413 protein-coding genes, 4 tRNA genes, 1 other RNA gene, 2 pseudogenes and 1 riboswitch (2 of these 421 cut by a window edge) are annotated in these 457,618 nt (G+C 69.2%); of the genes and pseudogenes, 159 read left to right on the plus strand and 261 right to left on the minus strand.

Annotated elements, in window-relative coordinates:
• From ELQ94_RS06230 to ELQ94_RS17250, 4 genes are all read right to left on the minus strand, one after another.
• A protein-coding gene (locus ELQ94_RS06230) for a DEAD/DEAH box helicase (RefSeq protein WP_127048281.1) crosses the window boundary here: on the minus strand, positions 1-603 show its beginning. It extends 1,548 nt beyond the left edge of the window; 603 of the gene's 2,151 nt are visible here — the first part of the coding sequence; the start codon lies at positions 601-603; its stop codon lies beyond the left edge, outside the window.
• Between the two features lie 190 nt (positions 604-793).
• A complete protein-coding gene (locus tag ELQ94_RS06235) occupies positions 794-1,555 on the minus strand; it encodes an SGNH/GDSL hydrolase family protein (protein ID WP_208007565.1) in 762 nt (253 codons plus the stop codon).
• Between the two features lie 163 nt (positions 1,556-1,718).
• The gene (locus ELQ94_RS06240) at positions 1,719-2,114 is read right to left on the minus strand and encodes a VOC family protein (RefSeq protein ID WP_127048283.1); all 396 of its coding nucleotides are present in this window, start codon (positions 2,112-2,114) and stop codon (positions 1,719-1,721) included.
• Complete coding sequence (locus tag ELQ94_RS17250) at positions 2,111-2,251, minus strand: hypothetical protein (protein ID WP_166404667.1); 141 nt, start codon at positions 2,249-2,251, stop codon at positions 2,111-2,113. The genes ELQ94_RS06240 and ELQ94_RS17250 overlap by 4 nt, the downstream gene beginning before the upstream one ends.
• 165 nt (positions 2,252-2,416) lie before the next feature.
• Here ELQ94_RS17250 and ELQ94_RS06245 point away from each other — a divergent pair, with 165 nt between their 5' ends.
• Both ELQ94_RS06245 and ELQ94_RS06250 read left to right on the plus strand, forming a co-directional pair.
• Positions 2,417-2,758 carry a DUF3140 domain-containing protein gene (locus ELQ94_RS06245; RefSeq protein WP_127048286.1) on the plus strand — a complete coding sequence of 114 codons (342 nt, stop codon included), beginning with the start codon at positions 2,417-2,419 and terminating at the stop codon, positions 2,756-2,758.
• Positions 2,759-2,804: 46 nt separating this feature from the next.
• The gene (locus tag ELQ94_RS06250) at positions 2,805-3,893 is read left to right on the plus strand and encodes a hypothetical protein (RefSeq protein WP_127048288.1); all 1,089 of its coding nucleotides are present in this window, start codon (positions 2,805-2,807) and stop codon (positions 3,891-3,893) included.
• A 158-nt stretch (positions 3,894-4,051) separates the two neighbouring features.
• Here ELQ94_RS06250 and ELQ94_RS06255 read toward each other — a convergent pair whose 3' ends face one another.
• The gene (locus tag ELQ94_RS06255; RefSeq protein WP_127048290.1) at positions 4,052-6,421 is read right to left on the minus strand and encodes a heavy metal translocating P-type ATPase; all 2,370 of its coding nucleotides are present in this window, start codon (positions 6,419-6,421) and stop codon (positions 4,052-4,054) included.
• Positions 6,422-6,510: 89 nt separating this feature from the next.
• Between ELQ94_RS06255 and mmuM the strand changes: the two genes are divergently transcribed.
• Positions 6,511-7,413, plus strand: a complete 903-nt coding sequence (mmuM, locus tag ELQ94_RS06260) for a homocysteine S-methyltransferase (protein WP_127048292.1) — start codon at positions 6,511-6,513, stop codon at positions 7,411-7,413.
• Positions 7,414-7,435: 22 nt separating this feature from the next.
• On the opposite strand, the gene ELQ94_RS06265 is transcribed toward mmuM, so the two are convergent.
• From ELQ94_RS06265 to ELQ94_RS06280, 4 genes are read right to left on the minus strand one after another with little or no spacing between them, the layout of a single operon-like run.
• Positions 7,436-8,296, minus strand: a complete 861-nt coding sequence (locus tag ELQ94_RS06265) for an aldehyde dehydrogenase family protein (protein ID WP_127048294.1) — start codon at positions 8,294-8,296, stop codon at positions 7,436-7,438.
• Entirely contained in the window at positions 8,293-9,792 is a 1,500-nt protein-coding gene (locus ELQ94_RS06270; protein ID WP_127048296.1) for an aldehyde dehydrogenase family protein, read from the minus strand. Before ELQ94_RS06270 ends, ELQ94_RS06265 begins: the two co-directional genes overlap by 4 nt.
• Before the next feature lie 19 nt (positions 9,793-9,811).
• Positions 9,812-10,822 (minus strand): deoxyribose-phosphate aldolase, encoded by a 1,011-nt coding sequence (deoC, locus tag ELQ94_RS06275; RefSeq protein WP_127048299.1) that lies wholly within the window; start codon positions 10,820-10,822, stop codon positions 9,812-9,814.
• On the minus strand, positions 10,819-11,835 hold the full coding sequence (locus ELQ94_RS06280) for a sugar-binding transcriptional regulator (RefSeq protein WP_243696888.1): 1,017 nt from the start codon (positions 11,833-11,835) through the stop codon (positions 10,819-10,821). The genes deoC and ELQ94_RS06280 overlap by 4 nt, the downstream gene beginning before the upstream one ends.
• A 164-nt stretch (positions 11,836-11,999) precedes the next feature.
• Here ELQ94_RS06280 and ELQ94_RS06285 point away from each other — a divergent pair, with 164 nt between their 5' ends.
• Positions 12,000-12,674 (plus strand): maleylpyruvate isomerase family mycothiol-dependent enzyme, encoded by a 675-nt coding sequence (locus ELQ94_RS06285; RefSeq protein WP_127048309.1) that lies wholly within the window; start codon positions 12,000-12,002, stop codon positions 12,672-12,674.
• Between the two features lie 19 nt (positions 12,675-12,693).
• Here the strand turns inward: ELQ94_RS06285 and ELQ94_RS06290 are convergent, their stop codons facing one another.
• Genes ELQ94_RS06290 through ELQ94_RS06310 form a run of 5 tightly spaced genes read right to left on the minus strand, consistent with a single transcriptional unit; the run spans position 12,694 to position 16,058 of the window.
• On the minus strand, positions 12,694-13,629 hold the full coding sequence (locus ELQ94_RS06290) for a bifunctional riboflavin kinase/FAD synthetase (protein WP_127048312.1): 936 nt from the start codon (positions 13,627-13,629) through the stop codon (positions 12,694-12,696).
• Positions 13,626-14,078 (minus strand): hypothetical protein, encoded by a 453-nt coding sequence (locus ELQ94_RS06295; RefSeq protein ID WP_127048314.1) that lies wholly within the window; start codon positions 14,076-14,078, stop codon positions 13,626-13,628. Before ELQ94_RS06295 ends, ELQ94_RS06290 begins: the two co-directional genes overlap by 4 nt.
• Positions 14,079-14,090: 12 nt before the next feature.
• The gene (locus tag ELQ94_RS06300) at positions 14,091-14,459 is read right to left on the minus strand and encodes a hypothetical protein (RefSeq protein ID WP_127048316.1); all 369 of its coding nucleotides are present in this window, start codon (positions 14,457-14,459) and stop codon (positions 14,091-14,093) included.
• Positions 14,456-15,379: a tRNA pseudouridine(55) synthase TruB gene (truB, locus tag ELQ94_RS06305; RefSeq protein ID WP_127048318.1), complete on the minus strand. Its 924-nt coding sequence runs from the start codon at positions 15,377-15,379 to the stop codon at positions 14,456-14,458. Before truB ends, ELQ94_RS06300 begins: the two co-directional genes overlap by 4 nt.
• Positions 15,380-15,383: 4 nt before the next feature.
• On the minus strand, positions 15,384-16,058 hold the full coding sequence (locus tag ELQ94_RS06310; protein ID WP_127048321.1) for a nucleoside/nucleotide kinase family protein: 675 nt from the start codon (positions 16,056-16,058) through the stop codon (positions 15,384-15,386).
• 106 nt (positions 16,059-16,164) lie between these two features.
• Between ELQ94_RS06310 and ELQ94_RS06315 the strand changes: the two genes are divergently transcribed.
• Together ELQ94_RS06315 and ELQ94_RS06320 are read left to right on the plus strand one after the other, a co-directional pair.
• Positions 16,165-17,085, plus strand: coding sequence for an HhH-GPD family protein (locus tag ELQ94_RS06315; protein ID WP_424976901.1), 921 nt, complete (start codon positions 16,165-16,167; stop codon positions 17,083-17,085).
• 105 nt (positions 17,086-17,190) lie between these two features.
• Positions 17,191-18,480: an Nramp family divalent metal transporter gene (locus tag ELQ94_RS06320; RefSeq protein WP_208007572.1), complete on the plus strand. Its 1,290-nt coding sequence runs from the start codon at positions 17,191-17,193 to the stop codon at positions 18,478-18,480.
• An 82-nt stretch (positions 18,481-18,562) separates the two neighbouring features.
• Here the strand turns inward: ELQ94_RS06320 and rbfA are convergent, their stop codons facing one another.
• The 13 genes from rbfA to ELQ94_RS06385 all read right to left on the minus strand — a co-directional run bounded on the left by rbfA (position 18,563) and on the right by ELQ94_RS06385 (position 33,884).
• A complete protein-coding gene (gene rbfA, locus ELQ94_RS06325) occupies positions 18,563-19,033 on the minus strand; it encodes a 30S ribosome-binding factor RbfA (RefSeq protein WP_127048323.1) in 471 nt (156 codons plus the stop codon).
• 102 nt (positions 19,034-19,135) lie between these two features.
• Positions 19,136-21,946 carry a translation initiation factor IF-2 gene (infB, locus tag ELQ94_RS06330; RefSeq protein WP_127048325.1) on the minus strand — a complete coding sequence of 937 codons (2,811 nt, stop codon included), beginning with the start codon at positions 21,944-21,946 and terminating at the stop codon, positions 19,136-19,138.
• Between the two features lie 83 nt (positions 21,947-22,029).
• Positions 22,030-22,275 (minus strand): YlxR family protein, encoded by a 246-nt coding sequence (locus tag ELQ94_RS06335; protein ID WP_127048327.1) that lies wholly within the window; start codon positions 22,273-22,275, stop codon positions 22,030-22,032.
• Between the two features lie 327 nt (positions 22,276-22,602).
• The gene (gene nusA / locus ELQ94_RS06340; RefSeq protein WP_127048330.1) at positions 22,603-23,589 is read right to left on the minus strand and encodes a transcription termination factor NusA; all 987 of its coding nucleotides are present in this window, start codon (positions 23,587-23,589) and stop codon (positions 22,603-22,605) included.
• Between the two features lie 319 nt (positions 23,590-23,908).
• Entirely contained in the window at positions 23,909-25,687 is a 1,779-nt protein-coding gene (locus ELQ94_RS06345; RefSeq protein WP_127048332.1) for a proline--tRNA ligase, read from the minus strand.
• Positions 25,688-25,736: 49 nt separating this feature from the next.
• The gene (locus ELQ94_RS06350) at positions 25,737-26,495 is read right to left on the minus strand and encodes a hypothetical protein (protein WP_127048335.1); all 759 of its coding nucleotides are present in this window, start codon (positions 26,493-26,495) and stop codon (positions 25,737-25,739) included.
• Positions 26,488-27,522 (minus strand): VWA domain-containing protein, encoded by a 1,035-nt coding sequence (locus ELQ94_RS06355; protein ID WP_127048337.1) that lies wholly within the window; start codon positions 27,520-27,522, stop codon positions 26,488-26,490. Before ELQ94_RS06355 ends, ELQ94_RS06350 begins: the two co-directional genes overlap by 8 nt.
• Positions 27,519-28,508 carry a vWA domain-containing protein gene (locus ELQ94_RS06360; RefSeq protein WP_127048339.1) on the minus strand — a complete coding sequence of 330 codons (990 nt, stop codon included), beginning with the start codon at positions 28,506-28,508 and terminating at the stop codon, positions 27,519-27,521. The genes ELQ94_RS06355 and ELQ94_RS06360 overlap by 4 nt, the downstream gene beginning before the upstream one ends.
• 7 nt (positions 28,509-28,515) lie before the next feature.
• Positions 28,516-28,995 carry a hypothetical protein gene (locus tag ELQ94_RS06365; protein WP_127048342.1) on the minus strand — a complete coding sequence of 160 codons (480 nt, stop codon included), beginning with the start codon at positions 28,993-28,995 and terminating at the stop codon, positions 28,516-28,518.
• Complete coding sequence (locus ELQ94_RS06370; RefSeq protein WP_127048344.1) at positions 28,982-29,869, minus strand: DUF58 domain-containing protein; 888 nt, start codon at positions 29,867-29,869, stop codon at positions 28,982-28,984. Before ELQ94_RS06370 ends, ELQ94_RS06365 begins: the two co-directional genes overlap by 14 nt.
• Positions 29,870-29,879: 10 nt before the next feature.
• Positions 29,880-30,884, minus strand: a complete 1,005-nt coding sequence (locus tag ELQ94_RS06375) for an AAA family ATPase (RefSeq protein WP_243696968.1) — start codon at positions 30,882-30,884, stop codon at positions 29,880-29,882.
• Between the two features lie 242 nt (positions 30,885-31,126).
• A complete protein-coding gene (gene ispG / locus ELQ94_RS06380; protein WP_127050127.1) occupies positions 31,127-32,266 on the minus strand; it encodes a flavodoxin-dependent (E)-4-hydroxy-3-methylbut-2-enyl-diphosphate synthase in 1,140 nt (379 codons plus the stop codon).
• Positions 32,267-32,507: 241 nt separating this feature from the next.
• Positions 32,508-33,884 (minus strand): M50 family metallopeptidase, encoded by a 1,377-nt coding sequence (locus ELQ94_RS06385; RefSeq protein ID WP_127048349.1) that lies wholly within the window; start codon positions 33,882-33,884, stop codon positions 32,508-32,510.
• A gap of 107 nt (positions 33,885-33,991) precedes the next feature.
• On the opposite strand from ELQ94_RS06385, the gene ELQ94_RS06390 reads away from it, so the two are divergent.
• The gene (locus ELQ94_RS06390; RefSeq protein ID WP_127048352.1) at positions 33,992-35,560 is read left to right on the plus strand and encodes a Mur ligase family protein; all 1,569 of its coding nucleotides are present in this window, start codon (positions 33,992-33,994) and stop codon (positions 35,558-35,560) included.
• A 51-nt stretch (positions 35,561-35,611) separates the two neighbouring features.
• Here the strand turns inward: ELQ94_RS06390 and dxr are convergent, their stop codons facing one another.
• Positions 35,612-36,694 (minus strand): 1-deoxy-D-xylulose-5-phosphate reductoisomerase, encoded by a 1,083-nt coding sequence (gene dxr, locus ELQ94_RS06395; protein WP_127048354.1) that lies wholly within the window; start codon positions 36,692-36,694, stop codon positions 35,612-35,614.
• A 63-nt stretch (positions 36,695-36,757) separates the two neighbouring features.
• Complete coding sequence (locus ELQ94_RS06400) at positions 36,758-37,768, minus strand: FKBP-type peptidyl-prolyl cis-trans isomerase (RefSeq protein WP_127048357.1); 1,011 nt, start codon at positions 37,766-37,768, stop codon at positions 36,758-36,760.
• A gap of 183 nt (positions 37,769-37,951) precedes the next feature.
• Here ELQ94_RS06400 and ELQ94_RS06405 point away from each other — a divergent pair, with 183 nt between their 5' ends.
• A complete protein-coding gene (locus ELQ94_RS06405; protein WP_127050128.1) occupies positions 37,952-38,707 on the plus strand; it encodes a lysophospholipid acyltransferase family protein in 756 nt (251 codons plus the stop codon).
• 51 nt (positions 38,708-38,758) lie between these two features.
• On the opposite strand, the gene ELQ94_RS06410 is transcribed toward ELQ94_RS06405, so the two are convergent.
• Positions 38,759-39,235 carry an OsmC family protein gene (locus tag ELQ94_RS06410; protein ID WP_127048359.1) on the minus strand — a complete coding sequence of 159 codons (477 nt, stop codon included), beginning with the start codon at positions 39,233-39,235 and terminating at the stop codon, positions 38,759-38,761.
• A 157-nt stretch (positions 39,236-39,392) separates the two neighbouring features.
• On the opposite strand from ELQ94_RS06410, the gene ELQ94_RS06415 reads away from it, so the two are divergent.
• A complete protein-coding gene (locus ELQ94_RS06415) occupies positions 39,393-40,394 on the plus strand; it encodes an asparaginase (RefSeq protein WP_127048361.1) in 1,002 nt (333 codons plus the stop codon).
• A 73-nt stretch (positions 40,395-40,467) separates the two neighbouring features.
• Here ELQ94_RS06415 and ELQ94_RS06420 read toward each other — a convergent pair whose 3' ends face one another.
• The 3 genes from ELQ94_RS06420 to ELQ94_RS06430 form a co-directional block, all read right to left on the minus strand.
• Complete coding sequence (locus ELQ94_RS06420) at positions 40,468-43,407, minus strand: FtsK/SpoIIIE domain-containing protein (RefSeq protein ID WP_166404668.1); 2,940 nt, start codon at positions 43,405-43,407, stop codon at positions 40,468-40,470.
• Positions 43,408-43,584: 177 nt separating this feature from the next.
• Positions 43,585-44,391 (minus strand): PP2C family protein-serine/threonine phosphatase, encoded by an 807-nt coding sequence (locus ELQ94_RS06425; protein ID WP_243696890.1) that lies wholly within the window; start codon positions 44,389-44,391, stop codon positions 43,585-43,587.
• 102 nt (positions 44,392-44,493) lie between these two features.
• The gene (locus tag ELQ94_RS06430; RefSeq protein ID WP_127048366.1) at positions 44,494-45,456 is read right to left on the minus strand and encodes an aldo/keto reductase; all 963 of its coding nucleotides are present in this window, start codon (positions 45,454-45,456) and stop codon (positions 44,494-44,496) included.
• Between the two features lie 133 nt (positions 45,457-45,589).
• On the opposite strand from ELQ94_RS06430, the gene ELQ94_RS06435 reads away from it, so the two are divergent.
• Positions 45,590-46,240, plus strand: coding sequence for a DNA-3-methyladenine glycosylase I (locus ELQ94_RS06435; protein WP_127048368.1), 651 nt, complete (start codon positions 45,590-45,592; stop codon positions 46,238-46,240).
• Between the two features lie 50 nt (positions 46,241-46,290).
• Here the strand turns inward: ELQ94_RS06435 and ELQ94_RS06440 are convergent, their stop codons facing one another.
• The 13 genes from ELQ94_RS06440 to prmC form a co-directional block, all read right to left on the minus strand.
• Positions 46,291-47,091, minus strand: coding sequence for a YaaA family protein (locus ELQ94_RS06440; RefSeq protein ID WP_127048370.1), 801 nt, complete (start codon positions 47,089-47,091; stop codon positions 46,291-46,293).
• 35 nt (positions 47,092-47,126) lie between these two features.
• Positions 47,127-47,396 carry a F0F1 ATP synthase subunit epsilon gene (locus ELQ94_RS06445; protein ID WP_127048373.1) on the minus strand — a complete coding sequence of 90 codons (270 nt, stop codon included), beginning with the start codon at positions 47,394-47,396 and terminating at the stop codon, positions 47,127-47,129.
• 2 nt (positions 47,397-47,398) lie between these two features.
• A complete protein-coding gene (gene atpD / locus ELQ94_RS06450) occupies positions 47,399-48,856 on the minus strand; it encodes a F0F1 ATP synthase subunit beta (RefSeq protein ID WP_208007621.1) in 1,458 nt (485 codons plus the stop codon).
• Positions 48,857-48,891: 35 nt separating this feature from the next.
• Positions 48,892-49,791 (minus strand): F0F1 ATP synthase subunit gamma, encoded by a 900-nt coding sequence (locus ELQ94_RS06455; RefSeq protein ID WP_127048377.1) that lies wholly within the window; start codon positions 49,789-49,791, stop codon positions 48,892-48,894.
• A gap of 3 nt (positions 49,792-49,794) precedes the next feature.
• Positions 49,795-51,432 carry a F0F1 ATP synthase subunit alpha gene (gene atpA / locus ELQ94_RS06460; protein WP_127050132.1) on the minus strand — a complete coding sequence of 546 codons (1,638 nt, stop codon included), beginning with the start codon at positions 51,430-51,432 and terminating at the stop codon, positions 49,795-49,797.
• Positions 51,433-51,481: 49 nt separating this feature from the next.
• Entirely contained in the window at positions 51,482-52,276 is a 795-nt protein-coding gene (locus ELQ94_RS06465; protein ID WP_127048379.1) for a F0F1 ATP synthase subunit delta, read from the minus strand.
• Between the two features lies 1 nt (position 52,277).
• Positions 52,278-52,832, minus strand: coding sequence for a F0F1 ATP synthase subunit B (locus ELQ94_RS06470; protein ID WP_127048381.1), 555 nt, complete (start codon positions 52,830-52,832; stop codon positions 52,278-52,280).
• Positions 52,833-52,844: 12 nt separating this feature from the next.
• The gene (atpE, locus tag ELQ94_RS06475; protein ID WP_127048383.1) at positions 52,845-53,072 is read right to left on the minus strand and encodes an ATP synthase F0 subunit C; all 228 of its coding nucleotides are present in this window, start codon (positions 53,070-53,072) and stop codon (positions 52,845-52,847) included.
• A 51-nt stretch (positions 53,073-53,123) separates the two neighbouring features.
• A complete protein-coding gene (atpB, locus tag ELQ94_RS06480; RefSeq protein WP_243696891.1) occupies positions 53,124-53,918 on the minus strand; it encodes a F0F1 ATP synthase subunit A in 795 nt (264 codons plus the stop codon).
• 199 nt (positions 53,919-54,117) lie between these two features.
• On the minus strand, positions 54,118-54,564 hold the full coding sequence (locus tag ELQ94_RS06485; protein WP_127048385.1) for a Cg1360 family ATP-synthase-associated protein: 447 nt from the start codon (positions 54,562-54,564) through the stop codon (positions 54,118-54,120).
• A complete protein-coding gene (locus ELQ94_RS06490; protein WP_127048387.1) occupies positions 54,561-55,880 on the minus strand; it encodes an MraY family glycosyltransferase in 1,320 nt (439 codons plus the stop codon). Before ELQ94_RS06490 ends, ELQ94_RS06485 begins: the two co-directional genes overlap by 4 nt.
• A complete protein-coding gene (locus tag ELQ94_RS06495) occupies positions 55,877-56,557 on the minus strand; it encodes an L-threonylcarbamoyladenylate synthase (protein ID WP_127048390.1) in 681 nt (226 codons plus the stop codon). Before ELQ94_RS06495 ends, ELQ94_RS06490 begins: the two co-directional genes overlap by 4 nt.
• A gap of 124 nt (positions 56,558-56,681) precedes the next feature.
• A complete protein-coding gene (gene prmC, locus ELQ94_RS06500) occupies positions 56,682-57,554 on the minus strand; it encodes a peptide chain release factor N(5)-glutamine methyltransferase (RefSeq protein WP_127048392.1) in 873 nt (290 codons plus the stop codon).
• A gap of 217 nt (positions 57,555-57,771) precedes the next feature.
• Here prmC and cysK point away from each other — a divergent pair, with 217 nt between their 5' ends.
• Positions 57,772-58,710: a cysteine synthase A gene (gene cysK, locus ELQ94_RS06505; protein ID WP_127048394.1), complete on the plus strand. Its 939-nt coding sequence runs from the start codon at positions 57,772-57,774 to the stop codon at positions 58,708-58,710.
• A gap of 7 nt (positions 58,711-58,717) precedes the next feature.
• Positions 58,718-59,281, plus strand: a complete 564-nt coding sequence (gene epsC / locus ELQ94_RS06510) for a serine O-acetyltransferase EpsC (RefSeq protein ID WP_127048396.1) — start codon at positions 58,718-58,720, stop codon at positions 59,279-59,281.
• A 78-nt stretch (positions 59,282-59,359) separates the two neighbouring features.
• Here the strand turns inward: epsC and prfA are convergent, their stop codons facing one another.
• The 7 genes from prfA to argS form a co-directional block, all read right to left on the minus strand.
• Positions 59,360-60,436 carry a peptide chain release factor 1 gene (prfA, locus tag ELQ94_RS06515; RefSeq protein ID WP_127048398.1) on the minus strand — a complete coding sequence of 359 codons (1,077 nt, stop codon included), beginning with the start codon at positions 60,434-60,436 and terminating at the stop codon, positions 59,360-59,362.
• Between the two features lie 106 nt (positions 60,437-60,542).
• Complete coding sequence (gene rho, locus ELQ94_RS06520) at positions 60,543-62,987, minus strand: transcription termination factor Rho (RefSeq protein ID WP_243696892.1); 2,445 nt, start codon at positions 62,985-62,987, stop codon at positions 60,543-60,545.
• Between the two features lie 204 nt (positions 62,988-63,191).
• Positions 63,192-64,145: a homoserine kinase gene (gene thrB, locus ELQ94_RS06525; protein ID WP_127048400.1), complete on the minus strand. Its 954-nt coding sequence runs from the start codon at positions 64,143-64,145 to the stop codon at positions 63,192-63,194.
• Between the two features lies 1 nt (position 64,146).
• Positions 64,147-65,484 carry a homoserine dehydrogenase gene (locus ELQ94_RS06530; protein WP_127048403.1) on the minus strand — a complete coding sequence of 446 codons (1,338 nt, stop codon included), beginning with the start codon at positions 65,482-65,484 and terminating at the stop codon, positions 64,147-64,149.
• Complete coding sequence (locus ELQ94_RS06535; RefSeq protein ID WP_127048405.1) at positions 65,481-66,971, minus strand: diaminopimelate decarboxylase family protein; 1,491 nt, start codon at positions 66,969-66,971, stop codon at positions 65,481-65,483. Before ELQ94_RS06535 ends, ELQ94_RS06530 begins: the two co-directional genes overlap by 4 nt.
• Before the next feature lie 149 nt (positions 66,972-67,120).
• The gene (locus tag ELQ94_RS06540) at positions 67,121-67,909 is read right to left on the minus strand and encodes an LmeA family phospholipid-binding protein (protein WP_127048408.1); all 789 of its coding nucleotides are present in this window, start codon (positions 67,907-67,909) and stop codon (positions 67,121-67,123) included.
• A 1-nt stretch (position 67,910) separates the two neighbouring features.
• Entirely contained in the window at positions 67,911-69,575 is a 1,665-nt protein-coding gene (argS, locus tag ELQ94_RS06545) for an arginine--tRNA ligase (protein WP_127048411.1), read from the minus strand.
• Between the two features lie 126 nt (positions 69,576-69,701).
• On the opposite strand from argS, the gene ELQ94_RS06550 reads away from it, so the two are divergent.
• Together ELQ94_RS06550 and ELQ94_RS06555 are read left to right on the plus strand one after the other, a co-directional pair.
• Positions 69,702-70,346, plus strand: a complete 645-nt coding sequence (locus ELQ94_RS06550; protein WP_127048413.1) for a hypothetical protein — start codon at positions 69,702-69,704, stop codon at positions 70,344-70,346.
• Between the two features lie 31 nt (positions 70,347-70,377).
• Positions 70,378-70,584: a hypothetical protein gene (locus ELQ94_RS06555; protein ID WP_127048415.1), complete on the plus strand. Its 207-nt coding sequence runs from the start codon at positions 70,378-70,380 to the stop codon at positions 70,582-70,584.
• A gap of 40 nt (positions 70,585-70,624) precedes the next feature.
• Here the strand turns inward: ELQ94_RS06555 and ELQ94_RS06560 are convergent, their stop codons facing one another.
• Positions 70,625-71,443, minus strand: a complete 819-nt coding sequence (locus ELQ94_RS06560; RefSeq protein WP_127048418.1) for a helix-turn-helix transcriptional regulator — start codon at positions 71,441-71,443, stop codon at positions 70,625-70,627.
• A 100-nt stretch (positions 71,444-71,543) separates the two neighbouring features.
• Between ELQ94_RS06560 and ELQ94_RS06565 the strand changes: the two genes are divergently transcribed.
• Both ELQ94_RS06565 and ELQ94_RS06570 read left to right on the plus strand, forming a co-directional pair.
• Positions 71,544-72,281 carry an SDR family oxidoreductase gene (locus tag ELQ94_RS06565; RefSeq protein ID WP_127048420.1) on the plus strand — a complete coding sequence of 246 codons (738 nt, stop codon included), beginning with the start codon at positions 71,544-71,546 and terminating at the stop codon, positions 72,279-72,281.
• Positions 72,278-72,508 (plus strand): Atu4866 domain-containing protein, encoded by a 231-nt coding sequence (locus ELQ94_RS06570; protein WP_127048422.1) that lies wholly within the window; start codon positions 72,278-72,280, stop codon positions 72,506-72,508. Before ELQ94_RS06565 ends, ELQ94_RS06570 begins: the two co-directional genes overlap by 4 nt.
• A gap of 30 nt (positions 72,509-72,538) precedes the next feature.
• Here ELQ94_RS06570 and ELQ94_RS06575 read toward each other — a convergent pair whose 3' ends face one another.
• Entirely contained in the window at positions 72,539-73,099 is a 561-nt protein-coding gene (locus tag ELQ94_RS06575) for a TetR/AcrR family transcriptional regulator (RefSeq protein WP_127048425.1), read from the minus strand.
• 84 nt (positions 73,100-73,183) lie between these two features.
• Between ELQ94_RS06575 and ELQ94_RS06580 the strand changes: the two genes are divergently transcribed.
• Positions 73,184-73,930: an SDR family NAD(P)-dependent oxidoreductase gene (locus tag ELQ94_RS06580; RefSeq protein ID WP_127048427.1), complete on the plus strand. Its 747-nt coding sequence runs from the start codon at positions 73,184-73,186 to the stop codon at positions 73,928-73,930.
• Positions 73,931-73,964: 34 nt separating this feature from the next.
• On the opposite strand, the gene ELQ94_RS06585 is transcribed toward ELQ94_RS06580, so the two are convergent.
• Positions 73,965-74,474 carry a MarR family winged helix-turn-helix transcriptional regulator gene (locus ELQ94_RS06585; protein WP_127048429.1) on the minus strand — a complete coding sequence of 170 codons (510 nt, stop codon included), beginning with the start codon at positions 74,472-74,474 and terminating at the stop codon, positions 73,965-73,967.
• Positions 74,475-74,563: 89 nt separating this feature from the next.
• Between ELQ94_RS06585 and ELQ94_RS06590 the strand changes: the two genes are divergently transcribed.
• Together ELQ94_RS06590 and ELQ94_RS06595 are read left to right on the plus strand one after the other, a co-directional pair.
• Positions 74,564-75,496: an NADP-dependent oxidoreductase gene (locus ELQ94_RS06590; RefSeq protein WP_127048431.1), complete on the plus strand. Its 933-nt coding sequence runs from the start codon at positions 74,564-74,566 to the stop codon at positions 75,494-75,496.
• Between the two features lie 132 nt (positions 75,497-75,628).
• Positions 75,629-76,519, plus strand: coding sequence for a MerR family transcriptional regulator (locus ELQ94_RS06595; RefSeq protein WP_127048433.1), 891 nt, complete (start codon positions 75,629-75,631; stop codon positions 76,517-76,519).
• Between the two features lie 49 nt (positions 76,520-76,568).
• Here the strand turns inward: ELQ94_RS06595 and ELQ94_RS06600 are convergent, their stop codons facing one another.
• Positions 76,569-77,039: an NUDIX domain-containing protein gene (locus ELQ94_RS06600; RefSeq protein WP_166404669.1), complete on the minus strand. Its 471-nt coding sequence runs from the start codon at positions 77,037-77,039 to the stop codon at positions 76,569-76,571.
• Between the two features lie 286 nt (positions 77,040-77,325).
• Positions 77,326-78,552, minus strand: a complete 1,227-nt coding sequence (locus ELQ94_RS06605) for a DUF3500 domain-containing protein (protein WP_243696893.1) — start codon at positions 78,550-78,552, stop codon at positions 77,326-77,328.
• Between the two features lie 337 nt (positions 78,553-78,889).
• Here ELQ94_RS06605 and ELQ94_RS06610 point away from each other — a divergent pair, with 337 nt between their 5' ends.
• The 3 genes from ELQ94_RS06610 to ELQ94_RS06620 all read left to right on the plus strand — a co-directional run bounded on the left by ELQ94_RS06610 (position 78,890) and on the right by ELQ94_RS06620 (position 83,615).
• On the plus strand, positions 78,890-81,088 hold the full coding sequence (locus ELQ94_RS06610) for a sensor histidine kinase (protein ID WP_166404670.1): 2,199 nt from the start codon (positions 78,890-78,892) through the stop codon (positions 81,086-81,088).
• 282 nt (positions 81,089-81,370) lie between these two features.
• A complete protein-coding gene (locus ELQ94_RS06615) occupies positions 81,371-82,834 on the plus strand; it encodes an ABC transporter permease (protein ID WP_127048439.1) in 1,464 nt (487 codons plus the stop codon).
• Positions 82,835-82,889: 55 nt separating this feature from the next.
• The gene (locus tag ELQ94_RS06620; RefSeq protein WP_243696894.1) at positions 82,890-83,615 is read left to right on the plus strand and encodes an ABC transporter ATP-binding protein; all 726 of its coding nucleotides are present in this window, start codon (positions 82,890-82,892) and stop codon (positions 83,613-83,615) included.
• A 101-nt stretch (positions 83,616-83,716) separates the two neighbouring features.
• Here ELQ94_RS06620 and ELQ94_RS06625 read toward each other — a convergent pair whose 3' ends face one another.
• The 6 genes from ELQ94_RS06625 to ELQ94_RS06650 form a co-directional block, all read right to left on the minus strand.
• The gene (locus ELQ94_RS06625; RefSeq protein WP_127048441.1) at positions 83,717-84,553 is read right to left on the minus strand and encodes an alpha/beta fold hydrolase; all 837 of its coding nucleotides are present in this window, start codon (positions 84,551-84,553) and stop codon (positions 83,717-83,719) included.
• Positions 84,554-84,596: 43 nt separating this feature from the next.
• Positions 84,597-85,313, minus strand: coding sequence for an alpha/beta fold hydrolase (locus tag ELQ94_RS06630; RefSeq protein ID WP_127048444.1), 717 nt, complete (start codon positions 85,311-85,313; stop codon positions 84,597-84,599).
• A gap of 131 nt (positions 85,314-85,444) precedes the next feature.
• Positions 85,445-88,180 (minus strand): AAA family ATPase, encoded by a 2,736-nt coding sequence (locus ELQ94_RS06635; protein WP_127048446.1) that lies wholly within the window; start codon positions 88,178-88,180, stop codon positions 85,445-85,447.
• 47 nt (positions 88,181-88,227) lie between these two features.
• A complete protein-coding gene (locus ELQ94_RS06640; protein WP_127048448.1) occupies positions 88,228-88,698 on the minus strand; it encodes a hemerythrin domain-containing protein in 471 nt (156 codons plus the stop codon).
• A gap of 169 nt (positions 88,699-88,867) precedes the next feature.
• Positions 88,868-89,050, minus strand: coding sequence for a hypothetical protein (locus tag ELQ94_RS06645; protein ID WP_127048450.1), 183 nt, complete (start codon positions 89,048-89,050; stop codon positions 88,868-88,870).
• Between the two features lie 9 nt (positions 89,051-89,059).
• Positions 89,060-90,262, minus strand: coding sequence for an epoxide hydrolase family protein (locus tag ELQ94_RS06650; protein WP_127048452.1), 1,203 nt, complete (start codon positions 90,260-90,262; stop codon positions 89,060-89,062).
• A 103-nt stretch (positions 90,263-90,365) separates the two neighbouring features.
• Here ELQ94_RS06650 and ELQ94_RS06655 point away from each other — a divergent pair, with 103 nt between their 5' ends.
• Positions 90,366-90,965, plus strand: coding sequence for a MarR family winged helix-turn-helix transcriptional regulator (locus ELQ94_RS06655; protein WP_127048455.1), 600 nt, complete (start codon positions 90,366-90,368; stop codon positions 90,963-90,965).
• On the plus strand, positions 90,962-91,921 hold the full coding sequence (locus tag ELQ94_RS06660; protein ID WP_127048457.1) for an NmrA family NAD(P)-binding protein: 960 nt from the start codon (positions 90,962-90,964) through the stop codon (positions 91,919-91,921). The genes ELQ94_RS06655 and ELQ94_RS06660 overlap by 4 nt, the downstream gene beginning before the upstream one ends.
• Positions 91,922-91,983: 62 nt before the next feature.
• Here ELQ94_RS06660 and ELQ94_RS06665 read toward each other — a convergent pair whose 3' ends face one another.
• Positions 91,984-92,397 (minus strand): hypothetical protein, encoded by a 414-nt coding sequence (locus tag ELQ94_RS06665; protein ID WP_166404671.1) that lies wholly within the window; start codon positions 92,395-92,397, stop codon positions 91,984-91,986.
• 176 nt (positions 92,398-92,573) lie between these two features.
• A complete protein-coding gene (locus ELQ94_RS06670; RefSeq protein ID WP_127048461.1) occupies positions 92,574-93,626 on the minus strand; it encodes an SDR family oxidoreductase in 1,053 nt (350 codons plus the stop codon).
• A gap of 86 nt (positions 93,627-93,712) precedes the next feature.
• Between ELQ94_RS06670 and ELQ94_RS06675 the strand changes: the two genes are divergently transcribed.
• The 3 genes from ELQ94_RS06675 to ELQ94_RS06685 all read left to right on the plus strand — a co-directional run bounded on the left by ELQ94_RS06675 (position 93,713) and on the right by ELQ94_RS06685 (position 95,252).
• Positions 93,713-94,045 carry an ArsR/SmtB family transcription factor gene (locus tag ELQ94_RS06675; RefSeq protein ID WP_243696895.1) on the plus strand — a complete coding sequence of 111 codons (333 nt, stop codon included), beginning with the start codon at positions 93,713-93,715 and terminating at the stop codon, positions 94,043-94,045.
• Between the two features lie 38 nt (positions 94,046-94,083).
• Positions 94,084-94,461: a hypothetical protein gene (locus tag ELQ94_RS06680; RefSeq protein ID WP_243696896.1), complete on the plus strand. Its 378-nt coding sequence runs from the start codon at positions 94,084-94,086 to the stop codon at positions 94,459-94,461.
• 137 nt (positions 94,462-94,598) lie between these two features.
• Positions 94,599-95,252, plus strand: coding sequence for an HAD family hydrolase (locus ELQ94_RS06685; protein WP_127048463.1), 654 nt, complete (start codon positions 94,599-94,601; stop codon positions 95,250-95,252).
• A 24-nt stretch (positions 95,253-95,276) separates the two neighbouring features.
• Here ELQ94_RS06685 and ELQ94_RS06690 read toward each other — a convergent pair whose 3' ends face one another.
• Entirely contained in the window at positions 95,277-95,711 is a 435-nt protein-coding gene (locus ELQ94_RS06690) for a protein-tyrosine phosphatase family protein (RefSeq protein WP_127048465.1), read from the minus strand.
• Between the two features lie 225 nt (positions 95,712-95,936).
• Between ELQ94_RS06690 and ELQ94_RS06695 the strand changes: the two genes are divergently transcribed.
• Positions 95,937-97,592 carry an ABC-F family ATP-binding cassette domain-containing protein gene (locus tag ELQ94_RS06695; protein ID WP_127048467.1) on the plus strand — a complete coding sequence of 552 codons (1,656 nt, stop codon included), beginning with the start codon at positions 95,937-95,939 and terminating at the stop codon, positions 97,590-97,592.
• 121 nt (positions 97,593-97,713) lie between these two features.
• Here ELQ94_RS06695 and ELQ94_RS06700 read toward each other — a convergent pair whose 3' ends face one another.
• Positions 97,714-98,697 carry an SDR family oxidoreductase gene (locus tag ELQ94_RS06700; RefSeq protein ID WP_341807724.1) on the minus strand — a complete coding sequence of 328 codons (984 nt, stop codon included), beginning with the start codon at positions 98,695-98,697 and terminating at the stop codon, positions 97,714-97,716.
• 15 nt (positions 98,698-98,712) lie between these two features.
• Here ELQ94_RS06700 and ELQ94_RS06705 point away from each other — a divergent pair, with 15 nt between their 5' ends.
• The 3 genes from ELQ94_RS06705 (at position 98,713) to ELQ94_RS06715 (ending at position 101,413) form a co-directional block, all read left to right on the plus strand.
• Positions 98,713-99,312: a TetR/AcrR family transcriptional regulator gene (locus tag ELQ94_RS06705; protein WP_127048472.1), complete on the plus strand. Its 600-nt coding sequence runs from the start codon at positions 98,713-98,715 to the stop codon at positions 99,310-99,312.
• Positions 99,313-99,423: 111 nt separating this feature from the next.
• Positions 99,424-100,671, plus strand: a complete 1,248-nt coding sequence (locus ELQ94_RS06710; protein WP_127048475.1) for an MFS transporter — start codon at positions 99,424-99,426, stop codon at positions 100,669-100,671.
• A complete protein-coding gene (locus ELQ94_RS06715) occupies positions 100,661-101,413 on the plus strand; it encodes a helix-turn-helix domain-containing protein (RefSeq protein WP_127048477.1) in 753 nt (250 codons plus the stop codon). Before ELQ94_RS06710 ends, ELQ94_RS06715 begins: the two co-directional genes overlap by 11 nt.
• A 27-nt stretch (positions 101,414-101,440) precedes the next feature.
• Here the strand turns inward: ELQ94_RS06715 and ELQ94_RS06720 are convergent, their stop codons facing one another.
• Positions 101,441-102,436 (minus strand): LacI family DNA-binding transcriptional regulator, encoded by a 996-nt coding sequence (locus ELQ94_RS06720; RefSeq protein ID WP_127048479.1) that lies wholly within the window; start codon positions 102,434-102,436, stop codon positions 101,441-101,443.
• A gap of 39 nt (positions 102,437-102,475) precedes the next feature.
• Between ELQ94_RS06720 and ELQ94_RS06725 the strand changes: the two genes are divergently transcribed.
• The 3 genes from ELQ94_RS06725 to ELQ94_RS06735 all read left to right on the plus strand — a co-directional run bounded on the left by ELQ94_RS06725 (position 102,476) and on the right by ELQ94_RS06735 (position 104,708).
• The gene (locus ELQ94_RS06725) at positions 102,476-103,630 is read left to right on the plus strand and encodes an MFS transporter (protein ID WP_166404672.1); all 1,155 of its coding nucleotides are present in this window, start codon (positions 102,476-102,478) and stop codon (positions 103,628-103,630) included.
• Between the two features lie 74 nt (positions 103,631-103,704).
• The gene (locus ELQ94_RS06730) at positions 103,705-104,049 is read left to right on the plus strand and encodes an ArsR/SmtB family transcription factor (RefSeq protein WP_127048484.1); all 345 of its coding nucleotides are present in this window, start codon (positions 103,705-103,707) and stop codon (positions 104,047-104,049) included.
• Complete coding sequence (locus ELQ94_RS06735) at positions 104,046-104,708, plus strand: cation efflux transmembrane domain-containing protein (protein WP_127048486.1); 663 nt, start codon at positions 104,046-104,048, stop codon at positions 104,706-104,708. Before ELQ94_RS06730 ends, ELQ94_RS06735 begins: the two co-directional genes overlap by 4 nt.
• Positions 104,709-104,722: 14 nt before the next feature.
• Here ELQ94_RS06735 and ELQ94_RS06740 read toward each other — a convergent pair whose 3' ends face one another.
• From ELQ94_RS06740 to ELQ94_RS06770, 7 genes are all read right to left on the minus strand, one after another.
• Positions 104,723-106,888, minus strand: coding sequence for a heavy metal translocating P-type ATPase (locus ELQ94_RS06740; protein ID WP_208007574.1), 2,166 nt, complete (start codon positions 106,886-106,888; stop codon positions 104,723-104,725).
• A gap of 91 nt (positions 106,889-106,979) precedes the next feature.
• Entirely contained in the window at positions 106,980-108,065 is a 1,086-nt protein-coding gene (locus ELQ94_RS06745; RefSeq protein ID WP_127048489.1) for an acyltransferase family protein, read from the minus strand.
• Positions 108,066-108,137: 72 nt separating this feature from the next.
• The gene (locus tag ELQ94_RS06750; protein WP_127048491.1) at positions 108,138-108,728 is read right to left on the minus strand and encodes a LysM peptidoglycan-binding domain-containing protein; all 591 of its coding nucleotides are present in this window, start codon (positions 108,726-108,728) and stop codon (positions 108,138-108,140) included.
• Positions 108,729-108,809: 81 nt separating this feature from the next.
• Positions 108,810-109,331: a GNAT family N-acetyltransferase gene (locus ELQ94_RS06755; protein WP_127048493.1), complete on the minus strand. Its 522-nt coding sequence runs from the start codon at positions 109,329-109,331 to the stop codon at positions 108,810-108,812.
• A gap of 27 nt (positions 109,332-109,358) precedes the next feature.
• Positions 109,359-110,216, minus strand: a complete 858-nt coding sequence (locus tag ELQ94_RS06760) for an RCC1 domain-containing protein (protein ID WP_127048495.1) — start codon at positions 110,214-110,216, stop codon at positions 109,359-109,361.
• 49 nt (positions 110,217-110,265) lie between these two features.
• Positions 110,266-110,679, minus strand: coding sequence for a GNAT family N-acetyltransferase (locus ELQ94_RS06765; protein ID WP_127048498.1), 414 nt, complete (start codon positions 110,677-110,679; stop codon positions 110,266-110,268).
• Between the two features lie 147 nt (positions 110,680-110,826).
• Complete coding sequence (locus tag ELQ94_RS06770; RefSeq protein ID WP_127048500.1) at positions 110,827-111,303, minus strand: adenylyltransferase/cytidyltransferase family protein; 477 nt, start codon at positions 111,301-111,303, stop codon at positions 110,827-110,829.
• A 78-nt stretch (positions 111,304-111,381) separates the two neighbouring features.
• Between ELQ94_RS06770 and ELQ94_RS06775 the strand changes: the two genes are divergently transcribed.
• On the plus strand, positions 111,382-111,927 hold the full coding sequence (locus ELQ94_RS06775) for a CPBP family intramembrane glutamic endopeptidase (RefSeq protein ID WP_127048502.1): 546 nt from the start codon (positions 111,382-111,384) through the stop codon (positions 111,925-111,927).
• A 109-nt stretch (positions 111,928-112,036) separates the two neighbouring features.
• On the opposite strand, the gene ELQ94_RS06780 is transcribed toward ELQ94_RS06775, so the two are convergent.
• Entirely contained in the window at positions 112,037-113,071 is a 1,035-nt protein-coding gene (locus ELQ94_RS06780) for an AraC family transcriptional regulator (RefSeq protein ID WP_243696898.1), read from the minus strand.
• On the opposite strand from ELQ94_RS06780, the gene ELQ94_RS06785 reads away from it, so the two are divergent.
• The 3 genes from ELQ94_RS06785 to nhaA are packed head-to-tail and all read left to right on the plus strand — an operon-like array spanning position 113,056 to position 116,491.
• The gene (locus tag ELQ94_RS06785; RefSeq protein ID WP_127048504.1) at positions 113,056-113,835 is read left to right on the plus strand and encodes an SDR family NAD(P)-dependent oxidoreductase; all 780 of its coding nucleotides are present in this window, start codon (positions 113,056-113,058) and stop codon (positions 113,833-113,835) included. The genes ELQ94_RS06780 and ELQ94_RS06785 overlap by 16 nt on opposite strands.
• A 29-nt stretch (positions 113,836-113,864) precedes the next feature.
• Positions 113,865-114,629: an SDR family oxidoreductase gene (locus ELQ94_RS06790; RefSeq protein WP_166404673.1), complete on the plus strand. Its 765-nt coding sequence runs from the start codon at positions 113,865-113,867 to the stop codon at positions 114,627-114,629.
• Positions 114,626-116,491, plus strand: coding sequence for a Na+/H+ antiporter NhaA (gene nhaA / locus ELQ94_RS06795; RefSeq protein ID WP_127048508.1), 1,866 nt, complete (start codon positions 114,626-114,628; stop codon positions 116,489-116,491). The genes ELQ94_RS06790 and nhaA overlap by 4 nt, the downstream gene beginning before the upstream one ends.
• Here the strand turns inward: nhaA and ELQ94_RS06800 are convergent.
• The 4 genes from ELQ94_RS06800 to ELQ94_RS06815 form a co-directional block, all read right to left on the minus strand.
• Positions 116,488-118,389, minus strand: coding sequence for an ABC transporter ATP-binding protein (locus ELQ94_RS06800; protein WP_127048510.1), 1,902 nt, complete (start codon positions 118,387-118,389; stop codon positions 116,488-116,490). The genes nhaA and ELQ94_RS06800 overlap by 4 nt on opposite strands.
• A gap of 112 nt (positions 118,390-118,501) precedes the next feature.
• Positions 118,502-119,296 carry a transglutaminase-like domain-containing protein gene (locus ELQ94_RS06805; protein WP_127048512.1) on the minus strand — a complete coding sequence of 265 codons (795 nt, stop codon included), beginning with the start codon at positions 119,294-119,296 and terminating at the stop codon, positions 118,502-118,504.
• Between the two features lie 24 nt (positions 119,297-119,320).
• Positions 119,321-119,986, minus strand: coding sequence for a response regulator transcription factor (locus ELQ94_RS06810; RefSeq protein ID WP_127048514.1), 666 nt, complete (start codon positions 119,984-119,986; stop codon positions 119,321-119,323).
• A complete protein-coding gene (locus ELQ94_RS06815) occupies positions 119,983-121,245 on the minus strand; it encodes a sensor histidine kinase (RefSeq protein ID WP_166404674.1) in 1,263 nt (420 codons plus the stop codon). Before ELQ94_RS06815 ends, ELQ94_RS06810 begins: the two co-directional genes overlap by 4 nt.
• Positions 121,246-121,384: 139 nt before the next feature.
• On the opposite strand from ELQ94_RS06815, the gene ELQ94_RS06820 reads away from it, so the two are divergent.
• A complete protein-coding gene (locus ELQ94_RS06820) occupies positions 121,385-122,314 on the plus strand; it encodes a CPBP family intramembrane glutamic endopeptidase (protein ID WP_127048519.1) in 930 nt (309 codons plus the stop codon).
• A gap of 30 nt (positions 122,315-122,344) precedes the next feature.
• Here the strand turns inward: ELQ94_RS06820 and ELQ94_RS06825 are convergent, their stop codons facing one another.
• Positions 122,345-123,016 (minus strand): pyridoxine/pyridoxamine 5'-phosphate oxidase, encoded by a 672-nt coding sequence (locus ELQ94_RS06825; protein ID WP_127048521.1) that lies wholly within the window; start codon positions 123,014-123,016, stop codon positions 122,345-122,347.
• A gap of 94 nt (positions 123,017-123,110) precedes the next feature.
• On the opposite strand from ELQ94_RS06825, the gene ELQ94_RS06830 reads away from it, so the two are divergent.
• The 3 genes from ELQ94_RS06830 to ELQ94_RS17770 all read left to right on the plus strand — a co-directional run bounded on the left by ELQ94_RS06830 (position 123,111) and on the right by ELQ94_RS17770 (position 124,573).
• Positions 123,111-123,183, plus strand: a tRNA-Arg gene (locus tag ELQ94_RS06830).
• A 205-nt stretch (positions 123,184-123,388) separates the two neighbouring features.
• Positions 123,389-124,387, plus strand: coding sequence for a hypothetical protein (locus ELQ94_RS06835; RefSeq protein WP_127048523.1), 999 nt, complete (start codon positions 123,389-123,391; stop codon positions 124,385-124,387).
• A gap of 66 nt (positions 124,388-124,453) precedes the next feature.
• Positions 124,454-124,573, plus strand: a complete 120-nt coding sequence (locus tag ELQ94_RS17770; RefSeq protein WP_481808297.1) for an AAA-type ATPase lid domain-containing protein — start codon at positions 124,454-124,456, stop codon at positions 124,571-124,573.
• Positions 124,574-125,167: 594 nt separating this feature from the next.
• On the opposite strand, the gene ELQ94_RS06840 is transcribed toward ELQ94_RS17770, so the two are convergent.
• From ELQ94_RS06840 to ELQ94_RS06865, 6 genes are all read right to left on the minus strand, one after another.
• A complete protein-coding gene (locus ELQ94_RS06840; protein ID WP_127048525.1) occupies positions 125,168-126,289 on the minus strand; it encodes an acyltransferase family protein in 1,122 nt (373 codons plus the stop codon).
• Positions 126,290-126,304: 15 nt separating this feature from the next.
• On the minus strand, positions 126,305-127,078 hold the full coding sequence (locus tag ELQ94_RS06845) for a glycosyltransferase (protein ID WP_166404675.1): 774 nt from the start codon (positions 127,076-127,078) through the stop codon (positions 126,305-126,307).
• A 356-nt stretch (positions 127,079-127,434) separates the two neighbouring features.
• Positions 127,435-128,871, minus strand: a complete 1,437-nt coding sequence (locus ELQ94_RS06850) for a hypothetical protein (RefSeq protein ID WP_127048530.1) — start codon at positions 128,869-128,871, stop codon at positions 127,435-127,437.
• Positions 128,872-128,909: 38 nt separating this feature from the next.
• Positions 128,910-129,884 (minus strand): GDP-L-fucose synthase family protein, encoded by a 975-nt coding sequence (locus tag ELQ94_RS06855; protein WP_243696899.1) that lies wholly within the window; start codon positions 129,882-129,884, stop codon positions 128,910-128,912.
• Entirely contained in the window at positions 129,881-130,921 is a 1,041-nt protein-coding gene (gene gmd, locus ELQ94_RS06860; RefSeq protein ID WP_127048534.1) for a GDP-mannose 4,6-dehydratase, read from the minus strand. The genes ELQ94_RS06855 and gmd overlap by 4 nt, the downstream gene beginning before the upstream one ends.
• A gap of 181 nt (positions 130,922-131,102) precedes the next feature.
• On the minus strand, positions 131,103-132,335 hold the full coding sequence (locus ELQ94_RS06865) for a glycosyltransferase (RefSeq protein ID WP_243696900.1): 1,233 nt from the start codon (positions 132,333-132,335) through the stop codon (positions 131,103-131,105).
• A 213-nt stretch (positions 132,336-132,548) separates the two neighbouring features.
• On the opposite strand from ELQ94_RS06865, the gene ELQ94_RS06870 reads away from it, so the two are divergent.
• From ELQ94_RS06870 to ELQ94_RS06880, 3 genes are all read left to right on the plus strand, one after another.
• Positions 132,549-133,118 (plus strand): LbetaH domain-containing protein, encoded by a 570-nt coding sequence (locus ELQ94_RS06870; protein ID WP_341807729.1) that lies wholly within the window; start codon positions 132,549-132,551, stop codon positions 133,116-133,118.
• Between the two features lie 88 nt (positions 133,119-133,206).
• Positions 133,207-134,313 (plus strand): glycosyltransferase, encoded by a 1,107-nt coding sequence (locus ELQ94_RS06875; protein ID WP_127048538.1) that lies wholly within the window; start codon positions 133,207-133,209, stop codon positions 134,311-134,313.
• An 89-nt stretch (positions 134,314-134,402) separates the two neighbouring features.
• Entirely contained in the window at positions 134,403-135,362 is a 960-nt protein-coding gene (locus tag ELQ94_RS06880) for a hypothetical protein (RefSeq protein WP_127048540.1), read from the plus strand.
• A 159-nt stretch (positions 135,363-135,521) separates the two neighbouring features.
• On the opposite strand, the gene ELQ94_RS06885 is transcribed toward ELQ94_RS06880, so the two are convergent.
• The 3 genes from ELQ94_RS06885 to ELQ94_RS06895 form a co-directional block, all read right to left on the minus strand.
• A complete protein-coding gene (locus tag ELQ94_RS06885) occupies positions 135,522-136,754 on the minus strand; it encodes a lipopolysaccharide biosynthesis protein (RefSeq protein WP_127048543.1) in 1,233 nt (410 codons plus the stop codon).
• Positions 136,755-136,861: 107 nt separating this feature from the next.
• On the minus strand, positions 136,862-138,391 hold the full coding sequence (locus tag ELQ94_RS06890) for a sugar transferase (RefSeq protein WP_243696901.1): 1,530 nt from the start codon (positions 138,389-138,391) through the stop codon (positions 136,862-136,864).
• Positions 138,392-138,490: 99 nt separating this feature from the next.
• Complete coding sequence (locus tag ELQ94_RS06895; protein ID WP_166404677.1) at positions 138,491-139,207, minus strand: CPBP family intramembrane glutamic endopeptidase; 717 nt, start codon at positions 139,205-139,207, stop codon at positions 138,491-138,493.
• A gap of 119 nt (positions 139,208-139,326) precedes the next feature.
• On the opposite strand from ELQ94_RS06895, the gene ELQ94_RS06900 reads away from it, so the two are divergent.
• From ELQ94_RS06900 to ELQ94_RS17735, 6 genes are all read left to right on the plus strand, one after another.
• A complete protein-coding gene (locus ELQ94_RS06900; protein ID WP_127048547.1) occupies positions 139,327-140,742 on the plus strand; it encodes a tyrosine-protein kinase domain-containing protein in 1,416 nt (471 codons plus the stop codon).
• Positions 140,743-140,796: 54 nt separating this feature from the next.
• The gene (locus ELQ94_RS06905) at positions 140,797-141,426 is read left to right on the plus strand and encodes an arsenate reductase/protein-tyrosine-phosphatase family protein (protein ID WP_127048549.1); all 630 of its coding nucleotides are present in this window, start codon (positions 140,797-140,799) and stop codon (positions 141,424-141,426) included.
• A gap of 2 nt (positions 141,427-141,428) precedes the next feature.
• A complete protein-coding gene (locus ELQ94_RS06910; RefSeq protein ID WP_127048551.1) occupies positions 141,429-142,400 on the plus strand; it encodes a hypothetical protein in 972 nt (323 codons plus the stop codon).
• Entirely contained in the window at positions 142,397-144,472 is a 2,076-nt protein-coding gene (locus tag ELQ94_RS06920) for a DUF4012 domain-containing protein (protein ID WP_166404678.1), read from the plus strand. Before ELQ94_RS06910 ends, ELQ94_RS06920 begins: the two co-directional genes overlap by 4 nt.
• A 122-nt stretch (positions 144,473-144,594) precedes the next feature.
• Positions 144,595-145,137 (plus strand): hypothetical protein, encoded by a 543-nt coding sequence (locus ELQ94_RS06925; protein ID WP_127048556.1) that lies wholly within the window; start codon positions 144,595-144,597, stop codon positions 145,135-145,137.
• 394 nt (positions 145,138-145,531) lie between these two features.
• On the plus strand, positions 145,532-145,741 hold the full coding sequence (locus ELQ94_RS17735; protein ID WP_424977190.1) for an acyltransferase: 210 nt from the start codon (positions 145,532-145,534) through the stop codon (positions 145,739-145,741).
• Positions 145,742-146,007: 266 nt separating this feature from the next.
• Here ELQ94_RS17735 and ELQ94_RS06935 read toward each other — a convergent pair whose 3' ends face one another.
• The 5 genes from ELQ94_RS06935 to ELQ94_RS06955 form a co-directional block, all read right to left on the minus strand.
• Complete coding sequence (locus tag ELQ94_RS06935; RefSeq protein WP_127048560.1) at positions 146,008-147,117, minus strand: ABC transporter ATP-binding protein; 1,110 nt, start codon at positions 147,115-147,117, stop codon at positions 146,008-146,010.
• Positions 147,114-148,082, minus strand: a complete 969-nt coding sequence (locus ELQ94_RS06940; RefSeq protein WP_243696902.1) for an ABC transporter permease — start codon at positions 148,080-148,082, stop codon at positions 147,114-147,116. The genes ELQ94_RS06935 and ELQ94_RS06940 overlap by 4 nt, the downstream gene beginning before the upstream one ends.
• A complete protein-coding gene (locus ELQ94_RS06945) occupies positions 148,070-148,975 on the minus strand; it encodes an ABC transporter permease (protein WP_208007576.1) in 906 nt (301 codons plus the stop codon). The genes ELQ94_RS06940 and ELQ94_RS06945 overlap by 13 nt, the downstream gene beginning before the upstream one ends.
• 6 nt (positions 148,976-148,981) lie before the next feature.
• On the minus strand, positions 148,982-150,112 hold the full coding sequence (locus ELQ94_RS06950; protein WP_127048562.1) for an ABC transporter substrate-binding protein: 1,131 nt from the start codon (positions 150,110-150,112) through the stop codon (positions 148,982-148,984).
• A 220-nt stretch (positions 150,113-150,332) separates the two neighbouring features.
• Positions 150,333-151,193, minus strand: coding sequence for a DUF3097 domain-containing protein (locus ELQ94_RS06955; RefSeq protein ID WP_127050156.1), 861 nt, complete (start codon positions 151,191-151,193; stop codon positions 150,333-150,335).
• A gap of 250 nt (positions 151,194-151,443) precedes the next feature.
• Here ELQ94_RS06955 and ELQ94_RS06960 point away from each other — a divergent pair, with 250 nt between their 5' ends.
• From ELQ94_RS06960 to ELQ94_RS06970, 3 genes are all read left to right on the plus strand, one after another.
• Positions 151,444-153,600: a TPM domain-containing protein gene (locus ELQ94_RS06960; RefSeq protein ID WP_166404679.1), complete on the plus strand. Its 2,157-nt coding sequence runs from the start codon at positions 151,444-151,446 to the stop codon at positions 153,598-153,600.
• A gap of 88 nt (positions 153,601-153,688) precedes the next feature.
• Entirely contained in the window at positions 153,689-154,462 is a 774-nt protein-coding gene (locus ELQ94_RS06965) for a PspA/IM30 family protein (protein WP_127048564.1), read from the plus strand.
• 75 nt (positions 154,463-154,537) lie between these two features.
• Positions 154,538-155,401, plus strand: a complete 864-nt coding sequence (locus tag ELQ94_RS06970) for an arginase family protein (protein WP_127048566.1) — start codon at positions 154,538-154,540, stop codon at positions 155,399-155,401.
• A 31-nt stretch (positions 155,402-155,432) separates the two neighbouring features.
• Here the strand turns inward: ELQ94_RS06970 and ELQ94_RS06975 are convergent, their stop codons facing one another.
• On the minus strand, positions 155,433-156,413 hold the full coding sequence (locus tag ELQ94_RS06975) for a serine hydrolase domain-containing protein (protein ID WP_127048568.1): 981 nt from the start codon (positions 156,411-156,413) through the stop codon (positions 155,433-155,435).
• Between the two features lie 64 nt (positions 156,414-156,477).
• On the opposite strand from ELQ94_RS06975, the gene ELQ94_RS06980 reads away from it, so the two are divergent.
• The 5 genes from ELQ94_RS06980 to ELQ94_RS07000 all read left to right on the plus strand — a co-directional run bounded on the left by ELQ94_RS06980 (position 156,478) and on the right by ELQ94_RS07000 (position 161,947).
• Positions 156,478-156,993 (plus strand): P-loop nucleotide/nucleoside kinase family protein, encoded by a 516-nt coding sequence (locus ELQ94_RS06980; RefSeq protein WP_127048570.1) that lies wholly within the window; start codon positions 156,478-156,480, stop codon positions 156,991-156,993.
• A 335-nt stretch (positions 156,994-157,328) separates the two neighbouring features.
• Complete coding sequence (locus ELQ94_RS06985) at positions 157,329-158,114, plus strand: crotonase/enoyl-CoA hydratase family protein (protein ID WP_127048572.1); 786 nt, start codon at positions 157,329-157,331, stop codon at positions 158,112-158,114.
• Between the two features lie 200 nt (positions 158,115-158,314).
• Entirely contained in the window at positions 158,315-159,790 is a 1,476-nt protein-coding gene (locus ELQ94_RS06990; RefSeq protein ID WP_127048574.1) for a dihydrolipoyl dehydrogenase family protein, read from the plus strand.
• On the plus strand, positions 159,791-160,189 hold the full coding sequence (locus ELQ94_RS06995; RefSeq protein WP_127048576.1) for a Fe-S oxidoreductase: 399 nt from the start codon (positions 159,791-159,793) through the stop codon (positions 160,187-160,189).
• Positions 160,190-160,372: 183 nt separating this feature from the next.
• The gene (locus tag ELQ94_RS07000) at positions 160,373-161,947 is read left to right on the plus strand and encodes a hypothetical protein (RefSeq protein WP_127048577.1); all 1,575 of its coding nucleotides are present in this window, start codon (positions 160,373-160,375) and stop codon (positions 161,945-161,947) included.
• Positions 161,948-162,036: 89 nt separating this feature from the next.
• Here the strand turns inward: ELQ94_RS07000 and ELQ94_RS07005 are convergent, their stop codons facing one another.
• Both ELQ94_RS07005 and ELQ94_RS07010 read right to left on the minus strand, forming a co-directional pair.
• A complete protein-coding gene (locus ELQ94_RS07005) occupies positions 162,037-162,522 on the minus strand; it encodes an SIP domain-containing protein (protein WP_127048579.1) in 486 nt (161 codons plus the stop codon).
• A gap of 85 nt (positions 162,523-162,607) precedes the next feature.
• Entirely contained in the window at positions 162,608-163,072 is a 465-nt protein-coding gene (locus ELQ94_RS07010; protein ID WP_166404680.1) for a carboxymuconolactone decarboxylase family protein, read from the minus strand.
• A gap of 155 nt (positions 163,073-163,227) precedes the next feature.
• Between ELQ94_RS07010 and ELQ94_RS07015 the strand changes: the two genes are divergently transcribed.
• The 7 genes from ELQ94_RS07015 (at position 163,228) to ELQ94_RS07045 (ending at position 170,015) form a co-directional block, all read left to right on the plus strand.
• Positions 163,228-164,223 (plus strand): alpha/beta fold hydrolase, encoded by a 996-nt coding sequence (locus ELQ94_RS07015; protein ID WP_127048586.1) that lies wholly within the window; start codon positions 163,228-163,230, stop codon positions 164,221-164,223.
• A gap of 96 nt (positions 164,224-164,319) precedes the next feature.
• Positions 164,320-165,816, plus strand: a complete 1,497-nt coding sequence (locus ELQ94_RS07020; protein WP_127048588.1) for an ABC transporter substrate-binding protein — start codon at positions 164,320-164,322, stop codon at positions 165,814-165,816.
• A 31-nt stretch (positions 165,817-165,847) separates the two neighbouring features.
• Complete coding sequence (locus ELQ94_RS07025; RefSeq protein WP_127048591.1) at positions 165,848-166,306, plus strand: hypothetical protein; 459 nt, start codon at positions 165,848-165,850, stop codon at positions 166,304-166,306.
• On the plus strand, positions 166,303-167,253 hold the full coding sequence (locus ELQ94_RS07030; protein ID WP_127048594.1) for an ABC transporter permease: 951 nt from the start codon (positions 166,303-166,305) through the stop codon (positions 167,251-167,253). The genes ELQ94_RS07025 and ELQ94_RS07030 overlap by 4 nt, the downstream gene beginning before the upstream one ends.
• 248 nt (positions 167,254-167,501) lie before the next feature.
• Entirely contained in the window at positions 167,502-168,290 is a 789-nt protein-coding gene (locus ELQ94_RS07035; protein WP_424976938.1) for an ABC transporter permease, read from the plus strand.
• 97 nt (positions 168,291-168,387) lie between these two features.
• Positions 168,388-169,233 (plus strand): ABC transporter ATP-binding protein, encoded by an 846-nt coding sequence (locus ELQ94_RS07040; protein WP_127048597.1) that lies wholly within the window; start codon positions 168,388-168,390, stop codon positions 169,231-169,233.
• Positions 169,230-170,015: an ABC transporter ATP-binding protein gene (locus ELQ94_RS07045; RefSeq protein ID WP_127048600.1), complete on the plus strand. Its 786-nt coding sequence runs from the start codon at positions 169,230-169,232 to the stop codon at positions 170,013-170,015. The genes ELQ94_RS07040 and ELQ94_RS07045 overlap by 4 nt, the downstream gene beginning before the upstream one ends.
• A 109-nt stretch (positions 170,016-170,124) precedes the next feature.
• Here ELQ94_RS07045 and ELQ94_RS07050 read toward each other — a convergent pair whose 3' ends face one another.
• The 15 genes from ELQ94_RS07050 to ELQ94_RS07120 all read right to left on the minus strand — a co-directional run bounded on the left by ELQ94_RS07050 (position 170,125) and on the right by ELQ94_RS07120 (position 184,194).
• Positions 170,125-171,417 carry an HNH endonuclease signature motif containing protein gene (locus tag ELQ94_RS07050; protein WP_127048602.1) on the minus strand — a complete coding sequence of 431 codons (1,293 nt, stop codon included), beginning with the start codon at positions 171,415-171,417 and terminating at the stop codon, positions 170,125-170,127.
• Positions 171,418-171,772: 355 nt separating this feature from the next.
• Positions 171,773-171,997, minus strand: coding sequence for a hypothetical protein (locus ELQ94_RS07055; RefSeq protein ID WP_127048605.1), 225 nt, complete (start codon positions 171,995-171,997; stop codon positions 171,773-171,775).
• 290 nt (positions 171,998-172,287) lie between these two features.
• Positions 172,288-172,704, minus strand: coding sequence for an HIT family protein (locus ELQ94_RS07060; protein ID WP_127048608.1), 417 nt, complete (start codon positions 172,702-172,704; stop codon positions 172,288-172,290).
• 90 nt (positions 172,705-172,794) lie between these two features.
• Positions 172,795-173,730: a hypothetical protein gene (locus ELQ94_RS07065; RefSeq protein WP_127048611.1), complete on the minus strand. Its 936-nt coding sequence runs from the start codon at positions 173,728-173,730 to the stop codon at positions 172,795-172,797.
• 211 nt (positions 173,731-173,941) lie between these two features.
• Positions 173,942-174,811: a glycoside hydrolase family 16 protein gene (locus ELQ94_RS07070; RefSeq protein WP_127048613.1), complete on the minus strand. Its 870-nt coding sequence runs from the start codon at positions 174,809-174,811 to the stop codon at positions 173,942-173,944.
• 75 nt (positions 174,812-174,886) lie between these two features.
• Positions 174,887-175,192 carry a hypothetical protein gene (locus tag ELQ94_RS07075; RefSeq protein WP_127048615.1) on the minus strand — a complete coding sequence of 102 codons (306 nt, stop codon included), beginning with the start codon at positions 175,190-175,192 and terminating at the stop codon, positions 174,887-174,889.
• A gap of 80 nt (positions 175,193-175,272) precedes the next feature.
• Positions 175,273-177,225, minus strand: coding sequence for a tetratricopeptide repeat protein (locus tag ELQ94_RS07080; protein ID WP_166404681.1), 1,953 nt, complete (start codon positions 177,223-177,225; stop codon positions 175,273-175,275).
• Entirely contained in the window at positions 177,215-178,864 is a 1,650-nt protein-coding gene (locus ELQ94_RS07085) for a tetratricopeptide repeat protein (RefSeq protein WP_127048619.1), read from the minus strand. The genes ELQ94_RS07080 and ELQ94_RS07085 overlap by 11 nt, the downstream gene beginning before the upstream one ends.
• 127 nt (positions 178,865-178,991) lie before the next feature.
• The gene (locus tag ELQ94_RS07090; RefSeq protein ID WP_243696903.1) at positions 178,992-179,360 is read right to left on the minus strand and encodes a TraR/DksA family transcriptional regulator; all 369 of its coding nucleotides are present in this window, start codon (positions 179,358-179,360) and stop codon (positions 178,992-178,994) included.
• A 25-nt stretch (positions 179,361-179,385) separates the two neighbouring features.
• Entirely contained in the window at positions 179,386-180,819 is a 1,434-nt protein-coding gene (locus tag ELQ94_RS07095) for an amidase (protein ID WP_127048623.1), read from the minus strand.
• Between the two features lie 45 nt (positions 180,820-180,864).
• Positions 180,865-181,443 (minus strand): GNAT family N-acetyltransferase, encoded by a 579-nt coding sequence (locus ELQ94_RS07100; RefSeq protein WP_127048626.1) that lies wholly within the window; start codon positions 181,441-181,443, stop codon positions 180,865-180,867.
• Positions 181,444-181,452: 9 nt separating this feature from the next.
• Positions 181,453-182,151 carry a uracil-DNA glycosylase gene (locus tag ELQ94_RS07105; RefSeq protein WP_208007578.1) on the minus strand — a complete coding sequence of 233 codons (699 nt, stop codon included), beginning with the start codon at positions 182,149-182,151 and terminating at the stop codon, positions 181,453-181,455.
• Positions 182,148-182,864 carry a Type 1 glutamine amidotransferase-like domain-containing protein gene (locus ELQ94_RS07110; RefSeq protein WP_127048628.1) on the minus strand — a complete coding sequence of 239 codons (717 nt, stop codon included), beginning with the start codon at positions 182,862-182,864 and terminating at the stop codon, positions 182,148-182,150. Before ELQ94_RS07110 ends, ELQ94_RS07105 begins: the two co-directional genes overlap by 4 nt.
• Positions 182,861-183,421, minus strand: coding sequence for a phosphoribosyltransferase (locus ELQ94_RS07115; protein WP_127048630.1), 561 nt, complete (start codon positions 183,419-183,421; stop codon positions 182,861-182,863). The genes ELQ94_RS07110 and ELQ94_RS07115 overlap by 4 nt, the downstream gene beginning before the upstream one ends.
• A complete protein-coding gene (locus tag ELQ94_RS07120) occupies positions 183,418-184,194 on the minus strand; it encodes an SDR family oxidoreductase (protein ID WP_127048632.1) in 777 nt (258 codons plus the stop codon). The genes ELQ94_RS07115 and ELQ94_RS07120 overlap by 4 nt, the downstream gene beginning before the upstream one ends.
• Positions 184,195-184,395: 201 nt before the next feature.
• On the opposite strand from ELQ94_RS07120, the gene ELQ94_RS07125 reads away from it, so the two are divergent.
• The 5 genes from ELQ94_RS07125 (at position 184,396) to ELQ94_RS07145 (ending at position 190,274) form a co-directional block, all read left to right on the plus strand.
• The gene (locus tag ELQ94_RS07125; RefSeq protein ID WP_127048635.1) at positions 184,396-185,721 is read left to right on the plus strand and encodes a bifunctional o-acetylhomoserine/o-acetylserine sulfhydrylase; all 1,326 of its coding nucleotides are present in this window, start codon (positions 184,396-184,398) and stop codon (positions 185,719-185,721) included.
• Positions 185,722-185,869: 148 nt separating this feature from the next.
• Entirely contained in the window at positions 185,870-187,075 is a 1,206-nt protein-coding gene (gene metX / locus ELQ94_RS07130; RefSeq protein WP_127048637.1) for a homoserine O-acetyltransferase MetX, read from the plus strand.
• Positions 187,076-187,144: 69 nt separating this feature from the next.
• Positions 187,145-188,371 (plus strand): sensor histidine kinase, encoded by a 1,227-nt coding sequence (locus ELQ94_RS07135; protein WP_127048640.1) that lies wholly within the window; start codon positions 187,145-187,147, stop codon positions 188,369-188,371.
• Complete coding sequence (locus ELQ94_RS07140) at positions 188,368-189,591, plus strand: hypothetical protein (RefSeq protein ID WP_127048642.1); 1,224 nt, start codon at positions 188,368-188,370, stop codon at positions 189,589-189,591. The genes ELQ94_RS07135 and ELQ94_RS07140 overlap by 4 nt, the downstream gene beginning before the upstream one ends.
• Positions 189,592-189,626: 35 nt before the next feature.
• On the plus strand, positions 189,627-190,274 hold the full coding sequence (locus ELQ94_RS07145) for a response regulator (RefSeq protein WP_243696904.1): 648 nt from the start codon (positions 189,627-189,629) through the stop codon (positions 190,272-190,274).
• Here the strand turns inward: ELQ94_RS07145 and ELQ94_RS07150 are convergent.
• The 8 genes from ELQ94_RS07150 to ELQ94_RS07185 all read right to left on the minus strand — a co-directional run bounded on the left by ELQ94_RS07150 (position 190,264) and on the right by ELQ94_RS07185 (position 197,887).
• Positions 190,264-191,499: an MFS transporter gene (locus tag ELQ94_RS07150; RefSeq protein WP_127048644.1), complete on the minus strand. Its 1,236-nt coding sequence runs from the start codon at positions 191,497-191,499 to the stop codon at positions 190,264-190,266. The two genes, ELQ94_RS07145 and ELQ94_RS07150, sit on opposite strands and share 11 nt — an antisense overlap.
• 97 nt (positions 191,500-191,596) lie before the next feature.
• On the minus strand, positions 191,597-191,887 hold the full coding sequence (locus tag ELQ94_RS07155; protein ID WP_127048646.1) for a hypothetical protein: 291 nt from the start codon (positions 191,885-191,887) through the stop codon (positions 191,597-191,599).
• Between the two features lie 8 nt (positions 191,888-191,895).
• Positions 191,896-192,201 carry a thiamine-binding protein gene (locus tag ELQ94_RS07160; RefSeq protein WP_127048648.1) on the minus strand — a complete coding sequence of 102 codons (306 nt, stop codon included), beginning with the start codon at positions 192,199-192,201 and terminating at the stop codon, positions 191,896-191,898.
• 86 nt (positions 192,202-192,287) lie between these two features.
• Positions 192,288-193,937 carry a glycosyltransferase 87 family protein gene (locus ELQ94_RS07165; RefSeq protein ID WP_127048650.1) on the minus strand — a complete coding sequence of 550 codons (1,650 nt, stop codon included), beginning with the start codon at positions 193,935-193,937 and terminating at the stop codon, positions 192,288-192,290.
• 102 nt (positions 193,938-194,039) lie between these two features.
• Positions 194,040-195,545, minus strand: coding sequence for a ferredoxin--NADP reductase (locus ELQ94_RS07170; RefSeq protein WP_127048652.1), 1,506 nt, complete (start codon positions 195,543-195,545; stop codon positions 194,040-194,042).
• The gene (locus ELQ94_RS07175) at positions 195,542-196,444 is read right to left on the minus strand and encodes an FAD:protein FMN transferase (RefSeq protein WP_243696905.1); all 903 of its coding nucleotides are present in this window, start codon (positions 196,442-196,444) and stop codon (positions 195,542-195,544) included. Before ELQ94_RS07175 ends, ELQ94_RS07170 begins: the two co-directional genes overlap by 4 nt.
• Positions 196,431-196,898 (minus strand): FMN-binding protein, encoded by a 468-nt coding sequence (locus tag ELQ94_RS07180; protein WP_127048655.1) that lies wholly within the window; start codon positions 196,896-196,898, stop codon positions 196,431-196,433. Before ELQ94_RS07180 ends, ELQ94_RS07175 begins: the two co-directional genes overlap by 14 nt.
• Positions 196,899-197,053: 155 nt before the next feature.
• The gene (locus tag ELQ94_RS07185) at positions 197,054-197,887 is read right to left on the minus strand and encodes an ADP-dependent NAD(P)H-hydrate dehydratase (protein WP_127048657.1); all 834 of its coding nucleotides are present in this window, start codon (positions 197,885-197,887) and stop codon (positions 197,054-197,056) included.
• 76 nt (positions 197,888-197,963) lie between these two features.
• On the opposite strand from ELQ94_RS07185, the gene ELQ94_RS07190 reads away from it, so the two are divergent.
• A complete protein-coding gene (locus tag ELQ94_RS07190; RefSeq protein ID WP_127048659.1) occupies positions 197,964-199,034 on the plus strand; it encodes an NADH:flavin oxidoreductase/NADH oxidase in 1,071 nt (356 codons plus the stop codon).
• Positions 199,035-199,174: 140 nt separating this feature from the next.
• On the opposite strand, the gene ELQ94_RS07195 is transcribed toward ELQ94_RS07190, so the two are convergent.
• Both ELQ94_RS07195 and ELQ94_RS07200 read right to left on the minus strand, forming a co-directional pair.
• Positions 199,175-200,224 (minus strand): hemolysin family protein, encoded by a 1,050-nt coding sequence (locus tag ELQ94_RS07195; protein ID WP_127048661.1) that lies wholly within the window; start codon positions 200,222-200,224, stop codon positions 199,175-199,177.
• On the minus strand, positions 200,217-201,530 hold the full coding sequence (locus ELQ94_RS07200) for a hemolysin family protein (RefSeq protein WP_127048663.1): 1,314 nt from the start codon (positions 201,528-201,530) through the stop codon (positions 200,217-200,219). Before ELQ94_RS07200 ends, ELQ94_RS07195 begins: the two co-directional genes overlap by 8 nt.
• Before the next feature lie 614 nt (positions 201,531-202,144).
• On the opposite strand from ELQ94_RS07200, the gene ELQ94_RS07205 reads away from it, so the two are divergent.
• Positions 202,145-202,903, plus strand: coding sequence for a hypothetical protein (locus ELQ94_RS07205; protein ID WP_127048665.1), 759 nt, complete (start codon positions 202,145-202,147; stop codon positions 202,901-202,903).
• A 126-nt stretch (positions 202,904-203,029) separates the two neighbouring features.
• Here the strand turns inward: ELQ94_RS07205 and guaB1 are convergent, their stop codons facing one another.
• A complete protein-coding gene (gene guaB1 / locus ELQ94_RS07215; RefSeq protein ID WP_127048669.1) occupies positions 203,030-204,472 on the minus strand; it encodes a GMP reductase in 1,443 nt (480 codons plus the stop codon).
• Positions 204,473-204,605: 133 nt separating this feature from the next.
• On the opposite strand from guaB1, the gene ELQ94_RS07220 reads away from it, so the two are divergent.
• Positions 204,606-208,337: a multifunctional oxoglutarate decarboxylase/oxoglutarate dehydrogenase thiamine pyrophosphate-binding subunit/dihydrolipoyllysine-residue succinyltransferase subunit gene (locus ELQ94_RS07220; RefSeq protein WP_127048671.1), complete on the plus strand. Its 3,732-nt coding sequence runs from the start codon at positions 204,606-204,608 to the stop codon at positions 208,335-208,337.
• Positions 208,338-208,464: 127 nt separating this feature from the next.
• On the opposite strand, the gene ELQ94_RS07225 is transcribed toward ELQ94_RS07220, so the two are convergent.
• Positions 208,465-208,731 carry a zf-HC2 domain-containing protein gene (locus tag ELQ94_RS07225; protein ID WP_127048673.1) on the minus strand — a complete coding sequence of 89 codons (267 nt, stop codon included), beginning with the start codon at positions 208,729-208,731 and terminating at the stop codon, positions 208,465-208,467.
• Complete coding sequence (locus ELQ94_RS07230; protein WP_424976951.1) at positions 208,728-209,564, minus strand: sigma-70 family RNA polymerase sigma factor; 837 nt, start codon at positions 209,562-209,564, stop codon at positions 208,728-208,730. Before ELQ94_RS07230 ends, ELQ94_RS07225 begins: the two co-directional genes overlap by 4 nt.
• 47 nt (positions 209,565-209,611) lie before the next feature.
• Here ELQ94_RS07230 and aroA point away from each other — a divergent pair, with 47 nt between their 5' ends.
• The 3 genes from aroA to bcp are packed head-to-tail and all read left to right on the plus strand — an operon-like array spanning position 209,612 to position 212,510.
• On the plus strand, positions 209,612-210,973 hold the full coding sequence (gene aroA, locus ELQ94_RS07235; protein WP_127048675.1) for a 3-phosphoshikimate 1-carboxyvinyltransferase: 1,362 nt from the start codon (positions 209,612-209,614) through the stop codon (positions 210,971-210,973).
• Positions 210,970-212,037: a ribosome small subunit-dependent GTPase A gene (gene rsgA / locus ELQ94_RS07240; protein ID WP_127048677.1), complete on the plus strand. Its 1,068-nt coding sequence runs from the start codon at positions 210,970-210,972 to the stop codon at positions 212,035-212,037. Before aroA ends, rsgA begins: the two co-directional genes overlap by 4 nt.
• The gene (gene bcp / locus ELQ94_RS07245) at positions 212,034-212,510 is read left to right on the plus strand and encodes a thioredoxin-dependent thiol peroxidase (RefSeq protein ID WP_127048679.1); all 477 of its coding nucleotides are present in this window, start codon (positions 212,034-212,036) and stop codon (positions 212,508-212,510) included. The genes rsgA and bcp overlap by 4 nt, the downstream gene beginning before the upstream one ends.
• A 151-nt stretch (positions 212,511-212,661) precedes the next feature.
• On the opposite strand, the gene ELQ94_RS07250 is transcribed toward bcp, so the two are convergent.
• Positions 212,662-213,111 (minus strand): hypothetical protein, encoded by a 450-nt coding sequence (locus ELQ94_RS07250; protein WP_127048681.1) that lies wholly within the window; start codon positions 213,109-213,111, stop codon positions 212,662-212,664.
• Between the two features lie 441 nt (positions 213,112-213,552).
• On the opposite strand from ELQ94_RS07250, the gene ELQ94_RS07255 reads away from it, so the two are divergent.
• The gene (locus ELQ94_RS07255; RefSeq protein ID WP_127048683.1) at positions 213,553-213,801 is read left to right on the plus strand and encodes a WhiB family transcriptional regulator; all 249 of its coding nucleotides are present in this window, start codon (positions 213,553-213,555) and stop codon (positions 213,799-213,801) included.
• 182 nt (positions 213,802-213,983) lie between these two features.
• On the opposite strand, the gene ELQ94_RS07260 is transcribed toward ELQ94_RS07255, so the two are convergent.
• From ELQ94_RS07260 to ELQ94_RS07270, 3 genes are read right to left on the minus strand one after another with little or no spacing between them, the layout of a single operon-like run.
• The gene (locus ELQ94_RS07260; protein ID WP_127048686.1) at positions 213,984-215,477 is read right to left on the minus strand and encodes a sensor histidine kinase; all 1,494 of its coding nucleotides are present in this window, start codon (positions 215,475-215,477) and stop codon (positions 213,984-213,986) included.
• A 9-nt stretch (positions 215,478-215,486) separates the two neighbouring features.
• Complete coding sequence (locus tag ELQ94_RS07265; protein ID WP_127048688.1) at positions 215,487-216,749, minus strand: CpaE/TadZ family protein; 1,263 nt, start codon at positions 216,747-216,749, stop codon at positions 215,487-215,489.
• The gene (locus ELQ94_RS07270) at positions 216,746-217,333 is read right to left on the minus strand and encodes a hypothetical protein (protein ID WP_127048690.1); all 588 of its coding nucleotides are present in this window, start codon (positions 217,331-217,333) and stop codon (positions 216,746-216,748) included. Before ELQ94_RS07270 ends, ELQ94_RS07265 begins: the two co-directional genes overlap by 4 nt.
• Before the next feature lie 167 nt (positions 217,334-217,500).
• On the opposite strand from ELQ94_RS07270, the gene ELQ94_RS07275 reads away from it, so the two are divergent.
• Positions 217,501-217,791, plus strand: a complete 291-nt coding sequence (locus tag ELQ94_RS07275) for a helix-turn-helix domain-containing protein (protein ID WP_127048692.1) — start codon at positions 217,501-217,503, stop codon at positions 217,789-217,791.
• Between the two features lie 56 nt (positions 217,792-217,847).
• On the opposite strand, the gene ELQ94_RS07280 is transcribed toward ELQ94_RS07275, so the two are convergent.
• Positions 217,848-218,444 carry a hypothetical protein gene (locus ELQ94_RS07280; protein WP_127048694.1) on the minus strand — a complete coding sequence of 199 codons (597 nt, stop codon included), beginning with the start codon at positions 218,442-218,444 and terminating at the stop codon, positions 217,848-217,850.
• A 482-nt stretch (positions 218,445-218,926) separates the two neighbouring features.
• Between ELQ94_RS07280 and ELQ94_RS07285 the strand changes: the two genes are divergently transcribed.
• A complete protein-coding gene (locus ELQ94_RS07285) occupies positions 218,927-219,409 on the plus strand; it encodes an Rv3235 family protein (protein ID WP_243696906.1) in 483 nt (160 codons plus the stop codon).
• A 186-nt stretch (positions 219,410-219,595) separates the two neighbouring features.
• Here ELQ94_RS07285 and secA read toward each other — a convergent pair whose 3' ends face one another.
• Entirely contained in the window at positions 219,596-222,463 is a 2,868-nt protein-coding gene (gene secA / locus ELQ94_RS07290) for a preprotein translocase subunit SecA (protein WP_127048696.1), read from the minus strand.
• 268 nt (positions 222,464-222,731) lie between these two features.
• Here secA and ELQ94_RS07295 point away from each other — a divergent pair, with 268 nt between their 5' ends.
• Entirely contained in the window at positions 222,732-223,361 is a 630-nt protein-coding gene (locus tag ELQ94_RS07295) for a PadR family transcriptional regulator (RefSeq protein ID WP_127048698.1), read from the plus strand.
• Between the two features lie 104 nt (positions 223,362-223,465).
• On the opposite strand, the gene hpf is transcribed toward ELQ94_RS07295, so the two are convergent.
• The 5 genes from hpf to mtrA form a co-directional block, all read right to left on the minus strand.
• Positions 223,466-224,128, minus strand: coding sequence for a ribosome hibernation-promoting factor, HPF/YfiA family (hpf, locus tag ELQ94_RS07300; RefSeq protein ID WP_127048700.1), 663 nt, complete (start codon positions 224,126-224,128; stop codon positions 223,466-223,468).
• A 93-nt stretch (positions 224,129-224,221) separates the two neighbouring features.
• Positions 224,222-224,956 carry a ComF family protein gene (locus ELQ94_RS07305; RefSeq protein WP_127048702.1) on the minus strand — a complete coding sequence of 245 codons (735 nt, stop codon included), beginning with the start codon at positions 224,954-224,956 and terminating at the stop codon, positions 224,222-224,224.
• A gap of 101 nt (positions 224,957-225,057) precedes the next feature.
• Positions 225,058-226,737, minus strand: coding sequence for an LpqB family beta-propeller domain-containing protein (locus ELQ94_RS07310; protein WP_127048704.1), 1,680 nt, complete (start codon positions 226,735-226,737; stop codon positions 225,058-225,060).
• Positions 226,734-228,386: an MtrAB system histidine kinase MtrB gene (gene mtrB / locus ELQ94_RS07315; protein WP_243696907.1), complete on the minus strand. Its 1,653-nt coding sequence runs from the start codon at positions 228,384-228,386 to the stop codon at positions 226,734-226,736. The genes ELQ94_RS07310 and mtrB overlap by 4 nt, the downstream gene beginning before the upstream one ends.
• 7 nt (positions 228,387-228,393) lie before the next feature.
• Positions 228,394-229,080 carry an MtrAB system response regulator MtrA gene (mtrA, locus tag ELQ94_RS07320; RefSeq protein WP_127048706.1) on the minus strand — a complete coding sequence of 229 codons (687 nt, stop codon included), beginning with the start codon at positions 229,078-229,080 and terminating at the stop codon, positions 228,394-228,396.
• A 178-nt stretch (positions 229,081-229,258) separates the two neighbouring features.
• On the opposite strand from mtrA, the gene ELQ94_RS07325 reads away from it, so the two are divergent.
• The 6 genes from ELQ94_RS07325 to ELQ94_RS07350 all read left to right on the plus strand — a co-directional run bounded on the left by ELQ94_RS07325 (position 229,259) and on the right by ELQ94_RS07350 (position 235,826).
• On the plus strand, positions 229,259-230,725 hold the full coding sequence (locus ELQ94_RS07325) for a DUF7847 domain-containing protein (RefSeq protein WP_166404682.1): 1,467 nt from the start codon (positions 229,259-229,261) through the stop codon (positions 230,723-230,725).
• A 4-nt stretch (positions 230,726-230,729) separates the two neighbouring features.
• Positions 230,730-231,386 carry a DUF4129 domain-containing protein gene (locus tag ELQ94_RS07330; protein ID WP_243696908.1) on the plus strand — a complete coding sequence of 219 codons (657 nt, stop codon included), beginning with the start codon at positions 230,730-230,732 and terminating at the stop codon, positions 231,384-231,386.
• Positions 231,383-232,594: a DUF4350 domain-containing protein gene (locus ELQ94_RS07335; protein ID WP_127048710.1), complete on the plus strand. Its 1,212-nt coding sequence runs from the start codon at positions 231,383-231,385 to the stop codon at positions 232,592-232,594. Before ELQ94_RS07330 ends, ELQ94_RS07335 begins: the two co-directional genes overlap by 4 nt.
• Entirely contained in the window at positions 232,591-233,601 is a 1,011-nt protein-coding gene (locus tag ELQ94_RS07340) for an AAA family ATPase (protein WP_127048712.1), read from the plus strand. Before ELQ94_RS07335 ends, ELQ94_RS07340 begins: the two co-directional genes overlap by 4 nt.
• Positions 233,602-234,909 carry a DUF58 domain-containing protein gene (locus ELQ94_RS07345; protein WP_127048714.1) on the plus strand — a complete coding sequence of 436 codons (1,308 nt, stop codon included), beginning with the start codon at positions 233,602-233,604 and terminating at the stop codon, positions 234,907-234,909.
• Between the two features lie 152 nt (positions 234,910-235,061).
• A complete protein-coding gene (locus tag ELQ94_RS07350) occupies positions 235,062-235,826 on the plus strand; it encodes an aquaporin (RefSeq protein ID WP_127048716.1) in 765 nt (254 codons plus the stop codon).
• Positions 235,827-235,980: 154 nt separating this feature from the next.
• Here ELQ94_RS07350 and ELQ94_RS07355 read toward each other — a convergent pair whose 3' ends face one another.
• Positions 235,981-236,976 (minus strand): stage II sporulation protein M, encoded by a 996-nt coding sequence (locus ELQ94_RS07355; protein ID WP_127048718.1) that lies wholly within the window; start codon positions 236,974-236,976, stop codon positions 235,981-235,983.
• An 18-nt stretch (positions 236,977-236,994) separates the two neighbouring features.
• On the opposite strand from ELQ94_RS07355, the gene ELQ94_RS07360 reads away from it, so the two are divergent.
• Positions 236,995-237,834 (plus strand): RDD family protein, encoded by an 840-nt coding sequence (locus ELQ94_RS07360; RefSeq protein WP_127048720.1) that lies wholly within the window; start codon positions 236,995-236,997, stop codon positions 237,832-237,834.
• A gap of 93 nt (positions 237,835-237,927) precedes the next feature.
• Here the strand turns inward: ELQ94_RS07360 and ahcY are convergent, their stop codons facing one another.
• The 3 genes from ahcY to ELQ94_RS07375 form a co-directional block, all read right to left on the minus strand.
• Positions 237,928-239,415: an adenosylhomocysteinase gene (gene ahcY, locus ELQ94_RS07365; protein WP_127048722.1), complete on the minus strand. Its 1,488-nt coding sequence runs from the start codon at positions 239,413-239,415 to the stop codon at positions 237,928-237,930.
• Between the two features lie 105 nt (positions 239,416-239,520).
• A complete protein-coding gene (locus ELQ94_RS07370; protein WP_127048724.1) occupies positions 239,521-240,951 on the minus strand; it encodes a phosphomannomutase/phosphoglucomutase in 1,431 nt (476 codons plus the stop codon).
• Positions 240,952-240,956: 5 nt separating this feature from the next.
• Complete coding sequence (locus ELQ94_RS07375; RefSeq protein WP_127048726.1) at positions 240,957-241,169, minus strand: DUF3499 family protein; 213 nt, start codon at positions 241,167-241,169, stop codon at positions 240,957-240,959.
• Positions 241,170-241,335: 166 nt separating this feature from the next.
• Between ELQ94_RS07375 and ELQ94_RS07380 the strand changes: the two genes are divergently transcribed.
• Entirely contained in the window at positions 241,336-241,785 is a 450-nt protein-coding gene (locus ELQ94_RS07380; RefSeq protein ID WP_127048728.1) for a metallopeptidase family protein, read from the plus strand.
• Positions 241,786-241,795: 10 nt separating this feature from the next.
• Here ELQ94_RS07380 and ELQ94_RS07385 read toward each other — a convergent pair whose 3' ends face one another.
• The 4 genes from ELQ94_RS07385 to ELQ94_RS17255 form a co-directional block, all read right to left on the minus strand.
• Positions 241,796-243,184, minus strand: a complete 1,389-nt coding sequence (locus ELQ94_RS07385) for a DUF5719 family protein (protein ID WP_166404683.1) — start codon at positions 243,182-243,184, stop codon at positions 241,796-241,798.
• Between the two features lie 17 nt (positions 243,185-243,201).
• Positions 243,202-246,369, minus strand: coding sequence for a glycosyltransferase family 2 protein (locus tag ELQ94_RS07395; RefSeq protein WP_127048734.1), 3,168 nt, complete (start codon positions 246,367-246,369; stop codon positions 243,202-243,204).
• Positions 246,370-246,478: 109 nt separating this feature from the next.
• On the minus strand, positions 246,479-246,802 hold the full coding sequence (locus ELQ94_RS07400) for a WhiB family transcriptional regulator (RefSeq protein WP_127048737.1): 324 nt from the start codon (positions 246,800-246,802) through the stop codon (positions 246,479-246,481).
• Positions 246,803-246,999: 197 nt separating this feature from the next.
• Complete coding sequence (locus tag ELQ94_RS17255) at positions 247,000-247,149, minus strand: hypothetical protein (protein ID WP_166404684.1); 150 nt, start codon at positions 247,147-247,149, stop codon at positions 247,000-247,002.
• A gap of 92 nt (positions 247,150-247,241) precedes the next feature.
• Here ELQ94_RS17255 and ELQ94_RS07405 point away from each other — a divergent pair, with 92 nt between their 5' ends.
• Positions 247,242-248,216 carry a GlxA family transcriptional regulator gene (locus ELQ94_RS07405; RefSeq protein WP_127048739.1) on the plus strand — a complete coding sequence of 325 codons (975 nt, stop codon included), beginning with the start codon at positions 247,242-247,244 and terminating at the stop codon, positions 248,214-248,216.
• Positions 248,217-248,237: 21 nt separating this feature from the next.
• Here ELQ94_RS07405 and manA read toward each other — a convergent pair whose 3' ends face one another.
• Positions 248,238-249,446, minus strand: a complete 1,209-nt coding sequence (manA, locus tag ELQ94_RS07410; RefSeq protein ID WP_127048741.1) for a mannose-6-phosphate isomerase, class I — start codon at positions 249,444-249,446, stop codon at positions 248,238-248,240.
• A 167-nt stretch (positions 249,447-249,613) separates the two neighbouring features.
• Between manA and ELQ94_RS07415 the strand changes: the two genes are divergently transcribed.
• Genes ELQ94_RS07415 through ELQ94_RS07425 form a run of 3 tightly spaced genes read left to right on the plus strand, consistent with a single transcriptional unit; the run spans position 249,614 to position 253,496 of the window.
• Positions 249,614-250,792 (plus strand): acyl-CoA dehydrogenase family protein, encoded by a 1,179-nt coding sequence (locus tag ELQ94_RS07415; protein WP_127048743.1) that lies wholly within the window; start codon positions 249,614-249,616, stop codon positions 250,790-250,792.
• A gap of 53 nt (positions 250,793-250,845) precedes the next feature.
• Positions 250,846-252,228: an O-antigen ligase family protein gene (locus ELQ94_RS07420; RefSeq protein WP_243696909.1), complete on the plus strand. Its 1,383-nt coding sequence runs from the start codon at positions 250,846-250,848 to the stop codon at positions 252,226-252,228.
• Positions 252,225-253,496 (plus strand): O-antigen ligase family protein, encoded by a 1,272-nt coding sequence (locus ELQ94_RS07425; RefSeq protein ID WP_243696910.1) that lies wholly within the window; start codon positions 252,225-252,227, stop codon positions 253,494-253,496. The genes ELQ94_RS07420 and ELQ94_RS07425 overlap by 4 nt, the downstream gene beginning before the upstream one ends.
• An 85-nt stretch (positions 253,497-253,581) precedes the next feature.
• Here the strand turns inward: ELQ94_RS07425 and ELQ94_RS07430 are convergent, their stop codons facing one another.
• From ELQ94_RS07430 to ELQ94_RS07440, 3 genes are read right to left on the minus strand one after another with little or no spacing between them, the layout of a single operon-like run.
• On the minus strand, positions 253,582-254,880 hold the full coding sequence (locus ELQ94_RS07430) for a UDP-glucose dehydrogenase family protein (RefSeq protein WP_127048747.1): 1,299 nt from the start codon (positions 254,878-254,880) through the stop codon (positions 253,582-253,584).
• A 30-nt stretch (positions 254,881-254,910) separates the two neighbouring features.
• On the minus strand, positions 254,911-256,986 hold the full coding sequence (locus tag ELQ94_RS07435) for an acyltransferase family protein (RefSeq protein ID WP_166404685.1): 2,076 nt from the start codon (positions 256,984-256,986) through the stop codon (positions 254,911-254,913).
• An 11-nt stretch (positions 256,987-256,997) separates the two neighbouring features.
• The gene (locus ELQ94_RS07440) at positions 256,998-260,141 is read right to left on the minus strand and encodes a glycosyltransferase (RefSeq protein WP_127048751.1); all 3,144 of its coding nucleotides are present in this window, start codon (positions 260,139-260,141) and stop codon (positions 256,998-257,000) included.
• A 122-nt stretch (positions 260,142-260,263) separates the two neighbouring features.
• Here ELQ94_RS07440 and ELQ94_RS07445 point away from each other — a divergent pair, with 122 nt between their 5' ends.
• Positions 260,264-261,583 carry a rhamnosyltransferase WsaF family glycosyltransferase gene (locus ELQ94_RS07445; protein ID WP_127048753.1) on the plus strand — a complete coding sequence of 440 codons (1,320 nt, stop codon included), beginning with the start codon at positions 260,264-260,266 and terminating at the stop codon, positions 261,581-261,583.
• Between the two features lie 106 nt (positions 261,584-261,689).
• On the opposite strand, the gene ELQ94_RS07450 is transcribed toward ELQ94_RS07445, so the two are convergent.
• The 3 genes from ELQ94_RS07450 to ELQ94_RS07460 form a co-directional block, all read right to left on the minus strand.
• Entirely contained in the window at positions 261,690-264,371 is a 2,682-nt protein-coding gene (locus ELQ94_RS07450) for a hypothetical protein (RefSeq protein WP_127048755.1), read from the minus strand.
• Between the two features lie 67 nt (positions 264,372-264,438).
• Positions 264,439-265,182, minus strand: a complete 744-nt coding sequence (locus ELQ94_RS07455) for an ABC transporter ATP-binding protein (RefSeq protein ID WP_127048757.1) — start codon at positions 265,180-265,182, stop codon at positions 264,439-264,441.
• Entirely contained in the window at positions 265,179-265,997 is an 819-nt protein-coding gene (locus ELQ94_RS07460; protein WP_127048759.1) for an ABC transporter permease, read from the minus strand. The genes ELQ94_RS07455 and ELQ94_RS07460 overlap by 4 nt, the downstream gene beginning before the upstream one ends.
• 117 nt (positions 265,998-266,114) lie before the next feature.
• On the opposite strand from ELQ94_RS07460, the gene ELQ94_RS07465 reads away from it, so the two are divergent.
• From ELQ94_RS07465 to ELQ94_RS07480, 4 genes are read left to right on the plus strand one after another with little or no spacing between them, the layout of a single operon-like run.
• Positions 266,115-267,245, plus strand: a complete 1,131-nt coding sequence (locus tag ELQ94_RS07465) for a glycosyltransferase family 4 protein (RefSeq protein WP_208007580.1) — start codon at positions 266,115-266,117, stop codon at positions 267,243-267,245.
• Entirely contained in the window at positions 267,242-268,102 is an 861-nt protein-coding gene (locus tag ELQ94_RS07470; protein ID WP_127048763.1) for a glycosyltransferase family 2 protein, read from the plus strand. Before ELQ94_RS07465 ends, ELQ94_RS07470 begins: the two co-directional genes overlap by 4 nt.
• Before the next feature lie 27 nt (positions 268,103-268,129).
• Positions 268,130-269,485 (plus strand): glycosyltransferase family 4 protein, encoded by a 1,356-nt coding sequence (locus ELQ94_RS07475; protein WP_127048765.1) that lies wholly within the window; start codon positions 268,130-268,132, stop codon positions 269,483-269,485.
• The gene (locus ELQ94_RS07480; protein ID WP_127048767.1) at positions 269,482-271,053 is read left to right on the plus strand and encodes a glycosyltransferase family 2 protein; all 1,572 of its coding nucleotides are present in this window, start codon (positions 269,482-269,484) and stop codon (positions 271,051-271,053) included. Before ELQ94_RS07475 ends, ELQ94_RS07480 begins: the two co-directional genes overlap by 4 nt.
• A gap of 81 nt (positions 271,054-271,134) precedes the next feature.
• Here ELQ94_RS07480 and rfbA read toward each other — a convergent pair whose 3' ends face one another.
• Both rfbA and rfbC read right to left on the minus strand, forming a co-directional pair.
• Positions 271,135-271,998, minus strand: coding sequence for a glucose-1-phosphate thymidylyltransferase RfbA (gene rfbA / locus ELQ94_RS07485; protein WP_127048769.1), 864 nt, complete (start codon positions 271,996-271,998; stop codon positions 271,135-271,137).
• A 150-nt stretch (positions 271,999-272,148) separates the two neighbouring features.
• Complete coding sequence (gene rfbC, locus ELQ94_RS07490) at positions 272,149-272,754, minus strand: dTDP-4-dehydrorhamnose 3,5-epimerase (protein WP_127048771.1); 606 nt, start codon at positions 272,752-272,754, stop codon at positions 272,149-272,151.
• A 182-nt stretch (positions 272,755-272,936) separates the two neighbouring features.
• On the opposite strand from rfbC, the gene ELQ94_RS17430 reads away from it, so the two are divergent.
• The 4 genes from ELQ94_RS17430 (at position 272,937) to rfbB (ending at position 276,973) form a co-directional block, all read left to right on the plus strand.
• Positions 272,937-273,782: a CAP domain-containing protein gene (locus ELQ94_RS17430; protein ID WP_208007582.1), complete on the plus strand. Its 846-nt coding sequence runs from the start codon at positions 272,937-272,939 to the stop codon at positions 273,780-273,782.
• A 114-nt stretch (positions 273,783-273,896) separates the two neighbouring features.
• On the plus strand, positions 273,897-274,766 hold the full coding sequence (gene rfbD, locus ELQ94_RS07500) for a dTDP-4-dehydrorhamnose reductase (RefSeq protein WP_127048775.1): 870 nt from the start codon (positions 273,897-273,899) through the stop codon (positions 274,764-274,766).
• On the plus strand, positions 274,763-275,899 hold the full coding sequence (locus ELQ94_RS07505; RefSeq protein WP_243696911.1) for a glycosyltransferase family 4 protein: 1,137 nt from the start codon (positions 274,763-274,765) through the stop codon (positions 275,897-275,899). The genes rfbD and ELQ94_RS07505 overlap by 4 nt, the downstream gene beginning before the upstream one ends.
• Before the next feature lie 75 nt (positions 275,900-275,974).
• Positions 275,975-276,973, plus strand: coding sequence for a dTDP-glucose 4,6-dehydratase (gene rfbB / locus ELQ94_RS07510; protein ID WP_127048777.1), 999 nt, complete (start codon positions 275,975-275,977; stop codon positions 276,971-276,973).
• Positions 276,974-277,079: 106 nt separating this feature from the next.
• Here rfbB and ELQ94_RS07515 read toward each other — a convergent pair whose 3' ends face one another.
• From ELQ94_RS07515 to ELQ94_RS07535, 5 genes are all read right to left on the minus strand, one after another.
• On the minus strand, positions 277,080-278,381 hold the full coding sequence (locus ELQ94_RS07515; RefSeq protein WP_127050181.1) for an LCP family protein: 1,302 nt from the start codon (positions 278,379-278,381) through the stop codon (positions 277,080-277,082).
• A gap of 53 nt (positions 278,382-278,434) precedes the next feature.
• Positions 278,435-278,953 (minus strand): 5-(carboxyamino)imidazole ribonucleotide mutase, encoded by a 519-nt coding sequence (gene purE / locus ELQ94_RS07520; protein WP_424976968.1) that lies wholly within the window; start codon positions 278,951-278,953, stop codon positions 278,435-278,437.
• A gap of 82 nt (positions 278,954-279,035) precedes the next feature.
• Positions 279,036-280,214: a 5-(carboxyamino)imidazole ribonucleotide synthase gene (locus ELQ94_RS07525; protein ID WP_279432489.1), complete on the minus strand. Its 1,179-nt coding sequence runs from the start codon at positions 280,212-280,214 to the stop codon at positions 279,036-279,038.
• A gap of 91 nt (positions 280,215-280,305) precedes the next feature.
• Complete coding sequence (locus ELQ94_RS07530; RefSeq protein WP_127048781.1) at positions 280,306-280,860, minus strand: PH domain-containing protein; 555 nt, start codon at positions 280,858-280,860, stop codon at positions 280,306-280,308.
• A gap of 94 nt (positions 280,861-280,954) precedes the next feature.
• The gene (locus ELQ94_RS07535) at positions 280,955-281,749 is read right to left on the minus strand and encodes a biotin--[acetyl-CoA-carboxylase] ligase (RefSeq protein WP_127048783.1); all 795 of its coding nucleotides are present in this window, start codon (positions 281,747-281,749) and stop codon (positions 280,955-280,957) included.
• A 178-nt stretch (positions 281,750-281,927) separates the two neighbouring features.
• Between ELQ94_RS07535 and ELQ94_RS07540 the strand changes: the two genes are divergently transcribed.
• The 3 genes from ELQ94_RS07540 to ELQ94_RS07550 all read left to right on the plus strand — a co-directional run bounded on the left by ELQ94_RS07540 (position 281,928) and on the right by ELQ94_RS07550 (position 285,148).
• Positions 281,928-283,499: an acyl-CoA carboxylase subunit beta gene (locus ELQ94_RS07540; protein WP_243696970.1), complete on the plus strand. Its 1,572-nt coding sequence runs from the start codon at positions 281,928-281,930 to the stop codon at positions 283,497-283,499.
• A gap of 11 nt (positions 283,500-283,510) precedes the next feature.
• Positions 283,511-283,762 carry an acyl-CoA carboxylase epsilon subunit gene (locus tag ELQ94_RS07545; protein ID WP_127048785.1) on the plus strand — a complete coding sequence of 84 codons (252 nt, stop codon included), beginning with the start codon at positions 283,511-283,513 and terminating at the stop codon, positions 283,760-283,762.
• Between the two features lie 591 nt (positions 283,763-284,353).
• On the plus strand, positions 284,354-285,148 hold the full coding sequence (locus ELQ94_RS07550) for an SDR family NAD(P)-dependent oxidoreductase (RefSeq protein WP_127048787.1): 795 nt from the start codon (positions 284,354-284,356) through the stop codon (positions 285,146-285,148).
• A 28-nt stretch (positions 285,149-285,176) separates the two neighbouring features.
• Here ELQ94_RS07550 and ELQ94_RS07555 read toward each other — a convergent pair whose 3' ends face one another.
• Genes ELQ94_RS07555 through ELQ94_RS07570 form a run of 4 tightly spaced genes read right to left on the minus strand, consistent with a single transcriptional unit; the run spans position 285,177 to position 289,388 of the window.
• Positions 285,177-286,220 carry a hypothetical protein gene (locus ELQ94_RS07555; protein ID WP_127048789.1) on the minus strand — a complete coding sequence of 348 codons (1,044 nt, stop codon included), beginning with the start codon at positions 286,218-286,220 and terminating at the stop codon, positions 285,177-285,179.
• Positions 286,217-287,476 carry a sensor histidine kinase gene (locus ELQ94_RS07560; RefSeq protein WP_127048791.1) on the minus strand — a complete coding sequence of 420 codons (1,260 nt, stop codon included), beginning with the start codon at positions 287,474-287,476 and terminating at the stop codon, positions 286,217-286,219. The genes ELQ94_RS07555 and ELQ94_RS07560 overlap by 4 nt, the downstream gene beginning before the upstream one ends.
• A complete protein-coding gene (locus ELQ94_RS07565; RefSeq protein ID WP_127048793.1) occupies positions 287,466-288,122 on the minus strand; it encodes a response regulator transcription factor in 657 nt (218 codons plus the stop codon). The genes ELQ94_RS07560 and ELQ94_RS07565 overlap by 11 nt, the downstream gene beginning before the upstream one ends.
• A 15-nt stretch (positions 288,123-288,137) precedes the next feature.
• Entirely contained in the window at positions 288,138-289,388 is a 1,251-nt protein-coding gene (locus ELQ94_RS07570; RefSeq protein WP_127048795.1) for a class I SAM-dependent RNA methyltransferase, read from the minus strand.
• A 42-nt stretch (positions 289,389-289,430) separates the two neighbouring features.
• On the opposite strand from ELQ94_RS07570, the gene ELQ94_RS07575 reads away from it, so the two are divergent.
• The 3 genes from ELQ94_RS07575 (at position 289,431) to ELQ94_RS07585 (ending at position 293,072) form a co-directional block, all read left to right on the plus strand.
• Complete coding sequence (locus ELQ94_RS07575; RefSeq protein ID WP_127048797.1) at positions 289,431-290,084, plus strand: Maf family protein; 654 nt, start codon at positions 289,431-289,433, stop codon at positions 290,082-290,084.
• A 104-nt stretch (positions 290,085-290,188) separates the two neighbouring features.
• Positions 290,189-291,958 (plus strand): acetyl/propionyl/methylcrotonyl-CoA carboxylase subunit alpha, encoded by a 1,770-nt coding sequence (locus ELQ94_RS07580; protein ID WP_127048799.1) that lies wholly within the window; start codon positions 290,189-290,191, stop codon positions 291,956-291,958.
• Between the two features lie 169 nt (positions 291,959-292,127).
• Complete coding sequence (locus ELQ94_RS07585; protein WP_127048801.1) at positions 292,128-293,072, plus strand: hypothetical protein; 945 nt, start codon at positions 292,128-292,130, stop codon at positions 293,070-293,072.
• A 51-nt stretch (positions 293,073-293,123) separates the two neighbouring features.
• Here ELQ94_RS07585 and ELQ94_RS07590 read toward each other — a convergent pair whose 3' ends face one another.
• On the minus strand, positions 293,124-294,560 hold the full coding sequence (locus tag ELQ94_RS07590) for an NAD(P)H-quinone dehydrogenase (RefSeq protein WP_127048803.1): 1,437 nt from the start codon (positions 294,558-294,560) through the stop codon (positions 293,124-293,126).
• Positions 294,561-294,708: 148 nt separating this feature from the next.
• Between ELQ94_RS07590 and ELQ94_RS07595 the strand changes: the two genes are divergently transcribed.
• Together ELQ94_RS07595 and ELQ94_RS07600 are read left to right on the plus strand one after the other, a co-directional pair.
• Positions 294,709-295,542 (plus strand): purine-nucleoside phosphorylase, encoded by an 834-nt coding sequence (locus tag ELQ94_RS07595; RefSeq protein ID WP_127048805.1) that lies wholly within the window; start codon positions 294,709-294,711, stop codon positions 295,540-295,542.
• Positions 295,539-297,218, plus strand: coding sequence for a phospho-sugar mutase (locus ELQ94_RS07600; protein ID WP_127048807.1), 1,680 nt, complete (start codon positions 295,539-295,541; stop codon positions 297,216-297,218). Before ELQ94_RS07595 ends, ELQ94_RS07600 begins: the two co-directional genes overlap by 4 nt.
• 142 nt (positions 297,219-297,360) lie before the next feature.
• On the opposite strand, the gene ELQ94_RS07605 is transcribed toward ELQ94_RS07600, so the two are convergent.
• The 13 genes from ELQ94_RS07605 to ELQ94_RS07665 all read right to left on the minus strand — a co-directional run bounded on the left by ELQ94_RS07605 (position 297,361) and on the right by ELQ94_RS07665 (position 313,304).
• On the minus strand, positions 297,361-297,633 hold the full coding sequence (locus ELQ94_RS07605; protein ID WP_127048809.1) for a PTS sugar transporter subunit IIB: 273 nt from the start codon (positions 297,631-297,633) through the stop codon (positions 297,361-297,363).
• Positions 297,630-298,091, minus strand: coding sequence for a PTS sugar transporter subunit IIA (locus tag ELQ94_RS07610; RefSeq protein ID WP_127048811.1), 462 nt, complete (start codon positions 298,089-298,091; stop codon positions 297,630-297,632). Before ELQ94_RS07610 ends, ELQ94_RS07605 begins: the two co-directional genes overlap by 4 nt.
• Before the next feature lie 108 nt (positions 298,092-298,199).
• Entirely contained in the window at positions 298,200-299,330 is a 1,131-nt protein-coding gene (locus tag ELQ94_RS07615; RefSeq protein WP_127048813.1) for an adenosine deaminase, read from the minus strand.
• A 50-nt stretch (positions 299,331-299,380) separates the two neighbouring features.
• On the minus strand, positions 299,381-300,694 hold the full coding sequence (locus tag ELQ94_RS07620) for a thymidine phosphorylase (RefSeq protein ID WP_127048815.1): 1,314 nt from the start codon (positions 300,692-300,694) through the stop codon (positions 299,381-299,383).
• A gap of 87 nt (positions 300,695-300,781) precedes the next feature.
• Positions 300,782-301,207 carry a cytidine deaminase gene (locus ELQ94_RS07625; RefSeq protein ID WP_127048817.1) on the minus strand — a complete coding sequence of 142 codons (426 nt, stop codon included), beginning with the start codon at positions 301,205-301,207 and terminating at the stop codon, positions 300,782-300,784.
• Positions 301,204-302,514, minus strand: a complete 1,311-nt coding sequence (locus tag ELQ94_RS17435) for an ABC transporter permease (RefSeq protein WP_127048819.1) — start codon at positions 302,512-302,514, stop codon at positions 301,204-301,206. The genes ELQ94_RS07625 and ELQ94_RS17435 overlap by 4 nt, the downstream gene beginning before the upstream one ends.
• Positions 302,511-303,776, minus strand: a complete 1,266-nt coding sequence (locus ELQ94_RS07635; protein ID WP_127048821.1) for an ABC transporter permease — start codon at positions 303,774-303,776, stop codon at positions 302,511-302,513. Before ELQ94_RS07635 ends, ELQ94_RS17435 begins: the two co-directional genes overlap by 4 nt.
• On the minus strand, positions 303,773-305,287 hold the full coding sequence (locus ELQ94_RS07640; RefSeq protein ID WP_127048823.1) for an ABC transporter ATP-binding protein: 1,515 nt from the start codon (positions 305,285-305,287) through the stop codon (positions 303,773-303,775). Before ELQ94_RS07640 ends, ELQ94_RS07635 begins: the two co-directional genes overlap by 4 nt.
• A 165-nt stretch (positions 305,288-305,452) precedes the next feature.
• A complete protein-coding gene (locus ELQ94_RS07645) occupies positions 305,453-306,541 on the minus strand; it encodes a BMP family lipoprotein (RefSeq protein WP_127048825.1) in 1,089 nt (362 codons plus the stop codon).
• 166 nt (positions 306,542-306,707) lie between these two features.
• Positions 306,708-308,429 carry an ABC-F family ATP-binding cassette domain-containing protein gene (locus tag ELQ94_RS07650; protein ID WP_243696913.1) on the minus strand — a complete coding sequence of 574 codons (1,722 nt, stop codon included), beginning with the start codon at positions 308,427-308,429 and terminating at the stop codon, positions 306,708-306,710.
• A 287-nt stretch (positions 308,430-308,716) separates the two neighbouring features.
• Positions 308,717-311,209, minus strand: a complete 2,493-nt coding sequence (locus ELQ94_RS07655) for a glycoside hydrolase family 65 protein (RefSeq protein ID WP_127050187.1) — start codon at positions 311,207-311,209, stop codon at positions 308,717-308,719.
• 52 nt (positions 311,210-311,261) lie between these two features.
• Positions 311,262-311,999, minus strand: a complete 738-nt coding sequence (locus ELQ94_RS07660; RefSeq protein WP_127050189.1) for an HAD family hydrolase — start codon at positions 311,997-311,999, stop codon at positions 311,262-311,264.
• 189 nt (positions 312,000-312,188) lie between these two features.
• On the minus strand, positions 312,189-313,304 hold the full coding sequence (locus ELQ94_RS07665) for a mannose-1-phosphate guanylyltransferase (protein ID WP_127048827.1): 1,116 nt from the start codon (positions 313,302-313,304) through the stop codon (positions 312,189-312,191).
• A gap of 95 nt (positions 313,305-313,399) precedes the next feature.
• On the opposite strand from ELQ94_RS07665, the gene ELQ94_RS07670 reads away from it, so the two are divergent.
• The 5 genes from ELQ94_RS07670 to ELQ94_RS07690 all read left to right on the plus strand — a co-directional run bounded on the left by ELQ94_RS07670 (position 313,400) and on the right by ELQ94_RS07690 (position 318,175).
• Positions 313,400-314,518, plus strand: coding sequence for a magnesium and cobalt transport protein CorA (locus tag ELQ94_RS07670; protein ID WP_127048829.1), 1,119 nt, complete (start codon positions 313,400-313,402; stop codon positions 314,516-314,518).
• Between the two features lie 157 nt (positions 314,519-314,675).
• On the plus strand, positions 314,676-315,113 hold the full coding sequence (sdhC, locus tag ELQ94_RS07675) for a succinate dehydrogenase, cytochrome b556 subunit (RefSeq protein ID WP_127048831.1): 438 nt from the start codon (positions 314,676-314,678) through the stop codon (positions 315,111-315,113).
• An 11-nt stretch (positions 315,114-315,124) separates the two neighbouring features.
• Positions 315,125-315,583 carry a succinate dehydrogenase hydrophobic membrane anchor subunit gene (locus ELQ94_RS07680; protein WP_127048833.1) on the plus strand — a complete coding sequence of 153 codons (459 nt, stop codon included), beginning with the start codon at positions 315,125-315,127 and terminating at the stop codon, positions 315,581-315,583.
• A gap of 11 nt (positions 315,584-315,594) precedes the next feature.
• Positions 315,595-317,412: a succinate dehydrogenase flavoprotein subunit gene (gene sdhA / locus ELQ94_RS07685; protein ID WP_127048835.1), complete on the plus strand. Its 1,818-nt coding sequence runs from the start codon at positions 315,595-315,597 to the stop codon at positions 317,410-317,412.
• A 1-nt stretch (position 317,413) separates the two neighbouring features.
• Positions 317,414-318,175, plus strand: a complete 762-nt coding sequence (locus tag ELQ94_RS07690) for a succinate dehydrogenase iron-sulfur subunit (RefSeq protein WP_127048837.1) — start codon at positions 317,414-317,416, stop codon at positions 318,173-318,175.
• A gap of 84 nt (positions 318,176-318,259) precedes the next feature.
• Here ELQ94_RS07690 and ELQ94_RS07695 read toward each other — a convergent pair whose 3' ends face one another.
• The gene (locus ELQ94_RS07695) at positions 318,260-319,207 is read right to left on the minus strand and encodes an FHA domain-containing protein (protein ID WP_127048839.1); all 948 of its coding nucleotides are present in this window, start codon (positions 319,205-319,207) and stop codon (positions 318,260-318,262) included.
• 188 nt (positions 319,208-319,395) lie between these two features.
• Here ELQ94_RS07695 and ELQ94_RS07700 point away from each other — a divergent pair, with 188 nt between their 5' ends.
• From ELQ94_RS07700 to ELQ94_RS07715, 4 genes are all read left to right on the plus strand, one after another.
• Positions 319,396-320,532 carry a YihY/virulence factor BrkB family protein gene (locus tag ELQ94_RS07700; RefSeq protein WP_127048841.1) on the plus strand — a complete coding sequence of 379 codons (1,137 nt, stop codon included), beginning with the start codon at positions 319,396-319,398 and terminating at the stop codon, positions 320,530-320,532.
• A gap of 43 nt (positions 320,533-320,575) precedes the next feature.
• Positions 320,576-321,424 carry an exodeoxyribonuclease III gene (locus tag ELQ94_RS07705; protein ID WP_127048843.1) on the plus strand — a complete coding sequence of 283 codons (849 nt, stop codon included), beginning with the start codon at positions 320,576-320,578 and terminating at the stop codon, positions 321,422-321,424.
• A 71-nt stretch (positions 321,425-321,495) separates the two neighbouring features.
• Positions 321,496-322,500, plus strand: coding sequence for a tryptophan--tRNA ligase (trpS, locus tag ELQ94_RS07710; protein ID WP_127048845.1), 1,005 nt, complete (start codon positions 321,496-321,498; stop codon positions 322,498-322,500).
• Positions 322,501-322,507: 7 nt separating this feature from the next.
• On the plus strand, positions 322,508-323,116 hold the full coding sequence (locus tag ELQ94_RS07715) for a GNAT family N-acetyltransferase (RefSeq protein WP_127048847.1): 609 nt from the start codon (positions 322,508-322,510) through the stop codon (positions 323,114-323,116).
• Positions 323,117-323,233: 117 nt separating this feature from the next.
• Here the strand turns inward: ELQ94_RS07715 and glpK are convergent, their stop codons facing one another.
• From glpK to ELQ94_RS07730, 3 genes are all read right to left on the minus strand, one after another.
• Positions 323,234-324,748: a glycerol kinase GlpK gene (gene glpK / locus ELQ94_RS07720; protein ID WP_127048849.1), complete on the minus strand. Its 1,515-nt coding sequence runs from the start codon at positions 324,746-324,748 to the stop codon at positions 323,234-323,236.
• A gap of 75 nt (positions 324,749-324,823) precedes the next feature.
• Positions 324,824-325,573 carry an MIP/aquaporin family protein gene (locus tag ELQ94_RS07725; RefSeq protein ID WP_279432480.1) on the minus strand — a complete coding sequence of 250 codons (750 nt, stop codon included), beginning with the start codon at positions 325,571-325,573 and terminating at the stop codon, positions 324,824-324,826.
• Between the two features lie 123 nt (positions 325,574-325,696).
• The gene (locus tag ELQ94_RS07730) at positions 325,697-327,433 is read right to left on the minus strand and encodes a glycerol-3-phosphate dehydrogenase/oxidase (RefSeq protein WP_127048851.1); all 1,737 of its coding nucleotides are present in this window, start codon (positions 327,431-327,433) and stop codon (positions 325,697-325,699) included.
• Positions 327,434-327,561: 128 nt separating this feature from the next.
• Between ELQ94_RS07730 and ELQ94_RS07735 the strand changes: the two genes are divergently transcribed.
• From ELQ94_RS07735 to ELQ94_RS07760, 6 genes are all read left to right on the plus strand, one after another.
• Positions 327,562-328,554, plus strand: a complete 993-nt coding sequence (locus ELQ94_RS07735; RefSeq protein ID WP_424976980.1) for a sugar-binding transcriptional regulator — start codon at positions 327,562-327,564, stop codon at positions 328,552-328,554.
• Positions 328,555-328,629: 75 nt separating this feature from the next.
• Positions 328,630-328,776: riboswitch (FMN riboswitch) on the plus strand.
• Between the two features lie 95 nt (positions 328,777-328,871).
• Positions 328,872-329,894, plus strand: coding sequence for a bifunctional diaminohydroxyphosphoribosylaminopyrimidine deaminase/5-amino-6-(5-phosphoribosylamino)uracil reductase RibD (gene ribD / locus ELQ94_RS07740; RefSeq protein WP_127048853.1), 1,023 nt, complete (start codon positions 328,872-328,874; stop codon positions 329,892-329,894).
• Between the two features lies 1 nt (position 329,895).
• Entirely contained in the window at positions 329,896-330,525 is a 630-nt protein-coding gene (locus ELQ94_RS07745) for a riboflavin synthase (protein ID WP_127048855.1), read from the plus strand.
• Positions 330,522-331,805, plus strand: coding sequence for a 3,4-dihydroxy-2-butanone-4-phosphate synthase (gene ribB / locus ELQ94_RS07750; RefSeq protein WP_127048857.1), 1,284 nt, complete (start codon positions 330,522-330,524; stop codon positions 331,803-331,805). Before ELQ94_RS07745 ends, ribB begins: the two co-directional genes overlap by 4 nt.
• Positions 331,806-331,848: 43 nt before the next feature.
• Complete coding sequence (gene ribH / locus ELQ94_RS07755; protein WP_127048859.1) at positions 331,849-332,319, plus strand: 6,7-dimethyl-8-ribityllumazine synthase; 471 nt, start codon at positions 331,849-331,851, stop codon at positions 332,317-332,319.
• A 231-nt stretch (positions 332,320-332,550) separates the two neighbouring features.
• On the plus strand, positions 332,551-333,981 hold the full coding sequence (locus ELQ94_RS07760; RefSeq protein ID WP_127048861.1) for an MFS transporter: 1,431 nt from the start codon (positions 332,551-332,553) through the stop codon (positions 333,979-333,981).
• Positions 333,982-334,143: 162 nt separating this feature from the next.
• Here the strand turns inward: ELQ94_RS07760 and ELQ94_RS17740 are convergent, their stop codons facing one another.
• Positions 334,144-335,130, minus strand: a complete 987-nt coding sequence (locus ELQ94_RS17740; protein ID WP_127048864.1) for an endonuclease domain-containing protein — start codon at positions 335,128-335,130, stop codon at positions 334,144-334,146.
• 236 nt (positions 335,131-335,366) lie between these two features.
• On the opposite strand from ELQ94_RS17740, the gene ELQ94_RS07770 reads away from it, so the two are divergent.
• Positions 335,367-337,406 (plus strand): ABC transporter ATP-binding protein, encoded by a 2,040-nt coding sequence (locus tag ELQ94_RS07770; protein ID WP_127048866.1) that lies wholly within the window; start codon positions 335,367-335,369, stop codon positions 337,404-337,406.
• Between the two features lie 217 nt (positions 337,407-337,623).
• Here the strand turns inward: ELQ94_RS07770 and ELQ94_RS07775 are convergent, their stop codons facing one another.
• Positions 337,624-339,501, minus strand: a complete 1,878-nt coding sequence (locus ELQ94_RS07775) for a phosphoenolpyruvate carboxykinase (GTP) (protein ID WP_127048868.1) — start codon at positions 339,499-339,501, stop codon at positions 337,624-337,626.
• 122 nt (positions 339,502-339,623) lie between these two features.
• Here ELQ94_RS07775 and ELQ94_RS07780 point away from each other — a divergent pair, with 122 nt between their 5' ends.
• On the plus strand, positions 339,624-341,063 hold the full coding sequence (locus ELQ94_RS07780) for an XRE family transcriptional regulator (RefSeq protein ID WP_127048870.1): 1,440 nt from the start codon (positions 339,624-339,626) through the stop codon (positions 341,061-341,063).
• A 48-nt stretch (positions 341,064-341,111) separates the two neighbouring features.
• Here the strand turns inward: ELQ94_RS07780 and manD are convergent, their stop codons facing one another.
• The 8 genes from manD to ELQ94_RS07820 all read right to left on the minus strand — a co-directional run bounded on the left by manD (position 341,112) and on the right by ELQ94_RS07820 (position 352,180).
• Positions 341,112-342,350: a D-mannonate dehydratase ManD gene (gene manD / locus ELQ94_RS07785; RefSeq protein WP_127048872.1), complete on the minus strand. Its 1,239-nt coding sequence runs from the start codon at positions 342,348-342,350 to the stop codon at positions 341,112-341,114.
• A complete protein-coding gene (gene uidA / locus ELQ94_RS07790) occupies positions 342,347-344,167 on the minus strand; it encodes a beta-glucuronidase (protein WP_127048874.1) in 1,821 nt (606 codons plus the stop codon). Before uidA ends, manD begins: the two co-directional genes overlap by 4 nt.
• Before the next feature lie 10 nt (positions 344,168-344,177).
• On the minus strand, positions 344,178-345,464 hold the full coding sequence (locus ELQ94_RS07795) for a mannitol dehydrogenase family protein (protein ID WP_243696914.1): 1,287 nt from the start codon (positions 345,462-345,464) through the stop codon (positions 344,178-344,180).
• Between the two features lie 32 nt (positions 345,465-345,496).
• Positions 345,497-346,924: a glucuronate isomerase gene (gene uxaC, locus ELQ94_RS07800; RefSeq protein ID WP_127048878.1), complete on the minus strand. Its 1,428-nt coding sequence runs from the start codon at positions 346,922-346,924 to the stop codon at positions 345,497-345,499.
• Positions 346,921-347,781 carry an ATP-binding cassette domain-containing protein gene (locus tag ELQ94_RS07805; RefSeq protein ID WP_127048880.1) on the minus strand — a complete coding sequence of 287 codons (861 nt, stop codon included), beginning with the start codon at positions 347,779-347,781 and terminating at the stop codon, positions 346,921-346,923. Before ELQ94_RS07805 ends, uxaC begins: the two co-directional genes overlap by 4 nt.
• Positions 347,778-349,640 carry a dipeptide/oligopeptide/nickel ABC transporter permease/ATP-binding protein gene (locus ELQ94_RS07810; RefSeq protein ID WP_127048882.1) on the minus strand — a complete coding sequence of 621 codons (1,863 nt, stop codon included), beginning with the start codon at positions 349,638-349,640 and terminating at the stop codon, positions 347,778-347,780. Before ELQ94_RS07810 ends, ELQ94_RS07805 begins: the two co-directional genes overlap by 4 nt.
• Positions 349,637-350,578 carry an ABC transporter permease gene (locus tag ELQ94_RS07815; protein WP_127048884.1) on the minus strand — a complete coding sequence of 314 codons (942 nt, stop codon included), beginning with the start codon at positions 350,576-350,578 and terminating at the stop codon, positions 349,637-349,639. Before ELQ94_RS07815 ends, ELQ94_RS07810 begins: the two co-directional genes overlap by 4 nt.
• Positions 350,579-350,641: 63 nt before the next feature.
• Positions 350,642-352,180 carry an ABC transporter substrate-binding protein gene (locus ELQ94_RS07820; RefSeq protein ID WP_127048886.1) on the minus strand — a complete coding sequence of 513 codons (1,539 nt, stop codon included), beginning with the start codon at positions 352,178-352,180 and terminating at the stop codon, positions 350,642-350,644.
• 269 nt (positions 352,181-352,449) lie between these two features.
• Between ELQ94_RS07820 and ELQ94_RS07825 the strand changes: the two genes are divergently transcribed.
• Positions 352,450-353,463, plus strand: a complete 1,014-nt coding sequence (locus ELQ94_RS07825; protein WP_166404687.1) for a LacI family DNA-binding transcriptional regulator — start codon at positions 352,450-352,452, stop codon at positions 353,461-353,463.
• Positions 353,464-353,641: 178 nt separating this feature from the next.
• Here ELQ94_RS07825 and ELQ94_RS07830 read toward each other — a convergent pair whose 3' ends face one another.
• The 4 genes from ELQ94_RS07830 to ELQ94_RS07845 all read right to left on the minus strand — a co-directional run bounded on the left by ELQ94_RS07830 (position 353,642) and on the right by ELQ94_RS07845 (position 363,088).
• Positions 353,642-361,033 carry an IPT/TIG domain-containing protein gene (locus tag ELQ94_RS07830; RefSeq protein WP_127048890.1) on the minus strand — a complete coding sequence of 2,464 codons (7,392 nt, stop codon included), beginning with the start codon at positions 361,031-361,033 and terminating at the stop codon, positions 353,642-353,644.
• 504 nt (positions 361,034-361,537) lie between these two features.
• The gene (locus ELQ94_RS07835) at positions 361,538-362,140 is read right to left on the minus strand and encodes an isochorismatase family protein (protein WP_127048892.1); all 603 of its coding nucleotides are present in this window, start codon (positions 362,138-362,140) and stop codon (positions 361,538-361,540) included.
• A 99-nt stretch (positions 362,141-362,239) separates the two neighbouring features.
• The gene (locus tag ELQ94_RS07840) at positions 362,240-362,716 is read right to left on the minus strand and encodes an NUDIX hydrolase (protein WP_127048894.1); all 477 of its coding nucleotides are present in this window, start codon (positions 362,714-362,716) and stop codon (positions 362,240-362,242) included.
• Positions 362,717-362,872: 156 nt separating this feature from the next.
• Positions 362,873-363,088 carry a three-helix bundle dimerization domain-containing protein gene (locus ELQ94_RS07845; RefSeq protein ID WP_127048896.1) on the minus strand — a complete coding sequence of 72 codons (216 nt, stop codon included), beginning with the start codon at positions 363,086-363,088 and terminating at the stop codon, positions 362,873-362,875.
• 140 nt (positions 363,089-363,228) lie between these two features.
• Here ELQ94_RS07845 and ELQ94_RS07850 point away from each other — a divergent pair, with 140 nt between their 5' ends.
• Together ELQ94_RS07850 and ELQ94_RS07855 are read left to right on the plus strand one after the other, a co-directional pair.
• A complete protein-coding gene (locus ELQ94_RS07850) occupies positions 363,229-363,756 on the plus strand; it encodes a Rho termination factor N-terminal domain-containing protein (RefSeq protein ID WP_127048898.1) in 528 nt (175 codons plus the stop codon).
• Positions 363,753-364,514, plus strand: coding sequence for a ParA family protein (locus ELQ94_RS07855; protein ID WP_127048900.1), 762 nt, complete (start codon positions 363,753-363,755; stop codon positions 364,512-364,514). The genes ELQ94_RS07850 and ELQ94_RS07855 overlap by 4 nt, the downstream gene beginning before the upstream one ends.
• Positions 364,515-364,542: 28 nt before the next feature.
• Here the strand turns inward: ELQ94_RS07855 and ELQ94_RS07860 are convergent, their stop codons facing one another.
• The 10 genes from ELQ94_RS07860 to topA form a co-directional block, all read right to left on the minus strand.
• Positions 364,543-366,027, minus strand: coding sequence for a D-alanyl-D-alanine carboxypeptidase/D-alanyl-D-alanine-endopeptidase (locus ELQ94_RS07860; RefSeq protein ID WP_243696915.1), 1,485 nt, complete (start codon positions 366,025-366,027; stop codon positions 364,543-364,545).
• 59 nt (positions 366,028-366,086) lie between these two features.
• Positions 366,087-367,127 carry a DUF4037 domain-containing protein gene (locus ELQ94_RS07865; protein WP_243696916.1) on the minus strand — a complete coding sequence of 347 codons (1,041 nt, stop codon included), beginning with the start codon at positions 367,125-367,127 and terminating at the stop codon, positions 366,087-366,089.
• A 17-nt stretch (positions 367,128-367,144) separates the two neighbouring features.
• On the minus strand, positions 367,145-367,663 hold the full coding sequence (locus ELQ94_RS07870) for a hypothetical protein (RefSeq protein ID WP_127048902.1): 519 nt from the start codon (positions 367,661-367,663) through the stop codon (positions 367,145-367,147).
• Positions 367,664-367,673: 10 nt separating this feature from the next.
• The gene (locus tag ELQ94_RS07875) at positions 367,674-368,744 is read right to left on the minus strand and encodes a Gfo/Idh/MocA family protein (protein WP_127048904.1); all 1,071 of its coding nucleotides are present in this window, start codon (positions 368,742-368,744) and stop codon (positions 367,674-367,676) included.
• Positions 368,741-369,667: an aldose 1-epimerase family protein gene (locus ELQ94_RS07880; protein WP_127048906.1), complete on the minus strand. Its 927-nt coding sequence runs from the start codon at positions 369,665-369,667 to the stop codon at positions 368,741-368,743. The genes ELQ94_RS07875 and ELQ94_RS07880 overlap by 4 nt, the downstream gene beginning before the upstream one ends.
• A 263-nt stretch (positions 369,668-369,930) precedes the next feature.
• Positions 369,931-370,003: transfer RNA gene (locus ELQ94_RS07885), tRNA-Thr, on the minus strand.
• Positions 370,004-370,113: 110 nt separating this feature from the next.
• Complete coding sequence (locus ELQ94_RS07890) at positions 370,114-371,670, minus strand: alpha/beta hydrolase (RefSeq protein WP_127048908.1); 1,557 nt, start codon at positions 371,668-371,670, stop codon at positions 370,114-370,116.
• Between the two features lie 7 nt (positions 371,671-371,677).
• Complete coding sequence (locus ELQ94_RS07895) at positions 371,678-372,877, minus strand: DNA polymerase III subunit delta' (protein WP_127048910.1); 1,200 nt, start codon at positions 372,875-372,877, stop codon at positions 371,678-371,680.
• Between the two features lie 82 nt (positions 372,878-372,959).
• Positions 372,960-373,601 carry a dTMP kinase gene (gene tmk / locus ELQ94_RS07900; protein ID WP_127048912.1) on the minus strand — a complete coding sequence of 214 codons (642 nt, stop codon included), beginning with the start codon at positions 373,599-373,601 and terminating at the stop codon, positions 372,960-372,962.
• Complete coding sequence (gene topA / locus ELQ94_RS07905; RefSeq protein WP_127048914.1) at positions 373,598-376,426, minus strand: type I DNA topoisomerase; 2,829 nt, start codon at positions 376,424-376,426, stop codon at positions 373,598-373,600. The genes tmk and topA overlap by 4 nt, the downstream gene beginning before the upstream one ends.
• A 115-nt stretch (positions 376,427-376,541) precedes the next feature.
• Between topA and ELQ94_RS07910 the strand changes: the two genes are divergently transcribed.
• A complete protein-coding gene (locus tag ELQ94_RS07910) occupies positions 376,542-376,778 on the plus strand; it encodes a hypothetical protein (protein WP_127048916.1) in 237 nt (78 codons plus the stop codon).
• A gap of 108 nt (positions 376,779-376,886) precedes the next feature.
• Here ELQ94_RS07910 and ELQ94_RS07915 read toward each other — a convergent pair.
• The 3 genes and pseudogenes from ELQ94_RS07915 to ELQ94_RS07925 form a co-directional block, all read right to left on the minus strand.
• Positions 376,887-377,207 (minus strand): annotated as a pseudogene (locus tag ELQ94_RS07915) (Rv3654c family TadE-like protein); the annotation flags it as partial.
• Positions 377,204-377,584: a TadE family type IV pilus minor pilin gene (locus tag ELQ94_RS07920; protein WP_127048918.1), complete on the minus strand. Its 381-nt coding sequence runs from the start codon at positions 377,582-377,584 to the stop codon at positions 377,204-377,206. The gene ELQ94_RS07920 and the pseudogene ELQ94_RS07915, both read right to left, overlap by 4 nt.
• Positions 377,581-377,691 (minus strand): annotated as a pseudogene (locus ELQ94_RS07925) (DUF4244 domain-containing protein); the annotation flags it as partial. The gene ELQ94_RS07920 and the pseudogene ELQ94_RS07925, both read right to left, overlap by 4 nt.
• A 101-nt stretch (positions 377,692-377,792) precedes the next feature.
• Between ELQ94_RS07925 and ELQ94_RS07930 the strand changes: the two are divergent.
• Positions 377,793-378,590, plus strand: a complete 798-nt coding sequence (locus ELQ94_RS07930) for a TIGR04255 family protein (RefSeq protein ID WP_127048920.1) — start codon at positions 377,793-377,795, stop codon at positions 378,588-378,590.
• Between the two features lie 402 nt (positions 378,591-378,992).
• Positions 378,993-379,532, plus strand: a complete 540-nt coding sequence (locus ELQ94_RS07935; protein ID WP_166404688.1) for a hypothetical protein — start codon at positions 378,993-378,995, stop codon at positions 379,530-379,532.
• 98 nt (positions 379,533-379,630) lie between these two features.
• On the opposite strand, the gene ELQ94_RS07940 is transcribed toward ELQ94_RS07935, so the two are convergent.
• From ELQ94_RS07940 to ELQ94_RS17270, 7 genes are read right to left on the minus strand one after another with little or no spacing between them, the layout of a single operon-like run.
• On the minus strand, positions 379,631-379,897 hold the full coding sequence (locus tag ELQ94_RS07940) for a hypothetical protein (protein WP_127048924.1): 267 nt from the start codon (positions 379,895-379,897) through the stop codon (positions 379,631-379,633).
• A 10-nt stretch (positions 379,898-379,907) separates the two neighbouring features.
• A complete protein-coding gene (locus ELQ94_RS07945; RefSeq protein ID WP_127048929.1) occupies positions 379,908-380,525 on the minus strand; it encodes a hypothetical protein in 618 nt (205 codons plus the stop codon).
• A complete protein-coding gene (locus ELQ94_RS07950; RefSeq protein WP_127048931.1) occupies positions 380,518-380,898 on the minus strand; it encodes a hypothetical protein in 381 nt (126 codons plus the stop codon). The genes ELQ94_RS07945 and ELQ94_RS07950 overlap by 8 nt, the downstream gene beginning before the upstream one ends.
• Entirely contained in the window at positions 380,898-381,527 is a 630-nt protein-coding gene (locus ELQ94_RS07955) for a hypothetical protein (RefSeq protein WP_127048933.1), read from the minus strand. The genes ELQ94_RS07950 and ELQ94_RS07955 overlap by 1 nt, the downstream gene beginning before the upstream one ends.
• The gene (locus ELQ94_RS07960; RefSeq protein ID WP_127048936.1) at positions 381,524-383,089 is read right to left on the minus strand and encodes an AAA family ATPase; all 1,566 of its coding nucleotides are present in this window, start codon (positions 383,087-383,089) and stop codon (positions 381,524-381,526) included. Before ELQ94_RS07960 ends, ELQ94_RS07955 begins: the two co-directional genes overlap by 4 nt.
• Positions 383,086-383,478, minus strand: coding sequence for a hypothetical protein (locus tag ELQ94_RS07965; RefSeq protein WP_127048938.1), 393 nt, complete (start codon positions 383,476-383,478; stop codon positions 383,086-383,088). The genes ELQ94_RS07960 and ELQ94_RS07965 overlap by 4 nt, the downstream gene beginning before the upstream one ends.
• The gene (locus tag ELQ94_RS17270) at positions 383,478-383,621 is read right to left on the minus strand and encodes a hypothetical protein (protein WP_166404689.1); all 144 of its coding nucleotides are present in this window, start codon (positions 383,619-383,621) and stop codon (positions 383,478-383,480) included. The genes ELQ94_RS07965 and ELQ94_RS17270 overlap by 1 nt, the downstream gene beginning before the upstream one ends.
• A 546-nt stretch (positions 383,622-384,167) precedes the next feature.
• Between ELQ94_RS17270 and ELQ94_RS07970 the strand changes: the two genes are divergently transcribed.
• Positions 384,168-384,377, plus strand: coding sequence for a hypothetical protein (locus ELQ94_RS07970; protein WP_127048940.1), 210 nt, complete (start codon positions 384,168-384,170; stop codon positions 384,375-384,377).
• A gap of 76 nt (positions 384,378-384,453) precedes the next feature.
• Here ELQ94_RS07970 and ELQ94_RS07975 read toward each other — a convergent pair whose 3' ends face one another.
• From ELQ94_RS07975 to ELQ94_RS07990, 4 genes are all read right to left on the minus strand, one after another.
• Complete coding sequence (locus ELQ94_RS07975) at positions 384,454-385,923, minus strand: recombinase family protein (protein WP_127048942.1); 1,470 nt, start codon at positions 385,921-385,923, stop codon at positions 384,454-384,456.
• A 3-nt stretch (positions 385,924-385,926) separates the two neighbouring features.
• On the minus strand, positions 385,927-386,097 hold the full coding sequence (locus ELQ94_RS07980) for a DUF4244 domain-containing protein (RefSeq protein WP_127048944.1): 171 nt from the start codon (positions 386,095-386,097) through the stop codon (positions 385,927-385,929).
• A gap of 91 nt (positions 386,098-386,188) precedes the next feature.
• Complete coding sequence (locus ELQ94_RS07985) at positions 386,189-387,154, minus strand: type II secretion system F family protein (protein WP_166404690.1); 966 nt, start codon at positions 387,152-387,154, stop codon at positions 386,189-386,191.
• A complete protein-coding gene (locus tag ELQ94_RS07990; protein WP_127048948.1) occupies positions 387,148-388,188 on the minus strand; it encodes a TadA family conjugal transfer-associated ATPase in 1,041 nt (346 codons plus the stop codon). Before ELQ94_RS07990 ends, ELQ94_RS07985 begins: the two co-directional genes overlap by 7 nt.
• Positions 388,189-388,632: 444 nt before the next feature.
• Here ELQ94_RS07990 and acs point away from each other — a divergent pair, with 444 nt between their 5' ends.
• A complete protein-coding gene (gene acs, locus ELQ94_RS07995; protein WP_127048950.1) occupies positions 388,633-390,591 on the plus strand; it encodes an acetate--CoA ligase in 1,959 nt (652 codons plus the stop codon).
• A gap of 66 nt (positions 390,592-390,657) precedes the next feature.
• On the opposite strand, the gene ELQ94_RS08000 is transcribed toward acs, so the two are convergent.
• Together ELQ94_RS08000 and sp36 are read right to left on the minus strand one after the other, a co-directional pair.
• A complete protein-coding gene (locus ELQ94_RS08000; protein WP_127048952.1) occupies positions 390,658-391,128 on the minus strand; it encodes a RidA family protein in 471 nt (156 codons plus the stop codon).
• Complete coding sequence (gene sp36, locus ELQ94_RS08005) at positions 391,128-391,286, minus strand: Sp36 family protein (protein WP_127048954.1); 159 nt, start codon at positions 391,284-391,286, stop codon at positions 391,128-391,130. The genes ELQ94_RS08000 and sp36 overlap by 1 nt, the downstream gene beginning before the upstream one ends.
• A 159-nt stretch (positions 391,287-391,445) precedes the next feature.
• On the opposite strand from sp36, the gene ELQ94_RS08010 reads away from it, so the two are divergent.
• The 3 genes from ELQ94_RS08010 to ELQ94_RS08020 all read left to right on the plus strand — a co-directional run bounded on the left by ELQ94_RS08010 (position 391,446) and on the right by ELQ94_RS08020 (position 395,513).
• Entirely contained in the window at positions 391,446-393,923 is a 2,478-nt protein-coding gene (locus ELQ94_RS08010; protein WP_243696917.1) for a transglycosylase domain-containing protein, read from the plus strand.
• Positions 393,920-394,888 (plus strand): metallophosphoesterase, encoded by a 969-nt coding sequence (locus tag ELQ94_RS08015; protein WP_424976998.1) that lies wholly within the window; start codon positions 393,920-393,922, stop codon positions 394,886-394,888. The genes ELQ94_RS08010 and ELQ94_RS08015 overlap by 4 nt, the downstream gene beginning before the upstream one ends.
• A gap of 127 nt (positions 394,889-395,015) precedes the next feature.
• On the plus strand, positions 395,016-395,513 hold the full coding sequence (locus ELQ94_RS08020; protein ID WP_166404691.1) for a hypothetical protein: 498 nt from the start codon (positions 395,016-395,018) through the stop codon (positions 395,511-395,513).
• A 130-nt stretch (positions 395,514-395,643) separates the two neighbouring features.
• On the opposite strand, the gene ELQ94_RS08025 is transcribed toward ELQ94_RS08020, so the two are convergent.
• Positions 395,644-395,720: transfer RNA gene (locus ELQ94_RS08025), tRNA-Pro, on the minus strand.
• Between the two features lie 68 nt (positions 395,721-395,788).
• Here ELQ94_RS08025 and ELQ94_RS08030 point away from each other — a divergent pair.
• Together ELQ94_RS08030 and ELQ94_RS08035 are read left to right on the plus strand one after the other, a co-directional pair.
• Entirely contained in the window at positions 395,789-396,211 is a 423-nt protein-coding gene (locus ELQ94_RS08030) for a VanZ family protein (RefSeq protein ID WP_127048960.1), read from the plus strand.
• Positions 396,208-396,735, plus strand: coding sequence for a VanZ family protein (locus ELQ94_RS08035; RefSeq protein ID WP_127048962.1), 528 nt, complete (start codon positions 396,208-396,210; stop codon positions 396,733-396,735). The genes ELQ94_RS08030 and ELQ94_RS08035 overlap by 4 nt, the downstream gene beginning before the upstream one ends.
• A 66-nt stretch (positions 396,736-396,801) precedes the next feature.
• Here the strand turns inward: ELQ94_RS08035 and ELQ94_RS08040 are convergent, their stop codons facing one another.
• Entirely contained in the window at positions 396,802-397,422 is a 621-nt protein-coding gene (locus ELQ94_RS08040; RefSeq protein ID WP_127048964.1) for a thymidine kinase, read from the minus strand.
• Positions 397,423-397,426: 4 nt separating this feature from the next.
• Entirely contained in the window at positions 397,427-398,905 is a 1,479-nt protein-coding gene (locus ELQ94_RS08045; RefSeq protein WP_127048966.1) for a malate:quinone oxidoreductase, read from the minus strand.
• A gap of 162 nt (positions 398,906-399,067) precedes the next feature.
• On the opposite strand from ELQ94_RS08045, the gene ELQ94_RS08050 reads away from it, so the two are divergent.
• Together ELQ94_RS08050 and ELQ94_RS08055 are read left to right on the plus strand one after the other, a co-directional pair.
• Entirely contained in the window at positions 399,068-400,024 is a 957-nt protein-coding gene (locus ELQ94_RS08050; protein WP_127048968.1) for a glycoside hydrolase family 6 protein, read from the plus strand.
• Positions 400,025-400,138: 114 nt separating this feature from the next.
• Positions 400,139-401,038 carry a response regulator transcription factor gene (locus ELQ94_RS08055; protein WP_127048970.1) on the plus strand — a complete coding sequence of 300 codons (900 nt, stop codon included), beginning with the start codon at positions 400,139-400,141 and terminating at the stop codon, positions 401,036-401,038.
• Between the two features lie 254 nt (positions 401,039-401,292).
• Here the strand turns inward: ELQ94_RS08055 and ELQ94_RS08060 are convergent, their stop codons facing one another.
• Positions 401,293-402,786: a glycosyltransferase family 2 protein gene (locus ELQ94_RS08060; RefSeq protein ID WP_127048972.1), complete on the minus strand. Its 1,494-nt coding sequence runs from the start codon at positions 402,784-402,786 to the stop codon at positions 401,293-401,295.
• A 262-nt stretch (positions 402,787-403,048) separates the two neighbouring features.
• Between ELQ94_RS08060 and ELQ94_RS08065 the strand changes: the two genes are divergently transcribed.
• On the plus strand, positions 403,049-403,669 hold the full coding sequence (locus ELQ94_RS08065) for a hypothetical protein (RefSeq protein ID WP_127048974.1): 621 nt from the start codon (positions 403,049-403,051) through the stop codon (positions 403,667-403,669).
• Between the two features lie 74 nt (positions 403,670-403,743).
• Here ELQ94_RS08065 and ELQ94_RS08070 read toward each other — a convergent pair whose 3' ends face one another.
• From ELQ94_RS08070 to ELQ94_RS08095, 6 genes are all read right to left on the minus strand, one after another.
• On the minus strand, positions 403,744-404,955 hold the full coding sequence (locus ELQ94_RS08070) for a GGDEF domain-containing protein (protein WP_166404692.1): 1,212 nt from the start codon (positions 404,953-404,955) through the stop codon (positions 403,744-403,746).
• Positions 404,945-406,630 carry an ATP-binding protein gene (locus tag ELQ94_RS08075; protein ID WP_127048979.1) on the minus strand — a complete coding sequence of 562 codons (1,686 nt, stop codon included), beginning with the start codon at positions 406,628-406,630 and terminating at the stop codon, positions 404,945-404,947. The genes ELQ94_RS08070 and ELQ94_RS08075 overlap by 11 nt, the downstream gene beginning before the upstream one ends.
• A 46-nt stretch (positions 406,631-406,676) precedes the next feature.
• Complete coding sequence (locus ELQ94_RS08080; protein ID WP_127048981.1) at positions 406,677-407,729, minus strand: aspartate-semialdehyde dehydrogenase; 1,053 nt, start codon at positions 407,727-407,729, stop codon at positions 406,677-406,679.
• A gap of 27 nt (positions 407,730-407,756) precedes the next feature.
• Positions 407,757-409,022 (minus strand): aspartate kinase, encoded by a 1,266-nt coding sequence (locus tag ELQ94_RS08085; protein ID WP_127048983.1) that lies wholly within the window; start codon positions 409,020-409,022, stop codon positions 407,757-407,759.
• Positions 409,023-409,168: 146 nt separating this feature from the next.
• A complete protein-coding gene (gene recR / locus ELQ94_RS08090; protein WP_127048985.1) occupies positions 409,169-409,768 on the minus strand; it encodes a recombination mediator RecR in 600 nt (199 codons plus the stop codon).
• Between the two features lie 32 nt (positions 409,769-409,800).
• Positions 409,801-412,377 (minus strand): DNA polymerase III subunit gamma and tau, encoded by a 2,577-nt coding sequence (locus ELQ94_RS08095; RefSeq protein WP_127048987.1) that lies wholly within the window; start codon positions 412,375-412,377, stop codon positions 409,801-409,803.
• Positions 412,378-412,601: 224 nt separating this feature from the next.
• Here ELQ94_RS08095 and ELQ94_RS08100 point away from each other — a divergent pair, with 224 nt between their 5' ends.
• From ELQ94_RS08100 to ELQ94_RS08115, 4 genes are read left to right on the plus strand one after another with little or no spacing between them, the layout of a single operon-like run.
• Complete coding sequence (locus tag ELQ94_RS08100; protein ID WP_127048989.1) at positions 412,602-413,297, plus strand: SipW-dependent-type signal peptide-containing protein; 696 nt, start codon at positions 412,602-412,604, stop codon at positions 413,295-413,297.
• Between the two features lie 9 nt (positions 413,298-413,306).
• The gene (locus ELQ94_RS08105; protein ID WP_127048991.1) at positions 413,307-413,954 is read left to right on the plus strand and encodes a SipW-dependent-type signal peptide-containing protein; all 648 of its coding nucleotides are present in this window, start codon (positions 413,307-413,309) and stop codon (positions 413,952-413,954) included.
• Positions 413,955-413,971: 17 nt separating this feature from the next.
• Complete coding sequence (locus ELQ94_RS08110; protein WP_127048993.1) at positions 413,972-414,571, plus strand: signal peptidase I; 600 nt, start codon at positions 413,972-413,974, stop codon at positions 414,569-414,571.
• 41 nt (positions 414,572-414,612) lie between these two features.
• The gene (locus ELQ94_RS08115) at positions 414,613-415,092 is read left to right on the plus strand and encodes a hypothetical protein (protein WP_127048995.1); all 480 of its coding nucleotides are present in this window, start codon (positions 414,613-414,615) and stop codon (positions 415,090-415,092) included.
• Between the two features lie 2 nt (positions 415,093-415,094).
• Here ELQ94_RS08115 and ELQ94_RS08120 read toward each other — a convergent pair whose 3' ends face one another.
• The 3 genes from ELQ94_RS08120 to ffs all read right to left on the minus strand — a co-directional run bounded on the left by ELQ94_RS08120 (position 415,095) and on the right by ffs (position 418,645).
• Positions 415,095-416,300, minus strand: a complete 1,206-nt coding sequence (locus ELQ94_RS08120) for an acetate/propionate family kinase (RefSeq protein WP_127048998.1) — start codon at positions 416,298-416,300, stop codon at positions 415,095-415,097.
• Entirely contained in the window at positions 416,297-418,423 is a 2,127-nt protein-coding gene (pta, locus tag ELQ94_RS08125; protein ID WP_127049000.1) for a phosphate acetyltransferase, read from the minus strand. Before pta ends, ELQ94_RS08120 begins: the two co-directional genes overlap by 4 nt.
• A 125-nt stretch (positions 418,424-418,548) precedes the next feature.
• Positions 418,549-418,645, minus strand: an RNA gene (ffs, locus tag ELQ94_RS08130) — signal recognition particle sRNA small type.
• A 219-nt stretch (positions 418,646-418,864) separates the two neighbouring features.
• Here ffs and ELQ94_RS08135 point away from each other — a divergent pair.
• Positions 418,865-418,952 (plus strand) — tRNA-Ser (locus ELQ94_RS08135).
• A gap of 132 nt (positions 418,953-419,084) precedes the next feature.
• Here the strand turns inward: ELQ94_RS08135 and ELQ94_RS08140 are convergent.
• Positions 419,085-419,576, minus strand: a complete 492-nt coding sequence (locus tag ELQ94_RS08140; protein ID WP_127049002.1) for a DUF6630 family protein — start codon at positions 419,574-419,576, stop codon at positions 419,085-419,087.
• Positions 419,577-419,813: 237 nt separating this feature from the next.
• Between ELQ94_RS08140 and ELQ94_RS08145 the strand changes: the two genes are divergently transcribed.
• The gene (locus ELQ94_RS08145; protein WP_127049004.1) at positions 419,814-420,368 is read left to right on the plus strand and encodes a hypothetical protein; all 555 of its coding nucleotides are present in this window, start codon (positions 419,814-419,816) and stop codon (positions 420,366-420,368) included.
• 19 nt (positions 420,369-420,387) lie between these two features.
• On the opposite strand, the gene ELQ94_RS08150 is transcribed toward ELQ94_RS08145, so the two are convergent.
• From ELQ94_RS08150 to ELQ94_RS08185, 8 genes are all read right to left on the minus strand, one after another.
• Entirely contained in the window at positions 420,388-421,008 is a 621-nt protein-coding gene (locus ELQ94_RS08150; RefSeq protein ID WP_127049006.1) for a GNAT family N-acetyltransferase, read from the minus strand.
• Positions 421,009-421,012: 4 nt separating this feature from the next.
• Positions 421,013-422,962: a helicase HerA-like domain-containing protein gene (locus tag ELQ94_RS08155; protein ID WP_127049008.1), complete on the minus strand. Its 1,950-nt coding sequence runs from the start codon at positions 422,960-422,962 to the stop codon at positions 421,013-421,015.
• A 10-nt stretch (positions 422,963-422,972) separates the two neighbouring features.
• Positions 422,973-424,082, minus strand: coding sequence for an o-succinylbenzoate synthase (menC, locus tag ELQ94_RS08160; protein WP_127049010.1), 1,110 nt, complete (start codon positions 424,080-424,082; stop codon positions 422,973-422,975).
• Positions 424,079-424,864, minus strand: coding sequence for a GNAT family N-acetyltransferase (locus ELQ94_RS08165; RefSeq protein WP_127049012.1), 786 nt, complete (start codon positions 424,862-424,864; stop codon positions 424,079-424,081). Before ELQ94_RS08165 ends, menC begins: the two co-directional genes overlap by 4 nt.
• On the minus strand, positions 424,857-425,501 hold the full coding sequence (locus ELQ94_RS08170; protein ID WP_127049014.1) for a phosphatase PAP2 family protein: 645 nt from the start codon (positions 425,499-425,501) through the stop codon (positions 424,857-424,859). Before ELQ94_RS08170 ends, ELQ94_RS08165 begins: the two co-directional genes overlap by 8 nt.
• A 55-nt stretch (positions 425,502-425,556) precedes the next feature.
• The gene (locus ELQ94_RS08175; protein ID WP_127049016.1) at positions 425,557-426,783 is read right to left on the minus strand and encodes a multidrug effflux MFS transporter; all 1,227 of its coding nucleotides are present in this window, start codon (positions 426,781-426,783) and stop codon (positions 425,557-425,559) included.
• Between the two features lie 160 nt (positions 426,784-426,943).
• Positions 426,944-428,128 carry a cystathionine gamma-synthase gene (locus ELQ94_RS08180; RefSeq protein ID WP_127049018.1) on the minus strand — a complete coding sequence of 395 codons (1,185 nt, stop codon included), beginning with the start codon at positions 428,126-428,128 and terminating at the stop codon, positions 426,944-426,946.
• A gap of 31 nt (positions 428,129-428,159) precedes the next feature.
• The gene (locus ELQ94_RS08185; RefSeq protein ID WP_127049020.1) at positions 428,160-429,524 is read right to left on the minus strand and encodes a cystathionine beta-synthase; all 1,365 of its coding nucleotides are present in this window, start codon (positions 429,522-429,524) and stop codon (positions 428,160-428,162) included.
• A 245-nt stretch (positions 429,525-429,769) separates the two neighbouring features.
• Between ELQ94_RS08185 and ELQ94_RS08190 the strand changes: the two genes are divergently transcribed.
• Together ELQ94_RS08190 and ELQ94_RS08195 are read left to right on the plus strand one after the other, a co-directional pair.
• Positions 429,770-430,468, plus strand: coding sequence for a DUF3105 domain-containing protein (locus ELQ94_RS08190; RefSeq protein WP_127049022.1), 699 nt, complete (start codon positions 429,770-429,772; stop codon positions 430,466-430,468).
• 5 nt (positions 430,469-430,473) lie between these two features.
• Positions 430,474-431,223, plus strand: a complete 750-nt coding sequence (locus ELQ94_RS08195) for a DUF305 domain-containing protein (RefSeq protein ID WP_127049024.1) — start codon at positions 430,474-430,476, stop codon at positions 431,221-431,223.
• A gap of 488 nt (positions 431,224-431,711) precedes the next feature.
• On the opposite strand, the gene ELQ94_RS08200 is transcribed toward ELQ94_RS08195, so the two are convergent.
• The 5 genes from ELQ94_RS08200 to ELQ94_RS08220 all read right to left on the minus strand — a co-directional run bounded on the left by ELQ94_RS08200 (position 431,712) and on the right by ELQ94_RS08220 (position 438,442).
• Positions 431,712-432,011 carry a hypothetical protein gene (locus ELQ94_RS08200; protein ID WP_127049026.1) on the minus strand — a complete coding sequence of 100 codons (300 nt, stop codon included), beginning with the start codon at positions 432,009-432,011 and terminating at the stop codon, positions 431,712-431,714.
• A gap of 833 nt (positions 432,012-432,844) precedes the next feature.
• Entirely contained in the window at positions 432,845-434,701 is a 1,857-nt protein-coding gene (locus ELQ94_RS08205) for an ABC transporter ATP-binding protein (RefSeq protein ID WP_127050201.1), read from the minus strand.
• A 184-nt stretch (positions 434,702-434,885) separates the two neighbouring features.
• Positions 434,886-435,857, minus strand: coding sequence for a carbohydrate ABC transporter permease (locus ELQ94_RS08210; RefSeq protein ID WP_127049028.1), 972 nt, complete (start codon positions 435,855-435,857; stop codon positions 434,886-434,888).
• Positions 435,857-436,990 (minus strand): carbohydrate ABC transporter permease, encoded by a 1,134-nt coding sequence (locus ELQ94_RS08215; protein WP_127049029.1) that lies wholly within the window; start codon positions 436,988-436,990, stop codon positions 435,857-435,859. The genes ELQ94_RS08210 and ELQ94_RS08215 overlap by 1 nt, the downstream gene beginning before the upstream one ends.
• A gap of 132 nt (positions 436,991-437,122) precedes the next feature.
• Positions 437,123-438,442: an ABC transporter substrate-binding protein gene (locus ELQ94_RS08220; RefSeq protein WP_127049031.1), complete on the minus strand. Its 1,320-nt coding sequence runs from the start codon at positions 438,440-438,442 to the stop codon at positions 437,123-437,125.
• A gap of 326 nt (positions 438,443-438,768) precedes the next feature.
• On the opposite strand from ELQ94_RS08220, the gene ELQ94_RS08225 reads away from it, so the two are divergent.
• Complete coding sequence (locus ELQ94_RS08225) at positions 438,769-439,794, plus strand: LacI family DNA-binding transcriptional regulator (RefSeq protein ID WP_127049033.1); 1,026 nt, start codon at positions 438,769-438,771, stop codon at positions 439,792-439,794.
• An 8-nt stretch (positions 439,795-439,802) separates the two neighbouring features.
• Here the strand turns inward: ELQ94_RS08225 and ELQ94_RS08230 are convergent, their stop codons facing one another.
• The 7 genes from ELQ94_RS08230 to ELQ94_RS08255 all read right to left on the minus strand — a co-directional run bounded on the left by ELQ94_RS08230 (position 439,803) and on the right by ELQ94_RS08255 (position 445,688).
• On the minus strand, positions 439,803-441,047 hold the full coding sequence (locus tag ELQ94_RS08230) for an MFS transporter (protein ID WP_243696918.1): 1,245 nt from the start codon (positions 441,045-441,047) through the stop codon (positions 439,803-439,805).
• Positions 441,044-441,508 carry a MarR family winged helix-turn-helix transcriptional regulator gene (locus ELQ94_RS08235; protein ID WP_243696919.1) on the minus strand — a complete coding sequence of 155 codons (465 nt, stop codon included), beginning with the start codon at positions 441,506-441,508 and terminating at the stop codon, positions 441,044-441,046. Before ELQ94_RS08235 ends, ELQ94_RS08230 begins: the two co-directional genes overlap by 4 nt.
• A 110-nt stretch (positions 441,509-441,618) precedes the next feature.
• Complete coding sequence (locus ELQ94_RS17555) at positions 441,619-441,774, minus strand: hypothetical protein (protein WP_243696920.1); 156 nt, start codon at positions 441,772-441,774, stop codon at positions 441,619-441,621.
• A gap of 283 nt (positions 441,775-442,057) precedes the next feature.
• Positions 442,058-442,444, minus strand: coding sequence for a 50S ribosomal protein L7/L12 (rplL, locus tag ELQ94_RS08240; RefSeq protein ID WP_127049037.1), 387 nt, complete (start codon positions 442,442-442,444; stop codon positions 442,058-442,060).
• A 54-nt stretch (positions 442,445-442,498) separates the two neighbouring features.
• Complete coding sequence (gene rplJ, locus ELQ94_RS08245) at positions 442,499-443,014, minus strand: 50S ribosomal protein L10 (RefSeq protein WP_127049038.1); 516 nt, start codon at positions 443,012-443,014, stop codon at positions 442,499-442,501.
• A 344-nt stretch (positions 443,015-443,358) separates the two neighbouring features.
• Entirely contained in the window at positions 443,359-444,942 is a 1,584-nt protein-coding gene (locus ELQ94_RS08250; RefSeq protein WP_243696921.1) for a sensor histidine kinase, read from the minus strand.
• Positions 444,939-445,688: a response regulator transcription factor gene (locus tag ELQ94_RS08255; RefSeq protein WP_127049040.1), complete on the minus strand. Its 750-nt coding sequence runs from the start codon at positions 445,686-445,688 to the stop codon at positions 444,939-444,941. Before ELQ94_RS08255 ends, ELQ94_RS08250 begins: the two co-directional genes overlap by 4 nt.
• A 135-nt stretch (positions 445,689-445,823) precedes the next feature.
• Between ELQ94_RS08255 and ELQ94_RS08260 the strand changes: the two genes are divergently transcribed.
• Entirely contained in the window at positions 445,824-447,314 is a 1,491-nt protein-coding gene (locus tag ELQ94_RS08260; protein ID WP_127049042.1) for an APC family permease, read from the plus strand.
• 106 nt (positions 447,315-447,420) lie between these two features.
• On the plus strand, positions 447,421-448,263 hold the full coding sequence (locus tag ELQ94_RS08265) for a hypothetical protein (protein WP_127049044.1): 843 nt from the start codon (positions 447,421-447,423) through the stop codon (positions 448,261-448,263).
• An 89-nt stretch (positions 448,264-448,352) separates the two neighbouring features.
• Here the strand turns inward: ELQ94_RS08265 and ELQ94_RS08270 are convergent, their stop codons facing one another.
• The 4 genes from ELQ94_RS08270 to ELQ94_RS08285 form a co-directional block, all read right to left on the minus strand.
• Entirely contained in the window at positions 448,353-449,366 is a 1,014-nt protein-coding gene (locus tag ELQ94_RS08270; protein WP_127049046.1) for a sugar phosphate isomerase/epimerase family protein, read from the minus strand.
• Positions 449,367-449,445: 79 nt separating this feature from the next.
• Positions 449,446-450,534, minus strand: a complete 1,089-nt coding sequence (locus ELQ94_RS08275) for a Gfo/Idh/MocA family protein (protein ID WP_127049048.1) — start codon at positions 450,532-450,534, stop codon at positions 449,446-449,448.
• A gap of 2 nt (positions 450,535-450,536) precedes the next feature.
• Positions 450,537-451,634: a Gfo/Idh/MocA family protein gene (locus ELQ94_RS08280; protein ID WP_127049050.1), complete on the minus strand. Its 1,098-nt coding sequence runs from the start codon at positions 451,632-451,634 to the stop codon at positions 450,537-450,539.
• Positions 451,631-452,398 carry a sugar phosphate isomerase/epimerase family protein gene (locus ELQ94_RS08285; RefSeq protein ID WP_127049052.1) on the minus strand — a complete coding sequence of 256 codons (768 nt, stop codon included), beginning with the start codon at positions 452,396-452,398 and terminating at the stop codon, positions 451,631-451,633. Before ELQ94_RS08285 ends, ELQ94_RS08280 begins: the two co-directional genes overlap by 4 nt.
• 137 nt (positions 452,399-452,535) lie before the next feature.
• On the opposite strand from ELQ94_RS08285, the gene ELQ94_RS08290 reads away from it, so the two are divergent.
• The 4 genes from ELQ94_RS08290 (at position 452,536) to ELQ94_RS08305 (ending at position 456,395) form a co-directional block, all read left to right on the plus strand.
• Complete coding sequence (locus ELQ94_RS08290; RefSeq protein WP_127049054.1) at positions 452,536-453,723, plus strand: ROK family transcriptional regulator; 1,188 nt, start codon at positions 452,536-452,538, stop codon at positions 453,721-453,723.
• A 50-nt stretch (positions 453,724-453,773) separates the two neighbouring features.
• Positions 453,774-454,904: a Gfo/Idh/MocA family protein gene (locus ELQ94_RS08295; protein ID WP_127049056.1), complete on the plus strand. Its 1,131-nt coding sequence runs from the start codon at positions 453,774-453,776 to the stop codon at positions 454,902-454,904.
• Positions 454,901-455,647 carry a ThuA domain-containing protein gene (locus ELQ94_RS08300; protein ID WP_127049058.1) on the plus strand — a complete coding sequence of 249 codons (747 nt, stop codon included), beginning with the start codon at positions 454,901-454,903 and terminating at the stop codon, positions 455,645-455,647. Before ELQ94_RS08295 ends, ELQ94_RS08300 begins: the two co-directional genes overlap by 4 nt.
• Positions 455,648-455,792: 145 nt before the next feature.
• Complete coding sequence (locus ELQ94_RS08305) at positions 455,793-456,395, plus strand: YqaJ viral recombinase family protein (RefSeq protein WP_127049060.1); 603 nt, start codon at positions 455,793-455,795, stop codon at positions 456,393-456,395.
• A gap of 147 nt (positions 456,396-456,542) precedes the next feature.
• Here the strand turns inward: ELQ94_RS08305 and ELQ94_RS08310 are convergent, their stop codons facing one another.
• Complete coding sequence (locus ELQ94_RS08310; RefSeq protein ID WP_208007586.1) at positions 456,543-457,082, minus strand: MarR family winged helix-turn-helix transcriptional regulator; 540 nt, start codon at positions 457,080-457,082, stop codon at positions 456,543-456,545.
• Positions 457,083-457,143: 61 nt separating this feature from the next.
• Here ELQ94_RS08310 and ELQ94_RS08315 point away from each other — a divergent pair, with 61 nt between their 5' ends.
• A protein-coding gene (locus tag ELQ94_RS08315; RefSeq protein ID WP_127049062.1) for an MMPL family transporter crosses the window boundary here: on the plus strand, positions 457,144-457,618 show its 5' end (the start). 1,643 nt of this gene lie beyond the right edge of the window; the window shows 475 of its 2,118 coding nt (coding positions 1-475); it begins with the start codon at positions 457,144-457,146; its stop codon lies beyond the right edge, outside the window.

Raw genomic sequence — 457,618 nt, forward strand, 5'->3', positions numbered from 1 at the left:
GAGCGGGCTCATGAGCTCCCAGCCGTCGAGACGGCGGCGGGGAACCGTGGTGGGCTCGGCCTTGCTGAAGTCCGGCGGGAGGAACGGGTTCGCGAGCTGGCGCGAGACCACGGACTGCGGCAGCACCTGACGCTCGGCGAGCTCCGCCGGGATCATCGACGGCACCTCGACCTTCTGCGTCGAGATGATGAGCTCGTCGGGGCTCAGCTCCGCGCCGGACTCGATGAGCCAGTCGCGGCGAAGCCGCTGGGCGACGGGGCTCGTGGTCTGGTCGACCTCGAGCAGCGCGATGAGCGACGTGTCGCGGGCGGCGGTCTTCGCGAGGATCTGGGCGACGCCGTCGAGCCGCTTGAGCAGCTCGGCACGGGCGGCGGGGTCGAGCGCGACGTCGGCCTTGACGCGCGCGCGCTCCTCGCGGACGAGGAAGGCGATGACCTGGAACTTGACCCGGTTCGTAGGGCCGACCTTGCCCTTCTGGGCTTTGGCCTCGACCTCGCGCACCTTGCGCGCGAGGATCGGGATGAGCGGCGCATCGTCGTCGTGACGCGCGACGGTGCGGCTGGACGATCGTCCCGACGAACGACGGTGACCGGTGTACGGCATGCTCCTCCTGAGCAGTCGAGGATCCGACGCGGGAGCATCGGCCTGATCGAGTCGGCTCCCGTGCTTTCGCAGATCAACGCGGATGACACTCGCGGATCGTCGAACCCCCACGGGAGGCGATGAGCCCATTCTACGGCACGGCGACCGCTCCCGCGCACGGGGTTCCGGGCGGCCGCCCGCCGGGCTCCGGTCAGGCCGGAGGCGTGATCTCGGTCCAGGCGCCGTACTTCGCGGCACGGCCGTCGCCGGAGGAACGTCCCGTGAGCCGGCGCTGGATCCACGGCACGACGTGCTCGCGGTAGTACGCGAGCTCGTCGCGGATGTTCTTCCCGGATGCGCCCCCTGGAGCGTCGATGACCCAGTGCGACGGGTGCTCGTAGCCGAGCGTCGCGAGTACGCGGGCCGCGACCCGCTGGTGTCCGATCGGACCGAGGTGCAGTCGGTCGTGCGACCAGTAGGCGGAGCGCGCGAGCTCGGAATCCGACCAGTTGTCGGCGAAGAGCACTCCCCGGTCCGCGGCGAGCGCGGCGACCCGTTCGTTGAGGGCGTCTCCCTTGGCCTCGATGCGCGCGCGCATCGGCAGCCCGCCCGTGGGGTTCGCCCCGCTCAGGAGCACGAGCTGCGCTCCCGATTCGGCCACACGGTCGAGCACGGCGCCGATGCGCGCGAGCAGGAGCGTGGGATCGGACTTCGGGCGCAGCATGTCGTTCCCGCCGCCGTTGAACGTCACGAGCGTGGGCCCGAGGGCGATCGCGGGTTCGAGCTGCTGATCGATGATGGGGCCGAGAAGTCGGCCGCGGATCGCGAGGTTCGCGTAGAGGACACGGGCACCCGAGGCGGCGAGGCCCTCCGCGACGAGGTCGGCCCAGCCGCGCACGCTCCCGTCGGGCCGATCGTCCCCCACGCCCTCCGTGAAGCTGTCCCCGAGCGCGACGTACCTGATCTCGTCCATCACCTCAGTCTCGCACCGTCAGCACGGGTCAGCGGCACGAGCATCTCAGGCTCACACCGTTGGAACGCGTCGGCGGCATCGGCACCTCAGTCTCGCACCGTCAGCACAGGTCGGCGGCACGAGCATCTCAGGCTCACACCGTCCCGTCAGCGCCACCGCGGACTCAGTCCTCGTAGCCGACGAGCCAGCGCACGCCGTAGCGGTCGCGGACCTGGCCGTCGGTCGCTCCCCACGGGCGCTTCTGCAGGGGATCGAGCACGGTGCCGCCGTCGGACAGTCGCTCGAACCAGCGGGTCAGGGTCTCCCCGTCGGCCGTGCCGAGGAGGGTCACGCTGACGCCGGTCATCGAGACCGGCTCCTCGTCGCCCGCCGTGTCGGAGGCGAACAGGCCGACCGGTCCGCTCAGGACCCCGTGGGCGATCGCGTCGGCCGGGCCGTCGGTGCGCCCGAACTCGTCGAACGTGTGCAGCTCGACCTCGGCGTCGAAGGCGCGCGCATAGAACCCCAGTGCCTCGGCGGCGGTGCCGGGGAAGGACAGGTAGAGGCCGATGCCGCTCACGAGGCGACCACCGGGGGCGTCGGCTGCGGCAGGAGGTCGACGAGCGGGTCGGCGAGGCGGTCGTCGCGCGACCCCGGCCGGGCGGACACTCGCACGTCGCGAGGCGACTCGGAGGCGGAAAAGCCGGGAATGCGCATGGCCGGTGGGTATCCCATCGTCGTCGATCGGTCGCGGTTCGCCCAGTGTACGCCGCGCTCAGTTCGATGGACGAGGGGTCTCCCGTTGGCAGGATCCCGTGGATGCATTCGGGGTGAGGGCGCAAGCCCCTCCCAGACGATTCGTTCTCTCGCCACGATCGGAGCATGAGCGATTCAGAGAAGAACGACGCAGACGACATCCGGCGCGAGTTCCACGAGGCGGTCAACATGACCGCCTCGGAGCTCTCCGACTGGCTCGAGACCGACGACTCGAAGAGCGTCGGCCAGAAGGACGACGGAGGGGAGTCGACCGGCCACAAGAGCGGCCGACGCATCGTCGACCTCCTGCACACGAAGAAGGACGACCTGAGCGACGACGATCTCTCCCACATGAGGAAGGTCGTGGGGTACGTCTCCCGGCACACCGCCCAACGGCCGTCGGGCGACGTGTCCGACACCCCGTGGCGTTACTCCCTCATGAATTGGGGCCACGACCCCGTGAAATGAGCCGGACCCGTCTCATCGCTACGCTGTCCTTCGTGGGGACAGGGACGTGAGCGCACAGCCGGATACGACGGCACTCACGGCGGCGGTCAGTCGGAGTGAGGTGAAGGACTTCCGCCGACGGGAGAAGTCGAACCGCCGCTGGTTCGACACCACGAACGTCTGGGTCATCGTGATCGTCGTGATCGCGGTCCTCGTCGGGGGCCTCCCGCTGATCCGTTTCGTCCTGGGATCGACGGACGGTGATGCCGAGACGAATGCTCCGTCCGTCCCACTCGCGGTCGCCGGCATCGCCGGCCTGCTGATCGTTTTGGTGCGCCTGCACGGACGATCGGCCTGGGCCGCACGATTGCGACGATCCAGATTCGCCGAGGCGAACGGTTTGGTCTACGACGAGCCGGCCGACGTGGCCGAGTATCCGGGGGCCGCCTTCTCCGCCGGTCACAGTCAGTCGCGCGACGTGCGGTTCCGCTCTGTCGACGGACCGTACGCCGAGTTCGGAACGTACAGCTGGTCCGTCGGCAGCGGGAAAGGCAAACGCAACTATCGGATCGGCTTCGCCGCGATGCGACTCGAGCAGCCGCTCCCCCACATGGTGCTCGACCTGCGCGACAACAACGGTTTCTTCGGAGTCGGCATCATCCCGTTCCGTTTCGATCGCGACCAGGTCCTCTCGCTCGAGGGCGACTTCGATCGGTACTTCACGCTGTACTGCCCGAGCGACTACGAGCGTGATGCGCTCTACGTCTTCACTCCGGACGTGATGGCGCTCCTCATCGACGAGTCGGACCAGTTCGATGTGGAGATCGTCGACGACTGGGTCTTCTTCTATTCCACCCGCGCGTTCGACGTGGACGAACCGGCCACCTGGCAGCGACTGTTCCGCATCCGCGACACCATCGTCGCGAAGCTGCATCGTGTGTCCGGCCGATACCGCGACGACCGCGTCCCCGGCCAGGACGCGCCCGTGCTGGCTCCGATCACGGCCTCGGCGACGACCGCTCGCCGTGGTTCAGGCCGCGTCAGGGTGGTGGCGCCGGCCGGCCGGCGCTTGCGGTCGAGCGCGCCGTGGCTGGCGGTCCTCGTCCTCGCCGGGATCGTCGCCATCGTCTGGTTCGTCCCGCAGCTCCTGATGTGACCGGCGCCGTCAGACCCGGTCTCTGTCCGTTTCGGCCCACTTCGCGCTGCAGGTCTTGGTGAACGCGGCAGAAATTGCTGCCGCGTCCACCAGATCCTGCAGCGCGTCGAGCAGGAACTGCAGCGCGTCGGGCGCGGGGTGGCGCGAGGCCTCGCGGGTCAGCGCGGGACGCGGGGTGTGAAGCCGCGCAGTCGCAGGCTGTTGAGCACCACGAAGACGCTCGAGAAGGCCATCGCGGCGCCCGCGATCATGGGGTTGAGCAGGCCGAGGGCCGCGAGCGGGATCGCCGCGACGTTGTAGGCGAAGGCCCAGAACAGGTTGCCCCGGATGATGCCGAGCGTGCGCCGCGAGAGGGCGATGGCGTCGACCGCTCCCGAGAGCCCCTCGCGTACGAGGGTGATGTCGGCCGCGTGCATCGCGGCGTCCGTCCCCCCGCCCATGGCGATGCCGAGATCGGCTGCGGCGAGCGCCGCCGCGTCGTTGACGCCGTCGCCCACCATCGCGACCGACCGTCCCTCGGACTGCAACCGGCGGATCTCGTCGACCTTGCCCTCGGGGAGCACATCCGCGACGACGCGCTCGATGCCGAGCGATCCGGCGACGCGACGCGCGACGGCTGCGGCGTCTCCCGTGAGGAGGACCGGCTCGAGTCCGAGCGCGCGGAACGCCCGGACGGCCTCGTCACTGTCCGTGCGGACGGTGTCGGACAGCTCGACGACGGCGCGCACGCGTCCGTCGATCGCGACGACGACGGCGGTGCGCCCCTCGGCGGCGGACGCGGCGAGGGCCGAATCGAGGTCCTCCCCGCGGGCGATCCCGAGCCCCGCGACGAACGAGGCGCGGCCGATCGCCACCGGCCGTGCCTCGACGGTGCCCTGGACGCCGAGTCCGTCGGTCGAGCGGAAGTCGTCGACCTCCACACGCTCGTCGACCGGAACGGCCGCCACGATGGCTCGCGCGATCGGGTGCTCGGAGGCGACCTCGAGAGAGGCCGCGATCCTGAGGACGCCGGCCTCGGTGGTGCCGTCCTCGCCGGCGTCCGAGTCGGCGGCGCCGATGAGGGTCACGCCGGAGACCGACAGCTCGCCCGTCGTGAGGGTCCCGGTCTTGTCGAGCACGACCGTGTCGACGCCCTTCGCGGCCTCGAGAGCATCGGGTCCCGTGATCAGCACGCCGAGCCGTGCGCCACGGCCGGTCCCCACGAGCAGGGCGACGGGTGTCGCGAGCCCGAGCGCACACGGGCACGCGATGATGAGCACCGCGACGGCCGCGCTGAAGGCGGCGGCGCTCGATCCCCCGAGCAGCAGCCAGGTGGCGACGGTGCCGAGCGCGAGCACGATGACGATCGGGACGAAGACGGCCGAGATGCGATCGGCGAGGCGCTGGATGCGGCCCTTCTCGGTCTGCGCGTCCTCGACGAGGCGGGCGATGTGCGACAACCGCGTGTCGGCCCCGATCGCCGAGGCGCGGACGAACAACCGCCCACCCGAGACGATCGTGCCACCCGTGACCGGGTCTCCCGCCGACACGTCGATCGGCACCGATTCGCCCGTGATCATGCTCGCGTCCACGGCGGCCCCACCCTCGACGACGAGGCCGTCGGTGGCGATCTTCTCCCCCGGGCGCACGACGAAGACGTCGCCGACCGCGAGCTCCTCGATGGGCACGAGCACCTCCTCGCGAGCGGTGGCCAGCAGTTCGCCGGTGCGAGCCGGTCGATCGCGCAGCACGGTGACCTCGCGGGCGCCGAGCTCGAGGAGTGACCGGAGGGCCTCTCCGGCTGAGCGCTTCGACCGGTTCTCGATGACCCGACCGAGCAGGAGGAGCACGGTGACCCCGGCAGCGACCTCGAGGTAGATCGCCGACGACGGGTCCTCGCCGGTCGGAAGGAGCGAGAATTCGTGGCGCATACCGGGCATGCCGGCCATGCCGAAGAACAGGGCCCACACGGACCAGAAGTACGCGGCGAAGGTACCGAGCGTGATGAGCGTATCCATCGTCACGGAGCCGTGGCGCAGGGTCACGGCGGTGGAGCGGTGGAACGGGAATCCGCCCCAGAACACCACGGGCGTCGCGAGCACGAGCGACAACCACTGCCAGTTCGTGAACTGCCAGGCGGGAACCATCGCGAGGATCACCACGGGGATCGCGAGGACGGAACTCACGACGAGCCGGCTCGTGAGCGTCGTGGCGCCGGTGGTCCCGTCACCGTGGTCCATGTGGGACATCCCGCCGTCGTGCTCGGCCGACGGGGGCGAGGACGGCGTCGAGGTCTTCGGCGGCTGCTCCACGGTCGCCGTGTAGCCGGCGGCGCCGACCGCGGCGACGAGCTCGTCGAGGGCGACACCGGTCGGGAAGGTCACGCGCGCCTTCTCCGTCGCGAGGTTGACGCGTGCGCTGACGCCGTCGATCTTCTCGAGGCGTTTCTCGACGCGCGCGACGCAACTGGCGCACGTCATCCCATCGATCAGGAGCGTCGCCGTGCCGCTCGGTGCGTTCTCGTCCGTCACTTCGTCCGTTGTCCGCATAACACGCACAACCATATACCCCAAGGGGGTATTCCGTCATGAGCGGTCACGATCCGCCGGAGCCCCGTCCACACCCGTAGGCTGCCCCCGTGAGCACCTTCACGCACCTCCTCGCCGCGGCCCCCGTGGTCCTCGACGGCGGGCTCGGCACCCTTCTCGACGCACGCGGTCACGACGTCGCCGGGCCGCTCTGGAGCGCTCGCGTGCTGCGCGAGCAGCCGGAGGCGATCGAGGCGGCCCACGACGAATTCTTCGAGGCCGGCGCGATGGTGGCCACCTCGGCCTCCTACCAGGTCTCCCGCGACGGCTTCCGCCGAGCCGGGCTCAGCGAGACCGAGGCCGACACGGCGCTCGACACGAGCGTGCGGCTCGCCCGGGCGGCGGCGGATCGCGCCGGGGACGGTCGCGTCGTGGCCGCGTCGGTCGGGCCGTTCGGGGCCACTCGGGCCGACGGCTCGGAGTACCACGGCGCCTATGGGCTCACCGTGGACGAGCTCGCCGCGTGGCACCGCCCGCGCATCGAGGCGCTCTGGGCGGCGGGGCCCGACGTGCTCGCGATCGAGACGATCCCCTCGCTCGCGGAGGCCGAAGCGATCGCCCGCGCCCTCGAGGGGACGGGCGCCGTCGCGTGGCTGAGCTACACGGTCGCGGGCGGCCAGACCCGCGCGGGCGAATCCCTCGGTGACGCCTTCGCCATCGCCGATGCGACCCCGGAGATCGTCGCGACAGGAGTCAACTGCTGCGCACCGATCGAGGTCTCGGTGGCACTGCGGGCGCTGCGGAGCCGGTCGGACAAGCCGGCGGTCGTCTACCCGAACTCGGGCGAGGAATGGGACGCGAAGAACCGCCGCTGGATGGGGAGCCCAGCCCTCCCTCCGGAGCTCGTCGACGAGTGGGTGCACGAGGGCGCCTCCGCCATCGGCGGATGCTGCCGCGTCGGCCCCGAGCACATCGCTCTCATCGGCGACGCGGTCGGCCGCTCCCGGCACTGACGGCGACGCCCCGCCGCGTGCCTCAGCGCAGGGACTGGGTGTGCCAGACCGTCTTGATCTCCGTCCACGCGATGACACGCTCGAGGCTCTGCGCCACCGCGTCCTCCGCCTGCGACGGCCGCAATACCCGCGTGAGCGTGTCCGCCGCGGCGATCTCCAGATCGACCCAGTCGAGGGACCCCGCCCCCGTGAGGTCGAGGCCGTCGACGTCCGCGTGCGAGGCAAGCCACGGCGCGATCTCCGCCGGCGAACCCGTGAGCACGTTGACGACACCCTTCGGCACGTCGCTCGTCGCGAGCACCTCGGCGAACGTCATCGCCGGGAGCGGGAAGCGTTCGCTCGCGATCACCACGACGGTGTTCCCGGCGACGAGCGCCGGCGCCACGACGTTGACCAGCCCGAGGAGGGGCGAGTCCTGCGGCGCGACGATCGCGATGACACCGGAGGGCACGGGGACGGAGAGGTTGAAGTACGGACCGGAGACGGGGTTCGCGCCGCCGACGAGCTGCGCGTACTTGTCCGCCCACCCCGCGTACCAGACCCAGCGGTCGATCGACGCGTCGACGTCCGCCACGGCGTCGCGCTCGGAGAGCCCGAGACCCGAACGCAGCTCGTCCACGAACTGGGCCCGGCGGCCCTCCATCATCTCGGCGATCCGGTAGAGCACCTGTCCGCGGTTGTAGGCGGTGGCGCCCGACCACCCGCCGACGGCGCCACGCGCCGCGACGACCGCGTTGCGCGCGTCCTTGCGCGACGCCTGGGCGGCATTGGCGAGGAAGACCCCGGCCGGATCCGCGACCGCGTAGGTGCGACCCGATTCGCTCCGGGGGAACGCTCCCCCGATGTAGAGCTTGTACGTCTTCGCCACCGCGAGCCTCGTCACTTCCTCGTCCCCTTCTTCCGCGGCGTCGCCGCTTGTTCCGTCTGCACGGTCGATGCGCCGCCGGACGCCGCGAGGTACGCCGCGAGCCCGTGGCGACCGCCCTCGCGGCCGTAGCCCGATTCCTTGAATCCGCCGAACGGGCTCGAGGGGTCGAACTTGTTGAACGTGTTCGCCCACACGACGCCGGCGCGCAGGTCGTTCGCGATCGCGAGGATCTTGCTGCCCTTGTCCGACCAGATGCCTGCGGAGAGCCCGTACGGCGTGTTGTTGGCCTTCGCGACCGCCTCGGCCGGCGTGCGGAACGTGAGCACGGAGAGCACGGGGCCGAAGATCTCGTCGCGCGCGATCCGGTGCGACGTGTCGACGCCCGTGAAGATCGTCGGGGCGAACCAGAACCCGTTCTCGGGCAGCTCGCACGCGGGGCTCCACCGTTCGGCGCCCTCCCGTTCCCCGATCTCGCTGAGGGATCGGATGCGCTCGAGCTGCGCCGCCGAGTTGATCGCACCGATGTCGGTGTTCTTGTCGAGAGGGTCACCCACCCGCAGCGTCTCCATACGGCGCTTGAGCTTCTCGATCACCTCGTCGTGCACGTTCTCCTGCACGAGGAGGCGGGACCCGGCGCAGCAGACGTGGCCCTGGTTGAAGAAGATCCCGTTGACGATGCCCTCGACCGCCTGGTCGACGGGGGCGTCGTCGAACACGATGTTCGCCGCCTTGCCTCCGAGCTCGAGCGTCAGCCGCTTCGAGGAACCCGCGACCTGCTTCGCGATCGCACGGCCGACGGCGGTCGACCCAGTGAAGGCCACCTTGTCGATCCCGGGATGGGTGACGAGCGCGCTGCCGGTGTCGCCCGCGCCGGTGACGATGTTGACGACGCCGGGAGGGAGATCCGCCTGCTGCAGGATCTCCGCGAAGAGCAGGGCCGTGAGCGGCGTGGTCTCCGCGGGCTTCAGCACAACGGTGTTGCCCGCCGCGAGGGCCGGCGCGATCTTCCACGCGAGCATGAGCAGCGGGAAGTTCCACGGGATGACCTGCCCGGCCACGCCGAGGGCGCGCGGCGCGCTGCCGAGGCCTGCGTGCTCGAGCTTGTCCGCCCATCCCGCGTAGTAGAAGAACCAGGCGGCCACGAGGGGCACGTCGACGTCCCGCGACTCCCGGATCGGCTTGCCGTTGTCGAGGCTCTCGGCCACGGCGAGCTCGCGGGCCCGCTCCTGGACGAGCCGGGCGATGCGGAAGAGGTACTTCCCGCGATCCGCCCCGGACATCCGCGACCACACGGTGTCGTAGGCCCGGCGGGCGGCGCGGACGGCTCGATCGACGTCCGCCTCCGACGCGCTCTGGACGGTCGTGATGTGCTTCTCGGTGGCCGGGGAGATGGTCGCGAAGGTACCTCCCGTGCCATCGACGAAGGCGCCGTCGATGAAGAGCCCGTATTCGGGCTTGAGGTCGAGGATGGACGCCGATTCGGGCGCCGGGGCGTAGTCGAGGAATGTCATGATCGTCCTTCTTCTCGCGTCAGACGACGGAGACGTAGTCGGGGCCCGAGTAGCGGCCGGTCGCGATCTTCTGCTTCTGCATGAGCACGTCGTCGAGCAGGCTCGATGCGCCGAAACGGAAGAGGTGCGGCGAGAGCCATTCCTCTCCGACCGTCTCGGCGACGGCGACGAGGTAGGAGATGGCGTCCTTCGACGTGCGGATGCCGCCGGCGGGCTTCACCCCGATCCGCTGACCCGTGGCGAGGTGCCAGTCGCGCACGACCTCGAGCATGAGGAGCGTCACGGGGAGGGTGGCGGCGGGGGCCACCTTGCCCGTGGAGGTCTTGATGAAGTCACCGCCCGCGAGGATCGCGAGCCAGGAGGCGCGTCGCACGTTGTCGTAGGTCGAGAGTTCGCCGGTCTCGAGGATGACCTTGAGGTGGGCGTGGCTCCCGTCCGGGCGGCGGCAGGCCTGCTCCACGGCGACGATCTCGTCGTAGACCTGGCCGAAGCGCCCGGAGAGGAACGCCCCGCGGTCGATGACCATGTCGATCTCGTCGGCCCCAGCGGCCACTGCGTCGGAGGTGTCCTGGAGCTTGACGGCAAGGGACGCGCGCCCGCTCGGGAAGGCCGTCGACACGGCGGCGACGGCGATGTCGCCCCCGGCCGCGGCGTGATGGCGTCCGAGCGCCGAGACGGCGTGGCCGACCATGTCGTTGTAGACGCACACGGCCGCGACCCGGCCGACGGAGGGGTCGCCCGGGTCCGGCGAGATCGCCTTCGACACGAGGGACCGCACCCGCCCGGGGGTGTCGGAGCCCTCGAGGGTCGTGAGGTCGATGAGTGAGACGATCGTGTCGAGCGCTGCCGCCTTCGACGCGGTCTTGATGGACCGCGTACCGAGGGTCGCGGCGCGCTGCTCGAGGCCCACGGCGTCCACTCCCGGGAGACCGTGGAGGAACCGTCGCAGCGCCGCGTCCGTCGCGGGCCCGTCGAAGGGCCGGACGAGGGCGCGGTCCGCGGGGGCCGCTGGAGTGTCGGTATCGGTCATGTCGTCGTCCTTCTAGAGGGGTGTCGAGGGGAGGAATCCTGTGAGCCGCCGGGATCGTCGGGGGGATGGACGGCCGCGAGCAGCGCGTTCGCGATGCCCTCGTCGGTCACGAGCACCGTGCAGAGGCCGCTCGCCACGATCGCTCGTGCCACCGCGACCTTCTCGGCACCGGAAACCACCGCGATCGTGCGGGCGGCCTCGCGCAAGCGCTCGAGAGGGAGGCCGACCGTGCGCTCGTCGAGCCCCGGGTCGACGATGCGGCCGTCGGCGTCGATGTAGCGGCCCACGACGTCGCCGACGGCTCCGCGGCGCACGAGCTCCTCCATGTCGTCGCGGCGCAGGTAGCCGCTCTCGATGTGGGCCGAGTCCGGAGTCGTCGCGCCCGCGCTGAAGAGGTACACGTCCGCGCTCGCGGCCAGGTCGAGGATGCCGGCGACCGTGCGGTCGCTCTCGATGCTCCGCTTCGTCTCGACCCGCTCGAGGATCGCCGGGCTCGGCAGCAGGGTCGCCCCTCCACCGGCCTTCCGAGCGATCTCGACGGCGGTCGCGGCTGCGGTTCCGGAGCGGCGGTTGACGCTCACTCCCCCGTTGATCTGCACGACGGCGACGCCTGATGCCCACCCCTCGGGCAGCGCGTTCGCGACGGATAGGAGGGTGCGACCCCAGCTGATGCCGAGGGTGCGCGGGACGGGACGGAGCGCCGTGAGGTGGTCGGCCGCCGCGGTGGCGACGCGAGCGGCGACCTCCGCCGCATCCGCCGCGTCGCCGACGGGCACGACCACGGCGTCCGCGAGGCCGAAGCGTTCGCCGAGCGCGCGCTCGAGTCCGAGCCGGCGGGCCCGGGGGTGGACGATCTCGATGCGGATGAAGCCGCGCTGCTTCGCCGTGGCGAGGAGGCGGCCGACCTTCCAGCGCGTGAGTCCGAGGATCGCGCCGATCTCGTCCTGGGTCTTGTCCTCGTCGTAGTAGAGCTCGGCGGCGCGGACGGAGAGCAGTTCGTCGTCGATCTTCACGGCGCCGCTCCCTTCGACTCTGACGGTGGCGAGTCCCACGATAGGGCGGCGATGTGCGCGAGACAACGACGGAGCGGCGTCCTGCTCACATGAGCACAGCGGCCAGCGTCGGCGCTCACTCGTTGCCCTCCCGCCGGACACCCGGCGCGGCGTAGTCTGGCCGCATGGCACGCTCAACCACCGCCGCCGACGCTCGCGGACCGCAGATCGCCAGCGCTCTCGAGACACTCGCGGACGCGCTGTCGACCCTGACCGATCCCCAATGGGAAGCGGAGAGCCTCTGCGAGGGGTGGAGCACGAAGGTCGCCGTCGCGCACCTGGCCTGGCGGGTCGGTTCCCCGACCTCGCGACTGGCCACGGACGTCGCGCGCGCCACGGTCGCGGGGCGCCACCTCAACCCCATGGCCTCCTTCGACGGGATCGCGCGGGAGCGGGCGGCGGCCGCGTCGGGCCCCGACCTCGTGGGAGAGCTGCGGCTCATCGCCGCAGACAAGCGCGCCGGACGCGGACGGACGAACCCCGGCGAGCTCTTCGAGGTGGTGGTGCACGGCTACGACGCCGCCCACCCGTCAGGACTGCGGGTGCCGTTCGCCGCGACGGCGACCCACGCGGTGGGACGGCAGGCCGCCTCCCTCGCGGCGCCCCGCGTGCGCTTCGCCCTGCGCACCCGCACGATGCTCGCGGGCGACGACGGCTGGAGCGTCGGACGCGGCCCCGTCATCGAGGGCACGGCGGAGAGCGTCATCCTCTACCTCACGGGCCGTCGCTCCCCGAAGGTCGGCCGCCGCCGCGTCCTCGCGCCGCTGCCGCCCGGCGCGCCGCACCCCGGCATCGTCTGAGCCACGCTCGCCGACGTGATCAGCCGCAGCCGAGGACCTCGCGGACGCGCTCGACGTCGTTCGTCATCTGGGCGATGAGCGGTTCGATCCCCTCGTACGCCACCATGCCGCGGATCCGCTCGACGAACCGCACGTCCACGACCTTGCCGTAGAGGTCGATGTCCTGGTCGAGCAGGTACGCCTCCACCTGGCGCTGCGGCACACCCTCGAACGTCGGGTTGTCGCCCACTGAGATCGCGGTGGGATAGACCGATCCATCCACCTCGAACCAGCCGGCGTAGATCCCGTCGGCGGGGATGAGGCCGTCCGAGTCGGGCGAGAGGTTCGCCGTCGGGAAGCCGAGTTCGCGCCCGCGCTTCGCGCCATGCACGACGACGCCGCGAACGGTGGGGACGTGGCCGAGCAGTTCACCGGCGCCCGCGACGTCGCCGTCGGCGAGGAGCGAGCGGATCCGCGTCGACGAGACCCGGCCAGCATCGCCGACCAGGACATCGCCGATGGTACGCACGGTGAAGCCGTGGACGCGTCCCAGCCGCTCGAGCTCGGCCACGTCGCCCGCGCCGCCGCGGCCGAAGCGGAAGTCTTCGCCGACGAGGACCGAGCGGGCGTGCACCCGCTCGACGAGCACGTGTGAGACGAAGTCCTCGGCGCTCAAGTGCGCGAGGGCCTCGTCGAAGGTGAGAAGCAGAGTGGCATCGACTCCGGTCTCCCCGAGCAGACGCAGCTTCTGCTCGACCCCGACGAGCGTCTCCGGGCAGAGCTCCGGCCGCAGGAGGGCGAGGGGGTGGCGGTCGAAGGTCACGACGACGCTCGCGAGGCCCGCTGAGTGAGCATCGGCGAGGAGCTCCCCGATGACGGCGCGGTGGCCGGCGTGCACGCCGTCGAACTTGCCGATCGTCACGGCAGACGGCCCGAAGTCCGCGGGGACCTCGCCGGGCCCGTCGAAGACGATCATGCGCCGGTCACGCGTTCGCTCGGCCGCTGCGCGGTGACGACCGGTCGACGACGACGAAGGTAGAGCAGTCCGAGGACCGGGAGCACGAGGGGGATGAAGAGGTAGCCGGCGCCGAACCAGCTCCACACCGAGGCGTGGGCGAAGAGCTCGGGCACGACGAGGCTCATCGTGCCGACGACGAGGACGCCGACGAGCTCGAATCCGATCGTCGCGAGGGCCACGCGGCGCCACGTCTCGCCCGGTGCGACGAGCGCGATCGTCGCGAGGATGTAGACGACGGCGGCGAGTGCCGAGAGCGAGTACGCGACGGGCGCCTCGTCGAACTCGGAGACGATCTGGTAGAAGGACCGACCGGTCGCGGCGAGGGCCAGGATCGCATACACGACGACGAGGACCCGGCCGATGCCTGCGGAGGAGCTCTGCTCGGGCGGGGAGGTGGACGCGGTCATAGAACCCCCAGTCTATCCGCCCTGGACGAACCAGATCTGGTGCATGCGGTACACCATGACGGCGATCGCGAGGTTGGCCACCCCGAGGATCACCGTCGCCCACTTCGAGCGGTCGATGAGGGCCCAGAAGCCGGCGCCGACGGGCAGGAGGATCGCCGATCCGAGGTACAGGCCGAACTCGAGGGCGTCGCCGGTGGGGTCGTTGCCGACCGCCGGGGAGACGATCGAGACGACGAGCTGCACGATGAGGAGGACCTCCACGAGGGCGGTCGCCCCGAGCGTGAGGTCGCTCGGCTTCCGTCCGGCGAGGCCCAGCACGAGGCACAGGAGCCCCGCGATGATCGCGACGGCGACCTGGACGATCGTGAGTGCGTCGATCATGGCGCCTCCTCGACGGGGAAGTTGGCGAGGACCCGGAGCGCCCCGCGTTCGACGTGGGCGATCCCGACGAGACGTCCGTCGGGAGCGACGGCTGCGAGAGGGCCGTCGGGTACGTCGTCTCCGTGCGGCACGACCTTCTTGCCGTGTCCGAGGTCGACGGCCTCGTCGCTGGTCAGATCGAGCACGGGGAGGAAGCGCCCGGCGGCGGCGGTCGGGGGCAGGAGGGCCGCCCCGACGGTCGCCTCGGTGTCGTCGGAGGCCTCCGCGAGGGCGTCGAGCGTCCGGGCGTCCGTCACGGAGAACGGCCCGATGCGGGATCGGCGGAGCGCCGTCAGGTGCCCGCCCACGCCGAGGCCTGCGCCGAGATCGCGGGCGAGGGCGCGGATGTAGGTCCCGCTCGAGCACTCGACGCGCACGTCCACGTCGATCGCGGTCTCGGATCGTCGAATGTCGAGTACCTCGAACGCGGAGATCGTGACGGTGCGCGCCGCGAGGCTCACGTCCTCCCCCGCGCGCACCTTCGCGTACGAACGGACACCGTCCACCTTGATCGCGCTCACGGCCGAGGGGACCTGTTCGATCTCCCCCGTCAACGCGGCGATTCCAGCGCGCACGGCATCGTCGGTCACGGCCGCGAGTGCCTCCGGAGACGCGGTCTCGAGCACCTCGCCCTCTCGATCGTCGGTCACCGTGGTCCCACCGAGTCGGATCGTGGCGAGGTACTCCTTGTCGGCCCCGACGATCCACGTCAGGAGACGCGTTGACGGCCCGAGCCCCAGCACGAGCAGTCCCGTGGCCATGGGGTCGAGGGTGCCGGCATGGCCGACCTTCCGCGTGCCGGCGAGGCGACGCACGCGAGAGACGACCCCGTGGCTCGTCATCCCGTCGGGCTTGTCGACGAGGAGGATTCCGTTCGGCATCGGATCAGCAGCTGTCCGCGAAGCGGCGGACGGGCACGCCCGGATCGGCGTTGTCGACGATCGCGACGGCGCGCGTACGCGGGCGGACCTCGGCGACGTAGAGGCGCTGGCCCTGCGTGTATCGCGCATTGCTCGGGGCATCCGGATCCGAGTCGGTGCCGTCGCGCTCGGCGACCCTCGCCGCGGCGACCTCGCGCGGGACCTCGAGGTTGATCGAGTAGTTCCAGAGTCCGATGAGCTCCGGGCGGTGGAGGAAGATCCCGTCCACGATGAGCACGGCGTCCGGCGGCGCGATCGAGGGTTCCCCCTCGACGGGTCGGTCCTCCTCGACGTCGAAGACGGCCGTGCGGAACGACTCGTCCCCACCGCGACGGAACGGGGTGATGAGCTCGTCCCGGAAGGCCTGGTAGTCGTACGAGTCGCGGTAGAAGCCCTCGGGCGAGTCGCGGCCGACCGCGTAGCGCTCGGCGCTCGGTCGATGGAAGTCGTCGATGCTCGCCCGCACCACAGCGTGATCGCGCTCCGCGAAGGTCGCTGCGAGTGCGTCGGCGAACACGGTCGTGCCCGCGCCGTCGAGTCCGTCGACGGCCACCACGGGGCGACCGGTGCTGTAGTGCAGGAGGATCTCGTCGCGCAGCTCGCGCAGCAGCGCGAGGCGCGCGGGGGTGTCGGCGCTCATGCTCCCAGCGTACTTCCCGTCGAGCCGCGGGCGGCTCGACGGACGGGTGGATCGACCGGGATCCGCGCCGACCGGATCCCGCCGGGCGAGCGCTTAGAGTCGAGAGGTGACGGACGAGCGACCGAAGGGCGGGGATGACGACTCCCCCGGACCGGCGATCGCGACAGCGGTCGCCGAGTGGTACCGGGAGCACCAGCGGGACCTCCCCTGGCGTCGTCCCGGCTTCAGCGCATGGGGCACCCTCGTGAGCGAGTTCATGCTGCAGCAGACCCCCGTCGTGCGCGTGATCCCGCGTCTCGAGGCCTGGCTCGAGCGCTGGCCCACTCCGGCCGACCTCGCCGCCTCCCCACCGGGGGACGCCGTGCGCGCCTGGGACAACCTCGGCTACCCGCGTCGCGCGCTCTGGCTCCACGCGGCGGCGATGCAGATCGTCGAGCGTCACGGCGGCGCGGTGCCCCGCGACGTCGACGCGCTCCTCGCCCTCACGGGCATCGGCGACTACACGGCTCGGGCCGTCGCCGTCTTCTCCTTCGGCGACCGTCACCCCGTGGTCGACACCAACACGCGCCGCGTCATCGCACGGGCTGTGCTCGGCCAGGGGCAGCCGGGACCGCCGCACGGCCGTCGCGATCTCGCCGCGATGGACGCGCTGCTGCCGGACGACGTCGCGGAGTCGACGGTCGTGAACGCCGGGATGATGGAGCTCGGCGCCGTCGTGTGCGTGGCCAGGACGCCGCTCTGCGACGCGTGTCCGCTCCGCGACGCGTGCGCGTGGCGGGCGGCCGGCTACCCCGCCTACGACGGACCGACGAAGGCGATCCAGAAGGCGTACGAGGGAAGCGATCGACACGTCCGCGGACTCATCATGCGCGAACTCCGCGCAGCGCACACCCCGGTGACGGACGCCGAGATCGCCACCCTCTGGCCGGACCAGACCCAACGGGACCGCGCCCTCGCCGGCCTCCTCGCCGACGGCCTCGCGGTCCGCTCCCCCACCCCAGACGCCCCCGGCTACCTCCTCCCCTGACCCCCGGTACCAAAAAACTTCCTTTGTGCTCGAATTTTCAAGCACTGAGGAAGTTTTTTGGTACGGGAGAGGTGGGGCGGGTGAGGGAATGGCTAGGGTCGGGAAATGGTGAACGACGACGCAGCCACTGACCTCCGCCCTCCCTCGATGGACGAGCCGCCTCCTCGATGGCGGATCATCGGCCCCGGTCTCGTGGTCGCGGCGACCGGGATCGGCGCCGGCGACCTCGTCGCCACGCTCGTGGCCGGCAGCCGATTCGGCTACACCCTGCTCTGGGCCGCGATCGTCGGCGTGCTCATCAAGATCGCTCTCGTCGAAGGCGCGGGACGCTGGTCGCTCGCGAGCGGTCGGACCATGTTCGAGGGCTGGCGGCTCGCCGGTCGCTGGACGGTCGTGTTCTTCGCGCCGTACATCGTGATCTGGGGCTTCGTCTACGGCGCCGCCGCCATGTCGAGCACGGCGCTCCCGCTCGCCGCGCTCTTCCCGTCCGTGCACCTCAACGTGTTCGCCATCGCCTCCGGGCTCGTCGGCGCCCTCATCGTGTGGTTCGGGCGCTACAAGGTCTTCGAGTACGTGATCGCGTTCTTCGTCGGACTCATGTTCGTCACGGTCGTGGGTGCCGCGGTCGTCACAGTGCCCAACCTCGGCGAGCTCGTGACCGGACTCGTCCCCCGCATCCCCGAGGGTTCCCTGATCTACACGCTGAGCCTCGCCGGCGGAGTAGGCGGCACCATCACCCTCGCGGCCTACGGATACTGGCTGCGGGAGAAGGGATGGACGACGCCGCGCTGGATGCGCGTCATGCGGATCGACAACAGCGTCGCGTACGTCGTCTCCGGCATCTTCGTGATCTCGATGCTCGTGGTGGGAGCGGAACTGCTCTATTCGTCGGGCGTGACGATCGCCGACGGTGAAGGCGGACTGCTCGATCTGGCGGACGTGCTCCGGGAACGCTACGGCGTCTTCATGAGCTACTTCTTCCTCATCGGCTTCTGGGCGTCGTCGTTCTCGTCCATCCTCGGGGTGTGGAACGGTGTCTCGCTCATGTTCGCGGACTTCCTCGGCACGGTCAGGGGTCTCGCGGAGGACGACCCGCGACGCAAGATCGGCGGTCTCTACTACCGCCTCTACATCGTGTGGCTCACGATCCCGCCGATGGCGCTGCTCTTCCTTGGCCGGCCCATCGGCCTGATCGTCGCCTACGGCGCGCTCGGCGCCCTCTTCATGCCGTTCCTCGCCGTGACACTCCTCTACCTGCTGAATTCGCGCCACATGCCGAAGCCGCACCGGAACACGTGGTGGCTCAACGGCATCCTCGGGATCATCGCCGCTCTCTTCGTCGCTCTCGGTGCCAACGAACTCGTCAAGGCCGTCGCCCCGCTCTTCTCACCCTGAACAGCTCCGCTCCCCCCACAAAAAACTTCCCCTGTGCTCGAATATTCGAGCACAGGGGAAGTTTTCAGGGGGTAGAGCGGGGCTAGCGAGAGGCGGGGGTCTCGTCCGTGTCGCTCTCGTCGTCGTCCTCGAATTCGCGGGGCTTGACGTACGGATCGGCGTCGCCGGCGTAGGCGGCGGACGCCGCCATACGCTCGGTCTCCGCGTCGCGCTCGCGCGCCTCGCGGAGCAGGTCGTCGATGGCCGCGGCGTTCTCGGGCACCGCGTCGAGCTGGAACTCGAGCGTCGGAGTGAGTCGCGCGGTGATGTTGCGTCCCACCTCCGAACGCAGGAGGCCCGTCGCGGCAGCGAGGGCCGCCGAGCTGTCCGCGCGCTCCTCGTCGGTGCCGTACACGGTGTAGAACACCGTCGCGTGCTGGAGATCGCCCGTCATCTGGACGTCCGTGATCGTGACGAAACCGAGCCGCGGGTCCCGGAGGCCCTTCTGGAGCCGCGCTGCCACGATCTCCTTGATGCGGTCGCCGAGTTTCTTCGCGCGAGCGTGATCAACCATCGATCTTCCTTCCTCAATACCGGCTGCGACACCCTGTCGCCGCCGGTGTGACGGAGATGAGAATGCCCGCCGACCCGAAGGCCGGCGGGCACACCGTGCGGACTAGCCGCGCGGCTTCTCCTTCATCTCGATCGTTTCGATCTCGTCACCGAGCTGGATGTCGTTGAACTTGCCGAGACCGATACCGGCCTCGTAGTCCGTACGCACCTCGGTGACATCGTCCTTGAAACGACGCAGCGACTCGATCGCGAGGTTGTCCCCCACGACGACACCCTCGCGGATGACGCGCGCCTTGGCGTTTCGCGTGATCGTTCCCGACCGCACGATGACACCGGCGATGTTGCCGAACTTGGAGGACCGGAAGATCTCGCGGATTTCCGCGACACCCGACTGGACCTCTTCGTACTCCGGCTTGAGCATTCCGGTGAGGCTCGACTCGACGTCGTCGAGGGCGTTGTAGATGACCGAGTAGAACCGGATGTCCACACCCTCACGAGCGGCGCGCTCGCGGGCCTTCGGATCGGGGCGCACGTTGAACCCGATGATGATCGCATTGTCGATCGTCGCGAGGTTCACGTCCGACTCCGTCACCGCACCGACACCGCGGTGGATGATGCGCAGCTGGACCGAGTCGTCGACCTCGATCTTGAGGAGCGACTCCTCGAGCGCCTCGACGGCACCCGACACGTCGCCCTTGATGATGAGGTTGAGCGACTCGACCTTGCCCTCTTCGAGAGCACGGGTGAAGTCCTCGAGGCTGATGCGCTTGCGAGCCTTGGCGAGCGACGCATTGCGCTCGGCCGCTTCGCGCTTCTCGGCGATCTGACGGGCGGTACGGTCCTCCTCGGTGACGAGGAAGGTGTCACCCGCTCGCGGAACGCTCGAGAGCCCCTGCACCTGGACGGGACGCGACGGGCCGGCCTCGAGGACCGTGTCGCCGTTCTCGTCCATCATGGCGCGGACGCGTCCGTACGCCGTTCCGGCGACGATCGCGTCGCCGACCCGGAGCGTTCCGGACTGGATGAGCACCGTGGCGACCGAACCGCGACCCTTGTCGAGCTTGGCCTCGATGGCGACACCGCGAGCGTCCTTGTCCGGGTTCGCACGCATGTCGAGTCCCGCGTCGGCCGTGAGGAGCACGGCGTCGAGCAGCTGCGGGATACCGATGTTGTTGAGCGCGGACACATCGACGAACATGACGTCTCCACCGAACTCCTCGGCGACGAGACCGTACTCGGTGAGCTGCTGGCGCACCTTGGACGGGTTCGCACCCGCCTTGTCGATCTTGTTCACCGCGACCACGATCGGGACGTTGGCGGCCTGGGCGTGGTTCAACGCCTCGACCGTCTGCGGCATGATGCCGTCGTCCGCCGCGACCACGAGGATCGCGATGTCCGTGACCTGGGCACCACGAGCACGCATGGCGGTGAACGCCTCGTGACCCGGGGTGTCGATGAAGGTGATGGCGCGGTCGATGCCCTCGTGCTCGGCGTGCACCTGGTACGCACCGATGTGCTGCGTGATGCCACCTGCCTCGCCGGCGACGACGTTGGCGTTGCGGATCGCGTCGAGGAGGCGCGTCTTACCGTGGTCGACGTGACCCATGACCGTGACCACGGGGGGCCGCGCCACGAGGTCCTCGTCGCTCTCGCCCTCGAGCTCGGCATCGATGTCGATGTCGAAGCCCTCGAGGAGCTCGCGGTCCTCGTCCTCCGGGGAGACCATCTGGATCTTGTAGCCGAGCTCGTCGCCGAGCACGCCGAACGTGGACTCGTCGAGCGACTCCGTGGCCGTCGCCATCTCACCGAGGTGGAACAGCACGGTCACGAGGTTGCCGGGGCTCGCATCGATCTTGTCGGCGAAGTCAGCGATCGAGGCGCCGCGGCGCAGACGCACGATGGTGGTGCCGTCGCCGCGCGGGACCTGCACACCGCCGATCGACGGGGCCTCCCGCATCTCGAATTCTTGCCTCTTCGTCCGCTTCGACTTGCGCGACTTGCTCTTGCCGCCACCGCGACCGAAGGCACCAGCGGTACCACCGCCGGGTCCACGGCCACGACCGCCGCCGCCACCCGGACGACCGGCGAAACCGCCGGCCGGACGCTGGGCGAAGCCACCGGCCGCACCCGGAGCGCCACCGGCACCGCCGGGACGCTGGAAACCACCGGGACCACCGGGGCGACCGCCGCCGGCACCACCGGGACGCTGGAAGCCACCGCCGCCGGGACGACCGCCGGCACCGGCGGGACGAGGCCCACCGGGACGCGGGGTACCGGGACGCGGCGCCTGCGGGCGCGGGATGTTCGAGGGATTCGGCGTCGCGGCCGGGCGCTGGCCCATGCCCTGAGCGCTCGCGAACGGGTTGTTACCCGGACGCGGGCCGGCGGGACGGGATCCCATGCCCTGCGAGCTCGAGAAGGGGTTGTTACCGGGGCGCGGGGCTCCCGGACGCGGGCCGCCGGGGCTCGCCGCGGGGGCGGAACCGTCGGTCGGCGCCGGAGCGGCGGCCTCGGCTGCGGGGGCCTCGTCGGCCTTCGCAGCGGGAGCTGCCGGGGCGGCGGGGGCCGCCGGAGCGGCGGGCGCCTTCTCCTCGGCGGCCGCGGGGGCCGGCGCGGGGGCAGGTGCCGGAGCCGGCGTGGCCTTGGGGGCCGGAGCCGGTCCCGGGCGGTTCGCCGACGGGCGGCTCGCGCCGGGGCGAGCCGCCGTCGATGCCGCGGGCTTGGATGCGTCGGCCGCAGGCGCGGCTGCGCCGGCGGCTTCGAGGGCCGCACGCAGCTTGCGTGCGACGGGGGGTTCAATGCTCGAGGACGGTCCCTTGACGAATTCGCCCAATTCCTTGAGCTTCGCGAGGGCGACCTTGCTGTCTACGCCGAGTTCGGATGCGATCTCGTGTACGCGTGGTTTGGCAGCCACTTCTCTCCTGTCTGGGTCTCCCCAGGCAGGGGGGACCGTTAGTTGTGGACGGGTCTCATTTCGAGCCGCTCATCAGTTGTCCATTAGCCGTTCAGCCTGTTCTCTAGTGAGTTCGTGTCGAGGGCGGTCCGCACACGGAAGGCCCGGGCGAATGCCCGCTTCTTCTCGGCGAGTCGGAAGCACTCGATGTCGGGATGCAGCCACGCTCCGCGTCCTGGAAGGGCCGCACGATCGTCGGGGACGACATGGGATTCTCGGACGACAAGCCGCATGAGAGCTGACCTGTTTGAGCGCGAACGGCAACCGACGCACGTTCTGACAGCTTCCATCCTACACCTCCTCCGGGGGACAGCCCGATTCGGGTCCGCGTGCTCCCGGCATGCTCACGGCGAACGCCGTCCGGTTTGTACGTTTCCTCACCGAGGAGCGAGGCCGCCTATTCGTCGAGGATCGAATCCGGCTGGATGCGGCACTCACGGACATTCGTCGAAGCGCTCGCACGCCCCCCGACGAATGCGCGAAGATCGACATCCAGCCGGACCATTCCTATTCGTCGAGGATCGAATCCGGCTGGATGCGGTACTCACGGACATTCGTCGAAGCGCTCGCACGCCCCCCGACGGATGCGCGAAGATCGACATCCAGCCGGACCATTCCTATTCGTCGAGGATCGAATCCGGCTGGATGTCGATCTTCGCGCCCGTCAGCTTCGCGGCGAGGCGGGCGTTCTGGCCCTCCTTGCCGATCGCGAGCGAGAGCTGGTAGTCGGGCACGAGCGCCCGCACGGCCTTGATGCTCTGATCGAGCACGAACGTCGACGTCACCTTGGCCGGCGACAGCGCATTCCCCACGAACGTCGCAAGGTCGGGCGAGTAGTCGACGATGTCGATCTTCTCGGTGCCGAGCTCCTCGGTGACGGCGCGAACACGACGGCCCATCTCACCGATGCAGGCGCCCTTCGCGTTGATGGCCGGGTCCGTGGCGCGCACGGCGATCTTCGTGCGGTGTCCGGCCTCGCGGGCGAGCGACACGATCTCCACGAGACCCGAGGCGATCTCGGGGACCTCGAGAGCGAAGAGCTTCCGGACGAGGGACGGGTGGGTGCGGGACACCGTGATCGACGGTCCTTTCATCCCCTTCGACACGCTCGTCACGTAGACGCGGATACGGGAGCCGTGCTTGTACTGCTCGCCCGGCACCTGCTCCTCCGGCGGCATGATGGCCTCGATCGTGCCGAGGTCGACGTGGATCATCTTCGGGTTCGGGCCCTGCTGGATGACGCCGGCGACGATGTCGCCCTCTCGCCCCTTGAACTCGCCGAGCACCGCGTCGTCCGCGATGTCGCGGAGACGCTGGTTGATGACCTGCTTCGCCGCGAAGGCGGCGATGCGTCCGAAGTCGTCCGGCAGGGTCTCCGATTCGCCGATGACGTTTCCGTCGTCGTCCTTCTCGGGGACAAGCACGGCGATGTGGCCGGTCTTGCGATCCAGGTGGACGCGAGCCTCGCTCGGGTCGCCGCCCGACTGCAGCTCGTTCTTCTGGTAGGCGGTCAGGATCGCCTGCTCGATGATGTGCACCAGTTCGTCGAACGGGATCTCCCGCTCGCGTTCCATCATCTTCAGGACAGTGAGATCGATGTCCACGACGCCTCCATATTCAGCTCTCGCCGACGCGAACCGCGCGTCGGACTACTGACCAAGGTTACCCGACCGCACAGCGCGCGGCACCCGGCCCGGGTACCGCGCCGCCGTCGTCACCGCATTCGACGTCGCCGGGTTGACGCGAATCGTCGCGTGGAAACGAACCGCGCGACCGATTGCGACCACTCTCCGAACGCGCAGTCACAGGATTGTCGCGAATCGTCGTCGGACGCCGCCGTGGACGACGTTTCGCGTCGACTCGGGGTACCTTCGGACGCCGAATCGCGGCGTCGCAGCGGCCGCCTCGTCGCGCCGCGCGCGACTAGACGGAGCGGAAGCGGGCGACCGTCTCGGCCGCGTCGGCGATCGCGACGGGCTCGCGCTCGCCCGTCCGCCGATCCCAGACCTCGACGGTCCCCTCGCCCACGCCGCGGCCTGCGATCACGATGATCGGGACCCCGATGAGCTCGGCATCGCCGAACTTCACGCCGGGAGACACCTTGGGTCGGTCGTCGTAGAGCACGTCGAGTCCCACGGACTCGAGCTCGGCCGAGATGCCCTCGGCGGTCTCGAAGACGAGCGGGTCCTTGCCGGTCGCGACGACGTGCACGTCGAAGGGCGCGACGGTGAGGGGCCAGACGAGACCGCGGTCGTCGTTGTTGAGCTCGGCGATCGTCGCGAGGACGCGTGTGATGCCGATGCCGTAGGACCCCATCGTGACGGTGACGAGCTTGCCGTTCTCGTCGAGGACTTTCAGACCGAGCGCGTGGGCGAACTTGCGGCCGAGCTGGAAGACGTGCCCGAGCTCCATTCCGCGAGCGAGTTCGACCGGTCCGGAACCGTCGGGTGCGGGATCCCCTGCGACGACGGTGGACGCCTCGACGACGCCGTCGGCCGTGAAGTCGCGGCCGGCGACGAGCCCGAAGACGTGCCGTCCCTGCTCGTTCGCACCGGTGATCCACTCCGTGCCGTCGACGACGCGGGGGTCCACGAGGTAGCGGATCCCCGTGATCGACTCCTCGCCGAGCACCGCGCCGGCGGGCGACCACGGTCCGATGTAGCCCTTCACGAGGCCGGGATTCTTTGCGAAGTCGGTCTCGGTCGCCGCTTCGACCTCGGCGGGCGCGAACGCCACCTCGATGCGCTTGAGATCGACGTCGCGGTCGCCGGGGAGGCCCACGATGACGAGTTCCCGGGTGCCGTCGAGAGCGACGAGCGCGAGCACGACGTTCTTGAGCGTGTCGGCGGCGGTCCAGGGGCGACCGTCGTCCCGCGGGTGATGGGCGTTCGCGACATCGACGAGCGTCTGGATGGTGGGGGTGTCGGGGGTGTCGTGCACGACCGCGTCGGCGAGACCCTCGATGGGACGGGCCTCGGGCACGACCGTCGTGAAGGCTTCGACGTTCGCCGCGTACCCACCGGCCGAGCGGACGAAGGTGTCCTCGCCGACGGGCGTCGGGTGCAGGAATTCCTCGCTCTGCGAACCCCCCATGGCGCCGGCATCGGCCTTGACGATGACGTACTCGAGGCCGAGGCGGGAGAAGATCCGCTCGTACGCGTCGCGCTGTCTCTGGTAGCTCGCATCGAGACCGGCGTCGGTGTAGTCGAAGGAGTACGCATCCTTCATCGTGAACTCGCGACCGCGCAGCAGGCCGGCGCGCGGACGCGCCTCGTCCCGGTACTTGTCCTGGATCTGGTAGATCGACAGGGGCAGGTCCTTGTAACTCGCGTAGAGGTCCTTCACGAGGAGGGTGAAGACCTCCTCGTGCGTCGGCGCGAGGAGGTAGTCGGCACCCTTGCGGTCCTGGAGGCGGAACAGCGCGTCTCCGTACTCCTCCCACCGTCCCGTCGCCTCGAAGGGCTCGCGCGGGAGCAGCGCAGGGAAGTGCACCTCGAAGGCGCCGGCGGCGGCCATCTCCTCGCGCACGATGGCCTCGATCTTGGCCTTCACCTTCAAGCCGATCGGGAGCCAGGCGAAGACTCCGGGTGCCTGGCGCCGGATGTAGCCGGCGCGCACGAGCAAGCGGTGACTCGTCACCTCCGCATCGGAGGGGTCGTCACGGAGCGTACGGAGGAAGTAGGTCGATAGGCGCGTTACCACTCGTCCATGCTAGTCCGCGCAGGCTGCCGAGCCCCGCCCGGGCCGGCACTCACCAGGGCTTCTCCGCGTATTCGCCGCCGCCGCGCTGATCGGCCTCCGCGTCGCGGCGGTCCTGCTCGGCCTGGTCGCCGCGATCCTCGAGGTCCTGCTCGGGCGATTGCCCGCCATCGGCGTCCTCGCCATCGCCCTGACCGCCGCCGTCCTCCGTTCCCGGAGGCGGCGTCTCGACGGCGTCCTGCTTGCCCTCGATCCGGGACTCCGCGTCCTCCAGCTGCGCTCCCGGCGGAGGCGGCTCACTCGGGTCCTCCGGGGGTTCCATCGCCTCGCCCTCGAAGCAGCCGTCGTCCTCCCCCGCCCGGATCACGGCGAGCGCCGTGTCGTAGATGAGCGACGCGCCGCGCAGGTACCCCGCGTCGGCGTAGATGTCGCCGAGCTCCTCCCACGCGAGGGCGAGATTCACTCGCACGTCGCAGGAGTGCTCCGCCGGTGCGAGTTCGAGCGCGGTGGAGAGGTCGTCGGTGGCGTCGTTGTACAGCTGCGCCCGGGCTGAGGCGGTGCCGCGGTCGTAGTACGCGATCCACGGCTCGAACCAGTTGAGGGTCATGAGTGCGTCGCTCGCGGCGATGCTCTCGTCGAAGCGGCCGGTCTCGCTCGCGTCGATCGCGTCCTGCGCGGTGAGCGAGAGCCCACCGAGCTTCACGGACGTGGCGAGCAGGAGGAGGACGACGGGGAGCGACCACCAGAGCAGCCGCCATCGACGACGCCGGACGGCCCCGGGGGTCACGCGGCGTTCGGTGCGCTCAGCCATGGGATGCCCTCCGTCCGTCGCGCCTGCCCGCGCCCGATCGGCCGACGACGCCGGAGCGCAGGACGGCCGCGAGCATCCACGCGAGCTCGACGAGGGCGAGCGCCGCGAGCGGGATCGCGGCGATCCAGTAGAGCTCCCCCTGAGCCGCCGGCACCTCGCCCGCAGACTCGACGTCCCCGACGCGGACGCCGTCGGTGGCCTCGGCCACCGACGTGTCGGCGTCGCGGTGGATGTAGGGCAGGCCGAGCTGCTCGGCGATGGTCCCGAGCGCCTGCTCGTCGATGCGCGAGATCGCATCGGTCCCCGTCGAGTAGTCCTGGATGTAGCTCTGCTCTGTCCCGTCGTCGTAGCCGGTGTACTGCTTCATGGGCCCCCCGGCCTCCGTCCCGTAACCGAGCACCGCGCCGCCGTCGACGGCGGCCGAGAGCTCCGCGAACGTCCCCGGCTCTCGACCACTCGTCTGCTCCCCGTCTCCGAGGTAGTAGAGGATGCGCGATCGTTCGGGGTTCTCAGCCGCGTCCTCCGTGAGGATGCCCGTGAGGTACTCGACCGGCTCGTCGATGCTGCTGCCCGCGGAGTACGTCGTGATCTCCTGCTCGAGCGCCCGCGTCGCCTGGGCGAGCGCCGACACGTCCGTCGTGAGGGGCACCCGGTGCACGGTGACCGCGTCGAAGGTCACGAGGGAGACCCGGGCGCCGATGAGCCGCTCGGCGATGGCGAGCACGTCCTCCCGCACCCCGTCGAGTCGCGGTTCACCGTCGCCCCAGTCCTCCGCGGCCATGCTGCTCGTCGTGTCGACGACGAAGTACACGTCGACGTCGCCGGAGGCAGCGGGGGGAAGGGTCGGCGCCGGCAGAGCGGGCCGCAGAGCGATGACGGCGAGCAGGAGCACCATCACGAGACGCGAGAGCCACATCCACCGCGATCGGCCGGAACCCGGGGAGACGAGCTGCACGATTGCGAAGACGGCGAGCGCCCCGGCGACGACGACGAGGAACCAGACGGGCAGGACGGGGTCGAGGATCATCGGCGCAACCTCCAACCCGCGAACATCACGGCGGCGAGGGCCGCGAAGCCCGCGAGCACGGGGAAGGTGGGCTCGTCCGTGACCACGAGGATCGGCTCACCCGTGAAGCGTTCCGCCTGGCGTTCCTGAACCTGCTCGACGATCGAGGGAACGGCGTTCGGGTCGTCGAGCGCCCAATAGGAGCCGCCGGTCCCCTCCACGACCTCGCGCATCTCGTCGGCGAACTCGCCGATGTAGTCGAGGCTCTCGACGTCACCGGGGTTGAGGCCGAAGACGAGGACGTCCTTCGATTGCGCGAACTCCCCGGCCTCCGGCAGGGTCATGATCTGCTCACCCGCGACGTAGTTGTCGGTGGCGAAGACGATGGAGCGGGAGCGCTCCGTATCGAGGTCGTCGAAGCGCATGACGCACGAGGCGAGCCCGTCGCCGATCATCGAGGACCCGTTGCCGAGGAGCGTTCCGTTCGCGAAGGCCCAGTCGGTGTCGGGGTCGACAAGATCCGCGTGGAGGGCGTCGAGCTGCTCACGGGCGTAGGCGTAATCGCTCGTCAGGGGGAACGACGTCACGGCGGACGCGTTGAAGAGCACGAGGCCGATGCGTTCGCCGTCGAACTCCTCGGTGAGCTGGGAGAACGTCTCGACGATCTGGGCGTCGTAGTCGATCATCGACCCGGAGACGTCGAGGCACAGGACGATGTCGCGGTTGCGCATCTCCGGCTGCACCGTCGTGAGCGACACGAGCCGGCCGGACAGGATCACGGCGGCCGCGCTGAGGAGGGTCGCCGCGACGAGCACGGTGGCGAGCAGCATGCGGTACCGGCGGAGGGCCCTGGCGTAGCCGGGCAAGGCCGTGAGGCGCTCGCCATGCGCGACGTGCACGGCGGCGTCCTCTCCGCGGTGTGCACGCCGCCGGAGCACGACGACGAGGACGACGGCCGCCGCGACGACGACCCAGCCGATGACGAGTCCGATGTTGACGAGGCTCATCGCGCGCTCACCACCAGGACACCACGGCCTGCTTGGCGACGTCGGCTGAACGGCGTACGTCCCCCGATTCGACGCTCGCGAACTCGGCCGGGTAGTACACGGCCACCGCGTGGGCGATCGACCCGAGGCGGGCCGCCGTGAGGTCGTCGAGGGTCATGACATCGGCGCGCACTCCCGACGCCTCCTGCGCGTAGAGCCGGACGAGGGAGCCGAGCTTCCGGTGGGCCGCCCGCCGCGTGAGAGCGCCGTCGTCGTACGCGGCGACGACCTCGTCGACGAGCCCCAGATACCGGGCGCGCAGCTCCTCCCGCGAGGGCGCCGGAACCGCTTCGACATCGGGCACCGTCACGCTCTCGGTCGCCCGCCGCGACCACCACCACACGAAGACGTACCAGAGCACGACGAGCACCACGATGGCGATCGCGATCGCCATCCATCCCCACCAGTACTGCGCCAGCGGGTTGTAATCGGCGTCACCTCCGAGCATGGTTGTGCGCCTCGATGAGTCGGAGGACGGCCGGCACGACCTCGGAAGACCGCGCCACCCGTACATGGGAGACGGCGAGCGCGTCGAGACGGTCGGCGCTGCGCGTCGCGCGCTCGACCTCCGCCTCGAGGAACGCGGAGCGGAGCCGTCGATCGCGGCGGAGGAAGTCGGGGATGCCGCGATCGTCCGCGACGTCCACCATGGGCCGCGTCGCCCAGTCGGCGGACATGACGTCGGCGTCGCCGACGGTCACCCAGAGAATCTCGTGCTGCACGGCGAGTCGCCGGACGAGCTGCTCCGTCTCCTCGTCGATGGCCGCGTCGTCGACCACGACGACGAGCAGCATGCGCTTCCGCACCGTGCGCACCACGCGCTCGAGCAGGGCGTGCACGTCGCTCGGCGCGCCGTCGAGGCGGGCGCGCTCGACGACCACCTGCAGGAGGCGTTCAAGGTGGGACTCCGCGCCCTTCGGCTCGAGCAGCCGCACCTCGTCCGCGTCACCAGCGATGAGGCCCACACGATCGCCGTGCCGCACGGCGATGTAGCCGAGCACGCCCGCGACGAGCACGGCCACGTCGCGCTTCGGCTCGCCCCCGGCTCCGGCGGCGGCGAGGTCACGGCCCGTGTCGACGACGAGCGTCACGGTCTGCTTCCGGTGCGCGATGAACTGCTTCACGAGCGGATAGCCGGCCCGCGCGGTCGCCTTCCAGTCGATGTCGCGGATCTCGTCCCCGGGGACGTAGGGGCGGATGTCGTCGAACTCGTGGCTCTTGCCGCGGAAGATGGACGCGTACTCGCCGTCGAGCATCCCCCGCACGCGACGATGCGCCCTGATCGACAGGGTGGTCTTCACGCGCGTGAGGAGGGCGGTCACCGCTGGTGCCTCACGGGACCTGGACGACGCCGAAGATGGCGTCGATGACCGTCTCCGGCTTCACGTCGTCCGCGATCGCCTCGAAGCCGAGGATGAGACGGTGGCGGAGCACCTGGTGGCGGTAGGCCTTTACGTCCTCGGGGATGACGTGCTCGCGACCGGCGAGCAGGGCGAGGGCGCGCGCGACCGTCGCGAACGCGATGCTCGCGCGGGGGCTCGCCCCGTACTCCACGTACGACGCGAGCTTCGGCGGTAGATAGGTCGCCACGTTCCGGGTCACGTAGACCGTCTGCACGATGTAGGCGAGGATCGCCTGGTCCAGGTAGATGCGCGGCACGAGGGACTGCAGGAACAGGACGTCCTCGACGCTCACGCGCGGCGCCCGCGACTCGTGGCGGAAGACGCCCGCGTTCACGCGCCGCACGATCTCGGCCTCCTCGGCGATCGAGGGGTAGTCGAGCACCTCCTTGATGAGGAAGCGGTCGAGCTGGGCCTCCGGCAGGTGGTAGGTGCCCTCCTGCTCGATGGGGTTCTGCGTGGCGAGCACGAGGAACGGCTCCGGGAGCGCGTAGTTCACTCCGCCCACGGAGGTCTGCTTCTCCTGCATCGCCTCGAGCATCGCGGACTGCGTCTTGGCGCTCGAGCGGTTCACCTCGTCGAGCAGGACGAAGTTGGCGTGCACGGGTCCGAGTTGCGTGGTGAACTCCGCGGTGCGCGGGTCGTAGATCTGCGTGCCCACGATGTCGGAGGGCAGGAGGTCCGGCGTGCACTGGATGCGTCGGAAGCTACCGCCCACCGCGTCCGCGATCGTCTCGGCCGCGGTGGTCTTCGCGAGTCCCGGCACGCTCTCGAGGAGCACGTGTCCGCCGGTGAGGAGCGCGACGAGCAGGCTCGTGCGGAGGCTCGACTGACCGACGACCTTCTCGTCGAAGCGCGACGCGATGGCGGAGATGATCCCGCGGGCTCGTTCGAGCTCCTCGCGCGTCACGGTGGTCGTGGTCGTGGGCTGCTCGATCACGGAAACGGTCCCCCGGAGTCTGTCGTCGCTGATCCGCATCGGGGACGGGCCCCGGCGTCCCGTCAGTCTACGTGCGTCCGGCGCGCGGCTCCTCCGGATGCGGGGATCTCACGGGCCCGTCTCCGGCGCGCCCGAGCTGAGCGCGCCGGGAACCGTCTGGTGGGCTTCAAAGGCACCACATAAGAGCCGAGGCGCCATGTAGAGGTGGCGCCCTCGAGCCGCACGAGCGCCGTGGGGGGTCAGTGGGCGCCGACGGAGACGGTGGGGGTGCCTGTCGATGCGTCGTCTGCGGGGATTTCCGCCGCGATCCGATTGGCCTCGCGGATGAGGGTCGCGACGATCTCCGACTCGGGGACGGTCGCGATGACCTCGCCCTTGACGAAGATCTGGCCCTTGCCGTTGCCCGAGGCGACACCGAGGTCGGCCTCGCGGGCCTCGCCCGGGCCGTTCACGACGCAGCCCATGACGGCGACCCGCAGCGGCACGGACATGCCCTCGAGTCCCGTCGTGACGTCCTCGGCGAGCGAGTAGACGTCCACCTGGGCGCGCCCGCAGCTCGGGCACGACACGATCTCGAGCTTGCGCTCACGGAGGTTGAGCGACTGGAGGATCTGGAGCCCCACCTTGACCTCTTCGACGGGAGGCGCGGAGAGGGAGACACGGATCGTGTCCCCGATGCCCTCCGCGAGGAGGATGCCGAAGGCCGTCGCACTCTTGATCGTGCCCTGGAAGGCCGGACCGGCCTCCGTGACACCGAGGTGCAGGGGCCAGTCGCCGCGCTCGGCGAGCAGGCGGTACGCCTTCACCATCACGATGGGGTCGTTGTGCTTCACGGAGATCTTGAAGTCGTGGAAGTCGTGCTCCTCGAAGAGGCTCGCCTCCCACTGGGCGCTCTCGGCGAGCGCCTCGGGGGTCGCCTTGCCGTACTTCTGAAGGATGCGCGGATCGAGCGACCCCGCGTTCACGCCGATGCGGATACTCACGCCCGCGTCCTTCGCCGCCTTGGCGATCTCACCCACCCGGTCGTCGAACTTGCGGATGTTGCCCGGGTTCACGCGCACGGCGGCGCACCCGGCGTCGATCGCGGCGAAGACGTAGTTCGGCTGGAAGTGGATGTCCGCGATCACGGGGATCTGGCTCTTCTTCGCGATGATCGGGAGCGTCTCGGCGTCGTCGCGGGTCGGCACGGCGACGCGCACGATGTCGCAACCGGACGCGGTGAGCTCGGCGATCTGCTGGAGGGTCGCGTTGATGTCCGTCGTCGGCGTCGTGGTCATCGACTGCACGCTCACGGGGGCGTCGCCGCCCACGAGCACGCTTCCGACCTTGATCTGGCGCGACTTCCGACGGGGGGCGAGGACTTCGGGAACGCTCGGCATTCCCAGATTCACTGCGGGCACGGTGTCATCCTACGCGCGGCCACCTGACACCGGGCCGAGTCCCGCGAGGGGGTTGCGGGGCTCCCGCACGGCCGCTCGGAGCGCCCTGCTCGGCCGAACGCTGAGCGGACGGCCACACGCCGACCGGACGGCCGAACGCTGAGCGGACGGACGCTGACCGGACGGCCGGACGCCGACCGGACGGATCTGACCGGCCGCACGCCGCTCAGCCGGACGCGGCTCAGCCGAACAGGTTGATCGGCTTGACGATGTCCGCGTAGATCAGCAGGAGGCTCATGGCGCCGAGCACGATCACGACGCCGAAGGTGAGGGGCATGAGCTTCGCCGAGTCGACCGGACCGGGGTCCGGCTTCCTGCGCAGCTTCGCGAACCAGCGGCGCACCGCCTCGAAGAGAGCCGTCAGGATGTGTCCGCCGTCGAGCGGCAGCAGGGGGACGAGGTTGAAGACGAAGAGCATGGCGTTGAGCGAGGCGAGGATCCCGAGCATGGCCGAGGCCTTGCTCGCGATCGGGACCTCGTCGAGCGCGGCGACCTCGCCGGCGATCCGGCCGACTCCCACGACGCTCATGGGACCGTTCGGGTCGCGCTCCCCCGGGCCGAAGGCCGCGACGGCCGTGTCGACGAGTCGCTGCGGCAGGTTCACGATGACGTTCACGACGCCGCCGATGGCGTCGCCCACGGCGGGCAGGACCGCGGTGGCGGGCTGCTGGACCAGCTCCGACGTGGGCGAGATGCCCGCGAATCCGACGTCCTGCACGACCTCCTCACCGTCGCGCTCGACCGGCCGACCGTTCGCGTCGTACACATAACGCTCGGTCAGGAGCGGAGTGAGGGACACCGTGACGTCCGCGCCGTCCCGGTCGACGACGACCGAGAGGGGGTCTCCGGCCGAGTCGCGGATGACAGCGGACAGCTGCTCCCACGATGACATCGTCTCGCCGTCGATGCTCATGATCCGATCGCCCGGCTGCAGCCCGGCCGCGGCTCCCGGGGCCTGCGGGTCGCCGCTCTCGCACGTCGTGCGACCGGCGGTGGACGAGAGCGCGCACTCCGAGACGGCACTGAGGGTCGTCGTCGACTGCGCCGTCCCGATACCCATGAGGAGCACCGCGAAGAGCACGACCGACAGGATGAGGTTCATGACGGGGCCGCCGAGCATCACCACGATGCGCTTCCAGACGGGCAGCCGGTAGAAGGTGCGGTCCTCGTCGCCCGCACCGATCGTGTCGGCGCTCGCCTCCCGCGCGTCCTGCACGAGCGTGTCGAAGTATCGGGCGCGTCGCGCGGGCTCCTTCGACGTGGACAGCTGTTGGATGAAACCGGTGGTCGATTCGGTCGCTCTCTCGCCCGGCGCGGTGGGCGGGAACATCCCGATCATCGAGATGTAGCCACCGAGCGGGACCATCTTCACCCCGTACTCGGTCTCACCCTTCTTCCGCGACCAGATCGTCTTGCCGAAACCGATCATGTACTGCGTGACGCGCACGCCGAAGATCTTCGCGGGAACCAGGTGCCCGACCTCGTGCAGCCCGATGGACACGACGAGGCCCACGAGGATGATGAGCACGCCGAGGATGTACAGAAGGACCGATTCCACGAGCACACGATACAGCCGCGCCCCGTGATCGGCCTCCCGCTCCCCTGTGAGACTATGGAGAACTGCGGGGGCGGTCGCCTCCGGTCGCGAGAGGCAAGTGAGGCGCAGTGGATTCGTACGGGCCCGCAGCGATGCGTCCGACGACGCTCAGCCCCGTCTCCCTCGTCGGTATCGAACACGACTTCGACCTCCGCCGCGTCCGCGGACTCGCGGGCGGCGATCCGTGGGTCTCCGGCGTCACGATCGACGGGTCCTCCGTCGTGCAGGGCGACCTCTACGTGGGCCTTCCCGGCGCTCGGCACCACGGGGCGTCCTTCGCCTCCCAGGCGGTCGACGCCGGTGCGATCGCGATCCTGACCGACGATGCCGGGATGCTCCTGCTCGACCGCGGCATCGGCGTCCCCGTGCTGGTCAGCTCGAGAGAGTTGCGGCCCCTCGTGGGATCGATCGCCGCGACCGTCTACGACACGGGCTCTCTCGATCTGCCGTTCTTCGCCATCACCGGCACCAACGGGAAGACCTCGACCACACACTTCCTCGAAGCCCTGCTCACGGGCCTCGGACTCGTACCGGGCGTGAGCTCCACGGCCGAGCGTCGCATCGGCGCCACCGTGATCCCGTCGAAGCTCACGACACCGGAGTCCGCCGAACTGCACGCGATCGTCGCACGGATGGCCGAGTCGGGCGCGCGCAGCGTCGTCATCGAGGTGAGCGCGCACGCGCTCACACGCCACCGGGTCGACGGCTTCGTCTTCGACGTCTCGGCCTTCACGAACCTCAGCCACGACCACCTCGACGACTACGTCGACATGGATGCCTACCTCGCGGCGAAGGTGGAGCTCTTCACGTCGACCCGTTCGCGGCGGGCCGTCGTGAACCTCGACACGCCGGCCGGCGCCACGGTCGTCGCGCGCTCGGAGGTCCCGGTCGTGACGATCGCGACGGTGCCGGTGGACGGCCCGGCTCCCGCGGCCGACTGGACCGTTGAGATCACCGAGGAGAGCCTCGACCACACCGCGTTCACCCTGAGCCACGACCACCACGGCGCCCTGTCCGCCCGCGTTCCCGTGGTCGGGCGCCACATGGCCGCGAACGGTGGGCTCGCCGTCGCGATGCTCGTCGAGGCCGGCCACTCGCTCGCCGAGGTCGCCGCGTCCCTCGGCGCCGACGGCCTCATCGACGCCGACCTCCCGGCCCGTGCCGTGCGCATCCCGGTGTCGACGGGACCGGCCGTCTTCATCGACTCGGGCCACAGCCCGGACGCCTTCGAGAAGACCCTGTCCTCGCTCCGCCGCCTCACCCGCGGCCGCCTCGTCGCGGTCATCGGCGCGAACGGCGACCGCGACACGACGAAGCGCGACGACATGGGGGCAGCCGCCGCGCTCGGGTCAGACCTCGTCATCGTGACCGACCACCACCCGCGGGGGGAGGACCCGGCCGTCATCCGCGCCGCCGTCGTCGCGGGCGCCCTGTTCGCACGACCGGACGTCGACGTGCGCGACATCGCCGACCCGGCCACCGCGATCCGAGCGGCCGTCTCCGACGCCGCCGAGGGCGACGTCGTGGTCTGGATGGGTCTCGCGGGCAAGGACCACCGTGAACTCGACGGCACGACCGTCCCGTTCTCCGTGCCCGACGAGACGATCGCCGCGCTGCACGACGCCGGCTGGAACTGACGCTTCCGCGTCAGCGCTTCGTCGTCCCGGCGCCTCCCGAGTCGTCGTCGGTCAGGTCGCTGCGATGAGGGTACGAGCTGCCTCCCGCGCCCAACGCTCGGCCTCGGCGAGCGCCTCCCGCGTCAGCTCCCCCTCCGAGGCGTGGCGGTCGACGACACGGCGGATCGTCTCCATGATGTCGAGGTAGCCGATGGCGCCGTCGTGGAAGGCCTCCACGGCCTCCTCGTTCGCGGCGTTGAAGACGGCGGGGAAGGTTCCTCCCGCGCGACCGACCGTCTTGGCGAGCTCGACGGCCGGGAAGGCGTCGGTGTCGAGGGGTTCGAACGTCCAGGTGCTCGCGGTCGTCCAGTCGAGCGGGCGCCCCACTCCGGCGACCCGGTGCGGCCAGTCGAGGCCGAGCGAGATGGGGAGGCGCATGTCGGGAGGGGACGCCTGAAGGATGGAGGACCCGTCGACGAACTCGACCATCGAATGCACGATCGACTGAGGGTGCACGACCACGTCGATCCGCTCGTACGGCACGTCGAAGAGGTGGTGGGCCTCGATGACCTCGAGCCCCTTGTTGACGAGCGTCGCGGAATTGGTCGTGACCACGCGACCCATGTCCCAGGTGGGGTGAGCGAGCGCCTCCGCCGGAGAGACGTCGGCGAGCGCGGCGCGCTGGCGACCGCGGAACGGACCCCCCGACGCGGTGAGGACGAGGCGTCGCACCTCCGACGGGGTGCCGGAGAGGAGGGCCTGCGCGATCGCCGAGTGCTCCGAATCGACGGGCACGATCTGCCCGGGCCGGGCGATCGCCGTCACGAGGTCGCCGCCGACGATGAGGGATTCCTTGTTCGCGAGGGCGAGCGTGCGACCCGACTCGAGCGCCGCGATGGTCGGGCCGAGGCCGACCGAACCGGTGATGCCGTTGAGCACGACGTCGGCGTCGACCGAGCGGACGAGCCGTTCGGCGTCGACCGCTCCGATGGCGGTGTCGTCGACCCCGAACAGCTCGGCCTGGGCGGCGAGGCCCTCGCGGTCGCGGCCGGCGGCGAGGCCGACGACCTCGAACCTCTCCGGATTGGCGCGGATGACCTCGAGGGCCTGGGTGCCGATGGAGCCGGTGGAACCGAGCAGGATGACGCGACGCATCCCGTCAGGCTAGCGCGCTGCGCCGTCCCGCACCGGAGGGTATCGGCGACCCGTGGGGCCGGGTCAGTCGGTGCCCTCCGCGGCCGGCACCGTGCTCGTCGCGAGGATGTCGACGACGAAGACGAGCGTGTCCGTTCCCTCGATGCCGGCCTGGCTGTTGCCCGCCTCGCCGTATCCGAGCGCCGGCGGGATGATCACGATGACCTGGCTTCCGACCTGCTGGCCGACGAGCGCCTGCTTGAAGCCGTCGACGACCTGCTCGGTGTTGAACGACGCGGGCGCCCCGTTCGCCCAGCTCTCGTCGAAGACCTCGCCTGTGCGCCAGATGACGCCCTTGTACTGGACGGTGACGTTGTCGCCTTCAGCGACGGTGTCCCCGTCGCCCTGGAGCAAGGTCGCGAGCTGTAGTTCTGTGGGCGCGTCGGCGTCCGGGATCGTGATGGTCGGCGCTCCTGTGTCGTCGAGCTCGACGCCGGGGAAGCCCTCGGTGGGGTCGACGGGGGTGCCGGTCGCACGCGTGGGGAGGATGGAGACGATGTCGGCGACGATGACGATCGAGTCACCGGGGGCGACCTCTCCGCCCTCGGAGCCCTGGTCACCGAAGGCGTCGCCTGCCGCGACGACCGAGACGATCCGCGAGCCGACGGTCGCGCACTCGATGGTGCGGACGAGCCCGGCGATGTACTGGGTGTCGTCGACGGTGATCTGCTGCGCCGTGCCCTCGCCGTACGCGGTCTGGGAGAACTGCTCCCCGGTGGCGCCGCCGTAGACGGTGAGCTCCACGCCGACGGTGTCGCCCGGCTGGGTCTCGTCGCCGTCACCCTCGACGATCGCGCGCCGCTCGGTCGTGTCGACCGACACGGGGGTGGGGATCTCGACGGTGGGTGCGGTGCCGAGGTCGTCGCTCACGACGACCGAGTCGACGGCGTCCCCCGAGGTGGTGTCGGCGCACGTGGCCGCCTCCGCGGTGGGGGCGCTCGTGGTCTCGCCGGGGGCCGGGGAACCGGCGCAGCCCGCGAGCAGGAGGGCCGTCGCCGGGATCACGGCGAGCAGGGACAGGGAGCGAGAGCGCATGGAGGAGGACCTTCGACGGGGACGATGTCACACCAGCCTGCCGCATGAAGGTGACGGAACGCTGCACGGGGCGGTCGGGACGGTGCAGGGATGGCGGCCGCACGGGCCGCCATTCCCGCCGGGGAATGCCCGGTGACGTACTCTCGACGGGTGCCAGACCCCGCCTCTTCCGAGTCCTCCGCGATGGAGACACCCGCGAGCGACCCGTCGGCCGCGTCACGGCCCGGGTTCGTGTATTGGCTCGGGCGCAGCATCCTCCGACCCGTCGTGCGGGTCATGTGGCGACCGCGCATCGAGGGCCGCCGCAACGTTCCGAAGCGCGGCCGGGTCATCCTCGCAAGCAACCACCTGTCGTTCATCGACAGCATCGCGATCCCCGTCGCCGCTCCCCGCCCCGTTCAGTTCCTCGCGAAGTCGACGTACTTCGACGGCACGGGCCCGCGCGGCTGGGTGAACCGCACGTTCTTCGGATCGATCGGGGCGGTCGGGGTGGACCGGGCGTCCGGTCAGGCCGCCCAGGCCGCTCTCGACCAGGGGCGGCGCATCCTCGAGACCGAGAGCGCCTTCGCCATCTACCCGGAGGGCACGCGCTCGATCGACGGACGCCTCTACCGCGGGCGCACCGGTGTCGCGTGGCTCGCGCTCACGACGGGGGCCCCCGTCGTGCCCGTCGGGCTCGTAGGCACCGACGAGGTGATGCCGGTGGGCAGCTCGCGACCGCGCTTCAAGCGCATCACCGTCCGATTCGGCGAGCCGATCGACGTGTCGCGGTTCGGTCCGGCGGAGTCCGGGAAGGCGCGGCGCCTCGCGACCGACGAGATCATGGCCGCCATCCACGCTCTGAGCGGGCAGGACCTGGCGGGTTCCTACAACGAGGCGCCCCCGGTCGACGCGATGGAGAAGATCAAGCGAGCGGTGCTCCGCCCCGAGCGACTCTGATCGCCCTGTGGGCGCCGGTCCCGTCGGCGGGCGGCGGCCGCGCGGGCGACGTCAGGACGACGCGACGACGATCGTCGGTTCGTGCCGCACCGGGAAGTTCACGGAGTTGGCGATGAAGCAGAGCTCGTTGGCGCGCGCGTGCGCGGCCGTCGCCGCCTCGACCATCGACGCGGACGCCACGGTGACCTCTGGCCGCAGGACGACCTCCGTGAAGGCGCCGCTCGAGCGACCGTCCTCGGTCATCGTGCCGACGGCGGAGTCGCGATAGCCGGTGACGACGACGCCCTCCGTCACGGCGACGTGGAGGTAGGACAGCAGGTGGCACTGCGCGAGGGCCCCCAGGAGGAGTTGCTCGGGGTTCCACCGGTCGGGATCGCCGCGGAAGGGCTTGTCCGCCGAGCCCGCGATCGGATCGGCGGCGATGCTCGAGAGCTCGACCCGGCGGGAGTAGTCGCGGTAGCCGCTCGTCCCCGTTCCGAGGTCTCCCTGCCATTCGACGTCGACGGAGTAGTGGTGTTCACCGAGCATGATCCCAGTGTTCCACACGGCGCCGGCGGGCGACCCGGGCAGCCCGCGATCGGGGTGGGCCACGGCGGGCGGCGATGTGCCCGCACGCCCGCGGTGAGGCTGACCCACGGTTAGGCTGGGGAGTCGTCGGCGCGAGGCCGACCAGGAGGGATGTCGCATGTCGTCGACGGGAACGTTCACCCCGGTTGAGGCCGCCGAGCTCGCGGTCGTGGAGCGCTCCGGCTTCGTCGAGTCGCGTCACATCGGTTCCGCCGTGGTCCTCTCCCCCGACGGCACGGTCCTTCGCAGCCACGGCTCTCCGAACGCCCCCGTCTTCCCGCGGTCGAGCATGAAGCCGTTCCAGGCCCTCGCCGTGCTCAACGCGGGAGTCGCGCTTCGCGACGAGCAGGCCGCTCTCGCGACGGCGAGTCACGCGGGGACGACTCGTCACGTGTCGGTGGTGCGCTCCATGCTCGCGACGGCCGCTCTCACCGAGGACGCGCTGCAGTGCCCGATGGACTGGCCGCTCGATCGCTCGACGCGGGACGAGCTGATCGGTTCGCACCACGGCCAGTCGCGTCTGTTCATGAACTGCTCGGGCAAGCACGCCGCGATGCTGCTCGCGTGCGTCACGAACGGGTGGCCCATCGACTCGTACCTCGACGTCGCCCACCCGCTTCAGGTCGCCGTGCGAGACACCGTCGAGCGACTGACGGGCGAGCGCCCCGCGGCCACCGCCGTGGACGGGTGCGGCGCCCCGGTCTTCGCCATCGGACTCACCGCGCTCGCCCGTGGCATCCAGAAGATCGCGACGGCGTCGGTCTCCTCCCCCTTCGCTCTGTATCGCAACGCGGCGATCATCGTCGACGCCGTGCGTCGTCACCCCTGGGCGATCGACGGTCCTGGACGCGACAACACCGTCGCCATCGAACGACTCGGTGTCTTCGCCAAGGGCGGGGCCGAGGGCGTCATGGTGATGACCGCCCCCGATGGCACGACCGTGACCTCGAAGACGCTCGACGGCAGCTCACGGGCCGCGACCGTGGTGGCCCTCGCGCTCCTGGTCGAGGCCGGCGCGCTCGAGAGGGCCGCCGTCGACGCGGTGCTCCCGGACCTCCACCTCGACGTGCTGGGCGGCGGAGTGCCCGTCGGGCGCATCCGTTCCGTGGTGGGCGCCTGACGCTCCCCCCAGGCGGTACGACGCCCGGGTCGGTCTGCCGCTCCGGGCCCAGACGCCGGTCCGGCACGGCTCGTCATGGCGCATCCCGACGCTCCCTGCTCCGACCCGAGCCGGGGACGTCCCGGGGCGGGCGACCGCGACGCGCCCCACCCCGGTCGTCGCGCTGAGTCGCTTCGAACCGGGCGCGCGTGACCGGCAGACCTGGACGCACGACCCAGGCACGTCCGGCACCCGCCTCGATCCACGGCGGGAGCTCGTTCCGACGCGTGAGTGATCGGAACTCGGCGGCACTCGCGTCCTCCACCACGACCGTCGCCGTCGTGCGGAGCGCCGTCAGCAGCGCCCACTGCTGTTGCCACGCGTCGAGGTCCCCTACGACCACCGTCGACCCGGACGGCGCGGTCACGTCGTCGATCCGCAGGGACCCACGTTCCGCTCCCAGGACGACGACCTCGGCGTCGTCGCGCTCGCGTGCCGAGCGCGCCCGCTCGACGGGACGGCGCGTGACGACCATGGTGAGTCCGGGCTCCACTCGGACGGCCGCCGGGCCCGCGGGTGCCCCGCGACGCTCCCGCGGCGCTCCGGCTTCGAGACACGCCACCTGCAGTTCCCGACCCAGCCACACACCGCTCCCCGGTCGGCGGTCGGGCCGGAACGACGAGCTCTCCGCCCCGGACAGCACGTGTTCGTTGCGCGAGGTGCTCCCGAGCCTCACCGTCGAGCCCACGAGATCACCGAGGACGAGGACGTCGGCCGTGGCCCGGTGCGCCGTGAGCACCACGTACACACCACCCGCCGGGCCGGAGCGGAGCACCTCGACGAGCGCGGTCCGAGCCGACCGGCCGTACTCCTCTCCCCAGCGCGCGATGAGCACATCGAGGTCGTCGAGGAGGACGAGACAGCGCTCGACCGGCGTGGAGGCCGTAGCCGACAAGGACCGGGCCGACAGTTCCTGAAGCGCGTCCCATGCACCCTCCGGATCCGTGGGGATGCGGACCACCGACCAGCCGTCGACCCGCTGCTCCTCGAGCACGTCCAGGAGGGTCGAGGAGCCCCGACCGGACGAACCGAGCACGAGCATGTGACCGTCGGACGCCGGGTCGTACACGGCGGTCGGTTGACTCTGCTCGGCGGGGAGGTCGAACCGGCCGAGCACGAAGCCGGTCTCGGGGCGGTCGAGCGTGTCGAGGCCGACCCGTGCCGGTAGGGGGTCGAGCCACGGACGGCGGGACGTCGAACCGGATGCGGCGCGCCCGACGCCCTGGACGTCGGTCGCTGTCGTGGCGGCCACCTGAGCGAGGAGCGGCGGCCGTCCGGCGAGGCTCGCGACGACCCGGCCCGGCTGGGAGGACGGGAGTGCCGCCGCGTCGGGTGTGCCCACCACGGCGATGCTGTCCCCCGCGTTGTTGACGCGCAGGCTGATCCGGATGTCGCAGTTCGCGAGGACTCCGTCGCGCACGGCCGCCGCCGGCCGCTGCGTGCACAGCACGAGGTGGACCCCGAGGGATCGTCCGCGCGCGGCGAGGTCGACGAAGACGCCGTGCAGATCCGGGAACGACTCGATCATCGCGGCGAACTCGTCCACGACGATGACGAGCCTCGCGATCGATCCGGGTCGCGCGTCCTTCAGGTCGCGGACTCCGGCTTCGTGGAGGAGCCTCTCCCGCTGACGGAGTTCGGCGCGCAGGCTCGCCAAGGCCCGATCGGCGGTCGCCTCGTCGAGGTCCGTCACGAGACCGACGACGTGCGGCAGCCCCACTACCTCGCCAAAGGTCGCGCCTCCCTTGAAGTCGAAGAGGAGCAGAGAGAGGTGCTCCGGGGTCGTGCTCGCCGCGAGCGACGTCGCCCACGTGATGAGGAGTTCGCTCTTCCCGCTGCCCGTCGTCCCGCCGATCACCGCGTGGGGTCCGTCGCCCACGAGGTCGACGACCAGGGGACCGTGTGCGGTCGCCCCGATCGGTACGGCGAGCCCGCGGCCCGGTCGGACGTCCGCGAGCGGGAGCTCGTCGAATCGCAGACTCGACGGGGGTTCGCTACTCCGCGGCGACATCCCGAGCGCGACGGCGTCGGAGGCCATGGCGGTCGAGAAGCGCGTGGCATCCGGAACGGAGACCGGCTCAGGGACCGCCTCCACCTCGTCGAGAGAGTCGGCCCTCCTCCAGACGACGCGCAGCGGCGATCGGCACTCGACGATCTCGGTGCAGGAGGAGGGGAGATCGGCGACGCTCGGCGCGATCACGATCCGGAGGTCCGCGTCGGTGCCGGTGGCCCGCGATCGGTCGGTCCGGACGACGCCGGATGGGCTGCTCGTCGAGTACTCGAGCACGCTGGCCGTCACCCGCCGGCTCATGCCGCCCGTCGACGACGGTGCGTGGGCACGTCGGAGCGCGTGCGGGAGATCGGCGAGCGCGTCCCACCCCGCGTCGGGGAGGGTGACGAGTTCGAGCGCATCGGGTCCCGCAGCGTGCGCGAGCTGGATGACGAGCCCGCGCGCGACGGCCCGCGCGAGCACCGCAGGCCCGACGACGCCGATGCCGTGACGGGCGTCGACGAGGACGGGAACGTCCTCGACGATCGACGCCGTGCGGGTCAGCTCCGCCGTCGCCGCGCCGTCGCCGTCCGCGGTCGCTCCGGGCGGGACACCCCCGTCGAGGACGAGGGTGCTCGCGCCCGCCCCTGCCCCGATGCTCACGCGACTCGCGCTCTCCGCCGGCATCCGCCACCGCGCGTCCGTCCGACCGGTCTCGACGATCTGCGATGCCGCGGGATGCTCGGCCCAGCGCCGGCGGCGTTCGATCGTGTGCGCCCGGCGCACGGCCTCCTCCGCCTGCTCCAGCTCGGCCACGAAGCGGCGGCGTGCCGCGCGGTGCCGACGACGGCCTCCGAGTCCCGCGTCGACGTAGCCGGCGATCGCCATGACCGGTCCGAACGCGGCGAACATGAGTGCGAAGGGCGACCGGGTGACCGCCCACATCGCAAGCGAGACGATCACGGGCGCGATGACCGCCACCACGGGGAAAGGATGCGGCTCGGGAGCCGCGGGCGGGGACGGGAGGGCGAGTCGGGTCGGTGCGGTGGAGCGGGGTGACGGCATGCCGCCGATCACATCACGCACACAGGTGCCGGAGGTGGTGGAGCCGACCGATCGGGGAGAACGCGTCGATCGGTTCCCTGGGGACGACGGAGCGCGTCAGGCCTCTCGGGCGGCGGTGTCGTCGCGCAGGAGTGCGTCGAGCACGATCACGGAGATGTTGTCGCGGCCCCCGTTCTCGACCGCGGCATCGACGAGAAGCCGCGCGGCCTCCGCCGGGGTGCTCCCGAGGAGGAGGTAGTGACGGATGCCGTAGTCGGTGAGCTCTTTCGTGAGCCCGTCGGAGCAGACCACCCAGCGGGTGTCCGTCTCGATGGGGGCCACGAGATAGTCCGGGACGGGGTCCTCGGAGAAGCCGACGGCGCGGGTGATCACGTTGCCGTGCGGGTGCGTCTCCGCCTCGTCAGGGGTGATGGCCCCGATCGCGATGAGTTCTTGCACGACGGAGTGGTCGGTCGTGACCTGGGAGAGCACGTCGCCGTCGAGCCGGTAGACCCGCGAATCGCCGATGTTGAAGACCGTCCATCCGGGCCGACCGTCGTGGAGCCCGAAGACGAGTCCCGTCACGGTGGTCCCGGTGCCCGGCGAGACGTCTTCGACGGATTCCGCGAGGTCGACGACCGCCAGCCGCAGGGCGTCCTCGATCGCCGTCTCCGAGACGGGACCGTCGTCCGCCGTCGCGAGTTCCTGCAGTCGCGACGTGACGGCGGCGCTCGCGACCTCGCCGGCGGTGTATCCGCCCATGCCGTCGGCGACCGCGACGATCGGGAACTCGACGATGAGGGAGTCCTGGTTGACGTCGCGTCGACGACCGGTGTCGCTGATCGCCGCCCAATCGAGTTCCACCCGCTGCCCCGCTCCCGCGTCGACGACGCGGGAGGACACGAACGCGATGGTCTCGGTCACCGATGAACCCTTCGAGGTCGACGGGCGCCTGGGTGTGGGCGCTCTCCAGGAAATCCTAGCGGCGCCACGGACGGACGCCGTCCACCGCGCCCACCGGCGCCGTCAGGAGAAGAGCGCTCCGATGAGGGCGATGTCCTCGTCGCTCGCGTCCCACGCGGTCGCCGCGAGGGCGTTCTGGGCGATCTGCTCCGGTCGAGTGGCCCCGGCGATGACGCTCGTGAGGGCCGGCTGCGCGAGCAACCAGGCGACCGTGGCCTGCAGCATCGTGATGTCGCGCTCGCTGCAGAAGGTCTCGAACTGTTCGATCGCGTCCCACGGAGCGTTCTCGAGCAGGTGCGGGCGCTGACGCATGATGCGCGAGTCGTTCGGCCCGCCGGACCGGCTGAACTTGCCGGTGAAGAGGCCGTTGTAGAGCGGGAAGTAGGGCAGGAACCCGAGGCCGTAGGCGTCGAGGGCGGGGAGCAGTTCCTTCTCCGCGTCGCGCACGATCAGGCTGTACTCGTTCTGCGCGGACACGAACGCGGCGGTGCCGGCGGACTGCGCGGCCCAATCGGCCTCGACGGCCTGCCAGCCGGAGAAGTTCGAGTGGCCGATGTAACGGACCTTCCCCTCGACGACGAGCTCGTCGAGGGCCGCGAGGGTCTCCTCGATCGGCGTGATCGGGTCGGGCGTGTGGAGCTGGTAGAGGTCGATCCAGTCCGTCTGGAGGCGGCGGAGCGAAGCCTCGACGGCGAGCCGGACATAACGGCGCGATCCCTTCGCGCCCCAGCTCGGGATGCCGACCTCGTAGTCGCTGTGCCCGAACTTCGTGGCCACGATCACCTGGTCGCGGCGGCCCCGGAGGCTGTTGCCCATGAGCGTCTCGCTGAGGCCCGGCTCCTTGCCGTAGATGTCGGCGGTGTCGAAGAGGGTCACTCCCGCGTCGATCGCCGCGCTCACGACGGCGTCCGTGCCGGCCTGGGTCTCCGTGACGGTGCCGGATCGACCGAAGTTGTTGCACCCGATCCCGACGCTCGAGACCATGAGTCCGGAGGGGCCGAGGGGGCGGTATTCCATGTCTGCCATGCCCCCAGGCTAGTCCCGGCGGAGCGGGCGACCGGGCGGTTGACTCGTCGTCCACAGATGACTCACGCCGGGCGTTCTCCCCCGGCGACACCCTCGAGGAGAGGGCGCCCATCCCCGCCCGTATTCTCGGGGCATGGACACTCCCGCTCGCCCCGACCGACCGATCCCCGACGCCACGGCCACACCCGTCACCCCTCCGCGGCCCGCGCTCGTCGTGGGAGCGGACGGCCGGTCGCGTTGCTCGTGGTGCGGCGACGACCCCGAGTACCAGCGCTATCACGACGAGGAGTGGGGGCGCCCGCTGCGCGGCGATCGGGCGGTCTTCGAGAAGATCAGCCTCGAGGCGTTCCAGTCGGGGCTGTCGTGGATCACCATCCTGCGCCGGCGCCCGGGCTTCCGCACCGCGTTCGCCGACTTCGACCTCGAGACGGTCGCCCGCATGGACGACGACGACGTCGTGCGGCTCATGGGCGACGCCGCCATCATCCGCAACCGCCGCAAGATCGAGGCGACGATCGGCAACGCCCGTGCCGCACTCGCGCTCGAGGGGTCTCTGTCCGACCTCGTGTGGAGCTTCGCTCCGAACGATGGCGACCGGCCTCGTCCGCGAACGTGGGACGACATCGACACCACGACCCCCGCGTCGCACGCGCTCAGCTCGGAGCTCCGGGCCCGCGGCTTCCGCTTCGTCGGTCCCACCACCATGCACGCCCTCATGCAATCCGGCGGGCTCGTCGACGACCATTTCGAGGGCTGCTGGCGCGCTGGCGACCCCGCCGCGTGAGATCTGTCGCCTGATCGCAGACCGACCCGCGGTGTTGCCGGCCGACGGTGCTAGGCGGGGCGTGACGCGGCGGTCGGCGACGCGGCGGCGGCGGACGCGGCGGCGGGCACGAGCAGGTCCCACTCCCCTGCTACGGCGCCAGGGGTGAGGGTGAAGCCCGCTGCATCTCCCCAGGCGGCCAGGTCCTCAACGTCGTCGAAGTCCTCGGCGTTCTCCAGGATCGCGCGCGCGAAGAGGCCTTTGGTCTTCTTGTTGAAGTGGTTGAGGGCACGACGCCGCCCGGTGTCGTCCACCGAGACGACGCGCACGTAGACGCTGCGCTCGGGCGCTGAGATCGGGGCGAGCTCCGCATACCCCTCCGAGCGCAGGTCCACGACGAGCCCGCCGACCGCGGTGAGCGCGGCGCCCGCCGGAGCGGACCACACCGCCGGCAGACGCATCCCGGGCAGCTTCGACGAGTGCGACAGGCGATACCCGGGTACCGGGTCGAGCGCCCCGATCGGCCCGAAGAGGGCCGACTGGATCACGAGATGCCGAGCGGCGAAATCACGGGCCGTCTCGCTCAGGGTACCGGCGTCCAACGCGTCGTAGAGGACACCGGTGTACCGATCGATCGCAGGGACCGTGGGCGATCGCCGGACCGCACGGTTGATCGCGACCTCCCCGTGCCCCCGGGGCCCGAGCTTCAGCGCCGTGACGGCCTCCTCCTGGTCCGCCGACAGCTCGAGGAGCGCCGCGATCACCCGTGATCGCACGCGAGTGAGCTCCGGGAACCGGAGGGCGCCGAGCAACAGCGAACGCCCCGTGCCTCCCTGGACCTTCGTCTCGGACGGAGGGAGCAGGAGCAGCACGGGGCGTTCGGAGGTGTGGAGCTACGGGACGCAGGCTACGAGGCGAGGCTCGCGGCGCCCGCCACGATCGAGACGACGTTCTTCTCGACCGAGAGGAATCCGTCTTCGGCGTTGGCGGTCAGCTTGCTTCCGTCGGTCAAGGTGAGGCGGACCTCACCCTTCGCGAGGATCGCGAGCATCGGCTCGTGGCCGGGGAGGATACCGATCTCGCCCTCGACGGTGCGAGCGACGACCATCGACGCCTCGCCGGTCCACACTTCGTGGTCCGCGGCGACGACGCTGACGGAGAGCGGAGTACCCGCCATGATCAGCCGTTCTCCTTCTGGATCTGAGCCCACTTCTCTTCCACGTCGCTGATCGGGCCGACGTTGAAGAACGCCTGCTCGGCCACGTGGTCGAACTCACCCTTGGCGATGGCGTCGAACGACTCGATGGTCTCCTTGAGCGGAACCGTCGAACCCTCGACACCCGTGAACTTCTTCGCCATGTAGGTGTTCTGCGAGAGGAACTGCTGGATGCGGCGCGCCCGCGACACGGTGATCTTGTCCTCTTCGGACAGCTCGTCCACACCGAGGATCGCGATGATCTCCTGCAGTTCCTTGTTCTTCTGGAGGATCTGCTTGACCGTCGTGGCGACGCGGTAGTGGTCCTCGCCCAAGTAACGGGGGTCGAGGATGCGGCTCGTCGAGGTGAGCGGGTCGACGGCCGGGTAGAGGCCCTTCGACGCGATCTCACGGGACAGCTCGGTCGTGGCGTCCAGGTGGGCGAACGTCGTGGCCGGGGCCGGGTCGGTGTAGTCGTCGGCGGGGACGTAGATCGCCTGGAGCGACGTGATCGAGTGACCACGCGTCGAGGTGATGCGCTCCTGCAGCTGACCCATCTCGTCCGCCAGGTTGGGCTGGTAGCCCACGGCGGACGGCATGCGGCCGAGCAACGTCGAGACCTCGGAACCGGCCTGCGTGAAGCGGAAGATGTTGTCGATGAACAACAGCACGTCCTGCTTCTGCACATCGCGGAAGTACTCCGCCATCGTGAGGGCGGACAGGGCGACGCGCAGTCGCGTTCCCGGCGGCTCGTCCATCTGGCCGAAGACCAGAGCGGTCTTGTCGAAGACGCCGGCCTCTTCCATCTCGAAGATGAGGTCGTTGCCCTCACGGGTGCGCTCGCCGACACCGGCGAACACCGACACACCACCGTGGTCCTGCGCGACGCGCTGGATCATCTCCTGGATGAGGACGGTCTTACCCACACCGGCACCACCGAAGAGGCCGATCTTCCCACCCTGGACGTACGGGGTGAGGAGGTCGATGACCTTGATGCCGGTCTCGAAGAGCTGCGTCTTCGATTCGAGCTGGTCGAACCGCGGGGGCTTGCGGTGGATCGGCCAACGCTCGGACACCTCGAGGGTCTCGCCGGGCTCGCCGTTGAGGACCTCGCCGATGACGTTGAAGACCTTGCCCTTGGTGATGTCGCCGACGGGGACGGAGATCGCCTCACCCGTGTCGGTCACCTCCTGGCCGCGGACGAGTCCGTCGGTGGGCTTCAGCGCGATGGCGCGGACGAGGTCGTCACCGAGGTGCTGCGCGACCTCGAGCGTGATGACCGAGGTCTCGCCGCCGATCGTGACGGACGTCTTGAGCGCGTTGTAGATCTCGGGGATCGCGTCGTGAGGGAACTCGATGTCGACGACCGGACCGGTCACTCGCGCGATCCGACCGATACCGGCCTTCTGCTCGGACGCGGGGCCCGTGGCTTCGGCAGTGATAGTCATTGCTGTTCTTCTCTCTTCGTGGTCTGTCGTCACTTTGACGTCGCGAGGGCGTCGACGCCGCCGACGATCTCCGCGATCTGCTGGGTGATCTCCGCCTGGCGCGCGTTGTTGCGCAGTCGGGTGTAGTCGGTGATGAGCGTGTCGGCATTGTCGCTCGCCGACTTCATCGCCTTCTGCGTCGCCGCGTGCTTGGCCGCGGCCGACTGCAGCATGGCGTTGAAGATGCGGCTCTCGATGTAGACGGGCAGCAACTGGTCGAGGACCGTCTCGGCGTCGGGCTCGAACTCGTAGAGCGGGAGCACGTCGGAGGTCGTGTCGTTCTCGTCGGCTTCGACGACCTCGAGAGGGATGAGACGCACCGTTTCCGGCGTCTGCGTCATCATGCTCACGAAGCGGTTGAAGACGAGCACGATCTCGTCGACTCCCCCGTCGGCGGCGTCCTTAGAGAACGCCTCCAGGAGGGTCTCGGAGATCTCACGCGCGGTCTCGAAGTCGGGCTTGTCCGTCCCGCCCTGCCAGTCCTTGACGAACGGGCGGCGACGGAACTGGAAGTACCCCACGGCCTTCCGACCGACGAGGTAATGCACGACGTCTTTGCCCTGCTCGCGCAGCAGCTCGGTCAGCTCGCCCGCCTCGCGGAGGATCTGCGAGTTGAACGCACCCGCGAGCCCCCGGTCGGAGGAGAACACGACGACGGCCGTGCGCGTGATGCGCTCGGGCTCCGTCGTGAGCGGGTGATCGACGTTGGAGAGCGTCGCCACCGCCGAAACGGCCCTCGTGATCGCCCGCGAGTAGGGCGCGGACGCCTTGACCCGTGCCTGCGCCTTCTGGATGCGCGAGGCGGCGATGAGCTCCATCGCCTTGGTGATCTTCTTGGTCGTCTGCGCAGACTTGATCTTCTGCGTGTAGACCCGGAGTGTGGCTGCCATGGACTAGCGGCGACCCTTCACGATCTTCTCCTGGCCGACGTTCTCGGCCTCGAGGGAGTCGACGTCCTCTGACCCCGGGTCGCCGATCCCCTGGCCGTCGCCGGCCTGGAACTCGAGGGCGAAGGCGTCGATCGCCTTCTCCATCTCGGCGGCGGTGGCGTCGTCGAGGACGTTGGTCTCCCGGAGCGTGGTGAGCACGTTCGTGTTGCGGGCGAGGTAGTCGAGCATCTCGCGCTCGAAACGCAGGACGTCCTCGATCGCGATGGTGTCGAGCTTGCCCTTCGTGCCGGCCCAGATCGAGACGACCTGGTCCTCCACGGGGTAGGGCGAGTACTGCGGCTGCTTGAGCAGCTCGGTGAGGCGTGCGCCTCGGGCGAGCTGGCGGCGGCTGGCCGGGTCGAGGTCCGACGCGAACATCGCGAAGGCCTCGAGCGAGCGGTACTGGGCGAGCTCGAGCTTGAGCGTTCCGGAGACCTTCTTGATCGACTTCACCTGCGCGTCGCCACCGACTCGGGAGACCGAGATTCCCACGTCGACCGCGGGACGCTGGTTGGAGTTGAAGAGGTCGGACTGGAGGAAGATCTGACCGTCGGTGATCGAGATCACGTTGGTGGGGATGTACGCCGAGACGTCGTTCGCCTTGGTCTCGATGATGGGCAGACCCGTCATCGAACCGGCGCCGAGCTCGTCGGACAGCTTCGCGCAACGCTCGAGCAGGCGGGAGTGCAGGTAGAACACGTCGCCGGGGTATGCCTCACGTCCCGGCGGGCGGCGCAGCAGCAGCGACACGGCGCGGTAGGCCTCGGCCTGCTTCGACAGGTCGTCGAAGATGATGAGGACGTGCTTGCCCTGATACATCCAGTGCTGGCCGATGGCCGAGCCGGTGTAGGGGGCGAGGTACTTGAAGCCGGCGGGGTCGGACGCGGGGGCCGCGACGATCGTCGTGTACTCCATGGCTCCGGCCTCTTCGAGCGCACCCTTGACGGAGGCGATCGTGGAGCCCTTCTGGCCGATCGCGACGTAGATGCAGCGGACCTGCTTGTTCTCGTCGCCCGAGTCCCAGTTGGCCTTCTGGTTGATGATCGTGTCGATCGCGATGGCCGTCTTACCGGTCTGGCGGTCGCCGATGATGAGCTGACGCTGGCCACGGCCGATCGGGATCATGGCGTCGATCGCCTTGATGCCCGTCTGCATGGGCTCGTGGACCGACTTGCGCTGCATGACGCCGGGGGCCTGGAGCTCGAGAGCACGACGGCCCTCCTCGACGATGTCGCCGAGGCCGTCGATGGGGTTTCCGAGCGTGTCGACGACACGGCCGAGGTAACCGTCTCCGACGGAGACCGACAGAACCTCACCGGTGCGGGTGACCTCCTGGCCCTCCTCGATTCCGGTGAACTCGCCGAGGACGACGACACCGATCTCGTCCTCGTCCAGGTTGAGCGCGAGGCCCAGCGTGCCATCGGCGAAGCGGATGAGCTCGTTCGCCATGACGCCGGGGAGACCCTCGACGTGGGCGATGCCGTCCGCAGCGTTGGTGACGTGGCCGACCTCGGTCGCACCGGCCGACGGCGACTCGTACGAGTCGACGAAGTCCTTCAGCGCACTCCGGATGTCGTCGGCGCTGATCGTGGATTCTGCCATCATGTTCCCTATTCTGTGAGGCCCGTGAAGCCTCGTGCTGAGCGCCGGACTAACCGGCGAGTTGAAGTCTGAGTTCGGCGAGACGGGTGGAGATCGTTCCGTCGTACACGTCGTTTCCGACCGCGATCCGCACTCCGCCCTCGGTTGCGGCATCGACGACGGTGTTCAGCTCGAAGCGGCGGCCGTAGATCGCCGTGAGGCGCTCGGAGATCGCTCGCGTGTGCTCCTCGTCGAGGGGGACGGCCGAGGAGACGGTCGCGAGACCGAATCCGAGCTCGTCAGCCACCACGGCCGCTGCCGAGGCGACGAGGGTGTGGAAACGCCGACCGCGGTGACGGGTGGCGAGCTCCCGCACGATCGCGAGGGTCTGCTCGGACACCGAGGCGCCGAAGATGCGCTCGACGAGAGCACCCTTCGCCTCGTCCGACGCAGCACGCGAGCCGAGCGCGAGCTCGAGCTCGGCGTTGGACGCCACGATCCGTCCGACCTCGAGCAGTTCGCTCGCGACGTCGACGCCCTCGGGCGCCGACGAGGCGGCGGCGCGCTGCCCGGTTTCGGCGACGGCCGCGACGAGGCCGCGGCTGTCGGACCAGCGAGCGGCTGCGATGGTCTGCAGCACCTCGATGGTGGTGGGGTTGAACGACCGGAAGACCGACGACACCAAGCGCTGCTTGGCCGAACGGTTCGCCGACGGGTCGGACAGCGCCGACCGGAGCCGCCTCGACGATCCGAGGAGGCTCGCGGCCGACAGAAGCTCGGAGGCCACCGTGGACGACCCCCGAGTGTCGAGGGTCCGCAGCGTGCCGCGGACCGTCTCCATCGCTATCCGGGATGCGGCGCCCATGTCAGCCCTTCGCCTTCGCGGGCTCGTTGAGGCCCGAGATGAACTGGTCGACCACCGAAGCGGACCGACGATCGTCCTTCAGGCTCTCGCCGATGACGCGCGACGCGAGATCGATGGCCATGCCACCGAGCTCGTTGCGGACCGACACGAGAGCCGCCTGGCGCTCGGCTTCGATCTGCACGTGGGCGTTCGCGACGATGCGCTCGGCCTCCGCGTTGGCGTCGGCCTTGAACTCGGCGAGGATCGTCGAGCCTTCGGCACGAGCGTTCTCACGGATCTTGGCCGCCTCCTGGCGTGCTTCGCGCAGGAGGGTGTTGTACTGGTCGAGCGTCGCGTCGGCCTCGGCCTGAGCGGCCTCCGCCTTGGCGATGCCGCCTTCGATCGTGGCCGTCCGGTCGTCCATGACCGCGGTGAACCGCGGGATGACGAACTTCCAGAAGAAGACGAGGATGATAATGAAGGGCACGATCGACCACACGATGTCGTACACCGCGGGGATGAACAGCTCGATTCCTTCGGGGGCTTCACCCCCCGCCGCCTGATTCACGTCCTGCATATGCGCGGCCGCCTAGCCCAGGAAGAAGAGCGCGACGCCGATGAAGGCGAGGAGCTCGGCGAAGGCGATACCGAGGAACATGGTGACCTGGAGGCGGCCGGCGAGCTCAGGCTGGCGAGCCATGGCTTCGACGGTCTTGCCTGCGACGATACCCACGCCGATGCCCGGGCCGATCGCGGCGAGGCCATACCCGATGGTGTTCAGGTTGCCAGTGACGTCGACGATGATGCTGGGGTCCACGGATTGTTTCCTTTCAATCGAGACGCGGCCGGTCGGCCGTGCCGTTTGGGGTCAGTGCTCTTCCGCGACGGACTGCTGGATGTAGACCGCGGAGAGAAGCGTGAAGATGTAGGCCTGCAGGAGGGCGACGGCGAATTCGATGACCGTCATGACGATGCCGCCGATGAGGGTCAGGACGCCGAAGGCGCTCGCGAAGCCGAGTCCCTCTCCCGTGATGAACAGGAAGTGGGTCGCGGCGAAGCAGAGGACGAGCAGGAGGTGCCCGACCATCATGTTGAGCAGGAGTCGCAGGGAGAGCGAGATGGGCCGGACGATGAAGACGTTGAGCAGCTCGACCGGGGCCAGGATGAAGTGCATCGGCCACGGGACGCCCGGGAGGAACAGCTGGTTCTTGAAGAACCGCAGTCCGCCGTGCTGCTTGATGCCCGCATAGACGAAGGCGATGTAGCCGGCGAGGGCGAAGACGACCGGGACGATGAAGATCGAGGTTCCCGCGATGTTGAGCCCCGGGATGATTCCCGTGATGTTCATCGCGAGGATGCCGAAGAACATGGCGGCGAGGAGCGGCAGGAAGCGTCGTCCGTCCTTCTCGCCGAGGATCTGGTCGACGATCTGGACCTTCACGAAGTCGATGGCCATCTCGGCGATCGTCTGTCCGCGTCCCGGCACCCGTGTGGTGCGGCGGAGCGCGATGTAGAAGAGCAGGAGGAGGGCGGCGACCGCGAGAAGACGCACCAGGACGATGCGGTTCATCTCGAAGGGGGTGCCCTCGAAGAAGATCGCGGGAGGGAAGAACTCCGCGAGAGTGGGCGGGTGGAACTCGCCGTCGTCATGCGTGGACGTCACGAAACCGAGATGAGCGGCAAGAGTGGCTGTGCTGACCAACAGCGGTTTCTCCTATGGTCGGGGCGTGCCGCCTGCATCCAACACCATCGTGGGGGGCGCAATCGGCCAGACACACTTCTAGCCGGGCTAGATGCATGTCAGTCGGGGAACGCTTTCTACCCTACCAAATGAAAAGCGTCGTCAACACTCGGCGGCCGCCTCAGGAGTCGTCGCGACTCTCGGCGGGGGCGGTCGGGAGCTGGGTCACGGGTACGCGACCGCGCAGGACGACGACCGAGTCGACGATCACCGTGGCGATGGCCGTGACGATGAGCGTGCCTCCGAGCACCGTGGGGTCGATCCACGGCTGGTCCCGCAGGAGCAGGATGAGCACGAGGAAGACCACGAACTTCAGCATCCAGGCGCCGAGCACGACGGCCATGAAGAGCGTCGGGTAGAGCGGGTTGGCCTGGAAACGGTTCGCGAACAGGATGCTGAAGGCCGTGATCGCGAGGAACAGCAGACCCATCGCCGCGCCGACGATCGCGCTCGTGACGCCCACTCCCCCGGCGACCGCGTTGCCGATGATCGCCGCGCCCACCGCGATGACCACCGCGAGGACGGCACCCCAGACGAGGGCCTTCTTGAGAACGGCGGTGACGGTCATTTCTGCTCCTTCGGGGGGCGGTGCGGGTGCGACTCGTCGTCGGGCCCGGCGCCGTCGGCGTCGAGGCTCTCGGCGAGCTGGATGACGGACGCCGGGACCGGCGCGTCGGGGCTGCGGTCGTTGGCGGCCGCGTCGAGCGGGTCGAAGGCGGCGATGTCGGCATGCACCGCCGCGTCCTCGGGGAGCGACTGGGCGGCCGTCTCCACGGACTTCCGGCGCCCGAGGGGCGCGAGGGTGACGATCGTGCAGACGACGACGCCCACGATGAGTGTCGTGAGGGCGATCGTGTACGGCTGGAAGACGAAGAACATGAGGCTCGAGACCGAGATCACGATCGTCCAGGCGTAGAAGATGAGGACGGCCTGGATCTGCGTGTGCCCCATGTCGAGCAGGCGGTGGTGCAGATGCAACCGGTCCGCACTGAACGGCGACTTACCGGCGCGCAGGCGACGGGTGACCGCGAGTCCGAAGTCGAGCAGCGGGACCACGAGGATCGCGAACGGCAGGATGATCGGGATGAAGGCACCGATGAGCTGTGTACGGCCGAAGCGGTCGGGGCCCTCGATGAAGGCTGGGTCCATCTGGCCCGTGATCGCGATGGCGCTCGTGGCCATGAGGAGCCCCACGAGGAGCGCGCCGGCGTCGCCCATGAAGAGCTTCGCCGGGTGCCAGTTGAGCGGCAGGAAGCCCGCACACACGCCGCACAGCACCGCGGAGATGAGGAGCGAGAGGCTGAAGTAGTCGGACGGGCTGATCTCGCGGACGAGCAGGTAGCCGTAGAGGAAGAACACCCCGTTGGCGATGAGGCTCACGCCCGCGACGAGGCCGTCGAGGCCGTCGATGAAGTTGACGGCGTTCATGACGAGAACGATCGCGAACACCGTCATCGCGACGCTCATCCACCCGGATCCCACCGTGAGGCCGCCGATCGGGAGCGAGTAGATCTGGACCCCGAGCCAGGCGATGAGGCCGGCCGCGAGGAATTGACCGGCGAGCTTGATCATCCAGTCGAGGTCCCAGATGTCGTCGGCCATGCCGATGACGACGATCATGAACGCCGCCCCGAGGATGGCCCAAACGGGTCCGGGATTGGCGAAGATCAGCCGGTAGTAGGGATTGAACGACGCGACGACGAAGGCGGCGACGACTCCGAGGAACATCGCGATCCCGCCGAGGCGCGGCGTGGGACGCGTGTGCACGTCTCGCGTGCGGATCTCCGGGTAGAGCTTCCACTTGTGCGCCGCCCGCAGCACCACGAGGCACAGGACGTAGGTGACGATCGCGGCGAACCCGGCGATGAGGACGTACTGGATCATGAGTCGTCGGGCCACCCGCCGCCGGCGAGGGTGGTCCCGAGAACGCGTCGGAGCTCCTCGCCCGAGACGGCGCCGTTGCGCAGGATCGTGATCTTGCCGTCGGGGAGGGCGAGCTGGGTCGCGTCGATGATCGTGGACGCGCCCGAGTCTCCGCTCGGCCCGCCGTCGAGGTAGACGGACACGCTCTCGCCGAGCATGGCCTCGGCCTCGGCCGCCGTGGTGGCGGCCGGCTGGCCCGTGAGGTTGGCCGACGACACCGCGAGCGGGCCGGTCTCCTCGAGCAGCTCGAGCGCGAGCGGGTTGGCGGGCATGCGGAGGGCGACCGTTCCGGCTGTCTCGCCGAGGTCCCAGGAGAGGGAGGGCTGGGCCTGCATGACGATCGTGAGTCCGCCAGGCCAGAATTCGGTCACGAGGTCGCGCACGACGTCGGGGAACTCGGCGACGAGGGCCTCGAGCGTCGTGACGCCGGGCACGAGCACGGGCGGCGGCTGGGAGCGCGTGCGCCCCTTGGCGTCGAGCAGCCGCGCCACGGCCTTCGCGTCGAAGGCGTCGGCGGCGACCCCGTAGACGGTGTCCGTGGGGACGACGACGAGCTCACCGTGGCCGATCGCCTGGCGGGCGAGGCGCATGCCGGTGAGGAGTTGGGAATCGACGGAGCAGTCGTAGACGCGTGACATCGGGCACGATTCTACCGACGAGTGCCGGGTGCCCCCTCCACGACGCGACTCCACCTCCCGTGAGGTGTCGCGATCTGTTGCTATCAGGGCCCGAATGGCAACAGATTGCGACACCTCACGAGGGTCAGCGGGTGGCGCTCGTGATGCGGTCGCGCTGCGTGAGGTCGCGGAAGGTGGCGGGCGACGACCAGCCGTCGGCCGCGAGGAGATCGCGGATGGGCTCTCCCTGCAGCTCGCCGTGCTCGATGAGCACGCGACCGCCGGGACGGAGCAGTCGGAGCGCCGTGGCGGAGACCTGGCGCACGACGTCGAGGCCATCGGGGCCGCCGTAGAGGGCGTGGGCCGGATCGTGCAGGCGCACCTCCGGATCGCGCGGGACCGCGGCGTCCGGAACGTAGGGCGGGTTCGACACGACGAGGGAGACCGTTCCATCGAGGCGTGCGAGCGCGTGGGCCAGGTCGTCGAACACGATCGTGGCGTTCGTGGCCCCCACGGAATCGGCGTTCTGCCTCGCCCAGACGAACGCGTCGACCGAGTTCTCGACGGCGTACACCGTGGCGTGCGGCACCTCGGAGGCGACCGACAAAGCGATCGCGCCCGATCCCGTGCCGAGATCCACGGCGATCGGGTCCGCCTCGGGGAGGGCCCGCAACTCGTCGATCGCGTACTGGGCGAGCAGCTCCGTCTCCGGACGCGGCACGAAGACACCCGGGCCGACGGCGAGCCGCAGGGAGCGGAAGTACGCCGTCCCCGTGATGTGCTGCAGCGGCTCACGGGCGGCGCGGCGGGAGACGAGGTCGTCGAGGAGCTCGGCGTCGCGAGGCGCGAGGGTGCGCCCGACGACCATCGCGGCCGCGAGCTCGCCGCGACCGAGGTCGACGACGTGGCCGATGAGGAGTTCGGCGTCGACCTCTGGGGTCGTGATTCCGGCGGCGGCGAGGCGCGCGGCGGCGTTCGCGCGCGCAGCGGCGAGGGAGATGTCGGGTGGGGTGTCCATGGGGTTCCGAGCAGGTTCGGGGGTCGGTCCAACAGCTTAGTGGTTCGCCCCTTCCCGGTCGCCTCCGATCCGACAGGAGCACCCGATTCCTGCCTCCCGGCCGCGCACCCCCGCCAATTTCATGCCATACGGAGGCTGGGCCTTTAGGCTGGCGATGCACTGCATCGACGCATCCCCAGACGTATCCCCCAGACGCATCCACACACGAAGGACTCCCATGACCGGCACGATCCACTCCGACATCACCGCAGCGTTCGGCAACACCCCGCTCGTCCGCATCAACCGGCTCGCCTCGGAGACCGAGGCGACCATCCTCGCGAAGCTCGAGTTCTACAACCCCGGTTCGAGTGTCAAGGACCGTCTCGGTGTCGCGATCGTCGATGCGGCCGAGAAGTCGGGCGAGCTGAAGCCCGGCGGCACCATCGTCGAGGGCACGAGCGGCAACACGGGCATCGCACTCGCGCTCGTGGGCGCGGCGCGCGGCTACAAGGTGATCCTCACGATGCCGTCCTCGATGAGCCAGGAGCGGCGCGTGCTGCTCCGCGCCTTCGGTGCCGAGCTCGTCCTCACGGAACCGTCCCTCGGGATGAAGGGCGCCGTGGAGAAGGCCAAGGAGATCGTCGACTCGACCCCCGGCGCGATCTGGGCGAAGCAGTTCGCGAACGAGGCCAACGCGGAGATCCACCGCACGACCACCGCCGAGGAGATCTGGCGCGACACCGACGGCGGCGTCGACATCTTCATCGCGGGCGTCGGCACGGGCGGCACCATCACGGGCGTCGGCCAGGTGCTGAAGCAGCGCAAGCCCGGCGTGCAGGTCGTGGCCGTGGAGCCGATCGACTCCCCCATCCTCAACGGTGGAAAGCCCGGACCGCACAAGATCCAGGGCATCGGCGCGAACTTCGTGCCGGAGGTCCTCGACACGACCGTCTACGACGAGGTCATCGACGTCTCCTACGACGACGCCATCGCGGTGGCGAAGGACCTCGCCGCGAAGGAGGGCATCCTGTCGGGCATCTCGTCCGGCGCCATCATGTGGGCGGCCATCGAGCTGGCCAAGCGGCCCGAGAACGCCGGCAAGACGATCGTCGCGATCGTGTGCGACACGGGCGAGCGCTACCTCTCCACGCCGCTGTGGGCCGGCCTCGCCGACTGACCGTCGCGTGAGTCTGCTCTCCCGGGTGCGCGAGGACGTCACGTCCGCGCGCGTCCATGATCCCGCCGCACGGGGGTCCCTCGAGATCGTGCTCGGGTACTCCGGGCTGCACGCCATCTGGGCCCACCGCGTGAACGCGCGACTGTGGCGCAGCGGTCTGCGCCTCCCCGCTCGGCTGGGGTCGCAGCTCGCGCGCTTCCTCACCGGGATCGAGATCCATCCGGGCGCGACGATCGGTCGCCGCTTCTTCATCGACCACGGCATGGGCGTGGTGATCGGCGAGACCGCGGAGGTCGGGGACGACGTGATGATCTACCACGGCGTGACGCTCGGCGGGAAGAGCCGGGGTCGCGGCAAGCGTCACCCGACGCTCGGCGACGGCGTCCAGGTAGGGGCGGGGGCGAAGATCCTCGGCCCCATCGTCGTGGGACGCGGCAGCATCGTGGGCGCCAACGCCGTGGTCACCCACGACGCCCCGCCCGACTCACTCCTGGTCGGAGTCCCCGCGCGGGCGCGCCCGCGCGGCACGGCGGCCTCCCACGGCCTCCCCACCCCCGAATACCTCATCTAACCCCCCTGAAAACTTCGTATGTGCTCGAATTTTCAAGCACATACGAAGTTTTCAGGGGGTAGAGAGAGGGAGGGGGGGTCAGGCGTCGGCGACGGCCGAGAGGCGAGCCTCTTCGTCGGCCTCGATCGCCGAGATGATGATCGGCTCGAGCGCGCCGTTCATGACCGCGTCGAGGTTGTACGCCTTGTAGCCCGTGCGGTGGTCCGCGATCCGGTTCTCCGGGAAGTTGTACGTACGGATGCGCTCGGACCGGTCCATCGTGCGGATCTGGCTCTTGCGGGCCGCGCTGTCGAGCTCGGCCTGCTCCTCCTGGCGGCGCGCGAGGATGCGCGCGCGCAGCACGCGCATCCCGGCCTCGCGGTTCTGCAGCTGGCTCTTCTCGTTCTGCATCGACACCACGATGCCCGTGGGGAGGTGGGTGATGCGCACGGCGGAGTCCGTCGTGTTGACGGACTGGCCGCCGGGGCCGCTCGAACGGTAGACGTCGATCTTGAGGTCGTTCTGGTTGATGTCGACCTCCTCGGGCTCGTCCACCTCGGGGAACACGAGCACGCCCGTGGTCGACGTGTGGATGCGGCCCTGCGACTCGGTGACGGGTACACGCTGCACGCGGTGCACACCGCCCTCGTACTTGAGGTGAGCCCAGACGCCCTGCGACGGGTCCGTCGCGTTCGACTTGATGGCGACCTGCACGTCCTTGTAGCCGCCGAGATCGCTCTCGGTGCGCTCGAGGAGCTCGGTCTTCCAGCCCTTGGACTCCGCGTAGTGGAGGTACATCCGGAGGAGGTCCGCGGCGAAGAGCGCGCTCTCGGCGCCGCCCTCACCGCCCTTGATCTCCATGATCACGTCGCGACCGTCGTCGGGGTCGCGCGGGATCAGGAGCCGGCGGAGCTTCTCCTGCGAGGTCTGCAGCTGCTCCTCGAGCGCCGGAACCTCGTCGGCGAAGGCGTCGTCCTCCTTCGCGAGCTCGCGGGCCGCGTCGAGGTCGTCCTTCGCCTCGATCCACGCGGCCTCGGCCGCGACGATGCGCGAGAGCTCCGCGTAGCGGCGGTTGACGCGCTTCGACCGGGCCGGGTCCGCGTGCAGCGCGGGGTCGGCGAGCTCGTCCTGCAGCTCCTTGTGCTCCTTCTTGAGCACCTCGACCGATTCGAACATATGACTACCTCCTGCTGAACACTCACGAACCTACGCGGAAAGCACCGAACCCACCCGGGCGCACGGCGTGAGCCGTGCGGGATCCCGGGTGGGTTCGGTGGGGTCGCTAGCGGTGGTCGCGCTCCTGGCCGTGGCTGTGGCCGGTGGCCGCGGGCTGCGGCATCGACTTCTGCATCTGGACGAGGAACTCGACGTTCGAGCTCGTCTCCTTGAGCTTGCCGAGGACGACCTCGAGCGCCTGCTGCTGGTCGAGACCGGCGAGGGCGCGACGCAGCTTCCAGGTGATCTTGACCTCGTCGTTCGACAGGAGCATCTCCTCGCGGCGGGTGGACGACGCGTTCACGTCGACGGCCGGGAAGATGCGCTTGTCTGCGAGCTGACGCGAGAGGCGCAGCTCGGAGTTTCCGGTGCCCTTGAACTCCTCGAAGATGACCTCGTCCATCTTGGATCCGGTCTCCACGAGCGCCGTCGCGAGGATGGTGAGCGAGCCACCGTTCTCGATGTTGCGGGCGGCGCCGAAGAAGCGCTTTGGCGGGTAGAGCGCCGCGGCGTCCACTCCACCGGACAGGATGCGTCCCGACGCCGGAGCGGCGAGGTTGTACGCACGGCCCAGCCGGGTGATCGAGTCGAGCAGAACCACGACGTCGTGACCGAGCTCCACGAGGCGCTTCGCACGCTCGATGGCGAGCTCGGCGACCGTGGTGTGGTCCTCGGCGGGGCGGTCGAAGGTGGAGGCGATGACCTCGCCCTTCACCGTGCGCTGCATGTCCGTGACCTCTTCGGGGCGCTCGTCGACGAGCACGACCATGAGGTGGACCTCGGGGTTGTTGATCGAGATCGCGTTGGCGATCTGCTGCAGCACGATCGTCTTACCGGCCTTGGGGGGCGCGACGATGAGGCCGCGCTGGCCCTTGCCGATGGGGGCGACGAGGTCGATGATGCGCTGCGTGAGCTTGCCCTGCTCCGTCTCGAGCCGCAGACGCTCCTGCGGGTAGAGCGGGGTGAGCTTGCCGAACTCGACGCGCGTGCCGGCCTCGTCGACGGGCTGACCGTTGACGCTGTCGACCTTGACGATCGCGTTGTACTTCTGGCGGGCGTTGTTCTCGCCCTCCCGCGGCTGGCGGATCGCGCCGACGACGGCGTCACCCTTGCGCAGGTTGTACTTCTTCACCTGGCCGAGGGAGACGTAGACGTCGTTCGTACCCGGGAGGTAGCCCGACGTGCGCACGAAGGCGTAGTTGTCGAGCACGTCGAGGATGCCCGCGACGGGGATCAGGACGTCGTCCTCGGAGATCTCCGGCTCGGCGTCCTCGCCGCCGCGACGCTTGCGGTCGCGGTAACGCCCGCGGCCGCGGCCTTCGGCGTCCTCCTGCTGTTGCTGCTGCTGCGAGTTGCCGCGGCCGCCCTGCTGGGCTCCCTTGTCGCGACCCTGCTGATCGTTCTGGCCGCGCTCGTTCTGGGTGCGGTCGTTCTGGCCGCGCTCACCGCGCTCGTTCTGGGTGCGCTCGCCCTGGCCACGGTCGTTCTGACCCTGGTTGCGGTCGTTCTGACCCTGGTTGCGGTCGTTCTGCGCGCGGTCGTTCGAGGCCTTGTCTGCCTGGCCGTTCTGCGCGTTCTGGCCGTTCTGGGCCTTGTCGTTCTGGTCGCCGCCGCGATTGCGGCTGCGTCCACGCGAGCGTCCCTGACGCGGCTGCTGCTCGTCGGAGTCCGACTGCTCGGAACGGTCGGAACCGCGGTCGGCGGCGGGCTGAGCGTCCTGTTCGGCCGCGTCGTCTGCCGGCTGCTCGGCCGACTGCTCGTTCTGCTGGTCGTCGGAGTTGTTGCGACGCCCACGGCCGCGACGGTTGCCGCGCTTGTTCTGACGCTCGCGACCCTCACCGCCGTTCGACTGCTCGCCGTTGGACTGCTCGCCGTTCGACTGGTCGCCGTTCGACTGCTCGCCGTTCTGCTGCTCACCATTGTCGGCGGCCTCGGCGGGAGCGGAGGTCGACGCGTCGACTCCGCCGTTGACGACCTCGGCCGCGCCGGCGTCGAAGAACGCGGCATCGGCGGGAGCCTGGGACGAGGTCGCAGCGAGCTCGTCGGCGGCCGGTGGGAGCTGGGCCGGCTGGTCGGCGTTCACGTGGACGGCAGCGGCGACGGCGCCGCGCTCCACGTCCGCGCTCGTGGCCCGGCGGGATCCGCGGCGACGACCGGTGGCCGGTGCGGCGGCGGCCGGAGCGGCCTCGACAGGAGCGGCCTCGACCGGGGCGGCCTCCTCGACGGGAGCCGAGGCGGCCGGGGAGGCCTCCTCGACGTCCAGCTCGGTGGCGACACCCGCGGTGGCGAGGCTCGCCTCCGAGGGCGCTTCGGGCTCGGCGACCGGGACGGACTCCGAGGAGCCGGCCTGGGCGCTCGCGGCGTTGATCGCCTCGACGAGCTCGCCCTTTCGGAGCTTGGATGCATCGGCGATGCCCCATTCGGCGGCCAACTGCTTGAGTTCGGCGACCTTGAGGGATCCGATTGCGACACTGCTGTCCGCGATTCGCTCGCGGAGACTGACGTCTGACACTGGAGATTCTTCCTTTCTCCTACGATGTGGTCGATGACCACGAGAGGAGAGCCGTTCGCCGGCGATCAGGCCCGGAGTCGGCCTGGAGAGAACACTGTCTCTCGAAGCACACTGCCGGGATGTCCGCGCAAGAAAGGCGCGGGCGCATCGACCAGAGCGAAGGTGATGAGTGAGTGGAATTGATCCGAGCGGGTGACTCGCGTGCTAGACGGCGTCCCCCGGGATCGGTTCAACTGTAGCACCCTTGACGTCGACGGCCAGCATGAGCGGAGTCCAGTGCACGCCGGCGTGTCGGGCGATAAGATCCGCAGCCTCGAGCCGCTCCCCCGCCCCGTTGGCGAGGACGAGCACCGAGGGACCGGCGCCCGAGACGACCGCGGGGAGCCCGTGCTCGCGCAGCAGAGCGACGACGCGGGCCGTCTCCGGCATCGCGGAGGCGCGGTAGCTCTGGTGCAGCTTGTCCTCGGTCGCCGCGAACAGCAGTTCGGGGCTCTGCGTGAGAGCGGCGATGAGGAGGGCGGACCGCGAGACGTTGAAGACGGCGTCCTCGTGCGGCACGTGCTCGGGCTGCAGGCCGCGTGCCACCTTGGTGGAGAGAGTGGCCTCCGGCACGAGGATGAGCGGGGAGACGCCGCGGTGCACGAGAAGCGTCTTCTGGGCAGGTCCCGACGCGGTCGTCCACGCGATGGCGAGGCCGCCGAAGAGGGCGGGCGCGACGTTGTCGGGGTGACCCTCGATCTCCGTCGCGAGCCGCAGGAGGGTCTCGTCGGTCATCTCCACGAGGCCGTCGAGCAGCCCCTTCGCGGCGACGATGCCCGCCACGACGGCGGCACCCGAGGAACCCATGCCACGCCCGTGCGGGATGGTGTTGCGGGCGCGGAGCTCGAGCCCCGGCGCCTCGACACCCATCGCGGCGAGCGAGTGGAGCAGGGACGAGGCCACGAGGTTGGACTCGTCCGTCGGCACCTCGCCGGCACCGACACCCTCGACGTGCACGCGCACACCGGGGCGCTCGACGGCTTCGACCTCGAGCTCGTCGTAGACCGAGAGGGCGAGTCCCAGGGTGTCGAATCCCGGACCGAGGTTGGCGGTCGTCGCCGGCACCCGTACGGCGACGCGACGACCGACGAGGCTCGCGCCGCGCGACGGCTGCGCCACCTCAGGCTCCTTCGATGCGCAGGACGCTGCGCACGGATTCCACGGCGTCGGAGGCCGAGAGTGCGTCGACGGCCGCCGCGAGGGCCGCGTCGCGCGCGGTGTGCGTGCCGATGACGAGGCTCGCGGTGCCGCCGTCGCGCTCCGCAGCCGGGTCGGCCGTCGGGTCCGTCGCGTCGGTGGTCTGCTGCAGGGTCTCCACGGAGACGCCGCGTGCGGCGAGGATCCCCGCGAGTTCAGCCAGCACGCCGGGACGATCCTCGACCTCGAGGCTGATCCGGTAGCGGGTCTCCGCGGCGCCGATCGGCAGGACGGCGAGGTCGGCCGCGATGGACTCCCCCACGCCGACGCCGCCGGCGAGGTGGCGGCGGGCGATCGAGACGACGTCGCCGAGCACGGCGGACGCGGTCTGCACTCCGCCGGCGCCGGCGCCGTAGAACATGAGGGGGCCGGCAGCCTCCGCCTCCACGAACACCGCATTGTTGCCGCCGTAGACGGTCGCGAGCGGGTGGTCGCGGCGCACGAGCGCGGGGTGCACGCGCGCGGAGACGCCCTCGACACCGTCCTCGTCCGTGATGCGCTCGGCGATCGCGAGCAGCTTGATGACGAAGCCGGCCTCGCGCGCGGACTCGACGTCCTGCAGCGTGATCGCGGAGATGCCCTCCCGGTGCACGGCCGCGGCCGGGACCGAGGTGTGGAACGCGAGTCCCGCGAGGATCGCGGCCTTCTGCGCGGCGTCGTAGCCCTCGACGTCGAGGGTGGGGTCGGCCTCGAGGTAGCCGAGCTCGAGGGCCACCCGCTGGGCGTCCTCCATGCTGTCGCCGAAGCGGTCCATGCGGTCGAGGATGTAGTTGGTGCTGCCGTTCACGATCGCGAGGATGCGCTCGACGTGGTCGCCCGCGAGGCTGTCGCGCAACGGCCGGATGATCGGGATCGCGGCGGCGACGGCGGCCTCGTAGTAGACCTCCGCCCCCACCTGGGCCGCGGCGGCGAAGATCTCGGCGCCGTGCTCGGCGAGGAGCGCCTTGTTGCCGGTGACGACGTCGGCTCCCGAGCCGATGGCCGCGAGGATGTGGGACTTGGCCGGTTCGATGCCGCCCATGAGTTCGACGACGATGTCGGCGCCCTGGATGAGCGTCTCCGCGTCGGTCGTGAAGAGCTCGGCGGGCAGGTCGACGGTGCGCTTCGCGCTCACGTCACGCACGGCGATGCCGACGAGGTCGATCGGGACACCGGCGCGGGCGGCCAGTTCGTCGTGGTGCTCGAGCAGCAGGCGCGCCACCTGGGCTCCCACGGTTCCCGCTCCGAGCAGGGCCACTCGGAGGCTGCGGGTCTCGCTCATCGTTGATCCAATCCGGCGTCGCGCGCCAACAGCTGGTCTTCGGTGTCTCCGTGCACGAGGATCCGGGCACGTCCGTCGCTCACGGCGACCACGGGGGGCCTCGTGAGGAAGTTGTAGTTGCTCGCGAGCGAGAAGCAGTAGGCGCCCGTGGCGGGGACGGCCACGAGGTCGCCGGGGCGTACGTCGCCGGGCAGGTAGTCGGCGTTCACGACGATGTCGCCGGACTCGCAGTGCTTTCCGGCGAGGCGAACGAGCTGCGGTGCGGCGTCGGACGCGCGGTCGACGACCCGCACGGTGTAGTCGGCGCCGTAGAGGGAGGGGCGGGCGTTGTCGCTCATGCCGCCGTCGACGCTCACGTACCGGCGCACAGCTGACCCGGCACGGTCGCTCTCGTGCACCGCCGCCGCGGCCCCGTCCGTCGCGCCCTCGGCACCCGAACCGGTGCCGAGATCGGGGTCGACGCCGACCTCCACGGTGACGTCCTTCGTGGTGCCGACGGTGTAGAGGGTGACGCCCGCTTGCCCGATGATCGAGCGGCCCGGCTCGAAGGCGAGCGCGGGCACGGGGATGTCGAGCTCGGCGCACGTGGCCGCGACGGTCTCGGCGATGCGCGCGGCGATCGTCTCGATGGCCGTGGGCTCGTCGGCCGCCGTGTAGGCGATGCCGAAGCCGCCCCCGAGGTTGAGCGTGGGAACGGGGCCGCCGTCGAGGAGGCGCGCATGCACCGCGAGCATCCGGTGGGCGGACTCGGAGAAGCCGCCGGCGTCGAAGATCTGCGAGCCGATGTGGCAGTGCAGTCCCACGAAGTCGAGGGAGTCGTGCGCGCGGATCGCGGCGACCGCATCCTCCGCGGCGTCGAGCGTGAGGCCGAACTTCTGGTCCTCGTGCGCGGTCGCGAGGAAGTCGTGGGTCTGCGCGTGCACGCCCGAGTTGATGCGCAGGCGCACCCCCTGGCGCACGCCGTGACGCGTGGCGGCGGCCGCGACGCGCTCGATCTCCTGCAGGCTGTCGAGCACGATCGTACCGACGCCGCTCGTCACGGCGCGGGCGATCTCGGTCTGCGACTTGTTGTTGCCATGGAAGCCGATGCGGGCGGGCGGGGCTCCCGCGGCGAGCGCGAGGGCGAGTTCGCCGCCCGAGCACACGTCGATGCCGAGCCCGGCGTCGAGCATCCAGCGCACGACGTCCGCCGAGAGGAACGCCTTCCCCGCGTAGTAGCAGCTCGCGCTCGAGCCGATCGCGGTCATCGCGTCGTTCAGTGCGGTGGAGATGCGGACGGCGTTGGCGCGGGCCGTCCCCTCGTCCACGACGTAGAGGGGGGTGCCGAAGGAGGCGGTCAGATCGGTGACGGCGACGCCCGCGATCTCGACGACCCCGTCGTCACGACGCTCGGCGCCCGCCGGCCAGACGCCCGCGCTCAGCTCGTTCGCGTCGGCCGGCAGCGTCAGCCACGAGGGGGCGAGCGGATTGGCGGCGCGGGATGCCACGGGGCTGTGCTGATCTGAGACCACGGAATGCCTGACGGAGAGAGAAAAGCTGACGGACGGTGACCGCCCCGAGTCTACCGATCGTCGCACGCACCGGATTCCGGCACCGGCATCCGCGAGGCGACGCCCGCCCGCAGTGCGGACGGCGGCTAGCCGCAGGTGCCGCGGGACTCCAACAGGTCGCCGTCGAGGACCACGTTCGAGATGCCGAGCGTGAGTTCCGCGGCTTCGGGGGTGACCTCGAGACCTGTGAGCTGCGCGCCCTCCGGCAGGTAGTTGGCAACGCACACGGTGACGGGGGAATCGCCGACGAGGCGGTCGAGGATCGGCTGCACGTCGACGGTTCCGAGGTCCGTCGTGATCTCCGCCGAGTCGGGTGTGAAGATGAGCGACGTGCCCGCCGCCTCGGGGATGACGCTCAGGAGGTAGGAGATCTGGATGCCGAGGAAGGCGGTGCCGTCCTCGTAGCTGAGCGTGCCGTCCCCGAACCGCAGATCGGGGTCGTTGCCCGGCATCGTGACGAACGCGTTGAGCGCCTCCTCGTCGAGCGTTGCGACCGCGTCGACGCGCCCGACAGGCTCCTCGATGTCCGTCGGCACATCGAGGGCGGTGATCTCCATGCCCATCGGCACGCCGTCGACGACCGCGGCGTCGTCGCTCAGGACGATCCGCTCCATCCGGCCGCTGAGGAGCTGCACGATCACCCAGTCGCCCTCGATCGCCACGTCGACGTCGGCCTCGACGTTCTCGGGCAGTCGCTGCTCCACCTGGGTCTTCACGACGTCTTGCGCGATGTTCCGCGCGATACCGTCGCCCGCGATGAGCGCGACGACACCGAGAACGAGGAGCACGATCGCGACGAACAGCCCGATCACCCAGCGCCGTCCGCGGCTCGGGTTCTTCTCGACGGGGCGGGCGACGAAGAAGTCGTCGGTCATGTCACATCCGTTCGGGCGCGGAGACGCCGAGGAGGCCGAGGCCGTTGCGGATCACCTGGCCCGTGGCGTCGTTCAGCCACAGGCGCGTGCGGTGCAGGTCGGAGACGGGTTCGTCCCCCATGGGCAGGACGCGGCAGTTGTCGTACCAGCGGTGGTAGAGCCCGGCCACCTCCTCGAGGTAGCGGGCGATGCGGTGCGGTTCGCGCAGCTCGGCGGCCTGCGCCACGATGCGCGGGAACTCCTGCAGCGCACCGAGGAGCGCCGACTCGGTCTCGTGCTCGAGCAGTTCGGGTGCGAACGCCGAGCGGTCGACCCCGCCGGCGGCGGCGTTCCGGTCCACGGCGGACGTGCGCGCGTGGGCGTACTGCACGTAGAAGACGGGATTGTCGTTCGAGCGCTTCGAGAGCAGATCGAGGTCGATGTCGAGCGGGGAGTCGCTCGAGGAGCGCACGAGCGCGTAGCGTCCGGCGTCCACACCCACGGCGTCGACGAGGTCGTCGAGCGTGACGATCGTGCCGTTGCGCTTCGACATCTTGACGGGCTCGCCGTCCTTCAGCAGGTTGACCATCTGCCCGATGAGGATCTGCAGGTTCACCCCGGGGGTGTCCCCGAAGGCCTCCGCCATCGCCATCATGCGGCCGACGTAGCCGTGGTGGTCGGCGCCGAGCATGATGAGGTTCTGCTCGAAGCCGCGCTCACGCTTGTTGAGGTAGTAGCCGAGGTCGCCGGAGATGTAGGCGGGCTCGCCGTTGCTACGGATGATGACGCGGTCGCGGTCGTCGCCGAACGTGGTGGTGCGCAGCCACACGGCACCGTCCTCCTCGAAGACGTGGCCGAGGGCACGCAGGCGCTCGATGGCGCGACCGACGGCGCCGGACTCGTGCAGGTGGTCCTCGTGGAAGAACACGTCGAAGTCGACACCGAAGCCGTGCAGCTTGCCCTTGATCTCCTCGAACATGAGCTCGGTGCCGTGCTTGCGGAAGATCTCCTGCTGGGCCGCACGGTCGAGCGTGGACATGTCGCCGTCGTACTCCGTGACGACCTGTTCGGCGATCTCACCGATGTAGGCGCCGCCGTAGCCGTCCTCCGGCGTCGGCTCGCCGAGGTGGTGGGCGAGGAGGCTGCGCGCGAAGCGGTCGATCTGCGAACCGTGGTCGTTGAAGTAGTACTCGCGGGTCACGGACGCACCCTCGGCCTGGAGCACACGGGCGAGCGAGTCGCCCACCGCGGCCCAGCGCACGCCGCCCATGTGGATGGGGCCCGTGGGATTGGCGGAGACGAACTCGAGGTTGATGGGGATGCCGGCGTAGAGGTCGCCGCGGCCGTAGCCGTCGCCCGCGTCCACGATCGTCTTCGCAAGCACGCCGGCGGACGCCGCGGAGAGGCGGATGTTGATGAAGCCGGGGCCGGCGACCTCGGCCGAGTCGATGCCGTCCACCTGGGCGAGGCCCTCGGCGAGCTCGGTCGCGAGCTCGCGCGGGTTCACGCCGAGCGGCTTCGCGAGGCGCATGGCGAGGTTGGAGGTCCAGTCGCCGTGCTCGCGGTTCTTGGGCCGCTCGATCGTGACCGATTCGCGCGTGATGGACGCCGAGAATCCGGCCTGGCGTCGCTCCGCGAGCGGGAGGACGAGGTCGAACAGGGTCTGGGCGAGATCAGCAGGGGTCACGGGGGTCGATTCTATCCGGCCCACCGGCGGATGAGACCCGGCCGATCCGGCCCCGCCGCTCGTGCCTCCGCGGACGTGGACCCGCACGGCGTTATCGTCGGGAGTCCCCCTCGAGAAAAGACCAGGATGACCGCCTCAGCCCTCCCCCGCGTCCGCACCGTCCTGTTCACCGCGCTCGTCGTCGGTTCCCTCGGCCTGCTGAGCGGGTGCGCTCCCGAGCCGGGCCCGACGAGTCCGACCGACAGCCCCTCGGCCACCGCGTCGCCGAGCATCACGGCCCCCGGAGGCACCGAGCAGCCGAGCGGCGAGCCCACCGAACCCGCCGAGCTCCCGGATCTCGGGGAGGCCGGGCCGGAGTGCGGCGACGTGCTCTCCGACGATGACATCTACGCGTACAACCCCAACTTCAGCGCCGTCGCCTCCCCGACGCCCGCCTCCGATTCCCTGCTCGAGCGCGCCGCCTCACTCGACGGGACGACGTGCCGCTGGGTGAACAACTCGAGCGGCGAGGCCCTCGACATCGCCGTCGCGGTGCCGGGAGAGACCGAGCTCGCTGAGCTCCGGGACGAGGCGGAGTCCTCCGCGACGCCCGCTCCTGCGCTCTCCGATCCCCCCGCCGTGGAGGCCTACTTCGACCGCGTAGGAGACGTGGGCACCGGCCAGGTCTTCGCCGACGGCCGCTGGATCGTCCTGTCCGACGCCGCGTTCCTCGAGGCGGGCGACCTCGAGGAACTCGTGGCCACGGTGCTCGCGAACGTCTCTGCGGCGTAGCTCGCACTGGCGCCGGGCTACCCTTTCAACGGTGGAGTACATCAAGCCCTGGCACCCCGTGTTCGCGTGGGCGGCCCTCGTGATCGCGGTCCTCGGCATCGGCCTGTCCCTCTACAACCTGTTCGTGAATACCGGGAACGTCGGATCGTGGCTCCCACTGCTGCTGATCATGCCCTTCACGTTCGCCTACGCGATCGTGAGCCTGCGGGTGCGGTCTCGGCGGAAACGCTCGCGCTGACGCAGCGTCGCCCGCCAGCGTCGCCCGCCGCGGCCGACACCTATCGAACGCGCGTCGCCGCGAGCGAGCCCAGAAGCGCGAGCGCCTGGGCGCTGGCCGATCCGGGTTCTGCGAGATAGACGACGAGTTCCTGCCCGGGGGCTGCCCGGACGTCGAAGCTGTGCGATCGCACGGTGAGCGAGCCGACATCGGGGTGGAGGAACTGCTTCTCCGTGAGGCGTTTGCTGCGCGCCTCGGCGGTCTGCCACAGCTCGGCGAACTCGGCACTCGCCTCCCGCAGCTCGTCCACGACGGCACGGAGACGGAGATCCGCGGGGGCCGCGGCCACGGCCAGCCGGAGCCCCGCGACGGTTGCCGCGGCGGCCGACGCCCAATCGACCCAGAGGCTCCGCGCATGGGGGTCGAGGAACAGCATCTGCGCCAGGTTGTCGGGGTACGACGCCGAGGGGAAGAGCGCTCGACCGAGCGTGTTCGCGGCGAGCACGTCGTAGGAACGACCGAGGACCATGGCCGGGTGATTCGGCCAGGAATCGAGCAGCGCGAGCAGCTCCGGCGCCGCGCGTTCCCCCGCGCTCGAGGCCGGCGCTGGGCCGAGTCCCGCGAGTCGGAAGAGGTGCTGGCGGGCCTCGTCGTCGAGGCCGAGGACACGGCCGAGCGCATCGAGCACCGCGGGCGACGGGTTCGTCTCCCTGCCCTGCTCGAGGCGGATGTAATAGTCGGCGCTCATCCCCGCCGCCACCGCGACCTCCTCCCGGCGCAGCCCCGCGACCTGACGTCGCCCGCCGGACGGGAAGCCGGCGGACTCCGGACTCGTCGCCGCGCGCCGGGCGCGGAGGTAGTCGCCGAGATCGCTGGTCATGCGTCGACCCTATGACGGCGGGAGCGCAGACGGGAGGGTGCGCGGCACCCAGGCGGACCGCGGCCCTCGGGCGCGACGCCGGCGGCCGCAGGGTGGAGGCATGAACACACCTGACTCCCGCAAGATCGTCCTCGTCACCGGCGCCAGCAGCGGCATCGGGGCGGCCACCGCCGAGCGGCTGGCCTCCGACGGGCACCACGTGGTGCTCGCCGCCCGCCGCACCGACCGGCTCGACGCTCTCACCGCACGACTGACCACCTCGGGCGCCTCGGTTGAGAGCGTTCAGCTCGACGTCGTGGATCACGACGCCCACCGGGCGGTGGTCGACGCGATCGTCACCGAGCATGGTCGACTCGACGTGCTCGTCGCGAACGCCGGTGTCATGCCGCTGTCCCGCCTCGACGCCGGCCTCGTCGACGAATGGCGCCGCATGGTCGACGTCAACGTGATGGGCCTCCTCAACGGGATCGCCGCGAGCCTCCCCCACTTCACCCGACAGGGTTCCGGACACCTCGTGACGATCGCCTCGATCGGTGCGCACGAGGTGCCGCCGACGAGCGCCGTGTATTCCGGCACGAAGTTCGCCGCCTGGGCGATCACCGAGGGGCTCCGTGTGGAATCCCCCGCGGGTATCCGCGTGTCGACGATCAGCCCCGGCGTGACCGAGAGCGAACTCGCCGACTCGATCAGCGATCCGGTCGCCCGCGAGGCCATGGTCGCCTACCGGGCGCACGCCATCCCGGCGTCGAGCATCGCGGGCGCCGTGGCCTTCTCGATCGACCAGCCCGGGGATGTCGACGTCAACGAGATCATCGTCCGGCCGGCGGCACAGCGATGACCGATCACCTCGGGCTCTGGTGCACATTCGACGGTCATGTGCGGCAGGAGCTGCGCGCCGACGGCCGCTACGTGGAGGCGCGCGGCACCCGCGAGGCGGCCTACACCGGACGGTACGAGATCCACGGCGACCGCATCGAGTACTGGGACGACAGCGGTTTCACCGCGGACGGCACGTTCGTGCGCGGCGTCCTCCACCACGGCGGCATGGTCATGCACCGCCGCTGACACCGGCCGTCCGAGATATGCCTGCTCGATTCAGGGTCGGTCGTGCAGCATCCGTTCCACGGCAGTGACGACCGACCGCCGACGAGCGGCGATCTCCTCATCCCTGATGGGGTTCGCGTCGAGACCGGTGAGCCCCTCCGGCGACAGCTGCCAGGCCTGCGCGATCGCATAGATGAAGACCAGGACGTCGACGGCCGACAGGGGCTGCGCGGCGGCCGTCGCGACAGCGAGTGTCTTGTCCCGGTAGATCTCGCGCGGCTCAGCGGTGGCCTCCGGCCGCTCGAGCTGGGCCCACATACTCAGGCGCAGCACGTCGGGGAAGCGCTGATGGTGGTCGAACACATCGCCGGCCCAGCCCGCGAGGTCGTCGGGACGCGGGGGGACGTTCTCGGCCATGCGACGCAGTGCGTCCGCGAGGGCGGCGTCGAACAGCCCGCTCTTACCGCCGTAGTACGCGTAGATCATCCGGACGTTGCTCTGCGCCTGGGTCGCGATGCGCTCCACACGCCCGCCGGCGAAACCGTGGGCGGCGAACTCGGCGGTCGCCGCCGCGAGAATCCGCTCTCGCGTGGCTTCGGCGTCACGTGCCATGAGTCCCCCTTCGACTTCGATTGACGAGCTCGCTCTCACGGGCTAGCTTACAAGTAAGTACTCATTTACTTAATTGGAGACGACATGACCCGCATCGCCCTCGTGACCGGAGCCAACCGCGGACTCGGACGCACCACTGCGCTCGCCCTGGCCCGGAACAACATCAACGTCATGGTCGCCTCACGGAGTGATGGGAGCGACGTCGTCGACGAGATCGTCGGAGCGGGCGGCGACGCCATCGCGATCCGGATGGACGTCTCGGAGCCACCGTCCATCGAGACCGCTCGCGTCGCCGTCCTCGCCGGCATCCGGGAGAAGTGGGACGCCGTAGCGATCGACGTGCTCGTGAACAACGCCGGCGTGGGACTCTTCGCGCCGCTCGGTGACATCACGCCAGAGGATTTCGACGCCACGTTCGCGATCAACGTCCGTGGTCCGCTCCTCGTCACGCAGGCCTTCCTCCCGCACCTGTCGGAGGGAGCACGCATCGTCAACGTGTCGAGTTCACTCAGCCGACACGTCAGCCCCGCGACCTCCGTCTACGCGGCATCGAAGAAGGCGCTCGAGGCGCTGACGAGGAGCCTCGCACTCGAGCTCGGTCCGCGCGGCATCCGCATCAACTCGATCGCGCCCGGGCCCACCGCGACCGACTTCAACGGCGGGGCCATGCGCGACAGCGACGCCATGCGCACGGCGCTGTCGGAGCAGACCGCCCTCGGACGCGTGGGAGATCCGGACGACATCGCCGAGGCGATCTGCGCCTTCGTGTCCCCCGGGTTCGCGTGGGTCACAGGCGAGCGCATCGAGGTGTCCGGCGGCGTACTCCTGTGAGTCAGCCCTCCTGACGCCCGAACGCGCCGCACGCTCAGCTCGCCGCGGTCGGCTTCCGTCGGCGCGGCGCCGCGGAGCGCGGTGGGTTTGCGCGGAGGTGCTCGGCGGCCTGCCCGAGGATACGCCCCAACTCGTCGACGTCCCCGTCGGACAGGGCGACGAACAGCAACTCGTGGAGGGCCGCGATATGCCCGGGGAACACCGTCGAGAGCACCTCGCGGCCCGCCTCGGTGATGGCCACCACGATGCTGCGCTCGTCCTCGACGGAGGGTGATCGCACGACGAGCCCGCGTGTCTCGAGGAGCTGCGCCTGGTAGGTGAGTCCGCTGCGGCTGTAGACCACGCCGTCTGCGAGATCGGTCATGCGCAGGCGCCCGTCGGCCGCATCACCCAGGCGGGCGAGGAGCTGGAACTGTACGTAGCTCAGGTCGCCCGCGTCGCGGAGCTGCTTCTCGACGGCATGGCGCAGCAGGCTGCTCACCTCAGTGAAGGCGAAGTAGGCGCCGAGTTGCGTCGCGGTCAGGGAGGTGGGCGTCTCGCTCATGTCTTCATTCTATCTTGCTTCAAATTCGTAGCAGTGCTACGGTCGCCTTATTGCTTCGACTTCGAAGCACATGACGAGAGGAAGAGATCATGAAGGCAGTACGGTTCCACGAGGTGGGCGGACCCGAGGTGCTCCGGTACGAGGAGATCGATCGTCCGGATCCTGCGGACGGACAGGTCCGGATCCGCGTCGCGGCGTCCGCGTTCAGCGCGGCGGACAACGGCATGCGCGCCGGATTCCTGCCGATCCCGGTCGTGCTGCCGCATGTACCCGGCTACGACGTCTCCGGCGTGGTCGACGCGCTCGGTGAAGGCGTCGATGGCGTCACGGTGGGTGAGGCGGTCGTCGCCTTCCTCCCGATGGAACGCGACGGTGGCGCTGCCGAGTACGTGATCGCCCCGGCCGAGGCCGTCGTGGCCGCCCCCACGAGTATCCCGCTCGCGGATGCGGCCGGACTACCCTCCGTCGCCCTCACGGCGTGGCAAGCGCTCGTCGATGACGGCCGACTCGAAGCGGGACAGCGACTGCTCATCGTCGGTGCCGGAGGCGTCGTGGGCAAGTACGCCATCGCGCTCGCCCGGCGCTCGGGCGTGCACGTCATCGCGACGGCGAGCCCGCGCAGCATCGACGCGGTCCGCGCGGCCGGCGCACACCAGATCATCGACCACACCGCCGACGATCTCCTCGCCACCGTCGACGGTCAGGTCGACGTACTGCTCAACCTGGCTCCGATCGACCCGCAGGAGTTCGCCTCCCTGGTCGCGCTCGTCCGCGACGGCGGGGCCGTGGTGAGCACCACCGCGTTCATGGCGACTCCGAGCGACGAGGATCGCGGCGTCCGCGCGGCGACCGTCTTCGTCCGGCCGAACCGCGCACGCCTCACCGAGCTGGTGTCCCTCGTGGACGCCGGCGAGCTCGTCGTGGAGGTGACCCGCCGCATCCCCCTGACGGAGCTGCCCGCACTCCACGCCGAGGCCAGCGCGGGACGCGTCTCGGGCAAGGTCATCGTCCTGCCCGCGTGAGCCACCGGACGAAACCGAGCGACCCCTGCTGACGCCGAACGCGTCGGCGGGGGTCACTCGACGCAGAAAGGACACCCCCTCACCGGATCGATGTTTGACGTCGCCCCAGGGGCGTGGGCCACAGTGGAGGACATGACCGACAACCCCACCGCTGACGTCTCCCCTGGACGGTTCCGATCGCTGACCGGCCTCTCGGACAAGGCTCTCCGCCTGTACGCGGAACGGGGCATCCTCGTCCCCGCGTCGATCGACGACGGCACTGGCTACCGCTCGTATGCCCTCGCCCAGCTCCGCGACGGCATCACGCTCGATCTGCTTCGCCGCGCAAGGATCCCGCTCGAGGATCTCGTCGTCGACGATCGATTCCGGTTCGACGAGCACCGCGGGAAGCTGGCGATGCGGCGGGCGATGGAGGACTTCTCCCTGGACCTCGCCGAGCGTGTGGCGACGGGCGACCCGTCGGACCTCGTGGCCGACGTCACGGAGGCGGACCCTGCGCACTGGATCGCCGCCGACGTCCCGTTCAGCGTCTCCTCGAGTCCCGACGATCTCGAGGAGACCTTCACCGCGATGGCCGTCGACCTCCCGCAGCTCGACGGGGTTCTCGTCGAGGCCCTCCGCGCCGAGGGGATCGAAACGATCGACGAGTCGTGGACGGCGTCGGTCCCCGGAGCGGTGACGCGGCTGCGCCTCGCGCACCGCGTGGAGGAGCCCGTTTCGCCGGAGAAGCTCGTCGCGATCGAGGAAGCGGTCATGTCCCGCACCGACGACGCTGTGCGGGTGATGTGGGGGACCCTCCCCGAACGGCGCGAGGTCGTCTATTCGTGGCCGAAGGATACGCCGACGGATGATGTCGGCCTCGCCGACACGACCCTGTCCTACCTGGCAGCCATCGCCTTCGCTTACCGCGTCGCGGACGGCGACGTCACGGCGCTGAACGACACCGCCCGTCGCCGGGTCCCCGCGACGTCACTGTTCGATCAGTCCGTGTCACCCGAGGACGTCTACGACATCGCCTTCTGACCGTCGGAGCCCATCGAGAACCGAGAGGTCGTTCGCCTCGGCTCGACCCTCACGCGTCGTGAGCGCCCGGGCGGCGCGGGGAGTCGTCGATGACGCGATCGATCCAGTCGCGGCGACCGAGGGTCGGGATCACATCACGGTCGAACCAGCCCAGCTCGAGGAGCTCCTCCATGTCGGGAGCGGCGTCACTGAGCAACTCGCAGTCGTAGGCCGTCGTCACGTAGCCGACGTTGTCACCGTTCGGGTAGGTCATCATCATCGGCTCACCGCCGTAGACGCCCACGATGCCGCGGATGCGGATGCGGGCGCCGGTCTCCTCGAGCACCTCGCGCACCAGCGCGTCGGCCGGCTCTTCCCCCGGCTCCACGCCACCGCCGATCAGGCTCCAGAGACCGGAATGACGATGCCGCGCGAGCAGGTATCGGTCGCCGTCTCGGATCACGGCGGTGACGCCGGGAAGGAGGAGGAGGTCGGTCCCGATACGGGAGCGGATCGAGGCGACGTAGTCGGACATCGGCATTCACGCAGTCTAAGGTCGGGTCCGAACGGCCTGCAGATGGACCGTGGCATTGCCCAGGGCACCTACCGATGTGTGACCGAGCGGCATCACCAGGCCGACGAACAGCGCTTCGCCCAACTCGAGGAGAATGCGCGGAACCGTCCACCTGATCGGATTCGTCGGATCTCGACGGTCTCCGAGCGCACCGAATCGGGCGCCGAGCGAGCTCACACGTTGGTGCCGGTGTTCGCGGCGAATGCGTGGAGGACCACCACAGGGGGTGATGGCCGTCCACGTCACCTGTCTTCTAGCTACCGGGCAGGGTGCCACCGTCGGACGGGGCCCCGTCGGCCGGTGCATCGCCCTCGGGTGCGCCGCCGCCCATGCCCCCGGTCGCTTCCTGCTGCTCGACACTGTTCGCATAGTCGTCGGTGGGGTCGCGGTAGATGGTGTGGACGTGGCCCCAGCCGGAGGTGCTGACGCCGTCGATGTCGGCGCCGGCCGAGCCTTGCTGGGCTTGGAACCCGACGTAGACGTTCGGGCCCGAGATCGAGAAGTTGATGCCGTCGCCCTCCGTCATGTCGTACGTCGTCTCGCCGGACCACGCGATCACGGTCTCGTCGAGCGTCGCCTCGATCTCGGCGCGGGTCGACGCGGCGGTTTCCTCGTCCGCCATCTCGGACCAGTTCGCGATGAGGTCGAGGAGCAGCTCGCGCTGTTCGTCGGTGAGGTCGGCGCCCGTGAGACCGGCACCGCTGGTGAACTCGCAGGTGTCTCCCGGGGCGCACATTGTGACGTCGCCCGAGGTCAGGATCGCCTGCTGCTCGGCGGTGAGGGAGTCGAAGAACGCGAATGCGTCCGAGTAGATCCCGTCGAACACCTGCACCTCCGTGCCGTCCTCGCTCGTCCAGTCGGCGGGCTGCGCGCCGAGGTGGGTCGGAGCGAAGGTGATCGCGTCGGCGGCGCCGTCGAGGGTGGCGTTGATACCGAGGTGGTGTCCGCCGAACTGCACCGTGTAGGCGCTGGTGTCGGAGGCGTCACCGAAGAGCGCGATGTAGTACTGGCCGAGAGTGGACTCCGTGGTGCTGCTGTTCTCCACGAGGTACTGGTCGCTGGCGATGATGTTCGACACGGTCTCGTAGGCGCCGTCGCTGAGCAGGGCCTCCATCACCTGGAGGGCGGCGACCTGCTGTTCCTCTGTGAGATCCGCGACGTTCAGGCCGGCACGGTCGACGAGCGTGATCGGGAAGTTCGACCACGACGTGGTCTTGGTCTCGTCGTCGTAGTCGAAGGTGACGGCTTCGCGCTGCTCGTCGGAGAGCGTTGCGAGGAAAGCCTGGACGGCCTCGGTGGTGTTCGTGATGGTCTCGGCCGTGGTGCTCGCGTCGGAATCGGCGACCGCCGTCGCGGCATCAGCGACCGTGACATCACCGGTGGCACTGCTCGACGTGGTGGTGCCGGAAACGGTCGACCCGGCAGAGCTGACGGCTCCTGAGGCGCAGCCGGTCAGTAGGAACCCGCCGACCAGGAGCACAGTCGTTCCAAGGAGGAGTCGGCGTCGGCGTGGGCGTGGGCGCGTAGTGGAATCCGATTTCTGTGTCATGAGAGGACCGTAAGATCCACAGTTTGGTGGCTCCTCTGGCAAACCTATGAACCGCCGATGAGATCGGCGCTCCGAGTCGGAGCAGCCCGTACTGGGGGTCGTTTGCTCGAGGGCCTCGACATAGCGTGTGCCGGTGATAGAAAGTCGTCCGGCGGAACCGAGGGCGCTAGCCCGGAACGGCTGGCGGCACCTGCGAGGCACTGCGCCCGAACAGTCCGCATCGAGTTCCGGCGACGAGCGGCCGCTTCGAACCGGCGTTGCACGCGGGATGGTGTCCACCCTGTCCGTCGTCGCACCACTGCTGGTGCTTTTCTCGCTCCCGGGATTCCTGGCGGACCACCGGACTGAACCTCTGTCGCTCCTCGTGCTGTCGCTGTGCCTCAGCGGAGTGATGGTCGCCGCACTCCCCCTGGCCCTCGTACGGCGCGGCGAACCAGGCCACACGTGGCCTCGGGTGTCCGCAGCGGCATACCTCAGCCTCATGGCGCTGGAGGGCTTGCACCTTCATTCTCCGTCGCCCTCCGGCTCAGCGCCGTGGCTCGTCGGTATCTCGTGCGTCGCGTTCAGCGCGCTCGCGCTCGGAACGAATCGCCCGTTGTGGGCGGGGCTCGGGTGCATGGGTATTGTCGCCGGAATCACCGTCATCTACGTCGATCACGTGTCGATAGAGAACCTCGTCGTGAACTCCGTCGGGCTTCTCGCGATCGCCGCGGCTCTGATTCTGGGGGTCACGACCGTGCGTCACCGGGCCGACCTTGCCGACTCGACAGAGCGCAGTGTGCGTGACTTGTTCGAGCGCTCACAGCGGCAAGCGGCACTCGAATCGGAACGTGTGCGCACGGACGCGCTCTTGCACGATTCCGTGCTTGCGACCCTCTCGACCGCCGCCTCCGGATATGGCACACCCGACCAGACCCTGATCATGGCCCGTACCGCGCTCGAGGTCGTGACCGGCACGGCCGACGTCCCTGACAAGCCCTCCTTGAGGGTGACATTCGAGCGCGCTGTCGCCGCGGCCGAGCACGAGCTCACACCCGTGCAGGGCGCGGTCCGGTTCGACCTGAGCGACGCCTCCGCCGTCGAATTGCCTGTCGACGTCGCCGAAACCCTCGTCGCGGCGATGCTGCAAGCTCTCAACAACAGCATCAAACATGCCGGCCAGTCGGTCGATCGAGGCGCCACAGCCACTCGAGTTGGCGACGACGGCATCAGCATCGACATCAGCGACAACGGCCGCGGTTTCGACCCGGCGCAGATCGCGCCCGAACGGCTCGGTGTTCGAGCGTCGATCCTCGAGCGCATGACCCTGATCGGTGGCAACGCGGAGATCCGGTCGGCTCCCGGCAGCGGGACGACCGTGCTCCTCCAGTGGAGCCCGACCTCGACTGCACCCCCACCAGATCCGCGCTCCATCGCTTCGATGCACGTCATCTCACGACGGGTTCTCTACGGCACTCTCGCCGTCATCGTCGCGATCGCGATCCTGACCGCGGCGGTTCAGATCGCGCTCGTCTCCCGAGCCGCCGGGCCGCTCATCGCCACCGTTCTGGGCCTCATCATTCTTCCCACCATGGTGCGAGGCGCGCGTATGGGTACGATGCGACGGTCGACCGCGTGGATCGTTACCGCGGTCGGCTGGACCATCTGTCTCGTCGGCACGATCGGCCTCGATGCTGAGGAGTACGATTCCGTTTCCATCGCCTGCTACACCTGCGGCGTCCTCGCCGGTTGCGTCATGGGGTGGATGACTGGGTATCGAGTACCGCCAATCCTGACCACCGTCATTCTCGTGGTCAACGTCGCCGTCTGGGCAGGGCCGCTGGGGGTTGTTCGGCTCGCCCTCGCCGGGGAGATCGTCATCGTCGTCGCCGGCTTGATACTGCACCGCGCTATCCAACGCGTCACGGAAGCGGCACGCACGGCCGCGACCAAGGAGCGCGAGACGACGCTCTGGCAGGCCGAACTCGATGCGTTCCAGCTCGAGCGCCAGAAGCGGCTGCGGCTCGTCAGCCATGACGCCGCGCCGATGCTTCGACACATCATCAGGACAGGCGGCGCTCTCGACCAGCCTGCACGCGTGCAATGCCGTGTCCTGGAGCAGACGCTTCGTGACGAGATCCGTGGTCGTCTCCTTCTCAACGACAACGTCCGTTCCGCCATTCTTCGTCACCGTCGACGCGGTGCGCTGGTCCTCCTTCTCGACGACGGGGGTCTGGACGACCTCTCACCGACCGATCGCGAAGAGCTCCTCGACGACGTCGCGCGCCGGATCGAACCGCTCAGGTCGAGCCGAATCGTCATCCGCACCGGGCAGTCGCACGACACGACAGCGATCACCATCATGGCGTCGACACCCGACGACACCGCGGCCGCCCTCGGCCTCGACGACGACTCCGAGGTCGACCTGTGGGCGGTCATCCCCCGCCCCGTCGTCGCCGATCGCATCGTCGCTGCCGCACCTCACTGACCACCTGCGTCAGCGACGGGAGCCGCGACCCCGAACCGGCCGGCACCTGTCGGTGTTCGCCGCTCGCCGAGCGTCGTGCTCGTGCTCGTGCTCGTGGTGCTTATGACCGCCCGTCGCGTCTGCATACGGGGCAGCCCCAGAGAAGAGCTCCACGATCCGTGGTGGTACTCCCGCCGAACGATCGGGTCGTGGATTGCGCACTCATAGCGGCTGCATTCTCGACGGAGAGGATCGGCTCCTAGCGTCGGATCGACCGGTCGCCGTGACCGGAAAAGGAGATCCATGTACTTCACGTATCTGCGACGCGAATTGAGCGGCCGCACCAAACAGACAGTCATCGTCTCAGCGGGGCTCGCGATCGCGATCGCACTCGTCATCATCGTCAACGCCCTCACCGCGGGGGTGCGAGACGCGCAGACGCAGGCTCTCGAGTCCGTCTACGGCGTGGGCACCGACCTCACCGTTGCGGGTGCCCAGCAGGAGCCAGACGAGCGCGACGATTCCCGCTTCGAGTTCGATCAGGACGGCGGAGCCACGGCCGACGACGGCAGCACGACGCTCGCGCAATCGCAGCTCCGCACCGAGATGGGACGCGGAACGCTCGCTGCCGCGACGATCTCCACGATCTCGGCGATCGGCGGCGTTTCCTCGGCGACGGGTGCGCTGAGTCTCACCAACTCGACCTTCTCCGGCGAACTCCCCCAGACGACCGACGGTGGGACGAGTACTGAAGGCGAGGCAGGAACACCCCCTGCCGACGGTGACCAGCAGGGCGGGGGTGGCTTCGGCGGTGGTTCGTTCGACGTCGAATCCTTCACGGTGCTGGGCGTCGATCCGGCCGTGCAAGCGGTAGGCCCGCTCTCCTCTGTCACGGCTTCCGAGGGCCGTGCCCTCGACACGGGCGACGCCGGCCAGAACGTCGCCGTTCTCGACGCGACCTACGCGACGACGAACGACCTCGCCGTCGGTGGCACCGTCGACGTGGGCGGCACGACGATGGAGATCGTCGGCATCGTCTCGTCGAGCTCGAGCGACACGGACACCGCCTCGAACATCTACATCCCCCTCGACGTCGCCCAGTCGCTCGCGGGAGTCGGCGACGTCGTCTCGACCGTCTACGTGCAGGCCACGTCGGCCGACGGCATCGCCACCGTCCGGGACGAGATCGAGACGGCCCTCCCCGACGCGACCGTGAGCTCCCAGTCGGACCTCGCCTCCACGGTGTCCGGTTCGCTCTCGAGCGCCACGTCGCTCATCACCAGTCTCGGCACGTGGCTGTCGATCCTCGTCCTTGCGGTGGCCGTGGTGCTCGCTGTGCTGTTCACGATGTCCGGTGTCTCACGACGCACCCGCGAATTCGGCACCCTCAAAGCGATCGGCTGGTCCAACGGCCGCGTCATCGGGCAGATCGCCGGGGAGTCGATGGTGCAGGGTCTCATCGGCGGCGCGATCGGTCTCGCCATCGGGCTCGGCGGCATCCTCGCGATCAACGTGATCGCTCCCACGATCTCCTCCGCGACCGCCGCGACCGAAGCCGGCACCAGCGGACGACCGGGAGCTGGCGGACCCGGGTTCGCCTCCGCGGCTCAGACCGCGACCGACATCACGCTGAGCGCTCCACTGACGCCGTGGGTGCTCGTGGCCGCGGTCGGCCTCGCGGTGTCCGCCGGACTCGTCGCCGGTGCCTTCGGTGGGTGGCGAGCCGCCCGGCTGAGCCCTGCTGAGGCCCTCCGGTCCGTCGCGTGAAACGCGCAGCCGGCACTCACTTTCCCCCGCGTCATTCCCGACAGGAGTCAGCAGCATGACCATCACCCGTTCACACACCGGCCCGATCGCCGAGCCGACCGTCCCCGTGTTGTACCGTCTCGCGGACGTGTCGAAGACCTACACGCAGAAGAAGCGCGTCGTGAAGCCGCTCGTGGGGGTGGATCTCGTGATCCCACGCGGCGAGTTCGTCACCATTCAGGGCCCAACGGGCGGTGGCAAAAGCACCCTGCTGCAACTGCTCGGCGCCCTCGACCGCCCGACGTCGGGGCGGCTGACACTCGGAGACACGGACCTCGCCGAGGCGAGCAACTCCGCCCTCGGCACCGCGCGAGCCCGGGAGATCGGCTTCGTCTTCCAGGGCTTCAACCTCATCCCGACGCTCACGGCGACCGAAAACGTCGACATGGGACTCGAACCGCTCGGCCTCACCGCGGCAGAGCGCCGTTCCCGCGTGACGGACGCCCTCAGCCATGTGGGACTCGCGGATCGCGGCGATCACAGGCCGGGCGAGTTGTCGGGCGGTCAGCAACAACGCGTGGCGATCGCCCGGGCGATCGCCAAGCGGCCGCGCGTCCTCCTCGCCGACGAGCCCACCGGCAACCTCGACGAGAGCATGCGCGACGAGATCCTCGATCTCCTGCAAACGCTCAACGAGGACGGACTCACGCTCGTCGTCGTGACGCACGACTCCGCCGTCGCACGGCGCGCGACGCGGCGCCTGCGGCTGGAGAAGGGCACGATCCGCGACATCACCCGCTGAGCGGGCGTCGCCACCCGCTCAGAGGCGCGGTGCGGGTGAGCCGGTCGGCCCTTCTGCGCCGCGCCTCCAAGCCGGTTCGCTGCGAACGTAGCGTCGCGGTGTCAGCTGCGGATGAACGCGAGGATGTCGGGGTTGATGACGTCGGCGTGAGTCGTCAGCATCCCATGAGGGTAACCCTCGTAGATCGTGAGCGTCGCGTCGCTGAGCAGTTCGGCCTGCTTCAGAGCCGCATCCTTATAGGGCACGACCTGGTCATCGTCACCCTGGAGCACGAGGACGGGCACGGTGATGGCCCGCAGGTCCTCGGTCTGGTCGGTCTCCGAGAACGCCTTGATGCCCTCGTAGTGCGCGAGTGCACTGCCCGTCATGCCCTGGCGCCACCAGTTGTCGACCACCGGCTCCGAGATCGTTGCACCGGGACGGTTGAAACCGTAGAAGGGGCCGGAGGCCACGGCCTGGAAGAATTCGGCGCGGTTCGCGGCGAGAGCCTGACGGAACCCGTCGAAGACCGAGATGTCGGTTCCCTCGGGGTTGGACTCGGTCTTCACCATCAGCGGCGGCACGGAGGACACGAGGACCGCCTTGGCCACCCGTCCCTGCGGCTGGCCGTGACGGGCGACGTACCGGGCGACCTGGCCGCCGCCGGTGGAGTGACCGATGTGGATCGCATCGCGCAGGTCGAGGTGCTCGACGACGGCGGATACGTCGCTGGCGTAGTGGTCCATGTCGTGGCCGGTGCCGATCTGCGAGGAGCGGCCGTGGCCCCGGCGGTCCGTCGCGATGACGCGGTAGCCCTCGGCCAGGAAGTAGAGCATCTGCGCGTCCCAGTCCTCCGAGGACAGCGGCCAGCCGTGATGGAACACGATCGGCTGGGCGTCGGTGCTCCCCCAGTCCTTGAAGTAGATCTCTGCACCGTCGTCGGTGGTCACGAATCCCATAATCGTTTCTCCTTATGTTGGGGGGCGTGGGTTGGTCTCGTCGTCAGTCGAGGTCGGCGATCGCCTCGGTGATGAACGCGGCGACCTCGGCGGGGTGCGTCTGCATCAGCAGGTGCGGCCCGTCGATCTCGATGACCTTCCGGAAGCCGCCGCGCTGGTATCCGAAGCGCTCGACGTCGGGGTTGATGGTGTGGTCGGCGCTCGCGACGATGCCCCAGGACGGCTTGGTCTTCCACGCGGCGGCAGAGGCGGGCTCGCCGAAGGCGACGGCGGACAACGGCCGTTGCGAGACAGCGAGAACCTGGGCCTGCTCCTGGTCGAGACCGCCCGCGAACACGGCGGGGAAGGCGTCGATCGCCACGGAGACGTCGGTGCCGGATTCCGCCCCCTCGATCGGGTAGGGCGCGTAGACCAGGTTCGCGGCGAGGTCACTGTCGGGGAAACCACCCTGCAGGGCGCCGAGGCTCTCACCCTCCTCGAGCGTGTATGCGGCGACGAAGACCAGCCCGACGACGTTCTCGGCTACGCCGGCGACCGTGAGGATCGCGCCGCCGTACGAGTGCCCGGCGAGCAGGACCGGTCCGTCGATCTGCTCGACGAACGACGTGATGTAGGCCGCGTCACCGGACAGGCTGCGGTTGAACACGGGCGGGACGAGCACCTGGTGGCCCTGATCGAGGAGGAGCTTCGTGACCGGTGCCCAGCTGGCGGCGTCGGCGAATGCTCCGTGGATCAGGACGATGGTGGGCGATCCGGGCATGGCGCGGTCCTTCCCGGACCGGACGAGAGACCCGGTCCAGCGTCGGCGGTGGAGGTGAGTGGTCTCGAACCTATCCGCGGGTATCACCGAGGCACATCGGTCACGATGACTGAGATCCGCCGCCGATCGACTTAGTCGTCGGTGGACGGATGCAGATCTGCCTCGGTCGAGAGGACGTCCGGCAGCTGCCGCCGGGTGGATATCCCCAGCTTGTGGAACGCGGCGTAGAGGTGCGCGCCGACCGTCCGCGGTGAGACGAAGAGGTGCTCGCCGATTGCACGGTTGCTCAGTCCCTGAGCCGCGAGCGTGCAGACCCGGAGCTCCTGCGGGGTGAGCAGTTCGTCGCGTCGCCCGGTGGCCGCCAACCGCTCGCCCGTGGCTCGGATGGCGTCGCGTGTGCGCTCCTCCCAGGCAGGCGCGGGTATCGCCCCGAAGAGAGCAAGGGCGGCGTGGAGGACGTCGCGGGCATCCCCGTTCTCTCCCGTGCGGTGGAGACGCCGTCCGAGGCGGAGGAGCGCTCGAGCTTGCGCGTACGGCATCGGCCAGCGGGCGTCCTGCACCGCGGCCCATGCCGAGGTGAGCTCGTCGTCGGGGACGAGCGCGAGCCGGGCATGGTTCAGAGCGGCCTCGACCATCGGTGCGTGCCACCGTGCGTGGAGCGACTCGAGGTCGGCGAGCCGTTGCTCGGCGTCCTTCCGCTTGCCGGACTCGAGGGCGGCGTCGACGAAGTCAGGTGACGTGATGACCGCGAAATCGGGATGGTGCGCGTCATGTTCGGGGTCGGCGATGCCCCGGAGGCGCTCGAGGGCCTTCGCCGGGTGGCCGGTCACCAGGTACGCCGCGCCCTCGGCACCCAAGATGGTCGCGCGCATCGCGCTCGACCGGAGCACCTGCGCGCCGGCTTCCGTCCCACCGGTGATCGCGTCGACATCGGGCTGCCTGCCGTCGAGGGCGTCGAACCACGCGAGTGCGCAACGCACCGCGGCGGCGAACCCTGTGTCCCCCAGGTCACGGCCGAGCGACGCCGCCTCGTCGGCGAGGACACGGGCCTTCGAGACGTCCCCGGCGAGGTAGGTCGTCATGGAGGCCCCCATGAGCGCCTGCGGGAACGTACGCAGGTCGCCTCGCACCCGCATGCTCGCGAGGGCTCGATCGAGGAGGACACGCGCGGTGTCGATGTCTCCGACGAGATTGAGCGCATACCCGACGAGCCACGCCGACTCCTCATCCTCGACGGACGCAGCCGCCCGGAAAGCTCGTTCCAGGACGCGATCGCCCCGGACCACCGGCTCCGTTCGCGCAGCGAGGAGAATTGCCCGCGGATCGTCCTCCGGCAGCGCGAGCGCCTCGACGACGGTGAGCATCGGGTCGCCGGGGCTTGCCTCCAGGGTGTGGTCCCACGCGATCGCAGCGAGGTGGAGGAGCGCAGCAGTGGCGTGCTCCACCCCGCCGACCGCCTGCATCTCCGAAACGGCGTGGAGCGCCAGCCCGAGGTCGCCCCTGGACAGTCCCGTCCGACCGGTGGGCAACATCTCGGACACCCATGCCGCCCGCGCGGCGAGAAGCCGGTCCGGTGCCTCCGAGCCGGCCCGGTGCGCGAGGAGCGATGCCTCCGAAACGCGCCCAGACAACCCCGCGAGCTCCGCCGCAGCGATCAGGCGGTCGACCCGAACGGCCACGTCCGAGGTGAGGTCGGCCGCCCGCTCGTACGCACGACTGGCGACGAACGGGTCGGACATCGCCGTCCGACCGTCGGCGAACGCAGCGATCTCGTCCGCGAGAGGATCGTCGTGACCCGCCGCGAGTTCGGCGCGCCACCAGATCGTCCGCATCGGCTCATCCTCGTGTTCGTGCACCAGCGCCTTCAGCACCGCGGCACGTTCCGTCGGCGAGGCCGTCGCCAAGACGGCCGACTGCACGAGCGGGTGTCGGAATCGGATGGCACGAGGAGCAACCCACTCCAGGAGTCCGGACGCCGAGGCTCGTTCCGTCCATGCCGGCGCCGGAACCTTCCCGATCGCCCGTCCGGCGACCTGAGCCGCCTCTTCTGCGGTTGCGTCGCTGGAGAGCGCCACTGCGAGGAGGGCGAGTCTCGTGGGCTGGTCCAGTTCCGCGTAGCGATCGGCGAACTCCTGTTCCACCCGCCCGATGACGGGCCGCTGGCGGGGACGGTCCACTGAGGTGGATCGGCCGAGTTCTCGGAGCGCGAGCGGGTTACCCGCGGCACGAGCCATGAGCTCGCGCCGTGCCTGCCCCGACGGCGCACCGGGAACCGCGTCGAGCAGCTCAGCGGCGGTCGCGTCATCGAGCGGCGCGAGGTGCAGGCGTTCCACGCCGGGCTCGTCGAAGGCTTCCATGTTTCGCGTCGACATCACCACGACGATCGGGTCCTCCGAGACGCGACGGGCGAGCATCCGAAGTGCCCATTCGGACGATGCATCGATCCAGTGCAGGTCCTCCACGACGATGAGAAGCGGGCGCTCGGCGGCGGCGTCGGAGAGCAGGGTCAGCGCCGCGAGCCCAGCGAGGAGCGGCGACGGCTGCACGCCCGTCGCGACGCCGAAGGCGACGTCCAACGCACCCCGCTGTGGTGCCGGCAAGCCGGCGATACCCGCGCGCAACGGGTACAGGAGCCTGTGCAGCGCCGCGTACGGCTCCGCTGATTCATCCAGAGTGCCAGTCGTCGTGAGGACCCTCACGCCACAGCTGCTCGCGTACTCGATGACCTCGGCGACCAGCGACGACTTGCCGATCCCCGCTTCGCCGTCGATCACGAACGCGGAACCACCGCTGCCCACCTCGCGGATCGCCGTACGGAGGGCCGCGATCTCCCGCTCACGCCCGATGACGGGCTGCGCCATCGTCATGCCCTCAGTATGCCAGCGGTACTACCCGGATCGGAGAGACGAAGCGGCTACAGCGGTCCGAGGACGTCGGTCACAGCGTCGTCCAGTTCCAGGCTCTCGAGCACACGCACGAGCTGCCGTTCCTCGTAGCGGAAGTGAGTCTCCATCACCGCAGCGACGCCGTCGAGGTGGAGAGAGAGTTCCGCCCTGGATGCCGCCCGATTCACGGCCGCGCTGAGTTCTCCGAGAAGATGCGCGATCATCGAGTGGTCTTGTTCGAGGGATCGCAGCACGGGAGCCAGGTGAGGATGCGCGGCTTCGATCGCAGGGAACAGGGCACGGTCCTCGCCGCGGTGGTGTCCATCGAGTGCCGCGCAGAATCCGTGGCAGTACAGCAGCAGATCACGTGTCGCGTCTTCTGATGGGCCGCCGTCGTTCACGGCCGATTGTGCGACAGCCAGTGCGTCGCGCAGCCGTTGGTGCACGCGGCGTAGTTCGTTGCTCCAGGCGTTCAGCCTGGTCGTCTCGCGCTCAGTCACGCGAGGACGAAGGGAGCGATGAGAGCATCGTCAGTCCTTCGTGTCCGACGCCTCCATGCCTGACACAGACTGCCAGCGGCACGCGACGCTGCACCTATGATAATCGGTCGCGTCGCTGCTATCGGGGTCGTGGAGGGGATGCCTGCCGGCAGCCGGAGGGGCAGGTGTCTCAGGCCCGCGATCGTGCGCGGTCGCGCACGTACCCGACGATGTAGATCACGAGAAGGACGATTCCAGCGATCTGAAGAGCGAGAGACAGCCCGGCGAGGAACTCCACCTGAGGCCACACGAGCCGAAGAACCAGAGAGACGAACATGGACGCGAACGCGACGACGACGAGCGTGTTCTTCATGGTTCGATCCTACCGGCCGTCTCGATGGCGGAACGTCGTCCGGACGTCCTCCACGAGCGCCTCCGGCTGCTCGAGCATGGCGAAGTGGCCTCCCCTCGATACCTCGTTGAAGTGGACGAGGTCCGTGTAGCGGCGTTCCGCCCAGCGGCGTGAGCGGCGCATGTACTCGCCTGGCATGATGCTGAGTCCCACGGGCAACCGCAGCGGATTCTCGAGCGTGCCGGCGCTCGTCCAGCCCGTGCGCGCGGCCTCCCAGTACATGCGCGCCGAGGAGGCCGCCGCGTTCGGCAGCCAGTAGAGCATGATGTCGTCGATGATCTCGTCCAGGTCGAAGAGCTTCTCGGCGTCGCCGTGCTCGTCGTGCGATCCGCCGACGTCCTGGAACATTGCGTAGATCCACGACGCGAGCCCCACGGGAGAGTCCGACAGCGAATATCCGATGGTCTGCGGGCGCGTCGACATCTCCTGCGAGTACGCGGACAACACCCCGAAGTAGTAGCCGGTCTCCTGAACCATGAGGCGTTCGTCGTCGGTGGCCTGCTGCATCTCCTCGTCCGTGGGCATGAACTGCGCCATGTTGAGGTGGATGCCGGCCAGTCCGATGCCGCGTTCGGTCTCGAGGGAACCGAGCTCTGCCGTGACGGACGCGCCGATGTCGCCGCCCTGCGCGAACCATCGGCTGTAGCCGAGCCGCTCCATGAGTACGGCCCAGGCACGCGCGGTGCGGGCGATGTCCCAGCCTGTCTCCGTGGGCTGCCCGGAGAAACCGAAGCCGGGAAGGCTCGGGATGACCACGTCGAAGGCGTCCTCCGCCGCTCCCCCGTGCGCTTCCGGGTCGGTGAGCGGCCCGATCGCGTGGCGGAACTCGAGGACCGATCCGGGCCACCCGTGCGTGAGCAGCAGCGGACGCGCTCCCGGCACCGCTGATTTCACGTGGAGGAAGTGGACCTCGAGGCCGTCGATCGTTGTCGTGCACTGGCCCCACTCGTTGAGCTGTCGCTCGGTGGCGCGCCAGTCGTACGCGGTGGCCCAGCGCTCGACGAGCCGCCGGATCACCGCGAGGCGCGGCCCCTGGGAGGTGTCGTCGACGGTCTCCGCGTCGGGCCAGCGGGTGTCGCGCAGCCGTCGGCGGAGGTCGTCGAGGTCCGCCTGGGGGATGTCCAGGGTGAACGGGGTGATGTCGGTGGGGTGAGCGCTGCCGATGGATGTCATGGGTCGTCTTTCTGAGATGCGGAGGTGCCGCCGCGAATGGGGAATCGATCTGAAATAGATATCGTCTTGTCGCAGGACGATCTAAGCACGATATGATCTAAACATGAACGCATCCCCTGACGACCCCGTCGGATCCCCCGAGTCGCATATCGACTGGGACGCCGAAGGGATCGAGACCGAGCTGGGCTGGTCGCTTCAGGCGATGTACCAGGGCTTCGCTCGCTCCGCGAGCGGGGCCGTCGCCTCGGTGCCGGGTGGACCGCGCGGCTATCAGGTGCTCGTGGCGATCACGACGGAGCCCGTCTCCTCGCAGCTCGCCCTGGCCACCCGCCTCGGCATCGACAAGACCGCCATGACCTACGTGATCGACGCCCTCGAGTCCGACGGACTCGTCGAGCGACGCCCCGACCCGCAGGACCGCCGCATCCGGCAGGTGCACCCGACGCACAAGGGACGCGCGCTTCTCACGACGTCCCGGCAGTCCCTCCGCGACGTGGAAGAGCTGCTCATGCGCGACCTCGACGCCGACGAGCGCCGCCAGCTCCGGTTTCTCCTCGCCCGCGTCGCACTCGGTGCCGGTGACATGGACGCCGCCAGCGCCACGATCGACACCTCCCTCGAACAGCCCATCGCCGCCCCGGAACGTTCGCGGCGCCGTGGCACCACCTCACCCGACCACAACCGAACATCGGAACAACAATGACCTCCTCCGTCCTCGTCGCGGGCGCCACCGGCGACATCGGCCGCCGCATCGTCCGCGAACTCCTTCACCGTGACGCCCGGGTCCGCGTCCTCACGCGCCCCGGCAGCGGGACTGCCGCCGCGCTCTTCGGCGGCGACGACCGCATCGACATCGTCGAGGCCGCGTACGGCGACCCATCGGCGCTCACGACCGCCGTCTCGGGCACCGACGTGGTGCTCTCCGCGGTCAGCGGAGTGCGCCCCGTGATCGTCCACGCTCAGCGCGCGCTCCTCGCCGCGGCTGTGGACGCGGGCGTTCCCCGCTTCATCCCGTCGGACTACTCCTCCGACTACCGGCGCATCGCCGTCGGCAGCAACCGCAACTTCGAGCTGCGCCGCGAGTTCGCCGCCGATCTCGACGCCGCGCCCATCCACGCCACCTCCATCCTCAACGGAGCGTTCACGGACATGCTCACGGGAACGGCGCCGATGATCCTCTTCGGCCGCAAGAAGGTGCTGTTCTGGTCGTCCGCCGACCAGGTGCTCGACTTCACGACGAAGGACGACACGGCCCGCATGGCCGCGCTCGTCGCCCTCGACGACGACGCTCCCCGCGTGGTCGAGGTCGCGGGCGATCGCGTGACCGCTCGCGACGTCGCCCGCACGATGTCCGACCTCACGGGCACGACGTTCGGGCTGCAGTGGGCCGGCACAACAGGCACGCTCGGAGCGATGGCCGCCGTCGGTCGCCGCCTGTCGAAGAACGCCGACGAGACCTTCCCCGCCTGGCAGGGCATGCAATACTTCGTGAGCATGTTCAGCGGCCAGGCGCAGCTGCGCCACGTGGACAACGCCCGCTACGGCGAGCACCGCTGGACGACGGTGCGCGACGTGCTCGAAGCACACCTCGGCAACCAGTTGATCGTCGGCACGGCATCGTCCGCAACGCGAGCGAGTGGTACGACGACCGTGGCGTAGAGGACCGCCCAGCCGGAGCAGCCGATCTCCACGCCAACGGTGCGCCGTGGAGTCGCCGTCAGCTACACAGCGGGAGCACTGGATCGTCGACGTCGCACAGCTCGGCCGACGGCGACACCGACCACCCCCACCACCACGGGAATGACGAGACCGAGGAAGATGACGACCGTCATCGCGAGAACGAACGTGGGCATCAAGGCGCCCCCGATCAGGTAGAGCGCGAGCAACGGGAGGAGGATCAGCAGCGTGAGCCACGCGGTTCTCGGCGGCCTGGATGCTGCGAGAATACCCGCGGCGATCGCGACGGCCGCCGACCACAGCGCGATGCCCAGCGTGAGACGCCACGATTCGTACGCCTGCAACGGAAGCAACTGAGGGCCGGGCGCCGCGAGATCCGGATTCCCCAGGACGAGCAGCACCGCGAACACCAGGCTGACGGCGGCGAGGCCGAAAGCCGTCACGCTGAGAACACGCACAGTACCTCCACGGGAACGGGATCGATGCGGAATGGGGAAGGGACCAGAGAGTCCGGGCGCGATCGCGGTCGCCCCATCCCCGCTCGTCAGCTTGGCAGTTCGGAGGTGGAAAGCCAACGAAACGCGCCAAACGGACTCGACGACTCCTTCGCCCACGGCGCGCGTCGGGACGTGGGCTAGGGAATCAACCGCCGATCGCGGAGGTCCTGGAAGATACGCGTGAACATCCCCTCGGTCTCGACGTACTCGTGGAAGCCGGCCCGCCGTGATTTCGATGTGTCGGCGATCACGTCGTAGTCCCAGGCGAAGACGAAGTCGCCGAAGGCCCACGACGACACGTCGGCGTAGGGCGTCGGGAGGAGGCCGTGCCGTTCGACCATCGCGTTCCACAGCCCTTCCTTGTCGGCCATGACGTCGGAGAGGTTCATCTCGAGGGGCGGGGCCACCTCGAGGTCGAAGAACGCGGCGATCGCGGGCCACATCGACGACCAGCGGAACAGGTCGCCGTTCGTGATGTTGTAGGCCTCGTTCCGGCCGGCCTCGGTCGTGGCCGCCCACACGGTCGCTCGCGCGAGGAGATCGGCGTCGGTCATCTCGATCAGGCTCCCGTAGGCCCCCGGCTTGCCGGGGAACCGAAGGGGGATGCCGAGTTCCTTGCTCATCGAGGCGTAGAGGGCGATGACCATGGCGAGGTTCATCGGGTTCCCGAGGCCCACTCCGGCGACGACCGACGGCCGCATCGCCGACCACGTCCACGACGCGCTGGCCTGTCGTCGTTCGAGGAACTGCTGCTGATCGACGTTGAACTCCGGGGGCATGTGGGGCGGGTCGGACTCCTTCGCGGGAGTGGCGAACGGCCCGAGGTGGGCGCCGTACACCTTGTACCCCTGCATGAGGCTGATGTGCTCGAGGTTGGGGGCGACGGGCTCGATGGCGTCGACGACGTTGGTGAGCATCGCGAGGTTCGGCGCGACGAGCTCCGCCCACGTCGCACGGTCCTGATACGCGGCATAGAACACGTGGGTCACCCCAGCCAACCCCCCGAGACGTTCCGCGGTCTCTTCCCGGTCGAGGAGATCGACGGCGATGTGACGAACGCTCCCCCGGTCCTCGCCGCCGCGGCGCGACAACCCGACGATGTTCCACCCGCCGAGGGAGTCCAGATGCGCGATCAGGTTGCCCCCGATCACTCCGCGTGCTCCGACGACCAGTGCTGTCCTGCCATTCATTCGCTCTCCATCGTTAGATCGTGATTTACCGATCTAAGGTGTAGCACACCATCGGTAAATACCGATATTGCGATACATTGGACCACGTGACGCAGACGCAAGAGCAGGAACTCGAGCAGGACCTGGACCTCGTGGCGGTCTTCAAGGCGCTCGGACACCCCACGCGGCTCGCGATCCTGGGCTGGCTCAAGGACCCAGAGTCGTTCCCCCCGCAGGATCAGCCCGCCGGCGAGGTGGGCGTGTGCCTCAAGCACATCCAGGCCCGGGCCGAGGTGTCGCAATCGACCGCGTCGCAGTTCATGGCCATCCTCCAGCGCGCCGGCCTCGTGACCTGCACCCGCATCGGGCAGTGGTCCCACTACAGCCGCAACGAGCGGGCCATCGAGGCGCTCGGCCAGAAGGTCACGCTGAGCATCTAGGCATTCGCCGCCCGCTTCGGCATCGAGCTCGATGCGCTGTGAGCCTCGGGCTCGAGGCCGTCAAGCCCGCGTTCGGTGACGATCTCGCGGACCTGATCGCGAGTGAGGGTAACAAGCCCGGCACGCCCCACCCCCACCCCCTCGCACTGCGCGTCATCGGACTACTCACGTCCGTCGCGGCGGGGGAACTCGCCGGCCTCCCTCTCGAGAAAGGTCAGGGAACTGCCGACCTGAGTGACTGCCGCACGATCGACTTCGATCTCGACCCGAAGGACGAGCAGCCTCCGAGGTTCCGCCTCGCGTACCGCCTACTGCCCAACGAGGAGCGACCTACGCGCGTCGAGGCCGTCGCCGTAGGATACCGAGCAACTCTCGACGCCTACGTACGCGCGGCGCGAAACCTCGGGCGTCGCTGACGGCGAGGACCGAACCTCTCGCACGGATGTTGCACGGAACGCAGCCGGCAACCCGATTACCCTCGGGCACGTACGCAGCCTCTTGGTGATCCTCGAGCCGAGGTGCCCGGGCGAACGTCGTCCGATACTCTCCGAGGATGGCCACCCGCGGGATCGTCTTCTTCGACATCGATGGCACCCTCGTTCCGTCGGGCTCCAGCAGCAGCTTCCTGGCCGAGTGCTTCGGCCATCAGCAGGAACTCGACCGCGCCGAATCGCTCTATGCGCAGGGTGAGCTGACGAACCAGCAAGTCAGCGAGATCGATGCCCGCGGTTGGCACGGGGCCAGCACCTCGACCGTTGATCGATGGCTCGAGGATCTGCCTCTGATCGACGGCCTCGACGCCGTCGTCTCGTGGTGTCGAGAGCGCCACGTCGAACCCGTGCTTGCGTCGCTCGCGTGGGAGACCGTCAGCGCGTGGATCGCCGAGCGGCATCGGCTCACCTCGAACGGCGGTCCCCGGGTCGGCGTCGTGAACGCGACGTTCGACGGCACCGTGGCTGCGCACTTCGACGAATACGACAAGCGTGATCGCGCGCTCCGGCTCGCGACCGAGCGCGGCCTCAGCCCCTCGCAGTGCTGCGCCGTCGGCGACAGCCGCTCCGATGTCCCGCTGTTCGAAGCGCTCCCCGCCTCCCTCGCGCTCAACGCGAACACGGCGGCGCGAGAGGCCGCCACGGCCATCGTTGACGCGACGGATCTGCGAGCGATCCTGCCGTGGCTCGAGGAGTGGGAACGGTCGCTCGGCTGACGGCCCGAACCCTGGCTCTTCGGGTCACAGCGCGAGCTGAGCGGTGAGCACGAATCGGCGCTGCCAGGGTGTCTCGACCGCGCCGCGCCGATAGGCGGCGCGGACCCACGCCACGGCCTCATCGGCGGGTACTCCGTCGTATCGGGCGAGGATCGCGAGGGCCGTCCCCGTTCGACCCGTGCCGCCGCCGCAGGCGATCTCGACCCTCTCGGTCAGGGACCGGTCGTACGCCTCCCGGAGGGCTGCCATCGCGTCCAGCGGCTCTCGCGGCAGACGAAAGTCCGGCCACGCGATCCACTGCGATGGCCAGCTCTCCTGGTGCACGCGCGACGTGAGATAGAGCCCGAAGGCCGGTACCTCGTCGTCGTCGATGGGGCCGCTTCTCAGACCACGTCCGCGGACGAGCCGACCACTGGGCAGCGTCACGACGCCGCTTCGCTCGGCCGCCCACGTTTCCATCTCGCCATCGTCTCACCGACGAACGTTTGCCGGCAGCGCGGGCGGCACCCTACTCTTGAAACGTGCATTTGTACTACTTGTGACGGCTGAGTAAGGCCCACCGCGCTCGTTGAGAGATCCGAGCCCGCGGAGGCCGCTTGTTCCCGACCCCACTCGGGTCGCCGTCATCTGCGCGCCCTCCCCCGCTTTCGCGGGTTCGTCTGCGCGTCGTCTCGAAGGATTCGAATGCTCACCCCGACCACCCCTCTACCGGCGCGCCGGCGCGCCCAACTCATCGCCTCCGACGTGTCGGTGATGCGCGGAGCCACCCCTGTTCTGAACCACGTCGACCTCACCGTCACACCCACGTCGCGCGTCGCGATCGTGGGAGAGAACGGCCGCGGAAAATCCACGCTGCTCCACGTACTCGACGGCTCCCTGATCCCCGATGCCGGCTCCGTACAGCGCACGGGAACGCTGGGCGTCGCGGAACAGGAGATGGCGGCGAACGACGGCCGGACCGTCGGCCAGGCCGTCGCGGAAGCGATCGCCGAACCGCTCGCCGCCCTGGCGTCCCTCGACGAGGCCGCCCAAGGGCTGTCCGCCGGCACGGGTGACGCTGCGGAGCGCTACGCGGCCGCGCTGGAACGCGCCGAATCACTCGACGCGTGGGACGCAGAACGACGGGTCCAGATCGCCCTCGAGGCGCTCGACGCGGAGACCGACTCGGCCCGACTGCTCGCGGACCTCTCCGTGGGCCAGCGGTATAGGGTGCGCCTGGCGTGCTTGCTCGGCGCCGACGACGATTTCCTGCTGCTCGACGAGCCGACGAACCACCTCGACCGATCCGGGCTCGAGTACCTGAGCGCACAGCTCCGGTCTCGCGCCGGCGGGGTCGTCGTCGTCACCCACGATCGGGCACTGCTCGCAGACGTCGCGGAGACCATCGTCGACCTCGATCCGACCCCCGATGACCGCGTGCGGGTGTACGGCAACGGGTACGCCGGTTATCGCGCCGGCCGGCAGGCCGAGCGGGAACGGTGGGAACAGGAGTACGACCGGCAACAGGCGGAGCACGCGCGCCTGCAGGACAGCCTCAGCTCGGCGCAGAACCGCCTCGTCGCCGGCTGGCGGCCCGAGAAAGGCAGCAACAAGCACGGCCGGGCGACGCGCGCGGGCGGGCTCGTGCAGAGCGTGCACCGACGACAGGAGCAACTCGACGCGCACGCGGTGACCGTGCCGGAACCGCCGCTGCAGTTTCGCTTTCCCGACCTGCCGACGAGGACCGGCGCGGTGCTCCTCAGCGCGGAGCACGTCAGCGTGGCCGGCCGTCTGACCGGCCCCGTGTCGTTCTCGCTCTTGCACCGCGGCCGATTCGTCGTCACCGGACCGAACGGGGCCGGCAAATCGACGCTGCTCAGCGTGATCGCGGGCGAACTTTCCACCGATACCGGTTCGGTCCGGATGCCGCAGAACGTGCGTCTGGGGTTCCTTCGACAGGAGACGGCTCTGCCGGCGGAACGGCGGGCGAGCGAGGTCTACGCCGACCACGTGGATGCGCTCATCGCCGCCGGGACCGTGCCCGCATCGGAGGCGGTCGGGTTCTCACAGCTCGGCCTTCTGCGGGCCCGGGAGTCGAGCAAGCACGTCGGCGAGCTGTCGATGGGACAGCAACGTCGCCTCGACCTGGCGTTGGTGCTCGCAGCGAAGCCGCATGTTCTGCTGCTGGACGAGCCCACCAACCACCTCTCGATCGCACTCGTCGATGAACTCACCGACGCGCTCGGCGTGACGGAAGCCGCCGTGGTGCTCTCCACCCACGACCGGCAGCTCCTCCGTGATGTCGACGAGTGGCCGGCGCTACGCCTCGGCGCGACGGCGGAGAGCGAGGCGCAGGCATGAGCACGAAGAATCCCGATCGGATGCGCGCCGTGCGTCCCCTCGCGGGAGTGGGTAACGACGCCGGGGTCGTCGTCCCTGGCGCCCCTCCCCCTCCGCGCCGAGAACGACGCGCTTTCACGGGTCAGTCGGTGTAGTAGCCGGCTTCGAGGTCGTCGAGAAGGGTCGGGCCGGATGGCGCCCAGCCCAGGAGCCGGCGTGTGGCGGTGGCGGACGAGGGCTGGTCGCCGCCGAGGAGAGCCCCGAATACACCGAGTTGCTCGGGATCGACTGCCGCTGCGGGGAGTCCGGTCTTGGCTGCAATGACCTCGGCGACCCGGCGCATGGGAACGCCTTCCTCGCCGACGGCATGAAGGACGGACCCGGACGGGGCTTTCTCCAGAGCGAGGAAGAACAGCCGTGCCGCGTCGGAGATGTGAACGGCCGGCCAGCGGTTCTGGCCGTCGCCGACGTAGGCTGCGGTGCCGAGTTGGCGGTCCAATCCGACGAGAGCGGCGATCAACCCGTTGTTGTCGCCCTTACCGTGGACCGAACGAGGCATGCGAACCAGGGCGGAGCGGATCCCCATGTCCGACAGGGCCAGGACTGCAGAGGCTGTGCGGGCACGGGATCCGGCCGGGCCCGCAGGGTCGAGAACGTCCTCCTCTGTGGCGACCTGACCGAAGAGAATCGGGGTGCCGGAGGCCGCGATCAAGGCCTTCCCCGTTCCTTCCAGGGCGATGCCGATCTTGCTTATCAGCTCGACCTCGTTGTCGACGGTCTCGTCGAACTCTGCGAAATCGAGAGTGAACGCCAGGTGCGCGACGGCATCGGCTCGTCGGGCTTCCGACACGATCAGGTCGTGGTCCCGCATGTCGCCGCGGACGGCGGTGCCACCGGCGGACGTGATCTTCTCCGCCGAGGCATCGGATCGAGCCAATCCCGTGACGTGGTGTCCGGCTGCGATGAGCTCTGCCGTCAAGGCAGATCCGATCCATCCGGAGGCTCCGGTGATGAAAATGCGCACGTTGTTTTCTCCATTCGAGGGGGCCGGAAGCAGTGGGCTGCCTCCGAGCCTGATGATGTGACTGAGTAACATCACCGTACACCTGATGTTACTCAGTCGCATCACTATGATGGGTCCATGAGTCGCTGGGAGCCCGATGCGCGCGGTCGCCTGCTGCGTGCGGCGATCGAGTTGTTCTCCGAGCGCGGCTATGAAGCGACGACCGCCGCACAGATCGCAGCTCACGCCGGGTTGACGAAGACAACCCTGTTTCGGCACTTCGCCGACAAACGCGAGATTCTGTTCCAGGGGCAGGACGTGCTCGTCGAGGCAGTGAAAGCCGGTGTACGGGGGGCACCTGCGGAGGCGTCGCCGATGGAACTGACGCGCGCCGGCGTCGCATCGCTCTGCGCCGCGCACTCTGAGGACTTGCGAGACACGGGCCGACTACTCGATCCACTCCTGGCCAAGACTCCCGAGCTGCAGGAACGAGCCACCTTCAAGCGCTCCGCCATTTCGGAGGCACTCCAACACGCGCTCCACTCCCGACTCTCGGACATCCGCCAGGCGGGCCTACTCGCCGACGCCGGCGTGCGGGCCTACTACGAGGGGTACGCCGCCTGGATGCACGCCGACGGCACCGGGACGCTGATCGACAGCGTCCACGAAGAACTGACGGCCTACGAGGCGGCCCTCCGCCGACTCGTGAAGGACACGCCGCGGCCTGCGTCCTTCTGACTGAGGGAGCGCGAGCAACCGCCCACTGCTTTGGGAGACTCACCGGCTCGAGGAGCGAGCCGAGCAGTGCGCACTTGACCCCGCCGTAACGTCATAGCTTTCGCTGGGGTTATGAACCTCCTCCCGGTGACGTATCTCGCGTCGTATGTCCTGTCGTTGTTGGGCAACTCGATCGCGGGGATCGCCCTCCCCCTCATCGTCCTGCAGACCACGGGCAGCGCGCTCGGGGCGGGATCGGTCGCCGCGGCGACCGCTATACCGGCCGTGCTCGCCGGCCTGTTCATGGGCGTCGTCATCGATCGGATCAACCGACGCACCTCCTCCGTGATCACCGACCTCATCTCGGCTGCGGCCATCGCGGCGCTGCCCCTCGTCGACATGATCTCCGGGCTGACCCTGGGGTGGTTCATCCTGTTCGGCGTCATCGGGTCGCTCGGGGACGTTCCCGGGATGACGGCGCGCGAGGCGCTGCTCCCCGCGATCGTCCGACACGGCGGCATCAGCGCCGAACGGTTGATGGGCGTCCGGGAGAGCCTGGGCGCCGTGGCCCTCTTGATCGGGCCGGCGGCCGCCGGAACGCTCATCGTGGTGTTCGATGGATCGACCGTGCTGTGGATCACGGCGGCGACCTCGCTCCTCGCGGCTCTGATCACGATGCTGATCCCCCGTCGCGTGGGCGCCATCACTCAGGATGACGGCACTCCCGCCGAGCGCTCGACCGATACCGGGTGGTCGCAGCTGCGGGCCGGTTGGAGGGCCCTGTTCCGAAGCCGCTTCCTCGTCGCCGTCACGATGGTCAGTCTGGTGTCGGTGCTCGTGCTCGCCGCCCTCCAGGGGTTGGTGCTGCCGGTGTACTTCACACAGGTGCAGGAACCGGGCCTGCTCGGATTCGTCCTCAGCGCCCTCGCGCTCGGCATGCTCGTGGGAGGCGGCGTCTACGCCGCGTTCGGTTCACGTGGCCCGCGGCGAGCATGGTTCGTCATCGGGCTCAGCGGCACGACGCTCGGGATCGGGATCATCGCGCTCCTCGCCTCTCCGTGGGTCGTCCTCGCGGGGGCGTTCGTCGTGGGGCTCGCGAGCGGCCTGTTCGGGAGCCTCATGGGCGTGCTCATGATCGAACGCATCCCGGAATCGATGCGGGGTCGCATCATGGGAACGCAGAACGCGATGATGACCGCGGCGCCGCCCATCGGGATCGTCCTGGCCGCGGTCGCTACCGAGTACCTCAGCGTGAACGCCGCCGCGGCGATGCTCCTCGTCGTGTGGGGAGGCGCCTTCGTGTTCTCGTTGTTCTCGCGGTCGCTTCGTAAGCTGGACCCGGAGCTTCGAGGAGGAACGCAGGTGGACGGTGAACAGTAGCGAGCTCGGTTCCCTGGCCGGCGTCACCATTCGCACCCTCCGCCACTACCACCAGGTCGGAATCCTCGACGAGCCCCCGCGGACGAGCAACGGCTACCGCCAGTACGGCGTCCACGACCTCATCCGGGTGCTGCGTATTCGCCGTCTCGCCGCCCTCGGCATCCCCCTCGACGAGGTGCCGCGACTGCTGGATGACGAGAACCACGGCGCGCCCGACGTCCTGGATCGCCTCGATGAGGAGTTCGCTGCACAGATCGAACGCCTCACCGCGCAACGCGCACTCATCGCGCAGCTCCGGGTCCTTTCCATCACTCCGGATGTTCCCCCGGAACTCGCGAGGTACCTCGGTGCGACCACTCCGTTGATGTCCGCGGACCAGGCACGAATGGATCGCGATCAGACCGTCCTCCTCGCGCACCTGGTCGGCACCACCGGGATGCCGCACCTCATCCGCTTCTATGAGCGCCTGAGCGACCCCGAGCTGCTGCCCGCTCTCACCGAGACCGCCGCCACCTTCGAGAAGCTCGGACCCGCAACCACCGAGGCCGAGCTCGCGCAGTGCGTCGATCGATTCATCGAGGTCTTCTCGCCCCTCGCCGGAACACTCACCACGGAAGCGCCCGACATGGACCTCTCACCAGCCGTGGACCTCTTCGCGGAGTACACGGAATCCGTCCTCAACAGCGTTCAGCAGCGGGCCCTCTCGTTGATCGGTGACCGTCTCGACGATCAGCGCGGGTGACCCGTCCGAATCAACTTCGACGCGCGGTCAACGCCGAGTGAGGGACCAGACCGGAGGTTCGACGGTGGTGCGGAGTCCCGCGGCGATCTGCGCGCACGCGACACCCTGGTCGTAGAGGGACTGGCGGATGCTCGCGAAGCCCATCGACTCAGCGAGATCGCTGTCATCCCAGCCCGTCACCGGGATCGCCTCCCCCACGGCATCTCGGACTCCGGCCGCGAGCTGATCGCTCATCGTGATGACGACGTCGGGTCGGACCTGCTCGAGGGCGTCCCTGACGACTCGCTCCCCCTCCCGACGATCGTTGCGGGGGACGACGGCGACGGGGATGTCGGCCCAGCGGCGCCCCGTCTCCTCGATCGCGTCGCGGAACCCCTCGAGGCGCGACCGCGTCACCGGATAGTCGGCGCTCGTCTCGGGCCCCCGGAGGAGTCCGCCGGCCCTGTTCCGGTCGAACGGCAGCGAGACCACGAGCGGCGACGACGCGTCCGCGAGCGCGTGCGATGCGATGGCCCGTGCCGCATCGCGGTCGTTCGGCGACACGGTGACGATGCCGTCCCGCCCCGGCCCTCCCTGGATAGCCGCCGGCCGCCCGGTCGCGGCCACGGCATCGAGCACCGGATCCCCGTCGACGGTCGTCCACACCACGAAGCCGTCGACGGCCGCCTCCCGCACCCGGTCGGAGTCGTCCGGCGCGCCCGTCGCCGGGATGAGGACGAGCCCGAGCCGGTTCTCGACGCACACCTGTGAGACCCCGGCGAGGAACCGGGACGCCTGCGGGTCCTCGAAGGCGTAGCTGAGGTGCTCCCCGAGCACGACGCCCAGGTTGCCCGTCGAGCCGTTGCGGAGAGAACGCGCCACCGGGTCGGGGCCGCGGTAGCCGAGTCGCTCGGCCGCCTCGAGCACCGTGGCGCGCGTAGCCGCGGCGACCCTCTCGGGGCGCGTGTACGTGTAGCTCACGGTCATCGGCGCGACGCCCGCCTCCACCGCGACGTCTCGCATCGTCACCCGGGATCTCTTCACGTGCACAGCCTATCGCCGTCGATGTGTATCGTTACACACATGCGCCCTTCCACCCTTTCCTACATCGCCTTCGTTGGCTTCGGCGTCTTCTGGGGCACGTGGGGAGCGGCCCTCCCCGGTCTGCGCGATGCCGGAGGTCTCACGGATGCGCAACTCGGAGCCGCTCTCCTCTGCGTCGGGGTCGGCGCGGTTCCCGCCATGGCGTTCACTGGACGGGCGGTGGACCGCTTCGGTCCGCGCATGGCCGGACTCGCACTCGTCGCCCTCGCACTGACGGGAGTCGTGCTGGCCGCGTTCGCACGAGACGTCACGACCCTCGCGGTCGGAATGCTCCTCATCGGCGCCACCTCCGGATCCGCCGACGTCGCCGCCAACGCCCTCGCCGGATCCGCCGAACGGGTCACTGGACGGCGCGTCATCACCCTGGCGCACGCCGTCTTCTCCTCCGCAGTGGTTGTCGGCAGTCTGGGCGCTGGGGCGCTGTCGGCCGCGACCGGCAGCCTCGTCGTCACGTTTGTGATCGCCGGTTCGCTGATCGCGGCGTCGGGAGCGATGGTGTTCGTCGCGGGCACCGGGTTCCACCCTCTTCGAGGAGAACACTCGGCGGAACCGCGCCGCCGATTGTCGGCCGCGTTGCCCCTCCTGGCCGTCGGCGTGGTCGGCGCTCTCGGCTTCGCCTCCGAGAACGCGCACCAGAGCTGGGGCGCGATCTTCCTCACCGACGAGCTCGAGGCCACTCCCCTCGTCGCGTCCTTCGCGCCCGCCGCCTTCGCGGCGTTCGCCGCGGCGACACGCTTCGGGGTGGGACTGTGGACCGGCATCCCGGACCGGGTGATCCTGCTGGGCGGCGCGTTGCTCGGCGTCCTCGGGGCACTCCTCCTCGCGATCGCTCCCACGATCCTCGTCGCCGTGACCGGACTCGCTCTCGCCGCGATCGGCACCTCGGTCCTGTTTCCGACGCTCCTGAGTCGAGCCACCCGCGATGTCGACGATGGGGAGCGCGGGCGCGCCACATCGCTCGTCGGAACCACCGCGTATCTCGGGTTCGTGCTCGGCCCGGTCTACGTCGGCTTCCTGTCCGATGCCCTCGGCCTGCGCGGCGCCATGGTCGGAGTGGCCGCTCTGTGCCTCGCCTTCGCGGTGCTCGCTCCCGTCGTCACCCGGCACCGCCGGCCGATCGGCCCTCCGCACTGAACAACGGGCCCACCACGCGATCCGCGGACGATACATGATGTCGTTAATTCATTGATGCGTGTACTGTTACCGGCATGACGACCGTGACCGCCACTGCTACTGCGACCCACACGGCGGCGCTCGCCCGCCTCGGCCACGCCCTCTCAGATGGCACGCGTGCCGGCATCCTCCTCGCCCTCCGCGAGGCACCGGCACACCCCTCCGACCTGGCCGATGCCCTCGGCGTCTCGCGCCAGGTGATGTCGAACCAGCTCGCGTGCCTCCGCGGATGCGGACTCGTCGAGGCCGTGCCCGACGGGCGTCGCTCGTGGTACCGGCTCGCGGATTCGCGCCTCTCCGAGACCCTCGACGATCTGCTCGACGTCGTCCTCTACGTCGAACCCGACTGCTGCGCCGGAGAAGGCTGCACCTGCACATGACGGCGACCACTCCTCGATTGGCCGATGACCGCCGACACGTCCTCCGACGCCGCATCCGCTGGATCGTCTCGGCCACCATCGCGTACAACTTCGTGGAAGCGGTGGTCGCGATCGCCGCCGGCACCGCGGCCTCGTCCTCCGCGCTCATCGGCTTCGGCCTGGACTCCACGATCGAGGTCCTCTCCGCCGCCGCGGTGGCCTGGCAGTTCAGCCGACGCGATCCCGAGCGGTGGGAGAAGGGCACCCTGCGCGTCATCGCCGTGGCCTTCTTCGCTCTCGCCACCTACGTCACAGCCAGTTCGGTCCTCGCGATCGTCGGCCGTGTAGACGTCGAGCACTCCACCCTCGGCATCGTCATCACCGCGCTCAGCGTGGTCGTGATGCCGTTCCTCTCTCTCGCCGAACGCCGCGCGGGCCGCGAGCTCGGTTCGGCCACGGCCGTGGCCGACTCCAAGCAGACCCTCGTCTGCACGTACCTGTCCGCCGCCGTGCTCATGGGACTCGTCCTCAACAGCGCGTTCGGGTGGTGGTGGGCGGATGCCGTCGCCGGCCTCGTGATCGCGGCCTTCGCGATCCGAGAGGGGCTCGAGGCCTGGCGCGGTGATTCTTGCGCCACGTCAGTGGGAATGGTGCTCGACGAGGACCACCTCGACGATTGAGCGCCACGGCCGTGTCAGCCGGCGCTTGCGTCACCCCGGGCGAACGCCGCCGCGGCGCTCGCCTCCGGGCTCAAGTCGAGTCTCCGGAGCAACTGGGCGTTGAGTGCGACCACGACCGTCGACGCCGACATGAGCAGGGCCCCGACCGACATCGGCAGGATGAAACCGATGGGCGCGAGCACGCCGGCGGCCAACGGAACGGACAGCAGGTTGTATCCGGCGGCCCACCACAGGTTCTGCTTCATCTTCCGGTAGCTGGCGCGGGACAGCTCGATCACCGAGAGCACCGATCGGGGATCGTCGGACGCGAGGATGACTCCCGCCGACGCGATCGCGACATCGGTTCCGGCGCCGATGGCGATTCCGACGTCGGCTCGAGCGAGCGCCGGAGCGTCGTTCACGCCGTCACCCACCATCGCGACCGTCCGCTTCTCCCCCTGCAGTTCGGCGACCTTCGCCGCCTTGTCCTCGGGGCGGACACCGGCGTACACCCGGTCGACTCCGAGCTCCTCGGCGACGGAGTGCGCGACCGCCTCGGCATCCCCCGTGATCATCGCGACCTGGATCCCGATGCTGTGCAGCGCCGCGATCGCCTGGCGCGAATCCTCGCGGATCTCGTCCGCCAAGGCGAGCGCGCCCACGACGACTCCGTCTCGCAGGACGTGGAGGACGATCCGTCCGTCGCGCTCCCAGTCGTCGAGACCCGACAGGGCATCGACGCCGTGTGCGCGGAGCATCCCGGGTCCGCCGACGCTGAGCGAGCGCCCGTCGACGGTGGCGGTGACGCCCACGGCCGTCGACGCTTCGAACCCGGTCGCCGTCGGCAGGGTCAGGCCGCGTCGCTCGGCGTGACCGACGATCGCGCGAGCCAGCGGGTGCTCGCTGTCCCTCTCCACGGCTGCGGCGATGGCGAGGATCTCGTCCTCTGCGAGGCCGGCGTCGTCGGCGATCCGGATGGAGGTGACGGTGGGCTCACCCTTCGTGAGCGTGCCGGTCTTGTCGAACAGGACGGTGTCCACCTTCCGCATGCCCTCCAGCGCGAGGCGATCCTTCACCAGGACGCCGCCTCGTGCCGCACGCTCCGTCGCGATCGACACCACGAGAGGGATCGCGAGGCCCAGTGCGTGGGGGCAGGCGATGACGAACACGGTGACCGTGCGGATGACGGCCTCGTCCGGCATTCCGAGAAGCGTCCAGACGATCGCCGTGATGACACCGGCGCCGAGCGCGAACCAGAACAACCACGCGGCCGCCGTGTCCGCGAGCCGCTGGGCTCGGGACGTCGAGTTCTGCGCCTCCTCCACGAGGCGACGGATACCCGCCAGGGCCGTGTCGTCACCGACCGCCGTCACTCTCACGCGGAGCGCTGTGTCCGTGGCGACCGTTCCGGCGACGACCGTGGCTCCCGGTCCCCGCGAGACCGGGCGGGACTCCCCCGTGATCATCGACTCGTCGATATCAGCGGTTCCCTCCACCACCTCGCCGTCCGCGGGGATGCGGCCACCGGGACGGACGATCACGACGTCGTCGCGCCGAAGATCGGACGGAGAAACGGTGACCACCGCGTCGCCGTCGATGCGTTCCGCCTCGTCGGGCAGCAATGCGGCGAGCGACTCGAGGGCCGATGCCGACTGCGCCAACGAGCGCATCTCGATCCAGTGACCGAGCAGCATGATCACGATCAGGAGGGCGAGCTCCCACCAGAAGTCGAGAGCGTGATCGAGCAGGCCGATGCTCGCTCCCAGTGACGCGACGAACGCCACCGTTATGGCGAGGCCGATCAGCAGCATCATCCCCGGTCGACGGCGACGGACCTCGTCGACCGCTCCCGTGAGGAACGGACGGCCACCCCAGACGTACATCACCGTGCCGAGTACGGGAGACACCCAGGCGAGAACCGCGACGTCCGGCAGGTCGTATCCCAGGATCATCGCGAACATGTCGCTGAACGCGACGACGGGAACCGCGAGGACGAGCATCACCCAGAAGAGTCGCCGGAACTGACCGACGTGATCCGCATGGCCGCCGTGGCCCTCGTGGCTGCCCTGGCTCTCGTGTCCGCCGTGGCCCTCGTGGCTGCCCTGTCCGACGGGCGTCGGCGTGTGCTGCGAGTGGTCGTGTGACTGGTGGGCATCGGACATCGTCTGAGACTGCTCCTGCTGCGCGTGCGGGTCAACCATGATCGGTCCTCTCGTCGGTCTACCCGGCGCAACAGTACCCCCTGGGGGTATATTCCCACCCACGCCACCACAGCTCGCGCGGCGCTGAGGACTACCGTCCGCGTGCGCCGCGAGCCGCGGGCTCGGGCGCGATCTCGCGCGTCGCGATCTCCCCCGCCCGCTCGTCGAGCCGCCGCCGCCAGCGCCGCGCCGGCACCTCGACGGTCCACCAGCTGATGGTCGCCGCCGCGATGGTGACGGCGATGCCGAGGACCGGCGCCCACGGGGCGTCCGTGATCGACGCGACCCACAGGGTGATCGGGAAGTTCCAGAGGTAGGCGGCGTAGGAGATCACACCCAGCGCGTGGAGCGGTCGCAGCCACCGGGCGGGGAGCTCGCGCCAGTCCTGCCACACGTGGATGAGCACCCCCGTGATCAGGGCGACGATGGGGCCGAGCAGCACGTAGGACCACACCGAGTACTTGCCCGCCGGGAGGAACGCGAGCGCACCGAGCGTGAGCACCGCCCCGATCCCGAGCAACTCGCGGGCTGCTCGCCCGGTCGGCAGCATCGTGGCGATCGGCGCCGACCAGAGGCGAGCGGCGGCCCCGATCACCATCGCGAGGGCCCAGGATGCCGGGTACCGGTAGATGAGGGAGAAGTCAGGGGCGTTGAGCGCGATGGAGACGGCGAGCGCGACCGCGATCGCCGCCGCGGAGAGCACGACCACCGTGCGCACGCGACCGCGCCTCATCGCGAACGACAGCAGCAGCGGCCAGATCAGGTAGAACTGCTCCTCCGTCGCGAGCGTCCACAAGTGGCCGATCGCCTCGCTGCCGAGCGCGATCGGGAGGTTGCCCGTATAGGTGATCGCCACGAGAAGCGCACGCGCGAGCCCGTCCCGGTCTCCGAGCGGATCGGCGACCACCGTAACGACCGCGAGCACCGCCAGCATGAGGATCATCGGTGGCAGAAGCCGGAGTGCGCGGTGACGGTAGAACCGGCCGTAGCGGACGCGACCGTGCCGCTCGACGTCGGCCATCAGCAGCCCGGTGATGAGGTACCCACTCAGCGCGAAGAACGCGACGACGCCGACGATCCCCGCCGAGCCGAACGTCGCAGGCCACGCGTGACGGAGGAGCACGAGCGCGATCGCCACCCCGCGGATGAGATCCAGCCCCGCTCGACGTCCCTGCACAGCTCAGAGTCTACGAGCCTGCCGAACCCCGCTCCGGTGCTGTCGGTCCGTCGGCGACAGCCTTTCTCCGCCTCAGTAGGGGTACACGAAGTCGGTCGCGTAATCCGCATTCAGGATGAGGACGTCGCCGGGCTGGATCTCCGCGCCGCCGGGATAGTTATTCAGCAACGCGAGCGACCCGCCGTAATACAGGCAGAAGCGGTATCCGATCACGGCGAGAACATCACCGGGAGCGACGGTGTACATCAACGGCCGCCCCTGTTCGTCGGGTTCGACCGTACCCATGGCCATTTCCTGCGGCCCCATGTCGACCAGGTCCGCGCCCTCCATCTCGGCGTGCACCGGCTCGCCGTTGTCGCTGCCGATCCAGATGTAGGCCGACGCTTCACAGTCGCCATGTCCGCCAGCAGGGATCGCCTCACCGTGGCCGACATCCACATATCCGTCGGGAAGCTCGAAGGGGTCGGCCGGCTCAGCCGATTCTGTCGCCTCGGCGAGTTCGACGTCGGGCGTCGATTCGACGACAGGCTCAGCTGCGGGCGTAGCGGCCACGATGTCGGCGGGCTGCCCGGCCGGTGCGAACAGGAGGACGAAGCCGTAGGCGAGGACTCCCGCGACGGCGGTCACGGAGAGTCCGGTTGCGTTCTTGCCCGACGTCGTCATGCTCGACAGCTTGGCAGTCCGACACCGCGAAGCCAACGAATAATGCGATGCCAGGGCTCAACGCGAAGGACCTGCGACGCGTCACGCGGGAGCGAGTCCACCGATCGCATACGTGCATTCGACCACGCCGCGACCATCGGTGCTCCTAGAGGTCGTGACGAGACTCATCCCGACCCGATCACACAAAGCTCGCGACGCCGTGTTGGCTGCATCGGTGACGGCCGTCACACGGGAGAAGTCGCGCTCGTCGAGTGCCCAACGGATCACCGCTGAGACGGCCTCGGTGGCGAAGCCCCGGCCACCGAATTCCGGGTTGAACACGTATCCGATCTCCGCGACGCCATCAGGTTCCGCGAGCCAGACCAGGCCGACCTCGCCGACGACCGATGCGTCGTCGCGGGTCTCGGCCAGGAGGACGAGCTCATCTCCGGGCCCGTCGAAGGGTGCACTCTCGTACGCCGCGAGCTCACGCACCGTGTGCTCGCGGGTCCACGCGCCCGCACTGAGGTGGGCGGCAACGTCCGCACGGGATCGGTACGCGAAGACAGCATCCGCATCCGCGGGTCGGCAGCGGCGGAGTCTCAGCTGAGGAGTGTCGATCACCGTTCGACGCTAGTCGCAGTTCCGCCCTCAGCGGGCCGGACTCAACCGCCAGTCCGCGACATCACACTGGCCGTCATCGTCGTTGCCGGCCGCGAGGACGGTTCCATCGGATCGGAGGCCGAGCGTGTGGGTGGAACCCGCGGCCACAGCCACGACGTCACGCCACGCGGCGACGTCGCATTGCCCGCGGCTGTTGTCGCCGGCGGCGACGACTCGTCCCCCGTCCTGCACGGCGACCACGTGATAGCTGCCCGCCGACACGGCCGTCACGTCTCGCCACGACGACGCCTCCTGGACGCCCGCCATCGGGTCACCGGTCGTGAGTACTCGGCCGTCCCGCGAGAGGCCGACCGTGTGGAGGGAGCCGGCGGCGATGGCGCAGAGGTCACGCCAGCCGGCCACCACGCATTGCCCTCGCCGGTCGTTCCCCACGGCGATGGCGGTCCCGTCGGCTCGGAGACCGATGGAGTGCCAGTCGCCCGCTGCGACGGCGACCACCTCGCGCCACGCGTCGACATCGGCGGCGCTCTCGTTTCGGCGACCGGCAGCGAGCGCCGTCCCGTCTGCGCGGACGGCGAGAGTGCGCCGCCAACCGGCCGCGATACTCACGACGTCGCTCCATCCGTCGACGTCGCACTGCCCCTCGTTGTTCCAGCCCGTCGCCAGCACGGTGCCGTCTCCACGCAACCCGACCGTGTGCGAACGCCCGGTGTTCCGAGCCGTGTGGACGTTTCCGGCGGCCACCGAGACGACGTCTGTCCAGGCCTCCACTCGCCGCTCCTCCGAGGAAGGGCGGCCGGCGGTGAGCACAGAACCGTGCGCTGTGACGCCGACCGAGTGCCGGCGGCCGGCAGCGATGACGGAGACGGGATTGAGAGCGGTCACCTGTTGATCGTCTCAGGAACCCGCGCGAATACTCACCTGGTCTGGGTCCTCAGCTCAGGGCGAGATACATCGTGTCCGATCCCTGGTTGCGTCCCACCACCTCGAAGCCGGTGCGCTCGTACAGGTGTCGAGAAGCGTTCCCGTCCTCCACGCTGAGGCTGATGCCCGGGAGGCCGCGGCTGCGAGCCTGCGAGATGAGTTCAGTGAGCAGAGCACTGCCGATGCCCTGGCCGCGGTGGCCGTCGAACGTCGTGATGCAGAGTTCGGGTGTCTCGGCATCGACGAATCCGTACCCGGGGTTCGTCGCGGGGAGGAACACGAGCCAGGCGACGGCTGTGATCTCGTCTCCGTCGTGGTGAGCGAGTCCGACGTCGCGTTCCGACGGGAAGTTCGTGAAGTAGTGCGAGATCTCGGGGGCCGCGTCGACGTCCTCGAACGTGAAGCGCAGCCCGTTCCAATTCATGTTCGCGAGCGTGGGCCTGCGGAGAAGAGGCCGATCGGCTGATGTCAGGGGTCGAATCGCCACAGGAGCACGGTATCTCGGGTCCCTCTCCAACGCTCGGAGTGGTTCAACGACCACGTGCTCGACTGGCTCTCCGAAGCGTGACAGTCAGGCTCGGGCGACCCGCTCGGCCTCCCTGGCTGCGACGATCTTTCTGAGGCCGGAGCTGGAGAAACGGTGGTCCCTGCCGTTGAAGTACAGCTCGATGCCACTCTCCTCGCAGTATGCGCGCCCCGTGAAGTCACGGTCCCGGTACTCATCGCCGACGATGCGCACGTCGAGTTTGAAGGATCGGAGGATGTCCTCGAGATCCTGCTCCGTCGAGTACGGCACGATCTCGTCCACGTAGGAACATCCCCGGAGCTGGATGTACCGCTCGACCACCGTCTGCGTCGGCGCATTCTTCTCGGGGCGATCGAGGGTCGGATCCATTTGGAGCCCACAGATGAGGTAGTCACACTGACGCTTCGCCTCGGCGAGCATCATGATGTGCCCGGCGTGCAGCAGATCGAACGTGGAGAAGGTGATTCCTACTCGCGGTCCGGGGTTGTAGTCCCCCCGTTGGATCGTCGACTCATCCGTCATTGCGTCCCCCTCCATATGCGTTACCGTCCCACTCTACGATCGCCGAGGTGCGTCGACGGCTCAGGTTAGGCTCGGCGCGTGGCCGAACTGATCCTCTTCCTGATTCCGTCGGCGATCTACTTCCTGGTTCAAGGACGCCGCATGCGCCTCGGACGAGGACTCGCGGCCGATCGGCTCGGCGCGACGTGGGGTTCGCGTGCCTCCTACCTTTGGGCGCTCGTGCTCCTGGTCCCGCTCGGCCTCCTCGGATACCTGGCCATCATCCTCATCCCGGCGGAGGCGCTATCCACGCCCGGGGTATCGGTGGCGACGGTGACATCGGTCGCGGCCGCACTGGGGGTCGTCCTCCGTGCCCTCGGCGAGGAGATCTTCTTCCGAGGACTTCTCGGCGGTGTCTTCATCAGGCGGCTCGGTTTCGCGTGGGGCAACCTGCTGCAGTCCGCGGTGTTCCTCGTTCCCCACGCGGCGCTCCTACTCATCGATGTGAGTCTCTGGCCGATCCTGCCCGTGCAGTTCGCGGCGGCCTGGCTCCTGGGATGGCTACGGAACAGCTCGGGCAGCTTTGTTCCCGGCGCCCTCGTTCACGCGGTGGCGAACCTCGGAGCCGGGCTCATCGCGTCCTGACCTCCGCGGCGCGGGCGCCGAGCTGACCGACTACGACCCGCTCAGCGCTTCCTCTTCCGCCGCGACGTTCTTCTGCACCGCGAACTGGGTACGGTGCAGCCCTCGCCGGCTATCGCCTCACCGCGCCACGCAGCGAGGCGGCGTCTTCGCTCGGGGAGGCTCCGAACTCGCGGCGGTACTCGCGGCTGAACTGCGAGGGGCTTTCGTAGCCGACCGCATAGGCGATCGCGCCGATGTCGCCGGGGTCGGCGATCAGGCGCAATCGCGCCTCCTGCAGTCGGATGCTCTTCTGATACTGGATCGGGCTCATCAACGTCACCGCGTGGAACGCTCGATAGAACGCCGACGGGCTCATTCGGGCGAGTTCTGCGAGCTCATCGACGCGGAGAGCCTCGGCGAAGTGTTCCCGGATCCATCGAACGACGTGGCGGACCCGACTGAGGCTGCTGTCGGCGAGGCCGAGATTCCGGACGGTGGCGCCCTGCTCATCCGACATGATCAGCCAGAGGATCTCCCTCTCGATCATCGGCGCGATCACGGGGATGTCTCGAGGGTGATCGAGGAGCCTGAGCATACGAAGGGTGGCATCGAGCAGGCGTTCCGAGGTGTCTCCGACGGCGATGGCCGGCGGGGATGACTCGCCGCGGGCGGGACGGGGGAAGTCTGCCGCAGCGGACGTGAGCATCAGCTCCGCAATGATCTCAGGCCTCAACTGCAACCCGAATCCGAGCGCGGGGTGCTCGGGGGTGGCGTCGGTGAAGTGGCCAGACACGGGGAGATCCACGGAAGCGACCAGATACTGGCCGGCGCCGTAGTCGTGCACGACTCCGCCGACGGAGAGTCGCTTGGTGCCTTGCGCCACCACCGCGAGGATCGTGCCGGTGGTCGACTCGTCTTGCGACCCTCCGTGGTTCATTCGCGACACGACGACACCCGGGATCGCTGTCGTGCCGATGCCAACCGGGGCGTGGCGAGCAACCAGCGTGCGGAACTCTTCGAAGGACATACGACGAGTGAAACAGCAAATCCATACCCGGGCGTCGGTTTCCCGCGAGGTCGGCAGGATCGTGCAAGGAGTCGGTTCGATTCCCCTACCGTCTTCCGGGGAGCTGGCGCTTGGCTTGAACCATGAACGAACAGACAACCGACCAGAAGATCGTCGTCATCACCGGAGCGAGTTCCGGCATCGGACGCGGTGCAGCCATCGAGATCGCCGCCCGCGGAATGGGTGTCGTCATCACGTACAACGCACGTCCTGCCGGTGCCGAAGAGACCGTCGCGGTGATCCGAGACAGTGGAGGCACTGCCGTCGCCTTGCCGCTCGACATCGGTCGCAGCGAGACCTTCCCCGACTTCGCCGATGCTCTCACCGGGGTGCTTCGAAGGGAGTGGAACGCGGAGCGCATTCACGGCCTGGTGAACAACGCCGGTTTCGGCGGAGGCATGGCCTTCGAGGAGATGACCGAGGATGCCTTCGACGAGTACTACCGGGTGCTGCTGCGGGGCCCGTACTTCCTCACCCAGGCACTCCTGCCCCTGATAGAGGACGGCGGGGCGATCGTGAACACGTCCAGCAGCGCTGCGCGTCCCGGGGAGACCGAACCCGGGTACTCCGGTTACGCGGCGATGAAGGGTGGACTCGTGGTCGCCTCCCGCTTCCTGGCCAAGGAGCTCAGCGGCCGGGCGATCCGCGTCAACTCGATCGCCCCGGGCCCGACGCGCACCCGCCTCGGCGACAACGCCTTCGAGCGGTTCCCTCAGGTGATCGACGGGATCGCAGCCAAGACCGCCTTCGGACGGCTCGGGGAACCGGCCGACGTCGGAAAGGTCATCGCCTTCCTCGTCTCCGACGACTCCGCCTGGATCACAGGCCAGGACATCCAGGCATCCGGAGGATACGCACTGTGAACGCCCGAATGGAAACGGGCGGGAGCGACATGACCGTACCCGGTCCGCTCACCGGCCGGGTCGCCGTCGTCTTCGGGGCGACAGGCTGGATCGGACGAGCGATCTGCACCCAATTCGTTCGCGCCGGCGCGAGCATCGTGATGGTCGGGCGCGACAGCGAACGACTGGATCAGATGCACCAGCAACTCGGCGGCGGTGACCGGATCATGCCCGCCGTCGCCGACGTCACCTCCCCACTCGACGTCGACGACGCTCGACGTGCAGCCATCGAACACTTCGGGCACGTCGATCTCCTCGTCGTCTCATCCGGTGTCATCAGCGGCTCGGCGTTCGAGGACGGCGTGCCCGGCGACTGGGCCCAGATGATCGACGTGAACCTCCGTGGCCTCCTCCATGCCTCCCAGGCCTTCGCCGAACCACTGCTCACCGCGGCCGACCACGGCGGACCGGCGGACATGGTGTTCATCGGGGCGGTCAGCACCGACGTCCACGCCCCGCGGTTCGCCGTCTTCAATGCCGTCTCCGCCGCGATCAAGCAGCTCGCCCGCACCTTGAGGTACGAGTACGGTCCCCGAGGAATGCGAGTCCACATCATCGAGCCCGGATTCGGGGTCGATCCCAACCAGGTGAGCCGGGAAGAACTCGCTTCTCAGCCGTCGCGACCGCGATCCCGCGAGTCCTCACCGGTCACCCCTGAGACGATCGCGGCCGTCGTCGCTCTCGCGGCGAGCCTCCCGCACGGGGCAAACCTCGCCGAAGCCCTGCTTCTGCCGACCGAGAAGGTCTCCTCGTGAGCGCCGCGACGCGTCAGAAGCGCACCGCGCTCACCCGTCTACGAAACAGTCCTGAGGCACTCCGCGGCGCGCTCGTGCTGTTCGCAGGCACGATCATCGCGCTCGTCTGGGCCAATCTTCCCGACTCGAACTACGAGGCGTTCTGGCACCTCCCGCTCGGCTTCGAGATCGGCTCGTTCACGTTCGATCTCGATCTCCTGCACTGGGTCAACGACGCGCTCATGGCCCTCTTCTTCGCCCACGTCACCCTCGAGGTCCGCCGCGAGCTGGAACTCGGCGAGCTTCGGGACTGGCGTCGCGCCAGCGTGCCCCTCATCGCCGCCGTCGCCGGTCTCGTCGTCCCCGCGCTCATCTATGTCGCCATCACCTGGGGCAGCGGCTCCGTCGATGGGTGGGGCGTCGTGGTCTCCACCGACACCGCGTTCGTCCTCGGCCTGCTCGCCCTCGTGGGCCGGGCCATGCCACCCGCGCTCCGCGTCTTCCTCGTCACCCTCGCCGTCGCAGACGACGTCGGAGCCCTCGGCGTCATCGCCTTCGCCTACACCGATGACTTCACTCCCCTGCCGCTCCTGCTCGCCGCGGCAGGACTCGGAATCATCGCGCTGATGCGCTTCGCGCGCGTGTGGAGGGGAGCGCTCTACCTGCTGCCCTCCATCCTGGTCTGGATCGGGTTCCTGCTCTCCGGCGTCCACGCCACTCTCGCCGGCGTCGCCATAGCTCTGCTCCTGCCCATCTTCGCCACGCGGTTCGACGATATCCGCCGCGCCCACGACCACGTCCGCGCCTTCCAGATGGCACCCACCGCACGCTACGCCCGGACCGCAGAGAACTCGCTCGCCCGTGCGGTCTCGATCAACGAACGCGCCTACAACGCCCTCACCCCCTACGTCACCTGGCTCATCCTCCCGATCTTCGCCCTCGCCAACGCCGGAGTCCGGATCACCCAGGACTCGCTCCTCGACGCCTTCACATCACGCCTCACCTGGGGGATCATCATCGGATTGGTCGTCGGCAAGACTCTCTCCATCACCGTCGCCACCTGGATCATGACGCGCGTGCGCCCCGACGCCCTGAGTCCCTCGCTGCGCCTATCCCAGATCTTCGGCGTCAGTCTGCTGTCGGGGATGGGTTTCACCATCTCGCTCTTCGTCGTCGAGCTCGCCTTCGACGACCCGACCGACGTCAGCCGCGCCCAGATCGGAGTCATCGCTGCAACCGCGCTCGCGGCGATCCTCGGTGCGATCGCCTTCTCCATCCTGAGCGGCCGGGAGCGGCGTCGATTCCCGAACCGCGACCGCCTTCTCCGCCCGCTCGATCCCGACAGAGACCCCGTGTTGGGCGATGCGTCGGCCGCCATCATCACCGTGGTGGAGTACGGAAACTACGCCACGCCATTCGCACCCGGAGCCACCGAGATGCGCCACGAGATGATCGGCCGCTTCGGCAGTGATGTCTGCCACACGTTCCGCCACCTCCCACTGGAGGAGCCGCTCGGACAGTCGGCGGCCCTCGCCAACGAAGCCGCAGCAGAACAGGGACGGTTCTGGGAGATGCGCGACGCCCTTCTCGCAGAGGCGCCCATCCGCACCGAACGGCAGATTCAACGCGCCGCAGCGGCCGCAGGGCTGAACCTTCGCCGCTTCCAGCACGACTGGACGCACACGATCGGATCGGAACGAGTCGTCCAGGACGTCGATGAGGGGCACGACATGCACCTCACTCAAGCCCCCACCTTCTTCATCGATGGACGCCGATACACCGGCGCCATCGACCCTGACTCGGTCAACAGCGCAGTCGCAGACGCTCTCGCTCGAGCGCGTGGCCGCGCTGGCAAGCTCGTCGAGGGTGAAAGGGTCGACTAGGACCCGCTGAGCGCTTCCTCTTCCGCCGCGACGTTCTTCTGCACCGCGAACTGCGTGCGGTGCAGTTCCTCGTAGCGCCCTTCCGCGGCGAGCAGTTCGTCGTGCGTGCCGCGCTCCACGATGGAGCCGTCCTCGATCACGAGGATCATGTCCGCGCTGCGGATGGTGGAGAGGCGGTGCGCGATCACCATGGCCGTGCGTCCCTCGAGCGCCTCACTGAGCGCCGCCTGCACGGCGGCCTCCGACGTCGAGTCGAGAGCCGCCGTCGCCTCGTCGAGGATGACCACGCGCGGCTGGGCGAGCAGGAGCCGGGCGATGGTCATGCGCTGACGCTCACCGCCGGAGAGGCGATAACCGCGCTCCCCCACCATGGTGTCCAGCTGGTCGGGCAGGGAGCGGATGAGCGGCTCGAGCCGTGCCCGCCGCACGGCGTCCCACACCTCGTCCTCGGTGGCCTCGGGTCGGGCGAGGCGCAGGTTGGAGAGGATGGTCTCGTGGAACAGGTGGCCGTCCTGCGTCACCATGCCCAGGGTGTGCCGCATCGACGCGAACGTGACATCGCGAACGTCCGTGCCGGCGAGGCGCACGGCGCCGCTGTCCACGTCGTACAGGCGCGAGAGCAGCTGCGCGATGGTGGACTTGCCGGCACCCGAGGTGCCCACGAGCGCGACGGTCTGCCCGGGTTCGATCCGGAAGGACACACCGTGCAGCACCTCCTCGCCGCCGCGGGTGTCGAGGGTCGCGACCTCCTCGAGGGAGGCGAGCGACACCCTGTCCGCTGACGGGTAGGCGAAGCGGACGTCGTCGAACTCCACGGACACCGGCCCGTCCGGAACGGTGCCGGCGTCGGGCTTCTCCTGGATGAGCGGCTTGAGATCCAGCACCTCGAAGACGCGCTCGAAGCTGACGACCGCGCTCATGATCTCCACGCGCGCGTTCGCGAGGCCCGTCAGCGGCACGTACAGGCGGGTGAGGAGGAGCGCCAGAGTGACCACCTCGCCGGTGTCCAGCTGGCCGGCGAGCGCGAGGAAGCCGCCGAGCCCGTACACGAGCGCGAGGGCGAGAGCGGAGACGAGCATCAGCGCGGTGACGAAGACGAACTGCAGCATCGCGGTGCGCACACCGATGTCGCGGACGCGGGCGGCGCGGACGCGGAACTCCTCGGCCTCCTCGTCGGGCCGACCGAACAGCTTGATGAGGGTGGCGCCAGGCGCCGAGAACCGCTCGGTCATCTGCGTGCTCATGGTGGAGTTGTAGTCCGCGGCCTCGCGGCGGAGTGATGCGAGGCGGCTGCCCATGCGGCGCGCGGGGATGAGGAAGAGGGGAAGCATGATCACGGCGAGGACGGTCACGAGCCACGACGTGCTGAGCATGACGATCAGGGTGAGGATGAGCGCGACGAGGTTCGTGACCACGCCGGACAGCGTGCCGCTGAAGGCCTGCTGAGCGCCGATCACATCATTGTTGAGGCGGCTCACGAGGGCGCCCGTGCGTGTGCGGGTGAAGAACGCGATGGGCATCTTCTGCACGTGGTTGAACACGGCGGTGCGGAGGTCGAGGATCACGCCTTCACCGATCCGGGCCGAGTACCAGCGCGTCACGAGTGACACGGCTGCGTCGGCCACGGCCACGAGGGCGATGATCACGGCGAGCCACACGATCGTCGAGACCGCCCCCTGGCCGACGATCACGTCGACCACCTGGCCGGCCAGCACCGGCGTCGCGACCGCGAGGAACGCTCCCACGATGGAGAGGGCGATGAAGATCACCAGCTTGGCCCGGTAGGGCACGGCGAACGTCATGATTCGCTTCACGGACTCACGGGAGAAGCCGTGCTTACCGTCCCGAGCGCTCGAGATCTTGTACAGCGAGCTCCATGCTGCGCTTTCCATGCTCATGTTCGGTTCCTTCCGCCGGCACCAGGCCCAACGTAGATGACAGCTCGCGTTGTTCCCAGGGGTGGCTACAGCGCTGTAAATGACTCCGGAATGGAGCGCCGAGCGCGCGGCGTCAGCCGATGCTGAACGGGGATCGGTAGTCGTCGAACGGCAGCATGTCGGCCACGGCCGTCACGTGCACGCGGTCGAGCGTGAGGGCGCCGAAGTGGTTCGTGAGGAACGCGATGTCGGCCGAGTCGCGGCCCGTCGCGATGCGCACGAACGAGGCGCGGGGCGCGAGGCGAGTGGCGTCGATCACGATCCAACGACCGTCGATCCAGGCCTCGGCCACGGCGTGGAAGTCCATGGGCGAGACACCGGGCGCGTAGACGGCCACCACGCGGGCGGGCACATCGCGGGCACGCAGCAGTGCGACCACGGTGTGGGCGTAGTCGCGGCACACGCCCTGACGGCTCTGGATCGTGGTGGCGGCGCTGTCGGTGCCGTTCGTGGAACCGGGCACGTAACGGAAGTTCTCCGAGACCCACGCGCCGATCGCGTCGACGAGCTGCCCGCCCTGGAGGTGGCCGAACGTGGAGGACGCGAAGCCGTAGAGCTCGTCGGACTCGCAGTAGCGGCTGGGGCGCAGGTACTCGATGAGGTCGATCTCGGCGGCGGGCTCCATCGGGCGCTGTCCGAGCACCGCGGCGAGGTAGTCCACCCGGTAGGTGCCGGCGGGCGCCCAGAAGCGGTGAAGGCGCGTGCCGTGTCGACCCTGGACCTCGTGCACGGGGTGCTGGAGGCCGTTGCCGAACACCGTGATCGACTCGTGCTGGATGGGCGTGCCGGCGGCGACGGCGATCGACATGATGACGTCGCTCGGCGCGGCGAGCCGGAATTCGAGCATCGAGGTGACGGTGGCGGGCATCGTCCAATCCTGGCACGCCCGGGGTCAGAAACGGACCGTTCCGGGTACCTCTCCCCTGGCCGGTTCCGCGGCCCGAGCGAGCCGCAGGGCGAGGGCCGTTCGATCGCGCTCGTCGAACTTCCGCAGCAGCACCGAGACCGTGTTCTTCACGGTGCCGTGCGCGAGTCGCAACCGCAGCGCGATCTCCGCGTTCGACAGCCCGCGCGCCACGAGTTCCGCGACGGCCCGCTCGGCCGCCGACAGGCTCGCGAGGGGATCGGCGGCGGGCCGGTCGACCGGCGCCACCGCGGCGCGGGCCACGCGCGGGTCGATCACGAGGCCTCCCCCCACCACCTGGCGGATCGCCTGGCCGAGCGCGTCGGTGGAGACGTCCTTGAGGAGGAATCCGGCGGCACCCGCGTCGAGGAGCGACCGCACGAGCAGAGCGTCGTCGAAGGTCGTGAGCACGAGCACCGGGAGACCCGGGTGGTCGCGGGCACAGCGCTCCACGAGCCCCAGGCCGTCGAGCACGGGCATGCGCGCGTCGGCGAGCACCACGTCGGGCGCCGTCTCGGGGATCACGGCGAGCGCCCGCATCCCGTCCTCGGCCTCACCCACCACCTCGATGCCGTCCTCCATCTCGAGCAGCATGCGCAGGCCCCGCCGGAGCAACTCCTGGTCGTCGACGATCAGCACGCGGATGGCGCTCATGCCGCGACCACTGCCGCTGCGGTCCGCTCGTCCGCGGCGTCGACCGCGGCCGGGATGTCCGCGGCCGGGAGCCAGATCCGGAGCAGGAAACCATTCTCCGTGGGGTCGGCGTCGAGGGATCCGCCGAGCGTCTCGGCGCGGGCCCTCAGCGAGCGCAGCCCGAAACCATCGGCCACGGGAGCGACGGGACCCGAGCCGCTGTCCTCGATCGACGCGTCGATGCCGTCCGCGTGGCTCCGCACCCGCAGGTGCACCGTCTCGGCGTCGGCATGACGCACCACGTTCGTGAGCCCCTCCTGCACGAAGCGCACGAGCAGGAGGGAGTGCTCGCGCGACAGCTCACCCGCACCCGCGGTGTCGTCGTCCTCCACGGCGTCGTCCTCCACGTCCACCCGGATGTCGAGGCCTGTGGAGCGGAACGCGTCGGCGATCGCCGCGAACGCCTCGACTCCGCGGGCGGAGCCGAGCTCGAGCGGGTGCATGGCCCGCACGAGCCGGCGCATGCTGTCGAGCGCCTCCCCCACGGTGGCCCGCGCGCGCAGCAGCTCGGCGTGGGCGCGCTCGGGGTCGCGACCCTGAGCCCGTTCCACGAACTGCAGCGAGAGCCCCACGGCGGTGAGCCGGTGACCGAGCCCGTCGTGCAGCTCGCGGGAGGCGCGCTCCCGCTCCTGCGCGAGCACGAGGTCCTGCTCGGAGCCGAGGCGGCGGCGCAGCTCGTCGTTCGCGGCGGCGAGGCGGGCGAGCACGTCCTCGCGCTCGGCGCTCAACCGTTCCCGCTCGCGCTCCACGCGATCACCGTCGGACACGACGAGAGCGAACGCCGCCCCGAAGCCGGCGAGCACGGCACTGCTGATCACCTCGACGATCACCGTCTCCACGGGACTCCCCACCGCCAGATGCAGGGCGGTGACCACCGCACTGAGCACCCCGATGTAGATCACGGCGGCCCGGCCGGTGAAGGTGAGGGCGAGGAGGAGGCACGCGAGCCAAGCACCGCCGAAGGCGAGCGGGCCGTCACCGGCGATGAGGAGCGCGATGCTGCTCACCGCGAAGACGAGGACCGCCACGCGACGCAGCCGCGGCACCCGTCGCCACAGCACCCACGCTCCCACCGCCACGGCGAGCGCCGCGAGCGCACACACGGTCATCCACACGGGCCGCTGCGGAGCGAGATAGAGGCCCACGAGCAGCGGGCCGATGAGGCCGATGACGGCGGCGCCGTCGAGCAGGCGGGTGCGTCGAACGGATCGCGAGGGCATACCCCAGGGTAGGCACGGCGACGGCCCCACGGACGTGACCCGGGTCACGTCCTTGGTGCGGAGTGCGTGACCGGGGTCACCGCAGCCGGTGACCGGCGGGCCCGGTGCGGCTGCCCGCCCCCGCCCTAGCGTGCCGTTCATGACCTCTTTCGACCCCTCCTCGAGCGCGACGACGCTCCCCGCTCAGTCCTTTTCCAACCAGGCCGCCTCCGGTCCCCCCGACGCGACACCGCGGCTGGGCCTCGGCCCGCTCGGCATCGCCGTGCGAGTGGTCGTTGCGATCGTCGTCCTCTTTGGCGCGAACCTCGGGGTCGGCGGTCTGGCCGCGCTCGTCACCCTCATCCCGGGTGGGAACGACGTCATGTCCGAGACCACTCCCCTGGCACTCGCCGTGTTCGTGGGCCTCCAGGTCGCCATGCTCGCGATCGTCGTGACTCTGGTGGGCCTGTGGCTGCGGTTCGTGGAGCGGAGGACCCTGCGGAGCGCCGGCTGGACGTGGACGCGCAGCTCGGCGCTCTGGCTGCTGCTGGCCGTCGTCGTGGCCGGCGGCCTCGTCGTGGCGGTCACGGCTCTCCTGCCGTCCACCGGGCCCGTCGCCGACGCGGACTCGTTCGGTCCCGCCCCGGTGGCCTTCACGATCACGGCGCTCGTCTCGCAGGCGTTCCTCCTGCAGGGCATCCCCGAGGAGCTGCTGTTCCGCGGCTGGCTGCTGTCCGCGTTGCGGCGCCGACCGGTGCTCGCGGTGGTAGTGACCACGCTGTCGTTCACCATCATCCACCTGGCCTCGAACGGCGGCCAGCAGTCGGTCGCCGATCAGTTCCTCTACCTGGCGCTGCCGTTCGGCTTCGCGCTCCTCGCGGTGGGCATGCTGCTGTGGACGCGCTCGCTGTGGGCGGCCGTCGGCGTGCACGGCGGTTTCCACCTCGGCAACGCCGCCGCAATGGTCTTCCTGCCCGCGGTGGACCCGGCCCTGTCGTGGGTGGTCATCGGCGCCACGCACGCGGTGGTGGGGCTCGTGCTCGTGGTCACCGCTCTGAGGACGGGCCGCGGAATCGTGCTCGATCGCTGAGCGCGGCGGTCGGAGTGCCCGCGGCGCCGGTCAGGGCCAGAGGTCGCGCACGGTCCAGGCGGCGCTCTTCCCCGGGCGCGAGTAGTCGATGCGTTCGCCGTCACTCGCGGGGCGCAGCTGCACCACGTCCACGTGGTCGGGGATGAGGCAGTAGGCCGTCCACTCCTCGGGCACCTGGTCGGGGTTCTTCTCCACGGTGGCGAGGGCCTCATCGTAGAGCCGCTCCACCTCGGCGGGGTCGTCGCGTTCCAGTCCCTGGCGGCCGATGATCACGCCGGCGCGGGCCTTCGGGTGGCGGGCGGTGAAGTCCGCCTTCGACACCTCGCGGGGAGCCGCCTCCACGAAGCCCCGCAGCCGCATCTGGCGACCGGTGGACGCCCAATAGAAGGAAGCCTCAGCGATCGGGGTGTTGGAGATGGCCTGACCCTTCGCGCTCGTGGACGGGGTGGCGAACCACACGGCGTCGTCGAGATCCTTGAGGATCACCGTGCGCACCTGCGGAATGCCCGTGGGCGACACCGTCGCGAGGGCGAACGCATGGGCGACGGGGGTCTGTCGCTCCGACTCCTCCTCCAGCCACCGGCGCAGGAGACGCAGCGGATCCGCCGGAGCGTCGGCTGCGCGCAGCGGAGGCATCTCGGTCGGGCGGGTGGGGATATCGCGGAGCACATCGCGGAAAGAGCGTGCCGGAGCGTCGGTCATGCAGCGAGCCTAGAGATCGCTAAACGATCTAGCGACCCCCTTCCCTTCGTGTCCAGGAGCCCGAACGGATTCTGGTAACGTGAACGGGCAGTGCGCCTCCGTAGCTCAGGGGATAGAGCGCCGGTTTCCGGTACCGAAGGTCGGGGGTTCGAATCCCTCCGGGGGCACTTTTTGTCGCCACGGGCGACAGGCGTAGGAAGCGAAAGAGCCCGGCCACTGGCCGGGCTCTTCTTCGTTGGTGGAAGCTGGCGCGAACAGTCGACGGTGATGACCAGAACCTCCCTCGTCGCGTTCGGGTGGCAGGGGGATCTCTGCCTACGCGAACCCGAACTAGGGAGGAGTTGCAGCGCTAACTAGCATTACCTTGGGCGCGTGGCTCTCATCCCCCTACCTGACGACCTCGAACTCAAAATCGAACGAGCAGAGCACCACCTGCGAGAACTCGACGAGATGGTCACCGACTACACATCGGGCCTCCCGATGACACTGCTGCCGTCAACGGATGGGACCCGTATCGATGATCAGCAGGTGCCTTGGGGCGTGCGAGCCAACCTGCGCGAGCCACCCCCGCGTGCCATACGCGCCGTCGCGGGTGACGTCGGAAACAACATCCGGTCGGTGCTCGACTACCTGGCTCGAGCTCTGGTGCGGTCGAATGGCGGGACCCCGGTCGACGGTCCGGGCGGTACACAATTCCCCATTAGAGTGACGCCCTCAATGAAGGCCCTTGTCATTGCGGGGGGCGTTTCTGCAGGGGCCCTGACGGAAATTGCCACTTTACAACCCGGACCAGACGGCACTAAAAACCGCCATCCGCTTGCGCTTCTGAATCGACTCAACAACGGCGACAAGCACCAACAGCCGACCGTGGTGGCTGGCGGGCTGACCATCCCTTCGGCGTTCCGCATAGTTGATTTGGCCGCCGAGCCGCCCTATGGCATGGTGTCGAGCTTGCTGCGCTGGCTCGTGCATGACGAATGGGCAGTGATGCCAATGTTCCCGTTCCGCGAGGGGGCCGCGGTCACCGTGGATGCAGCGGTTGTGGAGACCATCGTTACGCTCGAAGGAGAAGGGCCAGTTCTTCCATCGATCGTGGATGACCTCGACTACCTGCTTCGATTCGTTCGCGACGACGTTGTGCCCCGATTCCGCCCCTACTTCGACGACCCCTGGCCCGAGGACGTGTTCTCTCACCACGCTGTGACAGACCCCATCATCGCAGCGAAGGCCCGCATCTTCGACGGGGTAACGGAAGCGCTGAAGGGCCTCGTCGATTCCTTTCCTTACCGAGACGAGATTGACGGGAAACCTAGGCTGCTCGTCCTTGGGCTGGCCGAGGGACTGAACGTGGATCCCAGACTCCTGACGTAGAGCTAACGGCCCGACAGGTGGAACCCCTGAATCTCCTCCTCGGAAGCGCCGCGAGCGCGGCAGACGCTGGATCGCGCCGTGGACATCACCCCGGGCGCCGCGCGCGCCCTCGCGGACTACGCGTGGCCCGGGAACGTCGCCGAACTCGCGACCGTGACCAAAGATGCCGCGACACGATCGACATGATCGACACCCGGCACCTCCCACCCGAACTCCTGTCCCGAGCGGAGCACCTTCCCCGCATCAAGGCCTTCGAACGCGACGAGATGGTGCGCGTCCTCACCGCGGTACCTCCATCGACGCCGCGACCGCCGAGCTCGGCATGAGTCGGACGATTGATCGGAGGATCGCGGTGTGTGAGATTCGGGTGCCATGCATATAGTTCATGAGCGCCAGCTGCTTGAAGTGACGACGGCGACGGTCGTCATCGTGCCGGCATCGAGCCCATCGGCGACCAGTTGGCCGCGCAAAAAGGGAATGGTCCATTGTGCGATTTCATTCATCTCGTGCGCTTACTCCCCGCGCTTCGAGGCCCAGGGACGTTGCGATCGAGACTCCCTTGACTGTGCCACGCGCCTTGAAGCACACCATGTTGGCCCCGCGCTGCGGTATTGCCCTTCCGGGGCATGGCAAACAACCGCTCAGATTGGTGTCGTACAGGCTGCGGCTGATCGTGGCCGACTGCGGCGCGTTGCCGTCGTTCTCAACATGCCACGCGGCCGTCGCCAGACCAGACTTTTCGCCCTTGTCTCGGGCCAGCTAATCCAGTCCGCATAGCAATCAGCGCGTCGGGACGACCTCGCGTTTAGGTTTGGGCTCCGTGATTCGCCTTACGAATTCTCGCCCTGGTCGTTCCACGAGGTAGTAGCAGCATGCCCCAGCCGCGACGACAGCCGCCATGCATGCCGCAAATACGGCCATGCGGATCAGTAGTCCCGAGTTCGCCAGGCTTTCGAGAGGCAGCACCTTGCCAAACACCATAAGCAAAAGAAAGTGAGTCATATAAACCGAATAGGAGATTTCTCCACCCCATTGCAGGACGCGCGAAGCGAGGACTCGTGCCAGGGGGCCCGTCGCGCCTACGCAACCAATAACGAGGAGGGCAATAAACGGAACTGCGATGAGGGCGATTGAGCCTTCCCCTCCTACCGCGCCAACAATCATGAGGATGGCAACGACAGACCCGAGAATTGCCCATTCCCACCGCGTGCTGAACCTACTATCGCCCAGCCAACGCCATCCTGCGAAAAGGAGAGCCCCGATCGTGAACTCTACCGAGATGCGGAGAAGCACCATCCAGCCGCCGGTAGGCGAGTCGTTGACGACAGATAGACCCATCATCCCTGCGGTTCCAGCAACTGCAACGGCTGCCGCAAGTAAGAATCCCTGTCGCCCTGTTCGAATCTTAGCCAGAGCGATAGCTAGTACCGGAAACACCAGGTAGGCCAGAAACTCCGCAGAGATAGACCACGCAGGAGGGTTCCAGCTACCGACAGCTGGTACCGCCTGCAACAAAAATACATTGCCTAGAAAAGACCCAGGTGAGTAGTTTCCTCCAGTTTCTAGCTGCATCCCCATCAAAGCTGCGCCGACGACTAAGACACCGGCGGCCGCAAGAGTGATGAGGTGCGCCGGGTAGACACGCGCGAATCGGAGCTGGATAAAGCGCAGATATTGCTTGCTCGAGAAGCTTGCGAAGCGGCCTGCGTAGTTGTACGCGATAATAAACCCGCTCAGGATGAAGAAGATCTCTACTCCGAGAAAACCCGATCGAACCCACGGGGCGACGATTTCAGCAGCGGGAAAGAGTGCATAAAGGATCAGCCGATAGTGCTCGATGACCACCCATGCTGCGGCGACCGCCCGAAGTCCTTGCAACCCATGAAGTTTCTCTAGCGCCATCTGCTTCTCCGCTCGCTACTCGCTCTTCGCTACTCGCTGAGCCTTCGAAGCTCGCCGCTCGAGCATTCGCAGAATTCCGGACCGGAAATTCTGAATCATGTCGCCTAGTTCGGGTGGCACGCTTGCACTCTGCTGGCCTGTCCGCGAATAGGCCTCCAGGAGTGCATCCGCGAAAATCGCAGCACTATCGTTTGAATATGTGACGTCGATTCCCGGTTCCAGATAAGCGATCTCTGGAGCATGGTATTTCCACCTCGTGGTAACCACATGAAGGCCCATGGTCAGCGCCTCTGCCGCTATTAGCCCCACCCTTCCAGGATTCACAAGTACCGACGAGCTCCGCGAGAGAAGCGCTTTGCCCCGGTCGTCGATGCGACCGAGGAATGCAACCTGCCCTCGCTCAATTCCTGGCCGAAGAAGATGAACCTGATCGCCGCTGCCTGCGATGATGAACTTCACCTCCGGTCGGCGATCCCAGACCTCATCCATGATCTCCGCCAAGAGGTCGATACGTTTGCTGCGATCAATTCCCCCGATGTACGCGATCGCTTTCGAGGCAGTCAACTGATATTTCTCTTGAAACATCTGCAAGTCGACATCGGTAACAGCCTCGATCTCGGCACGAAGAGACCCGAGGTCAACTGTATTCATGACAGCTGTCACCTGGTCGCCAGGAACACCTTGCAAGCGGGCATAATCGGCTCCACTTTGCGTATAAGCGAAAACATGATCCGAGTGCTTCATCTGTATCTTCTCGGACCAGAGGTCGAGGATATTGTCGTCACTCACATAGTTCTTTACGTGCCCCCATAGACCCAAAGCTAAGTGGGATCTCATTCGAAATCCCATTGCCTCGTAGTTGTCGAAGCTTGGGCCTACCAGCGGAAGTATGACCGCATCCGCGTCCTTCCAAAAAGCGGAAGTCCGCGTCATCACGACTGAACGTGACCCTAGCTTGAGGCGACGTGGTCTTGTGAGCGATAGCCACTCTGGAGTTGTCGAGTCCTCGCGTGCAGCCTGTGCTCGATCCGGTAAAGATGCGACTACACGTAGCTCGATACCGTCGTCTAGCAGGACCTTCGCGAGACCCTCGAAGAATGGCACGCGGTACCTCGGTACGTACGGTTGAACGACCCATACAGCCCTCATGATAGAGCTCCATCAGCCCTACGATCGCCCGCGAGAGAGCGATCCCCGTCGCGCAGATTTTCCCGCACTTCTAAGCGCTCACCTGGCGCCTTTGCGAGGCTCGCCTGCCCATCCATCCGTCGCGAAGAGATCAAGTATATTCCCGCCATCAGTAGGAGGACATAGACGCACCACCAGATGGCATGCACAGTGTTTGTGCGAGCGGCAACCAGCGCAAAGCCTGAAACGACCGCAATTGACGATGCAGAGACCGTCGACAACATCGAGTTGAACGCCCAACGATTTGCAATGAACCGAACGGCAATCCCGAACAGGAAAGAGCCGACGGCAACCGCGGGAAGGCCGCCATCGAAGTAAAGGACGCCTGCTAGCGAGCCAACAGGGCAGTAGGGCTGTCCGCAACCTCCACCCCAAATCGAAGTGAGAACCTGGTCAGAGAACGCGGTACCGAAGACATCCCCTGGCAGTGGGCGGGCTAGAAATTCAAGAAGCGTCCCTCTCCCTAGACCGTATTCAGGGTTGGGTTGCCCGGCAAAGACGGCTATGTAGTCGAGCATCTCGGTATCGTACGAGGCGAAAACCGGAGTCAAAACTCCACGAAACCCTTCGTCTCCGAAGTATCGCAGGGATGCTGTCAGCAGGTTCTCGCCCGGCATCCGCGCTCCCGCGGACCTCACCATCGGCACAATGGCCAGAAAGAGGAAACCAACGACGCCTAGGACGAGGTGCCAGGCCTTCAAACGAACAGGGGACCGAATAAGCGCGGCTACCAGTGGGATTAGCAGGCCCGGAATCAGGAACCTGCGATTGCCCAACTGTGAAAGCGCCGTTAGTGAGATCGCGATTGCCGCCAGAATCAACAAAAGCTCGAACACGTGGATCTGCCGATTCCGTCGTGAGATGAAGAAGATGGTCGCTGCAACGGAACCGGCCATCGGGATCACAAGCACAAATTCGGGAACCCCGCCGAGCGTTGCATCTTCTGAACGCCCGCCACTCAGCGCCGTCAGGCTCGACGGACCCGCAAGGACGATAATCGCAGCGACGTATAGCGCGATCGCGAAAACGGAAATGCCAAGGACACCTCCCGCAGTCAAACGCACCTCTCGACGCTCAATCGGAGCGGACTGCTTCGAGAAGATCGCGGCTCGCGTCGGGCGAACTGCAGCAATGAATGCGCCAAACCCGAAGAACGAGAGACTCACGACGCCTACAGTCATCGCTGTGTCGAGGGCATTCGTATCCGGGATCAGTCCGTACATCGTCCTTATTTCGAAGCGATCCGTGAACAACGGGCGAACCCCAAATATCATCGCGAGCATGACTGCGGCGGTCGTGTCTGGCGCCACAAAACGGCCTAGGCCTCGAACAGGCGATGTCGCCACCATGTAGAGAAGCGTGATCATTGCGACCACAGCGGAGAGCGCGATCAAAACACATTCCCTTCATTCGCTGCTACGCACATCACTACCTAGCCTCGAATCTGTTCGACGTGTTCCCGATACCACTCAACAGTCGACCGCAGCCCGTCCTCGAGCCCGATCTGCGCCGTCCAGCCGGCGTCAGCGAGGCGGGAGACGTCGAGAAGCTTCTGCGGGGTTCCGTCGGGCTTCGACGTGTCCCACTCGGTGTCGCCCTCGAACCCGACGACCTTGGCGATCGTCTCGGCGATCTCCTTGATGGTCACATCGGAACCCGTTCCCACGTTGACCTGCTCCGGGCCGTCGTAGTGGTCGAGGAGGTGGAGGCAGGCAGACGCCATGTCGTCCACGTGCAGGAACTCGCGGCGGGGTGAGCCGGTTCCCCAGTTCGTCACCGACGGTGTGCCAGCCGAAGCGGCCTCGTCGTATCGGCGGATGAGTGCCGGAAGCACGTGCGATCCCCGCGGGGAGAAGTTGTCGCCCGGTCCGTAGAGGTTGGTGGGCATGGCGCTGATCCACGGCAGAGCGTACTGACGCCGCACAGCCTGCACCTGGAAGATGCCGGCGATCTTGGCCACCGCGTAGGCGTCGTTCGTCTCCTCGAGGTGCCCCGTCATGAGCGAGTCCTCGTGGATCGGCTGCGGCGCGAACTTCGGGTAGATGCAGCTGGACCCGAGGAAGAGCAACCGCTCCACCTTCTGCTCGAGAGCGGCGTCCATCACGTTCACTTGAATCTGCAGGTTCTCGGTGAGGAAGTCCACCGGGTAGGTGTTGTTCGCGAGGATCCCGCCCACCTTGGCGGCGGCGAGCACCACGTAGCGCGGCTTCGTCTCACGGAAGAAGGCAAAGACGGCCTCGCGGTCCTTCAGGTCGAGCTCGGACGAGGTGCGACCGATCACATCGGTGAACCCCTCGGCCTCGAGCTTCCGCCAGATGGCGGAGCCGACGAGGCCGCGGTGACCGGCGACGTAGATGCGGGAGGAACGGTCGAGGGGTGCTCCCCCGAAGTCGACGCCGTCGCTCACAGCACGGCCTCGGGCGTCCACGACGCGAGGTTCACCTTGTCGATCCACGGGGTGCCGGCGCATTCGAGAGTCTTGATGTCGGCGTCCACCATGATGCGAGCCAGCTGGTCGGGCTGAACCGTGGCCTTCCAGCCCAGCTTCGCCTCCGCCTTCGACGGGTCACCGACGAGGGCGTCCACCTCGGTCGGGCGCAGGTAACGCTCGTCGAACTTCACGTACTTCTCCCAGTCGAGGCCCACGTGCTCGAACGAGATCCGGAGGAAGTCGCGCACCGTGTAGGCGGTGCCCGTGGCGAGGACGAAGTCCTCGGGCTCGTCCACCTGCAGCATGCGCCACATGCCCTCCACGTACTCCGCGGCATAACCCCAGTCACGCACCGAGTCGAGGTTGCCCATGTAGAGGTGCTCCTGTGTGCCGGCCTTGATGGCGGCCACGGCGCGGGTGATCTTGCGCGTCACGAAGGTCTCGCCGCGGCGGGGCGACTCGTGGTTGAAGAGGATGCCGTTCACGGCGAACATGTCGTACGCCTCTCGGTAGTTCTTCGTGATCCAGTAGCTGTAGAGCTTCGCGGCGCCGTAGGGCGAGCGCGGATAGAAGGGGGTGTCCTCGTTCTGCGGCGGCGGGGTGGCGCCGTAGAGCTCCGACGACGACGCCTGGTAGAACCGGGGGCGGATGCCGGCGGTGCGCACGGCCTCGAGCAGGCGGATGGAACCGGTGCCGGTGGTGTCCGCCGTGTGCTCCGGCTCGTCGAACGAAACGCGCACGTGCGACTGGGCGCCGAGGTTGTACACCTCGTCCGGCTGGATCTCCGCGAGGAGTGTGACGAGGCGCACGCCGTCGCTCAGATCGCCGTAGTGGAGGAAGAGCTTGGCGGTGGGGTCGTGCGGGTCCACGTAGAGGTGGTCGATGCGCGAGGTGTTGAACGTGGAGGCGCGGCGGATCAGGCCATGCACCTCGTAGCCCTTCGAGAGCAGCAGTTCGGCGAGGTACGACCCGTCCTGGCCGGTGATTCCGGTGATGAAGGCTTTCTTGGTCACGTGGACTCCCGTGTTCTCGTTGCGGTTCTTATCGTCGGGCCTGGCGAGCCGGCCCGACCGATCGTGCGCGATCGTGTGGTGCGGGTGAGGGGGTTCGTCTCTGCGGCGCTGGGAAGACGGGATGACCGAGTGGCCGTCCTGCCATTATGTCGGGCGGATGCAATCCGGACACGGTCATGCCTCACCCCCGTCGGAGTGACGACAGCCACCGGGCGTGGTGGTCGATGGCGGCGGTCTCATCGAGCACCCGGGCGGCAAACTCTTGACCGTTCCGGCCGAGCGTGTCCGAGCGCACTGTGTCGTCGCCGAGCGCGATCGCCGCGTCGAGAAGGGCGCGCGGGTCACCGGCAGGCACATGCTCACCGGCCTGGGACGAGCGGAGCTCGGTGGCCGTTGCTCCCTCGTCCGCCGTGGCGGCGAGCACTGGCCGCCCGACCTTGAAGTACGAGGTGAGCTTGCTGGGTACGGACATCTCGGCTACGCCGAGCTTCTCATTCACGAGGAGTACGTCTGCCGCGCCGAGCACGTTCATGAAGTCCTCGTTCGACACCGACTCGAGGAACGTGATCGACCGCACTCCCTTGGCGTAGTCGACCAGGGTGGCCTTCTGGTTGCCGTCGCCCATGAGCACGAAACGCACGTCACGGTCGGAACTGTCGGCAACGCGGGCCGCATCGACCACGTTCTCGAGCCCCTGCTTCACTCCCATGTTGCCGGCGTGAAGCACGACCGTGGCGTCCTCCGGCCAGCCGAGCGTCGCGCGCCAGCTCGCACGATCCTGCGCGGGGGTTCCCCCCACGTGGGTCCAGTTGCGGATCACTTCCACGCGGGACGGCTCCACCCCGAGGCTCGTCGTCATCACCGTGGCAAAGCGGTCGTGGATCACGGATACACCGTCGGCGCTCCGGAACAGCCACGCCTCGATGCGCTTGATGACGGCGGCGACCGTGGAGTTACCGCCGGTCTCGGTGGCGCCGACCGAGTAGATGTCCTGCACCCATACGCCCACGGGGGTGCGCGGGTGCAACAGTCGGGCCTTCACCATGGCGACCGTCGACGAGAAGAGCGCAGGCGAGACGAGCAGGATCACGTCGGGCTTTCCCCACCGGGAGAAGGCGAACCGGAGGCCGAGAGAGAGCTCGGCGGCCAGTCGCTTGAGGTTGCTCGGGCTCCTCGGCACGTAGTGGAGGTGACGGAGCACGACCACGCCGTCCCGGTCGTCGCGACGGCTCCACTGGCCGTACCCCTCCCGGATGGTCCATTCCGGATAGTGCGGGTGCGCGGTGAGAACGCGGACGCCGAGCCCACGCTGCACGAGGCCTGTTGCCAAGCGCCCGACGTACGGGGCGTTCCCCGTCGTCTCCGGCGAGAAATGGGCGGACAGCACCGCGATTCGACGTCCCTCTGAAGTCACCTTCTCGACACTAGTAGGGGTTCCGCTGCCTCCAGCGGCGGCCGCGTGAACATCTCGTTTCGAGTGACACTCCTTCGGGGGCCGCGCTTCATCCGGCCGCTATGGTGAGATCGGGAAAGGTCATCGCGGGGCTGCCGACCGGCAGGCCGCGTGCGGCTTCTTCCACCGCGACCGACGCCGTTCCGACGGTCGACAAAGAAGGGCATTCCTTTGGTGGAGAAATCGAAAACGAGCCCTCACCGCGTGATCCCGCTGGCCGAGGCACCCGGTGAGCACGCGGCATGGGACCGCCCGAAATCGACCATCTACCTGTGGGCCGTCGTTGAGCTGATCTTCGTCACCAATCCGTGGCAGATCAGTTCGTCTCTCCGGAATCGCGTCCTCCGTGCGTTCGGTGCGGAGATCGGCCACGGAGTCGTCTTCCGTCCCCGCGCACGGGTGAAGTTCCCCTGGAAGCTGCACATCGGGAACGACTGCTGGATCGGGGAAGGCGTGTGGTTCCACAACCAGGACCATGTCTACATTGGACACGACGCGGTGGTCTCGCAAGAGACGTTCATCACCACCGGAAGTCACGCCCACCGTCGCGACATGGGCCTCATCACCCGGCCGGTGGTAATCGGCGACGGCGCCTGGGTGACCTCCCGCTGCGTGATCCTCGGCGGTGCCGATATCGGTCGAAACTCCCTCATCACACCGCACGCTGTCGTCTCGGGGCCGGTCGAGGAGAACACCGTGTTTGGGCCACCGTCGAGCACGGTCCTTGGGAAGCGGTTCAAATGACAGCGTGGCTCCAGCCTCGACAGGCGGCATCGTTCTATTACGCAAGGCCCGTGGCGCAGGCGTGAGAATACTTCAGGTCGTTCCGCTCATGACCCCGACTGGCGGGTTCGGCGGGCCAATCACCGTAGCGGTCAATCAGTCACACGCCCTCCGTGAGCGTGGTCACGAAATCCACATTGCCGGTGCCGCATCTGGTTACACGCAAGGACCTCCATCAGACGTCTCAGGCATCCCGGCACACCTGTTTACCGCGCACAATTTGGTGCCTGGTTCAGGTTTCGCTGGGCTGGTCTCGGCGGGCCTTTACCGGTGGTTCCGTCGAAACCATTCTTCTTTTGATGCTATTCACTTTCACCTTTCGCGAAGTTTAACTACGCTCCCGCTTGCACGGATCGCGCAGAGATCTGGAACGCGGTACGTCACGCAGACTCACGGAATGATCGACGCGACGAGGAAGCTACTCGCCGTTCCCCTGGACGCCGTCTATACCCGGCCCGCTCTTCGCGGGGCCGGATCGAGGTTCTTCTTGACGCCGCGAGAACGACTGGATCTCCAGGATGTCATCGGGCCGGCCGCGCTCCTGGATTACCTTCCCAATGGTGTTCCGATTTCTTTAGTCGCGGAGAACGAAGGGAAACCGGAAGCCGGGATCGAAGTCTTGTATCTCGCGCGGTTGCATAAACGGAAACGACCGGCCACATTCGTCGAGGTCGCTCAGCGACTGAGCAAGGTATTCTCCACCGCGCGATTCTCCTTGGTCGGCCCAGATGAGGGCGAAGGCGCGACAGTAGATGATTTGATTCGCCGAGGGAAACGCTCGATCGACGATGACCAAATCGCTTGGGAGGGCGCTCTCTCACCCGACAGGACCCTAGATCGGATGTCGCACGCGTCGATCTACGTTCTGCCATCAGTGGACGAGCCTTTCCCAATGTCCGTCCTGGAAGCGATGTCTCTGGGAATTCCGGTGATCGTGACAGACAGCTGCGGCTTGGCTGGGGCCATTCAACGAGCCGGGGCAGGGATCGTCGTCGACAGCACCACATATGCGCTTGAAGAAGCGATCCGACGACTACTTTCGGATGGTGAGATGCGCAGGGCAATGGGGCAGGCCGCTCGCCACATGGTCACACAAGATTTCTCGATGGGCGCAGTCGTCGGCCGCCTTGAGGCGTCCTACCGGGGAGAGCTCTAGACGCACAAACCAGAAAGACGGGCACTTCGGCCACGGCGGCACATTCGCTCGATTGGTCATTCTCGATCTCTAAATTCGAAGGGAACCAAATGGGTGTCACGGTCGCAATACCGTTTGTGAGGGTCGCAAAGGAAAACAATCCGAACTTGAAAGCCGGTGTTGATCAGGCAGAGGCTTACTACAAGTCGATGATTGTGAGTTTCGCCTCTGCACGGCGAGTTGACCCGCAAGTTCGACTCATTCTCGTTTCTAACGAGAGCGCACCTCCGAAGTTTAAAGTGGCTCTCGACCAATTTGAGGTAGAGACAATAGTCGTCGAGTTCCTTCACCGCCCCCCAGCCGGCTTCACTCCAGCCTTCGAAGGTTCCCTCTTCCTCCTAGACGCCCTGAATGCAGTCGATGACGATCAGGTGATTCTTATGGACCCCGACGTTCTGGTGCTTCGACCTCTCGCCGATGTGGTCGACGCGCTCAAAGGGAAGGTGGGCGTTCTACCTTTGCCTTACGAGCCAGATCGCGTCGTCAACGGCCTCTCTCGTCGCCAAGCACAGCGCATTCACGTTCAGCTTGGCGGACAAGATAGCCTTGCCGATCACTATGGCGGCGAGTTCTACGTGATACCCCGGGAGCACATGTCTGCTGTAAGGAGCAACGCCGCGGTGGCCTGGTCCGCAGCGCTCGATTCTTTCGCAACTAAATCCCCGCACTTCTTCACCGAGGAACATGTCCTCAACTTCGCTCTCCGATTTGTTCCACGCGAATCCTTGAGCACTCACGTCAAACGCGTCTGGACGGCCCACAGCCACAGAAACGTTGCACCTTCCGACCAAGGACTACACGCCTGGCACCTACCGGCGGAGAAGGACAGAGGCTTCTCCGCCATGTTTGATTCCGTGATGGACCAAAAATCTTGGTTCTGGTCTTCCGATGAGGATGTGTTCGTTCGGCAAGCCTCTAAAGTGATGGGGCTGAGCGGCCGCAGCACGAAGCGAGTTGTCCTCGACCTAGTTGGGCCGTTGGTCCATCGACTCCGGGCATACGCCAAATAATCTCACCGTAAGCCGGGCCGAGCCTCAGTTTTTTTCACGCTGGCAGCCCGGGAAGTTGCGCATCGAGTCGAACTACACGACTGATTCGAAGTTCCTTCGAGCAGAAGAAACATTCGGAGCGACATCTCACTACAGGAGAACGCCCGATCGGTGCTGCTTCTAGTTCAAACGGCGTCGTGCTCGGCGGACAACGGGCCGAACTCGCAATCCCAGAAGGACACTCTGGAGCCCAAATGAAACGCCGAGACCGACTGCCGCGCCCGCAGGCCCTGCGACAGTCGTGCCAATGAGCACCAGGGCAAGACACACGAGCGTCACCGACACGGCAATCGCGGCGACAAGTACCCCGTCGCCCAGCCCCTGCAGAAGGGCGGTGAGCAGTGAGCTCACCGCAGAAAAGGGCAAGAATGCGACCACAATCTGGATAACAGGGACTGACCCCTGGTATGCATCGCCCAGGATCGCGGGCAACAAGAGCGGGACTACCAGAATGAGCGCCGCGGAAAACGCGACCATGAGGCCTGTGGTTGCTACCAGGCTTCGGGCTAAGGGCCGGAGAGATAGCCCATCCCTCACCGCTCTGATTGATGCGGGGACGACGACAGTGGCCATCGATGTCGGAAGGATCTGTAACGGAACGGTCAGGCGGCTCGCTGCGGAATAGAGGCCCGCAGCGACCGCGCCCCCCGCAAGTCCAACGATCGTTGCGTCAAAGTTCCTTGCCTGCATTGCTGCGGAATTGAACCAAAAGGGGCGCGCGCTGCGGATGGCCAACCGCATCGACGAGGGAAGCGCCGAGATGTGCCGTCGAACGTAGTAGTTCGCCCAGACTGCCGATCCGAGACCCGCAAGAGCAACCGCGATTGAGTATGCAAGCACGCCGTGGAGACCGAGGAGAGTTAGGGCCGCGAACACGACAAGCGCAGACGCCCGACGTACGACGAGATTGATAACGCTGATAGCCGCCCGGCCGTCAGCTACAGCCAGCCCGACGCGTGTATCCGCGTTCCTCTCAGCAGCGGCCCAAACCGCAAGAGGAAGCATGAACCAGAACAGAGGATCTATAAGTAGCGCACCGCCTGCAATGAGGAAGACCGATGTTATAGCGAGCGCGAGCGACGTCCACTGGTTGACGCGCAGTCCCGCCGCCACTGCGGGGCTATCGGGCTCTCGTGCACGTTCTCGCAGGACGAAGGTCGCTATTCCAAGGTCAGACGCGGTCTGAGCGAAGGTTGCAACTCCGAGCAGGGCGGATAGGAGACCAAACTGCTCGGGCAACACCGACCGGGCCACGAGCGCGAGCATGGCGGCTTGAAGGAGAGCTGCGATCACTCGGCCGATCGCAACCCAGGCAAACTCGCCGAACAACCGCCCAGGCTGTGACGTCTTCAACCGTGACCACTGTCACTGTGACCAGAAGGGTTGGGAGCCCTGTCGCTGATTGTGCGCCGGTCTTGCTCAACCGTACGTGCACTCGACGGCATCAATTCTCTCTTCAACTAAATGGCACTCGCGCCGGGCGCCACGACGGCTTTCACAGTGCGCCACAGAATGTTGAGATCCCCCATCAGCGACCAGTTCTCCACGTAGAAGAGGTCAAGCCGAATCGCGTCCTCCCAGGAGAGCTCAGATCGCCCGCTTATCTGCCACAGCCCGCTCATGCCCGGCTTAATCAGAAGGCGTCGGTAGGCGATGTTGTCGTACAGCGCCACTTCGGCCTCGCGCTGCGGGCGCGGGCCGACCAGGCTCATGTCACCTTTCAGCACGTTGAGCAGCTGGGGGAACTCGTCTATCGAGTACTTGCGCAGCACCTTGCCGATGGAGGTGAGGCGCGGGTCGTTCTTCACCTTGAAGAGTGGTTTGCCGTCCGTGCCCTGAGCGGTGAGTAGCTGCTGCAGCTCGGAATCGGCGTTCTCCCGCATGGAACGGAACTTGAGCATCTCGAACGGTTTGCCGTTGAGCCCCACACGCTCCTGCCGGTACAACACGCGGCCGCGGCTCGTGAGCTTCACGGCGAGCGCCACCAGCAGCAGCGGAATGCTGAGCGCGAGCAGCATCGCCCCGGAGCCCAGAACGTCGAAGCTCCGCTTGCCGTACTTCTTCCAGCCCTCACTTCGTGGTGTCTCCACGTGGATGAGCGGGAGGCCTGCAACGGGCCGCGTGTGGATGCGGGGGCCACCCACGTCGGTGAGGCTCGGGGCGAGCACCAAGTGGTGGATGCCCGGAAGCAGCTGCCAGCTGAGCTCCCGCAGCTCCTGCGGCGACAGCGCGTCGCTACTCGTGACCACCACGGTGTCGGCTCCGAATGTGTCGAGCGCCTCCACGATGGAGTCGTACTCCTGGGAGGTGCGCACGGGCATGCCCTCGAGCTCGGCTCCCGCCGGGTACCCCTTCACCCACGCGCCCACGACGCGATAGCCGGCGCTGGTGTCGCGGGAGAGCTGCGTGGCGATGTGTACCACGCTCTGCTCCGACCCGATGAGCAGCACATTGGAGGCGAAGCGCCCCTGCGAGCGCTCCACCGCGAGCCATTGCCGCCACGCCCACCGGAAGAAGAGGAGCACCACGATGCCCACCGGGAACGCGAGCAGGATGTAGCCGCGAGCGATGTCGATCTTGAAGATAAAGGCGATGATCGCGACGAGGCCGAAGAGCCGCACGCTTGCGTCGGCCACGAGCTTGTATTCCGTTGAGCCCGCACCCACCACGCGGTAGTTACGCGTGCCTCCGAAGCGAAGCGAGAATACCCACAGCGCCGTGAGCACGATAGAGACAATGGTATAACTCACCGCAAGAGGGGCTTCGCCCGGTGCCGGAATGCGCGTCGAGTCAGCGTCGTCGACACCGAGCCAGACGATCTGCACACCGAAGACCACCCACACAAGGGCGAGGAAATCTGTGACGGCGAGCCGCCGCGCGTAGCTTCGGCGCCAGTCACGACGCCGGCCGACGGGTTGAGCGGCCTCGGCAGGGCGCGGTTCACGGGCTGACGACGGTGTCACAACTTCAGTCTGCACATCGGAACTCACGTCGGACCCCTCTACTGGCCGATCACCACGTACTTCGGACCCCTCCACTTACGTGGTCCCCCCAGTGTATTCAGATGAAGGTTTCTAGTAGGTGACGATTTACCCCAGTGCGAGTGTCGGCGGAAGGGGGGACACGCCCGCTGATCCGAACGTCAACACGAGCCCGGAGGCGTTGAAAACGACATGCGCGACCATGGCCGATCCCACCCCCTGAGCGCGGGCCACTGCCCCGAAGCCGACCCCCGCCAGGAGGGTGATGGCGACGGCGAGCGGAGAGCCTCCCGCGAGCGCGTGCACCGCCGCAAAGACGATCGCTACGAGCGCGATGCCCAGCCACGCTCTGCCGCGCCCACGGCCGAAGCGTTCCTCCACTGCAGGCAACAGCGCGCCACGGAAGAATGACTCCTCGATCACCGGTGCCAAGATGACCGAGGCGACGATAGCCGTTGCGAGACCGAGCGCGATAGTGGCGCCGTTCCCCGCAATGCCCGGACCTACGCCGATTCGCCCAGTGACAAGCACCTCGAGGATCACGCCAGCCGTCCGAGCGGCGAGGCCGACGAAGACACCCACGGCCGCCCCCATCACCGAGAGCGGCAGGCGCAGCGTCCGCCACCACGGTTCGCTCCTCCGTCGCATGGCGAGTCGCACCGCGACGACCACCGCCGCCACGAGCGGTATCCACACCACGAGGTACGACGAGAGCTCGCGGATCGGCTCGGGAACGAGCGCGGTCCCCGCGAACGGCAGCAGGAGAACGGCCGCCGCCAGCCCCGCGAGGGGCACCATCAGGCTCCAACGGCGAGGGGCGGACATGAGTGCCACCGTAGCGGGACACCCGCCCCTCACCGAAGCGGACTGCAGCCGGATGTGTGGCAGCATGATCCGGAAGGGCGCTTCATCGGGTGCCGCCACAACGAGGGAAGGCCGCCAGCGTGGAGTTGCGCGACTACATTCGGATCCTACGCAAGAGCTGGATCCTCATCACCGCGATGGCGCTTCTCGGCATCGCCGCGTCCGCGGGCTACTCGCTGCTACAGACGCCGCTCTATAGCGCGACGAGCAAGGTCTTCGTCTCGACTCAGTCGGGCGGCACGGTCACTGACTTGGCCCAGGGCAATGCCTTTACGACGCAGCGCGTGCAGACGTATGCCGATCTCGTCTCGACTCCGGTGGTACTGCTTCCGGTTATTGCGGAACTCCGTCTCCAGACCGATGCCGGCGCCCTCGGACGGACTATTTCCGCGTCGGCTCCGGAGAGCACGTCCCTCATCGAGATCACCGTGACGAACGCGGATCCCGTACTCGCTGCGGAACTCGCAAACGGCACCTCGGAGAGCCTCACGAGCGTGGTAGACACACTCGAACGACCGCTCGAAGAAGGCTCAGTCTCTCCCGTGAAACTCAGTCTTGTGCAGCAGGCGTCCGTACCGTCTGCACCTGTTAGCCCGAACGTTCCCGCCAACATCGTCCTCGGGTTGCTCGTTGGCCTCGCCCTCGGTGTGGGTTTCGGCGTGCTGCGCGAAGTACTCGACACCCGCATCCGCACGGAGCGCGACGTGAAGAGCGTGACCGAGGCCGCGATCGTCGGCGGCATCGCCTACGACCCCAAGGCCGTCGCTCGCCCGCTCATCGTGCAGGACGACCCCCGTAGCCCGCGCGCCGAGTCGTTCCGCAGCCTGCGCACCAACCTGCAGTTCATCGGCGCCGGAAGCGCCGGCCACAGCTTCGTGGTCACCTCGTCCATCGAGGCCGAGGGCAAGAGCACCACCGCAGCGAACCTCGCGATCGCGCTCGCGGCCGCGGGCTCGCGCGTGGTGCTCGTGGACGGTGACCTGCGCCGCCCCAAGGTGGCCGACTACATGGGCATCGAGGGTGGCGTGGGCCTCACCGATGTGCTCATCGGCCGGGCCGAGCTGGGCGACGTGCTGCAGCCCTGGGGCCGCTCGTCGGTCACGGTGCTGCCGGCCGGCAAGATCCCGCCGAACCCGAGCGAGCTGCTCGGCTCCCCCAGCATGGAGCACCTCGTGGAGACCCTGGCGAAGGACTTCGACCACGTGATCTACGACGCTCCGCCGCTGCTGCCCGTCACGGACAGCGCCATCCTGGGCAAGCTCGTGGGCGGTGCCCTCGTGGTGGTGGCCGCCGGCCGCACCACGAAGCACCAGCTCGAGGGTGCTGTGACCACGCTCGAGCACGTGGGCGCCCCCGTCTCGGGCATCATCCTCACGATGCTGCCCACCTCGGGCCCCGACGCCTACGGTTACGGCCGCTACGGCTATGGCTACGGCTACGGGGTCGAAGAGGGCAACGAGGCGGCCGAGCGCGACAACGCGTCCGCCCGTCCGTAGCCACCGTCTCCGGAGCACCCTCCGCCACCTGAACGGCCCGACCCGAGAGACACCATGACCGCCAGCTTCCAGATCCTCACGGTGTGCACCGGGAACATCTGCCGGTCCCCCCTCGCCGAGCAGGTACTGCGCTCGGGACTCGCGGACATCGTCCCCGTCACCGTGTCGAGCGCCGGTACCTACGCGATGACCGGCAGCCCGATGACACCCGAGGCCGCCGCCCTCTCGGAGGAATTCGGTGGCACGGGGTCCGAGAGCCACGTCTCTCGCGACCTGACCCCCGCTCTCGTGGATGCGTCGGCCCTGATCTTCGCGATGTCCCGCGAACACCGCCGGGAGATCGTTGAACTGCGACCCCGCGCCGCCCGCACCTCGTTCACGCTGCGCGAGTTCGCCCGCCTGGCCGACGGCATCACCGACGAGGAGCTCGCCGACGCGGCGGCCCTTCCGCTCGATGCCGTGAGCGAGCGGCTCGCGGAGGCCGTGCGGTCCGTCGCCGCGCGCCGCGGGCTCGTGGAGCGCCCCGAGGACCCGAACGACGACGACATCGTGGACCCGTATCGCCGCGGCGACGCGGTGTACCGCGAATCGGCCGCGCAGCTGATCCCCGCGGCCGAAATCGTCGTGCGCATGCTGCGTCACGCGGCCCGTCTCACCACGCCGACGACTCCCGGAACGCGCTAGCGATGCCGAAGCCACGCCGGCATTCCCCGGCTCGAGAGGCGCGGAAGCGCTGGCTCGCCGTGATCGGTATCGCCCTCTTCATCGCCGTCGACATCCTGCTCGTGGTGCTCGCCCTGCAGTCCACCTCGGCGCGTGACAACGGCTCGACGCCCGCCGTGGTGCCCACGTCGAGCGAGTCGTCGAGGCCCACCCCCACGGCCTCCCCCACTCCGACGGACGCAGCACCCTCCTCCGTGACCGCGGTGCCGCCCACACGCATCCTGGCCGCGCTCGACGCGAGCGTCGCGTGGCGCGCCACCACGGGATCGTGCCCGGATACAGCGGTAGCCCCCGAGCTCACAATCGACGGCGGCGCCACCTGGTCAAGCGCCGATCTCACGGGCCTCACCGGAGTGACGGCCCTGCAACGCATCCTCGTGACCGACGCCGACACGGCGACCTTCCTCGGCTCGGGCGCGGAGTGCGACCCCGCCGTCGCGCGCACCTTCGTGGGCGGCGCGGACTTCGCCGAGTACCCCGATCAGCTCGAGGGCAGCTGGTACCTCTCGCCCGTGGGCGGGTCCACCGTGCACGCGCCCGGAGGCGACGTGGCCGCTCCGTGCGACGCGACCGTGACGGTGGCGCCGCTCGGTGACGACACCGCCGCCGTGTTGTGCAGCGACAGCTCGCTGCACGTCACGACCGACGCGGGCGCCTCGTGGAGCACGCTCGACGAGCTGCCGGGCGCGGTTGCCCTCACCGACTCCGCTGACGGCTTCCTCGTGGCGAGCGCTGGATCCGCCGGCTGCGCCGGCGTGGAGCTGACGCTGATCGGTGTGGACGACGATCGCACGCCGGTGGACTGTGTGGAAAGCTCGATCCCGGCGGGCGACCTCGCCGGATCGACGGCGATCGACTGGACCGACGGAGCAATCTGGGTGTGGGTGGACGACCGCCTGCTCATCTCAACCGACGACGGAGGGTCCTGGTCATGACGGACGCGAAGAACCCCGACAGCCCGTCCGACGACGACGCGGCCGCTCAGAGCGCCGGGGCCAACAGCATTGGAGCGGACGGCACCGGGTCGGGCGACGCCGACACCGAACGCGTTGCGGCCGAGAGCACGAGCACGGGTACCGACTACGACCTCGCGGCATGGGAGGCGAAGGGGCGACGTCGCCGCCGGAGCTCAAGCAGCAGCAGCAGCAGCAGCAGCAGCAGCAGCAGCAGCAGCAGCAGCAAGGGTGGCACGAGCCGGAGCGGGCGCGGCTCCGGAAAGGGCAGCTCGCGCTCCCGACGCGAGCGGGCGAAGCGCCGTCGCATCATCGGGTGGAGCATCGCCGGTTTCGCCGTGCTGCTCATCGCAGCCGTCGCTTGGGTGGGTATTCGCGCCCTGATGGCGCGCGACCACCTCGAGGCTGCCGTGCCGCTCGCGAACGAGGTGGTCGACGCGATCGGTGACGGCGACACCGATCGCGCCCGTGGTACCGCCGACCGGCTCGCCGAGCACACGTCCGCCGCGGCGAGCCTCACGGGAGACCCGGTGTGGCGCGCGTTCGAGATCGTCCCGTTCATCGGCGACGACCTGCACGCGGTGCGCGAGATCGCCGGCTCCGTCGACTCCCTCGCCACCGACGCCCTCGACCCGCTGCTCGACCTGGTGCAGGACTTCGGCCTCGCCCAGTTCACCCCCACGAACGGCGCACTGCCGGTGCAGCCCCTCACCGACGCCCAACCCACCGTGGCTCAGGCCGCGGCGGCCACGGCGGCCGCGCACACCCGCGTGGACGCCATCGACACCTCCAGCACCCTCTCACCCGTCACCGACGCGGTGAACCGCCTGGGCGGACTCGTCGAGACGGCCGACGCGGCCACCGACGCCGCCGACCGCGCCGTGCAGCTGCTGCCGCTCGTGCTCGGCAGCGACCGACCGCGTGACTACCTGCTCATCTTCCAGAACTCCGCGGAACCCCGCTCGGGCGGCGGCATCGCCGGCGCCTTTGCCCTGCTTCACACCGACAACGGCACGATGTCGCTCGCGCAGCAGGCCACAGCCCAGGACTTCCCCCGCACGCAGGACCCGATCATCGACCTGCCCACGGAGACCGAAGACCTTTACGGAGACCTCGCCGGGGAGTTCGTGCAGAACATCACCATCACGCCCCAGTTCCCGCTCTCCGGCGAGCTCGCTCAGGCGTGGTGGGAGCGGTCGTACGGTACGACGGTGGACGGCGTGATCGTGCTCGACCCGATGACCCTCAGCTACCTACTTCGAGCCACCGGACCCATCACGCTCGCGACGGGCGACGAGCTCACGAGCGACAACGCCGTTCAGCTGCTCCTCCAGGACGCCTACGTCCGCTACCCCGACACCGCGGTCCAGGACCTCTTCTTCGCCTCGACGGCCGCCGAGGTCTTCTCGGCCATCAGCTCGGGGAACGTGGAGCCTGTCCCCTTCATCGAGGCCCTGACCCAGGCCTCGGAAGAGCGGCGCGTGCTCATCTGGAGCAGCGACCCGGCAGAACAGGCCATCCTAGATGGCACCTCCCTCAACGGAGATATCACCCAGTCCGGGGGACAAGACCGGTACGGCGTCTACGTGAACGACTCCACCGGAGCCAAGATGGGCGCGTATCTCGAGTACCGCGTCGGCAGCGACGACACCTCCTGCCGGAACGACGGCCGGGCGTATCGCGACATCGAGGTGACCGTGACGAGCACGGCGCCCGCCGACGCCGCCACGAGCCTGCCGAGCTACGTCACCGGTGGGGGCCAGTTCGGTGTAACACCTGGTAACACGAAGATTATTCTCGCGTTCTACGGAGCGAGCGGATCGCAGTTCGTCGGGATCGAACGCGGCGGCGAGTCCGCTTCGGCCCGCACGGCGGAGGATTTCGGGTTGCCCGTGGCCCTCACGACCGTGGAACTCACCCCCGGCGAGACGGCCACGTATCACGTCCGCTGGCTCGCTCCCGAGGAATCCTCAGGTTCTGCTGTTACGGAGATCACGCCAGGAGTTCACGCAATCGAAACAGAGGCTCCTAGCTTTACCTGCGAGTTTCCCTAGACTGGGGTGACTGGACCGTTCTCGGACGGATCCGATTCCAGAGCCTCACAGCACCGTGATTGCTTGCCACGCACGGCTGCGATCGCTCCTTTTTTTGCCGTCCGATCCTTCAGGGGGACAACTTGTTCAAGAAATTCATCGCGGGCGCGGGTATCGCCCTCGTCGCACTCTTCGCCGTTCCGACCGCCGCTCAGGCTGTCTACGCTCCGGAGGAGTCGGTCACCGTTACCGGCACGCCGGCTCCGGGTGAGACGGTCACCGCCAGCTACGACGAGATCTTCATCCCGGGTGCGGACGTCACGTTCACGCTCACGGGTGAGAACGCCGTCGGCGCCACGCTCGCCGTCTTCAAGGCTGCCGTCAACACGCAGTCCTTCGTGAAGGCCGCCGACGCTTCCGGTTCGGTTGCCGTCGACGTGACCCTGCCCACCAACGCCACCGGCACCTACACGCTGGCCGCCACGGACGGCGTGACCGTTGCTCCCGCCGTCTCCATCACGGCTGCTGCCGCTGACGGCTCCGGTTCGGGCGACTCGGACTCCGATGACGGCCTGGCCGTCACCGGTGGCACCGCGCTCACCACCATCTGGATCGCTGCTGGAGCCCTCGGCCTCGGCGTCGTGCTCCTGCTGGTCCGCTCGATGCGTCGCAAAGCTTCCGTCTGATCTTCAGACATTGAAGTAAAGGAGAAGGCCCCCGGTAACCCGGGGGCCTTCTGTTTTAGTTGAGGTCACAACCCATCTAATGGAAGTAGAAATTGTGCGCTTTCAGCGTGACGCAAGCAAGCGAAATTTGACTCGAGACCTCATCATGGCTTTGGCTTCAGCTCGCCTCATGCCGCACCGCTATCGAGCACTTCTCGTCAGTCAGGCGGGAGTTCGCGTAGGAGAAGGCGTGTTGTTCATGGGAGGGATCGACATTGTCGGTAACGCTGAAGTCACGTTCGGACGCGGAGTGTTCGTAAATCATCGGTGCTATTTCGATGCAGCGGCCCCCATAACGGTCGGCGACAACGTACAGATAGGCGACAACGTCAGAATCATTACCTCCACCCACGAGATGGGCGGGCCGGAACGCCGAGCATCAAAATCGTTGTCCTTGGCCGTCACCATCGCTACGGGTGTCTGGATAGGATCTGGCGCTACTGTGCTACCCGGTCTTTCCGTTGGACAAGGATGTATGATCGCCGCCGGCTCAGTAGTCACTCGAGATTGCGAGGACAATGGCCTGTATGCCGGGGTTCCAGCTAGAAGAATTCGCGAGCTCTAACCGATCGCGCCGAGTCGCGTCTGCTCTTGACTATCCGAAGCCCGTCAACGCGCAGTCCATCCGGTGCAATGTCCGGAACGACCACAAACTCGAGCAAGGAACGGTGTAGTCCTGCTCCTGTTCGCTGTTCGCTGTTCGCTGTTCGCTGTTCGCTGTTCGCGTCGGATTGTCCCAGTCGCTGGCACCGTTGATGGACGAAATTGTCCAAAGCACCGAGCACGAAGTCAGCGGAGCTGTGCTCCTTAGACGGTGTACTGTGTGTCGAGCTAGCGAACCGCGAGTGAGTCCGCCGACACCTCGATGCGCACGTTGTCGCCGAAGGCGAGCCGCTCGTCCGCCGAGTGCTGCATGCGGATCGCGACCCCGCTCTCCGTGCGCAGCCGCGTGCGGCGCAGCGACCCGAGGAACGTGCTCTCGAGCACCGTCGCGGGCTCGCCGCGGCCGTCGGCCGCGAGCCGCACGTTCTCGGGTCGCAGCAGCACCTCCACGGGGCCATCGGGCCGCTCCGCCCGCAGTGGCAGCCGCGCGCCGAAGACGGTCGCGTGACCACCCATCGCCTCCGCCGGGATCACGCTCGAGAGCCCCACGAAGTCCGCGACGAACGGCGTGGCCGGGTCGCGGTAGAGCTCCTCGGGCGTGCCGATCTGCTCGATGCGGCCACCGTTCATCACGGCGATCCGGTCGGAGACGGCGAGCGCCTCCTCCTGGTCGTGCGTCACGAAGACGGTCGTGATCGCGAGCCGCAACTGGATGCGGCGGATCTCGTCGCGGAGCTGCACGCGCACCTTCGCATCGAGCGCTGAGAGCGGCTCGTCGAGGAGCAGCACCCGCGGCTCCGTCACGAGGGCACGCGCGAGCGCCACACGCTGCTGCTGCCCGCCGGAGAGCATCGCCGGGTACCGGTCGCCGAAGTCGCGCAGCCCCACGAGCTCGAGGGCGGCGAGCGCCCGGTCGCGCGCCTCCGCTTTCTTCACCTTGCGCATGCCGAGGCCGAACATCGTGTTCTCCACCGCGGTGAGGTGCGGGAAGAGGGAGTAGGCCTGGAACACCATTCCGAGGTCGCGCTTGTTCGTGGGCACGTGCGACACGTCGGTGCCGCCGATGCGCACCACGCCGCCCTCGGGCGACTCGAGGCCCGCGAGCACCCGCAGCGCCGTGGTCTTGCCGCACCCCGACGGCCCCAGCAGGGAGACGAACTCCCCCGCCGCGATATCGAGGTCGAGGCCGTGCAGCACGCGGTGTCCGCCGTACTCCTTCACGACGTCGCGGAACGACACGCTCGCGCCGTCGATGCCCGACGCCACGAGCGGGTTCGAGCCCGTGGTGCGGGCATCCGGCGCCGTCTCGGCGTGGGTGACACGTGCTTCCGTGGTCATGTCGGGTCCTTTCGCGGGGTGGAGCGTCGGAGGGCCGCCGCCGTGCCCACGCGACCGATGAGGAGCAGCAGCAGGAAGGCGAAGAGCAGCGCGAGGAGCGCGAGGATCACCGCGACGTACGGGTCCTGCTTGTTGACGACGAAGAGCGCCGTCTGGAGGTTCTGCCGGTTGAGCAGCGACGCGATCGTGAACTCGCCGAGCACCACGGCCACCGAGATGAGCGACGCGGAGAGGAGCCCCACGCGCAGGTTCGGTGCGAGCACCTTGAGGAGCACGCTCCCCCAGCCGGCGCCGAGCGACCGCGCGGCCTCCGTGAGGGTGCGCACGTCGATCGCGTCCAGGTTCGCCTGGATCGCCCGGTACGCGTACGGCAGCACCGTGACGCCGTACGCGAAGGCGAGGGTCCAGACTCCCGTTCCCACGGCCCGACCGATCGCCAGGTAGATGGGGGCGAGCCCCACCACGAGCACGATCGCCGGGATCGACAGCGGCAGGAGGCAGAGGAACTCGAGCGGGCGGCGCAGCTTCGGGAAGCGCAGCGTCACGAGGATCATCGTGGGCGCGAGGAGGAACAGCACGATCGCGACCGTGGTGATCGCGAGCAGGAACGATCCCTGCAGGCCCCGCCAGATGGGCGCGTACTTCCCGGCGTTGGCCGGATCGAGGAGCGCCGTGTAGTGGCTGAGGTCGTAGCCGCCGCCCGTGGCGCGCAGCGTGAACTCCACCATCGACGCGATCGGGATGAGGAACACGAGCCCCACCACGCCGAGGATCACCCACGTGGTCGCGCGGCGCGGAGCGATCGTGGCGCGCACGCGGCCGGAGCGGGGCGCGCGGGCTCCCGACGGCGACGGGGCGGCGGGAGTCACCGTGGGGGCGGCAGCGGATGCAGCCGCAGATGCAGCCGCGTCGGGCGTGCCCGGCATGCCCGTGGACGGGGCGCCGGTGCGGGTCAGGCCTGCCATCGTGCGGCCCTCCGCTGGACGAGCGCGTAGAGCGTCATCACCACCGCCATGATCACGATCATGCCGAGGGCGAGCACGCCGGCCACGTTCTCTCGGCCGAGCACCGTCTCGCTCGTGAGCGCCGTGCGGATCTGCAGCGGTACGATCGACGACCCCTGGCTCGACAGCGCGGCCGCCGTCGCATACGACGAGAACGCGTTCGCGATGAGCAGCAGAAAGCTCGCGAGGAACGACGGCGCGAGCACCGGGATCCCCACCTTCCGCCAGAACGCCGCGCGCGTGCCGCCGAGAGTCAGCGTCGCCTCGAGCCACTGGGGCTTCAGCCCCGCGAGGGCGGGGAGGAACGTGATCACCATGAGCGGCACCTGGAAGTAGACATAGGGCAGGACGAGGCCGGGCAGCTCGTAGATCCACGCGCCATCGGCGAAGATGTCGATCCCGAACGCGTCCTGCAAGAGGAGCGTGACGACGCCCTGCAGGCCGATCGTCGCGATGAACGCGAACGCGAGCATGACGCCGCCGAACTGGGCGAGCACGCCGCTCGCCGCGTCGACGATCGCGCGGGCGCGGCCGCCCTCCGGGAAGCCGAGCATGGCGTAGCTGAGCGCCGCGCCCACGACGGCGCCGATCGCCGCGGTGAGGAACGACAACCACGTGGAGTTCCAGAACGCGCCGAGGATCACCGGGTCCGTGAGCGCCGCGAGGTTGTCGAGCGTGAACGCGCCGTCGGCGGTGAAGAGGCCGCTCGCGAGGGCGATGCCCGTGGGGAGGGCGAGGAAGACGACGACGTACGCGCCGAACGGGAGCAGCCCGAGGACTGCAGGGGCGGGGGCACGCCGGCGCCGTCGACCGGAGTCGACGGCACCGACGCCCGCGTGAACTGCGGAGGTCACGGGTGGTTAGCCGACCGCGGCGGCCCATTCGGCTCCGAGGAGCTCACCCGCCGTAGCGCTCTGGTCGGACGTCGGCACGACGACCTCGCTCGGGGCCTCGGGGAGCGCCTCGAACAGGTCGGCGTCGATCGTGCCGGCCTCCTCCATCGCGTCGGCGAGCACCGGGCGGGCGCCACCGGCGAGCCACAGGTTCTGCGCCTCGTCGCTGTAGAGGAACTCCTGCCACAGGCGAGCGGCCGCGGGGTTCGGCGCGTCCGCGTTCACGGCCTGGTTGTAGTAGCCGGCGTAGCCCGTACCCGGGAGGATCTTGACCTTCCAGTCGGGGTTGTCCGCGGCGTGCGTCACGTTGAGGTAATCCCAGTCGAAGACGACGGGGGTCTCGCCGGAGGCGACGGTGGCGCTCGTGACGTCGAGCTTCAGCATGTTGCCGGCAGCATTGAGTTCCTTGAAGAACTCGATGCCGGGGCCGAAGTCGTCGAGGTCGCCGCCGTTCTGCACGGTCGCGAGGCCCACGGCGGCAAAGGCCGCACCGGCCTGCGTCGGGTCGCCGTTGATGGCGACGGAACCCTTGTAGTCGTCGTCGAGCAGGTCGCTGAGCTCCTCGGGAGCGTCGAACTTCGACGAGTCGTAGCCGATCGACATGTATCCGCCGTAGTCGCCGGTGAAGAGTCCGCTCTCCTCCTTCAGCGCCTCGGGGATCGAGTCCCACTGCTCCACCTTGTACGGGGCGAACTTGTCCGTGTTCTCGAGGGCCACCGTGAGGCCGAGGTCGAAGACGTCGGGAGCGGTGTCGAGGCCAGCGTTCGTCTCCGCGGCCTGGATCTCCTCGGCGCTCGACGCGTCGGGCGAGGCCTCGTTGATCGTGATCTCCGGGTACTTCGCGGCGAACGCGTCGAGGACGGCACCGTAGTTGGCCCAGTCGCGCGGGAGGGCGATCACGTTGAGCTGACCCTCGGCCTTCGCGGCGGCCTCGAGGTCGGCGAGCGACCCGAAGTCGGCGAGGCTCGTGGCGGTGGCGGCGTCGACGGAGTCGCTTCCGCCGGATGCGGCGTCAGCCCCTCCGGACGAGCATGCTCCGAGGAGCAGGGTGATGGACGCGGCGGCCGCGAGTGCGGCCAGGCCTCGACGTGTGGACATGGTTTCCTCCAGTGCTGCGCCGAGGACGGGTATGGCTCGGCTGCCTCCCGGAGGTTAGGACCGCCACACGACGCACCGCTGTCCGCCCGGTGAACACCCCGTGAAGCGCACCCCAACCACGCCTCCCGCCTCCCCGCCCCTTTCCCCTCTCCCCCCTGAAAACTTCCTATGTGGTCGAAAATTCGAGCCCATAGGAAGTTTTTAGGAGGGAGAGAGGGGGTCAGGAGGTGGGTTCGGTGACGAAGTCGATGAGGTGCTCGACGCGGCCGAGGAGCTCGGGCTCGAGGTCGCCGAACGAGTTCACCTTCGAGAGGATGTGCTGCCACGCCGCCGCGATGTCCGCTTGCGTCTCGTACGGCCAGCCGAACGAGCGGCAGATCCCCTTCTTCCACTCGATGTTCCGCGGAATCGTGGGCCACGCCTCGATGCCGAGCCGCTGCGGCTTCACCGCCTGCCACACGTCGATGAACGGGTGCCCCACCACGAGCACGTGTTCGCGGAACGCCGGCTTCACCGCGCTCGCGACGATGCGGCTCTCCTTCGACCCCTGCACGAGGTGGTCGACGAGCACCCCGATGCGGCGATCCCGCGTGGGCTGCGCCTCCTCGAGGTGGGTCGCGAGGTCGTCGATGCCGCCGAGGTACTCCACGACCACGCCCTCGACGCGCAGATCGTGACCCCACACCTTCTCCACGAGCTCGGCGTCGTGCCGGCCCTCCACGTAGATGCGGCTCGCGCGCGCGGTGCGGGCGCGGTGGTTCTCCACGGCGAAGGAGCCGGAGGCGGTGCGCTTCGGCGCGGTCTTCGCGGCCGACGGAGCGGGGGCCGTGAGCGTGACGGGCGCACCGTCGATCATGAAGCCGGGGCCGAGCGGGAACGCCCGCACCTTGCCGCGGCGGTCCTCCAGCTCGATCATGCGGGAATCGGCGCGCACGACGGCGCCCACCCAGCCGGTCGCCAGCTCCTCGATCACCATGTCGCGTTCGACGGGCACCTGCGGGATCACCTTCCGGCCGGCCGCGCGCCAGTCCCCGGCGAGCACGTCGCCCCCGTAGCGGTCGAACGGGTCGCTGGAATCCATCACCCCGTCACGCTAATCGCGGCCGGCCCGGGCGCCGCCGAGCCACGCCGCTCCCCGGTCCGTCACCCGATCCCCGAACCTGTCGACGGGACGTCACCCTCCGCGCAACCCGGCACGCGTCGACACGCTCAGCGACCGATGCGTGCTCAAGCAACCTGAACGAGCCCTGGGACTGGGCTGGGTGGATGGACGGGGTATGAAGCCGCCACCTAGACTTCTAGCCACACTCAGGAAACGGGAGAGTGGGCACATGCTCGCGAGGTTCACAACGGCTGCGGCCGCCCTGGTTGTCGCGGCCGCAACGGCGGTGCTCCCCCTGTCCGCCGGTTCCGCTCTCGCGTCGACACCGGCCGCCAGCTCCGAGAACGCCGTCTCGACGTCCGCCACGACGGACACCGCGGTCCCCGCGATCCGCTCCGCCGAGGCGCCCGTCGACCTCGGCAGCGAGCACGTCGTCGACAACTCCGGTGTGCTCGACGCCGCCGGGATCTCCGCGATCGAGGACGCCATCGGCGAACTCCAGCGGGAGGACGTCGACCTCTGGGTCGTCTATGTGGGCGAGTTCTCCTCCCCCACCGACGCCGAGACCTGGGCCAACAACACGGCCGAGCAGAACGGCCTCGGCCCGAACCAGTACCTCCTGGCCGTGGCGACGGACTCCCGCAACTACTACCTGTCGGGCGACACATCCGGCCCCGTCTCGGGCGACCAGCTCACCTCCATCGAGGAGGACCAGATCCTCCCCGCGCTGCGCGACGACGACTGGTCGGGCGCCGGCGTCGCCGCCGCGAACGGCCTCCGCGACGTGCTCGCGGGCAGCTACGGCTCGTCCGGCTCCGGCTTCTTCTGGATCCTCATCGCGGGTGTCGTAGGCATCGGCGCCGTCATCTTCTTCGTGGCCCGTTCCCGCCGCCGCACCTCGGGCACCTCGGGTGCGACCGGGCCCGCCGCGCCCGCGGCCGTTCCCACCGCCGAGCTCCAGCGCCAGGCCGGCATCGCCCTCGTACGCACCGACGACGCCGTGCGCACGAGTGAGCAGGAGCTGAGCTTCGCCGTGGCCCAGTACGGCGCCGAGAGCACCGTCGCGTTCCGCGCCTCGATCGACGCGGCGAAGGCGAAGCTCACGGAGGCGTTCACGCTCAAGCAGCAGCTCGACGACCACATCGAGGACACTGAGCAGCAGGTGCGCGAGTGGAACGAACGCATCATCGCGCTGTGCGACGCGGCGGACGACGACCTCGACGCGCAGGCCGAGTCGTTCGCGCAGCTGCGGGCGATCGAGCAGAACGCCCCCGAGACCCTCGCGACCATCCGCACCGAGGTCGCCTCGGCCCGCGACAGACTTCCGGGCACGAGCCAGCGGCTCGAGGCCGCACGTGCCCGTCTCGCCGCGAGCGCTCTCGAACCCGTCGTCGACAACGTGCGCGAGGCCGACGGACTCCTCGCCTTCGCCGACGAACGCTTCGCCGAAGCCGACACCGCGATCGCCGGCCAGCGCGGGGGCGAGGCCGCCGTCGCGATCCGGGCCGCAGAGACCGCGGGCGACCAGGCCGTCGCCCTCCTCGACGCCGTCGACCGGCGCCTCGAGCAGCTCGACCACGCCGAGCAGACCATCCCCGGCCTCCTCTCCGAGATCGACGCCGACATCGCGGCCGCCCGCGCTCGCGGCCAACGCGGGGGCGACCTCGCCGCCGCCGTGGCCGCCGCGGAGACCGTCGTGGCCGACGTCCGCGCAGCGCAATCATCCGCCGCCCCGGGCGACCCCGTCGCCACTCTCGACCGCCTCACGGCCGCGTCCACGTCGATCGATGCCGCGACGGAGGAGGTGCGCGCCGCAGACGAGGCCGCCCGCCGCGCCTCGAGCCTCCTCGGCTCCGTGCTCGTCTCGGCCCGGGCCAAGGTGAGCGCCGCCGAGGACTTCATCTCCTCCCGCCGCGGAGCGATCACCGAGGACGCCCGAACGCGACTCGCGAGCGCCGGTCAGTCGCTCGTGCGGGCCGAGCAGCTCGGCGCGACCGACCCCGCCGCGGCCCTCGAGCACGCCCAGCGCGCCGAGTCCCTCGCCTCCGACGCCATGCGCGCCGCCCAGGTGGACATGAACTCCTACTCCTCGCCCCGCATGAGCACGGGTAGCGGCATCGGCGATGCCGCGACGGGTTCGGTGATCGGCAACATCCTCACCGACATGCTCCTCGGCGGCGGAAGCAGCCGCCGCGGCGGCTATGGCGGAGGCGGTGGCGGTGGGATCTTCGGCGGCAGCGGCGGCGGATTCGGTGGCGGCTTCGGCGGCAGCGGACGCTCGCGCTCCGGAGGCGGCGGCTTCGGCGGCGGATCGCGCTCCCGTTCGAGCTTCGGCGGCTCCCGCGGCGGCGGCGGTCGATCCCGTTCCGGCGGCGGCCGGTTCTGATCCACAGACCGCACTCGACCCGCACCGCCGACAGACCGATGATCTTCCTGACCCACAGACGACAGCACCACGACGAGAGGAACCACTCATGAGCAAGCAGTCCATCTTCGGCCGAATCAGCCAGCTCGCCCGCGCCAACATCAACGCCCTCCTCGACCAGGCTGAGGACCCGCAGAAGATGCTCGACCAGATGGTGCGCGACTTCACCAACTCGATCGCCGACGCCGAGAGCGCCATCGCCGAGACCATCGGCAACCTCCGCATGCTCGAGCAGGACCATGCCGAGGACGTGCGCGCCGCGCAGGAGTGGGGCCAGAAGGCCATTGCCGCGAGCCGCAAGGGCGATGAGTTGCGCAGCGCCGGCCACACCGCCGACGCCGACAAGTTCGACAACCTCGCGAAGGTCGCCCTGCAGCGTCAGATGAGTGAGGAGCGCGAGGCGAGGAGCGCCGAGCCGCAGATCGCCGCCCAGACCGACGTGGTCAACAAGCTCAAGTCGGGCCTCGACAGCATGAAGGGCAAGCTCGAGCAGCTGAAGTCGAAGCGCAGCGAGCTCATCGCCCGCTCGAAGACCGCCGAAGCGCAGCAGCGCGTGCACGACGCCGTGAAGAGCATCGACATCATGGACCCGACGAGCGAAGTCTCGCGCTTCGAGGACAAGATCCGTCGCGAGGAGGCCAAGGCCGCCGGCCAGGCCGAGCTCGCCGCGTCGAGCCTCGACGCGCAGTTCGAGTCGCTCGAGGACCTCGGCGAGCTCACCGAGGTGGAGGCGCGCCTCGCCGCGCTGAAGCACGGCGGCTCCTCCACCCCGCTCCCCGCCGTCGAGGCCACCCCCGGCACGTCCTACACGCCGGGACAGTGACCCGGCGTTCCCCGATGCCCCGGTCGGGCGGCGCGAGCACCCCTCGCGTCGCCCGCCGTCGGGCGGAGGGCTGACATGGCGCGCTTCGTCGTCGTGCCGCAGTGGCAGGGTTCCGGGTCGGACCGCGCCATGCGCGTCGCGACCGGTGCCGCCCGCATCGCCGAGGACCTGCCGCGGGCCGCGACCGAGCACGTCGAGGTGCCGCTCGAGGCCGGGTCGGCGCTCGACACGGGCGTCGTGCGCGCCTCCTCCGTGCTGCGCGTGCGCGAGGCCCTCGCCGCGACGCTCGCGCAGGGCGACGGGCCGGCCGTGACGATCGGCGGTGACTGCGGCGTGGAACTCGCCGCGATCGAGTACGCCGCGTCGCTCCATCCCGACCTCGCCGTGGTGTGGTTCGACGCCCACTCCGACCTCAACGTGCCCGAGGAATCGCCGTCCGGTGCGTTCCACGGCATGGTGCTGCGCTCGATCCTCGGCGATGGCCCACCCGCGTTCGCCTCCCGGTCCGCCGTGTCACCCGCGCGCACCGTGCTCGCCGGCGTGCGCTCGATGGATCCGGGTGAGGAGGCCTTCGCGACGTCATCCGGTGTCGCTGTTCTCCCCGGCACCGAGGCGACGGCCGAGTCCGTGGTCGCCGCGTTGCGCGCGACGGGCGCCACGAGCGTCTACGTGCACATCGACCTCGACGTGCTCGACCCGGCCGCGGTCACCGCGGTGAACCACCCCGAGCCGTTCGGGTTGAGCGTCACCCAGCTGCTCGACGCCGTGAAGGCCGTGCGGGCGGAGTTCACGCTCGCGGGCGCCGGCATCATGGAGTTCGCCCCGGCCGACGACGGTTCTGGGTCCGGCTCAGGCTCCGGTTCCGGCAGCGATGCGGACACCGGCGCGGGCGACGACCTCACGACGATCCTCCGCCTCATCGGCGCGCTCAAGCCCTGACGGCGCGGCGCGAGGTGGCGAAACCCGTCACTCAGGAATCCACGTTCAGCTGCCGCAGGATCGTGCTCACGCCGGGCGCCTCCGCGTTGCCGAGGACGGCGATGGCGATGTCCCGCCGAGGCAGGAACGCCATCAGCGACTGGTAGCCCGGGTTGTCTCCGGGGACGAACCACGCATCATGTTCGCGCACTCGACCGATGAACGTGCCGAAGCCGTATGCCGTGGCGGATGCGGGCTGATCGGCCGGGTCGGGCGGATCGAGGTCGACGTGTTCGGTCCACAGAAGAGACGCCAGGCCCGAGTCGATGAGGTCGTCGCTGCGCAGCGCTCGGCTGTAGCGAAGGAGATCGGTCGTCGTCGTCCACAGGTCCCCGGTTCCGGGCAGGTGAGTGAAGCCCTCCTCGACCTCGATGTACCGGCCGCCCCGCCGGCCGACGGCGACGTCCGTCTCGCCGATCGGGAACCGACCCGACGTGGTGTCGCGCATCCCCGCACGTGAGAAGACGAGTTCCTCCGCGACCTCGCCGTACGGCCTACCCGTAGCCGCCTCGACGACGAGAGCGACGACGACGAAACCCGGGCCGCTGTAGCGCCAGCCGTCTCCCGGCTCGGACACCAGCTGTGCCTCGCCGATCAGCTCGACCAACGCGTCGCGTCCCGGCGGGGTCTCCAAGAGCGGGGGCAGACCGGGGATGTCGCCCCAGTGGCCGATCCCCGAGCTGTGGCTCAGAAGCTGACGCAGCATGATCGGCTGCAGCCGAGCCGGCAACCCCGTCAGCCACTGACCGATGGGCCCGTCGAGCTCCAGGATGCCGCGGTGCACGAGCGAGAGGGTGACGACCGACATGACCTGCTTGCTGATCGAGCCGGCCTGGAACCGGGATCGAGCTGAGCACGCCGGCGATCCCGGGCCGGCCGTCGTCCCGACCGACACCTCCTCGATCACCTCGCCGCCGCGCATCACGAGAGCCGATCCGGACCACGACTCCGGCGGTGTGTCAGCGATCGTCATCCGGCAACGCTATCGGGCCTCTCCGACGGTGCCCTCTCGAGTGCCCGACGGACATACTGGATCGATGACTTCGAGCGTGTTCCTCAACGGCACCGTCGGCGTGGGCAAGACGACGACGTCCGCCGCCCTCGGCGATCTCCTGACCGCCCGACAGGTGCCCCACGCCGTCATCGACCTCGACGAGACCCGCCGGATGTGGCCGAGCCCTGCGGATGACGGGTTCCACTTCGCGCTGTCGATGCGGAACCTCGCCGCGCTGACGGAGAACTACCGGGCGGCGGGAGCGCAGCGACTCGTGCTCGCCGGGGTGGTCGAGTCGCGCGACGACGTGACGGCCGTCGAGCGCGCGATCGGGGGCACGATCAGCGTCGTCCGACTCGTCGCGCCGGGGGACGTCGTCGACGCACGGCTCCGCGGACGCCATGTCCACGACACCGACGGTCTGACCTGGAGCCTCGCCCGCCGCGGCGAGCTGCACGCGATCCTCGACGCCGCCGGTATCGAGGACCACGTCGTCGTCTCGGACGGCCGCCCACCCGCCGCTCTGGCCGACGAGATTGCCACCCGCCTCGGCTGGTGAACGGTGTCCGGTCCCCAGCGCGCCACTGCCCCTCGCTCATCCCTCGGCCCCCGACCCTCGCACCGTCCCTCGATCGTCGCCACGTAGCCCTCTTGCGCGCATTCATGTCGCCCGGATGGCCGAAAACCGCGCAAATGGGCTACCGAGAGGACCGTGAGAGGCGGCGGGACGGCGGGCGCGGGGCGGGTGCGTCGGCGACGGACGACGGACGACGGGTGCCGCGGCGCGAGGCGGCAGGGGGCGGCACGCCGCGACGCGCGGCGGCTCACACAGCGGCGCGGGCCGCACGGGCACAACCGGGTGCGGCTGTCGGCAGCAGCGAGCACAATGGGGCTATGGCAGAGCAGCTCATCCTCACCGAACGGCGGGGGCACGTCCTCCTCATCGGCCTGAATCGCCCCGACAAACGCAACGCCGCGACGTTCGACATGCTGCGCGACCTCGCCGCCGCCTACGGCGAGCTCGACGACGATCCGGAGCTGCGCGTCGGCGTGGTGTGGGCGGTCGGCGATCACTTCACCGGCGGCCTCGATCTTGCGGACATCGGACCGCGGCTCGGCTCCGACGGCCTCGACTTCGTGCCGGATGGCGGGATCCACCCCTGGCAGGTGGACGGCCGCAGCCTCACGAAACCCGTCGTCATGGCCGCCCAGGGCACGTGCTTCACACTCGGAATCGAGCTCGCCCTCGCGAGCGACATCGTCGTGGCCGCGACGGACACGCGCTTCGCGCAGCTCGAGGTGTCGCGCGGCATCCTCCCCTTCGGCGGCGCGACCATCCGCTTCCCCCGCGCGGCCGGCTGGGGCAACGCGATGCGCTGGATCCTCACCGGTGACACGTTCGACGCCACGGAGGCCCACCGCATCGGACTCGTCCAGGAACTCACCGAACCGGGGAAACAGCTCGACCGGGCCCTCGAACTCGCCGAGCGGATCGCCGCCCAGGCTCCGCTCGCCGTGCAGGCCTCGCTCGCCAATGCCCGCACGGCGTTCCGCGAGGGTGACGCAGCGGCGGAGGCCGGGCTGGGGCCGGCGCTCGCGTCGTTGGCTGCGAGCGAGGACGCGGCGATCGGCATGAAAGCCTTCGCGACGCGCACGACCCCGGAGTTCGTCGGCCGCTGACCGGGCCGGACGCCGAGCCCGGGCACCGCGTCCATCCGACACCGACCTCGTCGACCTCCCAGCGACCACACGACATCCACGGAACGGCACCCCGCCGAACGACACCCGCAGCACCCCGCACCACGAACGACACCGCACGATCACTACCCCGCACGACGGACAGCACACAAGCCGCACCACCAGCCCAGACAGGAGTCGCCATGACCGACACCACCGCAGGACCCACAGACACCACCTCCGACACCGACACGTGGGACCTCATCGTCATCGGCGCCGGCGCCGTCGGCGAGAACGTCGCCGACTACGCCACGAAGGGCGGCCTGCGCGTCGCGATCGTGGAGGCCGAGCTCGTGGGCGGAGAGTGCTCCTACTGGGCGTGCATGCCGTCGAAGGCGCTCCTGCGTTCATCGACCGTGCTGCTCGCCGCGCAGCGCGTGGCCGGCGCGAGCGCCGCGGTGACGGGCGAGCTCGACGTGGCCGCGGTGCTCGAGCGCCGCACGAGCTTCACGAGCGAGTGGAACGACGCGAGCCAGGTGGAGTGGTTGCAGGGCGCAGGCATCGATCTCGTTCGCGGATGGGGCCGCATCGTCGGCGACCGCCGGGTCGACGTGACCCAGGCCGACGGCACCGTCCGCCACCTCACGGCCACGCATGCCGTGGCCGTCTGCACCGGATCCGTACCCACGATGCCGCCCATCGACGGTCTCGCCGAGGCGAAGCCGTGGACGAGCCGCGAGGCCACGAGCGTCACCGAGATGCCGGGATCCGTCGCGATCGTGGGCGGCGGCGTGGTCGCCTCCGAGCTCGCCACGATCTACCGCTCCCTCGGCTCCGAGGTCACCGTCATCATCCGCAGCCGCCTCCTCGGCACCCTCGAGGACATCGCGTCCGAGGCGGTGCAGTCGAGCCTTACAGAGTCGGGCGTGCGCTTCGTCACCGGCTCCCCGTCGAGCGTGACCCGCGGTGACGACGGCCGCGTGACCATCGCGCTCGGCGAGGACGACGCCCCGATCGAGGCGGACGAGATCATCATCGCGACGGGTCGCCACCCCGCCACGAGCGACATCGGCCTCGAGGACGTCGGCGTCACCCCGAAGGACCTGCACGTCGACGACTCGATGCGCGTCTCGGGCGTGCACGGCGACTGGCTGTACGCGGTCGGCGACATCAACGGTCGCGCGCTGCTGACCCACCAGGGCAAGTACCAGGCGCGCGCCGCGGGACTCGCGATCGCCGCCCGTGCCGCCGGAACGCTCTCGTCGGCACCCTCCGCCCGTCCGGAGCCGTGGAGCGACTACGCCGCGACCGCGGACCACGAGCACGTACCCTCGGTGGTGTTCACCGAGCCCGAGGTGGCGACGGTCGGACTCACCTCCACGGCCGCGACCGAGGCCGGCTACCCCGTGCGCGTCGTCGACTACGACCTCGGCGCCATCGCGGGCTCCGCCGTGCACGCCGACGGTTACACGGGCGCCGTCCGGGCCGTCATCGACACCGAGCGCCGCATCATCCTCGGCATGACCTTCGTGGGCCAGGACGTCTCCGAGATGCTGCACGCCGCGACGATCGCCGTCGTGGGCGAGGTGACCCTCGAGAAGCTCTGGCACGCGGTGCCCGCCTACCCCACGATGAACGAGGTCTGGCTGCGCCTGCTCGAGACGGAGCGGTACTCCTAGATGTCCCTCTTCCTCGATTCACCCGTGAGCCGCGCGGGGTACTACTTCGCCACCGCCGTGGGGCTCACGTGGGGGTTCGTCTGCTCCACCGGGAAGGTCGAGCGCCGCAACGGCCTCTGGGTCTTCACCGGGATGCCGAAGCGGGCCTTCGGCCGCGGTGGGTCGTGCGTTGGCGGGTGCTACCTGACCGACTCGAACGTGTCGGACGACATCCTCGAGCACGAGGCCGTGCACAAGCGGCAGTGGCAGCGCTACGGCATGCTCTTCCCCCTCCTGTACGGCCTGGCCGGGCGCGATCCGCTCAAGAACCGCTTCGAGATCGAGGCGGGTCTCGAGAAGGGCGGGTACCTCCGGCGGAGGCGCCGCCCTCGGAAGACGACGCGGCCGGCGTCGTCTTGATGTGATCCCTCACACCCGCGGAGGGACGGCTGTTTTACGGCCTGAATGATTAACGAGAATTACACATGGGGCCGTGCAGGGTACCCCCCGTTCCGGGTACCCTCAGAGAGACGGCTCCGCGCGCGGGATTCCCCCCAGCCCGCGCGGTGAGGGCCAGCTGTGAGCCGACGGCGGGAGCCGGCCATGCAATCGATCGACGTCGCCCTGCGCCGAAATGCCAGCGACGTCTTCGGAGTACCCGGAATCGGTTCGGCCGGCGCGTTCATCGCCGCGCACGTCACCCTGCCCGCGGCGACGGGCCTTGTCGAGCGCATTCGCGTCTTCCTCGTCCGCCGCGTCCCGCTCCTGCTCGCCCTCGTGCTCATCGTGCAGCTCCTCGGCGGTGTGCTCGCCGATCCGACCCGCGCCATCGCGCCCGTCATGTCCACGGCCGCGACCGTCGCCGGGGCGGTCACATCGGGCGCCGCCACGGCGAGCGCTGCCGCCGCGAGCATCCGGGCGAGCGTGAGCGTCGCCGCCGGCTCCGCCGCCCTGCAGTCCATCGCCGTGGCCGCGCACGTCGACCCCGCGGAACGCGACGCCGCGTTCGTGCTGCTCGACTCCACCCGCGTGACGCCCGCCGTGGCCGGCAACCCCCGCGCCGTCGACCGCATTCTCGACGCCGCCCTGCCAGCCACCCGCGTCGCCGCCTGGTGGAGCACCCTCACGGTGGCGCAGCGGACGGACCTCGCCGCCGCCTCCCCCACCCTCGTCGGCAACCTCGACGGCGTGCCGCTCGACGACCGGATCGCCGCGAATCGCGAAGCGGCGGCGCGCGCCCTCGCGGCCTACCCCCGGAACGGCTCCGACCTCGCGAGCGTCGAGGCCTCCTACCTCGCCCGCGTGGCCTCCGGCGCCGTCTCGCTCTACGCCTTCGATGTGGCCCGCGACGCGATCGTCGAGATCATCGGCGACGCCGTCGCCGCCACCCGCGCCCTCGTGTTCACGCCCGGCACCACCGCATCGCTCTCCGACTTCTACGGCGGCTCGATGCAGTCGCTCGCCTCGTGGGAGGTGGAGCACGCCGCCGCCTCCGACCCCACCGTGGCCTTCGTCTACAAGATCGGCTCGTTCCCGCAGTGGTCGATCACCGACGGGCCGCTCGACAACCAGCGGTCGATCGAGCTCGGCGTGCTCTTCGACCGCTTCAACGACGGCCTCGACACCACCGTGGTGGGAGCCCTCGCGCGCACGTCCGTCGAGCACAGCTTCGGTTCGAGCATCGGAGGGGTCGCCGAGACCCTCGGCACGCACTTCGCCACGCGCATCGTGCTCGGCGGCGTCGGCATGCTCGCGGGCTGGCAGCCCTCGACGACCACGCGCTACGTCGCCTACGTGGCCGGCAACGACGTGACCCGCTACATCTACGGACTCGCCGCCGGCGACGACGTGGGCTACGCCGTCGCGCCGTCCGCGGTCCACGGATTCGAGCAGAAGGACCCGCAGCTGCAGTCCGACGCGTGGTACCTGCCGCTGCGCCTCATCGGCAGCATCGTCGGCCCGGCCATCGAGGTGGCGCAGGGATTCATCAACCACAACCGTGTGGCCTCGGCCGACGACAACGGGTCCGTGCTCGCGAGCATCCTCTCCGATGTGGCGTCGGCCGGTGAGATCATCGGGGACTCGATCTCGTCGAGCGGCGACGTGCCCGAGACCCCGGCGGCACCGCACCTCGAACTCCTCGTCCTCTCCGCCCGCGAGATGCGCGCCGAGCAGTAGAGCCAGAGCTCAGGACAGGCGGTACGCGGTCCGGCAGCTCAGTGCCGGACGCGAGTTCAGTTCGAACGCGCATCAGGACCGAGCGCGACTCAGGACAGGTGGTACGCGGCGGGGGCCGTGACGCGAGCGGCGTCGACCCCGAGGTCGTGCACGAGGTGCTCGAACGCGGGCGCGACACCGCGGTAGTCGCCGCCGAGCCACACCTCGACGCGCACGTCCGGGGTCGTGTCCGCGTCGACGGTCGGCTGGCACAGCATCTCGTCGGCCCAGGCCGTGACCGCGCGGGCCAGGGCCACGCCGCGACCGCACGCGCCACCGGTGCCGGGCGCACCCGAGCGGGCGGAACGCGGCAGCCAGGTGACGGTCATGCGGGACGGGACGGGGAGGAAGCCGATGTCGTCGATCGAGGCGACCTCGATGAAGACGCGCCCACTCGCGCAGAGCGGAAGGGTCGCGACCATGGCCTCGAGTTCCGCAGTCGCTGACTCGTCGCACGCGAGCAGGAACGGGGCGAGACGGCGGCTCTCGGCTGCGGAGGAGCGGCGCCGGAAGGTCTCGCGCGAAGTGGTCGACATAACACCCTCAGTATAGGCATGCCTTACCTCACAGGGGGACGCTGTCCGGCTCTTTCGCAGACGTCATTGCCGTTCGACGGGACGGTCAGTCGTCGGCGGGCTCCGTGGCGTAGCGGCCCGTGATCGCGACGCGGTTGAAGGCGTTGATCGCGACCCCGATCCACGCCACGGCCGCGTATTCGTCCACCGAGAGGAAGTCGAGAACGTCGCGGTAGGCGTGCTCCGAGAGTCCGCCGTCGCGGATGAGTGTGATGGACTCCACAAGGGTGAGCGCGGCACGCTCACGCTCGTCGTAGATCCCGGACTCGCGCCAGGCGGGCAGCATCGCGAGGCGCTCCGGCGACTCCCCCGCGTCGATCAGCCGCTTCGTGTGCACGCGGATGCAGAACGCGCAGCCGTTGAGCTGCGAGGCGTGCAGCTGCACGAGCTCCGCGGTGGCGAGCGGCACGCCCGCCTCCTTCGCGACCTTCGCGACCTCCGACGAGAAGGCGGCGAGCTTCTCGTACACGCTCGGCACGGTGCGGGACAGGTGGATGCGTTCGTCGTCCATGCCTCCATCATGGGCCCTCGCGTGCCGCCTCCCCAGGGCGTTGCGCGGGCGAACGCAGCAGTCCGTCATCGATCGTCACGATGTGGTTGCGGGCGGACGTCCGGCGTGGCGAATGGAGGAGACTGTACCGAGTACGAAAACGCAAGGAGAACGAGATGAGCGACGTCGACATCGACGACGAGTTCCGCTACCTGGCCGGGCAGGCTGAGGCCCTCGGGGTCGACGCTGTCCCCGCCCACCGGCGCTCCCGCTTCACCGATCGCGCGGACCGCGCCGTGAGCGCGCTCGAGTGGGGAACGGGCGGGCCCGAGGTCACCTTCCTCCACGGCGCCGGGCTCAACGCCCACACCTGGGACTCCACGGTGCTCGCCCTCGGCCGTCCCGCGCTCTCGATCGATCTTCCGGGCCACGGTCACTCCGACTGGCGCGACGACGTGGACTACCGCGCGGAGTCGAACGCCGCCGCCGTCTTCTCCGTGCTCGAACGCGTGGGATCGGACTGCCAGCTCGTCGTCGGCCAGTCGCTCGGCGGACTCACCGCCGCGGCCCTCGCGGCGACCAACCCGGGCACCGTGTGCGGTCTCGTTGTCGTGGACATCACGCCGAGCGTCGACACGTCGACGGGTGCCGCCGCGGTGCGCGACTTCCTCGACGGACCCGACGTGTACGCCACGCGCGACGAGATCGTCGACCGGGCCATCGCCTTCGGGATCGGCTCCGACCGGGACGAGCTCGCCCGCGGCGTCTTCCTCAACACCAAGCCCGTCGAGGGCGGTTACGCCTTCCGGCACCACCTCGCGAACCTCGGAGGCGCCGCTCCCCTCTTCGACGCGGACAAGAGCGGCCTCTGGTCGGCCTTCGAACGCCTCACGGTGCCCGTGCTGCTTGTGCGCGCGAGCCACGGCTTCCTCACCGACGCGCTCGAGGAGGAGTTCCTCTCCCGCGTGCCCAGCTCCCGCGCCATCACGATCACGGGTGGACACAACCTCCAGGAGCACGCCCCCGTGGCCCTCGCCCAGGCGATCGCGACGGCCCTGTCGTCGGCGAGCGCCGAGGCCGTCGTCGCGGCCCCCTCTCCCGCGGCACCTTCTCCCGCGGCGGCCCCCGCTCCCTCGGCCCCGTCTCCCGGCGCCCCCTCCACCACCTCCTAGCCTCTCCCCCGCCCCGGCAGCACAGCGCCGGAGGCCCACCGGTTGCCGGGTACGCTGACCCTCGGCCCGCCGTCCCTCGAAAGGAAACCGTCCGACATGTCCCGCATCCGCCGGAACGCCGTCGTCGGGCTCGCGCTCGTCGCCGCCCTCGCCCTCACCTCCTGCACCTCGGGCTCCGACACCGGGACGACACCCGACGCCGACGCCACCGTCACGGTGGGTCTCGTGCTCGAGCCGACGGACCTCGACATCCGCCGCACCTCGGGCGCCGCGCTCGAACAGGTCCTCATCGACAACGTCTACGAGGGTCTCGTCTCGCGCACCGCCACCGGTGAGATCGTCGACACGCTCGCGTCGAGCCACGAGGTGAGCGAGGACGGCCTCACCTACACGTTCACGCTCAACGACGGCATCACGTTCCATTCCGGCAACGCGGCGACCGTGGACGACGTGGTCTGGTCGCTCACCGGAGTGAAGGACGACGAGTCGCTCGTGGACCATGGGAACTTCGCGAACGTGGCCTCGATCGCGGCCGAGGGCGACGACACCGTCGTCATCACGCTCACCGCACCCGATTCGAACTTCCTGTGGAACCTCACGGGCCGCGGTGGACTCGTCTTCGAGGAGGCCGACGACACCGACCTCTCCACGGGCGCCAACGGCACCGGCCCCTTCACCCTCGGTGAGTGGCGCCAGGGTGCGAGCATCTCGCTCGACCGCTTCGACGACTACTGGGGCGACGCCGCGCAGGTCTCCGAGGTGGTCTTCGAGTACATCCCCGACGGCACGGCCGGCGTCAACGCGATCGTCGCGGGCGACATCGACGTGCTCACCCCTGTGGACGCGACCCTGCGCAGCCAGGTCGACGCGGTCGACGAGCTCTCCATCACCGAGGGCAAGACCACCGACAAGTACACGCTCGCGTTCAACAACCAGCGGGCCCCGCTCGACGACGTGCGGGTGCGCGAGGCGCTGCGCCTCGCGATCGACCACGAGGCCGTGATCGCCGCGATCGGCGGCGCCGGCATCGAGCAGGGCGGCCCGATCCCCGAGCTCGACCCCGGCTTCGAGGACCTCACCGACGTGCGACCGTTCGACCCCGACCGCGCCCGCGAGCTCCTCGCCGAGGCCGGCCAGAGCGACCTCGACCTCACGCTCACGATTCCCAACGTCTACAGCACCACCGTGTCGAACATCCTCATCTCGCAGTTCGCCGACGTGGGTGTCACCCTCACGGTCGACTCGGTCGAGTTCACCGTGTGGCTCGAGGACGTCTACACGAACAAGGACTACGACCTGAGCTTCGTGGATCACCTCGAGGCACGCGACTTCGGCAACTGGGCGAACCCCGATTACTATTTCGGCTATGACAACGCGGAAGTGCAGTCGCTCTTCCAGGAGTCGATCGCCGCGACCGACCCCGACGAGGCGGACGCTCTGCTCGCCGAGGCGGCCCGCATCGTCGCCGAGGACCACGCGGGCGACGTCGTCTACAACGCCACGGCGCTCACGGCCGTCGCGGACGGGATCACCGGGTTCCCGACGGACTCCCCGAACGCTCGCCTCGACCTCGGTGAACTCGCGGTCGGCTAGCGGGGTCCCGGCCACCGGCAGACGGGTCGTCGTGCTCGATGCAGAGACCATTGGCGTAGAGGTCATCGTCGAAGGGGCTGCCCAGTTCGGTGCCGACGTCGTCATGCTCGACACAGAGGCCTCGGCATTCGATGCAGAGGCCGCCGTGCTCGGCAGGGACGCCGTCGTGCCCGGCAAAGACACCGTGGCGCACGGCAGAGACACCGTCGTGCCCGGCAGAGACACCGTCGCGCACGGCAGAGGCGCCGTCGTGCACGCTTCCGAGGCCCTCGTGTTCGGCTCAGAGATCGTCTCGTTCGGCGCAGAGGTCGCCGTGTTCGGCACTGACGCTGTCGCGCTCGGCGCTGACACTGTCGAGCTCGGCAGAGACGTCGTCGTGCTCGCTTCCGAGGCCCCCGTGTTCGACACGGAGACCGTCCCGTTCGGTGCAGAGATCGTCGTGTTCGACACGGAGACCGTCCCGTTCGATGCAGAGGTCGTCGTGCGGTGATCCGCTTCCTGGCGACCCGTCTCGTCCTCCTCCTCGTAGGCCTCCTGATCGCGAGCGCGCTCATCTTCTTCACCCTCCGGGTGCTCCCCGGGGATGTCGCGCAGGTGATTGCAGGCACGCAGAGCACGCCGGAGCAGGTCGCGGCGATCCGCGAGCAGCTGGGCCTCGATGTGCCGCTGCCCGTGCAGTACCTCGACTGGGTGGGCGGGATCCTTCGCGGCGACCTCGGGTCGTCCCTCATCACGCGCACGCCGGTGGCGGAGGAGCTCGCCGAGAAGGCCGCGGTGACGGTACCGCTCGCGCTCCTCTCCCTCGTGATCGCGCTCCTCATCGCCGTGCCGTTCGGCGTGCTCGCCGCGCTCCGCCGCAACACCGCGTCGGGCACGGCATTCGCGGTGACCGCGCAGGCCCTCGCCGCGGTGCCCGTGGTGTGGGCGGGCATGATGCTCGTGATCGTCTTCGCGGTGTGGCTCGGCTGGCTGCCGCCGCAGGGCTTCCCGCGTAGCGGTTGGGACGACCCGGCCGCCGCGATCCGCTCGCTGATCCTTCCCGCCCTCACGATCGGTGTCGTGGAGGGTGCCGTTCTGCTGCGCTTCGTGCGGTCCGCGACCCTCGAGGCGATCGGACAGGACTACGTGCGCACCGCCGCTGCGACGGGTCTCACCCGGCGACGCGCACTCATCACGCACGGGTTGCCGAATGTGGCTCTGTCCGTCGTCTCGGTGCTCGCGCTGCAGGTGGCCGGCCTGCTCGTGGGCGCCGTGATCGTGGAGCAGCTCTTCACTCTGCCGGGCGTCGGGCGCATGCTCGTGTCCGACGTGGGCAACCGCGACCTCGAGAAGGTGCAGGGCGCCGTGTTCCTCTTCACGGCGATCGTGCTCGTGATCGGCGCCCTCGTGGACGTGCTCGCGCGCGTCCTCGATCCCCGGCAAAGGGAGACGACGTGACCACCCCCGCTCCCGCGCCGCGCGACTCCTCCGGCAACCCGTCGACGCAGCAACAGCCCGATTCGACGCGGGCCGACCCCCCGCGCACTGACTCCACGAGACACGCCTCCACGAGACACGCCTCCACGAGGCCCGGCACCGCTGGTCCCGACAACCCGCGAGCCGGCTTTGCACGGCCTCGTGCACACCGGCCCCGATGGTTCGTCGCGTTCCTGCGGCACCCGTCGGCGCTCTTCGGCACGGCTGTCGTGCTGCTGCTCCTCCTCTCGGCCGGACTCTCTTTCATCTGGACCCCGTACGACCCGCAACGCGCCAATCCGTACGACCAGTGGCTCTCGCCGTCGTTCACGCACCTGCTCGGCACCGACAACATCGGGCGCGACATCTTCAGCGTGCTCCTCGTGGGCGCTCGGGTGACCGTGGGTGTGGCCCTCGGAAGCGCCGTCGTCGCCGCGATCGTGGGTATCGCACTCGCGGCGCTCGGCGCCCTCACCGCGCGGTGGGTGCGCGAGGGCGTCGCCGTGCTCGTGGACGTGCTCATCGCGTTCCCCACGCTCTTGATCGCGATGATGCTCGCCTCGGCGTTCGGCGGGTCCCTGCTCGTGGTGGTCCTGGCCGTCGGCTTCTCGTTCGGCGTGAACATCGGCCGGGTGTCGCGCCCGGAGCTGCGGCGCGTGCGCCGCGCCGACTTCGTGCTCGCCGGACGCGCCGCCGGCCGCGGCCCCGTTCGCAACCTCACAACGCACCTCCTTCCCAACGTCGCCCCGGTGTTCATCGTGCAGCTGTCCTGGGCGATGGCCGTGGCGATCCTCGCAGAGGCCGGCCTCTCGTATCTCGGGTACGGCGCACCGTCGGGCACACCGTCGTGGGGGCGGATGCTCGCGGAGCTGCAGTCGTACATCGGCATCCATCCCTGGTCCGTTCTGTGGCCGGGCCTCGCTATCACCCTCACCGTGCTGGCCTTCAACCTGTTAGGCGATGCGATCCGCGACGTCACCGACCCCCGCCTCACCCGAGCCCCCGTGGTGACCGCATGACCTCCATCCCCCTCTCTCTCCTCTCCTTCGGCCGCCCTCATACCCTCGTCTCGAATCACCTCTCCCTCCGTGTGATCGCTTTCCGCGAGGTGACCGCATGAGCCTCGACGTGCGTGATCTCACCATCCGTATCGACGGACGCACCGTCGTGGACGGGGTGAGTTTCGAGGTCGCCGACGGTGAGCGCGTCGGCCTCATCGGGGAGTCCGGCTCGGGCAAGTCCCTGACCGCCCTCGCGGTCCTCGGGCTCCTCCCCGACGGAGCCGTTGCTTCGGGCAGTGTCCGAGTCGACGGCACCGAGGTGATCGGCGCTCCCGACCGCGACGTCGCACGCTTGCGCGGCCGGAACGTGGGCATCGTCTTCCAGGAGCCGCGGTCGTCCCTCAACCCGATCCGCTCGATCGGCCGTCAGCTGGCCGACCCCGCGCGCCGCTTCGACCGCCTGACGAGACGCGACGCCGCATCTCGCGCCATCGAGCTCGCCCGACTCGTCAGCTTGCCCGAGCCCGAGCAGATCGTGGGCCGGTACCCGCATCAGGTGTCGGGCGGACAGCTGCAGCGCGCCGCGATCGCCCTGGCCCTCGCGGGTGGACCACGACTGCTCATCGCCGACGAGCCCACGACGGCTCTCGACGTGACCATCCAGGCGGAGATCCTCGATCTCTTCGACCGGTTGGTCTCCGAGCTCGACACCGGTCTGCTGTTCATCACCCACGATCTCGCCGTCCTACGCCGCATCGCCGACCGCGCCGTGGTGCTGCAGGACGGACGTCTCGTGGAGGACGGCTCGGTGGACGACCTCGTCAACCGTCCCCGCACCGAGCTGGTCCGCCGACTCGTCGAGTCCGCCCGCGCCACGAGCTGGTCCACCCCGACGGCAACACCCGCCGACTCCCCGGACGACACTGTCGATCCCGACGACAGGAACGGGGACGCACCGTGACCGATCCCCTCGTCGACCTACGCGGCGTCTCCCGCGACTACGTCCTGCCGCGCGAGAACCTCTTCACCCGGGGCGCCGTGACGCACGCCCTGAGGCCGACATCGCTCTCGGTGCAGGCGGGCGACGCCCTCGGGGTGATCGGTGAATCGGGATCGGGGAAGTCGACACTCGTCCGCCTGATGACCGCTCTCGACACCCCCACCGCCGGCGAGGTGTTCTTCGATGGCACCCGCGTGTCGGGCCGACCTGACCGCTCGCTCACCTGGTTGCGGCGCGAGGTGGGGGTGGTCTTCCAGGACCCGTACGCGTCGCTGGACCCCCGCATGACCGTGGGCCGGATCGTGGCCGAACCACTCGTGGCGCTGGGGATCGAGGGCGACCGACGCGCTCGCGTGCGCGACATGCTCGGCCTCCTGGGCCTCGGTGCCGACTACGGGGACCGCTACCCCCACGAACTCTCGGGCGGGCAGCGTCAGCGCGTCGCGATCGCCCGGGCGCTCGTTCACCGGCCTCGCCTCCTCGTGGGTGACGAGCCACTGAGCGCCCTCGACGTGACCGTGCGTGCGTCCATCCTCGACCTCATCGGCTCCCTCAAGCAGGACCTCGGTTTCACGCTCGTTCTCGTCTCGCACGACATCGGAGTGGTCGCGCGGCTCTGCGACACCGTCGTGGTGATGACGGAGGGGGAAGTCGTGGAGCAGGGCCCCACCACCTCCGTGCTCCGGTCCCCCGAACACGCATACACACGCCGCCTCCTCTCCTCCGTTCCCACCCTCGACTGACCCGCGTTCGACTGGCCCTACGCACGACTGACGCATTCCCCTCTGCCCCTCCGCCGCCGCACCCGGACCCCCTCCATCGCCACAGCCCGCGCCATCGCGACGCCCACCGTCACGGCCCGAGGGCCGCGCGCGGAGGCGCCGCTGTCTGAATCCGTGCTGGCGGATCGTATCCGGACAGACCGGTGCGTCGCTTGGTCGCGACCTCCCAATCGGGCAGCCCTGGTCCGCGGACCTGCGGTACTCCGCGCTCCATCCGGAGCCGCCACGGACCCGAATCGATGATGCGATGGTGCCACCAACAGAGCAGGACTCCGTTGTCGACGTGGGTCGCTCCGCCCGAGCGGTGCGGGATGACGTGGTGGACTTCACACCAGCCAGCGGGAATCGGGCAGCCGGGGATGAGGCAACCGCCGTCGCGAGCGTTGATCGCCCGGCGTTGCGAGGGCGTGAAGCAGCGTTGAACGGAGCCGAGCGAGAGGACCGCCCCCTCCGGATCGAGCGTGACGGCCTGTGATCCGCCGGAGTCGATGAATTGCTCGATCGTGTCGAGGGAGACGGCCGTGTCCATCCCGTCGATGAAGCCGGCTCCGGACCCCGCGTCGAGCGCCTTCTGCTGCACCGTGACCGTGACGGTGGGCGGCGCCCCGGCAAGGCTCGGTGCGTCTGCCGCGCGAGCCGCAGCGTCGAGGATCGCGCCGAGGACGTCGTGACGCTTCTGCTCGCGGGTCCGAGTGTCGGCCCGAACCGCCGTGGCCTCGCCGCTCCCTGACACACCGGGCTCCCCCGCCGCCCCGCCGCCGACCCCGCTCAGAACGCCGTCCGCGCCGCCCGGTACCTGGTCGAACGACGCATCGGCATCGCCGAAGGAGGGCTTCGCCGCCTTGATGTGAGCGTCGCACAGACGCTGGAACTGCGCCGCGACCACGGGGAGCAGCACGCCGTGCACGGGCGTGAGACCGTCTGCGTCTTCGCGCCCGAACCGCAGCGACCGCTTGCCGAGCGCCCGCTGCTCCCGCAACCGCACTCCGGCGTGATCGATCCCCGCGACGACCTCGGCCGCTCGACGGCGGAGGAGGTCGACGGACAGAGCCGCGTGACGACCGGCTCCCGACGCCTCATCGACGAGCGTCGCCTCGGCCGCGGCGAGAGCGGCCGCATCCACGCGAGGAAGGAGCGGCTCGAGCTGCGCGACGAGGATTCCCGCCGCCTCGATGCCCATTCGTCCGGCCCGAACGGCCGCCGCCACGAGGGGGAACCGGGGCGGCGCCACGGCGCCCGTGAGAGAGACCTCCGACGTGATCGCCGAGCCCGTTCGGATACGCTGCTTGGCCGCTCCCCCGGAGATGCGGGCGATACCGGCGACCGCGTCGACGGGCCCGCGGTACCCGAGTGCAGCGACCATGGCGGGGGCGGCTGACCGCCCGCCGCGCGAACTCCGCCGCGTGCAGGGCGCGAGCCGCGTCCAGCAGTCGGGCGAGGTCTTCGATCCGGTTACCGGTGTGCACGAGCTCCGCGTCCGACACCTGCGCGAAGGAGGCGGAGTCGACGGCAGGGCGCAGCTCGGCGTCTGCCGCCGCGAGTGCCTGCCGAAGATCCGTCATACCCACAGTGAACACCAGACCACCGACATTGGGCCGGAACACCCAATGACGATAGAATACCCGGTCAGCGTCCGGTTACGATCCGGACTGGGTCCGTCCATAGAGATACGAACTGGAGGAACGCGAGCCACGAGGCAGCCGCAATCCGACTTCGATTCAGCGCTTCGTCCGAGACCGCCGCGCGCGCCTCCCCAGCCACACGGCGAGCGCGATCACGACGAGCACCGCGTTCACCCCCAAGAAGACGGCGGCGACGAACGGCCACCGCAACTCCCCGTAGACGAGCCACGAGACGAGGACGACGAGACCGAAGAACACGAGCTCCCCGATCACCTCCCACGCGATGTCACCGAGCCACGACACGAAATCGTGACGCTTCACCCGCCGGTCACCTCGTCGCCCGCTCTCCGAACCTCCGTCGGACCCACGACGCGCCCCACGATCCCGCTTCCACGGATCGGCCGCGGGCGCACCCTCGGCTGTCCCCGCACCCTCGCCCGCCGGCCCACCCTCAGTCACCGGCGAACGCTCAACGGCCGGCGCACCCTCGCCTGCTAGCGCACCCTGGCCCGTCGAGGCCCCCTCGGACTCCCGCCCGCCAACCGCGTCGCCGCCGGTCGCCCGATCGTCGTCACCCACCCGCTCAGCATCGGTCATGCGCCCATCGTCGCTCATTCGAACATCTCCGCGAGGGCGGCATGCGGGTCGCCGTCGTATACGTGAGCGGACGGCGTGCCCGGCCAGTGGATCGTCGCGTCGTCCGGCCAGCTCGGCACGACGTGGAGATGCAGGTGCGGCACGCTCTGCCCGGCATCCGCACCCGATGCCTGGAGCAGCACCACGCCGGTCGCCCCGAGGGCGCCGACCATGGCCCGCGACACCCGCTGGGCGAGCGCCATCGTCGACGACAGCGCCACGGGGTCCGCCGACATCAGGTCACGGCTGTGATGGACCGGCACGACGAGCGTGTGTCCCGGCGCGAGGGCCGAATCGGCGAGCGGCGCGAACGCGACCGCATGCTCCTCCCGCTCCACCCAGACGGCGGGCTCCTCGCCGCCGATGACGCGGCAGAAGAAACAGGATTGCATCGTCCCAGTTTGCCCGACGCGCGCGGGAGACGGGCGCACGGGAACCGCAAGAATCTCATTCAAGACCAGACGATCGGGGCCCTACAGAGATCACTCCATGAGCCCCCTCCGACGGACAGTGATACCGGCAAGCATTCCGATGGCGTGCGCACGCCGGACGATGCGTCGGTTCCCCGCGATCGTGACCGGCAGTTCTCGTTCTCGGCCGTTGCGGAGGCGGAGAACGAGCATCGAGAGCGATCCCGACGACGATCCCCCCGTCCACAGACCGATGTACGGCTGGATGAGCACGGCCGAGATGTCGACGATCGGCACGCGCCGCGTCCGGACGTACGAGACCACGCGGATGTCGCGCGAGGTCACGAAGACACCGAGGAACGGCCCTCGAATGATGCCCCAGACGATCGCGACGACGAACATCCAGAAGCTGACCGCGCCGAGCACGCCCTGGTCGTCGGATTCACCGGAGGCGACTCCGATCGCGAGCGCCCCGCCGAAGACGACAGCGACCGAGACGGACAACCACCGAGCCGTGACACCCAGACCAGCGATTCGCAGTCCGCGCCGTCCGAGATGCGTCAGGCGATCGCTCGCTCGCCCGCGCTCTCTGATCCGGGCGCGGAACGACTCGGTCGCGATGGAGCGAGAGTCGATGGCCATCGTGGAGTCGATGATGGCGGATAGGGTCCGCGGCCGCCGACGGTCCTCCGACGAACTCCACGCGCGCAGGGTGTAGTAGCGCGCCGGATCGCCGAGGTCGCACAGGACCGAATCGATCGATCTCCACGGGTCGGTTAGATCGAACCAGCGACCGCGCAGGTCGTCGAGTTCCAGCAGCAGCCAGGGACGGACGTCTCCGTCCGGGACTCTCGACCGAGACGACGACGACGCGTCGACGAGGATCGGGCGGACGTCGTCGAACTCATCAGGGAGGAGGAGAGCAATCCTCTCCTCCCACGAGCCCTCTTCGATGGAGTGCGTCGACAGACGTCGGGTCAGGAGGCGGACGACATCCCCGCGAGACACGAACCCATGGTCGAGTCCGAAAAGAAGTGTCGCCGCTGTCCACCGGGCGGGGTCGATATCCGTCTCGAATCGAGCGGCCCAGCCCGGCACAGTTACGCTCGACTCCGACGTCGTGGAACGGGTGTCCTGCGCGGAAGCGGTACCGGGGACAACGGGGGACTCACTGGAGTCGGAAACGTCGCCTACTCCCGCTTCCACCGCAGTCCGCTCCTTATCCAGAGCGCGATGCGCGCCTCGAGACCACAGAATAGCGGGAGCCGGACCGCCACCGATCGGAATCGGCCACCCCCACAACACGCCGAACGACGAGCTCGGGCACGACCGCGTCGACCGGCCCACGATCGGGGAAGTCGAAGACCCCCAGGATCAGCTGCGTCGGGTAGTCGGGCGCTTGATCCACCGACCAGGTCCGTCGCCCGTCGATCGAGAACTCGACGTGATCCGGGCTCCATTCGACGGCGTACCGGTGGAACTCTCGGATATCGATCGCCGTGGGTTCGGCACCGAACTCCTCCTGCAGGGACGGGTCGCGGAACGGGTGGATGCCCGACCCGATGTCGGCCCAGGTCGCGCCCGACTCGTCGGCGCGCACGGTCTCGCCGAAGACCTCCACGAGACAGATCTCCCCCGAGCGCTCCGGCACATCCTCGACCCCGACCATCCAGGCGGAGAACATCGACCGCGGACCGATCGTGGCGCGACACTCCACCTCCACGCGACCGTATCGCGGCGTGAACCCCCACCGCGCGGCCTGCTCTTCGCGCACGACAAGTCCCTCACGGAAAGGCTGCTGGCCCTGCGTGCTTCCCGCCGGCCCCGACCAGTTGCCGCTCTGCACCGCGGATACGCGCAGCGCACCCTCGTGGAGGTCCGGACACCACAGCGGATGTTCAGGCGGGATGGACAGCCTCAAGCCGTCGCGGCCGACGCGGTAGTCAGCCGCCGCCTCGGCCGCGCTGCTCCACGCGGGGAGGTAGGCGGGCGTCCACACGGCGAGGTCGAGGGCGGGGTCACGGGTCGAGTCGACAGCACCGCCGCCTCCGCCCCCGAAGGTCTCATCGATCGATGCGGGTCCGAACATGTGCGTAGTGAATCACGCACCTCCGACATCGCGTCACGCGGCTCCCGCCACCCGGTTCCCCTCAGGCGGCTCCGATCAAGCGGACGGCGTGGCCGCCTCAGGGTCGATCTGCTCGATGAGCGGCGACGAGGACACCTCGTGGAGGTCCGCGAACACGGCCCCCGCAATCGTCTGCACGTCGGCCTCGCGCGTCGCCCCCTCGCCTGGCAGCACGGTGCTCAGCCACTCCACGAGTTCCAGCTGCGAGACCGCCGCCTGCACCCGGTCGGCGAGCTCGCCTGCGATGTCCGCGTAATCCTCGACGGGCCGACCGGTGTGTCCGGGGTCGACGGCGTGGATGGTCTCGGCGGCGATGTCGGCGAGCGCGTCGCGATCGATCATGGGGGCTCCCTCAAGTGGTCGGTGTCGTTCGAGCCTGCCAGACGCTCGGGGTCGCTGTGCGGGGTTGACCGGCTCGGCGCTCACTTCCTCACCAACCTCGCCGCCCGCAGCGCCTTCTCGAGCTGCTCGGCGTCCTGCAAGATGCGCCAGGCAGCCTTCGCGATGGCGACCGGACTTTCGCGGCCGCGGAAGATCAGGTGCAGCGCCTCGGCCTCCGAATCACGCTCGACGTCGCGAGACCACAGGCCCGCATCCTTGGCGATCGCGACGACGAGCTTCTCCATGTCGTAGCCGTTGTAGGACAGGACGCGGTCGGCGAACCCCTCTGCTAGCCCCTCCCAGCCGCCGTCGCCCGTCGAGAGATCGAACAGCCCCTCATCGTCCTCCCCGTACTCGAAGAGGAGGAACGGGCCGGCGACGGTGCCCCCGTCGTCTCCCCCGCTGGTTCGACTCTGAGCAGCCTTCACCGCACGGACGTCGTCCACGTTGCGGCACCGGTACAGCTCCAGTTCGCGCAGCTCGGTCAGGTCGGCGAGCGCTGCCGCGTTGACGACACCGTTGCACCAGTTGAGTTCGAGCTTCCGCAGGTTGGCGAAGCGTCGCAGGACGTCGAGGTCGAGGTCGCGCGCGCTGTATAGCGTCAGCGACTCGAGCAGGTGCGGCTGGACCATCCGCTCGAGTACGGCCGCGGAGTGCTTCGCGGTCATGATGAGCGTCCGCACCGGTGCCTCGATGACAGGAAGCTGAGACGCACGCGGCAGCCCGAGTCCGAGCCATTCCACATGCGGATTTCGGCACACCGAGAGGACGTTCGCCCCGGTCACCGACGCGCTGCGGAGGGACGGCAAAGCGCTGAGATCGAGAGGCTCCTTCCCCAGAATGCGCACGTTGAGATCCGTCAACGAGCGCGCCTCCAGCAGTGCGGCGAGGCCCGTGATCCGTGCGCCCTTCTCGATCGTCAGGTCCTGGAGGTCCGGGATGGCCGCGGCGAACGTGGTCAGGTCCAGCCCGCGCTTCGTCGGGTGGAGGTGGATCCGCAGCTTGGCTCGCCCCGCCGCTCCGAGCTGCCCTGCCGTCGGGAACGGCTTGTCGTCATCGACGACGAAGAGCGGCGGCCTCGATGAATCGGGTTCTGATTCGGCAAGAATCCACGGTGCAAGATCGACCGGATAGAAGGACGTGACCCAAGCGGGCTGCCCGTCCACGTCGTCCTCCCGAGCGGCCGCTCCGCGCCGAACGAGTTCGACCCGCGCCATTGAATCACCCGCGTCGGCGGCACGCCGAAACCACTCCACCGCTTCGATCTGGTCGTCATCGACGTCGCTTGCGAGGCACCCCAGGTTGTAGGCCCCGCGGAAATCCCCGCGTTCGTAGGCCTGAAGGAAGGCCGCCTTCGCCCCGTCCACGTCGCCGAAGACCTCGTACAGGTGGACGCCCAGTTCGAAGGGCACGTGGTCGTTCGTGTCGAGATGCGACTCGAGAAGGGCTCGTGCACGGTCCGTCTCGCCCCGGCGCCGCAACAGATCGCCGACGAAGACGACCGCGAACGGGACTTCCTCGAACGCGACGGAGGCCAGCTCGACGACTTCGTCGTCGGTCCGGTTCTCCACCTCCCGTGCGTGCTGCGCGAGTCGGAATGCGGCAACCTCCCACTGCGAGCTCCTCGCCCCTACGACACGCCGCAACCGGGGCAACGCCGCTGCCCAGTCGCCACGGATCACGAAGCTGTCGCCGAGAGCGAGGTCGCAATCGGCGCCCGCATCCTCCGCACTCAGGAAAACGCCGTGCGCCTCGGCATTGCGCTCGTTGTTGGCGAGAACCGATCCGACGGCGTGAAGCGCGGCACCGATGTCCGACGCGGAGGCCCATCGTCGCCACGGCCCTTCACTGAATCCCTCACTCAGGCGCGTGTTCAATTCGTCCGCATCCGCTTCGGACGCGCCGCCTCTCAGCGGAAGATCCGCCAGTTGCCTCCACCTCTCCGCAGCGAAGAGTGCGGTCGCGGTCGATCCAACGTCGGTGTCACCGGCCATCGTCAGGTCCCGTCTGCTGAGACTCCAGCCTCTGGACCAGAGCTGCGACCTCCTCGGCGTCCTCGACGTCACGGCAGTCGTCCACCGCGAGCGCGGCGAGCAATGGCAATTCGCCGAGCACGTGCGTGTTCGACACACCCGTGCAAGAGACGAGCGACACATCCTCGAGCGCCGGGAAGCGGAGAAGCAGCGCGCAGTCGACGTCGACGGCGCCGACGATGACCAACCCCGTCAGTGATTCCGGATGCGCGATCCGTCCGACCGCCTCCACCGCCCGGCGACCGCTCACCCCGAAAGACTCGATCGGCGCCTCGATCCCGGGAGCGGGCTGATCGTCGAGCAGCGTCATCGACAAGATGCGCAGGGCGGGGTTCGCGACGACCGAGTAGGTGTTCCGCCCGCGCACGGAGGCATTCTCCAGACACGGGAGCGCACCGAGATCGACGGGCTCCCCCGGCTCGGTCCCATCCATCTCCAGCTCCTCGAGCGCGAGCGCCCCGGCGAGCGCACCCCACCCGCGGGTCCCCGCGGCGTCCGCGATCGTGAGGTCGCGGATCTGCGTGATCGCGGTCCCCAGCGTCGTGAGGTCGAAGCCCTCAGCATGGGGCTCGATCACGATCGGCAGACCGAGGCGCCCCGCTCGCCCGACGACACCGGGAGCCGGTGCCCCGACGACGTCATTGATGCGGAAGACCGTTGGAAGGTCGGGTCCGCGATACGGGCCTCCGTACAGATGGGGAAGAAGGTCCTCGTCGTACAGTGCGTGCATCCACGCCGGAGAATCGCCTGCCTCGGCGCGGCTCTCGGCCCATCCGCCCTCGCCATCCGCCGTCAGCCACGCTCGAGCGGCGGCGTCTCCTCCCTGCGCCGCCTTCCTCATCCACTCCCTGGCCTCCTCCGGCTGGTCGAGCTCCTCCTCGAGGAGCAGTCCGAGATTGAACGCGGAGTACGCGTCGCCGCGGTTCCAGCCGTCCTCGTAGGCCGCCCGGGCACCATCGGTGTCCCCGAATTCGTTCAGGAGCATGTTGCCCAGAGGGAGCGAGACCATCTCGTTGTCGGGCAGCGCCTCCTCGAGGATCCGCCGCGCCTCGTCGCGGTCACCGCGGCGCAGATGCACACGCGCGAGCACGACGGCCGCCTCGTCCGCCTCGACCGAGCCGGCCTCGAGGAGCGAGATCACCTGGTCGTCGAAGCGGTCGTCGACCTCGAAGGCGTGCTCTCCGAGCCGGTAGGCCGCGAGCTCCCACGTGTGCGCCGTCGTGTCGACGGCGAGCTGCAGCCACGGCTCCGCGGAGGCCCAGTCGCGGAGGTAGACGTACAGCTCCCCGATCATCGCCGCGACGTTCTCACCACGACGATGCGCATCGACGAGGACACCGACGGCGTCCGCGTCGCGCTCGAGCGACGCGAGGATCAAGCCGATGGCCGTGAGCGCTTCCGCTCGACCCTCCGAGTCCGCCCACTCCTCCCAGTGTTCGGCGCCATCCTCCCCGCCGTGCACCGCGGCGAGCGCCGCCACATCGTCCCCGTCGAACGTTTCCGCGACGGCGAGATCCGCGAGCGCATGCCATTCGCCCGCCTCGAAGAGAGATCCGGCTCGCCCGACCTTGTCGGGAGGTTCGGCCGTGTCCGTCGTCATGGTGCCGCGCTCCTCCGAGCCCTCGAGGAGAGCGTCAATCCCGCGCTCCGGCGTAGGCGGGCGCCGTCTGAGGATCACACTATCGGCGGCGCGGGCGCGGAGAACGTCCCCGTGCGAGGGAGGATCCCTACCGCCTCGCCTCCACGATCCGCGCGCAGTCGATGCACAGCTCCGCCGTCGGCCGGGCAACGAGCCGCTCCGCCCCGATCGGCCGCCCGCACCGCACGCACGAGCCGTAGGTCCCGTCCGCCACGCGATCGAGCGCCCGGTCCAGCTGGGCGAGCTCGTCGACGAGCCCCGCGCGGAGTCCCTCCGCTTGCGACCACTGGGCCGAGAGGGTCTCGCCCTCAGGGTCGTGCTCGTCGTCGTCCGAGCCACCCGCGCGCGTGGAACGGATGTCGCTGAGGCGCGACTCGGCGACTCCCGCCTCACGCAGGAGCTGCTCCCGCCGGGCGGCCAGGAGTTCACCGGGCGACGGCTCGGCAGCGGTGCTCACGACAACACCATCACGACGAACACCCTCACGACACCGGCGGTCGGCGGTGCTGCCACCGCAACCGCCGCTCCAACTGCGCACCGAGCGACAGCAGAACATCCTCGCGACCAGGCCGGCCGATGAGCTGCACGCCCATCGGCAGCCCCTCCGCGGTCTGGTGCACGGGCAGCGTGATCGCGGGGAGCCCGGCCACGTTCACGAACGACGTGAACGGCGAGTACTGCACCTGCTGTGCGAAGTTCCGGTCGGGGTCGGCGAGGTCGTGCCAGCCGATGCGCCGTGGCGTGAGTGCGAGGGTCGGGGTGATCACGGCGTCGAATCGATCGAACTGGGCGATGACCCGGCGCTCGAACGCGGCGAGCGTCGACTGCGTCTCGGCGAGGTGGCGGGCGGAGAGCGCACGGCCGCGCGCGACGAGCTCCTGCGTGACCGGTTCGAGGAGCCCGATCGTGTCGCCGTCCACGGGAAGCATGGCGGCCGACACCTGCCAGATCGTGCGGAATGCATCCGGGTAGACGCCCCCGTGCTCGAGGACGGTCTCCTCGACGCCGTGCCCGATCGCGGTCAGCTGTTCCACGGCGAGCGCCACGGCCTCGCCCGCCTCGGGCGAGACGGTGATCTCCACGTCGTCGTCCCACGGGGAGTTCTCGAGCACCCCGAGGGTGAAGCGACCCTCACCGCGGGTGGCGACGCCGAGGTAGTCGCCGTCGTCGAACTCGGGTGCCCCGACGCTGAAGGGATGAGGGACGCGACCGTTACGGCGGTCGAGCATCGCATCGAAGAGGAGGGCGGCGTCCTGCACGGTGCGGGCGATCGGACCCTTCACGGCGAGGCCGGCGAGCGAGTCGAGGGCTGAACCGGACGGCACCCGGCCACGCGAGGGCTTCAGCCCCACGAGACCGCACGCCGCCGCGGGGATGCGGATGGATCCGCCGCCGTCGCTCGCGGGTGCGAACGGGAGGATGCGGGCGGCGACGGCTACGGCCGCTCCCCCGCTCGACCCGCCGGCTCCGAGTGTCGGGTCCCAGGGGTTCCGGGCAGGGGCACGACCGAAGGGTTCCGTGTAACCGTAGAGGCCGAACTCGGGGGTCGCCGTCTTGCCGATGCTCACCGCACCGGCGGCGTCGAGCACGTCGACGATCGCGTCGGAGCGCTCCGAGACCGTGCCGGGGAAGACGCGCGACCCCCACGCGATGGGCGTTCCCGCGCGGGCGGTGAGGTCCTTGTCCGCGAGCGGGAGACCCCACAGCCGGTCCGTCTTCGGCTGGGTGTCCTGCACGTGGCGGGCGCGGGCGCGGGCCGCGTCGGGGGTGAGGTGGGCGAAGACGCCGAGCTCGGGATCGAGGCGCTCGGCGCGCGCGATCACGATGTCGGTGAGCTCCACGGGCGAGATCTCGTCGCGCTGCAGCCGCACCCAGAGTTCGAGCGCGGACAGCCGCTCCCAGTCGACGTCGGTCATGCGTTCAGCCTACGTCCGGGAGGCCGGGCCAGGCCGGGTCCAGCCCTACTTCAGGGACAGCTGGAGCATGACGGTGCCGAGCCACCGGTCGAACTTGAAGCCCACGCGCCCCATGCGGCCGATCTCCTTGAACCCGAACTGGGCGTGCAGCGCGAGCGACGCCTCGGCGCCCTTGTCGCTGATCACGGCGAGGATCTCCTTGAGACCCGCTTGCTTCGACTTCTGGATGAGCTCGCCGAGCAGCGCCCGTCCGAGCCCCTTGCCCGTGGCCGCGGCGCCCAGGTAGATGCTGTTCTCCACGGTGAAGCGGTAGGCCCGCTTCTCCTTCCACGGCTGCACGAGTGCGTAGCCGAGCACGTGCCCGTTCGGCGAGACGGCCACGATGAAGGGCATGCCCTGCTTCTGCAGGTGCGCGAACTTGCTCTTCCACTTCGCGAGGGTCATGCGGTCCTCGTCGAACGTGACGGAGCTGTTGGTCACGTAGTAGTTGTAGATCTCGCGGATGTCCGGCAGATCGGCGGGAACGGCGTCCCGGATCGTGTACTCGAACGGCGCCTCGGGCGCGGGCTTCTTCCGCAGGTGGGTGGGCAGCTTGCGCGGCTGCAGGTATTCCTCTTCCAGCACGGATCCAGCCTAACGCGCGAGGGACCAGTCGACGGGCTCGGCACCGGCCGCCACGAGGTGTTCGTTGGCGCGCGAGAATGGCTTCGATCCGAAGAATCCGCGCGATGCGGACAGTGGGCTCGGGTGAGGCGACGCCACGATGGGCGTCTCGCCGAGCAGCGGAGTGAGGCTCTGCGCGTCCTTGCCCCACAGGATCGAGACGAGCGGGGTACCCCGCGCCACGAGGGTGCGGATGGCGTGGTCCGTCACGGCTTCCCAGCCCTTCCCGCGGTGAGAGGCGGCTTCGCCCGGCCGAACGGTGAGCACGCGGTTGAGCAGCATCACGCCGCTCTCCGCCCACGGGGTGAGATCCCCCGTCGGTGCGGGCGGGATGCCGAGGTCGTCCTGCAGTTCCTTGTAGATGTTCGCGAGGCTGCGCGGCAGCGGGCGCACGTGCGCATCCACGGCGAACGAGAGCCCGATCGGGTGCCCGGGCGTGGGGTAGGGGTCCTGCCCCACGATGAGCACGCGCACGGCGTCCAGCGGATACGAGAACGCCCGCAACACGTGATCGCCGGCCGGGAGGGTGTGATGCCCCGCCGCGTGCTCGGCGCGGAGGAAGTCCCCCATCTCGGCGATGCGATCGGCGACCGGTTCGAGGGCCTCGGCCCAGCCCGCGTCGATCACGCCGTCCGAGGCGAGCTCGGCGAGGGATCGACCGCCGCTCACGACGCGGCGACCGTGGACACCCGCACGCCCGCGTCGTCCGTCGTCACCTGCCAGACGCTCCCGCTGCCCGTGACGGCCAGCCCGCCCTCGGACACCACGAGCGCGGTGTTCTCGTCGATCGCGACGCCGCCGGGGACGAGGCCGGCCTCGGTGGCCGCGACGAGGCGACCGAGCGTGCCCCACTGGGCCGCGTGCACGTCCACCGAGATGTCGATGAGACCGATCCCGGGCTGCACGGTGACCTCCTCGAGGTCCTCCGCCGTCTCCTCGGGCGACACGGCCACGCCGCCGATCTTGGATCCGCCCACGATGGCCTGCTCGGCGGCGAGCGCCGCTCCCGCCGAGAACCCGAGGTAGGGCATGCCGCCGGCCACGAGCCGACGGATCTCCACGACGAGCGGCTCGAGTGCCGTCGCGTAAGCGGGGGTGAGGCCGCCGCCCACATAGAGGGCGTCGAGGTCGGCCAGGTCGGCGAGCTCGAACGCTCCCCCCTCCACCCGCAGGCGGGCGACGACCTCACAGGCCCCGGCGAGCGCGAGCTCGCTCTCGATGCGCGCCGCGTCCTCCACGCCGGAGTCCTCGGTCACGAGGAACACGCCGATGCGGGGAAGCGTCGCCACCTCGGCCCGCCCGGCGGCCTCGGCCACGAAGGCCGACAGGATCGTCGTGTCGTGGGCGAACCGCTGTCCGCCACCCACCAGGTGAATGCTCATGTTCTCGTCCCCTCGTCGCCCGCCGCGGCGTCGTCGCCGCGGTCATCGTGCTCGTCGTGATCCGTGCCGTCGGTCGCCACGGGGGGCAGGGCCGACCACGGGAAGGTGATCCACTTGTCGGTGCGGCGCCAGTCGTAGTGCGGCTCGTGCACCGTGCGCGGCTTCGTGAAGAGCGTCACGCTGCGAACCTCGGCCCCGTAGCCCTCGAGAAGGTCCACGACGAGCGCGAGCGTGCGCCCGGAATCGGAGACGTCGTCGGCGAGGAGCACGCGCTTGCCGGCGAGCGCCGGGGCGTCGAGCATCGGCGGCAGCAGGATCGGCTCGGGCAGCGTCTCGTGCACGTCGGTGTAGAACTCCACGTTGATCGAGCCGCACATCTTCGTGCCGAGAGCGTAGGAGATCGCGCCGGCGAGCGGCAGCCCGCCGCGGGCGATCGCCACCACGAGGTCGGGCTCGAAGCCGCTGCGTCGCACGGTGCGCGCGAGCTCGCGGGAGGCGCGACCGAAGTCGTCCCAGGTCAGGACCTCGCGTTCGGGCGCGGCCGTGGTGTCGCTCATGCCTTCGCCTTCAGTTCCCCGCGCGCCACCTTGTGGGGCGCGGCCTGCGCCACGGGCTTCACGGTGATGGAGTCGAGGTCGACGTGCGGCGGCAGCTCGGCCGCGTGCACGATCACCTCGGCGATGTCGCCGGCCACGAGCGGCGCCGCGACGTTGTCGTACACGGCGTCGGCGCGCTCCTTGTCGCCGCCGAAGCGGTTGAGGGAGAACTCCTCCGTGTGGACCATGCCGGGGGCCACCTCGATCACGCGGATGGGCTCGCCGCTGAGCTCGAGGCGCAGCACCTCGAGCACGGCGCGCTGCGCGAACTTCGTGGCGTTGTATCCGCCGCCGCCCTCATAGGCGCGGTGCCCCGCGATCGAGGTGACACCCACGATCGAGGCCGTCCCGCCGTCCGTCGTGGAGGCCCGGAGCGCGGGAAGCAGCGCCGCGATCATGCGCTGGGTGCCGATCACGTTCACCTCGAACATCTGGCGCCAGTCATCGGGGGACGATGTCTCGACCGAATCGAGTCCGATCGCTCCACCGGCGTTGCAGACGAGCACGTCGGCGCCGCCGAGGGCCTCGACGGCCTCGCGGACCCGCTCGACGTCCTCGGCCACCGTGACGTCGGCCACGACGGTCTCGGCTCCCGTCTCCGCGGCGAGTTCCGCGAGCCGGTCCGCCCGGCGGGCCACGCCGAGCACCTCCCACCCGTGCTCCCGGAACAGGGCCGCCGTGGCCCGTCCGATCCCCGAACTCGCTCCCGTGACCACTGCGCGTCTCACCGTCATGACTCCAGCGTATTGCCCGGGAGCGTGCATGCCTTGCCCGGCCCCGCACCCGAGCGCGTCCTCACCTGCGACCGTCGGCATCGGCCGCGGTTACGTCGTGTTGCACCCGTCGTTGTCGCGCGGCGCCGTGCTGCCTAACCTCGTCGTACGCCGTCCGGCGACCAGACCATCCCGCACGTCGATCCTTCGAGGGAGAACATCATGAGCGACGCCACCCAGAACTGGCAGTTCGAGACCAAGCAGATCCATTCGGGCGCCCAGCCCGATCCCGTCACGAACGCCCGCGCGACGCCGATCTACCAGACCACGAGCTACGTCTTCAACGATGCGGACCACGCCAAGAACCTCTTCGCCCTCGCGGAGTTCGGCAACATCTACACGCGCATCCAGAACCCCACGCAGGACGTCGTCGAACAGCGGCTCGCCGCGCTCGAGGGGGGCACCGGCGCCCTCCTCCTCGCATCCGGCCAGGCCGCGGCGACCGCGGCGATCCTCAACATCGCCCAGGCGGGCGACCACATCGTGTCGAGCTCGTCGATCTACGGCGGCACCTACAACCTCTTCAAGTACACCCTCGCGAAGCTCGGCATCGAGACGACGTTCGTCGAGAACCAGGACGATTCCGACGAGTGGGCGCGCGCGGTGCGGCCGAACACGAAGCTGTTCTTCGGCGAGACCGTCGGCAACCCGAAGATCAACATCCTCGACATCCGTCTCGTCGCCGATGTGGCGCACGAGGCCGGCATCCCCCTCATCGTCGACAACACGATCGCTACTCCGTACCTCATCCGTCCGTTCGAGCACGGCGCGGACATCATCGTGCACTCCGCCACCAAGTTCCTCGGCGGCCACGGCACCGTGATCGGCGGCGCGATCGTCGACGGCGGCTCGTTCGAGTGGTCGAAGAACGTGGAGAAGTTCCCCGGCCTCACCGAGCCGGACCCCTCGTACCACGGCGCGAGCTACACCACGGCGGTGGGCGACGGACTCGCCTACATCATCAAGGCGCGCGTTCAGGTGCTGCGCGACCTCGGCGCCGCCATCTCGCCGAACAGCGCGTGGCTGCTCATCCAGGGCATCGAGACGCTCAGCCTCCGCATCGAGCGGCACGTGCAGAACGCCCAGGAGATCGCCGAGTGGCTCGACGCCCACCCGGACGTCGCCTCGGTGAACTACTCGGGTCTGCCCTCGAGCCCCTGGTACGCCGCGGCCAACCGCTACGCGCCGAAGGGCGTCGGAGCCGTCCTGTCGTTCGAGCTCAAGGGCGGCGTGGACGCCGGCCGCACGCTCGTCAACAGCCTGTCGCTGTTCTCGCACCTCGCGAACATCGGCGACGTGCGCTCGCTCGTCATCCACCCCGCGTCGACGACCCACTCGCAGCTCACGCCCGAGCAGCAGCTGACCGCGGGCGTGACGCCGGGCCTCGTGCGCCTCTCCGTGGGCCTCGAGAACGTGGACGACCTCAAGGCCGACCTCGACCAGGCCTTCGCCGCCGCGCGCGCCGTCGTCGAGGCCGCCCGCGTCTGACCCCGTCCCACGCGCACCACCCCCTTCCGTGAGGTGTCGCGATCTGTTGCCATTCCGACCCGGGAGGCAACAGATTGTGACACCTCACGGAGGTTGAGGGGGGCGTAACAGAGGCGAGGGGGCTCGGTTCTTCGGGGAGGATGGGGACATGGACTGGCAGACACCCGAGGACACCGTCCCGTCGCGCATCGTGACGGACGCCGAGGTGCGCAGTCTCATCGGCCGCCCCCACGCGACCGGCGCCTGGCGCGACGGCGATCCCGTCGCGGACCGGCTCTTCGCGGACCTCGGCCCGCTCGACCTCGAGTTCGGCGGCCGCCTCCCCCACGTGCGTCTCGCCTACGAGACCTGGGGCGAGCTCTCCCCCGCCCGCGACAACGCCGTGCTCATCACCCACGCCCTCACGGGCGACTCCCACGCGCGGGGCGCCGCCGGTCCCGGTCAGCCGACCGCCGGCTGGTGGGAGCAGATCGTCGGCCCCGGCCTCGCCGTCGACACCGACCGCTGGTTCGTCGTCGTGCCGAACATGCTCGGCGGCTGCCAGGGCTCCACGGGACCGGCGTCCTTCGCCCCCGACGGCCGCGAGTGGGGCGCGCGCTTCCCCTCCGTGAGCGTGCGCGACCAGGTCGCGGCTCAGGCGCTCCTCGCCGACGCGCTCGGCGTCGAACGATGGGCCGCGATCATCGGCGGATCGATGGGCGGGATGCACGCCCTCGAGTGGGCCGTCGGGCTCCCCGACCGCCTCGAGCGGGTCGCGATCCTCGCCTCTCCCCCCGTGACGACGGCCGATCAGATCGCGCTCAACTCGGTGCAGCTCGAGGCGATCCGGATGGATCCTGCGTGGCACGGCGGCAGCTACTACGACGCGGTCGACGGCGATGGTCCGCATCGCGGGCTCGCGCTCGCCCGGCGGATGGCGCTCCTCCAGTACCGCAGTTCCACGGAGCTCAACGACCGCTTCGGCCGGCGCTGGCAGTCCGACATCGACCCGCTCGCCGACGGCGGCCGCTTCGCGATCTCGTCGTACCTCGACTTCCACGGCAACAAGTTCACGCGTCGCTTCGACGCGAACAGCTACATCACCCTCGTCGACGCGATGAACTCCCACGACATCGGCCGCGGTCGCGGCTCCGTGGAGGAGGCCCTCACCCGGGTCACCGCGCGCACCCTCGTCGTCGGGATCGACTCCGATCGCCTGTTCCCCCTCGACGGCCAGCGGCGGATCGCGGCGGGCATCTCGACCAACATCGACGGGGACGACGCCGCCGTGATCGTCTCGGACTTCGGGCACGACGGCTTCCTCATCGAGTTCGACGCGGTCTCCACCCACCTCGCACGGATCTTCGCCACCTGACCCGACGGCGACGGGCCGCGCCTTATGCTGGGCGCACGACATGCTGGGCGCACGACGGAAGGGTGCTCGATGAGTGGTTGGCGCGGCGACGACGCCTCCGAACCCGTCCGGCGTCAGTTCGAGTCCATCGACCGCTTCTCGATCCAGCAGAGCCGGCTCGCGTACCGGATGGCTCGGAGCTTCGGCTTCACCGGCGTCCTCGGCGCCGCGATCGCCCTCCTCATCCCGGGCGCCGTCGACGGTGCCGCCCTCGTCTGGTGCTACCTCACGCTCGCCCTCCTCGCCGCGAGCCACGTGGTCATCGCCCGCTACCCCCACGGCCTCTCCGTCGTGGCCGTCTACGCCGTGGGCATCATCTGCCTCGCCACCGTCGGCATCGCGGCCGGGCCCGAACCGAGCCCCTCGGCGTCCGCCGCCATCGTCATGATCGCCGGCTGGGGGGTCGGCAGCATCGGCGCGGTGCTCTCCTCCACCTGGGCGCAAGTGATCCTGCTCGTGTACAGCATCGCGACCACGGTCACGATCGCGACCCTCCTCGGCGCCGACATCGGCCATGAGGTCGCGCTGTCCGCCCCCGTCCTCGTCGGGCTGGGCTGGGCCGTGACGACCATCTTCGGGCTCTGGCTGACGCGCGCGAACCCCCGCGTCATGAACCGCATCTCGAGCATCGGGGCCACCTACCTGATCGAGCGGCGCGCGAGCGAGGCCGAGGCACAGCGACACCGCGACGCCCGCCTCCTGCACGACACCGCGCTCGCGACCCTCACGCTGCTCGCGCACGCCGGTCGCGGCGTGGACGACGCGGCGATGCGCGACCAGGCGGCGTCCGACCGGGACCTGCTGCGGCGCCTGCGGGAGGGCGAGAGCCCCACCCCCCGGTCCTCCGGCGCCTACACGCTCACCCACACCGCGGAACTGCAGCTCAGCGGCACCCTCGAGGCGGTGAAGGCCCGCTTCGCGCACTCGGGCCTCGAGGTCGCCTGGCACGGTTCCGGCCAGCTCGGACTCGAGCAGTCACGGCTCGACGCCTTCATCCTCGCGCTCACCGAGTGCATCGAGAACGTGCGCCGGCACGCGGGCGTCGACGAGGCCCACGTCACCCTCAGTGACGATGGAACGGTCGTGCGCGGTGTCGTCACGGATGCCGGGATCGGCTTCGACCCGGCCTCGATCGCCGGATCGAGTCTCGGGTTCCAGCAGTCGGTCATCGCGCGGACGCAGGACATCGGCGGCACCGTCCGTGTCTTCTCCGCGCCGGGCGCCGGCACCACCGTGGTCCTGGAGGTCCCCAAGTGAGCAACCCGACCGGCGGCATCGATCCGTCCCTCGGACTCGAATGGCAGACCGACCGCGTGCGCCGCGCGGGGCTGCGCGAGACGTCCCTGCTCACCCTCAACACGTCGCAGCTCGGCGTCGGACTGGGACTGGCCGGGGGGATCCTCTTCCTGCACGCCCTCTGGCGTTTCCTCGACCACCTCGGCGAGTTCCCGCGCCTCCCGCTCAACCTCGCGTCGTGGGCCATCCTCTTCGTCACGGTCGCGCTCGTCACCGTCGCGCTCCGCGCCGCAGGATTCCTCTTCTCCACGAAGCTCTTCTGGGCGATGGTGTCGAGTCTCACCGCGGCCGCGGTGCTCGACTTCGCCGCGATCTGGCAGCACGTGGGCGACGGCCTCTACCCCACGTCCGCGATCGCGGTCGGGGCCGTCCTCCTCGGCGCGTCGTCCCTGCGCCCCGCACGCGAGATCGTGATCGCATCGGCGATCCTCGGCGCGGGTCTCACGCTCGGCGTGCTCGTGCCGGGCCCCGCCGAGGACCAGCTCGGCCCCCTCCTCATGTTCCTGGTCCTCGCCATCGTGCCGCCCGTGATCGCCGCGTCCATCCTCGGGTCCTACCGACGCCACATCCTCCTCGCGCTCGACCGGGTCCTCACCCAGAGCGCCATCGCCGCCCCCGTCGTCCTCACCGCTGGCGTGCTCGGCAGCGCCGAGCTCGCGGAGCTCGACCACGAGGTGGAGGAGCTCTTCGACGACGTCGCGACGGGCCGCGAGCCGCTCCCGCTCACCCCCGAGCGCGCCGACCAGGCGAGCTCGCTCGCGACCGATCTGCGCCGGCACCTCGTCGCCGGGCACCAGAACACGTGGTTGTCCCATGCCGTGAGCGAGTCGGAGTTCCTGAGCGATCACGTGACCGTCGACGATGCGAAGGGCCTCTCCGCGCGCCTCGACCAGCTCCAGCGGGACGGTCTCCTCTCCGGGCTCTGGATGCTCATGTCGAGCGCCGCCCGCATGCCGGCGACCGCGCGCGTGAGCCTCGTGGAGCGGAAGGAGCAGCCGCGATCCGACGTGCGCCGCGTCCTCATCGCGATCGACGTGGACGGGATCAGCCGGTCCCGCGTGGAGGCGATCACGTGGGCGTCGCTCCGGCGTGTCGGCCGCTACACGGACACCGCGACGCCCCTGGGGCTGCGGGTGGACATCGAGACGGAGGTCCCGCCTCCCTCGGAACAGCAACGGTGAACACTAGAATCCTGTCAAGAGTTCAGGGAGAACGTATGAGCATGCACACGGACAACATCCGTCTGGCCATCGTCGATGACCACAAGATGCTGCTGGGGGCGCTCACCGAGTGGATCCGCAGCGCGGCCGACGACATCAGCATGGTCGCGGCCGTCGCAACGTGGCCCGAACTGCTCACCCACCCGGAATTCCCCGTCGACGTCGTCCTGCTCGACCTCGACCTCAAGGACAACATCCCCGTCGTCCTCAAGATCTCCACGCTCAAGACCACGGGCGTGAAGACGGTGCTCATGAGCACCTACTCCGACCCGAAGTTCGTGCGCGAGGCCCTCGCGGCCGGTGCCCACGGCTACCTCGTGAAGAGCGAGGACGCGTCGATGATCGTCCAGGCCATCCGCGCCGCCTACCGCGGCCAGATGTTCGTCTCCGACGAGCTCGACGTCGCGCTCAACAACGAGCCGAATGAGGCACCGAAGCTCAGCGCGCAGGAGCGTCGGGTCATGGCGCTCTACGCCGCGGGTGAGCCGGTGAAGTCGGTGGCCTACGAGCTCAGCATCTCCGAGGAGACGGCGAAGTCGTACCTCAAGCGCATCCGCGAGAAGTACCGCTCGAGCGGCTTCGACGTGGGCACGAAGGTGGCGCTGCGCAAGCGCGCCATCCTCGACGGCATCATCATCGAGTAGGGCCGAGCACCCCGCGCCTCTCGAGCACGTAGCCGAGGGCCGCGACGGCGATCCCGGCCACGGTGAGCCCCATCCCGACGACCGCCGGCGACGAGTAGCCGAGCCCGGCGGCGATCGCGACGCCGCCGAAGTACGCCCCGAGCGCGTTGCCCACGTTGAGCGCCGAGTGGATGAGTCCGGCGGCGATCGCCTGGCTGTCCCCCGCCACGTCCATGAGCCGCGTCTGGATGGTGGGGCCGAGCCCCTGCGTCGCGAACCCGATAGCGAATGTGAAGAGGAAGAGCGTCACGGGCCACTGTGCCGTGAGCGCGAAGCCGGCGAGCGAGAGCAGCATGAGGAAGGCGAAGCCGAACAGGGCCTTCATCACACTCCAGTCGGCCACCCGACCGCCCACGAGGTTGCCGATCGTCATGCCGAGCCCCACCGTCGCGAGCACCCACGGCACGGCGCCCTCCGGCAACCCCGCGAGCTCCGTCGTGATCGGGGCGAGGTAGGTGTACACGGCGAAGAGTCCGCCGAGCACGATGCAGCCCGTGATGAGCGCGAACCACACCCGGCCGTTGCGGAAGACCGTGAGTTCGCGGCGCATCGTCTGCTCGGGTGAACCGTCGACGCGCGGCACCGCGAACCAGATCGCCACGGTCGCCACAGCGAAGACGACCGCCACGAGCACGAATGCGACGCGCCAGCCGAACGCCTGACCGATCACCGTGGCGAGCGGCACACCGATGACGTTCGCGACCGTGAGCCCCGCCATGGCGAGCGCCACGCCCTGCGCCCGCCGCCCCGGCCCCATGAGCTTGGCGGCGACGAGCGCCGCCAGGCCGAAGTACGCGCCGTGCGGGATCCCCGCCAGGAAGCGGAACAGGAGGATGAGCTCAAAGCTCGGAGCGAGCGCAGCCGCGAGGTTCATGAGGGTGAAGGCGATCGCGAGCACCACGAGCACCCGGTCGCGGCGGAAGCGCGCGACCATCGAGTTGATCGTCGGGGCGCCGACCACGACACCGAGCGCGTAGGCCGAGATGACGAGTCCCGCTCGCGCATTGGCCTGCTCGGGGTCGGTCGACGAGAGCGCGGGGAAGAGGTCGGTCGCGATCTGCGGGAGCAGTCCCATGGCCGCGAACTCGGTCGTGCCGATGCCGAAACCGCCCACGGCGAGCGCGAGCAGGGCAAAACGAATACGGGCCGAGGACATCGTCGTCGGCCCGTTGGACACGGGGAGCATACGGCCAGTCTAGAACCGCGATCGTGCGTGTCTCGAATCGATTCGAGGGGCTTGCCCCACCGCAGTCGGGGCGTCTCGCACCGAGGAGGTCCGGAGGCTAGTCCCAGGACGCCGGAATGAACAGGAGGACCACGAGCACACCCCACACCAGTGAAGCCAGAGCCCCCAGAGCGATCGCCGTCGTCGCGAGGACACCGCCGGACAGCGCCGGATCACGCGTGCGCAGACGGGCCACCACCCCGGCCACCAGCGCGAACACGCCGAGGGCGAGACCGGCAAAGCCCCAGGACACGAAGCCGGCGGGACCGGCGAGCAGAGCCGCCACGAACGATGCCACAGCGAGAGACGACGTGCGACGTTCGGAGATCGGTCCGTACGGGGTGGCCATGGGGCCGGCTACTCGTCGCCGAGGGCGCTCTCGAGGCGCTCGACCTTCGCGTCGATCTCGCCGGAGTAACCCGGGCGGATATCCGCCTTCAGCACGAGCGAGACACGCGACCCGAACGGTGCGACGGCGTCCGTCGCCGCTTTGACCACCGCCATCACGGCGTCCCACTCGCCTTCGATCTCCGTGAACATCGACGTCGTCCGGTTCGGGAGTCCCGAATCGCGGACCACCTTGACAGCCGCGGCGACGGCGTCATGGACGGACCCGTCCGCACGGCCGGTACCGCTCGGTGCAACGCTGAAAGCTACAAGCATGGCTCCTCTTTCCTGATGTGATCTTCTACGCTAGTGCGCCCTCGATCGTCGTGGACGTGGAGTCAGAGAATGCGACCTGCACGGTGCTACCTCTTCCACTTCCGTCGCGATTCCGGAGCGTGGAGAGCGTCGTACATCCGTCGGGCACGATCGAACTCATCCGGATCCGTGGACCATCGCACGTCGAGCGCCGTCGTGAGCAGATCGATCATCCCGCCGTCGCCATCGTTCCGCAGGTCATCCTCGAGGAGCGAGTCCATGAGATGACGCTCCCCCGAAGCGTCCGTCATCTCGCCAGCGGGGAGATAGAGCCGGTAGGTCGGGACGTCATCATGCTGAGGGACGTCGATGGCCGCCAGCACGATCGAACCGGCGTAGGGTCCGGACCGGATGACGCCGCTGATGCCCTCCTCGAGCCATTCCGAAGCGGGAGGCACTGCGGGGTTGGCACGGATCTGCCCGTCGGCGTCACGGCCGACACCGGATGCCGGCATGCGTGACTCGCGCCACTCCCGCATTGCGTTCTCGTCCGCGCGCTCGGCCCGGCGTCCGCGCACGTCGCGGCGTGCCCGAAACAGCTCGACGATGCACCAACCGAGGAGCACGAGGTAGCCGACGTTGCGGATCGTGAGCACGGCGACCATGGGCGGCCAGGCGGAGAGGAGGAGCCAATACAGGTAGGGGTAGACCACGTGGGTGAGGGCACCGAGACCGAGCGCGAGTACCGCCGGCACGGTGTAGCGACGGCCCTGCCACGCGATGCCGAGCACGATCGGTGCAATCAGCCATGTGAGGTACTGGGGGGACCCGACCTTGTTCACGGCGATGAGTACGAGGATGAGCCCGAGCGCGAACGCGGGGAGCACGCGGACGACCGGGGCACCCCCGCGCACCACGACCACTCCCACGAGCGCGACGGCGGCGAACGCGAGCACGAGCAGCGGTGTCATGAGCGCGATCGCCACGTCGACGTCCGCCCCGGCCACCTGGTAGGTGAGGATCGCCGGGTCGTAGTAGATGAAGGCCCCCTCGACACCGGCAGCGGCCTGCCACACGTAGATCAGGCTCACGGGCGCCTCGATCTGCAGTCCGCGGCCCGACTGCTCCGAGAGGAAGCTGAAGACGTGCCCGGCGCCGCCGAGGGCGAACGCCACGAAGACGACCGCGATCGAGAGGACCGCGCCACCGAAAACGATCCGCCACCGGGAGCGGAGCGCCACGACCGCTGCCACGATGACGGCTGCCGGCCACACCTTCATCCACGTCGCGATGGACAGCAGGAGGGACGCGGCGAGCGGGCGGCGCATGACGATCAGCACGGCGACGACGGACAACGGCACCGTGACGGAGTCGATACGACCGAGCGAGATCGGCCCGAGCAGCGCGATGAAGGCCACCCACCAGCCGGCGGCGGCCAGGCGGCGGCGACTCGAGCCGTCACCGAGGAGGATCGCGAAGGCTACGGCGTCGAGCACGGTCATGAGAACGAGCCATGCGGACCCGTAGGCGGCCTCGCCGGCGATGAGCGAGAGCTGCATCGGCAGGTGCGCGAGGAGCGGGTAGACCCAATCCGAGCCGATCCCCACGATGGGGGCGCCACTCGCGAGCTGCATCGACCAGGGCCGGTACACGAGCGTCACGTCGCCGAGCGGGAGGCCGGGCGCGAAGAGACACAACCAGGCGAGCCCCACGTGGACCAGGACGAAGGCCGTCCACAGTAGTCCTCGAGCCCTCACGGGCCCATCCTAGGCGGCGCGGCCGCGCTCCACCCGTCACACGTCGACCACGGAGCACCCGCGGCGCCGCCTCCGCTGAAGCCGACGAATTCACCCACGGGATCAGTACCCCGAGAACACGTCCGTCCGCACGCGGCGGGCGGCGCCCCGCAACCGGCTACGGAGGTCGGCCACGAGGGCGGGCGGGCCGGAGACGAACACATCCCGCTCGGCGAGATCGGGAACGGCGGAACGCACGATGTCCGCGTCCACCCGCTCGGGACCGATCCAGGTCCAGCCCGCGGGCAGGCTCGCGGGCTCGGCACGGCTCGAGACGAGCACACGGACGCCCGCCTGCTGCAGCTCGTCGGCGAAGACGATCGCGCTCGGATCGGACACCGCGTAGACGAGCACGATGTCGCGTTCGTCGCCACGGGCGCGCGCCTCCCGGACGTGGCTGATGAACGGAGTCACTCCGATCCCCGCCGCCACGAGCGCGAGCTTCCGCGAACCGTCGGTCGGCAGCGTGAAGTCGCCGGCCACGAGCGTCGCCCGCACCCCATCGCCCGGCGCGAGCGCCACGAGGGCACGCTTCGCGCTGCTCGCGGGCTCCGGCACGCGGAACGCGACGCGCACCTCGCGGCCGTCGCTCGGCGCCGACACGAGACTGAACGTTCGGCGGAAACCCTTACGGTCGCCCTTCGCGTGCGGCACGTGGAGCTCCGCGTACTGGCCCGCCCGGAACCGCAGCGGCGCGGCCGCGTCGAAGACGATCTCGTGCACGTCCCCGCCGATTCGTCGGGAGTCGCGCACCGTGAGGTCGACGCCCCGACGCTGCCCCACGAGGAACGCCAAGAGGTTGCCCACGAGCAGAGCGAGTTCCGGGGAGGAGTACACGGGACCCACGTGGTACGGCAGCGCGAAGAGCACACCCGTGATGACGGCGATCACGAGCTGCTGCCAGCGCAGCGGAGCGAGGGTGAGCGGTTCCGTGAGCATGAACGCCGCGAAGAACACGGCGGCCGTGGACAGGAGCGGCGTGGTCAGAGCCGAGCCGATGTCCATTCCGTTCGACACGAGGGTCGGCACCATCACCGCGGCGACGGCCACGACGAAGAGCACGGCCATGGCGATCCTCCGCAGCCGCCACACGAGGAGGAAGCCGGCCACGAGCACGAACCAGAAGAGCGACTCGCTCCCCACCCACCAGTAGCTCACGCCGAGCCCCGTGAGCGTCGCCACGAAGGCGCCGATCGCGGCGGGATTGAAGACGTGCCGGCCGCGGACGGCGAGGACGTACTTCGACACGGCGCCGACGCTCGCGGCCACGGCGACGGCCGCGAGGTCCCCGGGCACGAGGCCCGGCTTCATGATGAAGAAGAGGAGCAGACCCGTGATGACGGCGGATTCGTCGTGCGGCTTCACTCGCACGATCAACGCGGCGACCCGATTCACGAGCACGGAGACGACCACGGCGATCCCGCCCGTCGCGAGCAGCTCGAGCGGAGTGAAGAAGAGCACGCCGACGGCCGACAGAACGACGGAGACAGCCGCGAGCACGACGAGGAGAAGCAGGACGAGGCGGTACATCGGCACGCGGCCGAGGAGGGTGTCGACGGACTTCCTCACGAGAACAGCTCCCCGTCGAAGTCGCGGTGACGTTCGCTCCGGCCGTCGCTGAACATGCGCACACCGACGGCTCCGGCCGCCGCGAAGACCTCGGCGGGCGAGGAGAAGAAGAGCGCGGTGGCGGCTCCGTCGGCGACCATCGCGCAGGGGGCGAGCGCCCACGTCGCGACGACGCTCTCGACGGGGCGGCCGGTCAGGCCGTCGATCACGTGGTGCAGCCCGTCGCCCCAGACCCGGCGGTTCGTCGCCGAGGCGCAGAGCGCCCGATCGGCGAGGTCCACGACGCCGATGGCGCGCCGCGCGTCGAAGGGGTGCTCGAGGGCGACGCGCTCGCTCCGGGCACCGACGACACGGAGGTCCCCGGACGCGTCGACGGTCACATCCGGCAGGCCGTGACCCCGGAGGACGTCGACGACGAGGTCGACGAGCAGGCCCTTGCCGGCCGCGCCCACATCGATGAGCGTCGGCGCGGTCGTCCGGAGGACCCGGCCGTCGACCGTCGCGAGCGCGTCCCAGGCGGGCACGGGCCCCGCGGTCGTGGCTACGTCCACGGCACCGGCCGTCGGCCCGTAGCCCAGGCGCGCGATCGTGGCGCCCACGAAGGGGGAGACGCGGCCGTCCGTGAGGTCGTGGAGCGTGCGGTAGAGCGCGAACAGACCGTCGCCCTCCGCTGGGAGGACCCACTCCCCCGCGTCGCGAGCGATCTCGGCGACGAGCGAATCGTCGCGGAAGCGCGACCAGTCACGGTCGAAGGCGTCGATCCGACAGAGCACGTCGGCGCGAGCGGCTTCCGGGATGGTCTCGTCGGCGTCGATGCGCCACGACGTGCCGATCGCGTCGAAGAGCATCGCCCGGGGATCGACCGCCGTCGTGTGATCCAGCAGATCAGCTGGATGCATCGGACTTGATGGTCTCGATCGCGGCGTTGAAGCCGCCGCTCGTGAGGGAGGACCCGGCGACCTTCGAGACCGAGAGGTCGTCGATGTCCTGCCCGACGACCTCCGACTGGATGTTGTCGATGAACTCGCCCTGGTAGCGCTGCGTGTTGGGGCTGCCTCCGCTGCCCTCCACCTCGAGCGACGTCACCACGTTGTCCTCGAGCATGACCGTGACGGTGACCGATTCCTGGCCGCCCGGTGTCGTGTAGTCACCCTCGGCGGTGTACTCGCCGTCCGCGTAGGTCGCGGTCGACGATGCGTCGGTGCCGCCCGTCGTCGACTCGTCCGTCGCGCTCGAGTCGCTCGTGGAGCCCGTGGTCGAGTCCGCCGCGTCCGAGGTGCAGGCGGCGAGACCGCCGATGACCGCGATCCCGGCGAGGGCCGCTCCGGTGTTCCGTCGTGTCCGTGCGCGCATGGTGACTCCCTGTGGTCGTGTGGTCTGTGCGTCGGCTTCGAAACTAAGCAGAGGGGTTATCCAAAGCCCCTCGGCGCGCTGTGAGAAGCCTGTGAGCAATGGTGGATTCGTTGCCGGAGCCGAATCGGGTCGGATCGGCGAGGGCACGAACCGTCTCAGGCCAACAGGTCGGCGAGCACGCGCGGCACGGCCTCGGCGACGTCGAGCGCCGCGAGCGGTCCACCACCCGACGCCTGCTCCCCTCCGATCGCGTGCACGAGCGACGCTGTCGCGGCCACCTCGGCGAGCGCGGCCGGGCCGTCGATCCGTGGGGCCGCCGCCGCGACGAGCGCCCCGAGGATCCCCGCGAGCACGTCTCCCGTCCCGGCGGTGGAGAGCCAGGGGGTCGCCTCCGGCAGCCGGATGAGCGCTCCGCCCGGAGCGGACACGACCGTGCGCGACCCCTTGAGCATCACGACGGCACCCGTCGCCTCGGAGGCGCGGCGTGCCCAGCGGGCCGGATCCGCCTCGATGTCCGTCCTCTCGACGTCGTCGCCCGCGGCACTCAGGAGGCGCTGAAGCTCCCCCGCATGCGGCGTGAGGACGGAGAGTCCTTCCACGCCCTCGGCCACGAGCGGGAGGGCCCCAGCGTCGATCACGACGGGAACACCGTCCCCGAGGGCGTGTCGGAAATCGCGGACGCGGTCCTCCCCCGGTTCCTCGGCGTCAACGCCCGAACCGATGAGCCACGCCTGAACGCGACCGACACCCCGGACCATCTCGGGGCGGCGCTGCAGCACGAGGGTCGCGGCGTTGTCCGGGCCCACGTAGCGGACCATGCCGGCCCCGGCCCGGACGGCCGCATCGACGCCGAGGACCGCGGCCCCCGGGTACCGTTCGGATCCCGTCGCCACGCCGAGCACGCCTCGCGAGTACTTGTCGTCCTCCGCCGTCGCCCTGTGGATCCAGGATCGTGCACGGTCCGCTGTCCAGCCCACCTCGTCGGTCATGCGTTCACGATAGGTTGAATCGGTCGCGCGAGCACCCCCTGCCGCCGCGCGCCCCGCCCCACCACCAGAGGACAGCATGCCCGTCATCTTCGAGCCCCTCACGCTCCGTTCGCTCACCATCCGCAATCGGCTCTGGGTCGCCCCCATGTGCCAGTACTCGGTCGAACGCCGCGACGGCGTGCCGACCGACTGGCACCTCGTGCACCTCGGCCAATTCGCGGCGGGCGGCGCGGGACTCGTCGTCACGGAGGCCACCGCCGTGAGCCCGGCCGGGCGCATCTCGCCCGAGGACACGGGTATCTGGAACGACGAGCAGACGCAGGCCTGGTCGCGCATCGTCCGTTTCCTCCACGATCAGGGCGCGGCCGCTGGCATCCAGCTCGCCCACGCCGGCCGCAAGGCGTCGACCTTCCGCCCGTGGAGCGACGAGCGCGGCACGGTTCCGCCGGAAGCCGGCGGCTGGGAGCCCGTCGCACCCACGGCGCTCGCCTTCCCCGGCTACTCGACGCCGCGAGCCCTCGACGACGCGGAGATCGCCGGCATCGTGGACGACTTCGCAGCGGCGGCCCGCCGCTCGGTCGAGGCCGGCTTCGACGTGATCGAGATCCACGCAGCCCACGGCTACCTGCTCCACGAGTTCCTCTCGCCGCTGTCGAACGAGCGCACCGACGCGTACGGCGGGTCCCTCGAGAACCGCGCCCGGCTCCTCCTCGACGTCGTGCGCGCCGTGCGCGAGGCCGCCCCAGACGCCGTCATGTTCGTCCGCTTCTCCGCCACCGACTGGACCGACGGGGGGTGGGACGAGGACGACACGGCTACCGTGGCCGGCTGGGCCTCCGCGGCCGGAGCCGACCTCTTCGACGTCTCGACGGGCGGGAACGTCCCTGCGTCGATCCCCGTCGAGGCCGGGTACCAGGTGCGCTTCGCCACCCACGTGCGCGACACCGTCGACGCCCCCGTGTGCGCCGTCGGCCTCATCACCGACGCCGAGGAGGCCGAGGAGATCGTCCGCTCCGGCCGCGCCGACGCGATCATGATGGGCAGGGAACTGCTCCGCGACCCGCACCTGCCGCTGCGCGCGGCGTCGATCCTCGGCGCGGCCGTGGACTACACCCCGCCGCAGTACCTCCGCGCGCCGTTCGCCTGATCCGTCCGGCCCTCCGCCTCGCGGCCCGGTCGCGACAGCGGAGCGCGGCGCGGACGAGCGGTGCGTCGCGTCAGTGCCGGTGGGTCGAAGCCGGTGGGTCGAAGCCGGTGGGTCGAAGCCGGTGGGTCGAAGCCGGTGCGTCAGCGCCGCTGGGTCGCGTCCTGGACCTCGCCGACGAGCACCTCGATGATGTCCTCGAGAAAGAGCACGCCGGTGGTGAGCCCCTCACGGTCGAAGGCCCGTGCGAGGTGCGCCCCCGAGCGCCGCATGATCGTGAGGGCGTCCTCGAGATCCGTCTCCTCGAAGATCGACACGAGCTGGCGGATCCGCTTCGACGGCACGGGGCGGTCCTCGTCACCGGGCTCGGCCGTGGCCTCGAACCGGAGCACGTCCTTGAGGTGGAGGTAGCCGACGGGCTGCTCCTCCTCGTCGACGATCACGTAGCGCGAGAAACCGTTCTTCCCGACCGCACGCTCCAGCTCCGAGGCCGTGACCGTCTCGGGCAGCGTGACGATCCCGTCGAGCGGAAGGGCGACATCGCCGACCTTCTTGCTCGTGAATTCGAAGGCCGCCACGAGGGCGCCGGACGAGTCGTCGAGCACGCCCTCCCTCGTGGACTGCGACACGATCGTCGCGACCTCCTCGAGCGTGTACGCCGAGGTGGCCTCGTCCTTCGGCTCCACCCGGAAGGCGCGGAGCACCGCGTTCGCGGTGGCGTTGAGCGTCCAGATGATCGGCTTGAACACCGTCGCCACCATCACGAGGGGCGGGGCGAGGATGAGGACGGCCTTGTCGGGGATCGAGAAGGACAGGTTCTTCGGCACCATCTCGCCGAAGACCACGTGGAGGTACGACACGAGCAGCAGCGCGATGATGAACGCGACCGTACCGATGACCTCCTCCGACCACCCCGTGAGGGCGAGCGGGTACTCGAGAAGGTGGTGGATCGCCGGCTCGGAGACGTTCAGGATCAGCAGCGAGCAGACCGTGATGCCGAGCTGACTCGTGGCGAGCATGAGTGTCGCGTGCTCCATCGCCCAGAGGGCGGTCTTGGCGCTGCGCTTGCCCTGCTCGGCGAGCGGCTCGATCTGGGAGCGGCGCGCCGAGATGACGGCGAACTCCGCGCCGACGAAGAAGGCGTTCGCGGCGAGGAGCACCACGAGCCATGCGATTCCGGCCCAGTCACTCATCGTCGTCCTCCTGCTCCGGGTTCGCCGTGAAGCGGACCCGGTCGATGCGGCGGCCGTCGAGTCGTTCGACGCGCAGCGTTCCGGCCTCGATCTCGACCTCGTCCCCTGACACGGGGAGACGGCCGAGTTCGCTCATGATGAAACCGCCGACGGTCTCGAAGGGGCCGTCCTCCGGCACCTTCACACCTGTGCGCTCGAGGAGCTCGTCGGGGCGGAGACTTCCGGGGAAGACTGTGCTGTCCCGGCCACGCACGACGCCCGCGCGGGAGCGGTCGTGCTCGTCAGAGACCTCACCGACGATCTCCTCGACGAGGTCCTCGAGCGTCGCGACGCCCGCGGTCCCGCCGTATTCATCGACGACGACGGACATCTGATAGCCGCGGCCGCGGAGCTCCACGAGGAGTGTGTCGAGGTGCATCGTCTCCGGCACACGGAGGATGTCGAACTGCAGGGCGGAGACGGGCACGTCCGAGCGGCGCTCGCGCGGGACGGCGACCGCCTGCTTCACGTGCACGAGGCCGATGATGTCGTCGATGTCCTCGTCCATCACGGGGAAGCGCGAGTACCCGGTGGTGCGGGCGAGCTCAACCACATGCGCGGCGGAGTCCGTGCGACGCACGGTCTCGAGCCGCGGGCGCGGCGTCATGACGTCGGAGGCGGTGTGGCTGGAGAAGCGCAGCGTCCTGTTCAGGAGGGTCGCCGTGTCCTGCTCGAGCGTGCCGGCACCCGCGGAGCGGCGCACGAGGCTCGAGAGCTCCTCGGCCGTGCGCGCCCCGGACAGCTCCTCCTTCGGCTCGATGCCGATGGAGCGGAGGAGTCCGTTCGCGCTGCCGTTCAGCACCACGATCGCCGGCTTGAACACCGTCGTGAAGAGGGTCTGGAAGGGGATGACGAACTTGGCCGTGTGCAGCGGCAGCGCGAGGGCGAAGTTCTTCGGGACGAGTTCGCCGATGATCATCGAGAGGAGGGTCGCGATGAGCACCGCGAGGACCGTCGCGATCGGTCCGGCAGCAGCGTCGGGGACCCCGATGGAGGCGAAGGGCTCGGCGAGCAGCGACGAGATCGCGGGCTCCATCGTGTAACCGGTGAGGAGCGTCGTGAGCGTGATGCCCAACTGGGCGCTCGAGAGGTGCGTCGACGTGATCTTGAGGGCCGCGATCGTCATCCCGAGGCGGGATTCGCCGCGGTCCCGTCGGGCCTCGAGATCGGAGCGGTCGAGGTTCACGAGGGCGAACTCGCTCGCGACGAAGAATCCGGTGCCGACCGTCAGGACCAGCCCGACGCCGAGCATGATCCACTCATACATAAGAAGCCTCCGTCATGCGGAGGCTGGGACTGTGGTCCTCCTGAGAGGAGCCGGACTCGCCGTCGTCCGCTGCGACCGCTTCAGAGCGGGAGCGGGAGTCGACGGAATACGCAGAAGGGGGTTCGTCCATTGTCCCCCCACTATATCCGCCCCACCCTCCCGAGGTCCCGTCTATCCCCCCGTCCTTCTCCCGTCCTTTCCCCGACGGCGAACGCTACGTCTTCAGCCGACCTCCGACCTCCGACCTCCGACCTCCGCTGAATTTGCGTACGCACTTTTCTTCTGCGGGTGAAATTTCGCCCGCATGACGGAGTTGCGCACGCATGTACCGGGGTGGGTTCCGGCTGTGGAGACGGATCAGCCCACCGATCAACCTGTCGGCCACTCGCGTGCCGCCTCCGGTGGCCGATTCTGATGTCATGACCGCCGATCCACCGATTCTCCGCGCCCGATCAGCCGGGTGGGGTCCGACGACGCGGGAACTCCTCCGCGACACGAGGCGAGGGCACCTCGTGCGCGTCTCCCACGGACGGTATGTCGAGTCCAACGTCTGGGAGGCGCTCGACGAGCTCGCACGCCATCGGGTGCGGACGCGAGCTGTTGCGTCGTCAGCAATGACCGACAACGTGTACTCCCACCACGCGGCCGCTGCTCTGTGGCGGATACCGCTCCTCGGGGCGTGGCCGATGAAGGTCGATGTCGTCGGGCAGCGCGAGTCAGGGGGCCGTTCGTCCGAGCAGATACGCCGTCGAGCGGGTGCCCACGACATGGAAGTCTGCACCATTGACGATCTGCGGGTCACGTCACCGGCACAGACCGCCGCGGACCTCGCGCGCATTCTCCCGCGCATCGAAGCGGTCGCGGCGATCGACTCCGCGTGCTGGCGGGGGCGGAGCGGCCCTCGCGCCTCGGTCGAGCACGTCCGAGCCATCATCGATCGAAACGCCGAGGACAGAGGAGGCCAGCGGGCCACCGACGCGGTCACATTCGCAACCGACCTCGCCGAATCGGTTTGGGAGACCGCGAGCCGAGTCGTGATCGAGGAACTCGGATTTCCTCGCCCCGTCCTCCAGCAATCGTTCCGGTGGAGCGCTTCATCGACCTACCGAGTGGATTTCTGGTGGCCCGAACAGGGAATCATCGGCGAATTCGACGGACTCGTGAAGTACGCGCCCGCGGCGGGTGTGGATCCGCGAGATACGCTCATTCGCGAGAAGGTCCGCGAGGACCGGCTCCGTTCGATGGCATCGGGTTTCGTTCGGTGGACCGCCTCCGATGTGCGCGATGCCGAACGCTTCGTGCGCCTCTTGTCAGCCGCCGGACTCCCGCGCACCCCACCGCGTCATGCGTACGCAAATGCAATCCGCGCGTGAAATTTCACCCGCAGAAGGAAGTTGCGTGCGCAGTCCACGAGGCGGGCGGGCGGGGGCAGGGCGGGTGGGGACGCCGGCGGGGGCGGGGCGGCGGCGGGGGCGGGGGCGGCAGGGCGCGTCGACGCGCTACCAGGAGACGGGGAGGGCCTTGCCCTCCTCGTAACCGGCGGCGGACTGGAGACCCACCAGGGCATGCTCGTGGAACTCCGGGATCGACCGCGCGCCGGCGTAGGTGAACGAGGACCGGACTCCGGAGGTGATCATGTCGAGGAGGTCCTCGACGGAGGGGCGGAGCGGGTCGAGGTAGATCTTCGAGGAGCTGATGCCCTCCGCGAACAGGGTCTTGCGTGCGAGCTCGTACGGGTCGAGCCGTCCGAAGCGCTCGAGGACCGCCTTCGTCGAGGCCATGCCCCAGCTCTCCTTGTAGAGGCGGCCCGCGTCGTCGGCGTGGATCGTGCCCGGCGCCTCGATCGTGCCGGCGAACCAGGATCCGATCATGACGGAGGACGCACCGGCCGCGAGCGCGAGGGCGACGTCGCGGGGGTAGCGCACGCCGCCGTCCGCCCAGACGGCCGCCCCCTGCGCCTTCGCCGCCTCCGCGGTCTCGAGCACGGCGGAGAACTGCGGTCGACCGACTGCCGTCATCATGCGGGTCGTGCACATCGCACCGGGACCGACGCCCACCTTGAGGATGTTCGCCCCCGCGTCGACGAGGTCCTTCACACCGTCGGCCGTCACGATATTGCCCGCGACGATCGGGATGTCGAGACCGAGTGCGGATACCGCACGGATCGCGGCGATCATCGATTCCTGGTGCCCATGCGCGGTGTCGATGACGAGCACGTCGACCCCCGCAGAGGCGAGAGCCTTCGCCTTGGACGCGACGTCTCCGTTGACCCCGATCGCCGCGGCGACGGTCAGCCGCCCGGACGCATCGAGGGCGGGCGAGTAGAGCGTGGAGCGCAACGCGCTCGTGCGGCTGAGCGTCCCCACAAGGTGGCCGTGCTGCACGACGGGGGCGAACTCGAGGTCCGCCTCCACCATGAGATCGAACGCGGCGCGCGCGGACGTGACGTCGTCCGCGTCGATCGACGCGACGCCGCCGTGGATGAGGTCGCCGAGCCGCGCGTCCGGCAGGGCGCGGCCGAGGCGCTCGGCGTCGAGGCAGCCCGTGAGCTCCCCCGTCGCGTCGAGCACGACGATCCCGTGCCCGCCGGGAACCGCGGGGACGCTCAGGAGCGCCTCGGCGACGGTCGTGTCCGGGGCGAAGGCCACCGGCGAGTCGAACGCGACCGACTGGTCCTTGACCCACCGGATCGCGGCGTCGAGGTCCTGCAGCGGCATGTCCTGCGGCAATACACCGAGTCCGCCGCGCCGCGCAAGGGTGGCGGCGAGCCGCGGACCCGTGACCGAGTTCATGTTCGCGGAGACGATCGGGATCGTCTGGTTCGTCCCGTCCTGCGGGGCGATCGAGACGTCGAGACGGCTCGACACGCCGGACCGGGACGGTACGAGGAAGACGTCGGAATAGGTCAGGTCGTGCTGGGGGTCGTCGCCGTAGAACTGCATGGAACCACGGTAGCCGCCCTCGGGGTGACCTGGAGAGGGGCAGCAGGGTTTAGGCTTGATTTTCGGAGTGTGCGACGCCATCGAGCCCTCGGTGGCGGACCGATTGGCGAGTGACGAAAGTGGTGGTCCGACCGTGTCAGGCCCAGTGACCGGAGCAGGAACCGACGAGAATTCCGCAGCGGAGTTCGGTGCGAACGAGTGGCTCGTGGACGAGCTCTACGAGCAGTACTCGGTAGACAAGAACACGGTGGACCCGTCGTGGTGGCCCACGCTCGAGGCGTACCACCAGCACAAGACCGGCGGGGCGTCGCCGCAGGCGCCCGAGCCCACGTCCAGCGCCCCGGCGCCCGCGGAGCCGAAGACGGCGCCCGCTGAGCCGAAGGCGGAAGCCGCCGAGCCGAAGGCGGAAGCCGCGAAGTCCGAGTCGAAGGACTCCTCGCGCCCGGTCGCACGCACGACCAGCCAGCAGCCGAAGGCCGCCCCGATCCCGGCCGACGCCCCCACCCCCACGCCGCCGTCGCCCTCCGAGGAGCCCGAGGACGTGGTCTCCCCGTTGCGCGGTATGGCGAAGTCGCTCGCGACGAACATGGACGCGAGCCTCACGGTCCCCACCGCGACGAGCGTGCGCACGGTGCCGGCGAAGCTCATGATCGACAACCGCATCGTGATCAACAACCACCTGAAGCGCTCGCGCGGCGGCAAAGTCAGCTTCACCCACCTCATCGGATGGGCGCTCATCCAGGCGCTCAAGGAGTTCCCGAGCCAGAACGTCTTCTACGAAGAGGTCGACGGCAAGCCGAGCGTCGTCGCCCCTGCCCACGTCGGCCTGGGCATCGCGATCGACATCCCGAAGCCCGACGGATCGCGCGCGCTCCTCGTCCCCGCGATCAAGCGGGCCGACACGCTCTCCTTCACCGACTACCTCGCCGCCTACGAGGACCTCGTGCGTCGCGCTCGCGGCAACAAGCTCACGGCCGACGACTTCAAGGGCGCGTCGATCTCGCTCACCAACCCGGGCGGCATCGGCACGGTCCACTCGGTGCCGCGCCTCATGAAGGGGCAGGGCTGCATCATCGGCGCCGGCGCCCTCGACTACCCCGCGGAGTTCCAGGGCTCGTCCGAGCACACGCTCGTGGAGCTCGGTATCGGCAAGACGATCACGCTCACGTCAACCTACGACCACCGCGTGATCCAGGGCGCCGGTTCGGGCGAATACCTCAAGAAGGTGCACGAGCTCCTCATCGGACAGCGCGGCTTCTACGAGGACATCTTCGCGGCCCTGCGCATCCCGTACGAGCCGATCCGTTGGGCGACCGACATCAGCGTCGACCTCGCGGACATGATCAACAAGACGGCGCGCGTCCACGAGCTCATCAACGCGTTCCGCGTGCGCGGCCACCTCATGGCCGATGTGGACCCGCTCGAGTACGTGCAGCGCTCGCACCCCGACCTCGACATCGCGAGCCACGGCCTCACCTTCTGGGACCTCGACCGCGAGTTCGTCACCGGCGAGTTCGGCGACGCGCGTCAGTCGAAGCTCCGCGACATCCTCGGCGTCCTGCGCGACTCGTACTGCCGCACCATCGGCCTCGAGTACATGCACATCCAGGATCCGGCCCAGCGCAAGTGGATCCAGGGCAAGGTCGAGCGCACGTACGCCAAGCCGACCCACGACGAGCAGCTCCGCATCCTCGGCAAGCTCAACGAGGCGGAGGCCTTCGAGACCTTCCTGCAGACGAAGTACGTCGGCCAGAAGCGCTTCAGCCTCGAGGGCGGCGAGTCGACGATCGCGTCGCTCGACGCCATCCTCCAGGGCGCCGCGGCCGCCGGCCTCGACGGAGCCGCGATCGGTATGGCCCACCGCGGCCGCCTCAACGTACTCACGAACATCGCGGGCAAGACCTACGGCCAGATCTTCCAGGAGTTCGAGGGCACGCAGGACAAGAAGCAGGGCTCCGGCGACGTCAAGTACCACCTCGGCACCGAGGGAACGTTCCGCGCTGCGGACGGCACCGAGCTGCCGGTGTACCTCGCCGCGAACCCGTCGCACCTCGAGGCAGTCGACGGCGTGCTCGAGGGCATCGTGCGGGCCAAGCAGGACCGCAAGCCGATCGGCACCTTCTCGACGCTCCCGATCCTCGTCCACGGCGACGCCGCGATGGCGGGTCAGGGCATCGTCCTCGAGACCATGCAGCTCTCGCAGACGCGCGGATACAAGACCGGTGGCACGATCCACATCGTCGTCAACAACCAGGTGGGTTTCACGACCCCCGAGAAGGACGGCCGCAGCTCGATCTACGCGACCGACGTCGCCAAGACGGTGCAGGCACCGATCTGGCACGTGAACGGCGACGACCCCGAGGCCGTCGTGCGGGTCTCGGAGCTCGCGTTCCAGTTCCGTCAGGAGTTCAAGAAGGACGTCGTCATCGACATCGTCTGCTACCGCCGCCGCGGGCACAACGAGGGCGACGACCCCTCGATGACCCAGCCGCTCATGTACAGCCTCATCGAGCACAAGCGCTCGGTGCGGAAGCTGTACACCGAGGCCCTCGTGGGTCGCGGAGACATCAGCGAAGAGGAGTACGAGGCCGCGCACCGCGACTTCCAGGACCGCCTCGAGCGGGCCTTCATGGAGACGCACGCGGCGCAGACCGCCTCGACACCGATCATCTCCCCCACGGTCGACGACGAGGGCTACTCGGGCGAACCCGAATCGACCGCCGTCTCGTCCGGCGTGATCGAGCTCGTCGGCAACGCCTTCGACAACAAGCCGGAGGGCTTCACCGTCCACCCGAAGCTCGATCAGCTGCTCCAGAAGCGTCGCGAGATGAGCCGGAACGGCGGAGTGGACTGGGCGTTCGGCGAGCTCCTCGCCCTCGGTTCGCTGCTCGTCGAGGGCACCCCGGTGCGCATGAGCGGACAGGATTCACGACGCGGCACCTTCGTGCAGCGCCACGCGGTCCTGCACGACCGGGTGAACGGGCAGGAGTGGCTGCCGCTGCTCAACCTGCACGAGAACCAGGCGCGCTTCTGGATCTACGACTCGATCCTGTCGGAGTACGCCGTCATGGGCTTCGAATACGGGTACTCCGTCGAGCGCCCCGACGCCCTCGTGCTGTGGGAGGCGCAGTTCGGCGACTTCGTCAATGGCGCGCAGACCATCGTGGACGAGTTCATCTCGAGCGCCGAGCAGAAGTGGGGACAGCGCTCGAGCGTCGTCCTCCTCCTGCCGCACGGCTTCGAGGGACAGGGACCCGACCACTCGTCGGCCCGCATCGAGCGCTTCCTGCAGCTGTGCGCGGAGAACAACATGACCGTGGCGCGTCCGTCGACACCCGCGTCGTACTTCCACCTGCTGCGCCGCCAGGCCTACGCGCTCCCGCGTCGGCCGCTCGTGGTCTTCACCCCGAAGGCCATGCTGCGACTGCGGGGCGCGACGAGCGACATCGCGGACTTCACGACCGGTCGTTTCCAGCCGGTGCTCGACGACCCGCGGGGCGTCGACGGGTCCGCCGTCACACGCGTGCTGCTGCACGCCGGCAAGATCCACTGGGACCTCCGCGCGGAGCTCGAGAAGAACCCGGACGACTCGATCGCCCTCGTCCGTCTTGAGCAGTACTACCCGTTCCCCGGTGAGGACCTCAGCGGCGTGCTCGAGAACTACCCGAACGCCGAGGTGGTCTGGGTGCAGGACGAGCCGGAGAACCAGGGAGCCTGGCCGTTCGTCGCGCACGAGTTCACGAAGGCCACGGGCCGCGACGTCTCCGGGATCACCCGGACGGCGTCGGCATCACCGGCCACCGGTTCGGCGAAGCGGCACGCGGCGGAGCAGAGCGACCTCATCCGCCGGGCGCTCACGCACTAGCCGCCCAGGCACGAATCGACCGAGAGACGAGAAATCCCTCGCCGGCCCCGAGTGATCGGGGCGGGCGAGGGATTTTCTCGTTGGAGACGCTCGGGTGTCCAGACGCGGTCGCCCGCGTCCGGCGCGATCAGACCGCCGGCGTCGATTCCGTCTCGTGCCCGGCCTTGATGGCTCGGAGGCGCTCGAGGACCTGGTCGCGCAGGTCGGCCGGGGCCGTCTCCTTGCACGCGCGCTGAACGGCCTCCGTGAGCGTCACCGAGAGCGCCGCCTCGCTGCGGCACGATTCGCAGTGCTCGAGGTGGGTGCGGATATCCGCTGCCTCGGTCCGGCACACCTCGTCGCGCAGGAACTCCTCGAGGTCCCGCTTCGCCTTGTCACAACCGCAGTCGCTCATCGTGCACTCCTCACGCGTGTGGTTTCGATGCCGCGCTCGCGCGCATAATCGGCCAGCAGATCCCTCAGCAGTCGGCGGCCACGGTGCAGCCGACTCATGACGGTTCCGATGGGGGTCTTCATGATGTCGGCGATCTCCTGGTACGCGAATCCCTCCACGTCGGCCAGGTAGACCGCGAGGCGGAAGTCCTCGGGGATCGCTTGCAGCGCGTCCTTGACGGCGCTGTCCGGCATCCGGTCGATCGCCTCGGCCTCCGCCGAGCGGCTCGAGGTCGCCGTAGTCGACTCGGCGCCGCCGAGCTGCCAGTCCTCGAGATCGTCGATCGTGCCCTGGTAGGGCTCCCGCTGCTTCTTGCGGTACTGGTTGATGTACGTGTTCGTGAGGATCCGGTAGAGCCACGCCTTGAGATTCGTGCCCTGCTGGAACTGTCCGAAGGCGGCGTACGCCTTCACGAACGTCTCCTGGACGAGGTCCTGTGCGTCCGACGGGTTCTTCGTCATCCGCATCGCCGCGCCGTAGAGCTGGTCGATGAACGGGAGCGCCTGCTCCTCGAAGAGGGGGCGCGGATCGGCGACCGGTTCGGCCTCGACCGACGGCGTCTCCACGTCGGCCACCGCCACGGATCGAGCGTCGGTCGTCTCCGTGCCGGTTTCATCGGCGGAGACGTCCGACGGGGCGTTGATCCCGGCGGAACCGGAAACGGGGGCGTCATCGATCGGTATCATCGACGCCCAGTCTAGTTCCAGCGGCTGTGCGCGACCGGGGCCGGTCGGCGCACGCTCCGTTCCCGTCGCGTCCGCGAGTCCCGGGCGTTCGAGCACTGCCTGCACCATGGACCCTCCTCTCGTCGCGGCCCGTGGGCCGTTACCCTAGGACAACGATGTTCGAAGCCAAATATTCCGCGCCAGAGGTCGACCTGTTCGGCATGCGCGAGACGCCAGCGACCGACGACGACTGGGTGGCGCCGTTCGCGCACGGCCCCGTCACCACGCGTGTGACCCTCCCGGGGTCGAAGTCGATCACGAACAGGGAGCTCGTCCTGTCCGCCCTCGCCGACTCCCCGTCACGGTTGCGCGCTCCCCTGCACTCGAAGGACAGCGGCAACATGGTCGAGGCGCTTCGTGCCCTCGGCACCACGATCGAACCGGCTCCGGCGAGCGGCGACTACGGGGACGACTGGATCGTGACCCCGACCGAAGAGCTCACGGGATCGACCACGATCGAGTGCGGACTCGCCGGCACCGTCATGCGGTTCGTCCCGCCCGTCGCCGCCCTCGCCCTCGGCCCCACCGTCTTCGACGCCGACGACGCGGCCCGCGGGCGCCCGATGGGCGGGCTCATCGCGGGGCTCGCGGCCCTCGGGGTCGACGTCGACGCGAACAGCGCCGACGCACTCCCGTTCACCGTGCACGGCACGGGATCGGTCGGCGGAGGGTCCCTCGAGATCGACGCATCCCAGTCGAGCCAGTTCGTGTCGGGACTGCTCCTGTCCGCTTCCCGCTTCGATCGGGGCATCGAGCTGCACCATCGGGGCGAGCGGCTGCCGAGTGTGCCCCACATCGAGATGACGATCGACGCCCTCCGCCAGCGCGGGGTGGACGCGTCGTCGCGAGAAACCGGTTCCTGGAGCGTCTCCCCCGGCCCGATCGCGGGACGCGACGTGCGGATCGAGTCCGATCTGTCGAACGCCGCGCCGTTCCTCGCCGCGGCGGTCGCCACGGGCGGGCGCGTCACGATCGACGGCTGGCCCGAGACGACGACGCAGGTCGGAGCCGATCTCGCACACCTGCTGCCCCTCTTCGGCGCGCACGTCGACGTCGCGGACGGCCGCATCACGGTGACCGGTCCGAACGAGATCTCAGGCGTCGACATCGACCTCACGACCGGAGGAGAACTCGCCCCGGCCCTCGCGGCCCTCGCTGCTCTCGCCTCGTCCCCGTCCACCCTCCGTGGCATCGGGCACATCCGTCACCACGAGACCGACCGACTCGCTGCCCTCGCAACGGAGATCAACCGCCTCGGCGGCGAGGTGGAGGAGCTTCCCGACGGCCTGCGTATCACCCCGCGTCCGCTCACCGCCGGGCGGTGGATGACCTACCACGACCACCGGATGGCCACGGCCGGAGCGATCATCGGCCTCGTCGTCGAGGGTGTGCGGATCGAGAACATCGCCACAACGGGCAAGACCCTTCCGGAGTTCCCGTCGCTCTGGCGGCGCATGGTGGAGGCTCACGTCGCGTGAGCTGGTGGGAGACGCCCGAGAACACGGGAGACGACGAGTTCGACGAGTACGACGAGGCCGCCTTCCGCGCCCGTCCGAACCCCAAGGGATCCAGGCCGCGCACGAAGCAGCGCCCCGAGCACAAGGACGCCCTGTCTGCCCGCGTCCTCTCCGTCGATCGTGGGCGCTATCTCGTGCTCCTCGACGAGGACACCCCCGAGGAGCGCGAGCTCACGGCCACCCGAGCGTCCCAATTGCGCCGCAAGGCGGTCGTCACGGGTGACCAGGTCGACCTCGTGGGCGACACGAGCGGCGAGGACGGCACGCTCGCGCGCATCGTCCGCGTCGGCGAGCGGTCGACCCTCCTGCGCCGAAGCGCCGACGACACCGACCAGGTGGAACGGATCATCGTGGCGAACGCCGACCAGATGGTCGTCGTCGTCGCGGCGGCCAACCCCGAGCCCCGCGCGCGCCTCGTGGACCGGTACCTCGTGGCCGCTCTCGACGCCAGGATCAAGCCGATCCTCTGCATCACCAAGACGGACCTCGCCGATCCCACCGAGTTCCTCGAGAACTTCGCCGGCCTCGACCTCGACGTCGTGACGTCCGGTTCCGGAAGCATCCCGATCGACGAGATCACCGAACGCCTCGTGGGCCACTCGAGCGTCTTCGTCGGCCACTCGGGCGTCGGGAAGTCGACGCTCGTGAACGCCCTCGTGCCGGACGCGCGGCGCGCGATCGGTCGCGTCAACGACGTGACCGGACGCGGACGCCACACCTCGTCGTCGACGGAGTCGTATCGCGTGCGCACGCCCCACGGAAGCGGCTGGGTCATCGACACCCCCGGCGTCCGCTCCTTCGGGCTCGGACACGTCGATCCGGCGAACATCCTCGGCGCCTACACGGACCTCGCCGACATCGCCGAGCGGTGCCCCCGCGGGTGCACGCACCTCCCCGACGCCCCCGACTGCGCGATCGCCGAGGCCGTCGCGGACGGCGAGCTGGGCGAGGGCGGAGCGGCCCGGCTCGACTCCTTCCACCGGCTTCTGCAGAGCGTCGCGTCCTCACCTAAGCTCGGAGAGTGACCACCTCTCAGCGCCTCGAAGCGGGTCAGCCCGCTCCCCCGTTCTCCCTCCCGAACCAGGACGGCGAGACCGTCTCGCTGTCGGACCTCGCGGGTCAGCGCGTCATCCTGTTCTTCTACCCCGAAGCGATGACGCCCGGCTGCACCACCCAGGCCTGCGACTTCCGCGACAACGAGGCCTCGCTCCTCGCCGCCGGTTACACCGTGATCGGGGTCTCGCGCGACGCCGCGGCCAAGCAGACGGCGTTCCGCGAGCGGGACGCGCTTCCCTTCGACCTCCTCTCGGACGAGGACAAGGCCGTGCACCTCGCCTACGGCGCCTGGGGCGAGAAGAACAGCTACGGCAAGACCGTCACCGGTGTGCTCCGGTCGACCTTCGTCATCTCACCCGACGGAACGCTCGAGCACGCGCTCTACAACGTCAAGGCGACAGGCCACGTCGCGATGCTGCGCAAGAAGCTCGGACTCGTCTAGACCGACCTCGCGGGCGAGTCCGCGTCAGGCCAACGTCGCGGGCTAGCCCCATCAGCCAACGTCGCGATGCTGCGCAAGAAGCTCGGACTCGTCTAGACCGACCTCGCGGGCGAGTCCGCGCCAGGCGAACGTCGCGGGCTCGCCCGAGACCTCAGGCGCCGGGCTCGATCTCCGGGTCGGGACGTCTCGTGTGCTCCATCACCGATCGGGTGCACATCAGCACGAGCACGAGGATCGACGGTACGGCGATCGCCGCCCCGATGAGCGGCTGTGCGAACGAGCCCTGAATCGCACCGAGCGCGATCGCCAGCTGTACGAGCTGCCAGAACACCGCTCCTCCGCGCGACCACGGTGCTCCTCGTCGGAGCGACAGCGAGATCCATGTGACCCAGACGGCCGCGATGGCCGTCAGGACGATGAGCGCGATCGCGCTCGCCATCGATGCGGGCGTGAGGGTGACGACGTCCACGAGCAGGACGACGACGGCGACGACGAGGGCGATCGCCTCGATCCCGACGAGAACCACGGCGAGGACGACGGCGCGGGATGGGCGGGTGCGGCGGCCCTCCAGCCCACCGGAGCGGTCGTCGGGGAGGTCCATCGAGGCAGCGTTCACAGGCCAATCCCATACAGAGCTATTGATTCGGTTCTACCAGTATGCGACCATATTGGAGGCCGAAACGACGCTCTCAGGGTTGCGAGCACGTCCACGCGACGGACCTCCCCCGGAGACCGCCACCCCTGTTCGAACGCCCGGCGCCGATCACCGCGAGCACAACCGTGTTCACCCGATCAGCGCCCGAGACGTTCGCTGCTGGAGCGACCGACCGCCACAACCTCAGTCCATCGAGCGATGCTCGACGGATGAGTCCGATAGGCGCTGGTCGACGCAGAGGAGGACGTGTCCGATACGACGGACCACAGCGAACGATCGGTGCCCTCCGATGTGTTCGCGGGTTCCGGCCACGAGACCCTCTCTACGACCCCCTGTGGTCGACGACCCCCTGTGGTCGATTCCCCCCGCAATTGAAGGAGTACCCGCATGGACTGGCGCGACAAATCCGCTTGCCTGACCGCCGACCCGGAGCTGTTCTTCCCCGTCGGAAACACGGGACCGGCCGTCGACCAGATCGACAAGGCCAAGGCCGTCTGCGGCCGCTGCACCGTCACGGAGATCTGCCTCCAGTACGCGCTCGAGACCGGCCAGGACTCCGGGGTCTGGGGCGGGCTGTCCGAGGACGAGCGCCGCGCCCTCAAGCGCCGCGCCGCCCGCGCCCGCCGCGCCTCCTGAGCGTCCGGCACACCTGACCACCCGGATCCCCGGGGTGCTGAGCACCCCGGGGATTCGCCGTGGTCCGCCCCGGTACGTCTGACGGCGCTCGATCCACGGAGCGCCCGGCCGCCGGGTTCCCTCGGCATCCCACGTTCTCGTCACGACCGGATTCCGAGCGGGGGCCGTCGGGCGACGGCGGATCAGCGCGTGCGCATCCAGCGGAACGGCATGTCGATCGTGACCTCGGTCCCGTTTCCGACCACCGTGTGCCAGTCGATCGTCCCTCCGAGCTCCCCCTGGATCAGGGTGCGCACGATCTGCGTGCCGAGTCCCGAGCCGACCTTGCCCTCCGGGAGGCCCGCCCCGTTGTCCCTGACGACGACGGTGAGCCTCTCGTCGTTGCGCTGGGCCTCGATCTCGACGCTGCCCTCGAGCCCGTTGAGACCGTGCTCGACGGCGTTCGTGACGAGCTCGGTGAGGGCCAGCGCGAGCGGCGTCGCGTACTCGCTCGGCAGCACGCCGAACGATCCCGTCTTGCGCGGATGCGCCGTCGTGTTGTGCGCCGACGCGACCTCGGCGACGAGCATGAGCACACGATCGAAGACCTCGTCGAAGTCGACCTCCTGCGTCAGCCCCTCCGAGAGCGTGTCGTGGACGACGGCGATCGCTGCGACCCGTCGCATGGCCTGGCCGAGCGCGGCTCGCGCCTCCTCGGTGTGCGAACGACGCGACTGGATGCGCAGGAGCGAGGCCACCGTCTGCAGGTTGTTCTTCACCCGGTGGTGGATCTCACGGATGGTCGCGTCCTTCGTGAGGAGCTCACGTTCCTGGTGACGCTGCTCGGAGACGTCGCGGCAGAGCACGATGGCTCCCGTCCGCGCGCCCTGACGTCGCAGCGGGATGGCCCGGAGGGTGACGGTGACCCCGCGCGCCTCGACGTCGGTGCGCCACGGCGCCCGTCCCGTCACGACGAGCGGCAGCGACTCGTCGGTGAGGTCCTCCGACGGGAGGATGCGCGTGGTGACCTCCGCGAGCGACTCCCCCTCGAGCTCCTCGCCGAAACCCATCCGGTTGAAGGCGGAGAGGGCGTTGGGGCTCGCGAACGTCGTCACCCCTTCGACATCGAGCCGGATGAGCCCGTCGGACGCGCGCGGGGCGCCGCGACGAGGTCCCTCCGGGGCGGAGAGGTCGGGGAAGTCGCCCGCCGAGATCATCGTGAAGAGCTCGCTCGCGGTGTCGTTGAACGTGAGCTCCTGGCGGCTCGGGGTACGCGCCTCCCCGAGGTTCGTGTGACGAGTGAGGACGGCGATGGGCGCGTCGGTCGTCTCGGGGTGCGACGCCCGGAGGCGGCGGAGCACGGGCACCGCTCGGACACGCGTCGGTGTCTCCTCGTACCAGTCCGGAGCGGACGAGTCGACGATGGCGCCCGTCTCGAAGGCCTCGGTGACCTGGGCGCGCCACTGCTGCTTGATGCGCTGCCCCACGAAGTCGCGGTAGAAGAGGGTGGCCGCGCTCGACGGTCGGTAGTGCGCGACCGCGACGAAGCTGTCGTCGTTCGTCGGCACCCACAGCACGATGTCCGCGAAGGCCAGATCGGCGAGGAGCTGGGCGTCCTGGATCAGCATGTGCAGCCAGTCGACGTCCTCGTCTACCGAGCGTCCCTGGGCGAGAACCAATTCACTGAGCGTCGACACGGGACCAGTCTAGGCCGAGCGCTCCACGGCGGACCGCGCCACCCGACGGCGACGCGACGGCCGCGCGGCCTCCTTCCTCGTCGCCCGTCGTCCACCCGGATTCGGCTCACTCGCGACGACGAGGTGGGCGCGGACGTAGCGGCGGATCTCGGCGACCGCCGCCGATCGCGGCGACACCTCACCCATCGGACGAGCCTCGAGCACGGCGGCGTCCGCCGTCTTCGCGTCGTTCGGCACGAGCACGGGATCCTCGATCCCCCCGAACCGGCGGAGGGTCGTGACGAGCTGATGACCGGCCCCGACCCCGATGGTCGACGACCGGACGCGATTCATCACCGTGTCCACCCGGGTGTCGCCGACCACCTCTCGGAGGTCCGCCGCGGCCCGGATGAAGCGCGTGACGCCCACGGGATCGGCCGCGCCGACGGCGACCACCCGGTCGGCCGCCCGGAGCGCCGCGATCGTCGCGGCGTTGCGTCGCGGGGCGAAGAGATCGCTCGACAGGCCCTCGTCGTCCTCGAGCGAGAATCCGGCATCGATCACGACGTGATCCACCCAGGTGCGACACAGCTCGAGCGTGCGCGTGACGCGATCGGCGCTCAACTCCGGCCACCTCGACGATCGCGAGATCCCCGTGAGCACGGCCAGGCGTCCGACGTCCACGGGGTGGTCCCGACCGACCCGTTCGAGCTCGTCGGTCGTCAAGGCGTCCTGCCCCACCAATCGGCACGCAGCGGCGAGACCGGGCGCCTCGTCGAGCATCCCCAGCGACGCCGCGACCGACGATCCCACCGTGTCCGCGTCCACGAGGACCACCGTCGCGCCGCTGCGCGCGAGCTCGTGGGCGATCGTGATGGCCACCGTCGTGCGTCCTGGGGCGCCGCTCGGGCCCCAGACGGCGACGATCCCTCCGCTGCGTGCGACGGTACGGGCGGAGACGGACCCGCCGACCACCACGTCGTCGAGGTCGTCGATGGGAGCATCGACCGACACGACGTCGTACACGCCGAGGGAGACGGCCAGGCGCCGGGACGACTCCCCGTCGAGCAGGGCGACGAGACGGACTCCTGCGTCGTCGCAGGCCGCGAGGACGGCTCGTGTGAGGTGCTCCCGATCGGCCGAGACCACGAGCACGTCCGGGGCGAGGGGCGCGAGGAGGAGCGGGAGGTCGTCGCCGTCGGCGAACCGTGCGACGAGGTCGTGACCGCGTTCCACGAGGGCTCCGATGACGGCGTCCTCGAGGCCGCGATCGACGGCGAACGCGATCCTCATTCGGTGCCCGCCACGACGGGTACGAGCGCGAGGGCCTCATCGGCCGCCATCGCCGCGAGTACCGCAGCGACCGCACCGTCGGGGACGGCGAGCTCGACCGAGACGTCCGCCGACCCCGACACGAGTCCCTCCTCCTCGACGATCCGCACGACGACCGCCTCCGAGACGAGCACGGACGGGGGCCCCACGTCGTCCTCGCCGGCGCGACCGGACGTCCACACGTCGACCTCGCGTCCCGCCACGACCCCCTCCGGGAGTCGGCCGGAGACCGACACGACGACCGGCGATCGCGAGACGTCGCGGGCGGCCCCGACGGCATCCTCGGGGACGAGCTCCCCCGCGAAGACCGTGCGCGTGGCGACCGCATGGTCGGCGACCGATCCCGGCACGAGGTAGAGCCCCTCGGCGTCGCCGAGCGAGACGTGCACGATCGCGAGCTCGGCCTCGTCGATCGGGTCGCCGACGACGACCGTCGACGACGCCGCGTAGACGGCGACGGACCGGTCCGACGCCGACACGACGGCCCAGACACCGGCCATCGACGCGATCACGAGACCCGCGCCCATGAGGAGTCGAACGTCCATGGTCCGGGGACCGGATCGTCGTCCCCTGCTCAGAACACCCATCGCACAACTCCCCCGTCCCGACACGACCCCCGTGCCGGGAGCAATCGTGTCAAGGCGTGACGGCCGGGGCCGAATGTTATCCACAACGCCGGATCGGACCGAGCCCACCGTCCATACTCGAAGGCATGGACGCCGTATCCCCCGACTCGATCGGACGATTCCTGACGATCGGCGACGCCTCGGAGATCCTCAACATCTCGTCGGACGAGGTGCTCGACCTCGTGCGATCGACCGAGCTGCCCGCGATCCGCGTCGGTAGCCCGCGACGCTGGCGCATCGAGCGCGCGGCACTCGAAGACTTCATCGCCGCGAAGTACGAAGAGTCGCGCCGCATGGGCCTCTGGCGGGAGATCGCCGCGGCGAGCGTCACGGACCTCTCCGACACGCGTGACGTCGTGGCGCTGCCGCCCCGCTGAGCCCGCCCCGCTGAGCCCGCCCGTCGAACCCGGCCCGCGGGCCAGGTCGGCCCGGTTCAGAGCATGATGCGGTGAACCGCGGCGAACGGGATGAGCAACACGTGAGCGACGTCGCGTTGACGGCGCGCCACGCCCCGTTCGTGGAGCGCCAGATCGACGTGGTCGCGGCCGGCGCGATCGATCGTGCCGGATCTCACGCCTCCTCCGGTGTGGATGTCGACGGAGACTCGACGCCGGCACAGGTCGCGGAGCACGAAGGGCAGCCCGATCCGGTCGGACACCCGAGGACCGCCTCCCGTCGCCGGAAGAGCGGCGAGGGTGCGCGGCACCTCGGCGGTGGGGACGGTCACCGCCGTGATGGAGGCGATGGGCACGATGCACCCCCGACCCCGCGCATCGGCCGTCACCGTCTCGCCCGAGATCCAGTCGCGACCGAACGTCGTCGGTCGCAACACGACGCGATCACCGGCGGCGAGCTCGATCGCCAGCGGGGCCGCCGCCCGTGATCCGGTCGCATGCGCCTCGAGACGCTCCCGCAGGAGGAGGCGACCGACACGCAGTCGCTCGTCGTCCGCCCGGGCATCACGCTCCTCGGCGTCGCGCTCCGAGGCCAGCTGACTCTCGAGGTCGTCGAACAGATCGTCCCAGCGCATTCCGGCCCCCTCCCGAGGACGCCAGAGTATCGACGCGCGGCGCTCTCCGGACGCGGTTGTCCCCATGCGTCACGCCTCTGCCGTCCCCCTGTCGAGAGACACCCCCCGATACAGGGAGAGGGGGGACCATTGTCGGTCTCCCACGCCGTGGATACTCTCTCCACAGGTCACGACCGCGCTCCGCAGGGGGATCGCGGGATGCGCTACGGTGACTCGCACAGACACCCCCGTTCGGGGGTCACAACGTTGATGCAGACGCGCGCCGATTTGGGGGGCGAGGCGCTGCCACCGGAGGAGGGGCGACCCGCTCCGGCCACGTCCGACCCGTTTCGGGTCCGGTCGTGATCCCGTCTCTTCACAACTTCTCTTCGCTCGACCACCGTCCGTCCGCGCTTCGGCGCTCTGTCCTCGACCCGTACCCGCTAGCGGCGCGCTCGAGGGACGTCTCCGTGATCGAGCGCGCCCGGAAATCGGATTCCCGTATGCCCACTGCCTCATCAGCGAGCGCCAGCATGTCCGGCGCCTCGACCGCCCGCTCGACACCGTCGTCTCCCGCCCGCGCTCGACGGGGCGAGCCGTTCGACATCGACCGGTTCTTCGGACGGCAGGCCACTCCCACGGCGGACCTGCCGGACCCCGCACCGCTGCTCGAGAACCTCGCGCGCTGCGTCGTCGAGGTCCTCGGAGGGGCTCGCGAGCTCGAGCAGCTCGCACGTTGGGTGAGCGAGGACGTCTACCGCGGCATCCTGCGCCGATCGGTGCTCGCCCAGCGCGCACGCACACTGTCCGGCGCGCCGGTGGCCCGCCCCGTGCTCCGCATCGGCAGCGTCGTCGTGACGAGCCCGCGCGACGGCGTCATCGAGGGCGTCGTGGTCGCACACTCACGTCGACGCGCCCGGGCCGTCGCCATCCGCCTCGAGGGCGTCGACCGGCGATGGCGGGCGGTCGCCATCCACGTACTCTGATCGGGGAGACCCAGGATCAGAGTACGAGACGATCGAAGCGGCAGTCCCCCCGAGAGCGCCGACCGACGCTGGCGGGCAGGTCACCATCCACCTGCTCTGACCGGGACACCCCCGACCACACGACGAAACGATCGAAGCGGCGGGCCCGTCAGGGTCCGCCGCTTCGATGGTCTCCGGTCGCGTCGCCTACTTGCCCTTGCGGTCGCTCGCGCGGCGCTGGGCGCGGTTCGCTCCGGGCGCCGCCCCGCCCTCGGACTGGCCGAACGCTCCGCGGGCCGCCGGCTGGGCCTTCTGCCCGGCGTTCGCCGGGCGCTTCTGCGGGGCGCGACCGGCCTGCTGCGGCGTCGGGGCGGGAGCGGCGTCCGGGCCGACCGCGGCCTTCGCCGCCGCCTGCCGGGCGCGCGTCGTCGCACCCTTCACGATCTGGCCACGGGGGTTCCGCACCTCGACGTCGCCGTCCTCACCGGCGGCCGAGTAGCTGAGCTTCTCCTCGTCGCCCTCGGGTCGCGCGAGTCCCTTCGCGGAGATCGACGCCCCGACTTCGCCGGCGTCGGCGCTCTTCACCTCGACCTCGAGGTTGAACAGGTACCCGACGGACTCCTCGCGGATCTGACCCATCATCTGCTGGAACATCGTGTAGCCCTCGCGCTGGTACTCGACCAGCGGGTCGCGCTGCGCCATCGCACGGAGGCCGATGCCGTCCTTCAGGTAGTCCATCTCGTAGAGGTGATCGCGCCAGCGGCGATCGATCACCTGGAGCACGACGCGGCGCTCGAGCTCTCGCATGGCCGGAGAACCGAGCTGCTCCTCGCGGCGCTCGTAAGCGAGCTTCGCGTCGGACAGGATCTCGCGGCGCAGGAAGTCTCGGTTGAGGCGGCCACGCGTGGACGCCTCCTGCACGACCTCGTCGATCGTGAGACCGATCGGGTACAGTGTCTTGAGCTCGACCCACAGGGCATCGAGGTCCCAGTCGTCGCTCGACCCCTCCGCGAGGTGCTGGTCGAGGACCTCGTCCACGACCCCCTCGAGGAACTTCTGCGTGCGATCGTGCAGATCGTCGCCCTCGAGGATGTGCCGGCGGTCGGCGTAGATGGCCTCGCGCTGACGGTTCAGGACGTCGTCGTACTTGAGCACGTTCTTACGGATCTCGGCGTTGCGGGACTCCACCTGGCCCTGTGCCGAGCGGATGGCACGGCTGACGACCTTGGACTCGATCGCGACGTCGTCGGGGACGCCGCGGGCCATGATGCCCTCCGCCGCTCCCGAGTTGAACAGACGCATGAGGTCGTCGGTGAGGGAGAGGTAGAAGCGACTCTCACCCGGGTCGCCCTGACGTCCCGAGCGTCCGCGGAGCTGGTTGTCGATGCGGCGCGACTCGTGGCGCTCGGTGCCGAGGACGTAGAGTCCCCCGGCATCGCGGACCTTCTCGGCCTCCTCCTCCACCTCGGCCTTGACCCGGTCGAAGACCTCGTCCCACGCGGCCTCGTACTCGTCGGGCGTCTCCGACGGGGAGAGCCCCTTCTGGCTCATCTCCTGCACGGCGAGGAACTCCGCGTTGCCGCCGAGCATGATGTCGGTACCGCGGCCCGCCATGTTGGTGGCGACGGTCACTCCCCCGAGCCGTCCGGCCTGGGCGACGATGGCCGCCTCGCGCGCGTGGTTCTTCGCGTTCAGGACCTCGTGGCGGATGCCCTTCTTCGCGAGCAGCCGCGAGAGGTACTCGCTCTTCTCGACGCTCGTCGTTCCGACGAGGACGGGCTGGCCGCTCTCGTGGCGCTCGACGATGTCCTCGACGACCTGACCGAACTTCGATTCCTCGTTCTTGTAGACGAGGTCCGACTGGTCCTTGCGCTTCATCGGCCGGTTCGTGGGGATCGGGACCACGCCGAGCTTGTACGTCGACATGAACTCGGCGGCCTCGGTCTCCGCGGTTCCCGTCATGCCGGAGAGCTTCTCGTACAGACGGAAGTAGTTCTGGAGGGTCACCGTGGCGAGGGTCTGGTTCTCGGCCTTGACCGCGACACCCTCCTTCGCCTCGATGGCCTGGTGCACGCCCTCGTTGTAACGACGGCCGGCGAGGATGCGCCCCGTGTGCTCGTCGACGATCATCACCTCGCCGTTCATGACGACGTAGTCCTTGTCCTTCTTGAACAGGGCCTTCGCCTTGATCGCGTTGTTGAGGAACGAGATGAGCGGCGTGTTCGCCGACTCGTACAGGTTGTCGATGCCGAGGTGGTCCTCGATCTTCTCGATACCGGCCTCGAGCACGCCGACGGTGCGCTTCTTCTCGTCGACCTCGTAGTCCACGCCCTCGATGAGGCGCACGGCGATCTTCGCGAACTCGGTGAACCACCGGTTCGCCTCACCGGACGCCGGTCCCGAGATGATGAGCGGGGTACGCGCCTCGTCGATGAGGATCGAGTCGACCTCGTCGACGACCGCGAAGAAGTGGCCGCGCTGCACCATGTCCTTCGACTGCCACGCCATGTTGTCGCGCAGGTAGTCGAAGCCGAACTCGTTGTTCGTGCCGTACGTGATGTCGGCCGCGTACTGTTCGCGCCGCTGGATCGGCGTCTGGCCCGAGAGGATGACGCCCGTGGTCATGCCGAGGGCGCGGAAGACACGGCCCATGAGCTCCGACTGGTACGACGCGAGGAAGTCGTTGACCGTGACGATGTGCACGCCCTTGCCCGCGATCGCGTTGAGGTACGCAGGGAGCGTCGCGACGAGCGTCTTGCCCTCACCCGTCTTCATCTCGGCGATGTTGCCGAGATGAAGAGCGGCGCCGCCCATGACCTGGACGTCGAACGGTCGCATTCCGAGCGTCCGCTTCGCGGCCTCACGGACGGCGGCGAACGCTTCGGGGAGCAGGTCGTCGAGGGACTCGCCCTTCTCGAAGCGTTCCCGCAGCTGATCCGTCTCCCCACGGAGCTCGTCGTCGCTGAGCCCGGTGAAGTCGTCCTCGAGCGAGTTGACGGTCTTCGAAATGCTCTGCAGTCGTCGGAGGATACGGCCTTCGCCGACCCTGAGGACCTTCTCCAGTACTGAGGCCACGGTTGAACTCCACTCGTGCGTCGTCGACATCGACCTCGAACCTCGGCCGGTGCATGTTTGCGGGCAGGGCGGAACCTGCACCACACCATGCTAGTCCGGCGTTCTCGCTCCACGCTGAAAGCGGGCGGAGCACTGTGCGCTCCGCCCGCCGTCACTCCCGACATCCACGGCGCGCCGCACATCTTCACCCCGACACACCTACCGGGTATGCATATGATCCGTATGCCCCCACTCGTCGGCGCTCGCGCGCCCGATCATCCGGAGATCCATGACGGTCCGCCACAGCATCCTCGCCATCCTCGCCGTGGGTCCCTGCTACGGATACCAGCTGCGGTCGGAGTTCGACCGGCGGACCGGGTCCACCTGGCCGCTCAACGTCGGCCAGATCTACACCACTCTCGAGCGCCTCGAGCGCGACCGCCTGGTGCAGCGCGGCGAGACGGATGCCGAGGGGCACCTGTACTGGGAGATCACCGGCGACGGACGAGCTGCGGTCGCGGAGTGGCTCGCCGACCCCGTCGCACCGGCACGGGGCGTGCGGGACGAACTCGCGGTCAAGATCGCGATCGCCTCGACGCTGCCCGGTGTGGACGCGGGCGCGCTCGTGAGCACCCAGCGATCGGCCACGGAACGGCGTCTCGCCGAGCTCGGCTCCGCCCGCTTCGACGGAGTGCCCGGCGGCCCGGAGGAACGCGCCTGGATGCTGCTCCACGACGGACTCGTCATCGACGCCGAGGGCGAACTGCGGTGGCTCGACCGCTGCGCCGACGTGATCGCGACGACGCCCGTCGCCCCCCTCCCCCTGTCGACGACCAGACCCCGCCGGGGTCGCCCGGCGAAGACGCTCGACCCGGCGGCCGGCGCGGCTACGTCGGCGCTCGCTCCGGCTGCGCCCTGACCGCTCGGCGCCGCCCGCCGCGTACGAGACGTCGAACCCTCCCGCTCAGCACGATGGCGTGCCCCCGTGAGGGAGCACGCCATCGATGATCCTCGGAGGGAACGTCAGCCGCGAGCCGCCTTCGCGGACTCGTCGACCAGTTCGATCACGCCGTAGTCCCACCCCTTGCGGCGGTACACGACGCTCGGCTGGTCCGTGCGGGCGTCGATGAAGAGGAAGAAGTCGTGGCCGACGAGCTCCATGCGGTCGACGGCCTCGTCGACCGTCATCCACTCGGCCGGGAACTCCTTCTCGCGGATCACGACGGGGCTGTACTCCTCCTCGTCCACGTCCGCCTCTTCACCGGCCACGGCGACCGAACCCGTCTGCACGCGCTCGAGGACGTCGACCGATGCGGCCTGCAGAGCGGCGTTCGCGAAGCCCTGCTCGCTCGCCGCGCGCAGCGGAGTGCGCCCCTTTCCGCGATGCACCTTCTTGCGGTCCTTCGACCGGCGTACCCGTTCGAGGATCTTCGCGATCGCCAGGTCGAAGGCGACGTATTTGTCGGAACCGGACGCCTCGGCGCGCACGAGCGGTCCCGGACCGATGAGGGTCAGCTCCACCCGGTCGTCTCCGGGCTTGCCGCTCTTGTCGTGGTGACGGCTGACCTTCACGTTGAACGCGAGTGCACGATCCGCGAGGTTCCCGAGCTTGGCGGACTTCTCCTCGACGTACTCGCGGAAGCGATCCGTGATCCCCAGCCCCAGACCGACGATTGTGGTTTCCACAGCGACCTCCCCGTTTATCGGCGTTCCGCCTGACGGTTCGGGCGGTTCTTCCACGCCGTGGTCACTCGACCCTAGCGCCGCATGCCGTGCTTGTCACGGCGACACTGACGGACCTCCCAGCAACCCGCCGCGGCGGTGGCGGCGACGCCGTCCGGGAGGCGTGCGTGCCAGCACGGCAGCCCCCACGACGATGCCTCCCGCGGCTCGGATCGCTCGGGCAGCCTCGGACAGGGTGGCCCCGGAGGTGAGCACGTCGTCCACGATGAGGACCCTTCTCCCGGTCACCCCATCGTCCGCCGACATCGCCGCTCGCACGTTGGCACGCCGGTCGGCGCGACCCAATCGGAGCTGGTCGAGCGGCTGTCTGACGAAACGCACCCGAGTGTCGAGCCGCACTCCCGCCCGATGGGCGAGCACGGAGACGGGCCGGTAGCCCCGCCGGCGCATCGAGGCCCGCCTGCTCGGGATGGGCACGACGAGGACCGCGGGCACCTGTCCTCTTGGATCCTCCTCCTCATCCCGGTCGACGGCGGCGAGCGCCGCGTCGACACTGCGGCCGAAGGGCTCGGCGAGGACGCGGGCCAGACCGGTCCGCCCGTCGTTCTTGAACGCGACGACGATGCGTGCGACCGCGTCCCCGTAGTCCACGGCGAACCAGACGGTGAACCCGTGCACGACCTCGCTGCGGACGACGGGCTCGCACTGCAGACGACACGCCCGGCACACGGGTACGTCCTCGAGCCCGCACCCCGCGCACGACACGGGGAGGAGGACCGCCGTCGCCCGGGTCACGGCGGTGACGACACTGGCGGGCACTCGGACGGTCATGCGACGAGTGTGACGACGCGGCGAACGGCCATGCGAGGAACCGACGGTCCCGGTGGAGGGATCGATCCCCGCCGTCCTGTGGACGACGGTCGCGTGGAGACTCAGCCGAGTGAGGCGAGCTGCGTCGCGAGGACGCGGATGCCGGTCGCTCGGGTCTGCCACCCCGAACCGCTCCGCACACGGATCTCGCCGGAGGCGAGCAGGGCCCGGATCTGCTGAGCCGTGTTCGCGCCGACGATCGTCGTCGCGCCGTCGAGCGACGGAGCCGGTGTCACCGTCGAACCGATCGTGTGCACGTCGATCTCGCTCGTGCCGTCGCGCGTCTCGGTGAGGTCGGCGACGGAACGGTCGTCGACCCAGGTCACGGCGCGCGGCGAGTTCATCGTCTCGTCCAGCTCGAACAGATCACCGATCCCGGTCGGTGCACCGGCCGGCTCCTCCCGGACGATCGCCGCGACCACGAGCCGCGTGCTCGAACCGCTCGTGATGAGCGCGGCGATCCTCGTGCCGTCCCGCGACACCTGGAGGGAGGTGATGCTCGACGCCTCCGGCCACGGGGTCGTGACCACCGACGAGCTGCCGTCCCTCCGGAACGCGAGCACCGCGCCCGGATCGTCCGCCGGCACGCTCCACGTGTAGCCGAACGGATCGACGCTCGGTGCGACGAGCCCGGGCCGAGCATCGACACGGAGACCACCCGAGCCGTCGCGGGCGACGACGAAGGTCCCGTCGTCGGTGAGGGCCGCAGCGAAGGCACCACCGAGCCCGAGCGACACGGCGGACGGCGCGAGCTCCTCGATCGACTCCGAGAGCCCGTCGAGACGCTCGATGCCGTCGCTCGCGAGATAGCCGAAGCCCTCGTCGGAGAGCACGAGGGCGCGCGCGTCCACCCGCGGAGACGGCACCGTGAGAGTGTCGATCGCCACGACGGCGCCCGCGGACGAGATGCTGTCGGCGCCGAGCGTCCCGATGCCCGAGAGACTCGCGGCGAGCTGCGCCTTCATCCGCGACTGTCCCAGGGCGTTCTCACCCACGAATCCGCCCGAGAAGTCCATCCGGACCACGTCCCCGTCGACGACGACCGACTGGGTCGAGAGCGCCGTGCCGTCGGGGAATGCGCTCCGGACCCCCGACGAGAGCCAGGCCGAGGGTCCCGCGAGAAGCGCGGACACGACGGTCGTCGCCGTCGACGCCCGCGTCGGGAACCAGCGGATGTCGGGCACGAGATACGTCCAGGTCGGGTCGAAGAACATGAGCGCGTGCGCTCCGAACACCGTGGCGAACGTGTCCGAGCCGAGCACGATCCCGTCGGGAGCCGAGCTGATGCGCCACTCGCCGTCCACCTGTTCGAACCCGTAGTCGAGCGGCACCGGATTGTCGGACGGATTGCTCTGGTAGAGGCCGGTCTCGTCCACCTGCGCCGACGGATAGACGCTCAGCCGCAGCTGCTCGTCGCCATTCGACTGGAAGCGGCGATCGGCGATCGAGTCCACGAGCACGCTCTTGTCCGGCTGCCACGATTCGCTCGCCCCCGGCGCGAGGTACTCCCGCGCGATCGCGTAGTCGTTCTGCGGGCCGCTCGCCGCAGCGATGAAGCCCCTGAGCACCTGCTCGGGGGTCGATCCCTGCTGCGGGCCGCTCGGGATGAAGGTGACGTCGATGTCGTCGTCCGTGACGATCGGGTTGCCGGCCTGCACATCGCCGCTGCGCGGGATGCCGACGCAGCCGGTACAGACCACGAGCACGAGAGCGGCGAGGACCGCGGCGAGGAGGCGTTTCACGGCGTCACATCCGTCCGTCGTTCGGTGGGGTCGACCGTCGCGAGCGACGGCGACTCGATATCGGTCGGGGGCGAGGGGATGGGGGAGATTCCGAGGGCGCCGCCCGGGCTGCGCGGCAGGGTGAGACGGAACAGGCTCCCGAGGCCCGGGCGCGACCACACGTCGAGGGACCCTCCGTGGAGCTTCGTATCGCTCATCGCGATGGACAGCCCCAGCCCGGTACCGCCGATCGTCCGCCGGCGGGAGGGATCGGCGCGCCAGAACCGGTCGAAGACGCGCTCCGCATACTCCTCCTTCATCCCGAGACCGAAGTCCCTCACGGCGAGGGCCACGGCGGTCTCCGAGCTGTCCACCGAGACGATGATCGATCGGCCCTCACCGTGCTCGATCGCGTTGCCGACGAGGTTGCGAACGATGCGGCGGATCCGCCTCGGATCGACGTCGATCTCCGTGTAGCCGCCGGGCGCGACGAGCAGGAGTTCCGAACCGTGCTGCCGCGCGAGGTCGCCCATCTCCTCGACGGAGTCCTCCGCGAGCCGAGCGATGCTCGTCGGTTCGGTCTCGAGCTCCGCCGATCCCGCGTCGTACCGACTGATCTCGAGGAGGTCCGCGAGCAGCAGCTCGAACCGCTCGACCTGGGTGTGGAGGAGTTCGGCCGTCCGCGCCGTCGCCGGTGCGAAGTCCTCGCGCTGGTCGTAGAGCACGTCCCCCGCGAGCCGGATGGTCGTGAGCGGGGTCCGCAGCTCGTGCGACACGTCGGAGACGAACCGCTGCTGCACGAGCGAGAGCTCCGCGAGCTCGCGGATCCGTGATTGAAGGGTGTCCGCCATCTCGTTGAACGAACGCGCGAGGGTGGCGATCTCGTCGTCGCCGGTGCGGTCGATCCGCACCTCGAGCTCCCCGGCCGCGAGCCGTTCGCTCGTCTCGGCCGCTTCGCGGATCGGGAGGACGACGATGCGCACGACGACCCACGCGACCGCCCCGACGAGGGCGAGGAGCGCGAGGCCCGCGACGAAGAGCGTGCGCTGCACGAACTGCAGGGTCTCCTCCTGATCGCTCAGGTCGTAGCCCATGTAGAGCTCGTAGTCCCCCGCGCTCCCCGCCGTGAAGCGCTGGCCCACGACGATGCCGGGCGATCCGTTCTCCGATCCCGAGAAACCGACGGACTGCCACCACTGCCCTTCCGCGTTCTCCTCGACCCCCTCACGAAGATCGTCCGAGATCACCTGACCGTCGAGTCCGGGGCTCTCGAAGTCCTGCGGGGCGGCCGGGTCGAAGTCCTGACCGGGCACCCGGTAGACCGTGATCATCCGCGACGAGGAGACGGTCGCGATGTCGCTCCGCGCCGAACCCATCACGCTGTCGAGGTTGATGGCATCGCCCGTCTGCGCGGCGTCGAAGGTGCGCTGCGCGGCGAGCTGGGCCCGCGACGAGTCCACGAGCACCTGGTTGAGGCGGGACTGGAACAGATCGTTGCCGATGCTCACGGACATGTAGGCCCCCGCGACGAAGACCGCGAGCCCGGTGAGTCCGATGGTGACGACCACGGTCTTGAACTGCAGCGAGCGCCGCCAGGCGTTCGCGATCGTGCGCGGCAGCGATCGCACCGCGCGAACGAGGGCGAGCGGGTCGAGACCGGCGTCGGACACGGCGCGCCTAGACGGGGTCGGTGCTGCCCGCGCGGTAGCCGACGCCCCGCACGGTCATGACGATGCGGGGATTGTCGGGGTCGACCTCGACCTTTGCGCGCAGTCGCTGCACGTGCACGTTCACGAGGCGCGTGTCCGCCTTGTAGTGGTAACCCCAGACCTGCTCGAGAAGCATCTCGCGGGTGAAGACCTGCTGCGGCTTGGAGGCGAGGGTCAGGAGGAGGTCGAACTCGAGCGGCGTCAGCGGGATGCGGGCCGATCCACGCGTGACCTCGTGGGCGGCGACGTCGAGAACGAGATCGCCGATGCGCACGACATCGCTCGAGACCTCCGACGCCGGTCGGAGCCGCGTGCGGATGCGGGCCACGAGCTCCTTCGGGTTGAACGGTTTGACGATGTAGTCGTCCGCTCCCGACTCGAGCCCGCCGACGATGTCTGTCGTGTCCGATTTCGCCGTCAGCATGATGATCGGCACGCCGGACTCCTGGCGGATCAGCCTGCACACCTCGATGCCGTCGAGACCGGGGAGCATGAGGTCGAGGAGGACGAGGTCCGGTTTCTCGCGCTGGAAGATCTCGACGGCGAGCGACCCGTCACCGCAGAAGACCGTGTCGAAGCCCTCGGTGCGCAGGACGATGCCGATCATCTCGGCGAGAGCCGTGTCGTCGTCGACGACCAGGATTCGTGCGCTCATGGGCCCCGTTCTCATGTCTCACGCGGGCCGCGATGCCCGATCGCACCCGCGATGTTCTCCCCAGAGTAGTCGAGGCCACGGCCCGCGCGGTGAGCGGGCGCGCGGCGGGCTGTGTGCCGACCACGCCCGTGTGAAAGCATGGACCGAGTATCGGACGGTGACGGGGAGGGTCTGCCACATGGGCGACGACGCACGCGACAGGGACGACGAGCCATCGAGGACGACCGGCGACGGCACCGGTGAGGCGAGCGATACCGGTGCCGGTACCGGTGATCGAGAGCCCGCGGCCGGTCCGACCGCGATGCCCTGGGCCGCCCCGGCAGCGCCTGCCCCCGCCGGCTCCCCCTGGGGAGAACAGCAGCCGAGCTCACCGGCGTACGGGCAACAGCAGCCGATGTACGGCGAGCAGCAGCCCGCCTACGGGCAGCAGCCGTACGGACAGCAGCCCGCCTACGGACAGCAGCAGTACGGACAGCAGCCCGCCTACGGACAGCAGCAGTACGGACAGCAGCCGTACGGACAGGCCCAGCAGGCCGGCACCGGTCGACCTGACTGGTCGACGGGTGCCCCCGTCGGCGCGCCCGCCGGCTGGGCTCCCCCGCCGAAGCCCGGCCTGATCCCCCTCCGACCCCTCGGCTTCGGAACGCTGCTCGGAGCACCGTTCCAGGCGATGCGGCGCAATCCGAAGGCCACGTTCGGAAGCGCCCTGCTCGTGCAGGGCGTCACGATCGTGCTCTCGATCCTCATCATCGGCTCCGTCACCTGGTGGACCGTCTCCCGCATCACCTCGGCCGCGCCAGAGGACCGCGACGCCATCACCGCCGGATCGGTCCTCGCGATCATCCTCGCGGCGCTCATCCCGCTCGCCGTCTCGGTGATCGGGACGGTCATGGTCCAGGGTGTGGTCGTCGCCGAGGTCGCTCGCGGGTCCCTCGGCGAGAAGCTCACCCTCGGCCAGGTCTGGCGCGCGGCGGCTCCGCGGCTCTGGGCCCTCGTGGGCTGGACGATGCTCGCGAGCCTCGTCACGCTCATCGCCTTCGGCGTCCTCGCCGGCATCGTCTGGGCCATCATCGCCGTGAGCACCGACCTCGTCGGTCTCGGAGTCGCCATCGCCGTGCTCGGGGTCCTCGGCCTCCTCGTGGTCCTCGCATGGCTCGGAACGAAGCTCGCCATCGTGCCGAGCATCATCGTGTTGGAGCGGGCACCCGTGTTCCAGGCGGTCGGCCGATCGTGGCGACTCACGCGCGGGTACTTCTGGCGCACCCTCGGCGTCCTCGCCCTCATCACGATCATCCTGAACGTCGCGTCGCAGGTCGTGACGACGCCCATCAGCCTGTTGATGGGTATCGGCGGCGGACTCATCGACCCGACCGGGAGCACTCAGGGGGCGGCCATCACGACCTTCGTCCTCACTTACATCCTGCTCATCCTCGTGTCGTTGATCGTCGCCGCGGTCGTCTCGGTCGTCCAGGCCGCCGCGATCGCCCTCATCTACATCGACCTGCGGATGCGCACCGAGGGGCTGGACCTCGAACTCGTCCGCTTCGTGGAGGCCCGCCAGTCGGGAGACGCGAGTGTCCCCGACCCCTTCCCCCTGCCCCCGCGCCGCGGGGCTTCGGAGTCCGCGGGACAGGCCGGGGTCTGACCGCGTGCCCCTCCTGCCGTCCCCGGCCGACGTCCCGGTCGACCCGAGTGCTCCCGACGCTCGCGATCTCCTGCAGCGCGAGCTCATGGGGCCGGAGTACGCGGCGGCGCAGCCGACGCTGCTCGACCGTATCGCCCAGGCGATCTCGGACTGGCTGGCGGGCCTCGTGCTCCCCTCCGGCAATGGACTCGGCGGGTGGATCCCGCTCGTGCTGCTCCTGCTGCTGATCGTCGGGATCGTGGTGGCGTTCCTCGTCTGGGGGCTCCCGCGCATCAATCGACGCAGCCGGGCGACGGACGGTCTCTTCGGCGCCGACGAACGACGGACCGCGGCCGAACTGCGGAAGGACGCCTCGGCCGCCGCGGCCCGCGGCGACTTCACCTCGGCCTCCCTCGACGCGTTCCGGGCGCTCGCCCGCGGACTGCAGGAGCGCACGGTCGTCGCGGTCCTCCCGGGAACGACCGCGCACGATTTCGCGGCACAGGGGGCCGCAGCCTTCCCCGACCTGTCCCCCGGCTTCGGCGGGGCGGCCGACGGATTCGATGCGACCCGGTACGCGGGAGCGCCGGGCACGCCCGAACTCTACCGCTCGATCTCCGATCTCGACGCAGCCGTCTCCGGTCGCTCCGCCGTGCTCCCCGATCTGGTCGAGCGATCATGACCGACACTCTCGAGGAACCGCCCCGGAACGCCGAGAGCGACGTGCTCACACCGCGACTACGGACGCAGGCCCGCCGCTCGGTGTTCTGGGTCGTGCTGTCCGTCTTCGGCCTCGCCGTGGTCGCCGCGGTCTACCTCCTCAGCGGCAACCGGTCGCCGGGGGGACCGCCCCTCGACCCCACGAGCCCGGCGCCCGAGGGGGCCAAGGCGGTCGTCGAGGTGCTCCGCGCCGAAGGAGTCGACGTCACCGGGGCCGACAGTGCGAGCGCGGCCTCGACCGCTCTCGACGACGCGTCGGGCGCGTCGACCCTCGTCGTCGTCGACAACGAGTACCTCGCCCCCGACCGGTTGTCCTCCCTCGTCGCGGGGGCGTCGTCCGTCGTGGTGATCGATCCGTCCTTCCAGACCGTGCGGGAGCTCTCCCCCGATGTCCTCATCGGAGGCGCCGCCGACGGCGAGCCCGCCGACGCGTCGTGCGATGTCCCAGCCGCCGAACGCGCGGAGCGCGCGACCGTCGGGAACACGTACCGGATCGGGGGCGACGCGACCGGGTGCTTCCCCGTCGGTGATGGGCGTTTCGGTGTCGTCGAGATCCCGGGTGCCACGCCCGTCACGATCGTCGGCTCGAGCGCCGTCTTCGCGAACGGGACGATCGCCGAGAGCGGCAACGCCGCCCTCGCACTCGGTCTGCTCGGGCCGACGGACTCCCTCGTCTGGTACGTACCGAGCCTCGCCGACGTGGAGGCGGACGCTCCTCCGACGATCGGCGAGCTCACGCCCGGCTGGGTCGTGCCCTCGCTGCTCCTCGTCCTCGTCGTGACGATCGCGGCCGGGATCTGGCGGGGGCGCCGCTTCGGTCCCCTCGTGGTCGAACCCCTGCCCGTGACGGTCCGCGCCGGCGAGACCATGGAGGGGCGCGCGCGCCTCTACCAGCGCTCGTCCGCGCGGCTGCGAGCGGTCGATGCGCTCCGCATCGGCACGATCGATCGGATCGCGACGCGACTCGACCTCTCGCGGCACGCGGACGCGTCCGCCGTCGCGGCCGCCGCCGCGGCGCTGACCGGACGCGACATCGCCGACGTCCGGGCGATCCTGATCGACGCGGAGCCGCGCAGCGACGCCGATCTCGTCGGCCTGTCCGATTCCCTCAGCCTCCTCGAGACCCAGATCCACGCCCTCACCGACCCCACCGGGAGACAGAAACGATGAGCGACCAATACGCAGGACCCCCCGAGCACCAGACGCCTCCCCCGCGTCCCGACGAGTCCGCGGCGCTCCGCGATTCCCTCGCCCGGGTCCGATCGGAGGTCGGCAAGGCGGTCGTCGGGCAGGACGCCGCGGTGACGGGCCTCATCATCGCCCTCCTCGCCCGCGGCCACGTGCTCCTCGAGGGCGTGCCCGGAGTGGCGAAGACCCTCCTCGTGCGCACACTCAGCCACGCCCTGCAGCTCGACACCAAGCGCGTGCAATTCACCCCCGACCTCATGCCGGGAGACGTCACCGGTTCCCTCGTCTACGACGGCAAGCGCGGCGAGTTCGAGTTCCGTGAGGGACCGGTCTTCACGAACATCCTGCTCGCCGACGAGATCAACCGGACGCCGCCGAAGACGCAGTCCTCGCTCCTCGAGGCGATGGAGGAGCGACAGGTCTCCGCCGACGGCGTCACGCGGCCGCTCCCCGATCCCTTCCTCGTGGCCGCCACGCAGAACCCCATCGAATACGAGGGCACGTACACGCTGCCCGAGGCGCAGCTCGACCGCTTCCTCCTCAAGCTCGTGCTCGATCTCCCGGAACGCGACACCGAGGTCGAGGTGCTCCGGCGCCACGCGGCCGGCTTCAACCCCCGCGACCTCGCGGGCGCCGGGGTGACGCCGGTGCTCTCGAGCGATCAGCTGCGTGCTGCACAGGCCGCGGCCGCCGCAACCGCGGTGGGAGCCGACGTCCTCGCCTACATCGTGGATCTCGCGCGGGCGACCAGGCGGAGCCCGTCCGTCCGTATGGGCGTGAGCCCGCGAGCGACGACCGCCTTGCTCGCATCCGCCAAGGCCTGGGCGTGGCTCAGCGGATACCCGTCGATCACACCGGACCACGTGCAGGCGATGGTCATCCCCGTGTGGCGCCACCGCCTCCAGTTGCGGCCGGAGGCCGAGCTCGAGGGCGTCGCGACGGACGCGATCCTCCGGTCGATCCTCCAGCAGGTGCAGGTGCCGATCTAGATGGCCGTCACGGGCTGGTTCATCGCGCTCCTCGCGGTCGGGGTCGTCCCCGTCATCGCGGTGGGCGCGGATCCGGCGCGCTCGTTCGTCGTCCTCATCGGCTGGATCGTGGGGTGCCTCGTGCTCCTCGCGATCGACGTCGCCCTCGCGGGCTCTCCGCGCCGGCTCTCCCTTTCGCGATCGCTGCCCGACCGGGTCCGGCTCGGCGAGGACGCGACGAGCGAGATCCTCCTCACGAACCGCGGAGGGCGCCCCGTGAGGGCGCTCGTGCGCGACGGATGGCAGCCGACCGCAGGGGCGCCGTTCGCGCGGCAACGCGTCACGGTCCCCGCCGGTGAACGGCGCCGCCTCGTGCAGACGCTCCGGCCCTTCCGCCGCGGCGAGCGCGCGAGCGACCACATCACGGTGCGCTCGTTCGGCCCCTTCCGGCTCGGCGCCCGTCAGGCGACGATCGCCTCACGGGGGAGGTTGCGAGTGCTCCCCCCATTCAACGCGCGCAAGCACCTCCCCAGCCGGCTCGCCCGGCTCCGTGAACTCGACGGCGCGACGAGCGTCATGGTGCGCGGACAGGGCACCGAGTTCGACTCCCTCCGCGACTACGTGCGTGGCGACGACGTGCGATCCATCGACTGGCGCGCGACCGCGCGGCGCTCGGAGCTCGTCGTGCGCACGTGGCGGCCGGAGCGTGATCGACGTGTCGTCATCGTCGTCGACACGGCGCGCACCTCCGCCGCCCGGATCGCGGACGAGGTCCGGCTCGATACGGCGTTCGAGGCGTCCCTGCTGCTCTCGGCACTCGCGACGCGCGCCGACGACCGCGTCGACTTCCTCGCCGTGGACCGACGCATCCGCGGCCGTGTCACCGGGTCGACGGGCGCCGACCTCCTCGCGAAGCTCGTCGACGCCATGGCCGAGATCGATCCGGAGCTCATCGAGATGGACTGGGACGCCGTACCCGCCCACGTCCGGCAGATCACGAGCCACCACGCTTTCGTCGTCCTGATCACGTCCATCGAGACGCCGGGAGCCTCAGCCGGGCTCCTCTCGGTGCTTCCCCAGCTGACGCGCAACCACACCGTCGCGGTCGTCTCGGTGACGGATCCGGACGTGGAGGAGGCGCGGAACGACCGCGGGGACCGCGAGGCGGTCTACCGGGCGGCCTCGGCGGAACGCGCGGCCCTCGACGCCTCACGCGTCGCCGCGGCGGTGCGTCGGATCGGCGCCGATGTCGTGTCGGGCTCCCCCGGGGACCTCCCGCCCGCGCTCGCCGACCACTACCTCGCCCTCAAGGCCGCCGGCCGCCTGTAACGCGACGACCGCGCATCCCCGGCCGAGCAACGACGGGCCGCGCCACGACGACAAAGACCGGAGCCCCCGACGACCGGCGAGCTCGGAGTCGTTCCTCGGCGGACTCGGCGCGTGGCCGGCGTCCGGCTGGCCGCCGTCGATACTGTCGGACAATGACCGATGACCACACGCAGCCCGGTTTCCTCTCCACGGTGTCGGCCGAGATGCTCGGTACCTTCGTCGTCGTCTCCGTCATCGTCGGGGCCACGGTCATCGCCGGACCGGTGATCGGTTCCCTCGGGATCGCTCTCGCCGCGGGGTTCGCCGTGGCGGCCGTGTACGCCACCGTCGCCCACGTGTCCGGCGGACACCTCAACCCGGCCGTCACGATCGGGCTCGCCGTCGCCGGACGGTTCCCCTGGCGGGACGTGAGCACCCACGTCGCCGCGCAGCTCATCGGGGCGACGCTCGGCGCCGCGTTCATCCTCGGCGTGCTCGCCGACGGGCCGGCCGCCGCCCTCGCGACCGCCCAGCGCGACGGCTTCGCATCGGGCGGCTACGGGCCCCTGCTCTCTCCCGACGGTTTCGGCCTCGTCGCCGTGGCACTCGTCGAAGCCGTATTCACCGCGGTGATCGTCGCGCTCTACGTCGCTCGTGGCCACCGGCTCTCCACCGACGTCGAAGGACGGGCCGCGACGGCGCTGACGATCGGCCTCGCCGTCGCCGCACTCACGCTCGTCGCGGCCCCGGTGTCGAACGGGACCCTCAACCCGGCGAGAGCACTCGCGACGGCGCTCTTCGCCGGACCCGATCGCCTCGGGCAGGTGTGGGCGTTCGTCCTCTTCCCCCTCCTCGGCGCCCTCGTGGTCGGCATCGTCGCCCGCATCGGGACGCGTTCCCGCGCCGGGTCACCCGCCTCCCCCACCGACCCTGCCTGAGCGCCGCCCGCCTGACCGCACTCCCGGACAGCGAAGCGCCGCAGCTTCTGGTGAGTGCGGCGGCGATTGCTCACCGGTAACCGCAGCGCATCAGGCAGGAACGGCAGCGCATCGGCAGGACGCATCGCCCGTCACGCGCGAGGCTACAGCACATTCAACCCGCGACGAGGGTGGTCGCGCCGCGCTCGAACTCCTCGAGATCCCCGGTCTCGCCCGCCCGGGCCGCCCGTCCGCCGACGACGATCATGTAGAACAGGAACGCTCCGAGCGCGACGGCGCCGATCGCGATCTTGACGGCCGGATGCCATGGAGCCGGGGTCACGAAGCCCTCGATGATCCCCGAAACGAACAGCGCGATGATGAGCCCGACGACGACGGTGAAGAGTGCGCGCGCCTCCCGAGCGAGGGACTGTCCGCGCGACAGCCGACCGGGCGCGACCCAGGACCAGAAGATCCGGAGCCCGGCGGCTCCCGCCACGAAGATGCTCGTGAGCTCGAGGAGGCCGTGGGGCAGGATGTAGAGGAAGAACGTGTCGCCCTCGTCGTAGGCGAACATCAGTCCCGCCGTGAGTCCGATGCCCTGGGCGTTCTGGGCGATCACGTACGGCACCCACACCCCCGTGATGCCGAAGGCGATGCACTGGGCGGCGATCCATGCGTTGTTGGTCCAGACGCGCCCGGCGAACGATGTCGCGGGATTCTCGGAATAGTAGGCGACGAAGCCCTGCTCCGCCGTCTGCCGCAACGACGCCTCGTCGCCGAGGGCGGCGAGCGCCTGCGGGTTCGTCGCGATCCACGTCGCATACAGCGAGGCGACGATCGTGAACGCGATGAAGACGCCGAGCGTGAGCCACCGCAGTCGGTAGAGCGCGGCCGGCAGCTGCAGGACGAAGAAGCGCGGGATCTGCGAGGTCACGTTCCGACCTGCGGAGGTGAATCGGAGCCGTGCCCGCGAGAGGGACACGCTCAGACGGTCGCCGGTGACCGTCGATCCCGCCGTCGTCTTGATGGCCGACAGCTGCGTCGCCCCCGACTGGTAGCGGTCGATCAGCTCGTCGGCATCCACGCCGGACAGCGACCCCCGGCGGCCGAGCTCGTCCAGGCGGTCCCAATCGGCACGGTGTGCGGCAGTGTATGCGTCGAGGTCCATCCGATTACGATGATAGCCATGACCTCGAGCGCGCACACGACCGCCGACCCGAGAGAACTCATCACGGGCGAGGCCGTCGCCCTCGACGTCCGTGCGGCGAGCTTCATCCTGCGCGCGGCCGGGGCGCTCATCGACCTCGTCGTGCACATCGGATTCGCCCTCCTGCTGCTCTGGCTCCTGTTCCTCGCTGCCGAGGTCGTCACGATCGACCAGGCCGCCATGCAGGCTGTATCCATCACGATCGTCGTGGTGGCCTTCATCGTCGTTCCCACGGCCGTCGAGTTGGCGACGAAGGGCCGCTCCCTCGGCAAGCTCGCGATCGGAGCCCGCGTCGTGCGTACGGACGGCGGGGCGATCGGGTTCCGCCACGCGTTCATCCGGTCCCTCGTCGGCTTCTTCGAGATCTACATGACGCTCGGAGGCGTCGCCGCGCTCGTCGGCCTCCTGAGCGACCGCTCCCAACGGCTGGGCGATCTGCTCGCGGGCACCTACGCGCAGCACGAGCGAGTGCCGCGTATCGTGACGCCCGTCTACGGCGTGCCGCCGGAGCTGCAGTCCTGGGCCACGACGGCGGATGTCGCCCGGATGCCGGATCGACTGGCCCGGCGGATCGCCCAGTACCTCCAGCAGGTGGCGCGGCTGTCGCCGGCCGCGCGCGACCGACTCGGGCGGGAACTCGCGGGAGAGGCCGCGCCGTACGTGTCGCCGCTGCCCGACGTGGCGCCCGACACCTTCCTCTTCGCCGTCGCCGCCCTCCGGCGTGAGCGGGAATTCCGCAAGCTCACCCTCGAGCGTGAACGACTCGACCTGCTGCGCCCCACCCTCGAGGGCACGCCGCACCACTTCCCCGACCGCTGAAACCATCGTGAGGTGTCGCAATCTGTCGTGTCCGGGTCGGACTGGGCAACAGATCGCGACACCTCACGGAGGGTGGGGTGCTGAGACCGCGGGTCAGTAGCGGTAGTGGTCGACCTTGAACGGGCCGTCGACCGGCACGCCGATGTAGGCGGCCTGCTCCGGTGACAGCTCCGTGAGCTCGACGCCCAGGGCGTCGAGGTGCAGGCGGGCGACCTTCTCGTCGAGGTGCTTCGGCAGGACGTAGACGCCGACCGGGTACTCCTCGATCCGCGTGTAGAGCTCGAGCTGCGCGAGGACCTGGTTGGTGAACGAGTTGCTCATGACGAACGACGGGTGACCCGTCGCGTTGCCGAGGTTCATGAGGCGTCCCTCCGAGAGGACGAGGATCGAGCGCCCCGTTGGCAGACGCCACTCGTGCACCTGCGGCTTGATCTCGACACGCTCGGCACCGTCGATCCGCGCGAGCGCGTCGATGTCGATCTCGTTGTCGAAGTGGCCGACGTTGGCCACGATCGCGAGGTGCTTCATCGCGAGCATGTGCTCGGTCGTGATGACCGACTTGTTGCCCGTGCCGGACACGAAGATGTCGACGTGCCCGACGACCGACTCGATACGCGCGACCTGGTAGCCGTCCATCGCCGCCTGGAGCGCGCAGATCGGGTCGACCTCGGTCACGATGACGCGAGCGCCCTGACCGCGCAGCGCCTCGGCGGCACCCTTGCCGACGTCGCCGTAGCCGGCGACGAGGGCGACCTTGCCGCCGATGAGGACGTCGGTGGCGCGGTTGAGGCCGTCGGGCAGCGAGTGGCGGATGCCGTACTTGTTGTCGAACTTCGACTTCGTGACCGAGTCGTTGACGTTGATGCCCGGGAAGAGGAGCTCTCCGTCGCGGAACAGCTCGTAGAGGCGGTGCACGCCCGTCGTCGTCTCCTCGGTCACGCCGAGCAGATCGCGGGCGATGCGCGTCCACCGGTCGCCGCTGTCGGCGAGGGACGCCTTCAGCACACCGAGGATGACCCGGTATTCCTCGCTGTCCGCCTCCGTCGCGTCCGGAACGACCCCGGCCGCCTCGAACTCGACGCCCTTGTGCACGAGGAGGGTCGCGTCACCACCGTCGTCGAGGATGAGGTTCGGACCGGTCCAGTCGGCACCCTCCGCGGCGGCCTCGGCCGACCAGTCGAAGATGCGGCCGGTGGCCCACCAGTACTCGTCCAGGGTCTCGCCCTTCCAGGCGAAGACGGGGACTCCCGCCGGCGCGTCCGGCGTGCCCGTCGGGCCGACGGCGATCGCCGCGGCGGCCTCGTCCTGCGTGGAGAAGATGTTGCAGCTCGCCCAACGGACGCGGGCACCGAGAGCCACGAGGGTCTCGATGAGCACGGCCGTCTGCACCGTCATGTGGAGGGAGCCGGCGATGCGCGCGCCGGCGAGTGGCTGCGTGGGGCCGAACTCCTCGCGGAGGGCCATGAGGCCGGGCATCTCGTTCTCGGCGAGGCGGATCTGGTGGCGGCCCGCCTCGGCGAGTGAGAGGTCGGCGACGGAGAAGGGCACGGAGCCGGTCGCGACGGGAGAGGTGATCGTCATGGTCCCATTCTCGCACCCGTCGCCCGAGCGCTCACCCCTGTGACGGCACTCGGCAGGGGCCCGCGACCGCGAGGCCGCGACCCGCGGTCGCCGCAGGGCGTCGGGTCAGGCCCGGATGAGGGCGAGCACCTCGTCGCGGATGGCTTCCATCTGCGCTCGCGTCGATGCTTCGGCGTTCAAGCGGAGCAGGGGTTCCGTGTTGGAGGGGCGGACGCTGAACCACCAGAAGTCATCGTCGACGCCGGGGTTCCCCGTGACCGTCAGGCCGTCGAGCTCGTCGAAGTCGGCGCGACCCGCGAAGGCCTCGACCACCCGGGCGAAAGCGGCGGCCACGTCGGCGACGGTGGAGTTGATCTCTCCCGATGCCGCGTAGGGAGAGTACTCCGAGGCGAACTCCGACAGGGGGGCCGGCTGCGTGCCGAACTCGGCGAGGACGTGCATCGCGGCGAGCATGCCGTTGTCGGCGCTCCAGAAATCGCGGAAGTAGTAGTGCGCGGAGTGCTCGCCGCCGAAGACGGCTCCCGTGCGACGCATCTCGTCCTTGATGAGCGAGTGACCGACCTTGGTACGGACGGGTGTGGCGCCGGCCGCCTCGATCGTCTCCGGAACGATGCGGGAGGTGATGAGGTTGTGGATGACCGAGATCTCGGCGTCGGGCGCATCGCGACGGGCACGTGCGATCTCGCGGACGGCCACGATCGCGGCGATCGCCGAGGGCGTCACGGCGTCGCCCTTCTCGTCGACGACGAAGCAGCGGTCGGCGTCTCCGTCGAACGCGAGACCGAGGTCGGCCCCGTGCTCGACGACGGCCTTCTGCAGGTCGACGAGGTTCTTCGGCTCGAGCGGGTTCGCCTCGTGGTTGGGGAAGGTGCCGTCGAGCTCGAAGTAGAGCGGGATGATCGTGAGCGGCAGCGCCGGGAGGCCGGCGGCGGTCTCGAGGACGGCGGGGACCGTGAGCCCGCCCATGCCGTTACCGGCATCGACCACGATCGTGAGCGGACGGATGCCGTCCAAGGGGACGAGTGAACGGAGGTACGAGGCGTAGTCGGTGAGGACGTCGCGCGAGTCGACCGTACCCGGGGTGGCGACGGCCGGGATTCCCTCCGCGAGGTAGGTGGCCGCGCGATCCCTGATGGCGGAGAGACCGGTGGCCTTCGACATGGCCTCGGCCCCGGCGCGCGAGAACTTGATGCCGTTGTACCGGGCCGGGTTGTGGCTCGCCGTGAACATGGCGGCTGGGGCATCGAGGCTGCCCGAGGCGTAGTAGCTCTCGTCCGTGGAGCAGAGGCCGATCGAGATCACGTCGGCACCACGGGCGGTGGCCCCACGTGCGAACGCCTCGGCGAAGCCCGGCGACGAATCGCGCATGTCGTGGCCGACGACGACGGGCGAACCCGCCGCGTCGACCTCGTCCACGAACGCAGCCGCGAGCGCCTCGACGACCTCGTCCGTGAGTCCCTCGCCGACCACACCGCGGACGTCGTATGCTCCGACGACCGCGTCGAGACGCGCGTCCTGTGCTGAATCCGATGCCATGAGGATCACCCTACTTCGCCGAGGACGGCGTGACGGATCACCTGCCACCCCTTGGGGACGGACAGGCGTTCCGAGTGGATCGAGCACAGGTCGTACGTGTGCGGATCGCGGGTGAGCCCGAGGGGACCGAGGACGGCCATCTGATCACCGTAGTCGTAGCTGAGGGTGGACACGGCTTCGCGCGTGCACCCGACCTTCGAGCAGATTCTGTCGTCCATCGGCGTCAGTCTACGGACCACCACCGACACCGCCCTCGCACCGCGCCGCACCACCCGAGCGACCGAGACACCCGCGACCCACAACGGACACCAACACTCGAGAGGCACCACCCTCGCACCGCGCCGCGCCGCCCGAGCGACCGCCGGCCGCGCGTAGGATTGCGGCATGAAGCGAAAGGGCGAACGGTCTGCGATCGGAGAACCGGGCAGGCGGGCCGTGCGACGGGATCGCCACGGCCGCGCGGGACGCAGTTCGGTCGTCCGACCGCCGCTGCCCGCCCTGCGCACCCGCATCGACCTCTTCGACCAGACGGTCGCGTCGACGGCCGACTTCCTCAGGGGGTCCTGGCCGGAGGACCTCGCCGGTGTCCGCTTCGAGGTGCAGGCCATGCCACCCTCGCTCGATTCCGACGACGGCGTCGACCGCTGGCACACCGATGCGACCGCGCGGCGGATCACCGTCTTCCGGATCCCCATCCAGCGGCTCAGCCACCTCCACCGCGACGACGAGCTCCATCAGCGCATGATGATCGAGAGCTGCGTCTTCCGGGCGACCGCCGAGTTCCTCGGCAAGGACCCATGGGACCTCGGCCCGGAGCGCTTCCGCTTCCTCTGATCGACCGCCGTCAGCGCGTGCGCACGACCACGGGATCCGACGCCGCGCTCGGAGGCGTCACGGGGTAGGACGCGATCCCGATGCCCCCGATGAGCGTGACGGCGGCATGCAGCCCTCCGGCTCCCGTCAGGCCGTACACGCGGCCACCGGAGACGGGGCGCACGACCGAGGTGCCGGCCGCCAGCTCGACGACGTCAGACGAGCCGCCCGAGGCGAGCGTCACCGAACGGTCTTCGTCCGTCGTGTTCACGAGGTTGATCGTGGCCCCCGGTCCGTCCGCGATCGCCACCGACACCGCGTCGTCGAGGGGATCCGTCGATGCGAACCAGGCGAAGTCGTCCCCGCCCGCTCCGCGTGAAGCGCTGTGGCCGGCGGCGACGACCGGCTCGTCGGAGCTGATCGAGAGGTCGTAGGTTCCCGGCCCGAGGTCGTCGAGCGGAACGTCGACGACGGAGCCCGCCGCCGCGCGGACGACCCGCGGCTCGGACAGCGATCCGTCCGCCGCACGTGCCACGATCGTGACCTCGCCGTCGAGGGAACCGGGCACGAGGACGCGAACGCCGGGAACACGGTAGTCGTATCCGTCCGACCGTTCCACGGGCCGGGACGAGGGCACGGCGAAGCCGGGGATCACCTGCTCGACGGCCGGACCGCTCGAGGCGACGACGGCCTCGACGCCCTCCGCGGTGATGGACCGGACGGCGGACTGCTGGAGCGCCGCGACGACGGGGGCCCCGACGCTCATGACGTGCACGACCGGGGTGAGGAGGTTGGGTGCGATGCCCGCGAGGGACAGGATGCGCTGGGAACCGGCGGCGACGACGATGCCCGATGCACCCGGCGCGTCGACGAGCCCGGCCTCGCCGGACACCTCGAGCGAGACGACCGCCTCGACCGTCGAGGGGTTGGCCAGGGTGAGCACGGTCGTCTGGCCCACGTCGGTCGACCCTCCGACGAGCCACGACTCGGCCGCGGGCTCGTCGCAGGACGACGCCGTGAATCCGGACAGGCGTTCGAGATCGACGCGCTGCGTCTGGGCGCCCGCGAGGGTCGACCCGGCGTCGCCCGGTTCCGCGGTGAGCACCGTGGGTCCGGCCCCTCCGCCCGCGTCGTCCGGTGCGGCGAGCGAGGACGAGGCGGCGTCCCCGTCGCCACCGACACCCGAGACGATCCGCGGCGCGCCCACCGTCGTCGCGGCCGTGGCGGCGGCGGCGTCCTGACCGAGTTCCACGAGCGCGCCCCCGCAGACGCGCGACTGGTCGGCGGCGACCGGCTCCACCGTGCGGCTCGCCGGAGCGATTCCGATGGGCGGCAGGTCGAGACGGCCGGCGAGCAGGATCGTGGCGACCGCCGCGGCGACGCCCACGACCCCGACGGCCGTCCGGACGGCGCGGGTCACGGTGACTCGAGTGGGTCTCAACGTGTCTCTCCCGTTCGAGACGGGGACTCATCGTCCTCGTCGGTGGATCCTGCGTCCGCGGTCTCGCTCGTCGGCTCGTCGAGCGGATCGGCCGAGACACCGCTCTCGAGCTCCTCGACGGTCGGGGCGTCACCGTCGGGCGTCTCGCCCTCCCCGTCGCCGTCCGATGCGATCGCCCCGTCGACGGGCGCGTCGTCCGACCAGTCGGGATCGGACTGTCCGTCGGCGGGTTCGACGAGGTCGGGCAGCGCATCGATCGCGCCGTCGGCCTCGTCCGGCGCCGCGCGACGGCGCGCGGCCGGGCGGATGCCGACGGTGCGCGGCCGACGGCGGGCCGCCTCGCGGGATGCCGCCGTCGGCACCGCGATGAGGAGCGCGATCAGGAAGACGGCGATCCAGGCCACCGGTACGACCGTCGACCAGAACGGATCGACGGCGTCCTGCTCGGGCCGCTCGGCCTCTCCCACGTTGCGCCACAGCTCTCCGGCGTCCGTCGGTCCTACGTACTCGACCGCCGGGTTCGCCGTGAGAGCCGCAACGGCGTCGGCCGCGAGCTCGTCCGGCCCCCGCTCGGAGCCGGTCGGAGCAGCGTCGTCGATCGCCGCATCATCGAGCGCGGCCACCTCGCTCGGTTCCTCGGCCAGGAGGACGAAGTCGATCCCGAGCGCGGCCAGTTCGGGCGCGGCATCGAGCCCGCTGCGAGAGACCAGGTTGCCGGCGAGCTCGGCGATCCGGGTGTCCGTCCCGCCCGTGGGGTCGGAGGTCCGTCGGACGGTCGACTGGTCGTCCAGCAGATCGCCGCGTCCCGGCAGGTAGCGCACCGCGATCGACCCGTCGGCGAGCGGGGTGATCTGCAAGGTCCCGATCCCGGGGTCCTCGGACGCGGCCGCGTCGACGTAGGCGGGCAGCGTCCGGCCGGATCCGGCGACGACGGACGAGCTCCCGAGCGGTTTGGCCGCGGCCAGGGGTGCCACGACCACGGCGAGACCGAGGACGGCGACGACCGCCGGCACGAGTCCGCGGCGCCGGAGTCCATCGAGGCCCGAGAGGGCCGCCCCCGAGAGCCCGAGCCAGTAGAGGCTCAGGGCACTCCCCTGCCAGACCGAGATCGGTTCACCGTCGAGCGTGGCGATCGTCAGGGATCCCGCGGCCACCGCGGTGCCGGCGCCGAGCAGAGCGATGCCGAGGAGGACGAGGGTGCGACGCTGTCCCCTGACGAAGAGGCCGGCGAGGGCGAGGAGTGCGAGCGGCACGAGCAGGACCGGCAGGACGATCGAGAGGATGTCCGCCGGCAGCGACCACCCGGTCGCGAGGCCGGACCACGTCGAGTCACGGTCCACGGGGAAGCCCGAGAGGATCGAGGCGGGGCCGACGGCCGTCGTCGCGGCCCCTGCCCCGGGATCGGCGAGCAGGGCCAGCCACCGGGCCGGCTGGATGCCCTGCTGCCACACGAGCGGCGCGAACAGGACGAGCGTCGGGACCGGCACGAGGAGCACGCGGAACACGCCGCGACCCGCGGAGACGAGGGCGAGGAGCCAGATCACCCCGAGAGGGAGCGCGAGCACCGGCGCGCACGCCACGACGATCGCGAGGAGGACGCTCGTCGCGGCCGCCGAGGCCCACGACCGAGCGGCGGATGTTCCCGCGAGGAACAGCCAGGGCAGCGTGAGGTGGACGAGCACGGCGGTCGGCCGTCCATCGGCGAGAGCCGCGAGGAATGTGGGCGACAGCGTCCAGAGGACGGCCCCGACGATGCGGTAGCCGCTCCGTTCCGTCAGCCGCGTCGCCGCCATCCATCCGCCGAGCGTGGCGAGGGGGAAGGCGACGAGCCACACGAGCACGAGCGAGAAGGAGGGGTCCCAGAACGTCAGGGTCCCGAGTACGGCGACCACGACCGTGAACGGATCGGATGCGCCGACGAAGCCGGTCCCGACGTCGCGCCAGCCCCAGCCGACGTTCGCCCACAGCTCGGTGACCGAACGGGAGAGCGGCAGGAGAGCTCCGCCGTCGAGCACCGTCGCGGGAACGAGGGGAAGGAGGAGAACGAGGCCGAGGACGGCGGAGCCGAGGACGAACCAGGCTCCCCCTCCCCCGAAGAACCGCAGATCCGTGCGCTCGACCCATTCGCGGTCGTCGCCGCTGACCTCGCGCTCGAGATCGCGCCGACGCCGGAGCTCCCGCCACGGCATGCGCAGGTCGGAGATCGTCGACCAACCGACGCGGCGCGACCCGGCGAGGTTCGATCGGGCCGCGAAGACGCGGGGGTCCGCGAAGGCGGCCCTGAACGCCGCCCGGAACTCCGACCCGACGAGGCCCGGCCGCTTGAGCACGAGCAGGGCGATCGACCGCGCGACGGCGAGCGGCAGGATCGAGAGCCAGTGGAGCGGGAGCAGCGCCGCTCGGGAGTAGACGAGTCGGCGGTGGATCTCGGCCGAGCGGGCGAGTCGAGCGCGTCGTTGGGCTGTACCCCACCCCCGCCCGCGGGGGGCGCCGGCGACGCCGTCGCCCGCGGAGGACACGACGGCCTCGGGGACGAGAGTCACCCGGCTGCCGGCGAGACGCACGCGCACACCGAGGTCGAGGCCGTCGTCCACGGGGCCGAGTGCGGGGTCGAATCCGCCGATCTCCTCGAAGACGCTCGCCCGTACGAGCATGCCGATCGGCGAGACCGCGAGGACGTCGGTCTCCCCGTCGTGCTGTCCCTGGTCGAGCTCGTCGGTCACGAGCTCGACGGTGCGGCCGAGGGTCGTCATGGTCTCGCCGAGTGATCGGATGCGACGCGGGTCGTCCGCATCGACGACCTTCGGTCCCGCGACGGCGACGGAGGGTGCGACCTCGACGCCCGCGAGCAGTCGCGCAAGGGCGGTGGGTTCCGGTGCGGTGTCCTGCGCCAGGAGCCAGAGGTAGTCGTCCTCGCCACCGGGCTCCTCGACGATCCGGAGCCCGGCCGCGACCGCACGGCCGAACGGGAGGTTCTCCGACGTCGTCACGATCTGGTCGACCCGGCCGTCGTCGAACGCACGGACGATCTCGTCCTTCGCGTCGACCGCCACCCCGATGACCCGATCGGCCGGGCGCGTCTGCGCGGAGACGGCTGCGAGGGTTCGGCGGAGGCGCTCAGCGCTCGAATGCGCGACGACGAGGACGGTTACGCGGGTCTCCATAGCGCGATCAGCCTAAGCCGGTCGGACGCGAACTCGGCGTCATCGACGGGCGTGGTCGAATTCGTGCCCGACCTGCGCGGCGGCGGTCGGGCCGTCGCCGTGATTCAGATCAGACCGCGCGCTTCTTGAGCTTCCGACGCTCGCGCTCCGAGAGCCCGCCCCAGATACCGAAACGCTCGTCGTTCTGCAGGGCGTAGTCGAGGCACTGACCGCGGACCTCGCACGAGCCGCAGATGCGCTTGGCGTCGCGAGTGGATCCGCCCTTCTCGGGGAAGAACGCCTCGGGGTCCGTCTGCGCACAGAGGGAGTCGGACTGCCAGGCGAGGGGGTTGTCATCCTCGGGGGCCGATCGCCGCACGCCGGGGACTCCGAGCTGGACGGGGTCGACGAACCAGTTGTCCGGGACTCCTGAGTATTCGTTCGGAATGCCCATACCGTCTCCCCACCTACGTCGCACTCGGCCTGCGACGCTGCCCGCGTCGTCCCCCTAATTACACCCGTGTAGTTCGCGTCGGTCAAGTCGTGGATCGTAAACCCTCGACCCCCAATAGAGGGTTGCGACACGGCGAGTCGTGTGCGTTTCGCGTCAGGACACGGGTTTGCAATTCCACGGCGCTCATGCGTCGAGGATCAATCCACCCGCGCGCCGTCGTCACGAAAAGGAGACGCCCCGGCGTGTCGCGTCGGTCGCGCGCGGTACCCGTCGCGGTGCACATCGACGAGGGTCCACACGACGGCGGCGAGGACGAGGAGAGCGGTCAGTACGAGGAAGATGGTCATGGCAGTAAATCTAGGAATTGCGTGATTCCGCCACGAGTGACAGGATCGTCAAAGATCAGTCGATTCCTGCCACGTGTTCTCCGGAGGGCCCCATGCTCCGCTCCATCGCCGTCATCGCCATCCCCGACCTCGCGCCCTTCGAGTTCGGGGTGCTCGCCGAGGTCTTCGGCATCGATCGGAGCGAACACGGCGGGCCCACGTTCGATTTCCACGTCGTGACCGCCGATCCGGGTGTGGTCGCCATGAAGAACGGACTCGGTCTCGTGGTGTCGGAGGGACTCGAGGCGGCGGCGCACGCCGACCTCGTCGCCGTCCCGGCCTTCGGCTCCAGCGAGACCGAGATCGATCCACGGGTCGTCGAGACCCTGCGCGCGGCCGAGCGACGCGGAGCCTGGGTGTTGAGCGTATGCAGCGGCGCCTTCGCTCTCGCGGCGGCCGGCCTTCTCGACGGCCGGCGCTCGACGACCCACTGGATGCACGCCGACGATCTCGCCCGCGTCTGCCCGGGCACCGAGGTCGACCCCGACGTCCTCTTCGTCGAGGACCGACGCGTCATCACCGGGGCCGGCACGGCCGCGGGAATCGATGCGTGCCTGCACCTCGTCCGCCAAGAGCTCGGCGCCGCGGCGGCGAACGTGATCGCCCGCCGCATGGTCGTGCCGCCGCAGCGAGACGGGGGTCAGGCCCAGTTCATCCAGTCCCCTCCCGAGCACGAGCGAGTCTCTTCACTCGCCGCCGTCACGAGTTGGATGGTCGACAACCTCGCCGAGGACCAGCCCGTCTCCGTGCTCGCGCGGCGCGCCCTCATGTCGGAGCGCACCTTCGCCCGACGGTTCCGCGCCGAGCTCGGCGCCACCCCTGCTGCCTGGCTCAATCGTCAGCGCCTCATCCGCGCCCAGCAGCTCCTGGAGCAGTCCGACCTCGGACTCGAACGCATCGCGGAGGAGAGCGGATTCGGCAGCGCGTCGGTCATGCGCCACCATTTCGTCCGCACGCTCAAGACCACCCCGAACGCGTATCGCCGAGCGTTCTCCTGCCTCGACGACGAGGCGCTCCTCACCGTTTGAGAGGGCGCGACTCCGGGTTCCTCAGCGATCGAGGTGGGTCGTCGCGATGAAGAGCTCCCCGTCGCCCGAGATCCGGAGCGGTTCGTGCTCCGGAACGATGTACGCCGCCTGGCCGACCCGCAGATCGAGTCGGTTCGACGACTCCAGGGTCGCGGACCCCGCCGTGACGATCGCGATAGCGGGGCCCGGGAGCTCGATCCCGTGCCCGTCCGTCGCCGACGGGTCGACACGCAGCAGCTCGAAGTCCGGCACGTCCGGCCGGAAGACCTCCACCCCGGCACCACCCGCCACGGGGTGGAGGATCGGAACGGGGAGAGGCTCGAAGTCGAGAACGTCGAGGAGCTCGTCGACGTCGACGTGCTTCGGCGTCAGTCCGCCCCGCAGCACATTGTCGCTCGAGGCCATGAGCTCGACGCCGAAGCCTTCGAGGTAGGCGTGGATGTTCCCGGCGGGCAGCCACAGCGCCTCCCCGCGGCGCAGGGTGACGCGGTTGAGCAGGAAGGCGACGGCGACGCCGGGATCCCCCGGGTAGGCGACCGAGAGATCCACGATCGTCCGGAGGACGGGCTCGGCCGCAGCCGTCGCGGAGCCGTCGGCGAGCGCGGCGCCTGCGGCTGCGACGAGCGCGTCGACGACGCCGTCGAGCCGCCCGCGCAGCAGCGCGTCGACGGTCTCGCGGAGGACGTCGGCGTCGGGCCGCTCGGGGGTTCCGAGCGAGGCGGCGAGCGCTGCGAGCGGTCCGCTTCCGTCCGAGAGGGTCGCGAGGAGCTCGCGCGTCGCCTCGACCGCCCGGAAGCCGCAGAGCGCCGCGTACTCCTCGCTCAGGGCGACGACGAGCTCCGGCTTGTGGAAGTCGTCCTTGTAGTTGCGGTGCGCGGCGTCGAGCGGCACCCCCTCGGAGTTCTCGCGCGCGAATCCGGCGCGCGCCTGTTCGAGGGACGGGTGCGCCTGGAGGGAGAGCGGCTGTGCGGCGGCCAGCAGTTTGAGGAGGAACGGCAGCCGCGGACCGGCGAGTCCGGCGTCGGCGGGATGGGCGGCGATCCAGGCGGCGAGGTCTTCGGCACCGCTCGCGAGCGAGGGGTCGAGTATCCGTGCGGGCGACCCGGGGTGGGCTCCGAGCCAGAGCTCGGCCTCGGGCGATCCCGAGGGTTCGGTGCCGCGGAGCTCGGCGATCGCGCTCGTCGACCCCCACGCGTAGTCGCGGGGGACGTTGTCGATGGGCAGGAACATCCGGAACTCTCCTCTGGGGCGACCCTACAAAAGCGACCGAGACGGATCCGCACCCGGCTGGTGCGAATCTACCAAGCGTTCCCCTCTTCCCGGGGTCCCGCCGTAGGCTCGTCGGGTGCGACGGCGCTCCGCCGCCCGCGCGTCGATCCAGTATGGAGACCAGCACCATGTCATTCGAGCCCCTCGCGAGCGATTTCCTCGGATTCGAGACCCTCCTGACGGATCGGGAGAAGCAGTCGATCATGGAGATCCGCGCGTTCGTCGATGAGCGCGTGCGGCCCATCGCCGACGACTACTGGGAGCGGGGCGAGTTCCCCCACGAGATCATCGAACCCCTGATGGCCACGGACGTCGGTCGTTTCGCCTGGTCCGAGACCACCCCGTTCGAGAATACGGCCGTCTTCCGCGGTCTCGTGTCCATGGAGCTGTCGCGCGTCGATGCGTCCGTGTCCACCTTCGTCGGGGTCCAGGAGGGCCTCACGATGGGATCCATCGCGGTGTGCGGTTCCGACGAGCAGCGCGCGGAGTGGTTGCCGAAGCTCGCGAGCGGCGAGGTCATCGGCGCCTTCGGACTCACGGAGCCGCTCTCCGGCAGCGACAGCGCGCAGGGGCTCCGGACCACGGCCCGTCGCGACGGCGACTCGTGGGTCCTCGACGGCGCGAAGCGCTGGATCGGCAACGCGACCTTCTCCGACATCACGATCATCTGGGCGAAGGACATCGAGGACTCCCAGGTGAAGGGATTCATCGTCCCGACCACGACCCCTGGCTACTCGGCAACGCCGATCCAGCGGAAGATCAGCCTCCGGGCCGTCCAGAACGCCGACATCGTGCTCGAGAACGTCGTCGTTCCCGAATCGCACCGCCTGCAGAACGCCAATTCGTTCCGCGACACCGCGAAGGTCCTCCGTCTCACGCGCGCGGGCGTCGCCTGGTCGAGCGTCGGCGTCGCGATCGGCGCGTACGAGGCCGCCCTCTCCTACGCGAAGGAGCGCGTGCAGTTCGGCAAGCCGATCGCCTCCCACCAGCTCATCCAGGACCTCCTGTCGAAGTGCCTCGGGAACATCACGGCGTCGATGGCGATGTGTGTGCGCGTCTCGCAGATGCACGACGAGGGCACCCAGCGCGACGAGCACTCGTCCCTCGCGAAGGCCTATTGCACCGCCCGGATGCGGGAGACGGTCGCGTGGGCGCGTGAGGCGATGGGCGGCAACGGCATCGTGCTCGACTACGGTGCGGCCCGCTTCTTCGCCGATGCCGAGGCCCTGTACTCCTACGAGGGCACGCGGGAGATGAACGCCCTCATCGTCGGCCGCGCGATCACGGGTTCGGCCGCCTTCGTCTGAGTCCGGCCGCGGATCGCACGGGGATGCCATCCCCCCGCGTTACCCTTGACCCCATGAGCGTGCAGTCCGTCTCGCCTCCGCGCGACCAGAGCCGGCGCACCGTCGTCGCCTCGGTGATCGCGACGGTCGCCCTCGTCGTCGCGTTCGGTGGAGACGGCTGGCGCAACCTGCTGGGATGGCCCGGATACATCGCTCTCGTCCTGCTCGTCGCCGCAGCGTGCGGCATCGTGCTCGTGCGGTCCCGCCCCCGCGTGCGTTGGTCGACCACTCCCAAGGCGCTCGTCGCCTTCCTCGGGCTCGCCGTCCTATCCCTCGCCTGGTCGGCCTACCCCGGAGCGACGGCCTCGACGCTCCTCGGGACCCTCCTCACGACCACCGTGGGCTGCACCCTCGCCCTCGCACTCGACTGGCACGCTTTCGTGCGCGCCCTCGGCACGTCCCTGCGCTTCCTCATCGGACTGTCCCTCGCCTTCGAGCTCGTCGTGGCGTTCATCGTCCGCCAGCCGGTCCCCCGCTGGTGGGATCCGGTCGGCGAGGACACCGCGCTCCTCAACCTGTGGTCGCGCAACGTGCTCCTCGAGGGAGATCGCATCCAGGGCTGGGTCGGCAACGCCAACCTTCTCGCGATCATCGCGCTCCTCGGCATCGTCGTCTTCGGGGTCCAGCTCGCCGAGAGATCCGTGACCCGGACGTCGGGGTACGGGTGGCTCGCGCTCGCGGCCATCACCTTCGGACTCACCCGCTCGAGCACGATGATGATCGCCGCCGTCGCGTGCATCGTCGTCCTCGGCGCCGTCCTGCTCGCGCGCCGCGCCGGGCCCTCCGGTCGCCTCGGCCTCTACGGTGCGGGACTGGCCGCCGCCGCGGCCGTCGCCGTCGTCGCGGTCTTCTTCCGCGACGCCGCCCTCTCGGCCCTCGGCAAGAGCTCGGATCTGACGGGACGCCTCGACATCTGGGCGGACGTCGTCGCCCTCGCCGAGCGGCGACCGGTGTTCGGCTGGGGGTATTCGAGCCCCTGGCTCCCCGGCGCGGTGCCCTTCGACGAGCCGGTCGTGCGCAACGGCGTCGAGCAGCTGCAGGCCCACAACGCCTGGCTCGACGTCTGGATGCAGCTCGGCATCGTGGGCGCGGTCCTCTTCGCCGGAATCGTCGTGTCCGTGGTGTGGCGATGCTGGTTCCTCGCGATCGACCGGCCCCGCGTCGGACTCGTCGACGATCGCCCGTACTCCACCACGTCGATCCTCCCCCTCCTCGTCGTCGTCGTCCTCGTCGTGCAGTCGCTCATGGAGAGCCGCATCCTGGTCGAATCGGGGTGGGTGCTGCTCGTCGCCCTCGCAGTGGCGACGAAGGCGCGTCCCGTGATCGAACGCCCCGTCGTCGAGAAGCCGCTGGTCGAACGACGGGTGACCGACCGCGCGGCTCCCGGGCGCGCGTGAGCCGCCTCCCGCTCTCGCGCGAGTCGCTCGGGTCGGCTCTCGGCTCGGCCGCCGTCGCGCAGGCCTTCACCATGACGGCGATCGCCGCCGCCCTCCTCGGGCACCTCACACGGGCGCTCATCGGCTGGCCCGGGTATATCGCGATCCTCACCGGCCTCGTCGTCCTTGCCGCGGCGATACTCGTCGCCCGGCGCGACGTCATCGAGTGGAGGGGTCTCCTGCCGCTCACGGTGCTCGGGTTCATCGCCTGGTGCGGGGCATCGGTGTTCTGGAGCGGGGCGCAGTGGATGTCGCTCGCCGGGTGGGTCTTCCAGGCCGTGATCGCCCTCATCGGCATCACCATCGCCCTCTGCCGCGACCTCATCCAGATCGTGCGCGCCGCCGGCGGGGTCTTCCGCGTGCTGCTCGCCGTCTCCATCGGGCTCGAGATCCTGAGCGGCATCCTGCTCGACACCCCCTTCCCGTTCCTCGGCATCGGCGGGAACCTCGCGGTCGGTGGTCCCATCCAGGGCGTGTTCGGCACGCGCAACCTGCTCGGCTTCGTCGCGGTGCTCGCCCTCGTGACCCACATCATCGAGCTGCGCACGCGATCGGTCCAGCGGGGGACGGGGATCGCCTCGATCACGCTCGCCGCGACGTGTCTCGTCTTCAGCGGCTCACCCGTGACGGTGGTTGTCTCGGTCGTGATCCTCGCGGCCACGTCGGCCCTGTATGCGGTGCGGCGCACACCGGCCGAGCGTCGGCCGGTACTCCAGTACGCACTCCTCGGACTCGTGATCGTGACGATGATCGCGACCTACGCCGGGCGCTCCCGCGTCATCGACCTCCTCAACGCCGGCGGTGAGTTCCAGGTGCGCTATCGGCTCTGGCTCTCGACCTGGCGTGCCATCGACGCCAATCCCATCGAGGGCTGGGGTTGGGTCGGACTCTGGAGGGGCTCCGTCCCTCCGTTCGCCGGCATCAACTGGGCCGTCGGTCAGGAGCACGCGTCGGCGCTCAACGCCTACCTCGACGTCCTCCTCCAGGTGGGGACGGTCGGCTTCCTCATCTTCGCCGCCCTGTGCGCCTTCGCCGTGATCCGTTCCTGGCTGCTCGCATCGAACCGGCGCACGGTCACCTACGCCTGGCCGGCGCTCGTCGTCGTGACGATCCTCACGACGGGTGCGGCCGAGAGCTTCCCGCTCGTCGAAGGGGGATGGCTGCTGTTGGTGATCTGCGCCGTCAAGGCGTCGGAGAGCCACAGTTGGCGCGCACGACTCCCGAACTGACGAACGGCTCTCTGACGGAAAGACGCGGCCTCCCCGAGGGGAGGCCGCGTCAGGAGACCTGCATCAGGCCGGCCATGTCGTGTCGTCAGCGACGACCGAGACCGTGGTACTCCCAGAGGGCGTCGATCCACTCGGTGTGAGGGAGCGCGTTCCGTCCGTCGATGATGATCGGGGTCTTCACGAGGGAGGCCGCCCACGCGGGGTCGATTCCCGTGAAGTCCTTCCACTCGGTGAGGAGCAGGACGATGTCGGCGTCGGTCAGGGCCTCCTCCAGGGTTCCGAAGACGAGGTCGGGCTCGCGACGACGGGCGTTCCCGATGGCTTCGGGGTCCGTCGCGACGACGTCGGCTCCGAGAGCGGCGAGCCGCGAGGCGATGTCGACGGCCGGTGAGTCGCGGACGTCATCGCTGTTGGGCTTGAAGGCGAGGCCGAGCACCGCGACCTTGCGCCCCGTGACATCGCCGTCGAGCAGCGTCGTCGTCAGGTCGACGACCCGGTCGCGACGGCGGAGGTTGATCGCGTCGATCTCTTCGAGGAAGCGGACGGAGTGGCCGACGCCGAGCTCCTCCGCCCGGGCACGGAACGCACGGATGTCCTTCGGGAGGCAACCGCCTCCGAACCCGACACCCGCGTTGAGGAACCGGCGTCCGATGCGGGCGTCCATTCCGATGGCGTCGGCGAGCTTCACGACATCGGCGCCCGTCACCTCGGCGATCTCGGCCATCGCGTTGATGAAGGAGATCTTGGTTGCGAGGAAGGCGTTCGCGGAGACCTTGACGAGTTCGCTCGTCGCATAGCCGGCGATGATCTTCGGCGTCTGAGCATCGAGGGCGACGTGGTAGACGGCGTCGAGCACGCTCTCGGCCCGCTCTGCTCCCTCACCGACGCCGTAGACGAGGCGGTCGGGACGCAGCGTGTCCTCCACGGCGAATCCTTCGCGGAGGAACTCGGGGTTCCAGGCGAGGAAGGCCCCGGCGGGATTGATCCGCTCGGCGAGCACCTCGGCGGTGCCCACCGGGACGGTCGACTTCCCGACCACGACGTCGCCGGGGGCGACGTAGGGCAGGAGAGCGTCGACCGCGGAGTGGACGTAGCGCAGGTCGGCGCTCAGGCCGTCCTTGCTCTGCGGCGTCCCCACGGCGATGAAGTGGGCCTCGGCCCCTGCCGCGTCAGCGAAATCGGTCGAGAAGGTCAGATTGCCCGACGCGATGGCCGCTTCGAGCAGATCGGACAGACCGGGCTCGAAGAACGGCGCACGGCCGGAGTTCAACAATGCAATCTTGTCCGCGTCGACGTCGATCCCGACGACGGAGTGACCGATGGACGCCATGGCGGCTGCGTGGACGGCACCGAGGTAGCCGCAACCGATAACTGAGAGCTTCATATTGAGGTTCAGCCTAGCAATTCCGGGGGGTCATCCGATGGCGGCTTCGATCGCGTCCCCGAGGAGAGGCGACAGGCTGCGCGTGTAGGTCGACGTGAGGTGCCCGGGATCGCGGTAGACGATGCTTCCACCGATGACGGGCGGGCAGCGGTCGTCGATGCAGAAGTACGGCGTGAAGTCCACGACACTCGCCCCGGGGGTCGCCGAGGCGGCGTCCGAGAGACCGTCGAAGAAGGGGAACGCGTCCTCGAGGGGGACGGCGCAGCGATCGGCGGCGGTCGCCGGATCGTCGTCGATGCACTCGAGGTAGTCCTCGCGCGTGTGGGGGTTGTCGCGGATCACGACGATCGCGGTCCCGCCGGCGGCGACCGGCGTCCACGCGTCGACGAAGCCGTCGACCGTGGTCGATTCGACGTCGCCGCCGGCCGCGTCGATCGGCGACTCGGCCGAGGCGCTCGTGACGATCGCGTCGTAGGAGGAGCCCACCAGATAGTCGTCGAGGGAGGTCTTCCACTCGTCGCAGCTCGCCAGCCACGTGACGTCGTTGACCTGCGTGGCTTCGGTCCAGATGCAGCCCGTCTTGCCGATCACGTCGACGGCCCAGCCACGGTCGTCCGCGAGCTGCTGGACCGCCGCGAGGTACTGGTTGCTGTGGGAGTCGCCGACGAGCGCGATGCTGACGTCGGCGGCGTCCGCGTCGGGTCCGAAGCTGCACACCTTCAGCTGAGACTCGTTGCTCCGGCTCCAGCATTCCGGCGTGTTCACGTCGTCAGACGGAGCGGCGATCACCGAGGGGATGAGGTCGCCCGTGACCGCCGCGGTACTGCAGCCGTCCTCGATGAGGGCGGCCGCTCCGAAGCAGTCGAGATCACCGGACGCGGCTGCCTCGACCCGATCACGCTCGGCGTCGATCCGCGCGGTGGCCACTCCCCCCACGACGAGGGAGACGCCGAGGACCGGGACGAGGGCGAGTGCGACCGCGGCGAGGGTGCGCCGCGGTCGCGCGTCGGCCAGGAGACGCCAGGCGCGTGCGGGGTCCTCCACGAGGACCTTCGTGAGCCAGCCGAGCACGAGCGAGACGAGGAGCAGGGCCACCCGCGTGACGGTGCCGAGCTCGGCCTCGACGGCGGCCGCCGTGAGCACGATGACCGGCCAGTGCCAGAGGTACAGGCTGTAGGACACCGCTCCGAGCCACTGGACCGGGCGGAGCCGGAACACGCCCGCCGTGCCGAGGGGCCCCTCGGCCGTACCCGCGACGATGACGAGCAGTGTGCCGACGACGGGCAACAACGCCGCGGAACCGGGGAACGGAGTGGCCTCCGTGAATGTCAGGAGAGTCGCGGCGATCAGGACGAGCCCCAGGATCGAGAGCCCCCTGCGGACGATCGGGGTCGGCCGCCGTCCGACCGTGGTCAGGGCGAGCAGCCCTCCCGCGCCGAACTCCCACGCGCGCGTCGTCGTCGCGAAGTAGGCGGGACCGGGGTCGACGGCCGTGAGCACGATGCTGTGCACGAGGGACGCGGTGACGACGAGAGCGAAGACGACGGCGAGTACCCGGCGGAGCGGCAGTCCTCGTCGCACGCGTGCGACGAGGACGAGGGAACCGATCACGAGGAGCGGCCAGACGAGGTAGAACTGCTCCTCGACGGACAGTGACCAGTAGTGCTGGACGGGGCTCGCGATGTTGGCGTTCTGCGCCAGGTAGTCGACCGAGTCGGCCGCGAGGACCCAGTTCTCCACGTAGAACGTCGCCGCGACGAGCTCGCGGGAGATCTGCGGCCAGTTCTGGACCGGGAGGACGAGCACCGTGCCGATCGCCGTCGCGAGAGTCACGATGAGGGCTGCCGGGAGCAGCCGTCGGGCGCGCCTGGCGTAGAAGGATCCCAACCGGATGCGTCCGGAGCGTTCGGCCTCCTTCACCAGGTGCGCCGTGATGAGGAAGCCCGAGATGACGAAGAAGATGTCGACGCCTACGTATCCGCCGGGGAGCCGCCCGGGCCACAGGTGGTAGATCACCACGGCCATGACCGCGATCGCGCGCAGGGCCTGGATCTCCGGGCGGAAGGCCGTCGCGGCGGTGGCGGTCGGTGCGGGTGCGGTGTCCACTCGTCCCGGCATCACGACCGGGTGTCCGGGTGGAGGTCCCGCCAGGCGTAGACGTCCGTGACGAGCGTGTGCGCCCTGGCATGGAACGAGTGCTCCGCGCGAATGCGCTGCGATGCCTCGACGAGGACCGATTCGGGCACGAGGCTCTCCGCGTGGGCGAGGGCCTCTCGGGTCTCGTCCACGGTGTCCGCGGTGAGCACGGCGGCTCCGAAGACCTCGTCGATGCCGTCCACTCGATCGGACAGCATGCGAGCACCGGCCGCGACGCCGTCGAACAGCCGGTTCGAGAGGAAGCCCCATTCGGCCATGTCGCCGTGGTGGTCGTTGAGGACGACACGGGCCGACCGGTACATCGCGGGTGCGTCGGCGCGATCGAGGGTGGTCCCGGCGATGAGGTCGTCGTCGAGGAAATCCTCCCAACCGTGACCGAAGACGGAGGGTCGGAAGCCCGCCTCGATCGTGTTCTTGACGATCGGACGGAAGATCTTCCGCGGCGTCCCGACGAAGAGCACGTCCGTCCCGGTGCCGGGCTCCGCCGTCCCGGGGTGGAACCGATCGGGGTCGGTGGCCTGGAGCAGCGGCCGGACCTCGTGGCCGTGCGCCTCCGTCGCGTGCTGCGCCCACCGCAGACTCGCACCGTAGACCAGGTCGTTGGAGGAGAACTCGCGATGGCGGACGCGCGTGGGATGGCTGATGACCCAGAGGACGTTCGTCGCGCCATCCTGCCGGGGTACGGTCGCGAGGCCGCGGATCGTGAGCACCACATCGTCGAAGCCGGCCGTCGACCTCGTGTGGGCGCCGAGCCGGTCGACGACGACCTCCTGGCCGAGGGCGCGGAGGGCCGACGCGATGTCGTCGGCGAAGAACGTGTCGCCCCAGACGTCCCCGCGGGGCTCGGCCGGCGACGCGATCTTGATCGCCCAACGGAGTCGCCGACGTCCGGCGAACTCGCCCGCTTCGATCGTGCCGCCGATGCGCTCGTAGACCGGCCGCACGAGCTCGGGGACCGGGTCGTCGGCGAGTTCCTCCGCCTCGACGCCCGTCATGCGGAAGCCGGCGCTCTCGAAGCGGTCGGCGATCTCGTCGGGGACCGCGTCGGCCCAGCGATCGAGGAATCGCTGGGCGTTGGCGTTGGCCCGACCGGCGAGCCACCGTCGGTTCTCGCCGCGGAAGCCGACGAGGGACGAGGGCACGACGACGGACGCCGGGCGACCGTCGGTGCGCGCGCGGAGACAGAGGTCGACGTCGTCGAAGGCGCCCTGGAACGTGGGATCGTACCCGCCGAGAGCGACGAAGCGATCCGCGCGGACGAGGATCGCGCCCGCTCCGACGGCATGGAAGCGCGCGGGCAGGACGCCCGCGAGGTCCTCTCTCGGGTGATCGGCCAGGAAGGGCACGGGCAGCATGCGACCGCCGCCGAAGACCGTCCCGGCGTGGTGCACGGAATCACCCGGCGCGAGCAGGAGCGGCTGGGCCGCGAAGACCTCGGGATCATCGACGGCCTCGACGAGCGGCGCGAGCCACCCGGGCCGCGGCGTGGCCGTCCGTTCGAGGAAGACGACGTATTCCCCCGTCGACGCGGCGAACCCGATGTTGTTCGCGAGCGACGCCCGGAGCGGGGCCGGCCGGGAGAGGACCGTCACGCGTTCGTCCCGCGCGAACCGCAGGGACATCGTCGCGGCCACCTCACGCCTCGACCCGCTGTCGATGACGATCACCTCGACGTCGTGCTCTCCGGCCGTCGCGAGCACCGCGTCGACGGCGTCGAGCGGGGCCTCCCACTGACCGGTCGTCGGCACCACGATCGAGACCCGGCCGCGCACGCGGCTCGAGGCCCCTGCCGACACGGTGTCCCAATCGATGAGGTTCTTCCCGAGCACGACATCGCGCCAGTGCGGCGACTCGCTCGTCGTGATGCGGTCGAGTGCGTCATCGCGGTGGTCGTATCGCACGCCGATGAACGGCAGGTAGGTCACCCGGTCCGTGGCGGCGAACAGGCGGAGGAAGAGGTCGTAATCGACCCAACGACGCAGTCCCTCGTCGAAACCCCCGACGGTCTCGACCAGGTCGGCCTTCACGACGAGCGTGTTCATGTCGATGAAGCTGTTGCCGCTGATGAGCTGCTCGCGCGTACCGGACATGCCGAGGTAGCCGTGCTTCCGCCCCCCGCGGTCGAGCTCGACAGCGGCGTAGGCCAGGTCGGCTCGGCCGGAACCCACCTCCGAATACGAGACCGACAGGAAGTGCGGGGTCCAGACGTTGTCCGAGTCGAGGAAGGCGAGAACGTCGGCGTGCGCCTCGGCGACGCCGAGGTTGCGCGCGGCGGAGACGCCGCGGTGCTCCCCTCTCACGAGGCGCACACGAGGGTCGTTCGCAGCGATCGCCTCCACGACGCTCCGCGTCGAGTCCGTGGACCCGTCGTCGACGACGATGAGCTCCCACGCGGAGAAGTCCTGTGCGACGACGGACTCGATCGCCCGCGCGACGATGCCCTCGCGATTGTAGACGGGCATGACGATCGAGACGAGCGTCTCGCCCGTCCCCGGCCGCGCCGAGGCACTCGCCAGGCGATCGGTGATGAAGCGCTGCTCGGCTCGCCGGTTCCACGTGGTGGAGACGCGCGACCCGACCAGCCCGGCCGCCGCCGTGTGACGCTCAGCGAGCTCGGTCGCGAGCCGCATCCCCTCGCCCCGCGTCATCGGGCCGGCCGTCCCCTCCGGCAGGGGCAGCTCGGTGGACGACGTCGAGGAGCGCAGGAATCCCGCGACGCGATCCGCGAGGTGCCGCGGATCGGCATCCGGGGTCACAGCGGTGAGATCGAGCAGCGGACCCACAGAGATCACCGGGGATTTGGGGTCGAGCAGGACGGTGAGCCAGTCGCGGCCCTTCGACCCTCGGGAGATCCACTGCGGTTCGATGAGCGGGTGGGGGGCGATCTCGTTGCCCTGGGAGAGGAGGACGTCGATCGCCTGGCCGATGGAGCGGAGGCTTCGGCCGGTCTCGGCGCCGATGAACCCGGGGTCGATGAGACCCAGCCGACCGATCTCCCGGAGCTTCAGCCGACGGCGCTCCCGGCGCAGCGGAGAGATGACGGCCCGGTCGATCACCGGGAGCCGGCGGAGGGCGGCGCGGGCGACGGCTCGGACAGCGACCATAGACGGATGACCTCTTCGTTTCGGGAGGGGCTACCTCGGCGACGACGACGCCCGCCGACGTCACAGAGTAACAAAAGTATGATGAGCGCAGCCCGACCGTCGTTCCACCCGAAAGGCCGCCCATGTCTCCTCGTCCCCTCCAGATCGTCTCGGACATGGCGAAGCTGAACATCTCGTACCTGCGCTCGGCGGACTTCCGCGCACGCGTCCTCAAGATCCACGGAAAGGCCGCGACGACCCACCCGACCGACGACCTCAGTCGGAGCGAACTCGACCTCGCCCCCCGCGAGGCCCGCGTCTTCGCCGGTCTGAACGACTCGACCCTCGGGCTCAGCACCTTCACTCCGTCCGCCGCCACGCCGACGCACATCAACCTCGTCCTGCCCGAGTTCCGCACGACTGCCGTGTTCGCGGGCGTCACGACGGCGCTCCAGGCCGCAGCCGGTCTGGGACGGCGACTCGGCCTGCCCGTGCGCGTCATCACGTTGGCGCGCAACCAGGAGAGGCCCGACATCGAGTCGGGTCGGCGCTTCCTCCGGGAGACGTTCGATCTCGACGCCGAGGTCCTCCTCCGACAGGACATCCCAGCCGCGCGGTTCAGCCCGGACGACCGCTGGATCGCGACGCACTGGACCACCGCGCACGCACTCGACGTCGCGGCCCACGCCGGCCTCGTCGACGCCGCCTCCGTGGTCTATCTCGTCCAGGACTACGAGCCCGGTTTCACCCCGTGGTCCACGTCGTACACGACGGCGAGGTCCACGTACCACGCCGGTTTCATCCCCCTTGTGAACTCGCGGCCGCTGCTGCAGCACCTCGAGACGGTCGAGGAGCTCGGGGTCGACGAGCGGCACGTCTTCGCTCCGGCGCTCGACGTGCCACAGCTCGAACGGATCGCGGGCCTGCGCTCGTCGGCCGGTCGGACCACCGTGCTCTTCTACGGCCGGCCGTCGAAGCCGCGCAACCTCTTCTACCTCGGTGTGGCCGCGATGCGCCAGGCCGTCCGCGTGCTGGGGGACGAGGCGGCGCACATCGACTTCGTCTCCGCCGGAGAGGACCACCCGTCGATCGACCTCGGGTCGGGCCGGACGCTCGCGCCGCTCGGACGCATGGCCTGGGACGACTACTTCGCATTCCTCCCCACGGCGAACGTCGTCCTCTCCCTTCAGATGAGCCCGCACCCGAGCCACCCCCCGCTCGAGTCCGCGATCTCGGGAGCGCACGTGGTCACCAACGACTTCTTCGGAACGCGCACGGGACTCCACGAGCGCATCACCGCGGTGCCCGAGTCCCCCGACGCCCTCGGCGACGCGCTCGCCGCTTCGATCCGGCGTGCCCGAACCGACGGGCCAGGGGCTTTCGAACCCCTCGCGGTCTCGCGCATCGGGGGTCCCCTCGATGCATCCCTCGACGCGATCGTCCCCGCGCTCACACGCAGCTAGAGCTCACCCGTCGCCGTGGGGACGCTCCCCGACGTACGACGGCCGGTCGGGACGAACTCGACCCGACCGGCCGTCCACCTCCCGGACGTCGTCCGGCGAGGGGTGATCAGCGCACCGTCACCGTCTTGCAGGTGAGCAGGTCGTTCTTGCCCGATCCGACGTTGATCCCGTATGCGCAGATCTCGTGCACGCCCTTCGAGAGCGGGAGCGACGCCGTGAACCCATGCGCGCCGCCCCACTTCGGATAGGCGGCGGCGATGTCCGGACGTGTGACGTTCGCGACGGTCGTCGTCGTCATCCTGCCGTCGACGTAGAGGTGCACGGTGATCGGCGATGCCGTGTCGTAGTCGATCGCCCACCCGGAGACGGTCGCGCCATTCGCGGTCGGCGTGACGGAATCGAGCCGACCGTCCGGGGACCCTCCACGCACGACGACCTGCTTGCAGACACCGATCATGCCGTTCTTGCCGCCGCCGACGTTGATGCCGTAGGCGCAGACCGTGTGCGTTCCGGCGGAGGCCTGAACGCGTGCGGTGTAGCCGTGGGCGGCGCCGTAGGCCGGATAGGCGGAGGCGATGTCGGTGCGGGACCGATCGGCCTTCGTCGTCGCGACGTGCTTTCCGTCGACGTAGACGTGCACGGAGATGGGAGACGCCGAGTCCGGGTCGAGCGCCCAACCCGTCACATCGAACCCGCCGGGAGCCGCCGTCACGGTGTCGATGCGTCCGACGGGATGCGGCCCGAACGTCTCACACCGCGTCGCGTCGGTCCCGGCGCCCACGTTCACGGCCGTGAGGCAGAAGTCGGCGGTCGCCGCGCCGAGCGGCACGAAGATGCTGAAGCCCTGATCGGCCCCGTAGAGCGGCCACGCGGCCGCACGGTCGGGTCGCGAACGATTCGCGACCGTCGACGCGAGCTGCTTGCCCGAGGAGGTGACGGCCTTGACCGTGACCGGAGAGGTCGAGTCCGGGTCCATCGCGTATCCCGTGTAGGTGTAGCCCGTCGCCGAGCGCACGGTCGACTCGACCACGAACTGCGGCGGTCCGGTCGGCGCGTCGACAGACCGGCAGCTCAGGGTGGACGTCGTGCCGGCTCCCACGTTCACCGCCCGGAGGCAGACCTCCTGCGCGCCCGCACCGAGCGCGCCGGAGAGGACGTAACCGTGCTTCGATCCGTATCCCGGATAGGCGCGCCCGACGTCGGGGCGGTCCCCGTTCGCCGTCGCCCTCGCGACGACGGCCCCGTCCACGACGAGCTCCACGGTCACCCCGGCGGTCGTCTGACGATCGATGGCCCACCCCGACACCCGAACCGTCGACGGACCGACGTCGACGGCGTCGACGGAGCCGATCGGGTCGTTCCCGAAGACGCGGAGGGAACGGCACCCGAGAGAGGTGTTCGACCCGATGCCCACGTTGAGCACGGTGAGACAGACATCCCCGGTCGTTCCCGCCGGAAGGGCGATGACTCCTTCGAAGCCGCGCTTCGTCCCGTGGCTCGGGTACCCCGTGTTCGCCGACGACGCCGCGCCGGCCTTCACGGTACCGACGCGCGTGCCGCGATACGTCACGGCGATCTGAGCAGGGTCGAGGGTGTCGGGGTCGAGGGCCCAGCCCGTGAGCTTCACGCCGCCGGGCTCCAGGTTCGCGGCCATGATGGCGCCGGACGGCGATCCCGAGATGGGACTGACGGTACGGCACTCGAGGAGGGCGTTCTTGCCGCCTCCCACGCTGATTCCGTAGACACACACCTCGGTGGAGCCGGGAGCAAGCCCCAGGAACAGATCGAACCCGTGCGCGTTCCCGTACCCGGGGAATGCCGCGCCGATGTCGGGCCTCGAGATGTTCGCCGTCGCCGGACGGAAGTAGCGACCGTTCACGTAGACGTGGACGTCGATCGACTCCGCGCTGTCACGGTCGAGCGCCCAGCCCGTGATCCGGACGACACCGGGCGCGACGATCGTCGAGTTGATGCGCCCCTCTGGAGAGGCGGCGGTCGTGGCCCCGAACCAGTCGCTGAACTTCACGAAGAAGTTGCGGTTACCGTACGAGGAGCACGAGTTGCCCGTGCCGTACGGGTTCGCGAGGGCCGCCGCGTTCGGCCGGTAGGGGGTGTAGTTGTAGAGGCTCGCGGTGGCCTGGTTCCGGATGTAGACCGTCGACGATCCGCACGAGGCGTTCGGGTGCCACTGGATGGTGTTGTTCTGACCGGCGCGGTAGCGGAAGGATGACGGGGAGGTCGCGTAGACCTTGAACTGGTAGGCCGCCATGTAGACCTGGTTGAAGAAGCCGTAGTAGCGGGTGTCGCACGGCGCGGTGTCCGGGCACGCGTACCCCATAGCGATGCGGTACCGGCTCGAGGACGGCGCCGTCGAGGTGACGAGCCCCTGCTCCTTCTCGAGCATGACGAGCAGGACCTGCGGATTGATGCCGCACGATACGGCGACGTTCTTGATGATGTTCGCGACGTTCTCGGTGCTCTTGCCCGTGTAGCCGTTGCAGCGACCCGCTACGGGATCGCGATCCGTCGTCGCCATCCGGTAGTCCTTGAGGCAGTTCGACCGGCAACTCGCGCCCTTGGCCTGCAGGAACTGCTGGACCTGGTTGTTCGTCATCGACCCCGAGTCGGTGAAGCGCTCGTCGCTGATGATGTACCCGGGATCGAACCCGTCGGTCACGAGAGCCTCGGCCGACGTCGTCGAGGTCGCGACGGATGCGAGAGGGACGAACAGGGCGAGCACCAGGGCCCACACGATGAGAGACGCAGTGCGTCGCGATCTATGGTGCATGGTTCTCCTCGGCCGCTGCGGCCGATTGCGATCCGGCCCTAGGTCGCCGCGGCGCAGAACCCCGCGATCATCGATCTCCCTTATCGATATCTGCAGTGTAAGCCTTGATCACGCTCTGGGCATCGCCGACCTGGACCAGCGAACCGTTGTCGAGCCACGCCGCGTGGTCGCACATGTCGCGGATGTTGCCCATCGAGTGGGTCACGAGGATGACCGTTTTGCCCGCCTTGCGGAACTCGACGAACTTCTCCTTGCACTTGGCCTGGAAGGCCGCATCACCGACCGCGAGGATCTCGTCGACCACGAGCACATCGGGGTCCACATTGATGGCGACACTGAACCCGAGCCGCACGTACATGCCGGAGGAGTAGTTCTTGACGGGCTGATCGATGAACTTCCGAACACCGGAGAAGTCGACGATCTCGTCGAACTTCTTGGCCACATCCTTGCGGCTCATCCCGAGGATCGAGCCGTTCAGGTAGACGTTCTCCCGACCGGACAGTTCTGGGTGGAAACCGCTGCCGACCTCGAGGAGCGAGGCGACCTTCCCGCGGGACGTGATGGACCCCGAATTGGGGTAGAGAATCTTCGCGAGGCACTTGAGCAGGGTCGACTTGCCCGAGCCGTTCCGACCCACGAGGCCGAAGGTCGATCCCTCCGGCACCTCGAAGGAGACGTCGTTGAGAGCCCAGAAGTCCTCGTGCACGGAACGACGTCCGCGCATCAGGGCCGTCTTGAGGGAGTCGTTCTTCTCCTTGTAGAGGCGGAACTTCTTCGACACGTCGTCGACGACGACAGCTGCTTGGGTCATAGCAATTCGGCCAATCTCTTCTCACTCCGCTTGAACACGAGGAAACCAAGGGTGAACATGACGACTGTCCAGGCGATGCACACGAGGGAGTCGCTGAGGTCGGGCCACCGGTTGTCGTAGAGGAGTTCGCGGAAGACGGAGACGAAGCGCTCCATCGGGTTGAGCCTGTAGACGTCGAGGATCCACTGGCCGTGGGTGGCGGCCTGATTCTCGACGAGGCTGAGGGGGTAGATGATCGGGGTGAGGTACATCCACATCTGGAGTGCGATGGTCGTGAAGTGCTGGAGATCGCGGAAGTACACGTTGCCGATCGCGAGCAGCATGCCGAGTCCGAGCGCGAAGAACGTCAACATCAGCATGAAGAAGAGCGCGACGGGAACCCAGATGAGCGGCATACCGCCGAACACGGTGAGGGCGATGGTGAGCACGGCCATCTCGATCGCCCAGGTGTAGCCGACCGACCCCGCGACGGAGAACGGCAGGTGCATCCGGGGGAAGTAGACCTTCTTGATGAGGCCGGCGCTGCCGATCACGGACGTCATGGCGCCGGTGACGACGCGGGTGAAGAACATCCAGGGGAGGAGCCCGGTCATGAGCCACAGGGCGTAGATGTCGAGGCCACTCGGATCGCCGACGGACGGCCTGGCCCGGAAGATGAACGAGAACACGAGGGTGTACACGAGCATGGTCGCGAGAGGATTGATGAGCGACCACAGCTGCCCGAGAACCGTGCGACGGTACTTCCCCTTCACGTCGCGCATTGTGAGGTTGTAGAAGAGCTCGCGACTGGCGAAGAGCTCTGAGAGGTAGGTCATCCGGTGCTTTCGGGAGGGTACGCGGAGGAGGTTTCCTCCGCATCTCGACTAGAATCTAAACATTTGTGCGGGCAATCCGCCGAATCAGACGAGGTGGGTCGCAGGAGGATGCAGAGCGTGCACGTACTCCTCGACGGTACCGCACTCCCCGATGAACTCGGCGGAGTGGGCAGGTACCTCGAAGGACTCGCACCGGAACTTCGCGGCGACGGAGTGCGGATCACCGTCGTCACGCGACGGTCGTTGGCGACGTCGACGTTCACATCCGGCAACGGTTACGGGCGGATCGTCGTGGGCGACCGCTTCCGTTCGGCACCGTTGCGCATGCTCTGGGAGCAGTTCCGACTGCCCCTCATCGCGCGAGCCGTCGGCGCCGACGTCATCCACTCGCCGCACTACACGTGGCCGTTGCTCGCCCGCACGCCCCACGTCGTGACGATCCACGACGCGACCTTCTTCACCCTTCCCGACGACCATTCATTCGTGAAGCGGTGGTTCTTCCGCCTCTGGACCCGCATCGGGGCCCGCCACGCCGACGCGCTCGTCGCCCCGAGCGCCGCGACCTTCCACGAACTCGAGCCGTTCGCCGCGGTCCGGGCGGACCGGGCGATCGTCGCCCATCACGGGGTCGACCTCGAGACCTTCCGTCCCCCCACTGCGGCCGACGTCGAGGACTTCCGCACACGACTCGAGCTCCCACCGGCGGGATGGATCGCCTTCCTCGGCACCCTGGAGCCGCGGAAGAACGTCCCGGCTCTCATCGACGCCTACGTCGATCGCTACGCCGGCACAGCCGATCCGCCGGCGCTCGTCCTCGCCGGAGCGAGAGGATGGGACACCACGATCGAGGCGCACCTCGCCCGTGTCCCCGCGGATCTGCAGGTGGTCCTCCCCGGCTACCTCCCCCGGGAGGAGCTGCACGTGCTCCTCGGCGGCGCTCTCGCCGTGGTGTATCCGAGCAGGGGCGAGGGGTTCGGGCTCCCCGTCCTCGAGGCGATGGCGAGCGGCGCGAGCGTCGTGACGACGCGCGAGTCGTCGCTGCCCGAGGTCGGCGGGGACGCCGTGCTGTACGCCGCGAGCGACGCGCGCTCGATCGCGGACGCGCTCCCCTCCGTTTCGGACGATGCCGACGAGCGCGCCGATCGCGTCCGCCGAGCCCGGGAGCGCGCCGCCACCTTCACCTGGGCGGCGAGCGCCGAAGCACACCGCGCCGCCTATCGGCTCGCGGCCTCCGGGAGCCGCTCGTGAGCGCGGGCCGGGTGCTCGTCGTCACCGTCACCTACAACTCCGGCGACCACCTCACCTCCTTCCTCGACTCGCTCGCCGGCGCCTCGACAGGGGACCTGCGCGTCGTCATCAGCGACAACGGCTCGACCGACGGCGCGCCGCAGCGCGAGTCCGCTGCGCGCGGCGGGGACGTGCGCGTGCTCGAGAACGCCGAGAACCTCGGCTACGGCAAGGCGGTGAACCGCGCCGCGGCCGGGGCCACCGAGGACTGGATCCTCATCGTCAATCCGGACGTCGTCATGCACCCCGGCTCGATCGACGACCTCGTCGCGGAAGCCGCCGCGCGACCGGAGGTCGGAGTCGTCGGGCCTCGGATCCTCGACGGCGAGGGCAACACGTACCCATCGGCCCGCCCCCTCCCCCGGCTCTTCCTCGGGATCGGCCACGGCGTCCTGTCGACGGTCGCTCCGAACAATCCGTGGTCACGCCGCTATCGGCCGGCGGATCTCGCGGCCGTGGACCACCCCTTCGACACCGGGTGGCTCTCCGGAGCGTGTCTCCTCGTGCGCCGCGACGTCTTCGAGGCGATCGGCGGGTTCGACGACGCCTTCTTCATGTACTTCGAGGACGTGGACCTCGGCCGCCGGATCGGACAGGCGGGATATCTCTGCCGCTACACGCCGGCAGCCGTCGTGACGCACGTCGGCGCGCACTCCACCTCGCACGCCTCGACCGCGATGATCAGGGCTCATCACCGCAGCGCCTACACCTACGTCGCACGCGTCTATCCGGGCACGCGGTGGGCCCCGGTCCGCCTCGCTCTGCGGCTCGGACTCGCGGCGCGATCCCGTCTCACGACGAGGCCTCACAAGTCCTGACGAGGGCACACCGTAGAATCGGTCGTTGTGCTCGTCTATTTCGTGAATCACAGTATCGCCCCGATCAATCTCGGCGGCGCGGAGCGTTCCCTCATCCAGCTCGTCCAGGACTGGTACGACCGGGATCCCGAGTTCGAGGCGGTCTTCATCACGAAGCACCCGCGGGGCCAGTTCATCAAGGCGATCGAGGAGAAGGGGTGGGCCTACAAGTCCTTCCGCTACCGCGGGTGGACCATCCCCTCGGTCGACGCGCCCCTCGCCGAGGTCACCTACTTCGCCCGTGAGGACTACGCCTCCACGCAGGGGATCATCGCCCTCATGGAGGAGCGTCGACCCGACCTCGTCGTGACGAACTCGATCGTCGCCCCGTGGGGCGCCTTCGCGGCCAAGGTGCTCGGCATCCCGCACGCGTGGTTCGTGCGGGAGTACGGCGACCTCGACCACGGTCTCGCCTTCCAGATCGGTCGGGAGCGCACGTTCCGCGACATCGGCCTCCTGTCCGAGGCGGTCTTCGCGAACTCGATAGCCGTCCGTGACCACATCGCCCAGTACATCGTCGACAAGCCCATCCAGGTCGTGTACCCCAAGGTCGACGTGGCGACGCTCGCCGACAAGGCGGCCGCCGCTCCGACGCAGGAACCCTTCGGCCCCGACGCCGGCCTGAAGATCTCCGTCGTCGGCCGGCTCGCGGACACCAAAGGTCAGTGGCGCGTCATCGACGCGGTCGGCGCCCTGGAGAAGCGCGGCATCCGCGCGAGCATCTGCCTGGTCGGTTCCTGGACGGATCCGGACTACGACGTGCAGCTCATGGCGCGTGCTCGAGCCGCGGGGATCGGGGAGCGGGTGACGATCGTCGGCGAGCAGGACAATCCGTTCCCGTTCGTCGCGGCCGCCGACGTGTGCGTCACCGCGTCGAGCATCGAGGCGTTCGGACGCACGACGCTCGAATACATGCTCCTGTCCAAGCCGTCCATCGTGTCGGAGGACGGCGGCGGTGCCGAACTCGTCTCGGACGGCGAGACGGGTGCCCTCTTCTCCCCCGACGATCCCGCGACCCTCGTCGAGGCGCTCGAGGGGTACGCCGGGCAGCCCGACAGGATCCGTGCCCACGGCGCGGCGGCGCGCGAGCGCGCCGTCCGGATGACCGAGCACGAGTACAGCAACGACGCGGCGATCGACACGCTGCTCGCCCTCGAGGGCGCACCGGCGTACAAGCTGCCCGAGATCGCGCGCTACTGGTTCGCCCTGCCCGGCCACTACTCCGAGATGATGAAGACGGGTGGCCAGACGACCATCCGCTTCGTCGCCACCCGGGTCAAGGGACGGCTGCGGAACCTCGCCAAACGCCCGATAGCCGTCGTCCGACGGGTGGTCGGACGATGAGCGCCACGGTCCGCCCCATCACGATCGTCGTCCCGGTCTACGGAGACCTTCCGTCGCTCCTCGAGTGCGTCGATTCGGTCCTCGCGAACGTCGATCTCGACCGCAATGCGCTCCTCCTCGTCAACGACGTCGGTCCCGACGCCGACGCGATCGAACGGGCCTTGCTCGACCGGATCGACGGCGTCGCCGGCGCCCGTTACGAGCGGAATCCGCGGAACCTCGGCTTCGTCGGCAACTGCAACCGGGCGGCCACCGAGCTCGACACGAGCGACAACGACATCCTGCTCCTCAACAGCGACACCATCACGACACCCGGATTCCTCGAGGAGATGTCGGGCGTCCTGCACGCCTCCGACACGCACGGCGTCGTCTGCGCGCGGAGCAACAATGCGACGATCGTCAGCATCCCGCACTACGGTCGCGTGCCGAAGACCCCGCGCACGATCGAACGCACCGCCGCGGTCCACTCGGCGCTGAAGGATCGACTGCCCCGATTCAGCATCTCCCCCGTCGCCCACGGCTTCTGCTTCCTGGTGCGGCGCGAACTCATCCGCTCGTACGGCCTCTTCGACGAGATCTACGCGCCCGGCTACGGGGAGGAGAACGACTTCTGTCTCCGGGTCAACGCACACGGTCATCTGTCGCTCATCGCGAACCGCGCGCTCGTGTTCCACGCCGGCTCCATGAGCTTCGACGGCGAGAAGCGCATGGCGCTCCGCTCCTCGCACGAGAAGATCGTCGTCTCGCGGTACCCGTTCTACACGGATGCGGTCCAGCAATACCTGTGGCGCGACATCGACCCCGTCGACCACTTCGCGGACGCCATGATGCCGGGCGACGACGTCCCCACCGTCTTCCTCGACGTCGACGCGCTCGAGGGTGGTCGCCTCCCGGCCGATGCCGAGCGCATCATCGACGCGGCTCGCGAGCGCGCTTCCGCGACGACGGCCCGCTTCACGCTCTCGGTGCCCGACGCGATCGCGTCGGCGGCCGCAACCCGGTACCGCGGGCTGACCGTCGTGCCGCACTCGCAGTTCCGGTCGCTCCACGACATCGGCGTCGCCATCGGCTCACCCGACTCGTCCGCCGGGCAGCTCCTGCGGCTGAACCGCAGCGCTCTCCGCTGGATGTACGTCAACGCCGACCCGGCGCACCTGCGGCGCTGGGACCGCCGCGACGCGCGCGGCGAGTCGAGGACGGCCGTCCTCGACCTCCTCTCGAGCGCCGACGTCGTCGTCAGCGGATCGGATCGCGCGACCGCCGAGCTCCGCGACTACCTCGACGCGGCGCCGGTGTCCGCATCGGGGTCGTGGTCGATCGTCGACGGCCTGTCGCCCGAGGGCCTGATCGACGCGATCATCGGCGACGCGTGGACGCGTGACGTGGACGTCGATCGCTTGCGCACGCGCTGGTTCCGCTTCGCGCGTCCGTCGGCGAACGGGTCCGGCACCACACCGAGCGAACCCCGCCTCACCCGCCTGGCCCGGAAGGCGCAATCCATCGCGCCGGTTCCGACGTCGTTCGCCCGCAGAGCCGTCAAAGCCCTCCGTCGGCGACTCGGTCGCTGACGCGGCGCCTCGGTCGCTGACGGCCGCGAACGGACGATGCCGCCCTCACAGCTGTGAGGGCGGCATCGTCCGTTCCATGGGTCAGTGACCCAGCAGAGACTGCAGGTACCGGCCGTAGCCGCTCTTGACGAGCGGGGCGGCGATGGTCGCCAGCTGCTCGTCGTCGATCCACCCGGCGCGCCAGGCGATCTCCTCGATGCAGCCGACCTTGAAACCCTGTCGGTCCTCGATGACCCGGACGTACTCCGATGCCTGCATCATGGACTCGAACGTCCCCGTGTCGAGCCAGGCCGTGCCGCGGTCGAGCACCTGCACGTGCAGCGTGCCGGCGTCGAGGTAGCGCTCGTTGATCGTCGAGATCTCGAGCTCGCCGCGCGCGCTCGGCTCGATCGTCTTCGCGATCTCCACGACGCTGTTGTCGTAGAAGTAGAGGCCGGGGACGGCGTAATTGCTCTTCGGGTTCTGCGGTTTCTCCTCGATGGAGACGGCCGTGAAGTCGTCGTCGAACTCCACGACGCCGTAGGCGGTGGGGTTCGCCACGTGGTAGGCGAAGATCATCGCCCCCTCGACCTCCATGTTGCCGCGGAGGGAGGACCCGAGGCCGGTGCCGTGGAAGATGTTGTCGCCGAGGACGAGGGCGACGCTGTCGTCCCCGATGAACTCCTCGCCGATGATGAAGGCCTGCGCGAGACCGTCGGGCGACGGCTGGACGGCGTATTCGAGGCGGATGCCGAGATCCGACCCGTCACCGAGAAGAGCGCGGAACTGCTCGTTGTACTCGGGCGTCGTGATGATGAGGATCTCGTCGATGCCCGCCATCATCAGCGTCGACAGCGGGTAGTAGATCATCGGCTTGTCGTAGATGGGCATCAACTGCTTGGAGATGCCCTTCGTGATGGGCCAGAGACGAGTGCCGGATCCACCGGCGAGAACGATGCCACGCATAGTCCGTCATCCTAGCGAATCTTCGAGCGTCGCCCCCGAACGCACTCCGGCTGGGCATCAGCGAAACGCCGACCCTGACCCTCACAGTGGTCCTGATCCGCTTCGAGCTCGGCCCGGAGCCGGCGACCGCGCGCGGTCCCGGCGTCGAGGTCATCGCGTCGAGAGGGAGCCGTAGAAGGCCCGAGCGGCCTCCCACTCGGGGAGGATGCCGGCTGACCGCGCCTCGGCGAGCGTGGGCGCGTCCGTGTCCTTCGGGGACAGCAGGAGCTCCCCGGCCTCGTCGGGGAAGACGAGGCCGATCTCGGGGTCGAGCGGGTTGATGCCGTGTTCGCGATCCGGGCGGTAGACGTCGGTCACGAGGTAGTTGACGGTCGCGTGATCGGTGAGCGCCACGAACGCGTGACCGAGGCCCTCGGAGATGAAGATGGCCCGCCGGTCGATGTCATCGAGGAGCACGGAGTCCCACTGTCCGAAGGTCGGCGACCCGACCCGGATGTCGATGACGAAGTCGAGCACGGCACCGCGGTGCGCGGTGACGTACTTGGCCTGGCTCGGGGGGATGTCCGCGAAGTGGATGCCGCGGACGGTTCCCCTCGTCGACACGGAGGTGTTCGTCTGGGCGAGATCGATCGATCGGCCGGTGGCCTCACGCAGCGCCTCGGCCTTGTACGACTCGAGGAACATGCCCCGGTCGTCCCCGATGAGTCGGGGGGTGATCTCGAAGCTGTCAGGGATCGAAAGGGGTCGAATGTTCACGAGGAGAGCCTATCGGGTGCCGCCCGGACGCCCCGGGGGATCCCGCATCGTCCCTCCCACGCCTGTCAACGGACTTGCTCACAGGGCCACTGCCGTTTACTTTTGTCACAAGCCCCCAGCAGCACCGCATGACACCGTCACCTCCCGTCTCCCGACCGGGACCTGGACCGAGGACACTTCTCATGAAACGGATGCTCCGGCTCTTCGCCGTACTCTCCATCGGAATCCTGGTCGGATCCGCGTCGGCCGCCACGACGATGCCCGCACCGGCTCACGCCGAGACCAGCACGCAGTCGGTCATCCGGATCACGAACGAGCACCGCGCCGCCAACGGCCGCGCCGCGCTGACCGCCGAGCGCAGTCTGAACCACCTCGCCCAGGCATGGGCGAACAGGATGGCGACCACCGGGAAGCTCGAGCACAGCACCAACGCGTGGCGGAGCGGCAGCGCGACCCCGGGATACACGCTCTGCTGCGGGGAGAACATCGCCAAGGGGTATTCGGCGCCCGGCACGATGGTGAAGGTCTGGATGGGGTCGAGCGGTCACCGCGCGAACATCCTCGACGCCCGTTTCACTCATATCGGCGTCGGCTACAACGCGAAGGGAAACTTCTGGGTCCAGCTCTTCGCCGCGTACCCGAAGCCGACGGCGGCGACGGCGGAGACCGCCACGCAATCGGTCATCCGGATCACGAACGAGCACCGCGCCGCCAACGGCCGCAAGGCCCTGACCCCTGAGCGCAGTCTCAACCATCTCGCCCAGGCCTGGGCGAACAAGATGTCGGCCGACGGGAAGATGGTGCACAGCACCAACGCCTGGCGGAGCGGGAGCGCCACCCCCGGATACACGCTCTGCTGCGGGGAGAACATCGCCTACGGCTACACCTCTCCCGGCACGATGGTGAAGGCCTGGATGGGATCGAGCGGTCACCGCGCGAACATCCTCGACGCCCGGTACACCCACATCGGTGTCGGCTACAACGCGAAGGGCCACTACTGGGTCCAGCTCTTCGCGGCCTACCCCTAGGCCGCGAGGAGGCCCGTCCGCCCCGGCCTGATGCGCTCGGACGGGCCGCGCGGCCGGACGGGGCCCGGAGCCCGCTCCGCGTAGAATCGGTCTCGGCCCATTCGAAGGAGCAGGATGCGATACCTCATCACCGGCGCGAACGGCATGCTCGGCACCGACCTGCGGGCGGTGCTCGCCGGACGGGACGTCACTGCCCTCGCTCGAACCGACCTCGACGTGACCGACCTCGAGGCCGTCCGCGCGGCCGTCTCCGGATACGACGCCGTTCTGAACGCCGCCGCCTACACCAGGGTCGACGACGCGGAGACGAACGAGGACGCGGCCTTCGCCGTCAACGAGACGGGACCGCGGAATCTCGCGATCGCCGCTCGGGAGGCGGGCGCGAAGCTCGTGACGATCTCCACGGACTACGTCTTCCCCGGTGACGCGACCGAGCCGTACGCGGAGGACACCCCGCGCGACCCGATCAATGCCTACGGGCGCAGCAAGGCCGCCGGCGAGGAAGCCGCGATCGCCGAGCACCCCGACGGCGCCTTCGTCGTGCGCACCGCGTGGCTGTACGGCGAGAACGGCCCGAATTTCGCCGCGACGATGGCCCGACTGTCGACGGCGCACCCCACCGTCTCGGTCGTCTCCGATCAGCACGGCCAGCCCACCTGGACGTTCGACCTCGCGCAGCGCATCGTCGAGCTGCTCGACGCGGACGCCCCCGCCGGCGTCTACCACGGCACCAACGCCGGTCGCACGACCTGGCACGGCTTCACCCAGGCGATCTTCGAGGAGCTCGGGCTCGACCCCGAGCGCGTCCTCGAGACCGACAGCTCGACGTTCGCGCGACCGGCGCCACGGCCCGCGTTCTCTGTCCTCGGCCACGACGGCTGGTCCGCGGCCGGTCTCCCGCCGATGCGCGACTGGCGAGAGGCGCTCCATGCGGCCGTGGCCGCGGGGGCAGTCGCCGTTCCACCCGCGCCCGCCGCATCGTGAGCGTCGTCCTCCGGGTCGTCGTCGATCAGATGGCCACGCCGGCCCCCAGCGGGATCGGCCGCTACACCCGTGAACTGACGCGAGGCCTCGTCCAGACGGCTCCCCCACGGTGCGCCGTCGAGGGCATCGTCTCGGCCCTGCCGCAGGAGAAGGTCGATGCGCTCGAGGCGCAGTTGCCCGGGCTCGCGGCCCTGCACCGCACGACGCTCCCCCGCAGGGAGCTCGCCGCCGCGTGGCAGCTCGGCATCGCGCCCACCCTCGCGAGCGGCATGATCCACGCCCCCGGCCTCCTCGCGCCGCTCGTGAAGCACGAAACGTCGAACGATGGAACGCAGATCGTCGTGACAGTGCACGACACACTCGCGTGGACGCACGCGAAGTCCCTCACCCCGGCGACGGTCGCGTGGAACCGCGCGATGCTGAAGCGGGCGCGGAAGCACGCCGATGCCATCGTGGTCCCGTCCCACGCCGTCGCCGAGCGGCTCGCGGACATCGTGGACCTCGGCGACCGCGTGCGCGTCATCGGCGGTGCCGCGAGCGACGACCTCGTCGTCCCGGCGGACGCAGAGGAGCGCGCCGAGCGCCTCGGACTCCCGGACGAGTTCCTCCTGACGATCGGGACGCTCGATCCCCGACGCGGACTGACCGATCTCATCACCGGCCTCGGCCTGCCGGGCTCCCCTGACCTCCCGCTCCTCGTTCTCGGACCGGACACGTGGGGCGAGCTCACCGTCGCGAGCGTCGCCGACGAGGCGGGACTCGCCGAGGGCCGCGTGCGCGCTCTCGGCGTCGTCGACGATGCGGATCTGGCCGTCCTCCTCGACCGGGCGACGCTGTTCGTGCATCCCGGTCGACAGGAGGGCTTCGGGTTGCCGATCATCGAGGCGTTCCGGTTCGGCACCCCCGTCGTGCACTCCGACGACCCCGCGCTCGTCGAGGTCGCCGGCGGCGCCGGAGTCGCCGTGGAGCTCGACGGCAAGGGATACCCGGAGCGGCTGGCGGCCGCGATCGCCTCGACGCTCTCGGACACCGAGCGACTCCGCCGCCTCGGCGTGCTCGCGAGCGATCGCGAGCGCGCGTTCAGCTGGCGCGACTCCGCTGAGCGCGTCTGGCAGCTGCACGCCGATCTCTGATCGATCACGAGCGGTTCTCCGCAACAGGCGCACCTGCCCCGGGACGCGATCGGACGCGCCCGTTAGGATGATCGAATGTCCAAGCTTCTCGTGACCGGCGGTGCCGGCTTCATCGGTTCCAATTTCGTCCACCACGTCATCGCGAACACCGACTCGCACGTGACCGTGCTCGACTCGCTGACCTACGCGGGCAACCTCGCCTCGCTCGACGGCCTCCCGGAGGACCGTTTCACGTTCGTGAAGGGCGACATCACCGATGCGGCCCTGCTCGACGAGCTGTTCCCCAGCGTCGACGCCGTCGTGCATTACGCCGCGGAGAGCCACAACGACAACTCACTCGACGACCCGCGTCCCTTCCTCGACACGAACATCATCGGTACGTTCACGCTGCTCGAGGCGGCCCGGAAGCACGGCACCCGCTTCCACCACATCTCCACGGACGAGGTCTACGGCGACCTCGAGCTCGACGACCCGGCGAAGTTCACGGAGAACACCCCGTACAACCCCTCGAGCCCCTACTCGTCGACGAAGGCCGGCAGCGACCTCCTCGTCCGCGCCTGGGTCCGCTCCTTCGGCGTGCAGGCCACGATCAGCAACTGCTCGAACAACTACGGCCCGTACCAGCACGTCGAGAAGTTCATCCCGCGCCAGATCACCAACGTGCTGCGCGGCGAGCGACCCAAGCTCTATGGGGCGGGCGAGAACGTGCGCGACTGGATCCACGCGGACGACCACTCCTCCGCCGTCCTCACGATCCTCCAGAAGGGCACGATCGGGGAGACCTACCTCATCGGCGCCGACGGGGAGAAGAACAACAAGGAGGTCGTGGAGCTCATCCTGTCGGCCCTCGGGCAGCCGTCCGACGCCTACGACCACGTCGTCGACCGCCCCGGCCACGACCTGCGCTACGCGATCGACTCGACGCGGCTCCGGACGGAACTCGGCTGGGAGCCGCGCTACGTGGACTTCGAGGCCGGCCTCGCCGCCACGATCGAGTGGTACCGCGACAACGAGGCCTGGTGGGCGCCCGTCAAGGACGCCACCGAGGCCCGGTACGCGGCCCAGGGTCAGTAGCCTCCCCCTCCGTACGAAGGAGAAGACCGCGGGAGTACTCGAATCGTCGAGTACTCCCGCGGTCTTCTGGTTCGTAGCCGTAGCCGTCGCCGTGGCTCGGGCGAGGCTAGCCGCCGTCCGTCGTGCCGTCGGCCTCCGGCGCGAGGTCCGCAGCGATGAGCTCGCGGATCGCGGCGAAATCCGGATCGTCGGGATCCACCGTGGGAGGCGTCAGCTCGACCGACTCGATCGGCTGCTCACGGGTCTTGGTCGCGAGATCGACGAAGTAGGACAGCATGCCCTGAGGGATGTCCGTCTTCACGATCTTGGCCCCCGCGTCCGCGATCGCCTCGAACTTCGTCAGCACGTTGCCGGGTGTGAACTGGGTCACGATGGCCTCGATCAGGGTGTTCTGCCGGGCCATCCGGTCCCAGTCGCTCGTGGAGTGACGCGAGCGCGCGTACCACTGAGCGTGGTACCCGTCGAGGATCTGCGTGCCCGGTTCGATCCAGCCGTCGACGTTGTCGAGGTTCTCGTCGCCGCCGATCGGCAGGCGCTCCTCGACGGTGACCTCGACCCCGCCGAGCGCGTCGATGAGGTTCGCGAAGCCCTCCATATCGATGAGGACGTAGTACTGGATCGTGAGACCCGTCACCCCCTCGGCCGCCTCCTTCATCGCCTCGATGCCGGCTGTACTGCCCTCGGCGACCGCGTCCGGATAGAGATCCTGATGGCGCAGTTCCGCCTCGGTGTAGATCGAGTTGAGCTTGCACGCGCTCACATCGCAGCTCTGGAAGCCGTCGGGGTAGAGAGCCGCCATGGGTGAATCCGCGGAGAACGGCGTGTGGCGCATGTCCCGCGGGAGCCCGATGGTGGTCGCGGCGCCCGTCTCCGCGTCGATGCTCATGACGCGGATCGTGTCGGGACGCAACCCGTCGCGGTCAGGCCCCGCGTCACCGCCGAGCAGCAGGATGTTGTACCGTCCGTCGACGGGCGGCTCGACCGCGCCTCCGCCGAAGATCGACGACAGGGTGCCGCGGGTGACCCCGGCGTAGTACGCACCCACGGTGGCCCCTCCGGTGGATACAGCGAGCAGCACGACCGTGGCCGCCGCGATCCACACCCGCGCCCCCGGCGCCGCCTTGACGAGCCGGACGAGCCGGAAGGTGTCCATCGTCAGAACGAGCCACAGGACGGCGTACGCGAGCATCAACCCCTGCACGATCCAGAGGACGATGTCGAAGGTCACGATGGTGATGAAGGCGGACCGGAGGAAGACGAAGAGAGCGAGCCCCACCACCGCGAGCGCCCACAGGGACAGGGTCGCGCCGAGACCGATCCGACCGAGCCTGCGGTTGCCCGCGAGAACCTGGGCCGATCCCGGGATCAGGAAATTGAGGAGAACGAGCCACCAGGCCCGATGGGTCATCACACGCGCCGAGCGCGAGTCCGGATACCGGATCGGGCTCGCGGCGATCCCGCTCACAGGCTCCCTTTGAGTCGTGCGTTCTTCTCGAGCACCTGCTCCTCGAGAGTCGCGGAGTAGGCGTCGAGCGCACCGCGGAGCGCGGCGTCCGACGAGCCCAGGATGCGCGCGGCGAGCAGCCCGGCGTTCTTGGCGCCGCCGATCGAAACCGTGGCGACGGGGATCCCCGCCGGCATCTGCACGATCGACAAGAGCGAGTCCATGCCGTCGAGGCGCGCGAGCGGCACCGGCACGCCGATGACGGGCAGGGAGGTGACCGAGGCGAGCATGCCCGGCAGGTGCGCTGCACCTCCGGCGCCCGCGATGATGACGCGCAGACCCCGCTCGGCCGCGTCGCGCCCGTAGGTGATCATGCGATCGGGGGTGCGGTGGGCGCTCACGACCTCGACCTCGTGGTCGACGCCGAACTCGCTCAGTATCGCGGACGCGTCCTTCATGACGGACCAGTCCGAGTCGCTCCCCATGACGACGCCGACGATCGGGTGCGCAGAATCGTGATGTGGCATAACGCACATGTTAGGTCGAGACCCTGCGACCGCCCTCCAGGCGCGCCCTGCCCCTCCCTCCTCGCTCACCGGAGGAGAGGACGACGGTGCGTCAGAGGGTCGTGAAGAAGGCGGCGGCGGCCCGGGCCTCGTAGACGATCTGGTCGAGATCGTCGCCCGCGACGTTCACGTGCCCCAGCTTGCGGCCCGGGCGCGGACTCTTGCCATAGGCGTGCATCTTCGCCGTGGGGTGCTGCGCGAGCATCGCCGGGTAGTGGTCGACGAGTGCCGAGCCATCCGTCGGTCCGCCCAGGACGTTGACCATGACGCTCCAGTCGGCGAGCGTGCCCGTGGCTCCGAGCGGCAGATCGAGGACCGCGCGGAGGTGCTGCTCGAACTGACTCGTCGTGGAGCCGTCCTGCGTCCAGTGTCCGGAGTTGTGCGGTCGCATCGCGAGCTCGTTCACGAGGATGCGGTCGTCGTCCGTCTCGAAGAGTTCGACGGCGAGGACACCGGTGACTCCGAGCCCCTCCGCCACGTCGAGGGCGATCTGCTCGGCGACGTCCGCGATCCGCCCGGCCGAGCCGGGCGCCGGGGCGAGGACCTCGGAACAGACGCCGTCCTTCTGGATGGTCTCGACGACCGGCCAGGCCTGGACCTCGCCGGACGGGCGGCGGGCGACGAGCTGGGCGAGTTCGCGGCGGAAGCTCACGAGCTCCTCCACGAGCAGCTCAGGGCCGTCCCCTGCGGCCATCGCGGCGAACCAGTCGTCCACCTCTGCGGCCGAACGGACGACGCGGACGCCCTTGCCGTCGTAACCGCCGCGGGCGGTCTTGACGACACCCACACCGCCGTGCTCGGCCAGGAAGGCGTCGAGCGCAGCGGCGTCGGAGATCAGCGCCCAGTCCGGCACGGGCAACCCGAGTTCCTGCAGCCGACGGCGCATCATGATCTTGTCCTGCGCGTAGAGCAGCGCGTCCGGCCCGGGGTGGACCGCGACTCCGGCGGCCTCGAGCGCCCGGAGGACACTCTGCGGCACGTGCTCGTGGTCGAAGGTCACCACGTCGACGTCGCGGGCGAATGCGAGCACCGTGGCCTCGTCGCGGTAGTCGCCCACCGCGGTGGCCGCGATCGCCGCGGGCGAGTCGACGGTCTCGGCGAGCACACGGATCTCGATCCCGAGTTCCAGAGCCTCCGGCACCATCATCCGGGCCAGTTGTCCCCCGCCGATCACTCCGACACGTGGCATGCGCCCACTCCGTTTCCTCGCGAGGACACCGACCGACGGGATCGCCAGCCGGCGCACGACCTCGAGCCTGCTCCGACCCCTCCATCCTCCCCCATCCGGCGCACGGCGCTCGCACGGGACGGCGGGAGAACGGTCACCCGAATCGCGTGGTGCCGCTCGGCGGGTTGGGTCCCGTGGAGTACCCGCCCCCGCCCTGCGCCCGTTCGACGAGCTCGTGGAGTGTCGACTGCACGAGCACGGCTCCGGGGGTATCGACGAGGAGGAGGGGTCGGTCGTTCCCGCTGTCCACGATGATCGTGCCCGACCCGACGAGCATCTGGAGCGGGCCGCGCTTCAGCGTCACCGCGTAGCCGCGCGAATGGAGGACCTCCCGGCGCGTCCGCGTGAACAGGCCGTGCCGCACGATCAGGCGCTTCGTCGTGAGCGTGTAGCTGCGGGTGAGCCAGAAGAGGAACGGGACGAGCACTCCGAACAGGAAGAGGAGGCCGGCCGCGGTCAGCCCGGCGATGAGGTGCCACGACTCCTCGGCGATACCCAGGAGGTAGACGACACCACCCACGAGGGCGATGAAGAGGAGGGACGGGAGGAACAGCACCCGCGCATTCCGGTGCATACGCGCGACGACCTGCTCGGTGGCGCCGGCCGCGCGCGCAGCAGCGCCGGCCTGAGCGTGCGGCTCGAAGGTCATGGACCCATTGTGCAGCACGTGGGGAGCCGGGCCGTGGAGGCCGAGGCGCCAGTCCCCGTCGTCCTCCGGGCCGCCGTCCGCCGTGGGACCCGATTCAACCGGCGTCGGGTCGCACGTGAGTGACGTCGCCGGCGGAGACGGGTAGCAGACCCGATCCGTCGTGAGGCTGCACGACGAGACGACCGTCCGCGTCGATCCCCCGCGCCGTCCCGAGCACGACCCTGCCACCCGGTACCTCGAGCCGGATACGCGACCCGACCGTGCTGCAGCGCTCGGTGACCGCGGCCCGGACACCGCTCGCCGTGGCGTCCCCGCCAGCGTCCACGAAGTCCCGATAGAGAGGGACGAGCGCCTCGAGGTAGGCGGAGAGCACAGCGTCCGGCTCGGTGGTCGTCGCCCCCGCGATCGCGAGCGAGGTGGCGGCGTCGCCGGGCAGCTCGTCCGGAGTGGCCGCCGTGTTGATCCCGGCCCCGACGACGACCGATCCGTCGGCGGTGAGCTCGGAGAGGATGCCGCTGAGCTTCCGGCCACCGACGAGAACGTCGTTCGGCCACTTCACCGCGACATCGGCGCCCGGGATCAGGGAGTCGGCGGCCCGCGCCACCGCGAGACCGGCGATGAGGGGGATCCACCCGAGTCGATCGATCGGCACCGCCGGACGCAGCAGCACCGACACGGCGAGCCCGGATCCCGCCGGGGTGGTCCACGTGCGATCGAGCCGCCCGCGACCCGCCGTCTGCCGGTCCGTCGCGATGACCGACAGGTCGGGCCAGTCCGGATCGGCCGCCGCCGAGACGAGGTCCTGATTGGTGGACGAGCTCTCGGCGCGCCAGTCGAGTCGGGCGGCCGACCGCGCGCTGCGGTCGAGGAGGGGAGCGTCGTCGATCATGCCGACAGGCTAGCGGCGGCGGATGTGAAGGGGTCGAACGCCCGCCCGGACGACCGCGCGGTTGTGGAGGATCGTCCAAGATCGGACCGGTCTCTTGTCGATGGTCGTGCACGTCGCCGCCACCGGGCCCCGGGATAGAGTGACATCCGTGACAGAAGAGCGTACGAGCGAACCCGACATGTACACGACCGCCGGCAAAGTCGCCGACCTCAAGAACAGGTACCAGCAGGCCGTCGTCGACGCCGACGAGGTCGCGCAGAAGAAGCAGCATGCCAAGGGCAAGATGACGGCGCGCGAACGCATCGCCGAACTCCTCGACCATGGCAGCTTCGTCGAGATCGACGAGTTCGTGAGGCACCGCACCCACGCGTTCGGGATGGACAAGTCCCGGCCATACGGCGATTCCGTCGTGACGGGAACGGGAACGATCCACGGCCGTCAGGTCGCCGTGTACTCGCAGGACTTCACGACCTTCGGCGGATCGCTCGGTGAGGTCGCCGGCGAGAAGATCATCAAGGTCATGGACCTTGCCCTCCGCACGGGCGTTCCCATCATCGGCATCCTCGACTCGGGTGGAGCCCGGATCCAGGAGGGCGTCGTGGCGCTCGGAAAGTACGGCGAGATCTTCCGCCGGAACACCGCGGCCTCCGGAGTGATCCCCCAGATCTCGCTCATCATGGGGCCTGCCGCCGGCGGCGCCGTCTATTCGCCAGCCCTCACCGACTTCGTCATCATGGTCGACAAGACCAGTCAGATGTTCGTGACCGGCCCCGACGTCATCAAGACGGTCACCGGCGAGGACGTCGGCATGGAGGAGCTCGGCGGAGCCCTCACCCACAACACCCGTTCCGGTGTCGCTCACTACCTCGCGGAGGACGAGCACGACGCACTCGAGTACGCCCGGACCCTCCTCGGTTTCCTCCCGGACAACAACCTCGCAGAACTGCCCGAGTACGCCACCGAGGTGGAGCTCGAGACGACCGACGCCGACCGCAAGCTCAACACCCTCATCCCCGACTCGCCCAACCAGCCGTACGACGTGCACACCGTGATCGAGCACGTCGTCGACGCCGGGGACTTCCTCGAGGTGCAGCCGCTGTTCGCCCCGAACATCGTCATCGGCTTCGCCCGCGTGGAGGGTCGCACCGTCGGCATCATCGCGAACCAGCCGAACCAGATGGCGGGAACCCTCAACATCGAAGCCGGCGAGAAGGCCTCTCGATTCGTCCGGTTCTGCGACGCGTTCTCGATCCCGATCCTCACTCTCGTCGACGTACCGGGCTACCTCCCGGGCACCGACCAGGAGTGGACGGGCGTGATCCGTCGCGGCGCCAAGCTCCTGTACGCCTACGCCGAGGCGACCGTGCCGCTCGTCACCGTGATCCTCCGGAAGGCCTACGGCGGCGCCTACATCGTCATGGGCTCGAAGCAGCTCGGTGCCGACATCAACTTCGCCTGGCCTACCGCCGAGATCGCGGTCATGGGTGGCCAGGGCGCGGTGAACATCCTCTACCGCGGCGAGATCAAGCGAGCCGAGGAAGCCGGGGAGGACGTGGCCGCCGTGCGGACGCGACTCGCGAACGAGTACACGTACAACGTGGCCAGCCCCTTCCTCGCCGCGGAGCGCGGTGAGCTCGACGGCGTCATCGAGCCGGCGACGACGCGTGTCGCGATCATCAAGGCTCTGCGGACCCTCAAAGGCAAGCGGGCGACGTTGCCCCCGAAGAAGCACGGCAACATCCCCCTGTGAGCGGGCAGACGATGGCAGGACGACACGCAGCTCCCCTGGACGATTCCCCCACCCCGGCCGCCGACGTGCGCGTGGTCACCTCCGGCGCTACGCCGGAGGAGATCGCGGTCGCCGCCGTCGTCGTGGGAGCTCAGCTCGAGGAGGAGCTCGCCCGCTCCACGGCGGACGACGGTCCCGTGCGGAACCCCTGGGCCGTGACGCAACGCAACCTCCGCGCCCCCCTGCGGCCGGGTCCCGGGGCCTGGCGCTTCCCCTGGGCCTGAACCCGGGTCCGAGCAGGTTCCCGCACGGCACGGCGACCCCCTCCATCGTGTCCCCCAAAAAGACGACTAGCGGACACGTTGCCGACGACGCAGACTATGGAGTGCTAGGTGTCTCTCTCATGGAGTTGCATCGCCAGTTGTTCGTCTCACTAGGGTAGAGACGGATTTCTGGGGGCGGGTCGGAGCAGTATTCGGGTTATTGCTCCGACCCGGGGTTTGACAGGGCCGGTTCGAAAGAACCGGCCCTGTTCCGTTAAATCGCTTCGCTCCCCGGGGGCGTGAGGTGCGTGGGGGACTGTATCCGGCGCGATCGCGTTGCCCGCCCAACCGGACACCGGCCCGCATCGGGACACCCAGGACCGCAGGGGCAGGCAGGACGGGCGACCGCAACGCCCGCCCCGGGCGACCGCAACGCCCGCCCAACCGGACACCGGCCCGCATCGGGACACCCAGGACCGCCGGGACGGGCAGGACGGGCGACCGCAACGCCCGCCCAACCGGACACCGGCCCGCATCGGGACACGCCTCGCGATGCCCCGGCCGATCCGCGCACCTGCCCCGCCGGCTCCCTTGCGGGTGCAGGATGGAGGAATGCAGATCGACGTGAGTGGGAAGACGGCCCTCGTGACCGGTTCGACGCAGGGGATCGGGTCGGCGATCGCCGAGGGGCTCGCACGAGCGGGCGCGACCGTCGGCGTGAACGGCCGCAGCGAGGAGAGCGTCGGGCGTGGGATCGACCACCTCCGGTCCCGGGTACCATCGGCGACCTTCCTCCCGGTCGTCGCGGACGTCACGACTGACGACGGTCTCGCACGGACCCTCGATGTCCTCCCCGACGTCGACATCCTCGTCAACAACCTCGGCATCTTCGGTTCACGCGACGCCCTCGAGATCGACGACGCCGAGTGGCGGCGCTACTTCGAGGTCAACGTCCTCTCGGCCGTCCGCCTCATCCGCGCCTACCTCCCCGGGATGATGGAGCGGGGGTGGGGCCGCGTCCTCGACATCGCGAGCGACTCCGCCATCGTGATCCCGCGCGAGATGATCCACTACGGCATGTCCAAGACCGCTCTGCTCGCCGTCTCCCGCGGCTTCGCGAAGGAGGCCGCCGGCACCGGGGTCACCGTCAACTCGGTGATCGCCGGGCCCACCCACACCGGCGGTGTCGAGGACTTCGTCTACGAACTCGTCGACCGCTCCCTCGGCTGGGACGACGCGCAGCGCGAATTCATGCGCCTGCACCGTCCGCAGTCCCTCCTCCAGCGCCTCATCGAGCCGGAGGAGATCGCCAACATGGTCGTGTACCTGTCGTCGCCGCTGGCCTCGGCGACGACCGGGGCCGCCGTGCGCGTCGACGGAGGATACGTGGACTCGATCCTGCCCTGAGGTGGGCGGGCCGTGCGGCGGCAGCGCCTCAGGCGAGCGTGCGAGGCACCTCTCGCCAGAGGTCGACGTCGTCGTCCGGGTCGTCGGAACCCGGCGCGGGCTTCGACAGACCGACGAGCGTCACCGCGGCGGCGGAGTCGATCGGCGCGGTGCGGATGATGAGCCTCTCCGTCTTCGTCTCGGCGACGGTCGAGGCGACGACCGCGAGCACCCGGTCGACGTCCACCTCGGGGAGCTCGTCCATCGTGCCCTCGTCCAGGAGGGAGACGGCGGTCCCCCGTCGTCGCGCCGCGAGCACCTCTCGGCGCACGTCGTCGTTGAGCAGTCGGCGACCGCGGATCTCGTCGCGGAGTCCTGCTTCCAGGAGTCGTGCCTCCTCGCGCTCCTCGACCGTGAGATCGCCTCCGGACAGCACGATGCGCCGCAACGTCGGTCCGGCGAGCCGTGACGCCTCGTCGAGACGACGTGCCCTCTCGGTGAAGTGGGCGTCCTGAGCGGCCTGCCAGTCCACGGCGGCCCTCTCCGCGAGCACGAGCTTCTCGGCGTCCCGGCCCGCACGGGCGAGGGCACGAGCGATGACGATCGAGAAGGAGACCCAGACGACGGATCCGGTGACCCCGATCTCCGCCGCCTGCTGTAGCCCGACCAGCAGGAGCGTCTCGCCCGGCTCGAGGGCCCCGGCCGCCCAGACGACCGACTGGACCGCGAGGAATGCCACCCCCGCCCAAGCCGTCCATTCCCTCCGGCGGGCGGCCGTGATCGTCATCAGCGTGCCGATGGAGGCGACGTGCCACGTCGCGTAGCCGTTGTTGCTCCCGGGATCGAGCTCGCTCGTGACGAGGAGACTGAGCGCGATCGACGTCGCGAGGTTGAAGAAGCCGAGCCACAGGGGCATCTGGACAGGCGACGTCGGCCACAGGCTCATCGTCGTCGCCACGATATAGAGGACCATCGCGGCGACACTCGGCCACGGTGATTCGGGCACCGAGAGCGTGACGACGCCGCGGAAGACGTGGTACAGGGAGAAGAGGCCGGCGAGCGCGAGCATCGTGTACCGGCTGACGCGGATCATGTCCGGTCCCCCGCCCGGGGCGGCGCCCAGGAGAGGCGCACCGTCGTGCCACGTCCGACCGCCGAGTCGACGACGGCCGCCCCGCCGATCGACGCCATCCTCTCGACGATCGACACGCGCACACCGAGCCGGCCGGGTTCGACCTGGGCGGGATCGAAGCCCTCCCCGTCGTCGGTGATCGTGATCTCCACGGCGGACGGACCCGTCGCGCGCACCGTGACGGCTCGTTCGACCGCGTCACGGCCCGCGTGCTGGATGCTGTTCTGCATGGCCTGGGTCGCGGCGAGGACCATCGCCTCGGCGACGACGGAGGGGACGACGCGCTCACGCGTGCCGAGCGACGACACCGCGATGGTCCGTTCCATGGACACCGCCGCCGTCGCGAGCGCGGAGGCGAGCTCCCCGGTCGTGACGACCGCGTCGCTGTCGATGGGCGCGAGCCCGGCATCCCGGAAGTGCGCGAGAGCCTTCACCGCGAGAGCGGTGGCGGCGCGCGCCTGCGCGGGAGACGCGGCGCGATCCGCCGCTTGCAGGGCCGCGAGAACGCTGTCGTGGACGATCGCGTCCACCTCCACCCGCTCGGCCTCGACGGCGTGGAGTCGGACGGCCTCGTCGTACCGGGCGAGGGCTGCGTCCCGCGCGAGGTCGACGCCCACGGCGGACCGCCGGAACGTCACACCCACGACGAGCACCACGAGCCCGATGATGATGCCGTAGGAGGCGTCGAACACCCCGAGCGTCCACTGATCCGGCGCGTTCGTCGATGCTCGGACGACGCCGTAGAGCATCGGCGAGACGAGCGTGTAGACGACCGCCGCCCGGATGCTCATCGCATAGACCGCACAGGCGCCGGCGACCGTGAGGAGATACCAGACCCAGGGCTCCTGGGTTTCCGCCCCCGGGGTGTCGACGACGAACGGCCACAGCACGAGGACGATCACGTAGAGCCAGCAGAGGATGAGGCTCGCGATGCGCATGCCCCGCAACCGGAGCGAGGCGACGAGCAGCCAGAGGATCGCTGCGGCCATCACCACCATGACGACGACGCCGCCCGGCCGAGCGGTCGACGACGGGTCGAGCAACCCGATGACGATCGCCTGGGCACCGAAGACGATCGTGCCGAGACCGACGGTGCGGGTGAAGAGCTCGTCGACGCGTTGAGAACTGAAGACCCTCCGGCCGGAGACCTCGGCGCGCGAGGCGATCGTCGCCGCGATGCTCGCCGGGGGGCGGACGAGGGGTGGGTCAGTCGCCATCCGCGTGACCGGGGTTCAGCTCCGGGAGGATGCCGTCCTCCACGGCACGGCGGAGGAGATCGACCTTCGTCGGGGCTGGTCTCCCCACCTCGACGTACTTGCTGCGGATGCGCCCGAGGTGCTCCTTCGCCGTGGAGACGGCGATACCGAGTTCGAGCGCGACCTGCTTGAGCGGGAGTCCGGACGCGTAGAGGTGCAGGACGTCGCGTTCCCGCCGCCCGAGCTGCACCGTCGCGAACTCGCTGTCGGCATCGATCGCGCTGGCCCATTCGAGGTTGTTCAGGACACCGCCGGCCGCGACGGTCGCGATGGAATCGACGACGACCTCGGTCGGGGACGCCTTCGGGATGACCCCGGCGACGCCGGCTGCGAGTGCCTCGCGCACGCTCGCGACCCGGTCGGCGATGCTGTGGATGAGGACGGCGGCTCCCGTGGAGTGGGCGCGCTGCACGTTGCTCGTGATCGTCGAGCCGTCCTCGAGCGAGAGGTCGAGGACCACCACGTCGACGGGCTGCTCGGCCGCCTGACGGACGAAGGCGTCGACGGTCGAGACGCTGTGCACGACCTCGTAACCCGCCATGGCGCACACGGCGGAGACACCCAACCGGACGGACTCGTGGTCGTCGATGATCGCTACCCGTACCATGCGCTCATCGTAGCGTCACGGACGACCGTTCCCGGCGCGCACGAACGTCGCGACGGCCTCCACGTGGTGTGTGTGGGGGAAGAGGTCGAACGCACGGAGCGCGACGAGTTCGTAACCGTCCTCCCCGAGCGTCCGCGTGTCGCGTGCGAGCGCGACCGGATCGCACGCGACGTAGACGATCTGCGCGGGGGCGAGGGCGGTCACCGACCGCACGACCGCGGTGCCGGCGCCCGAGCGGGGCGGGTCGAGCACGATGGTCGCGTCGCGGTAGCGGTGGGTGCCCGCATCGCCACCGATCTGGCGGAGGAAACGATCGACGCGCGCCGTCACCGCGCGGCCGCCGAGGACATCCGCCAGGTTCTCCGCGGCGTGGTCGGTCGCCGAGGATTCCGACTCCACCGTGGTGATCCGGATGTCGCGACCGAAACGATCGGCGAGCGTCCCGGCGAACAGACCGACGCCGCCGTAGAGATCGAGGTTCGGGGCCGAGGGATCGAAGCGGGCAGGATCGACGGCGCCGGCGACGGCCCCGGCGAGGACCGACGCGGCCTCGCGGTGGACCTGCCAGAACCCGAGCGGGTCGAGGGTGTAGGTCCGATCGCCCACGACCTCGCGGAGCGGCCCTCCCCCGGCCACGCCGTCGACGGCGACGATGACCGCGTCGCTCGACTGCACCACGTCCACCGTCGTCGACCCCTCGAGGCGATCGTGCAGAGGCGCGGCCTCGGCGACGGCCGGCGACGCGAGGGGCAGGTCGTCGACCGGGATCACGCGATGCGATCGCACGGCGTACGGACCGACGCGCCCCTCGTCGTCGACGTGGAGGCTGACACGCGTGCGCCATCCCCTCCCGTCGCCGTTCGCGTCGCCCGGGGTCGGCTCCACGACCGTGCGAGTGGCCGGAACGGATTCGTCGAGGCCGCCGAATCGCACGAGCGCGTCCGAGAGCACCTCGCCCTTGAGCCGGCGCTGCGCGGGCAGCGCGATGTGCCCGAACTCGGCCCCGCCGGCCCGGTCGCCGGGATCGCGGTCGATGGACGCGGCGGACCACACGTGCTCGACGCGATCAGGGGACGCCTCGAGCACCTCGAGGGTCTCCGCGCGCCAGAAGCTCTTCTTGCGCGTGTCGACGATTCGGGCCCTGACCACCTCGCCGGGGATGGTGTCGGGCACGAAGATCACGCGCCCCTCGTGACGGGCCACGAAGACCCCGCCGTGAGCTACGTTGGTGATCGTCAGATCCACGATGTCGGGTGATTCGGCCATGCGTTCGAGCATGTCACAGCCCGAGCGCGAGAGGACCCTCCCCTGCTTCTGTACCTCGCCTCCACGTCCCCCGCGCGACTCGCGCTGCTCCGATCGAGCGGGATCGAACCGGTCGTCGTCCCCTCCTCCGTCGACGAGGACGCCGTTCTCGCCGCCGCGAGCGCCGAGCGTCCCCTCGCGCCGACCGAGGTGGTCTCCCTGCTCGCCCGCGCGAAGGCCGAGGCGGTCGTCGAGCACGTCCTGGCAACCGGCGACGGACCCGGACTCGTCCTCGGTGGCGACTCGATGTTCGAGCTCGACGGTGAGATCTACGGAAAGCCCCACACCCCCGAGCGCGCACGCGAGCGGTGGCGGCTGCAGCGCGGACGCACCGGCGTGCTCCACTCCGGGCATTGGCTCATCGACGTCGACCCGGCCAGCCGCACGACGAGAGGCGCCCGTGGAGACACGGCGGACGCGAGCGTGACGTTCGCCGACGACATCTCCGACGGCGAGATCGATGCCTACGTCGCGACGGGCGAGCCCCTCGCCGTCGCCGGGGCATTCACGATCGACAGCCTCGGAGCGCCGTTCATCACCGCGGTGTCCGGCGATCCGTCGACCGTCGTCGGGCTCTCGCTCCCCACACTCCGGCGGCTCGTGCGCGAGTCCGGGTACGAGTGGACCGACCTCTGGAACCGCCGCGGAGCGCTCTGAGCCTGTCGTTCCCGGACTCTTTAGTCGATACCCACGCAGTGGGCAGCCATTTTTGTGTATGTTCCTCACAGCGTCGCGGCACGCTCCCCATAGACTCGTCTCTTGTGCCACGCATTACGAAGGTCCTCATCGCCAACCGGGGAGAGATCGCGGTCCGAGTGATCCGCGCCGCTCGAGACAGTGGAATCGGCTCCGTCGCCGTCTACGCCGATCAGGACAGGGACGCGCTCCACGTCCGCCTCGCCGATGAGGCCTACGCGCTCGGCGGCAGTACGAGCGCCGACACGTACCTCGTCATCGAGAAGATCCTGAGCGTCGCGCGCCGCTCCGGTGCGGATGCCGTCCACCCCGGCTACGGCTTCCTGGCTGAGAACGCGGACTTCGCGCGGGCCGTGATCGAGGCCGGGCTGATCTGGATCGGTCCGACCCCCGACGCGATCGAGAAGCTCGGCGACAAGGTGTCGGCCCGGCACATCGCCGAGAAGGTGGGGGCACCGCTCGCGCCCGGCACGCTCAATCCCGTCGCCGACGCCGCCGAGGTGCTCGAGTTCGTCGACGCCCACGGTCTCCCCGTCGCGATCAAGGCGGCGTACGGCGGCGGCGGACGCGGACTCAAGGTGGCTCGTGAGCGCGAGGAGGTCGCCGAGCTCTTCGAGTCGGCCACGCGCGAGGCCGTCGCGGCGTTCGGTCGCGGCGAGTGCTTCGTCGAGAAGTACCTCGACAAGCCGCGCCACGTGGAGACCCAGTGCCTCGCGGACGCCCACGGCAACGTCGTCGTCGTGTCCACGCGGGACTGCTCCCTCCAGCGCCGCCACCAGAAGCTCGTCGAGGAGGCGCCAGCGCCCTTCCTCACCGACGAGCAGACCGCGGAGCTGTACCGCGCATCCAAGGCCATCCTCCGCGAGGTGGGATACCTCGGCGCAGGAACCTGCGAGTTCCTCATCGGCCAGGACGGCACGGTCTCCTTCCTCGAGGTCAACACCCGTCTGCAGGTCGAGCACCCCGTCTCCGAGGAGGTCACCGGCATCGACCTCGTGCGTGAGCAGTTCCGCCTGGCCGAGGGCGGCGTGCTCGATTACGACGACCCCGTGCCCACCGGACACTCCATCGAGTTCCGCATCAACGGAGAGGACCCGGGTCGCGGATTCCTCCCCCAGCCGGGACCCATCCACGTCTTCAAGACCTTCGGCGGGCCCGGCATCCGGCTCGACTCCGGTGTCACGGCCGGCGACAGCATCTCGGGGGCCTTCGACTCGCTGCTCGGGAAGATCATCGTCACGGGGCGCGACCGGGCGCAGGCGCTCGAGCGCAGCCGTCGAGCCCTCGACGAGTTCGAGGTCTCCGGGCTTCCCACCGTGCTCCCGTTCCACCGCCTCATCGTGCGCGACCCCGCGTTCACGGCGGAGGACGGCCGCTTCGGCGTGTACACCCGTTGGATCGAGACCGAGTTCGCCGGGGGGATCGAGCCGTGGGACGGCGAGATCGCCGACGGTGAGCCAGCGGCCGAGCGTCACACGGTCGTCGTCGAGGTGGCGGGGAAGCGACTCGAGGTGAACCTCCCCCAGGCCCTCCTGCCCACGTCGACACCGCGCGGACGCAGCGCGACGCCGCCGCCGCGTCGCGGCTCGTCCGCGGCGACCTCCGCCGCCGCCACGGGTGACGACGTGAAGGCCCCCATGCAGGCGACGATCGTCAAGGTCGCGGTCGAGGAGGGCCAGACCGTCGTCAAGGGCGACCTCCTCCTCGTGCTCGAGGCGATGAAGATGGAACAGCCCATCGTCGCGCACAAGGACGGCACGGTGACCTCCCTCACGGCCCCCACCGGCCAGACCGTCTCGTCGGGCCACCGCCTCCTCTCCCTCCCCTCCGCCTAGCGCCCCCTGACCCCCTAAAAACTTCCTATGTACTCGAATTTTCGAGCACATAGGAAGTTTTTAGGGGGAGGAGGGAGAAGGTGTCATCCACAGGCTCCGCGAGGTCGAATCTTCCCCATTTCGCTGAGCACGCCGACTGAGCGGACGCCCCGCACGGCACTCTCCACGGATGGAAGACGAACCACTCATCATCCGGCGCCGCGATCGGATCGCTCGCGGCGACTCCATCAGCGATCTCGATCGGTCCCTCCGACACGGTGAGCTACTTTCCGTCGCGCCTGGCGCTTACATCCGAGGGGACGTTTGGCGAGATCTGGACCCGAGAGCGCGTCACCGTCTTCGCGTACTCGCGTCTCTCGAACGGCTCAGGTCCGAGGCAGTACTCTGCCACTTTTCGGCGGCAGCCCACTGGGGACTGGACATCTGGCAACGGTGGCCATCGACGGTCGACATCCTTGTCGCCGACGGGGGCCGCTCGTCTGGATCATTCAGGCGGCACAGCGGAGCCGCGGGGCGTCATGAAACGGTGGCCCTCGGCGACTTCCGGGTGACGACCGTCGCGCAGACGGCCGTCGACATCGCCCTCGTTGTTCCGTTCCACGAGGCCGTCGTCACAATGGACAGCGCCCTGAGATTGAGAAGAGATGGCACGGTGGCCACATCGAAGGCTGAGCTTCTCGCAGCGGCCGAACGGATGCGTGGTGTCCCCGGATCCCGGCGTGCGGCTTCGGCCGCGAACTTCGCCACTCATTTGGCCGAATCACCCTTGGAATCGGTGAGCCGGGTTCGGATCATGGAGGCCGGCTTCCCCGAGCCGCGGCTCCAGGAACCCTTCAGCGGAGCAGACGGGTTCCGCGCCGTCGTCGACTTCTGGTGGCCTGATTTCGGCGTCATCGGAGAGGCCGACGGTCGCCTCAAATACGGCGGCTCGGCGGACTCTGACCCTCAGGGAGCACGGCAAGCGGTCATCGCGGAGAAGAATCGCGAGAACACCCTTCGCCGCCTGAGCTCAGGATTCGCTCGCTGGGAGCACAACGATGTGGTTCGCCCGGGTCGGCTCAGCTCCATCCTGCTGACCGCTGGCCTCCGCACGTCACGACGCTCCCCCTACTGAAAACTTCCTATGTGCTCGAATTTTCGAGCACATAGGAAGTTTTTAGGGGGGTTAGAGGACGATGTGGAGGGCCTTGGCCGCGTCGGTGATGCTGCCGGTGAGGGAGGGATAGACGGCGAAGGCACGGGCGACCTGGTCCACGTTCAAGCGGTGCTCGACGGCCAGGGCCAGGGGGAAGATCAGCTCCGACGCCTTCGGGGCGACGATGACACCGCCGATGACCGTGCCCGAGCCGGTGCGGGCGAAGAGCTTCACGAAGCCCTCCTTGATACCCATCATCTTCGCTCGCGGGTTCGACGCGAGCGGCAGCTTGTAGATGTCGCCCTGGGCGATCCCGTCCTCGATCTGCTTCTGCGTCCACCCCACGGTCGCGATCTCGGGCTGCGTGAAGATGTTCGCGGAGACGTTCCGCAGCTCCGTCGGCGTCACGGCGTCACCCATGGCGTGGAAGATCGCCGTGCGACCCTGCATCGACGCGACGGAGGCGAGCGGCAGGAACGTCGTGCAGTCGCCGGCGGCGTAGATGTTCGGCACCGAGGTGCGCGCGACGCGGTTGACGCGGATGTGCCCGCTCTCGGACATCTGCACACCGGCCTGCTCGAGACCGATCCCCGCCGTGTTCGGAACCGCACCGATCGCGATGAGGCAGTGGCTGCCCTCGACGGTCCGTCCGTCCGACAGGGTCACGACGATGCCCTCGCCCGAGCGGACGACCGACTCGGCCCGCGACTTCGACAGGACCGTCATGCCGTTGCGCTTGAACACCCGCTCGATCACCGCGGCCGCGTCGGCGTCCTCACCAGGGAGCACCTGGTCGCGGCTCGACACGAGGGTGACCTCCGAGCCGAGCGCACGGTAGGCGGAGGCGAACTCGGCACCGGTCACACCGGAGCCGACGACGACGAGGTGGTCGGGAATGGCGGACAGGTTGTAGAGCTGCGTCCACGTGAGGATGCGCTCACCGTCCGGGATCGCGGTCGGGAGGATCCGCGGACTCGCGCCGACGGACACCACGACGGTGTCGGCCTCGATGCGGTCGAAGTCCGTGCCGGCGCCGCCGGGTTCGGTCGAGACGATGACGGCGTCGCGACCGTCGAGACGCCCCTCGCCGTTGATGATGCGGACCCCGTTGTCGAGCAGGTTGGATCGCATGTCTTCCGACTGCTGGCGCGCGAGCCCGAGGAGGCGTTTGTTCACGGCCGCGAGGTTCACTGCGACCTCGGGGCGGATCGGCTTGCCGTCGGCGTTGCGCCCGTAGAACTGCACGCCGAGCTCCGAGGACTCGCGGACGGCGATCGCTGCCTCCGCCGTCGCGATGAGGCTCTTCGATGGGACGACGTCCGTGATGACGGCCGACCCTCCGACCCCCTGACGCTCCACGAGGGTGACCTCGGCGCCCTGCTGAGCACCCGCGATCGCGGCCTCGTACCCGCCTGGCCCTCCGCCGAGTACGGCGATCCGCTGTTTCCGCTCAAACTCGTAAGCCATGCGTCGATTCTCGCAGCCCGGACACGCCCGCACCAATTCGACTCCCAGCCGCCGGATCCGTCGAGCGAAGGATCGATCCATCCCGGTCGGTGCGGACGCCTCCGGCTCGCGACGATGGCGGACGGGCGCCGACGATTAGAGTGGTGGGATGGCTGACTCTTCGTCGAATCCGTTGGACGCCCCGGGCGTCGACCCCTTCACCGTCGCGGCTCAGGCCGCCGAGCGCATCGCCGAGATCTCGGGCGTGGCGCGGCATGACATCGCCCTCACCCTCGGTTCCGGATGGGGCCGCGCCGCCGAGCTCATCGGCGAGACGGTCGCGACGATCCCCGCGACCGATGTGCCCGGCTTCTCGAAGCCCGCCCTCGAGGGTCACGTCGGCACCCTCACCTCGGTCCTGCTCCCGTCGGGCAAGCACGCCCTCGTCATCGGCGCTCGGACGCACTACTACGAGGGACACGGCGTGCGCCGCGTCGTCCACAGTGTGCGGACCGCAGCGGCGACGGGCGTCAAGACGATGATCCTCACGAACGGCGCCGGCGGGATCAAGGAGACGTGGACGCCCGGCACCCCCGTGCTCATCAGCGACCACATCAATCTGACGGCCGACTCGCCTCTCGAGGGAGCGACCTTCATCGACCTCACCGACCTCTATTCGGCCCGTCTTCGCGGCATCGCGCGCGAGGTCGCACCGGAGCTCGACGAAGGCGTCTACACGCAGTTCCGCGGACCGCACTACGAGACACCGGCAGAGGTGCAGATGGCGAAGGCCATCGGTGGTCACATCGTGGGCATGTCGACGGCCCTCGAGGCCATCGCCGCCCGCCAGGCCGGCATGGAGATCCTCGGGTTCTCCCTCATCACCAACCTGGCCGCCGGCATCCAGAAGACGCCCCTCAGCCACCAGGAGGTCATCGAGGCCGGCCGCGCGGCCGAGCCCGTCATCAGCGACCTCCTCGCCCGCGTCGTGGCCCGCCTGTGAGTGCCGGGCGTCTCGACCGCGCCAGGGCGTGGCTCGAGCAGGACCCGGACGCCGAGACGCGTGCCGAGCTCGAGGCTCTGATCGGCGCGGTCTCGAGCGGGTCGGCGGATGCCGAGATCGAGTTGGCCGACCGGTTCGACGCTCGCCTCGCCTTCGGGACCGCCGGGCTCCGCGGCGAGCTCGCCGCTGGACCGAATCGCATGAACCGCGTCCTCGTGACCCAGGCGGCCCGCGGGCTCGCGGACTGGCTCCTCGCATCCGGTCGTGACGCCTCCGTCGTGATCGGCTACGACGGACGGAAGAACTCCCGCGTCTTCGCCGAGGACACCGCACGGATCATGGCCGGCGCCGGCGTCCGGGCCGTCCTGCTCCCCCGCCTGCTGCCCACGCCCGTGCTCGCCTTCGCCGTGCGCCACGTCGACGTGGGCGCTGGCGTCATGGTGACGGCGAGCCACAATCCGCCGCGCGACAACGGCTACAAGGTGTATCTGGGCGGTCCCGACGAGGGGTCTCAGATCGTGTCGCCCGTCGATGCGGAGATCGCCGCCGCGATCGACGCCGTCGCGGCCGGTTCGATCGTCGATCTCCCCCGCTCCGACGACTTCGAGACCGCCGACGACACGGTCGTCGACGCCTACGTCGCGCGGACCGCGCAGGTCGCGTCCACTCGGCCGTCGGCTCAGCCGGTCGTCGTCTACACGGCCATGCACGGCGTGGGGTGGGAGACCACCGCGCGGGTGCTCGAGGAGGCCGGTTTCGACCGGCCGATCGTCGTCGAGCAGCAGCTCCACCCGGATCCCGACTTCCCGACGGTGGCCTTCCCCAATCCGGAGGAACCGGGCGCCCTCGACCTCGCGTACGAGACGGCCCGAGCACACTCGGCCGACCTGATCATCGCGAACGATCCGGATGCCGACCGCCTCGCCGTCGCGATCCCGGATCACTCGGATCCGACGGGCTACCGGCGCCTGACCGGCAACGAGGTCGGCGCCCTGCTCGGATGGCGGGCCGCGGAGTCGCTCTCCTCCCGCGACGAGGGGGCTCCCGAGGGAACCCTCGCCTGCTCCATCGTGTCCTCCCCCGCACTCGCTGCGGTCGCCCGGCGCTACGGGTTGGAGTTCGCCGACACGCTCACGGGCTTCAAGTGGGTCTCGCGCGCACCCGGCCTCGTCTTCGGCTACGAGGAGGCCCTCGGGTACCTCGTCAATCCGGAGACGGTACGTGACAAGGACGGCATCTCCGCCGCGGTCGCCTTCTTGGACCTCGCCGCCCGGCTCGCGGCCGACGGTTCGGACGTCGCTCGCCGACTCGACGCGTTCAGTGAGACGTTCGGTCACTTCGCGAGCGACCAGGTGTCCGTGCGGGTCGACGATCTCAGCCGCATCACCGCGACCATGTCGAGGCTCCGCGAGTCGCCGCCGAGCGAGATCGGAGGCGTGCGCATCGATCGGGTCGACGACCTCGTCGACGGCTTCGGCTCACTCCCCCCGAGCGACGTCTTGCGGTTCCACCTCGGCGACGGTTCGCGCGTGATGGTGCGGCCGAGCGGGACCGAGCCGAAGCTCAAGGTCTACATCGACGTCTCGAGCGAGACCGGGACCCTCGCCGAGCGCATCGTGGACGCCGAGGCCCGCCTCGCGATCCTCCGTGCGGGAGTCTCCGACCTGGTCGCCTGAGGCGGCTGGTCGCCCCGGCGGCAGGTCGCCCCGCGCGGCAGGTCGCCTCACACGGCCCGGGCCGAGCCGGATACCGCCGAGCGGGAGAGGCACGCGACTCGGCCGAGCTGCCTCAGCCGAGGGCGCCTCAGCCGAGGGCGCCTCAGCCGAGGGCGTCGAAGAGCTTCTGCTCGATCTCCGCGAGGTCGACGTAGCTCTGGACCACGACGATATCCGCCCAGGTGGGCGGGATCCGGTCGACGAGTTCGGGGGATGTGAGGATGATCTGCGCGTCCGCCGCCGTGGTCGCGAGCGACGCGATGTCGGACGCCGTCACATCGGCTTCGATCTCGAGCCGCGCGAGCGCGCGCTCCGCGTTGACTTTGAGAATGCCGGACGTGCCCACCCCGGCACCGCACACGGCCACGATCTTCATGAGACGTCCCTCGTCGTTCCCTGCAGGATGAGATCGATGGCGGCCGACGGCTCGGTGGCCATGCTGAGCGCCGGGACGAGGCCGGGATCGTTGAACGCGTTGGCAAGATCGGCGATGCCCGTGACGTGGGCGTCGGCCGTCGTCACCGCGAGCCCGATGACGACGCTCACCGGATCGTTGTGGGCGTGGCCGAAGGAGACGGGCTCGGCGAGGGTCACGAGCGACAGACCGTCGGCGCGCACGTCGTCACCGGGGCGGGCATGCGCGAGCGCGAGACCCGGGGCGATCACGACGTAGGCGCCGAACTCGTCGATGACGTCGATCATGCGCTGCGTGTACGACGGTTCGACCGAACCACCGGCGATGAGCACGTCACCTGCTGCCCGCACCGCGCCGCGCCAGTCCGTCACGACGGCACCGAGCCGGATGGAGGCGGGGGTGAGCGGGGGCAACGGCATCTGCGGATCCTGAGGTCGATGAGTCACGACGTGGGTGGACGTCTGAGTCCAGGGTACTGCTCGCACGCCGAACGTTTGCTGTCCATCAACAGCCCCGACGGGTGGCGCTCAGGCGCCCTCGTTGTCCGCCGCCTCGAACCCGGCGGAGATGCGCTCGGAGAGCTCCTCACGCTCCTCGAGAGGCAGGAACGCCGATGCGGCCGCGTTGAGCTGGAACGACTCCAGATCGCGGAGGTCGTAGCCGAACGCATCGCCGAGCAGGCCCAGTTCGCGTGTCAGGGTCGTGGCGCTCATCGTGCGGTTGTCCACGTTCACCGTGACGCGGAACCCGAGCTGGTAGAGCAGATCGAACGGGTGGTCGTCCATCTCGTCTCCCCAGCGCTCGATGGCTCCGGTCTGGAGGTTCGATGACGGGCTCAGTTCGAGCACGATCTCGCGGTCCTTCACCCACTGCGCGAGACGGCCGAGCGAGACGTAGACGTTCTCGTCGTCGCTGCGCTCGATCGTGATGTCCTCGGCGATCCTCACGCCGTGCCCGAGACGCAGCGCACGGCCGTCGAACAGGGCCCCGCGGATCGAGTCGAGGCCGTCGGCCTCGCCCGCGTGCACCGTGACGGGGAAGTACTCGGACGCGAGGTAGTCGAAGGCCGCGCGCTGGCGGCTCGGCGGGAATCCGGCCTCCGCCCCGGCGATGTCGAAGCCGACGACGCCGCGGTCCCGGTGTCGCACGGCGAGCTCAGCGATCTCGAGACCGCGATCGGCGTGGCGCATGGCCGTGACGAGCTGCCCGATCCGGATGTCGCGCCCGTCGCGAACAGCATCGTCGATCGCCTCGTCGATGCCGGCCTGCACGGCCACGACGGTCTGGTCGAGGCTCAAGCCGCCCTGGAGGTGCTGCTCGGGCGCCCACCGGATCTCCCCGTACACGACGCCGTCGTCCACGAGGTCCTCGACGAACTCCCGGGCGACGCGACGCAGTCCCTGCTCCGACTGCATGACGGCGATCGAGAGGTCGAACGTCTTGAGGTAGTCCGGGAGGTTGCCCGCCGAACAGGAGTCGACGAACCAGTCGGCGAGGTCCTCCGCCTCCGTCGCGGGGAGGTCGAGGCCGATCTGCTCCCCCAGCTCGATGATCGTCTGCGGGCGGAGTCCGCCGTCGAGGTGGTCGTGCAGCGAGACCTTCGGGAGGTCCCGGATGTCGATGCCGTCGGAATAGTAGTCGTCGTCGCTCGTGCTCACCCGCTCAGCGTACCCCGGGAGGACCGCCGCCCGGGGGACGGAACCGGCTCTCAGCCGATGCGCTGACGCACGAGCGGCCCGCGCTCGACGACCGTTCCGGCCGGCGCGATCTCCCAGGCGCCCTCGACGGCGGCGAGGGCACGCTCGAAGCGCGAGTCGTCGTCGGCGGAGAGGGTGAACAGGGGCTGGCCCGCGACGACGGAGTCTCCGGGCTTCGCGTGCAGGTCGATCCCCGAGGCGTGCAGAACCGGGTCCTGCTGACGCGCGCGACCGGCGCCGAGGCGCCAGGCTGCGCTGCCGAAAGGGAGCGCTTCCTGGCGACTGAGGACGCCGTCGCGGTCGGCCGTGACGGTGTGGGTCTCCCGAGCGACGGGAAGTGCCGCGTCGGGGTCCCCGCCCTGGGCCTCGATGGCTGCGCGCCACGAATCCATCGCCCGCCCATCGGCGAGGGCTGCCTCGACATCGGCGTCGGGCTGGCCGACGAGCGCGAGCATCTCGCGTGCGAGGGCGACCGTGAGCTCGACGACGTCGGCCGGTCCTCCCCCGGCGAGCACCTCGACGGACTCCCGTACCTCGTTGGCGTTGCCGATCGCGAGCCCGAGCGGCACGTTCATGTCCGTGAGGAGCGCCGACGTGGCGACGCCGGCGTCCGTACCGAGCTCCACCATCGTGCGGGCGAGCTCCTCCGCCTTCGCGTAGTCGGTCATGAAGGCGCCGGAGCCGAACTTCACGTCGAGCACGAGGGCCTCGGTGCCCTCGGCGATCTTCTTGGACATGATGCTCGACGCGATGAGCGGGATGGCCTCGACCGTGCCCGTGATGTCCCGCAGGGCGTAGAGCCGCTTGTCCGCGGGGGCGAGGCCGCTGCCGGCCGCGCAGATGACGCCGCCGACGTCGCGCAGCTGGGCGAACATCTGCTCGTTCGTGAGGTCCGCACGCCAGCCGGGGATCGACTCGAGCTTGTCGAGCGTGCCGCCGGTGTGGCCGAGTCCGCGACCCGAGAGCTGCGGCACGGCGACGCCGAAGGAGGCGACGAGCGGCATGAGCGGGAGGGTGATCTTGTCGCCGACCCCACCGGTCGAGTGCTTGTCGACGGTGCGCTTGCCGAGCCCCGAGAAGTCCATCCGCTCGCCGGAGGCGATCATCGCGAGGGTCATGTCGCGGATCTCGCGGCGGCTCATGCCGCGGATGAGGATCGCCATGGCGAGAGCGGACATCTGCTCGTCCGCGACGTAGCGCCGCGTGTAGGCGTCGATCAGCCAGTCGATCTCGGCGGTGGCGAGTTCACCGCCGTCGCGCTTGGTCCTGATGAGGTCGACGACGTCGAACGCCTCGATCCGTTCGGGGGCTGCGGAGTCCTTCATGGTGTGTCCTTTCGCGCCGGCCGCGAGCGCGGTCCGACGATTGCGCGCGTGGAGGTCAGCGCACGCGGAGGTCTGCGGTCGTTCGTGTCAGCGGGCGTAGGCGTCGAGGGTGCTCGGGCCGAACGCGTCGGGGAGCACCTCGTCGATCGTGCGCACACCGGAGACGGTCTCGAGGAGCATGCCGGGCGCCGCGTGCTCGAAGAGGAGCTGACGGCACCGTCCGCACGGCATGAGGATGTTGCCGTCCCCGTCCACGCAGGTGAACGACACGAGCTTGCCACCCCCCGTGAGGTGCAGCGTGGAGACGAGTGCGCACTCCGCGCACAGCGTGAGGCCGTACGAGGCGTTCTCCACGTTGCAGCCCGCGATGATGCGGCCGTCGTCGACGACGGCCGCAACGCCCACGGGGAACTTCGAGTACGGAACGTAGGCCTTCCGCATCGCGTCGGATGCGATGGCGCGCAGGCCCTCCCAGTCGACGTCGGCCGCGGGATGCGAGGAGGTGTCGGTCATGACTTGATGTACGGCTTTCCGGAGGCGGCTGGGCCACGCGCGTACCCCACGAGCCCGGCGACGGCGAGGATCGTGACGAGGTACGGCAGCATGAGCATGAACTCGCTCGGCACCGGCGAACCGATGGCGCCGAGCACGTTCTGAAGGTTGGTCGCGAAGCCGAAGAGCAGCGCGGCGAACGTGGCCCTGATCGGGTTCCAGCGTCCGAAGATGACGGCGGCGAGGGCGATGAAGCCGGCGCCGGCCGTCATGTCCTTTCCGAAGCTCGAGACGGAGTCGAGCGTGAAGTACGCGCCACCGAGCCCGGCGACGGCGCCCGCGAGGGACACGTTCCAGAACCGCGTCGCGTTGACCCGGATGCCCACCGTGTCGGCGGCCTGCGGGTGCTCGCCCACCGCGCGGAGCCGTAGGCCCCACTTGGTGTGGAAGAGCCCGACGTAGACGGCGATGACCGCGATGTACATGAGGTAGACGATGAGGGTCTGGCGGAAGAGCACCGGGCCGACGACCGGGATGTCGCTCAGCACCGGGATCGGGAAGCGCGGGAAGCGCGGAGCCGTGTTGAGCCCGGCCGTGTCCTGTGAGAGCACCGTCGAGTAGAGGAACGACGTGAGCCCGAGCACGAGCACGTTGAGCACGACTCCGACGATCACCTGATCCACGAGGTACTTGATCGAGAACGCCGCGAGCACGAAGCTCACGAGCACCCCGGCGACCATCGCGGCGATGAGACCGGCGAACGGGTTGCCGGTGATCGAGGCCACGAGCGCGGCGCAGAACGCACCGGCGAGGAGCTGGCCCTCGATCGCCACGTTCACGACGCCGACGCGTTCGGAGATGACACCGCCGAGCGCTCCGAAGATGAGCGGGGCGCTCAGGGAGACGGTCCCGAGGAGCAGGCCCGTCACGGGGATCGCCGCCCCCGCCGCCGCCCACGTCAGGAAGGCGAGGAGGAACAGGAAGGTGAACGCGACGATCGAGACGGCGAGGATCGCGCGACGGGCGCGCGACCCGAGGCGCGACCCCGCGACCGTGAGGCCGACGACCACGGCGGCGAGGAGAGCGAGCAGGACCGTGACCGTGAGGCCGGTCCCCCGGGCCGGGAGCACCCAGTCCGCGAGCTGAACGAGATCCGTGTCCGAGGACAGACGGAACGTCGTCGCGCCGTCCCGTCCGGCGACGACGAAGAGCACGGCGGCCACGACCACGAAGATCCCGAGTGCGATCGGCGCCTTCCAGCTGCGGATCTCGGTCGATTCGAGGGTCCCGGAGACGGGCGTCGTATCGGGGGTGGTGATGGTGCTCACTTGGCCTCGACCTCCTTCGTGACGATCGGGGTCGTGCGTCGCTTCCGCCTCGTGCCGTCCGGCAGGAAGAAGATGGCGCGCACGAGCGGCGGGGCCGCGATGAAGAGGACGATGAGCGACTGCACGATGGTGACGACGTCCACGGGCACACCTTCGGACGCCTGCATCGAGTAGCCGCCGGCCTTGAACGCGCCGAAGAGGATTCCGGCGGCGAAGATGCCCCACGGCCGCGAACGGCCGAGGAGCGCCACCGTGATGGCGTCGAATCCGATCCCCGCGTCGATGCCGGAGCTGAAGCCCGTCGGGACCGTTCCGAGCACCTGCATGACGCCGGCGAGGCCCAGGAGCCCGCCGGAGACGAGCATCGCGTAGACGTAGATGTTCTTGACGTCCATGCCGGCGACACGAGCGGCGTTGGGGTTCTCCCCCACCGCGCGGAAACGGAACCCGAGGCTCGAGCGGTTGAGCAACCACCAGACGAAGATCGTCGCGAGGATCACGAGGATGAATCCGGCGTGCAGCTTGTACGCGGGCCCGAAGAGCGCGGGGAAGATCGCCGTCTCGAGCATGGGCGGGGACTTCGGGTTCACCTGGTCCGGCGCCTGCAGGAGGCCCGGCGTCCGCAGCATGTACGACACGAGGTAGAACGCGACGTAGTTGAGCATGATCGTGAGGATCACCTCGTGCGCACCGGTCCGGGCCTTCAGCAGACCGACGATCCCTCCCCAGAGCGCACCACCGGCGATGCCGGCGACGATCGCGACGATGAGGTGGATGCCCCACGGGAGGTGGAACGAGAAGCCGACCCACCCGGCGGCGGCCGCGGCGATCAGCATCTGACCGCGACCGCCGATGTTGAACATGCCCACCCGGAACGCGAGCCCCACACCGAGTCCCGCGACGATGAGCGGCGCGGCGTAGGTGAGGGTGTCGGTGAGCGGACGGATCGCCGTCGCGAAGTCGTCGCGTCGGAAGTTGTAGACCGAGCCCTGGAAGAGCGCGACGTACGCGCCCGAGACGGCGTTCCAGATGGCGAGGAAGGTGTCCTGCGGACGGCTGAAGAAGTAGCCGGCCGCCTCCTGAACGTCCTCGTTCGTGAACGCGATGAGGATACCTCCGATGAGGAGGGCGAGGAAGACCGCGAGGATCGTGATGAGCACGTTCCCGCCGATGATCTCCTTGAGGATCGCGTTGGCGCGGGGCTGCGGGGCCGACGGCTCCGGCGTCGGGGAGGACGCCGTCGTCGTTCCGGCGGCGCTCACGCGGCGACCTCGGCGGGGCGCTCGCCGGCCATCATGAGACCGAGCACGTCGCGCGGGGTGTCGCCGGGGACGATGCCGACGATCGAGCCGCGGTACATCACGGCGATGCGATCCGCGAGCGCCACGACCTCGTCGAGCTCGGTCGAGACGACGATCACGGGAATCCCGGCGTCGCGGGTCTCGATCATGCGCTTGTGCACGAACTCGATCGATCCGACATCGATACCGCGCGTGGGCTGCGCGGCGATGAGGAGACGGAGGTCTCGGCTCATCTCCCGAGCGAGCACGACCTTCTGCTGGTTACCACCGGACAACCGGCCGGCGGCCGTCTGGATGGAGGGTGCGCGGATGTCGAACTCCTTCTTCTTCTCCTCGGCGAACTCGTCGAGGTGGTCGCGGCGCAACGAGCCGCGGGCGACGAAGGGCTCGCCGTGCGATCGGTCGAGCATGAGGTTCTCGGCGATGGTGAACTCGCCCACGAGGCCGTCGTGCGTGCGGTCCTCCGGCACGAATCCGACACCCGCGTCGAGCACGCGTCGCACGCTCAGGCCGGTGAGGGTCTCGGAGCCGAGGCTCACGCGACCGTTGACGCGGGGCTGGAGGCCCATGATGGCCTCGGTGAGCTCGGTCTGACCGTTGCCCTGCACGCCGGCGATCGCGAGGATCTCCCCTTCGCGCACGGTGAAGCTCACGTCGTTGACGACCTTGAGGCCGTTCGCGTCGATCACGTCGAGGTGCTCGACGACGAGGGCGGGTTGCCCCGGCGACGCCGGTCCCTTCTGGACCACGAGTTCGACGGCGCGACCCACCATGAGGGCGGCGAGCTCCGAGTTGCTCGCCGTCGGCTGGGCCTCCCCGACGACCTTCCCGAGGCGGATGACCGTGATGCGGTCGGCGACCTCGCGGACCTCGCGGAGCTTGTGGGTGATGAAGACGATGGAGGTTCCCTCGTCGCGCAGCTGGCGCATGATCGTCATGAGCTCGTCGGTCTCCTGCGGGGTGAGCACGGCCGTCGGCTCGTCGAAGACGAGCACCTGGGCGTCACGCGAGAGGGCCTTGATGATCTCGACCCTCTGCTGGACGCCGACCGGTAGATCACCGACGAGCGCATCGGGGTCGACGCTGAACCCGAAGCGGTCGGAGATCTCGCGCACGCGCGCTCGCGCGGCGTCGAGGTTGAGACGACCGCCGAAGGTCGTCTCCTCGTGGCCGAGCATGACGTTCTCCGCGACCGTGAAGACGGGGATGAGCATGAAGTGCTGGTGCACCATGCCGATGCCGGCGCGCATCGCATCACCGGGGCCCTCGAAGTGCTGGACGTCGTCGTCGAGCAGGATCTCGCCCTCGTCGGCCTGGTACAGGCCGTAGAGCACGTTCATGAGGGTGGACTTGCCGGCCCCGTTCTCCCCCAGGAGGCAGTGGATCTCACCGGGGGCGACCACGAGGTCGATGTGGTCGTTGGCCGTCAGAGCGCCGAAGCGCTTCGTGATGCCGCGGAGTTCGAGTTGCATTGGATGATCCTAAGCTGCCGGGCGCGCGGCTCCGGCGCGGAGGTCGAGCATCGACGGATGGCTCAATCGTAAGACGGACACGAGGGGGAGACCAGCCGACCGGCTGATCTCCCCCTCGAGAGCGGGTCGGTGGCGCCGCACGCGGCACCACCGACGTCGCAGGGACTACTCCGTGACGGGCGAGGCCGGCGAGGTGACCTCGATCGAGCCGTCGACGATACCAGCGGAGATCTCGTCGAGCTCGGCCTGGAGAGTGTCGCTCACCGTGTCCTCGAAGTCGTGGAACGGCGCGATGCCGACGCCCTCGTTCTCGAGCGTTCCGACGTACGGGCTGTTGTCGAAGTCGCCCTCGCCGGCGGCGGTGACGACGTCCTCGACGCCGGACGACATCTGCTTGAGGATCGAGGTGAGGAAGAACTCAGCACCCTCGGGGTAGGTCTCGTACAGGTCGGCGTCGACGCCGATCATCTTGACGTCCTTGCCGGAGTCGCGGATCGCCTCGATCGCGCTGATGAACACCGGTCCACCGACGGGGAGGAGGATGTCGGCGTTCTGGTTGATGAGCGTCGTGGCGAGCTGCTTGGCCGTGTCGTTGGCCTCGAAGCCACCGGTGAACGAACCGGTCTGGGCGTCGACGTCCCAGCCGACGACCTGCACGTCCGTGCCCTTCTGCTCGTTGTAGTAGGCGACGCCGTCGGCGAAGCCGTCCATGAAGATCGTGACGGTCGGGAACTGCTGTCCGCCGAAGGTGCCGACGACGCCGGTCTCCGTCGTGTCAGCCGCTGCGTAGCCGGCGAGGAACGCGGCCTGAGCCGTGTCGTAGATGATCGGCTTGACGTTGTCCGCCTCGATCGAGTTGTCGTCGAGCATGACGAACTCGACGTCGGGGTTGGCCTCGGCGGCCGCACCCGTCGCCTCGGCGAGCGCGAAGCCGACGGAGACGATGAGGTTGCAGCCCTCGTCGACGAGGCTCGTGATGTTCGGGGCGTAGTCGTCCTCGGTCTCGGACTGCACGTCGGTGACCTCGGCACCGAGCGTGTCGGCCGCGGCGACGATTCCCTCGAAGCTCGCCTGGTTGAACGACTTGTCGTCGAATCCGCCGGCGTCGGAGACGATGCAGGGGCTGAAGTCGCTCGCAGCGTCGCCGCCGCCTGAGCCGCTGTCCTCGGGCGCCTGGCCGCAGCCGGCGAGGAGCGCGATGACGCCGAGGCCGGCCATGCCGGAGACGGTGACCCGTCGGGTGGTGATAGTCAAGATGTCCTCCAAAAGAGTCCCCGGCAGGACGGCGGGGACGGATGCAGTCAGGTTACCCAATGCGACGATCCGCCCCGGACCTGGGGGCGTTCTCGCAACAGACTCGTTACATAGCGGTCCTCCCGCGGTGATTTGGTGCTCGACGGCGGTGCCCCGCACGCAGGCGTCAGACGGCCTGGCGGAGGGGCTCGCCCGGCGCGATGACGATCTCCTCGCCCATCCACCGCCGGCGCAGCCACCGATCGTGGCTCGCGATGACGACGGCCCCGGGGTAGGCGCCGAGCGCGTCCTCGAGATCGGTCGCGAGCGACAGGGAGAGGTGGTTCGTCGGCTCGTCGAGGAGGAACACGTGCGGCGGTCGCGCGAGGATGAGGGCGAGGGCCACCCGGCGCTGCTGCCCGATCGAGAGTCGGGCGATCGGCCGGTCGAGATCGAGCGACCCCACCAGACCGAGACTGTCGAGCGGAATACGGGCGGCGCGCTCCTCCCCCAGCACAGAGGCGTAGGCGGCCCGCGGCGAGGCCGCCGGATCGGCGAAGCGGACGTCCTGCTCGAGCAGCCCGATCCGCAGTCCCTTGCGTCTCACGAGACGGCCGCCGCGCGGTGCGACCGTGCCCGCGAGGAGCGCCAGGAGGGTCGATTTACCCGCTCCGTTGGGTCCCGTGACCAGCAGGCGCGTCTCCGGACGGACGTCGAGGCGATCGACGTGCAGCCGGCCGGGCACGCCGACGTCCCTCGCGGTCACGAGGGGCTCGCCGTCCGGGAGGGCGCCGAATCCAGCCGGGATCCCGGCGAACGTCAGGGGCGAGGGTGGAGCCTCGACGCGCTCGGTCTCGAGGTGCTCGATCCGCCGCTCGGCGTTTCCGATCCGCCGACTGACCTGTCGCTCGACGGTGCCGCCCTTGAATCCGACGTTGAACGTGTCGTTGTCCCGGCGGACTCCGTCGAACCGCAGGGCCTCCCCCGCGCCCGCGACGGTCGCGCGCAGGTCGCGCAGCCGCTGCTCCTCCTCCGCGAACCGGCGCTGCCAGCGCTCGCGCTCCGCCGCCTTGACGGAGAGATAGTCGCTGAATCCACCGCCGAAGGAGGCCACGCCCGCTCCCGTTCCGCGGGGATCCGTGGGGGTGCGCACGGGGTCGAGGTCGACGAGCCCCGTGGCGACCTCGTCGAGGAAGGCCCGGTCGTGACTCGCGAAGAGCACGGGACCGCGCCACGCGACCAGCTCGTCGCGGAGGAAGGCGACCGCCGCATCGTCGAGGTGATTCGTCGGCTCGTCGAGGAGGAGGGCGTCGGGCCGCGCGAGCAGGAGCCCGGCGAGGGCCAGCCGTGAGCGCTGGCCGCCGCTCACCTCCGACACGAGGAGAGAACGACCGAGATCGGCGACTCCGAGGGTGCCCAACACGACGTCGAGTCGGGCGTCGAGTGACCACACCTCGGCGCGCTCCGCCGCATCGAGCGCCGTGGCGTACCGCGCGTCCGCGCCGTCCGCACCATCGGCGAGCGCCTCGGCCGCCGCGGCGAGCTCGCGCTCGAGCGCCCGGATCTCGTCCGTGGCCGCGTCGAGGAGACAGCCGACCGTCGTCGACGCCGAGCGCGGCACCTCCTGCCAGAGGATCCCGATGCGACGCGGCACGGCGACGGTTCCGCCGTCCGGTTCGTCGATGCCCGCGATGATCCGCAGCAGGGTGGACTTGCCGGCACCGTTCTCCCCGATCAACCCCGTGCGCGCACCGGTCGGGACGACGAGCGACACGTCCGTGAGCACACGACGATCGCCGTACCGCCGGGAGACGCCGTCGAGCCGGATGTGGTCGAGCCGACCCACCGGACCGGCTACGGCCGGGGACGACGCCGCGGGGAGGGGTGATGCCGCGTGACGGGAGGACACGTGGAAAGAGGTCGTGGGAAGGGAAGAGGATCGCACCAGTGCACCGCCGTTGTCAGGTCGGGCATCGACTCCGTCCCTCGCGTTCGGCGATGGGAGGAGGGGGCTGCCCGAGAACCGATCGACCCGCCGGGCATGAGCTCTCGTGATGGACACGGAGCGCCGCGGACGCGGGGAGGGAGGGCGTTACAACTTCACGCGTCGACGCTAACACGACGACGCCGACGATCGGAAGGGCGGCATCCCCTGTCGAGGATGCCGCCCTTCCGGAACGCCAGGTTCGACCCGGCTCAGTCGCCGACATCGGCATCGTCGTCGCCAGCAAAGCTGCTGACCACCGGCAGGCTCGCCGTCATGAGCGTGCCGTCGTCGCGACGGGCGCGCGAGTGGATGCGCTGGGTGGGCTTGCCCGGAATCCGCGGTCCCTGGTCGCGCAGCGGCACGACGAGTTCCGACCCGGCCTCGACCGTGTAGTCGGTGCCCCTCACGGAGAAGTCCACCGAGTCGCCCTCGAGCACCGTGACGCTGAACTCGTTCGTCCGCACGCGCACGATGAGGCGGCTCCCGTGCCACATGAGGTTGAAGGCGAGCTTCGTCCACTCGGCGGGCAGGCGGGGATCGAAGGACAGCTTCCCGTCATAGTCCCGCATGCCGCCGAAGCCGCTGACGAGCGAGCTCCACACCCCGCCGGCCGAGGCGACGTGCACGCCGTCCGACGAGTTGTTGTGCAGGTCCGCGAGGTCGACGAAGAGGGAGTCCCTGAAGTAGTCGAGGGCCAGATCCTGGTACCCGATCTCCGCCGCGATGATGGACTGCACCGCGCCGGACAACGTCGAGTCGCCCGTGGTCAGCGGATCGTAGTACTCGAAGTCTGCGAGTTTCTCGTCGTGCGTGAACTCCCCTCCTTGGAGGAAGAGAGCGAGGACGACGTCGGCCTGCTTGAGCACCTGGAACCGGTAGATGACGAGCGGGTGGAAGTGCAGCAGGAGCGGCATCTGCTCCTTCGGTGTGTTCGCCAGGTCCCACACCTCCCGGTCGAGGAAGTGGGAGTCCTGCGGGTGGATGCCGAGCGCCTCCGAGTAGGGGATCATCATCGACTCCGCGATGCGCTCCCACTCCTCCACCTCGTCGGCGGAGAGCGACAGCCGCGCGGTCAGGATCGCGAAGCCCGAGGGGTCCGTCTCCTTCAGCTCCCGGACGCACTGCGCCGCGTAGCGCAGGTTGAACCGCGCCATCACGTTCGTGAAGAGGTTGTCGTTGACCACGGTGGTGTACTCGTCGGGCCCGGTCACCCCGTGGATGTGGAACGTCTCCGTCTCCTCGTCCACGATGCGCCAGAACCCGAGGGTCGTCCACAGCCGCGCGGTCTCCACGGCGATGTCGATGCCGCCGCGCTTCAGGAAGTCGGTGTCGCCGGTGGCGCGGACGTAGCGCGCGAGGGCGAAGGTGACGTCGGCGTTGATGTGGTACTGCGCCGTGCCGGCCGCGTAGTACGCCGACGCCTCTTCACCGCTGATGGTGCGCCACGGGAAGAGCGCACCGTCCTCGTTGAGCTGGCCGGCGCGCTTGCGGGCGGCCGGCAGCATCTGCTCGCGCATGCGGAGTGCGTTGCGGGCGAAGAGCGGAGTCGTGTAGCTCAGGAAGGGCAGGACGTAGATCTCGGTGTCCCAGAAGTAGTGCCCGCTGTAGCCGCTTCCCGTGAGACCCTTCGCCGGGATGCCGAGACCGTCGGCGCGCGCCGCCGCCTGCGCGAGCTGGAGGAGGTTCCAGCGCACGGCCTGCTGGATCTCCGGCTGGCCGTCGACCTCCACGTCCGACGCGGCCCAGTACACGTCGAGCCACTCGCGCTGCTTCTCACACTGCGCGTCGAGGCCCTCGGTGCGCGCGCGGTCGAGCGTGCGGCGGCACCGGTTGATGAGTTCCCGCGTGGGCGCGCCTCGCGACGAGTGGTAGCTCACGAACTTCGTGACGCTGATCGGGACACCGGCCTTCGCCTGCACGCGGTAGACGTTCTTCGCGATGTCCGGCTCGACGATCGTGCGGTGTACGTAGTCGTTGTCGGTCTCGATGGTGTGGTCGGCCGCGACGGCGACGGTCATGCCGGAGTTCGCGACGCGGTAGCTGAGAACGCTCCGGCCGCCGTCCTGCCAGTACTCCCCCGGCACGAGCACGCGCTCGGAGATCTTGTCGGTCTTGCGGGGGTCGAACGACTTCCCACTGCGCCCGGGGGCGCCGCCGTACTCGTCCTCGCCGTCCTGACGGTTGAGCATCTGGCACGAGATCGTCACGGGGGCGTCGGAGTCCTCGACCGTGACCTCCATCGTCATCACCGCGAGGTGGCGCTCGACGAACGACACCATGCGGGTCGTGCGCACGCGCACGCGCTTGCCGGCCGGGGTGAACCAGAGGAGCTCGCGCGACAGGACGCCGCTGCGGAAGTCGAGGGTCCGGGTGTAGTCGATGAGCTCGGCCTCGTCGAGCGAGAGCGGCTCGTCGTCCACGTAGAGGCGCATCACCTTCGCGTCCGGCGCGTTGACGATGGTCTGGCCCACCTCCGCGAAGCCGTAGGCCTGCTCGGCGTGCCGGATCGGCCAGGTCTCGTGGAGACCGTTGAGGAAGGTGCCGTGCTCGTGGGCCTTGCGCCCCTCCGCGTTGTTCCCCCGCATGCCGAGGTAGCCGTTACCGATGGAGAACAGGGTCTCCGCCTGGCCGGCCGAGTCGAGGTCGTACGTCTTCTCGACGAGCTTCCACGGGTCGACCGGGTAGCGTTCGCGGTCCATCATCGCCATGGGCGTGTCGTTCCTTCTGTCGTGAGGCGGGTCGGGCGGGCGGTGATCACAGGGTCGACGGCGACGTCGCGTCGAGCATCTCGGACAGGTCGGACACCACGAGGTGCGCGCCGACGGCGAGCAGGGTCTCTGGTCCGACGCCCCGGTCGACGCCCACGACGAGACCGAAGCCCCCCGCGACGCCCGCCGCGACGCCGGACGTCGCGTCCTCGACCACGACGGTGCGGGTCGGGTCCACACCGAGACGCGCGGCCCCGAGCAGGAACATGTCGGGCGCCGGCTTGCTCGGCAGGCCCTCGACCTCGGCGACCGCCCCGTCGACGACGACCGTGAACCGGTCGCGGAGCCCGGCGGCACGGAGCACCGACTCCGCGTTCTTGGAGCTCGACACCACGGCCTTCGGCGTGCCGGCGGCCTCCAGGGCGTCGAGCATCGCGATCGACCCGGGGTAGGCCTCCACGCCGTCGCGCTCGAGGATGTCGGCGAAGACGACGTTCTTCCGGTTCCCGACGCCACAGACCGTCTCGGCCGTCACGGCGTCGTCGGGCGAACCCCATGGGAGGTCGATCCCGCGCGAGGCGAGGAGTCGCGAGACGCCCTCGTACCGCTGCATCCCGTCGAGCGAGAGGTAGTAATCCTCGTCGGTGTACGACTTCGCGATCCCCCACGCCTCGAAGAGCTCGGTGAACATGACCTTCCATGCGTGCATGTGCACGTCGGCCGTCGGGGTGAGGACGCCGTCGAGATCGAAGAGGACGGCGTCGTACGACGTGAGGTCGGGCATCGTGCCGGCGCCGCCGGACGCGGGAGGAAGGGTTGTCACGAAGGTCTCCGCTGGTCGGGGTTCAGCTGATCGGGTGAGGGTGTGCTCCGTACAGATTCGGGAGCAGCGGAGTCCACTCTCCTCAGTTGCGGGGGGATGCGCAACACGAGTCGGGCGGAGCGCTGGACCATCGCCTTAGAGGACGTCGCCTTAGAGGACGTCGCCGCGGCCGGAGAGCTTGAGGGCGTCCACCACGGACTTCACGCGCTGCGCGTTCTCCCGCGTGGTCACGAGGAGGGCGTCCGGGGTGTCCACGACGACGATGTCCTTGACCCCGATGAGGCTGATGACGCGCTCGGTCTGGGTCACGACGATGCCGCTCGAGGAGTCGGCGAGGACGCGCGCGTTCTCGCCGAGGATCGCGAGGTCGGACGGACGTCCGCCCGAGTTGATCTTCGCGAGGGAGGCGAAGTCGCCCACGTCGTCCCAGTCGAAGTGTCCGGGGATGACGGCCAGACGTCCGGCCTTCGCGGCGGGCTCGGCGACGGAGTAGTCGATCGCGACCTTGGGGAGCTCCGGCCAGATCCTGTCGACCGCGGGGCCGCGGAGCGCCGGGTCGTCCCAGACCGCGGCGAGCTCGAGGAGGCCGTCCCGCAGTCCCGGTTCCGAGCGGCCGAGCTCCTCGAGGAGGACGTCGGCCCGGCTGATGAACATGCCGGCGTTCCAGAGGTACTCGCCGGAGCGCAGGTATCGACGTGCGGTCGACAGATCGGGCTTCTCCACGAAGGAGCGCACGCGCAGCGCGTTGGGCGAGGACTCGATCCCGAGGTTCTCGCCGCTGTTGATGTACCCGAAGCCGATCGCCGGCTCGGTGGGCTGGATGCCGATCGTCGTGACGTAGCCGGCGTCGGCCGCTGCGGCCGCCTCCGCCACGGTCGAGCGGAACTGGCGCGAGCTGCGGATGACGTGGTCGGCAGCGAACGAACCGATGATGACGTCGGGCTCCCGCCGAGACAGGATCGCGGCGGCGAGGCCGATCGCCGCGGACGACTCGCGCGGCTCGCTCTCGAGCACGATGTTGTGGTCGGCGATGCCGGGCAGCTGCGCCTCGACCGCCGAGCGGTGGGCGCGACCCGTCACGACCATGATGCGATCGGCGCCGGCGAGCGGCGCGAGCCGGTCGTAGGTCGCCCGCAGGAGCGTCGTGCCGCTCCCGGTGAGATCGTGCAGGAACTTCGGCGCGTCCGCCCGGGACAGCGGCCAGAGCCGCGAACCGATACCGCCGGCGGGGATCACGCTGTAGAACCGCTCGAGAGACGTCGTCATGTGGCCACCATACCGAGAGCAGATGACGGCGTGATTTCGCGGCGGGAGCACACTGTGGGCAGGTCTACAGTGGTGTCGTCACGGAAGGGGCAGCAGTGGACGAGTCGAACACCCTCGGGATCCCCCTCCCCGACCCGAAGCGGCCCGTCGGCACACGCGGCGCCCGCCGTCTGGTCCAGGCCCCCGACGATCGCGACAGCCTCGTCGCCGCCGGTATCTACTCCGGCGGGCGAAAGGTGTCCGCGCCTGAGACCCTCGCCGAGGCGTTCTCCACCCTCAGGACGACGCCCGACGGATTCGCGTGGATCGGCCTCTATCGACCGGACGAGAACGAGGTGGGCGCGATCGCCCGCGAGTTCGGCCTGCACGCGCTCGCCGTGGAGGACGCGGTGCTCGCCCACCAGCGCCCCAAGATGGAGCGCTACGACGACGTCCTCTTCATCGTGCTGCGCGCGGCCGACTACGTGGACGAGACCGAACGGCTCGTCTTCGGCGAGCTGCACGTCTTCCTCGGGCCCAACTTCATCGTGACCCTGCGTCACGCGGAGGCGCCGCAGCTCACGGGAGTGCGCACCCGCATGGAGGGCAACCCTCAGCTGCTCGAGCTCGGCCCCCACGCCGTGCTCTATGCGATCATCGACGCGGTCGTCGACGAGTACCAGCCGGTCGTCCGGGGGCTGTCGAACGACATCGACGAGATCGAGGAGGAGGTCTTCGAGGGCGACTCGACGGTCTCCCGGCGCATCTACGAGCTCTCCCGCGAGGTCATCGCCTTCGAGCGGGCGGAGCAGCCGCTCCTCGACGTCGTCCGGCGCCTCGAGCTCGGGAGCGACAAGTACGGGGTCGCGCCCGAACTGCAACGCGGTCTGCGCGACGTCGCCGACCACCTCGTGCACGTCGATGAGAAGGTCATGGCGTTCCGTCAGCTCCTGCGCGACATCCTCACGGTCAACGGCACGCTCGTCGCCCAGCGGCAGAACGACGAGATCGCGCGCATGACCGAGACGAGCCTCAAGCAGGGCGAGGTCGTCAAGCGCATCTCGGCCTGGGCGGCGATCCTCTTCGGTCCCACGATCATCACGGGCATCTACGGTATGAACTTCGACGTGATGCCGGAACTCCACTGGACGTACGGCTACCCCTTCGCCCTCGGCCTGCTCGTGGCATCGGGCGCCGTGCTCTACGGGGTCTTCAAACGCAAGACGTGGCTGTGACCGGACGGTTCCGGCGCGCTCCGCAAGGGGCCCCGTTGTAAGGGTCGCCTAAAGGGACAATGTCGGTCCGCGCGAATACACTGGTGTTCACGCGCCGAAGTGACGCACGGGGCCCTTTCCGGCTCCGATAACCCCCGTCGAACTGGGAGGTCGTTTCGTGTCAGTGAAGACTGTCGGAACACCGGAGCAATCGAGAGAGCCCGATCTCTCCACCACTACGTCGCGCCGTCCGGCGGGCACGCTCTATCGCGGTCGCGAGGGGATGTGGTCATGGGTGCTGCACCGCATCACCGGCGTGGCCATCTTCTTCTTCCTGCTCGTGCACGTGCTCGACACGGCACTCGTCCGCGTCTCGCCCGAGGCGTACAACGCGGTCATCGGCACCTACCAGACCCCGATCATGGGGCTCGGCGAGGTCGGACTCGTCGGCGCGATCGTCTTCCACGCCTTCAACGGTCTGCGGATCATCCTCATCGACTTCTGGTCGAAGGGCACGCGCTACCAGCGCGTCATGTTCTACGTCGTGATCGGCCTGTGGGTCGTCACGATGCTCGGTTTCGTGCCACGGCACCTCATCAACGTGTTCAGCCACTGAGGGGGACGGCCATGACTTCCACCACGATCGACTCCCCCCGCACCCCGGCAGGCTCCGCGAAACGACGCGGCGTCAACTGGGAGAAGTGGGGCTGGATCTACATGCGCGTCTCCGGCGTCGTGCTCCTCGTCCTCATCTTCGGCCACCTCTTCGTCAACCTCATGGTCGGAGAGGGCGTCAAGGCCATCGACTTCGCCTTCGTCGGCGGCAAGTGGTCTGACCCGTTCTGGAAGGTCTGGGACACGCTCATGCTGTGGCTCGCGATGATCCACGGCGGCAACGGCATGCGCACGATCGTCAACGACTACGCCCGTTCGCCGCGACTTCGGAAGGTGCTCGTCGGAGCCATCGCCGCCTCGGTCGTCGTGCTCATCCTGCTCGGCACCCTCGTGGTCTTCACGTTCGACCCGTGCCCCGTCGTGCCCGCCGACCAGGCACACCTCCTCCCCTCCTTCTGCCCCGCTCCGTGACCACAGGACCTATGACGAATTCAGCAGCTCCCTCCTCCCCGTCCGAGTCGACGATCGTCGACGGCGTCCACTACCACCAGTTCGACGTCGTCATCGTGGGTGCCGGCGGCGCCGGCATGCGGGCGGCCATCGAGGCCGGACCCGGCGCGAAGACCGCCGTGATCTCGAAGCTCTACCCCACGCGTTCGCACACCGGAGCCGCCCAGGGCGGCATGGCGGCGGCTCTCGCGAACGTCGAGGAGGACACCTGGGAGTGGCACACCTTCGACACGGTCAAGGGCGGCGACTACCTCGTCGACCAGGACGCGGCGGAGATCCTCGCGAAGGAGGCCATCGACGCGGTCATCGACCTCGAGAACATGGGCCTGCCGTTCAACCGGACTCCCGAAGGCAAGATCGACCAGCGTCGCTTCGGCGGCCACACCCGCGATCACGGCAAGGCCCCGGTCCGCCGCGCGTGCTACGCCGCCGACCGCACCGGCCACATGATCCTGCAGACGCTCTTCCAGAACTGCGTCCGCCTCGGCATCAACTTCTTCAACGAGTTCTACGTGCTCGATGTCGTGATGACAGAGGTCGACGGGGTCGAGCAGCCGTCGGGCGTCGTCGCCTACGAGCTCTCCACCGGCGATCTGCACGTCTTCCAGTCGAAGGCGATCATCTTCGCCACCGGCGGCTTCGGCAAGATCTACAAGACCACGTCGAACGCCCACACCCTCACGGGAGACGGCGTCGGCATCATCTGGCGCAAGAAGCTCCCCCTCGAGGACATGGAGTTCTTCCAGTTCCACCCCACCGGCCTGGCCGGTCTCGGCATCCTCCTCACCGAGGGCGCGCGCGGCGAGGGAGCGATCCTCCGCAACGCGTCGGGCGAGCGTTTCATGGAGCGCTACGCCCCCACCATCAAGGACCTCGCACCGCGTGACATCGTCGCCCGTTGCATGGTCCAGGAGGTGGCCGAGGGCCGCGGAGCCGGTCCGCACAAGGACTACGTACTCCTCGACTGCACCCACCTCGGCGCCGAGGTGCTCGAGACGAAGCTCCCCGACATCACGGAGTTCGCGCGGACCTACCTCGGCGTGGATCCCGTCGTCGAGCCCGTGCCCGTCATGCCGACGGCGCACTACGCGATGGGCGGCATCCCCACGAACGTGGCCGCCGAGGTCCTGCGCGACAACACCACCGTCGTCCCGGGGCTCTACGCCGCGGGAGAGTGCGCGTGCGTGTCCGTGCACGGCTCGAACCGGCTCGGCACCAACTCCCTGCTCGACATCAACGTGTTCGGCAAGCGCGCCGGACGCAACGCCGTCGAGTACGTCAAGGGCGTCGACTTCACCCCGCTGCCCGAGGACCCCACCAAGGAGATCCGCGAGCTCATCGCGCAGCTGCGGTCGGCGACCGGTACCGAGCGGGTCGCCGCGCTCCGCAAGGAGCTCCAGGACAACATGGACCGCAACGCCCAGGTCTTCCGCACCGACGAGTCGCTCGCCGAGGTCACCGAGACCATCCACGGACTGCGCGAGCGCTACCTCGGCATCTCGGTGCAGGACAAGGGCAAGCGCTACAACACCGATCTCCTCGAGGCGATCGAGCTGGGCTTCCTCCTCGACCTGGCGGAGGTCGTCGTCTTCTCGGCGCGCAACCGTCAGGAGAGCCGAGGCGGCCACATGCGCGACGACTTCCCGAATCGCGACGACGAGAACTACATGAAGCACACGATGGCCTATCTGTCGGGTGACCCCCACTCCGCCGACCCGGCGGATCACATCCGGCTCGACTGGAAGCCCGTGGTCATCACCCGCTACCAGCCGATGGAGAGGAAGTACTGACATGTCGACGGCCACCCTCGATGCAGCACCGACCGACGCCGACGCGATCGAGTCGTTCACCGTTACCCTCATCATCCGCCGGTTCGACCCGGAGGTGGACGAGGAGCCGCGTTGGCAGGACTTCGACGTCGAGATGTTCGCGACGGACCGTATCCTCGACGCGCTCCACAAGATCAAGTGGGACCAGGACGGTTCTCTCACGTTCCGCCGCTCCTGCGCCCACGGCATCTGCGGCTCCGACGCGATGCGCATCAACGGACGCAACCGCCTCGCGTGCAAGACGCTGATCAAGGACCTCGACATCTCGAAGCCGATCTACGTCGAGGCCATCAAGGGGCTCCCCCTCGAGAAGGACCTCATCGTCGACATGGAGCCGTTCTTCGCCTCCTTCCGCGAGGTCCAGCCCTTCCTCCAGGCGCGCACCATGCCCGGTGCCGGCAAGGAGCGCGTGCAGTCGGTCGCCGACCGCGCCCGCTTCGACGACACCACCAAGTGCATCCTGTGCGCCGCGTGCACCTCGTCGTGCCCCGTGTTCTGGACCGACGGCCAGTACTTCGGACCGGCCGCGATCGTGAACGCGCACCGCTTCATCTTCGACTCCCGTGACGACGAGGCCAAGGTCCGCCTCGACATCCTGGGAGGCAAGGACGGTGTCTGGCGCTGCCGGACCACCTTCAACTGCACCGAGGCCTGCCCCCGCGGCATCCAGGTGACGCAGGCGATCGCCGAGGTCAAGTCGGCCATCATGCGCGGCACCGCCTGATCTCTTTCCACCCCCTGAAGATCCCCTCTGTGCTCGAATTATCGGGCACAGAGGGGATTTTCGGTGCAGTGAGAGAGGAGGGGGCTAGTGGCCGGCGGCGATCGGCTGGCCCGGCATGATCTCGATGACGTTGCCGTCGCCGATGTCGATGAAGGTGCCGGCCGGCACGACGAGGGACTGACCGGCGGCGAGCCGCTGCCAACTCGCCCCAGGGACGATGAGGGACGTTCCGTTCGTCGACTTCAGGTCGGTGACGACCACGTTGTCCCCCAGCTGCTCGACCTCCACGTGCGTCGCCGAGACGGACTTCGTGGACGACTGCACGACCACGACACGGCCGCCGGCCGGCGGCCTCTTCGGATTGCGACCGAAGTAGTGGGGCACATCGAGCGCGAAGGGTTGGCTGCCGTTCAACCGGTACCCGAAGAGCAGGCTCCGCGGGCCCTCCGCGGGGGCGAGGGGAGCCGGCTCGTCGAGATCACGAGGGCGGGGAAGGTCGGACCGCAGCACGGTGTGACCGTCGTGGGCGACGTCGACCGCCGACATCGACCCGGTGCGCGGCTGGGTGAGTCGCTCGTCCGCGAACACCATGTCGAGCCGGGCGGCGCGCACGACACCCTCGGCGAGCGGGAGCGCGGGGGCGTGGATCTGGGCGGGATCGCCGAGGGAGAGATGGGTCACGGCATCCAGACTCGTACGGAACCAGGGGCTCCCCTCGGCGACGATCCGACGTCGTGCGCCCGAGGCCAGCACGTCCAGTCCGGCCCCCGCGTGCACGAAGAGGGTGAGGGCCGTCGCCCCGTCGTCGGGCAGCCCGATGACGGCGAACGGCAGGGCGGCACCGGATACCTCGGCCGGTACGTCGCGCAGCACGCGATCGACCGACGCGTCCTCCGCCGAGGCGACGGCCCACAGCTTGTGGATCAGCGCGGTGTCCGGGGCGGAGTTCAGTGCGAGGACGATCCGCCTCGTGACGAGCAGGACCCAGTCGGGGCTCTCCGTCGACGCGGAGTAGCGGATGCTGGGGTTCACGGACTCACCTCGGACGACGACGGACGGGGGGCCGGCGTTCGGACGGTTCGTCCGCGAACACGTTCGCCCTCGTTCATTCTGTCAGAACACCCCCCGTATGCGGGTATCCCGCTGGACGAACAGCCGCGAGACGCACGATCGCCGCATCCGTCGCTCGTCTCCTCACGCGCGTCGGTAGGCTTCTGCCCATGAGTGAACGGAACGAGTCCGAGTCGACCGACGCGGCTGCTCCGACACTCGTCCAGCGCATCACGTCACTCGTCGAGCGGGTGATGAAGCTCAAGCCGGTTCGTGTCCTGACCCGCTTCACGGAACGCGACGGCGACCTGCTCTCGGCCGGCATGAGCTTCCAGTCCGTCTTCGCCGTCTTCGCCGCGATCTTCGTCGGCTTCGCCATCGCGGGACTATGGCTGCGGTCGAGCCCCGACGTGCTCGACGCCGTGGTCGACATCATCAACGGCTACGTCCCCGGGCTCATCGGGGGCTCGGACGACGACGGCATCATCTCGCGCGATGCCCTCGCGAGCGCGAGCGTCATCAACTGGGCTGGGGCCATCGCCCTCGTCGGGCTGCTCTGGACGGCGATCGGGTGGCTCGGCTTCATGCGGCAGGCCGTCCGCGCCATCTTCGGCGCACCGCCCATCACGCGCCTGTTCGTACTGCAGAAGGCCATCGACCTCGGCCTCGCGTTCGGTTTCGGCGTCCTCCTCATCGCCGGCGGTCTCGCCTCCGTCGTGAGCACAGCGGCGCTCGACTGGGTCGTCGGGATCCTGAATCTCGACGAGAACTCCGTGCCGGTCGTCGCGGGTGTGCGCGCCGTGAGCCTCGTCATCTCGGTCCTCGTGAACATCGTGGCGCTGTCCCTCATGTTCCGCGTCCTGTCCTCCATCCCCATCCCCCCGAGGTTCCTCCTCCTGGGAGCGGGGATGGGCAGCATCGCTCTCGCGGCTCTCAGCGTCGTGAGTGGGCTGATCCTCGGCGGCGCCGGCCGCAATCCGCTGCTCGCGACCTTCGCCGTCTTCATCGGTCTGCTCCTCTGGTTCGCGATCGTCTGGCGCGTGGTGCTCCTCTGCGCGGCATGGATCGCCGTGAGCCTCGACGATCGCGGCGTCGTCGTGACGCACTACACGCCCGAACAGCAGGAGCGCCGTGAGCGGGAGGCCCGTCGGATCGTCGCCGCCGCGGCGCTCGAGGCCGCGCGCGCGGACCTCGACGGCGCGACGGGTCCCATCGGCCGGTTCCGTGCCCGACGGGCGCTGCAACGCGCCGAGGACGAGGACGCCGCCGCCCGGGTGGCGGAGAAGGAGCCGATCGCCGTCGGATGACGACCGCAGCGGCGGTGTCGGCGGCCGCCCCTAAACTGGAGGCATGCCCGCTCGTCCCCTCCGCGTCGTCTCCGTCAACGTCAACGGCATCCGTGCCGCCTACCGCAAGGGCATGGGCGACTGGCTGGCCGGCCGGGACGTCGACATCCTGGCGATGCAGGAGGTCCGGGCGTCGACGGAGGACATCGAGGGCCTGCTCGGCCCCGAGTGGACCGTCCTCCACGATGCGGCCACGGCGAAGGGTCGCGCCGGTGTCGCTCTCGCGAGCCGCCGCGCCGCAACGGTCCACCGCGTGGACTTCGGAGCCGACGACTTCGACAGCGCCGGCCGGTGGCTCGAGGCCGACTACGACGTGGACGGCACCCCGATAACGGTCGTGTCCACCTACGTGCACTCCGGCGAGGTGGGCACCCCGAAGCAGGTCGAGAAGTACAAATTCCTCGACGCGATGACGCAGCGCCTGCCGGAGCTCCGCGCGCACAACGAGTACGCGCTCGTCGTCGGCGACCTCAACGTGGGTCACCGCGAGCTCGACATCAAGAACTGGAAGGGCAATCGCAAGAACGCCGGCTTCCTACCCGACGAGCGCGCCTACTTCGACCGCTTCTTCGGCGCCGAGGGCGAGCAGATCACGGGCGTCGACGGCAGCGTCGGCCCTGGACACGGCTGGGTCGACGTCGGTCGCGTCCACGCCGGCGAGGTCGAGGGTCCGTACACGTGGTGGTCGCAGCGCGGCAAGGCGTTCGACACCGACACCGGCTGGCGACTCGACTACCACATGGCCTCCCCCGCCCTCGCCGCCACCGTCACGTCGTACGAGATCGACCGGGCCTCGGCCTGGGACACACGATGGTCCGACCACGCCCCCGTGGTCGTCGACTACGCGATCTGACCACCCACCTCTCCCCCTCCCACCCATCGGGTCGGCACGACACCGCCGCCGGCCCTTCGCGAAGGACCATCATGACCTCGCCCCGTCTCTACTCCGGAATGCAGCCGTCCGCCGACTCCCTCCAGATCGGCAACTACATCGGAGCCCTCCTGCAGTGGCGCGACCTGCAGAGCAGCCACGACGCGTTCTTCTCCGTCGTCGACCTCCACGCCCTCACGCAGCCCAACGACGCGGCCGAGCTGCGGGACAAGACCCGCCGGACCGCGGCCCAGTACATCGCGGCGGGCATCGAGCCGGAGAAGTCGACGCTCTACGTGCAGTCGCACGTGCGCGCGCACGCCGAACTCGCGTGGATCCTCAACACCATCACCGGGTTCGGCGAGGCCGGGCGCATGACGCAGTTCAAGGACAAGTCGGCCCGCTACGGAGCCGACACCACCTCGGTCGGCCTCTTCGCGTACCCCGTACTCATGGCCGCCGACATCCTGCTCTACCAGACGAACGTCGTGCCCGTCGGGGACGATCAGCGTCAGCACATCGAGCTCACGCGCGACCTGGCGGAGCGGTTCAACTCCCGCTACGGCGCGACCTTCACGATCCCCGAGGCGATGGTGCAGAAGGAGACCGCGCGCATCTACGACCTCCAGAACCCCACGTCGAAGATGTCGAAGTCGTCGGAGTCGCACGCCGGCGTGCTGTGGATGCTCGACGAGCCCGGTGTGACCCGCAAGAAGATCATGCGCGCCGTGACCGACGACGAGGGCTCCGTGCGGTTCGACCGGGAGTCGAAGCCGGGTGTGTCGAACCTCCTCACGATCCACTCGGCCCTGTCCGGGACATCGATCGCGGCACTCGAGGACGAGTTCGCGGGGTCGGGCTACGGCGATTTCAAGAAGTCCCTCGCCGAGGTCGTGCTGTCCGAGTTCGAACCCGTGAGGGCGCGCGCGCTCGAGCTGCTCGACGATCCGGCCGAGCTCGATCGGATCCTGTCGGTCAACGCGGCGAAGGCCGACGCCGTCGCCGACGCGACGCTCTCCGACGTGTACGACCGCGTCGGTCTCCTGCGGCGGCGGTGACGGCGCCGTGACCGAACCCGTCGTCCTCCGCACCGCACGCCTCGAGCTGTCCGCGCCCGTCGCGGACGACGTCGACGCGATCACTGCCGCGTGCCAGGATCCGGCCATCCAACGATGGACGACCGTACCCTCGCCCTACACGCGCGAGGACGCCGAGAACTTCGTGAACTCCTACGTCACCGCCGGTTGGGCCGCGGGAACGGCGCGCACGTGGGCCGTCCGCCGCCGGCGTGTCGATGTCGATGTCCATGTCGATGGACTCGAGCTCGTCGGGATGGTCGGCTTGGAAGGCATCCACGAGGGCGCGGGCGAGATCGGCTACTGGCTCGCGCCGGCGGCACGCGGCGATGGCCTCATGCCGGAAGCCGTCGCCGCGGTGATCGATTACGGATTCTCCCTCGACGGCCCCGCTCTCGCGCGCATCGTCTGGCGCGCCCTCGCGGGCAACGTCCCGTCGGCGTCGGTCGCACGACGAGCCGGCCTCCGATTCGAGGGCACCCGTCGGCTCGGGGCTGTCGACCGCACGCGCCGGGCGGACGAGTGGACGGCGGCCATCCTCGAGACCGACGATCGATCTCCCGCCGACGGCTGGCCCGCTGAGACGCTCGGCTCCTGAGCCCGCCGACCCGACACCGGACATCGCGACCCGCCGGCATCGGCACAGACGACGAACCGCCGGGGCCCTCGAGAAGAGGACCCCGGCGGTCGATGTCCAGCCGGTGAGCTGGAGGCGTCAGTCGACGTCCTCGTCCACCCAGTCGAAGGTCTTCGTGACGGCCTTCTTCCAGCTGCGGTACAGCTTGTCGCGCTGCTCGGACGGCATCTGGGGCTCCCAGCGCTTGTCCTCCTGCCAGTTCTTCGCGCAGTCGGCGAGGTCGGACCAGAACCCGACCGCGAGGCCGGCTGCGTAGGCGGCACCGAGGGCGGTGGTCTCCGCGACGACCGGGCGCACGACGGGAACGCCGAGCATGTCCGCCTGGAACTGCATGAGCGTGTCGTTGGCGGTCATGCCGCCGTCGACCTTGAGCTCGGTGAGGGGCACGCCGGAGTCGGCGTTGACCGCGTCGATGACCTCGGCGGTCTGGTAGGCCGTCGACTCGAGAGCGGCGCGGGCGATGTGGTTCTTGTTCACGTAGCGCGTGAGGCCCACGAGGGCTCCGCGGGCGTCGGGACGCCAGTACGGCGCGAACAGGCCGGAGAACGCGGGGACGAAGTACGCTCCACCGTTGTCCTCGACCTTCTTCGCGAGCGCCTCGATGTCGGGAGCCTGCGCGAACATGCCGAGGTTGTCACGGAGCCACTGCACGAGCGAGCCCGTGACGGCGATGGATCCCTCGAGCGCGTAGTGCGGCTTCGCGTCGCCCAGCTTGTAGCCGAGCGTCGTGAGCAGGCCGTTCTCCGAGTGCACGATCTCTTCACCCGTGTTGAAGATGATGAAGTTACCCGTGCCGTAGGTGTTCTTCGCCTCGCCGGTCTCGAATGCGGCCTGTCCGAAGGTGGCGGCCTGCTGGTCGCCGAGGATGCCCGCGATCGGGACCTCACGGAGGAGGCTGTGCGTGGATGCCGTGCCGTAGACCTCGCTCGAGGACTTGATCTCGGGGAGCATCGACTTCGGCACGCCGAAGATGTCGAGGATCTCCTCGTCCCACTGCAGGGTCTCGAGATCCATGAACAGCGTGCGGCTCGCGTTGGTCACGTCGGTGACGTGCACGCCGCCGTCCGTGCCGCCCGTGAGGTTCCAGAGGACCCACGAGTCGGTGGTGCCGAACAGCAGGTCGCCGGCCTCTGCCTTCTCGCGTGCGCCCTCGACGTTCTCGAGGATCCAGACGATCTTCGTGCCCGAGAAGTACGTGGCGAGCGGGAGCCCGACCGTCTTCTTGAAGCGCTCGACGCCGCCGTCCTTGGCGAGTCGGTCGACGATCGACTGTGTGCGGGTGTCCTGCCAGACGATGGCGTTGTAGACGGGCTCTCCGGTGGTCTTGTCCCAGACCACGGCGGTCTCGCGCTGGTTCGTGATACCGATCGCGGCGATGTCGTGGCGGGTGATGTTCGCCTTGGACAGGGCCTGGCCGATCACCTCGCGGGTGTTGTTCCAGATCTCCTTGGGGTCGTGCTCGACCCAGCCGGCCTTGGGGAAGATCTGCTCGTGCTCGAGCTGGCCGGTGCTGACGATCGAGCCCGACTTGTCGAAGACGATGGCACGCGACGAGGTCGTGCCCTGGTCGATGGCGATGACGTATTGCGCCATGGGTTAACTCCTTTGTTGGGGACAGCGTGGAACGAGGTGCGGGTGCGACGACCGAGGTCGCCGCACCCGCGGGGATCACATGATGGGGAGGAGGAGACCGGAAGCGGCACCGGCGAGCACACCGCCGACGAGCGGACCGACGATCGGGACCCACGCGTAGGACCAGTCGCTCGAGCCCTTGCCCTTGATGGGCAGGAGCGCGTGCATGATGCGGGGGCCGAGGTCACGAGCGGGGTTGATCGCGTAGCCGGTCGGTCCACCGAGGGACGCACCGATACCGACCACGAGCAGGGCGACGGGAACGGCACCGAGCGCGGCGAGACCGGCAGGAGTGCCGACCTCGGCGTCGCCGACACGGCCGAAGCCGATGACCACGAACACGAGCACGAACGTCGCGATGATCTCCGTGACGAGGTTCCAGCCGTAGTTGCGGATGGCGGGGCCGGTCGCGAAGACGCCGAGCTTGGCGCCCGCGTCCTCTTCCGCGTCGAGGTGCTGCTTGAAGGCGAGCCACACGAAGAAGGCACCGATGAGGGCACCGACCATCTGAGCGCCCCAGTAGACGAGGGCCTGCACGAAGGTGATGTCACCGGTGGTGAGGAGACCGATCGTGACCGCCGGGTTGAGGTGCGCACCCGACGAGTAGGAGACCGTCACACCGGCGAAGACCGCGAGGCCCCAACCGAAGTTGATGAGCAGCCAGCCGCCGCCGAGGCCCTTCGATTTCGCCAGGATGGCCGTGGCGACGACACCTCCACCGAGGAGGAGGAGCATCGCCGTACCGACGACTTCGCTCAGGAAGATTGTTGCCAGAGGAGTGTCCACATTGACCTTCTTTCAGGTGCGCCGGCCGGGTCCATCCCGAGCGTCGGCAGCGTGCTTTGTCAACCCACCTGAAACGTAGCGTCAGGCGGGGGTCCCGACAAGAGCCGTCGGTCCCGCTGTCGGTCAGCGGACCCGGTCGGACTCCCGTCGCGACGTCGCGTCGAGATCCACACCGTGACGCTCGATGAGGAGCGCAGCCATGCGCTCCACCTCCGCCTCCCGCGTGGACTCGTCCCATCCGAGGACACCGGCGGTGATCTCGGCGAGTTCGTCGATCGCTGCGCGGGACGCGCGACCGGTGAACGCGATGCTCGTGCGCCGCAAGAGGAGGTCGTCGAGGTGTACGACCTGCTCGGTGCGGACGATGTGCGCGATCTCCTCGCGGCTGTATGACGGCACCGTCTCGAGCGGCTGCTCGTCGGCCTCGTCGGCGAGCGCGATGAACGCGTCGGCCCGGGTCCCGTAGCGCTCGAGGAGCTCGTCGACCCGCTCGCTCGAGAGGGCATCGGCACGGGAGCTCACCCACACACGGCGCGCCGCCGGCGTCGTCGGGTAGTCACGGCCACCACCGATCGGGAGCGTCGTGGTGGACACGGTGCGCTCGCGACCGAGCTTGCCGAGGACCTCGTTGGCGAGGTGCTCGCCGAGGGCGCGGAACGTCGTCCACTTGCCTCCGACGAGGCTGAGCACCGGGGTGCCGGCGAGGTCACCCTCGACGATGCGGTAGTCACGAGACACGAAGCCGGGGGCCGTGTCTCCGTGCCCGGGGAGGGGACGGATGCCGGAGAAGCGGTAGACGATCTGCGAGCGGTCGACGGCGACATCCGGGAAGACGTGCTTGACGAGGTCGAAGAAGTAGTCGACCTCCTCCTCGGTGCAGACGGCGGGTTGCGTCGGGTCGGCCTCGAGGTCGGTGGTGCCGACCATGACCATGCCCTTGAGCGGGTAGATGAGGACGATGCGGCCGTCCTCGTGCTCGAAGAAGATCTCGCGCCCACCTGTCGCTTCGAGAAGCTCCGGGTGGTCGAGCACGATGTGCGAGCCCTTGGTCCCACCCATGTACGACGTGGGCTTGCCGAGCCCGGCGTTCGTCAGGTCGGTCCAGGGACCGCTCGCGTTAACGACGACGTCGGCGGTGAAGGGGAAGGTCTCCCCGGTCTCCTCGTCACGGAGCACGATCGCTCCGTTCTCGGATCCGACCACCGAGAGACGGTTCGCGGCGCGAGCGTTCGAGCTGCTCTCGACACCGTCACGCAGGACGTCGAGGGCGAGGCGCTCCGGGTCGTGCATCGATGCGTCGTAGTAGGTGGAGGTGTACTTGAGCCCGGCGTTGAGGCGGGGCAGCTCCTCGAGCGACCGCTTGCGACCGAGGAAGCGGTGGCGGGGCACGGTGCCGCCGTCGCGGGAGAAGGAGTCGTACAGCACCATTCCCACCTTGATGAGGGCGGCGCCGCGTTCGGTGGGCTTGCCTGCCTTGTGCGTGAGGAAACGCAGCGGCGCGGAGAGGATGCCGGAGAACGTCGAGTAGATGGGGATCGTGGTGCGCAGGGGCTTCACGTAGTGGGGAGCCGTCTTGATCAGGCGGTTGCGCTCCTGAACGGATTCACGCACGAGGCGGAACTCGCCGTTCTCGAGGTAGCGGACGCCGCCGTGGATCATGTGAGACGAGGCCGACGACGCGCCGGAGACGAAGTCGTCGCGCTCGACGAGGACGACGTCGATGCCCTGGAGAGCGAGGTCCCGGAAGGTGGCGATGCCGTTGATGCCGGCGCCGATGACGAGGACCTGAGCGTTCGGACGCTCGGCGATTGCCGACACGGTGGGGCGGCGCTCGGATGACTGGGGGGTAGGACGAACCACGTTGTGCTCCTTGCAGCTGGGCGGACACGCGTGCGTTCGGATGCCGCTCGTGCCCTCCAACGATCATCCGGCGTACACTCACGTATGTTCAAGTCGGTTGCACAAACGTGCAAAGGAATGGAGGGCTCGTGGAGGATCCGGGGACGCTGACCTCGCGGACACGCGACGCGTTGACCGCCGCGCAGCTCTACTACCTGCAGGACCTCACGATGGAGGCGATCGCCTCCGAGCTCCACACCTCGAGGTCCTCCGTCTCCCGATTGCTCAGTCACGCCCGGGAAACCGGGCTCGTGGACATCCGCGTGCACTCCCCCTTCGACATTCCACGCCAGCTCGAGGACGACATCGCCCGACTCTTCGGGATCGTCGCGCACGTCGTCCCCGTCCCCGATCAGACGGGCGACGCCGACAGGCTCGAGCGGGTCGCTGTCTCCGCTGCACGAATTCTCGGCACGTTCTTCGACTCCAACATGTCGATGGGGATCGCGTGGGGCTCCACGATGAGTGCGATCTCTCGGCACCTCGTGCCCAAAGCGACCCAGAACTCCACCATCGTGCAGCTCAACGGCGCGGCCAACCCCCGCACCACAGGCATCCTCTACGCGAGCGAGATCCTCGAACGGTACGGCTCGGCCTACGGCGCCCACGTGCAGCAGTTCCCCGTCCCGGCCTTCTTCGATGACCCCGAGACGAAGGCGGCCCTCTGGCGCGAGCGCAGTATCGCGCGCCTCGTCGCGATGCAGCGCGAACTCGACATCGCGGTCTTCGGCCTCGGCTCCCCGTTCGCGGGGGTGCCGAGCCACGTGTACATCGGCGGCTACCTCGACGCGGCCGACTTCGCGAGCCTGTCGGAATCCGGAGTCGTCGGTGACGTCGCGACCGTGTTCTACCGGGAGGACGGGAGCGAGGACGGCGTCGCCCTCAACGCGCGTTCGTCAGGGCCCGGCATCTCCGTGCTCCGGGGTATCGCTCGACGCGTGTGCGTCGTGGCCGGCATCTCCAAGATCCCGAGCCTCAAGGGCGCGCTCGCCGCCGGAGTCGTGACGGACCTGATCGTCGACTCGGCCACGGCGCGTCGACTGGTCGACGAGACCCTCGCCGAACGGGCACCGGCCTCCTGACCGCGGCGGTCATCTGACGCAACGTCGCGATGCCGCTGGACCCGCTGCCAGCGCGGTGACCTACGATGTCAGGAGACACGTGCTCCGGGGTCGGTGAGAGTCCGAACCGGCGGTGATAGTCCGCGACCCGCTTCGGCGGTTGAGCCGGTGGAATTCCGGCACCGACGGTTATGGGTCGATCCTCAGGGATCGGCTCGAGTCCGGATGGAAGGCAGCACGACGGTCGTCGGTGATCCGGCGACCGTTGTCGGCGATGCCCGACGGCATCGCACGGCACCCCGGGGTCCGTCTCGCAGAGAGATCGGACGGAGCGGGCTATGCGGGCGAACGAGCGGATCGACGCCGCGATGACGCGCGCCTTCGAGCTCGCGGACCTCGGCCCCGCGCGCGGGGTGAACCCTCGGGTCGGCTGCGTCATCCTCGGCCGCGACGGGCGCGTGATCGCCGAGGGCCACCACCGCGGATCGGGCACGGCGCACGCAGAGGTCGACGCCCTGTCGCGGCTCCCCGCCGGTGCCGCCGCGGGGGCGACCGCCGTCGTCACCCTGGAACCCTGCAACCACACGGGCCGGACGGGGCCATGCTCCGAGGCGCTCATCGCCGCCGGTATCGCCCGCGTGGTCTTCGCGGTCGACGACCCGGGCAACTCCTCGGGAGGTGGCGGCGAACGCCTGCGGGCGGCGGGGATCGAGGTCGAGCGCGGGTTCCGCCGCGAGGAGGGCGAGATCTTCCTCGACGACTGGCTCACCGCCGCGCGTCTCGGTCGCCCCCGCATCATCGTGAAGTGGGCGTCGACCCTCGACGGCCGGGTCGCCGCGACGGACGGATCCAGCCGGTGGATCACGGGATCGGCCGCGCGAGCCGACGTGCACCGTCGCCGCTCCCTCGTCGACGCCATCGGGGTGGGAACGGGAACGGTGCTCGCGGACGACCCGGCGCTCACCGCGCGGGACGGCGACCGGCTGGCCGAGTATCAGCCGATCCCCGTGGTTTTCGGGCGCACCGCCGTGCCCCCGGGCGCCCGCGTGCGCGCACATCCCCGCGGTCTCCTCACGTCCCCGGGCAACGCCCTCGTCGGGGAGTTCTCCGCGCTGCATACGCGAGGTATCCGCTCCCTCCTCATCGAGGGCGGACCACGCTTCGCGAGCGCGGTCATCGCGACGGGCCTCGTCGACGAGGTCCACGTCTACCTCGCTCCCCTCCTTCTCGGCGGTCCCCGCACCGCCCTCACCGACATCGGCGCGGCCACACTCGCCGACGGGCTCCGCCTCGACGTGCGTGAGACCGTCTCCCTCGGTGCCGATCTCCTCCTCATCGCCGTTCCGAAAGGACGTCACTGACATGTTCACGGGAATCATCGAAGAACTCGGCGAGATCGTCGCCGTCGACCGCGTCGCCGACGCCGCGCGCCTCACCGTGCGCGGGCCCCTCGCCGTCACGGGAGCGCGCATCGGCGACTCCATCGCCGTGAGCGGGGTGTGTCTCACCGTCGTGACCTCCGGCGACGAGAGCTTCACCGCCGATGTGATGGCGCAGACGCTCGCGATGTCCAGTCTCGACACCGCGGCGGCCGGCCGCCGGGTCAACCTCGAGCGGGCCGCGCAGGTAGGCGACCGCCTGGGCGGCCACATCGTGCAAGGGCACGTCGACGGCACGGCGGCGCTCCTGTCCGTCACGGAGGGCTCCGCCTGGCGCGTCCTGCGCTTCTCCCTCCCCGCATCCCTCGCACCCCTCGTCGTGGACAAGGGATCCATCGCCGTCGACGGCGTCTCCCTCACCGTCAGTTCCCTCTCCGGCCCTGACGACTCCGAACACTGGTTCGAGGTCTCGCTCATTCCCGAGACCCTCGCGGTGACGAGTCTCGGATCCCTCGGGATCGGCGACGTCGTCAACATCGAGACCGACATCCTCGCGCGTCACGTGGAGCGCATGCTCGCGTTCCGGACGCAGTCCGAAAGGCACGCATCATGACCCTCGCCACGATCCCCGACGCGCTCGACGCCCTCCGTGCCGGCAAGCCCGTCCTCGTCGCCGACGACGAAGGGCGGGAGAACGAGGGCGACGCCATCATGGCCGCGCAGTTCGCGACGCGCGAGTGGCTCGCCTGGATCGTCCGCCACTCGAGCGGCTACGTCTGCGCCCCCATGACGAGTGCCACCGCTGACCGCCTGGAGCTGCCGCCCATGGTCGAGCGCAGCGAGGACCCGCGTGGGACGGCCTACACGGTCTCGGTCGACGCGGCCGACCGCGTCACGACCGGCATCAGCGCCCACGATCGGGCGCACACCCTACGCACCCTCGCGGACCCCGCTTCCGGACCGTCGTCCGTCATCCGACCGGGTCACGTCCTGCCGCTCCGCGCGGTCGACGGCGGCGTCCGCGTCCGACCGGGTCACACCGAGGCGGCCGTGGATCTGTTGACGCTCGCCGGGCTCGAGCCTGTCGGTGTCATCGCCGAACTCGTCGAGGACGACGGCGACATGATGCGGTTGCCGGCGCTCATCGAGCTCGGGCGGAGCGCGGACCTGCCCGTCATCACGATCGCCGACCTCGTCGAATTCCTCGACGCGAACCCCGACGCGGCCGGGGCCTGCGACCGGACCGGCGACGAGGCGCCGGCGGAATCGGCCGTGCGCTTCGAGGTGGAGACGACGATCCCCACCACCCACGGGACCTTCCGCGTGCGCGCCTACCGTGACCGCGAGACGGGTGCCGACCATGTCGCGATCATCTCGGGGCAGCCCACCGACGGCGCCATCGTCCGCGTGCACTCCGAGTGCCTCACCGGCGAGGCGTTCGGCTCCCTCAAATGCGAGTGCGGCCCGCAGCTCACGGCCGCGCTCGACGAGATCGACCGATCGGGCGGAATCGTCATCTACCTCCGCGGCCACGAGGGTCGCGGGATCGGTCTCGTCAATAAGCTGCGTGCGTACAGGCTCCAGGAGGACGGGCTCGACACGCTCGACGCCAACCTCGCCCTGGGGCTGCCGGCCGATGCGCGCAGCTACACCGCAGCGACCGCGATCCTCGAGGAGCTCGGGATCTCGTCCGTCCGCCTGCTCACGAACAACCCCGAGAAGGTACGGCAGCTCGTCTCCCGCGGGATCGCCGTCTCGGAACGCGTGCCGCTCGTCGTGGGCGTCGGCGAGATCGCTGCGGCCTACCTCGACACCAAGCGCGACCGCATGGGCCACCAGCTCGACCGGGTCATCCCCGTCTCCGAGCCGGCCGACCGCGGCGAGCGCCGCTGACCCCGTCCCACCCCACGAATCGTCACGAACGGAAGGCCATCCCATGAGCGGTGCAGGATCCCCCGACCTCCAGGTCGACGGCAGCGGACTCGATGTCGTCATCGTCGCAGGCCTCTGGCACGAGACCATCAGCGAGGCCCTCATCGCCGGGGCCTCGGCGGCGCTCGACGATGCCGGGGCGAGCTACCGGCTCGTCCGGGTGCCCGGGAGCTTCGAACTCCCCGTCGTCGCCAAGGCCGCACTCGAGGCGGGGGCGGACGCCGTCGTCGCGCTCGGCGTGATCATCCGCGGCGGGACGCCCCACTTCGAATACGTCTCCGCCGCCGCGACCGACGGTCTCACGCGGGTCGCGCTCGACACGGGCAAGCCCGTGGGCTTCGGTCTGCTCACCCTCGACGACGAGCAGCAGGGTCTCGATCGGTCGGGGCTCCCCGGTTCGAAGGAGGACAAGGGACGCGAGGCGGCGGAAGCGGCCGTCGTCACCGCAGTCGCGCTCCGGGCACTGCGGAGCTGACGCGGGCGGTCCTCGGACGGTGACGCGAGGCGACACCCCGGGCGTCGGCGGAGCACGGGACCCGCCGAGGATCCCCGGTCAAGCCGAACCTGCGAACTGGCGGTGAATTCCGCTCGGGCGTATGGTTACGTGGTCCGTCACGAGCGGACCCCAGCTTCCACCGTCGGTCCCGGGCACGAACGGCGTGCCGGGCAACGGTCCACACCTCTCTCTTTGGACCCTCGCACCGCTATGTCACGCACAGCCTCCGTTCCCTCGGGCACGACGCCCGCCAATCCCCGTTCCCGCGTCATCCTCGCGAGCCTCGTCGGCACGACGATCGAGTTCTACGACTTCTACGTCTACGCGACCGCAGCCGTTCTCGTCTTCCCGCGCCTGTTCTTCCCGGCCGCCGACGAGACGACCTCGCTCCTCGCCTCCTTCGCGACGTTCGGCGCCGCCATGATCGCGCGTCCCGTCGGCGCGGTGGTCTTCGGCCACTACGGCGACAAGTTCGGGCGCAAGGCGACCCTCGTCGCCTCACTGCTCACGATGGGAATCGCCACCTTCCTCATCGGCGTCCTGCCGACGTACGAGAACATCGGGTGGTTCGCCGCTCTCCTCCTGCTCGTCCTGCGCCTCGCCCAGGGCTTCGCGCTCGGTGGGGAGTGGAGCGGCGCGGCCCTCGTCGCCACGGAGAACGCACCGAAGGGCAAGCGCGCCTGGTACGGCACGTTCCCTCAGCTCGGTGCCCCGCTCGGTTTCATCATCGCCAACGGCATCTTCCTCACCATCAACGCCGTCCTGCCGAACGCGGACGCGCCCGGCACACCGTCCCAGGCCTTCGACGACTGGGGCTGGCGCATCCCGTTCCTGTTCTCGGCCGTCATGGTGATCATCGGCCTGTGGGTGCGACTGCGACTGGTCGAGTCCACGACCTTCCAGAAGACGGTCGACCGCGGTGCCGTCCGGAAGCTCCCGCTCGGCACCGTCCTGAAGTCGAACTGGCGCGAGCTGATCCTCGGCACGTTCATCATGCTCGCGACCTACGTGCTGTTCTACCTGATGACGAACTTCACGCTCACGTACGGGACGAAGGCCTCCGACGTGGACGCCGCCACCGCGAACGCCCAGGCCGCCGCGGAGGCCGCGGGTAACCCGTTCAACGAGGAGGCGTTCCGCGCCGCCTTCTACCCGGGACTCGGCTACACCTACACGGACTTCGTGCTCATGCTCATCTTCGGTGTGGTGTTCTTCGGCATCTTCACGCTCGTGTCCGGTCCCCTCGCCGACCGGTTCGGCCGCCGCAAGACGCTCATCGTCGTGACCGTGCTCATCATCGTGTTCGGGTTCCTCTTCGTCCCGATGCTCGGTGGCGGCACGCCGGCCGTGATCCTCTTCCTCGTGCTCGGCTTCGCTCTCATGGGGTCGACGTTCGGGCCGATGGGCGCGCTGCTCCCGGAGCTCTTCCCCACGAACGTGCGGTACACGGGTTCGGCGATCAGCTACAACGTGAGCTCGATCCTCGGCGCCGCCCTCGCGCCGATCGTGGCGCTCTGGTTGTGGTCGTCGGCCGACGGCAGCCCGTTCTGGGTCGGCGTCTACCTGTCCGCTATGGGTGTCCTCACCCTCGTCGCCCTCATCCTCTCCAAGGAGACGAAGGACATCGATATCGACCGCTGACCGGTCCACACCTCGACCCACCTCCGGCCCCGCCCGACCGCGCCCGGCCTCGCCCCGTCCTCCGCAAAGTGCGGACTTCGGCTCTCTCCTCACGCGAAGTGCGGACATTCGTCCCCCGTTCGTGGGCTCAGACAGCAGAAGTCCGCACTTCGCGGGAGGAGGTCAGCGTCGTCCTCGCCGATAGTGGGCGTGAATGCTGGTGTAGATGTGCGAGGGGTCACGCAGGCCCGACCGCGTCACGCGGATGACGCGCCACCCGGCGTCCTCCAACTCCACCGTGCGCCTCACATCCCGATGCCACTGAGCGGCGTCCGTTCGGTGGTGATCACCCTCGTACTCCAGAACGAGCCGGTGCTCCACATCGACGAGGTCACCTCGAGCGATGAAACGTCCGCCGATTCCTCGGATGTCGAAATTGGGACGGAAACGGGTGAAACCGCCTTCGACCAGGAGGACCCGGAGTCGCGACTCCATCGGAGATTCCGATCGACCATCGAGGAGTGACAGAGCTTGTCGAGCCCGAGGGCGGCCGCGCCGACGTGGATGGTGCTCGATCAGCTCCGCGACGGTGTGCCAGGCGGCCTCTCCCCATCCACGCACGAGGACATCTCCCGCGGCGACGAGCTCCGGCAGAGTCAGGAGAGCGGCGAGATCGGTCCACGTGCGTTCGACTGTCGTGACGGGTATCCCATCGACCCGTGTTCGATCCGGCGGAGTGAGGTGCATCCGATGACCCAGAACGCCCGCCGCATCGACCGGCCGACGGCCATACGGGGTCCCGACGTGGAGTCCGACCCCGAGACATCGAGCGGGGAGGGGGAGTCCGTGGACACGGGCGGCCGTGCTGTGCGAGAAGAGCGCATTGTCGGGCATCCGAGGTATGAATTCTCGGCACGCATCCTCGAGCGTGCGGGACTCCTCCGTCGCACGCACGCCCCAATGAGGCGCATGAAGATCACTCGAGCGCAGCCGTCCGCGACTCACTCCCTGGGCGAGTGCTTCGGTGACGGAGAAGGGCGCGTGTGCGAGAGGATCCGGGAGCGGTCGAGATCTCATACATGGACTCTCGCGAAATCGGCGCACCATCGATGTGCATCTCCGTCGATCTGGGGACGGACGCCGGGCCCCTGGTCCGTGGACGACGGTCATTCGAACGCACCACCATCCCCGTTCCGGTGCGGACAATCGTCGCCTTTTCACTCACGAACACGACGAAAGTCCGCACTTCGAGGAAGTAAAGGACCAAAGTCCGCACCTTGGCGAAAAGCGGGGCGGAGAGGCACGGGGAGTCGAGTGTGCGGGGCGGTTGGTCGGTGTCACAGGTGGGCGGAGTACCGTTCTCCCTGGGCACGATCCCCTTCCCTTCCCCGACAGGACTGCACCGCATGACGAGCGCCACCTCATCGACCACGCCAGCCGAGACGACGGGTCGTGGCGGCGGCCGGCGGGGACGACGCGGCGCCGAGATCGATGAGGGCCCCCGCGCGCGCTTCAGCGAGCTCCTCCCCTACCTCTTCGAACACAGTCGGATCCTGTGGTTCATCATCGTCCTGAGCATCCTCGGCGCGGCGGCGTCCCTCGCCCAGCCGCTGCTCGTGAGCCAGGTCATCTCGATCGTCGAGAGCGGTGATTCACTCGGCACCCTCGTGTGGCTGCTCATCGGACTCGTGGTCGTGAGCGGACTCATCAGCGGCTACCAGCACTACCTCCTTCAGCGGACCGGAGAGGGCGTCGTGCTCAGCTCGCGCAAGCGACTCGTGTCGCGCATGCTGCACCTCCCGGTCTCGGAGTTCGACGCCCGGCGGACCGGCGACCTCGTCTCGCGCGTGGGCAGCGACACGACCCTGCTGCGCGCGGTGCTCACGCAGGGTCTCGTCGAGGCCGTCGGCGGCGGGGTCACCTTCATCGGCGCCCTCATCGCGATGTTCATCATCGACCCGGTGCTGCTCGGGCTGACAGTGCTCGTGATCGCCGTGTCCGTCGTCACCGTCACCCTCCTGGCCGCCCGGATCCGCGTGGCGAGCGCGCGTGCGCAGAAGAAGGTGGGCGATCTGGCCGCGGCCGTCGAACGCGCGATCAGCGCTGTGCGGACCATCCGCGCGGCCGGCGCGACCGAGCGCGAGATCCGCGCGATCGACGAGGACGCGACGGGTGCCTGGCGCATGGGAGTGAGCGTCGCGAAGATCTCGGCCCTCGTCGTGCCCGTCGCGGGCATCGCGATGCAGGCGTCGTTCCTCGTCGTGCTCGGAGTGGGCGGATTCCGCGTGGCGTCCGGTGAGCTCACCGTGGCGAACCTCGTGGCCTTCATCCTCTTCCTGTTCATGATGATCATGCCGCTCGCCCAGGCCTTCGGCGCCATCACGGCGACGAACCAGGCGCTCGGCGCCCTCGGGCGCATCCAGGAGATCATCGGTCTGCCGTCCGAGGACGCGCGCGACGCGGAGATCGCGGCCACCGCGTCCGCCCCGAAGACCCCCGCGTCCGACCAGCCGGCGATCTCCTTCGACGACGTGGTGTTCGCCTACGCGTCTCCGGCCTCGACGGGCTCGGCCGGCTCGGCCGACTCGTCGGCAGGTGCAGGTGCAGGTGCAGGTGCAGGTGCAGGTGCAGGTGCAGGTTCCGCGACGGCGACCGCCGGTGTCTCCGGTGCCCCCGACGCGGGTGCGGCCGCGTCGGCGAGTCCCACCGAGTCCGTCTCGGCCGACGGGCAGGCCGAGGACGCCGCGGACCGCCGCGGTCCGGGCGACCCCGTGCTCCGGGGCGTCAGCTTCTCGGCGGCCCGCGGACGCCGCACGGCGCTCGTCGGCCCGAGCGGGGCGGGCAAGTCCACGATTCTCGGTCTCATCGAACGCTTCTACGACCCCGCGTCCGGCGTCGTCCGGCTCGACGGCGTGGATGTGCGTTCGATGCCGCGCGACGAGCTACGCGCCCGCATCGGCTATGTGGAGCAGGACGCCCCCGTCCTCGCCGGCTCCATCCGTCAGAACCTGCTGCTCGGGAACCCCGCCGCCACGGACGAGCTGTGCATCGACGTGCTCCACGCGGTGAACCTCGGGGATGTACTCGACCGCGACCCGGCGGGACTCGACGCCCCGGTCGGCGAGGACGGGATCATGCTCTCGGGCGGCGAGCGCCAGCGGCTCTCGATCGCACGAGCCCTCGTGGCGGCTCCCCCGATCCTGCTGCTCGACGAGTCGACCTCGAGCCTCGACGGGGTCAACGAGCAGAAGATGCGGCTCGCGATCGACGCGGTCGCGGCGGACCGCACGCTCATCGTCATCGCGCACCGGCTCTCGACGGTGGTCGACAGCGACCACATCGTGGTGCTCGAGGAGGGCCGCGTCGTCGGTACCGGAACCCACTCGGAGCTCGTCGCCTCCACGCCCCTCTACCGCGACCTCGCGAAGCACCAGCTCCTCGTCTGACCCCTCCTCTACCCCCTGAAAACTTCCTATGTGCTCGAATTTTCGAGCACATAGGAAGTTTTCAGGGGGTAAGGGGGGGTGGGGGGTCGGGTGGTGACGCAGATCGGTCCCGCCAAGGTCGACCTGCGTCACCATCCGGGCCACCACCCCGAGTAGGCGGCCGAGCGTCGCCGAGCGTCGCTGGGCGACGCCGGCGGGGATGGGGAGGAGGGGCGAGTCAGGTACGGGCGAGGCGGTAACGGAGCGCGGCGAGTTCGGTCGACAGAGCGGCGGGTAGACGCTTGCCGAACCGGGCGAAGAACTCCTCCGTGAGGTCGGCCTCCGCGCCCCACGACGCCGTGTCGACGGCGAAGAGACGCTCGAGAGCGCCGTCGGCGAGATCGAGCCCGTCGACGTTCAGATCGTCGAGCACGGGGAGTCGACCGATCGGCGACGTCTCCGCCTCGACCTCGCCGGTCAGCCGTGCGGCGATCCACGCGAGGACCCGTGCGTTCTCGCCGAATCCCGGCCAGAGGAAGTCCCCCTCCGGTCCCTTCCGGAACCAGTTCACCTGGAACATCCGCGGAGCCCGGTCGAAGCGCAGCTTCTCACCGATCGATAACCAGTGCGCCCAGTGGTCGGCCATGTTGTAGCCGCAGAACGGGAGCATCGCGAACGGGTCGCGGCGCAACTCCCCCACGGTCCCTTCCGCCGCGGCCGTCTTCTCCGACGAGATCGTCGCGCCGATGAAGACGCCGTGGCGCCAGTCGGTGGCCTCGACGACGAGGGGCACGTTCGTCGCCCTCCGTCCTCCGAAGAGGATCGCGTCGATCGGGACGCCGTCGGGCACCTCCCAGTCGTCGGACATCTGCGGGCACTGCGCGGCGGCCACCGTGAACCGCGAGTTCGGGTGCGCGGCGGGCCGACCGCTCTCCGGCGTCCAGTCCTCGCCCCGCCAATCGAGGAGGTGGGCCGGTGGGGTGTCCGTGAGCCCCTCCCACCACACGTCGCCGTCGTCGCGCAGTGCGACGTTCGTGAAGATCGTGTTGCCCCAGAGCGTCTCGACGGCGGTGACGTTCGTCGACTCACCGGTACCCGGCGCGACGCCGAAGAAACCGGCCTCGGGATTGATCGCCCAGAGCCGCCCGTCGTCTCCCGGTCGCAACCAGGCGATGTCGTCCCCGAGGGTCTCGACACGCCATCCGGGGAGCGAGGGACGGAGCATCGCGAGGTTCGTCTTCCCGCACGCCGAGGGGAACGCCGCGGCGATGTGGAACGACCGTCCCCGCGGATCGGTGAGCTTGATGAGCAGCATGTGCTCGGCGAGCCAGCCCTTTTCCCGCCCCATCACGGAGGCGATCCGCAGCGCGAAGCACTTCTTCGCGAGGATCGCGTTCCCGCCGTAACCGGAACCGTACGACCACACCTCCCGCGTCTCGGGGAACTGCACGATGTACTTCGTCGCGTTGCACGGCCACGCGACGTCCTCCTGGCCCGGCGCGAGCGGTGCACCGACGGAGTGAACGGTCGCGACCCACGGCTCCCCCGACTCGATGAGGTCGAGCACCCGATCGCCCATCCGCGTCATGACACCCATCGAGAGCACCGCGTACTCCGAGTCGGTGAGTTGCACGCCGAGCTGCGAGAGCCGACCGCCGACCGGGCCCAACGAGAACGGCACGACGTACATCGTGCGCCCGCGCATGCTGCCGGCGAAGACGCCGTCGAGCTCGGTGCGCATCGCATCGGGAGCCACCCAGTTGTTCGTCGGCCCGGCGTCCTCCTCGTCGCTCGTGCAGATGAAGGTGCGCGACTCCACGCGAGCGACGTCGTCGGGGTCGGTGCGGGCCAGGAAGCTGTTCGGCCGCCACTCGGGGTTGAGCCGGATGAGGGTCCCGTCCGCGACGAGCTGCTTCGTGAGGCGATCGGACTCGGCCAGCGAGCCGTCGCACCACACGATCCGGTCCGGCTCGGTGAGGGCGGCCACCTCCTCGACCCAGGCGCGGAGCGCGTCGATGCCTCGGTGGATGTCGCTCCCCGGGCGGGTGGCCTGCGGCGTGATGGCGATGTCGCCGTCGGCCGTGGGACCGCGGTCGGTGATCTGCGCGATGCTCATTCGAGATCCCTCCATCGGAATCGTTCAAGAAGTAGTTTCGTTGTCAGTCTGAAGCCGATTCGTCGACAAATCTTGTCGAATCAGGTGGAAAGAACGTTGATTCTTTCGCTATCGTCAAGCTCATGACTTCGACTCATTCCGAGCTCGACACTCTGGGACACCGTCTCCGGCATTTCCGGACGGCCGCGGGCCTCACCCTCGATGCACTCGGCGAGCGCGTCGGCGTGGCCCCGAGCCAGCTGTCGCTCGTTGAGAACGGCAAACGCGAACCGAAGCTCTCGACCCTCCAGGCTCTCGCCCGCGAGCTCGGACTCGACATCGCGGAGCTGCTCTCCGGAGAGCCGCCGAGCCGGCGCGCGTCCCTCGAGATCGAACTCGAACGAGCGCAGAAGGGGGCGCTGTACGCATCTCTCGGGCTCCCCCGCGTACGGGTCACGAAAGGAACCTCCGACGAGACGCTCGAGGCGGTCGTCGGTCTGCATCGCGAGCTGCAGCGACGCGCGAGCGAGGCCATCGCGACACCGGAGGAGGCGAGACGGGCGAACACGGAACTCCGGGAGCTCATGCGCGCGCAGGACAACTACCTCCCCGAGATCGAGGCGCTCGCCGAGGAGCGCGTGCGCGCCGCCGGCCACACCTCGGGCGCCCTGACCCACCGAACGGTCGGCATCATGGCGGAGCAGCTGGGCTTCTCGCTCATCTACGTATCCGATCTCCCAAGCTCCGCCCGGAGCGTCATCGACCTCGAGAACGGCCGCATCTACCTGCCGCCGGCGTCGATCCCCGGCGGCCACGGCTTGCGCTCGATGGCGCTGCAGGCGATGGCTCATCGCGTGCTGGGGCACGAGCGGCCGGAGAGCTACGCGGAGTTCTTGCGTCAGCGGCTCGAGATCAACTACTACGCCGCGTGCTGTCTCATGCCTCAGACCGCGGCCGTCACCTTCCTCACGCAGGCGAAGAAGGACAAGAACCTTGCGATCGAGGACTTCCGTGACGCGTTCGGCGTGACGCACGAGGCGGCCGCCCACCGGTTCACGAACCTCGCGACCTCGAAACTCGACATGCGCATGCACTTCCTGCGCGTCGGCGGCGACGGCGCGCTCCTGCGCGGCTATGAGAACGACGGACTCCCGCTACCGAGCGACGTGACGGGCGCGATCGAGGGTCAGTCGGTCTGCCGGAAATGGAGCGCACGCAGCGCCTTCGACCGCACCAACCGCACGACGGAGCTCTACCAGTACACGGACACGCCCGCCGGCACATACTGGTGCGCGACCCAGACGGGCTCCACGTCCGACGGGGAGTTCTCCATCAGCGTCGGCGTGCCTTTCGACGACGCCCGCTGGTTCCGAGGCCGGGAGACGACCGAGCGCGCCGTCTCGACGTGCCCGGACGAGGCGTGCTGCCGCCGCCCGTCCGACGAGCTCACAGCACGGTGGAAGGACAAGGCGTGGCCGAGCGCCCGCGTGCATACGCACACGTTCGCCCCGCTCCCCCGCGGCACGTTCCCGGGTGTCGACGACACCGAGGTGTACGAGTTCCTCTCGCGCCACGAGTCGTGACGAGAGACGGTGCGCGCCGGCACGTTCGACCGGCGCGCGCCGCACCGGTCACCAGTCGTGCACGGTCCCGTCGGCGAGGCGGTTGTACGGCAGGTAGGCCTGCTGGTACGGGTACTTCCCGGCCTCGTCCACGTCGAGCTCCACGCCGAGCCCGGGCTTCTCGCCCGGGTGGAGGAAGCCGTCGGTCCAGGTGAAGGACTGCTGGAAGACCTCGTCGGTCTTCTGCCCGTGCTTCATGTACTCCTGGATGCCGAAGTTGTGGATCGCGAGCCCGAGGTGCATCGCGGCCGCCATGCCGACGGGCGAGATGTCCGTGGGGCCGTGCATGCCGGACTTGATCTGGTACTGGCTCGCGTAGTCGAGCACCTTCTTGAGGTGCGTGATGCCGCCCGTGTGGGTCACCGCGCTCCGCACGTAGTCGATGAGCTGCTCGCGGATGATCTGCTGGTAGTCCCACACCGAGTTGAAGATCTCGCCGATCGCGAGCGGCGTCGTGGTGTGCTGACGGACGAGACGCAGCGCCTCCTGGTTCTCCGCGGGCGTGCAGTCCTCGAGCCAGAACAGATCGTACGGTTCGAGGCTCTTGCCGAGCCTCGCAGCCTGGATCGGCGTCATGCGGTGGTGGGCGTCGTGGAGGAGCGGCAGTTCCGGCCCGAACTCGTTGCGCACGGCCTCGAACACGGTGGGGATGTGCCGCAGGTAACTGCGGGTGTCCCAGTCCTCTTCAGCCGGGAGGGCGCCCCGCTGAGCGGGCTCGTGGTCGTAGCGCACACCTGAGTTGGCCTCGAAGGTCGCGTTCGACGCGATCCCGTAGATCGACTTCAGCCCGGGCACGCCCGTCTGCACGCGGATCGCCCGGTAGCCCTGCTCCTGGTGGGAGCGGATGCTGTCGAAGAGCTCGTCGTTCGTCTTGCCCGAGGCGTGACCGTACGCGAGCAGACCGGTGCGGGACGCCCCTCCGAGCAGCTGGTACACGGGCATACCGGTGGCCTTGCCCTTGAGGTCCCACAGCGCCATGTCGACGGCGGCGATCGCGGCCATCGTGACGGGTCCGCGGCGCCAGTAGGCGCTGCGATACAGGAACTGCCAGGTGTCCTCGATCTTGTGCGCGTCACGACCGATCAGGAGCGGCACGACGTGCTCGGAGAGGTAGCTCACCACGGCGAGTTCGCGCCCGTTCAGGGTCGCGTCGCCGAGGCCCGTGAGCCCGTCGTCCGTCGTGAGTTTGAGCGTGACGAAGTTGCGGTCAGGGCTCGTGACGATGACCTCGGCTTTGTCGATCCTCATCGATCTCCTCCTTCTGTAGCGGTTCCTGCTGCGATACCCGCGGCGGCGTCACGCATCGCGGTCCACCGGGACTTCAGTATGCGGGCGACGGACTTGGGACGTCGATCCCTCGTGAAGACACCCTTCTTGTTGCCGTCCACGCGGATGATGCCGGCCTTGGTCTGGAAGTCGGCGAAGTTCCAGATCTGCTCGCCCTGGACGGCCGGGATGCGGTCGAAGACGCGGTGGTACATCGCGAGGAAGTCGATCTGGTACTCCTCGCTCCACGGCGAGGGCACGGCCTGGTGGAGGCCTGCGACCGTGTCGACGCCGTACTCGGTCATGAGGATCGGCTTGTCGTAGGTCGCCGCCCAGCCGAGCAGCTCCTTCTCGAGCTCGACCTCGGCACGTGCGAGGTCCCCCGTCTGCTGGTACCAGCCGAAGTAGCGGTTGAGGCAGATCACGTCGAACATGTCGACGATGAGGTCGTTGTCGAAGCGGGCGTCGCCCTGATTGGCGAAGGTCACGGGCCGCGTGGGGTCGAGCTCGCGTGTGAGGTCGACGAGCGGTTCGAAGTATTCCCGCGCACCCTCCTCGGCGGAGGCCGGCTCGTTGGCGATGCACCACATCACGACGCTCGGGTGGTTCTTGTCGCGAGCGATGAGCTCGCGGATGCCCTGGGCAGTGGCATCGCGGGTCACGTCGCTCATGGTCTCCGGGGAGAACGTGGGCTTCCTCGCGCCCCCGAGGATGCCGCCGGCCATGTTGATGTTCATGCCGACGGCGGCCGTCTCGTCGATCACGACGATGCCGTGCCGGTCGGCGTAGTCGAGGACCTCCTCGGCGTACGGGTAGTGGGAGGTGCGGAACGAGTTCGCGCCGATCCAGTCGAGGAGGGCGAAGTCGTGCACGAGGAGCACGTCGTCGTGACCCTTGCCGCGGAACGGGGCGTCCTCGTGCTTGCCGAAACCGGTGAAGTAGAAGGGCTCGTCGTTGATGAGGAACTGCTGCCCCCGCACCTCGACGGTGCGGATACCGACCGGGAGCGTGTAGCTGTCGCCGTCGCGTCCGTCGCCGAGCACGACCTCGAGGTCGTAGAGGTACGCGGCGCCTGGCTGCCAGAGCACCGGATCGGTCACGGTGAGGGTGCCCGTCGCGCCGTCGGCCGAGGCGACCTCGCGGCGGTCCTCGTCGCGCAGCACGACGCGCACGTCGCCCCCGTTCGACGTGTCGACCGCGAAGTGCACGCTCGCGGTTCCCGAGCCGTCGCGCGTCGTCGTGACGGTGACGTCGCGGATGTGGTCCGGCGCGGTGGCCGCGAGGTGCACGGAGCGGTGGAGCCCGGCGTAGTTGAAGAAGTCGTGGCGGTAGAGCTGGGTCGGCGTGCCGTCCTCCGCCGTCCCGACCTCTCCGGGCGGCACCGTCGCCGACGTCAGCCGGTTGTCGACCGCGACCGTCACGAGCACCTCTTCGCCGGGCGCGGCGAGCGAGGTGATGTCGACCTCGAACGGCGTGTAGCCGCCCTCGTGGTGGGCCACGCGCTCGCCGTTCACGAAGACGGTCCCCGTGTGGGTCACCGCGTCGAAGCGGAGGACGATGCGGCGCCCGGTCCACGTGCTGGGGACGACGACCTCGCGCTGGTACCAGACCACACCGATGTGGTCGCGGATCTCGGCGTCGGCGAAGACGTCGTTGTAGCTCGCGGGAACGGGGGCCTGCCGTGGGGTGACCATCCGACCGCGCCAGGGCTCGTCGCCGACCTCGTGGTCGAGGGCGAACGACCAGAGTCCGTCGAGCGATCGCAGATCGCGGGATCGGGAGGCCTGGGGCTTCAGCATTGAATCTCCTTCAGTGGGTGGGTGCGCTCGTGGCGCGTGAGGTCGTGATGAGGTCGGTGACGAGATCGACGACGGCGTCATCGACGGAAGCGTCAGCGATCCGTTCCAGGGCCGATCGGACGGCCGCGTGCTCGGGCGTTCGGCCGTCCGAGAGGCGGGCGAGATGGGCGGCCAGAGCCACCGCTGCGGCGGTGCCCGAGCGCCCTGCGGCACGTTCCGCTGCGATCACCGGGAGAATACGCACGCGCAGCTTCGCCTCGGCACCCGTCGCGATCTGTTCCAGTGAGTGTCGGATGGCCGAGTTGCCGAAGCGACTCGCGAGGTCGGCGCGGTAGCGATCGAGGTCGAGGTCGTCCGGCAGGTGCCGCACGCACTCGTCCCAGAAGCCCTCGACGGAGGAGCGCAGGACCGGGTCGGCGAACGCCTCGTCGACGAACGCGTGCCCGCGGCCCGGTCCGGCCGCCGCGAGCAGCGTGTGGGCGCCGTTGAGCAGCCACAGCTTGCGGCGCTCGAACGGCTCGACGTCGTCGACGATGCGCGCGCCGGCCGTCTCCCAGGCCGGCCGCCCCGCGGGGAAGTCGTCCGACATGGTCCAGTCGGCGAAGGGTTCGGTCACGACGACGCACGGGTCACGGAAGCCGGTGAGGGCCTCGGCCGTTTCCTCGTCGGCGGTCGTGGACCGCGGCGTGATGCGGTCGACGGAGCTCGAGACGAAGCCCACGCTCTCCTCGACCCACGCCGCCGTGTCGGGACCGATCGCGTCGAGGAGCGGACGGAGCGCCGCGCGGAGGACAGCGCCGTTGTCCGGCAGGTTGTCGCAGCTCACGAGTGCGACGGGCCCAGCACCCGCCAGGCGACGCGAATCGAGCGCGAGGGCGAGGCGCCCGAGGGCGGTGGCCGGGTGATCGTCGGCGGAACGGTCGACACCGGCGAGGAGCAGTCGGTCGGCCTCGAGCTCATCGGACCATTCGTAGCCGGCCTCCGTGATCGTGAGTGTCACGACGGACGTGTGCGGATCGGCGACGGACCGCATGAGATGGTCGACATCGCCGCCGTCGACGGCCTCCGTGATGATGTCCATGACCGTGGCGCGATCGCCGCCCTCCCCGCGCTCGATGAGCGTGTAGAGGCCGTCCTGGGCCTGGAGGGCGTCGGCGGCGTCCGGACGGCGACCCGAGTAAGCGGTGATCGCCCACCGATCGCCATCGTGCGCTCGCGCCGTGAACCACGCCTGGTGCGAGCGGTGGAAGGCACCGAGTCCGATGTGCACGATCAGGCGGTCCGGGGTGCGGCGCACCCCAGGATATGTGGCGCGTGAGAGAGCGTCCGTCACAGCTTGAACACCTCCCGCGGCATCGTGTCGGTGAGGTCGTGGATGATGCGACGTGCCGCAGCCGGCCGCACGCGTCCCTCGACGACGAGCCGCGCGAGGAACGACGCGTCGAGACGCCGGGACATGTCGTGGCGGGCCGGGATCGAGAGGAAGGCGCGCGTGTCGTCGATGAAGCCGGAGTGTCGGTAGAAGCCGGCCGTCTCGGTGACGGCCGAGCGGAAGCGCAGCCCGGCGTCCGGTGCGTCGAGGAACCACCAGGGCGCGCCGATGTAGACGGACGGGTAGAACCCCGCGAGCGGTGCGATCTCACGTGAGTAGACCGTCTCGTCGACGCTGAAGAGCACGAGGTGCACGTCGGGTAGGAGCCCGATCTCCTCGAGCAGCGGCCGGATCTCGTCGGTGAATCGCGTGGTGATCGGGATGTCGTTACCGGTGTCCGCGCCGAAACGCTCGAATGTCGCGGAGCTGTGGTTGCGCCGCACGCCGGGGTGGATCGTCATGACGAGGCCATCGCGCGCGCTCATGCGCCCCATCTCGAGCAGCATGTGGCCACGGAACGCGCGGGCCTCGCCGCTCGAGAGCGATCCGCCGACGGCCCGATCGTAGAACGCAGCGGCCTGATCGCCGAGGTCCACGACGAGCAGGTCCGCGATGCCGTGGTCGGCCGAGACGGCGCCGTGATCGATGAAGTACGCGCGCCGCGCCTCGAGGGCGGCGCGGTAGCCGGCGAAAGTCATCGGAGCACCCGTCGCCTCGTGCAGCCGCGCGACGTCGGCGGCGAAGCTCGGGCTCTCGGGGTCGAGGTAGCGATCGGGTCGGAAGGTCGGAAGGACCCGCCCGCGGAAAGACGCGTCGTCCCGCAGCGCCGCATGGTCGGCGAGGTCGTCGAGGGGGTCGTCGGTGGTCGCGAGCACGTCGATCCGGAACGCGTCGAAGAGGGCGCGCGGGCGGAACGCCGGTTCGGCGAGACGCGACTCGATCGCGGTGTACAGGCGACCGGCGCTGTCCGACCCGAGCTCCTCGGTGAGGCCGAAGACCTGCTCGAAGGTGCGCTCGAGCCAATAGCCGGACGCGGTCCCGGCGAACTCGTGCCAGTGCGCGGCCAGGAGGTCCCACGCCCGGCGACCAGCGGGTCGGCCATCCGCGGGACGCAGGTCGTCGTAGCTCACACCGTTGGCGTGCAGCAGGCGTGTGACGTAGTGATCGGAACTCAGCAGGAGTTCCGTCGGATCCTCGAAGGGGTGGTCCTTCCGGAGCAGGGCCGCTGGCACGTGGCCGTGCGGAGAGATGATCGGGAGGTCGGCGACGCTCTCGTAGAGGTCGCGGGCGAGGCCGCGCGTGTGCGCGTCCACTGGGAAGAGGCGGTCGTCGCCGACCGTTGTCCTCTCGGCTCCGGAGGGGGATGTGGTCAGGAGGTCTGTCATCGGTCTCCCCCGGCCACGTCCGCGAGGCGCTCGTCTTCGGCCATGCGCGCCCGCAGCGCTCGCCGCTCGGACTGCTTGTCCGGATCGGGGAGCGGGGAAGCGAGGAGCAGCCGCTGCGTGTACGGATGCTGCGGGTCCGCCGTGACCGCCGTCGAACGTCCGTGCTCGACGACATCGCCGCGATAGAGCACGGCCACCTCATGGCTGATGTGGCGGATCACGTCGAGGTCGTGGGAGATGAAGAGGTACGACACCCCGAGGTCCTGCTGGATCTCGAGGAAGAGGTCGAGCACGCGGGCCTGCGTGGTGAGGTCGAGCGCGCTCACGGGCTCGTCGCACACGATGAGCTTCGGACGCAGCGCCAGGGCACGTGCGATCGCGATGCGCTGCCGCTGTCCGCCGGAGAACTCCCGCGGCAGCCGCGTGATGGCGTTGGCGGGGAGCCCCACCCGATCGAGGAGCTCGGCCACGCGGGCACGGCTCTCGGTCGGTCCGACCTTCTGGATCTCGAGGGGCTCTGCGAGGATCTGTCCGATCTCCATCGCCGGGTTGAGCGAGGAGAACGGGTCCTGGAACACCACCTGCAGGTCGGCGGCGAGCGAGGCGCGTTTCGACCGCGCGGCCCGTGTGATGTCCACACCATCGAAGGTCACGGTCCCGCGTGTGATCGGGGCGAGGCCCAGGATGGCGCGACCGATCGTGGTCTTGCCCGATCCGGATTCCCCGACGACGCCGAGGGTCTTCCCCTGGTCGATGTCGAAGGACACACCGTGGAGGATCTCCGTCGCCCCGCGGCGGAATCCCTTCCGCGGGTAGGCGACGGCCAGGTCGTCGACCTGGAGCAGCTTCTCGGTCATCGCGTCGTCTCCTCGGTGAGCTTCGTGAGCGGTTCCCGGCCGGTGAGCATGGAACCGAGCAGGGTGCGGGTGTACGGGTGGCGCGGGTCGCGCAGGATCTCGCGCACCGGCCCCTCCTCGACGAGGCGTCCGCGCTGCATGACCGCGACGCGATCGGCGATATCCGCGACGACACCGAAGTTGTGCGTGACGAGCAGGATCGCGACCCCGAGTTCGTCGCGCATGCGGCGGAGCAGGTCGAGCACCTCCGCCTGCACCGTCACGTCGAGGGCCGTGGTGGGCTCGTCCGCGATGATGAGGTCGGGTTCGCAGCTGACCGCTCCCGCGATGAGCACGCGCTGCGCCATTCCTCCCGAGATCTCGTTCGGGTAGGAGTCGAACGTGCGCTGCGGGTCGGCGATCCCGACGCGTTCGAGGAGCTCGATCGCACGCCGCTTCGCTTCGGAGCGACTGATCCCGAGGAGCTTCACCATCGGCCGGGCCAGCTGGTGGCCGATGGTGTAGTTCGGGTCGAGGTTCGACATGGGCTCCTGCGGGATGTACGAGATCCGACGCCCACGCAGCGGCGCGACCTTCTTCTGCAGGATGCGCTCGGCGGCGGTGTCCACCGTCTGGATGTCGTCGATCACGATGCTGCCGCCCACGATGCGCGCGGAGCTCGGGAGGAGCCCGAGCACCGCGAAGGCCGTCTGGCTCTTGCCCGAGCCGGACTCGCCGACGATGCTGAGCACCTCGCCGCGGTCGATCGAGAAGCTGACGCCCTGCACGACCTTCGTGAGGCCGCCGTCCGGAGCCGGGTACCCGATCTCGAGGTCGCGGACCTCGAGCAGATGGTCGCCCGCGGGGAGCTCGCCCACGCCCGGAAGCGGGTCCGAACTGGTGGAGATCGACACGGTCGGCGCGATCTCGGGCTCCACCGCGATGGACGCCGTGCCGCTGAGGGAACCGGCCGTCATCCCGCTCGCCGCGACCGCGGCGGTCGCCTTGCGGCTCGCACGGACCTTCGGCAGGTCCTCGAGCGCGTCCCGGAGCGCGTTTCCGATGAGCACGAACGCACCGACCGTGAGACCGATCGCGAGCGCCGGCCACAGCAGGAGGGTCGGGGAGATGTAGATGTTGCGGAAGCCCTCGCTGAGCATCGCCCCCCACGTGGGCTCCGACGGGTTGCCGAGACCGAGGAATTCGAGTCCCGACTGGATCGCGATCGCGACTCCCGCGATGAGGGCCGTCTGGATGATGATGGGCGCGCGCACCACGGAGATGATGTGGCGGCTGATGATGCGGGCGTCGCTGAGACCGGAGACCCGCGCGGCATCCACGTAGAGCTCGTTCCGCACCGATTGCACGGCCGTGCGCGTCAGGCGGTAGTACCCGGGGCTCAGGAGGATGCCGAACACGATCATCGTGACCCACACGCTGGGACCCACCGCCGACCGCACCGAGAGCAGCACGATGATCGCGGGCAGGCTCATGAGGGCATTGGCCGACCAGGAGGACACGCCGTCGAAGGGTCCCCCGAAGTATCCGGCGATGAGTCCGGACGGAAGCCCGATCGCGATCGCGACGACGGCGCACAGAACGGCGGACGCGAGCGTCAACTGGGACGCCCAGAGCAGGCGGCTCCAGGTATCGCGACCCGAGCTGTCCGTGCCCAGGAGGTGGTCCCCGCCCGGATCGGCGAACGGGTTCGCGATGTCGGCTGTGGTCACACCGAACGGGGCGAGCACGGGGGCGAGGACGGCCCCCAGCACGACGAGGAGCACGATCGCGAGGCCGATGGCCCCGAGCGGGTTGCGGAGGAAGCGGAGAAGGACGTTGTCGCGTCGCGTGGACGCCGGGGCGTTGGTTGTCGCGGTCATGACACACGCACCTTCGGGTTGAGCCAGCCGTTGATGAGGTCGACGGCCAGGTTGACGATGACGACGATGACGACCGTGTAGAGGACGACACCCATGACGATGGGGATGTCCCCGCTCACGGTCGACGTGACGGCGAGCTGGCCGATACCCGGGAGCGCGAAGATGCGCTCGAGGATCACGGCGCCGCCGAGCAGGCCGACGAACTGCAGGCTGAGGACGGTGAGGCCGGCCGGTGCGGCCGCGCGCAACACGTGCTTGAGGAGGATCTCGCTCTCGCCGAGGCCACGGCTGCGGAGGGTCCGCACGAAGTCGCGGTCGCGCTGCTGGATGACCGCCGAGCGGATCTGCTGCGCGCTCGCGGTGACGTAGTTGAGCACGATCGCGATCACGGGAAGGGTGAGGGAGGCGATCCACGCGTCCGCTCCGGCTCCGGGTCCGATGCTCGAGACGGCGGGGAACCAGCCGAGCTGCACGGCGAAGACCGTCGCGAGGACCACGGCGAGGACGAAGCCCGGGATCGCGTCACCGATGACCGCGCCCACCTGCACGGCTCGGTCGATCCAGCCGCGCTTCACGGCGGCGAGCGTGCCGATCGTCGTGGCGAGGAGGGTGACGAAGAGCATCGCGACGCCGATGAGGGCAAGAGTCACCGGGAGACGCGTCGTGAGGGCGTCGGAGACGGTGAGCGTGCCGAACCAGCTGCGACCGAGATCGCCCGTGAGGGCGCTCCCGACCCAGTCGAGGAAGCGGAGAGGAAGGGGCTGGTCCAGGCCGAGCTCGATCGACTTCGCCTCGACCTGGGCCTCGGTGGCCTGATCGCCGACGATGTTCCGGGCGATGCTCGAGCCGTTGACGAAGAGCAGCGCGTAGGCGGCGGCGCAGATGACGGCGAGCAGGACGATGCCCGACGCGATGCGCTTGAGGGAATAGGTGATCACGAGTGCTCCAGTGCAGTCCGTGAGGTGGGGAGGCGGCGACGGACGCCGCCTCCCCACCGCTGGTTACGAGGCGGGCGCGTAGTTGTAGATGGACGGGACGGCCTGCTGGGTCTGCTTCTCCGTCGTGATCGTGTCCGCGTTGTAGGAGTAGACCTGGTCGATCCGGTAGACGGGGGCGAACCAGGCGTTCTCCGAGATGTACTCGTTGACGGCCTTGGCCTCCTCGGCGGAGTCGTCCCCGCCGTTCTGCACGGCGGTGATCAGCTCCTGGAGCTCCGGCGTGGTCGAGTCGAAGGGGTTGTAGATCGCCTCGGTGGAGATGATCTGGTTGATCGCGACCCACGGCTCACCCTGGAAGAGGTTCTGGTAGAGCACGGGGATCTTCCCGGAGGTGAGGTCGTCGAGGAAGGTCTGGGTGTTGACCGACACGACCTGGACGCGGATACCGACGTCGGCGAGCTGCTGCGTGAGCGCGGCCATCGCGGTCTCGAAACCGGGGCCCGCGGTGATCGGGAGGTCGAAGCCGTCGGCGTAGCCTGCCTCGGCGAGGAGATCCTTCGCCTGCTCAGGATCGAAGTCGTAACGACTGTCGAGTTCATCGACGGATGCGCCGCTGTCGGGCCCGAACACCTGCTGTGTCGGGTCGCCGTAGCCGCGCAGGATGGACTCGAGCATCGTGTCGCGGTCGATCGCGTAGTTGATGGCCTGGCGGACGCGCACGTCGGCGAGCGCCGGGACCTGCGTGCCGTCGCGGTCGAGGAGGAGCAGGCCCTGCCAGTCGACCTGGTAGTCCTCGAGCGTCTCGAAACCCGCGCCCTCGGCCTGTTCGGCGGTGGAGGCGTCGAGGATCGTGGCATCGACCTGGTTCGAGAGCAGTGCGTTGAGACGAGCCGTCAGCTCTTCGTAGGGCTTCAGCACGATCGAGTCGAACTTCTGCAGATCGGGGTTCCAGTAGTCCTCACGCGCGGTGAAGACGAGCTGCGATCCGGAGACCGACTGGGCAGTGTCCATGACGTAGGGACCTGATCCGACGGGGGTCGAGATGAGCTCATCGGTACCGAGGGTCTCGGGGCTGCCCATGAGCCCGGCGGCCTGCGAGAGGTTGTATTCGAGCGAGGGGTCGGGGGCCGAGAGGCTCAGGACGACCGTGTCGTCGTCGACGGGGTCGACGGATTCGACAGCGGCCACCTGGGCGGCCTGACGACCGTTGTTGTTCTTGAGGTTCTCGATGTTGGCCTTGACGGCCTCGGCGTCGAAGTCGGCGCCGTCGCTGAACGTGACGTCATCACGCAACTCGAGCGTGAGCTCGGTGCGGTCGTCGTTGTAGGACCACTCCGTCGCGAGCATCGGTTCGAGGGTGCCGTCGGCGGTGCGGAGGACCAGCGTGTCGTACGTGACCTGGTAGGGCTGCAGCCCATGGCCGACGTGCGCCTGCGACGGGTCCCACGACGTGGGTTCGCCGAGGATACCGAGGGTGAGGGTTCCTCCGCCCTCGGCGCTTCCGCCGCCGGTGTCGCCACCGCCGCTCGAGCAACCCGCGACAAGTGCCGCGGCGGCCATCGTCGCGGTCACGGCCGCAACTCTCTTCGAGACCAACTTCATCGTCAGTAGTCCTTCGTTTCGTCATTGATACGGAGTGCGATGCGGCGGGGAGCCTCTGCCCTGCGGCTGTTCGGGAAACGGTGCCGGGGCCATCGATATCGGGTGCCGGGGGCCGTCGATATGTGGCGAGCGTAGCAAGCGCAACCGATTGCCGCAATCGATTGCCGTGCATTGATCGCTTTTCGAGATGCGTCTGTGACCTAAGATGGCAAGCGGTTGCCAGTCGGGCCCGTGATCCGGGGCCTCGCATTCATCTCATGGGGGTTCCAATGACGGAGCGGACACGACGCCCGAGCGCGCCGACGATCTACGACATCGCCGAGAAGGCGGGAGTCGCAGCGTCGACGGTGTCGCGGGCACTCAACAAGCCGGGGCGCATCAGCACCGAGACGGAGGCGCGCATCCGCGCGGCCGCCGACGAACTGGGCTACCGCCTCAACCCCATGGCGCGCTCGCTCCAGTCCGGGCTCACCGGCAACCTCGCCCTCGTGATGTCCGACATGACGAACCCCGTCTACTTCGACCTCGTCCGGGGAGCCGAGCGGGTCACGGCCGACGCCGGCTGCACACTGCTCTTCGCGGATTCGCAGGAGAACGTGGACATCGAGCTCGACGCGGCCCAGCGGCTGCTCCGCGTTGCCGACGGACTCATGCTCGTCGGTTCACGGCTGAGCGACGAGCAGATCCTGTCGCTCAGCGCTCTGAAGCCGGTGGTGACGGTGAACCGCCTCGTGGACGGCATCCCCGCGGCGACGGCCGAGGTCGAGGTGGGCGTGCACCAGGCCGTCCGCCACCTCCACGAACTCGGCCACCGAGACATCGTCTACCTCGAGGGCCCCTCCGCGTCCTGGATGAACGGCCGCCGCCACGAGGTGATCGCCGCGGACGCCGCGGCCCTCGGGATGACGGTGACCTTCCTCGACTCGGACGGCCCCACGATAGAGGGCGGACACGCGGCCGTGCCCCGCGTCGTCGCGACGGGTGCCACGGCGGTCATCGCCTTCAACGACCTCCTGGCGTTCGGACTGCTCCAGGGATCCCGAGAGGCCGGCGTCGACGTGCCGGTGAGCCTCAGCGTGGTCGGGTTCGACGACATCTTCGGGGCGAACCTCCTGACCCCTCCCCTCACCACCGTGCGCAGCCACATGCGGAACCTCGGCGAGGCCGCTGTGCTCGCTCTGCGCAACGCCATCGCCGGCGAGGACGAGCGGGAGACGGAGCGCCCCGCGACCGAACTCATCGTGCGCGGCACGACGGGGCCCGTGGCGCCTGCCGGACCGTGATCTGCCCGCCTGCGTCTCCGTCCCCACACGGTCCCTGAGCCCGTCGAAGGGTGCTGACGACGCACGCCTGCGACACGCCTCGACAAGCTCAGCGACCGGGACTCGAGCTGACCGCACGCGGACAGCACCACGGGCCCGACGGCGGTGCGGCCGTCGGGCCCGTGGTGCTGTCCGTCGGTCAGCCGATGGCGTTCCGGCGCCGGCTGAACCAGGCGCCCGCACCTCCCACGAGGAGCAGCAGTGCTGCCAGGAGGCCCAGTCCCGCCGCGTCGGAGCCCGTCACCGCGAGTCCCGACGTGTAGGTGAAGCCACCGGAGAGCGTCGCCGAACCGCACTCGGTGGATCCGACGACGGTCACGTCGACCGATCCGGATCCGGCTGGGCTGACCGCGCGGATCTCCGTGTCACTGATCACCGTGACGCTCCGAGCCGGCGTGTTCCCGAAGAGGACCGCGGTCGCTCCGGTGAAGCACGAGCCGGTGATCGTCACCGTCGTCCCGCCGGAGGACGGTCCGCGCGGCGGCGTCACGACGTCCACATCGGTGCCGTCCGGGTCCTCGGGATCGATCGGGCCGGGGACGTCCTCACCGAAGTAGGTGAAGTCGACCGGCTCAGACGAGCCATCGGGATCGATGACCACGAGGTCCACCGTGCCCACGGGGTGGGCGGGCGAGTAGACCGTGATGACCTCGTCGCTGATGATCGCGAAGGGCTGGAAGGTCCCCTCCGGCAGGGCGGTCGGGTCGTTCAGACCGGTCCCCTCGATACCGTCGAAGGTCACCGCGGTGGCGTCCCCGAGGCCCTCACCCGTGATCGTCACGAGCGTGCCGCCCGCGACCGGGCCGCGGTCGGGGGTGATCGACGTGACGACGGGAGGTGCGGTGTACAGGTAACCGTCCGGCAGGACGGCCGGTCCGTCGACCGCGCACTCGCCGAAGCCCGTGACCGTGACGTCGACGGCACCCGCGACCGTGCCGGCCGGGACGACCGCCGTGATCTCGGTGTCGCTGACGACCACGAAGTCGGCCGGGACTCCACCGAACTCGACGCGCGTCACGCCCGTGAAGCACGAACCGGTGATGGTGACCTCCTCGCCACCGGCCAGCGGCCCCTCCGACGGGTCGACGGCATCGACCGTCGTCACGTCGAAGAACGTGAAGTCGGCGGGGGCCGACGGGCCGTCGAACGTGATGAGCGTGACCGGAACGGTTCCCGCTGCGTGCTCCGGCGTGATCACGAGGATCTCGGTGTCGCTCACGATCTCGATGAACGGAGCGGACTCGCCGTCGATCAGCACGTCGATCACGTCGTCGAAGCCCTCACCGGTGATGGTGATCTCCGTGCCGCCCGTGACGGGGCCGCGGTCGGGGTCGAGGGACTCGATGACGGGCGCACCCTCCGGTACGAACGTGAAGGCGTCCTCCGCCGTCGCTCCGCCGCATGCCGTGGGGTTCACGACGGTCACGTCCACGATGCCGGTTCCGGCCGGGGTGACGACCGTGAGGAGGCCGTCGTCCACGACGGTGAGACCGGTTCCCGGCACACCCCCGAAGAGCACCTCGGAGGTCCCGGTGAAGCAGGAACCCTCGATCGTGACGAGCGTGCCACCCTCCTCGGCGCCCGCGTTCGGGGTCACGGTCTCGATGACCGTCACCGCGACGTAGGTGAACTCCGCCGGGTCGCTCGCGCCACCCGGTCCCGTGACGATCACGTCGACGGGCCCGACGGCGTGCGGCGGGGTGACCGCCGTGATCTCCGTGTCGCTCACGACCGTGTACTCGGCCGCGGGCTCTCCGTCGAAGGTGACGCCCTCGGTGCCGGTCACGTCGAGGAAGTCCTCGCCCGTGATCGTGACCGTCGTGCCGCCCGTGACGGGTCCCTCGATGGGCTCGAGGCCGGAGATGCTCGGCGCCGCGAGGTACTCGTAGCCGTCGGGGATCGTGCCCGGTCCGTCGTCGCCACCCTCGGCGCAGTCGCCGGCGCCGACGACCGTGATGTCCACGAGGCCGGGCGTGCCGGCCGGCGCGACGGCCGTGATCTCCGTGTCGCTCACGACGGTGAAGCTCGTCGCGGGGGTGTCGCCGAAGAGCACGGCGGTCGCTCCCGTGAAGCACGAGCCCGTGATGGTCACGGTGTTGCCTCCCGCTTCCGGTCCCGCCTCGGGGTCCACCTCCTCGATCGTCGTGACGTCGAAGTAGGTGAAGTCGGAGGGAGCCGAGGCTCCCACGTCGGTCACGACCTGCACGTTGACGGTCTCCGGCGCGTGCGCTGGAGTGACGAACACGAGCTCCGTGTCGCTCACGATCGTGACGTCGGCCTCCGGCACGGCGACACCGTCCACGAGGACCTCCTCCGCGTCGTCGAACCCGGCGCCCGTGACGGTCACCTCGGTGCCGCCGACGGACGGGCCGCGGTCGGGCTCGAGGGCGTCGATGGTGGCCGCGCCGTCCGGCACGAAGGTGAAGGCGTCCTCGATGGTCCCGTCGCCGCACTCCGTCGGGTTCACGACCGTGACATCGACCGTGCCGACCCCGGCGGGCGTCGTCGCGGTGATCTCGGTGTCGCTCACGACGGTGATGCTCGCCGCGGAGGTGTCCCCGAAGAGAACGTCCGTGGCTCCCGTGAAGCAGGAACCCGTGATGGTCACGACCGTGCCGCCGTCCTCGTCGCCCGCGTTCGGTGCGACGTCGTCGATCTCGGCGACCGGGTAGTACTCGAAGTCGCCGGGTTCGGAAACGCCGGACGGCGCCGTCACGACCACGTCGACGACGCCGGGGACGTCGCCCGCCGGGGTCGTCACGGTGATCTCCGTGTCGCTCACGACGACCAGGTCCGTCCCGGGCACTCCGCCGAAGGTGACCTCGGTCGCGTCGGTGAAGCCGGTGCCCGTGATCGTCACCTCGGTGCCGCCCGTGACGGGTCCGCGCTCGGGGTCGAGTTCGGTGACGAGCGGAGCCGCGAGGTACTCGAAGCCGTCCGGCAGCGTGCCCGGGCCATCCTCGCCTCCGAGCCCGCACTCGCCCGCACCGACGACCGTGACGTCCACGCTGCCGACGGCGATGCTGGCCGGCGCTGTCGCGGTGATGACGGTGTCGCTGACCACGACCACGTCGGTCGCGGGGACGTCGCCGAAGAGCACGGCGGTCGCATCGGTGAAGCAGGAACCGATGATCGTCACCCCGGTGCCGCCCGCGAGCGGTCCCTCATCGGGGGTGACCGTGTCCACGGTCGTGACGCCCACGTAGGTGAAGTCGAGCGGAGCCGAGGCGCCTCCCGCGTTCGTCACGACGACGTCGACCGTCTCCGGTGCATGCGGCGGGGTCACGAGGGTGATCTCGGTGTCGTCCACGATCGTGAAGCCGACCTCTTCGCCGTCGATCGTGACCGACGTGGTCGAGTCGAGACCCGTACCCGTGATCGTCACGGCGGTGCCGCCCACCTCCGGTCCCCGGTCGGGGTCGATGGCGGTGAGGACAGGAGCGCCCTCCGGCACGTAGGTAAATGCGTCCTCGAGCGTCGCGTCGCCGCACTCGCCCGGGTTCACCACGGTCACGTCGACCGTGCCGATACCCGCGGGGGTGACGGCCGTGATGGTGCCGTCGTCCACGACCACGACGTCGGTCGCCGGCTCGTCACCGAAGAGGACGCCCGTGGCACCCGTGAAGCACGAACCCGTGATCGTCACGGTCTCGCCTCCCGGCTCCTCGCCGGACGCCGGCGTCACCGCGGTGATCTCGGCGACGGCGAAGTAGGTGAATTCACCGGGCTCCGACGCGCCACCGCCCGCGAAGACGACGACCTGCACGGGACCAGGGGCCGCCGCACTCGGGGTCGTCACGGTGATCTCGGTGTCGCTCACGACGGTGAGCTCGGTGCCCGCGAAACCACCGAAGAGGACGGTCGTCGTGCCGGTGAAGCCGGTGCCGGTGATGGTGACCTCGGTGCCGCCCGTGACGGGTCCGCGCTCGGGGTCGAGCGCGGCGATGGCCGGGGCGTCGAGGTAGGTGTAGCCGCCCGGAAGGGTCGCGTCGCCGCATTCCCCACCGCCGATCACCGTGACGTCGACCGCACCGGCGGTGACGCCCGCGGGAACGAGCACGGTGATCTCCGTGTCGCTCACGACCGAGAAGACCGTCGCGGGAACGTCGCCGAAGAGCACGCCCGTGGCGCCCGTGAAGCAGGAGCCCGTGATCGTCACGACCGAACCGCCCGCGAGCGGACCCTCGTCGGGATCGACCTCGTCGACCTCGGCGGTCGCGAAGTAGGTGAAGTCGAGCGGAGCCGACGGACCGACCTCGTTGGTGACGATCACGTCCACCGTCTCCGGCGCGTGCGGCGGAGTGGTGAAGGTGAGCTCGGTGTCGCTCACGACGTCGAAGTCGGCCTCGATGCCGTCGACCGTGACGCTCGTGGTGCCGTCGAAGTCCGTTCCCGTGACGATGACGAGAGTGTCGCCGCCCTCCGGTCCGCGGTCCGGGTCGAGCTCGGTGAGCGTCGGGGCGACCGGTGGGAGGTACTCGAAGCCGTCCTCGAGCGCGCCGTCGCCGGCCTCACCCGGGTTGAGGACCACGACGTCGACGGTGCCGACGCCGGCGGGGGTGACGGCCGTGATGGTCTCGTCGTCCACGACGACGAACTCGGTGGCCGGGACACCATCGAAGGTCACGCCGGTGGCGCCGGTGAAGGCGTCGCCCGTGATCGTGACGGCGGTGCCGCCGGCCTCGTCACCCGTCTCCGGGTCGATGGCCGTGACAACCGTCACGGGGAAGTACTCGAAGGGCAGCGCGGCGGAGGACCCGACGGGCGACGTCACGACGACGTCGACGGTGCCGGGGCCGCCGGCCGGGGACGTCACGGTGATCTCAGTGTCGCTCACGACGACCAGTTCCGTACCGGGCTCACCACCGAAGGTGACCTCGGTGACGCCGGTGAAGCCGGTGCCCGTGATCGTCACCTCGGTGCCGCCCGTGACCGGGCCGCGGTCGGGGTCGAGCTCGGTGGTGGCGGGCACGGCGAGGTAGCTGAAGCCGTCCGGAAGCGTTCCGGGGCCGTCGGGACCGCCGTCTGCGCAGTCGCCGGCGCCCACGACGGTCACATCGACCGCGCCGATGGCGTCGCCCGCCGGCGTGACGGCGGTGATCTCGGTGTCGCTCACGACCGTGAAGGACGTGGCGGACTCGTCGCCGAAGAGCACGTCGGTCGCGCCGGTGAAGCACGATCCCGTGATGGTCACATCCGTGCCGCCCGCGATCGGGCCGGCCTCGGGATCGATCGCGTCGACCGCGGTCACGGCGTAGTACTCGAAGTCGGCGGGAGCGGACGCGCCCACGTCGGTGACGACCTGGACGCCGACCGTCGCGGGCACGTGGGGCGGGGAGACCGCGAGGATCTCGGTGTCGCTGATGATGTCGAAGTCGGCGGCGGGCTCGCCGTCGAAGAGGACCTCTTCGGTGTCGTCGAAACCGGAGCCGGTGATCGTCACCTCGGTGCCGCCCACCTCCGGGCCGCGGTCGGGGTCGATCCCGTCGATGACGGCGGCGCCGTCGGGCACGAACGTGAAGGCGTCCTCGAGCGTCCCGTCACCGCACTCGGTGGGGTTCTGCACGGTCACGTCGACGGTGCCCTCACCGGCCGGCGAGATCACCGTGATGGTGGTGTCGTCCACGACCTCGAACTCGGTGCCCGGCGTGGTTCCGAAGAGCACGCCGGTGGCACCGGTGAAGCAGCTGCCGGTGATCGTGACGAGGGTTCCGCCGTCCTCGTCGCCGAAGCCGGGGTCGATCCCGGTGACCTCGGTGAGCGGGAAGAACGTGAACTCGCCCGGGGTGGAGACGCCGTCGGGGTTCGTGATCGTCACGTCGACGGTCGCGGGGGCGTGCGGCGGCGTGACGGCGGTGATCTCGGTGTCGCTCACGACCGTGTAGCTCGCGGCGGGGTCGCCGTCGAAGAGCACGGCGTCCGCGCCGGCGACGTCCTCGAAGCCGGTGCCCGTGATGGTCACCTCTGTCCCGCCGGTCACCGGTCCCCTGTCGGGGTCGATCGTGCCGATGGTCGGCACGGCGAGCGGCACGGCCGTGACGGTCGCCGAGGCGAGGTTCAGCGTGACGACGTCGGCGAGGCCAGGAAGGACCTCGACGCGCACGGCCGTCTGGGTGAACGAGGCCGCGTCGGTGCCCGCAGGGTCGCGGAAGGCGCCCGGCTGCTCCTGCACGTTGAGCGTGACGCTCACGACATCGTTCACGAGGTCGAGGAGCGGCGAGAGCGCCGTTACGGCGGTCGTGGCGACGGCGGTGACTGCCACCTCGAGGCCGTCGAGGTCGACGGCGGTGGCGACCACGGGAGCGAGGACGTCCGGCACGAGCGTGTCGGTGACGAGCGTCGTGAGCGGGGTCAGCAGGGTCCCGACCGGGAGACCGACGAGGCTCGTGCCCGCGAGATCCACGTCGGGGGCGGGCTGGCCGTCGTTGCCGAGGAAGCCTCCGAGCGAACCGGTGATCGTCGTGTTCACCACGCCGATTCCACCGACGATGGGGAGCGAGGCGTCGGCGTTGATCGTGATCGCGAGGGTCGTCGAGTTGAGGACGTCGGTCACCGCGTCGACGAGCGCCTCCGGCAGCTGGTCCGTGAGGATGTCGCTGATCGCTGCGGTGATCTGAGCGTTGATGGCCGGGTCGTCCAGCAGCTGCGTGTTCGGGGCGAGGTCGTTGAGCGCGTACAGCTCGTCGAGGTCGATGAGGATCTCGCCCGTACCGAGGTCGATGGTGACCGGCCCGCTCACGAAGGCGTCGGCGGTCGCCGCATCGAGCGCGGTTCCGAGGTCGACGTTCAGCGTGGAGGTGACCTCCGCGTTCGACAGCGTGACGAGGCCGAGGAGAGTCCGCAGGAGGGCCTGGATCGGCGCGATCAGCTGCGCGCTCGTGTCTGAGATGGCACCGTCGGTGCCCGCGATGGCGTTCACGGTGGCGCTCGTGTCGGCGAGCGTGCCGTCGAGTCCCGTCGTGAGGTCCCCGAGAGCGGGGCTCTGCAGACGGAGCACTCCGCTCGCGACCTGGTAGTCGCTCGTCGTCGTCACGTCCGAGCCGCGTGAGGATTCCGCACGCGCGGACAGCGCTCCGAGCTCGAGGCTCAGTGTGCTGATGAGGTCGTCGGCCGCGGCGGCGTCGAGCACCGGCCCGAGATCGAGGGTCGTCTGCTGCTCGAGGGAACCGTTGCCGGCGACGATCGCGCCGGTGCCCGTGATGAGCCCGGACGCCGCGACGGCGCCGTCGACACCGGTCTCCGCGTACTGCCCGGTCGCTCCGAGGTCGAGGACATCGTTGCCTCCGAAGAGCTGGAGGCCGAGCCCGATGTCGATGAGGCTCAACACGGTCACGTCGAGCGGCGCGTTCTCCGCGCCGCCCGGCGTGAACTGCGAGTACGGGCCGTCGAGTTCGGCGATGTCGTCCAGATCGACGAGACCGTCGCCGCTCAGGAACAAGGCCTCCGCTTGTGCGCGGTCGCCGGGAGCCGCCACGGCGGCCCCTGCTCCCGCAGCGGCGAAGAGAGTCGCCACCACTGTCGCGGAGAGCACCCGGAACCATGTCCTGGCCGGGTGCTTCCTGTCTCTGTCCTTCTGGGTTGACGTCCGTGCGGCATCGTCCGATTGTCCGATTTTCGCCGCGCTCGACCGATAGTCCATTGTGTTTTCCCCTCACTGAACCATTCGGAGGCAGCTCCGGCCGCGACCCGGAGGTCGCGGCTCGTCGCTGAGCCCGTTTCAGCAAGGTAGGCAGCGCGCAGCGGCCATCTCAAGGTGACAGCAGCATTCAGGGGAGAAACCAGTAGTCGCCCGTCGGGACCCCCGGACGCCCGTCCGGGGGGTTGCGGTGGACGCGCGCGCCGTCGTATCCGCGCGTGTCCGCACGCACGAGAATCGCGTCCGTGACGGTCGCCCGGGAGCCACCGTCAGGACGCGGCGGACGATCAACCATCCGGACGGTCGAGGACTCCGAACGATGGAGGGCCTGGGAGGAGGTGCGACCTCCCGGGCCCTCCATCCGACCGTGTGAAAAGACCTCGTCAGCGGCGGCGACGCTCAGTCGGCGCTGGGCCCGGCGACGACGGAGCTCGTCTCGAGTAGTCCGCCGTGGTGGGCGATCTCGGCGAGCGCCGCGGCGCTCGGCTCGGGGGCGACCCCGGCTACGAGGTCGGTGAGGATCCGCACGTGCAGGCCGTGCTCGATCGCGTCGAGCGCCGTCGCGCGAACGCAGTGGTCGGTCGCGATGCCGACGACATCGACCTCCGTGACACCCCGATCGACGAGGGCCGCGGTCGCGCTCGCCCCGTCGTCGGTCGTGCCCTCGAAGAGCGAGTAGGCCGGTACGCCCTGCCCCTTCCGCACGTGAACGTCGACGAGCGACGCATCGAGCGCCGGGTGGTAGTCGGCGCCGGGTGTGCCGGCGACGCAGTGCCGCGGCCACGTGTCCATGAAGTCGGGCTCACCGTCGGCGAAGTGTCCGCCGTTCGAGTTGCCGTCGTCGTGCCAGTCGCGCGATGCGACGACCACCGAGTAGGCGCCGCTCGTGCGTCGGACGAACGCCGTGACGCCCTCGGCGACGGCCCCTCCCCCGTCGACGCCCAGGGCGCCTCCCTCGGTGAAGTCGTTCTGCACGTCGACGATGAGAAGTGCGCGCGTCATGGGGTCCTCCGGGCGATCGATTCCTCGTCCTCTGATTCTACGAAGGGCGAACCGCCCGGTCGAGTGCCGGACAACTAACGGTCGAGTCGACTCGAGCGTTCAGCGCCCGGGTGCCTGGAAGCGCGTGTCCGGTCGGTCTTCGACGGCCGCCGCGATCCGCGAGCGCATGTCGTCGCTCATCGGCGGGAGGGCGTCGAGCGGGAACCAACGGGCCTCGGTGTTCTCACCGTCGGCCGGCGTCGGGTCTCCCCCGGTCCAGGCCAGGCGGAAGACGAGGTCGAGGTATTGCGACTCGTCGCCGTTCGGGTAGATCACGGGTTCGGTGACGCGCACCCACGCGAGTCGTTCGACGACGGACGAGACGCCGGCCTCCTCCTCCACCTCGCGGACGGCCGCGTACGCCGGCTCCTCACCCGGATCGATGATCCCGGTGACGGGCGTCCACGCGCCGTTGTCCGTGCGCTTCACGAGGAGAACGTCGGAGCCGTCGAGCACGACGGCGGTGACGCCGGACAACCACAGCGGGTCGGTGCCGATCTTCTCTCGGAGGGCGATGATGAAATCCGGGGTGGCCATCCCCGGACTCTACCGGGCCGGGGCGGCACGAATCCCTGGTCGAACCTGCCTCACGCCGCTCATCTGCGACCACTCGCGCGCGCCTGCCCCCGAGTTGACGCATATCGCGGGTGCGCGGCCTCCGCCACCCACCGGATGCGACCACGCGCGCACTCCTCAGACGAGAGAGGAGGATCGCCCGTTCGAGAGGCGCTTCTTGGTCGCTCGTTCCACGAGGATCGGGATGTAATCCCTGACCGGTCGTCCGGTGAGAGCGTCGAACTCGATGCGGGTCGCACTCTCGATGTCCGTCCTCGAGATGTCAGGATGCGTGACCTCGAGACGCGCGACGATCTGCTCGAATGTCTCTTCTTCGACTGATTGTCTGGGCATGTGACGAGTCTGATGAGCGTATGCATCGTGGTCAACAGGAGAACGGCCCTGCCGTCCGAGTCGCGTCAACTGTTCATCTGACTCGGTCACTACGGTAGGAGGAGCGGCCCGTCGCGGTCGAACCCCAGGAGGTGCGCATCATGGCGCGAACGAAGAACGATTCGAAGAACACCCCGAGCACGTCGGTCGAGAAGAAGACCGCACAGAAGAAGGCGAAGAAGGCCCTCGCGAAGGCGGAGAAGTCGGTTCGAGTCGCTCACGAGGCGGTGAAGTCGTCGAGCAAGAAGCTGCGCAAGGAAGCGCGAGCCCTTTCCGAGAAGACGGAGAAGCTCACCGCGAAGCACGAGAAGGCCGCGAGGAAGCTCGCCATCGAATCCGCCAAGGTGGCGAAGGTGAAAGCGGCGAGCACGCCGGCTCAGAAGCTGCCGAGCACGGCGGCCACCCCGCTGCCGACCCCCGCACGCCCTCCCGTGTCCCTCGCTACGACGGGGCGCGACACATCGTCGACGAAGAAGCGGTCGCTCACCCCGCCGCTGCCGAAGCCGAGCGCGGTCGCTCCGACCCTCATCGAGTTGCGTCGGCAGGCGAAGGAGCAGCAGGTCCGTGGGTACTCCCGCCTGAGCAAGGCCGACCTCATCGCAGCTCTCGACGCGGCGAGGCGCGCGTGAAGACCATCGCGGTCTACAGCACGAAAGGCGGCGTCGGGAAGACGACGGCGGCCGTGAACCTGGCGTGGGAAGCGGCGAAAGAACTCCGGGTGCTGCTCTGGGATCTCGACCCACAGGGCGCCGCGACGTTCCTGCTGAAGGTCAAGCCGAAGCTCAAGGGCGGTGTGGGAGCGCTCGTCGCAGGCCGGAGCACCGTGACGGGAGCCATCCGATCGACCGCGATCGCGAACCTCGACGTGCTTCCGGCCGATGCCAGCTACCGCGACCTCGACCTCGTCTTCGATCATGCGAAGAAGTCGGAGCAGCGGGTCGCGAAGGTCCTCGAGCAGATCGACGACGATTACGACGTGGTGATCCTGGACTGCCCGCCCGGTGCATCGCTGGTGGCCGAGAACGCCGTGTTCAGCGCGCACGTCGTCGTGGTCCCGCTCGTGCCGTCGCCATTGTCGATGCGATCACTCGAGCAGGTCACCGAGTTCGTGGCAGATGCCGGGTCCAAGGTGCGCGTGATCGGCTTCCTGTCGATGGTCGACCGGCGGAAGACCCAACACCGTGCGGCCGTCGACGAGCTTCCACAGGCCGACAGCTCGGTCACGGACATCGTCGTTCCGGCGACCGTCCAGGTCGAGCGGATGGGCACCGTTCGGGAGCCCATCGGCCGTTACGCCCCCACCTCCGAGGCCGCGCTCGCCTTCGGCGAGCTCTGGAAACGCGTCGCGTCGACCGCGAAGGTCAAAGCCCGCGGAAGCAAGCGCTGACCGGCTTCCCGAGGACGGAGAGGATCGATCAGGCGTTCGAGAGGCTGTCCCCGCAGCGGAAGAACGCCGTGGTGAGCGCGTCGACGCCCTCCACCGTGGTCCACGGAAGGGTCTCACCGACCGTCCCGAGGGCGTAGATCGTGAAGACGAGGGTCGAGCCGTCGGCCGCCTCGATGATGCCCGACAGTGTGTATGCGGAGAGGATGTACCCCGTCTTCGCGAACACGTGGCCGCGCGCCGCCTCGTTGTCCCCCGTGAAACGCCTGTCCTCGTCGAGGGTGCCCGTCTCCCCGGCGACCGGGAGGCCCGCCTCGATGGCTTCGAGCTCGCCGACGCCGTCCTCCACGAGCCCGAACAACCGAGTGAGGTACGACGGCGGCACTGCGTTGGCCGTGCTGAGACCGGAACCGTCGGCGACGACGATGCCGTCCGTCGGGATGCCGTACTCGGCGAGCGCCTCGGGGATGGCCTGCTGCAGCGACGCGAAGGTGTTGCCGGCTCCGAGCTCGATCGAGACGAGCCGTGCGAGCGCCTCGGCGATCATGTTGTCGCTCTCGAGCAGGCTGTCGTGGATGAGGGAGGCCACCGTCGGGGACGACACCGAGGCGAGTTCGTCGGCTCCGACGGATGCCGTGCCCGTCTCCACCGTCGCGCCCGGGAAGTACTTCGCGAAGGCCTCGGCCGTGCGCGCCACGGGGTCGGTGCCTCGCGGCGAGCCGGTGCGCGTCGGGTCCTCGCGATCGCCGTCGACCTGGAGGGCCGTCACCCGCGTCTGGTACCCCTCGGCCGGCGAGTTCGGGTTCCAGTCGGGGCGCCAGTCGTCCGTGCCGAAGAGTGAGGAGTCGATGACGAGGCGGCTCACCGCGGTCGTCTCCCCCGCGGCGGTGAGGGCGACGGTGGTCTTCGCCGCGAGATCGTCGAGATGCGCGGCATCCGTGTAGACGGATTCCTCCCCGGTCGGCATCCGCGAGAGCGTGATGTCCCCGCCGCCCACGAGCACGATCGTGCCGGGCTCGTCGCCCGCGACGACGCGCGTCTCGAAGGTGCGATCGGCCCCGAAGACGGCGAGCGCCGCCGCCGAGGTGATGACCTTGAAGGTGCTCGCGGTGCGGGCGGGGGTGTCGCCGGACCGGTCGAACAGGATCTCCCCCGTGTCGGCGTTGCGCACCTGCGCCTGGAGCGTCGCGAGTCGCGGGTCGGCGGCGGCGTCCGCGACCGAGCACATCCGCGGGGCCGTCGCCGGCACCGGATCGTCCGCGACGATGCGCGGGTCCTCGGTGGGTGTCGGGGTCGGAGTGGGGGTGACGACAGGCGCCGCCGTCGCTGTGGTCGCGACGGCTCCGAGGGACAGGACCGATGCTCCGACGAGCACCGCGGCGAGCGCTGCCGCGACGATGGACCGCGCCGCGCCACCGGGCGCGAACGGCCCCCTCCGCCGGATGTGCCGCGCGGCACCCTCCACCGTCCCGGGTCGCCCGGTCGTCTCGGGGACAGATGGGGCGGGCGAAGTCACTCCTCGATTCTACGAGCGGTCGGCGGGGGACGTCCGCCGACGGTGGAGGAGCACGACCGTCACTCCGTGCACGGCTTCAGCGCGACCGCCGCTCGGCGCGCTCCGGCGTCGACGAGCACATCCACGTTGTCCGTGCGCTGCTCGACGGAACCTCGACCGCGCGGAAGACGTCGAACCTCCTCCTCGACGACTGCGTCGAGGAGTTGCGCGACGATCGCCGGGTGCGGGTGCACATACGGCCGGTCCCAGAACGGCACCGTCGCCTGGTGCACGTCCGACAGCCCGATCTCTGTCTGATGTCGGTTCAGCTCCTCGAGCGCTGCGGCGATGCCGCGCTGCCGGTCGGCGCCGTTTCCGGCGCGCAACGCGCCGTGGAGGGACGACTGCACCTCGTCAGCACACGCCAGCGTCCGGAAGAGAGAGCCGAACCACTTCGCATACGGTGGCCAGCGTCGTTCGAGCAGGAACGCGAGGTGCATGATCGTCTGTGCCAGACGGGCCGCGATCACGCGGGAGCCGAGGTCGTCTCCGACGTCGGCCGCGCGTCCCATCAGCGGCAGCTCCTGCTCGATACGAATCCAGTCGCACGCGAGGACGTAGCGCCAGACGTCGTCCGGGTACCACCTGAGCGCACCGCGAACCGCGGAGAGCTCGCCCGTTGCGTCCACGAAGACCGGCCCAGCCGTGAGCTCGAGCGCCGCCTGCCCGGAGACGGACAGCCAGTCGGTCACCGACATCCCCTCACGCGGATCGAAGCCCAGGCGCGCGTCCGCGAACTCCCCCACGCTGGACACCTCGACGTGATGCTGTGACTCCGTCGCCCCGGTGAAGGCGAAGCGGACGGGGAGCCCGCGGAACGCATCGGGCAGTCGCTGCTCCAGCTCCCGGTCCACCTCCTCGACGGCGTCCGCCGGGACGAAGAGACTCAGCCGAAGCCCCCAATCGTGGTCGCGCGACACGGCGTCGTCGAGGCCGAGCACGTCGGATCCCGAACCGAGACGGCCGGCCGCAAGCAGGAGCCCGGGGAACCGCTCGGCCATGACAGGTGCGACGACCTGCTGGAAGAACGCCCGCGATAGCTCGGCGCCATCGTCATCCACGGTCGTTGCACCGCCGATCAGCGGAGCCGCTCATGGGCGAAGGCGATCGCCTTCTCGAGACTCTCCGACCAATGCCGTCTGACCGGCAGCACCTGAGGCGGAGCTCCGTCGCGCGGCAGCCCGGTGTACGGAAGCAGGTGTCGAATCCACTCCCGCTCGCTCCGGGGGCTCCCGAACGGCCCGTTGGAGACCATGAATCGCTCGGATCTCCTCGGCCCCGTGCCGAGTTCGAGGATGCTGAAGCTCCACTGGTTCGTCATCGCTCGCGCCCACACGATGTGGGTGAGCGGCACGGGTGCCGCGCCGTTGATGCGGATGAGGCCGGTGCGCTCGTCGAACTCCGCGTACTGATTGAAGACGATGAGCACGGGGGTGGTGACGGCCGGGATGATCAGGAACATCAGCATCAGCGGAGTGTTCTCCGGGTGGGAGCTCAGGAGGGAGAAGACAGAGCCCACGAGCGTCATGCCGACGCCGAAGATCAGGCCCATGATGATCCCACGCCACGGCATCGGCCGTCCGAAACGGACGATCATGCGTACCACCTCAGCGCGGAGCGGCCGCGGAGCCCTCCGCGGGCACACCCGGTGCGCTCTCCGTGGGGTAGGTCAGGCCGGTCTGGACGCGGATGGCGTCGAGGGTGCCCATGATCGCGACGGACTGCTCGACGGGCAGGATGTCACCGGACAGCAGGCCCGTCGCAGCGAGGCGCTCGAGCTCGGCCGCCTGGTAGCGCATGCCTCGACCCTCCACGGCGGTTCCGTCGATCTCCTCGATGACCTTCCCGTCGGACCCCATGTGACGGACGACCGTCGGCGGGTACCAGGTGCGGTCGAAGTCGAGCCAACCGTCCGTCCCGACGACCGTCGCGCGGTTCGGCCCGGCGGCGTCGCTCGCACACACGGTCGCCGCGGTCGCTCCCGACGCGTACCGGAAGAGGGTGGACGTCTGCGCATCCGCACCGGTGTCCTTGAAGATCGCTGTCGCCGTGATCTCCTCCGGAGCACCGAGCACATCCCACGTGAACGAGATCGGGTAGATGCCGAGATCGAGGAGCGCCCCGCCTCCGAGCGCGAGGTCGTTGAGGCGGTGCGACGGGTCGTCCGGCAGGTCCTGGTTGTGGTCCACCGTGACCGAGCGGAGGTCGCCGAGCACTCCGGACCGGACGATCTCGCGTACGCGCACCATGTGCGGGAGGAAGCGTGTCCACATCGCCTCGAGCGCCACTTTGCCCACGCGAGCGGCCGTGTCGGCGATGAGCCGGGCCTCCGCCTCGTTGATCGTGAACGGCTTCTCGACGAGCACGTGCTTGCCGGCCTCGAGCATCATGACGGCGTTCTCGGCGTGGAACGGATGGGGCGTTCCGATGTACACGGCGTCGACGTCCGGATCGGCGGCGAGCTCCGCGTAGCTGCCGTGGGCGCGCCCGATGCCGTGCTCCTCGGCGAAACGCCCAGCCGACTCGACCGATCGCGATCCGACCGCGACGACGGGGAAACCTCCGCCGAGCAGGTCGGTCGCGAAGTTGGTGCTGATTCCCCCTGTGCCGAGGATCCCCCACCGCAGTCCGGTCGGGGTGATGGTCGTGGGTGTCTGGTCGATCGTACGATCGGTCATCGTCTCTCCTCGTTCAGGTCGGCCCGGATGCCCCAGTGCACCTCGAGAGTGTCGCCCGGTTCCAGCCACGTGAGGCCGTCTCCGGTATTGAAGGCGTTCGCCGGCATGGTCAGGGGTTCCACGGCGAGCGCGACGCCGCCGGGCCGCAGCTTCGTGGACACGAAGGCCTGCACCCAGGCGAAGGCCTCGTCTGCCCACAGGGTGACGGTGGAGCCGTCGGGCGCCGTGACAACGTGCTCGACCCGCCCGGCGACGACCTCGAGGTCCGTGTAGGCGTCGTCGAGCGTCAGATCACCGACGACCGGGCCCTGCCGCAGATCCTTGTCCGCCGGAACGGGCGCGGTGCCCGTTGGGTTCATCCGGTCGTCGACGAGCACGATCGTCGATCCCGTACTCGTGAGCGTGAGCTCGGCCGTCGGTGTGTCGCCGATGCGGAGGTACGGGTGCGCGCCGACACCGACGGGCGCGGCTGCCCGCCCGTGGTTCGTGATGCGGTGGGTGATCTCGAGACCGTCCTCGGCGAGGGCGTACTCCACCTCGGTCGCGAGGCTGAACGGGTACCCCCGGGTGGGGTGGATCGGCGCGCGCAGCACGACCCGGGCGTCCGCGAGGCGCTCGACGGCGTACGCGGTGTTCCGGAGCAGCCCGTGGGACGCGTTGCCGAACTTCGGCTCGCTCACATCGAGCTGCATGGGCTCACCGTCGAGCTCCCACTTCCCGTCGCGCACGCGGTTGGGCCACGGCACGAGGATCGCGCCCTGCGACTGCTTCGGCAGCGCGTCGACAGGGAAACCCTCGACGATCTCGATGCCGTCGACGGTGAGGCGGCGGAGGAAGGCCCCCACCTCGGTGACGGTCGCCGAGACGCGTCCGGAGGAGAGGTCGACCTGGATTCCGGTGGGATACCACTCCGATGTGCTCACGGTTCCGAAGCCTAATGGAGGGGACGCTCGAAGGCCCACCGTCGCACCGGCCGTCGAGCGGGGCGTGAGGGCCGTCGTGTGGCCCTCGCGCTGCCTCTCGATCAGCGCCCGGCGAGCGCCTCCCTGCCTGAGCCTCAGCGGCGAGCGTAGAGGGGAAGGGATGCCGGGCACACAGAGTTCCGAGCACGGAGCGCGATATCGCCGATCAGCACGGCAAGATCGAAGGGCACACCCGGGCGGGCCATCGACCCTGATCGGTACGGAGCCACCTGTCAGAATCGAACTGACGACCTATTCATTACGAGTGAATCGCTCTACCAACTGAGCTAAGGCGGCGTTGCGCGATGCGGGCTCGTGTCCGAGCCGTGCGTCGCACAGTCAACAATCGTAGCGTGTCGGAGCGCGATCGTGAAAACGAGCCACACCCCGTCGCTCGGCCGTTCCCGTCAGGAGCAGGCGAGCCCGTCCTCCGGCACGGTCCCGTCCACGAGATAGGCCTCGACGGCCGCATTCACGCAATCGGATCCCTTGTTGTAGGCGGTGTGCCCCTCCCCCTCGTACGAGACGAGCACTCCACTGTCGAGCTGCTCCGCGAGGGACTCGGCCCACGCGTAGGGGGTCGCGGGGTCGTTCGTCGTGCCGATGACGACGATCGGGTCGGCACCGGCCGCATGGATCTCGGCCCGCTCGGCCTGCTCCGGGTACGGCCAGGTGGAGCAGGAGATGTCGCCGTACGCCATGTAGGGACCGATCACGGGAGCCGCCTCGGCGAGCTCGGCCGCCTTCTCCCGCATGAGGTCGACGTTCGGATCGAACGTGTAGTCGCGACAGTTGTAGGCCGAGAACGCCTCGGTCTGGTTGTTGATGTACTCGCCGTTCTCGTCGCGGCCGTTGTACTGGTCGGCGAAGAAGAACGCGTAGGTGGAATCGCCCGACATCGTCTGCTCGAACATCTGCGACAGGTACGGCCAGCTGTCGGCGGAGTACAGCGGGTAGATGATCGCGGTCAAGAGTGCGGACGACCCCAGCTGCCGACCGTCGGCCGCGGGGAGCGGTGACTGTTCGACGGATGCGAGCAGATCGCCGATGTCCTGTTTCGCCTCGTCGACGGTGCCGTCGAACGGGCACGTGCTCGATCCCAGGCAGTCCTCGAGGTAGGCCGAGAGTGCGCTCTCGAAGCCCATCGACTGGGCCTTCGTGACGTCGAAGATGGATGCGGATGGGTCGATCGCGCCGTCGAGGACGAGCCGGCCGACGTTGTCGGGGTAGAGCTCGGCGAACGTGGCACCGAGGAAGGTGCCGTACGAGTAGCCGAGGTAGTTGAGCTTCTCGTCACCGAGGACGGCGCGCAGGAGGTCGAGGTCGCGGGCGGCGCTCACGGTCGTGACGAACTCGAGCGACTCCCCCGTGTTGGCGGCGCACGCATCGGAGAAGGTGGACGCGCTCTGCTCGACCTCGGCGATCCAGGCGTCCGTGCCCGTCTCGTTCTCGGGCAGGTCGTAGAGGTACGCGTCCATCTCGGCGTCGTCGAGGCACTCGACGGGATCCGATCGATCGACCCCGCGCGGGTCGAAGCCGACGATGTCGAAGTTCTCCTGCAGGGCGTCCCCGGCCGCGAAGTCGACGCTGCTCGCGACGAGGTCGTAACCCGACGCCCCGGGACCGCCCGGGTTCATGAGGAGGGACCCGATCGGGTCCCCTCCGAGCGCCCGCTGCCGCACGATGGAGAGCTCGATCTCGCCGTCCGACGGGTTCTCCCAGTCGAGCGGAGCCGAGACCGTGGCGCAGTCGAAGCCGTCGCCCTCGCAGGACTCCCACGACAGCTGCTGCTCGTAGAAGGGCCGGAGGTCCTCGTCGAGGTCGTCCGCGACGGGGGCCGGGGTGGAGCTCGGCGCGGCATCGTCCGACGGGAAGAACGCGGTCACGCATCCCGAGAGCGTCAGGGACAGGGCCGCGGCGACGGCCCCGACGGCGATCAGCGAGCGGCGGCGTGTGCGTTGCATGGGTTCCTCACCGGACGGCCGACACGAGCATCGCCTCGAGGGCGAGTGCTGGAGCGACGTTCCCTTCGATACGTTTCCTGGCCAGGGCGATCTCGTCCATCGTCTCGAGCGTCCTCGCGGGAGTCGTCGCATCGGCGGCGCGCGCGATCTCATCCCCGAACTCGCGGTTGATGACGGCCCCTGGTCGTCCCAATTGAACCATGACGATGTCTCGGAAGACCGAGAGCAGGTCGATCAGGATGCGATCGATCCCATCGCGCAGCGATCGTGTGGCCCGTCGCTTCTGGTCCTCCTCGAGCGCGCGCAGCTGCGAACGGAGCGCGGGGGGCACCGCCTGGCCCTGTTCCACGCCGAGGGAGCGGAGTGCGGTCTCGCGCTCCTCCGCGTCGCGCGACGCGGTGTAGGCCTTGGCGTCGTCGGTGGCCACCTCGATCATGCGGGCGGCGGCGAGCACGGCTCCCCCCACCGAGCGGATGCCGAGGGCCGTGCGCACGGTGTCGTCGCGCCGACGGCGAGCGTCCGGGTCCGTGGCCAGTCGGTGGGCCATCCCGATGTGACTCTGTGAGAGCCGCGCCGCCTGCTCGGCGGTCGCCATGTCCACACCGTCGCGTCGGGCGATGAGGTCCGCCACCTCGGATACGTCCGGGATGCGCAGACGCACGGTACGCACGCGTGACCGGATGGTGGGGAGCATGTCGGCGTCGCTCGGCGCGCAGAGGATCCACACCGTGCGCACGGGCGGTTCCTCGAGCGCCTTGAGGAGCACGTTCGACGTGCGTTCGGTCATCCGGTCGGCGTCCTCGACGACCATCACGCGGTACCGGCCGACGGAGGGCGAGTAGTACGACGAGGTCGCGAAACGGCGGACGTCCTCGATCTTGAAGGAGACGCTCTCGGTCGCGAGCACACCCAGATCGGGGTGGGTCCGCGCCGCCACCTGGCGGATCGTCTGCTCGTCTCCGAGGCCGTCTGGGCTCATGAGCGCGGCGGCGAAAGCGTAGGCGAGGTTGGAACGCCCGGAACCGGGCGGGCCCGTGATGAGCCACGCATGCGTCATCGAGCTGGCGCTCGGCGTGGGGGCCGCGGTCTCCCCGTCGGCGAGGTCGTGAGGCTCGAGCGGCGCTGCCGCGCTCGGCGAGATCGAGGACGCTCGAGCGAGCTCCGCGACGGCGTCGCGTTGGCCCGTGATCTCCGTCCACACCGTCACGGGACCAGCGTAGCCCGGACGTCCGACGCCCGTGGACGACGGGCGTCGCCGTGTGGGCGCCGATCGTGCGCCCGGCAGGACGTCACCGTTCGAGAGCCGCGGTGACGCGATCCCGGATCGCCGAGGCGATCTCGTCGACGCTCGAGGTCGCGTCGACGACCAGGAAGCGCTCGGGCTCCGCGCGGGCCAGGTCGAGGAAGGCTGCTCGTACCCGGGCGTGGAAGTCCGACTTCTCGGCCTCGAGCCGGTCGTAGCGCGTCCGCGACCGGTCGAGACGGCCGCGGGCCGCGGTCTCGTCGAGATCCAGGAGGATCGTGAGGTCGGGCAACGCGTCGCGCGTCGCCCAGAGCGATAGCGACCGCACCTCGGCCGCGTCGAGGACGCGACCGGCGCCCTGGTATGCGACCGACGAGTCGAGGTAGCGGTCCTGCACGACGACCTCGCCTCGCGCGAGCGCGGGGCGGACGACCGTCGCCACGTGGTGCGCTCGGTCGGCCGCGTAGAGCAGCGCCTCAGCCCGCGGATCGATGTCGCCGCGGTGGTGGAGCACGATCTCGCGGATGGCGACGCCGACGTCGGAACCGCCGGGCTCGCGGGTACGCAGCACCGAGAGCCCGCGACCCGCGAGCCACTCCTCGAGGAGCGCGGCCTGGGTGGATTTTCCCGAGCCGTCGCCCCCCTCGAGGGTGATCCAGAGGCCGCTCGTCGGGCCGCCGTCCGTCACTTCTTCTTCGCCGGCGCCTTGCGGGCGGCCGGCTTCTTCGCGGGACTCTTGCGCGCGGGCTTCTTGGCCGGCCCCTTCGCGCGCTTGTCCGCCAGCATCTGAACGGCCTGCTCGAACGTGATGTCCTCGGGCTTCTCGGACTTCGGCACCGTCACGTTGGTCTCGCCGTCCGTGACGTACGGTCCGAAGCGGCCGTCGCGGATCCGGATCGGCTTGCCGCTCACGGGATCCGCCTCGAACTCCTTGAGTGCCGAGCTCGCGCGACGCGCTCCGTACTTCGGCTGGGCGAAGACCTCGAGCGCGGCCGGTAGCTCGATCTCGAAGATGAGGTCCTCCGAGTCGAGCGAGCGCGAATCGGTGCCCTTCTTCAGATAGGGGCCGTAGCGACCGTTCTGCGCGGTGATCTCGGCACCGGACTCAGGATCGGTGCCCACGACGCGCGGCAGCGACAGCAGCTTGAGCGCGGTCTCGATGTCGATCTCCTCCGGGGACATCGAGGAGAACAGCGAGGCCGTGCGCGGCTTCGGAGCGGTCGACTTGGCCGGAGCCTTCGCCTTGGCCTTGGCCGGCGCCTTGGCCTTGGCCTTCGTGCCCGCCGTGGCGGCGGTCGCGGGCTCCGGTTCGATGACCTCGCCGGTCTTCGCGTCGGCGAGCGGCGCCTCGTCGGTCGCCGGGGCGACCTCGGGCTCGACCTCGGTCACGTACGGGCCGAAGCGTCCCGTCTTGACGACGATCTCCTTGCCGTTGGCGGGGTCGACGCCGACGACGCGGTCACCCACGACGGGCGCGTCCACGAGCTCGCGCGCCTTGACGGGGGTGAGCTCATCGGGAGCGAGGTCCTCCGGGACGTTGACGCGACGGGGCGGGACGATGCCCGTCTCCGCGTCCGGCGTGCCGTCGGGGTCCGCGATCTCGAGGTAGGGGCCGTAGCGACCGATGCGGAGGGTGATCTCGTCGGTGAGGTGGACCGAGTTGATCTCCTTGGCGTCGATCTCGCCGAGGTTGTCGATCACCTGGCGGAGTCCGCGGTGCGCGTCCTTGCCGAAGTAGAAGGACGTGAGCCAGTCGAGCCGGTCGCGGCGACCCGCGGCGATCTCGTCGAGGTCCTCCTCCATCGAGGCGGTGAAGTCGTACTGGACGAGCTCGGAGAAGTGGTCCTCGAGCAGCCGCACGACGCTGAACGCGATCCAGTTCGGGACGAGCGCCTGACCGCGCTGGCTGACGTAGCCGCGGTCCATGATCGTCGAGAGGATCGCCGCATAGGTGGACGGACGGCCGATGCCGAGCTCCTCGAGGGCCTTCACGAGGCTCGCCTCGGTGTAGCGCGGGGGCGGGGAGGTCTCGTGACCCTTCGCGTCGACCGCGGTGAGGGTGAGGGACTGTCCCTCGGTGAGCTCGGGGAGCTTCGCCTCGCGCTTCGAGGGGTCGGCCGCGACGCGTTCCTCGTCCTTGCCCTCCTCGTACGCCGCGAGGAATCCACGGAAGGTGATGACGGTTCCCGCCGCGGTGAACTCGGCGATCTTCGCGACGCCGTGGGCGGCCTCGGGAACGGCCGCCTCGATCGTGACGGTGGCGGTCTGCCCCTTGGCATCGGCCATCTGGCTGGCGACGGTGCGCTTCCAGATCAGGTCGTAGAGGCGGAAGTCGTTGCCGCGCAGTGCGCTCGAGAGCGACGACGGCGAGCGGAAGTGCTCACCCGATGGACGGATGGCCTCGTGGGCCTCTTGCGCGCCCTTGGACTTGCCGGTGTAGAGACGCGGCTTGTCCGGGATGGAATCCGCGCCGTACAGCTCGACGGCCTGCGTGCGCGCCGCGTTGATCGCCTGCCCGGAGAGGGACGGCGAGTCGGTACGCATGTAGGTGATGTACCCGTTCTCGTAGAGCGACTGCGCGACGCTCATCGTCTGCTTGGCGGAGAAGCGGAGCTTGCGCGCGGCTTCCTGCTGCAGCGTCGAGGTGGTGAACGGGGCGGCCGGACGCCGGGAGTACGGCTTGGTCTCGAGCTTCGAGACGGTGACGCCGGAGCTGTCGTTCGCGAGAGCGCTCGCGAGGAGCGTCGCGGACTGCTCGTCGAGCGTCGTCACCTTCGCGGTGAGCGTGCCCTTGTCGTCGAAGTCACGGCCCGTGGCCACGCGGGTTCCGTCGAGGCGGACGAGGCGAGCGTCGAACGCGTCGCTCTCGGCGCCCGGGGTCGCCGTGGTGGTGATGTCCCAGTAGGAGGCGGCGACGAAAGCGAGGCGTTCCCGCTCGCGGTCCACGACGAGGCGTGTCGCGGCCGACTGAACGCGGCCGGCCGACAGGCTCGGTCCGACCTTGCGCCACAGGACGGGCGAGACCTCGTAGCCGTAGATGCGGTCGAGGATGCGGCGGGTCTCCTGCGCATCGACGAGGGACTCGTCGAGCTGGCGGGTGTTGTCCTTCGCCGCGAGGATCGCGTCCTTGGTGATCTCGTGGAACACCATCCGGTGCACCGGGACCTTGGGCTTGAGGACCTGCAGCAGGTGCCACGCGATGGCCTCGCCTTCGCGGTCCTCATCAGTTGCGAGGAAGAGTTCGTCGGCGTCCTTGAGGGCCCGTTTCAGTTCGGCGACCGTCTTCTTCTTGGCCTCCGACACGACGTAGTACGGCTCGAAGTCGTTGTCGACGTCCACGGCGAACTTGCCGAGGGACCCCTTCTTCATTTCGGCCGGAAGATTCTTCGGCTCGGCGAGATCCCGGATGTGCCCGACGCTCGAGAGCACCTGATAGTCGTCGCCGAGGTACCCGGCGATCGACTTCATCTTCGTCGGGGACTCGACGATCACGAGCTTCTTGGTGGTGGCCACTGGGGTCCTTTCTTCAGGGCACACCATACACACAGAGTCAGAGTGGGTGCCTAATCGCACGGGCTGCTCGGTGGCAACCCTTGTGTCCTCCGCGGGGCTGAGGACAATGGTTCGCATGAGCACATCAGTCGCCACCCACTACACCGCGAAGCTCGTCGACGGACCCCTCGAGGGCAAGACCATCTCGGTCGAGTTCCTCGACTCCGGAGAACCGAAGCCCAGCATCGGAATCCCCGCCGCCGGGAGCAAGTCCTATATATACGCACGCACTTCCGACGTGGAGTTCGATCGGGAGGGCTCCGACCGCCCGAGCGCCGTCGCCTACCGGTTCCGCGAGGCGTCGTTCGCCTGATCCGTTCCATCCGCCCGCCTCGACCGCGTCGACCGTCGGTCCCGGCGGTGGTCCCGCCCGCGCCCGGGACGTCGCGGCGATGCCCATCACGCTCGTGGCGACCGTGATGGCCACCTCGGCGCCGTCGACCCGACAGGCGACGAGTCTCACGCCGTTCACGGATGCCGCGCGCTGCGCCACGGCGCACGGCTCCTCGGAGACGAAGCCCGCCACCGCGTCGGCCGCGGCGAGCGCCGTGGCATCGGCCGCGCCGTCGAGCGCGACCCGGGCGGCGAGTGCGTGCCCCACCGCGCCCGTGGCCGCGACGAGCGAGGTGCACACAGCGACGAGGCCGATCACGAGCACGGAGGCCGAGCCTGTGCTCGCTCCCGCGCCGCCGGCACGCGCGCTGCTGGGTCGACAATCCAACGGCCCGTCGCGCTTCCTCATTCCGCCACGTCCCCGGCGAGAGCGCACGACGTTCCACTGATGCGCACGCCGACCGTGCGCGCCACCGCGAACGTCGCCGCTGCGGTGACCGTCGCGCAGACGAAGTCGCCATCGCGGCGCACGGCGACCGCGGCTCCGGAGCCGGCGTGGGCTGCGGCCGCTGCGGCGGACCCGCCGGCCTCACCGCGCGCGGCGGCCCGCGCCGCCGCCGCAGCGGCGGATTCCACCGTGATGCGCTGGACCGAGACGGATGCGCTGCCGATGCAGAGGACGAGGACGAGGAGCACCGCCGGCAGCACCACGGCGAACTCCGCCGCGATGCTGCCGCGCTCTCCGCGGTACCTCGCCCTGGCGAACGTCCTCCGGCCGGGTGTCATCCCTCGAACGTCAACGCGCGACGAACGAGGTCGGTGAGGATGCCGCGCACCTCGTCCGAGCGCATGATCGCGACGAGCAGTCCTGCGAAGGCCACGGCCGCAACTGTTGGCTCAGAGGGGCGTATTACACCCGCGGCGCTGAGCCACGGAGAGGGGGAAGTGAATCTTGAGGTTGACCCACTATGTTTAGGGCGATGGAGGAAAGCTGATGACACGTTCTTTTCCCAATGCTCCGCTCGTCGAGTTAGTCGTCGAAGTTCAGTGGGACATGGTTGATCTTGCTACCGACGAAGATGAGGGTGAATTCGAGGGTGTTGATAGCGACTACGAGCCTTTCTATCGTCAGGTAGCTCAGGGGCTCGCTGAGATTGGGTACTCGCAGGCTGAGCGGCTAGTTCCTTCGAACTACATGGCTCCGGAGAACACTCCTACTTATAGGTACACGAGCCCGACCGACTCGGACACTTCGGTCGTGTATCAGGTCGGTGAAGGTGTCTTCGGAATTAACGCGGTACCTCCTTATAAGACGTGGGAATCGTTTCGACCGGCAGTTCAAGCAGGACTAAGAGTTCTACTTGATGCCATTGAGTGGAGAGACACCGAGAAGGTGTTCCGACGCATAGACTTGGCATACGTTGATGCTTTCGATGATGAATTCATGGGCGATGGAACCCGATACGAGTTCCTAACGAAGAGTCTTGGCTTCGCGTTTTCGCCGCCCGCGGCGATCACTAAGCACATGGACTCGGATGAACCGAGCTCTGCCTTCTTCCAGTTCTCTGGAAAGGTGGGAGAGACCGGTCGGATATTTGTTAAGGCCGGGTTGGCTCGTGTGATGAACACCCCGTCGATCGTCCTTGACACCAAAGTTCGCGAGCGAAAAGCTACGCCTGCGGACGTGTCAGAGGTCATGGAAGTGCTCGAAGCAAGCCATCAGATCATTCACGAGAGCTTCATAGAGATTACGAAGCCCTTCGCGGACATCCTTGAGGGAGGATCGCAATGAGATATGCATACCAGGTTGCACCTGAATCGCATGTTCGGCCGATGGTGAATTACCAGACGGTGGCTACTCCGCGCCCTCTGCCGATTGCGCGACCTGAGCCGCGAGCGGAAGAAGTGCGGGCCAAATCGATCATGCGGCAAATTGAAGCTCTTCGAGACGACTGGGACGGGTACGGCGCTCTCGCGCCGTCGAAGATGGTGCGTATCAACGCTTGGAACGCGCTCAAGACGTTCCTTGACGCTGGTCTATACCCTGACGTCACTCCTAATTCGAATGGCACGATCTCATTGGAGTGGGACGCTGACGGTGGGAACGCGCATTGCCAAGTGGGCAAGACTCAATTTTCGATGTATGTGTCGCCCACGGACGGAGACACTGAATACTTCTCTGGGAGCGCGAAAGATGTTCCTCGGGCGGCTGTGGCCGCGCTTTCTCGTGCTCTCGAAGTGGATTGGTCGCAGACAAGGTCCAGGATCGACCTTGGCTCCGCTCGATCCTAAGGTTGACGACTCAGAGACTCTGGTTCGGGTCATCAAGTCGCCGTTTCATCTCAAGGGCAAGAAGTTAAAGAAGCAGGCGTTTCAACCCCCGCGAACGAAACAAGATTTGTCAGTGATTCGCCAGGTGATGGGCGATGACTTTTGCAAGAACAAGGGAGTTGAGCTTCTTGCTCAAGCAACGAACGCAAAGTACCAAGGACTTGCTACGGGTTTGACCATGGATGTGAGGCGGCTGTCGGCGAAGGTAATCGACTACCCGCAGGATTTCATGGGTCACGCGCATATCGTGAGCTTCGCGGCGCATTCTCCCGACGAACCGCACAGTCCTGAAGTGATGGAGAAGCTCGACAACTACTACGCCAAGATGGTTGAGCATTTTCTCTACCACCCGGACCCCAAGCCTGAGGTTGCCGGATGGTATGGCCCGTCTTTGAAGCGTTAGTACCTAGAAGTAAGCCCCCGTCTCCCGAAAGGGAAGGAGACGGGGGCTTCGTCCTTCATCGGACGCCGGGAGGTCATCACTCCTCCCGGTGGTCTGGGTTACGCGTCGAGGTCGAGTCCCTCGATGCGGAGGCGGCGCTTGAGCCGCCGGTTCTCGATGCGGAGCTCGCGGGCCTCTCGTTCGCGGGTCTCCCCCTCGCCTTCGAGGCTCTCGCCGTTGAGGGCGGCGATCTGCCGCTCCGTGGTCGTCGGGGCTCGGCGCTCGCGGGAGGCCTCCTCTCCTCGTCGGCGGACGGCCTCGTCGCGCCCGAGCTTCCGGGCGATGAACGCCGCCTGAGCTTCGCTCGTGGTCATGGGTCTGGTCATGGTGTTCTCCTTAGTCGTCGTCGTGGTCGAGGTACGGGTTGGTGATGGTGAGCCGGGGGCGCTTCCTCCGGCGACGGATCGGACTTACCGGGGCAAGCCCGGTATCCGATGCTTGAGGGGCCGTCTCCGGGGTCGGTGTCGGCTCGGGGTCCTCGGCTACCCGGAGGTAGGGCATCGGGTCGTCCAACTCGATCAGGGCCTCCGCCGCGAGCTCCTCGTCGACCTTCCTCGCCCACCGCTCCCGCTTCTTGGCGAGCCGAGCCACCTTCCGGCGGTACGCCTTGCCGTCTCCGGGGTCGGCGGGCTCGTCTCGGAGCTCCCTCGCGACCCGGAGGGCGTCCTTGCGAGTCAGTCGAGACGAATCTCGCGCCGGAGGGATGACCTCGAACCGGCGGGATGCCTTTCGGGCCACCCTCTCTCGCTCGTCGATCTTCGCCTGACGCTTCATCTCCCGGTAGCGGAGCCGGTCCGCGCGACCGAGCCGGAAGTAGTTCTCCCCGAGCTCCGCGAGTTCGACGAGGTCGACGGCGAAGCCCTCGAAGAGGTCCTCCTCGTCGGCCCACCGCTCTTGAAGCGCGATCGCCTCCGCCCCGGTGACGCGGGTCGGGTATCTCCGCGCCCTAGGCATCCAGAGCCTCCGGCGGGAGGTCGAGCCCGAGGAGCTTCGTCCGCTGAGCTTCGGTCTTGAGGATGAGCGCGTAGATCGAGTTCCGCCCGTTCTGGGAGGTGGCGACCCGGAGGTCGGAGTAGAGCCGCCGGAGGACATCGTCGTAGCGCGCCTCGGTCTGAGCGCGGAGGACCTCCGTCTCCTCGGCGGCGAGCCGGGAGAAGCCCACGAGGGCGAGTTGTTGCGCCTCGAACGGCTCGACGCCGAGCTCCTCCGCCATCCCGGCGTAGTCCAGGCCGTCGCGGCGGAGCTCGAACGCCCTCGCGACGAGAGCCTCATCGACCCGCCCCTCCTCCGGCTTGAGGAGGACCGTCGTCTTGTTCTTCTTGCTCATCAGAGCACGCGCCTCCGCTGATCGACCCCGGCGATGACCTCTCCGAGGATCCCGATCGCCTCGGAGAGCTTCACCGACTCGCGGCTCGACCAGTCCATCGCGAGGTGATGCGGCGGGAGGTCGTCTCCCGCAAGGAGTTCCAGCGCACCCATACTTGCTTGCAGCTTCTGATACTCCTCTTCGAGGAGTCGGTGGAGGCCGGTGAGCTCCATGACGGAGACCTCGGCGTCCTTCCGAGCCGACTTCCGCCACGACGCCCGGCCCGCGGCGACCGCTTCACGGAGCGACCGGTAGGTGCGGACCGCTCCGCTCTTCGCGGGCTCGCGGCGGGCCTCGGCGACCTTGAGCACCTCTTCCGCCGGAGCGGTCGCGGCCCGCGGGTCGGCCTCGTCGCCGCGCCCCTCCTCGTAGGCGATTGCCGTCGCCGTCGCATCCGAGGACTCGGCGTCGAGGAGCTCACGCTTCGCGCGGTCGGCGGTCGTGTTCACCTCGCAGCGCTTCCGGTCCGCCTCGATGAGACGGTCGAAGGTCTCCGCGATCTTCGGGATCGGGATGAGCTCGGGTCGAGGGAGCCGGACGTGGTAGTCGCCGTAGCTCATGATCTGAATGAGGGTGTCGTTGGTCGTCATGATTTCTTCCGTTTCGTTGTGGGGTTGGGTTGGGGGTCATCGAGGACGAGGGGATCGCCCGTGGGTGGGGGTGAGGTGGGCCAGAATCGAGTTCCCCGGAGCTCGACGCTCTTCGCGTTGACGAGTTGCGAGATGGCTCGGTAGGCGCTTCGCTCGCTCATGCCTGCCTCCGCTGCCGCCGCCTTCCACTCGGTGCGGTTCGCGCCGATCGAGCCGAACTGGTCGACGAGCACGTCGTAGGCGGTATTCGCGGTGACGGCGAGCTCGGCGAGGGGCGTCGAGGAGGGGACGCGTCCTTCGACGACGGCGGAGCCGAACATCGGGACGAGCTTGAGGTGGGCGAGTGTTCCGGTCTCGGCGTCGCGTTGCTTCTTCGCCTCGAGCGTGAGCTCACCCGACGAGTCCTCGGTGAGGAGGAGGCTTGTGTCGAGAGCGGCCGGCATCGACTTCGAGCCTCTCCACTCGCCTTGCTCGTTCGGGTGATGGAGGACGAGGACGGTGAGGCCGGGAGCCGCCGCGCGCATCCGATCGAAGACGCTGAGCGCCCGACCATTGTCCGTCGCGTCGTTCTCCTGAATCGAGCCAAGCGAGCGATGCCACGTATCGAAGACGACGAGCGAGGGGCGAGTCTCGCCGACGTAGGCGATGAGCTCCTCCATGAGAGAGGAGTCGTCGAACGTGGCGGGTTGCGGGTAGAAGCGCATCGACCCCGAGGGGATCGGCTTCTTCCACGCCTCGACGAGGGCCTTCGTGCGCGTCGAGATCGAGCGACCACCTTCCGCCGCGATCCACAGCACGGAGCCTTGCTCGACCTTGCGACCCATGAAGGGCCGACCGATCGCAACGTGATAGGCGAGCGAGAGCGCGACGAAGGTCTTTCCGACGCCGGTTCGACCGAGGAGAGCAGCGAGGCCGTCCTTCGGGATCACCTCGTGGACGATCCACTCGGGGTCGGGAAGCTCGTCGAGGCGGTCGGTGTCGAGGACGAGGTCAGCGAAGCTTCGGCGAACGGGGGCGTCCCGCTCACGACGGAACGCCTTCGCGCGGTCGATCATGTCGAGGCGCTCGACCTCCCGGACCGCATCGGGACCGAGGGTCGCTAGACGCGGGTCCGGGAGGTCGAAGCTAGGGGCCGGTATTCCGGGATGCTCCGCCGCGAACTCGTCGCGCACGGTGGCGACGGCATCGGCCGCGATGGCTTCCAGCTTCTTCCGCGACACCGCGTGGAAGGGACGAGAGGGATTAGTGAGGATGACATGCTTCTGTACCTCGGCGAGCTCGGACACAAGGTGCGGTCGGTCGTAGGTCTCGCGGACGAGCTCCACGGCGCTGCTCCTCAGGAACGCCCTGACCGACTTCCGATTACCGATGCGATCGGCGTAGTCGTCGCCGAGCCATCCACGGAGCATCGCATCCGCGTCGTCGGTCGGCACCCCGGCCCGCGAAAGGTTCTCGTCGAGCTCAGCCGCCCACTCACGAGGAGGACGCGGTGAGGTGCGGACGAGGTGAAGCGCCCTCTCCTCGGCGTCGAGAAGGTCCTCGCCGGTGAGCTCGCCGGTCACTTCTTCGGTCGCTTCGCGGCCTCGGCGAGGTTGACCGCCGCCGTGTGCTGACGGAGGAGAAGGATCGCCTCGCGACGGCGAGCTTCGGCGGTGAACTCGCGATCCGGCCACCGCCGGTCAACTTCGGCAAGCCACGGCTCCAATGCACGGGCGGACGGCTGAGGGGTGTCGGCGGAGCGCTTCGTCGAGTGCTCGGGGAGCCCGGCGGCGGCGCGCTCCCTCCGGCGCTTCGCGGCGGCGGCGAGACCGGCCTTCCGTGCACGCTCGACACGCTCCTCGGGAGAGAGGCGGGCGGCGGAGGCGAGACCGCGGAGCGAGGCTTGGTGAGACCGGACGGCCTTGAGGCGAGCGGCCTCGGCTTCCGACTCGGCGCGCTTCTTCTTGCCCATCAGCGACCACCACCCGAGAGCACGACGGCGAGCCGGTCGCGGGCGGAGGCTCCCAGGGGAGGAGCGTTGTCGACGACGGCGGCGATGACCGCTTGGTCGGAGAGGGAGAGAGCCGAGTTAGGGCTCAGGGTCGTTGCAGACATATCGGATGTCCTCCGGGATGAGAGTCGGCCCGATCAACCGCCTAGGCGGGATCGGAATAGCCATCGCATCCATCTCGGAACATTCGACACGAGGCACATCCCGGAGCTCGACCGTCACGGTCTGCGAGATAAGCAATGCCTCGTTAGGAACCATACACACGGGTCCCGTTAGAAGCAAGCACTCTAAACAGATATTCCCTCTCTCCGGCTCGATGGTCCCGATGGAGGGTATGGGCCAGACTCGCTAGGCATTTCTCCCGGAGCCCCCGGAGGTACTCAGTGCGATCCGAGGATTCTCCGAGGTTGTGACGCCTGCCACGCTGGGTCCCCTATAGGGGGGGACCCGTGGCGGCACAAATGGCAGAGCTTGGCAGAGATGGCACAACCCCTAGATTGCAGGGATCGGAGGCTGTCACACCGCTGTCACACGGTGGCACGCCACAAAGTTGTGCCACGGGTGGATGGCAGAGATTACCCGCTGAACTACGCCCCGATCCCAACAGCGCCCGCCGTTGCTCCGAGGGCATGCTCCGGTACGCTCCGAGGATGAGCAAATGGACAGTGGTCTACGGGACCATGCCCCTCGCGATGACCGACGAAGACGCCGCTCGGCTCTACGATCTGTACGCGAGCGGACAGGCGACGGCCCCGACCGTCTTCGATTACCGGATGGACGTGCGGGGCTTCGAACCCACCGAGGACTCCATCGTCATCGGTCCCGGTATCCCGATCCACTTCACCCGGAAGGTCGGCTAGGCCCGACCGCCGATAGGGTGGACGCAGTCCGGCAGGGGTCGGCCTCGGCTTCCACCCTTGGCCTCCTCTGCCGGACCTACTTCCAGCGAATCTCCGTGGTCGCCGCCATCCGCTCCATGCTCTGAGAGCGGCCTCCCTGCCCCACCGTGTGCACGACGACGGTCATGACGACATCGAGCACGGCCCGCTTGCGATCGAGCGGGAGCGAGGCCCACACCGCCGAGATGTCGGCTTGCCCGACGATGTCGCCGAGCACGTCGACACGACCCGCCTCGGTCATCCGGGCATCGATACCGCCGAGCTCTTCGCGGAGCCGCCGGATCGCCGTCCGCGCGCTCTCCGCCGTGAGGGTGCCGTCCTCGACGAGGCTGACGACGTTGTCTAGACGCGCCTGGACCGCGAGCCTCTCGGACCGGAGCTCATCGGCGTCCGGGCGCTCCTCGTCGAGGAGGAGGTCGGCGGCGTCCGGGCGGGAGAGCCGCTCGACGATGACGCTCTCGACGTAGCGGTCGAGCGGGACGCCGCGCCGCATGAAGTGGGCCATCGACCGGCACCGGTAGGAGTGGATGCCCGCCTCGCCGCCGCCCGCTCGGACCGGCTCGAAGCACGTCCCGCACACCGCGAGGCCGGAGAGGAGCCACTTCCTCGCCGTTCTCCCGCCGTTGGTGCGCCGTCCCGGGTGCCCGAGGCGCTCCTTCGCCGCGAGCCACGTCTCCTCGCCGACGATCGGCTCCCAGTCGCCGGGGACGCACGACTCGCGGGTGATCGACTCGACGTTGTACCCCTCACCCCACCCACCCTCGGGCGGCACGGGGAGGAGCCCGGCGTAGTACGGCGAGAGCAGAATCCGCCGGAGCGTCACGGCCCGGAACGGAGCTCCCTCAGGGTGCGACTTCGACGGCACGGTCCGCCGTCCGCGGTCGTTGAGCTCGCGCGCGATGCCGCCGAGGGGCACTCCGGCGAGGAAGGCCTCGAAGATGTCGCGCACGTCCTGAGCGCGATCGCCGTCGACCTCGTACGCCTGAGTCGTCCCGCGCTCGGCGCGCTCCTTCGCCGTCACCCATCGGTAGCCGAACGGCACGCGGCCCGAGGTGGGGACTCCATCGGTCCGCCGGGAAGCGTTCGCGAAGACTCGCCGTTCGGCCTTGACCTCGCTCTCGTTGCGGGCGACCGCCGTGAGGACGTTCGCGATGAGCCGACCGGCGGGCGATGCGAGGTCGACCTCCCCGTCCGTCGTGACGGTAGCGACCTTCGCCGTCGTGAGGCTCTCGATCGTCGAGAGGGAGCGTCCGAGGCGGTCGAGCTTCCGGACGATGAGCACGTCGAAGCGGCCCGCCCGGGCGTCGGAGAGCATCCGGTCGAACGCCGTCCCCGCGCCGCGGGACTTGTACCCGCTGACGTTGTTGTCCTCGTAGGTGGCGACGACTTCGTAGCCACGAGCGGAGGCGAGGGCCGTGCACGCCTCGACCTGTCGCCGGATACCCTCGGGCTCAGCGATGGACTGCCGAGCGTAGATCGCGGCGCGGGTGGGTGTCGTGGAAGCCATGACTCAATACTGCCCTAACGAATCATTAGCGGCCATGGTCGTGATCGCGTACTCGGCCGTCGCGGCGCCGTCTTCGTCCGCGAGACGGCGCAGCCCGCGCCGCAGGAGCCCCGTGTCGCGAGGCGGAGGGGCGGTGCGAGCCACGGGGGCGGTGGGAGAGGTCTGGAGTGTCATGTGCGGTCCTTCCGTCGGGATCGGGTGGACGGCCAGTCAAGCGCCGCTCGCCCCGCCGTCACCGAGCCGTTGACGCATCGGGGGACAACCCTCACCACGACAGACCGGTGGACGACAGGAGGCTCAGCACCATCGGCACGACACCGAGGACGAGGAACGACGGCAGCACGCAGACCCCGAGCGGGATGAGGAGGAGGGAGCCGAGTCGTGCGGCGCGAGCCGCTCCGTCCGTGGCTGCTCGGAGCCGCTCCGACTCCGCCTCGCTGCGCAGCAACTCACCGGCCGGCACACCGGCGCGGCGGGAGAGGGCGAGGGTCCGCCCGATCGCCTCCGTTCCCCGCTCCGCGACCGACGAGAGGCCGACCCGCTCGAGGGTGCGTTCGACGAGGGCGACCGCGTGCGGCGCCGACGCCCCTCCCGCCATCGCGATCGCCACGAGCTCTGCGGCGAGACCGGGCGACGTGTCCGCACGCCGGGCGCGAGCCGTGAGGCGTCGGACCCAGAGCACGGCGAGCGCGGCGAGACCCGACCCGACCGCGAGGCAGGTGAGGCCGGCCGCCGTGCCGAACAACACGCCGAGCACGTCGAAGCCGAGAACCACGCCGAGCCCGACGGCCACCACGGGCAGGGCGAGCACGATGCGCGAGCTCACGACGGGCCCGGCGAGCGCCACCTCCACCTCACGACGCGACCGCTCGATGCCGCGCAGGACGTCGGCGAACGAGCGCAGGGCCGGCGCGACGGGCGCCCCCGCCTCCGTCGAGACGGCCCAGGCGGCCGCGACGGCGCGCCACGCATCGTCGTCCGGATCCTGCCCGAGCGTCTCGAGGATCGCCGCGACGACGTCGTCGCCACGACGCGCGGCGTCGTCGAGCCGCCGGAGCCGATCCGGTTCCGCGCCGCTCGAGCCGTCGGGCGCCGCCTCCCGATCACCACCGTCCGTCAGGTATCCCCAGACCGTGCTCGGCGACACCCCGGCCGCGAGGAGGACGGCGAGCCGTTCGCACACGGAGGCGGCCCCGTCGACTGCTGCCGCCGGGGCCCGGCGCGTCACCACGATTCCCGCTCGATCGCGAGTCGGCCGTCCCGCGTGAGTGCCAGCCGCCCGACGGCGTCGACACGGCGCGATCCGGCCACCCGTTCGACGTGCACGACGAGACCGATCGCGCTCACCGCCTGGCGCGCCAGCGCCGCCGTGCTCATCCCGGCGAGTGCTCCGAGGGCCTCGAGCCGGGCCGGCACGTCGTCGACGGAGTTCGCGTGCAGGGTCCCGGCCCCGCCGTCGTGACCGGTGTTGAGCGCCGCGAGCATCTCCTGGACCTCCGCACCGCGGCACTCCCCGAGCACGAGCCGGTCGGGCCGCATGCGCAACGATTCACGCAGCAGGCGATCGAGACCGAGGTCGCCGGCCCCCTCCACGTTGGCCTGCCGGGTCTGCAGCCCCACGACGTGCGGGTGGTCGATCTGCAATTCGGCGACGTCCTCGATCGTCACGATCCGCTCGTCGGGGGACGCGGTCCCGAGCAGCGCCGCGAGCAGCGTGGTCTTGCCGCTTCCGCCAGCCCCGGTGATGAGCAGGTTCGTGCGGGAACCCACCGCCCGCACCAGCCGATCGAGCTTCGAGGGATCGCGGTCGAACATGCCCGACGACGCGAGCGTGTCGAGATCGAGGCGACGGTCCTGGGGAAGCCGGATCGAGACGAGCGTGCCGGTGGGCGACACCGGTGCGAGCACCACGTGGACGCGCACGCCTCCCGCGAGCCTCACATCGACGCACGGCGTCGCCTCGTCCACGTGCCGGCCGCCGAGGGCCACGAGCCGGATCGCGAGGTCGCGGGTCTGTTCCGCGGAGAGCGTCCCGACGCTCGCCCGGTCGAGGCCTCCCCCGCGGTCGACCCAGACCTCCCCGCCGTTGACGAACACGTCCGTCACCTCGGGCGAAGCGACGAGGCCCCCGAGCGGACCGAACTCGGCGGCGAGGGCGAGTCTCTCCGCCGTCGGGCGAGCCGCCGGACGCAGGCTGTCGCCACCTCCCGGCGGCTCGTCCCGACGCGGGGCGAACGACGGCACGGCGACGAATCTCTCGGTCATCCGGCGCACGCTACGCACCGCCGGCCGGGCGCGTCACGGGAGGTGCCCGACCTCGGGACAACCACGCCGACGCCGCCCTGTGGACGCGGGTATCGTGCACCCGACGCGATGCCCTCGAATCACGTCCGGGCAAAAAAAGGGGCCGCATCCATTGGGGGGAATGGATGCCGCCACACGCAGCGCTGGATCGGGGGAATCACGCGCGCTACACGCCAGAATTTGCATTCGGCCGAATCCAAGAGTACGCCCCGTCTCCGCTTTTCGCCATCGATCCGCAGCACCTGCGGGCAATTGATATCGGAGTGTCCACATCCGCTTTCGCTCCCCCTTCTTTCGGCGGGTGTCCGGGCCCCGGGGCGGGCGCTAGGGTCGAAGAATCTTCCGCGTCGCACGGGCGAACCGCCCGCGGCGCACGAGTCGAGCACGCGAAGGAGCGAGCGATCCATGGAGCAACAGGTCGATCAGGCACAGCCCGAGAAGCAGGTCTTCCCCCCCTCCCCGGAGTTCCGCGACGCCGCCGTCGCCCGCCCCGAACTGTACGAGGCGGCCGCGACTGACCGCCTCGAGTTCTGGGCCGACCAGGCCAGGAGTCTTCACTGGCACACCCCCTTCACGCAGACCCTCGACTGGTCGGACCCTCCCTTCGCCCGCTGGTTCGACGACGGCGAGCTCAACGTGGCGTACAACTGCCTCGACCGACACGTCGAGGAGGGCAACGGCGATCGGGTAGCGCTCCTCTGGGAGGGCGAACCCGGCGACTCGCGAGCGATCACCTACGCCGAACTCACCTCTGAGGTGAAGAAGGCCGCCAACGTGCTCACGGATCTCGGGATCGAGGCCGGGGACCGCGTCGCGATCTATCTGCCGATGATCCCCGAGGCGATCGTCTCGATGCTCGCGGTCGCGCGCCTCGGCGCCGCCCACTCCGTGGTCTTCGGAGGTTTCAGCGCCGACAGCCTCCGCGCCCGCATCGACGACGCCGGCGCGAAGCTCGTCATCACGGCCGACGGCGGTTGGCGCAAGGGCAAGGTCTCGCCCCTGAAGCCCGCCGTCGACGCCTCCCTCGAACCCCGCGGCGATCTGCCCGCGCAGGACACCGTCACGAACGTGCTCGTCGTGCGTCGCGGCGAGAACGAGGTGGATTGGAACGACCGTGACGTGTGGTGGCACGAGGCCATGGCCGACGCGTCCCCCGAGCACGAGGCCCAGCCGTTCCCCGCCGAGAACCCCCTCTTCATCCTCTACACCTCGGGCACGACGGGGAAGCCGAAGGGCATCCTGCACACGTCGGGCGGCTACCTCACCCAGGTCGCCTCCACGCACCGGAACGTCTTCGATCTGCACCCCGAGTCGGACGTCTACTGGTGCACCGCAGATGTCGGCTGGATCACCGGCCACAGCTACGTGACGTACGGCCCCCTCGCCAACGGCGCGACCCAGGTGATCTACGAGGGCACGCCCGATGCTCCGCATTCCGGCCGCTGGTGGGAGATCATCCAGAAGTACGGCGTGACGATCCTCTACACCGCGCCGACGGCCATCCGGTCGTTCATGAAGCTCGGTCGTCAGATCCCCGAACAGTTCGACCTCTCGAGCCTGCGCCTGCTCGGCTCCGTGGGAGAGCCCATCAACCCGGAGGCCTGGCTCTGGTACCGGCATGTCATCGGCGCCGACCGCACGCCGATCGTGGACACGTGGTGGCAGACCGAGACGGGCGCGATCATGATCTCCGCGTTGCCCGGCGTGACCGACGCCAAACCGGGAAGCGCGCAGGTGCCGATCCCGGGCATCACGATCGACGTCGTCGACGACGCGGGCACATCACTCGATCACGGTGACGGGCTCCTCGTGGTCTCCGAGCCGTGGCCGTCGATGCTGCGCGGCATCTGGGGCGATCCCGACCGCTACCGCGAGACGTACTGGGAGAAGTTCGGCGACCGGTATTTCGCGGGCGACGGTGCGCGCCTCGACGAGGACGGCGACGTCTGGCTCCTCGGCCGCGTGGACGACGTCATGAACGTGTCCGGGCACCGCCTGTCCACGGCGGAGATCGAATCGGCCCTCGTCGCGCACCACTTCACGGCCGAGGCCGCCGTGGTCGGCGCGTCGGACGAGACCACCGGCCAGGCCGTCGTGGCTTTCGTCATCATCAAGCAGAGCCAGCTCGCGGATGCGGAGGCCTCGGACATCGCGGCCGAGCTGCGCTCGCACGTCGCGAAGCAGATCGGCCCGATCGCGCGTCCCCGCGACATCTACGTGGTAGCGGAACTGCCGAAGACGAGGTCGGGGAAGATCATGCGCCGCCTCCTGCGCGACGTCGCCGAGGGGCGCGAGATCGGCGACACCACGACCCTCGCCGACACGCAGGTCATGCGCATCATCGGCGACAAGGTCGTGCGCTGACGCCGTCCCCATGAACGACGACGGCGGGCCCCGAGAGGGGACCCGCCGTTGTTCGTCATCGGCCGATCAGGCGAACGCTAAGATCATCTCCACCTCGACGGGTGAGTCGAGCGGCAGCACGGCCACGCCGACGGCCGAGCGGGCGTGGATCCCTGCATCGCCGAAGACCTCTCCGAGGAACTCGCTGGCTCCGTTGATCACGCCGGCCTGCGCCGTGAACGCGGGATCCGAGGCGACGAACCCGGTCACCTTCACGACGGCGGTGACGCGGTCGAGCGAACCGATGACCGACTGCGCGGCCGCGAGCGCGTTGAGCGCGCACGTGCGGGCGTAGGCCTTCGCGTCCTCGGGCGATACGAGCCCATCACCGTCGCCGACCTTGCCGGTGGCGGGGAGCTTCCCGTCCGTCATCGGCAGCTGGCCGGACGTGTACACGAGGTTTCCGCTCATGACCGCCGGCACGTAGGCGGCCAGCGGCGGGACGACCTCGGGGAGGACGACGCCCAGCTCGGCGAGACGGTCGGTGACGGCGCCCATCAGGCGCCGCCGAGCTCGCGCTTGAGGTAGGCGACGAGTCCGCCCTCGGGACCCGTGACGATCTGCACGAGCTCCCAGCCGTCGCTCCCCCAGTTGTTGAGTATCGCCGTGGTGTTGTGGATCAGTAGCGGCGTGGTGATGTACTCCCAGCGCGTCATGGGGCTCCTTCGAGATGGGGATCATGGGGATTCGTAGGGTGCGACACCCCCGTTTGCGTGCCGTTACCGGCGGAAGGTCTGCGCGCGTGATAGGGCGCATTTCCAGAATCGTCGCTTACGATCGATCTTATGCCTCATCAAAAACGTACGGCTAGAGGTGTGTTCGGGGGCCTCCTCGGCTTCGTCGGCCTCAGCGTCGCTGCCGGGATCCTCGTCACCGCCGCCGTCACCCCGGCCCTCGCCGTCACCGGCATCGGAGCGACCAACACCATCAAGGTGTTCGACTCCCTGCCCGAGTTCCTCGAGATCACCGATCTCATGGAGAAGTCGACGGTCTACGCGACCAACTCCGAGGGCAACCCCGTCGAGCTCGCGCAGTTCTACGACCAGAACCGCCAGGAAGTGCAGTGGGACCAGATCTCGCAGTTCTTCAAGGACGCGACGGTCGCGAAAGAGGACAACCGCTACTACGAGCACGGGGGCGTCGACGTGATCGGCACCACCCGTGCCGTCGTGTCGAACGCCCTCGGGCAGAACGTCCAGGGTGGATCGTCCATCACCCAGCAGTACGTCAAGAACACTCTCGTGCAGCGATGCGTCACCGATGCCGCCACCCTCGAGGAGGGCGAGGAGTGCGCCACCGCGTACACCACGGCCAACGGCTCCGAGGGCATGGCTCGCAAGCTCAAGGAGATGCGCTACGCCATCGGCCTGGAGAAGAAGTACTCGAAGGACGACATCCTCCGCGGCTACCTCAACATCGCCTCCTTCGGTGGTGTCACCTACGGTGTCGAGTCCGCGTCGCAGTACTACTTCGGTGTCTCCGCGAAGGATGCCACCCTCGTGCAGGCGGCCACGATCGTCTCGATGGTGACCAACCCGAACATCCTCCGCATCGACCGGCCCGACAGCGAGAGCAACGGGTCGGCGAACGGCTACGAGCTCACGAAGAAGGGCCGTGACATCACGCTGCGCGCGATGCTCACCTACGGCAAGATCACGCAGGAGCAGTACGACGAGGCCATCGCGACCCCTGTCGAGCCGAAGATCACCCAGCCGCGATCGGGGTGCGCTCCGTCCGGTGGCGCCGCGTACTTTTGCGACTACGTCATCAACGTCATCCGCAATTCCGAGGCCTTCGGCGATTCCGCCGAGGAGCGCCTCAACCTCCTGAAGCGCGGTGGGCTCGACATCTACACCACGCTCGATCTCGACATCCAGCAGGCGAGCGAGCAGGCCATCCTGAGCCGCGTCCCGAAGGCATCCGAGCGAGGCGACATCGCTGCCGCATCCACGGTGGTGGAGCCCGGCACCGGCCGCGTGCTCGCGATGGCCCAGTCGAAGGACTTCAGCAACACGGAGACGGGCCCTGGCTACACGTCCGTGAACTTCAACACGACGAAGGCCTACGGCGGATCGACGGGATTCCAGTCCGGTTCCACGTACAAGCTCTTCACGCTCGTGGACTGGCTGCTCAACGGCCACTCGGTCAACGAGACCGTGCGCGGCACGCTCCGCAATTACACGTTGACGGGCTCGTGCGAGGGCGCCGGCGGCACCTACAAGTTCAACAACTCGGGCAACGCTCGCGGATCCAACCTGAGCGTGATGTCGGCGACCGCCCGCTCGCTCAACACCGGGTTCGCGGCCATGGCTGAGAAGCTCGACCTGTGCGAGATCCGCGACGTGGCCAAGTCCCTCGGCATGGAACGCGCCGACGGCACCGAGCTCCAGGTGAACACGACCTCGATCATCGGTACGAACGAGGTGGCCCCGATCGACGTCGCCGGATCGTACGCCGCGATCGCCGCGAACGGTGTGTACTGCACGCCGATCGCGATCGACCGCATCGTGGGACCAGACGGCGACGAGATCGCCGCACCGGAGAGCACCTGCAACCAGGCCATCCCCGAGAACGTCGCGGCGACGACGGCCTACGCGCTCAAGGGCGTCATGAGCGGCGGAACGGGCGCACAGGGTAACCCCTACGACGGCACGCAGCTCATCGGAAAGACGGGTACCACGGACAACCGTCTGCACACCTGGCTCGCCGGCGCGTCGACGACCGCCGCCACGGCCCTCTGGGTCGGCAACGTCTCCGGCAAGGTCGACCTCGCGAACATCAGCATCGGTGGCGTGGCAGGCAACTCTGCCCGATTCCCGATCTGGAAAGACATCATGCGAGCCACCGACGATATCCGTCCCGGCGGCACCTTCCCCGCACCGGATCCGAACCTCACCCGCGTGGTCACTCGCGCCGTCCCCGACGTGTCGGGGCTGAGCGTCGAGGCGGCCACGAGCCAACTCGAGGGGGCCGGATTCAGCGTGAGCGTGGTCGACGGCGAGGTCGCGTCGAGCGTCGGCGCTGGTCTCGTGGCCCGTACCGACCCGGGCGGAGGGGCTCGAGCGAACTACGGCTCGACGATCTCGCTCTACATCAGTAGCGGGCAGGGCTCGGAGATCCCCGATGTCATGGGTGATGTTCCGGCCGACGCTCAAGCCGAACTCGAGGATGCCGGGTTCGCCGTCGTCGTCGACGGCTCGTGTCAGCCACCCGAGGCTCGAGTCAATTCGCAGAGCCCCGGTGGGGGAACCGACGCGAATCGGGGCGACACCGTGACGATCGGTTGCGGGTGAGTCTCCCTCGCGGAATCGTGGCGCCCGGCATCGTGCTGGGCGCCACGGCGCTTGCCGGAGGCCTCGCCTTCGCGTGGGGCACGCTCGTCGAGCGCAAGATGTTCACCCTCCGCCGCGTCGTCGTGCCGGTCCTGCCTCCCGACGCGGAGCCCATTCGCGTCCTCCACGTCTCCGACCTGCACATGGCCCCCTGGCAGCGGGACAAGCAGGCGTGGGTGCGGTCCCTCGCCCAGCTGAAGCCCGACCTCGTGGTGGACACGGGCGACAACCTGGGCCACGAGAACGGCATCGAGGGGATCGAGGCAGCGTTCGCCGGATTCGACGGCATTCCGGGCGTCTACGTGAACGGGTCGAACGACTACCACGGTCCGATGCGTAAGAACTGGCTCCGGTACCTCGTGCGCCACTCGGGCGGTGCGAAGGAGGCCCCGGCCGATCTCGACACGCCCCGACTCGAGCGCTTCTTCCGCGAGGGCCTCGGATGGACGAGTCTCAACAACGCCGTCGGGAGCCTCACGGTCAAGGGCACGCGCCTCGACTTCTTCGGCGTTGACGACCCCCACATCGGTCGTGACCGCCTCGATCGCCTCACGGGCCTCATCGACTCGCAGCAGGACGAGGAGAGCCTCGACGAGGACGCCTCGGACGCCGAGCGCACCGTCACGATCGGTGTCGCCCACGCGCCGTACCGTCGCGTCCTCGCCTCGTTCGTCACGCACGGCGCGCAGGTGATCTTCGCCGGTCACACCCACGGCGGCCAGGTGTGTGTTCCCTTCTTCGGGGCCCTCGTCACGAACTGCGACATCCCCCGCCGCCAGGTGAAGGGCCTCAGTCTCTGGCGCCACGCCTACCGCACGGCGCACCTGCACGTCTCGGCCGGCCTCGGCACGTCGATCTACGCGCCCGTGCGCTTCGCGTGCCTCCCCGAGGCCACGCTCCTCACCCTGGTCCCCGCCGCCCGCTGACGCACCCCACGAAGGTAGTGGTGCGGCGAGATCGGCTTGGGAGAGGGTGACGATCGTCGACTCGCCGAGGGTGCGCCCTCCCCTCATCCTGCGAATCCTCTCCCGAGTGTTTGCGTTGGTCGTCTCCGTGGCGAGCATCCCGTTGTTCGTCGCCGTCACGAACGTCGTCTACGACCTGTATCAGTCGATCCTGCGCGACGACGGTCCGATGATGAACCACCAGGCTCTCGTTATCGCCGCCTTGCTGGGATGCACATCGGCTGCCCTCGCGATAGGCACGGCGCTCGTCGACCGGTCCGGTAGGCCGATCGTGCCGACCTGGGGCCCCGGGTTCGGATTGGCTCTCCTGGGCGTTGCCTCGTACCTGCTTCTGATGCTGACCTGGTGGAGTTGGGGAGGCTCCCCCGAGTACACACCACGACAGAACCTCGCACGCGATGCGGTCGATGCGTTGCCGTGGATCGCCATGGGCTCGTACGTCGGTGCGTTGAGCTTCGGACTCGTCGCCCGACGCTTCGCGACCCGATCCCGGCGCCTGCCCCTGCCCCTGTGGGGACTCGTATTCCTCACCCCCGCCGTCACCGCGGTTTCCGTCGTCGTGCTGGCGTCAGAACGACTGTCCTAGGGGAGAGGACGATGAGCAGACGGACTTGATTGCTACGGGCGCGGACCTGCTCGCCGCACTGTGACGGTGGCGGTGGCGCTGAACCCGGGAACCAGAAAGGCCCGGATCCACGTGTGGATCCGGGCCCGGATGGTCGGGGTGACAGGATTTGAACCTGCGACCTCCTCGTCCCGAACGAGGCGCGCTACCAAGCTGCGCCACACCCCGATGGCCCGAAGGCCTCACCCAGGATACCCGACAATTCGGTGGCCCGAGACACTGCGACAATAGTGGGCATGTCGAGACGCCTCCCCCGGATCCTATTGGCCGTCACGGCGCTCGCCATCCTCGGCATGACGCTGTGGCCGAACCCGCAGGACGGAGACGGAACGCCGATCGCTCGCGCGATCGTGGACTGGATGTACACGGCAGGGCTTCCCACCGCGATCACCTTCGAGGCGATCGAATTCACCGCCAACATCGTGATGTTCGTGCCGTTCGGGCTGTTCCTCGCCCTGAGCCTGCCGCGCTGGATGTGGCCGTGGGCGATCGTGCTCGGTCTCGCCTTCACGCTCCTCATCGAGTTCCTGCAGGCCGCCTTCCTCCCCGAACGCTTCCCGACCGTCTCCGATCTGATCGCGAACACCGCGGGCGCACTCATCGGAGGAGCCCTCTCGCTCATCGGCCGGCGTCGTTCGCGTCGAGCGGCGATCGTGTGACCCCAGGCCGGTCGTCGAGGCGCGAAGCGGCACGGGCGGAGTCCCGGACCGCCGAGTCCCGGCGCGCCGGCTCGCGCTCGTCCGACGCCAGGCCGGAACGGTCTCGCGCCGGCAAGATCGTCGTGCGCGTGCTCGCGGCCGGGATCATGGCCATCGTCTTCGCGATCGGCTACTGGCCGGTGCCCGTGGATCGCGGAGTCCGCAGTGTGCTGGCGGCGGTCTTCGACCGTCTCGCCGCAGCCGGGGCACCGGATTGGGTCGACTACGCGCACCTCGAGTTCGGCGCGAACATCGTGATGTTCGCCCCCCTCGGCGCGCTCATCGCCCTGCTCCTGCCCCGCTGGGAGTGGTGGCTCGCCCCCATCATCGGCCTCGCACTGTCGCTCGGGATCGAGTTCGGGCAGGCCCTCCTGCTCCCCCAGCGCTTCGCGACACCGCTCGACGTGCTCGCCAATACCGCTGGCGCGACGATCGGCGCCCTCATCGTCACGGCCGTGCGCCTGTCCCGCCGCCGCTCCCGCTGACCCCTCTCCCCCCTGAAAACCTCGTATGTGCTCGTATTTTCGAGCACATACGAGGTTTTCAGGCGGTCAACGGGGGGACGAGGCGGAGATCAGGCCGCCGGACTCCTGGAGGTAGCAGACGCCGCAGAGCGACTCGTAGGTGACCTCTTCGCCGTCGATCGCGACCTGGTCACCGTCGAAGACGAACCTGTCCCCCACCTTGCGACCGTTGAAAAGCGCTTTGCGGCCGCAGCGGCAGATCGTCTTGAGCTCCTCGAGCGAGTGCGCCACCTCGAGGAGCCGACGGGACCCCGGGAATGCCTCGGTGAGGAAGTCGGTGCGGATGCCGTACGCCAGCACGGGAACACCCTCCAGGAGGGCAACGCGTAGGAGACCGTCCACCTGGGCGCTCTCGAGGAACTGCGCCTCGTCGATCAGCAGGCAGCTCACGTCGATCCCGTCGCGCTCGACCGACTCCCGACGGTGCCGCTGGAACTGGGCGAGCGTATCCTCCCCCGGCTCGATCACGTAGTCGACCTCGCGGCTCACACCGAGCCGGGACTCGATCGAGCGGTTGCCCTTCGTGTCCACGGCGGGCTTGGCGAGGAGCACGCGCTGTCCGCGCTCCTCGTAGTTGTACGCCGCCTGCAGCAGCGCCGTGCTCTTGCCGGAGTTCATCGCCCCGTAGCGGAAATAGAGCTTCGGCATGGCGTCAGCGGGCGATGCCGAGGATGCTCGCCGTGCGGCTGAGCACCTCGTCGGCGAGCTCCGGCTTGTCGTTGAGCGTCGTCCCGTAGGTGGGGATCATGCGACGCAGCTCGGGCTCCCAGCCGTCGATGTCGCGTGGGAAGCACGTCTTCAGGACGTCGAGCATGATCGGAACGGCCGTCGAGGCGCCCGGGGAGGCGCCGAGGAGACCGGCGATCGTGCCGTCACCCGCGGCGATGACCTCGGTGCCGAACTGCAGGACGCCGCCCTTCTTCGCGTCCTTCTTCATCACCTGGGCGCGCTGGCCCGCGGTGATCATGTGCCAGTCGGACCCGTCCACCGTGGGCATGAACGCCCGCAAAGAAGCGATCTTCGCCTTCCGCGAGGCGAGGAGCTCTCGGACGAGGTAGGTGATGAGACCAGGGTTGTCCTTCGCGACGGCGAGCATCGGGAAGAGATTCTTCGGACGCACCTGGGTGACGATGTCGAGGATCGACCCGTTCTTCAGGAACTTGGGACTGAAGCCGGCGTACGGGCCGAAGAGCAGGCTCGGCTTGCCGTCCACGACGCGCGTGTCGAGGTGGGGGACCGACATGGGTGGCGCTCCGACGGCGGCCTGGCTGTAGACCTTGGCCTGATGCTTCGCGACGACCTCCGGGTCGTCCGTGCGGAGGAACTGGCCGGAGATCGGGAAGACACCGTAGCCGTCGACCTCGGGGATGCGCGCCTTCTGCAGGAGCTTGAGCGCCCAGCCACCGGCGCCGACGAAGACGAACCGGGCATCGACGGTGCCCGGGGACCGGCCGACGGTGCGGCGGTAGCCGATGCGCCAGGTGCCGTCCTTCTGCTTCTTGAGGCTGCGCACCTCGTGGTTCAAGCGCAGCTTCGCGCCCTTCTCGATCGCCCCGGCGAAGAGCTGCCGGGTGAGCGCGCCGAAGTCGACGTCGGTCCCCGCCTCGATGCGGGTGGCCGCGAACGGCACGCTCGAACGGCGACCCTCCATGAGCAGCGGCGCCCACTTCGCGATACGTCGGCTGTCGTCGGAGTACTCGATGCCGCCGAAGAGCGGCTGGTCCTTGAGCGCCTCGTAGCGGTTCTTGAGGTAGGTCACGTCGTGCTCGCCCGTGACGAAGGTCATGTGCGGAACCGTGTTGATGAAGCTCGACGGGTCGGGCAGCGCGCCCGTCTCCACGAGGTGGCTCCAGAACTGGCGGCTCTGCTGGAACTGCTCGTTGATGCCGATGGCCTTCGCCGGATCGACGGAACCGTCCTTGCCCTCCGGCATGTAGTTGAGCTCGCACAGGGCCGCGTGACCCGTCCCCGCGTTGTTCCACGGGTTCGAGCTCTCCTGGGCGACATCGCCCAGACGCTCGAAGATCTCGATGGTCCAGTCGGGCTCGAGCTGGGAGATGAGTGATGCGAGCGTCGCGCTCATGATGCCGCCACCGATGAGGACGACATCCACCGGTTCGGGTGACGTCATGCCTCCAGTTTACGCGGCGGGAGGACCTCGGAGCGGACACCGCTGGGCGGGTGGACGCACCGGTTCCGCTCGCGGTTCCCCTGGCTCCCCGACCGGGGGTGAGCCGGCCGAGCTCCCGGGCCATACACTGGCCAGATCAGACCGGCCGAAGGGTGAGGATCGTTGGGTGCAGTCAGGAGTCGCGCAGCTCTCGTCGTGGCGAGCGTCTTCGTACCCGTCCTCGTCGTCGCCGCGGGTCTCGTGATGATCGTGACGGCGCAGACCGGCGGACCGTTCGACTCGGCACGGCTCTACGTGAACCCCGAGAGTCAGGCGGTCGAGGCCGTCGCCTCGGGGTCCGCCGGGGCGACCATCGAGCGCGTGGCGTCGACGCCGACGGCGATCTGGCTGACACCGGAGGAATACGGCCCCGGCGAGGTCGGCGGCTACGTCCGGTCGGTCGTCGCTGATGCGGCCTCCACCGGCTCCGTCGCCACCTTCGTCGTGTACGGGATCCCCAATCGTGATTGTGGCAACTTCTCCGCCGGCGGCCTCTCGGCGTCCACGTACCCCACCTGGGTCGAGGAGATCGCGAGCTCGCTCGGAGAGCAGAAGAACGTGGTGCTCGTCGAACCCGACGCCCTCTCCCTCGCGATCGAGTGCGAGGACGAGGACGTGCAGGTCGACGCCGTCGCCGAGGCCGTGTCGCGCCTGGCCGCCACGAGCGCCTGGGTCTACGTCGACGGCGGACACTCCGATTGGCGCAGCCCCACGGATATGGCCGCCCTCCTCGAACGCGTGGGGATCGACGGCATCCGGGGGTTCTCCACGAACGTCTCGAATTTCAACGCGACGGCCGACGAGATGGCCTACGGCGAGGAGCTGAGCGCACTCGTCGGCGGCGCGCACTACGTGGTCGACACGTCGCGCAACGGCGCGGGGTCGAACGGCGACTGGTGCAACCCGTCCGGTCGTGCCCTCGGAGACGCGCCCCTCTCGGTCCCCCGCAGCGGCGCCCTGGACGGGAACCTCTGGATCAAGGCCCCGGGCGAGAGCGACGGCACGTGCAACGGCGGCCCGCCGGCCGGCGAATGGTGGCCCGCCGCGATCGAGGAACTCGCGCGCAACGCCGGGTGGTGAGCGCCCGTCCCGAGCCGTCCTGAGCCGGATCGACACGCCATCTCCTCACAAATCCCCGCATGGTACCCGGGAAGGGGGGAGCCGAGCGGGCGGTGAGTTGCTACGATCGGCCCGATGGATGACTCTGGCGAACGGCGCCTGGCCGTAATCATCGAGGACGACCCGGATATCCGGGGCCTCCTCGAGACCGTGCTCTCGCAAGCGGGCTTCGAGACGGTCTCGGCCGACAACGGCATCGACGGCGTCGCCGCGGTGCGACAGTTCGACCCGGTCGTGACGACGCTCGATGTGAGCCTGCCCGGCATCGACGGCTTCGAGGCAGCGAAGCGCATCCGGTCCTTCAGCAACACCTACATCGTCATGCTGACCGCGCGCGACGAGGAGATCGACGCCCTCCAGGGCCTCGAATCGGGTGCCGACGACTACGTCACGAAACCGTTCCGCCCGCGCGAGCTGCGCGCGCGCATCGAGGCCATGCTGCGTCGCCCGCGGGCGACTCCCGGTGAGGCCCCGGCGGCGGCACCCGCGGTCGACGCCCGTCCGGCCTCGACACCCGTCTGGTCGGCCTCGGCCGAGGCCGCACCGGCTCCCGCGCCCACCCAGGCCCGGCATTCCGCCCCGGTCGCATCCGCGCCGGCAGCGACCCCCCTTCCGGATCTCGACAAGCCCCCTGTGGTCTCCGAAGAAGGCTGGATCGAGCACAACGGACTCCGCGTCAACCGCGAGATGCGCATCGCCGAGGTCGACGGTGTCGAGCTCGAGCTCACACGGAGCGAATTCGATCTCGTCGCCGCTCTCATGGACTCGCGGCGACGGGTGCGCTCGAAGGCGGACCTCGCTCTGCGTCTACGCGGCGAGGACTACGTGACGACGTACTACGTGAACGACGCGGACAAGCGCGCCGTCGAGGTGCACATGGCGAATCTGCGCCGCAAGCTCGGCGACAACATCGCGGCCCCGCGCTTCATCGAGACGGTCCGCGGTGTCGGCTACCGCCTCGCCGCCATCAACTGATGCATCGCGACGATGCCCCGTCACCCCTCGGGTGACGGGGCATCGTCGTTTTCGCTGACACAGACACGCGACTCGAGCCCCTCGAGAGGCCCAGGACACTGAGGGAATGTGTCCCGAACCCGCACCGACCCGTCGACGGGCTCCTGACAACACCCGTCAACGACTCGAGCCCCTCGAGAGGCCCAGGACACTGCCCAGGACACTGAGGGGGTGCGTCCTGGACCCGTCGAAGGGCTCGAGTCGTGTTGGTGGTGTCAGACGCGGTAGCCGCGGTGACGACGGATGATCGAGAAGATCATCGTGAGGGTCTGGACGATGGTGATGACACCGAGGACGGGCCAGCAGATCCAGAGGATCGTGGACTGCACCTCGGTGGAGAGCTGGAACCACACGAAGGTGAGCGCGGCGACGGTGGCGAGGAGCCCGATGAGGGGCACGAGGTAGGCGTTACCCGAACCGCGTTCGGCCTTGGCCTGCTCGGCCCAGTTGTCGACCTGCTTGCGGCTGGCGAACTTCGTCCATGCCCGGAGGAAGTGTCCGATACGGATCCACATGTAGATCTCGGCGGGGAACAGCAGCAGGGCGAAGAGGATGTCCTTCCAGTTCCGCGTCTTCATCGACAGCGCGACGCGCATGTTGAGGATGATCGCGGCGACGGGCGGGATGAGCCACCACGGGCTGAAGACGAAGGCGTCGATCGAGAGCGAGGCGACGAGCAGCAGCACGAACATGACGCGCGAGATGATGTTGACGACCATCGAGAGGTGCTCGAGCCACCGGAGGCGGAGGTTCGGGTGGAACGGCTGACCCTTGGTGTCGCCGCGCTGTCCCGGCCACATGAGCTCGATGGCACCGAAGTTCCACTTCACCTGCTGCGCGTCGAGCGAGCGGAGCGTGTGCATGCCGCCGACGTTGGCGCGGGCCTGGGCACTGATCTTGGTGAGGTAGCCGGCGCTCTTGATCTGGAGCGAGAGGAGGGAGTCCTCGACCTCGCTGTCCTTGACCCACGGGGTCTGCTGGTGGCTGTCCTCCATGACCTCGCGGAGGGCCTTGGTGGAGAAGATGGAGAACTGTCCGCCGAGCACGGCCATGTTGCGGCCCTTGAGCATGTTGGACATGTTGAAGGCGGCGAACTGAGCGCGTTGTCCGGCGATGAGGAACGGGGCGACGGGGCCGGTGATGGCGGTGTCGTCGATGCTGTAGATCGCCGAGATGCCGCCGATGCGGGTGTCGGACGAGATCTCGTCGACGAGGTTCTGCACGGCGGTCGGGTCGGCCGTGGTGTCGCCGTCGACGCCGAGGAGGTAGTCGTAGGCCTCGACGAGGTCGTAGCCGTAGTTGAGCGCTCCGACCTTCTTGTCGGGATTGACGCCGATGTCGTGGACGAAGACCTCGGTCTCCTGGATCTCGTCGGGACCGGTGCGGCGCGAGTGCGGGCCGGCGTAGTGGCTGGCGAACTCGACGGTCGCGTCGGTGGTGTTGTTCACGATGACGTGGATGACGTCGGGGAGGCGGGTCTGTCCGAGGAGCGAGTCGAGCACGCTCGCGATGGACTCCTCCTCGTTGTACGCGGGGATGATGCAGCCCACGGTGGGGCGATACGTGGGGAGGGCCTCGACACTCTCGATGAAGTCGTTCGCGAATTCATCGAGATCGGGTCGTGCCGAGGTCCCCCCGACGCGTGTGGAATCGGAAGCCCCGATGGGACGCTGCGCCGATGAGTCCGGGGTTCGGGTCCCTGCGTCCATGGCCATCTCCATCTGCTTCCGTCTGGTTACCGCTAGGTGTCCCGCACGAATCCTCGTGCGTTCTGAGATCAGTGAACACCTCGCACCTCAAGCGGCCCGCGGGGAAGGTGCGGGTTTGGCTCAGGTTTTCCTCAAGATCTGCGCACCACGCTGTGCGTTGTGACCGGTTCGGGGGACAATGCGTCCCCCGTCCGTGGGGTACGGACGAGGATCCGTCCGGATCGGAGGACGCGACGGACGCGCCCGATGCCAAGATGGACCCATGCGCATCCGGAGAATGGTCACAGCAGCAGCAGCGTCGATCGCCATCGTCCTCTCGCTCTCGGCCTGCGGGACCCCTCCGTGGGAGGCGAACGCGACAGCGACTCCGACCGCGACGGCCTCGACCCCGGCAGCGGCGGCGCCGACACCCCAGGCCACCGTCGACACCGTCGTGAACGAACTGGCCAGCGGAAGCACGCAGCGTGTCCTCACCGCCGGCAACATCACGCTGACGGTCGACTACTGGTCGACCCTCTCGATGGACCAGTGGACCGCCGATGCGAACAAGCCGCTGAGCTTCTCCGCCGTCGCCGCGCTCGAGGGTGGCGACAACCGGATCTACCTCTCGAAGGTCTCGATCGTGACGGCCGTCCGCGGAGACGCCGGCCAGCTCCCCTCACCCGAGCCCCTCGCCGACAACGCGAACGTCGCGCCCGGGTATTTCATCTCGGCGCCATACAGCTACAGCCAGAGCTTCGTCCTTCCGGGCATCGATCCGGCCGCCGAGTACGTCCAGCTCACGGTCACCTACGAGCTGCTCCTGCAGACGACGCCGACCTCGTCCGAGTACGCGAAGCAGACCGCGACGGACACCCTGACGATCGCGATCGCCCAGTCCTGATCCATCGCCCCTGAGGTGTCGCTTTTGTTGCCCCACGGACCTGCCGGGCAACAGACAGCGCCACCTCACGAGGGTCAGTCGAGGGCGGCGCGTGACCGGTCGATGCGGCGCGGCACGGCCTGGGTCTGCACGGCCGTCTCGACGCGGTTGCCTCCGGCGTCGCGCGCGCGGTCGAGCGCGACGAGCGCGGCCTCGCGTAGCTTGTCGAAGTCGAAAGCGACCGTGAAGCTGTCCGCGACCCCGATCGATGCGCTCAAGCGGATGTCGCTCGCCCCCTCCAGTCGGGCCTCGACGATCTCGGCGAGGATGGCCTCGGCGATCTCGCGGGTCGCCTGCGGTTCGGACACCATGGCGAGGACGGCGAAGTTGGCCGACCGCTGACGACCGAGCACGGCCGAGGTGGGCGTGACCGTGCGGAGTACCGTCGCCACGGTCTGAAGCGCCGCGTCACCCGTCGCACGCCCGAAGGCGGTGTTGATCTCTTTGAGCCCGTCGATGCGGATGAGGATGAGTGCGACGGAGCTCGATCGACGACGGGCCCGATCGATCCGGTCGCGAGCCCCGTCCTCGAAGGCGTCGGTGGCGAGCACTCCGATGCTGAAGGCTCCCCCGCGTTCCCGGGGTCCCGGGACCGGCCTGTCGCTGTATGCCCGCTCCACCTGCAGGCTCGTCATCGCCACCGCCGACGACACCGTGAAGAGGATCGTGATGAAGGTCGCGAGCGACGTCCCGAAGTAGGTACGGAAGGTGTCGCTGTACGGTCCGAAGAGGATGAGGCCGACGCACCGCGCCACGTAGAAGGCTGCGACGACGAGCATGACCACGGCGAGTGATCGGGCATTCACGCGCGTGCTCATCGCTCCGCTGAGCCCCTCGATCCCCGCGAGGAGGGCGAACAGCGCGACGAGGGCGAGCATCTCGGCTCCACCGGCCCATTCGCCGCCGTCCGGGCCGCGGAGCAGGACCGCGACCGCTGCGGCCACGATACCGGCCAGCACGACGAGGATGAGCGGTCGTCGTCCGTTGTACGCGCGGCAGCCGGCCCAGACGTGAGCGATGGCGCCGACGATCGCCGCGTTGCCGACGACGATCGTGATCCACGACCCGGGGCTCACGGCGTCGAAGCCGTAGGCCAGTCCGGCGAGCATGCCGTTGGTGAAGGCGATCGTCCAGAGGCGCGACACGATGTCGACGCGCTGGATGGACGTGTTCAGGATGAACGACGTCCCCGCGAGGATGGTGATGAGCGCGCTCATCACCATGAGGGTGGCCGGGTCAAGAACCATGACTGCTCCGATCATGTCTCGCGCCGGCGGCTGCCGAGTCGCGTCGTTCCTTCGGGAGAGTCACGATGAACGTCGTCCCGACGCCGCGCTCGCTCTCCACCGCGATCGTCCCGCCGTGCTCTTCGATGATCTCCCTGGCGATGTTGAGACCGAGACCGGTGCCGTGGATCGAGGTCTGACGCACGGATTCAGCACGGTAGAAGCGCTCGAAGAGCCGTTCCTGCTCGTCCGGGCGCATGCCCCTGCCCGTGTCCCGCACGACGATGCGAGCGTCCTTCCCGGCGTCGGTGACGGTCACGACGACCGACCCGCCGTCGTTGTTGTATTTGATGGCGTTCGAGACGAAGTTGTCCATCACCTGCCGGATGCGGAATGCGTCGCCCATGACGACGACATCACCGCTCGACTGGACGTCGACGCTGATGCCTCGCGCCTGGCCGGCGACGCGAGCCGCCTCCACGGACTGCGCGGCGATCGCGGTGACCTCGCACGGCGCGAAGTGCATCACGAACCGGTGGGAATCCGCGCTCACCGTGACGAGGAGATCGCTGACGATCTGGAGCAGTCGCTCCGAGTTGTCGAGCGCGATCCCGACGAGACGTCTCGCTTCGTCGTCGATCCCCTGGCTGTCGACGACGAGGTCGAGATAGCCGAGCACCGACGTGAGGGGGGTCCGCAGCTCGTGCGAGACCGATGCGACGAAGTCGTCCCGCGCCTCGACCGCGGAGATCTCCGGCGTGACGTCGCGCGTGACGACGATGCACCCCTGGCTCTCGCCGTCGTCGTCGAGCAGCTGCCGGGCCGAGACCGCGAGCGCGATACGGCGCTCCCCTGGTCGTCCCTGCCAGATGATCTCGTTGTCGAACACCTCGCCGCGCATCGCTCGCCGGTAGGGACGCCGGCTCTCCGGGATGGGTGTGACGCGATCGGGCAGGTAGACCTTCTCCTGGACGAGGGCTTCGTTCATCTCGCCGAACGGTTCCATGAGCGCCCGGTGGGCCTGGTTCACGAGGATGACGTTTCCGCGATCGTCGTAACCGATGACGCCGAAGGTGACGGCGTTGATGATCTCGTCCAGGGTCTCCCGCTGGCGGCGGACCCCTGACATCGCATTCTCGAGGAGCCGGGCCTGCTGGCGGAGGAGGACGCGATGCGCCGCACCGCGGATCGCCGACTGGTAGGCCGCCGCCGCGAGGAATGAAAAGGAGATCGGGAGCACGAAGAGCGTCGGCACGATCGAGATCGAGAACGGCGTTCCGTTCCACCAGATCGACGTCCACAGCACGATGGAGCACACGACCGGTCCGAGGACCGCGATCCACAGTCGGAAATGCGTGGAGAGCCAGTAGATCGGGAAGATGAACAGCAGGCTCGCGGCGACGGCCGGAACTCCCTCGCGCATGAGGGCGATGGACGCGATGTCCGCGAAGGGGAGGATGGCGATCGCGTTCCGCGGGAGCGTCGACCACGGCACCACGGTGGCGGCCGCCGTCACGAGGAACATCCCGGCGAGGCCCGCGACGTAGAGCGGGTCGGACACGCTCACGGGCGAGAAAAGGTACGTGACGACCGTGAGGGCGAGAACAGCGGTGGCGACGAGCAACTGCATCAGGAAGACGCCGCGCTCCAGGCGCTGCGCGGCGACGCTCATCACCGCCGCCTCGACCCGTGCCATGGGTTGAGCGTAGCAACGGCTCCGGCGGGAGATCCGCCGGACACGATCACGCGACCGGCTGCACCGCGGCGATGACCTCGGCGATCTGGACGGCGTTGAGCGCCGCACCCTTGCGAAGGTTGTCGTTGGAGATGAAGAGGGCGAGTCCGCGTCCCCCTGGCACGCTCTGGTCCGTGCGGATGCGTCCGACGTAGGACGGGTCGTTCCCAGCGGCCTGGAGGGGCGTCGGGACGTCGGTGAGCTCGACGCCTGGTGCGGTCGCGAGGAGTTCCTCCGCGCGTTCCGGGCTGATCGCCGAGGAGAATTCCGCGTTGATCGACAGAGAGTGACCGGTGAAGACGGGGACGCGCACGCACGTGCCGGAGACGAGGAGGTCGGGCAGCTCGAGGATCTTGCGGCTCTCGTTGCGGAGCTTCTTCTCCTCGTCCGTCTCGCGCTCGCCGTCGTCGACGATAGATCCCGCGAGCGGGATGACGTCGAAGGCGATCGGCCGGACGTATTTCACGGGCTCGGGAAGAGCGACGGAGGATCCGTCGTGGACGAGGCCGAGCAGGTCCTGCTCGACCGCCGCGTGGACCTGCGATGCGAGTTCCTCGGCGCCGGCGAGGCCGGACCCCGAGACGGCCTGATAGGTGCTCACGATGAGCCGCTCGAGACCGGCTTCCGCGTCGAGCACCTTCAGCACCGGCATGGCGGCCATCGTCGTGCAGTTCGGGTTCGCGATGATCCCCTTGCGCGCCTCGCGGATCGCGTGAGGATTGACCTCGCTGACGACGAGTGGGACGTCCGGGTCCATTCGCCACGCGCTCGAGTTGTCGATCACGGTGACGCCGGCCGCGGCGAAACGTGGGGCGTGCGCGCGCGATCCGGTGGCGCCGGCCGAGAACAGCGCGATGTCGAGCCCCGCGGGGTCGGCCGTCTCGATGTCCTCCACCACGACCTCGCGGTCGCCGAAGGCGATCGTCTGCCCGGCTGACCGGGACGTCGCAAAGAAGCGGATCTCCGCGAGCGGGAACTTCCGCTCCAGCAGGAGCCGGCGCATGACCTTCCCCACCTGTCCGGTGGCTCCGACGACTCCGACGCGCATCCCGTCACTCATGTCTTCGTTCCTCTTCCGATCAGGTGCTCAGCGGCCGGTGCCGGCGTAGACGACGGCGTCGACGTCACCGTCGAGCCCGAAGGCCGTGTGGACGGCACGTGCGGCCTCGGCGATGGTGTCCGCGCGCGTCACGACCGAGATGCGGATCTCGCTCGTCGAGATCATGTCGATGTTGATGCCCGCGTCGTAGAGCGATTCGAAGAGGCGGGCCGAGACGCCGGTGTTCGTGCGCATGCCGGCCCCGACGAGGGCGAGCTTGCCGATCTGGTCGTCGTGCTGCAGGGAGGCGAACTTCACGTCGTCCCGTTCGTTGCGCAGCGCGGTGAGGACCGACTGGGCCTCCGACTTCGGCAGCGTGAACGAGATGTCCGTGAGCCCGGTGGCCGCGGCGGACACGTTCTGGACGATCATGTCGACGTTGGCGTCGGCGCGCGCGATGATCTTGAAGATCTGCGCGGCCTTGCCAGGGACGTCGGGCACACCGACGACCGTGATCTTGGCCTCGCTGAGGTCGATCGCGACTCCGGTGACGATGGGCTGTTCCACTGTCTCACCCTCTTTCGGGTTGATCACGAGGGTTCCCTCGTTGTTGCTGAACGACGATCGCACGTGCAGGGTGACGCCATGCCGCCGCGCGTACTCGACGGCGCGGATGTAGAGCACCTTCGCACCGGCCGCGGCGAGCTCGAGCATCTCCTCGCTCGTGACGGTGTCGATCTTGTGCGCACGGGGCACGACACGGGGGTCCGAGGTGAAGATGCCGTCGACGTCGGTGTAGATCTCGCAGATGTCCGCGTCGAGGGCCGCGGCGAGGGCGACGGCCGTCGTGTCCGAGCCGCCCCGACCGAGCGTGGTGATGTCCATGGTGTCGCGGTTGAAGCCCTGGAAGCCGGCGACGATCGCGATGGCACCCGAGTCGAGCGCCTTGCGGACGCGGACGGGTGTGACGTCGACGATGCGGGCGGCGCCGTGGTGCGCGTCCGTGAGCATCCCGGCCTGACTGCCGGTGAAGGACTGCGCGTCGTAGCCCATCCCCTTGATCGCCATGGCGAGGACGGCCATCGAGATGCGCTCTCCCGCGGAGAGCAGCATGTCGAGCTCGCGCGGCTCCGGCAGGGGTGTCACGGTGTGCGCGAGGTCGAGGAGCTCGTCCGTCGTGTCGCCCATCGCCGAGACGGCTACCACGACGTCGTGACCGGCCTTGCGGGTCTCGACGATCCGTTTGGCGACGCGCTTGACGCTCTCGGCGTCGGAGACGGATGATCCGCCGTATTTCTGCACGATGAGACTCACGGGATGACTCCTGGGTGGGATGACGGGCGGGGCCCGATGACCCATTCTAGGGTTCGGCGCATGCGGGGGTGGCCATGTGACGACCGGTCCAGAGCCGCCGATACGGGACGCGCGCGACGGTGTCGGTCAGCTCGTGACGGTGTCCGTCAGCGTGCGACGACCGTTCGGCCCTCGAAGGCGCGGCCGAGGGTCACCTCGTCGGCATACTCGAGGTCGCCGCCCACGGGGAGCCCCGAGGCCAGCCGGGTAATCCGGATCTCGAGCGTCGTCAACAGCCGACTGAGGTAGGTGGCCGTGGCCTCGCCCTCGAGGTTGGGGTCGGTCGCGATGATGACCTCCTCGACGGTGCCGTCCGCGAGGCGCTGCAGGAGCTGACGGATGCGCAGTTCCTCCGGCCCGATGCCGTCGATCGGGCTGATCGCCCCGCCCAGCACGTGGTACAGACCGCGGAACTCGCGGGTCCGCTCGATGGCGACGACGTCCTTCGCCTCCTCGACCACGCAGATGAGCGCCGGGTTACGGCGCGGGTCGCGGCAGATGGAGCAGGTCTCCTGCTCGGCGACGTTGCCGCAGATCGCGCAGAAGTGCACCTTGTCGCGCAGCTCCGTGAGGAGTTCGGCCAGGCGGGAGACGTCGAACGTCTCCGTCTGGAGGATGTGGAACGCGATGCGCTGCGCCGACTTCGGTCCGATTCCCGGGAGGCGACCGAATTCGTCGATGAGCTCCTGGACGATGCCTTCGTACACGATCTACCTCCTGGTTCTGCGGTATCGACTGATCACGGGGTGAACCGGGACGGCGGGGTGTAGGGCTGCTCCTCGATGAAGCGGGCTCCGAGGATCTCGCGCACGACCGCCTCGCCGTAGCGGGCGCTCTGTCGTGCGGATGGTTCCGGGGCGACGGGGGCCGCCCGATGGACGGGTGCCGGCGGGGTCGCCCGCGGAGGCTCGGCCGCGGTCCGCGGCTCGGGGATCTCCTTGGTCCGTGGCTCGGGGATCTCCGCGACCGGTGCCGCCGTTCCCGCGGCCGAGACCGAGGGCCCCGCGCTCGCGTCGGGCGACGATCCGGCGGGGGACGTCGGAGGCTCGTCGGTCGCGCTCCCGGGGATCGCCACGACGTGCCAACCCGCAGCGTCCGTCGTGGGCGCCGGCGCGGAGGGGGACGTCGATGCGGACGTGGTCGCGTCCGAAATCGGCCGCGCGGCTGCGTCCGGTCGCGACTGTGGTCGATCGGCCGGCCGCTGCTGCTCGGCGGGTCGCTGCGGAGCCGGCTGCTGGCGAGACGGCTGCTGAGCCGGTCGCTGGGGTGCAGTGCGCTGAGGACCCGCGGTGCGCTCGTGGTCCTCGAGCGGGGGCGGGACCGAATCGTCCGGCGGCGCATCGTCGTCGGACAACGGGGGTACGTCGTCCTCGAGCGGGGAGACGCGTCCGGCGCGGCCCTGGGGTGATCGGCCGGTCGACTGCGGGCCGGAACGGTCCGATCGCGGAGCTCCGGACGGAGCGTTCGGACGCTCGGATCCCGAGCGGCCCTCGGATCGAACCGGTGCCGCCGGAGCCGCCTGGGCGTCCACCGGACGCTCCCCCACGGGTGTCGCCGACATGACGGCGGGCGCGGCGCCCTGCGCGGACGAGGGCGCGGGTGCGCCGTCGACCTTCGCGATGTACTTCACCCGCATGCCCAGGACGTCGAGGATCGCCTGCCGCAGGATCTCGCTCACACCCTGGCCGGCGTTCGACTGCTTGAAGCTCTCGACGTCGTGCTGGCTCGGGAAGGTGAGCGTGAGCACGTCACCCTCGAGGGCACGGACGGTGGCCGTGACGGCGACCATCCAGGCGCCTCGCTTGGCCGCGCCGACGCGCTCGAGAACCTCCGGCCACGCGTCCTTCAGCTGCGGGAGCGAGACCGGGCCGCCGGGTGCGGCCGGGGCGGCGGACGAGGCGGCCGCCTGCGACGAATTCGGAGTCGTCGCCGGAGCCGCCTCTCGCGTCGTGGGCTGCGACGCGGGAGCGTGCGACGTCGGCGATGCGGTCGCGGACACCGGAGGGTTCGCCGTCGCCGTCGTCGGGACGACCACGGGGGCCGCGCTCGACGACGCAGGGGTCGACGAAACAGCAGCCGCGGGAGCCGAGGACATCGGAGGCGACGACACCGGGGCCGACATCGTCGGACTGCCTGAATCGACGGGGCCCGAATCGACACCGATCCGGCGCTCGAGCCGCTCGACGCGCGCGAGCGCTCCGCGCGCCGTCGCGTCGGCCGCGGGTACGAGGATGCGCGCCATCATGAGTTCGAGGTGGAGCCGCGGGGACGTCGCTCCCGACATCTCGCTGAGAGCGCGACCGACGAGGTCGGCCGACCGCGAGAGCTCGGCCGGACCGAATGCCTGCGCCTGGCGGGACATCCGGTCGAGTTCGTCCTGGGGCATTCCGCGCATGACGGCGGCCGCACCCTCCGACGTGGCCGCGACCACGATGAGGTCGCGGAGCCGTTCGAGGAGATCGTCGACGAACCGCCGGGGGTCCTGCCCGGTCTGGATGACGCGGTCCACCGATCCGAAGACCGCGGCCGCATCGCTCGCGGCGAGCGCGTCGACGACCTCGTCGAGAAGGGCCGTATGGGTGTAGCCGAGGAGCGAGACCGCTCGCTCGTAGTCGACCGATGCGTCCTCGGAGCCGGCCATGAGCTGGTCGAGGAGTGACAGCGTGTCGCGGGCCGAACCGCCGCCCGCGCGCACGACCAGGGGAAGCACGCCGGCAGCGACGGTCACGCCCTCCGACTCGCAGAGCTCTCCGACGTAGTCGAGCATCTGGGCCGGCGGGATGAGGCGGAACGGGTAGTGGTGCGTGCGCGACCGGATCGTGCCGATGACCTTGTCCGGCTCCGTCGTGGCGAAGATGAACTTCACGTGCTCCGGCGGTTCCTCGACGATCTTGAGGAGGGCGTTGAACCCCTGCGGCGTGACCATGTGGGCCTCGTCGAGGATGAAGATCTTGTAGCGGTCGCGAGCCGGCGCGAAGATGGCGCGCTCGCGCAGATCGCGGGCGTCGTCGACTCCGTTGTGACTCGCCGCGTCGATCTCGACCACATCGAGCGAGCCCCCGCCGTCGCGGGACAGCTCTACGCAGCTGTCGCACGTGCCGCACGGGGTGTCCGTCGGGCCCTGGGCGCAGTTGAGGCACCGGGCCAGGATGCGGGCCGAGGTGGTCTTGCCGCAGCCGCGAGGGCCGCTGAAGAGGTAGGCGTGATTGACCCGGTTGGTGCGCAGCGCCGTACGCAGCGGATCGGTCACCTGGGACTGACCGATCATCTCGGCGAATGTCTCGGGCCGGTAGCGGCGATAGAGGGCGGTGACCACGACACAATGCTAGTCGCCGCCACCGACACGCGGGCCGGCCGGGGAGCGTCCCGGGCAGGCCGGGCAGCGTCCCGGGCGCGCCATCGACTTCCCCCGTGAAGAGGGGGAGAGACAAACGGATGGCGTCCGCTTAGTGTCGGTACCGATGGCCGTTGAGGGGCGGTGCGTCTTGCGGTGCCCCTTTCGTCGACGGCTCGAAGAAGTCCTCTGAGGGGAAGACTGACATGACTGAAACGCGCCTCGCGCCCCGCCCGCCCGAGACCGACGGGGCCGCTCCTGTCGGCAACCGTTCACGGTCACGCAAGTTCAAAGCCGTGCTCGCCGGTGGCCTCGTGCTCGGCGTCGGAGCGGCCATCACGCTCGCCGCCTGGAACGATTCCGAGTTCGCCACCGGGACGTTCTCCGCCGGTACCTTCAACCTCGAGGGCTCCACGACGAGCTCGACCGCCGGTTTCGTCGACAACGACCTCGACGAAACCGGCGGCACGGCCGCCGCCCTCGTCTTCACGACCCCGTTCGACAACCTCGCCCCCGAGGACGTCGTGTACGCGCCGTTCTGGCTGCGCCTCGCCGCCGACACGACGACCGACGCGACGCTCGTGCTCGACACGCTCGTGACCACCGATTCGGTGACCGACCCGAACGCCGGCGCTCTCTCGTACGCCGTCTACGAACTGGCTACCGCGACGGCGACGTGCGACGCCGCCGGTGTCGCCGCCGGCACGGAGATCGCCTCGGCCGATGCTCTCACGAGCGACGCCGCGGTCGACAGCGGCACGGTGGATCTCACCGGCGGCGCGCCGGTCACCGCGGCCGGTGCCCCCGTCCAGCTCTGCGTCGTCGTCACCGCGGGTGCCGATCTCGACCAGGGCGGCGTCACGACGTCGACGTGGGAATTCACGGCGACCAGCACCGAGTAGGCGGTCGTCGTGCGTCACCACGAGCACGACGTCCGGTCCGGGCGCTCCCGGCTGTGGTGGTTCCGAGTACGAGCCGTCCTCGCGGGCGGGCTCGTACTCGGGATCGGCTCGGCCGCGACCGTCGCGGCCTGGAACGACGGCGAATACGCCACGGCGACGATCACGGCGGGCACCTTCCAGATCGAAGGGAGCACGTCGAGCGCGACGACCGGGTACTCCGATCACGCGGCGTCGACGTCGGCGGCGGTCCTCCCGTTCGCCCCCGTCGTGACCGCCGCCACCCCGGGCACGACGACCTACGCGAGCTTCTGGGTCCGGACGAAGTCCACGAGCGTCGCCGGCACTGTCGCGCTCCAGACACCCACGTTCGGAACCGCGTCGACCGGGCTGCAGTCGAGCCTCACATACGGAGTCCGGCTGCTCGGACCCAGCGAAACGTGTGGGTCTACGGCGTTCTCGACCCCGCTGGGAACGACGATCGTCACGGCGGGAACCGCCCTCGGTGGGACCCTCGCGGCCCCATCACCCACGATCGCAGCGGCGAGCGGAGCCGTTCACCAGTACTGCTTCGCGATCACACTGCCCACGACGGCACCGAACACCGCTCAGGGCCTTGTCGCCGCACCCAACTGGCAGTTCCTCGCGACCGCCAGCTGACCCATCCACGGAGCACCATGAGCACCACGACCCTCACGACACGACGCGATGCCCGGGCGTCGAGGACCGCGACGCGCCCTCGACGCCCGGCGTCGCGGGTGGCCGGCGACGTCCTGCTCAACACCCTCGCGCTCGCCGGTGTCGTGTGCATCGTCCTCGTGGTCCTCTCGGTGTTCTTCCAGATCACGCTCATCATGTTCAAGACGGGTTCGATGTCGCCGACGATCCCCACGGGTTCGGTCGCGGTCGTGCGGGAGATCCCCGCCGAGGACATCCGTGTGGGCGACGTCGTCACAGTGGATCGGGCGGGAGACCTCCCCGTCACCCACCGTGTGTTGAGTGTCAGCGTCGCGGACGGCGCGCCCGACGCCCGCACGATCACGATGCAGGGCGACGCCAACGCCTCGCCGGATCCGTCCCCCTACACCGTCGAGAGCGTTCGCATCGTGCTCGCCTCGGTGCCGCACCTCGCGTCCGTCATCGTCTGGTTCTCCAACCCCGTCGTCCTCGGTTCGATCACGCTCGCGGCGTCCGCCCTCGTGGTCTGGGCATTCTGGCCGCGGAGCCACGAGGAGCACGACGAACCCGCTGCACTCCAGGGGACGACCCCGCGATGATCCGCTCGCGTCGGGTTCATCCCGCAGCACGCCGGTCGGCGGTGGCAATCGCCGGATTCGCGATCGCCGCGCTCGTCCTCGTTCCGACCGCCCGGCCGACGGAAGCGGTCTTCACCGATAGCGAGACGGCGACCGGGACGCTGACGGCGTTCGTCGTTCCCCGCCCCACGCTCTCGAGCACCTGCACGATCAACCCGGGGCTCCTGGGCGCGACACCGTCTATCACGATCGAATGGACACTACCGGCCGGATACGCCTCCACCGATGTCCGATACGGCGTCGGCGCGACGCCGACCACGCTTCAGCCCGTCACTGCGAACTACGTGACCACACCCCTGAGCGGGGCGCGCTATCGGACGGTGTTCAGCGGCGGCCTGCTGTCCGGGCTCCTCGGGGGATCCGCCTCCGTCGGTGTGCGTATCCAGGACACACCGAAGAACTCATGGTTGTCCAGGTGGGCGACCGCGACCGGCGGGTCCGGCCTCGCAGGCATCAACGCCTACTGCACGGTCAATCCCTGACCTCAGGACACCGCTGCGAGCGTCTGGATCGCGATCTCGAGTTCCTCGTCGGTGGGTACGACGAGCACGGTGACGGCGGAATCGTCCGCCGAGATGACGCGCGTCTCACGACTCGTCGCGTTGTTGCGCTCCTCGTCGATCCGGATGCCGAACAGTTCGAGCCCGGCCAGGCTCTCGCTCCGGACGACCGGCGTGTTCTCCCCCACCCCGGCGGTGAACGCGATCACGTCGAGGCGTCCGAGCTGCGCGACGTAAGCCCCGATGTAGTGGCGCAGGCGGTGGACGTAGACGTCGAGCGCCTCCCGCGCCACCGAGTCGCCGCCCTCGGCGCGAGCGGTGAGATCGCGCATGTCGGAGTCGCCGGCGAGACCGACGAGTCCGCTCTTCTTGTTGAGCAACGTGTCGAGCTCGTCCGTCGACAACTGCGCCCGGCGCGCGAGATGGAGGAGCACGGCGGGATCGAGGTCGCCGGAGCGCGAGCCCATCACGAGTCCCTCGAGCGGAGTGAGGCCCATCGACGTCTCCACCGAACGGCCCCCGTCGATCGCGGTGATCGACGCGCCGTTGCCGAGGTGCAGCACGATCTGCGCGAGATCCTCCAGAGGACGATCGAGGAAACGGGCGGCGGCCTCTGAGACGTACTTGTGGCTCGTCCCGTGGAAGCCGTACCGACGGATGCGGTGCTTGGCCGCGAGGTCGCGGTCGATCGCGTAGGTGTAGGCGGCGGGCGAGAGCGTGCGGTGGAAAGCGGTGTCGAAGACGGCGACGTGTGGGACGTCGCCGAAGACGCGCTGGGCCGCATCGATCCCCTGGACCGCCGCGGGGTTGTGCAGGGGGGCGAGGTCCGAGAGGTCCTCGATGTTGATCTTCACGAGATCGGTGATGACGGTCGGTTCGAAGAAGCGGCGACCCCCGTGGACCACGCGGTGACCGACGGCGACGGGTGCGTTGTCCTCGAGCGACGGTCCGTGCTCCGTGAAGCTCGCGATCATCTCGCCGAAGCCGGCCGTGTGGTCCGGGATCGGGGTGTGCCGCTCCCACGACGAGTCCCCCTCGTCCGTGCGGGTGAGGTCGCGGTGCTTCACGCGACCGGCGCCCTCTCCGATCCGCTCGACGAGCCCGGAGGCGAGCGCCGTGCGGTTCTCCACGTCGATGAGCTGGTACTTGAAGGACGAGGATCCGGAGTTGACGACGAGCACCGTGCTCATGAGATCGCCTCCCCCGCGGAACGCGCGCCGGCCTGGATGGCCGTGATGGCCACCGTGTTGACGATGTCCTGCACGGTCGCCCCTCTCGAGAGGTCGTTGATCGGCTTGTTGAGGCCCTGCAGCACCGGCCCGATGGCCACGGCGCCCGCGGAGCGCTGCACGGCCTTGTACGTGTTGTTGCCCGTGTTGAGGTCGGGGAAGATGAACACCGTCGCGCGACCGGCCACGTCGGAATCGGGCATCTTCGTGGCCGCGACGGCCGCGTCGGCGGCCGCGTCGTACTGGATGGGGCCCGCGACCCGCAGATCCGGTTGGCGCTCCCGCACGAGGGCGGTGGCGGCACGCACCTTCTCCACGTCCGCTCCCGAACCCGACTCCCCGGTGGAGTAGGAGAGCATCGCGATCCGCGGATCGATCCCGAATTGCGCGGCCGTCGCCGCCGACGAGATCGCGATGTCGGCGAGCTGAGAGGAGTCGGGGTCCGGAACGACCGCGCAGTCCCCGTAGACGAGGACGCGGTCCTCGAGCGCCATGAGGAAGACGCTCGACACCACCTGGACGCCGGGCGAGGTCTTGATGATCTCGAACCCCGGTCGGATGGTGTGGGCCGTCGTGTGGATCGCCCCGGACACCATCCCGTCGGCGAGGCCCATGTGCACCATGAGGGTGCCGAAGTACGACACGTCCGTGACCACGTCGCGCGCCTGGTCGATCGTGACGCCCTTGTGAGCGCGCACGCGGGCGTACTCCTCGGCGAACTTGAGTGCCATGACGGGGTCGTGGGGTGACAGGACCTCGGCCCCGGCGATGTCGAGCCCCAGCTCGATCGCGCGCGAGCGCACCTCGAACGGCTCGCCCAGGATCGTGAGGCGGGCGACGTCGCGGGCGAGCAGGGTGTGGGCGGCGCGCAGGATGCGGTCGTCCTCGCCCTCCGGCAGCACGATGTGGCGGTCCGCCGCTCTCGCCTGCTCGAGGAGGCCGTACTCGAACATGAGCGGCGTGACGACGGAGGTCCGGCTCACCTGCAGCAGATCGACGAGGGCCTTCGTGTCGACGTGCTGCTCGAAGAGCGCGAGGGCGGTGTCGTACTTCCGCTGCGAGTCCGCGGCGAGACGCCCGCGCGTGGATGTGATCGCGACGATCGTGTCGTACGTGCCGAGGCCCGTGCGGATGATCGGGAGGGTCTGAGGAAGTCCGTCGAGGAGCTTCTCGATGGGTTCGGGCAGGTCGAATCCACCGTTGAGGACGATTCCCGCGATGGAGGGGAACGTGCCGGCGGCCTGCGCCATGAGCGCCGCGAGCAGCACCTCGGTGCGGTCCCCGGCGACCACGAGGGCCGCGCCGTCGGTGAGGCGCGGCAGCACGTTGACCATGCCCATCCCCGCCACGACGACACCGAGGGCCTCGCGCTGGAGGAGGGCGGGATCGCCCTTGAGGAGTTCGCCATCGAGCGATTCCATGATCGAGCCCATGCTCGGGGCCACGAGGTACGGCTCCTCCGGAATGGCCCATACGGGCACACCGGGCTTCGCGGCCTCCACGCCCGCGACGACCGCGGCGGTGTCGGCGGCGTCCGCGCGGTTCGCGATCACGGCGAGGAGGGTCGCGTGCGCGTTGCGCATCTCCTCGAGCGCGAGTTCCGCGATCTGCCGCATGTGCTGCGGGCTCCGGGCCTTGCCCTGGCCGAGTCGCTCGCCGGCGCCCTGGCCCTCGCGACCGCCCAGGACGAGGAGCACGGGGGCGCCGAGGTTCGCCGCGATCCGCGCGTTGAAGCCGAGCTCCGTCGGGCTGCCGACGTCGGTGTAGTCGCTGCCGAGGATCACGACGGCGTCGCACTTCGACTCGACCCACTTGTACCGCTGAACGATGCGCGACAGCGCGTCCTCGGGGTCGGCGTGCACATCGTCGTAACCGACTCCGATGCACTCGTCGTACTCGAGGTCGACGCCGTCGTGCTGCAGCAGCAGTTCGAGGACGTAGTCCCGTTCCTCGACGGAGCGGGAGATGGGGCGGAAGACACCGACGCGCTTGACCTCATGGGACAGCAGGTCGAGGAGCCCGAGGGCGATCGTCGACTTCCCGGTGTGTCCCTCCGCCGATGTGATGTACACGCTCGTGGCCACGATCATCCTTCGGTTGTCCGGGGGTTCGTGGACAACGCTACAGGAGTCGCCTGAACGTCTTCTACGCTGTGTCGAAAACAGGGAGGACGTGCATGACGGGGCAGATGATCCTCGGCGCCGGAGACAAAAAGGACCCCCCGCGCACCCGCCAGAGCCCGGTTACCCTTGCTGCGTTTCCGCCCTGGGGGAGTTGGCCTGGATGGCGCCACGCGGGGAGCCGGGATCCATCCTACAACCTCCCCGGCCACTGTCCCTCATCCTCCGCACCACCGCGCCCACCACCAGCACGTAGAGCTTTTTCGCCGAGTTCCTGCGGTAGACCGCCTCGAATCGGCGCAAACGCTCGACCTCGGCGGATGAGACGGCCGACTCGATGCTGTGGCGCGCGGCACGTTCGCGACCCGGTAGGATAGTCCGGGTCGCGGTTCGCTGCGACTGCCAGGAGGATTCGCCTAGTGGCCTATGGCGCACGCTTGGAAAGCGTGTTGGGTGCAAGCCCTCGGGGGTTCGAATCCCCCATCCTCCGCCAAAGAAATACCGCTCGAACACCAGGGTGCGCGCTCGAACACCAGGGTGCGCGCACGAACCAGGGTGCGCGCGCAGGACCCACAGCCGGGGTTCGAATCCCCCATCCTCCGCCAAACAGATGATCTAGCCGGTGTCAGCCGAAGGTGCGCGCCTCGTGCCCCAACCGCTCGGCGAGGGCGACGATCTCCGAGACGTTCTCGGACGGGACAGCGACGAGCGGGTACGCGTCGGAGTCCTCGGCCAGAAAGACGAGCCGCAGTCCGTGCGGTGCGAGCATCTCGTCCGCGCGGACGATCGCGTCCTCCAGTCCGCCGTCGACGTCGGCGACCGGCTCGGTGTCCGCTCCCGTCCGGAACACACGCGGCAGTCCTGCGAGCGCGTCGGCCAACTCCACTCCGGAGTCCTCCCCGTCGAGGTAGGCGAGCGCGCCCGACTCGTCGAGGCCGTCGATCATCACGAACCACGGGTCGACGTCGTCCGCGGACTCGGTACCGCGGTCCGGAAGGTCCTGCCCCTGCCCGGCGACGTGGTCAGCGGGATCGGAGAATGCCCGGAGAACCGATCCCGATAGTTCCGGGTCATCGTCGAGCAGTCCGCACAGGCGCGTCCAGTCATCCGCCGTCATCGCGTCATCCTCCCGTTGCGAGCGATCGATCACCCGCGAGGCCGTGCGGGTCGTACCCATTGTCGGGGACGAGCGACCACCGCACGCCGCGTCGTCGACACACAGGACGTCCCGCCCGGTCGACGGCGCGATGACCGCCGTCACCCCCTGTCCCCCGGCCGGGCGTCATGTCCACCAAAGGGTGGATAGTGAACACCCCTCATGGTCGGGCAGACTGTCCTGCGGGGAAGGGGACACATGTCGACCACCGTCATGACGGACGCATCGATCACGGTGCACGTCCGGCGACGGCTCCTCGGCCAGGGTCTCGGCGCCGTCGTCTCACTGACGGCCCCCATCCTGATCGTCCTGTTCTGGCTCACGGTTCCCGACGGCCCCTGGCCTGCAGTGGCCGCCGCGGCGATCGTCGTCGTCGTCGTTTTCGCATACGCGGTCGTCCAGTACTTCCGCGTCGCGGTCGTGGTCACCCCGACGCAGTTGATCGAACGCACCTTCTTCGGAGGAACCCGACGGATCCCCCTCGAGACCGTGGCCCGCGCCGTCCTCCTGGATCTCCACCGCACACTCGCGGCCGAACCCCGGCGTCAGCTCTTCGTCCTCGACGCGGACGGCCGCGTCCTCCTGCGGATGAGGGGCGACTACTGGACCACCGAATCCATCCACGCGGTCGCGAGCCATCTCGTGACCGTCCCCGTGGAACACGTCGAGAATGCCCTCACGCTCGACGAGCTGCAGCGCACGAACCCGCTCATGCTCTACTGGTTCGAGCGTCGCCCCACGCGCATCGGCTGAGGACCAGAGTCGGCTGTGCTCAGGGCGAGCGGTCCGCTCCGGGAACATCCCGGGCGAACACGATGGACTCCCCCGGCACGCTGGCCACGTCGTCGAGCAGGGCGGTGAAGCCGGTGCGCTCGTAGAAGGCGACGGCCCCGGTGTTGGACGCACCGACGACGAGATGGACACCGGGCACGCCACGACGTCGCAGCGTGACGAGCGCCGCCTCGACGAGCCGACGACCGACCCCACCGCCGCGGGCCTCCTCGAGCAGATCGATGTGGAGATGGGCCGGATAGCGCTCCCGATGCGACACGAGCATGCGATTCGTGTCGATGGCACCGCGGAAGAGCGACTCGTCCGCCGCCGTGCGCGGCTCCTTGGTGCCACTCACGCGCGGCCACCAGTCGGCCACGAACCAGCGGGCGAAGGTCTCGGTGTCGGTCGTGCCGATCAGGTAGCCGACGACCTCACCGGACTCCGCCACCGCCACGACCCCGAAGCCGCTCGGGTGCTCGAGATAGGGCGTCGCGTAGACATCGGCGAGGACATCGTCGTCGCCGTAGTCGCCCGTCGCGTCATCGCCTCCGCGCCCGGTGACGCGGCAGATGCGGGCGACGGCGTCGCGATCACCCGGCACCACCTCACGAATCAGCATCCCGTCACCTCCGGCGCCTGGTCCCGAAGATACCCTCGACCACACCCGAGAGGATGGTCGCGGTGGCCTTCGAACCGAGAACCTGTTCGATCATCGATGAGGAGGAGGACGAGGACCGTCCCGACGATCGCGTCGTCGAGCGGCGCCCCGTGCCCGAGGTCTTCTTCAGGAGCCGGTCGTATTCACGCTGCGCCTTCTCCTCCGCCGCGCGCTCGGCCTTGTCCATCGCGGCCTTCTGCTTCGCGTACTCGACCTCGGCCTGGGCGGCCTCGACCTCGGCCTCAGCCTGACGGGCCGCGGCCGCCGCGGCGTCCATCCGCGCACCGAGCATCTCCCGCGCCGATTCCCGGTCGATCGAGGTGCCGTAGCGGTCGGGCAGAGGCGAGGCAGCGACGGACCGCTCCCTCACCTCCACAGCGCTCGGCGACATGAGCGCGAGCGGCGCCCGGAGCCGGGTCCACGCCACGGGGGACGGCGCGCCCTTCTCGTTCATGACCGTCACGACGGCCTCCCCCGTTCCGAGGCTCGTGAGCACCTCGGCGAGGTCGTAGTCCGACGTCGGATACGTGGACACGGTCGCGGCGAGCGCCTTCGCGTCCTCGGGGGTGAACGCCCTGAGCTGGTGCTGGATGCGTGAGCCGAGCTGCGCCAGGACATCGGCCGGGAGGTCCTTCGGCGTCTGCGTCACGAAGAAGATACCCACCCCCTTCGAGCGGATCAGCCGCACCGTCCGGACGACGTGCGCGAGGAACTCCTTCGAGGCGTCCGCGAAGAGGAGGTGCGCCTCGTCGAAGAAGAACACGAGCTTCGGCCGGTCGAGGTCGCCGACCTCGGGGAGGTCGTTGAACAGATCGGCGAGAAGCCACATCAGGAAGGTCGAGTAGAGCTCGGGCCGGTCGGCGACCCCTGGCACGTCGAGCAGGCTCACGATGCCGCGACCGTCGAGGTCGCGACGGAGGAAGTCGGCGGTATCGATCTCGGGCTCGCCGAAGAACGCGTCGGCCCCGCGGTCGGCGAAGGTGATGAGTTCGCGCAGGATGACCCCGACCGTGGCCTTCGACAGCCCGCCGAGCTCGGCGAGTTCCGCCTTGCCCTCGTCGCCGACGAGATAGGTGAGGACCGCCCGCAGGTCCGTGAGGTCGAGCAGAGGCAGACCGGCGTTCTCGGCGTAGTGGAAGACGAGGCCGAGGCTCGACTCCTGCGTCGCGTTGAGGCCGAGCGCCTTCGCGAGCAGGAGGGGACCGAAGCCCGCCACGGTCGCGCGGATCGGCACCCCGATGCCGCGACCGCCCAGGGTGAAGAACTCGGTCGGGAACGAGGCGGGCGCCCAGTCTTGGCCGATCCCCGTCGTACGGGCGACGAGCTTCTCGCTCGGCTCTCCCGGGGTCGCGATCCCGGAGAGGTCTCCCTTGATGTCGGCCGCGAAGACCGGGACGCCGGCCGCCGAGAGCTGCTCGAGGAGCACCTGCAGCGTGCGCGTCTTACCCGTTCCGGTGGCGCCAGCGATGAGGCCGTGGCGGTTCGTCATGGCGATCGGGATCCGCACCTGGACGGAGGGCACCGCCTCGCCGTTCACGACGGCACCGAGCTCGAGGACCTCACCCACCGTCGCGTACCCGGCGGCGATCGCGGCGAGCGCGTCCGCCCCGAGGGGGCCGGCGGTCGCGGCGGTCGCGGGGACCGGCGCGCTGCCGGGCCCGGCGGTCGGGGTCGGCGGCGTCGCGGCGGCGGGGGTGGAAACGGCCGGCGTAGCCACGGCCGGCGCGGTCACCGTCGGGCCGATGCCGGCAGCGGCGAGGGCGTCTCGAGCCGCGACGGCGGCGGCCTCGGCGAGCCGCACCGCCTCTCGCGCCGCGGCCTGCGCACGCTCGGCCGCCACGGCGAGTTCCTGCGCACGTCTCTGCGCCTCCGCAGAGACGTCAGGCGAGGGCACACCATCCTCGGTCGCAGCCATGTCCGACATCCTACGGTCGCGAGAGCACGACGGGTTCGGTGAGGGCCCAGTGGCGGAGCAGGTCGTGCCGCACCTCGACCCCGGAGCCCGCTCCCGTCGGAACCGAGAGGTACCCGTCGTCGAGGACGAACGGCTCCGTGATGTCCTCGGCGAAGTAGCGGCCGGATGCGCTCGTGTCCCCGGGGAGCGCGAACCCGGGGAGCGCAGCGAGAGCGACGTTCATCGCGCGCCCGATCCCGGTCTCGAGCATCCCCCCGCACCAGACGGGCACGTCGAGGGAGCGGCACGCGTCGTGGATCGAGACGGCCTCGAGGTAACCGCCCACGCGGCCCGGTTTGATGTTCACGATGCTCGTCGCGCCGCGCTCGATCGCGTCGATCGCGATCCCCGTGGAGGTGATCGACTCGTCGAGGCACACGGGGGTCTCGATCGAATCGGCCAGGAGCACGTGCGCCGCGATGTCCTCCTCCACGAAGGGCTGCTCGATGAGGAGCAGTCCGAACTCGTCGAGGCGCCGGAGGTGGTCGACGTGATCGAGCGTGTACGCCGTGTTCGCGTCCACCTGCAGCGGCAGCGAACCGATGACCTCGCGCACGCGTGCCACCGGTTCGAGATCCCACCCGGGTTTGATCTTGAGCTTGATGCGACGGTACCCCTCATCGACGTAGCCCTCGACCTCGGCGAGGAGCGTCTCGATGTCCGGGCTGATCCCGACGGACACCCCGCATTCCACCCGATCGCGCACGGCGCCGAGGCGTTCACCGAAGGACGTGCCCGTCGATCGCAGCTCGGCGTCGAGCACGGCGGCCTCGAGCGTCGCCTTGGCCATCCGGTGCCCGATCACCCCCGCGAAGAGGCCGTCCAACGCCGCGGCTGTCACGTCGTTCGCTGCGAGGAGGACCGGAGCGAGGAAGCGTTCGATGACGATCCGGCAGCCGTCGACGTACTCCGAGCTGTAGTCCGGCGTCGTACCCGCGACGCATTCGCCCCACCCGTCGACACCATCGGCGACGACGTGCGCGAGCAGCACCTGCCGCTCGGTCTGCCGTCCGAAGCTCGTCTCGAAGGGCCGCACGAGCGGCATCCCGATCGTGTGCAGCTCGATCCGTTCGATTCTCACCGTGTCTCCTCCTGGTGCGTCGCCGCCTCCGCGCGATCGAAGACGTAACCCGTTCCCGTGAACCGCACGGTCGTCCCCACGCGGATGGACCGCGCGAAGAGGTCCCGGCTCGACTCGCGCAGGGCCGCAGCGGTCGCCGGGTCGTCCCGCCGCACGGCTTCGAAGTCCTCGGGGAGGGCCACATCGTCCGGGCGCGTGGATCTCATCGGCCGGGTTGGTCGTCCCGCGAGCGCATCGATCGCCCCCGGGGCGTCGAGCCGCCAGCTCACCTCGAACCGGTCACTCCGATCGGTTCCGTTGACGGCGTCGTCGAGAACGCCGTAGAAGTCCGGCCGGAACGCCGAGACCACGGCGCCGAGCTTCCACAGGTTGAACCGGGCGTTCCGGCGGATGAGCGGATCGTACGTCCAGCGCACCTCGGTGATGCCGTTCTCGAGGCACTCGGCGCGTTGGGCGAGTTTGAGCGCGAACCCCACGCCGGCGGATCGGAGGACCGGCCCGACGGCGGTCATGTGCGAGTGCACGTGGAGACCGTCGTCCCACCCGATGAACGAGAACAGTGCGCCGAGCACGTCGCCGTCGCGTCGAGCGAGCAGCACCGGGTTCCCCGCGTGGGCGATGGCCTGGAGCGTCGATGGATCCGCCCCTCGTCCTTTGCCCCAGACCGACGAGAACATGCCGACCGTCTCCGCCGCGTCCTCGGGGCTGGACACCGAGACGATCTCGACGGAGGCGACCGCCGCCGCTCGCTCGGCGAGGACACGCGCGGCACGGTCAGCCATGCGCGCGCCGTCCGACGGGCTCTCGCCGGAGGAGAGGGGCGACGAGCGTCACCACGATGATCGCGACCCCCGCGCCCACGAGCGTTCCACCGATCACATCGGTAGCCCAGTGCGCGCCGAGCAGCGTCCGCGACCACATCATCGCGACGATGTAGACGACGGCGCCGACCCTCACGGTGAGCGACCGGAAGACGAGGAGGAACACCGTCGCGAGAGCCGCCGCGTTCGACGCGTGCCCGGACGGGAACGAACCGAAGTCGCTCTCCACGAGGATGTCCTCCGGTCGATCCCGGGCGACGACGGACTTGAGGACCCGAGTCACGGCCCAGGTCGCGAGGAGAGTCAGGACGAGCGCGAGCGCCGACCAGGGCTTCCGGGCGATGAGGAGGACGACGACGAGGACGACAGGCACCACGGCGCTCGCCACGATCCCCCGACCGAGCGCATTGAACCCGAGGGCGATGCCGACCGTGACCGGCGACCGCGTCTCGGTGACGATCCCTGACCACCAGGCGTCCAGGGCGTTCGGCTCGGCGAGGACACCGGCAGCGATGAGCACCCCGAGCACGGACGCGATCGCGACGATCGCCAGACCGATCCCGACGCCGAGTCCGGTGGAGCGGGTGCGGGAGGCCATCACCCCACGGTAGCGGCACGAGCACGCGTCACCGGAGAAGGTGGCGCGCCGGTCGTCAGTTACCGAGGGGCGGGACCGTCCAGGGTCGCACGATCACCCAGATGGAGAAGACCGCGACGATCGCCGTCGCGAGCATGACCGATCCCATCGCGGTCGCGGAGATGCCGAGCACGCCGACGATCGGGGAGATCACCCCGGCGAGGCCGAAGTTGAGGGCCCCGAGCAGGGACGCGGCGGTACCCGCCTCCTTCGCGTGGTTCGCGAGTCCGAGGACCTGGACGGCCGGGAAGGAGAAGCCGCACGCCATGATGTAGAAGAACAGCGGCACGAGGATGCCCATGAGCCCGGCGTCGGTCTGCGCGAGGATGACGATCGTGGTGGCCGTCACGACGTGCACCGCCGTGGTGAAGGTGAGGATCCACTGCGGTCCGTATCGGCGCATCACGCGAGCGGACACCTGCACGCCGATGACGATGCCGATGGAGTTGATGGCGAAGAGCAGCCCGTACTGCTGCGCGTCGAGCCCGAACTGCTCCTGGAACAGGAACGATGACGACGACAGGTAGGCGAACAGACCGGAGAAGGTCATTCCACCGATGAGGGCGACGCCGATGTAGGCGCGGTCCGTGAAGAGCGCTCGGTAGCGGTCGCGCATCGTGCTGTGCCCGGCCTCCGCCCGTCGAGCGGGCGGGAGCGTCTCGACGATGAACACCGCGACGGCCGTCACCACGAGGGCGCCGTAGATCGCGAGGAAGACGAACAGTCCTCTCCAGTCGGTGAAGAGGAGGAGTTGAGATCCGATGACCGGCGCGAGGATGGGCGCGAGCCCGTTGACGAGTGCGAGCCGCGACAGCATCCGAACGAGCGGCTTGCCGCCGAAGAGGTCGCGCACCATCGCCATCGCGACGACACCGCCGGCGGCGGCTCCCGCTCCCTGAAGCACCCGGAAGACGCCGAGCCACACGATGTCGGGCGACAGGATCACGCCGATCGAGGCGATGATGTGAACGCTCGTGGCCAGGAGCAGCGGTAGCCGTCGACCGACCTTGTCGCTCCAGGGCCCCATGAAGAGCTGCCCGACGGCGAAGCCGATGGTCGTGCCGGTGAGCGTGAGCTGGATGAGCGCGGCACTCACGTTCAGGTCGTCCTCGAGCACAGGGAAGGCCGGCAGGTAGAGGTCGATGGTGAAGGGTCCGAGGGCCGTGAGGGCACCGAGGACGAGGATGTAGACGACGCGCTGTCGGCGGGACAGCGAATCGCCGGGGTGAACGACGGTCGTCACGAAACGGCTTTCAGAAAGGAGGGCGGGAACGGGAGCGGATCGAGCGGCTCGTCGCCTCGGGGCGCGAGCGGGCCACTGCTCGCCTTCAGTCTATCGAATCGTTTCGAGCCACGCCCGAGCGCGACCAGGATCGCCCCGACGGAAGCCGCGGGACGCGTCCTCAGCGCTGCTTGACGGCCCGCGCGAGAGCCTGGTCGACGTCGGCGATGAGCTCGTCGCCGTCCTCGAGGCCCACGGACAGGCGCACGACGTTCTCCGGCACGGCCAGCTCGGTGCCCGCCACCGACGCGTGGGTCATGGCCGACGGGTAGTTCACGAGCGACTCGATGCCGCCGAGCGATTCAGCGAGCTGGAAGAGGCGGGTCTTCTCCGCGAAGCGACGGGCGACCCGTTCCCCTCCGACGACGGCGATCGAGAGCATCCCACCGAAGCGGGACATCTGCGATGCGGCGATCGCGTGGCCGGGGTGCGACGACAGGCCGGGGTAGTACACCGTCTCGACGGCGGAGTGTCCGTCGAGGAACTCCGCGAGTCGACCGGCGTTCTCCGAGTGGCGCTGCATCCTCACGTCGAGGGTCTTGATGCCTCGCGTCGTGAGCCACGCCTCCATGGGTGCCGCGATGGCACCCGCGGCGAACTGCAGGAAGCGCACCTTCTCCGCGAGGCCGTCGTCGTCGAGGACGAGAGCGCCGCCGATGACGTCCGAGTGGCCGCCGAGGTACTTCGTCGTCGAGTGCACGACCACGTCGGCCCCGAGCCCGAGGGGGCGCTGGAGCGCCGGCGAGGCGAAGGTGTTGTCCACGACCGCGAGCACGCCGGCACCGTGGGCGAGCTCCGTGAGCTCGGCGATGTCGCTGACCTTCATGAGCGGGTTCGAGGGCGTCTCGATCCACAGGAGCTTCGTCTCCGGTCGGATGGCCTTCTGCACGGCGCGCAGGTCGCCGAGGTCGACGACCGTGTGCGCCACACCCCACTCGCCGAAGACGCGGTTCACGAGGCGGTAGGTACCGCCGTAGACGTCGTTACCGATCACGATGTGATCTCCGGGCCGCACGACGGCACGGAGCAGGGCGTCTTCGGCCGCGAGGCCGGAGGAGAACGCCAGGCCGTGGGAACCGCCTTCGAGCGCCGCGAGCTGCTTCTCGAGCGCCGTGCGCGTGGGGTTCGCGCTCCGACCGTACTCGTACCCGCCACGCAGCCCGCCGATGCCGTCCTGCACGAACGTGGAGGACTGGAAGATCGGTGGGATGACCGCGCCCGTGGCGCGATCGTGGTCCTGACCGGCATGGATGGCGCGCGTCGCGAACGCCGCGGATCCGTGAGCTGACTTCTTCTTCTTCGCCATCGTGTTCTCCTGACGGTCGCGAGCGGGATCTCTACTCGCCGAGGAAGGCGAGGAGGTCGTGACGGGTGACGACGGCGTGGGGCTTGCCGTCGAGGGTGACGAGCAGGGCATCGGAGGTCGCGAGGGCCGCGCGGACGGCGGCGACGGACTCGCCCGAGCCGATGATCGGGAGCGGGTCGGAGATCACCGTCGAGACGGCGTCCGACATCTTCGTGTGGCCGGAGAAGACACTCTCGAGCAGCGATCGCTCGGAGACCGCACCGACCACCTCGCCCATCACGACGGGCGGCTCGGCGGTGAGCACGGGCAGCTGGCTGACCCCGAATTCGCTCATCACGGCGATCGCGTCGCGCACGGTGTCGATCGGGTGGGCGTGGACGAGAGCGGGGATCGCGCCGCCCTTCGCCGACACGACGTCGGCGACGGTGGCACCCTCGGCCTCCTCGAGGAAGCCGTACGAACGCATCCACGTGTCGTTGAAGATCTTGCCGAGGTAGCCCCGTCCGCCGTCGGGCAGGAGCACGACGACCACGGCATCGGCCGGGAGGTCACGGGCCGCCCGGAGCGCGGCGACGACGGCCATGCCGCTGGAACCGCCGACGAGCATGCCCTCCTCGCGGGCGAGACGCCGCGTCATCGCGAACGACTCCGCGTCGGTCACGGGGATGACCTCGTCCACGACCGACGGGTCGTATGCGCCCGGCCAGAAGTCCTCGCCGACACCCTCGACGAGGTACGGGCGCCCGGTGCCGCCCGAGTACACGCTGCCCTCGGGGTCTGCCCCGATGATGCGGACCGTGTCGCCGGCGACCTCGCGGAGGTAGCGGCCGGTGCCGGAGATCGTGCCGCCCGTGCCGACCCCGGCGATGAAGTGGGTGATCTTTCCGTCGGTATCGCGCCAGATCTCGGGACCCGTGGTCTCGTAGTGGCTGCGCGGACCGTTCGGGTTCGCGTACTGGTTGGGCTTGAAGGCGCCGGGGATCTCCGCGGTGAGCCGGTCGGAGACGCTGTAGTAGGACTCGGGGTGATCGGGCGCGACGGCCGTCGGCGTCACGACGATCTCGGCTCCGTAGGCGGTGAGCACGTTCCTCTTGTCCTCGCCGACCTTGTCGGGCAGGACGAAGACGCAGCGGTACCCGCGCTGCTGCGCGACGAGGGCGAGGCCGACGCCGGTGTTGCCCGAGGTCGGCTCCACGATCGTGCCGCCGGGGAGGAGCTTGCCCTCGGCCTCGGCCGCATCGATGATCCGGCTCGCGATCCGGTCCTTCGCGGACCCGCCCGGGTTCATGTATTCGACCTTCGCGAGCACGGTCGCGGCGATGCCGTCGGTCACCGAGTTCAGCCGGACGAGCGGGGTGTCGCCGACGAGGTCGAGGATGGTCTGTGCGTACTTCATCTGAGGAGTCCTTGCGTCGCTGGTGTCCGTGGCGCCTTCGCGCGGACGGGGTCGTTCGAGATGACTAACGACAGCGACGACAGGACACGGAGGACGGCACCCGACCACTCTAGACGGTGGCCCCCGCGGCCCGGTGAACGTGACGGAGAGGTGCCTCGCACAGGGTTCACGTCCATTCGAGGGAATACACAGCGCGATCACCTAGTTTGGTAGGTGGATTGTGACCCCGTGACTGAGAGGCCCCCGTGACCCCCAAGCAGCAGCCGCCCGGCTCGCCCGTCCCGCCGTCGGTGAAGAAGCAGAGCGTCAAGGAGCAGCGAGCCGCTCAACGCTCTGAGAAGGTCGAGGCGTACAAGAAGGAGCAGGCGCGCAAGGCACGCAACCGCCGCATCGGGATCTGGTCCGCGGTCGTCGGTAGCCTCGCGATCGTGGCCCTCGTCGTCACGACGATCGTGCTCACGGCCCCGCAGAGCGCCTCGTACACCGCGGGAGGCTCGGGCGCCGAGATCGAGGGCGTCGAGACCTTCGAGAACACCGCTGGTCACGTGGAGGGTGCCGTGACGTATGCGCAGACCCCGCCCGCCGGTGGCGAGCACAACCCGTACTGGTTGAACTGCGGCGTCTACAGCGAGCAGCCCCCGAGCGAGAACGCGGTCCACTCGCTCGAGCACGGTGCCATCTGGGTCACTTACGACCCGTCGATGAGCGACGACGAGGTGTCGACGCTGCGCGAGAAGCTCCCGTCCACCTACGTCGTCCTGTCGCCGTACGAAGGGCTCCCGAGCCCCGTCGTCCTGAGCGGCTGGAACGTGCAGCTGCAGGTCGACTCGGTCGACGACTCCCGCATCGCCGACTTCATGGAGGAGTACTGGCGCAGCAATGACGTGCCCGAGCCCGGCGCCTCGTGCTCCGGTGCCGTCGACGGCCCCGGCAAGGTGAGCTGACCTCGGTGACCGATACGAGGCCGACCGCCGCGGGTGACGGCACGGAGGTCGATGACCGTTCCGGTGACGGCAGAGCCCCGGCGCGTCGCCGCTCGCCCGTGGCGGTGGCCGTGATCGCGCTCCTCGTCGTCCTCGCCGTCGCGGCGGTCTCGTTCTCCGTCGGCCGACTGTCGACCCTCGGCGAGGCGACCCCCACCGATACGAGTGCCGAGGCCGGTTTCTCGCGCGATATGCAGACCCACCACAATCAGGGTGTCGAGCTCGCCTTCATCATCCGCGACCGCTCGGATTCGGAGGACGTGCGGACACTCGCCTACGACATCGCGACGACGCAGGCCACCCAGTCGGGCATGATGTACGGCTGGCTGCAGGAGTGGGGACTCTCCCAGGCCGGGTCGGAGCCGACCATGACGTGGATGACGAGGCCGGCTCTCGACGGTGCCGTGGGCCACGACCACTCGGCGGAATCCGTCGCCCACGAGCCCGGAGCACCGATGCCGGGCCTCGCCACGGACGCGCAGATCACCGAGCTGGAGTCCCTCGACGGCGCCGAGGCGGAGGTCTACTTCCTCCAGCTCATGATCGCGCACCACAAGGGCGCGGTCGACATGGCCGTGGCCGTGCTCGACCGCAGCAGCAACTCCACGGTGACGACCTTCGCGAACGGCGTCGTCTCCAGCCAGGAGTCGGAGATCGATCTCATGGAGTCCATGCTCGAGAAGCGCGGCGCGACGGACGAGCTCCCGCCCTCCTGACGCTCTCCCGGCCCCGTTCCTCCCCCGAGTTGGCGCAAAGCGTCTCCGGATCAGCTATCAGACGACACAACGCGACCACACGGTTCTCCGGCGCCCGCCGCATTCCCTCGCACTGACGCAACACGTCGCGCGGCGCGACCTCAGTCGACATGATGCGTCCATCCCACCCCGCACCCCGCTACTTCGCCCGAGTTGCCGCATATCGTCGCCCAATCCGACCCCGGAGGACACAACCCGTCCACCCGGGTTCGGCGAGCTTCCGGGCGGGCGAAACACGACCGACTCGGAGGCGCTGATCCACCCGCGACCCGTCGTCCACAGGTCGCCGCCTGCTTCATCATCCGGATGAGGCTCGATTCGTCGCTGACTCGGCACCCGAAACGCGCGAGGGTGCCTGCATGCGTCCACGTCCCCTTCCTCCTGCTCTCCCCGCGATCTTCTCGACGACCGAGGCCCGCTCACTCGGAGTGACGCCGGGTCGATTGCGGTCACCCGATCTCGTCATTCCCTTCCGTGGCGTCCGGTGGTTGCTCGACGATCTTCCTCGCGATCCGACACCGGCTCAGGTATTCGATGGTCGCATTCAGGCCTACGCGACGAGGATGTCGGACGACGAGTTCTTCAGCCACGAGACGGCCGCCGCTCTCTGGAATCTGCCGGTCAGGCTCTCCGCGTTCGATCGGGAGCCACTTCACGTCTCGGTGCGTCACCCGCTGCGAGCGCCGCGAACACGAGGTGTCCGCGGCCACCAGGTTCGCGAACACCTCGCGAGGGTCGTCGACCTGCACGGCGTCAAGGTGACCGATCCAGTGAGCACATGGGCCATGCTGGCCCAGCGGTACGGTGTGGTCGAACTGGTCTGTCTCGGGGACGCCCTGATCCGCGATCTCCCCGACCCTGGTCGGCCCCTCGTGCACTCGCGACCGGAGCCGATCGCCACCCGCTTCGATCTCCTGAGAGCAATCGAGGCCGGTCCGCGCCCGGGCCGCCCTCGGCTCGAACGAGCGGCCGAATTGATGAGCGAACGGAGTCGCTCCCCCGCAGAATCACGCACACGGCTTCTACTCGCCGAGGCGGGTCTCCCGACTCCAGAGCTCAATACGGACGTCCATGACGGATCCGGTCGATTCGTCGCGAACGTCGACTTCGCGTTCCCACGATTTCTCGTCGCCGTCGAGTACGAAGGCGACCACCATCGGATCGACCACGACCAGTTCAGAAGAGACATCGAACGCATTGAACGGATGTCGTCACTCGGCTGGCGGATCGTGCGGCTCGTTTCTGCCCACGTCTACGCGAACCCGGATGAGGCCGCTCGTCGTGTCAGAGGCGCGCTTCACGAACGAGGCTGGCGGGGCTGACTGCTCACGCTCCATCACCGCACGGCGCACTGCTTAGCCGGTCCGCGGGGCGGCCCGGCCGGACGGTCTCCTGCCTACCCGAGAGACAGCCTCCACGAGGTGGACGCGAGACGTCGTCCGCGAGAGATGGAGCCGACGAAATGCGTCCACCCGAGTGCTTCCCAGGGACGGAGTGGACGCGAGATGTCGCGCGCGCCCTATCGAGGCGACAGTTTGCGTCAACTCTCCGCGGGAAAAGTTGGGGAAGGGGCGAGGGCGGGCTAGAGGGCGCCGGTGCGCTGCTCGGTGTGCATGCGAGCGTAGATGCCGTCGTGGGCGAGGAGTTCCGCGTGCGTGCCGCGCTCGACGATCCGGCCGGCGTCCACCACCATGATCACGTCGGCGTCCACGATGGTCGAGAGCCGGTGGGCGATCGCGATCGTCGTCCGGCCCGTCGATGCCGCCTCGAGGGCGTTCTGCACGACGCGCTCCGAGATCGAGTCGAGGGCGCTCGTGGCCTCATCGAGCACGAGGACCGCCGGGTCCTTGAGGAGCACGCGGGCGATCGCGATCCGCTGCTTCTCGCCGCCGGACAACCGGTAGCCCCGCTCCCCCACGATCGTGTCGTACCCGTCCGGGAAGGACACGATCGTCTGATGGATGTTGGCGGCGATCGCGGCCGCCCGTAGTTCCTCGTCGGTGGCCTCGGGCCGGGCGTACCGCAGGTTCTCCGCGATCGAGGCGTGGAAGAGCGACGTCTCCTGCGACACGATGCCGATGTGGGATACGAGCGAGTCCTGGGTGAGGTCGCGGACGTCGGCACCGGCGAACGAGACCGAGCCGCTCACGGCGTCGTAGAAACGGGGGACGAGGTACGAGACGGTCGTCTTGCCCGCCCCGCTCGGACCGACGAAGGCCGCGAACTGACCCGGCTCGATGCGGAAGGACACCCCGTCGAGGGTGGGCCGGGCGTCTTCCGACGCGTCGGGGTAGCGGAAGGCGACGTCCGAGAACTCCACGAGTCCGAGCGGCCCCGGGGCCTCCTCGACGGTGATCGCGTCCGCCTTGTCCGTCACCCGTGGCCGCAGGTCGAGGTACTCGAAGATGCGCGCGAAGAGGGCGCCGGACGTCTGCACGTCGAGGCCCACGCGCATGAGCGCCATGAGGGGGAACAGCAGCCGCGACTGCACGGTCGTGAACGCGACGATGGTTCCGGCCGTCACTCCCGTGCCGCCGCCGGCGATGAGCCACCCGGACACGAGGTAGACCACGGCAGGGATCGATGACAGGAAGATGCTCACCATCGCGAAGAACCACTGGCCGCTCATCGCCTGCCGCACCTGCAGGGTGATCTGGGTGTCGTTCGCCCCGCGGTACCGTTCGATCTCGCTGTGCTGCCGGTTGAAACTCTTGGAGAGGAGGATCCCCGACACCCCGAGGGTCTCCTGAGTGATCGCCGTCATGTCGGAGAGCGACTCCTGCGTCTGCGTCGCGATCCGCGCGCGCACCTGGCCCACGCGCCTCTGAGCGGCGACGAGCACGGGCATGAGGACGAGGGCGACAATCGTGAGGCGCCAGTCGATGAGGAGCATCGCGACGATGGCCGCGAGCACGTTGACGGTGTTCCCGAGCACGCTCGAGACCGTGTTCGTGAGCACGCTCGCCACGCCGCCCACGTCGTTCTGCAGCCGTGACTGGATGATTCCCGTCTTCGTGTGCGTGAAGAAGCTGAGCTCCATGGACTGCAGCTTGCTGAATAACTCGACACGCAGCGATCCCATGACCTTGTTGCCGACCGTCGCCGTGAGGTAGCTCTGCCACACGCCGAGCCCGCTCGTCACGATGAAGATCGCGATCATGATGATGACGATCCGGGCGAGTGCCTCCAGGTTCGGACCCCCCTCCGCGGGGAAGAGCCCCACATCGAATGCCTGCTCGACGAGAAGCGGCGGGATCACCGACAGTCCGGCGGCCACGACCACGAGGATCCCCGTGATGATCAACTGCGTCCGATAGGGACGGAACAGGCCGCTGATGCGCCGGAAGAGTCCCGGGATCTTCGGTGCCTCGGCGTTGAGAGCGCGCTGCATGGACTCGTCGCTCGCGCTCACCCGGGCGCGCGGCCCGCCGCCCCGCATACTCATACGCTCACATTACGTCTCGCGTCGGGTCGCTCCGGCCGGTTGCGCGGTGAGCGGACGCGACGCGCCGGTCCCGCCGAAGCGAGTCCGGCGCGACGCCACCACGACACCGCGGAGACGACGAACGGCGGCGGACCCCATCGTCCGCCGCCGTCGCTCGTCCCCCCTGTCGGAGCCCGGATCAGCCCTTCGTCGAACCCGCCAGCAGGCCGCGAACGAAGTAGCGCTGCAGGCTGAAGAACACCAGGAGCGGCACCAGGATGGAGATGAAGGCACCGGCCGTGAGGAGGTGCCAGTCCTGTCCACGGCTTCCCGTGATCTCGGCGAGCAGCTTCGTCATCGGCGCGACCGCGCCGTCGGCGAAGATCAACGCCACGAGCAGGTCGTTCCACACCCACAGGAACTGGAAGATCGCGAAGGACGCGATCGCCGGCATCGTGAGTGGGAGGACGATCCGGAAGAAGATCTGTCCGTGACCCGCGCCGTCCACGCGCGCCGCCTCGATGACCTCGGCAGGGATCTCTGCGATGAAGTTGTGGAGGAGGAAGATCGCGAGCGGCAGGGCGAAGATCGAGTGTGCGATCCACACCTGCGCGTACCCGGCGGAACCGAAGGCCGTGATCACGGGGAACCCGAAGATCTCACCGCGCGAGAACAGCTGGAGGAGCGGGACGAGGGCCATCTGGATCGGAACGATCTGCAGCGCGAACACCGCGATGAAGAGCATGTTCTTCCCGCGGAAGTCCATCCAGGCGAAGGCGTAGGCGGCGAGCGAGGCGATCACGAGCGGGATGGCCGTCGCGGGGAGTGTGATCGCGATCGAGTTGATGAACGCGCCGGCGAGGGTCAGCTGGCTGTTTCCGGATCCCAGGACCTCCACGTAGTTGTCGATCGTGAGCCCGAAGTTGCTGAAGATCGTCCACCAGCCGGTGGTACGGACCTCGTTGGCGGGACGGAACGACGAGATGAACAGGCCGAACGTGGGGATCGTCCACAGCACCGCGATGACGAGAGCGGCGATGGTCGCGCCGCGCGACGTGAGCCGCCGCTTCGTGCCCTTCGCGAATCCGTTCTCGACCTTGCGCTCTCCGCGGGTGAGGGTCTTCTTCTGCTCCTCGTCGACCGGCAGGTCGATAGGGGTGACGGCACTCATCAGCGGATCTCCCTCTGCTTCTTGATCTGCCGGGCGTTGTAGACGACGATCGGCAGCACGAGGAGGAACAGGACGACGGCGAACGCCGCCGACCGTCCGGCCTCGAAGTTCTTGAACTGGGTGTACATCTCGTTGGCGATGACCGAGGTGTTGTTGGCGCCGGCCGTCATGGTCCGGACGATGTCGAAGACCTTCAGCGAGGCGATCGAGATCGTCGTGAGGACGACGACGAGCGACGAGCGGATACCGGGCACCGTCACGTTGATGAATCGCTGCCACGCGTTGGTGCCGTCGAGCTCGGCGGCCTCCATCTGTTCGGCGGGCACACCCTTGATCGCCGCGGACAGGACGACCATCGCGAAACCGGTCTGGACCCAGATGAGCACGACGATGAGCGCGATAGTGTTCCACGGATCCACCGAGAGGAAGCTGACCGGCTGGCCACCGAACCACACGACGATCTGGTTCAGCAGACCGATCTGCTCCTGATCCGCCGGGCGGGCCGTGTAGACGAAGCGCCAGATGATGGACGCGCCCACGAAGGAGATCGCCATCGGCATGAAGACGAGGATCTTGAAGTACTTCTCCCCGCGCGACTTGTCGATGAAGACGGCGTACGCGAGGCCGGCGATCGTCGAGACCACGGGAGCGATGAGCACCCAGATGATCGTGTTGAGGACAGTGCGGACGGCCTGCGGCTGCGTGAAGATCCAGACGAAGTTGTCGAAGCCCACGAAGGAGTCGCCTCGAGCGTTCTGGAAGGCCTGGATCGTGGTCTGGATGGTCGGGACGACGAGGCCGATCGCGAGCAGCACGATGGCCGGGGCGAGGAAGCCGAAGAGCTGGAACAGATAGCCGGCGCCCTCCGACGACCGGTAGTCGAACCAGAAGAAGAGGAGTCCGAGCACACCGGCGGCGATGATCGCGACGGGGTATGACTCGAGGACCGCGAGGATGCCGAGGGGGATGAGCACGCACGCGGCGAGCCGCGCGATCGTGTAGACCCGACCGCGACGCGGGGCGATCTCGATGAAGAAGATGAGGATGCCGATCAGGGCGAGGAACGCCACGATGATGATCGGGACTTGCGCGAGCGGTGGCAGGGTACTCAGCCACTGGAGGAAGGACGACATGGACGCCTCTCGAGTGCGACGGTGGACTCAGGATGCTCACCATACGCGCGGTCCGGGTCTGCGTGTGGCGAGGCTGGGGAGAGGGGCCGCCGGGACTGTGTCAGTCCTGGCGGCCCCGCTCCTCCGGCGTTATTAGCTGGACGGCCAGCCGGCCTCGATCTGCTCGAGGACGGTCGTGGTGTCCGAGCCGTTGATCCAGTCGATCATGCCCTTCCAGAAGGAACCGGCACCGACGGCGCTCGGCATGAGGTCGGACGCATCGAAGCGGAACGTGGTCTCGGGGTCCTGGAGGATCTCGATGGCCTGCGTGAGGATTCCGCTCGAGGCGTTCTCCGGGTCGAGACCCGTGTTGGCCGAGATGACGCCTCCGAGGGAGACGCGGCTGTTCGCCCACTCGGGGCTCGAGAGGTACTCCTGCACCGCGACGGTGTCGGCGTCGTCGCTGAACGCGCCGACGATCTCGCCACCACCGGTGACCGCGTTGCCCGTGCCGTCGATCGACGGGGTCACGAAGGCCCAGATGTCGCCGTCCTCAGCAACGGTCGCACCGGCGTCCGTGATGAAGCCGTCGAAGAACGAGGCCTGGTGGTGCAGGGCGCAGGTGCCGTCGGCGAGGGCGCCGGCCGCGTCGCCGAACGGCGTCGTGTTGATCGAGGCGACGTCACCGAAGCCGGCGTTGACGTACTCCGGGTTCTTGAGGATCTCACCGACGGCGTCGAACGCCTCGGCGATCTGCGGGTCGGTGAAGGGGATCTCGTTCGCGACCCACTGGTCGTAGACGTCCGCTCCGGCCTGGCGAAGGACGAGGTCCTCGACCCAGTCCGTTCCGGGCCAACCGGTGGCCGCGTCGGATCCGAAACCGGCGCACCACGGCGCACTGCCGGTGGACGACTGGATCGTTCCGGTCAGGTCGACGAGCTCCTGGTAGGTCGTGGGGACGGCCCAGCCGTTCTCCTCGAACTGCGACGGGGAGTACCAGACGAAGCCCTTGACGCTCGCCATGAGCGGCGCGCCGTAGACGGTGTCGTCGACGGTGCCGTAGGCCTTCCAGTCCGCGGACCAGTACTCGTCGATGTTGCTGACGACGGACTCGGGTGCTTCCTTCAGGTAGCCGCGGGTCGCGAGGTCTCCCATGAGACCGGGCTGCGGGAAGATCGCGATGTCGGGGGCGTTTCCGCCCTGGGCACGGACGGAGATCTGGGTCTCGAACTCCTTGGAGGACTCGTAGACGATGTCGATTCCGCTCTCGTCCTCCCAGTCGGCCCAGGACTCCTCCAGCAGCTCGGCCTCGGTGTCGGCGATGGTGCCGTAGACGGTGACCTCACCGTCTCCCTCGCCGCCGCCGGCGTCCGTTCCGCCGCCGGGTCCGCCGGAACATGCTGTGAGGGCCAGGCCCATCACGCCGATCGCGGCGATGGGTGCGAGAACTCGCCCCCGTGAAGTGATACGCATCAAGTGCCTCCTCGTTGAGTGTGTGCGCCACGACGCTAGGCAGTCGCAGGCTCGGGTCGATCACCGAGCGAGTCGGGAACCGGTTCCATGGACACGTTATGGCACGGCCGACCAATGCACAACGCGACAACATCACAAATCGATATACCTGCCATACCTGGGTGAGAGCGCTCTCACGACGGACGTCACAGCGAACCCCGCGCCGATCAGGCGAAACAGTGAGAGCGCTCTCACAAACCCGGCTCCGCGACGTTCGGGAACCGTTTCCATTTCGTGATGTGTGTGGGTTAGCCTCAGGTGCTGGACCCAAGGAAGGGGCGCGTGCCATGAGCGGAATCGCCGACGTCGCGCGCATAGCGGGTGTCTCGAAGTCGACGGCGAGTCGAGCGCTCACCGGGGGCGGATACGTCTCGGAATCCACTCGCCAGCGCGTCATCGACGCGGCTCGGGTGATCGGGTACGTCGCCTCCCCCAACGCCGCGAGCCTCGTCACCGGACGCACCAAGAACGTCGGCGTCATCATCCCCTTCGTGAACCGGTGGTACTTCGGCGAGGTCCTCGAGGGGATCGAGGACGGACTCCTCGCGTGCGATTATGACCTCACTCTCTACAACGTCCGTCCGGGCACCACGTCGCGTGCTCGTATCTTCGAGCACTTCCTCGCTCGGAAGAGATTCGACGGCATCATCACGATCGGGATCGAGCCGTCACCGGCCGAACTCGCCCGCCTCGTATCGCTCGAACGACCGGTCGTCGCCCTCGGCGGCCAACTCCCGGGTATCGCCTCGGTGTCCATCGACGACGTCGCCGTCTCCCGCCTCGCGACCGAGCATCTGATCGGGCTCGGCCACACGCGGATCGTGCATATCGGCGGAGAACGATCCGACGACCTGGTCGGATCCGTGCACGGCCGACGACTGACGGGATACATGGACGCGATGGAGGCCGCCGGACTCGGCGCCCAGATCCTCTACGTGCCGAGCGACATGTCCGTCCCGGGCGGGTACGCCGCCGGCGTGCAGGTGATCGGCGATCCGCGGAACCGCCCGACGGCGATCTCGGCCGCATCGGACGAGGTCGCCGTCGGCACGATCATCGCGGCCCGACGCACCGGCATGGAGGTGCCGAGCGATCTCAGCGTCGTCGGCGTCGACGGTCACGAGTACGCGGAGATGTTCTCTCTCACGACGGTCGAGCAGTCCCCGCGTGAGCAGGGCGCCGCGATCGTCGACCTTCTGATGGACGCCCTGGAGGGACGCCCCTCAGCCGACCACGTGCTCCTCCACCCGACCCGCCTCGTGGTGCGCAGCTCGACGGCTCGCCCACGGCCCGAGGCCATGACCCGGTCGTAGCGCGCCGATCAGGCGTCCCCGGATCCGACAGCCTCGGCCTCTTCCATCGGGTCGACGATCCGATCGTCGACACGTCCGAGGACGCGGCGCCCGAGCAGGAGGACGACGAGCGCGAGGACGGCCGATCCCGCCGCCGTGAGATACGGTGCCGGAGTCCCGAACTGCCGAGCGAGCTCGGCTGCGGCCGGCGGCGCCACGGCACCGCCGAGGAAACGCACCGCGGAATAGGCGGACGATGCCACGGTGCGCGGCAGGTCCGTCGCCTCCATCACCGCCTCGGTCAGGACGGTGTTGATGACCCCGAGGATGAGTCCGCCGATCACGACGCACACGACGATCCCGGCGAGGGACGCCGACAGCAGCGCGATGGCGCCGAGGTCGAGCGCGAGGACCGCGAATCCGCCCGCGAGCACCGAGGTGCGGCGGAGCCGTCTCGTGAGCGCGGGGGCTACGGCGACACTCGTGACCGCGAGGGCGATCCCCCAGCCGAAGAAGACGAGGCCGAGGGTGAAGGCGTCGTCGATCCCCAGGGATTCGAGGGCGAACGGGGTGTAGGCGAGGAGGACGAAGAACGCGATGTTGTAGAACAGCGCCGTGATGGCGAGCACGGCGAGAGCCGGGACCCTGAGCGCTCGGAACGGGGCCGAGAGGGGTTGCGGGGTCGGCCTCTCCCCGTCGGAGCGCAGCAGGGTGACGATCGCGATGAAGCCGATCGCCATGAGGGCGGCGGTCCCGAAGAAGGGGCCCCGCCAGCTGACCGAACCGAGCAGACCGCCGACGAGGGGCCCGATCGCGATGCCCAGACCGAGAGCCGCCTCGTAGAGGACGATCGCCGTGCCGGTCCCGCCGGACGTCGCCCCGACGATCGTAGCGAGCGCCGTGGAGATGAACAGGGCGTTCCCGAGGCCCCATCCCGCTCGGAAGCCGATGACGGCCTCCACCGAGTTCGAGGCTCCAGCGGCGATCGCGAAGACGACGATGAGGGCGAGCCCCAGCAGGAGCGTGCGCTTCGCGCCGATGCGACTCGACAGCCAGCTGGTGACGAGCATCGCGAGCCCCGTGACGAGGAGGTAGCTCGTGAACAGGAGCGACGTCTGCGTCGCGGACGCGTCGAGGTCAGCGGCAATGGCGGGGAGGATGGGATCGACGAGGCCGATGCCCATGAACGCGACGACGCAGGCGAAGGCGACGGCCCAGACACTGCGCGGCTGACGGACGAGTTCGCGGAAGCCGCCGGCGGACCCGCCGCTCACGCGATCTCTCCCGCGAGGAATGCAGGGTCGGACACGGCGGCGCGCTCGTCGAGGATCTCGACGCTGCGACGCAGCGCGTCCCGGTCGGCGTCCGTCAGGTCTCGGAAGTACGGCAGGAGCGCGGCGGCGAGGGTGTCTCGCCACTCGTCGAGGGCGGCGTCGCCTGCGGGGGTGACCGCGATGAGCCAGGCACGCTTGTCCTCGACGTCGGCGATCCGCTTGATCCAGCCGAGGTCGTCGAGCCCGCTGACGATCTTCGTCATGGTCGGCTGCGTGACGCGACTGAGCCGGGCCAGGTCCCCGAGACGGATCGGGCCGAACGCGCGCAGAGCACTGAGGGTGCGCCAGACGGCGGGAGAGCGTGAATCGTCCGTCGCGGTGGCGGCGAGGCGAGTGACGCGATGGGCGCTCGAGACGAGTTCGCCGAGCAGGTTCTTGAGGTCGTTGATGTCTTCACTCACTGATCCGATTATACATAGCCCAGCTATATATCCACTCGACCCTCCCCTACCCCCACAAAAAACTTCGGATGTGCTCGAAAATTCGAGCACATCCGAAGTTTTCAGGGGGGTCAGCGCAACCAGAAGCTCGACGAGGGGTCTATCTGGCTGCGGTGCATACTCGGTGGGTGCGCGGTGCGCGCGTCCAGGTCGTCGGTCGTCGCGGAGATCCCGGATCCACGCGCGATCGCGGCTCCGAGCACACGCCATGGTGTCCTGCTGTTCATGATGATGATGCTTTCGTTCTGCGGCCGACGGGGTCGGCGGTGTCCCGCCCGACGGTCGTCGGCGGGAGGGAGGCCCGGAACGGGCCGCAGAGAATCCAGAACGTTCGTGCGCGTTAAACGCGCACGGGCGTCGCCCCGTCAGGGGCGACGCCCGGAACGGATGCGGATTGCTCTGTGCGGGTACGTGAATACCCGGACATGCGAGTCCGCATCCATCAGCGTCGGAACCGACTCGTCAGAGTCGATCGCCATCGCGCCTCAGTGAACCCCCGAAGGGGTCTGCTCACTTGAGGGTGACGGTGGCGCCGGCCTCTTCGAGGGCGGCCTTTGCCTTGTCAGCGGTCTCCTTGTTGGCGCCTTCGAGGACAGCCTTGGGGGCTCCATCGACGACGGCCTTGGCCTCACCGAGGCCGAGCGAGGTGAGCTCGCGGACCGTCTTGATGACCTGGATCTTCTTGTCGCCGACCGACTCGAGGATGACGTCGAAGGAGTCCTTGACCTCTTCCTCCTCGGCAGCGGCGCCACCGGCGGCAGCCGGTCCGGCCACGGCCACGGGGGCGGCAGCGGTGACCTCGAAGGTCTCCTCGAACGCCTTGACGAACTCGCTCAGCTCGATGAGCGTGAGGCCCTTGAACTGCTCGAGCAGCTCTTCAGTTGACAGCTTTGCCATAATTTCTTCTCCTAGTGTCGTTTACTCAACCGCGGGGTGATCGTCCGGAGACGATTACGCAGCGGACTCCTGCTTCTCACGCAGCGCGTCGACCGTGCGAACGGCCTTCGACAGCGGTGCGTTGAACAGATATGCGGCTCCGAACATCGAGGCCTTGAAGGCGCCGGCGAGCTTGCCGAGCAGGACTTCGCGGGACTCGAGGTCGGCGAGCTTGCCTACCTCTTCAGCGGTCAGCGGGTTACCGTCGAAGTAACCACCCTTGACCACCAGGGAGGGGTTCGCCTTGGCGAAGGTACGCATAGCCTTCGCGACGGAGACAGGGTCACCGTGCACGAACGCGATCGCGGACGGACCGGCGAGCTCGTCGTCGAACGACGAGATACCGGCGTTGTTCGCCGCGATCTTGGTCAGCGTGTTCTTCACCACGGCGTACGTTGCGTCCTCGCGGATGTCCGTGCGCAGCTGCTTCAGCTGCGCCACCGTGAGGCCGCGGTACTCGGTCAGCAGAACGGCGGTCGAGCTCTGGAAAAGTTCCGTGAGTTCGGCAACCGAGGCTTCCTTGTTCGCCATGGCCACTCCTTGTTGTCATTTCGCACGTCACGGTGGTGACGTGCCCGAGACCTCAAGCCCGTTCTCAGGAAAAGAACCCATGAAAAAAGGCCCCGGCGCAAGCGCGCGGAGCCTGAGATTCGATACGAATCGGAAACTTCGTCACACCTGCGCAGGTCGCTCCGGATGGGACGTGAGTCCCGGGAGCCTTCAATCGATGTGGCCGAGGGGGAAGATCGCTCTTCCTTCTCCGCGCACGCCGATAACCGGCGGTCTTCGGTATGAGACATACCGTAGCGCATGACGGGCGGATCTGCCAATCTCGCACCGCCGATCATCCGAGACGCGCCGGTGCCACCGGTCGCTCAACCGTCCGTCGCGGCGAGAGGCAGTTCGATCCGGAAACGCGTGTCACCGGGGCGGCTGTCAACCGACACGGACCCGCCGTGCACCTCGACGACGGCGCGCACGATCGCGAGGCCCAGCCCCGTGCTGCCCGTGGCGCGCGACCGCGAACTGTCTCCACGCACGAAGCGTTCGAAGACGCGGTCGAGGGTCTCGGGCGCGATGCCCGGCCCGTCGTCCTCGACCGTGATCACGACCGGGCCCGCGAGGGCACCGGAATCGGCGTCGGACGCCACCTCCAGACGGGTTCGGACGAGTGTCCCCGGCGGGGTGTGGACGCGGGCATTGGCGAGGAGATTCGCCACCACCTGGAAGAGCCGGGAGTCGTCGCCCGTGACGAACAGGGGGAGATCATCGTCGGGGAGGTCGACCGTCCAGTCGTGGGTGGGGGCCGCGACGCTCGCGTCATTGACGGCGTCGACGACCAGGGTACGCATGTCGACCGGTTCCCTCTCGAGGGCTCGCCCCTCGTCCAGGCGCGCCAGCAGCAGCAGGTCTTCGACGATGGTCGTCATGCGAGCGGCCTCGGATTCGATCCGGCCCAGCGCGTACGTGGCGTCCTCCGGCAGATCCTCCGGGGACATGCGCGTGAGTTCCGCATAGCCACGGATGGAGGCGAGCGGCGTCCGGAGCTCGTGGCTCGCATCGGAGACGAACCGTCGCACGTTCTCCTCGCTCGCCTGACGCGCGGCGAGCGCCGCCCCGACGTGCCCGAGCATGCGATTGAACGCGGCCCCGACCCGGCCGACCTCGGTCCTCTCGTCGGCATCGCCGTCGCGAACCCGCACCGCGAGCGCCACGTCACCCCTCTCGAGCGGGAGCCTCGACACCTCGGTCGCGGTCTGCTCGACCCGCTCGAGCGGCCGCACACTCGCCCGGACGGTCAGGTACGCGACGACCGTCGCGATCGCGATCCCTCCGGCGCTCACCCCCAACACGATCCAGACGAGTTGCGACACGGTCTGCTCGAGCGAGTCCATCGGGAGTCCCACGATGAAGGTGCTGCCGGCGTCGGTCTCCATCGCCACCACGCGATAGGTTCCCAGGCCGTCGCCGAGATCGATCGTCGTGGGCTCGTCCTCGTCGGCCGCGGAGAGAAGCTTCGCCGCCGTCGACGCGTAGAGATCCTTCCGCGTGCCACCCTCGTCGAGATACCCGGCATAGGTCACGACACCGTTCTCGATCTCGACGCCGAGAGTCCCCGCGGATTGCCCGAGGATCCCGATGATCCGACCGGGCCCCGGCTCGTCATCGCCGTACGTCCCAGGCACGGGATAGGGGTAGACGTTCGCAGGAGCTCTCGCCGCGCGGTCGCTCGCCTGTCCGAGCTCGTCGTCGAGGCGCTGCGTGAGGATCGACCGCACGCTCAGGATGCTGACGAGGCCGATGACGAGGGCGGCGAGCGTGATGAGGACGACGGTGGCGAGCGTGAGACGGCGACGCAAGGACCACCCGTCGAGGCGCGACAAGGCGACGGGGCGGCGCTCGCCACCGGTATCGGCAGCGGATCCGTCGACACCACGGATTCCGCTCGCCGCTGTCACGAGCCGGCTGCCTTGATCATGTAGCCGGCTCCCCGCACCGTGTGGATCATCGGGTCACGACCGGCGTCGACCTTCTTGCGCAGGTACGAGATGTAGAGCTCGACGACACTCGCGCGACCGTCGAAGTCGTAGCTCCAGACCCGATCGAGGATCTGCGGCTTGCTGAGGACGCGTCGCGGGTTCCGCATGAGGTAGCGCAGGAGCTCGAACTCGGTGGCGGTGAGCTCCACGGGTGTGCCCGCGCGGGAGACCTCGTAGCTGTCCTCGTTCAGTTCGAGGTCACCGACGGTGATGATCGGCGTGTTGGCCGCCGACGTCAGCGCCGTGCGCCGGATGAGCCCCCGCAGACGCGCGACGACCTCCTCCAGGCTGAAGGGTTTCGTCACGTAGTCGTCGCCGCCCGCCGTGAGCCCGGCCAGGCGGTCGTCGAGGGAGTCCTTCGCCGTCAGGAAGAGGACAGGGGTGTCGTCGTTCTGCGCTCGCAAACGGTGGAGCACCTCGAGCCCATCGAGCCCCGGCATCATCACGTCGAGGACGAGGGCATCCGGCCGGAAGTCGCGCACGACCCCGAGCGCTGCGTGACCGTCGGCAGCCGTCCTCACGTCCCACCCCTCGTATCGCAGTGCCATGCGCAGCAGGTCCGTGAGGCTCTGCTCGTCGTCCACGACGAGCACGCGGATGGGCGAACCATCGGGCTTCGTGAGGGGAGCCGGGCGGGAGGAGGACGCATGGCCGGAAGTTGTCATGTTCCTCATTATCGAGACGGAGCTATGAATGCACTATGGATTGGGGCGGCGCCCGCTTCGAACCGCGGATGACACCCAGACCCCGGCATCGGTGCAGAATAGTGCGGTCCCCCGCACAGCACGAGGAGCTCCACCATGTCATTCCTCTCCAGCCTCACGCGCACGAAGAGCATCGAGGCCTCGATCGCGGACTCGCATGCCGCAGGCCGCACCCTGACTCGTTCCCTTACCTGGTGGGACCTCGCGGTCATGGGTGTCGCGGTCGCGGTCGGAGCCGGCATCTTCTCGGTCGGGGCGAACGCCGCGGCCAACTACGCCGGTCCGTCGATCTCGATCGGCTTCATCCTCGCCGCCATCACGTGCGCCCTCGCGATCATGGCCTACGCGGAGTTCGCGTCGAGCGTGCCGGTCGCCGGTTCCGCCTACACCTTCACCTACGCGACCCTCGGCGAGGGGCTCGCCTGGATCATCGGCTGGGACCTCATCCTCGAGATGCTCACGGCGGCCGCGGTGATCGCGAGCTACTGGGGCGTCTACCTCGACGAGGTGTTCAACATCTGGGGCCTCAGCATCGCGCCGACGATCCCCGTGCTCGGGCTCGAGGTGAACTGGGGCGCGTTCCTCATCGTCGCGATCTTCACGACCCTGCTCGCCCTCGGGACGAAGCTCTCGGCGCGCGTGAGTTCCGTCTTCACCGTCATCAAGGTCGTGACGGTCCTCTTCGTGATCGTCGTCGGCGCGTTCTACGTGAACCCCGCGAATTTCTCCCCCTTCATCCCTCCGGCCCAGCCGACCGGGGGAGGCGCGTCGGACGTCTGGACGCAGTCCCTCTTCTCCTTCCTCTCGGGCGCCGAGCCGGCGACCTACGGCGTCTTCGGCCTGCTCGCCGGGGCGTCGATCGTGTTCTTCGCCTTCATCGGCTTCGACGTCGTCGCGACGAGCGCCGAGGAGGTCAAGAACCCGAAGAAGAACCTGCCGCTCGGGATCTTCCTCGGACTCGGCATCGTCACGGTCCTCTACATCGGCGTCAGCATCGTCCTGACGGGCATGGTGCCGTACACGGTGCTGGCCGAGGCGGAAGCGCCCTCGCTCGCGACCGCCTTCATCGCCGTGGGAGCCGACTGGGCCGCCCAGGTGATCTCGGTGAGCATCCTCCTCGGACTCACCACGGTGATCATGGTGCTGCTGCTCGGCCTCGCACGCATCCTGTTCTCGATGAGCCGCGACGGCCTCCTCCCCCGGTCCTGGAGCAAGACCTCGGCGACGCGACACACGCCCATCCGTCTGCAGATCGGCGCGGGAGCGGTGGTCGCTCTGCTCGCCGGACTGACGGACGTCGGGATCCTCGAGGAGATGATCAACATCGGAACACTGTCGGCGTTCGTGCTCGTGAGCATCTCGGTGATCGTGCTGCGGAGGAAGTACCCGAACCGCGACATCGCCTACCGGATGCCGTGGTCCCCTGTCCTGCCGATCATCTCGGCGGCGCTGTGCCTCTGGCTGATGCTCAACCTCACGACCCTGACGTGGGCGCGGTTCCTCGTCTGGTTGATCATCGGTGCTGCGATCTACCTCCTGTACGGTCGTCGGCACTCGCGCCTCGCGCAGGATCAGCAGCTCGCCTGACCCTCGATGTGCGGACATCGGTCGTGTCGGGTGAGCGCGCGAGGACCGATGTCCGCACATCCGCGACGGGGTCCACGTCGGAAGGGGAGGCGGTTAGGCTCGATGCGTGGCTGACCTCTCCTCCTTCCGTCGCCTGGCGGACCCGCACAGCATCGAGTTCGGCGTCGCATCGACGGTCGTCATCGGCGCGCTGTCCCTCATCGATCCCGGGCCTCTCCGTCCGGGAGCCCGCGCGCTCTACCGGACGACGATCGCCGGCCTCGCGGCCGCGATGACATGGGTGACCGTGCGCCACGAGACCGCATCCGTGGAGGTCCGTGTCGGGACGACGATCGGGGCGACCGGGGCCACCTTCGGTCTGATGGGGGCCGGAGAGGCGATCGACGCACGGATGCAGCGGGGGCTCCAGCGGATGGGCGTGCACCGACCGCGGCTCGTGCTCGCAGCGACGGGCGCGGCGTTCGCCGCCGCCACGTTCCTCGCCGATCGTGCCGTCGCCGAGCGCCAGGCCGACCTCGGCGACGAGCCCTTCGGTTGGGAGGACCGTCCCCTGTCCGACACGGTCCGTGTCCTCACCGCCGCGCTCCTCGCGCGAACGGATTCCTTCGGCGCCCCCGAACTGCGTTCGCAGCTCGTCACGGCACGCGAGCGGACCTTCACGGACGAACGATTCCGTTCGCCGTCGTTCGTGCAGTTCGTCGTGGCCGACGACGCTCCTCTGGCCGTGCCGGGGAACGCCGCGTTCCCCGTGACCGCGCGATTCGCGACGGACGACGGAACGCTCTACGTCGTGACCCTCGGCATCGGGGAGGGCCGCCTGTCGTCCCTCGAGATCGTCGAGGTGACGGACGACGGCGCCGAGCCGACGAACGAGGTCGAGCGGTGGCCGGAGGCCCACGAGGTCACCCTGCACGTGGAGACGCCGCAGGGCACCGTCCCCCTCGGCTGAGCCGGGCCGCCGATTCGGTGACCGCTACAGGAAACGCCGACCGCGCCACGAGATCGTGGCGCGGTCGGCTGACTGTGTAGCGGTCGAGACTACTGGTTGCTGAAAGCCGCGTCGAAGGACGCCTCCGGGCGCTTCCACAACAGCGAGCGGATGTAGCCGATGGCCTCCTTCGCACCGTGGAGACGGTCCATGCCGGCGTCCTCCCACTCGATGGAGATGGGCCCGTCGTAGCCGATCGCGTCGAGTGCGCGGAAGGCGTCCTCCCACGGCACGTCGCCGTGGCCCGTGGAGACGAAGTCCCACCCGCGACGCGGGTCGCCCCAGGGGAGGTGGGAGCCGAGGACGCCCGGTCGACCGGTGTTCGGGCGCAGGCGCGTGTCCTTGCAGTCGACGTGGTAGATCCGGTCCTGGAAGTCCCAGATGAACCCGACGGTGTCGACGCCCTGCCACATCATGTGCGACGGGTCCCAGTTGAAGCCGAAGGCCGGGCGCCGCCCGATCGCCTCGAGCGTCCGCACGCTCGTCCAGTGGTCGTAGGCGATCTCGGACGGGTGAACCTCGTGGGCGAACCTCACGCCCTCGTCGTCGAAGACGTCGAGGATCGGGTTCCAGCGGTTCGCGAAGTCCTCGTAGCCCGCGTCGATGACGTCGGCGCCGACGGGCGGGAACATCGCGACGTACGGCCAGATCTTCGATCCCGTGAAGCCGACGACCGTGTCGACGCCGAGTTTCCGCGCGACACGGGCCGAGCGCTTCATGTCCTCGGCGGCCCGCTGTCGGACTCCTTCGGCGTCGCCATCGCCCCACACGTACGGCCGCAGGATGGCCTTGTGCCGGAAGTCGATGGGATCGTCGCACACGGCCTGGCCGCCGAGGTGGTTCGAGATCGCCCACACCTTGAGGTCGTAGCGATCGAGGATCTCGAGCCGGCTCGCAAGGTAGGCGTCGTCCTCGTCGGCCCGCTTCAGGTCGAGGTGGTCGCCGGACGCGGCGATCTCGAGACCGTCGTAACCCCATTCGGAGGCGAGTCGAGCGACTTCCTCGAACGGGAGGTCGGCCCACTGCCCGGTGAACAGGGTGACGGGATGGGTGGATTCGGTCATGACGTTCTCCTCGATGAGTGCGTCCAGCCGATCGGGCCGGGACGGGTGTTCCTGCGGGCTGAGCCGGGTGTGGATCGCCCTAGGCGACGTCGACCCAGGCGCCGGAATCGGCGGCGCCCATGACGGCCTCCGTCACGAGTCCGGCCCGGAGACCGTCGGCGAAGACGGGGAGTCCCCCCGGGTCCTCTCCGCGGATGGCCGCATACGTGTCGGCGACGAACGCGTTGAACGCGTCCTGGTACCCCTGCGCGTGACCGGCCGGTACGGCGACGAGCCGCGCGGCGTCCGGCGCGAGCTGTTCGGCATCGCGCGGGAGGACGACGCTTCCGCTCCGCCGCCCGAGCCAGATCGTCTCCGGCTGCTCCTGGTCGAAGACGATCGACTCGGCGTCGCCCGAGATCTCGACGAGGAGCCGGTTCTTCCGTCCGGGCGCCACTTGCGACACGAGGAAGGTGCCGATCGCACCCGACGCCGTCTCGACCGTGGCGGCGACGGCGTCTTCCGTGGTGACGGCGCTGTGTTCGGCGCGATCCGCGAAGAACGTGCGTTTCGCGGCGGCGACTCGTACCACCCGGTCCCCCGTCACGAACTCGACGAGGTCGACGAGGTGGGACCCGATGTCCGCGAAGGCACGGGAGCGTCCACCGGCGGCCTCGTCCACGCGCCAGTTGTCGTCCGAGGACTGCAGGAGCCAGTCCTGCAGGTAGGACGCGTTGATCGTCAGGAGCCGGCCGGTCTCGCCGGCGGCGACGCGCGCACGTGCCTCTCGGACGAGCGGATGGAAGCGATAGACGAACGGCACGCTCGCGACGACCGCGGCAGCATCGGCCGCATCGGTCAGCCGCCGCGCATCCGCGACCGTCGTGGCGAGGGGCTTCTCGCACACGACGTGCTTGCCCGCGGCGACGACCCGTTCCGCCTGCTCGGCGTGGAGGGCGTTGGGGGTGCACACGTGCACGACCCCGATCCGCGGGTCGTCCACGAGGTCGTCGAGCGACGCGAACCCCCGCTCGATCCCGAGCCGCTCGGCGGCGGAGTCGGAGCGGGCAGGCGACGACGACGCGATGCCGATGAGCTGCGCCCCGGCTGCGCGCGACGCGCGCGAGTGCACCTCGGCCATGAAGCCGCCGCCGACGATTCCGACCCCGAGGCCCGTCGCGAACGCCATGATCAGAGCGTCCGCTCCGACGGGTCCCACGCTTCCGGCAGCGCGGGCGCGACCTCGACCGAACTGGCGACATCGACGGGCGTGCCGCTCTCTCCGGCCTCGATCGTCGACTGCATGACGTCGAGCACGTGGAAGGCCAACTCACCGGAGGCGCGCTCGGGCACGCCGGCCCGGATCGCCCGGGCGAGCTCCACGACACCGGTGCCGCGCGAGAACGTCGAACCGACGGCCGAAACGGTGCGCGGCTCGTCCTCGTCGCCCTGAACGAGCAGGTCGCCGTCGAAGGTGTTCGGGTCCGGAACGGTGAGCGTGCCGTCGACCCCGGCGACCTCGAACTGCGTCCGGCGGAGCTTCGAGTCGAAACTGAAGACGGACTGCGCGGTCTGGCCGCTCTCGAACTCGAAGAGCGCGGCGACGTGCGTCGGCACCGTGACATCGAAGCTCTCACCCGCGCGCGGTCCCGAACCGATCACGCGCGACGCCTTCGCCTTCGACGCGACCGCGGACACCCGCTTCACGGGACCGAAGAACTGCACGAGCGTCGTGATGTAGTACGGGCCGATGTCGAACAACGGGCCCGCGCCCTCCTGGAAGAGGAAGTCGGGGTTGGGGTGCCACGACTCGGGGCCGGGGCCCTGCATGAGCGTCAGTGCCGTGAGCGGGGCGCCGATCCCGCCCGACTCGATCAACCGGCGCGAGGACTGGATACCCGCACCGAGGAACGTGTCCGGCGCTGTCGCGACGCGCAGGCCGGCTGCGTGGGCCGCGTCGAGCAGACCCTGGCCGCTCACGCGGTCGAGGGCGAACGGCTTCTCGCTCCACACGTGCTTGCCCGCGGCGAGGATCTGCTCGGCCACCTGGACGTGGACCTTCGGGATGGTGAGGTTCACGACGATCTCGATCGCGTCGTCTGCGAGGAGCTCGTCGACCGTTCCGGAGGCCGCGATGGAGAACGTCGACGCCTGAGCGGCCGCCCGCTCGAGGTCGAGGTCCGCGATGAATCGCACCTCGACGTCGGGGAAGACGGTGAGGTTCTCGAGGTACTGGGTGCTGATGACTCCCGCGCCGATGATGCCGACGCCGACGGGACCGGTGCTCACTTGTCGTCTCCGTTCGATGCCGCGAGGGCGGTGAGGAATGCGTAGCTCTCGGCGATCGCTTCAAAGCGGTCACCCTTCGAGTCGTCGAGCTCGACGACGTGCAGCGCGTTCGGGACGGCCGCGACGATGTCCGCGACGGGCAGCGTGCCCGAACCGACGGCCACCTGCTCGGTCACATCGGATGTGCCCGATCCGTCCTTCACGTGGATCGCGACGACGCGATCACCGAGTCGGCCGAGCAGGGCGACGGGGTCCTCGCCGCCGACAACGACCCAGTAGGTGTCCACCTCGAGGACGACTCCGTCGTCGAGGAGTCCGGCGAAGAATTCCAGGGCCGTCTCGCCCTCGATCTTCGAGTCGATCTCGTGGGCGTGGTTGTGGTACCCGACGCGGACTCCGTGACGCGAGGCCACTGCTGCCGCGACGTTGAGGGCCTCGGCGGTGGCGCGGACGTCTTCCGCGTTCTGCCAGCGCTCCGTGGGCACGTGCGGGTCGATGACGGTCTCGATGCCGAGTGCCGCGGCCTTCGAGAAGACCTCGTCGAGCTCGGCCTCGCCCTGTCCGATGAAACCCTGGTGGGTCGTCGGGGCGCGGAGTCCCGACGCGCGCAGCGCCTCACCGAGAGCGGGGCCGAAGTTCACGAAGCCGTACGGCTCGATGAGCTCGTAGCCGATGTCGGAGATGCGCTGCAGGGTCGCACCGAGATCCTCGGCCGCCTGCTCACGGACGGTGTAGAGCTGGACGGAAAGCTGGGGGGAGGTCAATGGTTCTCCTCGAGGTCGGATGGTCGCGTCGGTGCGGGCGCACCGGTGCCCGCACCCAACCTGCCACGGACTTTTGCTGTCTGTCAATCAAAAGTGACCCCTGGCCCGCACATAGTTGCGTGTGCTTTACTCGAAACATGGTCGAGCTCAGTCGCCTCGCATCGACGCGCGGCTCCGGTGTCGGCGAGATCCTCCATCTGCTCCGCGACGGCGTTCCGCGCACCCGGTCCGAGATCATGGAGATCACCGGGCTCTCTCGATCGACGGTCTCCGCTCGCGTCGACACCCTCATCAGCCTCGGCCTCGTCGGCCCCGCCGGAGAAGCCGCCTCGTCCGGCGGCCGGCCCCCGGCCCGGATCGCGTTCCTCCCGTCCTCGCGCATCGTCCTCGCCATCGACCTCGGGGCCACCCACGGGACCGTGGCGATCACGGATCTGGCCGGGACGCTCCTCGACCACACCACCTCGCAACTCGACATCGCCGCCGGGCCCGAGGCCGTCCTCGAGTGGGCGGCCACCACGGGACGCCAGCTGCTCGAGGCCGGCGGCCGACCCGCGACGGACCTCGTCGGCGTCGGGGTCGGCGTCCCCGGGCCGGTCGAGCACTCGACGGGCCGGCCGGTGAACCCGCCGATCATGCCAGGGTGGGACCGCTTCGACGTGCCCGCCCGACTGCGACGTACCTTCGACGTGCCCGTGCTCGTCGACAACGACGTCAACATCCTCGCCCTCGGGGAACACGCGACGGCGTGGCCGGACGCCGACGACCTCGTCTTCGTGAAGGTCTCCACGGGTATCGGCGCCGGCGTCGTGGCGGGCGGGGCTCTCCAGCGCGGAGCCCAGGGATCCGCGGGAGATCTCGGCCACGTGCACGTGCCCTGGCACCCGGATTCCACGCGCGCATCGGACGACGACCGCGATCTCGAAGGGATCGCGAGTGGACCGGCGATCGCCGCCCTCCTCCGAGAGCGCGGCATCGATGCGCACTCGAGCGCGGACGTCGTCGCCCTCGTCCGACAGGGGAACCGCGAGGCGCTCGCCCTCGTGCGGGAGGCCGGTCGTGAGATCGGGGCGGTGCTCGCGAGCGTCGTCAACCTGCTCAACCCGTCCGTCATCGTCGTCGGCGGCAGCATCTCTCGGGCCGGCGAGCAACTCATCGCCGGCGTGCGCGAAACGGTCTATCGTCGCTCCATCCCCCTCGCGACCCAGCACCTCAGCATCGTCCAGTCCCGCTCGAACGAGACGGCCGGCGTTACCGGCGCCGCGATCATGGTGATCCAGGCCGTCCTCTCCACGTCGGACGCCTGGGACCTCGCCGGCCCCTGAATCCACAGACCCCACACATCCCCTCAACCACCACCCACTGGAGGACATCGATGACCACCACCACACCACGAACCACCGCCCCGCTCCGGGTCGGTGTCGTCGGGCTCGGCTGGGCCGGGCAGCAGCACATGGCGGCGTACGACGCGCTCGACGGCGTCGAGCTCGTGGCGATCGCCGGCATGGAGGACGGCCCGCGCGCCGAGCTTCAGGAGAAATTCGGCGTACCGAACGTCTACAGCGATTGGAAGGACCTCGTCGCCGCCGGGGGCCTCGACGCCGTGAGCGTCGCCGTACCGACCTTCCTGCACGCCCCGATCAGCGTCGGGGCACTGGAGGCCGGACTGCACGTCCTGTGCGAGAAGCCGATCGCGCGCACCGCCGACGAGGCCGAGGCCATGGTCGCCGCGGCGCAGAGCGCCGGCCGCGTGCTCGAGATCGCCTTCAACCACCGCCGCCGCGGTGACGTGGAGGCGCTCAAGGCCGCGATCGACGACGGCAGCATCGGCCGTCCCTACCACGCGCGCGCCACGTGGCTCCGCCGCTCGGGCATCCCGGCCCTCGGCAGCTGGTTCACGAACAAGGACATGGCCGGAGGTGGACCCCTCATCGACCTCGGCGTGCACGTGCTCGACTATGCACTCCACCTCTTCGGCGAGCCTCGGGTGCTCGCCGTCTCGGCCGTCACCCACTCGGAGCTGGGTCCCCGCGGACTCGGTGGCGCGGTCTCCGACAAGCAGCAGGTCGGCTCCGCCTACGAGGTCGAGGACCTCGCGAGCCTCCTGCTGCGGCTCGAGGGCGGCGGTTCGATCGTGCTCGAGACCAGCTGGGCGGCCTATCGCTCGACGGGTGACGAGTTCGGCATCACCCTGTACGGAACCGACGGCGGAGCGGACCTCCGCGTCGTCGACTACGCCCCCTCCGGCGAGCTCACGATCTTCCGCGGGAACGCGGAGGAGGAGATCGACGTACGCGTCGAGGCCGACCCGGGTCGTGGGCACGCCGCCGTCGTCGACACCTTCCTCGAGTTCGTCGCCGACGAGTCGTCCTGGCGCGACCACGACGGCAGCCTCGCCCTCGGGCGTGCACGCATCATCGACGCGGCCTACGAGTCCGCGCGTATCGGCGCCGAGGTGCGCCTCGACCACGATCTGACCATCACCGACGGAGAGGCAGTCCGATGACCATCCGAGTACTCGTCTGGAACGAGGGCGTCCACGAGGCGACCCAGCCCGACATCGCCGCCATCTACCCCGCCGGCATCCACGGCGCGATCGCCGAGGGTCTCAGCGAGCTGCTCGGCGGCGAGGTCGCCGTACGCACGGCGACGCTCGCCGATCCCGAGCACGGCCTCAGCGAGGAGGTGCTCGCCGAGACCGACGTGCTGCTCTGGTGGGGCCACATCGCGCATGATCAGGTCGACGACGCGATCGTCGAGCGGGTGAAGCAGCGCGTCCTGTCGGGCATGGGTCTGCTCGTCCTGCACTCCGGGCACTTCTCGAAGATCTTCACGCGACTGCTCGGGACGACGTGCTCGCTCAAGTGGCGCAACGAAGCCGAGCGGGAACTCGTGTGGACCGTGGCGCCCACGCACCCGATCGCCGCGGGGGTCGAGCACCCCATCGTCATCGAGCACCAGGAGATGTACGGGGAGCTCTTCGACATCCCGACGCCGGACGACCTGGTCTTCATCAGCTCGTTCGCGGGCGGAGAGGTGTTCCGCTCGGGCGTCACGTTCACGCGCGGGCACGGCCGGATCTTCTACTTCAGCCCCGGCGACCAGGAGTACCCCGTGTACTTCCACCCCCAGATCCGCCGCGTCCTCGCGAACGGCGTGCAGTGGGCGGCGCCCGTCGCCGCTCCCGCCGTCGCGCGCGAGATCCCGTCGGTCGACAACCCCGCCCGCGGCTGGTACCTGCCCTCCTGACCCCTCTCCCGAGATAGAGCGTTTGCGCCGATACGAGGCGGCACAGTGCCGCGATTCGGCGCAAACGCTCTACCTCTCTGGGGCGCGGGGCCGCGAGGCGGCGTGTGAGGGCGGGGAGTCGGTGGGGAGGGGGCAGAATGGACCAGTGCTCCTGACCTACCGCGATCGCCTCGTGGCCGACTCGACCGACCGGGTCTCGTGGCTGCGTGCTCGATCACGCGGGATCACCGCCACCGACGTCGCGAAGCTCTCGACCCCGCGATCGATCGACGTCGCTGCCACCGCGAAACTCCACGGCACGAACTTCAGCGGCAACCGCTACACCGACCACGGTCGGATCCGCGAGCCCGAGATCGCCCGCTGGGTCGCGGCGACGCACGGGATCCGCCCCTCGTCCGCTCTGTACCACGCGGCGGAGGAACGTCGTCACCTGGCCACGCCGGACGGCCTCGCGGAGACGCACGACGGCCGCCTGCTCCTCTGCGAGATCAAGACGACGGCGAAGGCGTGGCGCTCGATCCCCCGACACTACCTCCGCCAGGTGTGGTGGCAGCAGTACGTGCTCGGAGCCGAGCGCACGCTCGTGGTGTGGGAGCAGCACCAGGGTTTCGTGCCCGTGGACGACGAGCCCCTTAGCGCCTGGGTCGACCGGGACGATCGCGAGATCGGCGCCCTCGTCACCCTCGCCTCCGCCCTCATCGACGAGCTCCACCGGCGCACCAACCCACCGGAGCGTCGCGCCGTCTGACCGCGGCTGTCCGGCCTTCGCGGACCGACCGTCCGACCGTCGCTGTTCGAGCGCCGGGGTTCTCACGCCTCCGGCTGACCGCCGCCGTCCGGCCGAGCGACCGAGCGATCCGCCTGTGTCGTCGAACAGCCGCCGGCGACCGTCCGGCTACGAGCCGGACGTCGAGCGTTCGTCGACGAGTCCCGCATACAGGTCGACGACGGAACCGAGGAAGCCGGCGATGACCGCTTGTTCCTCGGGATCGTAGGCCGCGGCGGCCGCGCCGACCCCGGCGATCATCGGAGCGAGTTCGTCGAACGCCCGCGCGACCGAAGCGGGAGCGGGGATGACGACGATCTTCCGGCGGTCGACGGGGTGGGGGCGGCGCTCGACGTGACCGACGGCCACGAGCCGGTCGATCACATGGGTGGTCGCCGCCGTCGACATCTCGAGGCGGGTCGCCAATTCACTCGGGGTCATCGGCCCGTTCTGCATCAGGTGTTCCATCGCCGCGAGATCGGTCGTGTTCACCGAGAGGCTCGCCCCGAGTCGACGTTCGAACCGCTGCGACAGCTGGAAGATCTCCCGGATCAGCAGGGGGATGGGAGACGGCTCCGGGAAGTCGGGCGGCATCTGGTCCGCATATCTCTCCCGCATCGACGCGGCGTCCGGTGCCGGGACATCGTCCGGCTTGCGCTGATCACCCATGTCAGACATGCTAATACCTGCGATAGCTAAAACATTTAGTGGTCTACAGAATGGAACGAGAATGACGACGATCGCGCGGTTCGTGAGCGGGCGCATCACGGCATGGGTCACGCTCGCGCTCTCCGCGGCCACCATCGGCCTCCTCTTCGCGGTCGTGCCGTCCGCGGAGGCGGACAGCTTCCCGGCCGCCGGCCTGCCCGAGTCCGCCGAGTCCGCTCGTGTGGCGGCCCTGCTCGACGAGTTCCCCTCGGCCGACTCGACCGTGGGGATCGTGGTCTGGAGCCGCGACGGCAATGAACTCTCGGACGACGACGTCGCCGCGATCACGGAGCGCGCGGCCGACCTCGCCGACATCTCGACGACCCCGGAAGCGGTGAGGCCCCAGGTGAGCGACGACGGTGCGGCCGCCCTCGTGGCCGTTCCCCTCGACGCGAGCACCGTCGAGGACGACGTGGCCGGCACCGCCGACGAGATCAGAGCCCTCGCTTCCGTGGAACTCCCCGACGGCCTCGACGCGCGCCTCACGGGCCCCGTCG

Origin of the sequence: Labedella endophytica (assembly GCF_003990045.1) — a bacterium.
GTDB lineage: Bacteria > Actinomycetota > Actinomycetes > Actinomycetales > Microbacteriaceae > Labedella > Labedella endophytica.

What these genes read in the sequence shown, in the direction of transcription:
- ELQ94_RS06235 (WP_208007565.1), bottom strand. Translation starts at nt 1,555, where the DNA reads ATGGACGAGATCAGGTACGTCGCGCTCGGGGACAGCTTCACGGAGGGC.
- ELQ94_RS17250 (WP_166404667.1), bottom strand. Translation starts at nt 2,251, where the DNA reads ATGCGCATTCCCGGCTTTTCCGCCTCCGAGTCGCCTCGCGACGTGCGA.
- ELQ94_RS06245 (WP_127048286.1), top strand. Translation starts at nt 2,417, where the DNA reads ATGAGCGATTCAGAGAAGAACGACGCAGACGACATCCGGCGCGAGTTC.
- ELQ94_RS06255 (WP_127048290.1), bottom strand. Translation starts at nt 6,421, where the DNA reads ATGCGGACAACGGACGAAGTGACGGACGAGAACGCACCGAGCGGCACG.
- ELQ94_RS06270 (WP_127048296.1), bottom strand. Translation starts at nt 9,792, where the DNA reads ATGACATTCCTCGACTACGCCCCGGCGCCCGAATCGGCGTCCATCCTC.
- deoC (WP_127048299.1), bottom strand. Translation starts at nt 10,822, where the DNA reads ATGACCGATACCGACACTCCAGCGGCCCCCGCGGACCGCGCCCTCGTC.
- ELQ94_RS06285 (WP_127048309.1), top strand. Translation starts at nt 12,000, where the DNA reads ATGGCACGCTCAACCACCGCCGCCGACGCTCGCGGACCGCAGATCGCC.
- ELQ94_RS06290 (WP_127048312.1), bottom strand. Translation starts at nt 13,629, where the DNA reads ATGATCGTCTTCGACGGGCCCGGCGAGGTCCCCGCGGACTTCGGGCCG.
- ELQ94_RS06295 (WP_127048314.1), bottom strand. Translation starts at nt 14,078, where the DNA reads ATGACCGCGTCCACCTCCCCGCCCGAGCAGAGCTCCTCCGCAGGCATC.
- ELQ94_RS06300 (WP_127048316.1), bottom strand. Translation starts at nt 14,459, where the DNA reads ATGATCGACGCACTCACGATCGTCCAGGTCGCCGTCGCGATCATCGCG.
- truB (WP_127048318.1), bottom strand. Translation starts at nt 15,379, where the DNA reads ATGCCGAACGGAATCCTCCTCGTCGACAAGCCCGACGGGATGACGAGC.
- ELQ94_RS06310 (WP_127048321.1), bottom strand. Translation starts at nt 16,058, where the DNA reads ATGAGCGCCGACACCCCCGCGCGCCTCGCGCTGCTGCGCGAGCTGCGC.
- ELQ94_RS06320 (WP_208007572.1), top strand. Translation starts at nt 17,191, where the DNA reads ATGGTGAACGACGACGCAGCCACTGACCTCCGCCCTCCCTCGATGGAC.
- rbfA (WP_127048323.1), bottom strand. Translation starts at nt 19,033, where the DNA reads ATGGTTGATCACGCTCGCGCGAAGAAACTCGGCGACCGCATCAAGGAG.
- ELQ94_RS06335 (WP_127048327.1), bottom strand. Translation starts at nt 22,275, where the DNA reads ATGGAAGCTGTCAGAACGTGCGTCGGTTGCCGTTCGCGCTCAAACAGG.
- ELQ94_RS06350 (WP_127048335.1), bottom strand. Translation starts at nt 26,495, where the DNA reads ATGGCTGAGCGCACCGAACGCCGCGTGACCCCCGGGGCCGTCCGGCGT.
- ELQ94_RS06355 (WP_127048337.1), bottom strand. Translation starts at nt 27,522, where the DNA reads ATGATCCTCGACCCCGTCCTGCCCGTCTGGTTCCTCGTCGTCGTCGCC.
- ELQ94_RS06360 (WP_127048339.1), bottom strand. Translation starts at nt 28,508, where the DNA reads ATGAGCCTCGTCAACATCGGACTCGTCATCGGCTGGGTCGTCGTCGCG.
- ELQ94_RS06365 (WP_127048342.1), bottom strand. Translation starts at nt 28,995, where the DNA reads ATGCTCGGAGGTGACGCCGATTACAACCCGCTGGCGCAGTACTGGTGG.
- ispG (WP_127050127.1), bottom strand. Translation starts at nt 32,266, where the DNA reads ATGCCGAGCGTTCCCGAAGTCCTCGCCCCCCGTCGGAAGTCGCGCCAG.
- dxr (WP_127048354.1), bottom strand. Translation starts at nt 36,694, where the DNA reads ATGCGTCGCGTCATCCTGCTCGGTTCCACCGGCTCCATCGGCACCCAG.
- ELQ94_RS06400 (WP_127048357.1), bottom strand. Translation starts at nt 37,768, where the DNA reads ATGCGCTCTCGCTCCCTGTCCCTGCTCGCCGTGATCCCGGCGACGGCC.
- ELQ94_RS06405 (WP_127050128.1), top strand. Translation starts at nt 37,952, where the DNA reads ATGGAGACACCCGCGAGCGACCCGTCGGCCGCGTCACGGCCCGGGTTC.
- ELQ94_RS06410 (WP_127048359.1), bottom strand. Translation starts at nt 39,235, where the DNA reads ATGCTCGGTGAACACCACTACTCCGTCGACGTCGAATGGCAGGGAGAC.
- ELQ94_RS06415 (WP_127048361.1), top strand. Translation starts at nt 39,393, where the DNA reads ATGTCGTCGACGGGAACGTTCACCCCGGTTGAGGCCGCCGAGCTCGCG.
- ELQ94_RS06430 (WP_127048366.1), bottom strand. Translation starts at nt 45,456, where the DNA reads ATGGCAGACATGGAATACCGCCCCCTCGGCCCCTCCGGACTCATGGTC.
- ELQ94_RS06435 (WP_127048368.1), top strand. Translation starts at nt 45,590, where the DNA reads ATGGACACTCCCGCTCGCCCCGACCGACCGATCCCCGACGCCACGGCC.
- ELQ94_RS06445 (WP_127048373.1), bottom strand. Translation starts at nt 47,396, where the DNA reads ATGGCGGGTACTCCGCTCTCCGTCAGCGTCGTCGCCGCGGACCACGAA.
- ELQ94_RS06455 (WP_127048377.1), bottom strand. Translation starts at nt 49,791, where the DNA reads ATGGCAGCCACACTCCGGGTCTACACGCAGAAGATCAAGTCTGCGCAG.
- atpA (WP_127050132.1), bottom strand. Translation starts at nt 51,432, where the DNA reads ATGGCAGAATCCACGATCAGCGCCGACGACATCCGGAGTGCGCTGAAG.
- ELQ94_RS06465 (WP_127048379.1), bottom strand. Translation starts at nt 52,276, where the DNA reads ATGGGCGCCGCATCCCGGATAGCGATGGAGACGGTCCGCGGCACGCTG.
- ELQ94_RS06470 (WP_127048381.1), bottom strand. Translation starts at nt 52,832, where the DNA reads ATGCAGGACGTGAATCAGGCGGCGGGGGGTGAAGCCCCCGAAGGAATC.
- ELQ94_RS06485 (WP_127048385.1), bottom strand. Translation starts at nt 54,564, where the DNA reads ATGACCGTCACCGCCGTTCTCAAGAAGGCCCTCGTCTGGGGTGCCGTC.
- ELQ94_RS06490 (WP_127048387.1), bottom strand. Translation starts at nt 55,880, where the DNA reads ATGATCCAGTACGTCCTCATCGCCGGGTTCGCCGCGATCGTCACCTAC.
- ELQ94_RS06495 (WP_127048390.1), bottom strand. Translation starts at nt 56,557, where the DNA reads ATGTCACGCGTCTACGACTGCTCCGTCGATTCCCAACTCCTCACCGGC.
- prmC (WP_127048392.1), bottom strand. Translation starts at nt 57,554, where the DNA reads ATGGACACCCCACCCGACATCTCCCTCGCCGCTGCGCGCGCGAACGCC.
- cysK (WP_127048394.1), top strand. Translation starts at nt 57,772, where the DNA reads ATGACCGGCACGATCCACTCCGACATCACCGCAGCGTTCGGCAACACC.
- prfA (WP_127048398.1), bottom strand. Translation starts at nt 60,436, where the DNA reads ATGTTCGAATCGGTCGAGGTGCTCAAGAAGGAGCACAAGGAGCTGCAG.
- ELQ94_RS06530 (WP_127048403.1), bottom strand. Translation starts at nt 65,484, where the DNA reads ATGAGCGAGACCCGCAGCCTCCGAGTGGCCCTGCTCGGAGCGGGAACC.
- ELQ94_RS06540 (WP_127048408.1), bottom strand. Translation starts at nt 67,909, where the DNA reads ATGACCGACGACTTCTTCGTCGCCCGCCCCGTCGAGAAGAACCCGAGC.
- ELQ94_RS06550 (WP_127048413.1), top strand. Translation starts at nt 69,702, where the DNA reads ATGACCGCCTCAGCCCTCCCCCGCGTCCGCACCGTCCTGTTCACCGCG.
- ELQ94_RS06560 (WP_127048418.1), bottom strand. Translation starts at nt 71,443, where the DNA reads ATGACCAGCGATCTCGGCGACTACCTCCGCGCCCGGCGCGCGGCGACG.
- ELQ94_RS06565 (WP_127048420.1), top strand. Translation starts at nt 71,544, where the DNA reads ATGAACACACCTGACTCCCGCAAGATCGTCCTCGTCACCGGCGCCAGC.
- ELQ94_RS06570 (WP_127048422.1), top strand. Translation starts at nt 72,278, where the DNA reads ATGACCGATCACCTCGGGCTCTGGTGCACATTCGACGGTCATGTGCGG.
- ELQ94_RS06575 (WP_127048425.1), bottom strand. Translation starts at nt 73,099, where the DNA reads ATGGCACGTGACGCCGAAGCCACGCGAGAGCGGATTCTCGCGGCGGCG.
- ELQ94_RS06580 (WP_127048427.1), top strand. Translation starts at nt 73,184, where the DNA reads ATGACCCGCATCGCCCTCGTGACCGGAGCCAACCGCGGACTCGGACGC.
- ELQ94_RS06585 (WP_127048429.1), bottom strand. Translation starts at nt 74,474, where the DNA reads ATGAGCGAGACGCCCACCTCCCTGACCGCGACGCAACTCGGCGCCTAC.
- ELQ94_RS06590 (WP_127048431.1), top strand. Translation starts at nt 74,564, where the DNA reads ATGAAGGCAGTACGGTTCCACGAGGTGGGCGGACCCGAGGTGCTCCGG.
- ELQ94_RS06595 (WP_127048433.1), top strand. Translation starts at nt 75,629, where the DNA reads ATGACCGACAACCCCACCGCTGACGTCTCCCCTGGACGGTTCCGATCG.
- ELQ94_RS06600 (WP_166404669.1), bottom strand. Translation starts at nt 77,039, where the DNA reads ATGCCGATGTCCGACTACGTCGCCTCGATCCGCTCCCGTATCGGGACC.
- ELQ94_RS06610 (WP_166404670.1), top strand. Translation starts at nt 78,890, where the DNA reads ATGGTGTCCACCCTGTCCGTCGTCGCACCACTGCTGGTGCTTTTCTCG.
- ELQ94_RS06615 (WP_127048439.1), top strand. Translation starts at nt 81,371, where the DNA reads ATGTACTTCACGTATCTGCGACGCGAATTGAGCGGCCGCACCAAACAG.
- ELQ94_RS06620 (WP_243696894.1), top strand. Translation starts at nt 82,890, where the DNA reads ATGACCATCACCCGTTCACACACCGGCCCGATCGCCGAGCCGACCGTC.
- ELQ94_RS06625 (WP_127048441.1), bottom strand. Translation starts at nt 84,553, where the DNA reads ATGGGATTCGTGACCACCGACGACGGTGCAGAGATCTACTTCAAGGAC.
- ELQ94_RS06630 (WP_127048444.1), bottom strand. Translation starts at nt 85,313, where the DNA reads ATGCCCGGATCGCCCACCATCGTCCTGATCCACGGAGCATTCGCCGAC.
- ELQ94_RS06635 (WP_127048446.1), bottom strand. Translation starts at nt 88,180, where the DNA reads ATGACGATGGCGCAGCCCGTCATCGGGCGTGAGCGGGAGATCGCGGCC.
- ELQ94_RS06645 (WP_127048450.1), bottom strand. Translation starts at nt 89,050, where the DNA reads ATGAAGAACACGCTCGTCGTCGTCGCGTTCGCGTCCATGTTCGTCTCT.
- ELQ94_RS06650 (WP_127048452.1), bottom strand. Translation starts at nt 90,262, where the DNA reads ATGACATCCATCGGCAGCGCTCACCCCACCGACATCACCCCGTTCACC.
- ELQ94_RS06655 (WP_127048455.1), top strand. Translation starts at nt 90,366, where the DNA reads ATGAACGCATCCCCTGACGACCCCGTCGGATCCCCCGAGTCGCATATC.
- ELQ94_RS06660 (WP_127048457.1), top strand. Translation starts at nt 90,962, where the DNA reads ATGACCTCCTCCGTCCTCGTCGCGGGCGCCACCGGCGACATCGGCCGC.
- ELQ94_RS06670 (WP_127048461.1), bottom strand. Translation starts at nt 93,626, where the DNA reads ATGAATGGCAGGACAGCACTGGTCGTCGGAGCACGCGGAGTGATCGGG.
- ELQ94_RS06685 (WP_127048463.1), top strand. Translation starts at nt 94,599, where the DNA reads ATGGCCACCCGCGGGATCGTCTTCTTCGACATCGATGGCACCCTCGTT.
- ELQ94_RS06690 (WP_127048465.1), bottom strand. Translation starts at nt 95,711, where the DNA reads ATGGAAACGTGGGCGGCCGAGCGAAGCGGCGTCGTGACGCTGCCCAGT.
- ELQ94_RS06695 (WP_127048467.1), top strand. Translation starts at nt 95,937, where the DNA reads ATGCTCACCCCGACCACCCCTCTACCGGCGCGCCGGCGCGCCCAACTC.
- ELQ94_RS06700 (WP_341807724.1), bottom strand. Translation starts at nt 98,697, where the DNA reads ATGCGACTGAGTAACATCAGGTGTACGGTGATGTTACTCAGTCACATC.
- ELQ94_RS06705 (WP_127048472.1), top strand. Translation starts at nt 98,713, where the DNA reads ATGAGTCGCTGGGAGCCCGATGCGCGCGGTCGCCTGCTGCGTGCGGCG.
- ELQ94_RS06710 (WP_127048475.1), top strand. Translation starts at nt 99,424, where the DNA reads ATGAACCTCCTCCCGGTGACGTATCTCGCGTCGTATGTCCTGTCGTTG.
- ELQ94_RS06725 (WP_166404672.1), top strand. Translation starts at nt 102,476, where the DNA reads ATGCGCCCTTCCACCCTTTCCTACATCGCCTTCGTTGGCTTCGGCGTC.
- ELQ94_RS06730 (WP_127048484.1), top strand. Translation starts at nt 103,705, where the DNA reads ATGACGACCGTGACCGCCACTGCTACTGCGACCCACACGGCGGCGCTC.
- ELQ94_RS06735 (WP_127048486.1), top strand. Translation starts at nt 104,046, where the DNA reads ATGACGGCGACCACTCCTCGATTGGCCGATGACCGCCGACACGTCCTC.
- ELQ94_RS06740 (WP_208007574.1), bottom strand. Translation starts at nt 106,888, where the DNA reads ATGGTTGACCCGCACGCGCAGCAGGAGCAGTCTCAGACGATGTCCGAT.
- ELQ94_RS06750 (WP_127048491.1), bottom strand. Translation starts at nt 108,728, where the DNA reads ATGACGACGTCGGGCAAGAACGCAACCGGACTCTCCGTGACCGCCGTC.
- ELQ94_RS06765 (WP_127048498.1), bottom strand. Translation starts at nt 110,679, where the DNA reads ATGAATTGGAACGGGCTGCGCTTCACGTTCGAGGACGTCGACGCGGCC.
- ELQ94_RS06770 (WP_127048500.1), bottom strand. Translation starts at nt 111,303, where the DNA reads ATGACGGATGAGTCGACGATCCAACGGGGGGACTACAACCCCGGACCG.
- ELQ94_RS06785 (WP_127048504.1), top strand. Translation starts at nt 113,056, where the DNA reads ATGAACGAACAGACAACCGACCAGAAGATCGTCGTCATCACCGGAGCG.
- ELQ94_RS06790 (WP_166404673.1), top strand. Translation starts at nt 113,865, where the DNA reads ATGACCGTACCCGGTCCGCTCACCGGCCGGGTCGCCGTCGTCTTCGGG.
- ELQ94_RS06800 (WP_127048510.1), bottom strand. Translation starts at nt 118,389, where the DNA reads ATGAGCATGGAAAGCGCAGCATGGAGCTCGCTGTACAAGATCTCGAGC.
- ELQ94_RS06805 (WP_127048512.1), bottom strand. Translation starts at nt 119,296, where the DNA reads ATGCCCGCCACCGTCACCTCGATGCTCGAATTCCGGCTCGCCGCGCCG.
- ELQ94_RS06810 (WP_127048514.1), bottom strand. Translation starts at nt 119,986, where the DNA reads ATGAGCGCCATCCGCGTGCTGATCGTCGACGACCAGGAGTTGCTCCGG.
- ELQ94_RS06815 (WP_166404674.1), bottom strand. Translation starts at nt 121,245, where the DNA reads ATGCCCTCGCGATCCGTTCGACGCACCCGCCTGCTCGACGGCGCCGCC.
- ELQ94_RS06820 (WP_127048519.1), top strand. Translation starts at nt 121,385, where the DNA reads ATGACCTCTTTCGACCCCTCCTCGAGCGCGACGACGCTCCCCGCTCAG.
- ELQ94_RS06825 (WP_127048521.1), bottom strand. Translation starts at nt 123,016, where the DNA reads ATGACCGACGCTCCGGCACGCTCTTTCCGCGATGTGCTCCGCGATATC.
- ELQ94_RS06840 (WP_127048525.1), bottom strand. Translation starts at nt 126,289, where the DNA reads ATGGCGCTAGAGAAACTTCATGGGTTGCAAGGACTTCGGGCGGTCGCC.
- ELQ94_RS06875 (WP_127048538.1), top strand. Translation starts at nt 133,207, where the DNA reads ATGACCCCGACTGGCGGGTTCGGCGGGCCAATCACCGTAGCGGTCAAT.
- ELQ94_RS06880 (WP_127048540.1), top strand. Translation starts at nt 134,403, where the DNA reads ATGGGTGTCACGGTCGCAATACCGTTTGTGAGGGTCGCAAAGGAAAAC.
- ELQ94_RS06895 (WP_166404677.1), bottom strand. Translation starts at nt 139,207, where the DNA reads ATGTCCGCCCCTCGCCGTTGGAGCCTGATGGTGCCCCTCGCGGGGCTG.
- ELQ94_RS06905 (WP_127048549.1), top strand. Translation starts at nt 140,797, where the DNA reads ATGACCGCCAGCTTCCAGATCCTCACGGTGTGCACCGGGAACATCTGC.
- ELQ94_RS06910 (WP_127048551.1), top strand. Translation starts at nt 141,429, where the DNA reads ATGCCGAAGCCACGCCGGCATTCCCCGGCTCGAGAGGCGCGGAAGCGC.
- ELQ94_RS06920 (WP_166404678.1), top strand. Translation starts at nt 142,397, where the DNA reads ATGACGGACGCGAAGAACCCCGACAGCCCGTCCGACGACGACGCGGCC.
- ELQ94_RS17735 (WP_424977190.1), top strand. Translation starts at nt 145,532, where the DNA reads ATGGGCGGGCCGGAACGCCGAGCATCAAAATCGTTGTCCTTGGCCGTC.
- ELQ94_RS06935 (WP_127048560.1), bottom strand. Translation starts at nt 147,117, where the DNA reads ATGACCACGGAAGCACGTGTCACCCACGCCGAGACGGCGCCGGATGCC.
- ELQ94_RS06940 (WP_243696902.1), bottom strand. Translation starts at nt 148,082, where the DNA reads ATGGCAGGCCTGACCCGCACCGGCGCCCCGTCCACGGGCATGCCGGGC.
- ELQ94_RS06950 (WP_127048562.1), bottom strand. Translation starts at nt 150,112, where the DNA reads ATGTCCACACGTCGAGGCCTGGCCGCACTCGCGGCCGCCGCGTCCATC.
- ELQ94_RS06955 (WP_127050156.1), bottom strand. Translation starts at nt 151,193, where the DNA reads ATGGATTCCAGCGACCCGTTCGACCGCTACGGGGGCGACGTGCTCGCC.
- ELQ94_RS06960 (WP_166404679.1), top strand. Translation starts at nt 151,444, where the DNA reads ATGCTCGCGAGGTTCACAACGGCTGCGGCCGCCCTGGTTGTCGCGGCC.
- ELQ94_RS06965 (WP_127048564.1), top strand. Translation starts at nt 153,689, where the DNA reads ATGAGCAAGCAGTCCATCTTCGGCCGAATCAGCCAGCTCGCCCGCGCC.
- ELQ94_RS06970 (WP_127048566.1), top strand. Translation starts at nt 154,538, where the DNA reads ATGGCGCGCTTCGTCGTCGTGCCGCAGTGGCAGGGTTCCGGGTCGGAC.
- ELQ94_RS06975 (WP_127048568.1), bottom strand. Translation starts at nt 156,413, where the DNA reads ATGACGATCGCTGACACACCGCCGGAGTCGTGGTCCGGATCGGCTCTC.
- ELQ94_RS06980 (WP_127048570.1), top strand. Translation starts at nt 156,478, where the DNA reads ATGACTTCGAGCGTGTTCCTCAACGGCACCGTCGGCGTGGGCAAGACG.
- ELQ94_RS06985 (WP_127048572.1), top strand. Translation starts at nt 157,329, where the DNA reads ATGGCAGAGCAGCTCATCCTCACCGAACGGCGGGGGCACGTCCTCCTC.
- ELQ94_RS06990 (WP_127048574.1), top strand. Translation starts at nt 158,315, where the DNA reads ATGACCGACACCACCGCAGGACCCACAGACACCACCTCCGACACCGAC.
- ELQ94_RS06995 (WP_127048576.1), top strand. Translation starts at nt 159,791, where the DNA reads ATGTCCCTCTTCCTCGATTCACCCGTGAGCCGCGCGGGGTACTACTTC.
- ELQ94_RS07000 (WP_127048577.1), top strand. Translation starts at nt 160,373, where the DNA reads ATGCAATCGATCGACGTCGCCCTGCGCCGAAATGCCAGCGACGTCTTC.
- ELQ94_RS07005 (WP_127048579.1), bottom strand. Translation starts at nt 162,522, where the DNA reads ATGTCGACCACTTCGCGCGAGACCTTCCGGCGCCGCTCCTCCGCAGCC.
- ELQ94_RS07010 (WP_166404680.1), bottom strand. Translation starts at nt 163,072, where the DNA reads ATGGACGACGAACGCATCCACCTGTCCCGCACCGTGCCGAGCGTGTAC.
- ELQ94_RS07015 (WP_127048586.1), top strand. Translation starts at nt 163,228, where the DNA reads ATGAGCGACGTCGACATCGACGACGAGTTCCGCTACCTGGCCGGGCAG.
- ELQ94_RS07020 (WP_127048588.1), top strand. Translation starts at nt 164,320, where the DNA reads ATGTCCCGCATCCGCCGGAACGCCGTCGTCGGGCTCGCGCTCGTCGCC.
- ELQ94_RS07040 (WP_127048597.1), top strand. Translation starts at nt 168,388, where the DNA reads ATGAGCCTCGACGTGCGTGATCTCACCATCCGTATCGACGGACGCACC.
- ELQ94_RS07050 (WP_127048602.1), bottom strand. Translation starts at nt 171,417, where the DNA reads ATGGTCGCTGCACTCGGGTACCGCGGGCCCGTCGACGCGGTCGCCGGT.
- ELQ94_RS07060 (WP_127048608.1), bottom strand. Translation starts at nt 172,704, where the DNA reads ATGCAATCCTGTTTCTTCTGCCGCGTCATCGGCGGCGAGGAGCCCGCC.
- ELQ94_RS07070 (WP_127048613.1), bottom strand. Translation starts at nt 174,811, where the DNA reads ATGTTCGGACCCGCATCGATCGATGAGACCTTCGGGGGCGGAGGCGGC.
- ELQ94_RS07075 (WP_127048615.1), bottom strand. Translation starts at nt 175,192, where the DNA reads ATGATCGATCGCGACGCGCTCGCCGACATCGCCGCCGAGACCATCCAC.
- ELQ94_RS07080 (WP_166404681.1), bottom strand. Translation starts at nt 177,225, where the DNA reads ATGGCCGGTGACACCGACGTTGGATCGACCGCGACCGCACTCTTCGCT.
- ELQ94_RS07085 (WP_127048619.1), bottom strand. Translation starts at nt 178,864, where the DNA reads ATGACGACGGACACGGCCGAACCTCCCGACAAGGTCGGGCGAGCCGGA.
- ELQ94_RS07095 (WP_127048623.1), bottom strand. Translation starts at nt 180,819, where the DNA reads ATGACCGACGTCGACTGGGAGCGGCTGTCCGCGCTCGAACTCTGGGTG.
- ELQ94_RS07110 (WP_127048628.1), bottom strand. Translation starts at nt 182,864, where the DNA reads ATGAGCATTCACCTGGTGGGTGGCGGACAGCGGTTCGCCCACGACACG.
- ELQ94_RS07115 (WP_127048630.1), bottom strand. Translation starts at nt 183,421, where the DNA reads ATGAGCGACACCACGGCCGCGCCCGAACGCGAGGTCCTGACCTGGGAC.
- ELQ94_RS07120 (WP_127048632.1), bottom strand. Translation starts at nt 184,194, where the DNA reads ATGACGGTGAGACGCGCAGTGGTCACGGGAGCGAGTTCGGGGATCGGA.
- ELQ94_RS07125 (WP_127048635.1), top strand. Translation starts at nt 184,396, where the DNA reads ATGAGCGACGCCACCCAGAACTGGCAGTTCGAGACCAAGCAGATCCAT.
- metX (WP_127048637.1), top strand. Translation starts at nt 185,870, where the DNA reads ATGGACTGGCAGACACCCGAGGACACCGTCCCGTCGCGCATCGTGACG.
- ELQ94_RS07135 (WP_127048640.1), top strand. Translation starts at nt 187,145, where the DNA reads ATGAGTGGTTGGCGCGGCGACGACGCCTCCGAACCCGTCCGGCGTCAG.
- ELQ94_RS07145 (WP_243696904.1), top strand. Translation starts at nt 189,627, where the DNA reads ATGAGCATGCACACGGACAACATCCGTCTGGCCATCGTCGATGACCAC.
- ELQ94_RS07150 (WP_127048644.1), bottom strand. Translation starts at nt 191,499, where the DNA reads ATGCTCCCCGTGTCCAACGGGCCGACGACGATGTCCTCGGCCCGTATT.
- ELQ94_RS07155 (WP_127048646.1), bottom strand. Translation starts at nt 191,887, where the DNA reads ATGGCCACCCCGTACGGACCGATCTCCGAACGTCGCACGTCGTCTCTC.
- ELQ94_RS07160 (WP_127048648.1), bottom strand. Translation starts at nt 192,201, where the DNA reads ATGCTTGTAGCTTTCAGCGTTGCACCGAGCGGTACCGGCCGTGCGGAC.
- ELQ94_RS07175 (WP_243696905.1), bottom strand. Translation starts at nt 196,444, where the DNA reads ATGCATCCAGCTGATCTGCTGGATCACACGACGGCGGTCGATCCCCGG.
- ELQ94_RS07180 (WP_127048655.1), bottom strand. Translation starts at nt 196,898, where the DNA reads ATGCGCGCACGGACACGACGGAACACCGGAGCGGCCCTCGCCGGGATC.
- ELQ94_RS07185 (WP_127048657.1), bottom strand. Translation starts at nt 197,887, where the DNA reads ATGACCGACGAGGTGGGCTGGACAGCGGACCGTGCACGATCCTGGATC.
- ELQ94_RS07190 (WP_127048659.1), top strand. Translation starts at nt 197,964, where the DNA reads ATGCCCGTCATCTTCGAGCCCCTCACGCTCCGTTCGCTCACCATCCGC.
- ELQ94_RS07195 (WP_127048661.1), bottom strand. Translation starts at nt 200,224, where the DNA reads ATGAGTGACTGGGCCGGAATCGCATGGCTCGTGGTGCTCCTCGCCGCG.
- ELQ94_RS07200 (WP_127048663.1), bottom strand. Translation starts at nt 201,530, where the DNA reads ATGTATGAGTGGATCATGCTCGGCGTCGGGCTGGTCCTGACGGTCGGC.
- ELQ94_RS07205 (WP_127048665.1), top strand. Translation starts at nt 202,145, where the DNA reads ATGACCGACAACGTGTACTCCCACCACGCGGCCGCTGCTCTGTGGCGG.
- guaB1 (WP_127048669.1), bottom strand. Translation starts at nt 204,472, where the DNA reads ATGCAGTTCTACGGCGACGACCCCCAGCACGACCTGACCTATTCCGAC.
- ELQ94_RS07225 (WP_127048673.1), bottom strand. Translation starts at nt 208,731, where the DNA reads ATGAGCGACTGCGGTTGTGACAAGGCGAAGCGGGACCTCGAGGAGTTC.
- ELQ94_RS07230 (WP_424976951.1), bottom strand. Translation starts at nt 209,564, where the DNA reads ATGGTGCAGGCAGTGCTCGAACGCCCGGGACTCGCGGACGCGACGGGA.
- aroA (WP_127048675.1), top strand. Translation starts at nt 209,612, where the DNA reads ATGTTCGAAGCCAAATATTCCGCGCCAGAGGTCGACCTGTTCGGCATG.
- ELQ94_RS07250 (WP_127048681.1), bottom strand. Translation starts at nt 213,111, where the DNA reads ATGGACCTCCCCGACGACCGCTCCGGTGGGCTGGAGGGCCGCCGCACC.
- ELQ94_RS07255 (WP_127048683.1), top strand. Translation starts at nt 213,553, where the DNA reads ATGGACTGGCGCGACAAATCCGCTTGCCTGACCGCCGACCCGGAGCTG.
- ELQ94_RS07265 (WP_127048688.1), bottom strand. Translation starts at nt 216,749, where the DNA reads ATGAGGATCGCGTTCGCCGTCGATCGCGGCCTCGAGGACGCCGTCATC.
- ELQ94_RS07270 (WP_127048690.1), bottom strand. Translation starts at nt 217,333, where the DNA reads ATGGACGTTCGACTCCTCATGGGCGCGGGTCTCGTGATCGCGTCGATG.
- ELQ94_RS07275 (WP_127048692.1), top strand. Translation starts at nt 217,501, where the DNA reads ATGGACGCCGTATCCCCCGACTCGATCGGACGATTCCTGACGATCGGC.
- ELQ94_RS07280 (WP_127048694.1), bottom strand. Translation starts at nt 218,444, where the DNA reads ATGCGCTGGGACGATCTGTTCGACGACCTCGAGAGTCAGCTGGCCTCG.
- ELQ94_RS07285 (WP_243696906.1), top strand. Translation starts at nt 218,927, where the DNA reads ATGCCCACTGCCTCATCAGCGAGCGCCAGCATGTCCGGCGCCTCGACC.
- ELQ94_RS07295 (WP_127048698.1), top strand. Translation starts at nt 222,732, where the DNA reads ATGACGGTCCGCCACAGCATCCTCGCCATCCTCGCCGTGGGTCCCTGC.
- ELQ94_RS07305 (WP_127048702.1), bottom strand. Translation starts at nt 224,956, where the DNA reads ATGACCGTCCGAGTGCCCGCCAGTGTCGTCACCGCCGTGACCCGGGCG.
- mtrA (WP_127048706.1), bottom strand. Translation starts at nt 229,080, where the DNA reads ATGAGCGCACGAATCCTGGTCGTCGACGACGACACGGCTCTCGCCGAG.
- ELQ94_RS07325 (WP_166404682.1), top strand. Translation starts at nt 229,259, where the DNA reads ATGGGCGACGACGCACGCGACAGGGACGACGAGCCATCGAGGACGACC.
- ELQ94_RS07335 (WP_127048710.1), top strand. Translation starts at nt 231,383, where the DNA reads ATGACCGACACTCTCGAGGAACCGCCCCGGAACGCCGAGAGCGACGTG.
- ELQ94_RS07340 (WP_127048712.1), top strand. Translation starts at nt 232,591, where the DNA reads ATGAGCGACCAATACGCAGGACCCCCCGAGCACCAGACGCCTCCCCCG.
- ELQ94_RS07345 (WP_127048714.1), top strand. Translation starts at nt 233,602, where the DNA reads ATGGCCGTCACGGGCTGGTTCATCGCGCTCCTCGCGGTCGGGGTCGTC.
- ELQ94_RS07350 (WP_127048716.1), top strand. Translation starts at nt 235,062, where the DNA reads ATGACCGATGACCACACGCAGCCCGGTTTCCTCTCCACGGTGTCGGCC.
- ELQ94_RS07355 (WP_127048718.1), bottom strand. Translation starts at nt 236,976, where the DNA reads ATGGACCTCGACGCATACACTGCCGCACACCGTGCCGATTGGGACCGC.
- ELQ94_RS07360 (WP_127048720.1), top strand. Translation starts at nt 236,995, where the DNA reads ATGACCTCGAGCGCGCACACGACCGCCGACCCGAGAGAACTCATCACG.
- ahcY (WP_127048722.1), bottom strand. Translation starts at nt 239,415, where the DNA reads ATGACGATCACCTCTCCCGTCGCGACCGGCTCCGTGCCCTTCTCCGTC.
- ELQ94_RS07370 (WP_127048724.1), bottom strand. Translation starts at nt 240,951, where the DNA reads ATGGCATCGGATTCAGCACAGGACGCGCGTCTCGACGCGGTCGTCGGA.
- ELQ94_RS07375 (WP_127048726.1), bottom strand. Translation starts at nt 241,169, where the DNA reads ATGGACGACAGAATCTGCTCGAAGGTCGGGTGCACGCGCGAAGCCGTG.
- ELQ94_RS07380 (WP_127048728.1), top strand. Translation starts at nt 241,336, where the DNA reads ATGAAGCGAAAGGGCGAACGGTCTGCGATCGGAGAACCGGGCAGGCGG.
- ELQ94_RS07395 (WP_127048734.1), bottom strand. Translation starts at nt 246,369, where the DNA reads ATGGAGACCCGCGTAACCGTCCTCGTCGTCGCGCATTCGAGCGCTGAG.
- ELQ94_RS07400 (WP_127048737.1), bottom strand. Translation starts at nt 246,802, where the DNA reads ATGGGCATTCCGAACGAATACTCAGGAGTCCCGGACAACTGGTTCGTC.
- ELQ94_RS17255 (WP_166404684.1), bottom strand. Translation starts at nt 247,149, where the DNA reads ATGACCATCTTCCTCGTACTGACCGCTCTCCTCGTCCTCGCCGCCGTC.
- ELQ94_RS07405 (WP_127048739.1), top strand. Translation starts at nt 247,242, where the DNA reads ATGCTCCGCTCCATCGCCGTCATCGCCATCCCCGACCTCGCGCCCTTC.
- manA (WP_127048741.1), bottom strand. Translation starts at nt 249,446, where the DNA reads ATGTTCCTGCCCATCGACAACGTCCCCCGCGACTACGCGTGGGGGTCG.
- ELQ94_RS07415 (WP_127048743.1), top strand. Translation starts at nt 249,614, where the DNA reads ATGTCATTCGAGCCCCTCGCGAGCGATTTCCTCGGATTCGAGACCCTC.
- ELQ94_RS07420 (WP_243696909.1), top strand. Translation starts at nt 250,846, where the DNA reads ATGAGCGTGCAGTCCGTCTCGCCTCCGCGCGACCAGAGCCGGCGCACC.
- ELQ94_RS07430 (WP_127048747.1), bottom strand. Translation starts at nt 254,880, where the DNA reads ATGAAGCTCTCAGTTATCGGTTGCGGCTACCTCGGTGCCGTCCACGCA.
- ELQ94_RS07440 (WP_127048751.1), bottom strand. Translation starts at nt 260,141, where the DNA reads ATGGTCGCTGTCCGAGCCGTCGCCCGCGCCGCCCTCCGCCGGCTCCCG.
- ELQ94_RS07445 (WP_127048753.1), top strand. Translation starts at nt 260,264, where the DNA reads ATGTCTCCTCGTCCCCTCCAGATCGTCTCGGACATGGCGAAGCTGAAC.
- ELQ94_RS07450 (WP_127048755.1), bottom strand. Translation starts at nt 264,371, where the DNA reads ATGCACCATAGATCGCGACGCACTGCGTCTCTCATCGTGTGGGCCCTG.
- ELQ94_RS07455 (WP_127048757.1), bottom strand. Translation starts at nt 265,182, where the DNA reads ATGACCCAAGCAGCTGTCGTCGTCGACGACGTGTCGAAGAAGTTCCGC.
- ELQ94_RS07460 (WP_127048759.1), bottom strand. Translation starts at nt 265,997, where the DNA reads ATGACCTACCTCTCAGAGCTCTTCGCCAGTCGCGAGCTCTTCTACAAC.
- ELQ94_RS07480 (WP_127048767.1), top strand. Translation starts at nt 269,482, where the DNA reads ATGAGCGCCACGGTCCGCCCCATCACGATCGTCGTCCCGGTCTACGGA.
- rfbA (WP_127048769.1), bottom strand. Translation starts at nt 271,998, where the DNA reads ATGCGTGGCATCGTTCTCGCCGGTGGATCCGGCACTCGTCTCTGGCCC.
- ELQ94_RS17430 (WP_208007582.1), top strand. Translation starts at nt 272,937, where the DNA reads ATGAAACGGATGCTCCGGCTCTTCGCCGTACTCTCCATCGGAATCCTG.
- rfbD (WP_127048775.1), top strand. Translation starts at nt 273,897, where the DNA reads ATGCGATACCTCATCACCGGCGCGAACGGCATGCTCGGCACCGACCTG.
- rfbB (WP_127048777.1), top strand. Translation starts at nt 275,975, where the DNA reads ATGTCCAAGCTTCTCGTGACCGGCGGTGCCGGCTTCATCGGTTCCAAT.
- ELQ94_RS07515 (WP_127050181.1), bottom strand. Translation starts at nt 278,381, where the DNA reads ATGACCCATCGGGCCTGGTGGCTCGTTCTCCTCAATTTCCTGATCCCG.
- purE (WP_424976968.1), bottom strand. Translation starts at nt 278,953, where the DNA reads ATGTGCGTTATGCCACATCACGATTCTGCGCACCCGATCGTCGGCGTC.
- ELQ94_RS07530 (WP_127048781.1), bottom strand. Translation starts at nt 280,860, where the DNA reads ATGACCTTCGAGCCGCACGCTCAGGCCGGCGCTGCTGCGCGCGCGGCC.
- ELQ94_RS07535 (WP_127048783.1), bottom strand. Translation starts at nt 281,749, where the DNA reads ATGATCGACGACGCTCCCCTCCTCGACCGCAGCGCGCGGTCGGCCGCC.
- ELQ94_RS07540 (WP_243696970.1), top strand. Translation starts at nt 281,928, where the DNA reads ATGTACACGACCGCCGGCAAAGTCGCCGACCTCAAGAACAGGTACCAG.
- ELQ94_RS07545 (WP_127048785.1), top strand. Translation starts at nt 283,511, where the DNA reads ATGGCAGGACGACACGCAGCTCCCCTGGACGATTCCCCCACCCCGGCC.
- ELQ94_RS07550 (WP_127048787.1), top strand. Translation starts at nt 284,354, where the DNA reads ATGCAGATCGACGTGAGTGGGAAGACGGCCCTCGTGACCGGTTCGACG.
- ELQ94_RS07555 (WP_127048789.1), bottom strand. Translation starts at nt 286,220, where the DNA reads ATGATCCGCGTCAGCCGGTACACGATGCTCGCGCTCGCCGGCCTCTTC.
- ELQ94_RS07560 (WP_127048791.1), bottom strand. Translation starts at nt 287,476, where the DNA reads ATGGCGACTGACCCACCCCTCGTCCGCCCCCCGGCGAGCATCGCGGCG.
- ELQ94_RS07565 (WP_127048793.1), bottom strand. Translation starts at nt 288,122, where the DNA reads ATGGTACGGGTAGCGATCATCGACGACCACGAGTCCGTCCGGTTGGGT.
- ELQ94_RS07570 (WP_127048795.1), bottom strand. Translation starts at nt 289,388, where the DNA reads ATGGCCGAATCACCCGACATCGTGGATCTGACGATCACCAACGTAGCT.
- ELQ94_RS07585 (WP_127048801.1), top strand. Translation starts at nt 292,128, where the DNA reads ATGGAAGACGAACCACTCATCATCCGGCGCCGCGATCGGATCGCTCGC.
- ELQ94_RS07590 (WP_127048803.1), bottom strand. Translation starts at nt 294,560, where the DNA reads ATGGCTTACGAGTTTGAGCGGAAACAGCGGATCGCCGTACTCGGCGGA.
- ELQ94_RS07595 (WP_127048805.1), top strand. Translation starts at nt 294,709, where the DNA reads ATGGCTGACTCTTCGTCGAATCCGTTGGACGCCCCGGGCGTCGACCCC.
- ELQ94_RS07605 (WP_127048809.1), bottom strand. Translation starts at nt 297,633, where the DNA reads ATGAAGATCGTGGCCGTGTGCGGTGCCGGGGTGGGCACGTCCGGCATT.
- ELQ94_RS07610 (WP_127048811.1), bottom strand. Translation starts at nt 298,091, where the DNA reads ATGCCGTTGCCCCCGCTCACCCCCGCCTCCATCCGGCTCGGTGCCGTC.
- ELQ94_RS07620 (WP_127048815.1), bottom strand. Translation starts at nt 300,694, where the DNA reads ATGAAGGACTCCGCAGCCCCCGAACGGATCGAGGCGTTCGACGTCGTC.
- ELQ94_RS07625 (WP_127048817.1), bottom strand. Translation starts at nt 301,207, where the DNA reads ATGACCGACACCTCCTCGCATCCCGCGGCCGACGTCGACTGGGAGGGC.
- ELQ94_RS07640 (WP_127048823.1), bottom strand. Translation starts at nt 305,287, where the DNA reads ATGCAACTCGAACTCCGCGGCATCACGAAGCGCTTCGGCGCTCTGACG.
- ELQ94_RS07655 (WP_127050187.1), bottom strand. Translation starts at nt 311,209, where the DNA reads ATGATGGACCGCGAACGCTACCCGGTCGACCCGTGGAAGCTCGTCGAG.
- ELQ94_RS07660 (WP_127050189.1), bottom strand. Translation starts at nt 311,999, where the DNA reads ATGCCCGACCTCACGTCGTACGACGCCGTCCTCTTCGATCTCGACGGC.
- ELQ94_RS07665 (WP_127048827.1), bottom strand. Translation starts at nt 313,304, where the DNA reads ATGACGACGTCTCTCGAGCGGTTCTACAGCGTGATCCCCGCCGGCGGT.
- ELQ94_RS07680 (WP_127048833.1), top strand. Translation starts at nt 315,125, where the DNA reads ATGACTTCCACCACGATCGACTCCCCCCGCACCCCGGCAGGCTCCGCG.
- sdhA (WP_127048835.1), top strand. Translation starts at nt 315,595, where the DNA reads ATGACGAATTCAGCAGCTCCCTCCTCCCCGTCCGAGTCGACGATCGTC.
- ELQ94_RS07690 (WP_127048837.1), top strand. Translation starts at nt 317,414, where the DNA reads ATGTCGACGGCCACCCTCGATGCAGCACCGACCGACGCCGACGCGATC.
- ELQ94_RS07700 (WP_127048841.1), top strand. Translation starts at nt 319,396, where the DNA reads ATGAGTGAACGGAACGAGTCCGAGTCGACCGACGCGGCTGCTCCGACA.
- ELQ94_RS07705 (WP_127048843.1), top strand. Translation starts at nt 320,576, where the DNA reads ATGCCCGCTCGTCCCCTCCGCGTCGTCTCCGTCAACGTCAACGGCATC.
- trpS (WP_127048845.1), top strand. Translation starts at nt 321,496, where the DNA reads ATGACCTCGCCCCGTCTCTACTCCGGAATGCAGCCGTCCGCCGACTCC.
- glpK (WP_127048849.1), bottom strand. Translation starts at nt 324,748, where the DNA reads ATGGCGCAATACGTCATCGCCATCGACCAGGGCACGACCTCGTCGCGT.
- ribD (WP_127048853.1), top strand. Translation starts at nt 328,872, where the DNA reads ATGCGGGCGAACGAGCGGATCGACGCCGCGATGACGCGCGCCTTCGAG.
- ELQ94_RS07745 (WP_127048855.1), top strand. Translation starts at nt 329,896, where the DNA reads ATGTTCACGGGAATCATCGAAGAACTCGGCGAGATCGTCGCCGTCGAC.
- ribB (WP_127048857.1), top strand. Translation starts at nt 330,522, where the DNA reads ATGACCCTCGCCACGATCCCCGACGCGCTCGACGCCCTCCGTGCCGGC.
- ribH (WP_127048859.1), top strand. Translation starts at nt 331,849, where the DNA reads ATGAGCGGTGCAGGATCCCCCGACCTCCAGGTCGACGGCAGCGGACTC.
- ELQ94_RS07760 (WP_127048861.1), top strand. Translation starts at nt 332,551, where the DNA reads ATGTCACGCACAGCCTCCGTTCCCTCGGGCACGACGCCCGCCAATCCC.
- ELQ94_RS17740 (WP_127048864.1), bottom strand. Translation starts at nt 335,130, where the DNA reads ATGACCGTCGTCCACGGACCAGGGGCCCGGCGTCCGTCCCCAGATCGA.
- ELQ94_RS07770 (WP_127048866.1), top strand. Translation starts at nt 335,367, where the DNA reads ATGACGAGCGCCACCTCATCGACCACGCCAGCCGAGACGACGGGTCGT.
- ELQ94_RS07775 (WP_127048868.1), bottom strand. Translation starts at nt 339,501, where the DNA reads ATGAGCATCGCGCAGATCACCGACCGCGGTCCCACGGCCGACGGCGAC.
- ELQ94_RS07780 (WP_127048870.1), top strand. Translation starts at nt 339,624, where the DNA reads ATGACTTCGACTCATTCCGAGCTCGACACTCTGGGACACCGTCTCCGG.
- manD (WP_127048872.1), bottom strand. Translation starts at nt 342,350, where the DNA reads ATGAGGATCGACAAAGCCGAGGTCATCGTCACGAGCCCTGACCGCAAC.
- uidA (WP_127048874.1), bottom strand. Translation starts at nt 344,167, where the DNA reads ATGCTGAAGCCCCAGGCCTCCCGATCCCGCGATCTGCGATCGCTCGAC.
- uxaC (WP_127048878.1), bottom strand. Translation starts at nt 346,924, where the DNA reads ATGACAGACCTCCTGACCACATCCCCCTCCGGAGCCGAGAGGACAACG.
- ELQ94_RS07805 (WP_127048880.1), bottom strand. Translation starts at nt 347,781, where the DNA reads ATGACCGAGAAGCTGCTCCAGGTCGACGACCTGGCCGTCGCCTACCCG.
- ELQ94_RS07810 (WP_127048882.1), bottom strand. Translation starts at nt 349,640, where the DNA reads ATGACCGCGACAACCAACGCCCCGGCGTCCACGCGACGCGACAACGTC.
- ELQ94_RS07820 (WP_127048886.1), bottom strand. Translation starts at nt 352,180, where the DNA reads ATGAAGTTGGTCTCGAAGAGAGTTGCGGCCGTGACCGCGACGATGGCC.
- ELQ94_RS07825 (WP_166404687.1), top strand. Translation starts at nt 352,450, where the DNA reads ATGACGGAGCGGACACGACGCCCGAGCGCGCCGACGATCTACGACATC.
- ELQ94_RS07835 (WP_127048892.1), bottom strand. Translation starts at nt 362,140, where the DNA reads ATGACGCGCGCACTTCTCATCGTCGACGTGCAGAACGACTTCACCGAG.
- ELQ94_RS07840 (WP_127048894.1), bottom strand. Translation starts at nt 362,716, where the DNA reads ATGGCCACCCCGGATTTCATCATCGCCCTCCGAGAGAAGATCGGCACC.
- ELQ94_RS07845 (WP_127048896.1), bottom strand. Translation starts at nt 363,088, where the DNA reads ATGCCCAGACAATCAGTCGAAGAAGAGACATTCGAGCAGATCGTCGCG.
- ELQ94_RS07850 (WP_127048898.1), top strand. Translation starts at nt 363,229, where the DNA reads ATGGCGCGAACGAAGAACGATTCGAAGAACACCCCGAGCACGTCGGTC.
- ELQ94_RS07870 (WP_127048902.1), bottom strand. Translation starts at nt 367,663, where the DNA reads ATGATCGTCCGTTTCGGACGGCCGATGCCGTGGCGTGGGATCATCATG.
- ELQ94_RS07875 (WP_127048904.1), bottom strand. Translation starts at nt 368,744, where the DNA reads ATGACCGATCGTACGATCGACCAGACACCCACGACCATCACCCCGACC.
- ELQ94_RS07890 (WP_127048908.1), bottom strand. Translation starts at nt 371,670, where the DNA reads ATGCAACGCACACGCCGCCGCTCGCTGATCGCCGTCGGGGCCGTCGCC.
- ELQ94_RS07910 (WP_127048916.1), top strand. Translation starts at nt 376,542, where the DNA reads ATGAGCACATCAGTCGCCACCCACTACACCGCGAAGCTCGTCGACGGA.
- ELQ94_RS07920 (WP_127048918.1), bottom strand. Translation starts at nt 377,584, where the DNA reads ATGACACCCGGCCGGAGGACGTTCGCCAGGGCGAGGTACCGCGGAGAG.
- ELQ94_RS07930 (WP_127048920.1), top strand. Translation starts at nt 377,793, where the DNA reads ATGACACGTTCTTTTCCCAATGCTCCGCTCGTCGAGTTAGTCGTCGAA.
- ELQ94_RS07935 (WP_166404688.1), top strand. Translation starts at nt 378,993, where the DNA reads ATGTTCCTCGGGCGGCTGTGGCCGCGCTTTCTCGTGCTCTCGAAGTGG.
- ELQ94_RS07940 (WP_127048924.1), bottom strand. Translation starts at nt 379,897, where the DNA reads ATGACCAGACCCATGACCACGAGCGAAGCTCAGGCGGCGTTCATCGCC.
- ELQ94_RS07945 (WP_127048929.1), bottom strand. Translation starts at nt 380,525, where the DNA reads ATGCCTAGGGCGCGGAGATACCCGACCCGCGTCACCGGGGCGGAGGCG.
- ELQ94_RS07950 (WP_127048931.1), bottom strand. Translation starts at nt 380,898, where the DNA reads ATGAGCAAGAAGAACAAGACGACGGTCCTCCTCAAGCCGGAGGAGGGG.
- ELQ94_RS07955 (WP_127048933.1), bottom strand. Translation starts at nt 381,527, where the DNA reads ATGACGACCAACGACACCCTCATTCAGATCATGAGCTACGGCGACTAC.
- ELQ94_RS07965 (WP_127048938.1), bottom strand. Translation starts at nt 383,478, where the DNA reads ATGGGCAAGAAGAAGCGCGCCGAGTCGGAAGCCGAGGCCGCTCGCCTC.
- ELQ94_RS17270 (WP_166404689.1), bottom strand. Translation starts at nt 383,621, where the DNA reads ATGTCTGCAACGACCCTGAGCCCTAACTCGGCTCTCTCCCTCTCCGAC.
- ELQ94_RS07970 (WP_127048940.1), top strand. Translation starts at nt 384,168, where the DNA reads ATGAGCAAATGGACAGTGGTCTACGGGACCATGCCCCTCGCGATGACC.
- ELQ94_RS07975 (WP_127048942.1), bottom strand. Translation starts at nt 385,923, where the DNA reads ATGGCTTCCACGACACCCACCCGCGCCGCGATCTACGCTCGGCAGTCC.
- ELQ94_RS07980 (WP_127048944.1), bottom strand. Translation starts at nt 386,097, where the DNA reads ATGACACTCCAGACCTCTCCCACCGCCCCCGTGGCTCGCACCGCCCCT.
- ELQ94_RS07990 (WP_127048948.1), bottom strand. Translation starts at nt 388,188, where the DNA reads ATGACCGAGAGATTCGTCGCCGTGCCGTCGTTCGCCCCGCGTCGGGAC.
- acs (WP_127048950.1), top strand. Translation starts at nt 388,633, where the DNA reads ATGGAGCAACAGGTCGATCAGGCACAGCCCGAGAAGCAGGTCTTCCCC.
- ELQ94_RS08000 (WP_127048952.1), bottom strand. Translation starts at nt 391,128, where the DNA reads ATGGGCGCCGTCACCGACCGTCTCGCCGAGCTGGGCGTCGTCCTCCCC.
- sp36 (WP_127048954.1), bottom strand. Translation starts at nt 391,286, where the DNA reads ATGACGCGCTGGGAGTACATCACCACGCCGCTACTGATCCACAACACC.
- ELQ94_RS08030 (WP_127048960.1), top strand. Translation starts at nt 395,789, where the DNA reads ATGTCGAGACGCCTCCCCCGGATCCTATTGGCCGTCACGGCGCTCGCC.
- ELQ94_RS08040 (WP_127048964.1), bottom strand. Translation starts at nt 397,422, where the DNA reads ATGCCGAAGCTCTATTTCCGCTACGGGGCGATGAACTCCGGCAAGAGC.
- ELQ94_RS08045 (WP_127048966.1), bottom strand. Translation starts at nt 398,905, where the DNA reads ATGACGTCACCCGAACCGGTGGATGTCGTCCTCATCGGTGGCGGCATC.
- ELQ94_RS08055 (WP_127048970.1), top strand. Translation starts at nt 400,139, where the DNA reads ATGGATGACTCTGGCGAACGGCGCCTGGCCGTAATCATCGAGGACGAC.
- ELQ94_RS08060 (WP_127048972.1), bottom strand. Translation starts at nt 402,786, where the DNA reads ATGGACGCAGGGACCCGAACCCCGGACTCATCGGCGCAGCGTCCCATC.
- ELQ94_RS08065 (WP_127048974.1), top strand. Translation starts at nt 403,049, where the DNA reads ATGCGCATCCGGAGAATGGTCACAGCAGCAGCAGCGTCGATCGCCATC.
- ELQ94_RS08070 (WP_166404692.1), bottom strand. Translation starts at nt 404,955, where the DNA reads ATGGTTCTTGACCCGGCCACCCTCATGGTGATGAGCGCGCTCATCACC.
- ELQ94_RS08075 (WP_127048979.1), bottom strand. Translation starts at nt 406,630, where the DNA reads ATGGCACGGGTCGAGGCGGCGGTGATGAGCGTCGCCGCGCAGCGCCTG.
- ELQ94_RS08080 (WP_127048981.1), bottom strand. Translation starts at nt 407,729, where the DNA reads ATGAGTGACGGGATGCGCGTCGGAGTCGTCGGAGCCACCGGACAGGTG.
- ELQ94_RS08100 (WP_127048989.1), top strand. Translation starts at nt 412,602, where the DNA reads ATGACTGAAACGCGCCTCGCGCCCCGCCCGCCCGAGACCGACGGGGCC.
- ELQ94_RS08110 (WP_127048993.1), top strand. Translation starts at nt 413,972, where the DNA reads ATGAGCACCACGACCCTCACGACACGACGCGATGCCCGGGCGTCGAGG.
- ELQ94_RS08120 (WP_127048998.1), bottom strand. Translation starts at nt 416,300, where the DNA reads ATGAGCACGGTGCTCGTCGTCAACTCCGGATCCTCGTCCTTCAAGTAC.
- ELQ94_RS08140 (WP_127049002.1), bottom strand. Translation starts at nt 419,576, where the DNA reads ATGACGGCGGATGACTGGACGCGCCTGTGCGGACTGCTCGACGATGAC.
- ELQ94_RS08145 (WP_127049004.1), top strand. Translation starts at nt 419,814, where the DNA reads ATGTCGACCACCGTCATGACGGACGCATCGATCACGGTGCACGTCCGG.
- ELQ94_RS08150 (WP_127049006.1), bottom strand. Translation starts at nt 421,008, where the DNA reads ATGCTGATTCGTGAGGTGGTGCCGGGTGATCGCGACGCCGTCGCCCGC.
- ELQ94_RS08155 (WP_127049008.1), bottom strand. Translation starts at nt 422,962, where the DNA reads ATGGCTGCGACCGAGGATGGTGTGCCCTCGCCTGACGTCTCTGCGGAG.
- ELQ94_RS08165 (WP_127049012.1), bottom strand. Translation starts at nt 424,864, where the DNA reads ATGGCTGACCGTGCCGCGCGTGTCCTCGCCGAGCGAGCGGCGGCGGTC.
- ELQ94_RS08170 (WP_127049014.1), bottom strand. Translation starts at nt 425,501, where the DNA reads ATGGCCTCCCGCACCCGCTCCACCGGACTCGGCGTCGGGATCGGTCTG.
- ELQ94_RS08180 (WP_127049018.1), bottom strand. Translation starts at nt 428,128, where the DNA reads ATGGCGAAGAAGAAGAAGTCAGCTCACGGATCCGCGGCGTTCGCGACG.
- ELQ94_RS08185 (WP_127049020.1), bottom strand. Translation starts at nt 429,524, where the DNA reads ATGAAGTACGCACAGACCATCCTCGACCTCGTCGGCGACACCCCGCTC.
- ELQ94_RS08205 (WP_127050201.1), bottom strand. Translation starts at nt 434,701, where the DNA reads ATGCGGGGCGGCGGGCCGCGCGCCCGGGTGAGCGCGAGCGACGAGTCC.
- ELQ94_RS08210 (WP_127049028.1), bottom strand. Translation starts at nt 435,857, where the DNA reads ATGAGTGCCGTCACCCCTATCGACCTGCCGGTCGACGAGGAGCAGAAG.
- ELQ94_RS08215 (WP_127049029.1), bottom strand. Translation starts at nt 436,990, where the DNA reads ATGTCGTCCTTCCTCCAGTGGCTGAGTACCCTGCCACCGCTCGCGCAA.
- ELQ94_RS08220 (WP_127049031.1), bottom strand. Translation starts at nt 438,442, where the DNA reads ATGCGTATCACTTCACGGGGGCGAGTTCTCGCACCCATCGCCGCGATC.
- ELQ94_RS08225 (WP_127049033.1), top strand. Translation starts at nt 438,769, where the DNA reads ATGAGCGGAATCGCCGACGTCGCGCGCATAGCGGGTGTCTCGAAGTCG.
- ELQ94_RS17555 (WP_243696920.1), bottom strand. Translation starts at nt 441,774, where the DNA reads ATGAACAGCAGGACACCATGGCGTGTGCTCGGAGCCGCGATCGCGCGT.
- rplL (WP_127049037.1), bottom strand. Translation starts at nt 442,444, where the DNA reads ATGGCAAAGCTGTCAACTGAAGAGCTGCTCGAGCAGTTCAAGGGCCTC.
- rplJ (WP_127049038.1), bottom strand. Translation starts at nt 443,014, where the DNA reads ATGGCGAACAAGGAAGCCTCGGTTGCCGAACTCACGGAACTTTTCCAG.
- ELQ94_RS08255 (WP_127049040.1), bottom strand. Translation starts at nt 445,688, where the DNA reads ATGACAACTTCCGGCCATGCGTCCTCCTCCCGCCCGGCTCCCCTCACG.
- ELQ94_RS08260 (WP_127049042.1), top strand. Translation starts at nt 445,824, where the DNA reads ATGTCATTCCTCTCCAGCCTCACGCGCACGAAGAGCATCGAGGCCTCG.
- ELQ94_RS08270 (WP_127049046.1), bottom strand. Translation starts at nt 449,366, where the DNA reads ATGACCGAATCCACCCATCCCGTCACCCTGTTCACCGGGCAGTGGGCC.
- ELQ94_RS08275 (WP_127049048.1), bottom strand. Translation starts at nt 450,534, where the DNA reads ATGGCGTTCGCGACGGGCCTCGGGGTCGGAATCGTCGGCGGCGGCTTC.
- ELQ94_RS08290 (WP_127049054.1), top strand. Translation starts at nt 452,536, where the DNA reads ATGGTCGAGCTCAGTCGCCTCGCATCGACGCGCGGCTCCGGTGTCGGC.
- ELQ94_RS08295 (WP_127049056.1), top strand. Translation starts at nt 453,774, where the DNA reads ATGACCACCACCACACCACGAACCACCGCCCCGCTCCGGGTCGGTGTC.
- ELQ94_RS08300 (WP_127049058.1), top strand. Translation starts at nt 454,901, where the DNA reads ATGACCATCCGAGTACTCGTCTGGAACGAGGGCGTCCACGAGGCGACC.
- ELQ94_RS08310 (WP_208007586.1), bottom strand. Translation starts at nt 457,082, where the DNA reads ATGGGTGATCAGCGCAAGCCGGACGATGTCCCGGCACCGGACGCCGCG.